We start from the raw sequence: 461,373 nt of genomic DNA on the forward strand, positions 1-461,373 counted from the left end.
GCGGAAATCTATGCGTATTCGAACGAGCACATTATGAAGTTATATCGAATGGATTTTCCTCACGAAGCCGTCCAGAATGAATTTAGAATAAGTGAGTTGGCATTCAAAAAAGGACTCCCCGTCCCACAGGCAGTATCCTTGATAGAACATACTACATCGCGAGCAGGCATCGTTTTTGAGCGAATCCAGGGGATTACCCTGTTATCACTTATCATTCAGCAACCGGAGTTACTAGAGCAGCTGGCGTTTAAAATGGCTGACTGCCATTACAGACTTCATTGCGAGCGAGATGATGAAGGGACACTCCCCTTACAGAAGCAGATTTTATCGGGAGCGATTCGCAATGTTCGATTATTGTCGGAGGACGATCAAGCGCAAGTCCTTTCTTACTTAACAACATTGCCTGATCAACAGCAGATCTGTCATGGCGATTTTCACCCTGATAATGTTATGCTCAGTGAGGCTGGCGATCAATACTGGGTCATTGATTGGATGACTGGAATGTCCGGTGATCCTGCGGGTGATGTGGCTCGAAGCTGGGTAATATTAATGAGTGCCACATTGCCGGAAGATACAGAGCCAGTTATACGAATGGTTTTTGAAAAGGCTCGTGAATCGCTGGTCGAATTTTACATCCATCATTATATGCAACTTTCCGGGATTACACGTGTAGCAATAGAGTCCTGGATGCTGCCAGTTGCTGCCGCGCGTCTTGACGAGGATTTGCCCGCTCAAGAGGTGGAACAGCTGCTCAAGTTTGTTCAGGAACGAATTCGTCTGTTATAAAAGTTGAATTACATATTATTTACACTGACACTACGATGACAGAATAACCTTTCAATCGCTGTTATCCCCAGATTTTTTGATTCCCTTTTCCGAAGGGGAAAATCCGGGGATAAAGGCGAAGCATATGCTTCCGAAGCAGCTTTCTTGCAGAAAGCTTTTAGCTTCGCTTTTTCAGTTTTTTTCTGTCCTCTTCGTTATAATGTTAATAATTAGTTCAACTTCTATAGACGAATCTAATGATTTTTTTATATAAGGGTAGAGAAAGAGGGGACTTATTCATGCTGCATTCATTAAAGGCCATACAATCATACAAGTCAGGTAATACGCCGGAAGCCCAGCAGCTATGGCTGCAACTGCTGGCAGCAGCGGAGAAGCCCCATATTAACCTCGAACGCATTCATTCCATTGCCGAACTTGAGGGAACTAATCCGGTGCTGGATTACACCGAGCGTACACTTCTCGTGCTGGAGGAGCTTCAGGTTTCTTTTTGGGTGCGAGAAATTCTGGAGGACGTATTAATCTGGTCAGAGACGGCGAAGGCTGGATCACGGGAGCAGCGGCGGGTATGGCAAAAGCAGGGCGTTAACTTGTTTGTACACAATGTGGGGTCCGCTCAGTTATATGATCTATACGCAGGAGCAGAGCACCAGGATAATGACATCGGTACGACTAAGGAGACGAGTATAAATCAACCTGGTTCTCCGAGTGCTACTATAAGTAAGAGTACAGATATCAGCGAGCATACTGCGCCGACTTCACACACACCAAGGCATGAGATTATTCGTACTCTGATTGCTACGCATGGACTTATTGGTCAATACATACGCGGTGAGATTCCATTTGCCGAGAATGCTCCGCTCCACGCCTTGATCGTCAAAGGGTGGCTTACTACAGATGAACTGCACACCATACTGATGGCATTAAATGAATGCATTATTGCAGGCGTTGATCCAGCGTTATGGAATCAGGTTCAGGCTGAGGTACAGCGAATTGTAGGCTGGATTATCGCTGGACCTGTTCATGAAGACTGGAGCGTGAAAGAACGGTTATCCCGCTTAAGAAGTTCATCTATTCGGCAGGGAGAAGCTATGGATACGGCGTACGCCAAGCTCCAAACCGAACTGGATGTAGAACAGGCGCTGGCTCCGCTGGCTCATCGCACATTATGGTATGTGGAGTCGGCCATGCAGGATTTTTCGTTGCAGGAGATGGTGAAAGTGTTCCTGTTGACGCTTCGCAGCGAAAGTATGAATCCAACATCCATGGAGAGTCGATCTGAAGTCGTTCGACATATCAGCTTCGAACCATTGATGAATACGATGTATTACGATTACAAAGGGGTCAAGAAGCTCAATATTTACAAGAAACGAATGATTGAAAAATATTTGGAACAGTATGCGTGGGAACAGATTACGGCAGGGGAGCAGATCGTCTATCCCCATCTAACCCATCGCATTGAACGTCATACGGATCTGCCGGATACATTATTCGTGACCTTCGAATTTTCTCCGGCTGCCGAGAAGCTGATTGCATTCTGTATTGAAGCGGAAAAGTCGCCGTTATACGAGAAGGCTGTACTGCTGTTATTTGACCTGTTCGGATTACGCCGGGATGCGTATGATCGTTTCCACAACGAAGAGACGTATTTGTCCGATATGAACAGCTCCGGTGATTACAAAAAAGTACTGCTCGACTATATCGTTGGTAAACGAGTACTGGATATTGGTCCAGGTGGAGGAATTCTGCTGGATCTGATTGAGCAGGAAAAACCGGAAGTGGAGCCGATTGGTATCGATATCTCAGCCAATGTCATTGAAGCGCTGGAACGCAAAAAACAACGTGAGGGACATCGCTGGCAAGTGATGAAGGGCGATGCCCTGCAACTGGAGCAATATGTGCAGCCGGGCACAGTGGATACGGTTATTTTTTCATCCATTCTACATGAATTATATTCATATATTGAACTGGACGGTCGAAGATTTAATTCCGGTACGGTTGTAGCAGCGCTGAGAAGTTCATTCCGTGTGCTGTCACCTGGAGGAAGAATTCTGATTCGGGATGGGATCATGAGTGAGCCGGAGGCGCAGAAGCGCCGGATTCGTTTCCAGGAACCGGATGGGATGCGCTGGCTGGAGCGGTATGCAGAGGATTTTCAGGGACGTGCAATTCAATATGAGCGGGTCTCAGACAATGAGGTCGTATTGCCGATCAACGATGCAATGGAGTTTCTCTACACCTATACGTGGGGCGAAGAGGCATACGTGCATGAAATTCAGGAACAGTTCGGTATATTCACGCCGACAGCCTATGAGAACTGTATTCGAGAAGCGCTGGGTGAACAAGCCGAGATGATTACGTTCCGACATTTTCTCCAGGAGGGGTACACGGAAGCACTTGGAGAACGAGTGATCTTCATGAAGGAAAATGGTGAGCCTGCGCCTTTGCCAGACAGTACCTGCCTGATTGTCATTGAGAAGAAAAAAGGGTTGGCGGATGAATGATGAGTGAGGCCAGTACGTTTTTGTATTTTGTCAGACATGCGGAGTCTCGATATGTTGAAGGACAGGAACGCGAGCGTGGACTGACAGAGCAAGGTCATCAAGATGCGGGAACGGTTGCCAGTCTGCTCCATGGGGAGCAGATTCAACTGTTTTATTCTAGCCCCTACAGGCGAGCGGTAGATACGATTCAGATTCTGGCAGATTGGTCAGATGGAATTGTGGTGACAGAGGAAGATTTGCGTGAACGCCAGTTGTCGAGTTCAGATGTGAAGCATGCTAATTTTCGTGAAGCCAAGCAGCAGTTGTACCGTGATCCTACGTATGCGTATTCAGGTGGGGAGTCTGGTGCACAGGCTCGCTCAAGGGCAGTAGCGGTAATCGAGAAAATTTTGGATAAACATGTGGGTCACAAGGTAGTCATCGGAACCCATGGAGATGTAATGACACTTATTTTACAACACTATGATTCTTCCTACGGGTATGACTTTTGGGAGAGTACTACGATGCCGGATATTTTTAAATTGCAGTTTGATGGAACGCGCAAGTTGGTCCAGGTCACCCGATTGTGGGAGTGACAGAGATCTATATAAGAAATGCATTTGCCAGAATGATAGTGGGGAGGAGTGAGTTGGCGGATGAAAATTACGCTTTTGCCTGATACATACTTTATTGAAAATCTAAGCGTATCTCCATTACAGGATAGAATGTACTGCATATTTGATCTCGAAGGTAGAGGCATTAATCCGTCTCTACGGATTTTCTGATTCGGTATTACGATCTGAATACAGATGGAATTCACAGGCACAATGCTTTGGCAGATTGTGGTGTGATCGCTGGTATCTTTGAAAGTATCCTTAGCGAATATGAGGAACTTCAATTGGATCATTTTACAGCCGATCCAAAGCAGATGATGAAACGTTTTGTTATACCAGAGATGTATCTGACTTGACGAGGAACTGGAGGAGAGATCAATGAGCAAAACGGATGTGGAGAAGCTACTGTTGGATCTTAACGAGGGACGGATTCTGACCCAGCAGACATTCGAAGGATTGGATGTGGAAATTTACTTGGATGAAAGGGATGCTTCTGCATTTGCTGACGAGTGGATGCAAGCTTTTGTACGATGGGCTCAAGATAAAGTGGTGGCTGAAGAAGAGGTGCTGCGCGCATGTAGGGAACAGGCGTTCAAACAGACCTTGGCTCTCACCGGCGAACCTGAGTTAGCGGGGTATGTGAGTGATGATATGGGTTTAATTGGTGCTGCATTGTTACAGGGTACGGCGAACGATTTCTTTGTGGATCAGTTGTTGGAAAGTTATCGTCAAGGCAGGTTGCCCCTGCGATAAGCGGGGGAGGACCAACAGGGTTGTTTTCGTTTGTATAAAAAAACAACATCAAATGTACATTGTGGGTCGGCTGAGGCATAAGGTACAATTCACCTAAGCAATCGATGAGAATGATAATCATTATATGTGAGATATTCTCACGGTTACATCAACAGATCACATAGGGGTGAAGGGTAACATGGTAGGTTTAGTTAAAGGTTTCAAAGGGTGGACGATTACATTACTGCTCATGGGTCTGGTTATTTCAGGATGTAGTACAAATACCGCTACGAATGCGGAACAGACTCCTGCAACTGCAACTGAAAGTGCGGCTTCTGGAGAAAATACTTCTGGAACCGAGACAGAGCCTGCGACACGAGTTGTACAGGATGAATTTGGAGATGTGACGATTCCGGTTCAACCACAGCGGATTGCTGGAATATATGTGGAAGATTATTTGAAGGCGCTTGATATTACACCTGTAGTGCAGTGGTATAACCCGATGTGGGGTGTACAGGATTATTTAGGACTGGATGTTCCTCAATTTGATACTACGGGGAGTATTGAAGCTTTGTTGGAATATGATCCGGATCTCATCATTGTAGATGGTGGGGTAGATATGGAGAAATATGAGATGTACTCCAAGGTGGCACCGACATATCGTCTGCCTGAGAGCGTACTGCAGGATTCGAATCAAATTTTGAAAACCATTGCCGATGTTGTAGGGAAACCGGACAAGGGTGAAGAAGTTGCTGCGGCATTTAAGGCCAAGATTGCAGATGCTAAGGCGAAGTTGCAGGAAGCGGTTGGAGACGAGACTGTCGCAGTTGTCCGACTGAATGTTAACGATGATACACTGGCACTGTTCGGTGTGAAAAATCGGTTCACCGGATTTATTTATTCGGAGCTTGGCCTAACACCTCATCCTCTGGTTAACAAGATGGAAGAATACCAGGAAATTCTGTCTGAAGAGGCCGTGCCGCAACTTGATGCAGATCATCTTATTGTGTTCCCTTCCAATGGTGAATGGTCTTCTCCTGAGAACAAGGAAGCCTTGAAGGTACTTGACAGCAAATTGTGGAAATCTCTTCCGGCCGTTAAGAACAATCAGGTATATATTATGGAAAGATCACATTGGCAATCAGGTGCGATTACAGCAAATTCCATGAAAATTGATGATCTCTTGGAAAAATTGACTCCATAATTGAATCGATTACTTAAAGAAAGTTCTTCAGCCAGGGTTGAAGGGCTTTCTTTTTTCGTATACACTATTTTAAATGATAATAATTCTCAGTTAAGGACGATGAACATGTGCCCCACGATAATACAACTGATCCCCAAGCCCTGGCTATGCTCACTTCAGCATATGGAATACGTAGATCACCATCAATCTCATATCAATAAACGTTTGTTATACAGAATGTCGACTTCACACTCCATATTTGTTGTAACGTCTGGGAAAGGTTCAATAGTTTGCTCAGATCGGGAATCTCATCTGGAAAAAGGAATGATTATGTTTGTTCCGGCTGGAACATCCGTTAAAATAGAAGGTTCGCCTTGGACAGAAAGTGAATTGCAGTATTATAAGCTTGATCTTATGGTGGCTGAGTTGAAAGAAGAGACTTCGAACGCTTTGTCTAGAAGAAACACGGAGAAGCAGCAGGAACTTTCCCAAAGTCCAGATTCTCCGACATTATTACCGCTTATGCAACTCAGTTACAGTCCGTGGAGTTCCTGTCTGGAAGCCTTGGAACAAATACTGCGTCAACAGGTCACTGGCGATTGGCTGGAGCAATGGGAGGTACAGCTTCGTTTCCAGGAGTGGTTTCGTGCCTTGCTTCGCCATAGTGCCCTCGAAACAGAAGTACCCGATGACCGTGCCCGTCTTCAAAGTTCAATTCGTTATATTGGCGACCACTATGATCAGACCATAACCGTGGATGAGCTCGCAGCAGATATTGGTCTAACAAGAGCCAGCTACACTCGGCAATTCAAAAAAATTACGGGCAAGCTCCCGCTTGAATATGTAAATGCGGTTCGGCTGGAGCGCTCGAAGCAACTATTGCAGCTTACGGATGATCGCATCCATGAAATTGCACAGAATGTGGGATTTAGCAGCGAGTATTATTTTGGCCGCCGATTTAAGCAATACGCTGGTATTTCACCTGGGTTATACCGCCGTCATCACCGTCAAGAGGTTCGTGTCTTTGCTCCTTATCTGGAGGACTTTGTGTTGGCTCTTGGCGTAAAACCTGTACTGCAATGTTCGCATCATTCTTGGGGCAGGCAGCAATATTTGGGGTTGGATGACGTACCTGAATTTGATGTGAGCCAGATGGATGCGCAGTTTAATCTGGGTAATGTACCGGACTTTATCATGCTGGATAAGGGATATGATCGATGGAATCTGGACCGCTTCAAGCAGGTAGCACCTACATTTTACGTAGATCATTTGGGAGAGGACTGGCGCTCCATTTTAAGATCGACAGCCGATGTGTTAGGGAAGGTGAATCGGGTTCAAGATGTAATTGGTGCGTATGAGGACAAGGCAATGGAAGCTAAGAGTCGGTTAGCACGTTATATGCGTGGTCAAACAGTAGCTTTTTTGCGTATATCTGCTTCGGATATTACTCTCTATGGGGTTCAGCAGGGCTATGTCGGACCTGTAATTTATCAGGATCTTGGACTGACTCCCCACTCCCGTGTGCAGCAATGGACAAGACACGAGCGGAGGATTTTCATTGGATTGGACCAGTTAAGTCAGCTTCATGCGGATCACTTGTTGATTACATTTGACACTGGAAATTCTGCTAAACCTGGAGAGGAGCGCGAACTGCTCGATAGGGATGAATGGAAACGTCTGCCTGCGGTGAAGAGCGGTAATGTGTATGAAGTGGATTTTATGTCTTGGATGAACTACGGTGTGATCTCTCATGGGAAGAAGATTGAGGATGTATTGCGGTTTATGGCTTGATAATGAATGGTCTGTGAGATGTTTTTCGAAAAAATTAAGAAAACCATATAACTTTCAAAGCTATCAAAATTTTGTGATGTAATTTACAGGCACTCTATTAATCTACTGGGATTATCCTTTTTTAATCAATAATCTGTTTGTTTAATAGACTAAACAAAGGAATTTCAATTAGATTGAGGAATATCTTGTAACAGATGGGATATAACCTAAAGGAGCAGATTAATGATCAAGGATAAAATTCCAATTTGGTTCTGGTGTACCTCGGTAGTAGTTGTCATTATGCTAGTATATAACTTGTTTCAAGTAGATTCTCGTATTAACATGCTTGCACTAGGCATACTAAATATTGCTAATGCCATTCGGATGTGGAAGAAATATCGGAACTCAGCAATTATATTTTTGATAATAGGTGTTCTTTGTGCAGTTTTATTTTTCAAATATCTATTTCAATAATCAGAAGCCTGACCATCATATATCTGGCGGTCTTTTTCGTTTTTAAAAATTAAAACATTGGAGGAATTACAATGAGCGACAAACTACAAAATAACAAACACGCTGGATTCAACATCAGAGAAAATATTATAACATTCCATTTTAATGTATAATATAGGAAAAATAGAATTGGAGAAAGGAACTTCCTATGCGGAAAAAAATCTTGGCCGTACTTTTAGTAGTAGCTGTTATTGGGATGATTCCTGTTACAGCAATATCGACGACTATGGTTGCCGAATCGCATGAAATTTCGGGTGAAGATCTTCCTGAAAGCTTACGATATGATTCTAACCATCCAGATATAATTTATGTGAAGGATTGTGGGGCCTACGAGAAAGTGGATTCGAGTTTAGTAGATTACGGCGAAGAAGAATTTGTTTTCGATGATGTACAAAAGGTAACAGATAAAACGAATGTAATTGTTGCATATGATGCAACTTATATCAAAACAGGTGAATGGGAATAGCTAATTCATTGGATATACAATCTGGAAGCGCAAGGAGAGATTTATTCTTCTTGGGCTTTTTTTATATCCAATAAAAAATAAAAATCCAGAATTTAGCTGAATTTTATAGATTAGCAAGTTTATGTTTAGACATATTTTCAAGTACATATTACATTAGTCACTTATTATATTAATAGGGGGATAATAGAGTGATTGCTAAGTTTAAGAAAACAGTATTTGCGGTAGTGTTATTATGTTTAATGAGCATGAACGTAGCTATGGCAGCAAATGAAGAAGTAGCTACAGTAGAAGGGATGCAAGGAATTTCACCTCCAAAGGAAACAGTTGTAACAGTAAATGGTACATATAGTGCGAATTATGGTAAAAATTCTATTGACGGTAAGTTGGGTACTCTTTGGAATTCGGGTGCAACAAAAGGAACAATTCAATATGTTTTTCCAGAGGAATTAAGTCTTAACTTTATTCAAGTTGCTGCGTATTCTAATCCTAAATCCAATAACTATTACACAGTGTACGGTTTGAAAGATGGTAAATGGATTTTGGTGAGCCCTAAAGTGGGAAGGTATGTAAATGCAACTGTTACCATAACCGAACCAGTAGCAATTACTCCAGGGGTCTACGAAGGCATCAAGGTAGAAGTAGATGGAGCGGCGTCATGGGCTCATATTAATGAACTTACGATAGGTGTAGTAGAGATGATGAATCCAAATATAATTGATCTGAAAGCAACTCCTGGAAATACTCAGGTCGGACTAAATTGGGGAGCCATAGATGGTGCAGAAAATTATATTGTGAGGTATGGGACGGAATCAGGAAAATATACTGAAACTGTTGTTGCTACAAAAGATGAAAATGGGAACTTTGTCATTCCTGCTCTTACAAACGGAACTACGTATTATTTTGTTGTAACGACTACGATTAATGGTGTTGAAACTGAATACTCCAACGAAGCATTTGCTACTCCGTATGGAGAAGAGCTCCCTAACCCAGAACCAGAAGAACCTACAACTCCGGAACAACCAGAGGAACCTTCCACTAACCGTGCCATCTTTGTCGTCACCATGACAACGGGTTTGGAGAAAGAATTCGACCTAAGTATGAAAGAAGTAAATGATTTCATCGACTGGTATGAAGCGAAGCAAGCTGGAAGCGGAAAAGCATCGTATGCGATCAATAAACACGACAACAACAAAGGGCCATTTAAGAGTCGGAAGGATTATATCCTGTTTGATCGGGTGCTGACGTTTGAAGTAAGTGAATACTAAAAAATGTGAAGTTCCTCCAGCTTAGCTGAAGGGGCTTCTTTTTTGTTACTTTGATGAATGAGCCAATGCAACTGCTCGAAAGGCTTGTTTCATCTTATTTTAGTGTAACGTTTACAAAAAAACAGGATAACGAGCACAAAATGCAAAAGCGGATGTCCTTGACTGAACGATTGTGACATACCATTAGAGTGAAGGCTGATCTGTAACGCAAGAATTGCAGTCTTCAAGCATAGCCATGAATGGCGGATGGGAGAGCTGTAATGACAAAACGGGTAATTCTGTTGGAAGAAGGTACGGCAGAGATGAAAGGGCTAATGGGCAGTAAAGGGGCTGATCTTGCAGAACTTATCCATGCAGGGTGGTCTGTCCCAGCCGGATTTGTAGTCACAACGGAATGCTGTCGCGAGTTCTGTACCCGTCTTGGACATCTTTCCGGTGAAGGAGAGGAAGAGATTATTAACGCGATCCGGCATCTGGAACAGCAAACCGGGAAGTTCTTCGGACATTCGGAGAATCCGCTACTACTCGCGGTACGTACGGACCAGGATCGAGCCTCAGCAACTGCGACACAATCACTGCTCAATGTTGGTCTGAATGATGTTACTGTGGAAGGACTCGCACGTCAAACCGGTGATCGGTTGTATGCACTCCAATGTTATCTAGATTACTTAGAGGAATATGGACAGCTGGTATATGCAATTCCGTCTGAATTTTTCACAAAAATATCAAGTCACGTCAAGGGTCGGGATGAAACGGAACTTGAATTAACCATTACCGAGTTTAAATATTTAATCGAAGGGGAGGGGCGTAACCCTTTTCCTCAAGATGTTCAAATTCAATTCAAAGAAGCAGTACGTGCGGTATATCATTCACAGCGTATTAAAGCATCCAGATCTCAGGACGAGATCATGCGTAAATCATATTACATCTCTTCGGAGCAAAGCGCTCCTGTTCTTATACAGACGATGATGCATGGAAAATGTGGAGAATCAAGCGGGACCGGAACAATATATACGTGTAACCCACTTACAGGAGAAAAGGGAATTACAGGACAATATGTCCCAACCGGGAACGCGAGCCAAACAGATCACAGCCTGGAGCGTTTACGGAATGACGAACCTGAGCTGTACACAAGTTTGCTGGAGATAGGTAGCCAGCTGGAGACGCATAAGGGAGAAGTGCAGGAAATCACCTTTGTGATTGAATCCGGCGCGTTGTATGTTGTGCAGACCCAGCCCGCACGATTATCCTCAACAGCCACACTGAGGAGTACTGTGGATTTTGTCCATGAAGGACTCCTCACCAAGGAGGATGCACTTCTTCGCATCGAACCTGCGCATATCACGGAAGTGTTGAAGCAACACTACACAGATTCTAACAGCGAAGCGAGCAATGGACATCTGCCCATACAGATCCAGCCAGTAACTAATGATGAATGTCCAGCTTATAACAACTCAGATTCACTTTTATCAGCAGATCTGCAACTACTGCTCAATTGGGCTGATGAAGTGAAAGAGTTGAAGGTACTGGCCAATATAGATCATCCACTGGATGCCAGGACATCACGGCTACTAGGGGCAGAGGGAATAGGTCTGTGCCGGACGGAGAACATGCTGTTATCACCTGCGCGGTTACCATTTGTACAAAAAATGATCCTGGCAGACAGTGAATCCGAACGCAGGCGTGGGTTGGAGCGTCTGTTGCCGATGCAGCAGTCTGATTTTGAACAAATATTCGAAGCGATGGATGGATACCCGGTAACGATACGTCTGCTCGATTCGCCGTTGCATGAACTGTTACCGGATCTGGGAGTGTTGGAGAAACGACGTGAGTGGTTACAAGCAGAGGAGTGGCAGGAGAAAAAAGACCATCAGATTGAACTGGAGGAACTGGAGCGTGTAATTCGCAGAGTCAGTGAATTGCATGAACATAATCCGACATTGGGGCAACAGGCTTGTCGGCTGAGTACGGTGTTCCCGGAGATCGTTGATATGCAGCTGGAAGCGATATTCCGCGCAGCGGTGAAAGGTATCCGGCAAGGCTGGTGGGTACGTCCCGAGATTATGATCCCACAGATCGGTCATGTGCATGAACTTCAGGTGATGAGAGATCTGGTGGATCATGTGGCTGACCAAGTGCTGGGTGAGGAGAAGCGGCATTGTCACTATAGAGTGGGGGCGATGATCGAAGCTCCGAGAGCGGCGCTGACGGCGACACACATTGCTCGCCAGGCTGACTTTTTCTCGTTTGGCACGGATGAGCTGACAGAGATGACATTTGGATATAGTCGTCATGAAGCTGAGAAGCGCCTCCTTCTCCTTCAACGTGATACGGACTCTCGTACGGTAACGAATAATCCATTTCATGTGCTGGATATTGAGGGAGTCGGACAACTCATTGAGATGGCGGTAGTCCAAGGTCGAATTCGAAAACCTAATCTGAAGACAGGGATCTGTGGAGAAAATGTTATAGATCTGGAGTCGATTACGTTCTGCCACCGCATTGGTCTCGATTACGTAAGCTGTTTGCCTGAACAGATCCCTTATGCACGAATTGCTGCTGCACAAGCAGCCATTAAGGGAGAGAGAGAGGGAGCGGACACGCAGAACACGGATATCTCTACAATTGCGTAACGATCACTCTGTCCTACACGGAACTTCCATGGAATAGCAACCAGAAAACTGTTATACTGAAATATACGTTTTGTAAAAGGAACGTAAAATTTCAGGGTAAGGGTTGAAAACGACCATGTATAATTCCAAAAATGAACGAACTTCATCACGGACCTTATTCGCCGTGTTATTCATTCTTATGCTGCTGAAGCTGTCACTGTTGCGGTATTTCTTTTTCCAGGGTCTGTCCGGCATCGGTCTGTTAACTGACGCATTAGGCGCACTAACTGTGGTTTGCCTGCTGGATCTGATCGTGCCCAAAGGCTGGAAGCGAGCAGTATACGGAGGATTTAATGTTCTGTTTTCTCTGGTGCTGTTCGCGGCTACGCTGTATAACGTTCATTTCAGTTCGGTACCCACCTATACCGCGCTAAGTGAGCTGGGGCAAGTTGCCCAAGTACGGGGAAGTATCGGACCACTGGTACGACCGGAGCACTTTCTGTTTTTTGCAGACATCGTACTGGCATTGCCAATATGGTTGATTATGCGTAGACGTGCTAGCGGGCGTAACCACAGCAGTTACCGCGATAGCGGTTTGACGTTTGGTAGAATTCGCAGACGTTACTGGGGCAAGCTCGGCGTTGCGCTTACGGCTGCATTCTGCATCGTGCTGTCTGGCAGTTTTATTGTCAAAGGTGAAACGATTGATAACGAGTTGGTGCGAGCCGAGAATCTCGGTTTCCTGAACTACCAGGTATCGTCTGCCATTCTGACGAGCAAAGAAAATGAGGCCATTGCCAATGGCAACATTAACGAAACCATTGCCAAGATCAATGAGCTGGTTAGCCAGTATCCGTATCAGGATAAACCAAGTGACGGTACAGCCGTGAAAGCCAAATATTTTGGTCAGGCCAAAGGTAGTAACCTGATTGTACTGCAACTGGAGTCCTTTCAGAATTTCCCGATTAATGCTTCATTGGATGGTCAGGAGTTAACACCGGTACTGAATGATCTGGCCAAAGAAAGCTATTATTTCTCTCATTTTTTCCAACAGATCGGACAGGGAAACACATCAGACGCGGAGTTCATGTCGAACACGTCTATCTATCCAACCGGAGTTGTTCCCATGTCAGCAGGGTATAGTGACCGTGAACTGCCGAGTCTTCCCAAGTTATTAGGAAAAGAGGGATATGAGTCCGAGACGTATCACGTTAATGACGTCACCTTCTGGAACCGGAACAAAATGTATCCGGCACTCGGATTCACTCGTTACTTCGACAAGCCCAGCTTCGAGAACGACAGATTCAATGACTTTGGACCATCGGATGAAGAGCTGTACCGTGTAGGTGTGGAAAAAATGACTGCGCATCAGGCTGCGAATCAGCCGTTCTATGCTCAGTTCATAACGGCATCGAGCCACTCGCCGTTTACGGTTCCCGCTGATCGTGCACGGATCACGATTCCTGCGACCATCACGAACAAACTGCTTCACGATTATCTGCAAGCGATCAACTATACGGATTATGCCATCGGTCAACTCATTAATGAGTTGAAGGCGAACGGATTATGGGATAATACTACTTTAGTACTCTACGGGGACCACTTTGGTCTGCCTGCTGATGAAGAGATCACACAGCAGATTCAGGCCAATCTGGGCGTCCCTTATGACGGTAAAGTAAGTCGATTCAATATTCCGTTAATGATTCATACGCCGAAACAGACCAAAGGACAAGTGATTGAGCAGCCAGGCGGTCAGTTGGATATGTTGCCAACGATTATGAATCTGATGGGAGTTTCGCTACAGGCTGAGAAATTCACTGCCTTCGGACATGATCTGCTCAACATGGACCACAATGCCTTTGGTATCCGGTATTACTTGCCAACGGGTTCATTTGTCAACGATGACATTATGTTTATCCCGGGTGCGGGCTTTGACGATGGAACAGCCTATTCGCTGAAGACATACGAGCCGGTAACGGATTTGGAACCATATCGTGCCGATTATGAACATGTGCTCAGCCTGATGAAACTGTCTGATGAGTATGTGAAGTTGCTACCGAAACGTGCACCATAAATCAATTTTCTGCAATAGGTCAGATCAAAAACGTCACCAGTTCAAAAGCTGGTGGCGTTTTTTTGCATGTTTCTTGCACAAGTGTGGTAATAAAGAGAATAACTAAAGTTTGAAACTGTAATAATTAATGTTACAATGGAATGAGCAAGAATGAAGTGAGCAAAAGCGCGTAATATTCGCTGATCTCATATTCACAGTACTTATGAACCTAACAGACGAGAGGATTGAATATATATGAAACTGAGTGTACTCGAACATGGACATATCAATGAAGGACGAAGTGTACAGGATACGTTGCAGGAAACGGTGAAACTCGCACAACATGCGGATCAATTGGGGTACTCCCGGTTCTGGATGTCGGAGCATCACGGTAGTGGTGCGCTGTCATTCTCCAGTCCTGAAGTTATGATTGCACATGTGGCTGCACATACGGATCGTATTCGTGTAGGTTCCGGTGGCGTTATGTTACCTCATTATAGTGCCTATAAGGTTGCAGAGAATTTCCGTCTGCTGGAAGCTTTGCATCCGGGGCGGATTGACCTGGGGATTGGCAGAGCACCAGGTGGTATGCCAATTGCCAGCAGAGCTCTGAATGAGGGGAAATCATCGAATGTACAATTCTTTCCGCAACAGATCGCGGATCTGGGCGGATACTTCCACGAGCAGTTGCCCGAGGATCATCGGTTTGCATCTCTGGTAGCCGGACCATCGGTTCCCACGGTACCAGAAGTGTGGTTGCTGGGTTCCAGCTCCGAAGGTGCGAGAATTGCTGCAGCGCAAGGGACGTCATATGCGTTTGCCCAATTCTTTGGAACACCAGGCGGCGAAGAAGCGATGAAACATTACCGCAGACATTTCAAACCGTCCATCCTGAATGACAAACCACATTCAATGATTGCTGTCTCGGCATTCTGCGCGGAGACAGAGGAAGAAGCTGCTGAACTTGCACGCAGCAATGAACTTTTCTTCTTACGCCTTGGACGAGGTCTTGAACAAAGTTCATTCCCATCTCTGGAGACGGTGAACAACTATCCATACACAGCGATGGAGATGGAACAGATTCGTCAACGTCGTTCTTTTTCCATCGTGGGAACACCGGATCAGGTGAAAGACAAAATTACCGCAATGGCTGAACGCCATGAAGCAGATGAAGTCATTATTGCATCAGCGGTCCATTCGTTTGAAGCACGTCTGCGCTCATTCGGCTTGATTGCAGAAGCCTTTGGACTCAAGCAGGACTAATGGTAAGCAAGCGGGAATAACTACTCTGAACAGACTGGAATCTTGCTCATGCAAGGTTCCGGTTATACTCTTGCGTGATCAGGGAGAGGAGAGATTCACATGCGCAGATGTGTCATTAGTGATATTCATGGCTGTTACGATGAATTTAATGCACTGCTTAAGCTTGCAGATTATAATCCGCAGCAGGATGAATTGATTTTACTCGGTGATTATGTGGATCGAGGTCCAAGCAGCAAACAGGTCATCGAACAGATTATGCAGCTTCAGCAACAGCACGATATTATGGTGATTAAAGGCAATCACGATGCCATGATGGTCAAGGCGTTAACCCAGGATGTTGAGCAATATGATCAACACTGGATCCGCAACGGTGGACTAAAGACGATGGCAAGTTATCTGGATCTGGAGCTTACTTATGATGAGCAACAGATAGATTGGGAAGCTTATGCTGAAGCCAAAAAGTGGATACGTACACACTATGAACACCATCTTCGTTTTCTGGAACAGCTTCCGCTGGTGTACGAGATTCCGGGTTATATTTTTGTGCATGCCGGGATCAACCCGGATATCGAGGATTGGAGAAGCCAGTCCGAGCGGGACTTCATTTGGATTCGTGAATCATTCTATTCCAAACCAACGACGATTAGAGAGACGGTCGTATTTGGACACACCCCCGTGAAGCATTTGCATGATGAGACAGGCATTTGGTTTGACCCGAGCGGAGACAAAATTGGCATTGATGGTGGTTGTGCCTACGGAGCACAACTGAACCTGCTGGAGATTAGCGAGGACGGCAGTCTACAGACCTTTTTTGTACGGCAAGGGCAGAGCGCGGAAGAGCCTGAGATTTAATGTTTTCGTTGCGTATCAGAGTTTCGTATGCTAATTTATAAGGTTGTACGATGGAATAAATAGGATACATAGCATATCAGCTTGAGGGAATGAACCAAGTTTGGCTATTTTCCAAAATGACTTGCCTGAGAATGATTTGCAATTAATTCGCTGTAAAGGGATTGGAATTAAGCCTTATTAGCGCTATAATCAGTAGGGTATGATTAAATATGACATATATTTTCTATATAAGTTCAACTAAACTTTTTACACGAGAACGGAGAGGACAGAAAAAAGCTGGAGAAGCGGAGCGTTCGCCTTTATCACCGGATTTTCCCTTTAAAAGGGAATCAAAAAATCTGGGGATAACAGCGATCGGAAGGTTATTCTGTCATCGGAGTGGCAAGTGTAAACATTCTTTGGTTAAACTTATATAAATCAGAATTGACGGAGGGCTATGAATATGGAAAAAGCGTTAATCTTCGGTCACAAAAATCCCGACACGGATACGATCTGTTCGGCAATCGCCTATGCGGATCTCAAAACAAAATTGGGTCAGGACGTTGAAGCTGTTCGTCTCGGCGAAGTCAATGGTGAAACCCAGTTTGCACTGGATCAATTCAAAATTGCAGCACCACGTCTGATTAAAACAGCTGCAAATGAAGTAAACAAAGTTATTCTGGTTGACCACAACGAGCGTCAGCAAAGTGTAAGCGATATTGAGGAAGTGACTGTTGTTGAAGTTATCGACCATCACCGTATTGCTAACTTTGAGACAAGCGGACCTCTGTATTTCCGTGCAGAGCCTGTAGGTTGTACAGCAACCATTTTGAATAAAATGTACAAAGAAAATGGCATCGAAGTGAGTGCACCGATTGCTGGTCTGATGTTGTCTGCCATTATCTCCGATTCCCTGTTGTTCAAATCCCCGACTTGCACAGAGCAGGACGTAGCCGCTGCGCGTGAACTGGCTGCCATTGCTGGTGTAGATGCAGACAGCTATGGTCTGGACATGCTGAAAGCCGGTGCGGATCTGAGCCAAAAAACAATTGCTGAACTGATTTCCCTGGATGCCAAAGAATTCGTAATGGGTCAATCCAAAGTGGAAATTGCACAGGTTAATGCTGTTGACGTGAATGATGTTCTCGTGAAGCAACCTGAGCTTGAAGCAGCTATTGAAGCGATCATTTCCAGTAAAGGTCTTGACCTGTTTGTATTTGTCGTAACAGACATTCTGAACAACGATTCCGTAGCTTTGGCATATGGTACATCCACTAAAGCGGTGGAAAAAGCCTACAATGTGACGCTGTCTGATAGCAGAGCTATCTTGAAAGGCGTAGTATCACGCAAATCACAAATTGTACCGGTTCTGACTGAAGCATTCAACACGCTGTAAATCAAACCGATTGGCATATTCATACGCTGATATGTATTACAAAATAAGTAGCAACACCATCCTAGCCTGCTCTGATCCGTAAATGGTCAGGACAGGCTTTTGATGTAGAGGAGGAAGAATCATGATCAAAAATGAAAAGATCAAAGCAGCCGAAGTGCAGCTGACCGGCCTGAATGGTGAAGATCTGGGTGTGATGTCCACGCAGGAAGCACTTTTACTTGCAAAGCAGCATAAAGTAGATCTGGTGTGCTTGTCCTTGATGACAAGTCCACCGCCATGCAAGCTGATTGGCGCAGGAGCGGCCAAAGCAGAAGCGCAACAGGCGAAGAAAAAAGCGAGTAAATCTCCCGATAAACGTAAAGTAAAGGAAATTCGCTTGAACCTTGCGATGGAAGATCATGACCGGGAGACGAAGCAGTCTCAGGCGGAGCGCATTCTGAAGAAGGGTGATTCGGTAAAACTCGTCATCCAGGTGCATGGAGCCAAAGAAGGAGTTGCAGGCAAGGAGTGGGCTGAGCAACTGAGCAAATCGCTGGCTAAATTCGGTAGCAAAACGACAGGTGTTCAGGTAAGTGGTAAACAGGTTGTTGTGCAACTGGACCCGAATGCGTAAACTGCCAGAAGTGATCCTCGATGTAGCACAAAGGTAACGCGAATGTTGATATAGTAATGATTTTTTGGATGTAAAAAAAGCCCAATGAGGTGGCAGGTTAACTGCTACTGTATTGGGCTTGTTTGTCATCACTTGGATTGAGGTATTGTTCGCAATTTAATGCAAAATCCGTTTCCGTTTCAGTAGTTCAGCTGCGTAAATAACGGCTGCCACCAAGTCGTACATATAACTGTCCGGGTAATACGGGCGTAGAACCAGCGGCAATATTATTCTGGCTGTTTTTGGCGAATCGGGATAAATAAAAGAAGTCCGGATAGATCACCATATCCATTAAGTAGGCGGAGACTCGGCTACCTGGAACGCGGAACTGATTCAGGGTACGTATAATCTCTTCGCCACTTGCAATACCAATGCCATGACCATAATACAAGTTCTCGCGCAGCATGAACGTATTCTCTCCCTGCCACTCGGGGGTTTCCGGAGAAACATCCGGATTTTTGAAATACAGCACATCTCCTGGCAGGGCGGTTTCGCTACCGTTTTTTTCGGTTAATCGCAGGTCACTGTCATAATGCCAGTCAAAGAGTAACAGATTGCGAAACAGGGAATTAAAGGCGTCTTCGCGAATGCTTCCCAGTACGCCACCATACAGCACAATAACGGTGGCTGTTGCACATTCAAAGGCATATAAGTGTCCATTCCTCCAGATATCCCGGATGCCGTCGGCGGGGGTCACGTTTGATCTTAGCTCAAACCCACCTTCCGCATTACGATTCCAGTAGGCAGGATTACATCTGGATTTTTCAAAGGAGGCAAAACTCACACCGCTTCGATCCAGTCCTTCCGCGGCTTCCACGAGAGAGCCCCTCAAGTCCCATTCAAATCGAAGATGATCCATGGATTGGTACACATACCTCGTTGGACGATTCTGGAGTTGCTGTAACCAATACCATTCAAAATCAGACCATTCCGAGCGGTTCAGCTGGACGGGTTGATTAGCAACAATGATCATGATCCATAACCTCCGTTCCTATTCGAATATTCAACATTGTATAATCGGGAGAGCACGGGTATTGTGTAGTATATGTCGATTCAAGTAGGGATTTTGTCCGATCTCGTTTATCAATGATGGCATTTGGGGTAGTACTCTATAGATGAAGTTATGTTCAGGTCGATCTATTCATACGGAATACATTCAGATTCTCATAAAGGAGGACATGTAATGTCGAAATCCATTACAGAGAGCCGATCTCTGTTCGAACAATTGTATACGCACGCACCAATCGGCATTGCTGTCGCATCGCATGTAAATGGACGGTGGCTGCAGCTTAATCCTGCATTTTGCGAGATGCTTGCATACAGTGAAGATGAACTGATCGATACTTCGGTCATACATATGATCTACGAAGAAGATCTGCATATGGAGGAATTCCGCAGCAAGTTCTGGGAAATGACTCATGAAACAAGTCCGATGTACGAGACGGAGGTTCGTCTGAAACGAAAGGACGGTTCGTTATTGTGGGCAACCATTAGAGCTTGCATTGTTAGGGATGAAACGAATGGTGAGCCATTGTATCTGTTGGTACAGGCTGCTGACATTACGAAACAAAAAGATGCAGAGGAAATCCTCATTGTGCAACGTAAGCAATTGGAAGAGAGCAGTCGCATCTCTCGCCTGCTGGCGGAGTCTTCACTAGACCTGATTGCAATACATGATGCCGATTCAAGTCGTACATTTAAATATGTATCAAATGCATGTAAAAGCATGTTGGGCTATGAGTTGGAAGAAGTTATAGGTAAGCCGGGAACTTTTGTTATCTATCCGGAGGATGTACCTTTGGTTGAAGCGTACGTAGAAGAGCAGAGAAAGGGTCTGGCTCCCAAACGGCTCAATTATCGCCTGTTACATAAGGATGGATCTACGGTATGGGCAGATACGATTACGCACTATGTATATGACGATTCAGGTGAATTAATGGAGATGGTCGCCGTAACCCGGGATATCACAGCCAGCCAGCAACAACAGTTAAGCATGCAGGAGTACAGATCGTTATTTGACTGTAATCCCCTAGGTGTGGCTTCTCTTGATCTGGAAGGCAATCTGCTGAAAGCAAATATGGGTCAGGAACAGTTGACAGGACACACCAAGGAGGAGCTGCTGAGTCGGCCTTTTGATCACCTCATTGATCCTGTGGATCTGGAGAAGACTCGATATCATTTTGAGGAAACGGTGAAGGGCAATGCACAGAGCTACGAGATAGGTTTAATTCACAAAAATGGGCAGCGAATTGAAACAAATGTGATTAATGTTCCTATTATACTTGAGGACAAAGTTGTTGGGGTCTACGGGATTACGAGTGACATTACAGAGTCCAAACGTTACGTCGAGGAAATCGAGAATCTTAGTTATGAACGGGCATTGATTTTGAATGGCATGTCTGAGGGTGTTATTGGACTGGACCTGGAAGGGAATCTGAACTTTGCCAATCCGGCCGCTGCGGAGATCATGAACTTCTGTCCAAGTGAATTGAATGGCAAACCATTAGAACAGATGATGATCCAAATGCAGAGCGAAGGCATCCCCTACCCATCCAAGGATACACCAATTCTACAGGCTGTTCGTGAGGGACGAGGTCTGCCACGTACCGAATCCGTATTCTGGAGACAGGATGGGTCCAGTTTCCTGGCAGAGTTCCAATTGAAGCCGATTATGGATCAGGGTAGAACGCGCGGAGCAGTGTTGGTTTTCCGTGATATGACATCTGTTAAGGACATCATACGTGCCAAGGAAGCAGCAGAGCATGCAGACCGGGCAAAGTCCGAGTTTCTCGCCATCATGAGTCATGAGCTTCGTACGCCATTAAACGGCATCATGGGCATGGCCCATCTGTTAATGGAAACCGAGCTGGATGATGAGCAGAAAGGTTTTGCGGAAATCATGATTGATAGCGGCGAATCCCTTTTGTACATTTTGAACGAAATTTTGGATTTCAGCAAAATCGAAGCAGGCAAAATGGATCTTGAGCGAGCACCTGTAGATATTAAGGCGATGCTGGGTGGGGTGATCGAGCTGTTTGCACTGAAGGCATCAGAGAAAAATATTGAACTCTATTGTGAAGTGTCGGATCACATTCCTGAACGCATTCGAGGGGATGAGACACGGATCCGGCAGATTTTGATCAATCTGGTGGGTAATGCCGTTAAATTCACAGAGCAGGGCCGTATTATGGTGAGCGTAGGTGCTGATTTCTCAGATGAGCATGGTCAGGATAACCTGATGTTGACCTTTAAGGTAAGAGATACGGGGATTGGCATTCCAATAGAAAAGCAGCATCAGTTGTTCCAATCCTTCTCACAGCTTGATCCGGCCATCAATCGTAAGTTTGGCGGGACAGGTCTAGGCCTTGCGATCAGCAAAAAACTGGTGGAGTTAATGGGCGGAGCGATTGGAGTACAGAGTGAGCTCGGTGAGGGGGCAGAATTCCAGTTCACCCTCGTAGTGGAGCGGTGGTTAGAGGAAAGTAATGACCCGATCGAAATCACCACGAATGATGAACTGCAATTGGATCGAGCGAGTCTTGCCCATGACATCAAAATTTTGATTGCTGAGGATCAAGCGGTCAACAGTCATCTGTTGGAGGAGATGCTGCGAAAGTTTGGCGGAGTATGTGATATTGTTGAGAATGGTGCACAGGCCGTCGATTCATTGAACAAGATTCAATATGACCTGGTGTTTATGGATATTCAAATGCCCGTTATGGATGGGATTGAAGCGACCTGCCACATCAGACAGACCCACCCAGAAATACCGGTTATTGCAGCGATTACAGCTTTTGCAGGCGCCGGTGACCGTGAGGAGTGTCTGAAATGCGGGATGCAGGACTTTATCAGCAAACCGTTTCATTCCACAGAGATTAGCCGTGTACTGAATACATGGGTTCCATATATCCGCTCTCAAAGGGTAACGTAACGGAAAAATAACCTGCGCCTTGAAATTCAAGGTACAGGTTATTCTGTCATTTACGACCAGCCTCCGATTAAACCGGAGAGAGTCACGCATTCGTCATCTTCCAAATCTGCAATCAGAGTGAGTTCTTCGTTGTCTTGTGGATCAACGGAGAATAATTCACGGCGTCCGTCCTCATGCACAATAATGACTAACTGATGGCCGCCCTTTGTATCAAACTGGTACTTAACTCCGATACCAGGTAGTGGGCATTCGCGGATATTCATGAAACCTGTCACCTCTTTAGCTTTGCTTAATAAAAAATTAACCGTTCACACAGTACGGATGTATTCTACTATCCATAACACCGTTTGGCAAGTCACAAATAAAATTGGTGTGAAGAATTAATTTTTTCCGCGATATGAACTTGCACTGTGGCGCTGTCTGGCCCGCCTGCGACGAACAAAAAACCACATGAGCAGAGCAGCGATTAATAATAGACCAATGACTGCAATGATGATGATATTCCGGATATTAGGAACCTGTACAGTCAGATCCAGTTTATTCATCTGGAGGGGTGAAACGTGCCAAATGAGCGTTTTTCCGCCATCCTCTACTTGATCGGCATTGGAATCGGCTGCCTTGATGGGCAAAGACAACTTGAAGTCAAAGTTAACATCTTTTAACAAGAGGTTTTTAAGAAAGCTAGGCACCTTGTTAATTTGATTTTTGATCTCACCATCGGGCATGGACTCCATGAGGTCGGCTTCTGCTGTAATGTGCATCTTGGAAGTGAAGAAGCCGGGGGAAGTTGTTTGTTCAACTTTGATCCCTTGTGGTAACTTGGACGTATCAAAGCTGGTTTTATTGCTTTTTTCATAATGGGTGGTCGCTGTGAGCTGCTTCTGATCTCCCTGTTCCGAAACCTCTGCCTGGAAGTTATTTCGATTCAATGCATCTGCGATCAGAGGCATGAGATTGTCTTGTCCAATTTTTCCAAGAGCAGAGTTCTTTACGTTGAGATTGAGATCCAGATCCGTTGATCCATCCATATTTACCGTTAGATGGGCTTCTCCATCAGCACAGGCGGTCAAAACAGATAACATAAGGGCTAATAAAACAGTAAGAAATAGCTGACGTAAGGGAATGCGAGTTGACATGTCTTTCAACCTTTCTGAGTAAAAATCCAAATTCCATTTCATAGAAGTATAGTATACACCGTAAGCATGGCGGATGAAACTTTGCACCGTGCAGTGAGGTACGTATGATTTAGTGTGATCGAGGAAATAATCCATTTATTAAAATTAAAGATTTCGTATTTTTGTCAATGTTCGGTCAATTCAAACGGCGTTTCACCGTGTACACTAGTAGTAGTGTGATGAATATACGGAAGCAGGGAGGTTACATTCATGACATATATCATTATTATGGCCGTTATTATGGTCGTGGGCATGGTCGGAATGGGCTGGTTCTATCAGATTATGGATAAAGACCAAAGCTAGTATTTTTCATGTGAAAAGAAGAGACAACCTATAAGCTGGCTTCGCTAACGCGAGGCGGGCTTATTTGTGTGGGGAAAATTTTGAGGCACTGACCTTACATAAGCACGTAATATATGTAACCATTCATGTTGTACAATTTGACCGATGGACAAATATTTTTCGTAATTATGGGATTTTTTAGCTGCTCTTTTGTATAATAGGGGGTAGTTTAACTCGGGATACTCCCGAAATTCTGCCAAACAGGAAAGGATGTACATAAATGAAATTTAGTGAGTATACGTATACACGTCCGAATCTGGAACACATCAAGACATCTTTCCGTGATCTGTTGAGCGGTTTTGAAGCTGCGGCAACGGTTGAAGAACAGAGTGGGTTCATGGATCAGATTAACGCTCTGCGCAGTGATTTTGAGACACAAGCCCAATTGGTCTACATCCGTCATTCCATTGATACCAATGATGAGTTTTACAAGGCGGAGAACGAATTTCTGGATGAGAATGCACCCATTGTGCAGGAATATATCACGGATTTTTACCGTGCATTGGTTAACTCCAAATTCCGCAACGAGTTGGAACAAAAATGGGGTTCACAGCTGTTCCAACTGGCGGATCTTTCACTGAAAACATTCAGCCCGGAAATTATTGAAGAGCTCCAGAAGGAGAACAAACTTTCCACAGAATACAATCAGTTGATCGCATCGGCCAAAATTCCGTTTGAAGGTGAAGAGCGCACGTTGCCACAGCTTCATCCATTTGAACTGTCCACGGATCGCTCCATGCGGGAGCGTGCTTCGGAAGCCAGATACACGTTCATGGCTGAACATGAAGCTGAATTCGATCGCATTTACGACCAACTGGTTAAAGTACGTACACAGATCGCGAAGAAACTGGGATATCCAAGCTATGTGGAACTCGGCTATGATCGTATGAACCGTACGGATTACAACGCCGAGATGGTTGCCAACTTCCGTGCACAAGTTCGTGATTACATTGTACCTGTAGCGACCAAGCTCAGAGAGCGCCAGCGTAATCGGATTGATGTGGATACGCTTTATTATTACGATCAGGGCTTCAGCTTCAAGACGGGTAACCCGACACCTAAAGGTGACGCGGACTGGATTATCGATAATGGTAAAAAAATGTACGCTGAATTATCACCAGAGACGGATGCATTTTTCCAGATGATGGCCGAAAACGAGCTTATGGATCTGGTAAGCAAAAAAGGTAAACAGGGCGGCGGATATTGTACGTTCCTGAACGATTACAAAGTGCCGTTTATCTTCTCCAACTTCAACGGTACATCCGGTGATATTGATGTATTAACGCATGAAGCAGGTCATGCTTTCCAGGTGTATGAAAGCCGTGATTTTGCAGTGCCTGAATACAACTGGCCGACATATGAATCGGCTGAGATTCATTCCATGAGTATGGAGTTCTTCACATGGCCGTGGATGCAGTTGTTCTTCAAGGAAGATACGGACAAGTACAAGTTTGATCACCTGTCTTCTGGTCTGTTGTTCATTCCGTATGGTGTAGCTGTGGATGAATTCCAGCATTTTGTGTATGCGAACCCGGATGCAACTCCAACGGAGCGCAAGCAGGCTTGGCGCAACATTGAGAAGACCTATCTGCCACACATCAATTACAAAGATAATGCGTATTTGGAGCAAGGTGGTTTCTGGCATAAACAGGGTCACATATTCTCATCGCCATTCTATTACATTGACTATACGTTGGCACAAATCTGTGCATTCCAGTTCTGGAAACGCAGCAATGAGGACATGAAGTCCGCATGGGCCGATTATCTGACATTGTGCAAAGCGGGAGGAAGCCTGTCCTTCACCGGATTGGTTGAACTGGCTGGATTGAACTCACCATTCGAGGATGGCTGTGTATCCTCCGTAATTGGCGATATTGAGGCATGGCTTGACGGCGTGAACGATAAGGCGCTGTAAGCCTTCGTAAGGATGCTTTTAGTGTAAGTACCTTCGGTAAGGTATAAGTAGTGGATAAAGCTTTAAGATAGATAAGTAAGACGGCTTGGAGACCTTCGGGTGTCTGGGTCGTCTTTTTCATTACGGGGAAAAATCAACCGCAAGTGTAACATTTATCGGTTTCATTGTGATTTATTTCACTATATATGAAAACGGATTCAGTTACAATGAAGATAGTAAATCAGGGGTTACAGGAGGCTGGTTCAAATGGCAACACATGCATATTATGTTCCGCCCGTGAACTTGATGGGTAGAGGTTGTTTACAAGAAGCAGGTCAGATGATTGAACAGATGGGTATCCGCAAGGCGCTGGTTGTAAGTGATCGTCAATTGATTACTTCAGGCGTTGCTGAACAGGTACTGTCTATACTAAGAAAATCAGGGTTAGACTATGTAGTATATGATGAGGTTCAGCCTAATCCAACATGTCAGAATGTACATGATGGACTACAAGTATTCCAGGATCATGGCTGTGACGCCATTATATCGATAGGCGGAGGTTCACCGCAGGATGCTGCCAAAGGCATTGGCATTGTAGCTACGAACGGTGGGCATATCCGTGAATATGAAGGATTTCATCAATCAAAACATAAGTCTGTGCCACTTGTGGCTGTTAACACAACGGCTGGCACATCGAGCGAGGTGACAATTAACTACGTGATTACAGATGAGGAACGTAAAGTAAAGATGGTGATGGTGGACCGCAACAGTCTGGTCTCCCTGTCGGTTAATGATCCTGAGCTGATGCTCAGCAAACCTGCAAGTCTCACAGCGGCCACAGGAATGGATGCGTTGACACATGCCGTAGAAGCGATGGTTACACCCGGTGGATTTACAGTGACAAGTGCGACAGCTGCAGCAGCTGTTGAACTGATCTTTGAATACTTGCCAAGAGCCGTGAGAGACGGCAGTGATCTGGAAGCGCGGGAACATATGACGTATGCGTGTTTCCTTGGCGGGATTGCTTTTAATAATGCGGGCCTGGGTTATGTCCATGCGATGGCGCATCAACTGGGTGGCGTATATGATCTGCCGCATGGTGTCTGTAACGCAATGTTACTCCCCTATGTGGAAGAGTTGAACGCCAAGCATGTACCCGGCAAATTCCGTCATATTGCTAAGGCCATTGGTATGGATGTGAAGGGTAGAAGTGATGAGGAGTGTTCCGATTACGTTATTGAGGCCACACGTCAGCTATCGAAGGAAGTCGGGATCCCTGAGAAACTGTCTGAACTGGGTGTAAAAGATCCCGATGTGGAACTGCTTGCCGATAACGCGATGAAAGATGCCTGTGCACCAGGCAATCCCTATCAACCGTCCAAGGATGAGGTGATGGAGCTGTTCCGCAAAATTATATAGACTGTTTCAGAAACGGATGCATCAAAATAACAGACAAAATGAGCCGGGATCGAAAGTCGGCTTTTTTGTCATGTGAACTCATTCTTTTTACTTATTTTTCCACTTAATGTTTGCACAAAAACTAAAGGATTTTGCTTCTCTATTATCGAATACAATATGAATAACAGCGGCAAGAGAAAGGGTAATCTTACCCGCAACTTGATGTCGATGTTTTCCAGTAAGATTCCCCAGTCCGTTTCGTGTTTAATGTTAAATAGGAGTAGACTATTTCATTGTTCACGAGCTACACCTTAAGTTCTGCATCTAACATTCACCTCTGTAAGACAGTCAAGCAATTCTACACCAGCATCATCTCTATTTCAGGCTTTACAATCCAAGAAGTTAAACTGCAACAAAGATTCATCGGTTACACATCTGTACAGCAAGCTCCTAATCAAGACAACAGTGTCCACACAACAGAATATCGATTATGGGCTCTGAAATGAATCAGAACGAATGCACGTGGAGGAGGCTGTAATGATGGCGAAAAAAGAAGTTGTAGCGATGCTACTTGCCGGAGGGCAAGGTAAGAGGTTAAAAGGATTGACCAAATCACTGGCTAAGCCAGCTGTATATTTTGGGGGCACGTACCGAATCATTGATTTCCCGCTGAGTAACTGCTCTAATTCTGGTATTGATACAGTGGGTGTATTGACCCAATATGAACCACTTGTCTTACATTCCTATATTGGCATTGGCAGTGACTGGGATCTGGATCGGAAAAACGGCGGGGTATATGTACTTCCTCCACATGAACGTGAAGACGGTAGCAACTGGTACCGGGGTACAGCGGATGCGATCTTCCGGAACCTGAACTTTATTGAACAATTCGATCCTGAGCATGTGCTCATTCTGTCAGGGGATCATATCTATAAGATGGACTACGAAAAAATGCTCCAGTATCACAAAGAAAAAGATGCGGATTGCACCATATCGGTCATTGATGTCTCATTGGAAGAAGCCAGCCGGTTCGGAGTGCTGAACACCAACGATGACTATAGCATCTATGAATTTGAAGAAAAACCTCCTGAGCCCAAGAGCACACTGGCTTCCATGGGTATCTATCTCTTCAAGTGGGATGTACTGAAACGTTTCCTGATCCAGGATGAACAACAGGCATCCACCTCCTATGATTTTGGTAAAGATATTATTCCTTTATTGCTTGAAAATGAAAAATCCTTATATGCGTATCCATTTGAAGGTTATTGGAAAGACGTTGGTACCATTCGCAGTCTGTGGGAATCCAATATGGACCTGTTGGACGAAGATACACCATTTAATCTGAATGATCCGGACTGGCGTATTTTCACACGTAATCCGAACCAACCTGCACAATACATCTCACCTTCGGGCAAGGTGCGGAATTGTATTATTAGTGAAGGTACCGTAGTGCATGGTGAGGTCAATCATTCTGTTCTGTTCTATGGAATTGAAGTTGGTGAGAACAGTGCGGTCATCGATTCGGTGATCATGCCAAGAGTGAAAATCGGGCAAAATGTGCGCATTTACCGAGCTATTATCGCAGAAGGATTGGTTATTCCGGATGGAACACAGATTTCGCCTGCACCGGAAGATGAGAGTGATATATTGCTCGTGGATCAGGAAGAACTGGAACGTCAGCTTCGCCAAGGAATAACTAGCAAGGCCTAATTGAAGTCAAAAGGACGGTGCATGCGATGAAACAATTGATCGGAGTTATTAACCTTGACCATGAACTTGAAGAATTGAAGGAATTGACGTATTTTCGCTGCGGAGCCGCGGTGCCTTATGCCGGGCGTTACCGTCTAATCGATTTTGTTCTATCCAATATGATGAATGCAGGCATTGAGAGTATTGGTGTATTTGTACGGCGAAAATATCGCTCGTTGATGGACCATCTTGGTGACGGTAAACCTTGGGATTTGGATCGCAAGCATGGTGGCATGTTTATTTTGCCACCAGACTGGAACGATCCAACAGATACATCACAAGGGGATTTGCAGCATTTCCATAACAATTTGGACTTTTTCCACAGAGGGGCAGGACAATATGTTGTGCATGCGGGCAGTCGCCATGTGACCAAAGCAGACCTCCAGGATGTCTACAGGTATCACATCAGTAAAGGAGCGGACGTTACACTGGTCTGCAAAAAAGTAGATCAGCTGCTACCTGAGCATGACGCCTGTGTCAAAGTTGAACATGACGGGGACGGTAACGTGGTGGACATTCACCAAAGCGCTAATCACCCGAATATATATACAGAAATTTTCATTATGGAAAAAGAATTGTTCTTGCGCCAGGTGCAACGCTGCATCGATCATGGCGAGAGCCATTTCTTCCGGGATGTGATTCAAAAAAATCCGGATGGATTGAATATCGCTGCGTATGCATATGATGGCTATCACGCAGTCATCAATTCCATTGACAGTTATTATCGCAACAGTATGGATCTGCTGAACACAGGGCAATATGAACAACTTTTCAAGGAAGATCCGATCCAGACCAAAATTAAATACGAAGCGCCTGCCAAATACCTGGATACCGCCGATGTTAAACATTCACTTCTCGCGAATGGCTGCATTGTTGGTGGAGAGGTGGAGGACAGCATTCTGTTCCGTGGGGTACAGGTGGCCAAGGGTGCCAAAATAAAAGGTTCCATCATCATGCAGAAATGTTACATTGGTGAGGGGACGGTACTTGAGAATGTCATTCTCGATAAAGACGTGAAGCTGACCGGAGGACAGACGCTGATCGGCGACCCGTCGAATCCATACATTTTAGCGAAAAGTACTATTATCTAATGCCCCCACGTAACCGATATCTTCTATAAATATATATAAAATAAAAATCCTGTAGGATGGATTTAAGGTTCATGGACGAACGTTGTTTGGTAAGAGCGTAGGCAGTAAGTGAAGGGGACGAAATCGATTCTGAAGAAGCGTAGCGGTCTCCTAAAAGCTTTCTGCAAGAAAGCTGCTTCGAAAGCATATGCTGTCTTCAAATTTTACCCTTGATTATATAAATTCAACTTAAACATTTACACAAAACGGAGAGGACAGAAATGACCTGAAGAAGCGTAGCGCTCGCCTTTATCCCCGGATTTTCCCATTTTAAAAAGGAATCAAAAAAATCTGGGGATAACAGCGATCGGAAGGTTATTCTGTCATCGAAGTGTCCAGTGTAAATATTCTCTAGTTCAATTTATATGAACCGCCACCATCCTGCAGGATTTCCCCGGGAGGAACCTACTTTTGTTTGACAACAAGGAAACGTTCAAGAGTATATTTACACGGAATCTGGTCAGCAAATTGGGCAAACCGATTGAAGAAGCAACACAGGAAGACGTGTACCATGTACTGGGAAGCATGATTCGTGAATATGCAGGCCAGGATTGGGCAGCGTCGAATCAGGGGTTCAAGCAGCGCCAGGATAAACAGGTCTATTACTTCTCGCTGGAATTCCTGATTGGACGTCTGCTCGGCAACAATCTGTTGAATGTGAATGAATTGGAATTGGTGCGTGACAGTTTAGCTGAGCTGGGCTTCTCCTTGGAGGAGATAGAAGAACAGGAGGCGGATGCAGGACTCGGTAACGGAGGTCTGGGACGACTCGCTGCCTGTTTCCTGGATTCACTCGCATCACTACGATATGCAGGACATGGTTGCGGGATTCGATATAAATACGGGTTGTTTGAGCAAAAAATCATCAATGGTAATCAGGTAGAGCTACCCGACAATTGGCTGGATAAGGGCAATGAATGGGAAGTACGCCGTCCAGACAAAAAGGTGGAAGTACAGTTCTGGGGCCGAGTAGAAGCTCATGAGCAGGATGGAGAATATCAGTTTGTTACAAAAGATGCCGAATCGGTTGTCGCCATTCCCTATGACGTGCCTGTCATCGGTTATGGTCAAACCCATGTGAATACATTGCGTCTATGGAGTGCCGAGCCAAAGCGCGAGACTTCACTCGACACCCCTTCGAACTACTACGGTTATCTGGATTATAGCCGATCGGTTGAATCAATCTCGGAATTCCTGTATCCCGATGATTCCCAGTACGAAGGAAAGCTGCTGCGATTGAAGCAGCAATACTTCATGTGCTCAGCAGGTGTACAGAGCGCCTTGCGTACGTTCAACAAGCTGGAGTTACCGTATGATCGTTTGCCTGATAAAGTGGCCTTCCACATTAATGACACGCATCCAACCTTGGTTATTCCAGAACTGATGCGCATCCTGATTGATGTGAAGGGTTACGGCTGGGATGAAGCATGGGATATCACAACCCGTACTGTATCGTATACCAATCATACAACGCTTAGTGAGGCGCTTGAGAAGTGGCCTGTATCCATGATCAGCAGGCTGCTGCCACGAATCTACATGATCATTGAAGAGATCAACAAACGCTTCTGTGGCATGCTGCTGGACCGGTATCCGGGAGATCAGGATCGCATAGGGCATCTGGCGATTGTTGCAAACGATCAGGTACGGATGGCGCATTTGGCGATTGTAGGCAGTCATAGCGTGAATGGTGTTGCTGCTCTGCACACCGAGATTTTGAAAGAGCGCGAGATGGCTCCGTTCTATGAACTGTATCCAGAGCGTTTCAATAACAAAACGAATGGTATCACCCATCGCCGCTGGTTGATGCATGCCAATCCGAAACTGTCGGATCTCATCACGGATACAATCGGTAACGAATGGATAACAGAGCCGGGCAAGCTGGACCAGTTGGCTGGTTTTGCGGATAATACATCATTCCAGGAGCAGTTCCGTTCAATTAAGCGGGATAACAAAGAGCGGCTTGCTGCGTATATTCTGGATCATACCGGGACAGCAGTGAATCCGGATTCCATCTTTGATGTACAGGTGAAGAGACTACACGGGTACAAACGTCAACTGTTGAACATTCTGCATGTTATGCATCTGTATAACCGGCTTAAGAATGATGCTTCGTTTGATATAGTACCACGTACGTTCATCTTTGGTGCCAAGGCAGCGCCGAGTTATTATTTTGCCAAGAAAATTATCAAGTTGATCAACAACGTGGCTGACACGGTGAATCGGGATGCGGCCGTGAATGACCGCTTGAAGGTATTTTTCCTCGAAAATTATTCCGTCTCTCTTGCAGAGAAGATCATTCCCGCTGCGGATGTTAGTGAACAGATCTCAACCGCAGGTAAGGAAGCTTCCGGTACGGGCAACATGAAATTTATGATGAACGGTGCTTTAACGATTGGCACGATGGATGGAGCCAACGTGGAGATGGCGGAGCAGGTTGGGGAAGAAAATATGTTCATTTATGGTCTGCGTGCAGACGAAGTACTTGAGTATTATCGTTCCGGCAGCTACCGTCCGAATGAGATTGTGCAGCACGATGAACGCATTCGCGAGGTCGTGGAGCAACTGGTGCATCCAGGTGCATTCTGTTATCGTGACGGGGAGTTCTGGGATATTTATGACTCCTTGCTGGCCCATGGTGACGAATACTTTGTATTGCGTGATTTTGCTGCTTATGCCGACGCGCATGCTGCGATTGACCAGGCGTATCGGGATATTCCGGGCTGGACTCGGAAAGCGATATTAAACACGGCACATTCCGGCATATTCTCCAGTGATCGTACCATTAGTGAGTATGCGACAGATATCTGGGGTATTCATCCCGTGTCCGGGAACTGGAAAGGTTAAGCATAGATTGTTAAACAAACAAGTCCCCTTGTTCACAAGAGCTATCTCTGCTGGTAAATCAACCAGCGTAGAGAGCATCTCCTTGAAGAACAAGGGGATTTTGGCATACAGTGTATCATAGTGTCATTCAACTTGAAGATAAGCGAAACTTGCGTATCTTTCGTCATACAAGTTCGCACACAAAATCAAAAAAAAGATCTGGATCTCAGTCATACTACATAAGAAATCGTTTGATATTTTGAATTAGATAGGGGAGCCGTCACTATGGATCATTACACACGAATTCAGCTTGCTATTGAGTATTTGGAACAGCATTTGCAAGATGATTTTAATATCAGAGAGACGTCCGCTGCTGCGAGCTTTTCGGCGTTTCATTTTCAGCGTTTATTTCAGGCGATCACGGGATTCACGGTACTGGAGTACGTGCGCAGACGCAGATTAACGGAAGCTGTAGGGATGCTGCGAGGCACATCGGAAGGCATACTGGACATTGCGATGAGCTTTGGCTATCAATCTCAAGAGGCATTTACCCGTGCATTTTCAGCCTACTTTGGAATGACACCGGCGAAGCTACGTAAGCTGGAAGTGGATCAGTTGCCTCTTCTGAAGATGCAACAGAGCATTGATTTTAACGATTATCGAACTTCGCTTGGTGGAACTTTTCACATGAACACACCCCGTCTGGTCACACGGGAACCGAACTGGATTGTCGGCTATGAATATAAGACCAACCTGAATGACAATCAGCATTATGCTGAAATACCCGGATTTTATCACGATTTTGGCATGGAACAGAAATTCATGGCGATCCAGGAGAGGACACGCCCTGATATGGCTTATGGTGTGGCCTGTCATTTTGAAGAGGATGGAGCATTTTCTTTTATTGTGGGTGAAGAAAGCAGTGGAGCATCGCAGGTACTTGAACCCGGTTTTACTTCGATTGAAATTCCGGGCGGCTTGTATGCAGAGTTCACCGTGGAAGGCTCCGGGCAGGATATTCGGAAAATGATCTATGGCAGCTGGTTGCCGCAGTCGAACTATGAACGGAGGGAAGGACCAGACTTTGAAGTGACGGATGTCTGGAAATCGACCCCTGAACAACTGGACATGAAGATATATATCCCGTTAAAATAGACCTTACCGCTTCGCGGAATTCAAGGTCGGAGGACAGATGAATGAGCGAAAAGTCGTGGCTCCACTCCAAGTGGATGCTGACCATTGTTGCTTGCATGGCAGCGCTCTACATACTGATTATGGGCATTTTACTGTTTGTCAGTGGTCGAACACCAGGCATGTATTATCAATATAATCTCGTACCCTTCGAGACGATTCGTCCACTTCTTATGGAGAGGGAGAGGTACAATACAGATACCTGGGTGAAAAACCTGTTTGGCAATATCGTATTGTTCATTCCGCTGGGTATCTGGATTCCATGGTTGTTTCGGAGGAGTCGTACGTTCCTGACCTTTACATCTACAGTTGTTTTGCTTCTGCTGGGTGTTGAGGTCACACAATTGATTACACGTGTAGGTTCGTTTGATGTGGATGACATTATTCTGAACACGATCGGTGCCTGGATAGGTTACGCTGGATTTAAGTTAGTCTTATATTCACAAAAAAAGACTCGGAATTGAACCGCAGATCGCGGTCCATGACCGGGTCTTTTTGCATAAGATACCTTTCAAATGTTTACAAGGGAATCATTTCGGATAAAACATATTAACGGCTTAATACAGTGAGCAGAAATTATATATATAAAATGAACTAAACATTTACGCGAAACGGAGATGACAGAAATAACCTGAGGAAGCGAAAGCGTTCGCCTAAAAGCTTTCTGAAAGAAAGCTGCATCGGAAGCATAAGCTATCCGCGGATTTTCCCCTTATAAGGGGAATTCATAAAATCTGGGGATAACAGTGATCGGAAGGTTGTTCTGTCATCGGAGTCCAGTGTAAATATTCTTTAGTTCAATTTATATAGTAGACAATGATGAGAGCGAGGTGGGCGATATCGTTTGGTGGAAAGAGAGTGTGGTATACCAGATTTACCCGAGCAGCTTTAAAGATTCGGACGGGGATGGATATGGCGACTTGCAGGGGATCTATGAGAAGCTCGATTATTTGGAGAATTTGGGCGTAGATGTGATCTGGCTTTGTCCCATTTACGATTCACCAGGACATGATAACGGATATGATATCCGGGATTACTACGGTATTTTACGCAAGTATGGCACGATGGAGGATTTTGATCGATTATTGGCAGAGGCACACAAGCGTGGTCTCAAGATTATGATGGACCTGGTACTGAATCATACGTCAGATGAACATGCTTGGTTTGCTGAATCGCGTTCATCAAAGATGAATCCGAAGCGGGATTATTATATTTGGCGTTCAGGCAAAAATGGGCAGGTGCCGAATAATTGGGAGTCCTATTTTGGAGGTTCGGTGTGGAAGCATGATCCCGAGACAAATGAATATTATCTGCATCTGTATTCCGAACAGCAACCGGATCTCAACTGGAACAATGCACAGATGGCAGAAGAGATGTATGAGATGGTGCATTGGTGGCTGGAAAAAGGGGTCGACGGATTCCGTTTCGATGCAGTAGCACATATCGCCAAGGCAGAGGGGCTGCCAAGTGCACACAATCCGGATAATCTGCCGGTGGTTCCAGCGTATCAGCTCTTTTCCAACCTGGAACAGGTACACTCCATCCTGAAGAAACTGAATAACATGATCCTGAAACCCTACGGACCCATGACAGTTGGTGAGACTTCGGGACTTGGGCCTGAGCAGGCCTTGGCTTATGTGGGGACGGATCGTGACGAGCTTAATATGGTATTCCAGTTTGAGCATATGTTCATTGATGCTAAATCCTCCGGAATTGGTAAATGGAACTATAAGGAATGGAAATTGACAGATCTCAAAGAAATCATGAGCCTGTGGCAAACGGTTTTGCATGGTAGAGGCTGGAACGCCAATTATATGGGGAACCATGATCAGCCACGTCCGGTTTCCCGTTTTGGTGATGACGGTAAATATCGGGTGCGTTCTGCTCAGATGCTGGCGACATGGATGCTTACACTCGAAGGGACCCCCTACATCTATCAAGGAGAAGAGATCGGCATGACCAATGTCGCTTTTCCGAATATCGAACAATACCGGGACATCGAGACCAAAAATTATTTCAATCATTACATTGGTCAAGGTAAGTCGAAGCATGAAGTCATGCAGGCGATCTGGCTGAAGAGTCGCGATAATGCCCGCACGCCGATGCAATGGGATGAGACGGAACACGCAGGTTTTACCCAGGGTCAGCCGTGGATTCAGGTGAATGATAATTATCCTGAGATTAATGTGGCTGATGCCGAAAGTGATCCGCAATCCATTTTGCATTATTACCGTAAGTTAATTGCGCTTCGCAAACAACATAAAGTGCTTATCTATGGCGCGTATGAATTGCTGTTGCCGGATGATCCGGATATCTATGCCTATACACGAACGCTGGATGATGAGCAGATGCTGGTCATTCTGAATTTCCGTGGGCATGAGCCTGAGATGCACTGGCCAGAAGGCTGGAATTCCAAGCATGCCAAGCTGATCATCAGCAATGTAAGCAGACGTTATTCTACCGATGAAGGTGCGATTCAGCTTCAGCCGTATGAAGCAAGGGTATATCGTAAGCAGCGGTGACACGGAGGCTAGCGTGATTTTGCGTTGGTGAAGAGGTATGATTTATAATAAATAGTGGTTTCAAAATAATCAAAACATATGTCGGGAGGAATCCAAGTTGTTGAATATTACGTTCCACGGTCACTCCAGTGTACAGCTGGGCACAGAAGAAAAGTCTCTGATCATTGATCCCTTCCTGCGTGGCAACGAGCTTGCCGTCACGAAGCCTGAAGATATTAAGACAGATGTTGTGTTGCTGACACATGCACATATGGATCACATCCTCGATGCTGAACCTATTGCCAAAGCAAATAACGCCAAAGTTGTGGCTATTGTGGAATTGGCTACATATATGTCTTGGAAGGGTCTGGATACACTCGGCATGAACATGGGCGGAACGGTAGATCTTGATTTTGCTCAAGCCAAAATGATTCAGGCGTTCCATACTTCCGGGATTGTGCTCGAAGAAGAACAACGGATCATGTATGCAGGTTTGCCTGCTGGATATATCATTAATATTGGTGGTAAAACAATTTTGCATGCCGGAGACACAAGTCTCTTCGGAGATATGAAAATGATCGGTGATCGTCATGATATTGATGTAGCCTTCTTGCCTATTGGTGGACATTTCACCATGGGACCTGAGGATGCGCTCCAAGCGGCCGAATGGTTTAATGCCAAACTGACGATTCCGGTTCATTATGATACATTCCCGGTAATTCGTCAGGATGCGGAACACTTCGTGCAACAATTGGCTGCAAAAGGGTTGGAAGGCCGTGTGCTCGCCCCCGGAGAATCGATTACCCTGTGATGCACATTTAACCGCTGTTCAATAATAAATGGATTTATGGATAAAGACGAATATCACGTCAAGAAAACTGACGCGATATTCGTCTTTTTTCGGTTCCAGGTTCAATTTTCACCAATAGAGTTGGTACAAATGACAAAAACATTGAAATTCCATTGTTGAACTCCCTTTTAGAATGATATAAAAAGTTACACGGAAACCAAACGGAAATCCGAATTGACCGCAAACAGGGGGAGTGTTCATGTCATTTATGAAATCATTATTTTTTCAAATTATTGTAGCGGTAATCATCGGGATTGGCGTAGGCATTCTGTGGCCGGATCTGGGTAGCTTGCTGCAACCGCTCGGAACAGGTTTCATCAAATTGATCAAGATGATCATCGCACCACTGATTTTCATGGTGATTGTGACAGGTATTGCCAAGATCGGTGATCTGAAGTCGGTAGGTCGCATCGGACTGAAAGCCATCGTGTGGTTCGAGATTGCAACTACAGTGGCGCTGGTACTTGGATTGGGAACAGCCAATCTGCTTCGCCCCGGTGCCGGAATGAACGTGGACCCTTCAACCATAGATGCAAGCGGCATTGAAGCAAAAACCAATGGTTCCGAGTTACCGCATACGGTAGACTTTATCATGAATATTATTCCGACAAGTGTTGTGGATGCCTTTGCACAAAATGCACTTCTGCAAGTATTGCTCGTGGCATGCCTGTTCGGGGTTGCCCTGGCAGCAACAGAGAGTAAGGCAAAAGAGAATGTACTGACGCTGATTGAGAACTTGCTCGGCATTGTGTTTCGTATCATCGGTTATATCATGAAACTCGCGCCGATTGGTGCATTTGGAGCCATGGCCTACACGGTAGGTGCTTATGGGGCTTCCACATTGTCGTCCTTTGGTCTGCTGATTCTGGCCTGTTACGGCGCAGCGCTGCTGTTTTTGGTCATGCTAGCATTGGCTGCCTGGTGGATTACCGGGCTGAATTTCCTGCAATTTGTGAAGTATACCCGTTCTGAAGTGATGCTGGCGATTGGAACCGGGTCATCAGAAGTGGTGATGCCACGCATGATGGACAAACTAACCAAGGCGGGTTGTGATCGTGCGGTTGTGGGTCTTGTGGTGCCGACGGGGTATTCGTTTAATCTGGATGGTGCTTCAATCTATTTATCGTTGGCCACGGTTTTTGTTGCTCAGGCCGTAGGGATTGAACTGACATTGATGCAGCAAATTACGATTTTGCTGGTGTTGATGTTAAGTTCCAAAGGCATGGCAGGAGTACCTGGCTCCGCATTCTTGGCCCTGTCCGCAACGGCAGTGGCTGTCAATGCTTTTCCGGTAGCAGCGGTTGCTCTGCTGCTTGGTGCAGATCGATTCATGGATACGATGCGTGTCTTCACCAACCTGATGGGCAACTGTGTTGCAGCATTTGTGGTGGCAAAATGGGAAGGTCTGCTGGATCAAAAGCGAATGCGTGCCGTACTCTCTGGTGAGATCAGTGCTGCTGAAATGGAAAGGGAAGAGCAAGCTGCACTATCTCTATTGAAGTTGAATATGCAGGAAAAACAAGGGAAAGCCGTTGTTTCACCGGAGATGTCGTAAGAAGCGTTTTTGAAAAATTCAACCAAGTTCAACCCAATTAGACCGTCTGTTGCCCGCACCAATGGTGGGAAGAACAGACGGTTTCTTGTTGTCCCAATACAGATATCATTGGGTTCACGAACGCAGGTTCCAAAATAAATGTTACAGAGGAAAGATTTATGGGGAATGTGTAGAAGAGGCGGAGAATATACATATTATAGTTTCAACTTGTATATACATGTTTACTTATGTAATATAGATATGAAGTTAGCCGAGAACATCACATAAGAGCATTACAATTTATTGGAGGCGTTAACATGAGTTCTAATAACACAACTCCGTCATCTTGGTGGAAGACATCAACGGTGTATCAGGTATATCCGAAGAGTTTTAATGATACAACCGGATCGGGTACTGGAGATATTCGTGGATTAACCGAGAAGCTTGATTATTTGCAGCATCTGGGTATCGATATTGTGTGGTTGCAGCCGGTATATGTATCTCCGCAGCATGATAATGGGTATGACGTAGCGGACTATTATCGGATTAATCCGGATTATGGAACGATGGAGGATTTTGACGAACTGCTGAAAGGTCTGAAGGCTCGTGATATGAAACTGATGATTGATATCGTGGTGAATCACTCCTCGACCGATCATGAGTGGTTCCAGCAATCCCGTTCTTCCAAGGATAATCCGTATCGGGATTATTATATTTGGAAAGATCCTGCTCCGGATGGCGGTGTGCCAAACAACTGGCAATCCAAGTTCGGTGGGCCTGCTTGGCAGTTCGATGAACAGACGGGACAATATTTCCTGACTTTATTTGATAAAACGCAGGCAGATCTCAATTGGGAGAATGAAGAAGTACGCAAAGCTGTACGGGATATGATCAAGTTCTGGGCCGAAAAAGGTGTGGATGGTTTCCGTATGGACGTGATCAACCTGATCTCCAAAGACCAGCGGTTCCCTGATGATGATGGTAGCGTGTCACCGGGTGATGGACGCAAATACTACACGGATGGACCGCGTGTGCATGAGTACATCACCGAGATGTACGATGAAGTATTCGGGCCTTACAACATGGTGACCGTAGGGGAAATGTCCTCCACAACACTGGAACATTGTATCCAATATTCGAACCCGGCTTCCCGGGAGTTTTCGATGACGTTTAACTTCCATCACCTGAAAGTGGATTATCCGAATGGTCAGAAGTGGGAACTGATGCCGTATGATTTCGAAGCGATGAAGCAGCTCTTTAGTGAGTGGCAAACTGGCATGCAGGCCGGTGGAGGTTGGAACGCGCTGTTCCTTAATAACCATGATCAGCCGCGGGCACTATCCCGTTTCGCCGATGATGGTGATTATCGTGCCGAAAGTGCGAAGATGCTTGCAACAACGATACACGGCATGCAAGGTACACCTTATGTCTACCAGGGTGAAGAGATCGGCATGCCGAATCCGGTCTGGAATGACGTTAGCGAGTTCCGTGATATCGAATCAACGAACATGTACCGCCTGCTTCAGGAAGAACGAGGCAAATCCGCTGAAGAAGCTTTCAACATTGTAAAAGAGCGTTCCCGGGACAACTCCCGCACACCGATGCAGTGGAATGGAAGTAAGAACGCCGGATTTACTACTGGAACACCTTGGCTGAAGGTGGATGAGCGGTATCCTTCCATTCACGTGGAACAGCAGCTGGCTGATCCAGATTCGATCTACTACCACTACCGCAAATTGATTGCCCTACGTAAACAGGTTAACGTGCTGATCGACGGTCTGTATGAACGATTGGACGATGCACATCCGGATGTATTCGCGTACGCACGGACCAATGGAAGTGAAACCTTGATTGTTGTATCCAATTTCAGTAAACGAGACGTCACGTTCTCGCTTCCGGAAGCGGTCTGGAATGATCACATTGCAGGCAAATCAGCAGAGTTACTCATAGGAAATACGGAGGCAGCCCCTGCGCTGACGCAGGAAATCTCTCTCAGTCCGTATGCATCCTATATGTGGCTTGTGCCACAACAGGACTAATCACATTTTATAAATAGGAAGTGACACTATGGCAATCGATAAAAAACAGGTTGAGGAGATCGTCCGGGCAGTCGGTGGCAAAGAGAATATTGAAGCTGCTACACACTGTGTTACACGACTCCGGTTTGCCTTGTATGATGAGAGTAAAGTGGATACTGAAAGTCTGGATCAGAATGATCTGGTTAAAGGACAATTCTCTTCCCAAGGACAATTCCAGGTCGTTATTGGGCCTGGTCTGGTAGATAAAGTCTATGATGAGATGATTCAGATTACCGGGGGAGATCGTTCTTCCAAGGATGATGTGAAGGCGGTTGCTGGTAAAAAGCAAAATCCAATCCAGCGAGCGATTAAAACACTCTCGGATATTTTCATTCCGATCTTGCCTGCAATCATTACGGCAGGTCTTTTGCTCGGGATTAACAATATTCTGACAGGCCCAGGCATTTTCTTTGATGGAAAATCACTGGTGGATGTTTATCCAGCCTGGAAGGATCTTGCGTCCATTATTAATACAATCGCAAGTACAGCCTTCACGTTCCTGCCGGCTCTAATTGGTTGGGCAGCTGTAAAAAGGTTCGGCGGCAGTCCGCTGCTCGGGATCGTGCTGGGTCTCATTCTGGTACATCCCGATCTGCTGAGTGCATATGGTTACGCTGATGCTGTGAATAATGGCACGGTGCCAACATGGAATCTGTTCGGTTGGGAGATTGAGAAGATCGGTTATCAAGGGCAGGTTCTGCCAGTACTGGTATCGGCCTATCTGCTTGCGAAGATGGAAATTTTCCTGAATAAAAGGGTACATGATTCGATCAAACTGCTGGTCGTTGCACCAGTTACGTTGCTGATTACCGGATTCCTGGCATTTACGATTATTGGACCGGTTACATTTGCTATTGCAAATGCAATTACATCCGGCTTGATCTATGTATACGATTCATACGCGGCGCTGGGTGGTCTGATCTACGGTGGTCTGTACGCTTTGCTCGTTATCACCGGTATGCATCACACGTTCCTCGCGGTGGATGTTCAGCTCATTGGTAGTCAGGGCGGTACGTTCCTGTGGCCGATGCTGGCATTGTCCAATATCGCACAGGGTTCGGCGGCACTTGCGATGATGCTTGTCCTGCGTGAGAAGAAAATGAGAGGACTTGCGGCAACGTCCTCGGTATCGGCCTTCCTCGGGGTAACTGAGCCGGCGATCTTCGGAGTGAATATCCGTTACCGTTATCCGTTTATCTTTGGTATGGTCGGTTCCGCAATTGGTGGTGTGCTGCTGACGATGAATAATGTTCAGGCAACCTCCATCGGTGTAGGTGGCGTACCGGGATTCCTATCGATTTTCCCTAACAAATGGGGTGTCTTCTTCATCGGCATGGCGATTGTCTTGGTTGTACCGTTTGTACTGACCGTCCTTTTTGGCAGAGCCAAACTGAGAAAAGAAGATCGTAGTGCAAGCAATGAAACCGTTGCTGAGCCTAAAGCGGCTACATCGCAGTCTGCTTCGGGTGTTACCTCTTCAACTGCAAAAACAGATCCAAACCAGCGCACACGTAGTGCAGCTCAAGTAGGAGACGAAGCCGTGAATACACTGGAAATCATGGCGCCTTTAACAGGCCAGGCCGTGTCACTGGAGCAAGTACCAGATCCGGCTTTTGCCGAGAAACAGATGGGTGAAGGTGTAGCGATTGAACCTTCCGGCAACGTTGTTGTTGCTCCGTTCGATGCTCAGGTAGCTCATGTAATCAAAAGTAAACATGCGGTGATTCTTGAACACGCGAGTGGATTACAAGTTCTGATCCATGTCGGGATTAATACAGTATCCCTCAAGGGTGAAGGCTTCAACATGCATGTCGAAGCTGGCGAACATGTAAAAGCTGGACAAAAGCTGTTGGAGTTTGATCGTAAGGTGATTGAAGATGCGGGATACCCACTGATTACACCGATTATCATTCCAGATGGTCAAGATATGGTTGAACGGGTGGAAGTCACGACAGGTGATGTTACATCTAGTCAAAATGGTGTGTTGAAGGTTCATCTGAAAGGTTAATTGAATACAACAACAAGAAGGGGCTGCGTGATGTGCAGCTCCTTTTTGCTGTATGATCGTTATTTTCATGACGATCATGGTAAACTGTATATAAAATGGAAGAATCACATTTTTAAAATAATTGTGGGTGGAAAGGTTCTTCTGACAAGCTTCAGGCATGTTCGAGTTGTGGCGTTCATATGGTGGAGAAAGAGTTCCTAGTCAATCGATGAGGAGGAGAGCCATGACACGTATTGCGGTGATGGTCATTCATGGGCTGGGTATGCGGAAGGATGGGTACGCGGACAAGCTGATTGCTTGTTTGCATAAGGAATTGGACAAGGTAATGGTCTTGCCTGGAGCCTCCAAACAGATGCTGGATATCGAACCTGTATATTGGGCGGATGTATTTGAGGAGCGGGAAGAGGCGCTCTTTCAACAGCTCGTCAGCTCTCCGGGATTGAACTTTCAGGCGTTGCGCCGATTTGTCATCCATTACCTGGCTGATGCGGTTGCTTATCAACCGGTGGAAAATCAAGGCCATAACTATGATGCCGTACATCGAACGTTGAATCAGGCGATGCATACTCTTGCACAGCGTAATGGACCGGAAGCTCCACTCTGTGTGGTTGCCCATAGTTTGGGTGCCGTAATCGCCAGTAACTTCTTCTACGATCTGCAATATCCGTCCAGTCGTGTTCCTGAGGTTGTGGATGTGAACTCGGCTCTGGAGCGGGGCGACACGCTGACCCATTTTTACTCGTTTGGTACAACCCTGCCCTTATGGAGTTTGCGTTACCATGACTTTAGTTGCCCAATTCAGGTGCCCTCTTCCCATGTGAATCAGTATTATGCCGGGCTGGAAGGGGAATGGGTGAACTTCTACGATCGGGATGATATTCTGGGTTATCCGTTACGCCCCATTGATCCTGCTTATGAGAAAGCGGTTAAAGAAGATATTGAAGTGAACTCTGGCGGCGTGGCTATGAGTTGGAATCCGCTAAGTCATGGGGGGTATTTCTCCAATCGAAGTATGAATCGGAGAATTGCTCAGGGGCTGGCTCGAACCTGGACCTGGATAAATCGCTCATAATATAAAAGGTAGTTCAAAAAGTCCGCTTTTGATTACGAAGGATGCCTAATGGCATCATCAGCATCGAATATGGAATTCATCCGAAATGTCCGTTGCTCACGTAGTTTTGCCTACGCTCCGCTACTCCATTTCTAGCTTCATCCCATCTTCTTGGTACTGAAAACCGATCTTTTTGAACACGTATTGTAAGTAATATAAGTATTAAAATTAGGAGGGAATACGTATGGAATGCAGGACAGGCTGTGCCGCATGTTGTATCGCGATTTCCATATCATCACCGATACCGGGCATGGCTCATGGCAAGCCGGCAGGTGTACGTTGTGTGCAGCTTACCGATGATAATCGCTGCGGAATTTTTGGCCAAAAAGATCGTCCTGCGGTATGCAGTGGATTGCAAGCTGAGGAAGAGATGTGTGGTAGCACCGATCAGGAAGCATTTGATATTCTAACCTGGTTGGAGCAAGAAACTGCACCAAAGGTAATATGAGTAGGTTGTTTTAATGAATTGGGATAATTATACTTAATAGGGAAGAAGGTTGATCAGAGAGAGGAGATGCGAATACAATGGGGCTTGTTAAACGTTTTGTATTGGTTGTTGTGAATATGATCGGAGAGTTATGGATGGGGTTTTACCGACGTAACTCGGATTATTATGACCATCAGACTTCGGAGTCCAAAAGTAAGATTGGCTATTATGCATTTATTATTGGGGCAACAGTGGTTACGGTGGGCATTGTAGGCTGGATGTACAACCGAATTTATTCATAAGTAGTCTGTACAAATAAAAGAGAGTATCCGCAGGATGTGGCATCAAATGGATACTCTCTTTGTCATGGGATCAGCTAGGAATATGATCATTGAAGTGAGGGCTTAACTTTCTTTTCTTTCAACATATGTACAAGAATCATCTTCAGTACGGAAGAGACGATGAAAAAGATAAACAGGATGCGGAACAATTGATACCCGGATACAACCGAAAGATCGGCATTCACTTCATGTGCCATGATACTCATCTGATCCATGCCGCCAGGGGCCATACTGAGTAGTGAGGTTGCCGCGGAGAGGGAGAACACATTCATTAACAGATAACTTAATCCAAGCGCACCAGCAATGAGAAGTACACTGCTAATCACGGCTAGGGTCACCGTCTGTGCCTTACGTTGCAACTGTTCCGGCTTGAGCATCAGTCCAACGTGGCTGCCAATCATCAATTGCGATACGTTTAAGAGGGAGACTGGCAGACTGGGCGTGTGCATCGTTGTACTTAATTGAACGACACACATGACGATCATGGGACCCAGCATAAAGGCCGTCGGAAATCGGAGTTTGCGTGCAACCCATGCACCCGCTACACATAGCGGAGCATAGACAAGAATCTCCGGGAAAAGGGAACCCCACGTTGCTACGTCAATGAACGGATGATCCAAACCTCCACCTGCGGTACCTCCAATCCACGGACTGAACAGCAGGAATGGAACACAGAAGACAATCATGATCAGCCGAGTCACCTGCAAAAAGGTAACTAGCGTCAGATTGATAGATTTCATTTCTTCTGCAAGGGACACCATCTGGGACAGTCCTCCTGGAATGCTGCCAACCAGCAGGGAGGGGAAGTCAAAGTCGGTTATCTTTGAAGCGATGTAGGCCGTAATTACACACAATCCGATTAACAGCAGGGTCATCAGAAGCATCATAGGAAGTTGTTGCAAAATGCCGTGCAGTGCCTCTTTTGTTAAGGTGAGTCCAATCGAATAACCTACAATCAGAATGCCATAGTCCCGAATGGAGGCAGGCCACATGAGGGGCCATTTGGCGACTTGGGAGCCAAGCAGCATAAATACCATTGGCCCGAGCAACCACGGGATTGGTGTATGAATGGCTGTGAACAGCAATCCGCCAAGAACAGAGACACCCAGACTAAGAAAAAACCGAAAGACAACGTGGGAACCAAGCTTGCGCATCAGTTCCATCCGTTTAGCCTACCGGTTGAATGAGGTGGTATGAGATTCAGGTATGCATTCAGGTTTAATGAAGGATTCATGTTCATGTGTGATCACTCCTGATGATGAGATACGTTGCGTTATCTGCGGAACAACCAGACTGCTACTGTTCAACTCATTAAGATCCTGCGAGAGCCGTAGCGGAAGGTTTGGGTTCTCTGAACATTACAAAGTACATCAGTGATGAAATAACATATAGACAGCCTGTGATGCTGAAAGTGATCGCGTAACCCCAATACGTTCCGTACGTGGTGACCAGATAGGATTGAACGGGTCCCATGGTCGCCCATCCAATCATGAACGAGGTCTGCATCAGTGAATTGGCAATGCCGCGGCGTTTGTCCGAGATCCGATCCACCAGTATCGCTGAATGAATGGGATTGGCTGCGTTCATCAATGCTTGTCTGAATAAGAAACTGAGCGAAGCGATGAACAACAGATTGGTGAAGCCTGTTAATAGAAGGAAGGGTAGCGACATGACCTGGAAAATGACAACGGCTCTTACGCTTCCGACCTTTGCCGCCAAGGTAGGACCAATCAGCATGGATACAATCGTCATAATCTGACCAAGTGCAATCAGTAAGCTCATGCCGCTCAGAGAAACCGAGAATCGATTGGTGAAATACAGATTCAGATACGGTACAACCAGTCCGGAACCTAATCCAATTAACAACTGAGTCACTATAAACTGACCAATCAGTCGGGAATCTTTTTTCTTCGTGATCGAATCGTCCGTGCTTGGGGTAATCGTTGAACTTTCTTTTAGATCCGCATTGGGTTGAAGAACGGGTTGCGCTGGGATTGTTGTCTGCGGAGCAGCCTTTCCTTCGGTTACAAATAACAGTGGAATAAATGCAGCTAGTGTTGCTGCACCACCGACAAATAAAACCGTCTGCAATCCGGTCACTTTGGCGAGTCCTGCCGTATGTAACAAATCTGCGAATACGCCGCCACCCAGGCTACCAAGCACCTGGGAAGCGAGCACAAGAGATGAATAATAACTGAACATCTTCAGCCGCTGGCTTTTCTTGACGTTTTCCGCCAGATAAGGAATGGCCAGTACTTGGAATACTCCAGCGAAAAGGCCAGAGAATACCGCGAACCAGATCAGTCCTGTAGCCGAATAATCGAAGGAGCGTCCGATCAGAAAGATTCCGCTGAATAACGCCCCGGTAATGAGTAATCGCTTGCGGCTGAACAGATCACCGCATAGACCGATAGGAACAAACATAATGGCTGTTGCGAGTGATTGAATACTTACAATCTGGCCGTTCATTGTATCATTATAGCCCAGACCCTGAATGTACAGATTGTACAAGACAGAGAACATGCCATTTCCGATCTGATACAGAATGCTAGCCAGGAAAAACAGTTGAATATTGCGGGACCAGCCGCGAATTTCATCATTAATATGTTGTAAAACTCTCAAGTGGTTCCCCCCAGTCTGCCTGTGCAGTGATTCCAGTTTAACAGGAAAGGGGAATTTGCGGAAGAATTGACCACTGTTTATTTTGGTTCAGGGGCATCAATCACACGAGCAATGACGAATCCATCGTAACCTTTGCTACCGACCGTTTGCAGTGCTGTAGCTTCAAGTCGAGGGTGATCCGCGATCAACTGCAGGAATGATCGAACGCCCTGAACTCTGGGGTCTGTGCTGTCTGTACGGATCACTTCACCGTCCCTGACGATATTATCACCAATAATAAGACTCCCCGTCCGAGTCAGTCGCAGGGCCCATCTCAGATAATCGGGATTACTCGGTTTGTCAGCATCGATGAAGATCATATCAAACGGTTCCCTGTATTCTTCCTGAACATCGGGAAGGGTGGTTAGGGCAGGACCAACTCTCAGGTCAACCTTGTGCATCAGTCCTGCTCGTGTGAGATTGGCTCGGGCCAAGTCTGCATGATGTGATTCCGATTCCAGTGAGACGATGCGTCCGTGTTCAGGCAGCGCTCTTGCCATCCAGATGGTACTGTATCCACCCAATGTGCCTATTTCAAGTACACGGGATGCGCCTTGGATTTGCAGCAGGAGCTGAAGTAACTTTCCTTGATTTGGTGTTACGTCATGAGCAGGGAGTCCAGCTTCGGTATTGCTTTGCAGTGTATGTTCCAGCAGGGAATCTGACGGAATCAGCAGATCATTCATGTAGTCGTCGACTTGAGTCCAGGTATGCTGTAGGTTCGTCGTATTTATATTTTTCATGTTCACATGTTCCTTTCCTTGTTCCTTGTATTGGATTTCATATTTCAACTATAAATGGAGCAGATATATAAATAAAATATATATTATGTATGATAATATAACTTCAGGTTATGTATTTGACGTGGAAGAGGTGTAAACATGAATCTGCATGGATTACGATTATTTCATGCCATCGTGAGATATGGCGGGGTCACTCGTGCCGCAGAGGAACTAAATATTAGTCAACCTGCGGTATCTTCTCAGGTGAAGAAGTTTGAACGTGAATTGGGAATCCAGCTTTTTGTTTCGGAGGGAAGAAGACTGGTGCTTACGGATGCGGGGATACAGTTAACAGGTTATGCGGAACGTCTGTTCATGCTGGAGCAGGATGTCGAGAATTTTGTGCAGGATTTTCGGGAGGGCAAGAAAGGACTGATCCGTCTTACGGCAACCTACTTGCCTTCGAATTTTCTGTTGCCTGGCTGGATTGCGCGGTTTAAGCAAATGCACGAGGATGTGGAGATTGTTGTGAGCACAACCAACACCCGGATGGCTTTTGACCAATTACTTCGTTATGAGGCAGAGATTGCAGTGTATGGTGGAAGTGGCATTACACATGCAGGTGTCCAATGGGATGAATTGTTTGACGATGAGATGTGGTTTGTTGTGCACCCTGACCATCCGTATGCGGGAAAAGAAATCGAGCTGCATGAGATGATGGCAGAACCGTTCATCATGCGCGAAGAAGGCAGTGCTACACGTGAGCGACTCGTTTCCCTTTGCACAACAAATAACCTGGCCGCTCCCCGCATTGCGCTTCAGTTCAACGGGCTGAACGAAACGATTAGTGCGGTGAAGGCAGGTTATGGGGCCAACTTTATATCTTCTTTGGTTGTGAACGAAGATGTGCAGCAAGGCAGGCTGGCACGTGTATTTGTTCGAGGTGTACAGCTGAGAAATACGGTTGCCGTATGTACACGAGCCGGGGAGGTATTATCACCTGCTGCACAGCATCTGGTCAAGCTTATCCGCCAAGAAGCTGCTTTGATGAAATAAATAGCGTGATTGTACTTAAAACAATTTAAAGTACGTGTTCAAAAAGACCAGTTTTCAGTATCCTAAAGCGGACTTTTGAACAGCCACTTGAACATGGACAGGTTACTTCTTCTACTATTAACTTTTATTAACTTTCGCTTTGTTGTGAAGTTCCCCATGCATGTAATCGGGCGTATAGGGTTACGCCGCCAATGATCAGGACAGGAATCCAGACTGCAATCATGGGCACACGGTGGAATAACAATGCGGCTGCAATGACGCCGATCAAATAGATGACAACAGCACCTGCACGAAGGTAGGAATCTGTGGACAAGGCTTTGGTTAACGATCGGATATTGGCATGTCGCAGCTTTTTGAGGATGCTCACGGTATCCTCGACCACAGCGGCCAAATTATTGGTGAGCACGGTTGTTGAGATGCCAGCAATGCCAATGCGGCGTGCCGCAGTTGTTTGCATCCCCATTGCAACGGCTAGGATGACAATTAACAGATAGGACAGTTGTTCTGAAAATGGACTAATCATGGCGATCGCGAACAGCAGGAGCAATATGCTTTCAACAGTAAATACAGCTGTGACCTTAGAAGACCAGCCATTTTTGGTCTGCACAGGTCCAACCATATGTGCTGCAATGGCATTGCCGGCAATAAAACCGATGAGAGCAAGCAATGACCGCAGCACGACAAATTCCTGAGCACGGGCAATGGCAATACCGAGCAGTACAATATTTCCCGTCATATTGGCTGTGAGCACATGCCCCAGTCCCAGATATCCGATCAGGTCCACCATTCCGGCAGACATGCAGAGTAGCAACATGGCGTATTTTTGGAGGGTGCTTTGATTCATCCTATCCGTCCTTTCAAAAAACGTAGCCCCTCCAGTATACAGCCATAACCCATGCATCTTCAAAATGAAATTCATCGCGCAAGACTTAAGGTGCAGCGAGCCAATCAAACATATTGTTAACCGCTGACTGATGTATTTTCTCGTGAAAATGATGATCCTGCCCGCCATAAGCGTGAAATGAGACGTCTGCACCTCGCCGCTTAAGCCAGTGATACATTCGGGTTCCGTGACTATAATTCACTTGTGTATCTGATGTACCATGCATGATCAGCACGGGACAAGATAGTTTGTTCGCTTTCGACAAGGGAGAACGGGCGAGATAAGCTTCTGGAACCGTGCGTGGGGAACCACCTAGCACCCGTTTCAATGTACGCCTCAGGTCGGTTCGCTCATGGTAAGTGCGTTCCACATCGGAGACACCGCTCCAAAGAACTAACTTATGTACTTTGTCCGGTCCCTCATTATAGGCAGTTGCGGTATGTACAGCATTAATGGCTCCACGGGAGAACCCCATTAACGATATCCGAGTCGGGTCAACAAAGGGTAAACGCTGTATCAACCGGTAAGCGGCATGCACATCTTCGGCATCTTTCCCGCCATACTCGTCACGACCTTCACCGCCTTCGTTGCCACGATAGGATGGGGCGAACACGATATAACCTTTATGTACAATTTGCTCAAGCCAAACGGTATTTACCCCGCCATAGCTGCCAAGTCCGCCGCGACAATAGATCAGCACAGGCCATTGTTCCGTTAAGTTATCCGTATCATGTATTGTTGCAGCAGGGTAATGGCTGGCGAGTGGTTGCAAATGTAGAGATGTATGTATGGAAGCGAATTCCGGAAAGGCAGAGGAGACAGAGCCGGAATGAGAAGTTTCATATGTCGTGATATCAGGTAATGAACAACCTTGTGGCAGGTATAAATAAGCTTTAACCCGAAGTGTATCGGATGAATACGTCACTTGATAGAGCAGTAAAATCCACCTCTTTTATTAATAATTGCGGGCCAAATGAAAGGGATGCTTCTATAAGGATGCGCGTAAAATAAGTTCCCATACCTTCCAGGCTGAATCGCCAGCCCAAATGTGAGAAATTCGTTTATTGGCTCCATATGATTTATAATGGTTCAGGAGACATGTGGATTGACCGCTTGTCCTCATATTCATAAAACTAATTTTAGTGTGTAGAAAGAAAGGGAGAAAGCCATGATGAACGCTCCACATCCAATCGATCAATTCAAGAAATTCAAATATGAAATTACCAGATTTATGATGATCTATAAATTTGCTCTGGATCAAATGGAGACCAAGATTGAAGTCCTGAAGGAAGAATTCCAGTCTCTGCATGATTACAGTCCAATTGAGCATACAAAGTCCAGACTGAAATCACCTGAGAGCATTATGAATAAGATGTTCCGCAAAAATCATGAGTTAACGTTTGAGAGCATCAAGCAAAATATCAAGGATATCGCCGGGGTACGGATTACATGTTCTTTTATCTCGGATATCTATCGCATTAAGGATATGCTGTGCAACCAGAGTGATCTGCGTGTACTGGAGGTCAAAGACTACATCGAGAATCCAAAGCCAAACGGCTACCAAAGCCTTCACCTTCTGGTGGAAGTGCCTGTGTACATGTCCAATGGTGAGGAACGAGCATGTGTGGAGATCCAGATCCGTACAATCGCGATGGATTTCTGGGCGAGTCTGGAGCATAAGATTTTTTATAAATACAATAAGGATGTTCCCGAGCATTTGACGAGAGAGTTAAAGAGTGCGGCAGATTCGGCAAATGCGCTGGATCAACAGATGGAGCGACTTCACCGGGAAATTCAGGAGATTAAGGACGCCGATAACGAGCGGGATGAAGAAGAATTGCGCCGTATTATTATTAACAATCAACAGTTCACACTGCCGTCCAACCTGCTCAAGCTACTGGGTAGCGGGGAGTAGTATTTGATGAAAAGTACAACAGCTTCATTGAACACAAACTCCACATCTCGTGTACGGATGGCTTTAATTCTGGGGACACTGTCGGCCTTCGGGCCGTTGTCCCTGGATATGTATTTACCCGCATTGCCCACGCTGGCTGATGAGTTTGGTTCATCTACTTCGTATGCTCAACTCAGTCTGACGGCGTGTATGATTGGACTTGCGGTTGGACAGTTGCTTGCCGGACCTCTAAGTGATGTACGTGGTCGGCGAACACCGCTCATTGCAGGGCTTGTGCTCTATACGATTGCCTCCATACTTTGCCTGGTCAGCCCGACGATGGGCTCTTTTGTTGTGCTACGGTTCATTCAAGGTGTAGCTGGAGCGGCAGGGATTGTCATCTCGCGCGCAATCGTCAGAGACGTATATTCGGGCCCGGAACTGACACGGTTCTTCTCTCTGTTAATGCTGATAAACGGCGTAGCCCCGATTGCTGCACCAATCATTGGTGGACAATTGTTGACGTATACATCGTGGCGCGGCGTATTTATTTTGCTCAGCCTTATCGGTATACTGACGCTGTTGGCTGTCATTTTCGGTCTTGGAGAGACATTACCTTCCAATCGCAGATCAAGCGGAGGATTGAAGCAGACATTACTTACGTTTCGCCAAATCGCGGGGGATCGTCAGTTTATGGGTTATGCGTTAACCCAAGGATTTGTAGCTGCTGGCATGTTTGCGTACATATCAGGTTCACCGTTTGTGCTTCAGAAAATATACGGGGTATCCCCGCAAATGTTCAGTGTATGCTTCGCCATTAACGGGTTAGGCATTATTCTGGCCAGTCAGATTGCCGGTAGACTTGCAGGAAAGGTATCAGAGAATCGCCTGTTAATCGCGGGGCTGCTAACCGCGGCGCTCGGAGGAACTTCATTGCTCATCGCCATTCTGGCTGGAGGTAATCTAATCTCTGTACTGATTCCGCTATTTTTGGTGGTATCCAGTGTTGGGTTGGTCAATACCGCGTCCTTCGCTTTGGCGATGGCCAATCAGGAGAAATCGGCAGGCAGTGCGTCTGCGCTAATTGGTGTGATGACGTTCCTGTTCGGAGGTATTGTCGCTCCCCTCGTAGGTCTCGGGGGAGAAGGAACAGCCGTGCCAATGGGAATCGTTATTGCGTGTGCTGATCTCGGTGCCTTGGTGATTTACTTCCTAATGGTCAGTAGAGGCGGGAAGCGCCAGAACGATCAAGTGTTGAGTTAAAGGTACTGATTCTGTACACCTTGCGTTTATGGAGTCTTAGTAATGTAAAGGTACATCTGGATAAAAGGACGAAAAAGAGCCTCACTTGGAAGGAATTATGCTTCCAAGTGGGGCTCTTGCTGTAGGTAAGGAGAGGTTTAGCAGAGCGCAAACAAAATCTGTGTATTGGACAGTATACCTGGCGTGAGGAATGGATAGAAGTACCCCACCACAAAACCAAACAGATTAATTGCAGGCCACATCAGGTAGACATCATTGTATGTGAAGACAAGGGACCACCGGTTATAGCAAAAGTTGGGTAGCGCACGTTCTTCGTTATCTCGTGGTGCCGCTGCACCAGTCTGTGCAAATTGCACAGCTTGAGTGAGACTTTGCGGCTGTTGCTGGAGGAAAAGCGGAAGCAGACCCGGGCTGCTTTTGATCAGGTTATACAGAAAAAGCATTTCTGCCGGAGGCTGACCTACCGGACGAGGATAGGCACTAAGTAGGGTGGGCAGGTTGCCTTGAGTCAGTTGCGCAGGTACGCCCGGTGCTGTACCCGGAATTGTACCTGGAATGCCTCCAGGGATATATGGACCGGGTCCTCCGCTTGGAATGTAGGGAGGATAGGCGCCTTGACCGCCAGGGATACCAGGAAACGTCGGACCACCCGGTGTGCCGCCACCGCCACCTCCTGGGAACAGTGGAGGCAATTGAAAGGAACGGTCTTCTCCATAACTTAGATAAGGGTTATATTCGTAATACATGTACAGAACATCCTTCCTGTCGTCGTATTCTGCATTCAGCATATGGCGGCATCCGCCTATAGGTGAATGCCGTCAAGAAGATTTTAAATGATCTATATAGTTGAACTAATCATTTACACCAAACGGAGAAGATAGAAAAAACCTGAAAAAGCGAAGCGCTCGCATTTATCACCGGATTTTCCCTTAGAGAAAGAGGAATTGAAAAAATCTGGGGATAACAGCGATTGGAAGGTTGTTCTATCATCGTAGTGTCAGTGTAAATAAATTTTAGTTCAACTGTATAGCGCAGAATATAATCGAATTGACAACTGAACTGATAACAATTATCATTGTCAATGGAATCGGAAAAATGTACATGCGGATATTATATGTATCAATAATAGTTTCAATATTTTTGAACATTGAAATCTGTCACAATAGCGCCGAATAAGGTTTCTATAATGAATTGAAAGGGGATATATCAAGTGTTTAAGAGAAATAAAAAGATGATCATGCTTCTAATGACGGTGATGGTTTTGTCCATCTGGTTGGCCGCGTGTGGAGCGAAGCCTGCAGAGAATGGAGCAGCAGGAGAGAACGATACAAAAACGGAGACTGAGACACAAACAGAAGCCGCTACAGAGCGCACATTAACAGATGCAATGGGACACGAAGTAACCATCCCGGCTAACCCTGAACGTGTCATCGCGTCTTATCTGGAAGACCATCTCGTTACACTCGGTGTTAAGCCAGCGGCACAGTGGTCCATCAACAACGGCAATGGTTTGCAGGATTATCTGCAAAATGATCTGAATGGCATACCTGGTATTGCAAGTGATCTACCTTTTGAAGCCATGGCCAGTTTCTCACCAGACCTGATTATTATGGGTTCTGAAAGTACAGTGGAAGGGGAGAAATACGAACAGTACAACAAAATTGCCCCTACTTATGTACTCGGAGATGAGGTCAACAAGGACTCGCGTCAGGCTCTGCTCAAGATCGGCGAGCTTCTGAACAAATCGGATGTAGCGCAGAAGGCGCTTGATGATTATGATGCCAAGGCAAAGGAAATCAAAGAAAAAGTAACTGCTGTTACTGGAGGAACAAAATCCGCTGCAGCGTTGTGGTTATTCAATAACAAGTTTTATGTTGTAAGCAACAATGTTTCCAGTGGTGAAGTGATGTACAACGAACTTGGACTTGCAGAGCCTAATGTTGTGAAGGAAGCATCCGCGAAAGCAACGGGTAACTGGTCTGAGATTTCATTGGAGAAGATCGCGGAAATGGACACAGACTATCTATTCCTGGTGAACAGTGACAAGGGAGCAGGCTCAGAAGCGCTGAAAGATGCCGTATGGCAGAGCATTCCTGCTGTAAAGACAGGTAATGTCTTTGAATTCACCCGGTCCAGTAGCTGGTTGTACAGCGGAGTTCAAGCGAATCTTCAAATTATGGAAGACATTCAGAACAGCATCGTTAAATAAGAAATAGCCAATACGAAATGGCATGTTCAAACTCCTTGGTGCAGTGGGCACCAGGGAGTTTTTTTGTTAATTTAGCATTTTACGATATATAATAAAGAAGTAGAAGCATTGTTGTATCATGAAGTAGAGTTGTCATTTGCTTCACGAGCATGGAAGGGGATATTTACATATGTATACATTGGATCCACGTGAAATAACGGGGAGAGACAACTATAAACTGATGAGTGGTTCGGTGGTGCCACGTCCAATTGCTTTTGTGACGACACTTTCAGATAAGAATGGTGTAATTAATGCAGCGCCTTTTAGTTTCTTTAATGTGGTTAGTTCGGACCCACCGCTGTTATCCATATCTATTGCACGTAAAGACGGTATCATGAAAGATACTGCACGTAATGTGATTGCTCATCAAGAACTGGTCGTGCATATCTGTGATGAAGCAATCATAACAGAAGTGAATGAGACAGCAGCCATACTGGAACCCCACGAAAGTGAGCTTGAGCGGACAAAACTGACTACAGTGCCAAGTACCAAGGTTGCTGTGCCAGGAATTCAGGAAGCACTCATTCGGATGGAGTGTGAGCTGTATCAACACATTCCGATCACGAATGATGAGGGCAAACCAGTGAGTGACCTGCTGCTGGTACGCATTGTACAGTATCATTTCAGTGAACAAGTCTACAATCCGGACAAGGGCTATATCCTGATGGACCATTTGAAACCAGTAAGTCGACTGGCAGGTAATGATTATGCCAAGCTTGGGGAGAGATTCACGATAATTCGGCCTGAATAGTTCTGACAGATCGAATATGTAATATAGGAACGGGTTTAATCCCGTAGCAAAGGCGGACAGCACGTGCGAAAATCGCATATGTTGTCCGCCTTTGCTTGTTAATATGAACATAAACAGGACAGGTAGTGAATAGACTTGTACTATATCCTGCACATATGTCATATGAACCTATTTTATATATAGGTTGTTTAAAAAGCCTAATTTTGAACACGTACTATAAGGGGGTTAAGCCGATGAACCAGCTTGAGGCAAATACTGGGGCAAGTATTATGGGAATAGGAACGGCGTGGCCTGCCCACCGTATTGAGCAAAAGGATGTGTCTGCCCGTCTCGCGCAAGCGCTGGAACATGAGCCAGATGCGAGAAGGTGGGCCAAACGAATCTTTAATCAGTGCGGTGTAGAGACTCGGTATACGTGTGAACCGAATCTGCTTGAGCCTGTTGATTCTTGCCGATATTTACCCTTTACCAATGCGGACGAGGTTCCGACTACATCCGAGCGTATGGGCAAATACAAAGCTGCTGCTGTTCCACTTGGTCTCGAGGCGGCCGGACAGGCCATTCAGGATGCAGACGTAACCTCCTCGGAAATTACACATCTCATTACGGTGAGTTGCACGGGGCAATTCCTGCCCGGACTTGATGTTCGGCTGATCCAACAGCTTGAACTGTCACCGCAGATCAACCGGATTCCACTGGTGTTTCAAGGATGTGCAGCCGGTCTGAAGGCGATCCAACTGGCGAATTCCATTGTAACGACAGATCAGAAGGCTACAGTTCTCATCGTGTGTGTGGAACTATGTACACTTCACTTTCAGCCATCTGCCAAACGGGACGACCTGTATGCAGCATCATTCTTCGGAGACGGCGCCTCTGCCTGTGTTATTGGCGCGTCCGGAACAGACCGCAATGAATGTTTTCGACTGGGTCGAGGGCACTCAACGCTGCTCCCGGATTGTGCAGAAGAAATGATCTGGGAAGTGGGCAATACAGGCTTTGATCTCTACCTGTCACCACAGATTCCGAAGCTGCTTGGTTTGCATCTCGGTCCAGAGGTAGAACGGTTGCTGGAGGGGAGCGGTTTACCGGAAATATGGGCGATACATCCGGGAGGCAGAGGCATCGTGGATGCTGTTCAGAAGCTGTATCAGCTGACAGATGAGCAGGTCTCCTACAGCCGAAACATCCTGCGGGATTATGGCAACCTGTCATCCGTGACGATTCTTTTTGTTCTTCAAGCCATCCGCGAGGATTACAGACAGAAGGAAGAGCATTCCAGTGGGATAGCGCTGGCCTTTGGCCCGGGACTGACGGCAGAGTTACTTCCTTTTACATACATCCCTGCCCCCATTGCGAACAGAACACCTGTGAATCATGGCATTCAATAGTTCGCGAACCCGAGTGAAGGAGATATACACCGTAAGTGTATGAATGTGCTTATGATCTTACCGATGAACATAATCGAATGACTAATCTGATCGCAGAGGAGCTTAGGTATGGGTTATCGCAGACTTGCTGCCTTCATCAGCCGATATCCTCGGTTCATTATTCTCTGCTGGGTATTTATCATCGGGATGTCAGCGGTCTGGGCGTGGAAGTTACCTGACATTGTTCAGGATCACGGATTAAAACGGGTTCACGGGGATGCGCAAGCGGTTGAACTTGTTCTGGAGGACGAATTCGGATCTCCTGCTGATCCGATTATTCTGGTGTTTGAGAAAAAGGAAAATACCTCGCCGTTACAGTTCCGGCAGTGGATCAAGGATCGTTTGACACAGGTTCAAGTGTTGCCTGCGGTAACCTCTATCACGTCCCCTCTGGATGTTAGCGAAAGAGTGACGCTGCAAAACCAAAGGGCTTATGCCTTTGTGAAAATGGATGTGCCCGCGCATCAGATGGGTCCCCCACTGGAGCAGTTGCGCGCCGTGCTGGCAACAGACGGTCCAGGTACGGTGCAATTGACGGGAAAGGCAGTCGTCCAGCAGGATGTCAATCATCTGAGCTTTCGTGATCTGGAACGGGCAGAGATGGTGGGCCTGCCGATTGCCCTGATCGTTTTGTGTTTTGCATTCAGGGGGTTATATGCTGCATTGATTGCTGTCATGATGGGGATCAGTGGTGTGATTACCGCTATGGGAGTCACGACACTCCTTGGTTATCATCTGGAATTGTCCAACTTTATCATTAATGTGATTCCCATGGTGGGCATGGCACTGAGTATAGACTTTGCCCTGATCATCCTGAGCAGGTACAGGGAAGAAGTTCAGCGGGCCTATGAAGATGAATGCAAAGCTAACGTTACGAGCAATAGCCTGGATATGCAGAGCGAGGTTTTGCGGAGCGAGATTCTTCAGCGAACATTGCGTACAGCAGGCAGAGCGGTGTTGTTCTCGGCAGCTTGTGTACTCCTTGGACTGCTGGGTCTGCTCTGGATCAGACTGCCAATGTTTCTAAGTGTATCATTGGGGGCCATTATTGTTCTGCTCCTGTCGCTACTGTTAAATGTTTCGCTGCTGCCAGCTCTGCTGTCACTGTCTGCGGGTCGGGTCTTCAGGCGAAAGTTAGTCCATTCGTTACCCAGAAGCTCGGTCTGGCATCGATGGTCAGCGATGGTCATGAAACGACCAGTCAGTATGGCCATTGGAGGTACGGTTGTGCTGCTCCTGTGTGTTTATCCAGTGACCCGGTTGGAATTGTCCGTCCCGGATGCCTCTTCAGTGCCAGAGAGAATGGAGTCCCGCCAAGCAGCAGAGCAGTTGCAACATGATTTGGGGCAAAAGAATACCTCCGCCATCGAGATCCTGATTGGCGGACAGCAGGAACTGTTGACTGCCTCTCACTGGCAGTTGGCCCACAACAAAGCCCGTCAACTACTGCAGGACTCAGACGTATTGAGCATTGTTTCACCATGGGGCCTATTACAGCCGAATCAAAATGGCTCGCAGAGCCTTTTTCAAATTCCACCGTCCTTATTGACTCCTTCCATAGAAGGCAAGGAGTCAACCAGGACGGCATGGCTGCGTTCAACGGTCTCTGACCATTCCATACGATTGATAGCCACCGTGCACGGGGAGCCTGGTTCGGAACAGGTTGCAGGTTGGCTTGAACGAATAAGGAATAGCGATCATACACGGGGTTTCAACAACGTAAAACTACGTTATGGTGGGGAAGCTGCCAAGCAGTATGAAATAATGCAGGAAGTCACAAGTCAACTGCCCAAAGTGCTGGTATTTGTAGTGGTCACCAATTATCTTGTGTTACTGGCGGCATTCCGATCGATGCTCATTCCAATCAAGGCAATTCTGATGAATCTGCTCAGCTTAGCCGCTTCATTTGGCATATTGGTGTGGGTGTTCAATGAAGGACATCTAGGTATGGAGCAGTCAGCCATTGCCATTATGATTCCTGTATTCATTGCAGGATTGGTGTTTGGCATATCCATGGATTATGGTGTGTTTATGCTTAGCCGTATTCAGGAAGTGTATAGACGAACCGGAGACAGTGATGTGGCTGTCCAACAGGGATTGGCTTCTACAGGCCGTCTGGTTACCTCCGCAGCGGCAATTCTACTTGCGGTGACTGTGCCGTTTGCTTTTGCTGAAGTCGCAGGTGTGAGGCAGTTAGGGATCGGAATCACGGCAGCGGTGTTGATTGACGTTACATTAATCCGTCTAATACTGGTACCTGCATTGATGAAATTAATGGGCAGGTGGAACTGGTGGCTGCCAGGTCAGATGAAATGAAGGGTATTTCCGTAACCTGTCTTCAGGTTGGAGATATCCTTTTTTTGGCTAGAAATCATGTGATTCCATTCAAAACAGGCAAACATGTTCAATTCATGGGTGACCTAACTGTTCTATAATGGATGGGATTAATTCCATATAACAGTCTTATATCTACGTTATCCTACGAAAAACAGGAGGGACACAGGCTCATGTCTGATATTGAAGCCTATCTACAACAACAAACGAATCTTCGTGGTCGTTCCGCGTATAATGCAGATCACCCCCTGAATTTATGGCGCAGTCAGTTACGTACACGTGTGAAAGAACGGCTGGGCGGTTTTCCCACGATGGCGGCCGCACTGAATCCTGTCTTACTGGAGCGCATTACCTGTGACGGATATATTCGGGAGCGGATTGAAATCACGACCTATGCAGGACTTCGCATGCCTGTATATTTATTAATTCCTGGTGATGGAAGCGTTACTGATACAAAGAGGCCTGCTATCGTTGCTTGTCATGGGCATGGCTACGGTAGCCGAGAGATATCGGGCATGGAACCAGATGGGTCGCCACGGACAGGAGAGCCCGGATTACACAAGGACTTTGCAGTAGCTCTTGTGAAGCGTGGATATGTGGTTGCGGCTCCAGAGTTGCTCGGATTTGGTGATCGAAGACTGGAAGAGGACCGCGATGCGCCACCAGGGGTAAGCTCCTGTACGAAGATTGCTGCGCATCTGCTCATGGTGGGGAAGACCCTCGCCGGTCATAGGGTGTATGAAACAACACGTGTATTGGATTATGTATCGACTCGGCCAGAAGTGGATTCGGAGCGAATTGGAATCATGGGTATCTCGGGCGGTGGGCTGGTGACTGCATTTACAGCCGCGTTGGATGAACGGTTCAGGGCAACTGTGGTAAGCGGTTATGCAAATACATTCCAGGGCAGCATATTGGATCGGAACCATTGTCTGGACAACTATGTGCCAGGTATCCTGCGTGAAGCGGAGTTGCCGGATCTCATCGGCCTGATTGTGCCTAGGCCACTTTTTATTGAAGCCGGAAGTGATGATCAGGTGTTCCCCATCCATGCAGCGAGAGAGGCGTATGCCCGTTTGACACACATATATGAGCAGGCGGGAGCATCAGAATCACTGGATGCGGATTTCTTTACAGGTGGACATGAGATTAGCGGCGCGAAGGCTTATGACTGGCTTGACCAAGTTCTGTGAAGCTGTGGATCTTCAACTAATATAATTCTGATTCGAGAGGAGAAATTAGTGATGAAATGGTCAATATCGGTAAAGCTTCTGCTCTGTTTTGTTCTGTTTGCAAGTACAATGGGCATCGGTTTGGGAAGCAGTGGAGGGCAAGTCGCTGAAGCGGCAACGGACAATTACAGATTTGACTTTGGTTCGGGCGCTGTTGAGAGCGGTTACACAGGCGTGTCCGCAGGAGATGCCTATACGCCTACGAAAGGTTATGGCTTCAACACACCTGCCAATATGAGAAATGTGCCTGCCTCAGGAAGCGGGGTTAAGAGTGACGCTGTGCAGTTTCTGACTTACGGCACCAAGAGCACCAATACCTTCAATGTGAATCTGTCCAATGGCCTATATGAAGTTAAAGTGGTCCTGGGCAATACTGCCAGAGCGAGTGTGGCTGCAGAAGGTGTCTACCAGATCATTAATATGACGGGCAACGGGGCAACGGACCAGTTTCAAATTCCGGTGACTGACGGGCAATTAAACCTGCTGGTTACAGAAGGAAAGACAGGTACGGCCTTCACACTTAGTGCACTCGAAATCCGGAAGTTATCCAATCAGACCGTTACCAACCGCACAATCTACATTGGTGGGGATTCAACAGTCTGCAATTACTATCCGCTGGGTAGCAGTGTACAAGGAGGTTGGGGACAGCTGTTTCCGTCCTATGTGAACAATTCCACCTTCCAGGTTCGAAATATGGCGTCAAGTGGTCAATTTGCGAGAGGTTTCCGCGATGATGGTCAGATGGAAGCGATTCTCAAGTATATCAAGCCAGGAGATTATTTTATTTTGCAATTCGGAATTAACGATACCAATGCCAAGAACAATACAACGGAGGCGCAGTTCAAGGAGATTATGCGGGATATGGTACGTAAGGCGAAGAACAAAGGAGCAACGGTTATCCTCTCCACGCCTCAGGGCCGGGCAACAGATTTTAATACAGCCAATGTGCATCAAGCGGAGAACCGCTGGTACAATCAATCAACCCGTGCACTCGCTCAGGAAGAGGGGGTTACCCTTGTTGAACTGAACAAGCTGAGTTCTGCCTATTTCACGTCTATTGGTCCTGCCGCAACACTTGCTCTGTATATGACAGGGGATAGTCTGCATCCTAATCGTCAAGGGGCTGCGGAGCTTGCGCGTATTGTGGCTGCGGATCTGAGAAGACAGGGACTGAATGGATTCTGACTTTACTACTTAATCAGTGCTTGATCTGATCCATGTATGCAAAATAAACAAATACCCCCGGGAACATGCCGCGAAACGGGCGGCTGATCCTCGGGGGTATTTGTTATGCCTAGGCTGGGGATTACTCCATCATATCCTTGGCTTCATGGTTCACTTTTTTCCCTTTTAACAAGGGTTCCAATTCATCTTGTACGCTCTGCTCCCACAGTGGTACATCTGTGCGATAGGCGGCCCGACCATTCAGATGTCCGGCGACCGGAGCCGTGATGAATACAAACAGGATACCTAACAACAAGCGGGCACTGATATAGTTATCGAAATACCAGAAGTAGAAAAATGTAGCGCTTAATACACAGAACACTCCAAGTGTCATACTTTTGGTTGCGGCATGGGCACGTAGATATACATCAGGCAGACGAATAAGTCCAAATGCGCTGAGTGCACTGAGTAGTGCACCGAGCAGTACGAGTAGACCTATAGCGGTTTCAGCGGCTACTTTAACGATCTCCATCATTTTTGAATACCGCCCCCCGTTCAATATAACGTGCAAATGCCACTGTACTTAGAAAAGCCAAAATGCCAATCAGCAAGATAATATCCAGATAGGCCTGAGTTTGCAGCATCATCGACAGAACGGCAACGATGGCAATCACATTGATACCGATGGTATCCAGTGCCGTGATCCGGTCAGCCATGGATGGTCCCCGCAGCACCCTGTACAAGCAACCCAGAATGGCTAAGGAGAGAATGAGCAATGAGATGAACAACAGTGAGGATAACATTAACGCGTCACCTCCATAATTGCTTTTTCAAATGTATTTTGGATATCATCTCTCATTTTCTGTTCATCCTTGATATCCAGCGCGTGAATAAACAGTTTGCGTTGATTACCCGAGATCTCAAGCGGCAGAGAACCTGGTGTCAATGAGATGAGTAAGCAGAGCAGAGTAACTTCCCAATCCGAGGACAATTGAGTTTTATACGTAAAAATACCGGGCCTTATATCGAGCTTAGGCTTGATAATCTGGCGTATAACCTCAATGCTGGCTCGCACCAATTCCTTGAACAGCAGAGTAATCAGTTTGAAGATGGCCCAGACTCGCACAACATAGAAGCGTTGGGGGAAGAATCTGCGCATCCCCCCGATGAGAAGCAGTCCGAGCAGGTAACCTATGAGAAAACCAACACCATTCCAGGCGTTGTTTAGAAACATCCATACAAAAGCAATGATAAGATTCAGTACAATCTGAAAGGCCATAGACATCTACTCCTTCAATACGGCATCAATATAAATATTGGGATGCAGTAGAATATCGCCTGCGCGGGAGGTCAATTGGAACATGCCTTCAGCCCCCACACCCATTACGATGATGAATACAAACAGAATTCCGGCAGGAATCAGAAGGCCGTTCACCGCGTAAGGGCGTCTTGTAACCCCGGCAGGCGGTTCGCCCCAGAACGCTTGTATGAAGATACGAAGTACCGAATATAACATCAACAAGCTCGAAAGCACCGCAATGCCGGTAAGACCATACAAGCCTGCCTGCAAGCCTCCTTCAAAGAGAAGCAACTTCCCCGGAAATCCACTAAATGGCGGCAAACCTGCCAAGGCAAGTGCACTAATGAAGAACATCCAGCCTAGCAGCGGATAGCGATGGATCAGCCCGCCCATGTTGTCGAGTTTGGATGTTCCGGCAACAGCGATCAAGGCACCGCCGAGCAGGAAGAGCAATGTTTTGATCAACATATCATGCAGCATATAGAAGAGCAGACCTTCCAGTGCAGGGCGACTGGCCGCAGCCATACCAAAAGCGACAAACCCTACACCTGCGACCACGTTGTAGATGAGAATCTTGTTTACATCGCGGTATGAGATCGCACCGATGACACCCAGGACCATCGTTGCTCCAGCCATCCATCCGATTAGTGCATGGAAGAAATCAGGATCATGATAGAAGATCAGTGTGAATGTTCGCACAATCGCGTACAAGCCAACCTTTGTAAGCAATCCTGCGAACAATGCAGTGACAACAGCAGGTGGTGCCGCATAAGAGCCCGACAACCAGAAGAACAGGAACAATCCGGCCTTGATGCTAAATACGATCAGAAAGAGAACAGCAATTAAGGTAATGACTCCGCTCTGTCCCACTTCAGCAATTTTGACGGACAAATCTGCCATGTTCAGTGTGCCAGTTATGGAGTAGAGGAAGCCGATGGAAGCGACAAAAAGAGCTGAAGAAACGATGTTAATCAAGACATATTTGATCGTTTCCCGAAGCTGTCTTTCCGTACCTCCCAATACGATCAGTGCATAGGAAGAGATGAGCATCAGTTCAAAGCTGACAAACAAATTGAACAGATCTCCGGTTAGGAATGAACCGTTAACGCCCGCGATCAGAAAATGAAAGAACGGATAGAAGTGGTGCTCTTCCCGCTCCTTGTTCACACTGCGGAACGCATACAGCAGACACGCCAGTGCAATGATGGAAGCGGCAACGACAAGTAGCGCCGATACCATGTCCGCAACAAGCACAATACCATAGGGAGGTGCCCATCCACCCATATTAAGCGTTAGAACTCCAGTCTGAGCTACCCGCGTAATGAGTATCGTTGAGACCGCTGCTGTAAACAAAAGTCCAATGACACTAATGATCCGCTGGATATTTATTTTTCGGAAAAATAGCAGAGCCAGAACACCTGTAATCAAAGGCAAGAGAATCGGCAGAACGACGAGATTATTCATATGGGCGCCCCCTTACTTCTTCCATATCGTCTGTTCTCAGCTTCAGATAAGAACGATAGGAGAGAACAAAGAAAAACGCAGTGAGTCCAAAATTAATAACAATCGAAGTTAGTATCAAAGCCTGAGGAAGAGGATCGACATAACGTTCAGCCATCTCCCCAAGCAGCGGTGGTGCCCCAGTTTTGAGACGTGACATGGTGATCAAGAGCAGATGCACGCCATGGGTTAGTATGGACATGCCGAGTACGATACGGAGCAGGCTCCGCGACAAGATTAAAAAGACGGCAACCGCAAACAGAATGCCAACGGCTACACACATCAATATTTCCATATCAGCGATCCTCCCCGATCTGTAGAATGATGGTCATGGTGACACCCAGGACAGCGAGATACACGCCAAGATCAAACAGCATGGCCGTGGCGAGTTCTGTCTCTCCCAGCAAAGGAAGTTCGAAATAACCGAAGGTTTGACTTAGGAACGGGACTCCGAATATAAATGAACCCGCACCCGTGAGTAAAGCTATACCCAATCCGATTCCTGTTAGCATACGGAAGTCAACCGGTAACGCTTTGCGTATCGTATCTGTACTGAATGCCAGGGCAATCAATACGAGCGCTGCTGCTGTGACCAAGCCACCGATGAAACCTCCGCCCGGATTGTGGTGACCTGCAAAGAAGAGGTGCATGGCAAACGTCAGTATGATGAACACAACAACCTTGGTGGTCGTTTGCAGCAATACATCATTACTCTGCAAAGGGACAGTATCCCACGAGGATGAGCTGCGTTCCCGGTTACCATACTTTTTCGTATTGTCCGCTTCATCATCCAGAGCAGGTTCGGAATCCTGACTCTCGTCCTTCTTACGGAACTTCAAGCGGGCTCCAAGATCTTTTGCTTCGAGGTTCAGATTAATCATGGAGTAGATGGATAACGAAGCAACGCCAAGCACCATAATCTCCAATAATGTATCGAAGCCACGGAAATCTACCAGCAACACGTTCACGACATTTTTACCACCAGCTGAGTCATAGGCTTCCTGAAGGAAGAAAGTAGAAATGCTGTCCAGTGAGGCTGTTCCGCTTGCGGCCAATGCAACAAAAGTCATCACGATCCCGACTGCAATCGCTACGATCATATTTACCGTGAGATAACTGCGGCTTGATTTGCCACGTTGAAGCTCAGGCAGATGGTAGAAGCAGAGCAGGAACAGTGCAACCGATACCGTCTCAACAATCATCTGTGTCAACGCCAGATCTGGCGCCCGGAAGAGTACAAACAGTAGGGTTACGAGGTAACCAACCGCTCCGGTCATAATGACTGCTGACAGTCTGTTCTTGGCAAAAGGAATCGAAACTGCAGCACCGATGAGCGTGACTAGCAGTACCACCTCATAAAATGAGAAAGGTGCATTGCCCTGCAGATTCCAGCTAATATTTTCTCCTGAACGGAAGAAGGCATAGACCAGCAACGCGACCGTGAATGAGAAAATGTAAACGAGATAATTACGAACCGAGCCATTCATATAGGCTTCCGTCCATTTGCGTGCATAATGCTGAAGATTATCCAGCACGACGTGGTACATATTGTTAATTGTTAATCCTTGTGGATAATGCTCATAAATATTCCTCCATCGTGGCAACAGCTTGTAGAGAGTGATTCCGAGAATCACAACTCCGATTGTCATAATTAGTTCCGGAGTCCATCCATGCCACAGGGAGAAATGTACATCGAAGCGCTCATTCCCATTCAAGAGGGATGGAAGCACAGCGGCCATTGCCGGTTCAATAAGTGATCCGGCCAGCAGATTCGGGAAGAGTCCGAATACAACGACAAGAACACCTAGAACAACAGGCGGAATGAGCATGCCAGCGGGCGCTTCGTGCAGCTTCTCGGCAGGGATCTCGCTTTGGCTACGACCGAGGAATGTTTTGAACACGATAATAAGCGCATAGATCAGGGTAAACACACTTGCAAGCCAAGCGAATACCGGCAATAGAACACTCCAGGACCCAAGTCCAAAGATTCGTAGATGCGTGACTTCCACCATCGCCTGGAAGAATAACTCCTTGCTCAGGAATCCGTTGAAGGGCGGAATACCCGCCATGGCAAGTGAGCCGATCAATGCCACGGTGAATGTGATTGGCATGAATGAAGCAAGTCCACCGAGCTTCCGTATGTCACGTGTACCCGTTTCATGATCAACAATCCCTACGACCATGAACAGAGCGGCCTTGAAGGTTGCGTGATTAAACAGGTGAAGTAGCGCAGCGGTTATTGCAACAGTATACATCGCAGAGGATTCGCCATATCCGAAGTAGAGAGCAGCAGATCCAACCCCTAAGAGGGACATGATCAGACCAAGTTGAGAGATGGTCGAATAGGCAAGAATCGCTTTGAGATCGTTTTTTTTCACCGCCAGGAATGATCCATAACACAAAGTCAGAAGACCAACGCCGGTAACGAGCCAGAACCAGAGTCCCTGTCCACCGAAGATTGGTGTAAACCGTGCTACAACGTACAGTCCGGCCTTGACCATGGTGGCTGAGTGAAGATAGGCACTCACAGGTGTCGGAGCTTCCATGGCATCCGGCAACCAGATATGGAACGGGAACTGAGCTGACTTGGTGAAAGCTCCAATCAGGATCAAGATAAGTGCGGGTAGAAATAGTGCGCTTTCCTGAAACTGACCCAATCCTGTAATGGTTGCACGAATACTGAATGTTCCGGTAATGAGATACATCATCATGAATCCGGTAAGCATGGCGAAACCGCCAAATACCGTAATCAGGAATGATTTTTGTGCTCCTGAAGTTGAGGCTTTACGTTTGTAATGGAATGCGATCAACAGGAATGACGTAATACTGGTCAATTCCCAGAATCCGTAGAGCACGATCATATTATCAGACAGCACCACGCCCAACATGGCTCCCATGAACATCAACAGATACAGGTAGAAACGGTTCAGCGCTTCTTTCATATCCATGTAGAAGATGGAGTAGAGAACAACGAGGACACCGATTCCGGTGATTAGCAGTGTCAACATGAGGCTCAGACCGTCCAGATACAGATTGAATCCAATGTCCAGTGAAGGGATCCACGGGATATTTCCGGATACGGTATTGCGCTGTGACACAGCGGGTATGAGACTCGCAAAGTATACAAATAATAGTGCCGGGACAAGGAGAACCGGCCATCCCAAATGTAATTTACGGAAGAAACGATGCAGCATGGCAAGAAGAATGCCAGCGGCAAAAGGCAGAATAACAGCAACATGAAGCAGGCTCAACATTACACCCCCAATGTTTAGTATTTCGATTACTCTCTCTGTGACATACAGGCGCATGATCCTTTGAAGGATATGCTTGCTCTCTATATTCATAACCCAAGTATGTATATACAGAATCGTGTCTATTCTTTGAATGGAAGAAACACGGTGAAGATTTCAGTATAATATTGTATGGGCATGTATAATAAAAAAACACACAAGTTCCGATAAATATGAAAACGATTAGGGCGTGTCTGAAACTCCGAAGAAGCAGATTTTGCCGAATTTTCGTTCCAAGCCAGGAAGTTTTCCGCAGGCGTGCCGAGGCACGTCAAGGGAAAGTGACGCAGCAGGGGGCGAAAAGGCGGTAAAAGATGCACTTCAGCGAGTTTTGAGACACGTCCGAGGTGACATTCCGTGTACTCTTTACAGCATAGTTATGTTGAGAAGCAAGATGGTTTCACCGTGTAATGGAGGAAGTAATGTCATTCAAAATTAGAACTGTGCTTACAGTCATCTTTGCTGTGTTATCCTTGCTGGTTACCCTGACAATTGGGTCTATTTTTAGCCAAAAGTCATTTGTTGCTGTAGAGACTGAGATTGGTCACTCGCTTACAGGCACGGCCTCACAGGCTTCGGACAAGCTGGATCGATTCATGTCGGCTCGCTCGGGTGAACTGGACCTGCTGGGCCAAATGGCTTCGTTGGAAGATGAATTCCAACCTGATGAGATTCAGATGCTGCTGGATCAGTTACAAGATAGCTTTCCCTCATTCTCATGGGTTGGATTCATGGACCCGAAGGGAAAAGTGTTAGCTGCTACGGATGGTATCTTGCTTGGGGAAAATTTATCAGAGCGACCTGTGTATCAGGAGGGAATCAAGGGTAAATTCATTGGAGATGTGCATAATGCAGTACTTCTTGCCAAGCTGCTTCCGAATCCAACGGGAGAGCCGTTGCAATTTGTCGATATCAGTTTTCCGCTGAAGGATAGCAAAGGCATGATTCAAGGTGTGCTCGCTGCACATTTAAGCTGGGAATGGGCGAAGGAAGTTGAGGAATCCGTACTTGCCCCATTAAAAAGGGAAGAAAAAGACATTGAGTTTTTTATCGTAAGCAAAAAGGAACATACAGTGCTGCTGGGGCCGAAGGAATGGGTCGGTAAACCGTTGGTATTGCCTGGCATCGAAGAGGCCCAGCTCAACAAAAGCAGTTGGTCCATTGAAAAGTGGCCTGATGGTAATGAATATGTGACAGGGCTTGCCTACAGCCAGGGTCATCTGGATTATCCCGGATTAGGCTGGACCGTAGTCATTCGTCAAGTCAAGTCATCTGCTTTTGCGTCTGTGTTTGACCTGATGTGGTTTAATGTGTGGTCTGGACTCGCCGTTACCGTACTGTTTGCACTGATTGGCTGGGTTGTCTCACGTCTGATCTCTGCCCCACTTGTGCGTCTTACCAGAGTAGCCAATCGACTGCGTGCAGGGGAAGAGCTTGAGATTCCTGCGATTAAGGGGATTAAGGAGATTGAAGTGTTGTCCCGTTCGCTTCGGGATATGCTGACCTCTCTTATGAATAAAAACTCAGAGCTGGTCGTGATGCAGAATCTGGCGCATTTTGATCAGTTAACTAGACTGCCAAATCGCACTGCCCTTGAAGTGTATCTGGAGGAGTCTTTGGAGACCGAAAGTGAAAATCACACGCTGACTTTTCTCTATCTGGATCTCGATGGATTCAAACGGGTCAACGATACACTTGGACATCAGACTGGAGATGTGCTGTTACAGAAAGTGGCCCAACGACTGTCTGCTCTTGGTCAGGTGAAGGGTATAACAGTCCGATTGGGCGGAGATGAATTTCTGATTGTACTTCAGTCTGTTGGAAGTCATCCGAGGGAAGAAGCCATGGCTTATGCAGAAGCCATCATTCAAAGCTTGAACAAGCCGTTTATTATCGATTACGAGCGAATTCGAATTGGATGTAGCATCGGAGGTGCCGAATATCCTACCAACAGCGACAACCCAAGTGAGATTATTCGGATGGCGGACGAAGCTTTGTATGAGTCCAAACGTGCAGGCAAGAACAGAATGACATTTTATTCCGAGTTGAAGCAAGATCGTTAGCGTATAATAACATGAGCTGGGTTATCCCAATCACCTTTGTGCGAATGTGCGTATAAACAAGGAGGGGTGAAATGTCTGGAAAATATACATCTGTACCTTATGGTTATGAGCCACCTGCGGCCAGCCGCAAAGGCACATTGACTTTTTATGACTCGTTTGAACATGTGACTGATGAGCAACTCGAGCGCGCCGCTGCAACGGTAGATACCCGTTCATTCATACAGCTTGTGTTGTATCCTTTACACGAGAGCACGTTTAAACGAATGAGCAAGGATTCGATACAGGCATATTACAAAAGAGAAGACCGCCTGCATGATTGGCGGAGAGAACATCCAACTTCGCGTATACGTGTGGAGGGGCTTGAGGGCAAGAGAAAGAAATATACACCTGTGGATAGCGCGCTGCGCCATATCACTGCGGAATATCCAGCCCCTCACTTTCTGTATTTGACGATAGAGATGGCGAATATGTTTGCTTCATTTGATTCCTTCAAGGATTGGATCAAAGAGCTGCGTCTCATCATTGATGGATCGTCCGAATACCTGCATCCGATGCTGGAGCAAAATCGCCATCGCTGGGAATGGGCGGAATGAAAACATAGATGTATGAAGAAGATCGGCGTGCTGATCGTATTCAGACCCAAAAAAAGTTGTGTTGTACAAACCGGAATTCCGGTGTACAGCACAACTTTTTTATTTATATTTTCTCTGCCAAGGATGAAGTCAGATCAAGTGATGTTACGGTTTTATTTTTACCTGTTCGTTTCGCGGCATACAGACAGGCATCCACTTCCTCGAACAATTTGTCTTTGGTTAGATTGGGGCTGTAGCTTTTGAGACCGATACTCACGGTGATGGAAGCTCCTTCAAGTTCCAGATGGCCCATCAAGGCAATCTTCTGACGAATCTGTTCCACCAAGGCATAAGCCTGCTTGAAAGATTGCTCAAACATCAATAAGGCAAACTCTTCGCCCCCGTACCGTGCTGCAATATCACTTGAGGTAATGGTTTCCTGAATGATCAGGGACACTTTCTCCAGAATAATGTCTCCAACCCGATGACCATACGTATCATTAATGGACTTGAAGTCATCAATATCGATCAGGGCCAGATGCAGACTCATGCCACTGTTGGCATACTCAAATGCTTTTTCATAATAATCCTTGAATGAACTTTGATTATAAAGGTTGGTTAAACCGTCTGTTTTGGACTGTTTGGTCATAATGGCATTTCGCACAATAAGGTCCTGCTTGGCAAGCATGCTGGCCTGAAGATCATCGAGCACCTCAACGCCGCTGGTTACGATAACCTGTGCTACATATGTACCTAGGATTAGAAAAGCAGGAATGGATACCATGTCAAATGAAGACAGGTACAACCGGTAGGCCGGATCGAACAAAACCAGAAAGTAACCAGTCATCTGCATCAGAAAGACAATCCAGACTCTCTTTTTACTGAAGAACAGCACCGAAGCAAAGATGGGCAACAGACAGATTGCTAATATAATCCTAATGTCATAATTGACATGAATAATCGTCCAGGCGATAACCGTGCTGGCTATAGACATGGTGTAAAAGGAATATGAACTGAAGCGTCGATCAACCCAACTTGCGAACAAAATGCATGAACTGCTGACGGCCGTAGGCCAGAACAGGACATTCATCAAGAAATCTGTAGGTGTGCGATCATACTCCAGGAACAGGAAACAACCAATCTGAATGGCGAAATGTGCAATGATAACAACCCAGTAGGCATGGAGCATTTTTTGAATCCATTTGGAATGTTTGAACTCGTACTCTGTTGGAATGTGACTATTGTGCGTATGGAAACCTTTCATATATCACCGCTGACTGCATCATAATGGTACGACAGAATTACTCTCGTATATGATAATTATAAATCACAATGAACAAAACGCAAATGTATTTAACTGTTATGTGAGAACAAGACTCACATAAGTTTCGAGTTGTCACAAACTTTTTATGGAGGACAAACAAAACTCAACAATACACTCATAGACTATATACATGGCTCCGTTCCATATGTAGGAAATCATTGATGAAGGGGAGGTGATCTTCATTCCTCTTGTCGTTCGTTCAACCGTTAATGCTACGGGAGCAATTACATTTACAGGAAATACGCTTGGACTGAGTCGTTCGGAAACAGCGGGAGTACCCGGAACACAGGACAGTATTGGAGGTTTTATCACAACCAACACCAGCCTCCAGTACGGCACCTATCCACTGGGAACGACAAGCCTGTATCAGAGCAACAGTTCAGCAGCCATTCTTACACTACCTGCTGGAAGTACCGTTCTGTATGCAGAATTGATCTGGGGCGGCAGTTACATCAATGGTACAGTCAATCTGAGTGCTGCCATCAACAATCCGGTTACGTTTATTACACCCGCAGGGACTTCCAGTGTGACTCCTGATCCACTTACCTACAATCAATTCGATCTGGGGGGCGGTGCTGCTGGCTATGTACGTTCCGCCAATGTGACTACACTTGTTCAAAGCGGGGGAGCCGGTACATATATCACTGGAGCAGTGGTAGGGACTATAGTTATTCCAAGTGATTCCACGGCCAATCATGCGGGATGGACACTTGGAGTCATTTATCAGAATCCCAATCTGCCTTTTCGCAACATGTCTTTGCGTGCAGGCGGCGTACTTGTTCAATCCACTTCACCACCTGTTGTTACCACACTGACTGGATTTGCAACGCCCCTTTCCGGTGTATTGGGAGGAAGAATACTGTTCAGTGCGCAGGAGGGCGACGCGAACCGGACCGGTGACCAGGCATTATTCGGGCCGACCTCAGCTACATCGGTTGCTTTGTCTGGGCCCAATAATCTAGCTGCGAACTTTTTTGCCTCTCAGATTAACGGAGATACCGGAGCGCTTAATACAACAGGAACGTTTGGGACACGAAATCAGATCAACGGAGCTCCAGGTACAAATATTATCGGTGGACGTCAAGGCTGGGATATTACCAATGTGGATGTTTCAGCAAGACTGATCAATAACCAGTCATCTGCGGTGTTGACATTAACAACCTCGGGGGATGCCTACATTGTCAACGCCAATGCAATTCAAGTTGATATTAATGCACCCAAGATCACATTGGCTAAGGCAACGGTCGCCGCCGGTGCAGTTGCCGGGGATAGTATCCTATATTCGGTTACCGTTACCAATGCAGGCACTGCGAGTGCGGCCAGTGTTGTATTATCCGATTCACTTCCTGCAGGTCTTACCTTTATTCCTGGCAGTGTCACGGTTGCAGGTGTATCCCGTCCAACACTTGATGTGACGGCAGGCATTCCGTTGGGTTCGTTAACTTTATCCAGCAGTGTTGTTGTAACCTATCGAGCACTCATCGGTCAGGATGCAAGCATCCTGCAACTGGTGAATTCGGCCAATGCAGCCTTTACATTTCAAAGTGTAGCAGGGGGGCCGGTCATTACCGGAGTTATTCCTTCCAACAACTCCACCCTTACGGTTTATTCGCCAAACCTGTCCATTGTGAAATCGGCGAGTACCACCAATGCCACGGTGGGTGACCTAGTAACCTATACACTGCAAGTGAACAACGGAGGGAATGTTGCAGCCAACGTTACATTGAGGGATAACATTCCAAGTGGTAGCTCATATGTAGCAGGCAGCTTTCGTCTGAATGGAAATGTGATTGCTGGCGCCAATCCGGTTACCGGCGTTAATCTGGGGAGCCTCGCGGCAGGAAGTGCCAATACCGTGACCTTTCAGGTACTTGTAACAAGCTTGCCGACACCGCCGACTCTTGTGGATCAGGCGACAGCTTCTTATTCCTTCAATTCACCTGATGGACGGACGATCACGGGAAACATCGCCTCGAATACCTTAACGATCCCGGTAACATTGCCCAATGTGACCACGGTAAAATCAGCATCCGTTACCGATGTTGCTGTCGGGGAGACCTTCACGTACACCGTAGTTACTACCAACAGTGGTATTCAGGTGATTAACAATGTGGTACTTACAGATGCGCTCCCTGCTGGAATAACTTTTGTTCCCGGCAGTGCAACCGTAAGGGGAACTGTTGTACCGTCTGCGAATCCGAGCAGTGGTATCTCTATTGGGACATTGGCGGCCGGAAGTTCTGCGACGGTGACGTTTCAGGTGAATGTGCAGTCTTTGCCTGCTTCAGGTTCGTTAGTTAATCGAGCGGTAGTGTCCTATAGCTCTGGTTCGTTCACGGGCATTTCCAACTCCAATTCCATTACAACCCCTGTATACCAAGCTGTTGTTGGTATCAACAAGTCGGCAAGCCAAACCAATGCGACACTGGGGGATCAGATTGCATACACACTTGTGGTCACGAACAGTGGGAATATAGCGACTCAAGTGAATGTGACGGATACGATTCCAGCGGGGCTGACGTTTGTCCCGAATTCGGTAACTGTGAATGGTACTGCACGTCCTGGAACAAGCCCATTAACCGGAATAACACTGGGCAGCCTCCTGCCGGGAGTTGCGGCTACGGTGGTGTTTCGCGCTACACTCACCACACTTCCGACTCCCCCGACACTGGAGAATCAAGGGACAGCAAGTTATACGTACCAGCTTCCAAGTGGAAGGAATCTCTCAGGCAGCAGCTTATCCAATATCGTTCGTATATCTGCATCGGCTCCCAATATTTCTCTTAGTAAAACAGTAAACACACCAGATGCGACAGTTGGAGATGTGCTTACGTATACCGTTGTTGCAACAAACGCAGGAATTAGTGCAGTACAAAATCTGGTGATTTCGGATGCACCATCCGGCTCTGAATTTGTCCCGGGTAGTGTCACGATTAATGGATCTGCTGTTCCCAGCGCAAGCCCCGTTGCGGGAATCGCAGTGGGTTCATTGAATAGCTCAAGCAGCGTAACTGTGACCTATCAGACCCGAGTGAATTCCGTTCCATCTACGGGTTTGGTTAGTAACCAGGCCAATGCAGCATTTACATCAGGCAGTTTTAACGGTGTTTCTTCTTCTATATCAGTAAATACCCCCATATTTCTGCCAGTGATCCAAGTGGTGAAGTCAGCAAGTACAACAAGTTTGACTGTAGGCGATACGTTTAATTACACCATCCAAATTAACAATACAGGTAACATAGCTGCAACGGTTACCTTGACAGATCCCATTCCAGCAGGAGCAGTATTCAGCACAAATAGTGTCATTATTAATGGCGTACCTACACCTGGAGTCAGCCCGGAGTCGGGTATCAGTCTAGGAGAAATTGCTGCGGGCTCAGGTGCAACGGTCACCTTTGTTGCGACGGTTACCAGCTTGCCAGATGCAAGGCAGTTAATTAATCAGGCGGTTGCTTCATTTGCCTACACACTCCCAAGTGGGAGAACGATTGCCGGTCTCTCGTCATCAAACACCATCACTATTCCAGTGTCTCTGCCCAATGTTACGATTGTCAACAGTGACAATGTAGAGTACGGCGTAGTCGGAGATGTCATTCGATACACATCTGTTATTCGTAATAACGGCACAGTAGCCGTTAATAATGTGGTATATGTCAATCCTCTTCCTTCGAATACCCCATTTGTACCCGGAAGTGTCATTGTGAACGGGACTTCGTTCCCGCTCTCCAATCCGACCGCCGGCATTCCAATCGGTACGTTGGCTCCAGGAGCCGAGGTTACCGTAACTTTTGAGGTGACGATTACCATGCCGATTCCTTCGCAGATTAACAATCAGTCGACGGTCAGCTTCACATCCGGTTCATTTTCAGGGTCATCATCGTCCAATACCACTCAGACTCCGGTCATACAACCGCAGATTTCACTTGTCAAAACAGCAAATACCGTAAATGCAACTGTAGGTGATACGGTTGTATACACGGTAACGGTCAGCAATGCTGGCAATCTGGAAGCAAATGTTACTCTCACAGACAACATTCCTTCTGCGACTACTTTTGTACCCAACAGTGTGGTTGTATCCGGTGTGCCAGAGCCGGGAGTAACACCAGGAACAGGTATTCCGGTAGGCATTGTAGCAGCAGGGGCGACGGCTGTTGTCACGTTTGCCGTTGTTGTGGATTCACTTCCATCCCCACAGCAGCTTAGCAATTTTGCTACATCATCCTTTACATTTACACCTCCAGATGGGCGGACGTTGACTGGCTCAGCCACTTCGAATACACTCACGTTCCCAGTCTCGTCACCAAACGTCGCTGTTGTCAAAAGCACAGCTTCCACTGCGGCTACGGTAGGCGATACGGTGACCTATTCCATTCTGGTGACCAACAGCGGAATTGCACCGGTGAACAATATTCAGTTTTCAGACCCGATTCCAGCTGGAGCCTCTTTTGTTACAGGGAGTGTCACAGTGAATGGGGTTGCGCAACCCGGAGCCAATCCGGCAGGTGGGGTACCCCTTGGTACATTGGGGCCCGGAACGTCCGCGACGGTCACATTCAGTATCCGTATCGACGCGATTCCGCCAAGTGATCAGTTGAGCAATCGCTCTACGGTCAGTTTTACCTCAGGTACATTCTCAAGCACAACCTTTTCAAATACCGTGGTCACTCCGGTGTACCAGCCTATTCTTTCAGCGCAAAAAACAGCCAGTACACAAAATGCTACCGTTGGGGATACAGTCAGCTACACGATAACTGTGAACAATCAGGGAAACTTTGGAGCCCAGATTAACCTGACAGATAACCTTCCAGCCGGAACCATCCTTGTTCCAAATAGCGTTATTGTGAACGGGCAACCGCTGCCAGCAGGAAATCCAGCAACGGGCATCCCCGCAGGCAATGTGGCTCCAGGAGCTACCACCACAATTACCTTTTCAGTAGTTGTTGATACGCTGCCAAGTCCGCAACAACTGGTGAATCAGGCTTCCGTAGCTCTATCATATACATTGCCGGATGGGCGGAACATCACGGAGTCTGTTCTATCCAATGTGTTAACCATTACCGTATCGGCACCGGATGTCGATGTCGTCAAATCCACAACTTCAACGTCGGTATCAGTTGGTGATATCGTAACGTATAGCATCGCTGTAACCAATAACGGAATTGCAACGGTCAACAATGTGGTTTTCACGGATGCAGTGCCGACAAGTACCGTTCTTGCGCCAACCGGCGTGTTTGTCGATGGTGTTCTGCGCCCTGGTGCCAATCCTTCTACGGGAATAACACTTGGTTCCATCGCACCTGGCGTTACGGTAACCGTTGTATTTAGTGTGCAGGTTACGGCGCTTCCGGCAAGTGCAGTGTTAAACAATCAGTCCACGGTCAGCTTTACATCAGGGGCTTTCTCAGCGACCACATTCTCCAATACGGTTACAACTCCGGTCTTTCAACCTATTCTGGCGGCAGTCAAAACGGGAGATCAGACGATAGCAACGGTAGGGGATACCGTTGTGTACAGCATCGCCATTTCCAATACCGGGAACTATGGCGCATCTGTCACGTTAACGGATACCATTCCGGCAGGAACAGAGTTTGTTCCTAATAGCGTTATTATTAACGGGGCTTCTGCACCAGGTGCAGATCCAGCTTCGGGTATTCCGCTTGGTGTCGTTTCCACAACAACTCTAGTTACCTTCTCCGTTGTGATTGTGACGTTACCTTTGAGCCAGTCCATTACCAATCAGGCTTCTGCGACATTTTCGTATACATTACCTGATGGAAGAACACTTGGAGGCACGATTACGTCCAACGCACTCAACATTCAAGTATCTGCTCCGAACGTCAGTGTAGTTAAGACAGCTTCGGTAGTTGATGCCGTGGTAGGCGACACGATTGTGTATGAAATGGTTGTGACCAATGAAGGAATTGACCCTGTAAACAATATTGTGTTAACCGATCCCATCAGTCCGGCCGTAACATTTGTTGCTGGGAGCGTCCTGGTAGATGGCGTTCCACGGGCCTTGGCAAACCCGGCGCTGGGCATAGCCCTTGGTAGTTTAGCCCCTGGAGCATCGATAACGGTATCGTATGCAGTTCGGGTCAATACGCTTCCAACACCACCACAAGTGAGCAGTCAGTCTTCCGTAAGTTTCACATCGGGTGTTTTCTCGGGAGCAGCGTATTCCAATACGGTTGTAACACCAATCTATCAGCCGATTATTGCCGTAACCAAAACAGGGAGCACCTCCAATGCAACGATTGGTGACACCATCACCTATTCTTTTGCCATTAACAATAGCGGGAATCTGGATGCAAGTTTGACATTAACGGACAATATACCGAATGGAGCCGTACTGCTTCCCAACAGTGTTCTGATTGATGGTGTTCCACAGCCAGGTGCCAATCCAGAGACGGGTATCGTTGTGGGTACCATACCGTCCGGAGGTACGGTTATTGTAACGGTCACCCTCGAAGTGACTGTAGATACGTTGCCACAGGATCAGCAACTGGTTAACCAGGCGGTGGCCAACTATACATTTAGTCCACCCGATGGCCGTCTGTTGACGGGGACCGTATCTTCGAATGTTCTGGTTATCCCGGTATCTGCACCAAATGTTGTAGTTGCCAAAAGTACAAGTGCCATTGATGCTGTTGTTGGTGATGTAATCACCTATACGGTTGTAGTAACCAATAGCGGCATTGAAGTGGTTAATAATGTGGTCATGGTTGACCCGGTACCTGTCGGTACAGTATTTGTGCCAGGAAGTGTTACGGTGGATGGTGTGCCAAGACCAACAGGGAATCCGAATACAGGCATCACGCTTGGTTCGATTGCTGCGGGTGCTTCCGTTACGGTTACATTCAGAGTAGAGGTTGTGGTGATATGAGCCAATCTTCCGGTCCGTTGTCCCACTGGCTAAAGAATCAGTCCCTGGTTCGATTCAGCTCGGGTGCGACTGAACTGGAACAGGTATCCTATTCGAATACGGTTGTAACACCGTGGATCGGCCCCAGGCTTGAAGTCAGAAAAGTCTGCAATGTCACGGAGGCTGCCTTGGGGCAGTCTCTTATCTACCGTGTTGAAATTGTTAACACCGGAAATCTTACGGCCCTAGTGTACCTATTGGATCAGCTATCTGCAGAGACGGCACTGCTTCCCAACAGTGTACTGCGTGATGGTATTCCGTTACCGGGAGCATCACCGGAGACAGGATTGCCTCCAGCTGAAATTGCGCCCGGAGCCACGTTGCGATACCACTTCCAAGTTGTAATCTTGCGTTTACCTGAGACACTGAAGCTGCTGAATCAGGCACAGGTTAACTATGAGTTTTTGACACCGGAAGGCAGAACGGTTACAGGTATGGAACAATCCAATATCGTGGAGGTCAATCTGGTCTCATCCCGGCTGGAGATCTCCTTTCAGGCGGATCACATCTATACCTTCTCAGGGGATATTGTCATGTACACCGTCATCGTGAGCAATCCGGGTTTTATTGCAGCCACCAATGCCCAAGTAACGATTTCTTTGCCACAGGGCATTGTTTTTATACCTGCGAGTGTCATCGTAGATGAAATGTTTGCGCCACAAGTAACGCCTGATACGGGCATACAACTTGGAGAGATTTTACCCGGAAGCTCAATTAGGATACAATATCGGGTTCAGGTTACGGGGGGAAGCGATGCAAACGGAATATCAAGTGTAGCTGTACTGTCATATATCTCGGCAGGACAGCAGGAGACGGTCTACTCCAATCAGGTTACCCTGGAAGTGATACAGCCCCAGGTCTCTGTGGTGAAAAGTGTGCTCCCGGTAACGGCCACATTAGGCGATGTCGTCCAATATAATATTACCGTCTCCAATGCAAGCAGTTATGCGGTGGATGGAACTCTCCTGGATGTACTGCCCACAGGTGTGACATTTGTCGAAGGCAGCCTGCGCTGGAATGGGGTTAAACGTCCCGGAACCAATCTGGCTAAAGGGCTTAATCTGGGGACGTTGACAGCCCGGTCGGTTCTGAATATTCAGTTCGAAGCGAAACTTCCAGATCGAGATGAATCGCTGCCTGATGACTACAGGTATGTGAATCATGCTAGCCTGATGTATACATTTCGATTGCCGGATTCACGGTCAGTGCAGCGGATGATTACATCCAATGAAGCTGTGGTCGAATTGAAAGCGCCGATAATTCAGGCTTATGTTCAAGTGACACCCACATTGGTCGAGCAGGGAGGTACCGTCACTTTTCAGGTACGTGTGGGGAATACGGGTAATTTGCCGGCACGTGTACAACTTGGGAGCATTTTACCTGAGGGTGCCAGATGGCTTGGTCAAGCTACGGGTGAGCTCCAATTGAGCATATCAGAGTATTCCACACCACGGGTTCTGCATGTGGGCGTGATTGAGCCTGGAACGGAAAAGAACATCTCGTATGTAGCGAAGTTAGCTTCTGAGAAGGTGGGGACGCTGCAAGGAGACTTGATTGCCAGGTACACGTATGAATGGAATGGACAAAAACGGGCTGGCGAAACCCGATCGAATGAGTACAGCATCATTGTGGAGTATAGAGAAGAATAGGAGGTATCACGGTTAACGGTAACTTGCCTGAGGAATTTGCTCATTCTGGTTGCCATGAGATTACACGAACGTAAATGAATGGTATACTTATTGAATATGAACTCGGCAATCAACCCGTGGAATCGGGACGTCGGAGTAGAGGAGGCAGCCACATTGGCAAAAGCAAAAGTAGCAAAAAGACCTACACGGGATGAGTTTGAACTCGAAGAGTTGGGAAACCAGCTGGTTGAAGCTTTTCGGGAACGTTCGGAAGTACTGTTGACGGTATGGGGCAAAGAAGATCAGGTGCAAGGAGTCATCGTCAAAATGGACTCCCGTACACGACTCGTACATGTAGAGTATACCGAAGAAGAGTTCACAGCGAAGGTACCTTTTCTGGATATCATGCGTGTGCAATCTCCCCGGTACTGAACGAAAAAAACAGCAATCTGAATAATTAGGGCATCCGCCCTGTCAAAGTCGTTCTTCCTGCATAAGATAACCCATACCTGTTGCAGAGGAGGTACGGTCAATGAGCGAAGTATTAGGTGGAGAAACAAGAGGCTACGGATACGGAGGTTTCACTTCTGTAGGTGCCATTCTGGTTCTGTTCATCCTGTTGGTTATCATCTCCAAAGCGTTCTTGGTATAATTGCATATCTCTAAAGAATGAAAGAAGCTCTGCCATCGCGGCAGAGCTTTTTTGTTCGTTCAGTCCTTGGCGAATTTTGTAGAAAATCGGTGTAAGTCCTGCTTACGTTATGTTAGAATATAACCATCCCTAGAGAAAGAAAGAGGTGTTTTGATTATGAGCCAAACGTTAACAGAATCTTTAAATGAACAGATGAACTTTGAGTTTTATTCCGCTCATGTATATCTGGCTATGGCAGCCTATTGTTCCAGCAAAAGTCTGGATGGATTTGCGAACTTCTTCATCGTGCAAGCGGAAGAAGAGCGATTCCATGGCATGAAAATATACAAATTCCTGAATGATCGTGGGCAACGTGCCACACTTGAGGCTTTGCCAGAACCGAAGAATGAATATGCTTCGATGCTGGATGTGTTTGAGCATGGTTATGCTCATGAACAGCAAAACACGAAAAAATTCTACAATCTGGCTGACATCGCTCTGAATGAACGTGAACATGCAACGATGTATTTCCTGAAATGGTTCATTGATGAGCAGGTTGAAGAGGAAGCTTTGTTTGACAATATTATTCAGAAGCTGCGCCGCATTGAAAAAGACAGCAATGCCTTCTACATGCTGGATGCCGAGTTTGGCAAACGTTCGTTCACTGCTCCAACTGAATAAATTGCACGTAGGGAGTCGAGAAGATTCCAGCGTCAAAACACCATTTACATACAGCATGAGGTAATGATCCTGAAAGCAATGGGGGCAATCCCCTTGCAAGGGATGATGGTTTGATGCCATATGCTGATTAAAGACAAAGAAGCCTGCACTTGTGCAGGTTTTTTTGCATGCAACGATATTTAATGATTGTATTGATTTACTTGAATTGGAGTAAAGGTCTATCAAAATTCTGAATGTGGGTAATAGAGGATATGTCACAATTGATCTATCCTGACGGGATCTTATTTTGCGCAAATCTATCAAATTCGTATTAAATTTTAGGTTTATCTGACAAAAGTGTAACTCTACCGTAGCCTTTGGAGCGAGAACAGGAGCCACTATCTTTGATAGTATTAGGATTAATCGCCAAGGGATGAAGGTAGAAAAACATGGACACCCGGGGAAATATAACACACAAGGGAGACTTTTAATTATGCTACATATTCGTAAATCTATCATGGTCACACTTGCTATTTTACTAATCATTCCACTATTATTGCCGCAGTCGGTATCTGCCAAATCAGCTTCATCCAAGGATGGTGCAAGCAAAGCAAATTCCAAAATCATATACCTGACGTTTGATGATGGGCCAACCGCTCATACGGGTCAGTTACTGGATATTCTGGATCAATATCATGCGAAGGCAACGTTTTTCATGCTGGGACCTCAAATGGAGCAATTTCAGAAGGCTACCAAACGTATCGTAGCTGACGGGCATGGATTGGGTCTGCATGGTGTGACTCACGTTCCAGGCAAATTCTATAAATCTGCATATAGCGGATTGAAAGAGATGCAACAGGCCAATGCAAGTCTGAACAAGGTTGCCGGAGTTAAAACAAGTCTCGTTCGGACGCCATATGGTAGTAAACCTTATCTCAAACCGGCATTCCGTAATGTACTGCTGGGCCAGGGTGGATTCCATCTATGGGATTGGAATGTCGATTCGGAAGACTGGAAATACAAGAAAGATCACCAGAAAGTCTATAACAGTGTAATGAAGCAGATTCACAATGTGCAAAAGAGCGGAACAACGCCGGTTGTGCTTATGCACGACCAAGAAGCAACGCTGAAAGTATTACCGAAAGTATTGAAAACATTGAAGGCAGAAGGGTATCGTTTTGAAGTGTTAAGCAAAAAAGTGCAGCCGGTTAACTTCTGGAACGACAAGCGTTAATCTTTTGAATTTTTAGATTGGCTACAACGAAGGAGGTACACATCATGAAGAAACAGCCATTATGGATCACGATTCCAGTAACGACAGCCGTTTTACTTGCTCTGGCAGGATGTGGCGGACCGGATTCAAATACAGCATCATCAGAGAATAGTTCTTCACCAACGACAACAGTAGGTGAGCAGACCGAGACCGGAAGTGGTGGTGCTGATTTCTCTAATGAAAATGAAACAGGAACCAAAGAGAATACGGGCACAACAGATAATGAAGACACATCAGGATCGAAGGCAAATGACAACCAAGTTGTCACTGGTCAATCAGGTGTGAATGATGTGATCAAGCAAGTTCGCAACCAGTTGAAGATGAAGGATGCAGCGTTACCCACTTCATTTTCATTGGACAAGGGTACATCTTTGGGGGCGGCAATACTGTCCAATACTGCGGATGCATTTAAGGTAAACTTCTACGCTACCACTCAGTCTGTTGCCATTAATGATCAATCTTTAACTGCAACCGACAGTAAGATACCTGTACTGGCTTCCTATGAAGTGAAGACCTATAAGGACCCGGATCAGCCAGAAATATTCCCTGAGACGGACCTGAAAGATATTCCAGCAAATATGGCTGTGGATCTAGGACATGGCATCAAAGGTATGAGTGAAGGTGCCGCAGGCAGTCAATATTTGACTTGGCAAGAAGGCAGATGGACGCTGGAAATTCGTTCGGTTTCCGAAGATGAAATGAATAATCCGGGCATAGCGAAGAAAATGGTGGAGTACCTGGAGTCACATACCTTGCCAGTACCCAAAGATAAAGGGTATATCAAGGTTGAATATCCAAGTGGTGGAAAGTCTGTTCATGTAACGATCTCATGGCAGGACGGTAACCAAATTCATCAGCTTAAGACCGATCAAGTGCCATTAGAAGCTCTTGGCATGGTTGTATCTGTGAAATAAATCTTGAGTGTTTTACGGATATTCTGCAATGTAGAAGAGATGAGTGTGGGATTGTTACGATACACCTAAAAAAGCTTGGCCCAGGAAGAAATTGCTGGGCCAAGCTTTTTATTTTGAGCATGTTATCGCAGCTTATGCAGCCGGGGTACATGCTTATTTTTGTTTCAATGGGTTAAAGCGGTACTTTCATTTAAACCACCCTTTTTCCTTGGAGCGAGTGATGGCCTCAATGCGGTTACTGGCATTTAACTTGTTGAGAATAATGGAGATGTAGTTACGCACCGTGCCCGTTGTGATGAACAGATGCCCGGCGATTTCCTTGGTGTTTTTCCCATCTGCCATGAGGCCTAGTACGGCATTCTCCCGTTCTGTCAGGGGGTTTTCTTCTACATAAGCTTCATCTACCAAGTCGGGAGCGAAGATGCGTCTGCCATTCATAACTTGGCGGATCGATTCGGCAAGTTCTTCAATTGGACTATCTTTGAGCAGGTAACCACGGACACCGCCCTTTAGGGCACGTTCGAAATATCCGGTCCGGGCAAAAGTGGTCAGTATAATGACCTTACAGCTCATTCCTTTGAGTTCTTCTGCAGCTTCAAGGCCGCTTTTCACAGGCATTTCTATATCCATCAGACAGATGTCTGGTGCAAGCTCCTGGACAAGGGCAAGGGCTTCCTGGCCGTTGCTGGCACGTCCGACGACTTCCATATCTTCCTCCAGATTGAGGAGGGAGGACAAGGCGCCGAGCATCATGCGCTGATCTTCCGCGATTACAATTCTAATCATGATTCTGCCTCCTTTATCGGTTTGCGAACGAGTTTCGGAACATGAATAATAATCGCTGTACCCGGGATGTCTGTCGCAGAGCGAATATCCAGACAACCGTTCACAAATTCAAGTCGTTCCTTCATGCCCAAAATTCCTGTTCCGCGCCGATCCTGTTTGCGAGTTCGTTCTATTCCAACACCGTTATCTTGAACGGTTACTACATTATCCGCTAGTGTTTCCTTAATGATGATAGTACAGGTTGTTGCCTGACTGTGTTTGACGACATTCGTGACAGCTTCTTTCAAGCACATACCTAGCACATTTTCATTCAATTGTGACGTATCCTGTAACTTCGGATTACCTTCCAGCACAAATTCAATCGAAGCGGCCTTCAGAATCTGCTCCGCCCGGAACAGTTCATCGACCAATTGTGTACCACGCATAGTGGTGACCATTTCCCGGACTTCCTTCAGAGCTGTACTTGCCGTTTGTCTGAGGTCGTTCAATTCAATCTCGGCCTGATCGGGATTATTGCGGAGCAGCCGTCTCGCCAGATCGGTTTTCAGACCGATCAGAGAGAGCTTCTGTCCAAGTGTATCGTGCAGGTCGCGAGCGATACGCTGGCGTTCTTCCATTTTTACGAGATCATCAAGTCGCTTGTTCGCATTCTCCAATTGGCCTTCCAAATGTTCAGTTTTGTTTTTGTTATACGTACTGATTGGAAGCAGGATGGAGGCCATTAAGCTGATGAATACAAACGGGAGTTGGCTCACCAACAGAGAACTCTGATTAATGAAACCGTAATTAATGGTTACGAAACTGGCTCCCAGGTTCACCGAGTAGAGGGTGAAGAAACCGGCTTTATTTTTAATATTCCCAATAAAGAAAGCAAGAAACAATGAGAAATACGCATAATCATAGGCGATCGTCATCGTAATGGATATGGCAATAAGCATTCCAATCCACATGTACACCTGCCAGCCCTTGGTGATGAAGGCGAGCAGGTAACAAACGAAGAAGACGAGGATAATGATGATGCCGGTTACCATCGTCCATAATTTAGAATATTGCGATATAAAATAGAATGGCAGGATGAAAAAGGCGAGCCATACATAAAGGTTCAACCCTGTTTTTTTATAAAAATTTTGCATCCACTTTTGAATGGAATTCTCCTCCTCAAACTTGTACTCAACTTTAGCATGACTGTAGCATGACTATGGCTTGAACACAAGAAAACGAATCCGACAGAGTTAAGGCTTCTCTGTCAGACCCGCTGGATTGGTTACTCGGATAGGCGGTTGAACATACGGCTTGCGGGATAGCTTTTTGAGCTGTCTGAAGCTAATAAACTGTTTAGAATCTTCATCCCACAGACGGAAGCGCAGGGCAACCAGACTGGAACGTAATGTAATAGTCGTTGCTTTTTGCAAAGGTGGTGTTGCGTTGTGTGCTTCTTCCAAGAAATAGTTAGGTACACGTGGGCTCAAGTGATGCACATGGTGGAACCCGATATTACCACTGATCCATTGCAATAATTTTGGCAATTTGTAATAAGAACTGCCTTCAACAGCTGCTTTGACATAACTCCACTCATCTTCATGTTCAAAATACGTCTCTTCGAACTGATGTTGGACGTAGAACAACCAGATACCAAAGAAACCGGAGAAGAAGAAGATAGGTGCCTGCACCATTACAAAAGCCTGCCATCCGACTAACCAGGACATGAATGCATAGAGCACTACAATCAATACGGTAGTCAGGTGTGTATTGATACGTTCTTTACGTCTAGCACCTTTGCGGTTAAAACGGTAAGCCAACAGGAACACGTAAATGGGTCCGATACAAAACAATACAAACGGGTTACGATAAATCCGATAGAAGAGACGTCCCCAAGGAGAAGCTGCTTTGTATTCGTCAACTGTCATAACCCAGATATCACCTACACCACGTTTGTCAAGATTACTGCTTGTTGCGTGATGGATAGAATGCTCGTTTTTCCACTGCTGATAGGGTGTAACTGTTAAAACACCAGTAATGGTACCGAGAATATCATTGGCGCGTTTGCTCTTGAAGAATGAACCATGACAGCAGTCATGGAAAATAATAAAGGTCCGAAGTACAAATCCGGATGCCACCAAAGCAATCGGGAAGGTCAGCCAGTAGGAAACCGATAAGCTAAAGTAAGCTGCAGCCCATAACAAGAAGAGCGGGAGCAATGTATTGATTAACTGGCGGATACTTAGTCTGAGATCATTTTTTTCGTAAGGGGTAACTTCTTTTTTTAAGGCCATTTCTTTTGATCTGTTCATAAAATTGTGTCCTCCTTCAATCGTTATAACTGTAATCAGCTACAACTTGGCGTTTCCCGCTAGACTTTCCTGTAGGAAGCGTTTTTATCATTGTAAAACAATCCGAACATGACAGTAAGTCATAAACGTCAGCCTTCTGTAATGATGAATATCAATGACGGACCATGACATTTGTCATGGGTGTATGATGCTCAATAGCTCTGCGAAGGTCAGAAGAGCAGGTTTTACAAATTCCTTTGCACAAATTACGCAACAATTTGTATTATGTATACAAATTTTGTTGTGAGCATGGTAAAATCTATCCTTGAGTGATTATGACAACTTATGAGACGGGTCGATTAGGTTGATTTCTGATGGATTGGATGGAATGCATAATGAAGAAACGAATTACGGATATCCTATTTATTATGGCAGGTGCATTTCTGTTTGCACTGGCGGTGAACCTGTTTGTCATCCCGAACGATTTGGCTGAAGGCGGCGTCACGGGTATCACGATTATTTTGTATTACCTGTTTGAATGGTCCCCTGGACTGATGAACTTGATCCTGAACGGTATTTTGTTAATTGTGGGATATCGGTTTCTTGATAAAACGACTACGGTATATACGATTATTGCAGTGGTATTCAATTCGTTGTTCCTGCATCTGACGGAGAGTTGGACGATTGCATCGGATGAACTCTGGATCAATACCATTTTTGCCGGATTATTTGCCGGTCTTGGTATTGGCTTGATTGTTAGAGTGGGAGGCACAACGGCGGGGACAGTGATCCTGGCCCGACTTGCCAACAAATATCTGGATTGGAATATCAGTTACGGACTTCTGTTCTTCGATCTGATTGTGGCTTTCTCCTCATACTTCATCATTGGACCACAAGGATTAATGTGTACAATTGTCTTGCTGTTTGTTGGAACCAAAACAATGGAGTTCATTATTGAAGGGCTTAATCCGAAAAAAGCCGTTATGATTATCTCTTCCAAACAGGATGAAATCGCGAAGCAAGTCATTGAGAAGATGGATCGCGGAGTAACCGTCCTGTCCGGTCATGGCTATTACACAAAAAATAAGAAAGAAATTCTATACATTGTGATTAGCAAGCAGGAAGTTTCTATGCTGAAGAAGATTGTACGAGCAGAAGATGAGATTGCTTTTATTACCATTCATGACGTGCGTGATGTTTTCGGTGAAGGATTTATTGAACTCTCTAAAACTTGATGAATATGTATATAATGAAGAAAGGAGTTGCGGTGAAATATCACCGCAACTTTTTTTGATAGGTTAATGGTATCCGGTATTAACCTAGTTCAATAAGAAAGAACCCTTCTCCGAAGAGAAGGGCAAAAGAGTATTAATAATGTCTTCTTTTTTTGATTCCACAATATTCAACAGTGACATGACAGTGTTTTTTACACTTTGTAGGGACATATTTCACTTTGGTAACACAAGTTTTCGTAATTTTTTTGTAAAAACACTTTGGTCTTGGATGATGACATTTATGATGTTTTCTATACATATTAAAACCTCCCTGATCGTGATAAGGTATTCTATGAGCGTGTCACTGTTTCGGAAATGTATAAACGTCTATTATTGTATAATAATTCCTTTATTAGGCTTTTGTGTTACATGTGAAGGTTGGTTCTAGTAAAACTTTCTACTAAAAGAGTGCAATGACAAAAAGCTGTACACCTACCAAACACGATGATATATTGAATTTAATCAATTTGTTAATAAACCTAACTAACTATAAAAGGAGGCGATAACATGGCTGGCACACCGCAGTATATCCGCAATCTGAATGAAAATCTCATTATGGATGCCCTCATAACTCAGGGAACCATGTCGAGAGCGGATATCAGCCGTCAGACCGGACTTAGTAAACCAACAGTATCTTTGGGAGTCGAACATCTGATTGACCGTAATCTGGTGAGGGAAATGGGGCCAGCTGACAACGCTCAGGGTCGAAAAGCAACCCTCATTCGTTTCAACGAAACGGCTTATTATGTCTGTGGTATAGATATCGGCGCAACTCGTATTCGGATTGCATTATCCGATCTGAATGGAGAGATCATTGCCTATCGAACATATCCCATGGTTGTTCAAGAAGCTTATGAGCGAGCAGAAGCGACGATGTTGGAGCTTCTTCGAAGCCATATGAACGAACTGCTTGATGAGAATCATCTGAACTGGGATCAGATTCAGTGCATCGGGTTCGGTATACCAGGCGTAGTGCTGCCTGAATCAGGGCGTATCAATCGTATTGTGGACCCGTTAGCGGGTCTGGAAGAAGCTTTCTCTTTAGAGTCGTTGTCAGGAGCTTTTCCCTGTGAAGTAATTCTGGAAAATGATGTGAATCTTGCAGCGCTTGGGGAGTATCGGAGTGGTGTAGCAGCAGGATATCCCTTGTTTGTTTTTTTCTCGATTGGTACAGGGACGGGCGCTGGCATCATGGTACATGGCCAACTGCTTCGAGGTTTAGGTGGCTTAACTGGAGAGATCGCGGAGATGCTGGTGGACGATGGCCGACGTCTGGAGGAAGTGCTGTCCGCTGATGGTCTGATGCAACTGGCGAAAGATTATCTAGATCAGCATGATGAACGATTATTGGAGGCTGCTGATTCGGGTGCAGATGATCTTCACAGACACCTGACTCCCGAGAAGTTATTTGAAGCTGCGCGCAGTGGAGAAGTAGAGGCGTTAGACATTCTACAACAATACAGCAAGAAGATTGCTTCCGCTCTGCGTCAGATTAGCGTTGTGCTTGCTCCGGATCTCATTGTGCTTGGCGGAGGTGTAGGAGGGAACGGTGATGTGTTATTGCCTTTACTGAGGCAGATCATCTCTGAGCAATTCCCGGTGCAACCACAGTTAATCTGTTCCAAGCTTGGTGAGCAAGCTGTTGTCACTGGCGCGGTACAGGTGGCCATACAACAAACGATGCTGAACCTTCAGCAGGCCATGGAATAAGAGATTGGATATACAACATGTGAGGAGGGAAAAGGCATGACAGAATCCGTGAAAAACGTAAGTAATAATTATCAGACCAATCAGAATGGTACGGCTAAAAGTGATCCATCCGGCTGGATTGCAGGTATTGACATTGGAGGCACCAAAACATTAATGCTCTTGTCATCACAACAGGCTGGAAATGAAGTTCATGAACGTATCTTGCCTACGCTTGCCAGTGATCAGCCGGATGAGTTCTTCCGATGGTTATTCACTGAATTGGAAATATTCTGCCGCGAAGTTGGATGCAGTCTGGATCAACTTAACGGTGTAGGCATGGGATTCCCTGGTGTGGTTCTACAGGAGGAGGGAATACTGCGAAATGCTCCCGCTTTTCAGTGGCCTGAGCTAGATATTCGCCCTGTGATTGCGAAGCATTACAGCGGGAATATCCTGTTGGATAATGATGTGAATATGGCGGCAATGGGAGAGTATGATCAAGGGGCAGCGCAGGGACATCAACACTGTGTGATGGTCACGGTTGGAACAGGCATTGGAGCTGCTCTTATCCTGAATGGACAGCTCTATAGCGGCCAGAATGGAGCAGCAGGTGAGATTGGGCATTTCATTGCAGGAGACGAAGGGCTTCATACCGGTTACGTTGCGGATGCGGATTCCTTTGGCGTATTTGAGCAAGTGACTTCAGGTACGGGAATTACCGAACAGGCGAGGCGTTATTTTGCTGCTGGAAAGGGAAGTTCCTTATCCCTGATCATGAGTCTGGCAGGAGGGGAAGCGGAACAGATTGAAGCCAGGCATGTATTCAAAGCAGCGGAGTCGGGTGATCTTGCTGCCCTGGAGATTCTGGAACTACCCATGCGTTATATGGCGAGAGGTCTGGCGAATATTACGGCTTTACTCAATCCTTCCATTATAGTGATCGGTGGTGGCGTGGCTGCATCCAACCCATCCTATTATCTAAACGAAGTGCGCACACGCCTCCAACGTTACACTGTTCTGCCTACACTTTTAGCTGTAGCTGAACTGGGGAACAAAGCAGGAGCAATCGGGGCATTGGCTGCAATCAAGTCCAGTCTGACACGCACTTAAAAATAGAGAATAGGCGAAGCAACTACAGAAATAAAGGATGGAGATCCGGATGAGAAGTAGACATATGAAGGCTTACACAGAGAAAATAAAAGCCGATTCCAATGATGCAAAACGTGTTTTACTCCAATTACAGGGCCTATATCTGTTTATGGGGCTTGCCGGGGGGATGTTTAACCCGTACATTAATCCCATATTGGTAGCACAAGGGTTTTCCAGTAAAGAAACCGGATTTATTATGGCGTTTGGCACACTCGTATCCATTATTCTTCAACCAATATGGGGAATTCTGGTAGATAAGTTTAAAAAGACACGGTTCGTACTGGTGATAAGCCTGCTTGTTCCTGCATCGTTAGCGTATTTCTACAATATTCAAGTGTACTTTATATTAATATTGATTTATACTTTATGCACTATATTCCAAGTGACTCAAATACCCGTTGCTGACTCCTATGCGGTTACAGCCGCGAGAGCCGCGAACACCTCATATGGCATGATCCGACTCTTCGGCAGCATAGGAACGGGAGTTGGGGGATTTGCCGCAGGGATGTATCTCTCCCAGTTTTCCATTCACATGTTATGGCTGCCATTTCTCCTGTTTAACATTCTGAGCGCTATACTGGCAAGTACACTCCCCCGGCAGACGAGTATATCCTCGTCCTCGGTAACCTTCTCCGTAGGTTTGGCAAGATTGCTCCGAAACCGGACATTCCTTCTATTTCTAACAGGTTGTTTCCTGGTTAACCAAACGCTCACTGCGTTTAACTCCTTTTTTGTTATTTCATTTCAGATGGCTGGCGGTTCTGTGACCATGACAGGTACGGCGTTGTTGCTTGCGTCGATTACCAATGTTCCATCCATGTTGGCAGCGGCATTCATACTCCGAAAATGGGGGCATGAACGCACGATGCTGCTTGCAGCGGGGGCGTATATGTTACGTTGGGGGATACAATGGCTATGGCCGACACCTGAGGTCATGATTGGCGTTCAGGTGCTGCATGGGTTATCCTTCGGATTCTTTTATATCGCAGCAGTGGAATATGTGGCTTCGGTTACGGGACGGGAAATGCAGGCCACAGGACAAAGTTTATTTAACATGGTGTTTGCTGGCCTGGGCGGAATTGTTGGTAATATGCTTAACGGATATTTACTCGATTCCGGCGGTCCATCACTGATGTATCTGGCTTGCACGATCAGTGCGGCACTAGGATCAGTGATCCTGTATATCGTCAGCAGGCAGGCCAAAGAACAGAGAAGAGCATACTCATTAGAATAGAGATGGAAGGAGTTGGAGCCTATGAAAGTAAATTTGAAGCGGAATTGGCACACCAAGTTGATGTATTCGTATTTTCCTATTTTTCTGCTTACGATTTCCATTCTGATCTTTCTCTCCTTCCTGATTGTCAACGAACTCTCACGTAACGAAACACAAAAAGCCGACATGATCTCCACCCGCTATATCGTGGATACACTGGAGCGCTCGCTAAGTGACATTGAACTTCGGTTGCTTGAAGACATTGGTGCAAACAAAACATATAGTCGCTTTCTGGAAGCTGGCCAGGGACAATTATCGAGTCAGTTCATCTATGATGCGGCAAGTGGGCTGGGACGTATGCTGGATCAGCAGGATATGATTCAATCCATTTATCTCTATCGCATGTCCGATTCCCAGATTCTTACGCCCAGAGGCATGATGCGTTTGGAAGATTTCGAAGATCGTGCCTATATTGAGCAAGCCTTGAAAGATCGGGAGAACCTCGGTTGGAATCTGCCACGTGATTATAAGGAACGTTCCTTCGACATACCTTCACAGGTGATGAGCATGAATAAGTGGCTTCCGTTACCGTGGGGCGGGGAAGGATTGCTCGTCATTACGATCCGCATGTATGCAGTGGAACGGCAGATTGATAACATGACCAATGAAAAGTTAACTGTTCTTCAGGTTCGGGATAAGAGCGAAAATCTGATCTATACCGCGCATCAAATGGACCCTTCAGCAGGTGAAATCCTTAATCGTGTGACTGCGGACAAGCTTGGTCTGATCTTTGAGAGTGGTATTCAATCCGGACAGCTGTATTCATGGGTATCCCTTGTTTCTTATGTGTGGATCGGTATTGGTTTATTAACGATTGTTGGTGCGGTGGCGGGACTAATCTACATTACTCGCAGAAATACACGCCCCATCCAGCTGATCATGAATCGAATTCAGGCGTTACAGCCACGTGCCGAGGAGGATGAAGCAGCTCCATCCGTCAAAGATGAACTGGCCCTCATTGACCGTGCGCTGGAACATCTGATTGCTCAGACGGTTGACTATGAGAAACAACATCATGAAAACTTGCTGATTCATCGCAGACAGTTGCTTGTTGATCTGATGGAAGGAGAGCGAATGGATTCGTTCCGTCAGCGACTTCGCCATCTGCAACCGCTAGAGGAACGATTCATGGAACCGAAGAGTGTTGCAGTCCTCATTGCGGAGATGAATGGTGACGATCTCTCGACCAATCAGAATATTCTGAAGATTGCGCTTATGAACGTAGTGGAAGAACTTGTGCAGAATGAGACCCAGTTCGGCGGTTGGGCTGAATGGTTTGGGAACCGCAGGCTTATTGTGATGATTGCATCGGATGAGCAGGAAGGACTGGACCGTGAATTACTTATGGATCTGGCTAAGCAGATGCATATGTGGATTGCGGAAAACTTCCGCCTGCGGTTTACGTTCGGAATTGGACGAACCGTATCGGGCTGGGAGGAGATTACTCGTTCCTATGCGAGTGCAGATGCGGGTTTGCAACATAGACTTACCCTTGGTAAAGATGCGATCGTTCTCAGTGAGCAACTGCCGGATCGTATTGAGCTGCAATCGTACAAGTATTTGCAGATGCTCGCAGACTTTGTCCGTGAATTCAGACTAACCGGTGATGGTTGGCGAACGCAGCTGGACCAGATGTTTGTTGCGTTCAGCGAAGATCAGATTACAGATAACGATATTCGCATGTTGCTGCAGGCGTTAATCCAGATGTTGTCCCGTGAATTCGGGGAGCTGTCTGAGCGGTTGCAAAGCCAATTTGCCGAGGAAATCCTGACTCGTCTTCGCAGTGATATCCAGCAAGTGGAGACACTGGAGGGGATTCAAGAGATTTTGCAGGAGTGGCTTAAAGAGGTTTATCGCAATTATGTATCTGTGAATGAAACGAAAAGTCATCGCGCGATGATCAACGAGCTGCGGATTTATATTGAAGAGCATTTTGATGATCCGGATCTGTCGCTGAAACATCTGAGTGATCGGTTCCAAATCTCGGGCAAATATGCAAGTTATCTGTTCAAGGAAGAGTTTGAGATGAAGTTTGTTGATTTTCTGGTGAAACTGAGGGTCGAAAAGGCCTGTCGTCTGTTGTCTGCATCCGATATGGCTGTTCAGGATATTGCTCTGCAAGTGGGTTATGCCAATGCCATCTCCTTTGGCAGAGTATTTAAACGGATTATGGGCGTGACACCAGGGGACTACCGCAAGCAGAGTGGAAAACAAGGGGATCAATAACGGAATTGCACGTGTTAGAACATCCGAGTATCGGGTGAAATCCAATAATCTTAGAGATATCCATGAAATCTCCTGTATGAGGCAATAAGGTTACATCCCTTATCGTCCTTTGCAGGAGATTTTTTGGATGTTCAACCACGATCTTAGGCCAGTGTAGCTGGTATGTTGTTAAGGAATTTTAAGAATGTCCTATACTAGCATTATGACAATTCATAGATTAATAGGGCAGGAGTGAAAATGATGTACAAACACGGACAGCAAGTATGGGGATCAGTAGATATCAGTAAAAGGGTTACCATTACAGCAAACAACAACACATTTACATTTCATGTAGATGACTCGTCATATACGATAACTATACCTGTTGGTACCTACACGACAAGTCAACAAAGGCATGAATCCGAACTTCTTCAGGCCATTTCGAAGGCAGGGGCGGCTCAGAACATTCCTGTACGATTTATTTTAGGCGGAATGCACTATGATGAGAAGTATAATGTATTGATTTTGGAACATACGGATACAAGCAACGAACATGTTATCGATCAATTTGCGGGAAATGCCATCGATACGTTGTTTGGTCAAGTGAAGTTTAATCTTCCACCGAGGAATTAGTGCGTCGAAACGTTCTTCAAGTGTTGCTAAACAAGGAGATCACATAAGATGTGGTCTCTTTTTCTTTTTTTTTGAAGAAAGATTCAATGGAAAAAGGATTATTGCAAGATGGGTGATGCCAGATTAGGTATGAGAAATCGATCTTAATGCAACATAATATGTTATTGTAGTTAACATTAATGGCGTGAAAATTGTATATTGTCAGGAAATATGTTTATATATCGCGGTATTTATCTTAAAAAACGTGAATTTCACATTTTGAAAATAGTTTATTGTCTAAATATCAGATCATATGTAATGATTAGTGACATTCACAGGTGCAACGAAATGAGATGATCAAAGTGGAGTGGCAAACATGTGAATTCATTCAGAGAGTGTGCGAAAGGGGAAAGGTCAAATGAGATTATTTCAAAGACGTAAGGCAGGCAAGGCAAGTTCAATCCTCGCAGTGGTAACAGCATTCACTCTATTATTATCTGCATGTTCATCAGGAAGCGAATCAACATCTTCATCTGGAGAGTCGGGTTCGGGGGAAAAAACGACTTTGAAAGTAGAAATCTTCGATCGGGGAAACACTCCGGCGGGCTACACCATTTCGGACAGTTATCTGACTCGCTTCATTCAAGAGAAGTTTGGTGATCCAAACAACATCGATGTTCAGTTTGTTCCGGTACCACGCTCAGAGGAAGTACAGAAACTTAACGTTCTGATGGCGAGTGGCTCTGAAGTACCTGATATCGTCTTTACCTACGATTCGGGAACATTCAACCGGTATGCAGAGCAAGGAGGTCTGACCGAACTTACGGATCTGATCAATCAAAGTGGTCCTAACCTGAAGAAGTTCTTGGGAGATGAAACTCTGGCCTACGGTCAATACGATGGACAACAGTTCGCGGTTCCAGGTAAACGTCTTGTACTTGGCAAGTACGCATCCTATGTTCGTCAGGACTGGCTGGATGCACTCGGATTGCCATCACCTGAGACAGCTGAGGAGCTGCATACAACACTGAAGGCCTTTAAGGAAAAAGATCCGGGTAAAGTCGGTACAGGACTTATTCCGATGGGGATGTCCATTGCCTCGGCTCAATATGAACCACTGATCTGGTCATTCATTGAACCGCTGACGGAAGAACAGAAATATACATTAACGCAGCAACTGGGTTCCAATGACTATCCAACGTTGTTGCCTGGTTTCAAGGACGCCCTGAAATATATGAATACACTTTATAATGAAGGATTAATGAGCAAGGACTTTGGACTCGACAAAGACAAGAAAAAGCTGTGGGAAGATGTATCTAACGGCAAAGTTGGATTCTACACCGAGGATGCAGGGGAGATTTATATCTCCGGTACGTACAAAAACCTGCAAACCAATCAACCTGGTGCAGTGATGACACCGATTGATGCATTCAAAAACTCCGAGGGCAAATTCGCCAAACCGGCATATGCACCCAATGCGATGTATGTCATGATCCCGAAATCGAGCAAAAATGCGGAAGCCGCGATGAAGTATCTGGATTGGATGGCTTCAGGCAACAACCTGTTCGATCTGCAATTTGGTGTTGAAAACGAGAACTATGAGCTCGTGGATGGAGTTCCACTGATCAAAGATGATGCTTCTCCTGAAATCGCAGGTCGTATCTATAATTCCGGTGACATTGCCATTATCGTCAATGGTAAATACGTTGGGGATGACAAGAAAAATGAAGAGGCCTATGTCGTTCAGGTAGAGTCGAAATATCGGGATGATATGCGCAAGTCGGTAGCGATCTCTAACACGGACACCATTCAACCGGTACGTTTCTCCAAACCGATTGAGGCGGAAGCACGCTACGGTAACGGCTTGAAAGACAAGTTTATGGAGTTCTTCGTGAAAACAACCATTTCCAAACCTGCTGATTTTGAAGCCACGTATGACAGCATGATGAAGGACTACATGGCGAGTGGTGGCCAAGCAATCCTGGATGAACGTACAGAAGCTTACAAAGCGATGAAATAAGTAGAGTAGAGATCACATCTAATGTGTATGACAACAAAGAACAGGGATTTCATTAGGGCGATGGCAACATCGCCTTGATGAAGAATCCTGAATGACATGGGGGGAAGGTATATGAAAACAAGCATCTATTTCCGCAGAAACTGGCAACTATATGCGTTACTCCTACTGCCCATGATCTACTTCATTATTTTCAAGTATGGGCCAATGTATGGCGTGCAGATTGCGTTCAAGGACTTTAACTTCTTTCAAGGGATCGCCGGTAGTGAGTGGATTGGCTTGGATGCATTCAGAGAAGTGTTTCAAAATCAGGGATTCTACACGGCATTACGCAACACGTTAGTACTTAACATGCTGGATTTGCTGGTTTCCTTCCCGGCACCACTTATATTGGCCATCTTATTGTTCGAGCTGAAGAAGGCTTGGTTCAAAAAGTTGGCACAGACTTTACTGTACATTCCTCACTTTATTTCGTGGGTTATTATTGGAGGGATCGTACTTCAAGTATTCGGTACGCAATCTGGTTTCATTAACAATATCTTAATGAGCATGGGATTTGATCCGTTACCTTTCCTTTCAGACAAAAACTATTGGCTCTTTACGTATCTTGCGGTAGGCGTGTGGCAGAGTGCAGGCTGGGGTACGATTCTGTATCTGGCATCTCTCACGGGCATTAACCGGGAACTCTACGAAGCCGCAGAAGTAGATGGAGCAAGTCGGCTACGCAGAATCTGGCACATCTCCTTGCCAGGCATCAAAACAACGATTGTTACCTTATTGATCATCAATGTCGGCAATATGATCTCTATCGGCTTCGACCGACCATTTATTATCGGTAACGTGGCTGTACGTGAATACTCGGATGTGCTCAGCACGTTTGTCTATCGTGTCGGTTTACAATCTGGTCAGGTTACGCTCGCAACAGCTGTAGGTTTGTTCCAGGCTTTAGTTGGACTTGTCTTCATACTCGGAGCGAACTATACGTCCAAGAAATTAACCGATGAGAGCATTATGTAGTGGATTGAATCACATATGATCTGTAAGGAGTGAGTGGGATGTCTGAAAACACGGCGAATCGAATATTCAACACGGTAAACGTCATTCTTATTGTCATTACGATGGTGCTGTGTCTTGCACCATTCATTCATATTATTGCGATCTCGCTCAGCTCAAACCGGGCGATCGGTTCAGGAGAAGTTTCCTTTTTCCCCAAAGAGTTGTCCTTTGAGGCGTATACCAAAGTATTTGCAGATGGATCGATGATTCGTTCCCTGATCTATACGATCTGGCTGACCGTTCTGAGTACGGTGCTAAGCATGGTGATGACCATTGCAGCTGCATATCCACTGGCGAAGAGTAATCTGAAAGGGCGCAAATGGTTCATGCTTGTTATTGTGGTGACGATGTTCTTCAGTGGCGGCATTATCCCCGAGTACATTCTGATCAAAAATCTACATCTACTCGATAGCACATGGGGACTTATTCTGCCTGGATTGATTAGTCCGTTTTATATGATTATCCTCATTACCTTCTTCAGAGGTATTCCCGAAAGTCTGGAAGAAGCAGCAGGCATTGATGGAAGCAGCCACTTTGGAACACTTATGCGCATTATTTTGCCACTATCCCTTCCGGTTATGGCGACACTGAGCCTATTCTACGCGGTAGGACGATGGAATGGTTTCCAGGATGCACTCATGTATATTACGAAGCCTGAACTATACCCTTTGCAATTGAAGTTGTATCAGATGATTCAGCAAAACCAGATTACAGAACTGATGCAGAACGAAGGTATTGGTGCTGTTCAAGTCCTGCCTGAGAGTCTGAAAGCAGCCAGCGTTATATTCTCAACGTTACCGATTCTGCTTGTGTACCCGTGGTTGCAGCGGTACTTTATTAGTGGCGTAATGGTAGGTGCTGTAAAAGGTTAATAGAGGTTGTTCAAAAAGTTCACTTTTGATTACGAATGATGCCTAGTGGCATCATCAGCATCGAATATGAAATTCAGCCGAAATGTCCGTTGCTCACGTAGTTGTCCTACGCTCCGCTACTCCATTTCTAGCTTAATTCCATCTTCTTGGTACTGAAAACTGATCTTTTTGAACACACACCTATAGTCTCGGGAGGTCCATGACATGACACAACGAATGGTAGAGAAGATGTCGAAAGAGCAACAGTATCTTGTAAATCAGTCCATGTTGATGATGGATAGCTTCTATGACAAGGAAATGGATCTGCTTCGTAGTTTCGAAGAAGAGGATTCATCGCAGCACAGCACACGAGCCAGTGCACATTATGCGCTCGGATTGTTAATTCGAAATGAGCCTGGTGATGTGGAACGCGCGATACGAGTGTTCCACAAGGTGCTCGATGTTCAATATGACGCTCCGGATGAGATCTATCACGGAACCTTCGCGACCCGACCAACTGATGTGCATCCACCAGCGGGTCACTATGCTTGGAAATCTTTTGCGCCAGGCACGGCCTATTTCCTGGAACGCACCTTTGAGAAGGTGTCTGCGCAGTTTATCCATAAACTACAGGAAGAGGGTTCTCTGCTAACAGAGGCAGCAGACCCCAAACAACTGAAACACCTTTTTTATTCGGCAGTGAATCAGGTTCTGCCACCGGTCTGGATCAGCTATGATCCCAACTGGCGCGAGTTTATCGCTTGTGTCTGTGTGGTTGTGACTGCCGAATTCGCCGAACTTATGCCGGAGACACTCATGAAACGGATGGACCATGCGATGGAGTTGGCTGTGCAAGGGTCAATAGAACGCAGGTTATCCGATGTAATCCCCATGAACACGAATATTGAGTTGATGCACATTTTCATCACCCACTACTACGGCCATCGCTTGAACCGAACAGATTGGATTCAGCATTCGGATGAACAGGCGGAGGGATTGATGAAGGAGTTCGAACAATACAACGGTACATTCGCGGAGTTCAATACGACAACGTATTACGGGGTGGATCTGTCCGTGCTTGGCATGTATCGAAAGTATGGACTCACGGAACGTTTGATCGAAATTGGACACCGGATTGAACATGGGCTGTGGAATAATATTGCGCTATATTACAATGCCAATCTGGAGAATCTCTCCGGCCCATTCTCTCGGGCGTACGACATGGAAATGCGAGAGCATAGTTCGATCGGTGTATTTATCTATCTCTTGCTTGGAGAAGGGTATGAATATCTGGCAGGAATCAACTGTGAGTCAGGCCATGATCCACTGATTGCGCTCCTTGGGGTGGATGTGCCCGCTGAAGCCGTGCCGTATTTCAAGGCTCATCAAGAAGATCGGCTTGTGCAGAAACGGTTCATGGAACTGTGTGAGCGCAATGATCCAACGTCCAATCGGAATTTGTGTACAGCCAAAGCTTGGATCGGTGAAGATCGGATGATCGGGGCCATGTCGGGAAGTGTGAATACCAATGGCCAGATGCATCCAGCCACGATCCACTGGCAGACAGAGACGGGTGAACGTTATTATCTACGCTTGATCCGTCGTGAGGTAGGCGAGGGGTGGAACAGCCATCTGCGCGGAATAACGTTTGATGCGGACCTCACGCCAGATTCGTTAACCATTGATGTGGAGCTGGATACGGCGGAAGAGATCGATGTTTATTTTGAAATCAGAGGGCCATCCCTTCGTCAGCAGGACATTACACCAGTGTTATGGCAGTTCCCTGGACTTGCGTGTACCGTGAAGGCTGAAGCACCTGAACCATCCGTGTTAATGTACGTGAATCATGCGGAGATCATCTATCGTTATGTGCCTGGGAAGACGGCAAACAAGATGAGATTTGAATTGACTTTTCGTGAAGACAACGGTTTGAGGAATAAATAGGTATATAAGATGAACTGAACATTTACACGAGAACGAAGAGTGCAGAACCGATCTGAAGAAGCGGAGCGTTCGCCTGAAAGCTTTCTGCAAGAAAGCTGCATCGGAAGCATAAGCTATCACCGGATTTTTCCCTTTGGAGAAGGGGATCAAAAAATCTGGAGATAACAGCGATCGGAAGATGGTACTGCAATTGGAGTGATCTAGTGTAAAGTTTATTGCTTCAACTTATATAGATAGAGATAAATGGAATATGAATGGGCGATAGAATGAGAGACAGGAGGAAGCAATCATGTATACGGACAAACAGGAATATTCGTTCTCAACATGTTGGAACATCAAACGTCATACGACCGGACAAGGCATGATCGAGGAGATCAAGTCTCTTGGATTCAAACAAGTTGAACTAAATTATAACGTTACGGAAGAGATGCTGCAGACGATAGAACCGATGATTGAACGGAGTGAGATCGGTGTATCCAGTGTGCATAATACATTCCCGCATGTGGCTGATCCCGATTACGGGACGGATTCCGTCCTGCTTGGATTCGATGATGAACCGCGCCGCAAACGGGCGATTGAGCTGTTACTTCGCTCAGCCGAGTACGCACATCGTTATGGGGCCAAGGCTGTTGTTGTACATCCCGGTGAGGTTCCGTTTGAATACAACATAGATGAAACGTTGAAAAAGATATACCACGATCAGGGGCCGGATTCACCGGCATATCAATCTTTATGGCAAGAGATGCTGGAGAAACGGGAAGATGGCAGCGCACATTATCTGAGCCGGATTCAGGAGAGTCTGGAAGAGGTGTGTGACTTGTCTGAGCAGCGAGGATACGGGGTGAGTTTCGGTATTGAGACCCGTTCACGCTGTTATCAGATGCCGACTTTGCACGAAGCGGGAACGATTATTGGACAAATGAAGGGCGCGCCCCTTGGTCTCTGGTACGATATTGGTCACGGCATGATGATGGATCGAATGGGGCTGTACGCTAATGTAAGTGAGGCTAACGCGTTGATTGATCATGTGGTTGGCGTGCATATTCATGAAACCGTAGGGTTGGCAGATCATTGGTGTCCATACATCCATAGTAAAGACATGACATTTTTTGATTCGTTTTTGGATATCATTGATCGTTCGCCGGTAAAAGTATATGAATTAAAAGCCGCGTGTACACCGGAAGAGATCGATGAAAGTCACGGATTAATTACGTCTCGTATTGCTGAACGTCATGCGGCGCGTCAGCGCGGATAGGGAGCACACGCATCATCAAACATGAATGCACCTTATAGGAAAGTAACCAACAGATAGAGCGGTTCAGAACAAACCTCAGGTTGCATTACAGGGTGTTCTGCCGCTCTTTTGTTGTTCTTTTAAAGTGGTACATGTTTTTACCGTTTCTCAGGGAGTGTTACGTCACCGAGAATCCCTGCCTGATAGCCTTTGACTACAGCACCAATTCGAGATTTCACACCAAATTTCTGTGTAATAGAGGTTATATGATACTCCACTGTACGTTGACTGATCGCCAGATCCTGTGCGATCTCCTTATTGGTCATCTCCAGTGCAATGCGGTTAAGCACTTCCCGTTCAGTTGCTGTGAGTGATTCCTCCAGATTAGGGGATAACATGGTCTCTGGAATAAGAACATGTCCCAACATACTTTGGTGAATGGCGTTGATAATCTGTCCATACGTTGCTTGTTTCGACAAGTAGGCATGAACGCCCAGATCATAAGCTTTTAACTGGAATTCGTGATAGTTGTATCCGGATAACAATATAATTTTGACGGATAACCCGTATTGATCTTTCAATCTTCTCACAACCTCGAACCCGTCAAGCTGGGGCATGCGGATATCCATCACAACAACATCTGGTCGCAACGCCTCTAGTTCGGATAAAAAAAGCAATGGGTCGCTGAATGTCTTCACTACCTGTATGTCTGGTTCACGATTCAAACGGTTGTTGAGACCTTCCATGACCAGAGGATGATCATCAAGCAGTACGACTGTGATTGGCTCGTTCATTGTTCAGTTGCTCCTTTGGTTAAAGGCAAACGGATGTTGATTGAGGTTCCTTTGCCAAGGCTGGAATGTATGGTGAATTCTCCACCGAGATGCTGAATGCTGCTTTGTATGGATATCAAACCGAAGTGCCCTGTTGCAGTATCAAATGTGGTATGAACATTAAACCCCAAGCCGTCATCCTCTACTTGTAGAATCAAGTCAGTATCCCTTGTATGTACCTGAATGGAGCAAAACGACGCCTGTGCATGCTTCATCACATTCATAATGAGTTCACGGATCGTCCGAAAGACGGTGGACTTCAGATGATCGTGCTTTAACTCTTCAGAGAGAGCGTTGTAGTTTAGTTCCATGCTGATGCCACTTTGCATTTGAAGTGTACGGATGAGCCATTGCAACGCTTCCTCAAGATCACTTCGATCCATAATATGAGGGTAGAGATCATCACACAATTGGCGTATATCTCTCTGGGAAGCATACAGGCACTCCAGCCAAACAGCCGTTTGATCCTTATGCGTCTCTCCGGTATCGTGTAATTCCTCCAAATCACGAGACAGGAAAATCAGGTTTTGAAGCAGTTGGTCATGAAGGAAATAAGAGGTTTTCATACGCTCTGCCTGTTGGGCTTCCATCATAATATCATTGAACTGCCGATGACGGCGTATCTGGTGTTCATGAAGAGCTGTCTGGTCTACGCGGTATTCATATCGCTTCTGCAGATCGGATAAGAGTCTGCCATTGACGAGCATTCGAATTGCTTCCAGCCTGCCTTTATCAATGATATCCTGTTCCTCTGCTGAAAAAAGGGTGCGATTTTCTTTGTGACCAATGCCCAGAAATCCTATCATCTCCGTCGTTGGTTCACCTGAAAGCTCCCAAACCTGTGCCAAGTCAACTTTCTGTCGTAAAACTTCAATATCCAACGCCTGATTATCGATATTCTGAATGGAAGCAAAAATCCCTGTGCCTTCCTGAGAATATCTGTGCTTATCATCAATCCATATGACAATTACACCTTCAATATCCAGCATCTTGTGGAACATCTCGGCAAACACGTGAATCATGTCCCGCATGTTTTGCTGCTCAGCCATTCGCACAGTCAACCGCAGTTGCTGGTGTTCCAACCAGTCTTTGTTAAGTTTGTTTTTCTTACGTGAGCGGGTGAGCATGTACTGATACACCCAAGTGATCAGCAAAAACGAGACAAACAACAAGCTGATATGAATTAACGAATGCAGGTGAGAAGCAGCCAGAAACAGTAAAAATACGATCAAAACATATAGTCCATGAATCATCAATCTTGGCATAACCAGTTTGAGGTCAAGCATACTCCGTTGTACAAGTACATAAGTGAACATCCATGATAAAGGCAGAAATCCAATTAATGTGTACTCTACAGGCAATAATGGTTCACCTTGAAGCAGGGTTGGAATAGCAAAACAGATGATGAAGGGAATCAGGCTAACAAGTATTCCTGTTAACATGAGCAATAGCTGGTTCTGCTCCTTGCGATTGTAGCTTTTACGATTAACCCATGTCATCCAGATTAAGATCAGAAGGGTTGCACAAAGAATAAAGTTAAGCAGATTGGTTGGACCAGACGGTGCAACAGGAGTACTGACGGTAGTAATGCCTTGATTGAACTGAACATCGGTCATCATCCACTGCTTGATGTACAGAAAGGCAAGGCCAGTAGAGTAGGCAACGGCAATACATCTGCTGATGATTAATAACCATCGGAAACGATGCAGACGGGTACGGAATACAAAAGACACATAAAAAGCAGTTAGACAGTAAGGTAACCATGCCGAACAAAAGGCCAAAATATAATTGGATAAAGGCAACTGGGATGTGTATATCGTCAGTATACATATGGCCATGGACAGGTTAAGGAGGTAGAACAGGCGCATCACTCGTGAACCGGGTTGGCTAAACAAGGCATAGGTTCCGGTCAACAATAGCAATAATTCTACTATGGATGAGAAGCCGATGTTGAACCATTCACGTGGTCCAGGCTTCATTGTATGTTCGGATGCCTGACCGTGAGAATTCTCAACGCCGATGGTGTAGGCTTCAGTCACTAAGAATACACCTTTTTGATGGAGTAACCGGACTTCTCCTTTGGATGCCAACGAGTTAACGGTGTCACCCGATCTAATCCCGGATGTATAAGCTAAACCTTGCGGATCTACATCATGTACTGCCCAAGAATTGGAGGCATTTGGTGTCAACGAAAGTCCGATATAAGGATTCATAAATGAAGAGATATGGATATATGTGGCTGTTAGTATAAAGCACAACATTGTTACAAACCACACGAAAATAAATTTAGTTTTCATGAATCTATGTAATGAGAGTTTTAGTCGCATGGTAAAATCATCCGTTCTTATAAAATGCATCATTGGTAAAATGAAGTGGAAAAACAAGCCATGTAGCAATGACATGGCTTGCCGAGCATCACTCTATGTTAATGTAGCAGAGTGCCTAACATTTTGTACATCAAAACTGATGATTCCTGCCTGAGCATAGGCTGCTTCGATCTATAATCCACAGCACCGCTGCTGGATACAGATACTTCCGGACCGTAGAGACCTAGAGCAACCACAAACTGGACACCTTCCTCAGCCCAACGATCCTGTGAACCGATGAGATCGGCAGTTACGGGAGGTGCGCCAAGGAGTTGTTGTGCCGTTCTCGAAATAATCACCGCGGCCTCTTGCCTTGTTATGGCTTGCTCGGGATGAAACAATCCACGGGTATTGCCTTGCACAATACCCAGTTCAAGGGCTGTTTGAATGTAGGCGGCATAGGGACTTGATTGGGTATCTTTAAATGTTGGTGATTGAGCTGAAATAGACATTCCACTTATCCCCACAACCTGTGTTACAAACTCCCCACGACTTACAGGCTTCTCTGGTTCAAATAGGGATTGATCCTGGGGATACAGGCCAATCTGTGTTAAGCGATAGATGTACGGAGCATAGGGATGGTCTTCTGGCACATCTTCATAAGGCCTGGCTTCTGGCAATTTCTCGGACCAGCTATCTGACTTGTTGTAATAGAAATACGTGATTTCACCTGACTGATTTTTTTTGAAACCAGCAAGCTTGCCGTCCTCATCCATGAACAGCATGTCCTTAACGGGGGTTAAGGTGTGAGTGCCATAAGCATCTATAACCTGAAGACCTTTCTCTGTTGCTGAAATATCATACAACCATGCGGGCAAGCGGATATCCCGATATAGTCCCTCATAGGTACGAAGTGAAGACTTGGGTACGCTATAATCACTATAATGCGTCTTGTTGTTTGGATAAAAATGATCCATAAATGCTTGGAAAAGCGCTTCTCGCACATCTGGTCCATCACTGTTGGAGACGATAAATAGTCCAGTCTTCTCGTTAGGCAACAGCCACAGATTGGAATGGAATCCGTCCAGATCGCCTGCTTTACTCACGACTTTCCGTCCATGATTATACTGCGAATAGGTGGATTCGAATCCGTAACCTGTGCCAGGTATATCCGGGTGTATGGACACATCCAACGTTTGCATCGCTTGGACGGATGACGGTTCTAGTATACGTGCACCCTGGTACGAACCTTGATTGAGCTGCGCAAGCATAAAGTGAGCCATATCCCGTCCAGTCGTAATTAATCCGCCCTCAGGGGAGCTGTTCGGTACATTGGGATATTGCGGAAGTTCCTGTCCTTCAGCGCCATAAGGAGTTGCGAGTTTACTCAGCGTGTCTTTGCTTAGTGTAAAATGGCTATCCGACATATCAAGAGGGTTGAATATATGCTGTTGTACATAAGTTTCAAACGGAAGTTTGGACTGTTTCTGAACGATGTAGCCCAAGAGTGCATAACCGTAGTTGTCGTAACGGAAAACTTCTCCTGGATTGCGAACAACGGACGGTTTGTTGTCCTGGATGAATTGCTCAAGCGGATAAGAATGATTCAACTCCCTGGGTGTAGCTGCTGCATCTGTGAAATCAAACCCGCTGGTGTGGGTCATCAGATGTTCCAATGTTAACGCTGTTCCGGTATGGTTGGTCAGATGCAAAGCATCTGTGTATGCGCTGATATCCTGATCAAGCTTTACGTTACCTTGCTCGGCCAATTGCATAATGGCAGTTGCTGTCAGCGTTTTGGAGATGGAGGCTACACGGAATAGAGTGGAGTCGGCGTCGACGAGGATTTGTTTTTCCACATTGGCATAACCATATCCTTTATTCAAAACGATCTGTTGATCGTGAACAACGGTGACTACCGCACCTTTCAGAGCAGACTTCACTTCAGGTCGGGCGAAGAATTGATTGATGAACGATTCAGTTTCCTGAGGACTTACCTGATGAAGGGGGAGACTGCTTTCAGCTGATACACTGGTCATCGTGGTGAAACTCAGAGATGCAACCAGGAGGATGTTGGCTACGGCACGTTTCCAATTAGGATTTGATTTGTAGCTGTGTTGTTGTTGTCGAGTTGGACATGTTGCTACGTGAGATTTCATGAAATTCTCCTTTGAGTTGAGATATGTTCGTTCTCTTACATTCAAGTACATCTATAATCTATCAGTTCGAATGTAATGGCGATTCCGTAGTACGCACGTATTACGGCAGGACTACCGCAAACCTTTTTGCGTGATCCCGCAATTGTGGAGGATGAAGAGTGAGTTTTGAATAATCTTGAATATATGAAAAGAGGTATTTGTCATGATGACCCAACGGGGGTCTCGACAAATACCTCTTTTTGTTTCGTCTTTTTATTTTCCATGCAAAGCGACATCGTGCAAAGGAATTGGGACGTAGATTTTATAAAACTACTCGTACATCCGTCGTTCAAGTTCAGCATAGGCAAACGCAGGATCATCACTGGAATTATCAATATAAGCGACGGATGCTGAAGGGAGCGGCCAAGCTACTTCTTTACGGACGAGAGAAGCTGTGAAGGCATCCCAGTTGGCTAACTTCCATTCATCTAGTGGGGATTGTCTTGCTGAGATTCGTTTGTAATACAACGCTTCATTCTCAAGATAAATATAGGCCACACGCACATCCGTATCATCCAGGGTATGTCCAATTCGAGCGAGTTCCTGCTCGATCCAGTCAGGGGTACCGATTTCTTTGGTAAATGGCCCCACAACGATCGTATCGATACCTAACTGAACGTTATCCAGAGCGGCGTCCATCGTAATGCGGTACCCAAGATCACGGCACAACCTTTTGTATTCAGGCGAATCTCGGTCGGATGGATCAAGTCCCTGAAGCGTCATGATCGCCTCAGCCGCGGGACGAAGCAGAATATCCATATCGAAGAAAGAAGCTTTATGTTTACGGGAAAGGGCTTTGGCAAGGGTGGTCTTGCCACTTCCGGCCCCGCCGAGAAAGAAAATTAGTTTGCTCATGAATGTAATGCCTCCTTTAATTAGATTCAAAAAATAGGATATGTAATTGAAAAATACACGAGTATATAGATTTATCATTAGAGTTCGTGAATGAAAGGACTTGTTTATTTTAACATAAATAAAGAAGCTTGTTGGCTAGACAAAAAAGGAAGGATAAGGTAATATTATACCTAGTTGTTCTATGCATAGGTTTCCGATGTATATGAAAAGCAGAGATTTGAAAGTGTAATTTTCCAAAATCTAAAAATTCTTGCTAAATGAATTGAAAAGGAAGGAGTGAGTGCGTTGCAGGTTAACAAACAAATGATTAAAGGCAGTACCGAAACATTGATTCTGACCCTGCTTCAGGAACGACCGTTGTATGGTTATGAATTAATTAAGGAACTACATCGTCAATCCGAGGGTGTGTTTAATCTGAAAGAGGGCACGTTATACCCTATTTTGCATGCCATGGAGATTGAAGGATGGGTAGAGTCGTACTGGATGGAGGTCGAAGGCCGTAAACGGAAATATTATTCGATTTGTGACAAGGGGATGGAGGCCTTACAAAGTAAAAAAGCAGAGTGGAATTTGTTCCGTCGAGCTGTGGATCGGGTGCTTGGGGAAGGAGGCCTGACATGACGTATCGACATGAGCGAATTCAGCATTATCTTGATCACATGTGTGTCCAGGTTAAAGCTCGCGAAGTACATAACGACTTGCGTGATGAGTTGGGAAACCACATGGAAGAGATGATTTTGGATAAAGAACAAGAAGGTTATACAGAGGAAGAAGCAATTGCATATGCTATTGAACAGATGGGCGATCCCGCTGTAGTGGGCAAGAGTATGCACCGATTGCATCGCCATCGTATGCATTGGGCGCTGTTAGTTGGATTAATTGGTTTGTCTATAATTAGCCTGTTGTTAATGTGGATTTTTACAATTAATGTAGCAGATGAAAAGTATCAGTTCTTATATCGCGGTCATGTGTTGTACACCGTTATAGGTATAATGATGATGTTGTTCTTTATTTACTTTGATTATCGTAAGTTGAAAAAAGCTGCTTGGTGGATTTATATTCTGCTTAATGTCATGTTGTGGATCAGTCCAATGATAACTACAGATATTCATGGTAATAGCAGGTATTGGGGCTTATTTGGCGTAACACTAGACCTTACCACAGCTTCAGTGTGGATATTGCCACTTGCTATAGGTGCCATTATGCTGGACAAGCTTCGTTCCAATTGTAATATGCAATCCATATTGACCTACATTGCGATGGTAATGTTGCCAGCGGTACTATTGTTTCAAACGTTGGACTGGGTTCGCTTGTTTCTGTTTGGCATAATGTGCATTGTTTTATTTGGCTGGCTTACTCATAAATGGTTTTATACCGTCGTAGGTGCTGTTATAACAGGAAGTATTTTTCTATTGTTATTGTTTTTTGCAGATCAATACGGACGCCTGAAAAGGCTCTCTGTCGTTTTGAATCTTCAGGATGATCCTTATGGGAGTGCCTATAGTAACTATTCCATTATTGAAGTTATTCGATCATCCGGCTGGTGGGGTAATGGGATTGATACAACGTTCGACAGGTTTAAAACGAGTTATTTCAATTACCCAGGTGTGCTGCTCATTGATGTGTTTGGCTGGTCAGCAGGGATACTGTTATTGGTTGGTATCATCTGGTTTGTTGCCAGTATGGTGAAGATGCTCCCTCGCATATGGGATGATTTTGGCCGTATGATTATTGTCAGTATCACAACTATGTTTGCAATGCAAATCATCTATTCATTGGCGATGACTACCGGCAAGGCGCCGATTATCAGTATTTCTTTTCCTTTTATTGGATATGGAAATCACCTTATGTTTGATTACGCCATGCTCGGTTTACTGCTCGGTATTTACCGCCGCAAGGATACTATTTCGAAGAAAAATAAAAAAATACGGCAGAAGGTGGACGCCGACCTACTGACCAATTCATAGGCATCCAAAATCATTACCGCATCATGAAATGAAGGGATTGTCTTGCTTGTTTAACGAGCATTCACGGAAACCAGATATGACGCAGGTTCACCCAGCCCTGGCTGTTGAAAGATAGACCACGCACAGAAGGCAGATAAGCGGTCTCTACCGGTTTTTCAGATAAATGGAACAGTAGGTTCTGACCAACCAAAAATTGCTCAATGCGGTCTAATTCACAAGTTCGATCCGCAGCGATGGGAGAGGCGACGATGGTTTGCAAGATCTCATGGATCGTTATACGAGCAGAATCTTCCAGATGCTCAGATAACGTAGAGTAGAGATCATACCTTCGCAGTTCTTCGTCCCTGTCCCGAATGAGAGAGAAGAGAATCAGATCAGATTCCAGCCGCAGGTTTCCTTTGAACTGCTCCATCGTAGCAGTACGGACGGTACAGGAGAAACCGCACTGCTCCAGTATGGACGCCAGATGTTGGGCATCCCTGCGATATTGTGGAATGGTTGCAATGTGCAGGGAGATGGGACTAGTGGAAGCGGATCTTATCGATATATCGCTAAATCCCTCCAAGTGGACCTGGACCTTCTTGGTGCTCACCGCACTAAAATCAGTCTCCACGACCTCAGAGTTATCTGCATGTCCGTCATCTCTATACATTCCAGCAAGGCATGACTGAAGGTGTGCTCTTACTTCCGGATCGTTTAACGGTCCGGTTTTTTGTGTATTACATGTGAGTAATTTATGAACCATCACACCTGCACTAATCTGTGTCCATTCTGCACCCGTAGACGAAGACGGATTATGAACAAGATGAAAGAACGGAGTTTCGATATCTTGGCTATCGTCCATTTTTGCCGAGGCACTCCACGGAATCTGCAGGATATCTACCCGGTCCATATGTGCTCTACCCTGAAAATATGATGAAAAGGCTTCAAGTCTGCACAAGTGATCATCCCAGGCGGTGACCTTGAACGGTCCCGTCCCAACAGGTTTTTGCATCCCATGCACATCACCAGAATGCTTCATCTTATGTTCGTTTGTTCCTGGTGAGGGTACAATCGCCGCACGACTTGTTGTCAGGAAGGACAAAAACAATTCATGAGGATTTTTGAGCTGGAAACACACGGTTAAGGAATCGACCGCTTCAATAGATAGAATCTGTTTACTTACATCACGGTACAGTGTCCGGCGATCTGTAGATTGCAGTCGTTCAAACGTATGCACTATATCATGGGCCGTCAACAACTGACCATCGTGAAATGTAATACCTTTTCGCAAATAAAAGATCCAGGTCTTTCGGTCTGCACTGACATCCCAGGTATGAGCGAGACAGGGAAGAATCTCTCCCTTTTCGCCCCGCTGGACCAACCCATCAAAGACATGGCTGGTAACAAAGGATTCAGCTAATAGATTAATGTACAGCGGATCAAGCGCATGAAGCTGTTGGCGCAGGGGCAACCGAAGCGTATCAATCTGCTCATTATTGGTGCCGGCTTCCGTATGATGTCCTGAATATCCAAGCAACCACTGGTTTAGATGATCCTGCATGATTGTTGAACTGGAGAATGCGCTCACCTGCTCGGCAGCTTCCTGCAACTCCCGGCGATTCATGGCCTGCATCATATATTCTGCGGCGATTTGATCAGCCGGAACAAGCAAAGTCAGTGAAGAGCGCCGACCCCGGCCACGCTGGGAAACCCAACGAATCCAGTCATGTGCAACCATCTTTTTGACAATCGTTAACGTATTGCGGTGTGTACAATTTAGCAACTCCGCGAGATCGGCGAGTGTAAGTTCATGTTCTGTATGGTGGCCGTAATGACGATGCAACAGCAGATATTGCTGATGTAATTTCAAGTGTTGATTCCCTCCTGGAGGTGAACTCTGACGTATTCCTCTAAAATAAGAAGTTTTGTCGATTTTAATTTCTATTTATATTCCTATTTTATCATCTAGAATATAGCATAGAAAGGTTAATGGAGGTTTTTCCCATGATTGATAAAATAATAGCTTCACCGCAACGAGCTCCAATCACGCTACTGTCTGCATGGATGCTGGCGATTATTCACCAGTATTTATTCTATGGTAATGAGATTGGCGTATCGTATCCTATCTTTGTAATTCTCTTTTATGTGTTCATGTATCTGTTTGCAAGGGATCGCATGAGGTCTTTCAAGTTCATTGATGCTTTTGTGGCGGCTGTAGTGCTATTGTTGTCGCTAACGTTTCTGTTATACGACAATGAACTGCTGTATGTTCTTAATTTTCTGGTCATACCTGGCGTAGTTATATTACATATGACGTATCTGATGGGCAGAAAACAGAAGCAGTGGTGGGAGATTGGTTTGATTGGTACGGCTATTGACCACTTGCTGCCTCAAGCCATACGTCATTGGGGGACTGTTGCTGCTATTGCTGTGAGAGCAGGCGGGCGTGGCATGGGCAAATCCCAGAAAACAGTTGTTTTCAAAGTACTCATTGGTCTTGTGGCGTCCTTGCCTATCCTCATTGTTGTCGTTGCATTACTGTCCTCTGCTGACGGGGTCTTTGATCAGTATTTAGCCGGTTTTCCGGAGTGGCTGAATCAATTGGCTTTTACTCCAGGGATACCAAGAATCATCTGGATTGTCATCGCAGGTGTATTGCTGTTCGGTTATGTATGGGGATTTGTACAGCCAATGCAATATGAGGCAGAGAAGAGAGCGAACGCACATTGGAAAAATGGAGCAGCATCCACGGTTGATAAGCGTGATCACAACTATATATTCTCTCCTGTGGATCCGGCAACTGAAGGTCAGGTTACCAATAAGATTACACCCGAGCCCGAACGCACTCCGGTTCAGCGGGAACCATTCAGATTGGACCCCATCATTGTGGGGACGATGCTGATTGTCATTAACTGTGTGTACGTTTTGTTTGTACTTGTACAGTTTTCGTATCTGTTTGGTGCAGGAGAGGGGCATCTTCCGGTAGATCTGTCTTACGCAGATTATGCGAGAAGTGGATTCGCAGAGTTAATTCTCGTCACAGGTATTAACTTCTTTATTCTTATTGTTGCTTTGCAGTATACCCGTTCGAGTGGCAAAACGGGTTCCATCGTGCATCAGGTACTTCTCCTGATTCTGGTCAGTTGTTCAGCAATTATGTTGTATTCCGCGTTTATGCGCCTAAATCTGTATGAGCAGGCATATGGATATACGTACATTCGCTTCCTGGTACACGCATTCATGATCTTCCTCGCACTCCTGTTGCTGATTGCTGGCCTTCGTATACGGTACACGTCAATACCGCTGATCCGCTGGTATATCGTGCTGGCGCTCACAGCTTATGTTGCAGTCAACTATGTGGGCATGGATAAACGGATTGCCGAGCTGAACATAGAACGTTATCATCAGACTGGCAATATTGATGCAACCTATCTGGCAAGTCTGTCGGCAGATGCAGTTCCGTTACTTCGAGAGTTTGCTCAGGAGGAGTATCCGGATCTCAAGAGGGAAATGCTGGAACGTCAAGCCTACCTGGACGTGGATGCATCAGATCGTTCATGGCCTTCTTATAACGTGGCAAGACACCGAGCTGAGCTAGAAATGTCCAAATTGAGAACGGAATAGCTGAATAGTAGTTGTTTTCACGTACGGATTTATGCAAAAGCAATATGTAAGTGTTATAATATAAAAACTAACCTATAAAGGGGGTGAATCCCTTGTTTGAACTGCAGGAGTTATTACCATATTTATTCTCGATTGGACTCATCTTCACCGTCAGTTATGCCTATATTGCCCATCTTCATTGTGGCATGACAGAGTACTGGATGGAAGGTGGCGCCGGTGGTGGACTTGAACCTGTACTTCCCGCCCTGTGTTTGGACAGACAGCACAGACAGGAAGACTGGAGCCGCATGATTAGACGAAGAGAAGCGCCCGATGAAGATGAACCAGATTGTCATTCCTCGTTGAACGATTGGTCAACAAATCAACGAGGAGGATATATATGGAACATAAGACCAACAAGGGATTCACTTTTACTTCGGGCAAGGGACGGATCTATGGCCTGATTGCCATTTTGTTTGCAGTCATGCTGCTTGCCGGATGCAGCAACAACGTGTCGGAGATTACTTCATCGACACCGGGATTTTTTAATCACTACATTGTATTTCCACTGTCGTATCTGATTCAGCATATTGCTACCATATTTAACGGAAGCTACGGGGTCGCGATTATTGTAATTACGCTGGTCATTCGTTTAGCACTGTTGCCCTTGATGATGCGTCAAGCCAAGTCCCAGCAGGGAACACGAGTCATCATGAACGCCATGAAACCCGAGATGGATGCGCTCAAGAAAAAATATGAAGGCAAAAATGATCCTGCTGATAAGCAAAAGCTGTCTCAGGAAACGATGGAGCTATACAAGAAACATAAGTTCAATCCGCTGAACATTGGTTGCTTGCCGATGCTCATTCAGCTGCCTATACTTTCAGGTATTTACACAGCCATCCGACTTACACCGGAGTTGTCCTCCCACTCGTTCTTGTGGTTCAAACTGGGAGCGCCGGACTACGTACTCGCTGTGGTGGTTGCGGTCATATATCTGATTCAAGCTAAGGTATCACAAGCCAACATGGCGCCTGAGCAGCGAAAACAGTTCGCCATCATGGGATATCTCTCCCCATTGATGATGGCATTCTTTTCTCTTACAGCTCCGGCAGCAATGCCGCTCTACTGGACAGTTGGGGGTTCGTTCCTGGTACTACAGACATTATTGTTCCGTAAAATGTACCCGGTGGAACATTCGCAGGAGCCTGCTACGATTGAGGTGAAAAAGATCAAGTCTGTGCAACATAACAAGTCCAGAAAACACGCCAAGTCACAGTGACTTGAGGCGACATCACAACTACGCTATCTCACCCTATGGAGCAGACACGTCGTCTACTTTATAGGGTGTTTTCGTGAGAGTGGAGACGAGTGATCAAAGAACAATTCTCATAACTCAACAGGTTTTAGTATATAAGGTAAGGGGTTGACATATCTATTGTATAAGGGGTTTTCAGGTCAAGTCCAGTTTGAACATGATGAGGTAGATATATGGAATAAAAACAAATAAAATTTATTCATTGGATTTATTGACAAAAATTGATGCATCCATTACCATTTTGTTTAAGAGTTTTGGGGAGGGGCGAATCTAGTGTAAATGCTTATCAAAATATAACGTTTTTTGTGAATTCATACCACGATAAATTTAATTCATTGGATCTGGAGGAAAATTAGTGGATATTATTATCGGGCTTATACTAGGTATAGTGGAGGGACTTACGGAGTTCGCCCCAGTGTCATCTACAGGTCATTTGATTTTGGTGGGACATTTGCTAGGTTTCGAGGGTACTGTGCGTGCTTCGACATTTGAGATTGTAATCCAACTCGGTTCAATCCTGGCTGTGGCTTTTCTGTTCTGGAAACGAATTCTCAGCATCCTCGGTATCCATGTTGGAGAAGATCGGAAAGCGACAAAGTCTAAGGAAAAATTAACACTTATTCATATCATTATTGGTGTTATCCCTTTTGGTGTTGGGGGCGTATTTTTTTACGATTACATAAAAGAGGTTTTGTTCAGTGCTCAAACGGTTGTTGTAACGTTAATCCTTGGCGGGATTCTGATGATTGCAGCCGAAATATTTAAACCGAAAAAGCCGGCTGCAGAAACATTGGATCAAGTCACTTACCGGCAGGCTTTAATCGTAGGTCTGTTCCAGTGCTTTGCACTTGTTCCCGGTTTTTCTAGAATGGGTGCTACGCTATCGGGAGGTTTGCTAGCAGGCATGAGTCACAAAACTGCCTCGGAATTCACGTTTATAATGGCGCTTCCTATTATGTTCGGGGCTTCACTGAAGGATTTATACGAGAGCTGGGATTATCTGTCGGTTGATGATCTTCCTTTATTTATTACGGGGTTTGTGACTGCTTTTATTGTAGCCATGATTGCAGTTAAATTTTTCCTGAAGTTAATTAACCGGATTAAACTGATTCCTTTTGCAATCTATCGTTTTGTATTGGCAGCCGCTTTTTGGATCTTTTTGCTTAACTAGAGTATTCTTATTATCTATTACATGTGAATAAATTAACCGTCGCCGGGAGTCTTATCCATGATCAGTGTTTTTATAAATCACATTGAAAAGGAAAGACTCCCTTTTATTTTTTTGGAAATAAGTAGTTATCAAAGGGACATTCATCTACTGGGGTGGGAGCGCAAAATATGACGGCATTCATCATAAAGCAAAGCATCATGTTTGTCATACTGTACGGAATCCAATTTTTGATCGGTACGATTGTACTCAAATATCAGTTGCGTGTGAATTACGCTCGTAAAATTGTTCATTTCATGTCATTTATTACACCGATAGCTATTGAAATGATCGTGAGTTCCAGTACAGGATATACCGGGCCTATTTTTATCGTTGGAATGCTGATGAACTGCGTTATTATGCTCATTTATATTAAGCCAATTCGCGAGAAAAGTGTATTGGTTCAACGCATGTTTGCTTCTTTTGACCGTCCCGAAGATCGTCCTCATACTTTGCTATGGATGAATACGCAATTAATTGCCGGCTACGTCGTTCTGGCACCATGCTTTCTGTATTTTCAAAGCATAGGTTATGGCACGCTGGCCTTTATTCCCGTTATCATCAATGGACTAGGAGACGGGCTTGCCGAACCGATCGGTATTCGCTTTGGGAAACATAAATATCGCGTTCATGCTTTGTTTTCGAAGAAAAAGTTTACGAGAAGTATCGAAGGCAGTTTATGTGTGTTTCTATCAGCAGTGTTGATCCTTTTGGTGTTTGCAAGCAGTTTTACAGTTCCACAATTAGTTGTTGCACTGCTAGTTCTTCCTATAGCTGTAACTCTGGCTGAGGCATTCTCACCTCATACCATAGATACTCCGTTTATACTTATCGTTGGTTTTGCGTGTTTGTATATGATCATTTCATTTGTTTAACAAGGAGAACTTCTTATGACAACCAGTGAATACAAGGTTATTTCTATTAAATCCAGTTATGAAGCATTCATTAATTATAGCTATATTGTCGTTGATGAAACGACCCGGGAGGCAGCGGTTATTGATCCTTCCTGGGACCTCGAAGCCATTCTGGATTCCCTAGAAGCTGAGCAGGCAAAACTCACACACATCCTGTTGACACATTCCCATGCGGATCATGTTCATCTTGTAGGAGCATTGCTCGAGCGTTTTAATCCTCGGGTTTATATGGGGGGAGCCGAAATTGATTTTTTTGAGTACCACTGTAAGAATTTGAATCCTGTAAAGGATCGAGATGCCATTTTAATAGGCAATACACTGATATCCTGTATAAACACCCCAGGACATACGCCGGGTTCTATATGTTATTCATTAAAAAATCATATTTTTACAGGAGATACTCTGTTTGCAGAGGGATGTGGCATATGCCCCGAACGCGGAGGAGATCCAGGTGCGATGTATCAGAGTTTGCAAAAAATACGGCAACAAATACATCCTTCCGTCAGGGTATACCCTGCACATTCATTTGGCATTGAACCGGGTCAGACACTTCAGATGCTGCTTGAGAGAAACATATATTTTAATATTTCGGATGAAGAACAGTTTATTGCTTTTCGCATGCGTAAGAATCAGCCGGATGCCATAAGTTTTGTGTAAAGGAACAAAGGGGGGGACATATGAAAGAAAATATTGTTTTTATGTTCTCCGGCCAGGGTTCACAATATCTTCAGGCGGGAAAAGAATTATATCAGATTTATCCGGTTTTTCGCCAATGGATGTTGCAGATGGATCGTTGGGTTCAAGACATCGGTGGCAATTCCATTGTACAGGAATTATATGATTCCAATCCGTATTATCCTGATGATTTCAATGAAACTCTAATTACACATCCGGCCATTTATATGTTGGAATACGCGCTTGCCAGAACGTTAATGGAGAGCGGTGTCATGCCTACAGCCGTTGTGGGCACCAGTTTAGGGGAGTTTGCCGCAGCGGCTGTATCCAACGTAATAACTCCCAAGGCGGGACTCGAAGCGGTTTATAGACAAGCTGAAATCATTCACAAGACATGTATTCCAGGAAGCATGCTTGCTGTATTGCATAGTCGTGAAGTCTATGACACCAATCTGGAGCTGCATGCAGAGTGCGAGCTTGTTGCTGTGAATTCGTCAAATCATCTAGTAATCTCTGGAAGCATGAAAGGGGTTACAAAAGCAGAGGATTGGCTGAAAAGTCAGGGGATTATTTATGTCAGATTACCTGTGACTCACGGCTTTCATTCAGCCTATATCGATCCTGCGGCCAAAGAGTACTTAGCCTATCTGGACAAGCAGTCATATAATGCTCCCGCGATCCCGCTTGTCTCCAGTTTGACGGGACAACCTGTTACCAAGGTATCTACCGATCATTTCTGGCAAGTTGTCAAGGAACCGATTCTATTTTCTCATGCGTTAACCCATATAAAAGAAGAGAAACCGAATAGTATATTTCTGGATTTGGGGCCTTCGGGTACACTTTCCAGCCTCGTAAATCAGATTAGCCACAGGAAGGAACGAACATATATAACCATGACTCCCTTCCATCAGGATGCAAAACATGTGGAACAGATCATTAGTCGTTACGCCAATTCGAATGAAACCGGAGGGGATGAACCTTTGTGGGCATATGTATTTCCAGGGCAGGGATCACAGAAGTTGGGCATGGGTGAAGGATTATTTGAGCAGTTTCCAGAGTTGACCCGGCAGGCGGATGATATTCTTGGATTTTCCATTCAGGAACTGTGCTTGTACGATCGGTCTCAGCAATTGAGCCTGACAGAATATACGCAGCCGGCTTTGTTTGTTGTTAATGCGATGATGTATCTACATAAAATCAAGGAAACGGGCAGAAAGCCAAGCTTGGTTTCGGGCCACAGTCTGGGAGAATACAATGCGCTTTTTGCCGCAGACGTATTTGATTTTGCTACAGGATTAAAGCTTGTACATAAAAGAGGAGAAATCATGAGCATGGCCTCTAAAGGGGCGATGGCCGCGGTTATCGGTTTAACCGAGAGTGCATTGAAGACAATCCTTCAACGATTTGGACTGCATCAACTGGATATCGCCAATCTGAACTCCCCGACCCAAATTGTTCTGGCAGGACCTCAAGAAATCATTGATCAGGCAAAACCAATTTTTGAGCAAAACGGTGCACAGATGTATATCCCTCTCAGGGTCAGCGGGGCATTTCATTCCCGTTATATGGAAGAATCAGCCAAACAATTTGATCAGCACCTCCAGCGTTATACATTTTCCGCTCCAACGATGACCGTCATCTCAAATTATACAGCTCAGCCCTACCGTACAAATGAAATTCATGCCAATTTGGTCCGCCAAATTACACATCCGGTTCGCTGGTGTGAAACGGTAAGGGTTCTGATGGGCATGGGCGTAAACACAATAGAAGAGATCGGTCCAGGCAACGTGCTGACTAAGCTGGTTACAAAGATTCAGACAGAGTGCGAGCCCATCGTATATCGTCCTGATGACATGTCTGTCAAACCGTTATCGTCAGCAGTCCACCCCGATACTCCAATATCATCCGTTGTACAGCCTGGCAGCCAAGAAACTCGACTGGCCGAGTCTCTTGGCTCGAAAACCTTCAAAAAGGACTATAATTTGAAATTGGCCTATTTGACAGGTGCAATGTACAGAGGCATTGCTTCGGCGGAGATGGTTGTTAAAGTGGGGCAATCGGGAATGATGGGCTTTTTGGGCACAGGGGGGTTAAGCCTGAAGCAGATCGAAGAAGGAATCGATTATATACAACACCATTTGCAGGATGGACAGGCATATGGGTTAAATCTTCTTCATCAAATGACACATCCTGAACGTGAAGAAGAACAAGTTAACTTATTACTACGTAAAGGTGTAAATACAGTAGAGGCTTCTGCCTTCATGGGTGTTACTCCGGCATTAATCAAGTACCGTGCCCATGGACTAAAGCGTTCTTCAGACGGGCGGGTATCCGCAACCAATCGCATTATTGCCAAAGTATCCAGACCTGAAGTGGCTGAAGCATTTTTAAGCCCCGCTCCGGAATTCATGGTTGAGAAGATGTTGAAGGAAAACAAGATTACATCTGTTCAGGCAGAACTCCTGAAAAAAGTACCCATTGCAGAGGATCTGTGCCTTGAGGCTGATTCGGGTGGTCATACAGATGCGGGTGTGGCGTATGTCATGCTGCCTGCCATGGTTCGTCTTCGCAATACAATGATGGAAAAGTACGGTTATTCGAAAGAAGTTCGCATTGGTGCTGCCGGTGGTATTGGTACACCTGAAGCAGCAGCAGCAGCATTTTTGCTCGGAGCGGATTTTATCGTAACAGGTTCAATCAATCAATGCACGGTTGAAGCAGCTACTAGCGATGCTGCCAAGGATTTACTACAGGATATGAACATTCACGACACGGAATATGCCCCGGCTGGAGACATGTTTGAGATTGGAGCCAAGATACAGGTTCTTCGCAAAGGTGTATTTTTCCCCGCCAGAGCGAACAAGCTTTATGATTTATATCGACAGCATGATTCTTTGAATGACATTAGCGAAAAAAACAAACAGCAGCTGGAAAAAAAATATTTCAAAAAAACCTTTGATGAAGTATACCGCCAGGTTGTTCAATATAGATCTTCTGAGGAAATACAGAAAGCCGAGCAGAATCCCAAATACAAAATGGCCTTGGTGTTTAAGTGGTATTTTGCCCACAGTACAAAGCTTGCAATGGAAGGAACAGCAGGTCATCAGGTCGATTATCAGATCCACTGTGGTCCAGCCTTGGGAGCTTTTAATCAATGGGTGAAAGGTACAAATCTCGAGGACTGGAGAAACCGTCGTGTAGCTGAAGTGGGCATAAAGTTGATGGGAGATACGGCTTTGGTTTTACAGGAACGATTGAAGCAATTGGCTGGGCAGGTTGAGACGAACTAACTTTTAGCATTGTTAGGGACAGGGGGTGTGATGATGCGACAAAAGAAGGGCACGAAGTCAACATCCGATAGTAATCCGGAAATGAGCCTTACGGATATTGTGATCGTTGGTATGGCGTGCAGGTTTCCGCAGGCTAATCATTATACGACGTTTTGGGATAATCTTGCGAATGGTGTGGATTCCGTCAGGGAGGTTACCCCAGATCGATGGGATGTATCAAAGTTCTATTCTCAAGATATTGACGCCCCTAATAAGAGTATTGGAAAATGGTGCGGTCTGCTGGATGATGTGTATTCTTTTGACCACCGTTTTTTTAGTATCTCTCCCCGAGAGGCCAAAAATATGGATCCTCAGCAACGAATGATGCTTGAAGTATCCTGGCAATGCATAGAGGATTCCGGGATTTCGCTTCAAAGGTTACAGAATCAGATCACTTCCGTTTATGCCGGAGTAATGACGGTAGATCACCGCCAAATGGCGTGCCTTCCCGAATTGGAGATAGATAGCTACGCTTGTCTTGGAAATTATGAAAGTATTCTTGCCAATCGAATTTCTTACGTTATGGACCTCAAGGGCGCGAGTATATCGGTAAATGCAGCTTGTGCATCTTCATTAGTAGCCGTGCATGAAGCCAAACAAGCCCTTCAACGAAAAGAGTGCAATTACGCCTTGGCTGCATGTGTAAATCTAAATTTGCATCCCTGGAAATTTATTTCATTTTCCAAGTCAAGAATGTTAAGTCCGGATGGACGTTGTAAAACCTTTGATAAGGAAGCCAATGGTTATGTACCAGGGGATGGAGCAGGCGTGTTATTGCTTCAAAGGCTTGAAGATGCTTTAGCGGAAGGTAATCATATCTACGGGATTATCAAAGGATCTGCCTGCAATCATGGTGGAAGAAGCGCATCCATAACTGCTCCGAGCATGAAGGCACAACAAGACGTCATCTTGGCTGCTTATCATGATGCAGATATTTCCCCGGAAATGGTCACTTATATTGAGGCACATGGAACGGGAACGTCATTGGGAGATCCGATTGAAATTGAAGCGCTTAAAAATGCATTTGCTGCCTATACTTCCCGAACCCAATTCTGTCGGATTGGCTCGGTAAAAACCAATATTGGCCACTTGGAGAGTGCTGCGGGTATGGCTGGTATTGTGAAAGTGATCATGATGATGAAACATGGTAAAATACCTGCCAACCTTCATTTTAACGATCCTAATCCGATCATAGATTTTAAGAACACTCCTTTTGAAGTGGCAGGGGCTCTAACTGATTGGAATAGTGCTGGCGAAGGTTTGCCTTTAAGAGCGGGCATAAGCTCTTTCGGTTTTGGTGGAGTCAACGCACATCTGGTGATTGAACAGTGGTGCACTGCACCCTCGAACAAACAGAAGGATGCAGCAGCAGGCCGTTCTCAGCTGTTCACGCTATCAGGCAAATCAAAATGGCATTTGGAAAAACAGCTTGAATCGTGGAGGGCATTCTCGCTCACACCCGAGTTTGATGAGTGTACGCTGCGTGATATTAGTGGAACATTGTTCACGGGAAGAGTGGCTTTTCCTTATCGTTATGCTGTGATGGCAGACAACTTACAGCAGTTGAAGGAAGAGTTGCATTCGGAATCAAGTCGTCCTTTCATGCCAAAGCAGCAAAAGTGGGCAATAAGAGTGGGGCACTTTTCCTATATAAACTATGAGCAATTTAGCATGTTAACCCGTGATTTACCGCATATGGAGGACATCGTTCAATCCTTACTGGATCAAATTGCTGATCGTCCACTTGCCGATCATTATCGGCGGATGTTCTACAATGAACCATGGGGGAAAGAGACAATTCCGTGCTGTCAGTTCATTGCGGGATATGCCGTCCTTCGATGTTTACTTGATGCGGGCTTAAAAGTGGAATGGATGACAGGGGAACGTACAGGAATGTGGGTAGTTCTTGGGGTAAACCAGATGATTGTGCCAGAACAAATTCTTTCGAGGCTTGCAGGAGGAAATGAAGCTGACATCATTAAACTTCATCGTCCGTGTATTCCCTATTATGATCCAACACTGCAAGACATTTTGTATCCGGTTTCTTTTAACGAGGCCTATCTTCGTCACTTGTTGGGTGGCACAATAGTTGAAAGTGTGGGCTCTGGGAACAGACAAGATGATCGATTGGAATATCCAATGGTCAGTGATCACGAACGGGTTCAATATTATCTAACTAAGGGTCAATCACTCATCTCTCATCAGTTCACCTTCAGAAAGTATATAGATGAATGGTCGAATCTTCTAGGTAAAGTAAGTGGGGACGATTGGAATTTGGAGGAGTTGCTTGGGAAGCCTGTTGATGTCTTGATGTTTACGGAGCTTTCCACTCAACAGTTGTTCATTATCGTTACGGCTGTGGCTCATTCACTGCGGAGGTTGAATCGCAAATGGGATTTGACGATAATGACTGAGCCTGATCCACGATTCGAACAAATATTGGATCTGATGGACGATCACATCTTACTTCCTGAAATGGCCGCCCAGCTTGTTTTGGATTCCAATGCGGATTATAGGGCGATTGCCAAATCCATGAACCTGAAACAGCAACAGATGCATACGGATCAAAACGAAAACCCATTACATGACCGAAACGATAACCTGCCCGAAATTAGAAATGTTGAGCAATGGCTGCATCAAACACAAGAAAGCCAAGTTGATCTGGAAAAAATTTCGTCAGACATCAAGATCATCGACATCGGAGTAGTTCAATCGGCCGCGCCTGATACGCTGAAACTTGCTTTAAAAGAGGATGAAGCGGGATATGACGTCTGGAATATCCTCGATCAATTATGGCTCCATGGCGTGAATGTGAGGTGGGACCTATGGTTCCCTTCAGGAACATTTAACAAGTGTGCTCTGCCGACTCAGCGTTTCGAGTCTGTAATACATCGATTACATGACAATAACAATACCCTGGCTAATCAATCGGTTATGGATGTACATAAGCTTCCGCGTCCACAGGGGAAGGGGATAGATCCAGCTTTGCACCCGATGATTGGCTGGAATACTTCAACCTTGGATGAATTCAAGTACCAAACGCTGTTTACTGGCAAAGAATTTTTTCTGAATGATCATATCGTAGATGGTAAACGGACTTTACCAGGTGTGGCTTATTTGGAAATGGCATTGGCTGCTGCGCAGAAGGCAGGAATCCAGGAGGTTACTGGTTTTGGTGAAGTGGTGTGGTCAAGACCCCTGACGGTTATGGAGCATCCTGTTGAAGTAAATATTTCTTTGTCGAGAGCTGAGGAAAAAGTTCAATTTCACGTATGGACCGGCGATGATTCAAACTCCAGACGAATTCACGGGCAAGGAACGTTGTATGAAATAAAAACAGAAGGCAATAAACAAGCCTTGCGACAAGGCACTGAATACGAAGTTAAACGTGATATGGATGCGATTAGAAGAAGGTGTGGTGACCCTGTTCCGGGAGTATATCGCACACTTGAAAAGAGTCTTCTCGTCTACGGTCCGTCATTTCAATCCATAACGGATTGTTGGGTGAGTGAAGGTGAGGCTATTGCCAGCTTTGCGCTCCCACTCCCTTGTGATGAACAGTCATATGCATATACGCTTCATCCTGTAACGATGGACAGTGCTTTGCAGACAGCGATGTTACTTGTCCAAAAGGTAAGCTCTAGTCTTTACATGCCCTATTCCATAGGTACGGTCAAATGGTGGAATCGGCTTCCCGACAAGGGAAGTGTGTATGTTAGGCAGCAGAGTATACAAGGGGGAAAAGCGTTCAAGTTTGATATTGTCTTGCTTGATGAACAGGAACAAATATGCATGGAGATGCGTGATTTTACGGTAAGACAGGCTCAGGACAAAAAGCGCCATGCGAAGGACTCACTGAAAACACTTTTGCAAAGATTGGAAGCCGGAGAGGTTGAACCCATTGATGTCTTAACTTATATGGAGGAACGATGAGAAAAGAACAGATGTTATCACTGGATCAGATTCTTGAAATGGTGAAGGGACGACGTCTCTCATCAGAGATAGCCTACCAGCTTATACAGGAAATAGAGCGGCATGATAATTCGGCTTCCAATGAAAAAAACATGCTGCAGAATACGTATCTGTATCCATCCTGGGAAATTCAAGACCTTCAAGGTACTGTTTTCAAAAGTGAGAGACTTCTGTTATTTGTTACTGGTGAAGAAAACATGGGGCAATGGGATGAGAGTGCTTCCATCATTCGTGTGTTACAAGGAAATCAATTCATCGAGCAGGATGCTGGTACATTCGTAGTCCGTCCGGAACATGAAGAGGATTACGAGCGTTTATTCAACCGACTGTCCGAATTACAGTGGATTCCTGATACTGTCGTTCATGGATGGAGTGGTGCCGTGCTTTCTGAAGATGGAGGGACGCTGCTGAGTAAACAGCTTGCCCAGGGCGTGTACGCTTTATTTTATACATGCCAATGGCTAGCGAAATGTGCTGACAAAAAGAAAGTAACCCTTTTATATGTTTATTCCAGCGATCGTAAAGAAGAACCGGCAAGTGAAGCGGTAAGCAGTTTCATGCGCAGTGTAACATGGGAACACCCGCAATGGACATGTCGTACATTGGACACGGGAAATGAACCAATCGATATGTTCCAACTCATAAAACAGGAGCTGGAAGCTCGGGACCAAGCGGTGGAGGTTCGTTATCGGGACAATCGGCGTTATGTAAAAAGATTGGTATCGCTGCCGAAAAAAGAATATTCACAAGTGGAGTGGAACAAAGAAGGCGTGTATTTGATCACAGGTGGGATGGGCGGCATCGGTCTAAAGTTTGCCTCCTTGCTTGCCAAATCCGCTCGTGTCATTGTTTTATCTGGACGCTCCATGCTGAGTAGGGATCAGGAACAACAATTGCATGATCTAGGGAAGTTTGGAGCTGAAATAGTGTATATCCCGGTGGATGTATCGGAACGTGAGTCCGCTTTTAATCTCATCCGTGAGTGCAAAGCCAGATTTGGAGGCATTCATGGTGTGATTCATTGCGCTGGTGTATTGAGAGACTCAATGCTTCAATCCAAAAATAAAGTGGACATGGATGCTGTTATCGCTCCTAAAGTATACGGAACGGTTTGGCTGGACGAAGCTTCTTGTCATGAACAGTTGGATTTTTTCGTCGTTTGCTCCTCCGTCATGTCCGTTCTGGGCAACGCTGGACAATGTGACTATGCCTTTGCCAATGGCTTTATGGACAGTTTTTGCCGTCAACGGGATCGTTTGAACAAAGAGGGGTTACGTTCCGGTCAGACGATTTCCCTGAATTGGCCTCTATGGTCGGAAGCGGGGATGGGAGTAGATCCAACTCATCGCCTTTTTTTGGAGAATACGCTCGGGATTTCATCGATATCCAGCGAACATGCCATACAGGCTTTTGAAGATGCTCTCCATTGTAAGGAAAATCAGCTGGTAATTGTTGGCGGGGATGCGGTCAAATTTCAGAAGGTACACGAGAAAACATCGTTTGCGGATGTGGACCCATCGAAAAAGGATGTGTTGTTGCAGAACAGCATAAATGAAGAAGTTCTACTAGAAAGGGTTTCAGAGGTCATTTTGACCATATCCTCAAAGATTCTTAGTGTTGACATACAGGAACTGGATCTGGATGCGGATAAGAGCGACTATGGATTTGATTCCATTTCGACGACTGATTTTGTCAATCGACTCAACGCAACGTATAACATTGATCTGACGCCTCCTGTTGTGTTTGAATATGCGACTTTAAGGACCTTTGCAACCTACCTGATCGGAGCTTATGGCGAAGACATTGCCCGATATCATGGAATGAGTGGAGGACACGATGAACCCGTAATGCAGACTTCACATCCGGTCAGTGATGATGAAACAAATGAGAATGCAAGTGAGCCTGTCGATGTTCATAGGAGCAATAAAGAACCCATTGCCATTATTGGAATAGGCGCTCATATGCCTCAATCCGAGAGTATGGATGAACTATGGGAGAACTTGGTTTCCGGAAAAACCTTTATTTCCGAAATCCCCCCTGAACGCTGGGATTGGCATCAATATTATGGGGATCCAATAAAGGAAGTTAATAAAACCAACATCAAATGGGGCGGATTTATGAAAGCCATTGATCAATTTGATGCTTCGTTTTTTGGAATTTCGCCTTATGAAGCTGGGTTGATGGACCCGAGACAGCGCATTTATTTGCAAACCGTATGGGAAGCCATTGAAGATGCTGGTTACAGGCCATCCGATTTGTCCGGGAGTAAAACAGGCATGTTTGTTGGGGTGGTTAGTTCAGATTATTATGATTTGATGCATCAATCAGGCATTCCTACCGAGGCACATACAGCTTTGGGCATATTTCATTCCATTCTGGCTAACCGAATTTCATATCTTCTAAATCTGCATGGACCCAGTGAGCCTGTGGATACAGCCTGTTCCGGTTCGCTGGTCGCCATTCATCGGGCAGTGGAGTCGATACACAACGGAGAATGTGAACTGGCAGTTGCAGGAGGCATCAGTGTTATCGCAAGTCCACAGCTGATGATTGCCTTTAATCAGGCAGGTATGCTCAGTGTGGATGGTCGCTGTAAAACCTTTGATCAAGGTGCTGATGGGTACGTTCGTGGTGAGGGTAGTGGGGCATTGCTGCTCAAACCATTGTCCAAAGCGGAAGCGGATGGAGACCATATCTATGGAGTAATTCAGGCAACGGCTATAAATCATGGGGGACATGCCAACACTTTGACGTCTCCAAATCCTAACGCACAGGCAGAACTCATTGTTGAAGCGTGGTCCAGATCCGGAATTGATCCGAGGACAGCAGATTATATTGAAGCACATGGTACGGGGACGCCATTGGGTGATCCGATCGAGATAAATGCGCTTAAAAAAGCATTCTCTCAGCTGGTTCAAAACTGGGATGAGTTGCATGGCACGCAGAGCGGCTCATCCCCGGATTCCACTGTTCCGCACTGTGCAGTGGGAACTATAAAAACGTATATTGGGCACCTGGAGGCAGCAGCAGGAGTAGCGGGAGTACTAAATGTGTTACTCAGTATGAAGCATAACCGATTGCTGCCAAATCTGCAGTTAAATGAAGTTAACCCGTACATCCAGTTGAAGAACAGTCCATTTTATATCGTAAAGGAAGGACAGACGTGGAGTCGCAAACATGACACTGTCCCAAGAAGTGCGGGCGTAAGTTCATTTGGCTTTGGAGGTGTCAATGCTCATATCGTCATCCGCGAATATGTGACCAAGCACAATAGTTCCCAAAATATATCCAATCGCCCCCAGTTACTCATCGTTTCTGCAAAGAACAGGGATCGATTGGAAGCATATGCGAGGCGACTCGTTGAATTTCTGAGTCAAACGGATGGGATTACCCTAGCTGATGTTGCATTGACGATGCAAACGGGCAGGGAAGAGATGGAGGAAAGGCTTGCATTGGTGAGTTCGAGCATCACGGATGCCACGGAAATGCTTGAGCGGTTTGTTGCAGGTAAGGCAGATCTATCTCGATGTTGGCAAGGGAGCGTATCCAAACGCAAATCCCTCCCAGATGAACACGTTATAACTTACTACAATCATCCATCCACAGATCAGGATTTCATGATGGAAGCAGAACTCGATAAACTTGCTCAGCTCTGGGTAACTGGTAAAAGGATTGATTGGTCTTCAATGGATAAAAGTGAAGGGCAACGGAAAATCTCCATCCCGACTTATCCGTTTGCAGAGACACGGCACTGGCTTCCTAATCCAGTCAACAGTATAAAAAACGCTGGAGCTCATCGGTCGGGAATGGATAACAGATTCATGATGAAGCTGGAAAACAGATCGGATTTTCGGGCATACAGCTACGAATTTGAATTTACGGGTCAGGAATCCTTTTTTCGGGATCACGAAATAAACGGATATAATGTATTGCCTGCCTCAGCACATATTGAGTTGATGAGGGCCGCTGTCATGATGGCTACTCAACCCAGAGAGGATGAACAAATCAACCTCCAAAAGCTGATATGGCTCAAACCTGTTGTAGCTCAACAAGGTATGGGAAGGCTTCGAATCCTTCTTAATCCATCCTCTAATGGAGATATTGAGGTGACCGTTCAATCACCAAGTGAGTCCCAGGGGGATGAGACAGAGACCATAGTTTTTAGCCAGGGGACTGCTGTGATTACCAAGCGTGGAGTACGCAAGACTAGCGAAGTGGAGACCATCCTGAGCAGCTGTAATCTGGAAAATCTCACTTCAGAGCAATGTTATTCCTTTTTTTCAGCAAGAGGCATGCGGTATGGTCCAGACTTCCAGGGTCTGAAATCTGTATCAGTGGGTCATGATCAGGCATTGGCCAGAATTGCTTTGCCTTCGAATATTATCGCTGGATTTCAGGAGGGTACCCTTCATCCAGGTCTTCTGGATAATGCTTTTCAGGCCGCCATTGGGATCTGGTCCAGTGCTTCGGGAAAAATTCAGGAGGAGCAGCAAGATACGTCTTTGTTGCCCTTCTCCATACAGCAAATTCAAATATTTGGCTCCTGCGAAGCCGAGATGTGGGCTCATGTCCGAGTACGTCAGGAGAGTGGCAGCGCCGTTGTACACGCAGATACCGAATATGACATGGATTTGTTTAATGTTGAGGGTGATGTACGAGTATCTATTAGGGCAATGCGTTTTAGAAGATCTGAGCCGAAAGCTTCTGGCCTCGAAGAGACTAAAGGGATGGAGACATACGAGTTACAAATGCTGGCCCCTGTATGGAAAGAGCAGACAATCGGCTTGCATGAACATGAATATGAACGTGTACTCAACGATCTCCCAGGAGAAATATGCTTGGTAGGTACGAAGAGCTCGTACTTGACTCAGCTGCTTAAACATCTGCCTCACGCCGAAGTGATCGTTTTGAATCCACAGGATTCCATCATGCGGATCTCGGAACAACTGACCCCAATTATGAACCTTCGACATATGGTGTGGATATCTCCGATAACCGCCGGAAACTCACCTGATGTCGAGGGAATGATTGAGGCTCAGGAAGAAGGCGTGTTTCTTCTGTACAGACTGATTAAGGCACTTCTTCAGGACAGATATGGGAATCGCAGCATGGAATGGACTCTAATCACAATGCGGGCAAACGCCATTCATACACTTGATTCAGTTGATCCCACTCATGCCGGGATACATGGTCTTATAGGGGTATTGTGCAAAGAACGACCTGGATGGAAGGTTAGACAGGTGGATTTGGATCAGTTGAACGATAAGAATATGTACGAGTTGTTTTCGTTGTCTGCTGATTCCTATGGATTCCCATACGTAAACCGACATGGCGAATGGTTTCGTCAACAACTTGTGCCCGTTACATATTCCCCTGTGGGTTCGGGGCAGTCTCATTCCTATCGCCATGGAGGCGTATACGTTGTTATCGGGGGAGCAGGCGGAATCGGAGAGGCATGGAGTGAATATATGATCCAGCATTACAAAGCCCAGATCATCTGGCTGGGAAGAAGGAAACTGGATGCTGATATTCAGGCGAAATTGCAAAGGCTGGGCGAGCTCGGACCTGCGCCCTGTTACATGGCTATTGATGCCACGGATTCGGAAGCAATGGGTCAGGCATGTACAGATATTAGGCGAAATCATCAAACCATTCATGGTTTTATTCATTCAGCCATCGTGTTGGAGGATCGTAGCCTGGAATATATGGACGAAGCTGCTTTTCGGAAAGCTTATTCCATCAAGGTAGACATCAGCATCAATATAGCCAAAGCGTGTATCGGAGAGTCGCTTGACTTTGTACTCTTTTTTTCGTCCATGAACTCCTTTTTGAATTCGGCCGGACAAGCCAATTACGTAGCCGGCTGTACGTTCAAAGATGTATTCGCCCAATTTTTGAGACAGTGCTGTAATTTCCCCGTCAAAGTGATGAACTGGGGATATTGGGGAAGTGTGGGGTCGGTACGTTCTGAATATTATAAGACACGCATGGCGAAAGCAGGACAAGGTTCAATCGAAGCTCCTGAAGCGATGGAGGCTCTAAATGTACTGATGAATGGTGTGCTGGATCAGATTGCATTGATAAGGAAACAGCCTTTGGTGGATATGCAGATCTTGGATGAAGAAGAATCCATTGTAGTCTATCAGGGAGCTGTACCGTCTCTGGTTGTATAACAGGGGTCTGAAGAGCGGGGATTATCAGACGGTAGGGGGAACGTGTAATGACAGAGCTGAAAGAGTTGTTGGGTCAATTATTATGGGGCAGACTGCATGCTACAGGACTTTTGAGCAATTTCCGGGGTGAAGATGCAGCTGTAGCAGAAATGCCTGATTCATTGATCAAGCGTTACGGAAGATGGTGGCAGGAGAGTTTTCTTTATTTGCGAAAATACGGTTATTTCACCTCTACTGGTGCTGTAAATCCCTTGATTCAGACCAACGATACGGACCTGGCTCACGCATGGAAGGAATGGGATAGGAAAAAACTGCTGTGGCTATCCGATCCAAACGTATCTTCCTACATTCCATTGTTGGATGCCACGCTCCGAGCGTTGCCGGACATTTTGACTGGTCAGAAGTCCGCAACCGACATTATTTTTCCGAATAGTTCCATGCATCTGGTGGAGAACATTTACATGAATAATCCTGCTGCCGATTATTTCAATGCCGTTTTGGCAGAGCGGGTTGCAGCTATTATAAAACAGCAACTTGTGCAGGAGCCGAGTGCACATATCCGCATTGTGGAGATCGGAGCCGGAACGGGAGGCACGAGCCAAGCAGTTCTTACCCGGCTGAATGATTTTCATTCCCATATTCTGGAGTATTGTTATACCGACCTTTCCCAGGCTTTTTTGAGTCATGCCCAACAGGTATATGGCCCGCATTATCCGTACCTTACATACGGAACGTTTGATTTGTCTAAACCTTTGTCCACCCAATCTCTGCAAGCGGGGAGTTATGATATAGCGATAGCAACTAATGTCATGCATGCCGCTCCTAATATTCGCCTTGCCTTAAGGAATGCTAAGGCATTGCTCCGTTGTAAGGGTGTTGTTTTGATCAATGAAATCACCGAAAATACGCTATTGAATCACCTTACATTTGGTTTGTTGGATGGGTGGTGGAGCTATGTGGACCCTGCTCTGCGTATTTCCGGAGGACCTTTGCTTAAACAGGAAACTTGGAAAAACGTATTGTTATCCGAGGGGTTCGGGGAAGTACAGTTACTGGCTCATTCTGACGAATTTAAGGGCCAGCAAGTGATAATGGGAACAAGCAATGGCGTGGTACGTCAGCAAACCTTGAAACATGAGCAAACCGTGAAACATCAGGTCCAAAGTCAAACGAGTCGCATTTCGCAGGATATTCAGGAAAAACCGTCAGACATCCGGTTACCCGAAGTGGAGGGTTCACGTACATCCGAAGAAAAACTGAAGTACATAAAGGAAGTGCTTGTTCGGACATTATGTGAATCTTTGAAAGTGGAGGCACAGCTTATTGACCCTGAGGAGGCTTTTTCCGATTATGGGGTTGACTCTATAACGGGTGTTCGATTAATTCATTCCATTAATGAACGGTTGGGAACGGAGCTGTTCACCACCGATATTTTTGATTTTCCTTGTGTCAATCAGCTTGCACAGTATATTTCCCCAATGGTTCAGGAGAAACCGATGGAGCCTGAACAACAAACGCAGCTTCATGGGGGGCGCAGTGCCGATAGGCCCGACGTCCAACGGACTGAACAGATTAATGAAGAGCGAGAATTCACGTTGGGTGATGCAATGGAGAGTCATTCCGATGGCGATATAACATCCTCCGATTCCAACAACAGACACAAGGACATTGCGATCATTGGCTACAGCGGCAGATTCCCGCAATCGGATAATGTAGATGAATTATGGGAGCATTTGGCTGCAGGCAATGACTTGATTCAGCGTGGGGCGCGGTGGACTTCCGAACAGACAGGATCATCCGTAGAGAAAACCGAAAATAACCATGGAGCTTTTTTGGAAGATAGCGACTGTTTTGACCCCTTGTTTTTCAAAATCTCCAATGTTGAAGCAATGCATATGGACCCGCAGCAGCGATTGTTTCTGGAGGAATCGTGGAAAACCCTTGAACACGCCGGATACGCGGGCGAACTAATTCAGGGCCGTCAATGCGGAGTGTATACCGGATATTGTGGAGGAGACTATGAGAAGTTGATCGGTGAACAGGCCCCTGCACAAGCCTTTTGGGGCAATGCTGCATCCATCGTACCTGCCCGGGTATCCTATTTTCTGAATTTACAGGGGCCGGCGATTGCGGTTGATACCGCTTGCTCAAGTTCGCTGGTTGCCATTCATCTGGCTTGTCAAGCCCTATGGTCAGGGGAAGTGGAGCTTGCTCTGGCAGGTGGAGTGTTTGTGCAATCCACGCCTGATTTTTATCTTTCTGCTAGTCGGGCGGGCATGTTGTCCCCTGCTGGACGGTGTCATAGCTTTGATGAACGTGCAGACGGTTTTGTACCGAGTGAGGGTGTTGGGGTCTTGTTGCTCAAACGGCTGGAGGATGCCATCCAAGATGGCGATCATGTACATGGGATCATCAAAGGCAGCTGTATCAATCAGGATGGGAGCACCAATGGTATCACAGCCCCTAGTAGAGCCTCACAAGAAAGACTTGAACGCCAGCTATACGAACAGTTCGGTGTTAATCCCGATCAGATCCAATTGGTTGAAGCGCATGGTACTGGAACAAAACTGGGTGATCCCATTGAATTCGAAGCACTGAACCGAAGTTTTCGGAAGTATACGAGCCGTTCACAATATGCTGCACTAGGTTCGATCAAGTCGAATATGGGACATTCGATTGCAGCAGCGGGCATAGCCGGTGTTATCAAATTGTTATTGGCCTTGAAACATCAACAGATTCCACCATCCATCCATTATTCCAAAGCAAATCCCAATATTGATTTTTCGAAAAGTCCATTCTATGTCAATACTCAATTGAATCCATGGCATACACCTCCCGGACGAAAAAGGGCTGCTCTTGTAAGCTCATTTGGCTTTAGTGGAACTAACTCTCACCTTGCCATCGAGGAGTCTCCCGGAGAGTTTTCTCCTTCAATACATAAACCGGGTTATCTAATGGTGTTGTCTGCACAATCGACAGGACAGTTGAGGGAACAAGTGAGACGAATTGCGCAGCATTACAGGAAAGTGGGAGCCCAGCTTGATTACGCAAGCACAAGCTTTACTTTGATGACGGGGAGAAGACATCTGGAGCATCGGTTAGCGTGTGTAATTCAGCATTCTGACGATATGGCCTCCATTTTGGAACAATGGCTTGAAACCGGTGGCTCATCACAGATCTATGCGGCGGATTTATCAGGCCAGCCTTCCAAAGAGCAATCCGTTCTTCGACGTTATGGCAATGAATGTATCCAAAAAATCGCTGCGGAATCAACAGATGATTCGCGATATCTTGAAAACCTGCATGTTATTGCTGAATTGTACGTACAAGGATATGAATTGGATTATAACAGGCTTTATTTGACGGAAAAGTATAAAAGAATACCTTTGCCGACGTATCCCTTTGCACGGGAAAAGTATTGGGTGAGTTACGGGGAAGCCATGCCTTCCATTGAAAGGAATGTAAACAGGGAGATTTCGGATGTTGCTCCTGTCACAAAAGAGCGCAGAATAGCCAAGCTTCTCGGGAAGCAATGGAGGCACGCGGCGGTTACAAAGCTTGATCCAGGACATGGGAAAGTTGTGGTTGGATCTACAATGAAAACCGTTGGACTTGCCAATAAACTTTCACAGATGATACATGGGAGCCAGGTTGTGCTTGTGAGTGAGAAAGAGCAGGATTCTGGACTTCTGCTCGATGTTTTGATGAATTGTGATGCTTTTATAGATCTGTCAGGCTGTGGCCGAAAGATGGAAGCAGAAGAAATGATGCTGGACAAACTGATCTACTGGATAGCACGGCTCCAACAAATGATTGATACCCGTGGTCACAAAGAATTAAAACTGCTTGGAGTCACCATGGGCCTAGAGTCTTTCCAGAACCAATCGATTCATCTGGGTGGAGCAGAACGGGCTGGGCTCTACAGGATACTCCAAAGTGAGTACAGTCATATTATTTCGCGGCATATCGATGTGGACCCGAGGGACAGTGAGCTTGATATCGCAGCACAGATCGTTCAGGAGTTAACTCATGCAGGGAAGGAACAGGAGGTCTGTTATCGTGAAGGACAGCGGTACAGTGCTTATCTGGATACACTCGATAACATGAATATACAGCAGTTGAATCAAACCCGACTCCCTTTTTCATCCAATCATGTTCTTTGGGTAACTGGGGGCACGCGGGGTCTCGGCATGCTGTGTGCGCAGCATGCCGTCCGACACTACGGGGTCCGTAAACTTGTTCTGATCGGTCAGACCCCATTTCCATCTCGACATGAATGGGAGGCGCGACGCGGGGACAAAGACGAGATTGGCAGCAAAATAAGAGATATCCTGGAATTGGAGAAACAGGGCGTACAGATTGAAGTGTTGTCTCTTGATATAGGTAATAAGGAGAAACTTCTGGAGGCTGCAAAACATATACGTTCAACGATGGGCGCAGCCGGAGGAGTAATTCACGCAGCTGGCATAGCCGACATGGAGAATCCCGCCTTTATTCGTAAACCGCTGGAGTCGATTCGGAGGGTGTTGTCCCCTAAAATATTAGGCACTGTAGCACTCTATGAATGCTTCCGTCACGATCCTTTGCAATTTTTTGTCCTGTTCTCTTCCGTGGCTGGAGCCATTTCGAAACTTGGTGTCGGACAAAGCGATTATGCCATGGCTAACACCTACATGGATTATTATGCCGCAGCGCATGCCCCTACCAGTCCACTTATCAGCATCCAATGGCCGAACTGGAAGGAATCCGGGATGGGTGAGTTTCCAAGTCAAGCTTATAACGAAACCGGCCTGCTCAGCATCACGGATGAAGAAGGACTAAAGCTGCTGGACTGGGCACTAGTCACCCAACAAAGCGCAGTCATGCTTCCGGCAATCGTGAGCAGCGAATCCATGGACACTGAGGGGAAAGCGGGAATTTCCAGAGCGGTTAAAGCTGAAACGATGTCCGAAATACCTATGACAAGTGGTGCTCCTTTTTCTGATACATCAGAGATATTACAGATGAAATTAAGTTCCATATTCGCAGAGGAATTGTGTGTTGAACCCGAAAAAATGAACCCAGACCGATCCTTCGAACATTTCGGGATGGATTCAATCCTGATTGCTCAGCTGGCACGCCGGATAGAACGCGAGCTTCAAATTCCTGTGGTGGAACCTTATCTCTTTTTGGACCATCCAACGATCGCAGGACTGACAGGGGCTTTGCTGCCAAAATACGTAACAAGTCCACGTATATCTCCTGAACAGATCAACAGACATGAGGCACGACAGATTCTCCAGCCGCCCAAAGAATGTTCCCGTTCCCGAGTGGCCATTATTGGAATGGCCTGTCATTTCCCGGATGCGGTGAACCCGGAACAATTTTGGAACAATCTGAAGACAGGCAAAAACAGTATACGTGAAATTCCGTCATCCCGGTGGGATTGGAGAACGTACTACCATCCTGATGGTGAAGCCGGGAAAAGTATGAGCAAATGGGGAGCTTTTCTCGATGAGCTGGAATCGTTTGATCCCGATTTTTTCGGAATGGATCATTCACTGGCAACTCATCTGGACCCTTTGCAAAGGCAGTGGCTTGAGGTTAGCGCTGAAGCACTTGCAGATGCAGGATATGGAAAAAATCAGCTTGAGTCGCTTGAGGTTGGTGTGTTTGCAGGGGCAAGAACAGGTCATTTCATGAGCAAAATACGTCAGGACAACAAACAAACCATCATTGGTACAGGTCAAAATTTTATTACGGCACATTTGGCTCATTTATATAACCTCAGAGGTCCAAATATGGTCGTGGACACCGCTTGTTCCAGTTCCCTAACAGCCATCCACCTGGCTGCCCGGAGTTTGCAAAATGGGGAAGCAGATCTGGTGATTGCCGGTGGGGTTGAAGTTTTATTGGATGAGACCCCTTATCTTTCCCTGACTGCATCAAGGGTGCTGTCACCAGATGGACAATGTAAAACCTTTGATGCCTCTGCCAACGGAATTGGGGTTGGGGAGGGCTGTGGAGTAATCATCATGAAACGATTGGAACAGGCCATAGCGGACGGTGACAAAATCTACGGAGTGATTGATGGCTCTGCAATTAACAATGATGGTCATACGATGGGCGTCACCACACCGAATCCCCAGGCTCAGCAGACGTTGATCGAACGTGCTATCAAGGATGCCAATATTGATCCGGCTTCAATCAATTATGTGGAAACACATGGAACAGGCACGGTCATTGGAGATCCCATTGAGCTTAAAGCGTTAACTCAAGTACTGGGAACCCGTATGGAAAAGGGAGATCTTTGCGGCGTGGGAAGTGTCAAAAGTAATGTCGGACATCTGTTGAGTGCGGCAGGGGCAGTTAGCATAATCAAGGTTTTGCTGAGTATGGTTCATGGCCAGATCCCGCCCAGTTTAAATTGTCCGCATCCGAATCCGAGATTTCGATTTGAAGAAAGTCCGTTATTCCTTGTTCAAGAACTTACACCCTGGACCAATAAAGTGTTGCGTGCGGGTGTCAGCGCGTTTGGACTCGGAGGAAACAACGCTCATATCCTTGTCAGCAATGAGGGTGTCCCGGACCCAAATAAAGCGACACTGGAACCTCGTTTCAATCGCATTGCCTGGCAAAGGGCTCGGTTTTGGCCTGACGAGGGTGAGGAAAAAAACTTGGTGGTCGGATCGTATTCAGGACAAACCAATCGTAAACCTGAGCATATGCTGTCTTTCTTCACACCGAAAAAATTGCAGTAAGGGGGGAACTGTCGTTGATAGGAGGCATTCAGGAAACGTACGTGCAACGGTTAAGCCACAGCAACGCCATCGTTCAGGATCATCGTGTACACGGAATTTGTACGTTACCCGGGGTCACTCTACTGGATATGATCTATCGTTTGTCGGCTTTATATATAGAGACACACGCCATCGAATTGCGCCAGATTTTGTTTACAACGCCCATTGTGACATCAGAGCAATTTGATCGTGAAATCGCTGTGACGTTCTCACCTGTACCTTCAGAGATGCAGTGGAGGGTAACCATTACGAGCAACAAAGTGATGAATGGTATCATCGATCAGGACAGTGAAGAACAACATATGCAATGTACGATGTTTCTTGTTGATCCCGAGTTTAATCTACCCGTGATTAATGTTCAGGATCTGAAAACTCAATCCCGGGATCAGTGGAGCATGGATGAGGTTTATCAATTGGCGAGGCAGGTCAACATCGAACATGGGCCATTTATGCAAACTTCAGGGGTCGTCTACCAATATGAGAATCAGGAGCTTATGTGTCTGAATCTCAGTGATCAGGCCTCCGTTTACTCCGATGAATTTTATGCACATGCGGCTTTTTTGGATGGAGCAACGTTTGCAGGCTCTTCATTCCGTTTAAAGGCAAAGGCACAGGGAATGTATGACCATCAGACTCCCTATATTCCGTTTATGATCGATCGGTTTCGTATTTTTGGCCCGTTACCTGACACGATTGGTGTGCATTCGCTCGCCCGACCATTGACTGTAGACCATTCGGTCTCATCACCGGATCTGGTCTCCATGGATATTCGGATTGTCGACTCTGCTGGCAAGTCCTTGGTTGAATTTGAGCGTTTAACCGCCAAACGCATTCGTAATCCTCATTTGATACAGAAATGGGCTGATGTTCATCAGAATTTCAGTGGGGTAGAAGCGTCAGGATCAAAGGATGCATCTGTACCAGAGCTGGTCACACAGGTCAGCATTCAAGATTCATCTGTCAGCTTACATGATACATCTGAACTATCGAATCAGCGAAGAAGTGTTCCAGAAGGAAATATGAAGCAGGTTGCGGACTATTTAAAGGAAGAAATCGGCAAAGTGCTTGGGACATCTGAAGCGATTTTGGACACAGAGCTGGGATTTTATCAGATGGGACTGGATTCCTTGCAGCTTATCAACCTTTCAAGGACGCTGGAGAACAAAGTGAAGGAACAGCTTTACCCCACGCTGTTATTTGAGTATTCCAATATTCAGTCTCTTGCTGCATACCTGCACCAACATTGGCCTGAGGCATTTACTGAAAATCAGTATGCGGAGAACAAAGCTTCGGTCAGCAAGGCAAGTACCAGAACTTCGGAACTTAATCATGATCGGGGAAAGAGTGATCATTACTCATCGATCATGCTCGAACCCTTCTGGGAAGAAGTCACGCTGCATATGCGTAACACCTCAAACTCGGTGCGCAGCCACATTGTCTTTCTTTGCGAACAGGCAACTGGACATGATCAAATGATCAAGGAATGTTTTCCGCAATCAGAGGTTGTCACTCTAACCAGTGAACGTACCATGCCAAAATCATTTGAAGAAATGTGCGAGCAATGCATAGTCTGGCTTCAGAATTACATGCAGCAGTTTCCCAAAGCGGAGACCCATATTCAAGTGATTGGTCCGTCAGGAACGGGCAGTGACTTTGCAGGCGCCATGGGAGCACTGTTAAGAACAGCTCATGCAGAGAACCCCCATATGCATGGGCAGACAATTACGGTGGATGATATTCATACTGTTACAAAGACCCAATGGGCGGAGTGGTTGGATAAGGAGCGGTTAACACATTCCTCGGGAGTCATTGAAGTGTATTACACCGGAAAATCTCGTGTGCGAATGGTGAAAAAATACCGTGAAAAGCCGATTCCGATGCCGCAGAAAAGCCAGTATGTCGCAGAAGATGGAGTGTATCTAATTACAGGTGGATTAGGTGGATTAGGCTTGATGGTGGGTCGACATTTGGCTCAGCAAGGGAGGATTACATTGGCACTGGTGGGGCGTTCTTCTCTTGGCGAAAAAGAGTCCGATAAGATATCCGAGTTGAAGAGTCTGGGAGCGGATGTTCATTACTTTCAGGCAGATCTAAATCATAGCGAGCAGACGAGTCATGTTATCCAGCAGATCCGGACCAGTCTGGGAGTTATTCGGGGAATCGTACATTGTGCAGGAATTACCCGGGACCAATTCATTTTACAGAAAACAAAAGAGAATATTCCGAAAGTGCTAGGCCCTAAAGTGAGTGGACTTTGGTACCTGGATGAATATACTCGTGATGAACCACTGGACTTTTTTATTTTATTCTCTTCACTATCGGCTGTGCTCGGGAATATGGGACAAGCAGATTATGCTTGTGGAAACGCTTTTATGGATCGGTTTGCAGAGTGGCGCCAGCAGCAGGTTGTGGCAGGACACCGTTCAGGCAGAAGCATCTCGATCAATTGGCCCCTATGGGCAAATGGAGGCATGTCGATCGATCCAGTTTACGAGCAGCAGTTGGAAGCCAAAACGGGATTGGCTCCGCTGCCTCCAAACGAAGGAATGCAACTGTTCGATTCGCTTATGATGAATGGTTCAACGCAGACTGTTGTTATGTATGGTAAACCCTCGTTCATCCGAAGCTTTGCGCAAACGGTTATCCATGTGGAGGGGGCTTCCTCCGCAAAAGTTTCAAAAAATGATCATGAGGTTCCTCGAAAAGAAAAGCGGCCATCGGGAATGCATACAGAAGATATAGCCATTATTGGTGTGGCTGGCCGCTATCCGATGGCTCGGAATGTGAATGAGTTTGCTGCCAATCTGTTATCAGGCAAGGATTGCATTACAGGCTTTCCCATCGAACGTTGGGAACAGGGGCGGTTTTCGTATACGCCAGATTCATATTATCAGTTTGGGGGATTCATCGATAAGATTGATGAGTTCGATCCACTATTTTTTAATTTATCTCCCCGTCAGGCGGAGATGATGGACCCTCAGGCGAGGCTTTTTCTGGAGACGGCATGGGAGGCTTGTGAAGATGCGGGTTTTCGGGTTGAACGTAGTCAGCATCATGATGCTTCAACAGGTACCCGGAGTGTCGGTGTATTTGCCGGGGTATTCTGGAATCATTATGAGCTGTTTGCATCGGAACTGACAGATCGCGGTGTACCTACATCCTTGGGGGTCAGCGCAGCGTCCGTCGCAAACATGGTATCGTATTGCATGAATTTCCATGGTCCTTCTCTTGCGGTAGATACCATGTGTTCCTCCGCATTAACAGCCATTCATCTGGCCTGCGAAAGCATTCGAAATAAGGAATGTGAGTATGCTCTCGCAGGTGGAGTCAACGTCATTACGCATCCACATCGATATATGTTTTTGAAAGAGGCACAGCTGTTGTCATCCGATGGAAGATGTCACAGTTTTGGAGAGGGCGGAGACGGATATGTTCCGGGTGAGGGTGCCGGAACGGTATTGCTGACCAGTCTACGTCATGCCGAAGAGGAAGGTTATTCCATTTATGGTGTCATTAAAGGGTCTGCAATCAATCATGGAGGAAAAACATCGGGTCCAACCGTACCGGATTCAACGGCACAGTCGGAAGTCATTAAAGAGGCCTTCAAACGTTCAGGGGTTGATCCTCGAACGGTCAGTTATTTTGAGACACACGGGACAGGAACGTCTCTTGGAGATCCAATCGAGGTACAGGGACTGCACAAAGCGTTGGCGGACTGGTCACTGCCGGAACAGAGCTGTGCAATTGGTTCATTGAAATCCAATATCGGGCATTTGGAAGCAGCCGCGGGTGTAGCTGCGTTAACCAAGGTACTGTTACAGATGAAATACAACCGGATTTTTCCTTCCCTGCATGCAGAGCGTCTGAATCCGTATATTCCTTTTCAGCACACTCCCTTTTATGTGGAGAGGGAAGGAAGAGACTGGAGAAACGTAAAGGCAGATTGTAACATTCCAGAAACCGGACCTTTGCGAGCGGGTATTAGCTCCTTCGGAGCAAACGGCAGTAACGCTCATTTGGTTGTTGAGGAATATGCACCGACAGTAGTAAACTCCGGTTCCGATTTTGAGTCCGAGCTTCCGGTCATTGTCCCGCTATCTGCGAAAACTCAAACAAGTCTGCTTGATCATGTGCGCGACATGATGAGTTATCTCTCCACCGGGGAGGAACATCAAAATTCCACCGCCACACAGGGAGTCAAGCTATCCAACCTGGCATACACGCTGCAGGTGGGCAGAGAACATATGCGATATAGGGTTGCTTTTGTTGTCCGTTCTCTTGAGGAACTGCAAAAGAAATGTGCAGAGTACTTGCAAAGCAAGGACCAAGGCCTGCCGATTGGATCGTTGAACAGTCAGGTTGGTTATGAGGGGGAAGTCCAGCATCAAGAAGATGCGATCACAGAAATGTTTCAATCAGATGAAGACATTCGGACAGCGCTCCAAATATGGATGAACAAAAGAAAGATGGCTTCAATCGCTGAAGTATGGGCCAAAGGAATAACCATTGAATGGAAAAGCATGGTTCAGAAGGACAGCAAGCCCACTCGAATCAGTCTTCCTACCTATTCATTTCAAAGAGAGCGCTATTGGGTCCCCATGGTCCATGCAAAAGGGGAGAGCGGGACAGCAGGTTTCGGCAAAAAGGCTGCAGTTCTGCACTCCATGCTGCACCATAACCGCTCAGATCTGCTGCGAGGCCAGTGGTACAGCAGTCAGTTCAATGGCAAAGAGCTTTTCCTGAACGATCATGTGGTGCAAGGGCACAAGCTGCTTCCGGCTGTCGTTCAGCTGGAAATGGCCCAGGCAGCAGCAGCACACGCAGCGAACTGGCCTCCGCGCACGCACAGTCTGCTGGTGCGCCATGTAATGTGGAGCAGACCACTCGTCGTTGGGGAGGAGCCTGTGGAGGTTCATCTTGCGCTTGAAGCCGAGGCCGATGGGAGCCTGTCCTATGAAATATCGGCAGCGTCATCCATCGAGTCTGCCATCGAGTCTGGGGAAGCGGTGTATAGTCAGGGCCGTGTGAGCATCGGACGCCCCCTCGCAGAAGCCGTGCAAAGTCTGGATTTGCAGGCTGTACGCAGCCGTTGTACGCAGGGACAGGCCAGCGGGGAAGTCTGTTATGAAACGTTCCGGAAGCTGGGCTTGGAGTACGGTCCGTCCCATCAGGCGATTGTCGAACTACACTGGGGGGCGGACGAGGCCTTGGCGCAGTTGTGTCTGCCACACGCCTTCTTCGAAGGGCAAGCGGACACCGTACTGCATCCGGGTATGGTGGATGGGGCCTTGCAAGCGACCATCGCCCTATTGGCAGGAGATCAGATCGCGGCAGCGTTGAGGTCCACAGCTCTGGGGGGTAAAGTAAGCCTGGAGGGCGCGACCCTTGGGAGCACAGAAGAACGGTATGGAAACCAGCCGGCTTCCGCTCCGTTGCCATTTGCGCTGGAGGAGGCGGAAGTGATGGCTCCTTGCCAAGCGCAAATGTGGGTGGTAGTGCGTGTTCGCCCCGACCCAGCGGCATCTTCCGCTGCGGAGGTGAGGGTCCGCAAACTGGATCTGGAACTGTGCGATTCAGAGGGACAGGTTTGCATACGGCTGCGGGGGATCACCTCGCGTGTGCCGGACAGCCGGGGCCGGGAAGGCGTGCTGCTGGTGCAGCCCGAGTGGCAGGAACTGCCGCAGCGCTCTCTAACGCCTGCGGTTCCGTCGGTCGAACCCGCGGTGCTGCTATGTGATTGGGCCCCGCAAGATTTCGCGGATGCGGAGGTGTCCTGGGAGCAGATGACGTTAACGGGGTCGTTGGAGGCGCGGTACGGACAGGCTGTTGAGGCCATCCTGCATCACGTGCAGCAGCAACTTTCAAAACTTCAAAGCGGCCAAATGGCCTTGCAGATTGTCGTGGCGGGAGATGAAGAAGGAAGACGGTTCGCTGGCCTGAGCGGCCTGCTGCGGACGGTGCGGCTGGAGTATCCGGGCAGTCTGGCACAGCTGGTCGAAGTCCAGCCAGAGACATCTGCCGCAATGTTGACCGAGCAGTTGCACCAGTGTGCGCTCCATGCGGAGGAAACTCATCTGCGTTGGGAAGCAGGTGAGCTGAAGCGAACGGGCTGGCAGGCGCTCAACGTGGATATGGATGAGAATGTGGATATGGATGAAAATTGGATTCGAAATGTACATGCGGAAACGGAGATGAAGCCGAAGAGCGGGGTTCCGCTGTTGTCTCCCTGGAGGGACGAAGGCGTGTACGTCATTACAGGTGGAGCCGGTGGACTGGGGCGGATCTGGGCCCGGGAAATTGCAGCTCGAACAGAAGGCAGTACGCTCATTTTGACCGGCCGATCTCCGGCGATGCCAGAGACGGTACAGCGAGAGATGGCGCAGCTTCTTGCTCGGGTGCTTTATGAAACGGTGGACGTCACCAACAGAGAGGCGGTCGATGCACTGTTTCGGCGTCTTCGTCAGCAATACGGTCGGGTGAACGGGGTGCTGCATTGTGCCGGAGAGATCCGGGACAGTCTAATTCGGTACAAAACGGAACCCGACTGGCAGGCGGTGCTGGCCCCGAAAGTAAATGGCACACGGAACCTGGAAGAAGCGATCGGGACAGGGGCGCTGGATGTACTGCTGCTGTTCTCCTCCGGTGCAGCGGTGACGGGGAATGCAGGGCAGGGCGATTATGCCGCCGCGAATGGGTATATGGATGCGTATGCGGTGAGCCGAAATGCGCGGATGAAACGCGGGGAGTGTCAGGGTCGAACCTTGTCCATTAACTGGCCGCTGTGGGAAGAAGGCGGGATGCAGCTGGAGGAAGAGGGGAAGGCGCGTCTGTGGAACCAGCATGGACTAAGACCGCTGGGAACCGCGTCGGGTGTGAAGGCGCTGTATCAGGCCTGGGCGAGTGGAAGCAGTCAGGTGGCGGTTGCGGAAGGCAATCTGTTGGCGCTGCGCAGAAGCCTGCTGGAGCCGATAGATTCGTGGTCAACTGAACCGATGAAGTCAGCAAACACTAACGTAAACACTAACGCTAACGGGCATGGACCTTCCCCGGAATCGTTATCAACCGAGCTTGGAGCGCCCCTGGCGGGAGGCATGGCCCAACAGGAAGCTGTAGCTGTGCTCACGTTGGAAGTGGCCGCTTTGTTGAACGTAGGGGAGCAGGAGATTGATCCGGACATGGACTGGAGCGAATATGGTTTGGACCCGGTGCAATGGAGCGAGCTTTCCCGCAGACTGCTGACCCGGCATGGATGGGACATTTCCGCAAGGACACTGTTGGAACAAATGAACCTCCACGCAACCGCTGAGCAGTTCGTGGGTCAATTAAACCTTGCCAAGAGTTCAAAAGCAGATATACCTGCGAGTATTGAGGATACGGAAGAATTCACCGAACTTGAAGGCAATCGTGAGGATAGAACGATCCTTTGGTTAATTGAAAAATTGGCACCCGTGATTGGCTTGCCAGAATCAAGGATTGAGCCGGATGCCCCACTGGAGCAATATGGTATCGATTCGCTGCTCATTATGAAGATGACGGACGTACTGGAGAATGAATTGGGTTCCCTTTCCAAAACGCTATTCTTTGAATATCAGACCCTGAGGGAACTATGTCATTACTTTATGAACATGCATCAGGTGCGTTTGGATAAGCTGCTTCAACAACAAGGGATGAAACCAGCCGGAACGTCGCAGAAGAATGCGTTAGCGAATGTACAGAATGTGTCGGACTCTCGAACGCACGCACCAACGCACACCATGATGTTGAAGCGAAAGCTGCTGACAGGAACCCAATTTGAAGCCAAAGCCGAACCTATTTTGAAAAAAACGGATCTGGACCTGTCCATTCATATGGACTCACCCTCTGGTGGTGGAAAAGACTCGAATAATGAGCATCAGGATATTGCGATTATTGGAATGGCGGGCAGATATCCAGGTGCCCGTAATACCGGGGAATTCTGGCATAACCTGCGAAATGGTGTGGACAGTATTACCGAGATTCCATCGGAACGTTGGGATCACGGGCAGGTGTATAACCCAGAGCCAGGAATTCCAGGCAAAACCTATGGCCGCTGGGGTGGTTTTTTGGATGGTGTAGATGAGTTTGACCCGTTGTTTTTCAAGGTATCTCCTCGTGAAGCCGAAACAATGGATCCCCAAGAACGACTTTTTTTGCAGTGTGTATATGAAACACTGGAAGATTCGGGATACACAAGACAAAGCTTGAGCACGGAGAAAGTGGGCGTTTATGTAGGTGTGATGTATGAGGAGTATCAGCTCTATGGGTCCCAGAGTTCCATGGCATTCAACGGTAATCCGTCTTCCATTGCCAATCGGATTTCGTATTTCTGTAATTTTCGCGGACCAAGCATGGCCGTGGATACAATGTGTTCGTCGTCATTAACATCCATTCATTTGGCCTGTCAAAGCCTGAGACAAAACGAGTGCCAGGTAGCTGTAGCTGGCGGTGTGAATGTGTCAGTCCATCCCAACAAATATATTCTTTTGTCCCAAGGGAAATTTCTGTCTAGCAAAGGACGGTGTGAGAGCTTTGGCCAAGGTGGGGACGGCTATGTTCCGGGTGAAGGTGTCGGCGCAGTTCTGTTGAAACCGTTGGCGAGAGCCATAGCGGATGGGGACCGGATTTACGGTGTGATCAAAGGATCAGCGCTGAATCACGGAGGCAAAACCAATGGATATACCGTCCCGAATCCCAACGCACAGGCTGAGGTTATCGGTGACGCCCTGCATGAAGCAGGTATCGATCCGCGAACGATCAGTTACGTGGAGGCGCATGGAACAGGAACTTCGCTCGGGGACCCCATTGAAGTGACGGGTTTAACAAAAGCATTTCAGCAGACGGTCCAATCCAACTTCAAGTGTGCTATCGGTTCGGCCAAATCCAACATTGGTCACTGCGAAAGCGCAGCAGGTATTGCTGCAGTAACAAAAGTGTTGCTGCAGCTGCAGCATGGGGAACTCGCGCCATCCTTGCACGCGGAAGAGACCAATCCAAACATTGATTTTACCCAGAGTCCATTTTTGGTTCAGAAGTTGCTCGAACCATGGAAGCGTCCGGAAATAGACGGAGTGCAGATCCCAAGACGTGCAGGCGTATCTTCATTTGGAGCTGGGGGTGCCAATGCACATATCATCATTGAAGAGTATACCCCGACAGGTATGTATCCGGAACAGCTAACAGTTGGCGAAGATCACCCTAAATCTCCTGTTATCGTTGTGCTGTCGGCAAGAAATCAGGAACGACTCTTGGCAAAGGCCAAAGACTTGCTTGAGGTGTTATGTACCGGAATATATGAGGATTCGGATATGAGGAGCCTGTCCTATACGTTGCAGGTTGGGCGTGAGGCGATGGAAGAACGTCTGGGATTGCTGGCGGTGTCCATAGATGAACTGATCGAGAAACTCAAAGAGTATATAGACCCGGCAAACGATATGGAAACACAAGCTTCCCAGAATTTGTTCTATACCGGTCATGTGAAAAAGGGTAAGGAGATGCTTTCCATCCTTAGTCGGGATGAGGACATGGAAGAAATGGTGAATCGGTGGATTCAGAGGGGCCAGCATGAGAAATTATTGGAATTATGGGTACAGGGTCTGAACCTGGACTGGAATATATTATATGTTGCTGAGGGTAAACCCCAACGGATCGGTCTCCCAACCTATCCTTTTGCAAGAGAAAGGTACTGGATTCCGCAGCAAGTTCAGGCCAACATGATAAGTGAATCAAAGGTTGAGGAGGAAACTTCCCCTGCGGAGTCATCAAAGCCATCGGACCATAATCTTATCCTGACCCCAATATGGGAAGTAGTCGAAAAGACTGAAAAGTCCGAATTCAATCCTGGAAATAAACGATGGCTGGTGATTGGAGGTACAACGGAGCAATGGGAGATGGTTCATCAGATCCATGCAAAATCAATCCGTATGGATGCGGAAACTGCTGTAGATCCCGTCAGTCTGATGAATGCCTTGAAAAAGGTTGATTCTATTGATCATATCATTTGGTTATCCAATCATATGTCTCTCCCACCGAAGTCGCTGAATCATTTTATTACGGCACAGAATACGGGTGTGAAAAATGTGTTCCGAATCATTAAAGCCATGATTGAGATGGGTTATGGTTCTCGCCCTTTAGAATGGTCGTTCTTAACTTGTCAGACACAATCCGTCTGGTCAAGCGATCCGGTTCATCCTGTGGATGCCGGAGTTCACGGTCTTGCCAGCTCGATGGCGCAGGAGTTTTCACAGTGGTGTGTGCGTCTCGTCGATCTGCAAGCCGGTAACATCAATGCACATTCCATTCGTACAGCGTTGTCTCTGGAACCGCAAGGTCTTGGGGATCTCCAGGTTCATCGAAATGACCGCTGGTATGGTCAGGAACTTGTTCGCTTGGAGAGCAATGCTCCTCATGACAACAACAATTATCGTCATGGCGGAATCTATGTTGTTATTGGTGGAGCTGGTGGTATCGGGGAAGTATGGAGCGAATATATGATCCGGACCTATCAGGCGAGAGTGATATGGATCGGGAGAAGTGAATACAACGACGAGATACGGCATAAGCAGAATCGTTTGTCAGCTCTGGGGGCTGCTCCCGAATATATTTCGGCCAATGCAGCCAATGAAGAGGATTTAATGGGTGCGTATATAACGATCAAGAGCCGGTTCAAGACCATAAACGGAATTGTACATTCAGCAATTGTTTTGCAAGATGGCAGTTTGGAACAGATGACAGAGGAACAATTTCAACATGTATTTACCGCCAAACTGGATGTAAGTGTTGTGATGGCGAACATATTTGCGAAAGAAAATCTGGACTTTGTACTCTTTTTCTCATCCATGAACTCTTTTACCAGACGACCAGGCCAGAGCAATTACTCAGCGGGTTGTATGTTTAAAGATTCGTTTGCGCATTGGTTGCGACAATCCTGGACGTGCCCGGTCAAAATTATGAACTGGGGTTTCTGGGGGAATATAGGCCGTGTTGCTTCATTGGAATACAGGGAACGCATGAACCAGATGGGGGTAGGTTCAATTGAGGCGCCTGAAGCGATGGAAGCCTTGGAGATGCTCATGAGCCTGGAGCTTTCACAGGCTGCCTTGTTAAAAACCAAAACATATCCGATCCCTGGAATCAATATGCAAAAGTCAGTACGGGTCTACATGTCGGATCACCCTATAAAGGAGAGCAGGCCAGAGACTCGCGGCATCACGCGCATCTCTCATCCAGAGCAAGATACAGGTCATTTACTCCAAAAGATGGAGCCCTTGCTTGCAAAGCTAATGTGGGTGCAGCTGCATACCTCCGGGTGGTTTGTGTCCGATGTTAGCTCTGGCACTTTGGCTGAATTAACACAAAATTTGTCGGATACCTACGCGCATTGGATCAGAGGAAGTTTGACCGCGTTAGTCCGTTACGGCTATCTGATGAAAACCGATTTTGGATACATGGTATGCAATAACGACGCGCCGAATGCCGAAACGGCTTGGCAGGAATGGGAGCATAACAAACCCGGCTGGATCAAACACCACGGCGCGGAATCACAAATCAGATTGGTTGAAACGATGCTGAAGGCGCTGCCAGATATTCTCGGCGGAAAATGCCTGGCAACCGAGATTATGTTTCCTGATTCCTCTATGGAATTGGTCGGGGGATATACACGTGAAAATAAACCGTTATAACGAAGTGCTTGCTGAAACAGCAGCACATTATGTGCAGCATAACATCCAGCTGGACAGATCTGCTCTCCGCATGATGGAGATTGGGGCGGGAACCGGAGGAACAAGCGCAGCCGTTTTGCACAGACTGAAACCGATGGAACAACATATTCAAGAGTATGCATATACGGATGTATCCCAAGCATTCCTTTTGCATGGTGAACAAAAGTATGGAGCAGGCAGGCCATTCATGAATTATCGTATGTTTGATGTCCGTTATGCTCCCTCTGCCCAACAGATAGACACCGGTGCCTATGATGTGGTCATCGCAGCCAATGTGCTGCACGCAACTCCCGATTTGCGGACAACACTGCGTAATGTGAAGGCTCTGCTAAAACAAGGCGGAATGCTGTTAATTAACGAGATTAGCAGCAATTCCCTTTTCACTCACCTTACCTTTGGTTTGTTGGATGGGTGGTGGCTGTATGAGGACCCCGAGCTTCGTCTAACCGATTCTCCCGGAGTAGCACCTCATGTATGGGAACAACTGTTACTGGAAGCGGGTTTTCAATCTATCGAATTTCCTGCACAAGATTGGCACGAGGAAGGGCAGCAGGTCATTGTGGCATACAGTGACGGCATAGTCAGGCAGATCGACTCGGAAGTTACTCCAGTTGGATCTTCCAATCAGGTGCGGTCTGAATTACAGTCCAATGATTCGTTCTCTCCAGAAAGCTGTCCTGAACTGCAAGAAAAGAAGCCGAGCAAGTCATCCCTTGGTTTGGAGAGCACTTCAGCAACCACATTGAAAGCACATGTAAGAGAGATCGTTACAGACATGCTGTCTGCTTCGCTTAAAGTGAACACCACCATGATTGATTCAGAGGAACCCTTCTCCGAATATGGTGTGGACTCCATTACAGGCGTGCGGCTTATTCAGTCGATCAACGAGGCGTTATCCATATCTTTGCAGGTATCCAGCCTGTTTGATTATAGCTCCATTGAATTGTTATCCAACCATATCGTTGAAAAGTATAGGGACGGACTTGTGCAGACCATCGAAAAGACTTCCAAATCTGTAGATCCGGTGGAGTTGAGCTCTGAAGCTGCTGCCCCGCATGCATACAAAACAGAAGGTTCATCCGAACACAGTCATGACCAGCATTCTGCGTTGCCAGAGTCTTATAGTCCTTTAAAGGTGGAGCGGGGAGATATCGCTATTGTTGGGATGAGTGGCCGATTTCCGCAATCAGATGATATTCATTCCTTATGGGGGAATTTGACCGCAGGAAAAGATATGGTCGGGAGAGCTACACGTTGGGATCTATCATCTTATTTTGAAAAAGATATTCCCTATTGCAGCCATGGTGGGTTTTTGGAAAACATAGATGAATTTGATCCTCAATTTTTTAACATCTCTGGCACGGAAGCTGCTCATATGGACCCGCATCAGCGAATTTTTCTTGAGGAATGCTGGAGTTCTCTGGAAGATGCTGGATATGCAGGACAGGCAGTTGCCGGACTGAAGTGTGGTGTATACGCGGGATTTAATGAGCTTGATTACCGGACACTGCTTGGAACGAATCCTGTTCCGCAGGCATTCTGGGGTAACTCGAGTTCAGTCATTCCTGCTCGAATCGCATATTATCTGAATTTGCAGGGCCCTGCCATTGCTGTGGATACGGCATGTTCAAGCTCACTCGTATCGGTTCATCTGGCTTGTCAGGGATTATGGTCTGGAGAGACGGAAATGGCGCTTGCCGGAGGGGTTTTTATACAGTCCACCCCAGGTTTTTTCATTGCATCCAACCGGGCCGGCATGCTCTCAACGACAGGCAGATGTCATACGTTTGACCAGCGGGCAGACGGATTTGTGCCTGGAGAAGGTGCGGGAGTTGTAGTTCTGAAGCGTTTGAGTGATGCTCTGCGTGACAGGGACAACATCCATGGGGTTATTCGCGGTACAGCCATTAACCAGGATGGAGCCTCGAACGGGCTCACCGCGCCGAGTGCGAAGTCTCAGGAGCAGCTCATGTGTGAGGTTTACAATCGTTTTGGCATCCATCCTGGAAATATTCAGCTGGTTGAAGCCCATGGAACCGGAACTAAATTGGGAGACCCCATTGAATACAGCGCACTTGTAAAAGCATTCCGCGCGTACACCGAAGAGGAAAACTATTGTGCCCTCGGTTCAATCAAAACCAACATTGGGCATACAGCCGCAGCTGCGGGTGTGGCAGGACTGATCAAAATTTTGCTTTCGTTAAAACATGCACAAATTCCAGCTTCTCTTCATTTTCAGGAAGGCAATGAACACATTGCGTTTGAAAACAGTCCTTTTTACATCAATACAGAAACAACCGACTGGACCACACCGCCTGGTGTTAAAAGGATGGCCGCAATCAGCGCTTTTGGCTTCAGTGGAACGAATGCACATATGGTCATTGAACAAGCGCCTGTCAAGGAAAGTCAGAAGGTCAATCGCCCCGGGAACCTGATAGTTTTATCCGCCCAGTCCCAGGAACAATTGCGAATTCAAGTCAAGCAACTGGTTAGCTTCTGCAAAGGCAAAGAACAATCCGATGTGAGCTGCTGGGATATGAGTTATACCTTGCTTATGGGACGAAAACATATGAACTCCCGATTGAGCTGTGTGGTCCGTAATGAGCAAGAGTTGATCAGAATATTGGAGAAATGGCTTGAAAAGGGAGCTGCGGCAGAAGTTCAGGTGGTGGAACTGTCACATACACTGCACCCACAGTCTTCATTAATGCGTTATGGAAATGAGTGTTTGCGGCATTGTTCGGAATCAACGGATTCGGCTGAATTTACGGAAAAATTAGCAGCTGCCGCAAGTTTATATATGCAGGGATATGATCTTGATTTTGAATTGTTGTTTGGGCACGAACCCGCAGGACGAATCTCGCTGCCCGTTTATCCGTTTGTCAAAGAAAAGTACTGGATTGATGGTGGTTATGCATCAACACACGGTCGTGCGACCCGTCAGCATGCTGACCAGAGCAGAGAGGATTCAAACCAGTTGCTTCATCCATTGCTGCATCGTAATACCTCGAATTTGGCCGCTCTCCAATTCAGTTCCACCTTTGATGGCGGGGAGTTTTTCCTGAAGGATCATGTCGTGCAAGGGGAAAGTGTATTTCCGGGTGCAGCCTATCTGGAGATGGCTCGTGCTGCAGTGGAAATGGCTCATACGCATGATGAACGAGAACAGACATGGGTAAGTCTGAGCCATATCGGCTGGTATGATCCACTACAGGTGAACAATGAGCCTGTTCAAGTTGACGTCTTGCTTCATCCGCTTGAACGGGGAGCAATCGAGTTTCGGATACAGAGTCAAGGTGCGAAAGAGACTGTTGTTCACTGTCTTGGGCAAGCGGCCATGATGCAGCCTTGGGAAGCTGAACAGACAGATCTGACACAGATCAGAACACAATGCACCGAAGGGTTTTATACAAGTGAGGGTTGTTACAACCAGTTTAAACAAATGGGTCTGCAATACGGGGATTATTATCAGGGAATAGAAGAGTTATACATCGGGACAAATCAGGTGCTTGCCAAACTAAGCCTTGCAGAAGAGTGGACCCATGAATATGGCGGAGGCAAGCTTCACCCTGGTCTTACAGACAGTGCCTTACAAGCATCCATTGGACTTCTGTTGGCAGCAGCAGGAGGTTCGCCTGGTATAACGCCGGTTCCGTTTGCCTTGGAGCAAGTGCAGATATCGGGAAACAGCACATCATTAATGTGGTCGCATGTTCGCGCCTGTACTCCGAATGACTCTCTAGTTGAAACGAAAAAGGTTGATATTGATGGATATGACGATAAGGAACAGCTTGTTCTTCGAATCAAGGGGCTGACGTTTCGTGAGCTTCCCGGACAGGTAGAGCTTGGGGCTGAAGGGACTTTGCTCGCTGAACCCTATTGGAAAGTGGCACCTGCTGACACATTTGACCGAGGTGTTTCCGGGAATGAGACCATAACCGTGGACAATCATGTGGTGCTTTTATTCGAAGACAGCAATCACAGTTATCCGGAAATTGAGCAATATTTACAGCGTTTTTCCATTCAAAGTGTACGTATTCCATCAACGGATTTCAGCCAGTCATGGGACGAATTATTCACCAAAGGCGCATTGCGGGTGCTCGAAGAGATCCAGCTGCTGATGCGGGTAGTGTCCCAAGTTAACAATGAAAGATGGCTCCAAATTGTCATTCCTGGCGAGTTGTCGTTGTATCAGGGAATTGCCGCTATGTTAAGAACGGCCGAACTGGAGAATCCATCCTTTCATGGTCAGGTTATTGAGGTCATGAATGAGCCGGAATCGGAGATGCTGGCGAACATGCTCTTCGATAATCGCGCTTACCCGGAACATGGGTTAATCCGTTATAAGAGTACACCAGGGTCATCAGGTATTGGGCTTCGTCATGTTCAGGATTGGAAAATGATTGAATATGATCCGTTTGAAAGCTCATTCGACATACCATGGAAATCGGAAGGGGTATACGTAATTACCGGGGGAGCAGGTGCTCTCGGCATCATCATGGCTGAAGAAATAGCGCGTCATGCACCTTCCTGTACCATTGTTGCTGTAGGGAGAACATCCTCCTCAACGATTCGGCAACCGTTTGATGCTCTGCGTGAGGAAGGAATCAACCTCGTCTACAGACAGGGGGATATTTCGGATTGGCAGACCGTGCAAGATTTGGTGAGTTCATTGAAGTTGGAGTTTGGTGAACTGAATGGGATTATTCATTGTGCCGGAATCATACATGATCACCCCATTTTTGCTAAAAGAGAGGACGATCTTCGGAACGTTTTTGCACCAAAAGTGTCCGGTATTGTTCATTTGGATGAAGCAACTCGGGAGGACAAATTGGATCTGTTCATCGTTTGCTCGGCTGTTGCCGCAATGTTTGGCAATCCCGGACAAGCCGACTATGCGGCAGCCAACGCTTTTATGGATTCTTTTGCTTCTGTGCGGCACCAGCGAGTGCAGAAGGGTGAGCGTTCTGGACGGACGATCTCCATAAACTGGCCGCTGTGGACTGAAGGTGGCATGACAATATCTGAATCCGTCCAGCAAAGGATGTTCTATCGTTACGGTATGGCGGCCATGGAAACGGTTGGCGGCATACAGGCTTTCTATCGGGCTTTGGCAACAGGGGCCGGACAGATTGCTGTTTTGTCGGGTAATGTGACCCGGATCAGGGAGCTTCTACATTCCAAAAACCAACAGGGGTCCCTGGTTTCCAATAGTGAAACCAAAGGACTGGCATCCAATAATAAAATAAATTCACCTGTCGGGGAATCAAACCGATCACAGGCAGCTGACAAACCGAAACGGACAGTTCAATTTCTGATCCAAACCCTTGCCAAAGTTATTGGACTGCCCGAATCCCGTATTCAAGCCAGCGCACCCCTGGAGCAGTATGGAATCGATTCAATCCTGATCATGCAGATGACGAACAAACTGGAGATTTTGTTCGGACCTCTGCCCAAAACGTTATTTTTTGAGTACCAGACGATCGGAGATTTGAGCAGTTACTTTCTACAGGAGCAAGGCGAAAAACTGGACAGGTTGCTAAGGGAGGTAGATCCCCATATAGCCTCAGATGCAGCATCGATACCTTTGGAAGATAAACATGTCAAAGCACAGCAGCCTGTACTGCAACCTGCCTTTTCGGTCCCAGGAGAGGCTCGGTCGCCTTATCTGGCTATTGGACAGACCCAAACGATTGTCCCACGGATGAATGAATCACAGACTAAGGTCTCCAGACAGGACACACCTGTCGATACGCAGCAGGACATCGCCATTATTGGTGTGGCGGGAAGGTATCCGGGAGCGCGGAATATCCATGAGTTTTGGGAGAATCTGCGCAGTGGAACGGACAGTATCACCGAAATCCCGCCAGAACGCTGGGATCAGGAGCAGGTGTATGATCCGGCGCCGGGTACGCCGGGCAAGACTTATGGACGCTGGGGCGGATTTCTGGACGGTGTGGACGAATTCGATCCGTTGTTCTTCCAGATCTCTCCCCGGGAAGCCGAGATGATGGACCCGCAGGAACGATTGTTCATGCAGTGTGTGTACGAGACACTGGAGGATGCGGGGTATACGCGGGAGCGTTTGGCTGCCGACATTGTAGGTGTGTACGTGGGTGTGATGTATGAGGAATACCAGCTGTACGGGGCTGAGTCCTCGATTGCGCTCTCCGGTAATCCGGCGTCCATCGCCAACCGGGTGTCGTATTTCTGTAATTTCCGCGGACCGAGTCTGGCAGTGGATACGATGTGTTCGTCTTCGCTGACCTCCATTCATCTGGCGTGCCAGAGTTTAAGACAGAATGAGTGTCAGGTTGCAGTCGCAGGCGGGGTGAATGTGTCGGTTCACCCGAACAAATATATCATGTTGTCTCAAGGACGATTCCTGTCCAGCAAAGGCCGCTGTGAGAGCTTTGGTGAAGGGGGCGATGGGTATGTGCCGGGTGAAGGCGTCGGCGCGGTCCTGTTAAAACCGCTTGCACGAGCCGTTGCAGACGGGGACCGGATTTACGGCGTGATCAAAGGGTCGGCCTTGAATCACGGTGGAAAAACGAACGGATATACCGTGCCGAATCCCAACGCTCAAGCGGACGTCATCGGCCGGGCCTTGCGTGAGGCGGGAGTTGACCCGCGGACGATCAGTTATGTGGAAGCCCATGGCACGGGTACGTCGCTCGGTGACCCCATCGAGATTGCGGGGTTGAGTAAAGCTTTTCAGCAAGAGCCATCGGAAGAAGCCTACTGTGCAATTGGCTCAGCGAAATCCAATATCGGACATGCGGAGAGCGCAGCAGGCATCGCGGGAGTCACCAAGGTGCTGCTGCAATTGCAGCATGGGGAGCTGGCGCCGTCCCTGCATGTGCAGCAGACGAACCCGCATATTGACTTTAGTCAAACCCCATTCACGGTCCAGCGGGAGCTAGACATTTGGGCACGACCAAGGGTGGACGGTCAGATCGTACCGCGACGGGCGGGAATTTCCTCGTTTGGTGCAGGTGGAGCGAATGCTCATCTCATTTTGGAGGAATACCGGGAACCCGAACTGGCGCAAGAACAGGCGAACGAGCGAAACGAGCAAAACGAGAAAAGCGAGAAAAATGAGGTTCCCGGGATGGTTGTGCTGTCGGCGAGAAACGAGGAACGACTGGTCGTTCAGGCGCGTCAGCTGCGGGATGCACTTCGCATCGGGCAGAGCAGCTGGAGTGTAAGGGAGATCGCCTATACGCTGCAAACCGGACGTGAAGCGATGGAGGCTCGGTTGGGCGTGCTGGCGCAAACGGTGGACGAGCTACTCGCCAAGCTGGACAGCTATGTGGAACAGGCGGGTCAGACGGAACCGGTAGGCAAAGGAAGCCAGTACTATCAGGGTCATGTGAAGCAAGGGCAGGAGAATCCGGGCTGGTTAACAGATGAGGAAGACATGAAAGAGAATGTGAAACGCTGGCTGTCCCAGGGTCGTTATGAGCACATATTGGACGCGTGGACACGAGGGGCAGCGATCCGGTGGATGGAGCTATACGGGGAAAACAGACAGCAGCACCCGCGTCGAATCAGTCTGCCGGCGTATCCGTTTGCAGCTGAACGTTACTGGGTACCTGATCCCCCTGTCTCAAGAGAACAGAGGAGCAAAGTAATACAACATACAGGCGTACCTATTTTACATCCGCTTGTACATTGCAATACATCCAGCTTTGGCTTGCAACGATATGCCAGTACGTTTACGGGCGAGGAAACGATTTTGGCCCATCATCAGGTCCACGGAGAGAAATGGCTTCCCGGTACGGCCTATCTGGAAATGGCCAGAGCGGCGGTTCAGCAAGCAATTGGACTTTTCGACAATTCCTTGCAGGTACGGTGTATTCAGAAAGTCACATGGATGACACCTCTACAGGTTGATCAGCCGGTTGATGTTCTGATCGAACTTAAACAGCAGAATGATGAAATCGTAGGTTTTGAGATCTATAGCTTCACTCATGGATCTGAGCAACTCAAACGAACACATTGCAAGGGTTCCGTTCTGCTGGAGGGAATACAGGCATCCGTTCAACCAACCGGAAACAAACCTTGGCTGGTTGAGAAGGCAGAACGTGTCCTTGCAGGTAAGGAGTGTTATTCCTTGTTTGACGGATTGGGTCTATCCTACGGGTCCGCCTTTCAGGGACTTACACAGCTGTTCATCCAGGATCATCAGGTTTGGGCACAGTTGCGGTTGTCTCCGGCAGTCGGACATACAGAGCAATATGTAATGAATCCATATTTGCTTGATGCGGCGTTCCAGGCCTCCATGGGTCTTTTGCTGAAGCAACATGTGGAGGGGGGCCGAAGTCCTGATTCAGTGCCACTGCCGTTTACACTAGATCAGTTGGAACTCCTGTATCCTTGCACAGAAGAGATGTGGGTGCGTGTCCAACGGATGGATCACTCTTCTGGGGCAGAGGGGCTGATCAAGTTTCAGATTGAAATGTATAGTCCAGACGGAAAGTTATGCATTCGGATGACAGAATTGGCATGTAAAGCTCCCATAGCGGATAGGCTTCCTTTATTTCAAAATCCGTTGACGACCGGGGGGACACCTCCTGTTGGACATGTTCTGATGACACCCATATGGAGTGTATTTACGCCGGAGGAGATAGCGCTTCCGCTATCCGTTGGTAACAAGGTGCTCATCATTAGTGACAACGATACAAGTCATAAGCAAGCCCTGAAACTATATCCGGGCGCAATGCACATGTTGCCCCATAACAGCATACTCGGTTGGAAGGACAGCCTGTCGGAGTTTGCCATTCTGGATCATATCGTATGGCAGGCTCCGTCTCCCGGTAATGTTAGCATGACAGATGATTCGATTGTTGAGGGACAGGAGCAGGGGGTTCTTCAGCTGTTCATAATGATCAAGAGTCTACTAGAGCTTGGATACGGTAATCGAAGCTTGAGTTTGACCCTCATTACGACAAATGCGATCCCATCCTCTCCAATGGACGAAATTAATCCTACCCATGCAAGCATTCATGGTTTAAAATCTTTGTGCAAAGAATACTCCCGGTGGAGCATAAAACTGCTCGATCTGGAGCATGAGGTTGAATGGGCGGAGACCCAAATGCAAGAGCTTCCTTGGAATGCGCAAGGAAACGCCTATCTGTATAGGGATAACGAGTGGTTACGCCAGGAGTTGATCCCGGTAAATGTGCACAATGAACATGCAATCCAGGATGCTTATCGCCAAGAGGGAGTATATGTGGTCATTGGTGGGGCAGGTGGCATTGGACAAGTATGGAGCGAATACATGATCCGGCAGTACAATGCACGTATTATCTGGATCGGGCGCAGGGAACCTGATTCAATCATTCAACGTTGTATAGAACGTTTGGAGTCCCTGGGCAGTGCTCCCGAGTACATTGTGGCAGATGCGACAAATGGAGATTCCCTCCAGAAGGCCTATGAACAGATCAAGCGAAGACATCCCCATATTCATGGTGTAATTCATTCTGCGATTGTATTGCAGGATCAGAGTATCGCCAATATGGAGGAGGATCGTTTTCAGGCTGTCTTATCTGCAAAAGTCGCTGTAAGTGCACGCATGGCTCAGGTATTTGGACAGGATGACCTCGACTTCATGCTGTTTTTCTCATCCTTTAATTCGTTTACCAGGTCACCTGGGCAAAGCAATTATGCGGCTGGTTGCACCTTCAAGGATGCGTTTGCTCATCAGCTTGCGATGGAGCGTTCCTATGATGTCAAAGTCATCAATTGGGGTTATTGGGGAAGTGTGGGAAGTGTAGCCTCGGAAGAATACAACACACTTATGAGCAATGCCGGTATCGGTTCTATTGAAGTAGCTGAAGCCATGAAAGCACTGGAAATCCTTTTGACAGGATCACTGGATCAACTGGGGCTTGTCAGAACGACCAGACCTCTTTTTATGCAAGAGCTGAACTTGAACAAAGTTGCATCCCTGAATGTGTAATAGAACGATGTGTTGACAGGGTGCATGAACCGTTTTGCACGGTACGGGAGAGCAGCAGCACATAAATGTTTCCAATGAATGGGCATCTGCCACCACAGGGAGGTTAAAACAATGGATGATCAGGTGTATATTCCGATTACAAAACATATTCCCGAGGGACTTCGCAGTGAGACAGATCAGTTACACGGGTGGCTTGTCGCATTATTGTCAGCGGAATTAAAGGCAATGGGGTTATTTGAAAAAAGCTATTCCAACACCAGGGAATGGTTAGAGAAAAACGGGATACCCGTTTTGTTTCATCGCTGGATGGAAGAGACATTTGCTGTGTTAGCCAAAGAAGAGGGGAATAGCGCTGAGGGCAGGCAAACCGCTACTACCTTCGAGAATGTGTGGCAGAAATGGGATGAAGTTAAACAGCAATGGCTGCAAAAGGGCCACCTTCGATCTCAGGTCCTTTTGGCAGAAACGGCATTAAAACACCTGCCTGATATTCTTCGAGGCAACAAGCAGGCAACGGATGTTCTTTTCCCCAATTCAAGCATGACACTTGTCGAAGGCATATACCAAAACAATCCCATCGCCGACTATTTCAATGAGGTCATGGGATCGCAACTTATAACAATTATTGAAGAAAACATAAAAAAGAATGCAACCATCCGGTTGAGAATCATTGAATTTGGCGCGGGTACAGGCGGAACCAGTACCCCTGTCCTGGACAAGCTCAGACCGTATGCCCAGCACATTGAGGAATACTGTTATACGGATATCTCTTCCTCTTTTCTGTTGCAGGCAGAGCAGCGCTATGGGAATGAACACCCATATTTGACCTACAGAAAAATAGATGTGACCAAGCACCTGCAGGGTCAATCCATTAATGAAGCTGTCTATGATATAGCAATCGCGGCCAATGTGCTGCATGCTACACCTAATATTCGTCAAACCCTCAGACATATCAAGGCAGCGCTCAAAAAACAGGGGCATCTGCTCCTGAACGAGATAACCGATAATTCACTTTTTGCCCATATTACGTTTGGTTTGTTGGAGGGCTGGTGGTTATACGAAGATGAGGCACTGCGTATTCCGGGCTGCCCGGGACTTGCACCTAATACATGGAAAAAGGTGCTCGCCAAAGAGGGGTTCAGAAAGGTTCGTTTTCCGGCATTAAATGCTGAAGAGTGGGGGCAACAAATCGTTGTATCTCAAAGTGACGGGATCATTATACACGAAATAGAACAGAGCCCTGTATCTCATCCTGTACAGACACAAACAAAAGCGATTTCTGAGGTGGAGTGGAAGCCCAGTCCATTCTTGGTTACGGGGACTGGAAACATTCAGCCCACAGCAGATATTCCGGACCACCTGATCCGGGATCATATTATTACGGTCATCCGGGATAGCATAGAGACATCCTTGAAGATGAGCCAGGACCGGATCGATAATCATCAAAGTTTCTCTGAATATGGCGTCGATTCAATTGTTGCCGTGAATCTGGTCAATCTCATTAATGAGCAATGTGGAATAGTGATGCAGACTACAGTGCTGTTCGATCATAACACGGTCCATGCCTTAAGCAAGCACATGCTGGAGCAATATCGACAAGAGATTGTGGCGCACATGCTGCCTGCCCCGGCTGTTACATCTCCACAGAGGAAAGACGAACAAGCCATCATTATGGACATGAGCAACGATAATCATACGGCTGAGAAGTCTGCTGTGCATAGGAATGAGGATCGGTTGCCAGTTCGGGATGAGGGGACTAATCCTAATTCGACTTGGACAAGCACAAGGGTTGATAACGTAAAGCTGGGTTCCATTTCGGAAGGTGCATATTATCGATTGCTGCTGGAGAAACCTGGAGAACCGGAAGAGCTTCAACTGATTCGAGATCAATCGCGTTCACTCCAGCCAAACGAAGTACAAATTGCTGTGCATGCTTTTTCACTTAATTTTGGAGATCTGTTATGTGTAAGAGGGCTGTATCCAACCATGCCTCTTTATCCGTTTACCCCTGGCTTTGAAGTCAGCGGGGTTGTCGTTCAAACAGGTTCCAAGGTCACAGACCTTCGGTGCGGTGATGAAGTGGTGGGCGATGGGGGAGCAGATGGGTGGTCATGCCAATATGGTGATCTGTCCGGCAGCTCATGTTGTACCCAAACCGAAAAGATTAACATTTGAAGAAGCCTGCTCACTGCCGGCCGTCACTATGACCATGCTTGATGTGTTCCACAAAGCCAAACCGCAGCCAGGTGAAAAAATATTGATACAGACGGCGGCCGGAGGGACAGGTCTTATTGCCGTACAGCTGGCCCAGCACTATGGTCTGGAAATCTATGCCACAGCCGGTTCAGATGTGAAACTGAACTATCTGCAACTGCAGGGTGTGCACCATACCATTCAGTATGTGGAGCAGGATTTTGCCGAGGAGATTCACCGTCTTACGAACGGGCAAGGTGTAGATATGGTCATCAATACCTTATCGGGTGATGCGATTCAAAAGGGTATGGCTTGTCTTGCTCCAGGTGGCAGATATATTGAAATTGCCATGACTGCCCTCAAATCAGCCAAAAATATTGATTTATCCTTGTTATCGAACAATCAGGCATTCTTTTCGGTAGATTTGCGACGGATGGCCTTCCGTGATCCTTCTATAATTCGAACCTATATGAAGGAAATGGCGATCCTAATTGACCAGAACATCGTTCGTCCGACGATATATGCCACTTATCCTTTTCAGCAAGTGAAAGAAGCATATAAGGCTATGGGAAACCGCAGTAATATCGGCAAAATTGTGGTACATATCCCTGAAGAACAACGTTTTAAGCCGTATTCTGCTAAGCCATGGGAGCAAAACGTTGTGGTAGAAGAGGCCACAATGAATCAAGAAACACCGCACGTCCGGGAGGAAATAGCGATTATTGGAATCAGTGGCCGATTTGCACAAAGTCGCAATCCTGAGGAGTTATGGCAACATTTGCAAGCCGGGCATGATCTGATTGGAGAGGTAAAACGTTGGGATCTGGACGCTTATTACGCTGATCAGCAGTCCTATTGTCGACATGGCAGCTTTATAGAGGATTTTGATCGTTTCGATCCTTTATTTTTTAATATATCCGGCGTGGAAGCTACCTATATGGACCCGCAGCAGCGCATTTTTTGGAGGAGTCCTGGAAGGCGCTTGAAGATGCAGGTTATGCTGGCAAAAAGGCCGAGGGCCTTCAATGCGGCGTTTATGTAGGCTGCAGTGGTATGGATTATCAGAGCATTTTTGGACATGAGGGCCCCCGCAAGCTTTCTGGGGGAACGCCAATTCTATTGTGCCTGCTCGTATAGCCTATTACCTGAATCTGCATGGTCCGGCCATTACAGTGGATACGGCCTGTTCCAGTTCATTGGTAGCCATTCATCTGGCATGTCAGGGATTATGGTCAGGAGAGACCAATATGGCCGTTGCTGGAGGCGTATTCATCCAGTCCACCCATGGCTTTTACCTTGCCTCCAATCGAGCGGGAATGCTGTCTCCAACAGGACGGTGTCATACCTTTGATGAAGCGGCAGATGGTTTTGTTCCGGGAGAAGGTGCAGGGGTTGTTATCCTGAAAAGGCTCAGCGAGGCGCTGGATGACGGTGATCAGATTTACGGAGTCATTCGAGGGAGCGGAATAAACCAGGATGGGTCTACCAATGGAATTACTGCTCCCAGTGCGAAATCTCAGGAACGGCTTGAGCAGAACGTATATGAGACTTTCAATATTAATCCTGAACACATCCAGCTGGTCGAGGCTCATGGGACAGGCACCAGGCTGGGAGACCCGATTGAGTTCAATGCATTGACGCAGGCGTTCAGAAAACATACGGACCAAAAACAGTACTGTGCGATCGGCTCGGTAAAAAGCAATATCGGTCATACGGCCACGGCAGCCGGAGTAGCGGGGTTGTTTAAAATTATACTGGGGATGCGTCATCAAAAAATAGCCCCCTCCATTCATTTTCATCAACCCAACAGCCAGATTGCCTTAAATGACAGCCCGTTCTATATCCCTACAGCCACGATGGAATGGAAAGCCGGATCAAGTGGCAGAAGATGTGCTGCAATCAGTTCATTTGGTTTCAGTGGTACGAATGCCCATATGGTCATTGAGGAGGGACCGCTGCGATCCAGACCGTCAGAGCCGATGCCGGGATATTTGATTGCACTTTCAGCGCGTACCGCCGAACAATTGCGTCAGCAGGTAGAACAATTCACCGCCTACGGAAGACAATTGCCGGAACTGGATTGCGGTAACCTGAGCTACACCCTGTTATTGGGACGCAAACATATGGAATTCCGCCTAGCTTGTGTGGCCCGAAGTTTGAATGAAGCGATTACGTTACTTCAACGCTGGTTGGACAAGGGAAGTGCACCACAGGTTCGGGTTACACAAGGAACATCGGACACTTCACGTGAGCACTCCTCATTGCAGCGATATGGGAATGAATGTTTGCGGAGCTGCCGGAAGACGACACATGCAAGCGAATATTTGGAGCATCTGGGCACTGCGGCGGATCTGTATATCCAGGGATATGAACTTGATTATGATCTGTTGTTTGAGCGGGGTCGCTATCGGACCATTTCACTCCCTACCTATCCATTTGCCAAGGAGCGGTATTGGGTGGAGCCCGAAGAAATGAATTACTCAGCATTAGCAGAAAAACCAACAACGGTTAAGCCATTAAATGAAAGCATATTACTACACTCCATGCTGCATCACAACCGCTCAGATCTGTTGCGAGGCCAGTGGTACAGCAGTCAGTTCAATGGCCAAGAGCTTTTCCTGAACGATCATGTGGTGCAAGGGCACAAGCTGCTTCCGGCTGTTGTTCAGCTGGAAATGGCCCAGGCAGCAGCAGCACACGCAGCGAACTGGCCTCCGCGCACGCACAGTCTGCTGGTGCGCCATGTAATGTGGAGCAGACCACTCGTCGTTGGGGAGCAGCCTGTGGAGGTTCATCTTGCGCTTGAAGCCGAGGCCGATGGGAGCCTGTCCTATGAAATATCGGCAGCGTCATCCACCGAGTCTGCCATCGAGTCTGGGGAAGCGGTGTATAGTCAGGGCCGTGTGAGCATCGGACGCCCCCTCGCAGAAGCCGTGCAAAGTCTGGATTTGCAGGCTGTACGCAGCCGTTGTACGCAGGGACAGGCCAGCGGGGAAGTCTGTTATGAAACGTTCCGGAAGCTGGGCTTGGAGTACGGTCCGTCCCATCAGGCGATTGTCGAACTACACTGGGGGGCGGACGAGGCCTTGGCGCAGTTGTGTCTGCCACACGCCTTCTTCGAAGGGCAAGCGGACACCGTACTGCATCCGGGTATGGTGGATGGGGCCTTGCAAGCGACCATCGCCCTATTGGCAGGAGATCAGATCGCGGTAGCGATGAGGTCCACAGCTCTGGAGGGTGAAGAGGACGCGGCCCTTGGGAGCACAGTAGAACGGTATGGGAACCATTCGGCTTCCGCTCCGTTGCCTTTTGCGCTGGAGGAGGCGGAAGTGATGGCTCCTTGCCAAGCGCAAATGTGGGTGGTAGTGCGTGTTCGCCCCGACGCAGCGGCATCTTCCGCTGCGGAGGTGAAGTCCGCAAACTGGATCTGGAACTGTGCGATTCAGAGGGACAGGTTTGCATACGGCTGCGGGGGATCACCTCGCGTGTGCCGGACAGCCGGGGCCGGGAAGGCGTGCTGCTGGTGCAGCCCGAGTGGCAGGAACTGCCGCAGCGCTCTCTAACGCCTGCGGTTCCGTCGGTCGAACCTGCGGTGTTGCTATGTGATTGGGCCCCGCAAGATTTCGCGGATGCGGAGGTGTCCTGGGAGCAGATGACGTTAACGGGGTCGTTGGAGGCGCGGTACGGACAGGCTGTTGAGGCCATCCTGCATCACGTGCAGCAGCAACTTTCAAAACTTCAAAGCGGCCAAATGGCCTTGCAGGTTGTCGTGGCGGGAGATGAAGAAGGAAGACGGTTCGCTGGCCTGAGTGGGCTGCTGCGGACGGTGCGGCTGGAGTATCCGGGCTGTCTGGCACAGCTGGTCGAAGTCCAGCCAGAGACATCTGCCGCAATGTTGATCGAGCAGCTGCACCAGTGTGCGCTCCATGCGGAGGAAACTCACCTGCGTTGGGAAGCGGGTGAGCTGAAGCGAACGGGCTGGCAGGCGCTCAACGTGGACATGGATGAGAATGTGGATATGGATGAAAATTGGATTCGAAATGTACATGCGGAAACGGAGATGAAGCCGAAGACCGGGGTTCCGCTGTTGTCTCCCTGGAGGGACGAAGGCGTGTACGTCATTACAGGTGGAGCCGGTGGACTGGGGTGGATCTGGGCCCGGGAAATTGCAGCTCGAACAGAAGGCAGTACGCTCATTTTGACCGGCCGATCTCCGGCGATGCCAGAGACGGTACAGCGAGAGATGGCGCAGCTTCCTGCTCGGGTGCTTTATGAAACGGTGGACGTCACCAACAGAGAGGCGGTCGATGCACTGTTTCGGCGTCTTCGTCAGCAATACGGTCGGGTGAACGGGGTGCTGCATTGTGCCGGAGAGATCCGGGACAGTCTAATTCGGTACAAAACGGAACCCGACTGGCAGGCGGTGCTGGCCCCGAAAGTAAATGGCACACGGAACCTGGAAGAAGCGATCGGGACAGAGGCGCTGGATGTACTGCTGCTGTTCTCCTCCGGTGCAGCGGTGACGGGGAATGCAGGGCAGGGCGATTATGCCGCCGCGAATGGGTATATGGATGCGTATGCGGTGAGCCGAAATGCGCGGATGAAACGCGGGGAGTGTCAAGGGCGAACCTTATCCATCAACTGGCCGTTGTGGGAAGAAGGCGGGATGCGGCTGGAGGAAGAGGGGAAGGCGCGTCTGTGGAAACAGCATGGACTAAGACCGCTGGGAACCGCGTCGGGTGTGAAGGCGCTGTATCAGGCCTGGGCGAGTGGAAGCAGTCAGGTGGCGGTTGCGGAAGGCAATCTGTTGGCGCTGCGCAGAAGCCTGCTGGAGCCGATAGATTCGTGGTCAACTGAACCGATGAAGTCAGCAAACACTAACGTAAACACTAACGCTAACGGGCATGGATCTTCCCCGGAATCGTTATCAACCGAGCTTGGAGCGCCTCTGGCGGGAGGCATGGGCCAGCAGGAAGCTGTAGCTGTGCTCACGTTGGAAGTGGCCGCTTTGTTGAACGTGGGGGAGCAGGAGATTGATCCGGACATGGACTGGAGCGAATATGGTTTGGACCCGGTGCAATGGAGTGAGCTTTCCCGCAGACTGCTGACCCGGCATGGATGGGACATTTCCGCAGAGACACTGTTGGAACACTCGAACATGAGTCAAACGATCCGGCATGTTACCGGTCAGATCCACCCACTGGGGAAGGAGCGAATGGACCTGGATATGAATGAAGTGAAACATGACCTTGCGCAGAAGAATGATGCTGATTTGCGAGTGAAAACAGTTCAATTTCTGCAAGAGCGTTTAGCCCGTGTCATCGGACTTCCAAAATCAAGGATTGATGCAGATACAGCCATGGATCGATACGGCATAGATTCGCTGCTTATTATGCAGATGACTACCCATTTGGAAGAACAGTTTGGTCTCTTGCCCAAAACACTTTTTTTCGAGTATCAGACCCTTCGGGCTCTGAGCGAATATTTTCTTGAGCACCATCATGAACAACTGCGACTCATTGTAGGGGGAGAACGTCCTGAGGAGTCCGTTAGTATATCTCCGACCTCGGTTGCTGTACAAAAGCCAGAAATAGAGGACGTTAAATCCAAGGGCATTTTACGCCAAAAGAGGACGTTAAAGAATCAACAAGCTACTAATCCAGAGTCGAAGAACGCAGCACCAATGAATTCTTTGAATTCGATAAATTCAACTGAATCATTCATTCAGGTGCAAGAGAAAGAGGAGAAGCAGGACATCGCCATTATTGGTGTGGCGGGAAGGTATCCGGGAGCGCGGAATATCCATGAGTTTTGGGAGAATCTGCGCAGTGGAACGGACAGTATCACCGAAATCCCGCCAGAACGCTGGGATCAGGAGCAGGTGTATGATCCGGCGCCGGGTACGCCGGGCAAGACTTATGGACGCTGGGGCGGATTTCTGGACGGTGTGGACGAATTCGATCCGTTGTTCTTCCAGATCTCTCCCCGGGAAGCCGAGATGATGGACCCGCAGGAACGATTGTTCATGCAGTGTGTGTACGAGACACTGGAGGATGCGGGGTATACGCGGGAGCGTTTGGCTGCCGACATTGTAGGTGTATACGTAGGTGTGATGTACGAGGAATACCAGCTGTACGGGGCTGAGTCCTCAATTGCGCTCTCCGGTAATCCGGCGTCCATCGCCAACCGGGTGTCGTATTTCTGTAATTTCCGCGGACCGAGTCTGGCGGTGGATACGATGTGTTCGTCTTCGCTGACCTCCATTCATCTGGCGTGCCAGAGTTTAAGACAGAATGAGTGTCAGGTTGCAGTCGCAGGCGGGGTGAATGTGTCGGTTCACCCGAACAAATATATCATGTTGTCTCAAGGACGATTCCTGTCCAGCAAAGGCCGCTGTGAGAGCTTTGGTGAAGGGGGCGATGGGTATGTGCCGGGTGAAGGCGTCGGCGCGGTCCTGTTAAAACCGCTTGCACGAGCCGTTACAGACGGGGACCGGATTTACGGCGTGATCAAAGGGTCGGCCTTGAATCACGGTGGAAAAACGAACGGATATACCGTGCCGAATCCCAACGCTCAAGCGGACGTCATCGGCCGGGCCTTGCGTGAGGCGGGAGTTGACCCGCGGACGATCAGTTATGTGGAAGCCCATGGCACGGGTACGTCGCTCGGTGACCCCATCGAGATTGCGGGGTTGAGTAAAGCTTTTCAGCAAGAGCCATCGGAAGAAGCCTACTGTGCAATTGGCTCAGCGAAATCCAATATCGGACATGCAGAGAGCGCAGCAGGTATCGCGGGAGTCACCAAGGTGCTGCTGCAATTGCAGCATGGGGAGCTGGCGCCGTCCCTGCATGTGCAGCAGACGAACCCACATATTGACTTTAGTCAAACCCCATTCACGGTCCAGCGGGAGCTAGACGTTTGGGCACGACCAAGGGTGGACGGTCAGATCGTACCACGACGGGCGGGAATTTCCTCGTTCGGTGCAGGTGGAGCGAATGCTCATCTCATTTTGGAGGAATACCAGGAACCCGAACTGGTGCAAGAACAGGCAAACGAGCAAAACGAGAAAAGCGAGAAAAGCGAGAAAAATGAAGTTCCCGGGATGGTTGTGCTGTCGGCGAGAAACGAGGAACGACTGGTCGTTCAGGCACGTCAGCTGCGGGATGCACTTCGCATCGGGCAGAGCAGCTGGAGTGTAAGGGAGATCGCCTATACGCTGCAAACCGGACGTGAAGCAATGGAGGCTCGGTTGGGCGTGCTGGCGCAAACGGTGGATGAACTGGTCGCCAAGCTGGACAGCTATGTGGAACAAGCGGGTCAGACGGAACCGGTAGGCAAAGGAAGCCAGTACTATCAGGGTCATGAGAAGCAAGGGCAGGAGAATCCGGGCTGGTTAACAGATGAGGAAGACATGAAAGAGAATGTGAAACGCTGGCTGTCCCAGGGTCGTTATGAGCATGTACTGGACGCGTGGACACGTGGGGCAGTGATCCAGTGGATGGAGCTATTCGGGGAAAACAGACAGCAGCACCCGCGTCGAATCAGTTTGCCGTCCTATCCCTTTGCAAGAAATCGTTATTGGGCTCCAATGAAATTAAAGGAAGCATCGTCCAACTCCAACGTAATTGGAAATAATAGGACAGCCATGCTTCATCCACTTCTGCACAGCAATACTTCGGATCTTCATGAGCAGCGATACAGTTCACTCTTCACGTTGGACTCACCTATGTTTATGGAGATCCATGAAGAACAAGCAGCAAAATTATTGCCTGACTTACTTCATCTGGAGATCGCCTATGCGGCTCTGGATTTGGCGTTACCTGATCATCATGATCAAGAAGAATCTGAATTATCGATCCAGTTGCAGGATGTGGTATGGGACAGCTCTGTTTACGTGTCTGATCAGACACTTCCGTTACACATCTCATTGCAATGCGAACCACATTTAACAGTGGGATACGTCATATATGGTGAAAATGCAGGGGGACCCCAGCCCGTATACAGTAGCGGAATGGCCAAAAAGGTGGCTTTTGAGTTTACAGCATCAGATGCTCTGGAGATTGGCTCTGTCGATGTGCTCGACACTGTTGAGCTGGATTCGTCGATCACTGCTTTTGCGAACCATGCTTCAAAGCCACCCTTGTCCTCATCTCCTTATGCGGTAGAACGTATATATGCGGGGGAAGGTCATATCCTGATCAAGTTTGAACATGCAACGGATATGTTATCTGTACCACCGGTGTACAAACTGCCAGTATATGCAATTCAGCTTGCCGTTTATGGGGGCTGGGCTGGACGGGAATCGAAAATGAAGCAAAGCAGCAGTTGGATATGTCTGCTTCACGTCCTGTTTACATTCAATCCCTTCAAAGACTTGATGCAATAGGCGCATCAAACATTTCTTGGGCGAGAGTAGACAGAAGAGAACGGATGGACGGGGCGCCAGGGCTTGAAGTGTTGGACATTCGTTTGTATTCATCAGAAGGACGCGTAGTGTTAAAGATTCAGGGATTAGAAGCAGGATTTACAGCCATATCGCCAGAGGCAGAAAACGAAGGAATGGTGGTCCATTCGGATACTGCAACTACAGGTACAGGTGCATTTGCACTTGATTCTTCATTTAGTAAATCCGAGAAAGAAACCGTGATCCTCTCAAAAGAAGCTTCATCTGCTCCCATGGCTTCTCGCCGGAGACCGGAGCTTTTGGGCCTAACAACGTCGGAGTGTGTAAGATGGGAGTTAAGGGAACTGGCTGGGCAAACGTTGAAAATTCCAAGGGAACTGATTGATGGCAATGAAAATCTTGCGGAATATGGATTTGATTCCATTAGCCTGACTGAATACGCAACGGTTCTTAATCAGCATTTTGGAGTGGATCTGGCACCATCCATATTTTTCGATCACACCACACTCTATGAATTGGCTCATTATCTGGAGCGAGAATTCGCGCAGGCCATCACGGATCAATATGCAGATCACGAAATTCAAACGGAAGAAAAACATACAGAGCAAGCTGCACCGATTATAAGCAAAGCGGCACAGCATCGTGCCAAAGCCCGAAAGCCTAAGGCCCAAAGACAAGCATCTGGCAAGTACTGGCGTTTGGGAGATACACGTCGAATGCAAACGGCCGATGAACCTGTTGCCATTATTGGCATCAGCGGACGATTTCCCGAAGCGCGCAATGTAGATGAGATGTGGTCGATTCTCGTAAATGGGCAAACGGCTGTTAAGACCGTTCCCTCGGATCGATTCACCAGCAGTAAAAAGGATGCCACCTGGAAATGTGGTCTTGTACCAGGGGTACGGGAGTTTGACCCACGGTTCTTTGAAATTTCTCCTCGTGAAGCCGAGAGCATGGACCCGCGTCAGCGATTGCTGTTACAGGAATCCTGGAGAGCGCTTGAAGATGCCGCTTATGGTAAAAGACAGCTTTCCTCCGGTCGGGTCGGTATGTTTGTCGGGGTGGAGAACAATGAGTATTTGCAATTTGTTGGTCTGGACGGTCCGCTTACATCCAATCACAATGCCATTCTGGCCGCTAGATTAGCCTATTTACTGGACCTGAATGGTCCCAATATGGCGATTAATACCGCTTGCTCTTCGGGGCTGGCGGCTGTTCATCAAGCCTGTGCCAGCCTGCGAGCCGGAGAGTGCGACACGGCTCTTGCGGCAGGGGTGAGCCTGCTGCTTACCGAGCAGGGATTCGAAGCGATGTCCCAGGCGGGCATGCTGTCCGAGGACGGACGCTGTTATGCGTTTGACCAACGTGCCAATGGCATGGTTCCGGGAGAAGCGATAGCGGTTGTTGTATTAAAGACCTTATCACAGGCTGAGGCGGATGGAGACTCGATCTACGGGGTCATTCGGGGCAGCGGCATGAACTATGATGGCAAAACGAATGGAATCACCGCGCCGAGTGGTGTGGCACAGACAGCACTGATGAATGAGGTGTATACCCGGTACGGCATTCGGGCGGAGAACATACAGTACATTGTGACCCACGGGACGGGAACACGTCTCGGAGACCCAGTCGAAATCAATGCTTTGCAGGAAGCCTACAAATCAAGAAATATGGAGCCAGGCTCTTGTGCGCTGACGTCGGTAAAAACGAATTTGGGTCATACCCTCGCCGCTTCGGGAGTGGTGAGCCTGATTAGCCTGGTACAGGCGATGCGTCATGAGACGATCCCGGCAAGTCTGCACTGTGAAGAGGAAAGTGAATATATCCGGTGGTCGGAGGGGCCGTTTTATGTGAACAAAAGCAATCGGTCTTGGCCACGAACGGAGCAGGCGAGGTTGGGTGCGGTAAGTGCCTTTGGCATGAGTGGAACCAACGTGCATGTCGTGGTGGAAAGTTATGAAGGCAGCAGGCAAAAACAAATGGCTGGAAATGCAGCGCCTTATTATTTGCTGGCACTGTCGGCCAAAACGGAAGCAGCACTACAACGCGGTGGAGGACATGATCGCTGTACTGGAACGGGAAGAGATGCCGGATCTGGCGGCAATGAGCTATACGCTACTGGAGGGACGGCAGCATTTCCGTCACCGCTGTGCGGTAGTTGTACAGTCCAGGGCGGATGCCGTGCATGTCTGGAAACAGTTCGATACGAAAGAAAATAACGGGAAGATGTTTCGCGGGACAGTGGGCCGGGAGTTCATTGAACAGCGCATTGTCCGGGAACACGGTCATGAGCTATTACATCAACTTCAGCATGAAACTCAAGCACCCTCAACCGGGGCATACCGTGACATTCTTCATGTCCTGGCTGATTTATACTGCCAGGGTTACGCGCTGGATTGGGTGAACATGTACGGCGAGGCTGCTCCTGGACGTATTCATCTGCCTTCTTATCCGTTTGCTCAGGAAGAATACTGGGTGACCCGGTCATCCACTGCAACAGTCCAGATGAACGAGCAGCATCATACAGCAAAGCTTCATCCGCTTGTACACCGGAATACGTCAACGCTGCGCGAACAGCGGTATAGCTCTATTTTTACACTGGAAGATCCGTTACTGCATGACCCTATGGAATCGGGTTACAAATGTCTGCCGGATTCAGCCCATGTGGAGATGGTCCGGGCTGCTGCGCAATATGCGTTAAAGGGAGCGGGCGAGATGAACCAGGCTCCGGTCCGGATGAAGCTGATCGACCATCAATGGGTCAATCCAGTTGTGGTGACAGAGCAGGCGCTGGAGGTTCATGTGGCTATTATTCAACAGTCAGATCAATCCTTAATCTATGAGATATTCAGTGAAAGAGCTGAGGGCGATGAAGAGTTATGGAGCAGGGGTCGCATCGAGTATGAACTTCTGGAATTCGTGAGGCCCCCAATGGATGTGCAGTCCATTACCGAAAGATGTACACAGGTGGAGCTTGGGAGCCCATCTTCAGAAGGTATATGCTCATCCATTGTTTGTTGTTATACCGGAGAGAATGAAGTGTTAATAAAGCTTTCAACTGAAAGCAATGATCAGGATCGGGCTTTGTTGATTACACCGAAGTCGCTGACTGAAGCCGTATCATTGGCGGCAAACATCTTTCAGACAAGACCGGGAGCAGATTATCGTAATAAAACGATACCAGCAAGTGAGGTAGGCGAGTCGAGTGCACATGAGATAGGCGACTCGCATGCACATGAGGTACAGAGTCAAAGACATACCTGGCTTTCCATGGAGTCTATGGAATTTTCGGCAGATCACTTGCAACATCCGCTGTGGATGTGGATCAGGGAGTTGGATTCCGGGCTGGATGTTACTTTCTGTGATGAGAAAGAACAGGTAGTTGCACACATGGCGGGATTACAGGTCCAAAAGAATTTGATGACAAAAGATGTGCCGGAGGACATGGAAAGAAAGGAGATAGAACGTGAGGTCGCTGATGATAGCCTTCTGATGGCTTTTGAGGAAATATGGGAAGAATCGGAGCCAGAACTTCATCATGAAGAGAACCCAGACCATATTATGTGTACTTTCCCGTCAGGACAATCAGGAGAGGTTCGTTTCACTGATGAAACATCACAGCCCTGAGATCCGGCTGGTCTTCATCGATCCGGGAATGTGGGAAAAAGAGACGGACCTTGATCATCAAGCGAAGTACAGGGAAGCGCTTCAGGAGATCAGCCAGCAATATGGGAACGTGGATACTGTACTATATTTGTCGGCACTGGAGGAGCCACTACTGCTGCAAGACACGAAGCCGATTTTACTTTTGCTTCAGGCCTTGGCAGTAGAGAAGATCAAGCCTGGCCGAATTCTGCTCGCCGGGGAATACAGAACAGGAATCGAACGTTGTTACCTGGATGCATGGATTGGTTTTGAGCGTTCACTTGGGCTCGTGATGCCCCATACGAAATTACAGGTGATCAGCAGTGATGTGCAATCCATAAACGAAGTGAACTGGCAATGGTGGAGTGAGCGGCTGTGGCGAGAATTAAGATCGAACCAGCGATGCAGCGTACGTTATGAGCATCATCAGCGCAAAGTAAGCCGTATCAGATCAATCCCACCTGTCGAGCATTACAAACAGGGAACAGAATACGTGTTGCCAGGAAAGACATATTTGATTACAGGCGGATTGGGAGGAATTGGCCTCGCTTTTGCCAGATCATGGGCTCCGCTGGGAGTAAATCTGGTGTTGATGGGCCGATCTTCCCTGGATTCTGTGAAACAGCAAAGAATTGATGAGTTGACCGAGGCGGGCAGTCAGGTTATGTATGTTCAGGCTGATGTTGCTGTATTAGAACAAGTCGAAGAAGCGGTGCGAACAGTTAAACGAAAATTCGGCGAAATTCACGGACTGATCCACGCCGCCGGGATTGAAAGTCGGGTAAGTGTGCTGGATAAATCAACAGCAGATTTTGAGCGTGTGCTTGCTCCCAAAATCCAAGGAACAATGGCATTGGACAAGGCGCTTGGTAACGAACCGCTGGAGTTCCGCAGTTATTTCTCTTCCTCATCGGCTATTTTGGGAGACTTCGGTTCCTGTGATTATGCTGTGGCGAATCGATTCCAGATGGCCTATGCCCAAGAACAGCATCGCACGGGTCCTATTCACACGGTATCCATCAACTGGCCGCTTTGGAGAGAGGGCGGAATGGGCACAGGCGAAAAGAATGCTTCGGCCATGTATCTCAAAACCAGCGGTCAACGTTTTCTGGAAAAAGACGAAGGGGTGGCATTATTTCCAAAAATTCTAAATGAACCTTACGCTCACCAACTCGTTATGGCGGGGAAACCGGAACGCATACATCGTTTTCTGGGTGTTGAATTCACACCTGATGAAGCTGTCAGCATACCTCAGTCTTCACATGGAGTCAGGAATCCGGTTTTGAATCCTGCGAATCGTACGAATCCTGCGGTGAAGTGGCGTGTGCGTGTGGAGTTGCGTGGCAAAACGGTGGCTGAATGCACACAATGGGAGCTTGGAGAAATAGCAAGCGAGCTGTTAAAGATACCTCATGAAGAATTGGACCCTCATGCCAATCTTGCGGAGTTTGGATTTGATTCCATCAGCTTGACGGAGTATGCAGCACGGTTAAGCCATCATTACGGAGTGGAACTGACACCATCCATTTTCTTTGGACATTCTACACTGAAGGGATTGGCTGAATATCTGGAAAACGAGCATCGGGATGTTTTAATTGGCATGTACGAAGAAAGGGAGGCCGTGACCGACATGAAATCCGATGTCGCGGACCGAGGTTACCGATCCGGACGTTCCGGAAGATGGGCTGGCGGCAAATCCTTCCCTGCATCCGATCTTCGCCCAACTGCACGTAATCTGGACAAAATGGATCAATTCACGGAACCTGTTGCCATTATTGGTATTAGCGGACGTTTCCCCGAAGCACGAGATGTGGACGAGATGTGGTCCATGATCAGTCAGGGTCAGGAAGCGATAAAAAGGGCACCGGAGGACCGGTTTTCCACCCACAATGGGCGTGAACCTTGGAAATGCGGTCTTGTGCCAGGGGTACGGGAGTTTGATCCACGCTTCTTCGAAATTTCTCCGCGTGAAGCCGAGAGCATGGACCCGCGTCAGCGATTGCTGTTACAGGAATCCTGGAGAGCGCTTGAAGATGCCGCTTATGGTAAAAGACAGCTTTCCTCCGGCCGGGTCGGTATGTTTGTCGGGGTGGAGAATAACGAGTATTTGCAAGTTGTCGGTCTGGACGGGCCGCTTACATCCAACCACAATGCCATTCTGGCCGCCAGATTAGCCTATCTGCTGGACCTGAATGGTCCCAATATGGCGATTAATACGGCTTGTTCTTCGGGGCTGGCGGCTGTTCATCAAGCCTGTGCCAGCCTGCGAGCCGGAGAGTGCGACACGGCTCTTGCGGCAGGGGTGAGCCTGCTGCTTACCGAGCAGGGACTCGAAGCGATGTCCCAGGCGGGCATGCTGTCTGAGAATGGGCGCTGTTATGCGTTTGACCAACGTGCCAATGGCATGGTTCCGGGAGAAGCGATAGCGGTTGTTGTATTAAAGACCTTATCGCAGGCCGAGGCGGATGGGGATTCGATCTACGGGGTCATTCGGGGCAGCGGCATGAACTACGATGGCAAAACGAATGGAATCACCGCGCCGAGTGGTGTAGCACAGACAGCACTGATGAATGAGGTGTATACCCGGTACGGCATTCGGGCGGAGAACATGCAGTACATTGTGACCCACGGGACGGGAACACGTCTTGGAGACCCGGTTGAAATCAATGCTTTGCAGGAAGCCTACAAATCAAGAAATATGGAGCCAGGCTCCTGTGCGCTGACGTCGGTAAAAACGAATTTGGGTCATACCCTCGCCGCTTCGGGAGTGGTGAGTTTGATCAGTCTGGTACAGGCGATGCGTCATGAGACGATCCCGGCAAGTCTGCACTGTGAAGAGGAAAGTGAATATATCCGGTGGTCGGAGGGGCCGTTTTATGTGAACAAAAGCAATCGGCCTTGGCCACGAACAGAGCAGGCGAGACTGGGAGCGGTAAGTGCCTTTGGTATGAGTGGGACCAACGTGCATGTCGTGGTGGAAAGTTATGAAGGCAGCGGGCAAAAACGAACGGCTGGTTATGCGTCACCTTATTATTTGCTGGCGTTGTCAGCCAAAACAGAAGAGGCACTACAGCGCAAGGTAGAAGATATGATTACCGCACTGGAGCGGGAAGAAGAGCCGGATCTGACGGCAATCAGCTACACGCTGCTGGAGGGACGACAGCATTTCCGACACCGTTGTGCGGTGGTTGTGCAGTCCAGGGAAGATGCCGTATACATGTTGAAACAACGGGGGCAATCCAAGTCAGGGGGTTTGTTTGAGGGCGTGGTGCCAAGAAGGTTTACTGGACAAAAGCTGTTACAGGAGCATGGGGACGAATGGATTATCAAAAGCACCGAAAGAAGTCTGTCCTCGGAGAAACAGAGGGATATACTCCATGTGCTGGCTGATCTGTATGCCCAGGGCTATGATCTGAACTGGGGACAGATGTATGGCGATGTAACACCATTACGCATCAGCCTGCCAACGTATCCTTTTGCCCGAGAGGAATATTGGATGGCGTCAAAGGAAAGGGAGCAAAGGGAAGAGCAGCCATCGCGGGAGCACTTATGGACTTCTCTTCACCCCCTGGTGCAACAAAATACGTCTGATTTCACTGAGCAAAGGTTCAGCTCGGTTTTCAATGGAAGAGAATTTTTCCTTAAGGATCACATTATCCATGGAGTCTCCGTACTTCCCGGGGTGGCCCAATTGGAGATGGCCCGGGCTGCATTGCAGCTTACCGCTGCCGGAACAAGACCTGTTTTTCTGCAAAATGTGGTGTGGATCAGTCCGGTTGTCATGGACGGAGATGCAGCAATTCATAACAGCATTCAGGTAGGAATCGGATTACATCCTGTCACAGAGAATCCTCAACTTATAAGTTATGAGATATACCGACAAGGCCAGCAGGCTGAGGGGAAACGTCATGTATACAGTCAAGGACAGCTGGGATGGAATGAAAAGACTGAATCGGCTCCAATTCATGATCTGAACGAACTCATGGCTGCATGCAGCCGATCGACCTGGACGGGTGAAGATTGTTACAAGGCATTTAGGCAAGCTGGTATCCAGTACGGACCTGCATTTGAGGGAATACAGCAAATGTTCATCGGTGAAAGGGAAGTTTTGGCCCAACTGAAGCTGCCTGAGCATTTGTTGCCGGAAATGAACTCATATGTCCTCCATCCCTGTATATTGGACTCCGCGTTGCAGGCCTCTATTGGCATGATGCTGGAGCATCCTGATGTGGATGGGAAAAAGGCGGGACATGGTTCAGGTGGACCACAGCCTTCGGTTCCTTTTGCGTTAAAGAAAGTCCAGATCTATAAAGATTGTGCTCAGGACATGTGGTCATGGGTGCGCTACAGTTCCGGTTCGGATGGGAAAGGAATGACGTTTGACATTGATTTGTTTGATCAAAAAGGAAATGTCTGTGTTCGTTTAATTGGCTTTTCCTCCAGAGAGCTTCCCGATCCAGAATCCACAGCGCCAGATGCTGACACACCCGCTGAGTCTGAAATGCTGCTGTTAAAGCCGTACTGGCGGGAGATGGAGGTGGAAGGAGCAGGTCGGAGCCGGAAGACTCCAGATGCTGAGCATATCGTTATTTTATGTGGTGCATTCGCTTGCAGGTTGAGTGAGATGGAGCTTGAATTTCCGTCAGCATCGTTTATACCGATTGGGTTGGATCAGGGAATGGCCACAGCCGAAAGTTGGTTTGAGGATGGTGCCTTGCAGGTGTTTGGCAAACTTCAAACGATACTGTCCAGAGAATCGAATAAACCGCGAATTATACAGGCCGTTGTGCCTAATGATGGAGAGCAGCGTTTGTATGCTGCGCTGTCGGGTATGTTGCAAAGTATTAAACTCGAATATCCGGCTGTTGCAGGACAGTTGATCGAAATGGACGAACAGTTGGACAACGCAGATATTTTACAGCTATTGAAGTTGGACGTTTGCGAGCCTAAAGATAACTGGATTCGTTATACGGGTCGTCGACGGGAATTGGCAGACTGGCAAGAGATTGATCCGTCCACTGTTCTTGAACAACGGTTTTGGCGTGATCATGGTGTTTACCTCATTACAGGCGGTATGGGAGGGCTTGGACTTGTATTTGCGCAAGAGATCGCTACTCAGGCCAAGCATCCAACGCTTGTTCTCGTGGGCAGATCACCGATGGACGGCCTGATGGAACAATCCCTTGAAGTATTGCGAGAGCAGGGAGCACGGGTGGACTATTTGCAGGTTGATGTAGCGGATGGTGAAGCCGTGGAGAACCTTGTTGATAGCATCAAACAAGTCTATGGCGCTATCCACGGCGTTATTCATGGAGCAGGATTAATCAGAGACAGTTTGTTTCTTGCCAAGACAGAGGAAGAATGGCGTGAGGTTATGAAACCCAAAGTGGCGGGCACTATACACCTGGATCGTTCTACACAGCAGGAAGCATTGGATTTCTTCATTCTGTTCTCCTCTGGAACTGCCGTGCTCGGCAATATGGGGCAGAGTGATTACGCTACAGCCAATGCATTCATGGACATATACGCAACATACCGGGAAACGATGGTGAGTCAGGGCAAACGAAGCGGCAGGACACTGTCCGTAAACTGGCCATTATGGGAAAATGGCGGCATGAAGGTGAACTCATCTGTCAAACAAATGATGTGGCGGCAAATGGGAATGAAACCCCTGCATTCGAATCAGGGAATAAAGGCATTAACCCTTGCACTATCATCCGGTTCTTCCAGAGTGATGGTCATGGCAGGGAACCCTGAACGAATTCGGGACAAGATCAGAACTGTAAAATCACAAACACTAGATATTTCCTCTCCAATGTATACAGCTTCTCCCAAAGGGGATAAGCCCAGGGACGACCTCTATTCGGAACTAGTTAATCGTGTTCTGGACGGGGAACTAACGGAGTCACAATTTGTTGAAGCGTTCATGAAGGAATAGGAGTGATCGGATGAAAGACGACTTGTATCAAATATACAATGATATCAGAACACGTAAACTAAATCCGCAAGATGCTGCCAATCAACTAACCTCTTTAATGGCGCAAAATCAACACACCCAGACTTCCTGCGAGTCTCAGAAATCCGGGAACACGCTTCAGGCTGATACCGAGTTACATGAAAAGACACGCAGAATGTTGACTAAGGCTGTGGCGGATCAATTGAAGGTACGACCGGAGGAAATTGAAGCCGATGTGGAGCTCAGTGAGTATGGATTTGATTCCATTATGTTAACCGAACTGAGCAACTCCCTGAACAAGAACTACAGACTGAATCTGACCCCGGCCGTTTTTTTTGAACATTCAACTTTAGCGCAATTTACAGACTATGCTTTGGAAACCTATGTTGATCAATTTGCAGAACTGTGGACATCTCCTGCCGAGGCAAGAGATGTCCAGAAAACACATATTTCATCTGAATCCACAATGAAGAACAGATTTAAGTCATCCGAGAACTTTGAAATGGCTCACCATTATGAGAATGCTGAGACTTCTGAGAATGCTGGAACTTCCGTAAATGATGAGAGCTTTCATCAAGCTCAGGAAAACGCCAAGCATGGAAACTCCCGTCTGATGAGAGATACCAACCCGCGATCTCAGGAAAGCAACTCTCCAACCTTTCAGCGAGCAGACAAGGCGATAACAACGTTTGAACCTGTTGCGATCGTAGGCATGACAGGAAGGTTTCCGATGGCAAAGGATACGGATGTGCTGTGGGAAAATTTAAGCGAAGGAAGAGACTGTATCACCGAGATTCCATTGTCACGCTGGGATTGGAAGTCCATTTATGGAGATCCCCTAAAGGAGTCGAATAAAACCAACATTAAATGGGGCGGATTTATAGATGGGGTGGATGAATTTGATCCTTCATTTTTTGGCATCTCCCCGCGGGAAGCGGAACTTATGGACCCACAGCAGCGTCTGCTGATGCTCTATGTATGGAAGACCATTGAGGATGCGGGCTATGCTGCTCAAAGCTTGTCTGGAAGTAACCTGGGTATATTCGTGGGCACCTCCGGAACGGGATACAGCAGTCTGATTTCCCGTTCCGGAATGGCTATTGAAGGGTATAGCTCAACCGGAATTGTTCCATCCGTAGGACCCAATCGAATGAGCTATTTTCTGAATGTACATGGTCCAAGTGAACCGATAGAGACGGCTTGTTCAAGCTCGCTAGTTGCCATCCATCGGGCAGTAACAGCGATGAGAAATGGGGATTGTGATGCAGCCATCGTTGGCGGTATTAATACCATCCTGACCCCGGAAGGGCATATCAGCTTTAACCGTGCAGGGATGCTGAGTGAAGACGGACGCTGCAAAACCTTTTCCGAACAGGCTAATGGGTATGTTCGCGGTGAAGGTGTCGGCATGCTGATGCTAAAGCGGGTGAAAGATGCAGAACAAGCGGGAGATCACATCTATGGGCTGATTCGGGGTACAAGCCAGAACCATGGTGGACGGGCCAACTCCTTAACGGCACCGAATCCGAAAGCACAGGCAGACCTATTGATCCAGGCCTATCGCAAAGCCGATATTGATCCAAGAACCGTCGGTTATATCGAAACCCATGGAACGGGGACACCTCTGGGTGACCCAATTGAAGTGAACGGGCTGAAGGCCGCTTTTAAAGAGCTGGCTCGTCAATCAGGAGATGAACCGCTCGGAACACCGCACTGCGGTTTGGGTTCTGTAAAGTCTCATATTGGACACCTTGAGATGGCTGCTGGTGTGGCGGGTGTCATGAAGGTATTGCTTCAGATGAAGCATCGTAAGCTCGTGCCAGGCTTGCATCTGGATCATATTAACCCTTATGTCCAATTGGACAACAGCCCGTTTTATATTGTGCAGGAAACAAGAGAATGGGCTGCTCCGAGAGATAGCGATGGCAGGGAAATGCCTAGACGTGCGGGAGTGAGCTCCTTTGGTTTTGGCGGCGTGAACGCACATATCATTTTGGAAGAGTATATTCCGAATCGGGAGAATCATGAAAAAAATACAACAGCAATCCCCGGACAACACCCTGCGATCGTAGTGTTGTCCGCCAGAAACGAAGCACGATTGCGTGAACAAGTGAATCTATTGCTTCAGGCCTTGCGTGAAGGAAAGTATGCAGAGAACGATTTGGCTAATATGGCCTATACGTTACAGATCGGACGCGAGCCTATGGAGGAGCGATTGGCACTGATTGTGGGGACTATGGCTGAATTGGAGACTGGCCTGACTCATTACATGCATGAAGGAGCAGTCACAGGTCATGACGGGATTGAAACGTACAGAGGGCAAGCCAAACGCAAGGATACACTCCTGTCACTAACAGAAGATGAGGAAATGCAGGATCTGGTCCATAAGTGGTACCTGCGTGGCAAGCTGGGCAAAGTCGCAGAGATCTGGACAAGAGGGTTCATTGTCCAATGGTCAGCTCTGTATGATGGGAAGAAACCAGACAGAATCAGTCTGCCAACGTATCCGTTTGCCCAAGAGAAGTATTGGGTTCCGATCCCGGATTCCCGAATGCCGCGGCCATTCGAAGATGAATATTCGAACTTGGCAGGGGTTCTGCATCCCCTTGTACACAGTAACATTTCCAATTTATACTCACAGCGCTATAGCTCCATTTTTACTGGAACCGAGTCATTTTTGCAAACTTCTGTTACATCGGGCAAACGGACTTTTCCCGATGTAGCCTGTATGGAAATGGCTCGTGTGGCGGCGCAGCATGCCATGGAGTCGTCAGACGGGGATGGGCAATCGGTGATGAAGCTCAGATTATCCGATGTGAAGTGGGTGCAGCATGACACAAACATCCTGAACACGGAGTTTCCATTACAGATTCAAATTGAAATTTACCCTGAAGAAGATCAGAAAGAACTTTTTTTCGAAATCAGCAGTGCAGGCAACAACAAGGGACGGCAGTTATTAACGACGGGAAGAGTCTCCAGACCGGAAAGATCTGCCTACGACCTAACAAGGTTTGACTTGCAAGCTGTACGTAACCGGTGTGAGTTGGATTCCAACTCAGCTACATCGGACGCGGATAATGCATGGTCTGGCGGGCAGACGACAGGCCGTGTGAAACAAAGTTATAAGGGGAATGGAGAAGTGCTGCTGCACATCTCCAGTTCCGAAGAAACTACAAGATCTACCAACATGTTCATTGATCCAAAAATGCTGCAAGACGTCATTCAAGTTGGATTATGTGAACTTTGTGGGCAACAGAGTCAAGTGAACCTCGGGGGAGCGTTTACCATAAAATCAGTCCATTCCTTGGAGGTTTTGCAGGATGGACAACCTGTTTGGGTATGGATTCGCCTGGGCACGGCGCCACATCATGATTCGACTGGAGCGGTTAGATCCGATCTTAGACTGGACGTAGCCATAGCCAATGACGCTGGTCAGGTTCTGGTCTGGATGGAACAAGTCACCGTGAGTGTGCCCGAGGTAGAAGGCGTAATCCTTCTGGAGCCATACTGGGAAACGGCCCCGAACCGCATGTCTTCTTCCGTACTGGTTTCATACAGCGAACACCGGATTATCCTGTGTGGTGAGTTGAAAAATTTCACGATGACCGAAATGTTGAAACAGGGAATGCCAGGGGTTTCCCTGATACAACTCGGTTCAGCAGGAACCCTTGCACAACGTTACGAAGCATATGTGCTTGCCCTGCTGGAGCAGTTCAAAGATGGTGAGAGCCTTCGTCATGAAGGAAGCAAATTCATTCAGGTTGTCATACCTGACGATGCAGAACAATCCAGACTGTGGACAGGGCTGTCTGGCCTGCTCCGTACCGTTCAGCTTGAACATCCGCAGGTGCGCTGCCAGCTTGTTGAAATGCAGCGTGATACGTCACTGGAACAATGGGTGGAACGGCTTAAGTCCTGTGCAAATTTGCCGAATGAGGATCACTTGCGATATATGGAGAACCAACTGTACCGTGCATCGTGGAAGGAACTGGTTCAGGACGTATCCACCGAGGCAGTGAGTTCCATCGGGGAGTGTTCTAATCGGGAAGGCCATGAGCATCTGCCATCCCATCCGTGGCAAGACGGGGGCGTATACGTTATTACTGGAGGCGGCGGTGGTCTTGGACCCATTTTTGCACAGGAGATCGCACTCAAGGCGACCGGGACAACGATCATCTTGACGGGCAGGTCTCCAGCGTTGCCAACTGCCGTCAGGCAGAGGATACAGGAACTGCCCGCCCACATTCAATACTTGACCATGGATGTAGCGGATGAAGAGAATGTTCAGACAGTGCTGGCGATGGTCCGTCATACGTATGGGAAAGTAAACGGCATTCTGCATGGCGCTGGCATTACCCGGGACCGTCTGCTTGAAAATAAAACAGGTGCAGAGTGCAGAGAGGTGCTGGCATCCAAAGTTGCAGGGACGGTTTATCTGGATGAAGCAACACGGAGGGATGATCTGGATGTCTTGATTTTATTTTCTTCCGGTACAGGTGTGACAGGAAACATTGGACAGGCAGACTATGCGGCTGCCAATGCTTTCATGGATCGTTATGCTGCTTATCGCAATACGCTTGTCCAACGAGGAGAGCGGACCGGACAAACGTTATCGGTGAACTGGCCTCTTTGGGAATCGGGAGGTATGCAGATCAATGAACAGCAATTACGCAATTTGAAAAAACAGACGGGCATGCACCCTCTGCGTGAAGAAGAAGGAACGGCAGCCTTGTATCAGGCATTGGCAAGTGGAAGAAGTCAGGTACTGGTTGCGGCAGGTGAAGTGACTCGATTGAGACAGAAGTTTTTGTCTTCCCCCGATGCTCTTGACTCACGGAATGCGGGGCAGCCAGCAATCCCAGAGGAACAGACGGATACAGCCTGGCTTGAACATAAGGTCAGGGAAACGATGGCTTCCATGATTTCGTCACTTCTTAAGGTGCAGGTTACACAAATTGATCCCGAGGTTGAACTTGGGGAGTATGGACTTGATTCCATCATGCTGACGGAACTGACCAACACACTTAACGAGAATTTCAACATGAGTCTTACCCCGGCACTGTTTTTTGAATATTCGACGCTGCAAGCCTTCTCGCAATATGTAACACGTACCTATCAACAACAATTTTTAACGAGATTCTCATCCAAGATGGTTCCCACACAAGCGAAGAGTGGAACTGAACGAGCTGAACCTCTTGTTTTCCGACGATTTACAAGTAAACATGCCTCGGACGTGGGAAGGGTGAAGCCAACAAATGTCATGGAGGATCAAGGCATTGCAATCGTAGGCATGAGTGGTATTTTCCCGATGGCTGCTGACCCGGAGGAGCTGTGGGACAATCTGGCAGCCCAGCGGGATTGCATTACGGAAATTCCTCGGTCTCGGCGGGAAAAGTATGCTTATCAAAAGGATTCTTTAAACGAGACTGGGGAGCTCGACATGATCTGGGGAGGGTTTATTGAGGGTGTGGATCAATTTGATCCCGGATTCTTTGGTATTTCTCCCCGTGAGGCGGAACTTATGGACCCGCAGCAGCGGCTGCTAATGCTGTATGTGTGGAAAGCGATTGAAGACGCCGGATATGCTCCGCAAAGCCTTTCTGGCAGCAAGCTTGGCATATTTGTAGGAACGGCTGGTACGGGATACAGCAATCTCATCGCGTCTTCAGGCATGGCTATGGATAGCTATACGTCCACGGGAATTGTACCTTCGGTTGGACCGAACCGGATGAGTTATTTTCTTAACGTCCATGGCCCGAGCGAGCCGATTGAAACCGCATGCTCCAGTTCCCTGGTTGCGATCCATCGCGCAGTCACGGCGATGAGGAACGGGGATTGCAATGCAGCCGTTGTAGGCGGTATTAATACCATTTTGACACCCGAAGGATATATAAGCTTAACTAAGGCAGGTATGTTGAGCAGTGATGGTCGGTGTAAAACGTTCTCCGCTCAGGCTGATGGATATGTTCGAAGTGAAGGGGTCGGCATGTTGATGATCAAACCTCTCAAGGATGCCGAGGAAGCGGGAGATCATATCTATGCCGTTATCCGTGGAACAAACGAAAACCATGGAGGTCGCGCCAATTCATTAACGGCACCCAACCCCAAAGCTCAGACGGAATTGTTATTCGAAGCGTACCAAAAAGCGGGAATTGATCCGAGAACGGTAGGTTATATCGAAACACACGGCACAGGTACTCCTTTGGGCGATCCGATCGAGGTCAATGCGCTTAAAGCGACGTTTAGGAATCTGTATGAACACACAGGGGATAGCCAAATGGGAGAGGCACATTGCGGACTAGGCTCGGTAAAAAGCAATATAGGGCACTTGGAGATGGCTGCTGGCATTGCAGGTGTAATCAAAGTGCTGCTGCAATTAAAACATCAAAAACTGGCTCCAAATCTTCATCTGGATGAAGTGAATCCTTACGTGCAACTGGAGGACAGTCCGTTCTACCTTGTTCGTGATCTGCAAGAATGGAAGCCGATTACAAATGCGGACGGAAAGGCGATGCCAAGACGAGCGGGGGTCAGTTCGTTTGGTTTTGGCGGTTCCAACGCTCACGTCATTCTTGAAGAGTATACGGGAAAATCGGATAAAAAAGAGGCGAATCACTCAGCGGCACCTGAATATCCGACAATGATTGTTCTGTCTGCACGGAATAAAGGTGAACTTCAGGAGCAGGTTCGTTTGTTGCTGAAGAGATTGCAGTACGATTCATATATGGATGCTGATCTCCGCGATCTGGCCTATACGTTACAAGTGGGACGTAATGCGATGGAGGAGCGGTTGGGTGTGCTGACTTCCGGCATCGCCGATCTGAAGGAAAAGTTGAGCGCAGCACTGGATGGAGGCATGGAACAACTACCAGAAGGTTTAATGTACCAAGCGGGTCTGCAAGGTGGCAAAGAAGCATTATTGTTTAACATGGACGAAGGCACAGAGGAAATCGTAAACCAATGGCTGCAAAACGGTTCCTATGGAAAGGTGCTGGATCTGTGGACCAAGGGATATCCGGTTCGTTGGGAGCATTTATATAAAGATGATCAAGATAAACCTTCCAGGTTAAGCTTGCCCACGTATCCATTTGCCAAGGAAAAGTATTGGGTGCCGTATCAGTCCGTCCAAAAATTCGAATCGGTTTCCCCGGCCGAAAGACAACAATTTGGTTCTGAGAGTCAGCACGTACCATCGGAAGAAGCAACGGAACTACTTTCTTTTCAGGAAATTTGGGAAGAATCCTCTCACCTTGACTCAGATTCGGCCAAGCTGGCCAGAGAAAATGTCAGGGGACTGATATGTCTGTTATCGGATAAAAACAAACAGTCCATCATTCGCGAAATGTTGGCTCGCCGCAGTCCGGATACCGAGGTCTATTTTGTTGAAGAAGCAGGTGACGAAGCTGGGAAAATGGATCGGGAGGCTTACTGCCAACAATTTCGCATGATCGCCAAGCAAGGAGATCATATTGATGCGGTTCTGTATCTGTGGCCGTTTGATGACGCCCAATATTTACGTGATACAAGTCCGATTGTACACATGATCCAAGCGATGGTTATGGAGAATATACAACCCAAACGTATTTTATTGGCTGGAGAACATGCCACTGCGCTGGATCAGTGTTACCTCGACTCATGGATTGGCTTTGAACGTTCAATAGGTCTGAGTATGAAGAAGACGAAATTAACCGTATGCAGCTCGCAGGCACGACAGAACTCGGATATGTTGGCATTTGCGGACCTGTCGAACCTGCTGTGGGATGAACTTTTATCGGAATCGCCACAAAGTGTTCGTTTTGAGCATGGACGTCGTTTGGTAAGTCGAATGAAGCAAGTTGATTTAACTGAACATGCTGATGAGTATACCCGTTATCCGAAGCCTGGACAGACTGTATTGATTACAGGTGGACTTGGCGGATTGGGTGTTATTTTCGCAAAAGTCTGGGCTTCAAAGGGAATCAATCTTGTTTTGATGGGGCGATCTCCGCTGGATGAGATGAACAGGCAATTGCTCAAGGGCCTTGGAAAAAATGGCAGTCAGGTCATATATGTTCAGGCAGATGTGAGTGAAGCGGCAGAAGTAACAACGGCTCTGCAATCCGCAAAAATGCAATGTGGCGATATCCACGGATGGGTCCATGCCGCCGGAATGGAAAGTCAGGAAACCCTTCTGTCCAAAAGCATAAAAGAGTTCGAGCGAGTGCTACGTCCCAAGGTTAAAGGGTTACTTGTGATGGATGAAGCGTTGCAAAACGAACCTCTGGCTTTTCGCTGTTATTTTTCATCCTCGTCGGCGCTGCTGGGGGACTTTGGTTCCTGTGACTACGCAGTGGCCAATCGTTTTCAGATGGCGTACGCCCAGATGCAGGATCAGAATATTCGTACAATCGCCATTTTATGGCCACTTTGGAGAGAAGGCGGAATGGGCTCCAGGACGACAGAAGGTACGGACATGTATCTGAGAACAAGTGGATTGCGTTTTCTGGAAAAGGATGAGGGGATCGCTTTTTTTGATCAGGTGATCAGACAATCCGGTACACATCAGCTTGCTCTGGCGGGAAGGCCAAGCCGGATACATCGTTTTTTGGGCTTAGACATGCCGGCTTCCAAGCAGTCCTCCCCTGGATTGCGCACAAAAGCGAGAAATCAGGATCAGGCCCAAGTAAGGAATTCACATTCACCATTAGGCAAGACTTTACAGGAATGTGTAGGGCAAGAACTGAGAGGCTGGGCTGCCCAACTGTTGAAAATGGAAGCAACCAAGTTGGACCCGGACCGGAATCTGGCGGATTATGGTTTTGATTCGATCAGTCTGGCAGAATTCGCTGAGCTTATGAGCCAGCAATTCCGGCTTGAATTGTCACCGACCGTCTTTTTTGCACATGCCACCCTGAACAAACTTTCGCAGCATCTGATCACATCCTTTTCCGAAGAAATGGAAGCAAGGTACAGCATGATGTCAACCGCATATCCAACACAAATACAAGATCACTCCCATACAGACAGAAACACCAATCCATCTGTAATGGAGCAGCTTGACGGATCAACGGAGCATCCTGTCCCTGAACCTTCTGAACTTCACAGGGAAGAACCCATAGCCATCATCGGCATGAGCGGAAGGTTTCCGCAGGCAGGCACCATCGAGGATTTGTGGACAAATGTTGAATCAGGTTCTTCATGTATATCGAGATTGCCCCGCAGTCGTTGGACCTCAGAAGGCGGGAAGGATGTAACCGATGAGAATGCTGGTATTCCTGCATGGGGAGGTTATTTGGCGGATATTGATCGCTTTGATCCGATGTTTTTCCATATTTCACCGAATGAAGCAGCGATGATGGACCCCAGACAACGTCTATTCTTGGAAGAGGCATGGCATGCTCTGGAGGATGCCGGTTATATGGGGGATCGTATTCGTGGTCAGAATTGTGGTGTATATGTTGGGGTTGAAGAAGGCGAGTATGGTTATTTGACAGCAGAGAAAGGATCGATTAACGGTAATCAAAATGCCACACTTGCGGCCCGTATTGCATATGTTCTGGATCTGAAAGGGCCCAATATGGCGATCACCGCCGCATGTTCTTCAGGGCTGGTAGCTCTTCATCAGGCATGTCAGGCGTTAAGAAGCGGAGAGTGCGACACAGCCTTGGCCGGGGCAGTGAGTCTGATACTGTCTCCCATGCTGCACACAGCTCTCCATCGGGCAGGCATGTTATCCCCCGACGGCCAGTGCCGCGTATTTGACGAACGTGCTAACGGAATGGTGCCTGGTGAGGCTGTAACCGCGTTGATGCTCAAACCTTTGAAACAGGCCATTCAGGACGGAGATCATATTTATGGCACAATTAGAGGCAGTGGTGTTAATTATAGCGGACGAACCAATGGATTGACTGCGCCTGATCCTGAGTCACAGGCAGAGTTGATGAAAATGGTGTACAAACGGTATCGGATTGATCCACGCAGCGTGCAGTTCATCATGTCGCAAAGTGTGGGATCACCGATAGGAGATGCAATTGAGATGCAGGCATTATCCAACGTATATGGTTCTTACAACGATCAGGACATATTCGTGGCGATTGGCTCCGTAAAACCTTTAATCGGACATACCTTTGCGGCATCCGGTTTGGTTAGCCTCATAACGATGTTGATGGCCATGAGGCATAGAACAATTCCGGCTTTGCATTCCTATGAAGAGCCTAATCGGCATATCAACATGGGCATGGGCAGCAACCTCAATATCAATAAAGAAAACAGACCGTGGAGAACGCCGTTGAATGCATCAAGAATGGGAGCGATTAGCACCACAGGCATCAGCGGGACAAATGCACATGTGGTCATCGAAGAGTACGTTGCCGCGGAGACAGAGCAAAATGATGCAGTGAGCGAAGATTCGGTGGCCCAAGTTGTCATTCTATCGGCGTTGAACAAGGAACGCTTGCAGGCCGCTGCGCAGCAACTCCTGAATACAGTCATATTAAATAACGAGATGAGCCTGAGGGATGTGGCGTATACGCTGCAAGTGGGCAGAGAAGCGATGCCGGATCGCTTGGCTCTAATTGTGAGTCATAAAAAAGAACTCATTACCGGGCTGAAGAAGTTTTTGAAAGCGGAAAAGGCAAATAAAAACTGGGTTGATTCTTGTCCGATGTTTACTGGAAGGGCAGAAGAAGACTCGACAGTGAAGGAGCTGTTGTCAGGAAGGACTGGCGAAAAAATATTGAGAGCTTTCATGGCTGAGGGCAACCTTGATAAAATTGCACTGTATTGGTCCAAAGGAGGCAACGTTTCATGGGAAGGTCTGCATGAAGGAAAGCCTGCTCAAATCATTTCATTGCCTGGGTATCCATTTGAAAAGAGAAGATGCTGGGTTGACCTTACTCATACTCTTGCTCATGCTAAATCGGTGGTCGTTTCCAGCCTGGAGAAAGGGGCTCCTGATTCCAGTATAGATGTAGCCGGGAATACATCACTGGAACACAGGATCACAGCCATCATCCTGAATCTGCTTGGTTTGGAAAGCGGTGAGATTCAGGAATCAACACCTCTTGTGCAATATGGAATGGACTCCATCGTGTTTATTCAGTTGATTCAACGATTGCAAACCGAGCTGAATCCTGAAATCAATGCAGCAGATTTGCAACATTGTTTGACTTTGGCAGACATCATAGCAAGTCTGACAGACAGATTAAATCAGACCCCTATGCTTCAGGGCAAGCCAACAAGTTTTAGCGTCACCGGACCGGAGGAGAAAACAAATGGCTCTTTGAAGTCGGTTGTTAAGTCATGGCCACAATTTCCCGAACTTGTTCGGCTGAATCATGCTTCTGAAGGCAGACCCGTCTTCTGGTTTCACGCCGCAATGGGTGGTGTTGAAGGTTATCAGGTTATTGCATCCCGGTGTACGCGACCCTTCTACGGTATCCAGGCAAGAGGCTGGATGACTGACCGCTCTCCGTTATATGGGATCGAAGGCATGGCGATGTATTATGTGCATGTCATAAAAACCGTTCAGCCGGAAGGGCCGTATGATCTTGGCGGTTATTCTCTTGGCGGCCTGATTGCATATGAGGTGTGCAGGTTACTTCAGAATCAGGGTGACCAGGTGAACAGCATGGTGATGCTGGATTCGATCTATCTCTCTGATGAAGACGAAATGACTTCGTCAGACAAAGGTTATATTTTACAGTCCGTTAATATGTCGCTAATGTCTTCGATTCTTCATCAACCGGAGAAAATTGCAGACACGTTAATTCACCGCGATGAAATCAATATGGAACTAAGTAATGAGGATTTTCTTAAACACTTAACAGAAATTGCGAAATCCAGAGGGCTTTTCAAAAATGAGAAGCATCTACAGCAGCTCATTGAGCAATGTGTCAAGGTTCAGCAGGCATATCAGGCAGATCAGTACCAAGTTCAATCGCTTGCAGATCGAGATGCTGTGGCATGTTATTATTTCCGCAATCAAAGCGGACATTTCTTTGGTGAACTTGAGCCTTACTTTGTCACGGAGGAAGATTGCATCGAACTGAACAACTCAACCTATTGGAGCATATGGGCGGAGAACATTCCGAATTTTAATTTGTTTGACATCGATGTTTCCAACCATATGTTACTGTTGTCCAATCCCGCAAGCTCTGATCGAATAGGTGCTTTCTGCAAGCAGTTGTATTCAAGTGAAGGGGTTACGGAAAAAGACATTCAATCCTTCAAAAAAAGCACCAAAGCAAGAGTCCCACGCAAGAGTTCCAAAAACCAGATCAAATAAGATCAAATAAGATCATCAAAAAAAGCGTTGCTCATGAATGAGCGACGCTTTTTTTGATGATCTTACGATCTTTACATAATGGTCATCTATTGTTCAAGCGGACAAGCAGTCGTTGAAGACCGCGAAAGCCTACATTGGGAAGCCATTCGGGCTCATCCTGAATCCATTCCATATGGGGATACCTTGCGATTAGGCGGCTCATGGCAATCTCTGTTTCCATCATCGCCAACTGGGCACCGATGCAAGAATGAATTCCTACACCAAAGGCCAGATTTCGTGCCTCATTGCGTTCAATATCAAATAGATGAGGATCGGTAAATTTTCGCGGATCATGATTGGCTGAACCGAAGCAGAACATGATCAATTCTCCCTTTTTAATCTGCTGATCCAGAATTTCCATGTCTTCAAGGGCGGTTCTTACGGTAATCTGTGCAGGGCTTTCATAGCGAAGGACTTCCTGAATGGTGCTTTTGATCAGACCCGGAGAGTCTTTCAATTTCTGAAGTTGTTCCGGATGTTTCATCAGTGTAAGCATGCCATTCCCAATCAGATTACGTGTGGTCTCATGTCCGGCGAAGAGCAGCATGGCACATTGCGCATGAATTTCTTCAATTGTCAGGTGCACACCATCATCATCAGTTGCTTCTATAAGGTAAGTAATAAAATCTTCCTGAGGATGTATTCTTCGTTCTTCAATCACATCTGTCAAATAGGCAGTCAACAGAACCAAAAGATTTTGTGCACGCGTGACATCCTCATATGTAACCGTCATGGAACCGAACAAGTGAACGAGGCTATCTGCACATTCGGCTACACGTTCATATTGTTCCTCAGGCAGACCCAGCAGTTTCATAATGACTTTGGTGGGAAGCGGGTAAGCATAATCCCGAATCAAATCCACCTCTTCTTTTCCTTCCAGTTCATCAAGAGAGTCGTCGATTAGATCCATAATGTAGGGAGCCAGATTTTTGACTGACACGGAGAAGGCCTGGGTTAACATTTTGCGATATCTGATGTGAGAAGTGCCATCCTGAAGGGACATCCACATTGAGAACAGACGAATAAACTCCAGAATTCCGTAAAGCTGTTGCTCCGAAAACTGGACTGCCCAATATTGTTGTGCCGTGTTATGGGAAATGCGTGGGTCTGCAATGTACTTGTTTACGGTTTCATATCCACCGATGTACCAAAGTCCTCCATAAAGATTCACTTTGTGAATTTCGCCTTGCTGAATCAGCTGTCGATACACGTCATACGGATTACCGAAGAAGTTTTCATTATAGAATGTGGTTGGATCATTGACATCAATGACAGGCATTGACAAGTGGTTTCCTCCTTTTATCACGCGCTTTTTGAAAAATAAAGGAAATTATACAAAAATAGAGTAGCATGTATACTAGAATCTGTCGAGTTATCCTCAGAATATTCGCCAAATTTTACTTTCATTTTACTTAATAAAGCAAATAAGTAAATAGATTGACATGGAAATTTTAGGATAATATAATAAAAGTATTCTGCTTGCAAAGGAAGGATATCGTTATGATTACTGGACATTCCAATATCAGAGAGAATCCGACAGTGAACGAGAACAGAACAGACTATCCCCGCAATCATACCATCCATCAGTTATTTCAAGAACAGGCCCGCTTGCACCCCGATGCCATTGCGGTAGCCTCAGACGCCATTCAATATACGTACAAGGAAGTAGATCAGTATTCAAACCAGATTGCCGCACTTCTTCGTCAGAAGGGAGCAAACCGCAACAAAATAATCGGTATTATGTTAGAGAGATCCCCTGAAATGATAATTGCTTTAATAGCCGTTCTCAAATCAGGGGCTTCTTATTTACCGATTGATTCCGAAACACCTGGGGAACGAGTGAATTATATGCTCAAGGATAGTGGGGCATGTATGCTGCTGACATCTCATCCTGAAGAGAATTACATAGAATGTATCGGCTTGGAGGTTATTCATCCCATCATTGAGGATTATTGTGACTTTCCATCCGATGCACTGACGGATATTAATCAGGCAGAAGATCCGGCTTACATCATTTATACATCCGGATCAACGGGTCTCCCCAAAGGAGTGGTGATCTCTCATCGATCAGCCATTCGTGTTGTATGTAACACCAATTACATCACCATTACGGAACAGGACCGCATGCTTCAGATGTCCAACTATTCATTTGATGCATCGGTGTTTGAAATATTTGGAGCCCTACTGAACGGAGCCAGATTGGTCATTATTCAGAAGGAAGAGGCACTTCACATGCCCAGCCTGGCCCGGTCCATTGAAAAAAATGGGATTACCGTTATGTTCATCACAACTGCTTTTTTTAATGCTATCGTGGAACGTGAAATATCCTGCTTCCAATCGATTCGCAAAGTGCTCTTTGGCGGAGAAAGAGTTTCGTTAACACATGTAAAAAAAGCGCTTGATTACATGGGGAGCGATAAGCTTATTCACGTTTATGGACCTACAGAAAGCACGGTTTTTGCCACATATTATCCTGTAAATGGAATTAAAAAGGAAGCGCTTACAATACCAATTGGCATTCCAGTCGCTAATACCTCCGTTCTGGTATTGGATGAGCATGATCATCCCGTCCCTGTCGGAACAGCCGGGGAATTATGCATATCCGGTGATGGACTTGCGCTCGGTTATTTGAATAACGATGAACTCACAGAACAAAAATTCATTCCGCATCCCTTCTTTACATCAGAACGGATGTACCGCACGGGTGATTTGGTTCGCTGGACGCCTGAGCATACCCTTGAATTTTTGGATCGAATGGATCAACAGGTGAAGCTTCGTGGTTTTCGGATCGAGCTGGGTGAAATTGAAACCCATTTGTCCCGGCATGATGCGGTAGCAGAGGCATTTGTCATGATGCGAACAAACGATGCAGGGCATGCCTATCTGTGTGCATATATGGTGTTGACCCAAGAAACCTCGATTGAGGAGCTGCGTCTTTTCTTGGAACAGAGAATACCGGAGTATATGGTGCCAAGCTATTATGTCAAACTGGATCTGCTTCCGCTGACTGCTAATGGCAAGATTAACAAAAGTGAATTACCCGAGCCGGATAGCAGCATCCATTCAGGCAGGGAATACGTTGCTCCGACAACAGAGTTGGAACAACACCTGTCCTTGATTTGGAAGGATGTACTACAAATCGAGCAATTGAGTGTAAATGACAGTTTTGCACATCTGGGCGGTCATTCCCTTAATGCCATTGAAGTGATTGCACGGATTAATGAGGATTTAAGTGCAAGTCTACCATTAAACCAGCTTTTCCGTCTTGGAACGATCCAAAATATAGCAACATTTTTGGAAGAAAATAATGATGAGGATAACACGGAGGCTTACTTTACGGATCAAGGTGATCCTGCCAATATGTTTGAGCCATTTGGTCTCACGGGTATTCAGCTGGCTTATTTGATTGGACGTGACCCTGCATTTGAAATGGGTGGAGCTGCAACCAATTTTACGGTCGAATTCGAGGCCGAGGCGCATATGGATTTGGTCAATGCAACCTTGCAGAAATTGATCAATAGGCATCCTATATTACGAACAGTTGTGTACGAGAACGGGACACAGCAAATATTGAAAAAACCACCGTTATACACGGTAGAAGTGATAGACGTGTCAGAATGGGATACGACATATCGTAGCTCGCAAATGGAAGCAGAGAGACAACGAATGATGACAAAAGTGATTGTTCCAAGCGAGTGGCCATTATTTGAAATGAAAGCTTACCGAATGTCAGAGAATCAATATTATTTTTATCTGAATCTGGACCCGCTCATCTGTGATGACAGCAGCTTGAAACTGCTCATCAAGGAATTCAAATGGCTCTATGCAAACGGGGATCAGGAGCTGCCGGAGCTTCAATATAATTTCAGGGACTACGTTCAGGCAATGGCGCGTTTCAAACAGTCTGCACGTTATTTCAAGGATCAGCGCTACTGGATGGACAAGCTGGAAGACTTTCCGGGTTCTCCGGCATTGCCGCTCAAATGTAATCCGGCAGACATAAACGTGCCCCAATTCAGCAAATTCTCGAACTTTATAACGGGTGAACATTGGAACAAGCTCAAACAGCAGGCAAGGCAGCATAACGTTACCCCAACTTCCATTTTATGCGCAGCCTATGCCTATGTACTTGCGCATTGGTCGAACCAGGAGAGATTTGGGGTCAACCTGACCGTATTTAATCGGATTCCGTTTCATGAAGATGTGAAGAGGATGGCGGGAGACTTTACAACGCTGATGCTGCTGGATATTGATGCCCAAAAATCTCTGAATTCGTTCTGGACATTTACAGAGTCGGTGCAACATTCATTGCTGGATGCATTGGATCACAGACATTATGATGGCGTTGATTTTATAAGACAATTGGGCAAAAAACATGATATGCACAAAAGAGCAGTCATGCCAATTGTATTTACAAGTGTCTTAAATGAAAATGTGGAAGATTCATTTGACGCTTTGTTTAACTTTGACCAGATCAAGTATTTCAGTACAAGAACCTCACAGGTTTATATTGATAATCAGGTCTATGAAATCAATGGCGGTTTGTATATCACATGGGACTTTGTGGATCAATTGTTTGAAAAAGAAGTGATTGAATCTATGTTCCAGCAGTATCTGAACATTCTGAACCAAGTGATCTCTGCAACACAAGTTACCAAGCTTGAGTTGAGTCAAGCGAGCAGGCAACTCATCAAACAGTATAACGATACGAGCAAGCCGTTTACTCTGAAGCCTCTGCATGACCTGTTAACTGCAACAGCGATCAGATTAGGAGATCAAGTGGCGATTCAGCATCATGAACGTTCCATTTGTTACATAGAGTTGGAACGCAGATCGAATCAGATTGCTAGGTATTTGATTGATCAGGGAGTACAGCGGGGCGATTATATTGGTGTGTATGGCGAGAGATGCATTGACACCATTGTGAATATATTTGGTGTGCTCAAAGCGGGAGCAGCTTATATTCCGCTTGATCCGGACTATCCGGAGGAACGTAAGCAATATATTCGCGAAAAGGCCAACTGTAAATTTTTCATCATGCCAGAGCTATATGAGACGGAATCGTTAGAAACCTACTCTGCGGAATCCATAAACAGCGGAGTGACGAATGATGATATGGCCTATGTTATTTTTACTTCTGGCAGCACGGGCAAGCCCAAAGGTGTGCAGATCAAGCACGGCGCAGCAGCCAATACGATCCTGGATATGAATGAAAGATTCAACGTAACCTCCAGTGATCGAATGATGGGCATATCTTCATTATGTTTTGACTTATCCGTCTATGATATTTTCGGCGCAGTCAGCTGCGGGGCTTGTCTGGTTCTTATTGATGATCAGCGAGACATGTTTCAGCTCAAGAACGTGATGGAACAAGAAAAAATCACCATTTGGAATTCGGTTCCTGCTCTTATGGACATGTGTGTTGATCTGTATTCACCAGGAGAGAAGAACAACGACCTTCGTCTGGTATTGCTTAGTGGTGACTGGATATCTCTGCGGCTTCCTCAGAAAATAGTAGACGTATTTCCTGAATCTGAGGTGGTTAGTTTGGGAGGAGCCACTGAAGCATCGATATGGTCCATCTATTACCCAATCACGGCAGTGTCTGAGCAATGGAAGAGTATCCCTTATGGTAGACCACTAGCCAATCAACAAATTCATGTGCTGAACAGACAACTTCAACCATGCCCTCTAGATGTTGAGGGGGAATTGTACATTGGTGGAAGCGGTGTAGCAAGCGGTTATCTTCATGACGAGGAAAAAACAAGACAGTCATTCATTGTTCATCCACAGTTCGGGTACATCTACAAGACAGGAGATTTTGGTGTCCTTCGATCCGAAGGTTATGTGGAGTTCCTGGGCAGAAAAGATAGCCAGGTCAAAATCAAAGGTTATCGGGTAGAACTTGGTGAAATTGAGAACGTACTTTTGCAAGCTGATGAAGTGCAAAAGACAGCCGTTATTGATGTTGCTGACGAGAACGGAGTCAAGAGCCTCTTTGCCTTTGTTGTTGCAGATCAGGATGTGGACACACTGCCACTGAAAGCCCTTTTGCAAAGTAAATTACCAAATTACATGGTTCCGTCCATGTTTCTGAATGTAGATGAAGTTCCGCTTACTGCCAATGGCAAGGTCAACAAAGCGACACTTGAACAAGTGGCAAGGCAGCATCAACTCACTGTTCGTGAACATGCTGTAGTGGATACAGAGCCTGTCAATTCCATTCAGGAACAGCTGCTTCAGATCTGGAGTGATGTGTTTGGCTTGAAGCAGATTGGCATGAACGTAAGCTGTTTTGATCTCGGCGGAGATTCGCTGAAAATTATGACAATGGTGGCTGAAGTGAAGAAGCGTCTTCATGTTGAAGTTCCCATTGGTGAAATGTTCCGAAATGATACGATATACAGCTTGGAACAATACTTGGTTACCAAAGCACATGTCAAACCTGCTGTGATCATTGAGAAGTTAAGTCGCCGTGACCGGTATAAGGCTTCTGCAGCTCAGAGAAGCATGTACACCCTCTCGCTGCTTGAAAATAATAGGGGCGCTTATCACATTCCCATGGCGCTGCTTATGGAAGGAGAAGTACACTTCGTACGGCTTGAGAGAGCGCTTCAAACGTTTATTGAGAGGCATGAAATACTGAGAACTGGATTTAAAGTGATAGAGGATGAGCTTGTCCAGACGGTTCATACAAACGTAGCCTTTGCACTTGAGTATGATGATCTCGGAGAACTCGATACAGATAACCATGAACTCGTTCGTTTGACAAGCAACCTGTGCAAACAGTCCACTCAAGCTTTTGACCTCCACCAGCCTCCTTTAATGAGGGCAAAACTGGTGAGAATTGGCCATGGACGTCATTTGTTTATTATAAATTTCCACCATATTGTGGCTGACGGTACATCTCAAGGCATATTGATGAACGAATTGCTGGAGCTCTACAGTGGCTCAATTCTGCCAGACGTTGATGTGCATTATCAGGATTATACGGCATGGCAGGAACAGTACAGTCATTCGGATGAGATGGCGAAACAGGAGGCGTACTGGCTGGATATCTATAGTAGTACCCCGCCAACGCTTGAGCTTCCGTACGACTTCAAACGACCTGAAGTTAACAGGTATGAAGGAAACAACATTTACAATCACTTGGGCGAGAGCCTGACCCGCAACATCAGGCAGCTTGCCAAGGATACCGGATCAACGTTGTATATGGTGATGCTTAGTACCTATTTCCTCTTACTGCACCGGTATACACATGAGAAAGACCTGGTTGTGGGTACGGCTGCCTCCGGCCGTCTGCATGAGCCGTTACAACATATGTTTGGAGTATTCGTGAACACCATTGCATTGCGAAACCAGATGAACGAATCGGATACTGTCAGACAGTTTATTGAGCAAATCAAACAATCAACCGTAGCAGCCTTTGAACATTCAGAGTATGCATTTGATGAACTGGTGCGAAAAACAGGTGCGCAGCGTGAGGTCAATCGTAATCCGTTGTTTGACACGATGTTCTCGCTGGAGAACGCTTCGCTGTTTACTCGTGAAGAAGAGGGTATCCAGGTGTCGCCTGTCATGTTTAATCTGGATAATGCAAAATTTGATCTGACATTCAACATCCTTGAGTTTGAAAATGAAATCGTGCTTAACGTGGAGTACTCTACCGATTTGTTTGGTCAGGAAACCATTCAGCGCATGAGTGACAACTATATTGCCTTAGTAGGCAACATGATATCCGGTCTGGAACAGCCGCTTAGCGAGATTGAAAGTGTGTCTCCGGGAGAAAGAGATCAGTTGATTCATACCTTTAATCCACCATCCATGGAGTATCCGTTGCATCAAACTGTGGATGAGCTCTTTGAACAGCAAGTGAGACGTACACCGGATCATGTTGCTCTGGTGATGGGCGAAAAACATGTAACCTATCGCGAGTTGAACCATCGGAGTGAACAGCTTGCTGATGTGTTACAGAAAAAAGGAGTGCGTGATAACAACATCGTCGGGGTTCTCGCAGAGCGTTCAATCGATGCGGTGATCGGAATGCTGGCGGTTCTAAAAGCAGGCGGAGCATACTTGCCCATTGACCCTGCCTACCCTAATGATCGTATCCATTACATGCTTGAAGACAGTCAGACCCGATGGTTATTAACACCGAAGGAGCGGTTTGAACATGTAGTTCAGGGAAAAGAAAGCTCTGTCCATATCATTGATTTGCAGACTGAACTTGTGCAAATGGACGAATTCCTGGTCTCCTCTTCCTTGCAACCCATCCGGGGACAAAGCCAGAATCTGGCTTATGTGATTTACACATCAGGTTCCACAGGTGAGCCTAAGGGAGTGATGGTTTCGCACCAATCACTTGTTCATTTGTGTACATGGCATCAAAAGCGGTATCAGATCACCGATGCTGATCGCAGTGCCAGTTATGCAAGCTTGAGCTTTGACGCCTTTGTATGGGAATTATTCCCATATCTGTTGTCAGGAGCTTCCGTGCATCTTATTCAGGATGAAATCAGGCTGGATGTGGTGCGCATCAAAGACTATTTCCATCAGCATCAGATCAGTATTGCGTTCCTGCCTACAGCGATTTGTGAACAGTTTATCCGACAGGAGAACCATTCTCTTCGAACATTGCTGACGGGGGGAGACAAGCTGAATTATTTCGAACCCCGGAAGTATGAAATTGTGAACAATTATGGCCCAACTGAAAATACCGTCGTCACTACCAGTTTTACCATCGATCAGATGTATTCCAATATTCCTATAGGTCGACCACTGCCGAATACCAACGTGTTTATTCTGAGTGGCAGTGACCAGCTGTCGCCCATCGGGGTTCCGGGTGAATTGTGCATAAGCGGAGCCGGACTCGCAAAAGGGTATTTGAACAGGCCCCAGTTAACGGCAGAGAAGTTTGTTCAACATCCGTTTAATCCAGAACAACGGATGTATCGGACCGGAGATTGGGTGCGTTGGCTGCCGGATGGCAATATTGAATATTTGGGTCGCATGGATGATCAGGTGAAAATACGCGGATTCCGTATTGAGCTTGGAGAAATTGAACATCTGCTGTTGCAGGACCCAAGGGTGTTAGAGGCGGCAGTTGTAGCGCAAATGGACCCGACAGACTCGACGTTTCTTTGTGGTTATGTCGTTTGTCATGAGGGGTATCCTGTGGGAGATATCGATGAGATCAAAGAAGAATTGACTCGGCGCTTGCCTTCGTATATGGTGCCCGCCCATTTCGTGACGATGGATCGCTTGCCTTTAACAGCTAACGGTAAAGTGAACCGCAAAGCATTGCCGATTCCGACATTATCGGACAACCGGACGGCTATTGCGTATGAACCACCAAGGAATCCGGTTGAAGTTGCACTGGTCACTCTTTGGCAGGATATTCTAAAGGTTGGCAATTTGGGTGTCCATGAACGGTTCTTTGATATTGGCGGACACTCCCTGCTGGCCACCATACTAATCTCCAGATTACACAAGGAGATGCAGGTAGAAATGCCATTGGTACAGATTTTTCGTACGCCTACAATTCGGGGCATGGCCCAATTCATTCTGGATCATAAAAAAAGCAAATATACATCCATTCCCCATGCGCCATTGCAGTCCTTGTATGATTTATCAGCAGCGCAACAAAGAATTTATATTTTGAGCAATCTGGACCCTACGGGTACAGCCTATAATATGCCTCTTGCCATGAAATTGAAGGGGAGCATAAATAAAAAACAATTGAATGAGGCGTTCTCCCGCCTGATTGCAAGACATGAATCCCTTCGAACTTCATTTGTCATGAATCAGGGTAAGCCTGCTCAAAGAGTTATGCCAAGTGTCGACTTTGAAGTTCAGTACAGTTCCCTCCTTACAGAAGGGGAATCACCTGTTCTATCCGAGTGGGTACAACCTTTCTCATTGGAGCAAGCCCCATTGATGCGGGCTGAACTTGTGCAAATCAAAGCAGATGAACATGTCCTTTTGTTTGACATGCATCATATGATTTCAGATGGGATCTCGATCGGAATTCTGTTACATGACCTGGCCGAGTTCTATAATGGCAAAAAATTGCCACCTGTAGCTGTGCAGTACAAGGATTATTCCCTCTGGGCACATGAGCGGCAAACAAGCAGTGACTCGGTCCGGCATGCAAATTATTGGTCTGATGTGTTGAAGGAAGAGGTTCCGGTTCTTGACCTGCCTTTGGATTCTGCACGGCCTAAGACCAAGACGTTTAACGGAGATCAGATTCGTTTGCATCTGGACAAAACACTGACGGCTGCTCTTGAGAGACTCGCCAATGATCAGGGAGCCACCATGTATATGCTGTTTGTCTCAGCATTTACAACACTGCTCTCCAGATATACCGGACAGGAAGATATCCTGATTGGTACGCCGGTATCAGGTCGGAATCATGATGATCTCAACCGTGTTGTCGGCATGTTTGTAAACACAATAGTTCTCAGAAATGCGCCGCTGGGCCATTATACCTTCCGGCAATATCTGGAACAGGTGAAGGAGAACACACTTCAGGCCTATGAGCATCAGGAATATCCATTTGAACGTTTGGTGGAACAGGTTGATGTGAGGCGTGATCCTTCACGCAATCCACTGTTTGACGTCATGCTTGTTCAAAATACAGATCATCTTGATCTCCAGATGAACGATGTGGAGGCCATATTGCTTGAAGATGGCATTCAACGTTCCAAATTTGATATGACGGCCAGAATGAACAAAACTAACCTGAGCTGGAATCTCGAACTGGAATATAACACGGATGTGTTCCGGGCGGAGCGTATTCAGCGCTTTGCTGAACATTTTGTCGAGATATTGAGACAGGTCGCTGCTGCTCCAGAAGTGCGACTGGATCAATTGGATATTCTGACGCAACCAGAGAAAACCGTTCTGACAGGGTTCAACCCGCCGAGACAGGCCTATAAACGGGACAAAACATTGGTCCAGATGTTTATGGAGCAGGTTGAACGCAATCCGGACAACATCGCTTTAGTTTTTGAGAATGAACAGCTGACCTACCGCATGTTGAATGAGAGGGCGAATGTCCTGGCTTGCGAGTTACGTAAGGAAGGAGCAGGACCAAATCACATTGTAGCTGTGATGGTGGAGCGCTCCATAAATATGATCGTTGCGATTGTAGGTGTGCTCAAATCAGGTGCGGCTTACATGCCGATCGATCCTGAACTTCCTACTGAGCGTAAGCGTTATACGCTGACTGACAGTGGTGCGCGTTTATTATGTACAGCAGATCATTCCATGGTGGATGACCTTGCGTTTGAAGGTACAGTTATTTTATTGGATGCATTGGATCGTTCAGGGGTACGTGAAACAGTACTTGAACCGGACATGATCAACCATTCCAGCGATGCGGCTTATGTCATTTATACTTCGGGATCTACTGGCAGACCCAAAGGAGTCGTTGTTGAACATTACAATGTTCACAATCTGGTGGACGGATTGGTGGAAGCGATATATCAGCACTATGAGACCCCTTTGAATATTGCATTGATTGCTCCATATATCTTTGATGCATCCGTAAAGCAGATTTTTGCTGCTTTGCTGCTCGGACATGCACTGCATATCGTGCCTAAGAGCACAGTCTGGGAAGCAGATCTTTTGCTGAATTATTATGCTCATCATCATATTCATGTGTCCGATGGTACGCCTGCTCATCTGAAATTGCTCACCCTGGCCTCGGCCGGATGCAAACAGCAGTATGAACTGCGAGAGCTGATTATCGGTGGCGATGTGCTGACCTTTGACCTTCTCGATGAAGTATATACCACGCTCCCTGGAATGAGAGCAAACGTTACAAACGTATATGGACCGACGGAATGCACGGTGGACGCGGCTTGGAACAGAATCATGTATGGAACAGGCGAGCGATCAGGAACGATTCCAATTGGCAGACCGATCCGAAATACAAGCATCCTGATTATGGATCGTTACAATCGTCCACAGCCGGTTGGTGTACCGGGTGAGTTGTGCATTTCGGGTGAGGGAGTGGCACGCGGGTACTTGAATCAACTGGATCTTACGGCAGAGAAGTTTGTGGATTCACCTGTAGATAGTGACCGAAAAATGTATCGTACAGGGGATACCGCCAAATGGCTGCCGGATGGAACCATTGAATTTGTTGGCAGACAGGATGATCAGGTTAAAATCCGTGGTTATCGAATCGAGCTGGGGGAAGTGGAATATCAGTTAACCCGTCTGGAGGTAATTCAAGAGGCGTTTGTTAACGCAGGTCAGGATGACAGCGGTAACGATTATCTCTGTGCTTATATTGTGATTACTGATCCGGGGACTTCCATTATGGATGTTCGTGAGAGACTTGAGTTACAGGTTCCTTCATATATGATACCAGCCCATTTTGTCAAAATGGACCACTTGCCGAGAACGGTAAGCGGAAAAGTCGATCGCTCTCGACTTCCTGAACCGGGCAACAGCATACTGGATGACTCGAAGTATGAATCGCCGAGGAATGACAAAGAGCAAAAGCTTGTTCAGATATGGGAGAACATCTTGAACCTGGATTGCATTGGGATTCATCATAACTTTTTTGTCATGGGTGGAGATTCCATTAAGGCACTCCAGACGATTTCGGGATTGTCCAAACTGGGTTTAAAAGTTGAGATGAAGGATCTTTTTGCCAATCCAACCATCCGGCAGCTTAGTCCATATGTCAAACAGTCACAGTTCCATTCTACTGGGAATGTTGAGGTGACAGGTGAGGTTTTCCTAACACCCATTCAGCAGCGTTTTTTTGCGAGAAATCATACGGAGCATAACCATTACAATCAGGCTTTTATGTTATTCAGGCAGGAAGAGTTCGATGAGAAGGCCATTCGGCTTAGTTTCGACAAACTGATGGAGCATCATGACGGTTTAAGAATGGTTTATGAATACAACTCTTCTGGAGAAATGACACAGACCATTCGGAACTATAGAAAGGGTATGTTTGAGTTCGACGTTGTGGATGCCAGAGGCGTAGCACAACCGGAAGTATTCATTGAAGAGCAGGCATCGTTGCTGCAAAAGAAAATGCGGATTCACGAAGGACAGCTCGTTAAACTCCGGCTCTTCAGGCTTGATGAAGGCGAACACCTGTTAATCACTATTCATCATTTGGTTATGGATGGAGTGTCCTGGAGAATTCTACTCGAAGATTTTGAATGGTTATACATGCAAGCGATTGAACAAAAGACGTTTGATGTGGGACCCAAAACCGTTTCTTACCAGCAATTTGCTGCTGCATTAAAGTCATATGCCAAACATCACCTTCTGCAAAGAGAGCAGGCATTTTGGCAAAACATGTCCGGTGTGTATACGCCATTCATGGATCATCAGCGTCCAGCAACGGATACAGTCCATGACTATGGTCATAGCGATACCCTTGTATCTGAGCTTGATCGTGAACAAACCGGCTGGCTTCTTCAACAGACAAACAGAGCCTACCAAACCGAGATTAATGACATTCTGTTGACTGCACTTATGCTAAGTGTAACCGAGATGACCGGTCAAGCCCGGTTTAAAATTATGCTGGAGGGACATGGCCGACAAGCGCTCGCAACCGAGATGGATGTCAGCAGAACGGTGGGGTGGTTTACATCCGTATATCCGGTGGTATTTGACCTGTTTCAGGAGCTGGAATTGCCCGAGGCAATTAAAACAGTCAAGGAAACACTGAGAGCCGTTCCCAATAAAGGCATCGGATACGGAATTCTCAAGTATATGGCTGATCAGCATTGTTTTGCAGATGAAAAGGAAGCACCTATTTTGTTCAATTATATGGGTGAACTGGACAGCAGTCTGGAACGGAACTTGTTCAGTTCGTCACATATCCCGGTAGGAAAAACGGTGGGTGGGCAACTCATCAGAGCGCATGATTTTGAAATAAATGCAGTTGTAATTGATGGGAAGTTCACCGTTCATACGACTTACAGTGATGGAGTATACGAAGCTGGGATTGCTGAAAAGCTTAATCGGTTGTTCATGTACAACTTGCAGCAAATCGTTCAACACTGCCGGAACAAGCAGGGCGCAGAGAGAACCCCATCTGATTATGGGAAGCATCCTGTATCCATAGCGGAGTTGGAGGCGATACAAAATAGGGTTGATCCACTGGTGATCAGCAAAGTTTATCCGTTGACCCTTATGCAATCCGGCATGTTGTACCATTCGCTGGAGCAAGAAACATCACACGCCTATTTTGAGCAGGTATTTGTGGAATTAAAGGGTAACGTTGATGTGGAGATATTGAAATACAGCTTAGGACGGGTGATACAGCGCCACGAAGGGCTTCGTTCCATATTTGAATATCAACTTGTGCAGCAACCTCGCCAGCTTATTATTGACCAGCAACAGGTTGAATGGTTGATGCTGGATTGGACCGGAAAGAGCCAGCATGAACAGCTTCAACGGATGGAGCAGTTCATGACTGATGATCAGAAAAGAGGGTTTGATCTCAGCCGGGAGTTATTAATCAGATTTTGTCTGATCTCCAGAGGGGCGGATGCGTTCACGCTGGTCATCAGTCATCATCATATTTTGCTGGACGGCTGGTGTCTGGACATCCTGATTCGTGAAATGTTTGAGATTTATGCCAGTCAGCAGGCTGGGCAGCCTGAAATGTTGGAAGAAACCAGGCCGCTGGGGGACTACCTGGACTGGCTTGATCAACAGAACAAGGAGGAAGCACTGGCGTATTGGAAACAGTATCTTCAGGGCTACTATGAACGAGTCTCTTTGCCCAAAACAGGGACTAACCTGGATACAGCAGCGCCAACGTTGCGGGAGCAGGAAATTCAATTCCCGCGTGAACTCACAAGTCGGCTGAAACAATTCGCTGTGAACAATCAGGTTACATTTAATGCGTTGATTCAGGCGATATGGGGCATGGTTTTGTGCAGATACAGTGGTACAGAAGATGTCATATACGGCACAGTCATTTCCGGGCGAGACGCTGACGTTGAAGGAATAGAGAACATGGTGGGGCTGTTTATTAATACCATTCCTACCCGGGTGAAGCTTGAACCGGAAGAGCTTTTTGCCGATGCTCTCCGCAGGGTTCAACAGGAAGGGATGGAAGGTCAAAAGTATGGCTATGTACACTTGGCAGATATACAGGATCAAAGTGAATTAAAAGCCGATTTGCTTGACCATGTACTGGTGTTCCAAAATTTTGGGAATGAACAGGCTGCGGGCCTTGTGGCGGAACAGGGGACAGGAGTCACGCTTGAGCGCGTTTATGGCAATGAGCATACACACTATGATTTGAGTGTGACTGCTGTTCTGGACGATACATTCAGACTTAAATGGTCTTATAACAGTAACGTACTGGATTCAGATCTGATGAATGGTCTGGGTGATCATGTTCTCTATGCGGCGGAGCAAATTAGTGCAAACCAGAATATTCGTGTAAGCGAAATTGCTTTTATTGGCGAGCAGGCCCGCCATAAGATGGAGTTGTTATCCCATGGCCCGATGACACCATTTCCCAAAGAAAAGACATTATCTCAGCTATTCGACGAACAGGCAGAGCGAACTCCAGATGCAGTTGCACTGGTAATGCAAGAAAAACAGTTCACCTACCTGGAGCTGCAGGAGAAATCAAATCAGATGTCTGAACGTTTGCGCATGCGAGGCATTCAAAATTCATCCATCGTAGGACTGATGGTACAACGCTCTTCCGAGATGATTATAAGTATTCTTGGAATTCTCAAATCCGGAGCAGCCTATTTACCGATCGATCCCGAATGGCCAAGAGCGCGAATTGTGCACATGCTGCATGACAGCGGTGCCGCCTTGCTGGTTACGGAAAAACAATGGATGGAGGATTTCACAGACGTCATTGAAGTCATGAATGTACGTGCAGATGTTGAAGAAACCATCCGATTAGAGAGCCTAGGCATGAAGGAATCAGCACCAACCTTGGCATCCGAGGATAAGGAAGGAGACGATCTGGCCTATATTATCTACACCTCGGGCTCTACGGGGAAACCAAAAGGTGTAATGATCTCCCATGCCAATGCCATTCGGGTAGTGAAAGATACGAATTATATTCAGATCTCTTCCTCTGATTCAATATTGCAGATCTCAAATTATGCTTTTGATGGCTCGATATTTGACATCTTTGGAGCACTATTAAACGGCGCGAGGCTGGTCATGATTGAACAGGAGACCCTGCTGGATATCAACCAATTGTCTAAAGTGATGACAGAGGAGAGAATTACGGTCTGTTTCATGACAACTGCATTGTTTAACTTGCTGGTTGATCGTGCGCCTCATTGTTTGCTGGGACTTCGGAAACTCCTGTTTGGAGGGGAGCGGGCTTCTGTCTCCCATGCCCAGAGAGCTCTTTCCCATATGGGAGCAGACAAACTGATTCACGTATATGGTCCTACGGAAAGTACAGTGTTTGCAACAAGTTATCCTGTACAAGCTATAGGTGACCATGATGGAAGTCTTCCGATTGGCAAGCCCATTGCGAACACATCTGCATGGATTCTGGACGACAATCAACAGTTTATTCCAAATGGAGTACCTGGAGAGCTTTATCTCTCAGGTGATGGATTAAGTATCGGTTATCTGAACAATGAAGATCTGACCGAAGCCAAATTTGTCAACAATCCATATCAGCTCCATGAACGAATGTACCGCACTGGAGATCGGGTGCGCCGGCAGTCTGACGGAACGATTGAATTTATGGAGCGGATGGATCATCAGGTGAAACTGAGAGGTTATCGGATCGAACTTGGGGAGATCGAACAGGTCCTGATTTCACATGAGCATGTCCGTGAAGCCATGGTTGTTGCTGTCAAAGATTCGAGTGGGCAGGATACATTGTGTGCTTACGTTACTGCCTTGCAGGAAGTCAACCGGATGGATATGCAATCCTTTATGGAAGCCCGTTTGCCAGGCTATATGATCCCATCCTATTTCAAGGTATTGGAGCAGTTCCCACTTACGCCAAACGGGAAAATAGATCGCCAAGCGTTGCCTCGCCCTGAGATTGCAGTCAAATCAGAGACAACGTATGAAGCACCTTCCAATTATGTGGAGGAACAGTTAATAAACATATGGGAAGAGGTGCTGAATGTGAAGCCAATTGGCACCGCCCACCATTTCTTTGAATGCGGTGGGAATTCCCTGAAAGTGATGCATGCAGTTCACCTGACTAACCGAAAGTTCCAAATGGAATTGAAAATTAGCCAATTTTTTGAATATCCAACGATTAAACAACAGGCCATTCATATATTGAGCGGAAGTACAGCTGGCCCTGATGTGAATGAATATGTGGAAGAAGAGATTTAACAGTTCGTTCTTTACATTCAATAAATGACTCAATGATCCGAGAGAGACTGCATCACGTATTGCCTCTTCATTAGACGAGGTGTAAAGGTGCAGTTTCTCCCGGAATTCCATGTCTTAGGCGTCATACTGAAAGGAATGGTGAATTCCTATGAACATTGCGGAGTTTATGAATCATTTACAGAGAAGAAATGTGAAATTGTACCATCAAGACGGAAAAATCAAAATGATCGGACCGCGTGAGGAAATCGATGCTGACCTTAAATCACAGATTAAAGAACACAAACAGGCTCTTATTCAGTTTCTGATCCATCAGGAAGAAGTATGGAATGCGCCTATTCCAAAGGCTCAAGAGTCGACCAACGAGATGTACCCCCTGTCCAGAGCTCAGAAAAGAATGTATATTCTGCATCAAATGGACGATCAGGGAATTGCTTATAACATTCCAATGGCGGTGAAGCTGACGGGTCATCTCGAACTGGATTTACTTGAAGAAGCGATTGGGCGCGTGATGGAGAGACATGAAGCACTTCGAACGTCATTTGTGGATGATCGGGGTGAGCCTGCTCAGAAGATTCACCCTGAAATTCGGTTTAAGCTTGATTTCAGTGAACGGAATGAAGCAGATATATTGGTCAAGATCAAACAATTTATTCGACCTTTTGATCTAACGCTGGCTCCGCTGCTGCGGGCGGAACTGGTCCGCTTGGATCAAGATCAGCATGTGCTGCTCATGGATATGCATCATATTGTATCCGATGGGATGTCATTTGCGCTGTTTTTGAATGAACTGGCTGAACTGTACAGTGGAAAACCGTTGACACCTGTTTCCATCCAGTACAAGGACTATGTAGCATGGGAGAAAGCCAAAGAACGTTCAGGTGATCTGAAGAAGCAGGAAACATATTGGCTGGATACGCTGAGTGGGGAACTGCCACAACTTCAAATGCCTCTGGATTATGCACGCCCGCCAGAGCAAAATTATGCCGGTCAACGAATGGTTACCGAATTGGATCAGGAATTAACGAGAAATTTGCAGCGCCTTGCCGATGAGCATGACGTAACGATGTATATGCTGCTTTTATCAGCTTACACAGTCCTTTTATCTAAATATACTGGACAGAAAGATATTATAGTGGGTACCCCGATCGCAGGCAGGTCGCATGATCATCTCAAATCAGTAATCGGTTTGTTCACCAATACAATAGCAACACGACATAACATCGACCCGGAGCAGACATTCGGCGCGTTTTTGAATCAGGTGAGAAGGCATACCTTGTCCGCATATGAGAATCAGGATTATCCTTTTGATGAACTGATTGAGAAACTGAACTTACCCATGGATCGAAGCAGACACACGCTGTTTGATACGATGTTTGATTTGCAGCACGCCGAGGATTATGTGTTCCAACTGGGTCAGCTTCAAGCGGAAATGTGTGAATTCGATCTGCCAGTCTCCAAATTTGATCTCGGTCTCACCGTAATCCATTACGGCAGTCATATGAAACTGGATCTGCAATATGCTTCCGAATTGTTTGCCAAAAATAGCATGGAACGTTTTTTAAGTCACTTGATGAATATGTTGAATCAGATTGCGTTAAACGCCACGCAAAAGGTAAGTCAGCTTCGCATGTTGTCCAGACAGGAAGAAGATCAGGTGTTGGTTCAGTTTAATGGCAAGCGAGTGGATTCGTACCAGGGCACATTAAATGATTGGTTTGAAGAACGCGCTGCATCTACACCTGAACGGATCGCAGTAGTCCACGGGGAAAAATTCATGTCGTACAAGCAGCTTAATGAACGAGTAAACAAGCTGGCACGCCTGCTTCGAATGAAAGGGGGAAAGCCCAATTCGATCATTGGTGTTATGGTGGAGCGATCCTTGGACATGATTGTTGGAATACTGGCAGTTCTCAAGGCAGGGGCTGCTTATCTGCCCATTGATCCTGAATTGCCTGATGACCGGGTATCATACATGCTCAGGGATAGCGGGGCTGTGTTGCTTTTGAACGGGTGTCCTTTGAGAGACAAGCTCCACGTCACATCCGAGCTGGCGATGGACAATCCGGAGATTGAACATATGGAGCCAGGCAACCCGGAACGAGTGAATCACCAAGGTGATTTGGCCTACGTGATCTATACTTCAGGTTCGACAGGTGCGCCGAAGGGAGTTATGACGACTCATGGAAATGTATTGAACTATATCTCTGCATTTTTGAACAGAGTACCGCTAACAGAGGAAGATGCGGTTCTTCAGGTGGTGTCCTTTTCGTTCGACGCGTTCACTGAGGAAGTATTTCCGTTGCTGGCTGTATCCGGACGTATTGTTCTTAGTGGCAAGCTCAACGAAACGCATGTGGATGACCTGGTTATGCAGATTGAAAAAGAGAACATCACTGTTTTAAGCTGTTCCCCACTTCTTCTGAACGAGTTGGACAAAAACAGGCATCTGCGTCCACATGCCAACATGAAATTTATCAGTGGCGGGGACGTCCTGAAATACGAATATGTCCGGAATATGGTCGGTTCGGCTCAGGTGTACAATTCATATGGACCTACCGAAGCAACGGTATGTGCTACATATTATCGTGTGATGCCACAGGACGAAGGAAGAGTATCAATTCCCATAGGCAGTCCTCTTGGTAACTATGAGGTGTTTATACTTGATGAACATCAACAACCCGTTCCGATTGGTGTAGCAGGGGAATTATACATCGGCGGAGCAGGGGTCGCTAACGGATATCTCAACCTTGCCGAGCTCACACAATCCCGTTTTGTAGATCATCTGCTTGCACCGGCGAATAAAATGTACCGCACCGGGGATATGGGGAGATGGCTTCCGGATGGAAATATTGAGTTTCTTGGAAGAAATGATGAACAAATTAAAATACGTGGTTATCGCGTTGAAATTCGGGAAGTGGAGCATCATCTGACAGATCATCCTGATGTAAGCGACGCTGTGGTTATAACTCAAAAAGATCAGAAGGGTCAGCTCTGCCTATGTGCGTATATTGTTTGGAATTCGCCAGAGCATGGGCATGGCTTTGATGAACTGAAAACACATGCGAGAGAGCGATTGCCGGCTTATATGATTCCTTCATGGTTTATGAGTTTGGAGCAAATTCCACGTACCCTCAATGGCAAGGCAGATCTTAACGTTTTGCCCCATCCCGATGTGGACAGCATGGCCAATACGACGTATGTGGCCCCAAGCAATGAGCTGGAATGTATACTGGCATCCATCTGGGAAGAGATATTGGAACTTCGGCCGATTGGTGTAGATCATAGCTTTTTTGAACTGGGTGGTCAGTCTTTGAGAGCATTTGCCATGATGTCAGCCATTCAGAGAAAGTTAGAGCTTCGGATTACACTTAAGGATATCTTTAACATGCCTACAATCAGGCAGCTGGCTGCCTGGCTTCTAACAGTGGAGACACAGCGCACTTTCCGAATCCAAAAGGCAAACGAAAAGCCCTATTATCCATTGTCCGCAGCACAGCGCAGACTTTACATTCTGGATCGGGTGCAGCAAACGGGTTTGATGTATAACATGCCATTTATTATCCGTTTGTCCAAAGAAACTGAACAGGTACGAATGGAGCAGACATTGCTTGAAATGATTCATAGACATGAAGGGCTGAGAACTTCTTTTACAGAAATCGATGGTGAGCCCGTGCAGCGTATTCATGCCCAAGTGAACTTCAATCTTCTTGTAGGCAGCGGGTTGCAACAGGATTTCGATCCGTTCATACATTCATTTATCCAACCCTTTGATCTGGAGAAGGCCCCTTTGTTCAGAGCTGCATTATGGCAAACGGAGACCAGCCAATATTTATGTCTTGATATGCATCATTTGATTTCAGACGCGGTGTCCATGGATATCCTTATCCAGGAAATAGGGCAAATCTATGAACATAAACAATTGGCACCATTAACCCTTCAATATAAAGATTATGCTGAATGGTCTCTGGCCCCGGAACAACAGGAGCAAAGGCAAGAGTACCAGCAATACTGGACAGACATGCTTAAAGGTGAATTGCCCGTGTTAAATTTGCCGCTCGATTTCTCCCGACCTGCGATTCAGAGTCATGAAGGAAACCGGCTTCAATTTGCAGTGGATTCCGAACTGACACAAAAACTGCGTTTGCTGGCTGCCGAAAACGGTGTAACGCTGTTTGTTTTGCTGTTAACCGCATATACGATACTTCTTGCCCGATACACTTCCCAGGATGACATCATTATAGGGACTACGGTGGCAGGACGAGAGCATCCGGAATTGGAAGATATGGTGGGTATGTTTGTTAATACGCTGGCATTACGCTTCTATCCTGAACCCGATATGTCCTTGCAGCAGTTGCTTCATCATATTAAGGATACTACGCTTGATGGCTTTGCCCATCAGGACTATCCGTTTGATGAACTGGTAAGCAAACTTGAAGTGAAAAGGGATGCAAGTCGGAGTGCGCTATTCGATACGCTGTTTACCCTTCAGGCTGAACAGACAACGGGAACGGACGCTAATGGTTTGCTGGCTGAATACTATCCGTTCAGTCATCCCACAGCCAAGTTTGATCTGAGCGTAACCGCGTTGGAGGCAGCGGAGGGTATAGAGATGTTTTACGGGTATGCCTCCAGGCTTTTCAAAGAAGAGACCATTGAGAAACTGGCCGGACATTATAACGAAATTTTGAAAGAGATTGTAAACGATACTCAACGCACCATTGGTGAGATCAATCTGGTGACGGAAAAGGAAAGGGAGCTGCTGCTGTACCAGTTCAACAACAATGTTCGGGACTACGCCCAACGAAAATCCGTTCCGGAACAGATTGCAGACCATGCAATTCATTTTCCCAATAAAGTAGCTGTTGTATATGACGGGCAACAACTAACCTATAGCGAACTGAATGAACGGGCTACCGATGTTGCGGAAGCTCTGCTGGATCTTGGGGTGCATAAGCAAATGCCTGTAGGCATTATGATGGATCGTTCCTTGGAAATGATGGTTGGTTTACTCGGTATTCTCAAATCGGGTGGAGCATATATGCCTTTGGACCCAGCCTTTCCCGAGGAACGTATTCGCTACATGCTGGAGGATAGCGGTGCCAGCGTGGTTGTAACTCAAGCACATTTGTTATCCCAAGTGACCAGAGTCAGGGTTTCCTGTGAAGCCTTGGTGGTTGACGATCATTGCTCACCAATACAGAGCATTCGGGAGAAGGGTGGAAGATCGGCTCGGCATGGCGTGTCAAAAATAAAACATGATGACCATGACCTGGCCTACATCATTTATACCTCAGGCTCAACCGGATTGCCCAAAGGTGTATTAATTGAGCATGGATCATTCGCCAATTTCTGTTATGGCTTCAGTGAATCTCAGCAGATAACGGAACGAGATCGTGCAGCTAATTATTTACAAATTACATTTGATGGGTCTATTATCGATATTTTTCCTGCATTGGTGGTAGGGGCCGAACTGCATATCATCCCATCTCATTTGCGCCTGGATATGTCACAGTTAAACGCATATATGAATGCACACTCCATTACATTGATCACGTTGCCGCCTAAGGTATGTGAAGTATTTATCCATCAACCTAATACCTCATTGCGTTTGCTGATAGCTGGAGGAGAACAGCTGAAACTTTCGTTTCTCCCTGACTACCCGCTGATCAATGCATACGGACCTACCGAAAACACCGTCGCTACCACCTACCAACGGGTAGACCAGGTTCACGGCAACATTCCGATTGGTAAGCCGCTCCCTAACATATGGACGTATGTGATGAATAGTGATCATCAATTATGTCCGGTTGGTGTAGCAGGAGAGCTATACATTGCCGGCAACAGTGTAGCTCGGGGCTACCTTAATAATCCGGACATGACTTTGGAGAAATTTGTGGACAACCCGCATGAACCCGGCGGCAAAATGTACCGGACAGGTGATCTGGTGCGCTGGCTGCCTGATGGCAACCTGCAATTTATGGGACGTACCGATCAACAGGTGAAAATCCGTGGCTATCGGATTGAGCTTGGCGAGATCGAGCAACAACTGCTGAAACATCCGGCGATCCGGGAAGCAGCGGTTCTGGCTCATCAGGACCCGCAGGGAAATGGGGCGTTATGCGCCTATGTTGTCGCCGAAGGCGAAACAGTGTGGACAGCTGCTACCGTTCGGGACTGGCTGGAAGCGGAACTGCCGGATTATATGATCCCAGCCTATGTGGTGCAGCTGGAGCAGCTGCCGCTGACGTCCCATGGCAAGCTGGACCGCAAGGCGTTGCCGGAGCCGGACCATCATCTGCCTGCCGGGCCGGAGACGGAAGCACCGCGTAGCGAGGTGGAGCGCATACTGGTGGAAGTTTGGCGTGACGTGCTGAATATGGCGGAGCTGGGCATCAATCACCAGTTCTTTGTCTCCGGGGGAGACTCCATCAAAGCACTCCAGATCGGATCACGTCTGGCCCGGGCAGGACTGCGGATGGAGGTCCGGGATTTGTTTGCCTATCCGAAGATCCGGGACCTTTCCCCGTATGTGAAATGGGATCAGCGTGAGCGTCGGAGCCAGGAGCCTGTGGAAGGAGAAGTGCGACTGACCCCGATTCAGCAGTGGTTTTTTGCGAACAACATAACGGAACGAAATCACTTCACCCAGTCCTTCATGCTGCACCGGGCGGCCGGGTTCAAGCCGGACGTGCTGGAACAGGTGCTGGATCGGTTGCTGGAGCAGCATGATGCGCTGCGCATGAGATATGAGATACAACCGGATGGCAGTGTCCGCCAGTTCAACTGCCCGGTGCGTACCGGAGAGCGGATGTATACCCTGCACCGATTTGATATACGGGGCTGGGATGAACCGGAGCGTCAGGTCTATGAGGCGGCTACCCGGGTACAGCAGGCATGTAACTTGGAAGAGGGCAAGCTGGTGCAAGTCGGGTGGTTTGAAGCCGAGGACGGTGACCATCTGCTGCTGGCGATTCATCACCTGGTCGTAGACGGAGTGTCTTGGCGAATCCTGCTGGAGGACATGGAAGTGCTGTATCAGCAGGCGGAGCGGGGAGAAGCGCTGGATGCGGGCGAGAAGACGGACTCTTACCAGCGCTTCGCGGAAGCTTTGCAGGATTACGCAAACAGCCCGCAGGCCGCGAAGGAACGAGCCTATTGGAGTAGACTTGCGGCGGAGGAGACTGGACTGAACCTAGGAGAGCAAGAGGAAGCGGCAGGCCCGGATCGATTTGCGGACAGTCATACCCAGCAAAGCACCCTGAGTGCGGAAGTCACCCAGCAGTTGCTGCGGGAGAGCAACCGGGCTTACCAGACGGAGATCAATGATCTGTTACTCAGTGCGCTGTACCTTGCGGTGCGGAAGCTGACGGGTGAGCTGAAGCTGAAGGTAAACCTGGAAGGCCATGGTCGGGAAGATGTGCTGGAAGGTATCGATCTCAGCCGCACCGTGGGCTGGTTTACGACTCTGTACCCGGTTCTGCTGGAGGGAGAAGCGGAGGACGAACTTGCGACCACCATCAAACGGGTGAAAGAAGGATTGCGCAAGGTACCGCATAAGGGCTTTAGCTATGGAGCGCTGAAATATGTGGCCCGGATGCCGGAGTTACAGGCGGAGAAAAAGGCTCCAATTCTATTTAACTATTTGGGAGAGATCGGAGCATCTGCACAATCCGGGTGGGTTCATGCTTCGCATTTTAAACCGGGAAAAAGCATGGGCGAGCACATTGCCCGCATGAATCCGATTGAGCTGAATGTAGCCATCTATAACGGAAACCTGACCCTTAGCACAACCTATACCAATTCTGCGTTTTCAGAGGAAATGATTCTTAATTTAAACCATTATTATATCGAAGCAATTGAACAGGTGGTTGACCACTGTATCAGCAAAGAACATGCGGAGAAGACATCTTCCGACTATGGATTTAGTGATTTGTCATTAGAGGATCTTGAAGATTTATTAAGCGAATATGAGCTGATTGAGGATTAATATTTGTCTGTTTTCATCCCATGTTTAGTACAGCTTAGGTACGATCCAATAAGGAGATGATATCGGTCCATGAAGGCAAAAGTCGAGAAAATATACCCATTATCCCCGATGCAAAAAGGAATGCTGTTTCATGCGCTCGAAAATCCGTCTGAAGATGCCTATTTTGAACAAACGGTACTGGATATATGCGGGGAGATTCATCCCGAAATTCTGGAGCAAAGCTTCAATCAGTTGCTTGAACGACATGAAATATTGAGAGCCTCGATTCATACCAAATTGGAGGAACCCGTTCATGTTGTGCTTGCGAGGCGGGCCATCGGGTTTACCTTTCACGATCTGAGGGGCAGGTCAGACGATGAAGTCGCTGCCTTGATGCAAGATTTTATGGAGAAGGATCGTGCAAAAGGATTTAATTTGTCCAAGGACAACCTGCTTCGAATCGCTCTTGTTTGTACCGGTGAACAGCATTTTCAGATGATCTGGACGTTTCACCATATGATACTGGATGGCTGGAGCATGGGCATTCTCTTCAATGAATTGCTGGATATATATACTGACAAATCCAATGGCCTACAGTCTGAAATGGGAGTTACCCGGCCTTATAGCAATTATATGAAGTGGCTCCAGCAGCAGGACCAGGAATCGGGTCTTGGGTACTGGGAGCATTATCTGTCAGGATACAGTGAGAAGACCGGCTTGCCTTCGATAAACCGACCAACAAGTGATATGGCGTTCTCTAGAAGAGAGAAGAAAATAGTGTTTTCTCAAGCCCTCACTACAAAAATGAAAGAGATGGCGCAGAAACATGCCGTGACAATCCACACCGTCATTCAAGCGATGTGGGGGTTTCTGCTCGCCAAATATAATGATAACGAAGATGCTGTCTTTGGGACCGTTGTATCCGGGAGAGATGCAGCCGTTGATGGCATTGAGAATATGGTTGGTTTGTTTATCAATACCATTCCTACACGGGTCACCTTTTCCGGAGAGCAACCATTTGTAGAGCTTATGAAAAAGATTCAATCGGACGCATTGAGCAGTCAGGCGTATCAATATTTAAGTTTGGCCGAGGTGCAGGCCCGCACTGAACTCAAACATGATCTACTTGATCATGTCGTTGTGTTTGAAAATTATGCTCTGGATACGAGGAAGATGGCAGAGCGGTCCGATCTGGGTTTTGAAATCAACGAGATCACTGGAGAGGAACGAACCAACTATCCGTTTACAATGGCTGCTGGACTTGGAGAGAAATTGACGCTGCTGCTCATTTATGATGAACATGTCTATGAACCGGCTCTGATGGATCAGATTGAGACGCATATGAAAGCGATTATCGATCAAATTACGTCAGATGAGAGTATTCATATCCAGGATATTACTCTCGTCTTGAACGATGAACTTCCGGTACTTGAGCAGCATTCCATGGGGGCTGTGACGGATTATCCCAAATGGAAAACCATTCCTCAGCTTTTTGATGAACAAGTCCAGAAGAAACCTCATGCCATCGCCCTTATTATGGATGATGTGCACATCACCTACCGTGAATTGCAGGAAAAAGCGGATCAAATGGCATCCCGATTATATCAATTTGGGCTACCTGAACAGGCGGTGGTAGGACTGCTGGCAGACCGGTCGGTAGATATGATCGCGGGCATACTTGGGATTCTGAAAGCAGGTGCAGCTTATCTTCCCATGGACCCGAGCTGGCCGAAAGAAAGAATAAGTCATATGCTTCAGGACAGCAGGGCTGCGGTGCTTTTGACACAGTCCCAATGGATCAGCCAGGCACCACCGGATTTTCCATTGTTACTGCTGAATGCCGACTCCATGGATCATATGCCTGCGGTCATGGAGATGGCGGCTGCTACACAGGTAATGGAAGTGAAGCATGACAAGGAGAGCCGCATGGATGATCTGGCATACATGATCTACACGTCTGGCTCCACCGGATTGCCCAAAGGAGTAATGATCACTCATGCAAACGTAATTCGGGTTGTATGTGAGACGGATTACATCGATATTTGCTCGGAAGACCGGATATTGCAGCTTTCCAATTATGCGTTTGATGGATCTGTCTTTGATATTTTTGGCGCACTTTTGAACGGAGCCTGTCTGGTTCTGCTGAAACAGGATACGGTTCTAGACACTCAAGCGCTCGCTGAAGTCATCGTTCGCGAGAAAGTCACGGTTTCTTTCATGACGACCGCACTATTTAATCTGCTCATTGATCGTGAGCCGGAATGTCTTCGCGGCTTCCGCAAAGTATTGTTTGGGGGCGAGCGTGCATCTGTGACTCAGGCCAGGAAAGGACTGGATATTCTCGGACCGGATCGCCTGATTCACGTATACGGACCCACAGAAAGTACGGTATTTGCTACAGCTTATCCCATCAGTTCCATCGATGCAGTGGTCACCAACCTTCCCATCGGAAAACCGATTGCCAATACTTCGGTCTGGGTGCTGGACCGGTACCAGAATCCCGTTCCAGCAGGTATTCCAGGGGAATTATGCATTTCCGGAGATGGTTTGAGTCTGGGGTATTTGAATAACAAGGAACTAACCGATTCCCGATTCATTCCACATCCCTTACTCAAGGGAACACGGATGTATCGAACAGGGGACCGGGTACGCCGGGTCCAAAACGGAGATATTGAGTTTCTTGAACGCTTGGACCACCAGGTTAAATTGCGTGGTTACCGAATTGAACTGGGCGAGATCGAGCATGTTCTGCTGGAGCATGAAGGGATTCGCGAAGGGATCGTAGTGACGAGAAAAGATGCAGCAAATCAGGACATATTGATTGCCTATTTAAAGGCTGATCCAAAGCTGACGTCTGCCGGGATTCGTACGTATGTATCGGAGCGCCTGCCAGACTACATGGTTCCTTCTTATTTTATTCTGCTCGATGAGCTTCCCTTAACAGGAAACGGGAAGGTTGATCGAAGGGCCCTTCCTGAACCGGCAGAATGCATAGAGCATTTGAAGCATGACCAATATGAAGCACCAAGTACGGTGCTGGAAAATCACATTTGCACGATATGGAAAGAAATTTTGGGAGTACAAACTGCCGGGGTTCAAGATCACTTCTTTGAGTCCGGCGGTCATTCACTTAAAGCGACAGCACTGGCATCACGAATTCACAAAGAGATTCAGGTGATGGTGCCGATTCGACAGCTTTTCCTTGCTCCAACCATCCGAGGGATTGCCAATTACATTGAGTCTGCTGCCAAAGAGGACTATCTTTCCATCCAACCGGCCGAATCAAAGCCCTATTATGCACTCTCTTCTGCTCAACGCAGACTTCATATGTTGCATCAGATTTCGGATACCGGAACTTCATATAATATGCCTGCAGTGATGAAGGTATCTGGAAAACTGGACGTGTTGCGATTTGAAGAGGCATTCCGACAATTGGTACAGAGACATGAGTCATTCAGGACGTCTTTTGTCATTGTGGATGGCGAACCCGTCCAACGGATTCATTCACATGTTCCGTTTGCTGTTGAACATATTGAACCGGGAAGCCGATCATTGGAAGAAACGCTTTCGGATCGAATTCGTCCATTTGAGCTGGACAAGGCCCCATTAATGCGGATCGAACTTGTGAAAATCAGTGAACAGGAACATGTAGTCGTGATGGACATGCATCATATTATCGCAGATGGTGTGTCAACGGGTGTGCTTGTTCAGGAGTTTCATGAATTGTATGAGGGGAAATCTCTGCCTGAGCTGAAGTTACAGTACAAGGATTACTCCGAGTGGCAAAAGGATTGGTTTAATAGTGAAGGACTGAAGACACAGGAAACCTACTGGCTTAATCGATTTGAGGGAGAAATTCCGGTTCTTCAATTGCCAACAGACTGGCCAAGACCGCAAGTGTACTCTTTTAAAGGAAACCGGGTGCAATTTGTTTGTGACGAACAGCTCACACGTGAACTGCATCAATTGGCCAGAGATCATGAAGCGACATTATATATGGTACTGCTGGCCGCTTATACAACTTTACTTTCCAGATATTCAGGACAAGATGACATTGTCGTGGGATCTCCGATTGCTGGGCGCAAACACGCAGATCTCCAGAGGGTGATCGGTATGTTTGTTAATACACTTGCCATGCGTAATTATCCTGTGGCAGAACGGTCCTTTAATGATTTCCTTGGAGAAGTGAAGGAAAATGCATTACAGGCTTACGAAAATCAGGATTATCCGCTTGATGAGCTCATCAACAAGCTTCATGTCTCAAGAGACAGAAGCAGAAACGCATTGGTAGATACGATGTTTGTGCTGCAAAATCTGGAGCTTGAGCGTACATCCGGACAACAATGGGATGATTTACATGTTGAGCCGTATGAGACGGAGCTGCCCATTGCCAAATTTGATCTGACCCTTGCTGCGGTCGAGCAGAATGGCCGCATTGAGTTTGAACTGGAATATTGCAGTGATCTATTTTCCCTTCAAACGGTTGAAAACATGGGCAATCACTTTATTCAATTGTTAAAAGGGATATTAAGCAATCCCCAAGGCAAGCTGGGTGAGTTTGAAGTCGTATCTGAGGAAGAGAAGCAGACGCTACAGCATGTCTATAATGATAACGCCCGCTCTTATCCGCTGCACCAGCGGGTGTATGAGTGGATTGAGCAAAATGCTCTGCGGACACCTGATCAGGTTGCGGTTATGCATGACGGCAGAAGCATGACCTATCATGAGCTAAATGAGGCGGCAGACTTACTTGCAGCTCGTCTGCGTCAGCATGGTGTAACCAAAGAAACGGTCGTTGGTATTATGATGGATCGGTCTGTAGAAATGATTGCGGGCATTCTCGGAATTATGAAATCAGGAGGAGCTTATTTACCGCTGGACCCATCAACTCCGGTTGAGCGAATCCGGTACATGCTTCAGGATAGTGGGGCAGGACTGGTTGTGACCCAGAATCATTGGTCAGATCGGCTCAGGGCTGCTGATTCCGAGTGTGTGACATTCATTCTGGATGAGGCAGTATTGAAGGATTGGAATGCCGAGGCATCACTCCAAGTTTCGTTTGTGGCTGATTCGGCAACGATGAACACAAACCCTGACGATTTGGCATATATCATCTACACGTCAGGTTCTACAGGTCTGCCAAAGGGAGTACAGGTTGAGCAAAGCGCCTTGACCAACTTCTGTTGTGGATATATAGATGCTCTACAGATAACTGAGAGAGACCGGGTGGCAAACTATCTCCAAATGACCTTTGACGCTTCGATTAGTGAAATTTTCCCTGCACTGATGTCAGGGGCTACACTTCATATCATTCCGATTGAGCTGAGACTGGATATATTGAGGCTGAATGAATACTTATCGGAGTATGGAATAACGGTTTCGACTCTTTCGTCCAAGGTATGTGAATCATTTGTTGAACTGCCAAATTCGTCATTACGTTTGCTAGTTTCGGGGGGAGAGCAGCTTAAACTTCATAATCTTCCGAATTACAGGCTGATCAACGCTTACGGACCAACGGAAAATACGGTGGTTACCACTCTGCATGAAGTCGATTCCATAGAGGGTGTCATTCCTATAGGCAAACCTTTTACGAATACAAGAATTTTTATTTTGAATGATCATCTTCAATTCTGTCCGATAGGTGTGACCGGGGAGATGTACATTGCCGGTCAAAGTCTGGCACGGGGTTATTTGAATAATCCGGAACTGACAACCGAGAAATTTGTAGACAACCCGCATGAACCCGGCGGCAAAATGTACCGGACAGGTGATCTGGTGCGCTGGCTACCTGGTGGCAACCTGCAATTTATGGGGCGTACCGATCAACAGGTGAAAATCCGTGGATACCGGATTGAGCTTGGCGAGATCGAGCAACAACTGCTGAAACATCCGGCCATCCGGGAAACAGCGGTTCTGGCTCATCAGGACCCGCAGGGAAATGGGGCGCTGTGCGCCTATGTTGTAGCCGAAGGCGAAGCAGTGTGGACAGCTGCTACCGTTCGAGACTGGCTGGAAGCGGAGCTGCCGGATTATATGATCCCGGCCTATGTGGTGCAGCTGGATCAGCTGCCGCTGACGTCCCATGGCAAGCTGGACCGCAAGGCGTTGCGGGAGCCGGACCACCATCTGCCTGCCGGGCCGGAGACGGAAGCACCGCGTAGCGAGGTGGAGCGCATACTGGTGGAAGTTTGGCGTGACGTGCTGAATATGGCGGAACTGGGCATCAATCACCAGTTCTTTGTCTCTGGGGGAGACTCCATCAAGGCACTCCAGATCGGATCACGTCTGGCCCGAGCGGGACTGCGGATGGAGGTCCGGGATTTGTTTGCCTATCCGAAGATTCGGGATCTCTCCCCGTATGTGAAATGGGATCAGCGTGAGCGCCGGAGCCAGGAGCCTGTGGAAGGAGAAGTGCGACTGACCCCGATTCAGCAGTGGTTTTTTGCGAACAACACGACGGAACGAAATCACTTCACGCAGTCCTTCATGCTGCATCGGGTGGCCGGGTTCAAGCCGGACGTGCTGGAACAGGTGCTGGATCGGTTGCTGGAGCATCATGATGCGCTGCGCATGAGGTATGAGATACAAGCAGACGGTAGCATCCGCCAATTCAACCGTCCGGTTCAAACTGGAGAGCGGATGTATACCCTGCACCGATTTGATACACGGGGCTGGGATGAACCGGAGCGTCAGGTCTATGAGGCGGCTACCCAGGTGCAGCAGGCATGTAACCTGGAAGAGGGCAAGCTGGTGCAAGTCGGGTGGTTTGAAGCCGAGGACGGTGACCATCTGCTGCTGGCGATTCATCACCTGGTCGTAGACGGAGTGTCTTGGCGAATCCTGCTGGAGGACATGGAAGTGCTGTATCAGCAGGCGGAGCGGGGAGAAGCGCTGGCTGCGGGCGAGAAGACGGACTCTTACCAGCGCTTCGCGGAAGCCTTGCAGGATTACGCAAACAGCCCGCAGGCCGCGAAGGAACGAGCCTATTGGAGTAGACTTGCGGCGGAGGAGACTGGACTGAACCTAGGAGAGCAAGAGGAAGCGGCAGGCCCGGATCGATTTGCGGACAGTCATACCCAGCAAAGCACCCTGAGTGCGGAAGTCACCCAGCAGTTGCTGCGGGAGAGCAACCGGGCTTACCAGACGGAGATCAATGATCTGTTACTCAGTGCGCTGTACCTTGCGGTGCGGAAGCTAACGGGTGAGCTGAAGCTGAAAGTGAACTTGGAAGGCCATGGACGGGAGGATGTGCTGGAAGGTATCGATCTCAGCCGCACCGTGGGCTGGTTTACGACTCTGTACCCGGTTCTGTTGGAGGGAGAAGCAGAGGACGAACTTGCGACCACCATCAAACGGGTGAAAGAAGGATTAAGGAAGGTACCGCATAAAGGCTTTAGCTATGGAGCGCTGAAATATGTGGCCCGGATGCCGGAGTTGCAAGAGGAGCGTCCAGCATCCATTTCGTTTAACTATCTCGGTGAGATGGACGGAGGCATGATTGGGGAAGCCATGTTCCGGGAGTCTCGTTTCTCTACGGGGCAAACCATTGGTGGCCATATCGCCCGAAATAACCCGATTGAACTGAACACCTTCGTATCTGGTGGGAAGTTACATCTCAACGTAACTGCAAACCAAACTGCGGTGGACATGCCGCTTGTGAGTCAATTTGCAGAGACGTTTTTGGAGCAATTAACGGAAATTGTGGACCATTGCTTGTGTCAGCGTGAAACGACATATACGCCTTCCGACTATGGTGATCCAAGTCTGGCACTTGAGGAGCTGGATCTTATTAAATCTGCCTGTCCGGGCGTGACCATTGAACGGATTTATCCGTTAACCAATATGCAGCAAGGCATGCTCTTTCACGCAATGGAAGATGAGACATCAACTGCGTATTTTCAGCAAACGGTCATGGAGATTCGGGGGGAAGTGAACCCGGATTACTTGCAATCCAGTTTCAATGAACTCATGAACAGACATGAAGCATTGAGAGCTTCATTTATGCATCAAGATTTGGAAGAACCGAGACAGGTCATTATGCAAAACCTCACCATTGAATTTGAATTTAAAGACTGGACAGCTTTGGAAGCACATCATTCAGCAGCTCAGTTGGAAACTTTTTCACAGCAGGATAAGGCTCGCAGTTTCCGTCTGGATACACAGCCGCTTATGCGTGCAGCTCTGTTTCGCACCACAGATCAATCCTACACCCTTGTATGGAGCCATCATCATATTTTGCTGGATGGATGGTGTCTGGGAATTATATTATCCGAGCTGTTCCAGATCTATAAGGCCAAACTTGAGAATAAAGCGCACAACCTGAAGGAGCCGAAACGATATCATCATTACATTGAATGGCTCATTCGTCAGGAAAAGGATGAGGCCCAAGCGTATTGGAGACGTTATCTGGAGAATTATGACACACAGTCGAGTGTTCCAGGTTTGCTTCTTACAGAGCATGATGTTCCGTATTTGCGAAAAGAACAGACGATATCTTTGGGTCAGGAGTTAACCCGCCAATTAAATGAAATAGGTGCTCGTTATGGTGTGACGTTGAATACCGTCATTCAATGTATCTGGGGTCTGGTACTGGCCAGATACAATGATACGGAGGACGTCATATTTGGAACCGTAGTCTCTGGCAGAGAAGCGCCAGTTGAAGGCATAGAAGAGATGATAGGGTTGTTTATCAATACAATTCCTGTTCGGATTGGTTACCCGCATCAAAAGCATTTTGGCGACGTACTTCAGGTCGTTCAAAAACAAGCCGTTGAAAGTCAGCGATTCAATTATTTGAATCTGGCTGAAGTTCAGGCATTGAGTGATCTCAACAAGGAATTAATGGATCACGTCTTTGTATTTGAAAACTATGCCCTGGATCATGGAGCTGTTCAACAATCCAGCACTGGGGTTGGTTTTGAAATTACCGGACTGCATGCGGAGGAACAGAGCAACTACGGATTCCTGATTTCAGCAACACCTGGTGACAGCCTGACCCTTGTGATTACGTATGATGGTAATAAATATGATCCATCCATCATCGAGCGTATGGATCAACATTTTAGGAGTGTGGCAGAACAAGTTACTTCAGCGGATCATCAGCAGCTTGCTGACATTCAACTGGTGGGTAGTCAAGAGCGTGAAGTGCTTCTGAATTCTTTCAATAACTCTGATGCGGATTACCCGCGAAATATGACCATTCATGAGCTGTTCCAGCAGCAAGTTCGATGTACGCCTGATCGAATTGCTGTCCGGGATGAGCATCGTCATATGACGTACATGGAGCTGAATGAGCGTTCCAATCAACTGGCCCGTACGTTGTTATCTCTTACAGGAGGAACAGAGCAATTCATTGGGATTATGGCGGATCGGTCAGTCGATATGATTGTTGCCATCATGGCAGTGTTAAAAGCGGGAGCAGCATATATACCTGTTGATCCCACCTATCCAGATGACCGTATTAGCTATATGCTGGAGGATTCGGGCATCCGCCTGCTGGTGGTTTCTGAAAAAGGGATGGATCGCGGACTTCACCGGGGTTTAAGCGTTGTCTTGGAGGAAGAGAACTCGTATCACGCGGATGCAAGAAATCTGGAGACATCCGTTCAATCCCATGACCTCGCCTATGTCATTTATACCTCAGGTACGACCGGGAATCCGAAGGGAACACTGATTGAACATAAAAATGTCGTGCGTTTGTTGATCAATGACCGTAATCGATTTGATTTCAGTGATAACGATATATGGACGATGTTCCATTCCTTTTGTTTTGATTTCTCGGTGTGGGAAATGTATGGAGCACTGTTGTACGGGGGCACATTACTTATCGTTCCACATCTGGTCGCCCAACAGCCTGGAGAATTCCTGCAATGGTTAATACGTGAAAAGGTAACTATTCTGAATCAGACGCCATCTTACTTCTACCGATTGATGCATGAGGAGGCAAAACGTCCGAGGAAGGAATTGAGTTTGCGAAAAGTCATTTTTGGTGGAGAAGCGTTAAGTCCGTCATTATTGGCAACATGGTATAAGCGTTATCCGTCTACAAAGTTAATTAATATGTACGGCATTACGGAGACTACGGTTCATGTTACCTATAAGGAGATTACCCCGTCTGATATACAAATGGGCAGAAGTAATATAGGTCAGCCCATCCCTACACTCAGGGCATATATTCTGAACCAGTATCGTCAATTGCAGCCTGTAGGATGTGCAGGTGAGCTATACGTTGCAGGAGAAGGGCTTGCCAGAGGATACCTCAATCGATCCAGTCTTACGGAAGAACGATTTGTCGAAGATCCGTTCTATCCTGGTGAGAAAATGTATCGTTCAGGCGACTTGGCCAGATGGCGTGCAGATGGCAACATGGAGTACTTGGGCCGGATGGATCATCAGGTCAAAATTCGGGGATATCGAATTGAATTGGGTGAAATCGAACATCAATTGCTTCAGCTTTATATCGTCAAGGATGCATTCGTTGTAGCCAGGGCGGATGAAGAGCATACACAATTTATCTGTGCATATATTACCCTCAACGAGGAAGCAGATGATGCGGTTACGCAACAGATTAGACAACAGTTGTCTCTGCAATTGCCGGATTATATGATGCCAGCCTACATTGTAAAAATGGATCAATTGCCACTGACCTCCAACGGGAAAGTGGATCGTAAAGCGCTGCCAGCCCCGGAAGCGGGCATGTCTGCACTTGGGGGTTATGAAGCTCCGGGAAGCAGGGTGGAAGCGGAATTGCTTGCACTCTGGCATCAGCTTCTAAATAATGACCGTATTGGCGTAAATCACAATTTCTTTGAAGTTGGAGGACACTCGCTGAAGGCTTCGGCTCTCGTATCTCGTGTCCACAAGGCATTCGGTGTGGCCATACCATTGAGACAAGTATTTGCAACGCCTACGGTCAGAGCCTTGTCCCAGTGGATTGATTCTGCTCGTTCCAGCAAATATGTGACCATAACGAAAGCAGAAACCAAGGAGTACTACCCGCTCTCGTCCGCACAAAAAAGACTTTTTATTATGCATCAACTGGAAGATTCGAGCCTGGCCTACAATATGCCTTATGCTATGAAAATAACTGGCAATCTGGATATACGCCAATTGGAAAGAGCCTTTCAGGATTTGATCAAGCGTCATGAATCATTCAGGACTTCCTTCCATATGGTTGATGGACAGCCTGTTCAACGAATTGATCAACAGGTGGAATTCAGGATCACATCTCTCGAGCTGGGTGAACAGACTTTAGAAGCGTGGCAAGCGAGATTTGTTCGTCCATTCAATCTGACTCAGGCTCCGTTGCTGCGGGTGGAACTTGTGCAGATGGGGCCTGCGGAATACAGTCTGATTATGGATATGCATCATATTATTGCGGACGGTGTATCCATGGGCGTTTTGACCAGGGAGCTGAGCGCCCTGTATGAAGGACAAACGCTTGAACCACTACAATTGCAATACAAAGATTATGCCGAGTGGCAGGCACTGTCCAGAACAACGGAAGTGATTCAGGCACAGAAGGACTACTGGCTCAGTGCCTATCAAGAAGAAGTCCCGCTACTGGATCTGCCAATCGATTATGCAAGACCACAACACCGCAATTATGAAGGCGAACTGTTCCCGTTCGAGTTATCTGAGGGTGTGTCGCAACGGCTGTCTCAATTGGCTCATCGAGAGGGCGTAACCTTATTTATGCTTCTCCTTGCTGGCTATACAGCACTGTTACATCGATACACCGGGCAAGAGGATATCATCGTGGGGACACCGGTAGCAGGTAATTCACAGCCGGAGCTACAAGATGTAATCGGTTTGTTCATTAATACACTGGCGCTTCGGAATCGTCCGGTAGGCACGTTTACGTTCAAAGAGTACCTTAACAAGGTCAAGGAGAATACACTTCAGGCTTATGAAAATCAGGATTATGCATTTGATGAACTGGTTGAACAGCTTGCCTTGGCAAGAGATATGAGCCGAAGTGCCTTGTTTGATACGATGCTGGTATTCCAGAATTATGACAGTGAGGAGCTTGCAATCGAGGGTGTGCAATTCAGTTCACTTCCTCCAAGTAACATCCGATCCAAATTTGATCTCACCTTAACCGCAATGGAAGCTGAGGGCCGGATCAAATGTGTGTTTACGTACTCTACGGAGTTGTTTAAACCTGAAACAATAGAGTGTATGGCAGGCCACCTGACTGAATTGCTGGATAATATCAGTAACGATGCCGCGTTGCGGTTGCAGGATATTCAATTCATCACATCAGAAGAGACAAAATCCATTATGCAGCTATCCTGTGGTCAGCTTGCGCAATACAGAACAGATGCAGCCCTGATCGAACTGTTCGAGGAGCAAGTAAGGAAGTCATCCGGGCAACGGGCAGTGGTGTCAGGGGAAAACGAATTATCTTATGAAGAGTTGAATCGCAGAGCTAATCAACTGGCTCGCTCGCTGAGAGCAAGAGGGGCTGCACCGAATTCGGTAATCGCAGTAAGCATGAATCCATCTGTGGACTTGATTATAAGCATGCTGGCCGTTCTTAAAACGGGAGCCATCTATTTACCGATTGATCCTGAGCAGACTGGGAACAGGACCAATGTTATTTTGAATGACAGTCAGGCTATCCTTGTGTTGACGGATCATCCGTTGTCCAAGGAGTTATCTTTCAGTGGCGATGTGTATCAGGTTAACGACGGCAGTATCGAGAGCTTTGACTACACGGATCTATCTCTGCCAACTTCGCCTGAACAGCAGGTGTATATGATCTATACTTCAGGTTCAACAGGTACTCCGAAAGGTGTCATGGTTCGTAACCGAAATATTGTTAATTACACACAATGGTTCATCCGCGAAGCGGGAGTTTCTGCGGCAGATCGAACGATGCTGATGTCTTCCAGTGCTTTTGATCTGGGATACACAGGTGTATTTTCATCCTTGTTGCAGGGCGGCGAGCTTCACGTTCCAAGCAAGGAAGACTACACCAATCCGGCTAGAGTATTACAAATGATGGCTTCACAGCGTATCACATTCATCAAACTGACACCTTCATTATTCAATCTACTGTTCCATGATCCTGCATTTGCAGAATGGCAGCCTGAGCTGAGGCTGGTTGTGCTTGGCGGGGAGAAGACGAATACAACGGATGTGGAAAAGTACCTTCAAGAGTTTCCAAACAGCCGGATCATGAATCATTATGGTCCAACTGAAACGACGATTGGTGTAGTTTTTCATAACATATCGTCTGTGAATGTTCGTTCCTTTATAGATCATCCGGTTATTGGCAGACCGATTGATAACACTGTGGTATACGTGCTTGATAAGCATAACCATGTGGTGCCACGGGGTGTATTCGGTGAAATTTGTGTTTCGGGTGAAGCAGTGTCCAGCGGGTATTTCAATCAGGTTGAAATGACCCGGGAGAAGTTTGTTGAAGATCCATTCCAGCCGGGGCAGATCATGTACAAAACAGGAGATCTTGCCCGTTGGACACATGATGGTGAGCTGGAACTGGCAGGTCGGAAGGATAATCAGGTGAAAGTGCGTGGTTATCGGATTGAACTGGATGAAATCAAAAAACAAATGCTACTTCGGGAAGGTGTACGCGAGGCTGTTATCGTACCTGGAGCAAACCAGGAACAGGCTACCGTGCTCTGTGCCTATTTCACAGCAAACAGATCGATACCATTGGACGAAATTCGCGCTCATCTGGGTGTCGAATTGCCTGAATATATGATTCCAACGCATTTTATGCAATTGGATACCCTGCCGCTGACCGGTAATGGGAAATTGGATGTACGTGCACTTCCCGAACCGGATGCAAGCATGGGTGGAGAGGTGGTCTATGAGGCCCCAAGAAACGAGGCGGAGAGCTTGCTCGTTTCCATCTGGGAAGAGGTGCTTGGCTTCAAGCCAATCGGCATTAACCATCACTTCTTTGCTTCCGGTGGTGATTCCATCAAAGCCTTGCAAATTATATCCAGACTGTCCAGAGCTGGCAAAAAGCTGACCATGAAAGAGCTATTTGCTAATCCACAGATCAAGTTGCTGGGGCGTTATGTTAGAGAAGATTCCCATGTAGACCGGATGAAGCAGCGTGTGACGGGTCCGGTTGATCTTACACCCATCCAGAAGTCTTATTTCTTGCAGCATCAACGTACAGGAATGAACCACTTTAATCAGTCCCTGATGTTGTACCGCGAGGAGGGATTCAATCCAGAGACAGTCCGGCAGATCATGGAAGGGTTAATGATGCATCACGATGTCTTGCGGATGTCCTATCATGAGGAACAAGGCAAGGTGGTACAGACCCATCTCGATGATGAAGCAGGTCTTTTCCAAATGGATGTACAGGACATGATCGGTCTTGATGAGCAGGAATTGTTCATCAGGGTGCAGCAGGCAGCCTTCAACACACAGGAATCCATCGAAATTTTCGAGGGACCTCTGGTGCGAGCCGTCATTTTCAGAACCGATCAGGGAGATCATCTGCTCATTGTAATCCATCATATGCTGATTGATGGGGTATCTTGGAAAATTCTGTTGGAAGATTTGGCCATAGGATACCAGCAGCTTATGGAAGGACAAGATCTTTCTTTTTATCCGGTTACGGATTCTTACCCGTACTATGCAGCTTTCCTGAGCGACTATGCGAAGGGAGGTCGTCTCGCCAAGGAGCGTGCGTATTGGATCAAGACGGATCAAGAAGAAGCCGGCTTTCTTCCTAGGAATGAAGTTCATCTGAGTGAGTACCGATACGGAGACAATCGAATGAGCAGCGTATCGCTGAACCGAGAGATGACAACTCAACTTTTGCGAGAGACAAACCAGGCCTACTATACCGAAATTAATGACATTCTGCTGGCTGCTCTAGCTCTCTCCATCAAGGAATGTGCAGGAGCGAGCAAAGTTAAGGTAACGATGGAAGGTCACGGTCGCGAGCTTATGGGAGACGAATTGGATATCAGTCGTACGGTTGGCTGGTTTACAAGCAAATATCCGGTATGTATCAATCTCGGGGATGAGGAAGGGCTTGGTACAACCATCAAGGAGGTAAAAGAGCAGCTAAGGAGGGTTCCAGCCAAAGGAATTGGATACGGAATATTGAAATATATGACTACTGAATTGCCAAAGTTGAAAGAGCAGACACCACTCCTGTTGTTTAATTATTTGGGACAAATGGATCAGGACATCAATAGTGGTCTGTTTCGTTCTTCCTGGTTGCCAGCGGGCAATCCAGTCGGCGATGATGTCATTCGTGCCAATCCAATGGAAGTTATTGCCTATGTGGCCGAAGGTCAATTGATGATTAACATCACATACAACCATAGGTTGTTTGATGAATCCATTGTAGAGAACTTTGCAACAACTTACAAAAAAATGCTTCAACAGGTTATTGAACATTGCGCGCAGCAACAACAGGCCGAAAAAACACCATCCGATTATGGAGATCCGCATCTAACCCTGCAAAATCTGGAGGTCATTACGCTAAAGTTTGGCACAGAGGGAATTGAGAAAATATATCCTTTGGCCAACATGCAGCGCGGGATGCTGTACCATGCACTTGAGAATCGCGGAGATAGGGTTTATTTTGAGCAACTGATTATGAACATCAGAGGAAACCTTGACGTAGTCCTACTTCAGGAGAGTCTGAACCTATTGATGCAACGTCACGAAATGCTTCGTGCTTCCATTGAATACGACGTTACAGAAGAGCCGCGGAATATTATTTGTCAAAACCGAGAAGCTGCTTTTGTATACCGGGATCTTCGAGGATTGCAAGAACAGAACAGAGGCACTCGTGTATTGTCAATTGCTATGGAGGACAAAAGAAAAGGCTTTGATCTTGGCAAAGATACACTGGTTCGATTCGAACTGTTGCAGACCGATGAGGAGCAATACTCGTTAATCTGGAGTAACCATCATATCTTGCTTGATGGCTGGGCAAGAGGCATCATTCTTGCAGAGCTGGTCCATCTGTATGAATGCAAACGTACTGGAAAAAACATTCAGCTCCACGAGCCTGTACCTTACAGTGAATATGTGGAATGGTTGCAGGCATTGAACAAGGATGAAGCCATCTCGTACTGGAAGAATTATCTGGGCGGATATGAGAACAAGGTTCAGTTGCCAGCAGGAACTTCTCGTTCATTGAACGATGGGGCCACTCCACAGGAGCATCAATTCCGCATTTCCAGACAGCTCACGAAACAAATGAATGATCTTGCTAACCGGAACCATGTCACATTTTATACGGTTATGCAGTGTGTCTGGGGAATCATGCTTGCCAAGTACAACGATACTTCGGATGTCGTATTTGGAACGGTGGTATCCGGGAGAGAAGCGCAGGTAAGCGGGATCGAAAACATGGTTGGTTTATTTATCAACACCATTCCTGCGCGGATTCAATGGGATGAAGGACATACCTTCAAACAACTGGTTGGAGATATGCAGGCCTTATCCATTGAAGGAAGTCAGCATCACCATCTGGGTCTGGCTGAAATTGCATCTTTGAGCAGTCTAAAAAGAGATTTGATCGATCATATCATGGTTTTTGAAAATTACTCGGTGGATTCAAGTCTTGTGGAACAGGGCGCGAATGATATTGGGTTTGTCATTGAGGACGTCCATAGTCAGGAACAGACGAACTATGGATTCAATCTGATTGCAATACCTGGTGAAGAGCTAGTAATCAAGTTTGCTTATGATTCCGGCAAGTATGATGAATCCTTGATGAAGGTCATGGAAAACCATATGCTGACTCTATTGAAACAAATAGTGACAGATGAAAACTTGCGGGTCGATGACATTCAAATCATGACGAAACAAGAGCAGATCGTCCTGTTGGATCAGTACAATGATACGGGATCAGCCTATCCGAAGGGCAAAACGATGCATCAGTTGGTCAGTGAACAGGCCGCCAAGACTCCTGAACATGTTGCCGTAGCGCTGGGCGATAATGCGCTGACTTACAAACAGCTCGACATAAAATCGAATCAATTGGCAAGACATTTAAAAGCTATCGGTGTTGGATCCAATTCCATGGTGGGCATTATGGTTGAACGCTCACCCGAGATGATTGTTGGCATTCTGGCTATTATGAAGGCGGGCGGAGCGTATGTGCCCATTGACCCGGAATATCCCGCAGAACGGATTGAATTTATTCTGGAGGATAGCGGTTCATCGATCATATTGGAAATGGGAGAAGGCCATACCGGGTCAGGAAGAACATCCGTAGCGATTGATGCGGATTATAGTCATTATTCAGCAGAACCATTGGAGCAGCATGCTGGACCAGAGGATGTAGCGTATATGATCTATACCTCTGGATCGACCGGGAAACCAAAAGGCACAATGATTCCGCACAGCGGTCTGATCAACTATATTTTCTGGGCGAAGGACGTTTATTTGCAGAATCAGGAGCTTGATTTTGCCCTCTACTCCTCCTTTGCGTTTGATTTGACGATCACTTCGATCTTTACACCGCTGGTTACTGGAAATAAAATAGTGGTATATCCAACCAGCGGAGATGAACCGGTGATCCTGAATGTATTCAGGGATCAGCAAGCAGGCGTGGTTAAATTGACACCATCACATCTGAATCTGATTAAGGATATGGACAATACCCGATCCAGTATCAAGTGCCTGATTGTAGGCGGTGAGGACCTGAAATCGGAATTGGCTCGGGAAGTATACGAGAGTTTTGGAGGCAAGGTTCAGATCTATAATGAATACGGGCCAACGGAAACGGTTGTAGGCTGCATGATCCATCCGTACAATCCCGAGACGGACACGAGAATCTCAGTACCTATTGGGAAACCTGCTGCAAATGTGCAGTTATATGTGCTGAATAAACATCAGCAACTGCTTCCGGCTGGTTTGCCAGGGGAACTTTACATTGGAGGTGATGGAGTATCCCGAGGATACTTCGGACGTCCGGAACTAACGATGCAGAAGTTTGTACCCAATCCGTTCAAAGAAGGGACTACCCTATATCGGACAGGTGATCTGGTGCAGTGGATGCCAAATGGCGACATGGAATTCCTCGGACGAATCGACCATCAGGTGAAAATTAGGGGATACCGTATTGAGCCGGGAGAAATTGAGTTTCGTTTGCTGCAACAACCGGAAGTTAAAGATGTAATTGTGACCTCGCGGCAAGATGATGCTCAGCAAAGCTATCTCTGTGCGTACATCGTACCTGTGAACCCGAGTAAAACGATGGACATCGTTCAACTGAAACAGGGATTGCTTTACGAGCTTCCCGCATATATGATACCTGCATTCTTTGTTGTGATGGATCAGCTCCCATTGACGGTGAACGGAAAAGTGGACTTGAAGGCATTGCCTGAGCCTGAGGGTAGTGTGACAGCTCTGCAATCCTACACACCACCGGAAACGGAACTGGAACGCCACATGACAGATATTTGGGAGGACATTCTTCCAGTGAAGCCGATTAGCATACATGCAAATCTGTTTGAGATGGGTGCAAATTCGTTAAATGTGATGTCTTTTGTATCCCGTTTGTACAGTCTGTTGAATTTTAGAATTCCGTTTAAGGATATTTTTGAAAAACCGACCATTGCTGATCTGGCGAACTTTGTAGAGAAAGCCAAAGATCTCCTGGAGGACTATACCGAAGATTGCATGCAGCTAACCCGGACAAGCGAGAAAAATCGGATTGTTTTCTGTTTTCCCCCCGCTGCTTCAATGGGTATTGCCTACATGACACTTGCTCAGCATCTGGACTCGTTCGGAGTTTACAGCTTTAATTTCATTACTTCAGAAGATCGAATTGCTCGTTACGCCCAAATGATGATTGATATTCAAAAGGAGGGTTCGTTCACGCTGATGGGTTACTCCTCGGGTGGAGTGCTGGCCTTCGATGTAGCCAAAGAGCTTAACCGCAGAGGATACGAAGTGCGAGACCTGATTATACTGGACTCAAAATACCGAACAGAGGTGGAAGAGCATCGTCTGACTGAAGAACAAATCAGGCAGGAGATTCAGCAAAAGTTCAACATGAGTCAATATCAAGACCTTGAGAAATTGGCGAATGACTATTTGCTGGAGCTGATTACGAAGTCTTACCTGTATGTTCATGAAGCCATAACCTTTGGAACGATTGATGGTAACATCAGTTATGTGACTTCAGGACTTTTGGATGCAAATGCTTCGATTGCCTTGTGGGCCCAATCCACCACAGGACAATTCCGACAAGTGAAAGGTTACGGCAAACATATGGAGATGATCGACAAAAACTATCCGGAAATTGTGAAACAGAATGCAACGCTCATCAACGAACTCTTGCTGACAAACACTAAATAACATTTCAAGGTTGGCGTTTCGTGAGTCAGAAACGCCAACCTTTTTTTACACATGAGCATTTGCATAAATCCAAAGAGCGTCTTTCAATCACCAAGATTTAGATCGAAATGTTTCTATTCGTCTAGATCTTATACCCGAGAGTGAATTGAATCGAATTATGTAAAATGCTGACATGAAAGAAGGTTGAAATCATGCAAAATATTCGTGTACTCATTGCGGATGACGATAAGGAGATTCGAGACCTGATCCGAAAATACCTGGAGCGGGAGATGTACACCGTAGATACTGCCGCAGATGGTGAACAAGCCCTGCAGCTGTTTCAACAGCACAAATATAATATGGTCATTCTTGACCTGATGATGCCTCAAATGGACGGTATGGAAGCTTGTCGAAGAATTCGCAGTATCAGTAATGTACCCATCATGATGGTGACAGCCAAAGACCACGAAACAGACAAAATTATAGGTCTTGGCATCGGTGCAGATGATTACATTACCAAACCATTTAGCATTCATGAACTTGTTGCCAGAATTAAGGCACTCATGCGTAGATTTATGGTTCTTGGGACGGATGTTCCTGACCTCAGTGAGAGTGAGGTCATTCGCTTCAAAGGATTGATGATGAATTTGAAAACATACACAGTTGATGTTCAGGGAAAAGAGACCGATCTGACGGGCAAAGAAACAGAATTGCTCAAATTTATGATGTCCAATCCTGGTCAAGTGTTCACCAAAGCCCAATTATTCAGAAATGTATGGGATAACGGGTATTTGGATGATGACAATACCGTCATGGTACATATCCGAAAGCTACGAATGAAGATTGAATCCGATCCTTCGAATCCACAGTTTATAAAAACCGTTTGGGGTATCGGTTATAAATTTGTAGGTGAACGGGATGAATAGAGATGCCGTCTTGATGTTATCCGGTCTACAGTTGATTATCGGAGCTGGGGCACTTGTCCTGGAATACTACACGAGCTTGACGAATAGTTCACGAATGTGGTTGTTTGCAGCTTTCGTTTTCACCAGCATCTTGGTACTCGTTAATCAATATCAGATTCGAAGTAAGCAGCAATCGATTGCTGCTGAACTGCATCGGGCGGTCAATGGAGAAGGAAAAAGAAGAATATTAAGCAAAGGGAATGTACTGCTGGATGAGATCGTTTTTGCAGCAAATGACCTGATGGAGCAGCTTGAAAGCGTAAAGATCGATGCCCAGCGCTCTCAGGCAGCAAGAAAGAGTCTGCTTTCCAGCATTTCTCATGATATTCGCACACCTCTAACTTCGATGATTGGTTATGTGGATGCGCTCAAGGATGACATTGCTTCGACAGAAGAAGAGAGAAGAGACTATATGGATATTTTGTCGCGAAAATCGAAGGACTTGAAAAAAATGATAGATGAGATGTTCACCATGGCCAAACTGGATGCAGACGAGATGCCCATGCAGGCTGAGCCGTTGGATCTGGCCGAATTGACCAGGGAGATTTTGATTGAATTTATACCCAGTCTCAAAAAAGCAGAGATGGATCTAGAAATTCAGATTCCGGATTACCCTTGCTTCGTTATGGCAGACAGGCTGAGTATCAATCGCCTCATCAGTAATCTGATTCAAAATTCTATCCAGTATGGACATGAAGGGGGCGTTCTGGGAATTGAAATAGCAAGTTATCATCTCAATTTCCAATTAACCGTATGGGATCAGGGACCAGGGATATCGGAGAAAGAGCTAAATCTGGTGTTTGAACGTATGTATCGCAGTGACCACTCACGTAGCCCTGTCTTTGGAGCAAGCGGGCTTGGGCTTTCGATTGCCCGGACACTGGCTGAGAAAAATGAGGGGCATTTGCAGGCGGAGAGCACACCTGGTGTGAAAACATCCTTTATATTCACGATCCCCAAGTATAAGCGGCTGTCACAGTCACAGCACAATTAAGAGATAGTTAAGATTTGGATAAGCGCTATTTAAAATCTGAAACCTAGAATGAAATTATCAGTTCTTGGAAGGAAGGTGCGCTAGACGTGAGTGTAATTATCAAAACAACAAATCTTACCAAACAATACGGGACTCAAAAATCAGTTAATTCACTGAACATGACCGTTCAACAAGGTGGGATATACGGGTTTCTTGGACGCAACGGGGCAGGGAAAACAACAACAATCCGTATGCTGCTCGGTCTAATCAAACCAACGCATGGTGAGATTGAGATATTTGGAGAGAACCTGTTTACCAATCAAAAAGAAATATTAAGACGAACCGGCTCGATTGTAGAAGTACCCGGGTTTTATGAGAATCTGACTGCCCGCGAAAATTTATCTATCAACGGTCGAATCATGGGGATATACAAAAAGAATGCAATTGAGGACTCGCTTGAAATCGTAGGTCTGCAAAATGAAACCAAAAAATTGGTTGGCAAATATTCTTTGGGGATGAAGCAACGGTTAGGCATTGCCCGAGCCCTGTTGCACTATCCAGAATTGCTGATTCTTGATGAACCTACCAATGGACTTGATCCGATTGGGATCAAAGAAATTCGCAGGCTGATTAAAAATTTGGCCACGGAGAGAAATATTACCATCTTGATCTCAAGCCATATTTTATCGGAAATTGAACAACTGGTTGATTACATGGGTATTATTCATGAAGGGAACCTGCTGGAGGAAATTTCATTTGAGCAGCTTCGGAAAAGGAACCGTAAATACACCGAATTTCAAGTTTCAGATGATAATAAGGCTGCGGTCATTCTCGACGGTTTGGATCAGGCTGAATATGAAATTCATGATGAACGCAATATCCGGGTGTATTCCCATCTTGGACAACAAGGGAAGCTAAACAGAATCTTTATGGAGAATGACATCAATGTAACCAAAATTATGGTGAGTGAGGATCGTTTGGAAGATTATTTCACCAAGCTGGTTGGAGGTGGAACCATTGGTTAATTTGCTCTACACTGAACTTCTCAAGCTGAAACGCTCCAAAATGTTTCTGCTTAGTATCATCGGAGCGGCCGTTGCCCCTTTGATGGTAGCTGCTGCCATGTTTGTGCAAATGAAAACAAAGGAGCCTTATCTTGTTGCACAATTCAGTGTGCTTATGTCCAACACAAGCATATATGCTGTACTGGTCATTGGAGTTCCATTGTATGGTGTCATTACTGCTTATCTGTATAACAGGGAATATGCGGAAGATACAATGAAGAATCTGCTGACCATTCCGGTTTCCAGAGTCGCTCTGCTAATGTCCAAATGGATTTTGTTGCTGGGATGGATTATGCTGCTTACATTATCAGCGTGTGCGCTGGCGATCATTTTTGGTTCGCTGGGTCAATTTGCAGGTCTTACTCCACAGTTTGTGCTTAACTCGTTCAGCAATTATGTAGTGGCAGGTCTGCTGTTGTTTCTGTTGTCGACCCCGATCATTCTGATTACGCTCGTATTAAAAAGTTTTGTCCCGGCGATTATCGTAACCATTATTATTACACTGGTGAATGTGATGCTTGCTACTAGTGAACACCGCGGATTATTTCCATGGACCGCAGCACTGGATATCGCGAATGGAACACTGGAAGCCAAATATCCTCCAGAGTATTCATATATTTCGATCGCTGCTACATCCATCATTTGTCTTGGACTGGCCATTGGTTATTTTAAGAAAATAGATATTCATTAGATCTTGTCTTCAAACTCATCCAAACCTTCTCCGAAACATGCAAAACCCTAATCAATTCGGTCGCATATGACTGCGAAAAACATAATGGAGAAGCCCTGATCAGTATGGATCAGGGCTTCTTTTTCAATGATCAGGTTAACCCGTAATTACGGGTTGGCCTTTTTTGTTCGGTTTACGATAGGGGAAGCCGGGATGGAAAGCATAACGTCCACTGCCTGTTCCCCAATATCACTTAATGATATATACTTACCTGATCAAATGTGATATTGATAATCAATATCAATTATTAAGTGATGTATACATTGGAAAAAGTGAAACGAGGAGTGCGGGTAGATGCAAGAGGAAGAAGCAAGACAGGGATTTACACCAGAGATGATTGATATGATGGCCAGTATCTGGACACGTTCGATCATTACATTAATAGATGTACGCTTTCAGAATGTAGCGTCACGATACCCGTTGGAGCAATATAAAATGCCTAGTAGCATGTTTATCTATGCATATGGGGGAGAAGCGCAAATCCAACTGAATGAAACCACATTTGCAATGGAACGCTTCGGTTTAGTTCACGGCGGGAAGGGGAGCCTGCTCAGTATTACGCCTAAAGAGGAGATGGTGAAGACATTTATGGTGTTTTATAGAGCAGAATCACCTCTCTTTTTCAAGAAACATCTGCAACAATTACTGGAGCAAGTGAATCCATTTGTTCAACAGTTTGGTTATACGCCAAGTAATCCTATCTTGCTACGCGATTGGTTCCAACGGATGATGAATGGCTGGAAACGTGGCAAGGCGATGGATCAGCTACAGGCCAAAAGTTTTCTATATCAATTGATTCATGAGGTGTACAGGGATTTGGAGGGTGGTGAGATTCGGTATCTCCAGCCAGATCCAGCCTGTTCTGCCAAGGTATATCTCGATAAACATTACAGGGAGCCGATTATGTTCCAACAAATTGCCGATATGTTTGGGATCAGTGGTGGACAATTGACGCGGTTGTTCAAAAAAAGGGAAGGGATGAACTTACAGGAGTATCTCATTCAGAGAAGGATTGAAGCTGCCTGTCATGACTTGAAACATACAGAAGCGACGGTTAAAGAAATCGCAACGGGAGCTGGTTTCACAGATGAGAAAAACCTGTTCCGCATGTTTAAGAAGCATTACAAGATGACGCCAAGTGATTATCGGAAAATAAACGCACTATCCATGCAGGTTGATGGTATTGATAATGATTCTCATCTCCCTTACGATGAGAGGGAACTAGCGAGTCTAGTCAAGTCTTATAGAGATGGGGAATCAATGATGTTTGGAACATTAAGAAGTAAAGAAATGATTTTGGCGGCGGCGATAAGCATGATGCTCTTATTGACGGCATGTACGTCGGGGACGCCAGCGAATAATGGGGGAACGGCAAATACAACACCTGCGCAGACACAGCAGGCGACACAACAGGAAGGGTCGGAGACAAAAGCTTCAGAAGCAGTCTCGCAGACCAGAACGATATCCACAGTTAAGGGTGATGTTGAGGTACCTAACAACCCTCAGCGAGTTGTAGTTGATTATTTGGTTGGTGATGTGGTAGCCCTAGGTGTAACGCCTTTAGGTGTGGCTAGAGCTGCACGGGGAGAGACGGAGCCTGTATATGCTAACCAGATTACAGACTCCATAAAAGTAGCCATGGAGCCGGAAGATATCATGACGCTTGAGCCTGATCTTATCATTTTGGCATGGAGTGATGAGTCGTATGATGATTTATCCAAAATTGCCCCGACCATTTATGTTCCCTATGGTGATATGACTACAGAAGAGCGGATACAATTTATTAGCGATGTTTTGAACAAACAGGAAGAGGCTAAGGATGTTTTGAATGCTTATACCGGAAAAATCGAAGAAGCAAAGCTAGCCTTTCAGAATGCGGGCCTATCCGATGTGACGATTACAGTTGGAGAATTCAGTGATAAAAGTAACTACATAGCTGGAGCCAAGCATGCCGTTGGCGAGCTTGTTTACGATGAACTTCAATTGCAGGCACCTTCAAAAGTCCAAACGGATATTATCGATGCAGATAAATATTGGGGCGATGTCTCCATGGAAGTATTACCCGCTTACTCTGGGGATTATATGATCTTCTTAGGAGATGGAAACGTTGCTTCTGATAATGCAGTGTGGAATGCCATACCTGCTGTGCAACATGATCGGATCGTAAAGGTAGATTCTTCGCTATCTTGGTCCACCGACGTAATGACTTCCAGTGCATTGATTGATTATATTGTTAGTCAATTGCTAGCATTAGCTAAATAAGAGTTAGAACGAAATTTTAATTGAGCACTCCAAATTTTCAAACATGACCAGTCGAATTTATGGACGTTAATATCCATATTCGTTTGGATTGTAAATAGGTGATGAAAGGGAAACGAGATGAAAAGCAAGCCTGAACAAAAACGCCGTGGGGCGATGAACTTCACCATGTATATGGTAATAGGGCTTGGATTAACGGTTCTCATGTCGGCGGCATCCATTATGTTTGGTGCTGCTGATATGAGGTTAGCAACGGTATGGGAGGCTATTTTCCGATTTGATCCAATGCTCACTGAACATCAAATTATTCAAACCATGCGTCTCCCGCGTACCGTAGCTGATCTGATCGTTGGGTGCAGCCTTGCGGTATGTGGCGCTATCATGCAGGGGACAACGCGTAATCCGCTGGCCGACTCCGGGCTGATGGGGATTAGCTCTGGCGCAGCATTTGCAATTGCACTATGCCTGGCCTTTCTGCCGGGTTATTCGTATTGGCAGATGATGTTGTTCGCTTGTCTGGGAGCAGCGATCGCCACCGGTATGACTTACTTTACCGCGTCACTGGGCAATCGCGGAATGACGCCTCAGCGGCTTGTACTGGCAGGTCTGTCTATTTCAATGTTGTTTGGCGCACTCAGTCAGTACTTGGCAATCAATTATGATTTGGGACGAGCATTGACATTCTGGACGGCGGGTAGCACAGCGGGGGTCAAATGGGGAGAATTGCTGATTATCTCACCGCTCTTTGTTGGTGGTATACTGCTGGCACTGGCGCTGTCCCCTTCCGTTACATTGCTCAGTTTGGGAGATGATGTGGCAAGTGGACTCGGCATTCGTAGCGGACTGGTCAAGATTTTGTCGACAATTATTGTACTTGTGCTGACTGGATTGGCTGTTGTTGTCGTTGGCCCTGTTGGTTTTGTGGGTCTGATCACCCCGCATATTGTGCGATATATGGTAGGTGTCGACTATCGATACATTATTCCGGCAGCGGCTTTATATGGTGCGTTGCTGACCGTATCGGCTGATTTGGCTGGACGTTTGATCAATAAACCGTTCGAAACGCCGATTGCCATTATATTTTCTATCATTGGTGTGCCGTATTTTCTCTTCTTGGCTCGAAGACAAAGGAGGGAATATGAATGATCAAGCGGCGTTATACGATGAAACGAGGCATTATCATCAATGTAGTGCTTGTGGTGCTCATACTTGTGTTTGCGATCATTAGCATGAATTCTGGCAAAATGAATCTTTCACCGCTAGAAGTGCTGAACGTTCTCATAGGAAACGGTACCGATAAGCAAAATCTGATTGTGTTTGATTTTCGTTTGCCTCGAATTGTACTTTCGATTTTGGTAGGTCTGGGAATGGGAGCGGCGGGGGTCGTGATGCAGAGTTTGCTGCGTAATGACATGGCTAGTCCGGGAACACTGGGAATTAGTTCGGGATCGGGTTTGTTTGTCCTGTTCTTCGTTGTATTCATTGCATCCACAGGCAAGAGTTCCTTTATTGCTCTGCCTCTGTTGGCTTTTGTTGGCGGACTATTGGCAGCGGGTTTGATCTTCTTATTATCGTATCGCCGCGGACGAGACATCTCGCCAATCGGTTTGATCTTGACCGGGGTCGCGTTAGGAAGCGGGTACGGGGCGCTGACGACCTTCTTGACACTCAAGCTGGATGATTCGCAGATGAACTTCATGCTGTATTGGCTGGCGGGAAGCCTATGGGGCGATGATTGGGGTTATATTTCCATACTGACACCATGGGTCTTGATCTTACTCGGCTATATTTTTTACAAGGCTCGCATACTGAATGCCCTCCATTTGGGCAATCAGACAGCACAGGGGCTTGGTGTTTCCGTGAAGCGACAGTTCTTGGGGTTGTCAATCGCTGCTGTTGCTTTATCCTCTGGCAGTGTAGCTGTGGGAGGCAGCTTCTTTTTCGTTGGATTGATCGCTCCGCATATGGCCAGAAAACTGGTCGGTCCCGATCACAAATTGCTCATTCCGGCTGCCAGCTTGGCTGGGGGACTAGTCGTGGTGTTGGCTGACACGATTACGCGCACGGTTAGCCTCGTAGGAGATGTGCCAACAGGAATCGTTATTACAGTTATTAGTGTTCCATATTTTCTTTATTTACTAGCAAAAGCCAAATAACACAATCAATAATATACTCGGAATTTTTTGTGGAAAACGGTTTGGCAGGACTGTGCGCTGCATTTTAAAGCAGAATGCACGATATCAAAAGTTCAAACATCGAAGTTACCCTGTATTACCGCTATGCTTTTTAAACAATAGCTATAGAAAAAGATGCCATTACGAGGATATCGTATTGGCATCTTTTGATTTTTTCTAATTTGATAGTTAATTTGATACTGGAGAATTATTCAAGATTTATATGGCAGGTTCATCCGACAGCTGAAAACGGGAAACGAAATACCAGATGAGCTCGCGACGTGAGGATACCTTGGTTTTGGCGAAAATGGATTTTAAATGATCCTGAACCGTGTAGACGGAAATATGCATCGCAGCAGCAATTTCCTTGGACGAATAGCTGCGTAGCACATATCCGAGCAGTTCCCGCTCTCGACTGGATAATCCATGGCTTTCAGCGAGCAAGGGCAGTAAATCCTGTGGCATCGCCTGCTCCAAACGGATAGCAATCTGATCCGGCCCTGTAAGCTGTTGCATGAGACTAGCATGAAGTATGAGGTAACGCCCATCCGGAAGTTGGATGCAAACTTTGGAGGGTGATTCGGGAGCGATCTGAGTATCCACGACCAGTTCTGCCCGATTCTTGCGCTGCAGGTGGGAACTCACTGCACGTACCGGACGGGGCAGAACATCAGGCCCTACATGTTCCAGCTTGCGCAATTGGGACAGCCAATATTGAGCGGAGGCGTTCAGGGATAAGAGCTGGAACGTGTCTGAGGTGATCAAAATTCCGGGTTCCTCGGGACTTTCACTCGTGATCTCATCGATCAGTGTCAAGCTCGTGGACCGCAGCATCGATGCAATAGAAGCGGTCCAGGACTGAATCATCCACCGCTCCTCCTCTGTAAAGACAGCACTTTCTGTCTTACGATACAGGGTCAGATATCCCCAGCAAGCGTCTCCACTAACCAATACAGCACGTAGTTCATCACCGAACCCCGCTGGCTGAAGAATGTTGATATAACGTTGGCTTTGTTCAAGCTGTGAGTTCATAGACGTATGAAGTGTAGCTGTATGCTCACCGCTGCGAATTAATTCAGCGTATTTATGTATATCTTCTTCCATGTATTCATTGATGAATAACCGATCATGAATGGCCTCAATGCCATCTTCTGTCACAGCTCCTGTGGAGAGAAGAGTCAGAGGATCAACGGTAGTGAAACAGTATGCGTCGTAATGTACAACCGTATGGATCTGCTTGAGAACAGCTTCCCGATAGGTACGTGAGGTCCAGGTTCCTTTTTCAAGAGAAGTGATAAGTCTATGGTTCCGATCAATACGTGATGTCAACAAGATTACTCCTCTCTCTGTGCGCATATCCCAATGTTCTGGGATTGTAGGCTCGCCGTATCCTTCTATAATGAAATTAGACGAACAACGAGTCAAGTCTAACTTCAATTCAAGAGGAGTGCGGTGTCCATGAATCACAATCTATCACCGATGAGCTGGGAAACAGCAGATGTTCATCGTTACGAACAATCGATAGCCCTGAAAATTCCGGGTTATTCTCATATGCATGATCTAATGGAACGGCTGCTTTCAGCATCTTTCGCGAATAACAATGATATTCATATCCTTGTTGCCGGTGCGGGAGGGGGAAAAGAGATTGCTCTGCTCGGATCACGTCATGCCGGTTGGACATTGACTGGAGTAGATCCATCACAGCCCATGCTGCAACTTGCTGAGAAACGAGTCACGGAAGCGGGCATCGGTTCCAGAGTGAAACTGCAACCTGTCACGGTTGAAGAATTGCCGGAGGATATTGTATATGATGGGGCGACAAGCATGCTCATGTTACATTTCCTTCAGGGGATGGAGGCCAAGAGAACGTTTCTGACCAGCCTCGCAGCTAGACTTAAACCGGGTGCACCACTGATCATTGCGGCTGTAAATGCCGATCTTCGTTCACCTGCACATCCAATCATGATGCAAGCTTGGAAGGATCACATGTTGAGTGTGGGCGTCCTTCCTGAAGAGTGGGAGCGCTTTGCTGCTTCCCTGGGCCGTGAATCCGATCCAATATCCTCTGAAGAGATGACTCAGCTACTGACCGAATGCGGTTTCTCACATATTACACGTTACTTCGGGGCGTTCTGGGTGGAGGGGTATTATGCAATTCGAAACTAGCGTGAAGCCTATTAAAGATCAGATCTGGGTGGTTGGTGGTTATGGTCAAGTGGGGCAGATGATATGTACTCAACTGGGGAAATTGTTCCCGGGTAAAGTATGGGCTGCGGGTACACGCATGAACCGTGCGGAAGAGTTCAGCAGGTCTACAGGTGGTGCTGTGCTACCGCTTCAACTGGATGTAACAAAACCTGTGGAGCCATCCATGTTACGGCCTGTGAAGCTGGTCATCATGTGTGTGGATCAGAGCGATACCCGTTTTGTTGAAGCCTGCGCACAAGCCGGAACCGACTATATTGATATTTCTGCAAAATATGATTTTCTCGCTCAGGTTGAACAGCTCCACACCAAAATGCAACGTTCCAAATCGACCGCGATCCTCAGCGTTGGATTATCACCTGGAGTGACTAATTTGCTTGTGCGCGAAGCGACCATGCATATGGATCAGGTGGAGGAAGCAGACATTACCGTAATGCTGGGACTTGGAGAGAAGCACGGAAAAGCTGCCGTGGAGTGGACCGTTGATCAGATGAATGCCACTTACCAAGTGATGCAAAAGGGCAAACCTGCTGAGGTACAAAGTTTCGGTGATGGCAAACGTATTGATTTTGGAGCAAAACTTGGGCAACGGAAGGCCTATCGATTTAACTTTTCGGATCAGCATGTGGTTGCTCGGACGTTACGTATTCCAACCGTATCTACCAGACTCTGTCTGGACTCCCGCTGGATCACAAGATCCATGGCAATCTCCAAACGTGCAGGGTTGTTTTCGTTGTTGCGTATCCCGTCTATTCGGAATGGAACGGTTAAGGCATTTGGCCTTATTCCTGGGGGAGAAGCGATGTATGCAGTCAAGGTCGATGCCGTAGGATGGGAAAATGGTGAGCAAATCCGCGTCGAACAACTACTGATCGGTGCAAAGGAAGCAGATGCAACAGCAGCGGTAGCTGCAGCCGTGGCAGAACGCGTATATAGAACGGAGTCAGAGTTGCCACATGGTGTGTTTCATATTGAAGAGTGTCTCTCTTTGCAAGACATTCAGGATGCACTTCATACGCCACTAAAGGTGAACACCAAGATCACCTAGTTTCATGTTCTTTTGCTGAGAACCTCCGATCTGCTATGATGGAACAATAATCATGGCATGAATGGAGGGAGATCATGAACTGCGTTGCTGTATTACCTTATTACAAAGTACAGAGAGAAGTGACGGGTCTCGCCCAAGAGATTGAGATGAATGCCCGCTCCATGATTCTGTATTCAGATAAAATCGTGACCAAATACCGCGAGTTCAACATCACGGAAGTGTTTGATATGTCATTTCGCCGTATGGGTGATGAAGGTGGATTTTTCTATTTGCACACAAGCACAGGAGTATATCCATATATGGTCGAAATCGACCCGAAACCGTTTATACAACATTTCAGAAAGATGACGATCCAAAAATTAAAATGACTTGACCTTGCCGTTACGTGAAGGCTTACCCTCGGATATGGCAAGAACTATAACCAATTCAGAGGAGCCGTGAATGTAATGAGTATACTGATTCAGCAAGCTACGATCCTAACGATGAAAGATGCCGATGCCCCCTTTACGGGGGATATTCGTGTTGAGGGTGATCGCATTACGCAGATTGCTGATCACATTCTGCCTCACCCGCAAGATGAGATTATCGATGGACGCAATAAGGTTGCCATGCCAGGACTGATTAATGCCCACCAACATACACCGATGAGTCTGCTCCGGGGATTCTCGGATGATTTGAAGCTGATGGACTGGCTCGAACGCAAAATGCTGCCTGCTGAAGCACGGATGAACCCGGAAGACATCTATTGGGGTGCCAAGTTATCCATCGCCGAGATGATCCGTTCGGGTACCACTGCTTTTGCGGATATGTATATCCATATGAACGAAATTGCAGAAGCGGTTAAACAAACGGGTATGCGGGCATCGCTTACACGTGGGATGGTATTCATGGAGGAGGATGGGGGACGCAGGTTGCAGGAAGCGATTGATCTTGTGCAACGCTGGTCTGGAGCGGCCGAGGGACGGATAACAACCATGTATGGGCCCCACTCACCCTACACTTGTTCCATGGAGCCGCTTCGTGAAGTCATTGCCATGGCTGTCACAGAGGATATCCCGCTACATATTCATCTGGCTGAGACGAAGGAAGAAGTCGTGAAGATTCGTGAGCGCTATGGCATGACACCGACAGAGTATCTGGAAGAGGCGGGAATGTTCGAACAGGCACATGTGTTGCTTGCACATGGTGTGCACCTCAATCGAAGGGACATCGGCAGATTGAAGGGCATGCGCGGCGGTGTAGCACACAATCCAGTCAGCAATCTGAAGCTGGGCTGTGGAATTGCTCCAATTACCGAGATGTTGGCTCAGGGAATTAACGTTGGAATCGGAACGGATGGAGCGGGAAGTGCCACAACCGTGGATATGTTCGAGGAGATCAAAGCCGCGACCTGGCTGCAAAAGCTGGACTATAGCGATCCCACTCGCTTGCCAGCCAATTATGTACTAAGCTTGGCTACACGTGGAAGTGCTAGTCTGCTGGGTCTACAAAATGAAGTGAGTATCCTTGAGGTGGGGCACAAAGCTGATCTGATCCTGATCGATCTGGCGAAACCACATCTTCAACCGGTACATGAGGTAGAATCGTTACTGGCTTACAGCGTAAATGGGGCGGACGTGGACACCACGATCGTGAATGGCCAGATCCTCATGAGAGGCAGAAAGCTGCTCACGATCGATGAGGATGAACTTTACCGTGAGGTGAAGGTTAGAGCCAAACGGATTGTTGAGGGAATTTAATTTTAGGTGAATATGATCCGAACTGGAAAATGATTTGTGTTCAAAACGCTATGGAGGCATACTCCATAGCGTTTTTTGTCGAATTGCAACTGGAAGTAGTTCCATGGTCCTGTTCAGAATCGGTTCAGAATGACTCGTTATACTGAGCATGTAGTTGTTCAAATTTGAAATGTACACGAGGAGGAACATGAATTGAAGGGGAAACAAAACAAAAAACGGCTTAAGCCGATATTGAAAAAAAGCATGTTGACTGCGCTCGGATTGGGCATTGCATTGCCTATAGGTGGAACGCTCCCGCAGGCTAACGCAGGAGTCATTGGTCCGGAGATTAAGATTTCACAACCTGTTCTTAACGATGGCATTAACTGGTTAAGTTATTCATCGGCACAAGATAATCCTTCTTTTGTGCCCGAAGTGCCTATTGAGGTAACCACCAATAATATCATCAGAATCAATCTAAGTACACAATTTCGATCCGATGAGTATAGCCCGCCTACAGCCAGCTCAAGTGATAACAGCATCGCTGAGGCGTATGTAGAAACGAGACAGGATGAGAATATGACAACGCCTGTCAGTACATTGGTGGTTATTCCTCGCCAAAGCGGCAAAATCAACATCGAATTGAAAGCGAATTATATGATCTCTGGTGCACCAGAGACTGTTACGGATAACATTGAACTTTACATTAGTAAAAAAGGGGATGTAAATGCAGACGGAAAAGTGAATTCTTTGGATGCCGTAGACCTTTTCAATTATATTCGTAACATGATGACTCGCCGCAGCTTTTCTTATGTAGAGATGAACCGAATGGATGTAGATCGTAATACGGAACCCACTCTGGGGGACATGGATGCTTTGTTAATAGGATACAAAGGCAAAACACTTGGTGGAAAAAACAATGACTATGTGTTGACCTTTAAGCAAGTAGATGATGCGCCGTATGTACTAAATGGTGAATTGAAGAATGCCATGTTAATTGGAAATGAAATTGGCGTTAGTCATTATATAATGGATATTGATTACAATGATTACATTAATACTCCTTCTTACCAGTGGTACCGCGCAACAGAAGCTTCGAGAGAAGATATGGTGCCAATCGAGGGGGAAACAGGAGCAAAGTATACCGTTAAAGATGAGGACGAAGGTTATTATCTTGTGCTCGAAGTTATTACTCAGTCCACTTGGGACTCGAATACGGAGCCTAGAAAAGTATACATTGTTGGAAAAGAAAAAATACAACGCCTTGATTAATTCATATTTTTTATTTTAGATAACGAATAACAATACATTTTCTATCTTTACCATACGATCTATCAATTGATACAGACATGGAGGTTATCAAATGTTTCAACCGAAAAAGAAACGTCCTAGAATCAGAAGAACAATGTCAGGTCTCATCGCACTGACGCTACTCTCGTCTATCGTATTCCCTAGTATTGCTGGGGCAGAGCCGGCAGAACCATCACAGGTGCAGTTTGCAAATGTTAGTGTACAGGCAGGGCAGACCGTTCATGTACCTGTTGCATTGAAGAAGTCCTATTTCGGGGTGAAAGCTTATAATATGCAGATTGATTATGATACGTCTGCACTGGAAATTGTTCGGATCACGCCTAAATCTGTCAACGTCATCAGCACATCCCCAAATGAAGATGGTGTAGCAGACTTCCAGTACCAAATTAATAATGCGGAAGGCTGGGTACGGATCATCTGGGTTGATTTTACTGGGGGTGACCACTCAATTGTAGATGAAACCCAATTATTTGATATGGAAATCAAAGCCAAAAGCAATGCGGCGCCTGGAACGAAACAGCTATCCGTAGATCAAACTGATTCAGAACATTGGCATTTTACAAATGTAGAACACAATAGTGGCGCTCAGTTGTTTGGTGGAACAATCACAATTACAGCAGCAAACTCAGGTGGCGACAATTCTGGTTCGACACCTACACCGAATCCTGGTAACTCTTCAGGTGGAGGAGGAGGAAGTGTATCACCAACTTCACCAGTCGTTACCCCAGTTCCATCGACTCCGGCGGTAACTAAAGGTGTAGACATCTATGTGAACGGTCAGAAACAGGAACAGTCTGCTACGGCTAGCACATCAACGGTAAACAATCAGGTTACCACTACTGTTCACGTGGATAATGACAAAGTCATCAATCAGGTTGGAAGTGGACTAAAAACGCTTCTGCTACCTATTACAGGTACTGGCAAGGGTGCGGTCGTTGGTGAACTGAACGGCAAGTTGGTCAAAACAATGGAAGGAAGTAATGCCGAAGTTGTCATTCAGACTGATAGCGGTACGTACACACTTCCAGCTAACCAGATTCAGGTGGATCAGATTCTGAACCAATTCGGAAGCACGGTTCCATTGGAAGATATCACAATCCAAATCGCTATTGTGCCTAGTGCCACATCTAAACAAACAGCAATTCAGGCTGCAGCGGGTAAGCTGGAGAACACAACGGTGATCGCAGCTCCGATTGATTTTGAAGTAAAAGCGATTTGGAATGGACAGCAAGTTAATGTAGATCGTTTCAACTCTTATGTAGAGCGCTCCATTACTTTGCCAGAAGGTGTCGATGGTTCAAAGATCACGACAGGAGTTGTGCTTCAGCCAGATGGCAGCCTGCTGCATGTACCGACAAAGGTTATCAAAGGTAACGTGCAAGATTCTGCTATTATTAACAGCTTGACGAACAGCACTTACGCTCTGATCTATCATCCGGCAACATTCAGCGATGTATCAAGTCACTGGAGTCGGGATGACGTACAGGATCTGGCATCCCGTCTGATCGTACAAGGTACCGGTGAGAGCGTGTTTGCGCCAGACCGGAGTATTACACGGGCAGAGTTTACGGCTGTTCTGTTAAGAGGTTTGGGGCTCCACTCCCCGTGCAGTACAGAAGCGGCATCGTTCACAGATGTGAAGACTGGCAGCTGGTATGAGGATGAGGTTCAGACGGCTGTGTCCTACGGCCTAATCTCAGGTTATGCTGACGACAGCTTCCGTCCGAATAGCGAAATTTCTCGTGCTGAAGCGCTGACTATTGTGTCACGTGCGATGAAACTGGTCGGTCTGGCACAGGCCGACGCGTCAGAGACAACAAGTCTGCTTAGCACATACAGCGATAGCGCTAAAGTACAGGCTTGGGCAGCAGAGCCAGTTGCATCCGCGATTAAACAAGAGCTGGTACAAGGTGCTGATGGCAAACTGATGTCCGATGCAGACATTAGTCGTGCGCAGTCGGCAGCGATTGTGAAAAGGCTGCTGGCAAAAGCGGGATTAATCTAAACTTTATAAGTTGAACTAAAGATTATTTACACTGACACTACGACGACAGAATAACCTTCCAATCGCTGTTATCCCCAGATTTTTTGAATCCCTTTTCCGAAGGTGAAAATCCGGGGATAAAGGCGAACGCTTCGCTTTTTCAGGTTTTTTCTGTCTTCTCCGTTATCGTGTAAATGATTAGTTTAACTTATATTATCAAATGCAATAACGAAATAAGATAAACCGAATCCTTATATCTAAGGATTCGGTTTTTTTGTATATAGTTCTTTCGAACAACCTCTTATAGGTGCAATGGTCCAGTTCATTATCAGTTCATACTGATTTGTTACGATATGAACATCAAATAGATAGATATCGTGCATGATCAGGAGAGGAAGAGATCCATATGAAAATACTAGAAGTTAAAAATGTGAAGAAATCATACACCTTATATGGAAAAGAAAAAGTTCCCGTACTCCACGGTTTGAACCTGAGTTTTGAGACAGGGGAATTTGTCTCCATCCTTGGCGAATCTGGCTGCGGTAAGTCGACACTGATGAATATCATTGGTGGTATGGACTCCGACTATGAAGGGGACGTCGTTGTTCGTGGCAAGAACTTAAGTGCCATGACAGAGAAGGAAATGGATGATTATCGGAAGAATAATATCGGCTTTGTCTTTCAAAATTTCAATCTGATCCCGCATCTGTCTGTCCTCGAAAATGTAACGATTGCGATGCAAATGACGGATACCAATGAGAAGGATCGCAACCAACGTGCTGTTGATATATTGACAGAGGTGGGACTGAAGGATCATCTGAACAAACGTCCCAACCAGTTATCTGGCGGTCAGAAGCAACGGGTTTCCATCGCACGGGCATTATCCAACAATCCCGATATTATTCTTGCAGATGAACCGACGGGTGCTCTGGACAGGGAAAACGGAGATCAAATCCTCGCTCTGCTCGACAGTATAGCCAAAAAGGGAATGCTGGTGATTGCCGTAACTCACTCGCAGAAAGTCGCTGACTCCGGTACACGGATTGTGAAGGTTGAAGAGGGGCGTATTAGTGATGATATTCACCTGAAAGATCCTTCTACGGCTGTTTACGAGAGTGGTCAGGATTCTTCCCGTAGCCTGAGCTTGCTTGCTTCATTCAAGATGGCACTTAAAAATATGAAACTCAACGGCAAGCGTAATGTTCTGGTCGCTTTGGGTGGATCTATAGGTATATTAAGTGTACTCCTGATGCTCTCCTTGGGGAATGGAATAACGACGTATATGAATGACGAAATCAATTCAAGTATGGACCCTTTGCTCGTGGATATAACAAAGCCGAGTGAAGAAGCCAAGGACATGCAAGGTCCCGAGGCCTTGATGGCACCAGGTGAACCGTTCACCAAAGCTGATGTAGAGACGATTCGCAATTTTCCTAATGTGGATCATGTAGAGACAATTACGACCATTACAGGCAAATCCACTATGGTGAATGAAAAACAAAGTGTAGGACTCACGCAGTTAACAACGTTAACGGATGCTTTTGATCCAGCACTGATGACAACGGGGGTCCTTCCTGTAGAAAATCAGATGCTGTTACCTCTCGATACAGCGAAACAATTAAGCGGAAATGACCAAGCTGAAACCATGATCGGCAAGTCCGTGTTTTTATATATCAATGAGATGGATAGTAATAATAAACCAGTGACTTTGGAGAAAGAAGTAACAATCTCAGGGATCTACGAAGCGGCAGATCGGCAATCTCCAATGCAACAATCCCCGGGATACATTTCATCAGAGACGTTGGAGCAAATGTATGCGGACGAAGGAATAACAATCGGGCCGATTCAGGTTAACGCCTATGCAACCGATATGAAATATGTAAATGATATCAATGAAGCTGCTGTAAACGCTGGTTTCGCAGGCTCCCAAATGGCCAAGGTCATGGAGAATATCACCACATATGTAAGTATGGCTTCCATTGTACTTGCGGGTATTGCAGGTATTTCGTTGATCGTATCCGGTATTATGATACTGGTAGTACTCTACATTAGTGTCGTGGAACGGACAAAGGAGATCGGAATTCTTCGGGCGATTGGAGCAAGAAAGAAAGATATCAAGCGAATATTCTTCTCCGAATCTGCCTTATTAGGCGTATTTAGTGGTATTATTGCGGTAATCTTTGCAGTGATCATTAGTTATGTGTTAAACATTCTTTTGGACAATGCGTTTGGAGCCAAACTCATTAATCTCTCGGGATATTATATCTTGTTTGGTATCGTGGTAAGTACAGCGATTAGTATTGTTGCCGGTTTGATGCCATCATCAAAAGCGGCGAAGCTGGACCCGATGGAATCCTTACGATACGAATAAATATCAATTTTGGAAAGGATAATGGCTACATGAACACAATTCTGGTGGTGGACGATGATTCCCATATCCGCAAATTAATCCGAATTTATCTTGAAAAGAATCAATTCTCCGTGCTTGAAGCACCAGACGGTCAAGAAGCGTTAGATATCCTCTCTAATACGAAAGTTGATCTGGCGATTGTGGATGTGATGATGCCACGAATAGACGGCATTGAACTGACGGAAGATATTCGGTCTTATCTGGATATTCCCATCCTGATGGTGACTGCCAAGGGAGAATCTAAGGACAAAGTCAGAGGATTTAACGCCGGGTCAGACGATTACCTGGTTAAACCATTTGATCCTGTGGAGTTAATCTTGCGTGTAAAATCGTTACTGAAACGATATAACAAAAGTTCATCAAACATGATTCAGATCAGCGGTGTAACGATTGATTTGGGCAATCTGATGGTTGTTTCGGATGGACAAACTATCGAATTGAAAAAGAAGGAATGTGAATTGTTATTTTCTCTGGCGAGTTCGCCAGGGAAAATATTCACACGTACACAGCTTATAGATGACATATGGGGCATCGATTACGAAGGAGATGAGCGTACGGTTGATGTACATATCAAACGGTTAAGGGAACGCCTTGAACATGTTCCTGAGTTAGTGATCTCAACGATAAGAGGACTCGGTTATCGGCTGGAGCGGGTATGAAAATGTTTAGGAAAAGCCTGCGACTTCGTATCGTAGCTACGTTTATCGGGATTGTTCTGGTGAGTTTAATTCTCTCCTTTATGATAAATAACGGGTCCCAGGAAAAGACACCGAATCGTTTTATGGTTACTTTTGCTCAAGATCTCGCTACACTGATTAACCTGATCGATGATCCGGAAAAAGTGAAATCAAGCTTGGATATTTTTGCTCGCTACGGCTTAAATATCACTCCTGTGAATGAACAAAGTGAAGTGTTATCTTCCTTGCCAGAGGACAAAGTTCATTCGTTATTTGAGGAAGGTACAACGGATGCCATTTTTCTGTCCAGTAAAGATGGAATCGCGACCATAGGTGTTCCCGGAACAAACGAGGGGATCGGCACATTTCTGATTCAAAGCGATTTCTCCTCTCTTTTTCATACACTGCGAAACACGCTCTTAACCTCACTGTTAACGGTTCTGGTGATTGGCAGCTTATTAATCCTGTTCATGTCCGGGTACATTGTGAAACCGATTAAGAGATTAACGGTTGCAGCGAAGGAGATGTCATCAGGTGACCTGTCGGTCCGCTTGAAACATAATAATCAGGATGAGTTTGGCGAACTGATGGAGAGCTTTAATCATATGGCCAGTGAGTTGCAAAAAATCGATTCGGTTCGTGATGACTTTGTCAGCAACGTCTCTCATGAAATGCAGTCTCCGCTCACATCAATTAGAGGATTCACCAGAGCACTTCAAGATGGTGTTATTCCATTAGAAGAGCAGAAAGAGCATTTGGATATTATCTATGAGGAAACGCTGCGCTTATCGAGGCTCAGTGATAATCTGCTTCGGCTAGCCTCGCTGGATTCGGAGCATCATCCGGTTCATTTCACCACATTCCAGGTAGATGAACAATTAAGAAGGGCGATTTTACTGGCAGAGCCGCAGTGGTCACAGAAGGACATACAGATCGAACTGGACTTGTTGCCCTGCGAGATCACAGTGGACAAAGATTTGTTTGATCAGGTCTGGCAAAATTTAATAAACAATGCGATCAAATACACCGGTCCACAAGGTGCCATTCATGTCGAAATTGAGACGTCATCTTCACATGTGAAGGTATTGATTAGAGATTCTGGACAAGGAATACCTGAGGAAGCACTCCCGTATATCTTTGATCGATTCTACATGGTGGACAAAGCGCGAAGCAGCTCGCTTCGAGGGAATGGATTGGGTTTGTCCATTGTGATTAAAATACTGAAATTGCATCAATGTACAATTGATGTAGAGAGCGAAGTAGGAAAAGGTACACAGTTTATTGTCACGATCCCCAGATCAACCATTACACCTTAAGGCAAGCCAGAACAGAGAGAGCAATATGGAAACAATCGGTCCCTGTGCGTTCAGGATTCAGATTGCTGCCAGATTGCTTTTTTTTGATATCTGTATTTGCGACAAAATTTCACATATAGTTTTGTTTAGCAGTGGATCATTTGATAAAATAGAAGAGACGTTATGTGAATCTATGAACTTAATTAATTTAATCATACAGAGAATGGAGCCATCCAATGAAATATCGCAACATGGAAGATTGTATTAACGATCTGGAGCAGCATGGTCATTTGATTCGGGTCAAAGAAGAGGTTGATCCTCATCTGGAGATGGCAGCGATCCACATGAAAGTGCACGAGGCTAAAGGCCCGGCGTTGTTATTTGAAAATGTAAAAGGTTCAAAGTTCCAGGCCGTATCCAATCTGTTCGGCACGGTGGAACGAAGCAAGTTCATGTTCCGCGGTACGCTGGAAGGCGTACAACGGGTCATGGCAGTTCGTGACGATCCCATGAAGGCGCTTAAGACACCATTTCAGCATGTCCAAACAGGTCTTGCTGCGTGGCAGGCGCTGCCAAAACAGAAATCTATAAGCCTGCCGGTGTCCGCGCAAGAGATTCAAATCTCGGATCTGCCGCTCATCAAACATTGGCCTATGGACGGTGGGGCATTTGTGACGCTACCACAGGTTTATTCGGAAGATCCGGACAAACCTGGAATCATGAATTCAAACTTGGGGATGTACCGGGTTCAACTGGATGGCAATGATTTTGAAATGAACAAGGAAATTGGATTACACTATCAGATTCATCGCGGAATTGGTATACATCAAGCCAAAGCTGTCAAAAAGGGAGAACCACTAAAAGTGAGTATTTTCATTGGAGGTCCACCTGCACATACACTCTCAGCGGTTATGCCTCTGCCTGAAGGACTCAGTGAGATGACATTTGCTGGCCTGCTCGCTGGACGTCGTTTCCGGTACAGTTACAAAGATGGGTATTGCATTAGTAATGATGCCGATTTTGTCATCACAGGTGATATCTATCCAGGCGAGACAAAGCCTGAAGGCCCGTTCGGTGATCATCTGGGTTACTACAGTCTGACGCATGAATTCCCACTAATGCGTGTGAATAAAGTCTATGCCAAACCTAATGCCATCTGGCCGTTTACGGTTGTTGGTCGTCCGCCGCAAGAGGATACGGCGTTTGGTGATTTGATTCATGAGATTACTGGAGACGCGATCAAACAGGAGGTTCCAGGTGTCAAAGAAGTGCATGCGGTCGATGCAGCAGGGGTTCATCCATTGCTGTTTGCCATCGGCAGTGAACGTTACACCCCATATCAGGCGGTGAAGCAGCCGACAGAGTTGCTTACGATTGCCAACCGTATTTTGGGTACGGGTCAGCTGAGTCTGGCGAAGTACCTGTTTATTACTGCTGAGGATCAGCAACCTCTGGATACCCACAAGGAAGTTGAATTCCTGACCTATATCTTGGAGCGTATGGATATGCAGCGGGATATTCATTTCCATACCCATACAACGATTGATACACTCGATTATTCGGGTACAGGACTGAACAGCGGAAGCAAGGTCGTTTTTGCAGCATATGGCGACAAGGTTCGAGAGTTGTGTACGGAAGTTCCGGAGTCTTTGAAAAACATTCGTGGTTATGAGAATGCACAGCTCATCATGCCGGGTATTGTTTCGATCCAGACATCGGCCTTTACGAGTTATGCGGATACAGCACAGGAGATGCAAGCATTCACTTCTCTATTGAAAGAACAGGGAGGTCTGGACTCGTGTCCGATGATCATTCTATGTGACGACAGTTCGTTCCTGAGTGCTAACCTCAGCAACTTCTTATGGGCAACCTTTACTCGAAGCAACCCTTCACATGATATGTATGGGGTTAATAGCGGATATGATCACAAGCATTGGGGTTGTGATCAGGTTATTATTGATGCGCGTACCAAACCCCATCAGGCACCGCCGCTGATTCCCGATGCTTCGGTCGAGAAGAGCATTGAACGATTTTTTGTTAAAGGTGCTAGTCTGGGTTCGATCAAAATCTAATTGGAGATGTCTTGAAGAAGTTCAAACGGAGCGTTTGAACTTCTTTGGCTTACTCTGATACGGCAATGAGGCACAAAAGTGTGTAAAAGTTTAAAACCGGGACTAATTTGGATGTTGGAGTGAGGATAAAGTCTTAGGCGTTCGTATTTACCATTGTGATTAAGGTCGTTTGAACTATGTATGAAATGAAGAATTATAACGATATAAAGAAGTATAGGTATTTTTGTGGCCCCGTTCCGTTGGGTGCTGTTACTATAATGAATTGTTCAGGGGGAATACCGATTTGAGAATCCATATTATGAACCTGCAAGACGGAGACCGTCTAACTGCGGATACATTCAGCGATGCAGGATTACACGTTCTCGGGAAGGGAACTGTGATCAAAGGTGAGGATATCACCTTGCTTATGCAGCACCGTGTAGATTATGTAGATATTGAATCACGCGAAGAGGAAATCACTGAAGCAGAATTTTTTGCAGCAGCCGCAAAGCATGCTTCCGGGATAACTACGAAGGAAGAACCGCCTGAAGAAGAGCTGAAGTCCCAATTTATTCAGACTGTACATAATTATCAAAATGCTTTTCTCGAAGCTCTGACCGTTGGCAAGTTCAACGCCACCATGGTGGATGATGCACTGCAACCGATGGTTGAAGGACTGGATGAGCAGAAAGATGTCGTTCATCTCCTGATGATGCTGGAGCGGGATGATGTCAATAACTATACACATTCAATCCAGGTAGGATTGTTGTCCTTCTACCTTGCGAATTGGCTTGGATATTCTCAGAAGGAGAGTTATCAGATTAGTCGCGGTGGTTATCTGCATGACATTGGAAAGTGCAAAGTTTCCCACCGGATTCGGAACAAAACAGAACCGTTGACGGCTGATGAGCAGCTTGAAATGCAGCGTCACACTATATATGGCCATGAAATTATCAAAAATTCAATGACGGATGAAGCGACAGCACTGGTTGCTCTGCAACATCACGAGCGGGAAGATGGGTCGGGTTATCCGATGCAACTTGAGAAAAGTGAAATTCATCCATATACACAGATTGTATCTGTAGCGGATATCTATATAGGCATGAGATCAGGGAATCACGGAGGAAGCAATCCAAATCTGATCAACAACCTTAGAGATATCTATGGAATGGGATTTGGTAAATTGAATGAAAAACCGGTTCAGGCATTGATGCAACATTTGCTTCCTAATTTCATCGGGAAACAAGTACTGCTCAGCAATGGAGAAAAGGGTGTTATTGTCATGAACAATACATCTGATATTTTCAAACCACTCATCAAAGTGGAGTCTGAAGAATATCGCGATCTCTCCAAAGAGCGTACGCTTGCCATTGATGAATTGCTTATTTAATCTAAGTATTATCTGTATTCCTTACTTATATTGAGAACGGGCCTCCTGTACGAAGACAGGGGACCCGTTCTTTGTTATATCATCCTAGATGAGTTGTTCGACCAAGGAAGCAAGCGTATACTTTGCAAAGACCTTATTTTTCCTGCCAAGGAGCGATCGCCATGATTGAAGTGACAACCGAGATTACAATACATGCCTCGATTGAACGATGCTTTGACTATGCCCGGGATATTGATGTACATACTCAGACCGTCTGGCAACATACGAGAGAGCGAGCAGTTGCAGGAGTAACCACAGGAAGAATTGGAGCAGGGGATACCGTTACATTTCAGGCTACTCATTTTGGGGTCAGACAGAAGCTGAAGTCCCGAATTGTGCAGTTTGAACGATCTTTCCTCTTTGTGGATCAGATGGAGAAAGGGGCTTTCAAGAGCATGCGACATGAACATCATTTCAGTGTAATTGGGGATCAGATGACTTGCATGAGAGACACACTTCGATTCGAAGCACCACTTGGATTGCTGGGATGGGCAACGGAGCGACTTGTGCTGAAGAGATACATGCAGGCATTTCTAGAGGATCGTAATCGTAAGCTCAAAGATATGCTTGAGCAGTAGCCAGAATTGAATGGATAGAGGAGAGAAGACATTTGATGGATAATGAATATTTTGTAGGTTGGGGCACACTTGCCTTGATTAATGCCGGACTGGCCCAGGGAAAAAACAGAAGTGGTCGGAACTGGTTTCTGATTTCCCTGTTATTTGGTCCGTTGGCAACTCTTTTTATTGTGGTGTGGAATAAACTGGACTAATTCAACGATCGAGATTCCGATGCATATAACGATCGATCATCCAGAACACAAGGGCTGCTGCACTAACGCCAGCACCTAACCAGCAAACGGCTGTCCAGCCCGCCCATGCATACACTTGGGTAGAAACGATGGAGCCGGTTGCACTGCCGATGGAATAAAAGATCATATAAGCTGCCGTCAGGCGGCTCTGCGCTTCGGGGCGAACTTCGTAGATCAGACTCTGGTTGGTAACATGTACGGCCTGCACGGCGAGATCGAGCAGGATAACACCCAGGATCAGGAACCAGAGAGAATGATGGACATAACCGATGGGCAGCCAGGACAAGAGCAGAATGACAAGGGCGACACCCGTTGTTTTCTGCCCAAGGCCCCGGTCGGCAAGTTTACCTGCACAGGCAGCAGCCAATGCTCCCGCCGCTCCTGCGAGACCGAATGCACCTATGACTGTATGAGACAGGGACAGTGGAGGGCTACTTAGTGGCAGTACCATAGAAGTCCATAAGATGCTGAAGGCTGTAAAAATCAGCATGGCCAGCACACCTCGTACTCGTAACACACGCAACTCACGGTACAGTTGCAAGACGGAACCGAGTAATTGGGTATAGCTTTGTTTTACTTGTGGGGATTGTTGCCTTGGGAGAACAAAAAATAAGGCGACAATTCCGAGTAATGTAAGGCTGGCGGAGAAGAGATATACCGATCTCCACCCGAGCCAATCGTTCAGCGTACCTGCAACCGTTCGTGCAAGTAAAATGCCAATGACGATTCCGCTGGTTACCAACCCGACAATGCGACCACGTTCGGAAGGGGCTGCCAAGTGTGCAGCAAAGGCAACGAGCGTTTGCGTAATGACCGCGAGTAGACCTACGACAGCCATGCCCGTGAATAAAAGTGAGCTGGATTGTGCGGTTCCTACGAGAACCAGTGCAAGCACGGATAAGAGCATTTGAATGATGATCAGCTTGCGACGATTTAAGAGGTCACCAAGCGGAACAAGAAGGAACAGCCCCAAGGCATAACATAGCTGAGTCACTGTGATGACAATCCCTATGGATGATGGCGAGAGGCTGAATTCTTGAGCGATGGAGTCCAGCAAAGGCTGAGCATAATAGATATTGGCGACCGCAAGTCCGCTGCACACGGCAAAAAGAAGAGCAACTAACCGTGACATGGCAGGACGATCCTTATTGGATAATTGTGCATCTGGAGAAGAAGTTTGCATAAATGGATGTCACCTTTCTATTCTGTACTGATCAGTATGTTATGATTCGGAATAACCATACTTTATTTGCGTGAATTCTGTCAACAGAGAATTGGGTTAGGGTTAAACTAAAGATTTTTACCCAGAGAATATGACGACAAAATAATTATCCGATCGCATCTATTTCAGATTTTTCGATTCATTTATAGCTAAAAACTCCTTTCCGGTTATTAGGTTTTGACTTTGTAATAAGAGTGAGGTTAAAATATATAAACATACTGATCGATACATAAAGAGGTGAATTGTATGGTTAGACAACGGGAATTTGATACGGATAAAGCACTCGATGCAGCGATGCATACGTTTTGGGACAAAGGGTTCGAAGCGGCATCTTTAAATGACTTGACGACCGCAATGGGCATACAACGTCCCAGTCTGTACGCGGCTTTTGGCGATAAAAAGGAATTATTCGAAACAGCACTTCGCAGGTATACCACTCAGCATGCGGCCCAAGTCAGAGCCAGACTTCAACAGGGCTCCTCCGTGCGGGAAGCCTTTCGTGGATTGTTTGAACATATTGGAGCAGAGGGGAGTGTGACCGAGCCTAGTCACGGCTGTTTTTGCATTAATACGATGGTTGAGCTGGCTCCACATGATCCCAAATTCGCTGTCCTTACACGGGAGCATCAGATGTACCTGGGTGTTCTTTTCAAAGAAACGATAGAACGAGGGCAACAGAGCGGGGAGTTGTCCGCTGACATGAACGCAAGTGCGGTCGCACAGTCTCTGGTTGTATCCATGATTGGACTGACTGTACTGATGAAATCAGGACCGGACCGCTTATTTGTAGAGCAGAGCATCCAGGTTACGTTGTCTTTGTTACAGTAATAGGGAATTATTCTGTTTAAAGTGATGCGGAGTTGCTACAATATATACAAGAATTGAGCAGATATAGGAGGAGATCAGAAATGAATACGAAGTTGCGCTGTGCCGTTTTGGATGATTATCAGAACGTTGCGCTGACGTCGGCGGATTGGGGTTCGTTGATGGATCAGGTGGAGATTCAGACATTCAACAACTATATGGGCTCGGAAGAAAAAGTCATTCAGGAATTGCAGGATTTTGATATTGTAGTCCTGATGCGGGAACGTACACCGTTTCCAGAGAAGGTCATTTCGCAGCTCCCTAAGCTAAAACTTCTGATTACAAGTGGTATGCGCAACGCGTCGATAGATCTCAAGGCTGCAGAGAAGAACGGGATTATTGTGTGTGGAACCGAGGGAAGCTCTAATCCGCCGACGGAGCTTACATGGGCACTGATTCTAGGGCTGTCCAGACAACTGGTTACGGAAAATAATGCACTTCGCTCCAATCGAAACTGGCAGAGCACTGTAGGGTTGGATTTGCATGGGAGAACACTTGGATTGCTCGGTTTGGGCAAGATAGGAACTCGCATGGCTGAGATCGCACAAGCATTTGGCATGAATGTGATGGCCTGGAGCGAGAATCTAACACGTGAGAAAACCGAAAAACATGGTGTGATCTGGTGCGAGACCAAGGAGCAATTGCTTGCACAGAGCGACATCGTATCCATTCATCTGGTATTGAGTGATCGTACGCGGAATCTGATCGGACAAGCCGAATTTCAACAAATGAAATCGAGTGCGCTATTAATAAATACGTCGCGAGCGGGCATTGTCGATCAGGAAGCTATGGTGGAGGCATTGCAGCGTGGTGTGATTGCTGGTGCAGGTCTGGATGTATATGAGCAGGAACCGCTACCAGTTAACCATGTGATGCGAACATTGCCCAACGTTCTGGCAACACCGCATCTGGGTTATGTGACTCGTGGCAATTATGATATCTATTATAATCATACCGTAGAGAATATAGCGATGTTCCTGAAGGGAACACCGATCAGGCAACTGCATTCTTAGAATGAATGTATGCGGAGTATGACTCTGCTATAGTTATACAGAATCAACGACAAATAAGGTGCTGCCAGGAAAGAGTTAGACCTGAGCAACACCTTTTTAGTATATCTGTGTAGCAGGACAAATAAAGGGATAGCCGTAAAATATATTCTATCCTAATGCCCATCCCTCTCACCAAACTTAACTGTGTGGTCCTCGCTGGGAGGAATGAATCATGGCGACGCTTGATTCACGAACGATTAAGCGTGGTTCAAATTGGATGTGTTCGTAATCGGTCGTGCTCATCTCCCGAATTCGTTTTAACAACAGCTCAGTAGCAAGTCTGGCGACTTCTTCGCCCATAATGGACACGGAACTAATCTGAGGAGACGTGACGGTTGTCCATTGATTGTTATCCACACCCACAACAGCCACATCTTCAGGTACACGAACCCCTAACTCCTTGAACCGATTAACCAATCCGATGGCAACCATATCATTAATGGCATAGACGGCATCTGGCATATGCGTAAGTCCGTAAAAATAATCTGCAGCATTGGCACCTGTATTCAATGAAAAGTCCTCACCAAAGTAGACGAGAGAAATGTCCACATGGCCTACGGCTTGCTCATACGCACGAAAGCGTTCTTCAATAATGTCCTTCGGTGCTCCCGCATATGCAATTCGAGTTCGACCGATCTTGAACAGATGTTCCATTACCAATTTTCCTTCAGGTTGAGAGAGAGAGACGATATCCGCTTTCATACCCGGTTCCAGTTTCTTGCCGTAATTAATCATGGAGATAGGGAGCGGCGCCTTATCAATCAGTCCGGGTAACGTTTTGGGGTACGCCAGAGGCATGAAGATTAGTCCGTCCACATGCAATTTTTTGACATTACGAATGGTTTCAAGCTCCGTTCTGGCATTGCCTGCCGTATTGATCTGAACGACATGGTACCCATGTTGCTTCGCCGTTTGCTCTACAGACCAGGAGATTTCCGGAATGATGGCGTTACGTATGTCGGGTACAACAAGCGCGATCTGGTGCGTTTGCCGGATTTTCAGACTCTGTGCCGAGGTGTTGGGTACAAACCCCAGTTCTTCAATGGCCTGCATCACCTTATCCCGTGTTTTACTGCTGATGCCTTCTGAATTGTTGATGGCCCGGGATACGGTAGCGATGCCCACGCCGGCACGCTCTGCAACGTCCTTGATCGTAAGTTTCTGTTCTTTCCTCAATGTACGGTTACCTCACTTTATCGGAAACGATTCCGAATTATTAGGGATATGTATGAACTTCACGATAGTTATATAACTTGATTATAACATTTGAACAATGAAGTATCCCGTGAATGGGCCAGATTTATGGCGAGGCCTGATTAAATTTTAATAGATCTACAATATTATTTGCCATAATATATATTAATAACAAGGATTACATCGTTTGTAATGCCGCTAAGATCACTTGAATTAAAGTATAAGCATTCTAAAGTGAACTCGATATGATCACGAAATAGACATATTAGTGGAGAAATATGTTTGACAGCGTATCTAAAATGTGACATATTTAATTTACGGAAACGTTTCCGATTATATCACAAATTATGATCTGGGAGATGAAATGAATGAAAGCATTACGTTGGCATGGAGTCAAAGATTTACGTCTCGAAAATATTAATGAACCTCACCCTGAAGAAGGAAAGGTCAAAATAAAAGTGGAATGGTGCGGTATCTGTGGCAGTGATTTACACGAGTACACAGCAGGTCCAATCTTCATTCCCGCTCAAGCACCGCATCCGCTAACAGGGGAACAAGCGCCTATAGTTATGGGGCATGAATTCTCAGGACAGGTGGTTGAAGTAGGGGAAGGTGTTACACGTTTCAAGGCGGGCGATCGTGTTGTGGTAGAACCCATCTATGCATGTGGACACTGCGAAGCTTGTAAACAGGGCAGATACAATCTGTGCGATCAGATGGGTTTCCTTGGACTCGCTGGAGGCGGAGGAGGATTCTCCGAGTATGTCACTGCTGCAGAAAACATGGTACATGCCATTCCGGATTCAATCTCGTATGAGCAAGGTGCGTTGGTTGAACCTTCAGCTGTAGCACTTCACGCTGTGCGCCAAAGCAAGCTGAAAGTGGGAGATACAGCAGCCGTGTTTGGTGCAGGCCCAATCGGACTACTGGTCATCGAAGCGCTTAAAGCTTCGGGAGCGTCGGATATTTATGTGGTGGAGTTATCGGATGAACGGAAAGCAAAAGCCGAAGAGCTCGGTGCCATTGTGATTGATCCAATGCAGTTTAATGTCGTGGAAGAAATCCACCAACGTACACAAGGTGGCGTTAACGTAGCCTATGAAGTAACCGGTGTTCCACGTGTTCTGCAACAAGCCATCGATTCGACACGTATTGGTGGAGAGTTGATGATCGTCAGTATTTTTGAACAGGAAGCGCCGATTCACCCGAACTCAATTGTCATGAAAGAACGTACGGTCAATGGCATTATTGGTTATCGTGATGTGTTCCCGGCGGTTATCAGTCTGATGGATAAAGGTTTCTTCCCGGCTGACAAGCTGGTGACCAAACGAATTTCGTTGGATGAAGTGGTAGAGCATGGATTTGAAGCACTGTTGAAAGAGAAAAATCAGGTTAAAATATTGGTAAAAGCTGAATAGAAATCACAGACATTAAGAAAAAGTAGACAGCACATCAACAGATGTGATTGTCTACTTTTTTTGTATAAATAGGGCGGAATTTGTTGCATGTACAGGTAGTTTTACATAGTATGAAAAGATACAAAATGTATCATCTTGGTGTGAAGGTAATGATGATGAAAAAATGAAGGAGGAAGCGGACATGCAGAGACATACAAAATGGACAGCCGTAATTTTGACCATTGTCGCAGGAATGAGCTGGATGCTTATGGGGAACTCCAAGCCGAAAAACACCACGTCAACAAGTCAACCCCCTGCGACGGAACGTGGCCTTGCTAAGGTGTCGAATGCACCGATCAGTTCAGCCGATGTAACATCGAAGATCGAACTGCTAGGCAGACCATTTACCAAAACACCATATGCTAATAACGTCTGGGACATGCAACTGTACAACGGCAAAATATATTTGGGCCACGGAAATAGCAGCAATCTGGGCGTAGCTCCAAATTCAGGCCCTATTCCAGTCATTTATTATGATACAGCGAATGCAAAATTTAAGACCCAGTCGGTGACGAACAGCAACCCGGGCATTTTGCCATCAACGAAGATGTATGTGGATGAGGAACAGATTGATATCTACAGAGTACTAAACGACAAGTTATATATTCCTGGCAATGATTCCGATAGTGAACAGTGGGAACTGGGTAACTTCTATCGTCTGGATGGCGAGGTGTGGACCAAATATCGCAATCTGCCGCTGGGTGTACACGTATACGATTTGGCATCTTATCAGGGCAAGATGTTTGCCGCGCTGGGTACGGAGTCCAAACCAACCATACTAATCTCTCATAATGAAGGTGAAACTTGGCAGAAATATGCGACGATTAATACGTTTGGTTTCCGGGCTTATACCATGTTCCATCTTAATGGCAAGTTATATGCATCTGGCATGATGTATCCTGCCAATAAAATATGGAATGACAAAACTAATATTTTGGAGATTAATGAAAATCTTGAGAAACGGGATGTTGTCATCTATGGTAACAAAATGCTGCCTGGACTAACCTATCAAACGGGCACGATTCCTTATAATAAAATAGGCAAAAATGTTAACTTCAATAACAAGTTGCTCTATATAGCGGGAGGCGTGTTCAATGATGGGCAGCTGCTGCCCAAATCTTTGAATGTCATGACCGACATCAATCAGGCAAGGCGAGTTAATCTCCCGGATGCCAAGGCGCTCCCAACCGATGTGCTGTTGCGTGATGGCAAGGTGTATGTGCTTACGTACACTCGCCAAAGTGCCAATCTGTATATCAATCGGGTCTACCAATCCACTGATCTGACCACATGGAATGAGATTTTACGTTTTAACCAGGACACCTATGCCAAGTCTTTCGAAGAGAACGAGGGTGACTTCTACTTTGGTCTGGGTACCGATCCGGATGTGTTATCAACTTCATCAGGGAAATTGCTTCGAGTGAACCGCAGTGATATCCCCGTGAATGCTAATTAAATTGGAAGGAAGATTATGGATTATATACTATGCTACATCCACATTATTGGTGACCGGGAAAATACTTTAAGATGTAGTAGAGTGCATGTCAGACTGCTTCGGTAGTGTGATCCAACAGAGGCTGCCGTAAGGTAGCTTTCTTTTTTTTCTGTAAGAGTAGTTTGAACGCCCAACTTCGAAAATTTGAAAATAAAATTAAGAAACTATAAAATGGATAGAGAAATAATCCTAAACCAGTCAACTGGAGTACACGTGTTACAATATATAAAAGCATGTCGCATTTCATGTGGATGCGGAGTTCCACACTTCCAATTGCAAAGGAGCAATGTACTATGAACGTACCTTCAGCATTATTCAAACCTTTCACCTCGGACAAGCTAACATTGTCTAATCGAATCGTTATGGCACCCATGACTCGCGGATTCTCACCAGAGGGTGTACCTGGACCAGAAGTTGCTGAATACTATCGTCGCAGAGCAGCAGGTGGAGTGGGGCTCATCATAACGGAAGGTACAGGCATTAATCATCCATCTTCGGTTAGTGGAGCGAGTATTCCATTATTCCATGGTGAGGATTCGTTGCAAGGATGGGCTAATGTAGTGAAAGCAGTACATGAAGCGGGTGGCAAAATCATGCCACAATTGTGGCATGTGGGTACAGCACGTCGTTCCGGTGACTTGCCTAACGCAGAAGCTGAGCCTGTAAGTCCGTCAGGGGTTAGCATGGCAGGTGAACCATCACGTGAACCATTAACGGAAGAGGAGATTCAAGGTCTTGTACAGGCATTTGCCCAAGCGGCAGCGGATGCACAGCGAATCGGGTTTGACGGCATTGAACTGCACGGAGCCCATGGATACCTGATTGACCAATTCTTCTGGGAGCAGACGAATCGACGGACCGACAATTATGGTGGTGATTTGGTACGTCGAACCCAATTTGCGGTTGAAGTGATTGAAGCTTGTCGTGCGGCGGTTGGTCCTGATTTCCCAATTGTGCTCCGGTTCTCCCAATGGAAGATGGGGAATTATGAGGCACGTCTGGTGGAGACGCCAGAACAATTGGAGCAATTCTTGGCCCCACTTAGTGCTGCTGGCGTGGATATATTCCATTGCTCTACACGCCGGTTCTGGTTACCGGAATTCGAAGGATCTGAGCTGAATCTTGCGGGTTGGACGCAAAAAATAACCGGTAAACCGGCTATTTCCGTTGGATCGGTAGGTCTTGAAGCTGAATTTGTAGACAGAGCAACCGAGAACCAGGGAACAGGGGATGCCCATTTGGATCAATTAAATGAGAAGTTGGAGAACAATGAATTTGACTTGATCGCCTTGGGTCGTGTTCTGCTTAGTGATCCCGAATGGCCTGCCAAAGTTCGTGAAGGTCGCATATCCGAAATCATTCCATTTACAACAGAAGTGTTGCAAACACTCTATTAATAGAAGCCTAATAACGTTTGGTGAAAGGTGAACTAACGCTGAACGGCAACGATTTATAACGAAAAGTAAAACAAAAACGAACAAATAGGCCGCCTTTTGGCGGCTTTTTGATCTTCCTATACTAATAATTTCAACATATGAAAAATTCACAATAGAAAATCATTTTCTGCACCGTTACTCCTTTTTACTCTCCACATACATCGCACACGCGCCTAGTCACAACACCATTAAGTTCCACATCTCAGGTTCCAGTGCAACCACTTTTTTTACCGCTTAAGTGTCTGAACAACGATTCAATCCTCAGAAGCGCTCATTTTGAAAATCCACCACCTTATGATAAGGTTAGGCCTGAACCCAAAGGTTGCCAAGATGACATTACATAAGGAGGATGAATATCCTTGCACAACTATAGGTACAACTCGAACAATACATGGAGAAAACCACTGCATATGATGTGTCTTCTGCTGGGGATCGTTCTGCTTTTATCGGCATGTGGCCAAGCACAGAAACCTTCCTCCGCGACGGACTCGAATACCGGATCGAACGCTGGCTCCAACTCAGGGCAATCTTCCTCATCGCCGGAGCAGAATACCGCGCCACCGCAGGAAGAAGTACCAGAGGAACCGCATGAAGAAGTCGATCTGGTGCAGGAGCAGCTTAGTTCATTAACGTTAGAAGAGAAGATTGGACAGATGATACTGGCCGGTGTTCAAGGGACAACGTTGGATGATCAAGCCAAACAGATGATTACCGATCAAAAGGTAGGGGGCATTATTTTCTATGCCAACAATGTATCAACACTCGAGGGAACAGCCAAGTTTGTACAATCCATCAAGGAAGCGAATCAGTCCAACCCGGTACCGATCTTCATGAGTGTGGATCAGGAGGGCGGCAAAGTGAGCCGTATGCCGGAGACGGTGGAATCCATTCCTTCCAGTAGAAAAGTAGGAGAGACGAAAGATAGCGCGCTTGCTGAAACGATGGGCGAATTACTGGCGAGACAAGTTCAGCTTGCGGATTTTAATGTGGACTTTGCTCCTGTGTTGGATGTGAATAGTAACCCGAAGAACCCGGTGATTGGAGATCGTTCATTCGGCAGCTCGGCAGAACTGGTGTCACATATGGGGATTGCAGAGATGAAGGGACTACGTAATGAAGGCATTATTCCGGTAGTGAAACATTTTCCGGGTCATGGTGATACGTCCGTGGACTCCCATCTCGATCTCCCTGTCGTGAATAAAACGGAAAAACAACTGGCCGAGCTTGAATGGATTCCGTTCCAGGCCGCAGTGAAGGAGCAGGTAGAGGCGGTCATGGTTGCACACATTTTGTTCCCGAAGCTGGACCCGGATCATCCGGCGTCCTTATCGGATGTCATTATAGGTGAACATTTGCGCGGGAAGTTCAATTATGATGGTGTCGTCATCACAGATGACCTGAGTATGGGTGCAATCGCGAAGAACTACAAGTTGGACCAGGCAGCCCTAGCAACGGTTAAAGCAGGAAGTGACATTCTGTTGGTAGCTCACAGTTATGAGAGTGCCAAGACGATTTTTGATACGCTAATAAGTGCAGTAAAGTCAGGCAAAATCACCGAGTCCCGAATTGATGAAAGTGTATATCGTATCCTGGCATTGAAGCAACAATACAAGTTATCCGATGATCAGAAAGCTTCCGGAGACCTGAAGCAATTGAATGCAGATATTGTGGATTGGCGTAACCAAATCGATGCTAGATAATAAATCCTGTGTTATGATTTTGCCAGAGGTGAGATCCAATAATGTATACCATTATGATAATAGAGGACGATCCCAAGATTGCGGGATTATTGAAATCACATATTGAACGCTACGGGGACCGGGCCGTACTGGTCGAGGATTTTGAGATGATTGTGCAACAGTTTGAGCAGGTACAGCCACATGTGGTACTTCTGGATATCAACTTGCCCAGTTACGATGGTTTCTATTGGTGCCGCCAGATTCGTACGCTGTCCACATGCCCCATTTTGTTTATCTCCGCACGGAGTGGGAAGATGGATCAGGTCATGGCACTGGAGAACGGGGCGGATGATTATATTACGAAGCCATTTGAGCATGAGATTGTTATAGCAAAAATTCGAAGTCAGCTGCGCCGGGTATATGGGGACTATGCTGCTCGTGATGAAGAACGCAAGGTGGAACTGGACGGTTTGGTCGTGTACTTGGAAAGACTGGAGATTCAGCTTGGTGATCGCAAAGTACAGCTGACGAAGAAGGAAACGATTCTGCTGGAAACGTTACTCCGCCGCAGTCCCAAGCTGGTGAGCAGAGAGACAATCTTGGAGAAGCTGTGGGATGACTCTTTTGTGGATGACAATACACTCAGCGTAAACGTTACTCGGGTGCGTAAACGATTAGCCGAACTTGGTATTACGGACGCACTGGAAACGGTCAGAGGTTCGGGTTACCGATTGAACAATACCTGGAAGGCCTCTTCACCATCATGAGATTGTTTATACGAGAACATCTCGCTTTAACGTGCTGGGTTGTTGCCATCTTGTTCACTGTTGTTGCAGTGTTCTGGTATGACGGTTACAACGATTGGGTCACGGCTACTTATGCCGTAGCGTTGGGATTATTTTTATACATCGGATATTTGGTGTATCGTTATTATTCACATCGCTCCTTTTATACCCGGATGTCACGGTCGATGGATTCGCTGAAGGAATTTGTACCATTGAACGAAACAAGTCCTGTATCACTGGCGCTGGAGAAGTTGTTGGATTCACAATACGGCCAGTATCATGCTCATCTTCATCGGCTGGAACAACGGCAGCAAGAATATCTGACATTCATGAACCAGTGGGTCCATCAGATGAAGACACCGTTATCCGTTATTGAGTTGACCGTGGAAGGTCAGGAAGATGATGATCCTCGGCTCGTAAGCATTCGGGAGGAAGCGGACCAGATGAGGCGAGGTTTGGAGACTGTGCTGTATGTGGCCAGGTTGGATACCTTCGAACAGGATTTCAGTGTGGAACCTGTGATACTGAGGACCGCTGGGGAAGAGGCGATCCATGAGCTGAAACGGTTCTTCATCCGCAATCACGTCTATCCAGAGATACATATAGATCCTGCGCTGGTTGTGCAATCCGATGCCAAGTGGATTCGGTTTGTCCTGGTACAGTTACTGTCGAACGCAATCAAATACTCCGCGGGCAGCGGGCAAAAGATCTATGTGCGTGCGTATGAAGCCGAACGCTCCATCATACTGGAAGTGCAGGATCAGGGCATCGGAATTCCGAAGTCTGATCTAAACCGGGTATTCCAGCCTTTCTTCACCGGGGAGAACGGGCGGCATTTCAAAGAGTCCACAGGCATGGGGCTGTATATTGCCAAAGAAGTGTTAACACGGATGAATCATAGGATTGATCTTGAATCTGTGTACGGCGAAGGAACGACTGTCCGAATTACATTCAACTCTTGAAGTGACAGGTTGAAGATAAGATTGGGACGTGAGTTCTGTATTTTTGTTGAAGAAGTGTGAGTGGAGTATATATTACAGTGTAAGTGTAAGTATAGACGTCTATTGCCTGATCGGGGCGAAGGCGTCTTTTTGATTTTTATGATGCAACCTTACAACATTGTCATGTTGATGAAAGGTTAAACCATAGGAGAATGGCCGAAACTTCGATAGACTATAGTCATAAGAGTACAGGAAAGGCCACGCACAATACGCATGCACACAGCATGAAAAGTAACTTGATTTTGAATTCATATATCACTAAGGAGTTGTAACCATGGAGATTTGTTCTGTGAAACAGATCAGTAAAATCTACAAAGGCATCGTATCTTATGAAGCGTTATCAGGTATTGACCTCAGTATTCAGGAAGGTGAGTTTGTTGGCATCATGGGACCATCGGGTAGTGGCAAAACAACGCTGCTGAACATGATCTCAACCATTGATCACCCAACATCAGGCGAACTGCGTATTGCAGGAAAGAATCCGTTTGAATTGAATCAGGACGAACTCGCGCTGTTCCGGCGCAAAGAGCTTGGATTTGTTTTTCAATCGTTCAATCTGTTAAATACCCTGACAGTCAAGGAAAACATTGTGCTGCCACTGACTCTTGACGGTGTTTCGCTAGCAGAGATGAACACACGTGTCGAACAGCTGGCAAGCAAGTTGGGGATCGAGGGTATTCTGAACAAACGGACATATGAGATATCAGGAGGACAGGCACAGCGTACGGCCATTGCCAGAGCGCTTATCCATTCCCCGAAGCTGATTCTGGCCGATGAGCCAACAGGCAACCTGGATTCGAAGGCGGCAAGAGATGTCATGGAGATTCTCGAAACGCGCAATCAGGAGGATCAGGCTACGATGCTGCTGGTCACTCATGATGCAGTAGCTGCAAGTTATTGCAGTCGGGTTGTCTTTATCAAGGATGGCAGACTGTATAATGAAATTCACTACGGCGATAATCGCGCAGCCTTTTACCAGAAGATTATTAATGTATTATCCCTAATGGGAGGTTCAGGACATGAATTTTCGCCAGTTCGCCATTAATAACGTTGTTCGTAACAAACGAATTTATCTGGCTCATTTTCTGAGCAGTACATTTTCCGTTATGATCTTTTTTACTTACGCATTGCTCCTGTTCCATCCTGATTTGAAAGCGGGCTTAAAGGGATCAAGTGGGACGGTTACTTTGCTTGCAAATCAGGGGTTTGTGATTGCAGAGATCATTATATTCATCTTTTCATTCCTGTTCCTGCTCTACTCCGTTGGTTCATTTCTGAAGACGCGCAAGAAGGAATTTGGTATTTTCCTGATCATAGGCATGACACGTAAGCAGATGAACAGACTTCTGTTTATGGAGAACATGTGTATCGGATTAGCTTCCATCATTACCGGGATTGGACTCGGAATTATTTTCGGCAAATTGATTCTGCTGATCTGTGGCTCCATGCTGGCTGTTGAGAACAGTCTTCGATTCTATTTTCCGCTAAAAAGCATTGCCCTGACGGCAGGTGCATTTCTGCTGCTGTTTGTTGTGATCGCGATGTCCTCATCCTTGCTCATTCGCAAAGGAACTCTCATTGACCTTGTGAAATCAGAGGAAAAACCGAAACCGGAACCCAAAGCCTCACGTCTACTCGCCTTGTTATCCGTATTGTTGATTGGTGGGGGTTATGCAGGAGTATTCACTTTTGTATGGATAAGCTTCTCCTTTCCGTTATTACTCGCAAGTGTCGTGGTTGTTATTGCAGGTACGTACTTTCTGTTCACGCAGCTCAGTGTATACATCATTCGGGCACTGAAAAGAAATCCAAGGTTGTTTTTCCGTAAAACCAATCTGCTCTTCCTATCTGAACTTACCTATCGAATGAAAGATAACGCCATCATGTTTTTCATGGTAAGTATCATCTCGGCTTCTTCATTTACGGGAATTGGCACCATGCTTGCTATTGCTGACCCGGGGTTGTCGTCCATGTCGAATCCGTACGCATTCAGTTATATGAATAACTGGTATACTCCAAACTCCGAGCGACATATTCGGCAGATTGAAGAAACGTTGATTGATAATCAAGTTCCCTACGTGAAGGGCAGTTATGCTCCTATAGGTGAAAATAATAATGGGAATATTATCAAACTGAGTGATTATAACCGTCTTGCGAAGGCACTGGGGTATGAAGAACGTACGTTGAAACAAATCGATGAGTCATTTATGACACCAAGCAATTTGGCGATGCGCAAGGAGTACCGTGAACAGGTTGAAAAAGGAGCCTCGGGAGGAAAGGTTAATCTGGAGGTTGATAATCAGCACATACCTGTCCAGCTATCGACACCTGGTACCGATATTGTGATTCCTTTTCAATATGAAATTTATCTCTACGTCGTAACCGACGAATTGTTTAATAAGATGAGACCTGCGTACAACGAGGAAGTTGGCATGCCTGAAGGTTTCTATTCGAGTCGAACGATACAATTTATCGTGAAAGATTGGATGGGTACACGCAGCTTTGCTCCTGAATTGATCAAATCCATTCAAGATGATCATTCCGAAAAAGGTTATTACGAGGTCAGCGCGCTTGTGGTGGATTGGCTTAATTCCAAGCAGACCAATGGCATCATTCTAATTTTGAGCGGCCTGATCGGCATTGTTTTCTTCACCTTTGCAGCAAGTTTCACGTATTTCAGACTTTACGCAGATTTAGAACGGGATGAAGCGCAGTATCGCATGATTGGCAAAATGGGACTGAGTCGTCCCGAACTCCGTAAGATCGTAACAAGGCAGCTATTGCTTATGTTCTTCCTGCCGATTCTGGTGGCGGTTATCCACAGTTCGGTTGCCTTTGTGGCGTTGCAGCAACTGGTTGATTTCTCGGTCTTTGGATACAGCCTGCGCATCTTCTTGGTGTTTGCTTCCATGCAGATCTTGTATTTTGCACTCGTGCGCTGGCGGTATCTGCGCCACATGTATTCCAAATTAGTCTAAAATAGCATGGCCCAACAGACACCGGACTCATCGCTCGGTGTCTGTTGACTTTTCTAGCTAAGGCACAGTACTATTTCATTAGATACAGAATGTATCATTACATAGTTTCTCAAGCAGTTAGAAGGATGGAGTTACAGAAATGTCAGGCCAGTGCCTGAGAGGGAGGACATATCATGAGTATCACGATGTCTCGTGGACAAGCTTACATTCAACGTTTGAATGATGAGCGGAATGTATGGCTGGACGGAGAGCGTATCCAGGTAACTGGGCATCAGGCCTTTCAGGGAACACTTCAAACCATAGAAGGATTGTTCAATCTGGTGGATGACCCGGAGACAAGGGAAACCGTGGCCTATTGGGACGAACAGACGGGAAGTTACGTGCATCGCTCTTTTCTTGTGCCTCGTTCAGTTCCTGACGTGAAGAGCAGGGCGGATGCTTTTCGGCTGTGGGCCGATCGGACGTATGGGGTGATGAGCCGATTGTCTGATTATGCCAGATCCCGGCTGACAGGTTGGTATGCAACCCGACATGAGATGACATCACATGACCCGGCATTTGCAGACAAAATATCGGATTATTTTGCACAAGCCAAACGAAACGATGCATTCCTGACAATTGTCCAGCGTGACCCGCAGATTAATCGTTCCTTGCCTGTTGGTGAAGATGAGGATGCCATGCTGCGAATTGTCAAAAGGAATACGGAGGGCGTGGTCATTCGCGGGGCCAAAATGGTGGCAACAGCAGCGCCTTATGCGGATGATATCATTGCTTATCCCGTTCAACGAATTCCAGGCCACCTGCCAGAGCTGGCCCATATGGTAATTGTAGCCGCGGACAGTCCGGGCTTGCACATGATGTGTCGTGAATCTTTTGCCACAAAAGATACAGATAAATCACATCCACTCAGTGCGCAGTATGATGAGATGGATGCCGTATTATTTTTTGACGATGTATTTGTGCCCTGGGAACGTGTATTACTGCACAATAACCCTGAAGCCGTATGGCAGATTCGCTGCAATACAGCTTCGGCCAGTCTGGCCTACCATCAGAGTGTCATTCGATTACACTCGAAACTGGAGTTTATTACAGCCGTGACCTCATCCATTGCCAAGGAGATTGGGGTGGACTCTTTCCTGAATGTGCAGGAACAACTTGGAGAGCTGATCAGTCAGATGCAGACTATAGAGGGACTGATTATTGCTGCTGAAGCACAGTCCAAACCAGACACATTTGGCAACTGGTTGCCGGAATTCAAATATATTGAAACCGCACGTAATCTGGGCAATCGCTATTACCCCCGCGCAGTGGAGATTTTGAAGACCATTGCTGCGGGTGGTCTGATTCAGATTCCTTCAGGTACGTTTGAGATGAATGAAAAGATGGGTTCCATGATAGGCAAATATCTTGGTGGAGTAACGATGCAAGCCCCGGAGAAGATTCGACTCTTTCAACTCGCATGGGAGCTGACCGGAAGTCCACTCGGAGCAAGGCATGATCTATATGAACGTTTCTACGCGGGTGATCCCGTGCGCAATCGGGCGAACCAATATGTGCAGTATGACAAGGAACGTTTATTGGGGAAAGTTGAGCCGTGGCTACGACGTTCGCTTAAGGACTGATCTGATGATCTAATACAAATGCTCCGAATGAAGATTGAAAAGCCTGAATGAAGAACGAAAAGCTTGAATGTAGGCTGAAAACAGCCCTTTTTTAGTTAATGCCTTGGCATGAGCCAGGGCTCTATTTCTATTTATTTAGATTATCTTTAGAAATGATTTAGGTTGAATTAAGAGACGTAGTATATAGTAATAATGTAGAGATAGGCATAGAGTATAGGAAATGAGAGGAATATCATGAGATACACCGTATTAATTGCAGATGACGAACCAGAGATTGTTGAACTGCTTCAACTATATCTGGAGAAGGACTATACCATTAAAACTGCGGTGAATGGAGCCGAGGCATTACAATGCATACGTTCAACACAGATCGATCTGGTCATACTGGACATCATGATGCCTGTAATGGATGGATTGCAGTTGATCAAACAGATCAGAGCCACATATCACATGCCTGTACTGTTCCTATCCGCTAAAAGTCAGGATCACGATAAAATCCTTGGACTTGGACTTGGGGCAGACGATTATATAGCGAAGCCGTTCAACCCGCTTGAGATTGTCGCCAGAGTAGAGGCGTTGCTCAGAAGAGTTAATCAATTTGATGCAGCGGAGATCCCCGAAGCGAAAGAACAGAATCTGGTATTAGGTGATCTGACGCTGGATCGATCCCAATGTATCCTTTTTCGTTCAGGAAGTCCTGTAACATTGACCTCTACAGAGTATAAAATTATGGAATTGTTGCTTGATCAACCTGGCCGAGTGTTCACCCGTAAAAGAATATACGAAGCGGTCTGGGGCGACTATTATGCGCACGAGGACAGCACGATTATGGTACATATCAGCAACATTCGGGAGAAGATCGAGCGTGACTCCAGACAACCGGAATATCTCAAAACGATAAGGGGACTTGGATACAAAATTGAAGCGCCCATGGAAAGCTAGAGAAAAGCGACTGTTGCAGACATCCCTGACTTTGGACTTCTTGCTGTTCAACTTCTTTTTGCTGTTACTGGTATTGATTGTGTACCTTATGGTTTCACTTGATGTCGTGGATTTTCGCATTTCGGATCAGGTGGTAGACCCGAATTTGAATGTTGAAGCCCACATGTATGTGGAGGAGCTGGAGAACGAATTTTATTCCGGTGGAGGTTCGGTGTCGAAAGGCAAAGACACAGAGATTCAACGTCTCAAGGATAGCGGGGGCTGGATTGAAATTCTGGATGCGAATCGCAATGTCATTCATCATGTGGGAGACAAGCAAGATGCGATCACGCAATACAGTGAAGCTGATCTATATGATGGACTGGAAAATCGGAGTGACCAGGAATACTATTATTCGATCACTCCTCTCTCGACAGAAGGAGCGGCAGCGTATGTATTGCTCAAAATCCCACGTGATCTGGTCAGCGTGCGAATTAATGATAATCAGTTGATTACTAATCTGAAACATCCATTATCCTTTTACATTATGATTGGCATCGGTTTGGTTTTATTATTGATCTTTGTCTACAGCTACTGGGTCGCACGGAGAATCAAAAAACCACTCAGTATCCTCTCCTCGGGTCTTACGCAGATGATACAGGGGAATTATAGTACACGGATGTCGATCTCGGCCGAGAGGGAATTTGTCCAGATTGGTGAGACCTTTAACTACATGGCGGACGTTATTGAGAACACCTCTGCGGAGAAACGTTACGCCGAAGAGAGCAAACAGCGACTGATTGTAGACTTATCACATGATCTGAAGACACCGATAACATCCATACAGGGATATGCGCAGGCATTGGTGGAAGGACGTGGAGAGGACAAGGACAGGCAGCAAAGATATCTGGGATACATCTATAACAAGTCTGTTCAAGTTGCACGCATGATACAGAATATGTTGGAGTTGCTCAAGGTGGATTCGCCCGATTTTCGCATGCATATTCAGAGAAGAGAGATTGGAGAATTCCTGCGCGAGATTATGGCAGATACTTATGGGGAGATTGAACAGAAACAGTTTGTCCTTCATGTACTTGTTCCTGATGAGGTGATCTACGCGAGGTATGATCCGGAGCTGTTATCCAGAGTCATCCAGAATCTGATTACCAATGCTCTGTCTTATAATCCAATCGGAACCGAACTGCGCGTCGAACTCATTCCGCTTCATACCCATGTGGTGATAGAGGTGGCAGATAACGGAGTGGGCATACCACAAGAACTGTGGTCAACGATCTTTGACCCGTTTGTACGAGGGGATGAGGCGCGGACAGCGACCGGAGGCACCGGACTTGGTTTGTCCATCGCACGACGTAATACGGAGAAAATGGGCGGACGGCTGATCCTTTCCCGGCGTGGGCGAGAGACCACCGTGTTTACCATTGAGATTCCAAATTAAATAAGAGAAGAAATGTCCATGTGGAGGGAAATTATTTTGTTCAAAGTAAATACGTTTGTCCGGTTCAGTATTGCACTGGCGCTGATATTGGTTAATATCTATTTATTATCACGTGTAAGCTTCATCTTTCAGCCGCTCGTCACCATGATCACGGTCATTACCGTGCCGATGATGTTGTCGGTGTTCTTTTATTATCTGCTAAGGCCGCTTGTGAATTATATGGAGAAAAAGAAAATAAATCGCACGCTAAGTATTTTGCTAATCTATCTGGTTATTGCTATTCTGGGAGTATTCTTCATCATTGGTTTATGGCCATCGTTACGTGAGCAACTGATCAATCTGGTCGATAACGCACCAAGTCTAATTAATTCATTAAGTGAACAGCTGAGAGAGCTGGAGCAAAATGGTGCCATTCAGGCCTTGTTCCCTGAGGGCTCGACACCTTTCTCCCAGATCACGGAGTATATCAACAAAGGATTTAACTTTGTAACCAACTATGTAAGTGGATTCTTCTCACTTGTTTCCAGTTTTGCGATCATCTTGTTTACACTACCGATCCTTTTGTTCTATATGCTGTTACAAGGCGAGAAATTTGGTCGTAAATTGGCACATATCGCTCCAAAACGTTTCCAAAATGACAGCCGTGAAGTGGTAATTGAGATTGATCAGGCGTTGAGTGGTTTTATTGTGGGAAGAGTTTTGGTGAATCTGGCGCTGGGTGTACTGATGTATATCGGTTTCTTGATCATTGGACTGCCGTACGCATTACTGCTCACGGTAATCGCGGTCATCATGAACTTTGTTCCATTCATCGGAGCGATTGTGTCGTCCGTACCTATTGTGATCATGGGTCTCGTGGTATCACCATCGGTTGCCATCTGGTCCCTTATTATTATTCTTGTCGCTCAGCAGATTCAGGACAACCTGGTTGCACCGTACGTATTCGGCAAAAAGCTGGATATTCATCCGCTCACGACCATCATTCTGGTGTTGGGTGCAGGCGACCTGGGTGGAATTATTGCTATCCTGATTATTATCCCGGTTTATATGATTGTTAAAATTCTTTTGGTTCGAATCTATAACATGTTCTTCAAGGACAAATGGCAGAATGCATAGAATTTAATTATTCGAAGGAGTGGAGCACATGTCTGAAATTATCGAAAAACAATACAATGAACCTGAATATATCGCACCTCAATCTGTTCAAATGGGTACCATTCACATCTCGAACGATGTGTTATCCAAGATCGTGGGAATGGCGGCTCAATCAACGGCTGGTGTATCCTCCATGTCCGTTGGACTGACTGAAGGGATTGCCAAGAGTATCAGCGGCAAGAGTCTGCAAAAAGGGATTGACGTACACGTCAAAGACGATCAGGCAACCATCCAGCTGCGAATTAATATTCAATATGGCAACAAGATGCACGAAGTCTGCCGTGAACTTCAACATAATGTTCAACAGGCTGTAGAACAATTAGCCGGCGTCATGGTCGATGAAATCAAAGTGCAAGTTGTTGGCATATCCATGCCGGAGACGGTATAAACAAATGTATAGAATGTAAGGAATAACGATTGTAAGAATAAACGATTGGCAAAAACAGCACCTTCCCAATTAACAACTTAACTGGGAGGGTGCTGTTTTATGTTTGCGGTAGTAGGTGGGCGCTTCGCCCATCACTTTTTTGAACATTTTAGAGAAGAGCAATTGATCCGTATAGCCCACAGAACGGGCAATATCGCCAATGGTCAGACCGGGATCAAGTGTCAGTTCGGCTGCCCTGCGCATCCGATAATGGACCAGATACGACTGAATACTGCTTCCCATCTGGTCCTTGAAGAGAGAGCACAGATAACTGCGCTGCAAACCGACATGGGCCGCAATGGATTGTACGGTAATGGCATTGGCATAGTTCATTTCAATGAAGTCCATTACCTGCGTTACGTACGTTTCCTTCGAATAATCCTGTATGGGGTGAAGATGCTCGGAGTTGGCCTGATCAATCAAAATAGAGAAGAATTGATACAGCAAACCAGTCATGCTCATCTCCCAACCTTTGTGGGTATTGCGGGAATTGACCATTCGATGCAGGCAGGATCGCATCTCGTCGTCCTCATTGCCCAGTTCAAAGATCGGATGATGCTCTGACAGACAGGCCTGCTGTAAAAAGGATGAACTATTGCTGCCTTGAAAAGCAACCCAGCTGTATTCCCATGGGTCATCCTGATCTGCTTCGTAATGAACAACAGAATGTGGAACGATCAGAAAACCTTGACCTTTGTGCAGGGTATACGTTTTACCACCGACTTCGAAGGTGCCTTTGCCATTCAGAATATAATGAATTTTGTAATAGTCTCTCATGGCTGGGCCAAAGTGGTGGCCTGGTGTACAGGCTTCCGTACCATAATGAAGGAGCTGTAGCTCCTGAAAATGATTGTTCTTGAACATATACGTAATCAAGGGTATTCACTCCTGTACGATTTCGTCTCATCTTGCATTTTAACATACTAAATAGCTGAAAAGATTAATTATTTAACATTAGTATATATAGATAACAATCATTATTCCATATGTTCAAAGTGAAATGCCATATCGTTTATCCATGAAAATGTCTAAGATGAAAAGGAATTCAGCAAACCTTACAGAAAGTGAGAATAACGATGCCCTATACTGCGAGTGAACAACGATATGATGAGATGAAATATGTACGTTCCGGCAAATCCGGAATCAGACTGCCGCAAATTGCGCTGGGTTTATGGCAAAACTTTGGTGGCAACCGTACATTGGATGTTCAGGAAGAGATGATTTTGCGTGCTTTTGACCTCGGAATTAACCATTTCGATCTGGCGAATAACTATGGTCCACCTCCAGGATCAGCGGAAGAGAACTTTGGCGTGATTTACAAAAAACATCTTCGTCCTTACCGGGATGAACTGCTTATCTCATCGAAGGCAGGCTACCATATGTGGAATGGACCTTACGGCGAGTGGGGCTCCCGCAAAAACCTGATTGCCAGTCTCGATCAAAGTCTTGGTCGGATGGGACTGGATTATGTAGACATTTTCTATCATCACCGTCCAGATCCGGACACGCCATTGGAAGAAACGATGACGGCATTGGATCATATCGTGCGGCAAGGTAAAGCACTGTATGTGGGCTTGTCCAATTATAATGCAGAACAGACACAAGAAGCGGTAACCATTCTGCGTCGTCTGGGTACGCCATGTCTGGTCCATCAGCCAAACTACTCGATGTTAAATCGCTGGATTGAAGACGGTTTGCAGGACGTACTGGATGAGCAGGGCGTAGGTTCCATTGCATTCTGTCCACTTGGCCGCGGTCAGTTGACGAATAAATATGTCGACAAGATCAAGGAAGAACGAGCCAATCCAACAGGCAATTTGAAAAAAGAAGCATACACGGACGAACGGATTGCCAAGTTCGATGCGCTTCAGGCGGTTGCCGAGCGAAGAGGGCAGACGATCTCTCAACTGGCTCTGAACTGGATTTTGCGTGGTAACCGTGTAACCTCTGCATTAATTGGTGCAAGCCGTGTGTCCCAGATTGAAGAAAATGTAGCTGCGCTCAGCGCACCGGATCTGACAACGGAAGAGTTGAATGAGATCGAAAGCATTTTGGACGGAATGGGTAATTTTCCGTGGTAACGTACACAGTATAGCTGTGTGAAAATCATAGTTAGGTAAAACTAATGTAATATAAATGAAGAATGAAAATGGCGCCTACCTGATCAATCAGGAAGGCGCCATTTTGTATATGTCATTTTCTTTATAGGATAAGATCTATTATAATAGTTCATTAATTGACCTATGTTTATTTTTTTCAGAATGAACCTAGTTCATAGCACCTGGTCCTAGGATTTAGGGTATAATATATAGAAGCTTTACAATTGAACTACGAAGGAGAGGCTCCATTTGAACTTTGAACAGTGGATTTCGCCTGAAAGCTATAACCTGACATCCGAGATGGAGAATCATCCATCAGAGCGGATTGCACTTAGATGGCTCAGCGATCAACGAGAGGTGGAAGAGATCACGTATGGTGATTTATTTAAGCAGGCGAATCGTCTTGCTGGAGGTCTGCGTGAACTTGGACTAGAGAAGGGTGATCGGGTGTTGGTCATGGTACCACGCCGTATTATTGCCTATGTCATTTATATTGCTTGTCTGAAATTGGGGATTGCCGTTATTCCTTCCTCCGAGATGTTACGGGCAAAAGATCTGGAATATCGTCTGCGTCACTCTGAGGCGCGGGCTGTTATTGTATGGTCCGAGACGACCTCAGAAGTAGAAAAGATGGACGCGGATCTGCCGTCACTGGCACATCGAATCGTGGCATCACCGAATGGAGAAGTTAGCGTACCTGCTGAAGGTTGGGTCAATGTGCATCAGTTAATGCAGAATCAACCCGAAGAGATGGTTGCGGTGGAGACTCATCGTGATGATACGGCTATCCTTGCTTATACTTCGGGCACAACAGGTAATCCCAAAGGAGTTGTACATAGCCACGGTTGGGGATATGCCCACCTGCGGATCGCTTCCTCGTTATGGTTGGATATTCAACCATCGGATACGGTATGGGCAACGGCTGCACCCGGATGGCAAAAATGGATCTGGAGCCCATTCCTGTCGGTACTCGGAAGAGGCGCGACTGGACTGGTCTACAATGGATCATTCCAGCCCAAGCGTTATCTGGAACTGATGCAGGAACATCAGATTAATGTCCTTTGCTGTACACCAACAGAATATCGGTTGATGGCCAAAGCAGATGATCTTGGACATTATGACCTGTCTCATCTGCGCAGTGCTGTTTCAGCGGGTGAACCGCTCAATCAGGAAGTTATTGAAATCTTCCAGCGTCATTTTGACCTGACTATTCGGGACGGATATGGACAGACCGAGAGCACGTTGTTAATCGGCAGTCTCAAAGATGCGCCTGTACGTATTGGCTCGATGGGTCAGTCGATTACACCTGGGTTGATTGAAATCATCGATGAAGAGGGACAACCTGTGCCTGCGGGTGAAGTGGGGGATATCGCGGTACACAAAGAGATGCCAGCTTTGTTCCGGTCCTATTATCAGGATGAGGGACGGAAGGAAGCGAGTCAGCGTGGCGATTATTTTGTAACAGGGGACCGTGCACGCAAAGACGAAGAAGGTTACTTCTGGTTTGAAGGTCGCAGTGACGATATCATCATCAGTTCGGGTTACACGATTGGACCATTTGAAGTAGAAGAAGCACTTATGAAACACGCCAGTGTGAAGGAATGCGCGGTGGTTGCGAGTCCAGATGAGATCCGTGGTAATATTGTCAAAGCTTTTGTTGTACTGCGAGATGATTCACTGGCTTCACCAGAACTAATGCGTGAATTGCAGCACCATGTCAAAGAAATCACAGCACCTTACAAATATCCACGCAAGATCGAATTTGTCACGGATCTGCCGAAGACCAACTCTGGTAAAATCCGCCGGATCGAACTGCGCGAACAAGAAAAACGTAATGGTTAAATGAGATTAGGTAACGAATGATGGAAATTAATAGCATACGTAGTGAAAGAGATGGAATCGATTCTGCAGAAGCGATAGTGGTCGTATTTATCTCCGAATTTTAACCTTTGAAAAATACGATGAAGAAAATTTGGAGACAACGACGATCTAAAGAACGATCCTTCGCTGTAACGGCCACTCAACAGATCCCAAGTTTGCAAACCATACCATAATATATGAAACAGGAGTGAACACAACCATGAGTCAATTTGAACAGACCTTTGAAAAGTCATTGGAACAATACGCAGAACTAGTTGTTAAAGTTGGCGTGAATATTCAAAAAGGACAGGATCTGCTCGTTACTGCACCAATCGAAACGCTTGAATTCACACGTCTGATTGTGCAAAAAGCCTATGCAGCTGGTGCAAACTATGTACAAGTGGACTTCGATGATGACAACATTACCCGCAGTCGTTTTGAGCATGGTTCCAATGACAGCTTTGACTACTATCCAGCCTGGAAAGCGGATATGATGGAGAAGTTTGCAGAAGCAGGCGGCGCTACCCTGACGATTAAAGTTCCAGATCCTGAACTGTATAACGGAATTGACTCCGACAGCGTTTCCCGTGCTACCAAGGCAGCTGCACACGCACGTCGCGGATATGCCAAATACACACGCAACCATGAAATTAGCTGGTGTCTGATCAAAGCACCGACCAAGGCTTGGGCGAACAAAGTATTTGCCGACATCCCGGAAGAAGACCGAATCAACGTGATGTGGGAAACGATCTTCAAAATGAACCGTGTAGATGGCGGAGACGCCGTAAAAAATTGGAGAGAACATCTGGATACCCTGAATACCATGAGTGATCTCCTGAATAAAAAGAACTATAAGAGCCTGCATTACCGTGCGCCAGGTACAGATTTGAAAATTGAATTGGTCCACAACCACATCTGGGGTGGCGGTGGTAGCGAAAATAAACAAGGTGTATACACGGTCGCCAATATGCCAACTGAAGAAGTATTCACCATGCCTAAGCGCAGCGGAGTGAATGGATATGTCAGCAGTACCATGCCTTTGAACCTGAACGGGCAACTGGTAGACCAGATGAGAATCACATTCAAGGATGGACAGGTTGTAGCGTTTACGGCAGCATCCGGTGAAGAGCATTTGAAGAACCTGTTTGCCACCGATGAAGGAGCACGTTATCTGGGTGAGGTCGCACTCGTACCACATGACTCTCCGATCTCCAACCTGAATCGCATTTTCTACAATACGGGTATTGATGAAAATGCATCTTGCCACTTGGCTGTGGGAAGTGCATATCCATTCAACATGAAAGATGGCACAACGATGTCGAATGAAGAGTTGCTGAAGCATGAGTGTAATGTGAGCTTGACTCACGTTGATTTCATGATCGGTTCCGCTGAGCTGGATATCGATGGTGAGTTACAAGACGGTACAATCGAGCCGGTATTCCGTAAAGGCAACTGGGCATTTTAATATCTTAACAAGTCTTAACTAGCTAGTAGTAACAGTCGTTAACAAAAAAAGTGACTTCAACCTGAAGTCACTTTTTTTGTTTCCTCGTAACATGAATTACACGAGTTTTACAGGCACACATATTTCGCAATAATGCTGATTAAGCAGTTCCCAACGATATCGTTCTATAACCGGCTTGTTATCCATCCGATAACCACTTGTTTGTAAATGAGGGATGATCACATTCCATGCCTGCTGAATAGCTTCTGCCGTATGTCTCACCTTGCAGATGAGATAATCTCCGCCTGATAACTCGCCAATCTCAACAAACTCATCTTCCAGACGTTCAGATTCAGTGATAACAATACAGGCATCATATCTACATTTTTCGGGCGATGTGGTAGTTGGGTCATCTTGTGGAATACCGAATAAAATTGCTGATTCATGAAGCAGTTGGTTTTTGTCTGCCCATTGTTTTAGCGTATTCATCGCTTGAGCATTGGCTGGACCGTAAGGACCGACTTGTCGAACATAGGCGATACGATATGACGGGAGGTTTTCGATATACATTTCCATGAAAATCTTCCTCTCTGTACGATTTCTCTTACATGTTGGATGCTAACATGATATAAAAGAATTTGCTTAGATAATTGTTGAATCCCGGCGACGAAACTCATAGAATAGTGATAATATGTTGGAAGACTGTTCCAATAGAGCAAAACGAGAGGGGGAGGCGTTAGACATGGATATTACTTATGCCTTCACGGATGAACATTTCAGGCAAGTTGTGTTGGATCGTTTTTGTGAGCAGCGGGATTTCATTCAGGAGAGTGACGTTTGTGAAGTTGAGATATTAGAACTCTCAAATCACAATATTAGCATTCTTGATGGAATCGAGTATTTCAGGGGTCTTCAAGAGCTGGATTGTGCCTATAATCAATTGACCGGTTTGGATCTAGCTCAGAATCACAAGCTGAGGATATTACGTTGCAGAGAGAATCAGCTTCTTACACTGAACCTCCGTTCCAATTCGGAATTGCAGGTGCTTGACTGCAGCTTTAATCGACTTCGAAAATTAGATCTTTCTCATAATTCCAAACTTATAACGGTGGAGTGTAATTGGAGTATGTTGTCGGAGCTGGCTACGGAGCCCCTTGAGCAGTTGGAGGAACTTAGTTGCAGTTACAATGCTCTTTTCTCACTTGAACTTGAACACAATAAGCAACTGCGGCGACTTGATTGCGCCAACAATTACATGCTGGAACTTGATGTAACCGGTTGTCCAAACTTGATTGAACTTCGTTGTAACCACAACCATATCAAACAGTTGGATTTTCGTTCAAATATAGTTTTAGAGATTTAACAACCATATTAGCAAGCTGGATATTCGCCATAACGTACAACTAAGAGAGTTGTACTGTTCCGAGAACAAATTAAACGAGTTGGATTATAGCGCTAATCCCAAGCTGGAAAGACTGCAGTATGCAGATAATCTAATGTTTGAATCCAATCATGAAGTTCCCGGTATGGGGTTGTTTCAGTATGACGTCTCGATGTCCAACTATCAGATGAGCTTACTTATTCAGGATAAAGAACTGGTAGTCACTGCACAGGTTTCAACCAAGACAGAGATGGAAGCCTTATCCTCATATATGGAAGAGACGTGGAAACGGTGGGACATGCTTGGTGAGCAGGCACTTAAAACCATTGCCGAGGCTCATCCGGACGAAGATATCAATACATTGATTTTGGCTGATGCAGAATTTCAGGGAGATCAATATTTCCGATTTGGTTATGATGCGGGGGATACACCTGCTGGTCGACTGTACATATATGCGGAGTTTGACGATGAATTTCACATGTTGGATACGTTGATCTATGAAACGTATTAAAGCCACGAGATCGTGGCTTTTTTGCTGTGTTGAACTAAAGATTATTTACACTGACACTACGATGACAGAACAACCTTCCAATCGCTGTTATCCCCAGATTTTAATTCCATTCCTTTTCTAAAGGGGAAAATCCGGGGATAAAGGCGCACGCTTCGCTTTTTCAGGTTTTTTCTGTCCTCTCCGTTATCGTGTAAATGTTAGTTCAACTTATATAATTTATTATATTATATGTTATTCAGCGTGCATTTTGTTAAAGCTAACATATTCGTTAATCGGTTTACGGTAACCGCGTGGGCGCTGTTTGGCTTCCGACTTTTTGCCGATGGTGATCAGCATAACCGGTACGTAATGGTTAGGGATTTCCAGGCTCCGTTGCAGTTCTTCCGAGTCAAAACCAATCATTGGACAAGTGTCCCAACCGCGATCCTGAGCGATCAGCATCAATTGCATGGCAGACAGGCTGGCATTGCGAATCGCATCCTCACGTTGGAAGAATCTGCCGCGAGATTCGTAAAATTCGGTGACACTTTGGGATTCCTGCTCGTATTGGAATGGAGTGAGTGCGCCCAGGTTCAGCAAACCTTCGTTAATCGTGCGGATATGATGATGCGCGTTGACGTCGCCCAATACCACGATGACTGCAGAAGCTGTTTTTACCTTATATTGCTGGGAAGCCTCATAGACTTTCTCTTTCTGTTCCTCGTCTTTAATTACAAGATAGTGCGTGTGTTGCAGGTTAAAGGCAGATGGTGCAAATTTGTTCAGGGCAAACATTTCTTGCAGTTCCAAATCCGAAATTTCAATTCCTTCTTCAAAAATAACGGCCGATCTACGGTTTTTGACTAGATTCTCCAACTCACTCATGGTAGTTTCCCTCGCTTATGTATGATTTATAAACTGACTATAACACACTTAGTTACTTTATGTAAGTATTATTTTAGAATAAGACAAGGATCGTCTGCCATACGCTAAAATAAAACACTAGAGGTGATTCATGAAAGCATTGATCGCAAGGTATATGGGAGGACATGACCCTCATGAATTTCGGGTATATGTGATCCAATCTTCGACGTTAAAACGTTTTGTAGTCGTGGAGATTATTCTAGGCCCTATCGTGTACAATGTCGCACTTTATTTGTGCCATAATGCAATACTTGCTGGCGTAGGCTCTTGGGCTGGAACAGAAGGTCTGAAGAGACTGCCACTGGTCTTTAGAAAAATCGTTGGAACATGATGAAGTGTGTAAATGAGAAATTAAAGCAGAAGAGGGCCAGTTGCGGCCCCATCTTCTCCTTCAGCCATGTTATCAATAGTCACACTTCTTTTATCTAATCAAATAACTGTCTAAGATTTGGGTTCAAACCTGCCTTATTTAGCACGTTCCAAATACTGCTCCAGCGTAAGTTTCTGGTTGGTAATCTCACCAGCAATATACACCCCTACATAACGTACATGCCATGGCTCATAGGAGTAACCAGTCAATTTCTCCTGATCTTTGCCATAACGGATGATGAAGCCGTACTTGTGGGCATTGGCTTTCAGCCATTTGCCTTCTTTGGTGTTGCCAAAGCTTTGCTGAAGATCATAACCAGCCGAAGCGCTGGAGATATCCATAGCTAGACCGGTCTGATGTTCGCTTTGTCCTGGCCTAGCACTTGTTTTATTGGCAACAGCTTCGCCTTTGATGCTGGCATTACGGTCAAAGATCGATTTCTGGGTCGCATAAGAGCGATAGCCAGACACCGCTTTGATATCGATGCCGTCTTTTTTGGCAGCCGCAAATAATTTCTCTATCGCGGTTGCGGCCACTTTACGCATCTGTTTCTTCGGACTGGAACCTGAGAAGCTAAAAGGAATATTAGGTACAACCAAATCTTGAGGTGCATAAGTTGAAGGCAGATTTCTCTTTTTATTGACAAGTACAACCGTACTGGACACATTGGTCACAGTTGCCACATTTTTAATCGTTTTGATCGTACGACCAGGTGCATTATCATGCAGAAATTGAGTGAAGCTAGAGCTTGCAGCAGACGCGACAGGATTCAGGCTTGAAGTGATGGGAAACGTAGTAAATGCAGAACCTGCTACAACAGAGCCTATGAGAATTGTAGATATGATGGATTTACGAGTAAAAGGTTTCATGATGTGTGTTCCTCCTCGGAATATATGAATCTATATACCGAGTATACTAGAGGATTATATCCATAGGTTCTCCAATTGTTTCCGAGTTGTAAACAAAGTTTGCTATAAAATCTAACTAGAGGATATTTACCTTGCCACTTCGATGACAGAACAACCTTCCGATCGCTGTTATCCCCAGATTTTATGAATTCCCCTTATAAGGGGAAAATCCGGGGATAAAGGCGAACACTTCGTTTCTTCAGGTTCTTTCTGTCCTCTCCGTTTCGTGTAAATGTTTAGTATCTTTTATAGAGTCTTTTTTGCAACGCTGATAGAGGCATATAAAGAAAAGAATGTTAAAAAAGCCGTTACATTAGATGCAACGGCTTTTGTTGTGAAGAGAGTGTTGTTAATTCATGCTGGAGACTGTGTTATAGCATGCAGGCGTCGGATCCACCGGAGCTTCCCGCTGTTACTGCACGGGTGTCACGAACGCGTACGTTGGCGCTGAGCACACCAGAATCACTGCTTAATTTGAAAGAAGGATAATTCTCTTCTGTATCCAGCTTCATGTGTTGTTCTAGGTTCAGCTGCTGCTTCGGATCAACATAGAACGGAACCAGATTGGTTTCAATCTGCGCGTCGAGAGCCGCAAGTTCATCAACAATGATAATAGCGATAACTCCGTTACATCCGCAACCTTCCAAGTCATAGATCACTTTGAAATATCCAGGTTGGTCATTCAGGCTTTCCGTCAATCGTTTTGCAGCCAAATCTGTAATTTGAATATACATATAGGTACACTCCTTTATATGTGGTCATGGTTGGTAAATAGTAAAAGAATTCATTCAGCTTCTATTCCCATTATACCACTTTGGCAAAAATCAAAGCATTTATTTTCTTGACTGATCAGTCTGGAAAAGGTATTCTTTAGTTAATGAATAGGGAGGTGAGGTCTTAAATTGGGAAGAGCCAAGGAGTTCGACACGGAGACTGTTCTAAGAAAAGCAACGTCTGTATTTGGAGCGTACGGTTATGAAGGTACATCTTTGAGCTTACTGCTGAGTGAACTTGGCATTGCGCGGCAAAGCCTGTATGACACCTACGGAACTAAACATGATTTATTTGTCTCTGCTCTTAAATTCTATATTCAGCAGAAGACAGAAGCGGGGATCAAACTATTAAACGAATGCACAAGTGTGAGGCAAGGCGTGACCGAGTTGTTCAATGAAGCGGTTAACGTGTTGACAGACAACGAACGTCGTAATGAATGTTTCATCATTAATAGCGCGGTTGAACAGGCACCACAAAATCACGAAATCGCGGTCTTTATTCAAACCACTAACCAACAAATGGAAGATGTTTTCCATACTGCGCTGTTACGAGGCCAGAGGAGTGGCGAATTGAGGCACGCTGAGGAAGAATTGCCCGGGCTTGCCCGTTTTCTGAATTATTCCCGACTCTCATTGACCTTTACAGCGAAGAGCGGTGCAAGCGCAGAAGCGCTACGAGATTTTGTACAGATGACCCTAAGGGCTTTGGATTAACGTTTTACATGATTTGAGTAAGAATTCTTTATGTTTTCTTGAAAATGGACGCTTAAGGCGTTTATTTTTTGACTATTATAGACCGATTGGTCTGGAAAAAGAACACCAAACAAACTGAAGGAGGAAATAGGATGACACAATCTCAGCAGTTGGAAGAGGGCAATAGTATACCGTATCGGATCATGCATGGATTTACTCAATTGCTACTGGAGGGAAAACTAGAACAATGGTTGGAGCTATATACATCTGACGCTATTTTCGAATTCCCATATGCACCAGCAGGATATCCTCAGAAACTGGAAGGCAAAGCCGCAATTACGAATCATCTTCATAATCTACTGGGGATGATTGAAATTCAGCAGTTTTCTGAACCGGTGATCTTGGCTGATTCCACGAAACAACAGTTTGTGGCTGAATTTACTTGTAAAGGGCGTTCATTAGTTACAGGCAAGCCATACAACCAAACGTACATCTCTGTAGTGAGCCACTCTAATGGAAAAATTACACATTATAAAGACTATTGGAATCCGATGGTCGTACTCGAATCGGACTTAGGAGGAAACAAGCATGATCAATGATAAACCGTTGACACTTATTACCGGAGCTAATGGAAAGACAGGAAGCCGTGTTGCGGCCATACTTCAAAAGCATCATTATCCGGTGCGTTTGGCAGGAAGAACTAAACCATCTCTTTCTGGTTCTGCCGATAATTATGTCTATTTTGATTGGTATGATTACGAGACATATGCGCCGGCGCTGAAAAATGTGAATCAGGTGTACCTTGTTGTGCCAGCAATGGATATGAGCCCAGAAGACGTCATGATTCCATTCATCAAGGAAGCATTATGGAGCGGCATTAAGCGATTTGTCTTGCTTGGCAGTGCTTCAATTGACGGAGATGGTCCTATTTTTGGCAAAGTACATCAGTATATAAAAGCCCATGCTCCTGAGTGGGCTGTATTGCAGCCTTCCTATTTTATGGAGAACTTTACGGAGGGACCGCATCGGGAGACGACGAAACAACTCGGGAAAATATACAGTGCTACGGGTGAAGGGAAAATTGGATTTGTTAGTGCAGATGACATCGCGGCGGTGGCCTTCCATGCTCTAACAGATGTTGTTCCTCATAATACGGAGCATATCATTACAGGGCCGGAGTCGTTGTCCTATGGACAGGTTGCAGACGTCTTGAGCCGTGTACTGGGTCAGTCCATTCAGCATGAATCTTTGTCCGATGATGAATTGAGGAACAGCATGATTCGCGCAGGAATGTCAGAAGAATACGCTGCTGCCCTCGCAGGACTGGATGTGCCTATCCGGGAGGAGGGAAGAGAAGATCAGACGACGGATACGGTGAAAAAATTAACGGGGAATAACCCGATTTCATTCGAGCAATTTATTCAGAATCATATGGAAGTATGGAAATAATGGAAGAAACATTTTCATATTATGAGAAGACGGTGCCTAGTGCCCGTCTTTTTGCATGTCTACCAGCATATTGACATCGTTGATTCGAATATGGATCTCTCCCTAACAAGGGACACTAAGGAAAGCAGTGATTATACGAACACACTTTTGGGGAAATAGATGAAGATGAATGTTAGGGCGTGTCTGAAACACGCCCTAGATAAAGGGGCGAAGAGAGCGAATGATCCAGTTCGAAAATGTATCAAAACAATATCCTGATGGAACAACGGCTTTGCGTCAGGTTAACCTCAACATTAACAAGGGAGAATTGTTCGTCATGATTGGTCCGAGTGGATGTGGCAAAACCACCATGCTCAAAATGATCAATCGCCTGATTGAACGAACAGATGGAACAGTGCGCATTAATGAACGCCCAATCGATGAATACAACATTCACGAATTGCGCTGGAATATAGGATATGTGCTGCAACAGATTGCACTATTCCCGCATATGACAATTGCCGAAAATATTGCAGTTGTTCCTGAACTCCGAAAATGGAAGTCAGATCAAATTAAGGAGCGTGTACATACGTTACTGGACATGGTGGGTTTGCACGGAGATACGTACAGTGAGCGTAAACCGTCCGAGTTATCCGGAGGACAACAGCAGAGAATTGGTGTGTTGCGTGCACTCGCTGCCGATCCAGAGATCGTTTTGATGGATGAACCGTTCAGTGCACTCGATCCAATGAGTCGGGAGAAATTACAGGATGATATTTTGGATATCCAGCGTCAGATGAAAAAAACAATTGTGTTTGTCACCCATGATATTCAGGAAGCGATGAAGCTGGGGGATCGCATCTGCATTATGAAGGATGGACAGGTTTTGCAGGTAGGTACCCCGGAAGAACTGATCCGACAGCCAGCTAATGATTTCGTACGTGAATTTGTTGGAAGTCCTAACACCGATACGAGTTCACAATCTGATTTTGATCTCGAATCCATCATGTCACCACTCTCACCGGGTCATGTGCCGAAATCAGCCAAAACTGCCGTTCCTGTATCCATTACGTTAACGGAATTAGTTGATATCATGGCTTCCCATGACCATCTGCTGGTTGAACGTAACCGCCAGATTATTGGCGAGATCAGTCGAGTTGATCTGATGAAATACTGGTCTGGTCAGTTACAGGAACGAGGTGAAGGACATGAGTAGGTTCACGGAGGTGTTCAGTGAGCGCAAAGGTCAGTTGTTGTCTGCTCTGCTGGAACATATTCAGATCTCATTTATCGCATTGTTCTTTGCTGTCGTCATCGCTATTCCGCTAGGTATATACCTTACACGCAAACGAAAAGTAGCTGAACCAATTATCGGGGTTACAGCTGTGTTGCAGACGATACCGTCCTTGGCGCTTCTCGGATTGCTCATTCCGTTATTCGGCATAGGCACACTTCCTGCAATCATTGCACTGGTGGTGTATGCACTGCTTCCCGTACTCCGCAACACGTACACAGGCATATCCGAAGTTGATCCTTCCATGGTGGAAGCAGCGAATGCGATGGGCATGAATAGTTGGCAACGTCTAATCAAAGTGGAACTGCCACTGGCGATGCCTGTTATTATGGCCGGAATTCGGACTGCGATGGTGCTTATTGTAGGAACGGCGACACTTGCCGCCTTGATTGGCGCAGGAGGTTTGGGTGCATTAATCTTGCTGGGCATTGATCGGAACGATACGGCATTGATCATCCTTGGAGCCATTCCGGCCGCATTGCTGGCGATTTTGTTTGATGTACTATTACGTCAGTTCCAGCGGTTATCCTTTAAGAAAACATTGGTTACCCTTGGTTCGCTGGCAATAATCGCGATACTTGTGATTACCATTCCCTTCGTGGCACGTGGTGGACAGAAGGATCTCGTCATTTCCGGGAAATTGGGGGCGGAACCCGAAATTCTCATTAATATGTACAAATTGTTAATCGAAAAAGATACAGACCTGACCGTTGAACTAAAACCCGGATTGGGCAAAACGCCATTCCTTTTCAATGCACTCAAGTCGGGTGATATTGACATCTATCCCGAATTCACGGGGACAGCGATCTCCGAATTCATGAAGGAAACGGCTGTGAGTACGGATCGAACAGAGGTCTACGAACAAGCAAGAGACGGAATGTTAAGCCAGTTCAACATGGTGCTGCTGAACCCTATGGATTACAACAATACGTATACGTTGGCCGTTCCAAAGAACATCGCAGATCAATACAATCTCAAGACCATTTCGGATCTCAAACCGGTGGAACAGCAGATCAAAGCAGGATTCACACTTGAATTCTCGGATCGGGAAGACGGATACCTTGGCATACAGAAAAAGTATGGGATTGAATTCCCGAACGTTGCAACAATGGAACCCAAGCTTCGCTATGGTGCTCTTCAGCGCGGAGATATTAATCTCGTTGATGCTTACTCCACCGACAGTGAGTTGAGACAATATGAACTCGTTGTGCTGGAGGATGATCAGGAGTTATTTCCACCGTATCAAGGCGCGCCGATGCTTCGTCAAGAAACGGCAGATCAATATCCACAACTGGTTGAGGTGCTGAATCAGCTTGCTGGCAAAATTACGGATGATGAGATGCGTCAGATGAACTATGACGTGAACGTAGAGGGAGAGAATCCTGAACAGGTTGCAGCAGAGTACCTTAAACAGGCTGGATTGCTGTAACTTCAGGCATCCCTGCAATAGATGCACCAAAAGGATGAGGAGGAACCATGATGACACAAGAAACGTATGACTTGATTGCAATTGGAACAGGAAGCGCGGCAAGCTCTGTTATCACCCGTTGCGCTGAAGCTGGCTGGAGAGTTGCTGTAATTGATGAACGTGAGTTCGGCGGAACGTGTGCACTGCGTGGCTGTGATCCCAAGAAAGTGCTGGCTGGAGCGGCTGAGCTGATTGACTGGAATGAACGGATGCAAGGGAAAGGAATTCAGGGACAGGCGACCATCAACTGGTCTGAACTTATGGCCTTTAAACGCACCTTTACCGAGAGCATACCTAGAGCAAGTGAAGATCAATTCAAACAGGCCGGAATGGATACGTTCCATGGTAAAGCTTCATTTGTCGATGAAAATCATATTCGAGTTGGTGAAGAAGTTCTCCATGGGAAACACATTCTGATTGCTACCGGTGCAAGACCTGCGCCACTTGAGATTGAGGGCTCGGAGCATCTTATATATAGTGATGACTTTCTGGATCTGGAACAGTTGCCGGATCGTTTAGTTCTGGTAGGCGGCGGATACATTGCATTTGAGTTTGCGCATATTGCGGCCAGAGCCGGGACGGAAGTCCATATCCTGCATCGGAGTGAACAGCCTCTGAAGTCGTTTGATGTGGAGCTTGTAGAATCTTTGTTGCAAAAATCAAAAGAGATCGGCATTCATGTTCACTTGAACGCGGAGGTGAAGTCCATACGGCAAGAGGGGAACGCCTATGTCGTTCATGGCACACGTAATGGTGCAGATCACCAGTGGCAGTGCGGACTTGTCGTTCATGGAGCCGGGCGTGTTCCTAATGTGGATGGGCTGGAATTGGAGAAAGCCAACGTCAGCTACAGCAAAAAGGGGATTACGGTGAACGAGTACTTGCAAAGTGAAAGTAATCCGAGAGTGTATGCTGCTGGCGATGTAACGGATACTAAAGGGTTGCCTTTAACCCCGTTAGCAGGTCAGGAATCCCGGGCTGTATCGTTCAATTTGTTGGAGGGAAATCAACACAAACCTAATTATAAGGTGATGCCTTCCATTGTGTTTACTGTCCCTGCCCTTGGAGCTGTAGGTATGAGCACGGAACAAGCCAAAAAAGAGGGCTACGAGGTGCAGGTAAATGATATGTCGAAATGGTATACTTACAAGCGAACTCATGAAAAATTTGCCATGGCCAAAGTGGTGATCGATAAATCAACCGGGCGTATTCTGGGCGCGCATGTGCTCGGGAGCAAAACAGAAGAATTGATTAACCTTTTTGCAATGGCGATTCAGTTCAATCTGACTATCAATCAGTTAAACACCATGAATTTTGCATATCCTACTGCTGCATCGGATCTGGGTTCTTTAATTTAGAAGTGATGAAGTGAGGATGAACCCCCCTTTGGGACGGAAGAAAGGATGAAAATAACGATGTCATCGGATTTTATTGGGCTTCATGAAGGCAAGTGGACTAAGGAACCCGTTGCTGCACGGATGGATGGGGATCGTTTCGTTGTGGAAGCTAGGGAAGGCAGTGACTTTTGGGAGAACACATTCTACGGGTTCTGTCATCGGGATGGACACGCCATGCTTGCTCCATGGGACGGAACGGAAGCGATTGAGGTATCGTTTGATCTAAGCTCATTCACCGAATTATATGACCAGGCGGGATTAATGTTATGGTACGGAGAAGACCAATGGATCAAGGCCGGAGTTGAGGTCAATGATGGTGTGGCACATGTTGGAGCCGTCGTGACGGATACGTATTCCGATTGGTCACTCTCTCCTGTGCCAGAGTGGGGTGGACGAATCGTAACAATCAGAGCCTCCTACAGTAATGAGGCTGTTGTCATTCGTGCACGCACAGATGAGCATCCTTGGCGTACGATTCGGGTTGCACGGTTTGCCTATCCAACGAACAAACATGCAGGTCCATTTCTGTGTTCACCAAAGCGAGCAGGGTTCGAGGTAGCCTTTACCAAGTGGAGATCCACGACACCCGATCAAGACTTGCATACAGATCCGCCGATTACAGATTAAAACAAGTTAAGATGCACGATAAACAATAAAACATAAACAGGTGTATCTGGCTTAGAAAGCAAGACAACACAAATAAGCAAGTCTTCCATTAACGGAGGACTTGCTTATTTGTGTGTTTAAACTTTGGACTGTGAAAAGTCTCCAGTTACTCATTTCATCATTCACCGGGTACAGTGAGTTCTTTTCGCACATACAACAGAGTGCTTGCGAACTTTACTTGAGTTTAACGTTTATTTACTCGTGTCCGTATCCAGGGAATGGGGTTCGGTCTCTTTTTCACCCTCATCATCATTGGACTTATTGAACTCCAGCATACGCTCCTCGTAATCGTCCAGGAACCATAACGGGTCCATGCTGTCTTCCTCACCGTTGTAATTGATTACGATTTCGTCGCCAGCTTTGATGTCTGTATACGCGTAGAAGTCAAAGGTGTGGTTATCAAAATTGATATCATAAGTAGCGTTAGGTTCATAGGAGTGGTTGATCAGACTGCCGTAACCGAGCAGAATTGCGGTATGATTCGCCCCATATTCGAACACGTAATCTTCCAGAATCGTTTTTTCGACATGCTCATGATCTTCATTTGGGTAAGGCACAACGGGTGCCTGATGGATAAGCGTTCCTTTGGCAATATCAACGGTAGCAAATACCCCGCGGTTAAACTCACCACCATCACCCAACTTGGATTGTTTCACTTCAATCATAATCTTCACCTGATGCTCTTCGAAGAGCTCCGTTCTATATAATAGTAATTCGTTAAGGCAAAATTTTAACCCATACTTTCATATAAGGCAAATTTCAGACAAAAAGGTGGAATAATTTTTAATATGGCGTTGAGTTGTGCAGGATATAACGCTTATAATATACAAAGAATTAAGTCTATATAGAAAAGGTGTCATGAATGAGCATATTAAATGTAGAAAAATTAAGTCACGGTTTTGGTGACCGTGCTATCTTTAACGACGTTTCATTCCGCCTGTTGAAGGGCGAACATATTGGTCTGATCGGGGCCAATGGTGAAGGTAAATCCACCTTCATGAACATTATTACAGGAAAACTTCAGCCGGATGAAGGCAAGGTGGAGTGGTCCAAACGGATGCGGGTTGGTTATCTGGACCAGCATGCTGTATTGAATAAAGGCCAATCGATCCGTGACGTACTTCGCGGCGCGTTCCAGTATTTGTTTGACATGGAACAGGAAATGAATGATATGTATGGCAAAATGGGCGATGTTACCCCGGAGGAGCTTGAACAACTGCTTGAAGACGTGGGTACGATTCAGGATACGCTGACAAACCAGGATTTCTACATGATCGATGCCAAAGTGGATGAAACCGCACGTGGTCTGGGTCTGACGGATATCGGTCTGGATAAAGACGTCAATGACCTGAGTGGTGGACAGCGTACCAAAGTCTTGCTTGCCAAGTTGCTGCTGGAAAAACCCGATATTTTGCTCCTCGATGAGCCTACGAACTATCTGGATGAATTGCATATCGAATGGCTGAAACGTTATTTGCAGGAATATGAGAATGCATTTATCCTCATTTCTCACGATATTCCGTTCCTGAACAGTGTTATCAACTTGATCTATCACATGGAGAACCAGAATCTAACTCGTTATGTGGGTGATTATGATCACTTCCAGGAAGTGCATGAGATGAGAAAACAGCAGCTGGAGTCGGCGTACAAACGCCAACAACAAGAGATTGCTGACCTCAAGGATTTTGTAGCGCGGAACAAAGCAAGTGTTGCTACACGTAATATGGCGATGTCCAGACAGAAGAAACTCGACAAGATGGATGTCATCGAGATCGCCAAGGAGAAACCGAAACCGCAGTTCAACTTCCGTGATGCAAGAACATCCGGCAAGCTCATTTTCGAAACCAAAGGTCTTGTAATTGGATACAACGAACCGTTGTCCAGACCACTGGATCTGCGTATGGAGCGCGGACAGAAGATTGCCCTTGTTGGTGCGAACGGAATCGGTAAAACAACGCTGATGCGCAGTATTCTGGGTGAAATTCAAGCTCTGGAAGGAATCGTTCAACGTGGTGAACATCTGGAGATTGGTTACTTCCAGCAAGAGATGAAGGATGCCAACTACAATACATGTATTGAAGAGATCTGGCAGGAGTTCCCTTCCTATACCCAATTCGAGGTGCGCGCTGCACTTGCAAAATGTGGTTTGACTACAAAACACATTGAGAGCAAGGTAGCTGTACTGAGTGGTGGCGAGAAAGCTAAAGTGCGTCTCTGTAAGCTGATCAATAATGAAACCAACCTGCTTGTGCTCGATGAGCCGACGAACCATCTGGACGTTGATGCCAAGGAAGAGTTGAAACGTGCGCTCAAGGCTTACAAAGGCAGTATTCTTCTGATTTCCCACGAACCGGAATTCTACCGTGATGTCGTTACGGAGACGTGGAACTGTGAGTCGTGGACAACAAAAGTATTCTAAATAGAGGTTGTTCAAAAAGTCCGCTTTTGATTACGAATCACGTGCGAGCTTGCGAACAAGCTAGAAGCGTGAGAAAAGGCGCGAATTTTGCTTGCAAAACAGGCAGAACTCGCGTCTTTTTTGCGTGGTTTTAACGAAAAATGTTTGAGCCCAATTCACAGTTGACAGCTTGAATAAGGCAATAATATAATTCAGGAAAGCGATTACATTTATATATTAAAAACCTGTTTCACTGCATAGGGGCAAAGAAAACACGGTATTCCGTATGGGTATCATTGCACTTAGAAGGGAAGACGGGTCTTTTTTTTGCACTCCAATGAAACCGGTTTCATTAAAATAAGGGGTGGACAAAAGCTCGTTACTGACCACTGGTTGCTGAGGATAGGCTGAACAACAACACCGCGCATACATGAACCATGCTTTCATCTTTCATGCCAAAGGAGAGAATGAACATTGGATAAACTCAGGAAACCCATGATATTTATGTTATCAGCAACACTTGCGCTGTCTTCGGGACCGTTGATGCTACCGAGTAAGGCGTATGCCGATCTGAGCAGTATACCCGCCACGTTGTTGCAGGACGATTTTTCGGATGGGAATTTCACGGAATCACCCGCGTGGAACGTAAGCTCAGGCAACTGGGAAGTGTTCGCTGACCCGACAGATGCGTCCAACTTTACGCTTTTCCAGAGCGATACCAATGAAGGCATCATCTCTACTGGAGACTCCATGTCGGACATGACCGTGTCCATGCGCTTTTACACGGGAGCCGGTCAGGGGTATCCGGGAATATTGCCGCGGTTTCAGGATAAGAGCAACTTTTACTATTTTCAAATGCAGGTTCCCAATAATAAACTCGTTTTCTCCAAACGGGTGAACGGATCAGACACAACTTTGAAAACGGTGGACTATGCTTTTGCCAAAGATACATGGTACACGCTCAAAGTGGTGTTATCAGGTACCACCATTCGCGGGTATATCGCGGAAAACGGCTCCGATCGGTTGGTATTTGATCTGGTCGATCCTACATACGGGTCAGGTACTGTGGGCATTCGGAATAAGTGGCAGTCGGTACATGCAGATGACGTGACCATTGCCGAGCAACCGCCGGGGAACGATATTCAGCTCTCTATTGCTGAGCAGACGGCTTCTTCGGTTTCACTGCAATGGTCTGAAATCGCGGGAGCTTCAGCCTATCGCTTGTACCGTTCCTCTACGCCTGAAGGCGGTTATTCTCTGGTAACCAGTACCGGAACTTTGGAACACATGGATGAAGAATTGAGCGGGGATACGGTGTATTATTACAGGCTCGCTTATGAATACGGAGGCCTAACCGAATCATTATGGACTGGTCCGCTGGAAGTTCGGACGACTGCGGCGGCACCACAGGCTCCTGGCGAATTAAAGGCCGAAGCACTCAATGCCATGAGTGTGAAGCTATCTTGGTCCGCCGTGGACAAGTCAACGGGTTATCGCGTGGTTCGGGCCGAAGCTGGCAGTGAGCAATACGAGCAGATATACGAAGGGAAAGGGCTCACATTCACGGATAATGCACTTGAGCCGGGCACCAGCTACAGCTATCGCGTAACAGCCTATAACGCAGCTGGTGAGTCAGCATTCACTGTTGCAGAAGCCACGACATACTCCATTGACTCTCCAGCAGAGTTCGCTGCCACAGCTGTGACGGACACATCAATCTCTCTGGGGTGGAATGTCTTGCCAGGATCTGATGTAACGTATACCCTATCCCGTTCAACCAGTGCTACGGGTACGTATCAGCAGGTCTATAGTGGCAAAGAAAACACGTATAACGATAGCGGTCTGACGATGGGCACAGGATATTTTTACATCATCCAGGCGACCGTGGACGGCGTAACTTCTCCAGCATCCGCACCGCATGGTGTTGCCACAGTTCGCACAAGCATTACACCAGGACAATTGTGGCCAGATCTGGACGGGAAGCCGATTGATGCGCATGGGGCTGGCTTTTTCTATGATGAACAGACGGAGACTTATTACTGGTATGGCGAATATCATAAGGGCGGCTGGCCAGCTGTTGGTGTGCGTGTGTATTCATCCAAGGATCTGATGAACTGGAAAGACGAGGGCATGGCTCTAACGACACTTCAATCCATGGATGATTTTGACCATGACCCGTTGATCTCCAAATTGTATGCGGGGCGTGAGGACCGCGTGGATATCTGGGCAGATATTCGCAAAGGACGGATCATTGAACGACCAAAGGTCATCTACAACGACAAAACAAAGAAATACGTGATGTGGGCCCATATGGACGGAGACAAGGACCCGTACAACAATAATGCGAACTATGGTAAAGCGCGAGCAGGTTACGCGATCAGCGTCTCTCCAACAGGGCCTTTTGTGTATCAGAAGAGTTACCGGATGGACAGAACCCCCGAAGGAGAGAAAGATTACTTCCCAAGCGACCGGGGGATGGCACGTGATATGACGTTGTTCAAGGACGATGACGGTACCGGTTATCTGATCTACTCCAGCGAAGAAAACCTGACGCTCTATATCTCCAAACTGAATGAAGACTACAGTGACGTAACAGGGTGGCATAAGGAAGGACGAACGGATGACAAAGGCAATCCGGTACGTGATTCCACCTATCAGGCGGAATACGGCGTAGATTACGTGCGTGTGTTCCCGGGAGGGCAACGTGAAGCACCGGCGATGTTCAAGTATCAGGGGAAATATTATATTTTGACTTCCGGAGCTTCCGGTTGGGCCCCTAACGAAAACAAAGTGACGGTGGCGGATAACATTTTTGGCCCATGGTCAACGCAGACCAATCCGTTCGTGCGTACATTGCCAACCGATCCGGATCCAGGCAAGGCATTTGGCACACAGACCACATCCGTCATTCCGGTCGATCCGGAAAAAGGCAAGTTCATTTACGTGGGGGATACGTGGAATGGTGGCAATTTCTCGAATGACGCTGCAAAATACGTGTTCTTGCCAATTGAGTTTGGAATAGGCTCCGACATCGCGATCAAGTGGTATAACAGTTGGACACCTGATCTGCTGAATTCGATGGGAAAGGTAGATATTGCTGATCCGTTGCCAGAAGCCGTGGCGTTAGGCAAAGTACCATCCCTGCCAACAACATTGAATGTGCGCGACGGTGGAGCACTGGTATCAACGCCAGCAGTATGGACGATTGATAACCGGGAGATGACGGTAGAAGATTTTGCTAAGCCAGGACCGCTCACATTACAGGTAACGACACCGGAATATAACAACAAAAAGCAGGCAGTTCGCGTAAATGTCATTCCGGAGAATACACTATATTTCGTGAATAGCGGAGGTTACGAAACGGCTGATTACAGTCTCATGGGTGCTTATATGAAAGGAACGCTTGCCAACCCGGAAACGGCGGATCAGATGTACGCTCCGGCTGAGGGACGTAATTGGGGTTATGTCAGCGCAGATGCACTGGCATCCGGTTCGAATGGCGGGGATATATTCTCGACCGTACGTTATCTGAACGGTGGAAATGTCAGCAATTCTCCTAAAGGCACGGACTTAACCTATAGATTTGATGTGCCAAACGGGACATACGATGTCTACGCCGGATTCAACGATCCGTGGAGCAATACATCGCGCAGAGCGAATTTCATCATCAATGGCACCAATACCGGAGCAGTTACTTTTACGCCTGCCAGCGTTAGAGCCAACAAAGGCATCAGTGTGTCGGACAACAAGCTGGAGTTGACCGTGCGCAATACGGCATCGCAGGACCCGATGATTAGCTGGATTATGATCGTTAAACCTGACGCCGCGCCACCTGTAAATGATAGTGCTGGCCTTAATGCTGATACGTTGGATTCAACGAGCGCAACGCTTCGCTGGGATGCTCATCTTGGTGCAGCAAGCTACAAGCTCTACCGCTCAGATCGTGAGCAAGGTGAGTATAAGATGGTCTACAGCGGCAATGGACGGGAGTACACGGACAGTGAACTGAACCCCGGCACGGAATATTATTACAAAGTAGAGGCTTTGGATGCCACGGGGCAATCGGTGCGAGGTGTATCTTCCGCTTATCAGGTGCACACGGCTCAGCAGAGCGCTGCTGATGTAGCCACAAGCATTACAGCGTTGGAACAGCCTTCCGCAGGTGCAAAAAAACTGAAGTTCCCTTCCGTGCCGCAAGGTTTCACGGTGAAGATCGCTTCCAGTTCGGTACCGTCGGTCATTCAAACTGATGGAACGATTATCCCACCATCTAAGGAAACAACAGTAACCCTGCAGTTGGAAATTACTCGAACTTCTGACGACAGTAGAGCCCTGACTATACCGTTGACGGTGAAGGTGTTGCCATCTGTGCCTTCCCCCGGAAGCAACCCTGGTTCGGGCGGTAATCCAGGCGGCAATTCCGGTGGAAATCCAGGAAATGGTTCTGGTTCATCCAGCAATGGTGGACAATCAGGAAGTGGTAACCCAAGTGCAGAGAATGCGGTACCACAACCTAAACCGGAGAAGGACCGTTCTGTTCTGGAGTTGCAGGGACAGTCAGATCAGAAGGGTGTAGTGCAGTCCAACGTGGATGTTTCAACGATTAAAGATGCTTTTAAAGTTGCCCCCTCAACAGATGCGGGCCAGCGCTTGGTCGAACTTCGGCTGAAGCCGGTTTCGGGAGCAACGGCATATGAATTGTCTCTGCCTGCCTCTGTGTTGATAGGTCAGGGTGAGTCACATGTGTTCAACATTGTTACAGAGCTGGGAATGTTGGAGCTTCCTGCGACACTGTTAATGAAGGATATCGTTGGTGATGGGATTGCATCAATCCGATTGGTCAGAACAGAGTTGGCAAAAACATTCGCAGATCAGCTCGGCACGCAATATGGAGTCCAGCTTGAACTTCAACTGGATGGTCAACCATGGCCATCGGAAAGCGAATTGATACTTCGTCTGCCTTTCCAATCCTCACAAAATGCTCAGCAGGATCGGATTGTAGCATTTGCTATCGGCGCGAACGGTGTGGCAACTCCATTACCGCAAAGTTACTACGATCCAAACAGCGGGCAACTTGTATTTTCCGTAACATCACTCACAGGAAATTATGCTGTTGTGCCTGTTGAGCAGACATTCGCAGATCTTGCAGAAGTGCAGTGGGCCAAGAAAGCAATGGAGGCTTTGGCTGTTAGAGGTGTAATTGATGCTGAGGCAAGTGGTGATTCCACGCAGTTACATCCAAAACAGGAGATGACCCGCGGCCAATACATGCAGTGGTTGATGACTGCGCTGGGCTTGAATGCTTCTTCCGGGAATGCGTTCTCTGATGTAAACGAAAAGGCTCCATATTACCAAGCCGTTACAGCTGCGCGTTCGCTAGGTATCACCAGTGGTACAGGTGACGGGCGCTTCTTGCCAGAGTCCACGATCACTCGTCAAGAGATGATGACATTAACAGTTCGCGCACTTGCAACGGCTGGACTGGTTGACTCCGAGAAGGCTGGAACAGATAACCTTACTCGTTTCCGCGACGCTTCCGAGATTCGCTCTTATGCCCGGGATAGTGTGGCATTACTTGTGGATCTGGGCATCGCCCACGGGTACAACGGTGAGGTGAAACCACTTGCCGAAGCAACCCGAGCCGAATCGGCTACGTTGTTATATGCGATGATGAGCAAACTGGTATGGAAGAAATGATGATACACCAGAATCGTAGCGCGTGAAAAAGAAGGCTTACTTTGACCTGGAGCCCAGGTTGGAGTAAGCCTTCTTAATTATAAGCCAGCCATGGGCGAAAAGTAATTTACTCAACGAACATGTATCTTCACGTCGTTTTACAGTTGTTATCTGTAATGTCTACGAATGTTATCTGTAATTTCTGCGAATTGTTAATTGTAATGTTTGCCGATTTGGTATGCTTGCTCCAGCAAGCTTTCAATATGTTCTTTGGATTCTGAAATGGTTTCATAGAGGAATTCGACTCGTGATTCCTGCATTCTTGCATAACCCGCGATACCGTTATTCAGATAATTCGAAATCATGTTGTAATAGTCGTATTTATGGAATGAAGCCTCCGTCCCCCCAGCTAGTGCAATCCACAGTGCCTTTTTGGAGTTTGCCTTGTTCAGCAGCCCCATGTTCCATACCTTGTCCAGATAAGCTTTGAGCATGGAGGGAACGTTGTACCACCAGACCGGGAAAACAAATACAATGGCATCAGCAGCAAGCACACGATCCAGCTCTTTGCGAATCCCAGGGGCATGCTGTTTATCGGGATTTTGCCAGTCTCGCTCATCTTCTACACGATATAGGGGATCGAATCCGTCATGATATAGATCGAGGATATCGATTTCATGGGAATTCTCCTGCATACCTTCTATAAAACGATTCATCACGGCAAATGTTAGGGAATCCTGTCTTGGGTGAGTAACGACCAGTTTAACTTTCATGTAGGAGTAACCATCCTTTTTTCTTTTTATTTTGGTTAAACATTCTGACCAATGTTATTATAAGTTTCATGACATCTTCTTGAGAAGTACGCACCTGAGAGTGCTGTAGATACTTTGGGGTTCTTCGGTTACTTTTAATAACGGATATACATATATGTGAATTATGGGGGAGTACAAGTGGAACAAGAAATGAAAAAATATGAGAGTGGTGTGCAGGCAATGCTGGAACTAGTCGGTGGAAAATGGAGGATACTTATTCTGCATCAGCTGATATCAGGTAAAAAACGAACAAGCGAACTTCGCAGAGCCATTCCTGGCATTACCCAGAAGGTCTTAACCCAGCAGCTGCGTGAACTGGAAAAGAATGAAATCATCCATCGGATCATTCATCCTCAGATTCCGCCCAAGGTAGAGTATGAGATGACAGAGTACGGCTTGACACTGCAGGACATCATTGACCGCATATGTCTATGGGGAGAGAATCACTTGGACAGAGTATACGGAGATAAAAGCAGAGTGCTTGGAGATCATTTTAGTGACTATATTCCACTTTCAACTTCAACTTGAGCTGGCCGCCAAATTAAAATTAAAACAAAAACCGTCCTTGATTTGAAAAGGAGGGTTTTTGTTGTTTTTTGTCCTTTATCAGCGAAACTGATAAATGCTATAAAATCATTGAAATTGACCCTCAACACCCGGTGTGTTAGGTTTTAGAGAGAAGAAATTAAATTAATGTGATGATTTTAGTCGGAATTAAAATCGAAGCAATGCGCGAGGTGGCAAACAGTGGAACTTCAAGTGACAAACAGCCCTTTTAATCAAGAACAAGTTGAACTGCTTAATCGTCTTATTCCTACATTGACCGATGGACAACGTACTTGGTTGAGCGGATATATTGCAGCAATTCAGGCAAGCGCGACAATAACAGCTCCAGCTAACCTGGTACAGGCTGCACCAGCTACAGGTATTGCACCTGTCAGTGCTCCGCCAGTATCCCGGGAAGTTACCGTGCTTTTTGGTTCACAAACCGGGAATTCCAGTGGCCTATCGAAAAAGCTGGCCAAGAAACTTGAAGAGCAAGGTCTTCAGGTAACGTTGTCATCGATGGGGGATTTCAAACCGAACGGACTCAAGAAAATTGAAAATCTCCTCATTATCGTCAGTACGCATGGCGAAGGCGAACCACCAGATAATGCGATTCCGCTGCATGAATTCCTGAACAGCAAACGGGCTCCAAAGCTTGAAGGACTTCGTTACTCGGTGTTGGCTCTGGGAGATACCTCCTATGAGTTCTTTTGTCAGACAGGTAAGGACTTCGATAAACGATTGCAGGAATTAGGTGGTACAGCCCTTGTACCACGCGTGGACTGTGATGTTGATTTTGATGAAGCAGCTGCGGAGTGGATGAATGAAGTACTGGCATCCTTAAGCAGTACATCTGCTGCTGCGAGTACGGTAACCACGGAGGCTGTTACAGCTGCGGTGAGCAGCGGAGAATCCGAATATGATCGTACGAATCCATTTAAGGCTGAAGTGTTGGAGAATCTCAATCTGAATGGCAGAGGATCGGACCGTGAAACACGCCACATTGAGTTGTCTTTGGAAGGTTCCAGCCTGGATTACGAGCCAGGTGACAGCCTTGGGGTATTCCCTGAGAATCATCCGCGCCTTGTAGATGAATTGATTGCAGCCATGGGATGGAATGCCGATGAACGCGTGACCGTGAATAAAAATGGCGATCAGACATCTGTGCAAGAAGCGTTGCTGCGTTATTTTGAAATTACAGCGGTGACGAAACCGGTCGTGGAACAACTTGCGAAACTGAATCCTGGGAGTGGCCTGACAGCGTTACTCGCAGATGATTCCGAATTCCGCACGGTCATGAATAGCTGTGATCTGCTGGATCTGGTTCATGATTATAATCTGAAAGGGATTCCTGCCGGAGAATTTGTAGCTGCTCTTCGCAAAATTCCGGCACGTCTATACTCCATAGCGAGTAGTTCGAAGTCTTTCCCGGATGAAGTTCATCTTACTGTTCGTTCGGTACGTTATGAAGCACGTGGCAGAGAACGTTACGGTGTATGCTCGGTACATCTGGCTGAACGAATCGAAGCTGGCGACACCTTGCCTGTATATATACAGCATAACCCGAATTTTAAGCTGCCTGAGAACCCGGATACACCGATCATCATGGTTGGCCCAGGTACAGGTGTGGCGCCGTTCAGATCTTTCCTTGGTGAGCGTGAAGAGACAGGAGCAGAGGGCAAGACATGGCTGTTCTACGGAGATCAGCATTTCGCCACGGACTTCTTGTACCAGACGGAATGGCAACGTTGGCTCAAAGATGGTGTGCTCACGAAGATGGATGTAGCCTTTTCACGTGATACGGAACAGAAAGTGTATGTACAACATCGCATGCTGGAACACAGCAAAGAACTGTACCAGTGGCTTCAGGAAGGTGCAAGCGTATATATCTGTGGTGACGAGAAAAAAATGGCACATGATGTGCATGCTGCGCTCACCACGATTCTTGAACAAGAAGGCGGTTTATCGCCTGAGCAGGCATCGGAATATCTGACACGGTTACAGCAGGAGAAACGTTATCAGCGGGACGTCTATTAATCACCGGCCCAGCCGGATTGCACCATCCCGCAGAGACGAGAGGAGAAAGCAGCATGGTTTATAATAACTTACTTAACCCACAGCGCACGAATAGCGATGTGGAAGATATAAAGATCAAAAGTGATTACTTGCGCGGAAGTCTGACCGAAACGTTGGCTGATCGTATCACGGGGGCTATTCCAGAGGACGACAACCGTCTGATGAAACACCACGGTAGTTATATGCAGGATGACCGTGACCTGCGTAACGAGCGTCACAAATCCAAGCTGGAGCCTGCATACCAATTCATGTTACGTGTGCGTGCTTCCGGTGGGATTGTAACCCCGGAGCAGTGGTTGATGATGGATCGGGTAGCGCATAAATATGCGAATGAGACGATTCGTCTGACTACACGTCAGTCTTTCCAACTGCATGGCGTACTGAAGTGGGATCTTAAAAACACCATTCGCGAAGTGAACGATTCGTTGTTAAGCACACTGGCTGCATGTGGTGACGTAAACCGTAACGTGATGTGTAACCCGAATCCGAATCAATCTGATGTGCATGCTGAAGTGTATGAGTGGGCATGTCAGGTGAGCAATCATTTGGACCCTCGGACCCGGGCTTATCATGAGCTGTGGCTGGACGGAGAGAAAGTGGTTGATTCCCAGGACTCGGACGAAGAAGTTGAACCAATCTATGGCAAAGTGTATTTGCCACGGAAGTTCAAAATCGGTATTGCTGTACCACCATCCAATGATGTGGACGTCTATTCACAGGATCTTGGCTTTATTGCTATTGTGGAGAATGGCAAGTTGCAAGGCTTCAACGTTTCCGTTGGTGGTGGGATGGGGATGTCTCATGGTGACGCCAAAACCTATCCTCAGGTGTCCAAAGTCATTGGTTTCTGTACGCCGGAGCAAATGATTGATGTGGCAGAGAAAACAGTTATGATTCAGCGTGATTATGGAGATCGTGCAGTTCGTAAACATGCTCGTTTCAAATATACGCTGGATGATCGTGGTGTGGAGTGGTTTGTCGAAGAGCTGACCACCCGTCTGGGATGGAAACTGGATGCGGCACGTCCATATCATTTTGAGACTAACGGAGATCGATATGGTTGGGTAAAAGGTAATAATGGCAGATGGCACTACACGCTGTTCATTCAGAATGGTCGTGTAAAGGATGTTGATGGATATCCTCTCATGACGGGTTTACGTGAAATTGCCAAAGTGCATACGGGTGATTTCCGTCTGACTGCGAACCAAAATCTAATCATCGGTAATATTAGCAGCCAGAAAAAGAAAAAGATTGAAGCACTCATTCAGCAATATAATCTGACTGATGGTGCACATTACTCAGCGCTGCGCAGAAGTTCAATGGCTTGTGTTGCGTTTCCGACCTGCGGCCTTGCGATGGCTGAGTCCGAACGTTACTTGCCGTCCCTGATCGACAAACTGGAGCCTGTACTCGACGAAGCCGGGCTGAGAGACGAAGAAATTGTCATTCGGATGACCGGCTGCCCGAACGGATGCGCAAGACCTATGCTGGCAGAGATTTCATTTATCGGTAAAGCACCAGGGAAATACAATATGTATCTCGGTGGCAGCTTCACTGGACATCGCTTGAATAAGCTGTACAAAGAAAACATTGGTGAAACTGAGATTCTGGACACGTTAACTCCAATGGTGAATCAGTATGCCAAGGAGCGCAATGAAGGGGAACATTTCGGAGACTTTGTCATTCGTGCGGGTTATGTTCCTGAAGTGTTGGATGGTCGACAATTTCACGCTTAATTGACCGAGTAAGATAACTGAAATTAGGACTGATTTAGGGCGGAAGCATTCCTTTATGGGGTGCTTCTTGTCTGCTATATATGGAGTGAATAGAGGTAACGTTAGTTGCTGCTGAGAGATTTATGAGAGGATAAACTGAAGCTAATCTTCAAATGGAGATGGATAATCACCGCAGTTATTCCCATTATTTCGTGTGTATTAACTTGTTGAAGTACGCTCAACAAGATATAATGGCATAGTAGAAAGCAGATTAAATGTTGAAAGTGAGCGGAAACGATATGGGTCGTAAGTGGAATAATATCAAGGAAAAGAAAGCTTCAAAAGATGCAAACACGAGCCGGGTCTACGCTAAATTCGGCGTTGAGATCTATGTAGCTGCCAAGAAGGGCGAACCGGACCCGGAAGCGAACCGTGCACTGAAAGTCGTGCTGGAACGTGCCAAAACGTATAATGTACCCAAAGCCATCATTGATCGTGCGATGGAAAAAGCAAAAGGCAGCGGGGATGAGAATTATGAAGAGCTGCGTTATGAAGGCTTCGGACCGAATGGTGCGATGGTCATCGTTGATGCACTCACCAACAATGTGAATCGTACAGCGCCTGAAGTGCGCTCTGCGTTTAACAAAAACGCTGGCAACATGGGTGTCAGTGGTTCTGTTGCTTACATGTTTGATCCAACAGCGGTTATTGGTATAGAAGGCAAAAACTCCGAGGAAGTACTGGAACTTTTGCTTGAAGCAGATGTGGATGTACGTGATATCGTGGACGAAGACGATGCTGTAATTGTATATGCAGAACCGGATCAATTCCACGCTGTACAAGAAGCATTCAAAGCTGCGGGTATTACTGAGTTCACAGTAGCCGAGCTGACGATGCTTGCGCAAAACCATATTGAACTTCCAGAGGATGCACAAGCTCAGTTCGAGAAACTGATCGATGCGCTTGAGGACCTTGAAGATGTTCAGCAAGTCTACCATAACGTAGAGTTCGTTTAAGATAACGAGGCGATACGTGGTTTGATTGCATAAAAAGAGTGTCTGACCAATCTGCGGGATTGGACGGACACTCTTTTTTTGTTTGTTTATGAGTCAGACTGAATTGTTCCAGGGGACTGCTCTGATTTTTCCGATTTACTTCCACCGAACTTGAATAACACAATTCCCCCAACAATGACAAGTACACCGAACAGCTGATTCCACGAAAAAGGAATTTGCTCCAGACCGAGCCATCCCATGGAATCAAATAGTAGCGCAAAACTCAATTGGGACGTCAGTACGATCGAGATGGCATATGTGGGACCAAGCAGCTTCATCCCTTGCACGAGACAGAAGACCACGCCAACGCCGATGGCTCCACTGAGCCAGTACCAGGGCTGCATATGCTGGAAGCTGAATGTATTTTTGCCCTCCACTAGCAGAGAGATGAGGAACGAAGCAATGAATCCGGTGAAAAGCACCATCGTTGTTGTGGACCATGAACCGGTGCGTTCATTGACTTTGCTATTAAAAATCGTTTGCAGACTGACAAGTGCACCTGCCAGTAGTGCAAGCGAAATACCTGTGATTAACATGGTTGTTGAACTCCTTATTCATAAATATTGTGACCTGTTATTTCCCTTAGACCCGCTCGATCCTTGATCATAATCAACCCCTGATGTCGTTCAATTAACCCGTCTGCACAGAGCTTCTGGATGACCCGGTTCAGGTGTCGGTAACTGGTGCCGATCAGATTCGCGATGTCGGTCAGATTGAACGCGTCCAGCTCTTCATGAACGACGTTGCCCGCTTCTTCTGTCGAAATGGAGAGTAGGTAGCTGGCTAGACGAACCTCAACGGGATACATCAGGTTGAAATTGGAAAAGTTCGAGTCAATGTAGAATTTGTGTGAGATGATTTTAAGCAAAAATTTAAGTAAAGGTGCATAATCGCTAGCAAGCTCAGCAAGCCATTGATAATGAATGCGAAGCATCACCACAGGTGACACGGCCTGAACCGTATTAACAATATCGCTTTCACGGACATATTCTATGTCACCGACAACTTCAAGCGGTGTTTTGAAACAAAGCACCAGCGTTTTGTCCTGAGCGGAGGTGGTGAAAATCTTGATTTTACCCTCGACCAGTACGTACAAATATTCGGAAGTTTCCCCTTCACGACAGATCAGTTCACACTTCTCAAAGTGGCATAACGTCATATGTGTACGCAGGGACTCGTGAAATACAGTTTCGAGTTGATATTGCTTCAGATATTGTATTAATTGTTGCTCGTTATGGATCTCTTGCACGCTGTGATTCACCCCCGACGATATGTTTCAATCCTTCTCCAAAAACTATAGTTTCATAATAATGACACCAGTCACCATTAAGGCAATGCCTAGAAATTGCGGCAGTTTCATCTTTTGTTTTACCACGCCGAACCATCCGTTACTATCCACCAGAAAAGTCAGGAACAGCTGAGCAATGAGCAGAGCCGAGATCGTAAATGTAACCCCAATTTGCTGAATGGCCGTCACTTCGCTGAAAATAATGACGGCGCCAAAAGCACCTCCAGCCAAGTACATAGGTTTTACTTGTTTGAGTCCTTGAAGGTTGGTGTCTCTAACAAACATTAGGATCAGCGCCGCTAAGATGAATCCCGTCAGTTGTGTAATCGTAGCGGCCTGCCACGTGCCCATGTCGGTGCTAATCCGAGTATTGGCAACCCCTTGGAGCGTGATACACGCGCCGCCCAGTAATGCAAAAATAATTCCTCTCATATGTACGCTCCTTATTCAATCACTTCGACTTCTATTATTAAATGATAAATTGACTCTGAACGCCAAGGACAAATGTCCTGAGCTTTGAAGTCACAGCATCTAGAGTACAATAAAGAACTCGGGAAATCCAGATGGGGCATGAAAAGATGCGTGGCATATGTGCTCAGTACTCATTTTTCATCATAATCTAACGAACCAGTGACACCTTATTGTACTGATCCGATTGAATTGAGAAATCTAACGAATCTCAGCGACGTTAAATGGGTTATGTCGGGTAGAAATAGGCGGTAAAACAGGGGGAATGGAGGAATAGGGTGTCTATGATTCGTTACTTTTAAAAATCGGCAAATATTCGCTAAATAGAGTGTGTCAGGTTCGTTAGCTATCCAAGAACTGAAACGAGAGTCTGCCCAGCGTCCCCGGAGCATAGTAAGTATCCAAAACTCCGGGGTAGGATAAGGCAATGAAAATTAGAAGCAATCAGCTAGAAGATTCTGATCCTCTCCATACAAATCCAATGATCCTATTAGATCACAGTGTACACAGGCTTCTCGCCTATAAAACGAACAAACAATTCAGGAAAACGTTCTGTCAATCTGTCTGTTAATAGCTTCATTCCTGAAGCCTCGCTCTCTGCATGCCCCATCATGATCAATGCCTTGGACTTGCCTTGTTGCACAGCATCACGGATATATTCCGGTGTCTCCCATTCGAATCCTTCTCCAGCGATGATGAGATCCAATTGCTCATTCTGAATCAAGGGAATCGTCACAGGGCCATTGCCACGAAAACCTACCAATACCGCTGCACGTCTACAGACTATTTCCGCATTGCCTGCAACGCGTACATAATCGATGCCCAGGGAACTTTTCACATGGTGAGCAATAGCTTGGGCGGTGCTTCCTTCCGGAAAAGAAAGAATGTCTGCTTCCGCTAGTCGTTGTTCCACATAAGAGGACCATCCCAAGGTCTGAATCAGTCCTTCGGTAATGCCGTCCGGTTGGAAGCGGTGGATGATATCATGACATCGATAGATGGAAATGCCTGCTTCGTCGATCAACTTTCTTTTAGTTTCATAAACTGGATCATTGGCTAACCAATCGGTATGACTGTGATGGTTGTAGAAGGGGGATTCATGAGTGATAATTAGATTGGCCCCACGTTGTACGGCATGTTCAATGACATGTTGAGTGGGCATAAAAGTAACAAACACACCTGTGACCGTTTGGTCGGACGAGCCAGTAATCAGCCGATCTACCGTGTTCTCCGGTAACTCTACATGGGCTGTGAGATACTGTATAATGTCTTGAATGGTTATATTCATGAACATAAGTCCTCCAAAATAATAGATTTTATAGTTATTGTATCATTTTGAAGAATAAACAGTAGAATAGAAAGGTCTTGCTTGAAGTGACAAAAGGAGTTATACTAATCAAACATTACAGAATGAACGTTCATTCCTGTATAAAGGAGGGATAGCCACATGGCTAAAAGCAGCAAAAAAGATGATATTTTTGCAGCTGCTTTAACGCTTTTTGCCCAGCGGGGATTCGATGCAACAACCATGCCGATGATTGCCGATTCGGCTCAGGTGGGAGCAGGAACTATTTACCGTTATTTTACGAACAAGGAAGTATTGTTGAATGAACTTTTTCAGAAAAGTATCAGGGAGTTTCTTGATGCCTTAAAACAGGGATTTCCGAATGAGCCGATACCTGTACGAGACCAGTTTCATCATATTTTTCGTGGATTGTTCAAGTTCGCAGAGTCCGACCCGGATCGCCTAAAGTTTATTAATTCTACGGGTAATGCATTGCATTTTCACGATGAGAGCAAGGAAAGTGTCAATGAATTTATGGGGTTTCTGAATGAATGCATACATAAGGGGCAGCAGCAAGGAGCCATTCTTATACTGCCTACAGAAGCTTTAATGAATATAGTCTACGGTGCTTTCATTCATTTGTTTGAACACTTTAACAAAGGTCTCCTGGAAGCGACGCCGGAGCTAATGAACCAGCTTGAGGAGTGCCTGTGGAATGCCATTAGAGTCCATTGATTCTATTGGCCTTTTTTTACAACATAAACGGAATGAATATTCATTCCTATACTAGACATAAGGTGTGTGAAGATAAATCATGAATAAACTTTCGAATCCCAGAACGATTTCCCTGATTTTTTGGATACTTATTACTCTCGTTTCTGTAGTGGCGATGCCTGATTTTGGTCAACTGGTAAAAGAAAAAGGACAGATTTCAATTCCTGAAACGGCACAAAGCCAGGTTGCTGCGATTATGTTGAAAGATATGGATAAGGATAGCGGGAATACTTATTCCATCATTGCTGTATTTAATAGTGGAGAAGATACACAAGCATTAACGAACCAGCAAAAGACGGAGATCGAATCCGTTTTATCCAACCTGAAAAATCAGAAAAAGCAACTGAATATTGAGACGATCACAAGCCATCTGGATGGTGAAGAGCAAGCCGATCGGCTTATATCCGAGGACCAAACCACGATCCTGACTCAAATCACCGTCACTAAAGATGAGAATATTCCTCTTTCGGAAGTGATTAGTCTATTAAAAGAATCTACAACCATCCCTGATGTGGATACATATCTGACGGGAGCTGACCTGATCGATGATGATTTTGGTAAATCGATTGAAGACGGTGTGCAGAAAACAGAAATTATCGCGATCATTTTCATCCTCGTTATCCTGATTATTATTTTTAGATCGCCGATCATACCTGTTATTTCACTGCTCACGGTAGGTGTATCTTACGTTGTTTCATTAGCTATTGTGGGATATCTTGTAGATTGGTTTAACTTTCCGTTCTCGAACTTTACTCAGATATTTATGGTCGTTATCCTCTTTGGTATTGGTACGGATTATAATATCTTGTTATATACCAGATTCAAGGAGGAACTAAGTAGACAAAACGGCGATGTGATTCTTGCGACCAAAACGACATTTAAAACAGCAGGCAGAACCGTATTGTATAGCGGCATCGCTGTATTCATCGGATTTCTTGCACTCATGCTTGCCAAGTTTCAGTTATATCAGGCAACCTCTGCGGTGGCGATCGCAGTAGCGGTTCTCATTATCGTCCTCAATACGTTGAACCCGTTCTTCATGGTTGTCATGGGCAAAAAAATGTTCTGGCCATCGAAAAAATTCGAAGGCCATGCGGACAGCCGACTGTGGGGATTTTTATCCCGCCAATCGGTACGAAGACCTTTCCTGGCAATCATTCTGGTTGCGGTGATTAGTGTTCCTTTATTATTCAGTTACAGTAATCGACTAAGTTATAATGATCTGTTTGAAGTCAATAATGACTACAATTCCAAACAGGGGATTAATCTGATTATGGAGCATTATGCACCAGGATTCTCAGCGCCAACAACATTGGTTGTGCAATCCGAGCAGGCAATGGACAATCAGACATTTCTGAAGGCACTGGATGATCTGACGGATAAGATGTCCAAGGTGGAAGGTGTCTCTGAGGTTTACAGTGTCACTCGACCAACTGGAGTCCAAATTAAAGAGTTGTATATTAACGATCAAGCAGAGGAGCTTAATCAGGGTATTGGTAAAGCAAACGATGGTGTGGGCGAAATTAAGGAAGGTTTGTCCTCTGCAGCTGGACAGCTTCAATCTTCAAATGATTTAAGTAACGTACAGCTGTTGATTGATGGGACAAGCCGGTTGCAAGTTGGAGTAAATGCATTGGGAGACGCCATGAATCAGGTATCTGATGGGCTGAATAATGGGGAAGAAGGGGCAGAGACGCTGAAAAACGGACTTACTACCCTTAAAGAAAAGGTTGGAGTCCTGTCTAAAGGTGCCAATGATCTGCAAAAAGGGTATACGCAACTTGAACAGGGATTTGGTTCCTTTAGTGGTACTTTCACAAGCATCAAGACAGCTATTAAGGGAGCGCTTGATGCCTATGCTCAGATCGAAGGCAGCATGACCCGTCTAATTGTGAATCACCCTGAGTTACAACAAGAAGAAGATGCTGTACAAGTGATTAGTATTTCTCAAGCGGCTCAAACTGAACTGAACGCGTTATACATACAGCTGGACCCGTTGATGCAGCAGTACAATGGGGCTATGGTTTCTTTCAAGGAAGCCAACGAGTCAATGGCTCAAATTAGTGGCGGGCTGACTCAGGTTGCTGTAGGTGTCGGCCAGCTTGAAGACGGTGCTGGCGAGCTATCCAAAGGTTTGGCCACTGGAGCCAATGGAACCAAGCAGATAGCAGGTAAAACATTGGAAGTGAAAGATGGGCTGGGTCAGATTAATGAAGGACAGAGTCAGTTGTTAAGCGGTCTGAACGATCTACAGGAAAAAATGGGTGAGTTGAAATCCGGATTGATCGAAAGTACAAATGGACTCTCAGATGTGTCGAAGGGTCTTGGTGATGCCAAAGATTATTTGGGTCATCTTGGCCAGTCTGATGCTGCGAAAAGCTTCTACATTCCAGAAGAAGTATTAAAAGGAGAAGAGTTTCTAAGTTCGCTCGACATGTATATGTCTTCGGATCGGAAGACAGCGGAAATCTCCATCATTTTGACCGATAATCCATATTCGAAAGAAGCGATGGATGTTGTTCAAAATCTTAACAAGCAGTTGGAAACGGCTTTGGTTGGCACGGATTTGAGTGAGGCGAAAGTGGCACTGGGCGGCATACCCTCACAGAACCTGGATATGAAAGAATTATCCGGAGGTGATCTGAATCGGACGTCCATGATCATGCTGATTGGAATTGGATTGATACTTTTGTTCATTATTCGTTCGTTTTGGCAGACTGTAATCATTATAGGTGCGTTATTCCTGACGTATTATGTGGCACTTGGTCTGAATGAATTGCTGATGGTTGGCCCGCTTGGCGTTGACTATCTGAGCTGGAACGTTCCTTTCTTCAGTCTGATCATGATTGTTACACTTGGTGTGGACTACAGTATCTTCCTCATGATGAAATATCGTGAGATTGAAGGAGATCCAATTCATAAAATTACGGAAGCTTCCCGTAATATAGGAGGGGTCGTGATCTCGGCGGCAGTAATATTGGGAGGTACCTTCGCCGCACTAATTCCTTCCGGTGTTGTTACGCTGATTGAAGTAGCTATTTCTGTCATCATCGGATTGGTTTTGCTAAGTTTTGTCATGCTTCCAATCTTGCTTCCGGCTCTAATCAGTCTATTACACAAGTTAAAAAACTGGGGTTCGGGGTCCGATCCCATAAACAAATAAATCATCTTTATATCAAACGATTCCTGACAAAAATGACGTCAGGGGTCGTTTTTTATTTTTTTATCCTATGAATTATAACTAAGTTATCATAACAATGCGGGAAATAATCTAACGTAAAACAATGACGGATTCATATAGTTTTCTCAAACAAGAATAAGTATACTTACATAGAGTCTTTGTTTGTCTTAAATGGAGCTGATTGCAGCGCAAGTAGTTCTATTTTAAGGCACAATGAGAATCAGTTGAGGATCAGCATTCATTTGCAACAATAGAACAGATTGTGAAAGGGGATAACTACGATGACAGCAACAACTATTATGGAACGTCTGAAGAGCGAGACAGCTCATTATCACAGACAAGTAGAACAGAACCCTTATGCAAAAGCCATTATGAATCAAACTGTGACTATAGAAGAATATAGAACATATTTAGAGAAATTTTATGGATTCCTGAAACCGCTGGAGGATCAGGCTGTACAACAGCCTTTCTGGGAAAGTACGGGATTGGATATTGAGATTAGAGGCAAGGCTGGACTTTTGGAAAAAGATTTACGAAATCTGGGTGCCAGTGAAGAGGAAATCAGCCAACTTCCGCTCTGTGAAGAACTACCGGATATTTCAACACCTGCGCGTTTGTTCGGATATCTGTATGTAATTGAGGGGTCCACGAACGGTGGACAGATCATGACCAAGCGTTTGTCGCAGTTCCTGTCCATTGAGGCCGATCGTGGTTTGGAATATTTCAATGCTTACGGCTCAGAGACAAGAACAAGATGGAGCGAGTTTACGGGTTTGCTGCAGCAGTCCATCAGCACTCCAGAAGATCATGACAATATGGTAAACAGCGCATCAGAGACATTCCGTCTATTGGACCAGTGGATTAATACGTAGGGCGGACTTTATTTCATATATTAAAAGGAAACTATATAAGTTGAAATAATACATTTACACATAACGGAGAGGACAGAGAAAAGCTAAATAGACATGATGAAAAGAGGGCAGAAATGCCTTCTTTTTTGTGTCCAGGAATGTCTAAATTTCGTCACCGCAGACACAGGACAAGTGATATAATGATCCCTATGGATACACTTGTTCGTATTCTGTCTTGGAGGAGGGTGAGATAACGTTCTATGAAAGACAACTCAAGACAATTGGAATTTATGGAGATAGATCTGAGTGAAGAACCTGAAACAGCAGCGGTTCCGGTTCCTGATCGTTCAACCATTGTGCAGTCTGCACATGATACGATGCAGCATCGTGGAGGCATATTGTCCTCAGAGAAACGTTTTGTAGAGGAAGCAAAGCAGTGGGCAGAGATGGAGGGGGATGTATCCCCGTGGGTTCCCTTTATGAGTTACTGGCCAACGTATGGCGTGATGAATGAAGCCCAGCGCAAGTGGTATTTGTTTTGGAGGAAGGAAGTGCGTCAGGGGAGATACCCGGATACCGATCTGTCCTATCTATTTGTTCATATCTACGAGTTAATTAACGGCATTGGCTGGCAGAATCCTCAGGATGGTTATGATCAATTGAAGCAGCTATGGGTGAACTACCGTGAACGGTTGCCCCAATTAAATATATATATGCAAGAGTGGATGGTCGATTATGTGCTGGTCCATCAGATGGAAATGTCCTTATCCGAGGTCATGGGCCTTTCGGGCGGATACCTGCCAGCAGAGATGCTGGATAGGGAGCTGCAACGTATTTTACAGGATAATGTATCGGATATATCGCTGAATATGCTGCAAAGATATTATGATTACGATATTACACTCAGTAAATTCTACAGAGATGGCGGCAAAGAAGTGATGGAGCAGTACATCCCGCGGGTCATGGCCTTGGTTGATTCGTACCTGGAACGTACGCGACAAGTTGGACTATTGCCTGAGTGTGATCCCAACGATGAACGCACCATGGAGCGCACTCTGTTTCGCAAAGCAGTCTATGATGAATGGATCTATGGAAGATCGGTATCGTTCAGATATATGCCCATAGGTGAACAGGCTGAATTTGTGCAGATGGTTACGCGGATCTATCGATGTACTGAAAATAAACTTCGTGAACTGCTTGGATTCAGAGGCCGATTGCGAGGACAGACTCTTGAACCCGAACTTGCAAATCTGATTGAACGTTACCTGGACAAAGCATATGCGATCGAGCAGGCGGAGTCTGTGGAACAACCGATGATTCGTATTGATACAGAGAAATTGGCATCTTTACAGCAGGAAAGTGAGTACGTGCGATTGGCGCTTACAATTGAGGATGATCACCCTTCTGAAGTGAAGGATGAAGAGGATAACAACGCAAATGTTACAAGTAATCCATTCGATGTACTGGAAGCAAGGGACGAGATCACTCCAACTGAAGGTTCCATGGAGTCGGAGCCATCCGCAGAAGAGATTGCAACAGGAGCGCAAGTAGAATCTATTAGGTTGCAGTGGGACGAGTCTGCTGAGGCTGATCTGGATGAGGAATGGCTGCTCTTTGCCAAGGAACTCTCCCCACAGCAGGTGCAAACGATTCATGTTCTACTTGGTGCAAGTCCAGATATGGAGCTGATGCGTCTGGCTGAGCAATATGGAACGATGCCTACGCTTCTGCTGGATGAAATTAATGATGTGGCTATGGAAACGATTGGTGATCTTCTGATTGATGGTGATCGGATTGCTCCTGATTATATAGATGTGTTCGAACATGTGAAGAGGTGATACGCAGTGAAAGAACTTAAAATACCAAAGCGGCTGACCACCGCGCTTGTAAATTCATTGACAGCGGGTGTTGTCCCACGAATTGGGCTGGAGCAGATTGCTGTCGGTCGGAAACCGGAAGTGGAGGCCATTCTGCGGGATATGGACAATATCGCCGAGGGAGGCGCAGCGTTTAAACTCATTACGGGTCGTTACGGCAGCGGTAAAAGCTTTCTTTTGCAAATGATTCGTAATTATGCGATGGATCGGGATTTCGTTGTGGCAGACGCCGATCTCTCACCAGAGCGTCGATTGGTGGGAACCAAAGGGCAGGGACTTGCGACATACCGCGAACTGATGACTCGTCTGTCTACACGCACACGCCCGGATGGGGGAGCGTTGGAGCCGATTTTGCAAAAATGGATCGCAGGGTTACAACAATCCACGATGCAGAGTCAGAACCTGCGCCCGGATGATCCCGCTCTGCCGCTTGAGGTAGAGAAACAGATTTATGCAGTGACGGGGGAGATGCAGAATCTGGTTCACGGCTTTGATTTTGCCAAAGTACTGGCGTCATACTGGAACGGGTACAAGCTGGCTGATGATGATCGCAAACAGGCGGCCCTTCGCTGGCTTCGAGGAGAATTTGCAACCAAAACGGAAGCGAAAAAAGAACTGGCTGTTGGCGTTATCATTGACGATGACAACTGGTACGACTACTTCAAATTGTGGTCTGAATTCACAGCGCGCATTGGTTACAAAGGGTTGCTGTTGTTCATTGATGAAGCGGTGAATCTGTACAAAATTACAAACAGTGTCTCCCGCCAAAGCAACTATGAAAAATTGCTGACCATGTTCAATGATACGATGCAGGGCAAAGCGGAGCACCTGGGCATATTTGTAGGCGGTACGCCGCAATTTGTGGAGGATGAACGGCGCGGATTATACAGCTATGAGGCGCTTCGCTCCAGGCTTATTGATGGTCGTTATGCAGCCAAAGCGTATGCGAATTACACAGGTCCGATCCTGAAGCTGGCGATGTTATCGCATGAAGAGATTCTGATTTTACTACAGAAGCTGCGGCAGATTCATGCCCTGCATTTTGGATACAGCGCAAGTCTGACGGATGAACAATTGGTTGATTTTATGCAAACGGCGGTGAACCGGCTGGGTGCGGATGAATTGCTGACCACGCGTGAAGTGGTACGAGACTTTATGGATGTTCTGCATACGTTACACCAGAATCCTGAAGTGACTTATACTCAATTACTTGGCGAGCGGGTTGCCAAACCTCAGGAAACGGGTAAAGGGGCAGATGCTTCCGCGAATACAGATGATCTGGACGACTTTCTGGCGGAGTTTGAATTATGAGTGATAATCCGTTCTATCGGCTGGCGCCGTTTGTTCAGGAATTTATATATAAAAAAAGATGGGAATCGCTTCGTCCTGCTCAGATTGAGGCCTGTAATATCTGTTTTCATACCCCGCATCATATGCTGATTGCGGCGGGAACGGCCTCCGGCAAAACGGAGGCGGCTTTTTTTCCTGCATTGACCGAGCTGTATGAACGGCCTTCCAAGTCGGTTGGTATTTTGTACATTGGACCTCTGAAAGCCCTGATTAATGATCAATTCGAACGTCTTAAGGATCTGTTATCCGAAGGAAATATTCCGGTTTGGCATTGGCACGGGGACGTACCTCAGGCGGAGAAAACAAAACTGATGAAAAATCCGTCCGGTGTGCTCCAGATAACGCCAGAATCGCTGGAAGGTCTGCTCATGAATCGACCGAATGCAATCCCGGCGCTGTTTCATGACTTGCGATATGTCATCATCGATGAGGTGCATGCTTTCATGGGAGCGGATCGGGGCATTCAAGTACTCAGCGAACTTGCCAGAATCGAGCGTATGGCTGGCTGTGCACCGCGAAGAGTGGGCTTGTCCGCCACACTTAGTGACTATGATGCGGCTACATCTTGGCTTGCTGCGGGAACGCAGCAGGGGGTGGATGTGGTCTCTTCCCCGGGCGGTCGCAAGCTGCGACTGCGGGTGGAACATTTCTCTTTTCCAGATGCACAGGACGAGGAGCAGGCGGAGCAGCTTCATAACGCACGTAAAGCCTACTACGACTTCATCTATGAGAGCACACATCGTAAAAAGGCGCTGATCTTCACCAACAGCCGAACGGATGCTGAAGTCACCATTCTTGAGATGCGGCGAGTCGCGGCTCGCAGGCAAGAGCGTGATGTGTTCCATGTGCATCATGGAAGTATCTCGGCCATGCTGAGGGAAGAGACGGAAGCTGCCCTACGCACTGGGTCGGGGCCCGCAGTTGCTGCGGCAACGGTCACGCTTGAACTGGGCATCGATCTGGGCGAACTGGAACGTGTGGTTCAGCTCGGTGCACCGTATAGTGCGTCCAGCTTTGTACAGCGTCTGGGACGTTCAGGGAGACGAGAGGACATGGCTTCGGAGATGCTTTTTGTATGTCCGGAGGAAGAGGATGAGGAAGCGCAATTGCCAGCGCGTATGCCGTGGACGTTGATGCGTGCGATTGCTGTTATCGAACTGTATGTAAAAACGAAGTGGGTCGAGCCGCTTGAAGCCCGCAAAATGCCCATAGGTGTGCTCTATCATCAGACGATGAGCATGTTGAAAAGTATGGGGGAGGCGGAGCCGAGAGATCTTGCAGAAGCCATCCTTTCGCTGGCGCCATTTGCGTTGATCAGACCTGATCAATATCAGGTATTCCTGAATTACCTCATTGAGACGGATCATCTGCAATGGACAGAGGATCGAACATTGATCATCGGTCTGACAGGTGAGAAAATTGTGAATAATTATCGCTTCTACGCCGTGTTTAAAGACGATGAGGAACATAAAGTACTAAACGGATCGGAAGAGATTGGTTCGATTACAACCGTGCCCCCACCTGGCTATTGCTTCTCGCTCGCAGGCAAACTGTGGAAAGTGGAAGAGGTCGATCACAAGCACAAGGCTGTGTATGTGAAGTCTGCAAAAGGTAAAGTAGATACATTATGGCTTGGCGCGGGAGGAGATATTCATACGTCGGTCGTACAGAAAATGCGTGAAGTGTTGTCCGACTCGACCATCTATCCCTATCTGTCACCACAAGCCGTCAATCGACTTGAACGGGCGCGCCGCCTAGCTCGTGAAAGCGGACTGTTAAAGCAGGTCGTGATTCCGGCAGGGGGAGATTCGATGTATGTTCTTCCTTGGGTAGGAAGTAAATCATTCCGTACATTGGAGCGCCTGATGAAGCATAATCTGTCCAAGAAACTTGCCTTGCGTTCGGTTGTGCCCATGGAGCCATATTATTTTGTAGTGTCCGGCAAGGTCGACGAACGAACATTGTTAGCCGAGATCATGAGTGAGTGTCGAACGGCTGAAGACGCATCTGCGTTACTGGCTGAAGATGAAGCGCCTTATCTGGGCAAGTATGATGAATTTGTCGCGCCGCCTTTGATCCGTGAGGCTTTTGCTGTGGATGGCCTGGATCTGGATGGATTGAAGGCAGGTTTACAACAAACATTGGAGTGGGACTCCTCAAGCTCCAATCGGACATGACGTTTTTACGTAATCAGAGTACTCGAAGAATGGTACAGCGATCGAAGCGACTCGGTGTAATAATTTAGTTCAACTTTTTATACGGAATAGGGTTGACACCATCTCACCTCCCATGTAATATATGAAAAGTCGTCACACACGAATTACATCAAATTGCATATATCATTTCGTATAACCTCGCAGGCCGAAAGTGTACACAGGGCGAGGGTCTCTACGGGAAGCCTATACTTCCTAACTACGATGCCAAGGAATCAATGTATTCCTTGCTCGTAGTTAGGATTTTTTGCATTTAGATGGTGTCTGTGACCTTGGCATGAACCAACATGCGGGCGTATTTTTCTTATCATCAGGAGGTTTATTCACAATGAAATATTATCTGTCCGTTCTCGCGGGAGCGATGAGCTATGGCATATTATCCACGATTGTGGTTCTGGCGTACGGCGAAGGATATAAACTTGGAGAGGTTGTGGGAGCACAGCTGATCACGGGTTTTCTTCTATCCTGGATGCTGGCGCTATACACAAAATTTAGAACAAAACGTAAGTCACAGGCAAATGGTAAAGCATCAGGAGCCGTGGCACAGGTATTCAAGCGGTTGACGTGGAAACAACGTCTGATATTGATGGCTGCTGGAACACCAACGGTAATTACAGGTCTCGTGTATTATCAGTCTTTGCGTTACATCCCGGCTTCACTTGCCATTATCCTATTGTTCCAGTTCACTTGGATTAGTGTATTGATTCAGGCGATAAGCAAACGTCAACGTCCAGACAAAGTCACATTCCTGACGTTGATCATTCTGTTTGGTGGAACCTTGCTGGCAGCGGGTTTCCTGGAACAAGGATTGGGTGAGTTCAACGGTCTGGGTATTGCTCTTGGACTAATGGCAGCCGTAAGTTATTCCCTGTTTGTCTTGTTCAGCGGTAAAGCGGTTCCTTCAGCGCATCCAGCCTTTCGCAGTGCGTGGATGGTTACAGGCGGATTGATCCTGCTGTGCATTTTGTTCCCGCCGACATTCCTCTTTAACGGATTGATCTGGAGCCAGTTGCTTGTATTTGGATTGCTGCTTGGATTCTTCGGGGCATTCATTCCACCAGTACTGTTCGCTATCGGCGTTCCGCATATTGGTGGTGACATGGCCGGAATCCTGGGTGCAGTGGAGCTTCCAATTGCAGTATTGTTATCCTCAATCGTGCTTCATGAGCATGTCAGCGGATTGCAATGGTTCGGAGTTATTATTGTACTTATTGGTGTAGCCCTGCCAGAGTTGTATAAATTACGCATGAGACGAAGTCGGAATACACCGATCTATTCCTGAGTTATACAAAAAGGGATATTGCGAAGCATGAACGGGAATACCCGTAGATAAGCCTGAGAAATCAGGCTTTTTCTATTGAAATATTTTTGCTCAATCGCAATAGCCCAGAGGGGTCATTTTCATTGTCATGCGAATCAGGTATGCTTAATGAATACATCCGTCTGTTGATTGAATATTGATGGGACATCGAATGAGGAGTGTTTATATGAAAAGCTGGTTTGGAAAAACATGGCCTTGGTTAACACTGGGTCTGACCGTTGTTGTACTGCTTGGATCATTTTTGGTTTATTTTATGGGCAAAGACGTATCCCCCGGATCGGGAGGTGCAGTAACAGCACAAGCCGAGACTCCGGAGGATTTGAAGGGATATGAAGTCATTGATGTGGACGTGAGCAACGATGGTTTTGGACCAGACGTCATCGAGGTGAAGGCTGGCGTACCGACCAAAATCAACTTTATTCTGACCCGGTCGGTGACACATGTGAAATCAGTGGGATCACAAAAACTTGGCATGGATCTATACATGCAAAAGGGACCCAATTATTATACGGTCGACAAAGATCTGCCCAAGGGAGAATATGAGATCCATTGCGGCATGTACATGATATATGCAACGATTAAGGTCGTATAAGCAGAAGGAGCAAGGTTTCGGGTCACCGAGCTTTGCTCCTTTTTTTGGTGCGTGATATCATGAGAAAGTGGGTAAAATCGATCAGGAGGTGGCGAAATGAAAGCGCTATTTATTGGAGGGACAGGCACCATCAGTACGGCCATTACGGAGATGCTTGCACAGCAAGGCTGTGAACTGTATTTAATTAATCGTGGCAATCATAACGGTGACTTACCTAGTGAGGTCAACGTACTTCAAGCCGATATTAATGACGAGGCACGTGTAGCGGAACTGATTGCTGATCTGGAATTTGATGTTGTGGCAGACTTTATCGCTTTTGTACCGTCTCAATTGGAGCGAGATTACCGTTTGTTCAAGGATAAAACCAAGCAGTTTATATTTATAAGTTCAGCATCAGCGTATCAGACTCCTCTGGCTGATTACCGGATCACGGAAGGGACGCCCTTATCGAATCCATATTGGGAGTATTCACGCAACAAGATTGCCTGTGAAGACTATCTGATGAAACAATACCGCGAGCATGGATTCCCGGTGACCATTGTGCGTCCGAGCCATACGTATGGCGACAAATCGGTACCTCTCGGTGTTCATGGTGCTCAAGGCAGCTGGCAGGTTCTCAAGCGTATCCGTGAAGGCAAACCCGTTATCATCCACGGAGATGGCACCTCACTGTGGACCATCACGCACAATACTGATTTTGCCAAAGGGTTTATCGGGCTGATGGGAAATATCCATGCCATTGGTGAATCGGTACATATCACCTCAGATGAATCCGTCACCTGGAATCAGATTCATGAGATTATAGCTGGCGTGTTGGGTGTTAAGCTTCATGCGGTACATGTACCCTCTGAGTTCTTGGCAGCATGCAGTGATCAGGATCTTCGCGGCGGATTGCTGGGTGACAAAGCCAATACCGTTGTGTTTGATAACAGCAAGCTGAAGCGGCTTGTTCCGGAATTTGTAGCAACGACAAGAGCCGATCAGGGCATTCGACGTACGATTGAGCACATTCTGGCGCATCCTGAGTTACAGACCGAAGATCCGGAATTTGATGTATGGTCTGACAAGGTCGTTGGTGCATTGGATGAAGCGTTATTAAAGATCAGAGATGAAAAATGAGAAGTAAGGCGTTCATGATCAAGTGTTTACATTCATGCGCTTAATCGTTATAATCAAGAAAAAATGACACTTGTTAGGGGAGGCACCCCAACTTAGGACATCGTTCCTTTGTTGGGGTGCCTCCTTTTTTTTGTGTGCCAAAAAGGAGAGTAGACGTTGAAGAAATCAGGAAAACGTGTGAAGAAACAAGCGGAACAGTTAACCAAAGTGGTATTGGCATTTGCGTTATTATCACCTCAAGCCCTTTTGCTTGAATGGGGCGCAACGACGGTAATGGCTGAAACGGTTGAAACAATCGGGATTGTATCCGATACGTCCACCATGAAGGCTGTACAGTCATCCAAGGTGAAAGTAGAGATGAACAGTGATGGCAAATACAGAATTGTATTACTACCAAACACAAATGTATTTTACGGTGGTGATACAGGGAATGTATCTACGATTATCGACCATAATGGATCACCCGTGAACTTCAAAACATTGCCGCTTAATTATTACCGAATTAACAATAATGTGATTGAAATGTCCCGGCAAAAGGACAATGTCGAATATATTTTGCGTGTATCTATCGTTAATGCTACCTCACAAGGTGGGTACATGAAGGTTGAACTGGAAGCTATCAACCGTAGTGGAACGGCACTGAATTTGGGTGGAACATTTTATTGGGATACGATGGTGAATGGCAATGATGCATCTCCGTTTGAAGTCATCGAGAATGGATGGCGCAATTACAGCGGCGGCGTTCAGGTCACGGCTTTTTATGCGAATACGTACAATGTTGTGAATGCAGATCGCATATACATGGGACAGTACAGCGGTCCGGACAATGCGCAGCTAACAGGGGGTTCTTCACCTTCGTCATTCACTCCAGGCCAGACCGTTACGGCGAGTGATACAGCTGCGCAATTCTGGTGGAATGCCAAAGCAACAGCGAATCAGGCTTCACGCAAATTTTCAACGATCGTGGGAATCGGCCCTCAGAACGTTCCGCCTTCATTTACACTAACGGCTCCTTCTTCGGGGCAAACGTATTACAAAGGCGAGCAACTTCAGATCTCTGGTACAACGCGAGATACGGATGTAGGCGACCTATTGACCGTGAAATGGTCCATTGATGGTGGGTCTGAGAACATTTTGACCCAGATGACCGCGACGGGTTCAAATCAGTCTTTCAACACCAATTACACATTGCCTGACACCCTGCCAGATGGTACACACACATTGCAAGTATGGGTCATGGATGACAAAGGTGGGGTGTCCTCAGCAGGAACCGTTAACTTTACGGTAAGGAGTTTTGTTGTGCCTGGAACGCCGACATACACATTGGTTAATTCTAATAACTTGACGGTCAACTGGGATAAGAAGGCTAATGATGCATCCGTAACGTATGAACTGAAAAATATGACGACGAATCAGATCGTGGATACAGGTACATCAAACAGTCGGCAGGTGACTGGACTGACTCCGAATACCAGTTATTCTTTTGCTGTACGTGCCAAAAATTCAAGTGGTTCCTATACGGGTTACTCCAGTCCATCCACAAAATACACATTGGCCAATCCACCCGCTGCTGCGGCTGTGACACAATCAGGCAACTCTGTTACAGCGAGCTGGAATAATAATGCAAATCCTGCGGGCACCCATTATAAAACGGAAATACGCAGTCCAGGTGGGCAAGTCCTCGCAACGGGAACAACAACTTCCACACGTACAGCGTTTGCCCTTACCGGACTCGCGGACGGAAAATATGAAGTATTTGTGGCGGCACTGAATGGTGAAGGGATACAGACTCCGTTTATATCCGCTGGAGAGATGATTAAAGATACGACGGGTCCAACTGCTCCTTCCGTTACAGTGACTCCATCCACATGGACCAAGGAAGATGTTCTGGTCACGGTTGAAGAAGGAAAGGATGCCTTGAGCGGAACTCAGAAGACTGAAGTAAAAGTTGGTCCGGCAGGAGAATGGCGTGAATACAGCGCTCCGTTTACCGTAAGCAGCGAAGGAAACACAACTGTTATGGCACGCAGTATTGATGCGTTTGGTAATACAGGACAGGAAACGGCTGTGACAGCCAGAGTAGATCGGACGGCACCAACGCCACCTGTCATCTCGCTGAATCCGCCCGATTGGACAAAAGCGGCGGTAATCGTGACATTAACGGAGGGTACGGACGAAGCAAGTGGCATTGGTCTGACACAATATAAGCTGGGAAGTGAGGGAGAATGGATCGACTATAAGGCTCCTCTTACACTAAGTGAAGAAGGGATAACTGAGATTTACGCACGAAGTGTTGATCGGGCCGCCAATGTCAGTGCGTCCACTTCGGCAACAGCCAGAATCGACAAGACTGGGCCTGAGCAACCAACGATTACGTTAAATGAAGAGAATTGGACGAATCAGGATGTAACTCTTGCAATAAACAGTGGTGATGATGCGGGCAGTGGGCTTGCCAAGAGCCAATATCGACTTAACAAAGAAGGTCCCTGGATCGATTATACGGGTGAAGTGACGGTTACCGATGAGGGAGAAACGATCGTATATGCACGCTCACTTGACCGTGTAGGCAATATAAGCACGTCCGCTCAGGCTACGGTTCGAATCGACACGACAGCTCCAACCGAGCCGGTGATTAGTATAAGTCATTCTGGATGGAGTAAAGAACATGTGCAATTCACGATCGCTGGAAGTATGGATGAACAAGCGATATCCTATGAATACAGCATGAATGATGCCCCGTATATGACAGGAAATAGCGGTACAGTTAGTACAAACGGCGCTACCACTATTCGGGCCCGAGCAAGGGATACTGTTGGCAATGTAAGCAAGGAAGTGAGTCGAATCGCCTATGTGGATCAGATGGCTCCAACGATTACATTTGCACCGAACGGACATGGCTGGACGGACATGGATATATCCACTACCATTCAGTATGCCGATGCCCACTCAGGCATTCAGGAACTGGAACGATTCTATCAAGTTACGAACAGTGCAGAATCACCGGAGCATTGGCTTGAAGCTCGCTCTGACCAGCATAAAATATCCATCGAATCGGAAGGTATATGGTACATCCATGCGAAAACCATGGACAGAGCAGGGAATACATATGAGACAACATCATCACCTTACCATATTCAACGTAAGCCCCAGCAACCGAATCATGTGAGAATGACACAGATCGCTGAGACATCAGCTGAACTTACAGTGGATTTGCCAACTGGGGAAAGGTATACCGATGGATATCAGTATGAGATAACGAATAAAACGACAGGACAGTCATGGACACTGGATTATCCTAACCACAGTATAATCGATAACTCCCTAAGCGGTGGTCAGGTCTATGAATATGAAGTTAGAGTGAGAAACCATACCGGAGTAAGTGATGAAGTAAGCGTTCAAGTATTAACTACTCCGGCAGCTCCCGGAACGTTGCACGTTCGAAAAGTAGATTCACAGCCCAATTTGGCCGAAATTCATTTTGATTCAGTACGAGGAGCAGATGCTTACCGCATCATCGCGACTACTTCGGACGGTGCCACCGTATTTGATCAGACGGTATCTGATCCTGGCAGGCTTCCCTATGTTAGCAACCTCGTTCCAGGTACTATTCATAACATTTCGGTAACGGCAATGAATGAAAGTGGAGCAGGTGGTAGCAGTAGAACCGGATTCCTCACACTGCCGGCAATGCCCGGAGAATTTATGGCCGTTCAAATTCAGGAGCATGATATTTCATTAGAATGGCAGACAGTGACTTCTGCAACGTATTATGGTCTTTCACGTGATGGAGCAGCCATATATGAAGGAGAGCAGACGGAGTATCTGGACTCGGGTCTGGATAGCGGAACGGAGTACAGCTATACGTTAATTGCCGGAAATGAGACAGGAACAGGACCGTTGGCAGGGTTACCTTTGCTCAAGACTTTACCTGGGCAAGTGTCCGGCTTACAGGTATCCGATGCTTCCACAGCGAGCCTTCGTCTGAATTGGGAAGCAGTACGAGGAGCCGATCGTTATGAGTTATGGTTGAATGGAGAGATGTCGGGAACGGTTCCTGCTGGAACCCAAGAATGGAGCTTTGCAGGACTGAGTTCAGGAACATCTTATCAACTGGATGTACAAGCAGTGAACGGAAGTGGACAGGGGATGCGCAGTTCGGTATCAGGAACAACGTTACCAGAAAGCCCTTCGGGACTTCACGTTGTTCAAGTAACTGAACAGGGAGCAATCTTGAGCTGGGAACCTGTAGCTGGGGCAACGAAATATCGGGTGGTCCTCGATGGACATAGCCATGAGATATCAGATACACAACTCGCAGTTCACCACCTGTCAAGCAGTCGTGAGTATACCTATGAAGTACAGGCGGGCAATGCTGCTGGGTACGGTGCATCCACCAGTAGTACAATTCTTACGCTACCTAGTAGGCCGGAAGGACTAAATGTCACATCGACTGGTGAGACAAGTATGGGACTTGCATGGCAAGCTGTAGATACGGCGAATCTCTATATTGTGAAAATCAATGGAACAGAAGTGGGCAGAACATCAGAACTGGCCTACACGGTTGAGGAATTGTTGCCAGGTACAGAGTACGCTTTGGAAGTTCAGGCTGTGAATGCTTCTGGATCAGGTGAAACAGCTCAGCTCATCCGATTGTCCAAACCTGTGTCGCCTGCCGAAGTACTTGTTGATTCAGGAGTACATCATGCAAAAGTTTCCTGGTCTGTCGTGGAAGGTGCCGCTGAATACGTGATTGAGCAGAATGGCAAGGAGATCTATAGAGGAATGGAGAATGGAGCGACGATTACAGGTCTCCAGGGTGGAACGTGGCATCGTTATCAACTATGGGCAGTCAACAGACAGGGAACTCGTTCTGAAGCGACGGATGTATCTCTGCTGACTTTGCCTGAGAAACCCGTTAAGGTTGCAGTATATGATGTGGCAAAAAACAGCCTGGGTCTGGATTTCAGTAACACAGGTGTCCAAGGGGCAGATCATTATGTCATTGAACGGGATGGAAGAGAGATCGCTCAGATGGATTCAAGTGAGACCCAATTTGTAGACAAGGATCTGTCGCCAGGAACGAAATACACTTATGTGATTCGGGCAGTCAATACGAGTGGAACGAGTGGGCCGCTTAATTTCAGTGTAATGACTCAAACGTTGCCATTGGTTGCAGAAAGTATAACAGTGAAAGCCGGAACACATGTGGTGGATCTGGCTTGGGATGTTGTTCAGGGAGCAGTAGCATATGAGATTCGTAATCGGGTAACGGGAGATGTGCAGAGCGTGTCTGAACCGTCTGTACATCTCAATAGTATCCTGGATGGCACGGCGTATGAATTCGAACTTGTTGCGATTAATGAAGATGGGCATCGGTCAGAGTCTATTCAGATTCAGGTTTTAACGAAACCCATATCACCTCAGACGGCAGGCATAACACACATCACAGATAAGACTGCGGTATTGGACCTGACTGGAAGCTCAACACGGGGAGCAGAGCAATTCATCATTATGCGGGATGGTGTTGAAGTCGCTAAGGTTCCAGCGGATCAAGCTTCATTTGAAGATCTTGGACTGACACCAGGAGAGCATTACACGTATACCATCAAAACATCCAATGCAACGGGAGAGAGTGATTCCGGTTTCGAAGTTCACTTGCGAACGTTGCCTGCGATCATTCATGAACCTTTACATGCAAGCAAGATTGGGGAAAAAGAGGGATTGATCTCTTGGCCAAAGGTACAAGGTGCGGAGGGATATATCATACGTATCGGAGATCAGATGTTCACCACGATTGAAGAAGGGGATATCACAGAGGTGAGATTAACTCATCTGGAGAGTGCAACCCGATATGATCAGGTACAGATTATTCCTTATAATACGGCTGGTTCAGGAAGCCCAATGACCGTGATTCCTTTTTACACCTTACCTCATGTGGATTCACTGGAAATGAAGATATATCCGGAGACAGATCACGCCAAACTGGAATGGGACTTCCCTTATGGGAACGAAACTTTCGTTATATTACTGGATGGTACAGAAGTATACCGAGGCAAAACAAAAGAGTTTATTGTTGATCAACTGGATGCAGGCAAACAGTACTCGATTGAAATCTACACAGAGAATGATCAGGGAGATGCATCGGAGAAGCTGGCGTATTCTGTCCTGACCAAGCCAGCAGCTCCGGTCAAAGTGGAGTTTAATTCAGCGAAGGATCACATTCGTCTTCTATTGGAACAGAGCCGGGTCGAAGGTGCCGAGTTGTTTATCATTGAGCGTGATGGTGTGGAGGTTGCTCGTGTTCCTGCAGACGAACTGTTCTATGACGACAAGGAACTCGAACCGGGCGTGAACTATATCTATATAGTGAAGACCATGAATGCCTCGGGCAGTAGTGATGGTGGTTATTACCTTCATGCCATGACTTTGCCCGGTAGTGCTGCTTCACTTCCTGTAGTAGAGGGGCGTTCCATGTATGGTGCAGACATCGTATGGGAACTGATTCCTGGTGCTGCGGGTTATCGAATCTATCGAAATGAAGAGCTTGTGGGAACAACAACGGAGACATCAATACATGTGTCTGAATTAATCAGTGCAGAGCGTTATACTGACTTTGCAATTGTTCCATTTAATGAGGCAGGGGAGGGTGAGGCGCTCCTGGTTCCGGAATTCGAGACGTTGCCTTCCGAGGATCTGACAGTTGCAGCCGTAGCGCAAGGCACAAGTACGATTAAGCTAACTTGGGAACTGGATTCAATGAATGAGGTGATTGTGATCACCCATAAAGATCGTGAGATCTATCGTGGCACGCAGCGCAGTCATGTATGGACAGGACTGAATGCCGAGCAGCATTATGAGGTGGAAGTATGGACGGAGAATTCAGCAGGTGAAAAAAGTGAAAGAAAACGGGCAGCAGCCATGACTTTTCCGTATCCACCATCCGCCTGGAGCGGTGGCGGTGCAACCCCGAGTCCAAACGGTACATCGGAACAAGCCGATGAGGTGAGTTCACAACCAGAACCGTCTGAGCAGCCTGATGTACCTGTGAAAAAAATTATCAAATTTATTGATATCAGCCAAACATTCAATAAAGATCAGATCACCTGGCTGGCGGAACAAAATATCATTCAAGGTGTAAGTGAAACTCGCTTCGAGCCACGCCGTCCGATCACGCGTGCAGAATTTACCGCATTAATCGTGCGTCTGATGGGTGTGGACACAACGGTTAATGAACAGCATGGATTTCAGGATGTGAACGATGAGGATTGGTTTGCTCCTGAGATTAAGGCAGCCGTTCACCATGAGATGGTTCAAGGCATGGGGAATAGGAAATTCGCTCCACATGCGCTGGTGACACGGGAACAGGCATCCAAGATTATAGCTAATGTTGTCCGTAAAATCAGACCGGAACCGCTGACTTCCCCAAAAGCGTTTACCGACCAGACTGATGTATCTAATTGGGCCAAAGAAGAAGTGCAGGAACTTGCAGGTTTGTACATGATTACAGGATATGAAGACGGCAGCTTCCGTCCCATGCAGCACTTAAGTAGATCCGAAGCTGCAGCGCTGATCTTCCGTTTAAATAAGCTAATTCAAGTCATGGATGAGAAGCGTACAGATCAAGTGGAGAAAGCGTCAGCGTTCGTTCGTCATATCTAGATTGAATTGATTCTTATATGTGTTACTGCAATCATCGGCAGTAACGACATTACCGCTTGATTGGTTTTTAATGTTATAATAGTTGCCAATATGATAAAAAAAGGGTAATGAACAATGGTGATGAATAATGAATAATAAATTTATCCGGATATATGAAGATATTGCAGATCGTATTCGGACCGGAGAGATTGAGGCAGGGACATTACTTCAATCGGAACTGGATCTATCGGAAAGTTATCAAACGTCTCGAGAGACTATTCGCAAAGCATTGAAAATGTTGTACGAAGAAGGTTACATTCAGAAGATTCAAGGCAAGGGCTCGATTGTACTGGACATACGCAAGATCGATTTTCCCATCTCAGGTCTGGTTAGTTTCAAGGAATTAGCCAAAAAAATGGGACATCGTGCTCAAACGTATGTGAAGGTTTTTGAGGAGCAACAGGTCGATCAGGCGTTGCACAAGAAGATTAACTTTGGTCTGAATGAACAGGTCTGGGAGATCAGACGTGTGCGCAAAGTGGATGGAGAGCAGGTCATACTGGACAAAGATTACATTAGCCAGCGGCTTGTTCCTGGGCTCAGCAAAGAGATCTGTAATGATTCCATCTATCAGTACATTGAGCAAGAGCTCGGGCTTTCCATTTCGTTTGCCAAAAAAGAGATTTTGGTGGAAGAACCCACCGCCGAGGACAGGGAACTGCTTGACCTTAGAGGTTTCCACAATGTGGTTGTGGTGAGGAGCCAGGTGTACCTGGAGGATGCCAGTCAATTTCAGTATACGGAGTCAAGGCACAGACCGGACAAGTTCAGATTTGTGGATTTTGCACGTCGCAGATAAGTTAATCAAGAACGATCAGAGAGTACCTTTCACTGCATTATTCAGTGGATCGGTACTCTCTTTGGTTATGGGGGAATCCGAAGATCGTCCATCAAGAACCGCTTAATGTCAATGTTCTTCCTGCATGTCGGAGCGTATGATCACAATATATACGAGGCCGAGGAGTGAGCGAATTGAATCACGTGACAGCGAAATCAAATGTTCGCATATGGGAAGAAACCAGACATATTCCAACCTATGGTACAGGTAAACCGGACAAAAATCCGATGTTTCTTGAAAAGAGAATCTACCAGGGGAGTTCGGGTAAGGTGTACCCGCATCCCGTGATCGACAGCATTGAAGATGAGGCCAAAATGAAGTCGTATCGATTAGTTATTCTCGAAAATGAATATGTACGTATCGAGATGATGCCCGAACTGGGTGGACGGATCTATCGTGCGCTGGATCGGACCAACAACTACGATTTTGTATATTATAACCGGGTGATTAAACCTGCGCTCGTGGGTCTGGCAGGGCCATGGCTTTCCGGAGGAATTGAATTCAACTGGCCACAGCATCATCGGCCCAACACGTTTGGTCCAGTCGATTATACATTTGGCAGTAATCAAGATGGAAGCGCTACCGTGTGGGTGGGTGAGATTGACCGCATGTATGGTACCAAAATGACCGCTGGCTTCACATTACATCCCGGCAAAGCCTATCTTGAAATCCATGCTGAGGTATACAATCGTACCAGCGCACCTCAAACTTTTCTATGGTGGGCCAACCCGGCTGTAGCTGTCAACGATCATACGCAATCCGTGTTTCCACCTGATGTAACGGCTGTGCTGGACCATGGAAAACGGGACGTATCCCGCTTTCCCATCGCAACCGGCACCTATTACAAGATGGACTATTCCGAAGGTGTGGATATCTCGCGATACAAAAACATACCGGTTCCAACATCCTATATGGCGTATAAGTCGGATTATAATTTTGTAGGGGGTTATGACCATGGGATTCAGGCAGGTTTGTTGCATGTAGCCAATCATCATATTTCTCCGGGCAAGAAGCAATGGACCTGGGGGAACGGGGAATTCGGGCAAGCCTGGGATCGTCAGTTAACGGACGAGGATGGACCTTATATTGAATTAATGACCGGGATCTATACCGATAATCAGCCTGATTTTACGTGGTTACAGCCCTATGAAGCGAAATCATTCTCGCAGTATTTTATGCCGTATAAAGGAATTGGTATGGTCAAAAATGCAACGATTGATGCAGCGGTTAATCTGGAAATGGACGAAACGACCGGAATGGTAACCGTGATGGTATATGCGACGTCGGTTTTTGAACAAGTGACCGTTGAAGTGATAGGATCAACCACGGTATATCTCCATGAGAGATGTAATATCTCACCTACGGAACTATATAAATCTTCATTCCCGTGGAGCGGACAAGATGAATGGCATCAGGTGAAGTTAAGTGTTCGAACTGCGGAAGGAAAAGTACTTGTAGCCTATCAACCTGAACCTTCTGAGATTCAGGAAGTCCCAGACCCGGCCACACCACTCCCGCTACCATCCGAGATTCGTACGAATGAACAACTATATCTGGCGGGCCTTCATTTGGAACAATATCGGCATGCCACGTATGAACCGGAACCTTATTATCTGGAAGGTTTGAAGCGTGATGCAACGGATATTCGTCTAAACATAGCGTATGGCACATTGCTGCTGCGTAGAGGGTTGTTTCAAGATGCAGAGAAGCATTTCAGACAGGCCGTTCAATCGCTGACATGGAAAAATACGAATCCGTATGATAGTGAAGCATCTTACCAACTCGGTCTGAGTTTGAAATTACAGGGGAAACAGGGAGAAGCCTACGCAGCACTGTATAAAGCCGTATGGTCTGCACAGTATCAGGATACGGGTTATTACATGCTTGCTCAGATCGATACGGCGTTACATCGGGACATCGAAGCGTTGGCTCACATCGAACGTTCGCTGATTCGTAATACCAGAAATTATAAGGCTCGCCATCTGAAGGTGGCTCTGTTACGTAGATTGGATCAAAATAAACAGGCCATTCAATATGCGCGTGAAACATTGGCACTGGACCCGGTTGAATTTGGAGCTGCACATGAATTAGTCCTGATCTACAGCGGAGCAACTGCACCTTCAGAGAGAGAACAAGCGGGGCAAACACGTGAGCATTTCCATCGTCTGATGCGAGGAGACGTTTATAATTATCTGAATCTAGCCGCAGACTACGCGGATTGTGGATTGTTGGAAGAAGCACTGACGGTACTCTCTTATGTTGAATCCGAAATTGCACAGCCGTATCCTATGGTTGGTTATGCTCAGGCTTACTTGTATCGTCAGCTGGGGGATGTGGAGCAGGCCCGGGAATGTCAAAAGCAGGGGAAAGCTGCTCCAACGGATTACTGTTTTCCTAATACGTTATTTGAATTCATGGTGCTTCAGGATGCAATGGCAGTGGATTCGAATGATGCGCGTGCTCAATATTACCTGGGAAATTGGTTATATGATCATAAACGCTACGAGGAAGCAATCACCCATTGGGAAACTTCACGCGAGGTGGATGCTGAATATTCGACTGTACATCGGAATCTGGGACTGGCTTATTATAACAAGCTGAATCGCCCCGATCTTGCACTGGAATCATTAGAGGAAGCTTTCCGGTTGGATTCACAGGATGCCCGAATCTTCTACGAGTTGGATCAATTGCACAAGAAGATAGGGTATTCCTGCGAGCATCGAATCAAATTGCTGGAACAACATATGGAGTTGGTTCACCACCGTGATGATCTGTATATCGAGTGGGTGACTTTACTGAATATGCAAGGTAGTCATCAAGAAGCATGGAATGCCCTTCAGACCCGGCGGTTTCATCCATGGGAGGGTGGAGAAGGCAAGGTAACAGGACAATATGTTACGGCACTGACGGAACTGGCAAAGCGAAATCTGGAGAAACAACAACCTGAACTAGCAATGGAATTGTTGAAGAAGGCTTTGGTTTACCCGGAGAACTTAGGTGAAGGTAAATTGGAGGGAGCCGGAGACAACCCAGTTTACTTTTATCTTGGCTGTGCCTACCAGCAACTGAAGAGTAATCAGGCGGCAGAGGAAAGTTTCCACAAAGCATCCATCGGTTTGAATGAACCGGCAAGCGCGATGTTTTATAATGATCAACCGCCGGAATCCATCTATTATCAGGGTCTGGCCTGGCAGAAACTTGGTAATGTGAAGGAAGCAAACCGACGCTTTAACAAACTCATTGACTATGCGGAAAGACATATGCATGATCATATCCGAATGGATTATTTTGCGGTATCTCTGCCCGATTTTCTGGTATTCGACGACGATCTAGATCAGCGAAATGAAGAACATTGCCGGTATATGCGGGCATTGGGTCTTCTGGGGCTGGGGCGGACAAGTGAAGCCAAACTTGAGTTGGAGCGGGTATTGGAGAAAAACCCGAATCATCAAGGGGCAATCATCCATCGATAATTGATAATCGTTTCAACACATCCCATTTATATCGAAGGAGTTATATAATCCATGAATGATACTATAGCAGGTAGCCAGATTCGTTTCCTATTGGATGCGGAAGATAAAGAGATTCGTGCGGGTCGCATGACTGGCAGTGGCGGCAAAAGCCCTCGAGGGGAATCGTATGATTTTACCAACTATTATATGACTCGTAATGCTAAACCCCATATTCCCGTGGTAGGTGAGTTTCATTTCTCCAGATTCGCTTACTTGCAGTGGGAAGAAGAATTACTGAAGATGAAGGCAGGCGGGGTGAGCATTGTCGCTTCCTATGTTTTCTGGAATTTTCACGAGGAGCAGGAAGGCGAATTTAATTGGTCAGGAAATCTGAATTTGCGGCACTTTGTGGATCTGTGTGGCAAACATGAGCTGCCTCTGATCGTACGAATTGGTCCATTCTGTCATGGGGAAGTGCGTAATGGTGGAATGCCGGATTGGTTATTCAGTTATCCATTCGAAGTCAGGTCGAACGATGAAGGATATCTGTATTACGCTAAGCGATTATATCGGGAGATTGCCCGTCAGCTCAACGGCTGCTTTTATCAGGAGGGTGGCCCTGTTATCGGGGTACAGTTGGAAAATGAGTATATGCACGCTGGCGCACCCATGGATGCCTGGGGATATACCCGCGAAAAATACATTACCTCCGGCCGGGACGGGCGAGAACATCTGAAGATGCTTCGCCATATTGCCGAAGAAGTCGGTATGAAGCCGATGTTCTATACTGCCACGGCCTGGGGTAATGCTGCGGTGCCTGAAGAAGGAACATTACCGATGCTAGCGGGGTATGCGTACACACCATGGATTCCCAATCAGCCTCCAAGCCGGGAGTATTTATTCCGGGATCTGCATATGAATCCTGTGGAAGAAGTGGATTATGACAGTCTGGAGTACCCTGCTGCGTATTGCGAGCTTGCTGGAGGCATGCAGGTCAGTTATCACGCTCGTCCGGTTGTTGATGCGGACAGTGTCGAGGCGATGACCATTGTGAAACTTGCGAACGGCAGCAATCTGGTTGGGTATTATATGTATCACGGAGGGACCAATCCGATAGGCAAAAATTCATATATGAACGAGCAGGCATTGCCGAAAATGACGTATGATTACCAATCGCCACTCGGAGAATTTGGGCGTGTTGGTGAATCGTATGACCGCATTCGAAGCTTGTCCATGTTCCTGGAAGCATACGGTGAGTTGCTTGCACCAATGGGCTGTGTTATACCGGATGGTCAACAATCTATAACCCCGGAGAACACGTTGGATCTGCGTTGGTCTGTTCGGCAACAAGATGGTTCTGGATTTCTGTTCATGAATAATTATCAGGATCATGTTGCGATGCCTGATCGTGATATCCAATTGGAGCTGCATACCAGCAAAGGGACTGCTTCTTATCCCAGAGAAGGAACGATGCGGCTGAAATCCGGCATGGCGGCCATTCTGCCTTTCCATATGAATCTGAATGGAATGAAGATCATTAGTGCTACCGTTCAGCCACTGACCCGATTCATGGTAAATCAGGAGCTTACGGCTGTCTTTTATGCCCATGAAGGTATGGCGCCTGAGTATGTTGTTGATGCAACATCTGTTACAAATGTGGATATGCCCGAAGGTACAGTATCAGAGCAGGGGAATGAAGTTGTGATACATCCGATTGTTGGCAAGGACCATCATCTGCGAATCACAACATCGGACGGTATAATCATACGAATCATTACATTGACCCGTGAAGAGGCATTACATGCCTACCGTTTCCGTGTGGGCGGAGAAGAAAGGCTTGTAATTAGCAGCAGTCATCTGTATGTACAGAATGAGATGCTCCTATGTACATCTGTGGAGCAACCAGAGATGGAGGTATCCTTTTATCCGGCTCCAGAGCATGTTTCAGCTTCGAAATATGCTGTGTCATCCCAGTCGAAGCCGGGAATATTCGGTACGTATACATTCCAAGTTTCGCCTTACGAGCCTGCTGTAGAGGTTGATTATCCGAAAGAGTATGCAGCAACACTGAGATTGGACACAGCGTGGCCGGAACAAGTAGATGACGTGTGGATTGAGATTGATTATGAAGGAGACGTTGCAACTGCACATATTCATCATCAGATGTTAACGGATCATATTCACTATGGACGCAGCTGGATGCTTGGTTTGAAGCAATCCCGTCATTTGTTGGCTGATCAGACGCTTCGTCTGTCTATAACCCCAATTCGAAAAGGGACGACTGAGAGTTATGTGAATCAGGCTTATGTGGAGCGGTTTGAGGGCGTGGAGATTGGAAAGTTTAATGAGATTCGTGTGAGACCACAGTATCGGGTTGGGTTGGTACTGACGGGTGTTAGGGAAGATGCTTAGTCAAATCAGGAGTTAAACAACAGATAAACAAGACTTAAACCAGAGTTAACTTTCGTTAATAATACAGAGGGTTCTTTCTCCGAACGATTGTGAGGGGAGAGAGCCTTTTTTGCTGTGTTATGTAAAAACAAATGATTCCTAATCATGGTAAAAAGATCTTGACTGGTAAGCGTTTTCAATTTATTATAACTTCATAACCTTAACGATAAAGTTTATTTAAACTAATTAACGTAAATTAGATAAAGTTAATTGTTATTTATTTAATAACAAAAAAACTTCTATTACCAACGATTTTAGTTAACTTCTTGCCTAGAGCAGGGTTAATTGAAATAAAAAAAAACAAATACAGGAGGTTCCAAACGAATGGTTAATCTGAAAAAGTGTACAATCTTTACGGTTATTGCTGCTCTCATGTTCATGGTATTAGGGAGTGCAGCACCCAAAGCATCTGCTGCTACAGGTTTTTATGTAAGCGGTAACAAGTTGTATGATTCCACAGGCAAGGCTTTTGTCATGAGAGGTGTTAATCACGGACATTCCTGGTTCAAAAATGATTTGAATACCGCTATCCCTGCAATCGCCAAAACAGGTGCCAATACGGTACGCATAGTTCTTTCGAATGGTAGCCTGTACACCAAAGATGATCTGAACGCTGTTAAAAATATTATTAATGTGGTTAACCAAAATAAAATGATAGCTGTACTCGAGGTCCATGACGCCACAGGGAAAGATGATTATAATTCGTTGGATGCGGCGGTGAACTATTGGATTAGTATTAAGGAAGCTTTGATTGGCAAAGAAGATCGGGTCATCGTCAACATCGCCAATGAATGGTATGGAACGTGGAATGGAAGTGCGTGGGCTGATGGTTACAAAAAAGCCATACCGAAACTCCGAAATGCGGGAATTAAAAATACGCTAATTGTAGATGCAGCCGGATGGGGACAGTTCCCTCAATCCATCGTGGATTATGGACAAAGTGTATTTGCAGCCGATTCTCAGAAAAATACCGTCTTCTCCATTCATATGTATGAGTATGCTGGCAAAGATGCTGCAACGGTCAAAGCCAATATGGAGAATGTGCTGAACAAAGGATTGGCTCTGATCATTGGTGAATTCGGGGGATATCACACAAACGGTGATGTGGACGAGTATGCTATTATGAGATATGGTCAGGAAAAAGGGGTAGGCTGGCTTGCCTGGTCTTGGTACGGAAACAGCTCCGGTCTGAACTATCTGGACATGGCCACAGGTCCGAACGGAAGCTTAACGAGTTTTGGCAACACCGTAGTTAATGATACCTATGGTATTAAAAACACTTCTCAAAAAGCGGGGATTTTCTAATCCGCCGTTGAAACAGGAACACTCTGACGGTTACGTCAGGGTGTTTTTCTAATAAAATAGCTCAATCTATAATGACTTTTGAATATTTCCGTTTGGTTTTAAAATATTTTGTTTTCAAAATAAAACAAAGATGTTAAACTCGGATTAGGAATAAAACAAACATTATCGGAGGGAAACAAATGGTACAGAGTTTATGGAATGCATCGCAGGCATCTGAGAAAACAACAGGACTTGAGCAGTTGGTTTACCGATCCAATCTGATTGGGACTGATCGCAGTGTATGTAACATCTACGGTGGTAATACGTCTACCAAAACGACAGTGAAGGATTTTCGTGGTCGTGATGTAGAAGTAATGTATGTGAAGGGAAGCGGCTCTGATCTGGGTTCCATGGAAGCGAAACATTTTACCGGACTTGGGCTCGAAGACATTCGACCATTAATTGAACGTGAATCCATGTCGGATGAAGAGATGGTTGAATATCTGGGACATTGCATGATTGATGCCAAGCACCCACGTGCCTCTATCGAGACTCTTCTGCATGCGTTCCTTCCATATAAACATGTTGATCATACACACCCGGATGCGATTATCAGCTTGTGCTGTGCACATAACGGCAAGGAATTGGCGAGAGAGATCTACGGTGATCGTTTTGTATGGGTACCTTATGTACGCCCAGGGTTTACGTTATCTAAAATGATTGCTGAAAGCGTATTCTCGAATCCCAATGCCGAACTCGTACTGATGGAAAAACACGGACTTGTCACTTGGGGAGAAACATCCGAGGAATGTTACGCTCAGACCATCAAGATTATCAATGAAGCAGACTCATTCATCGAAGCACGAGTGAACGAAGAAAGTTTGTTCGGCGGTGTGAAACACCCGGCACTGGCCGCTGATGTTCGTCGTCAGATCGTATCACGTGTGATGCCAACGATTCGTGGAGCGGTATCGGATAGCAAAAAAATGATTTTGTCCTTTGATGATCAAGAGGACGTACTTGCTTTTGTGGGTGGAGCAGATTCCCCGGAATTGTCTCAGGTGGGTGCAGCTTGCCCGGATCATCTGGTACATACCAAAGTGGTACCTCTGTTCATTGATTGGACACCGGATGCGGAAGATATCGAAGGCTTAAAAGCCAAGCTGGTAGAAGGTGTCGCGGCCTACAAAGAGCAATATCAACAGTATTTTGAGAACAATAAAAACGAAGGTGATGTCATGTTCGAAGCGGCACCACGCGTTATCCTCATTCCAGGTGTGGGCATGATCAATACAGGCAAGAGCTGGGCGCTTTCCCAAGTAAGCGGAGCGTTGTATCACAGAGCCATCGCCGTTATGCGTGGAGCTACTAGCCTAGGTCAATTCGTATCACTCAGTGCAAATGAATCTTACAATGTGGAGTACTGGCCGCTGGAATTGTACAAATTGTCTTTGGCTCCAGCAGAAACCGAGTTCTCCCGTAAAGTGGCGTTTATTACAGGCGGCGCAGGCGGGATCGGAAGTGAAACGGCACGCAGATTGGTATCTGAAGGCGCACATGTGGTGCTTGCTGATCTCAACCTGGAGGGCGCACAGAAGGTAGCACAGGAAATTAATGATCAGTACGGTGCGAATCGTGCTTATGCGCTGAAAATGGACGTGACCGATGAGGAAGCTGTTCAATCTGCTTATGCTGATGTTGCGGTGCAATATGGCGGAGTGGATATCATCGTGAACAATGCAGGATTGGCCACATCCAGCCCATTTGACGAAACTTCCCTGAAAGAATGGAACCTGAACATGAATGTACTGGGCACAGGGTATTTCCTCGTGGCTCGTGAAGCCTTCAAGCTGATGAAACAACAGGGCATTGGGGGAAGCATGGTATTTATCGGTTCCAAGAACTCGGTGTATGCAGGTAAAAGTGCTTCTGCTTACAGTTCAGCGAAAGCGCTGGAAGCGCATCTGGCACGCTGTATCGCAGCAGAAGGTGGAGAGTATGGCATTCGTGTCAACACGATTCTTCCGGATGCCATTCTACAGGGTTCAGCAATCTGGAACGGTTCCTGGAGAAACGAACGTGCAGCGGCATACGGAATTGAACCGGATCAATTGGAAGAGTATTATCGCAAACGGACGACATTGCTCGTGAATATCTATCCAAGAGATATTGCAGAAGGAATTGCATTTTTTGCTTCTTCGAAATCCGAAAAAACAACCGGTTGCATGATGACCATTGATGGCGGTGTACCGGCAGCATTTACACGTTAAAATAGGAGGGTTCTTGCGGATGGATAACCAAGTCAAGCAAGCGTATGAAGCAGCCAAGGCATTGTATGCCCAGCACGGAATTGATACGGACGTGGTACTGAACAAACTCGCGGAGATCAAAGTATCCGTACACTGCTGGCAAGGCGACGATGTCAAAGGTTTTCTGAATAAAGATGGGGAGTTAACAGGTGGTATTTCCGTTACAGGTCAATATCCGGGCGCTGCGACAACCCCGGCAGAACTTCGTAACGATCTGGAGCAAGCTTTTGCTCTGATTCCTGGCAAACATAAGGTCAATCTGCACGCGATCTACACGGATACTGACGAGCAGGTTGAACTGGATCAGATTGAGCCAAAGCATTATGAGAACTGGGTGAAATGGGCGAAAGAACAAGGACTCGGTCTGGACTTCAACCCAACATGTTTTTCCCATGAAAAATCAAGTGACGGGTTCACGCTCAGTCATCCAGATCCTGAAATTCGCAAGTTCTGGATTGATCACTGCAAGGCATCCCGCCGGATTGGTGCTTATTTCGGGGAACAGCTTGGTCAGACTTGTGTAACCAATGTATGGGTACCGGACGGATTCAAAGATAATCCGGTTGACCGGTTGACACCACGCAAACGTCTCAAAGAATCGCTGGATGAAGTATTCTGCGAACCACTTAACCCAGAGCACAACCTGGACGCGGTAGAGAGTAAGCTGTTTGGTCTGGGTTCGGAAGCATATGTGGTGGGTTCTCATGAATTCTATATGGGTTACGGTTTGCAAAATGATACGTTAATCTGCCTGGATGCGGGTCATTTCCATCCTACAGAGGTTATTTCCAATAAACTGTCGTCCTTGTCTTTGTTTACAAGTGGCATTCTGCTTCACGTAAGCCGCCCGATGCGCTGGGACAGTGACCATGTGGTAATCATGGACGATGAGCTGCTGGAAATTGCCCGTGAACTGGTTCGACATGATCTGCTTGCGACCACACATATTGGATTGGATTTCTTTGATGCAAGCATTAACCGTGTAGCTGCATGGGTTGTGGGAACTCGCAACACGATCAAAGCCCTTCTGCGTGCGATGCTCGAACCAGTGGATGCCTTGAAACAAGCCGAATTGGAAGGGGATTACACGCTGCGCCTTGCCTTAACGGAAGAGTTCAAATCCTATCCGTTTGGCGCGATCTGGGACTACTATTGTGCTCAGCAAGGCGTTCCAGTTCGTGAAAAGTGGATCACTGATATCAAAACCTATGAACAAGACGTATTGCTACAGCGTGATAAATCATTGGTGTAACCGCATTTATTTTTCGTTATAAACCACTACGGAATGAAAATTCCATGGTGGTTTTTTGGCATAATCACGCTGAAATGCATAACTGAGGCGATTGCTTCCATACTAGGAATATAGATCCGTATCGTATACGATTGCCACGCAGAGGAGGAATAATAGAGTTGAATCTAGCCCACAACAAACTGTATATCGCTGCACTTGGCGGCGTGAATGAAATAGGGAAGAATATGTATTTCATCCAGTACAATCAGGACATCATCGTGATTGACTGTGGTTCGAAGTTTCCCGATGAGACATTGCCTGGTATTGATCTGATCATCCCGGATGTAACGTATCTGCTGGAGAATCTGGATAAAGTAAGGGGTCTTGTGGTTACCCATGGACATGAAGATCACATTGGTGGCATTCCCTATTTGTTAAAACAAATGAACATCCCGGTGTATGCATCCAGGCTCACTCGTGGGCTGATCGAACTTAAACTGAAAGAGCATGGGTTGCTGCGCAAGGCCGAATTGCATACGATCGATGCTCATTCCAGCATTACGCTGGGAGGGATCGAGGTTTCCTTTTTTGCAACCAGTCATAGTATACCGGATTGTCTTGGTATCTTTTTTCAGACTCCAGCAGGCAATGTCGTGCATACCGGAGATTTCAAATTTGATATGTCGCCTGTACATGGACCTTTCCCAGATCTGCACCGCATGGCCGAGATTGGCAAACAGGGTGTCCATATTTTGCTCTCCGAGAGTACCAATGCAGAAAGACCCGGATTTACACCTTCCGAGCGTGTTGTGGGGGATCACATTCTGGATGCCTTTATCCGTGCAAAACAAAAAGTATTCATCTCGACCTTTGCGTCGAATGTCAGCAGGGTACAGCAGATTGTGAATGCAGCATTCGAGACGGGGCGCAAACTGGCACTGTTGGGCAGAAGTATGGTGAATGTGGTATCGGTGGCCAGTGAATTGGGGTATTTGCAAGTTCCTGACGGATTGTTGATTGAAGCTATCGATTCGGATCAGTTTCCACCAGAACAAGTCGTTGTGTTATGTACCGGTAGCCAGGGAGAAGCGATGGCAGCATTGTCACGTTTGGCATCCGGTAAACATCCTCACGTAAGAATTAACGCCGGGGACACGGTCATTATTGCTGCCGGAGCCATTCCGGGCAATGAACGAAATCTTGCACATGTAATTGATAACCTGTATGTTCTCGGAGCACGTGTGATATATGGTTCAAGTGGTGCAGCAGGAATGCATGTCTCCGGACACGGCAGTCAGGAAGAACTCAAATTGATGCTTACTCTGATGAAACCGGATTATCTGATTCCGATCCACGGTGAGTTTCGCATGTTGTATCAACACAGACTGCTTGCTGAATCCGTAGGTATAGAGCGTGATCATGTGTTTATCGTGAATAATGGGGATATGGTCCAGTACAAAGACGGCATTGCTTCGTTAGGTCCCAAAGTTGCATCAGGAAATAGTCTCGTAGATGGTCTGATCATGGGTGATGTCGGCAATATTGTACTTCGCGACCGCAGACAACTGTCCTCCGATGGCATGCTGGTGATCGTGACTACACTGAGCAAAACGGAAAAACAGATGGTCACGTCACCCGAAATTATCTCCCGAGGGTTTGTATTTGTTAAGGATTCGGAAGAATTCATGCATGAGATCCATGAGCTGGTTCTAAACCGGATGGATGAGTTGACCGGGGCTGGGGTGAATCAGTGGAATGTGATCAAAAGAAAGCTGAAAGATGAGATTGGTCACTATATTTACGCTCAAACGAAGCGAAGACCTATGATCTTGCCAATTATTATTGAGGTCTGAGTCAGCAGGGATAGGGATTATCCTTGCCCTAATGATCTGTGCAAATGTCTATATGGAAGTTTAACAGCCTGATGAATGTCGGATCATACTTCGGTATGAACGTTACATTGCCATCGGGCTTTTGCTATTACATTGGGAATGTACAATAGATGTACGATAAATGGAGTTGAATCAAATTCGCCACGGGTTTGCAATTCGAAGTATAATAAAAGGTAAACTAGCTAATAGAAATAAGAGGAGTCTTTATGAATAAAACGATTTCTGATATCGCTCAGATGGCAGGTGTGGCAAAAAGCACGGTCTCTCGCTTCCTGAATGGCGGATCGGTTAGTGAGGATACACGCCAGAAGATTGAGCGTATTATCAAACAATACAACTATGTTCCCAATACATTTGCACAGAGTCTGAAGGCTAAGAAGACCAGTATCATCGGTACGGTTGTGCCACGTCTTGATTCTTTTGCAACATCACAGACATTGATCGGAATTGATGAAGAACTGCGGAGTAATCAGTATCAGATGCTGATCGCAAATACAAGTCAGGATATGCAACGCGAGATTGATGCCATCTATGATTTTGCACGACAGAAGGTATCGGGTATTATTCTGCTGGCTGCTGAAGTGACCGAAGCACATCTGAAGGCCGTTGAGGATATACGGATTCCGGTGTTATTGGTAGGGCAGCAGCATGAGCAACTGCACAGTCTGGTTCACAATGATGATCAGGCAGGTTATGAGATGGGCAGATATGTCGTCGAACAGGGTCACCGCAAGATCGTGTATATGGGGGTTAGCGAGAAGGATCGGGCGGTAGGAATCTATCGTAAACAAGGGTTCCAGCGAGCAATCGCCGAGTGTGGTGGATGTGAAGTGAAGTATTATGAGACAAGCTTTAAGATGTCTGAAGCCATCGTTACCGCTGAAGCCATACTGAAAGAGACCACACCAACGATCATCGTGGGGGCCACGGATAATATCGCACTGGGTGTGATGAAGATTGCATTCTCCAATAAAATCCGCATACCGCAAGATTTGTCTGTTACCGGATTTGGCGGATATGATATTACGGAGATGATTCACCCCACGCTGACGACTGTGAAATATCATTATTTGCAGGCGGGCAAAGTAGCGGCGAATCATATTATTCGTCTGGTCAAAGGCGAGTCGGTGGAGGAACGAACAACACTCGACGTAGAACTAATTCCTCGAGAAAGCGTTGACAAATTATAAAAACATCCTTTATGATAATTCCATCGAACCGGTTCCATTGTGAATATCTAATGCGGATATGCGAACACGGGCAGGCACTAATGCCATATGGAATTATTTTTTTGTGCCCAATGGAACCGGTTCCTATATTTGATTTTCGTATAAGTTAAATAAGAAATAAACATTTACGGAGAGGGCAGAAAAAATCTGAAGAAACGTAGTGTTCGCCTTTAGCACCGGATTTCACCCTTTAGAAAAGGGATCAGGAAATCTGGGGATAACAGCGATCGGAGGATTGTTCTGCCATCGTAGTCCCAGTGTGAAATTTCTTGGTCTAACTTATATAAGCAAGAATGGAGAACAGCTATGAAAATGACTAGAGAGCAACGCTACAGACGAATTGAGCAAGCGGAGCCTGGAGAGATTGCGAAGCTTGAAGCACAGATATCCGTATGTCCTTGGAGACAAAGTTATCACATTCAGCCGATAACAGGTCTACTTAATGATCCTAACGGCTTTGCATATTATCAAGGCTATTATCATCTGTTCTATCAGTGGTTTCCACTTGGGACAGAACATGGCATGAAATACTGGTATCATACCCGCTCGAAGAATCTGGTGAACTGGGAAAATGTCGGGATTGGAATCGAACCGGGTGGCAGGTATGACTCACACGGAGCTTATTCCGGCAGTGCGATTGAAAAAGACGGCAAGCTGCATTTGCTGTACACAGGCAATACAAGGGATGAGGATTGGGTCAGACATCCGTATCAATGCTTGGCAGTTATGGATGAAAGCGGTTCAGTAACCAAACTGAATGATCCAGTGATCTCGTCTGTGCCAGAAGGGTACACGGAACACTTCAGAGATCCCAAGGTGTGGCAACAAGGAGACACGTATTATTGTGTAATTGGTGCGCAGAGAACAGACGAGACAGGATGTACAGTGCTGTATCGCTCCATTGATCTGAACAACTGGGAGTTTCTTGGTGAAATTCGTACGCAATTAACCTCCTTTGGTTACATGTGGGAGTGCCCGGATTATATGGAGATGGACGGGAAAGGTGTACTTGTCTTTTCCCCGCAAGGCTTAGATGCAGCGGGAGATCATTATCAAAATATTTTTCAATCTGGTTATCTGATCGGTGAGCCGCTCAATCTCCAGACGAGAGAGTTCAAACATGGTGAATTTCAGGAGTTGGATCGTGGATTCGACTTCTATGCTCCGCAGACCATGCAGGGCCCGGACGGAAGACGTATTCTGGTTGGTTGGATGGGACTTCCCGATCTGGAATATCCGACAGACGATAGTGGCTGGGCTCATTGCCTGACCATCCCTCGGCAATTGTCACTCCGTGACGGCAAGTTAATTCAACAACCGGTTGCAGAGATGGTCCAATTACGTCAGCAGGAGGAAGGGACACATATTCGCGCAACAATTGACAATGAGAGTCGATCTTTCACTGGTTTTAATGGGATTGCCTATGAGCTGATATGTGAGATAAGCCATGTAGAAGCAGAGATTGTAGGCATCGAAGTACGGGCAAATGGAACTGAAAAGACGATTCTTCTGTATGATCGAATTCAGCAGAAAGTTGTCTTGGATCGGACGATGTCTGGTGCCAAGTTGGCAGAACAGAATGGAGTTGTAAGACAGTGCACGCTTACTTCAGATGTGATTAAGTTCCATCTGTTCGTAGATGCATCTTCCGTCGAGATCTTTGTGAACGATGGGGAAGAGGTCTTTACCAGCCGCATTTTCCCAAGCCGGGATAGCGTGGACATTCGTTTCTTTGCACGCGGAGGCACAGCTGATTTTGAAGCAACAAAATGGGATTATTAAGTATTACGTGAGAGGAATGAGATAACATGTCGGAGAATCAACGGATTGCCCAGGAAGTCATTCATGCCATCGGGGGCAAAGAGAATATCGCATCATTTGCACATTGTGCAACACGTCTTCGCATCATGGTGAAAGATAAAGAAAAAATTGATCAGAAAACGGTCGAGAACATCGAGAAGGTGAAAGGTGCTTTTTTCAACTCAGGTCAATATCAGATTATCTTTGGTACGGGAACAGTGAATCGAATCTTTGAAGAGGTTGAGAAGCTGGGCATCGAAGGAACGTCTAAGGAAGATGTGAAGAGTCAGGGGAAAAAAGAAGGAAATGCTTTTCAACGGGCTATCCGCACGTTTGGTGACGTATTTGTACCCATCATTCCCGTACTGGTAGCTACAGGACTGTTCATGGGATTGCGCGGATTACTTACCCAGAATGAAATTCTGGCGTTATTCGGTGCAACACCGGATGATATCTCGGCCAATTTCCTGTTGTTCACTCAAATCCTGACGGATACCGCATTTGCATTTCTACCTGCACTTGTAGCGTGGTCCGCATTCCGCGTATTTGGCGGAAGTCCAGTACTTGGTATCGTACTGGGGCTAATGCTGGTCAATCCTGCATTACCCAATGCTTACGCGGTGGCAGATGGATCAGCCCAGCCGCTGCATATGTTCGGTTTTATACCTGTCGTGGGTTATCAAGGTTCGGTTCTGCCTGCGTTCTTTGTAGGTTTGATTGGAGCCAAGTTTGAGAAGGTACTAAGAAGACGGGTACCCGAGGCACTGGATTTAATTCTGACTCCTTTTATTACGTTGACAGTCATGATTACGCTTGGACTTTTCGCCATTGGTCCCGTATTCCATTCCCTAGAAGAGTGGGTGCTGCATGGAACAACTGCCGTATTGGATCTGCCGTTTGGAATCGCAGGTATTATCATTGGATTCTTCCATCAGATTATTGTCGTTACCGGTGTACATCACATCTTTAATTTCCTGGAGATTCAGCTACTGGAGAAAACGGGATTCAATCCGTTCAACGCCATCATTACCTGTGCCATGGCAGCACAAGGAGCGGCTTGTCTCGCAGTCGGTCTGAAGACCAAAAATATGAAACTCAAAGCACTCGCATTACCTTCTTCCTTGTCCGCATTTCTGGGCATTACGGAGCCAGCGATCTTCGGAGTTAACTTGCGTTATATGAAACCATTTATTATGGGACTTGTTGGTGGTGGTGTAGGTGGTTTCATCGCTTCCTTGTTCCATCTGCAGGGTACAGGCATGGCTGTAACGGTTATTCCCGGTACACTGCTCTATCTGAACAGCCAACTGCCGTTGTATATCTTGTCCAACGTGGTTGCCATGGCGATTGCATTTGCACTTACCTGGTTCTTCGGATATAAGGATCAACCGGTCGCAGAAGAATCGGTGAGCCATGAGAACAGTGGAGTAACATCAACTGAACTTAAAGCAGAGGAATTTAATCCGCGTATTAATTCAGTTACCGATGCCGTTACAAGCAATCGTCCTAAGGTAGATTTTCTCGAAATCGCTTCGCCAATGAACGGTACCGTCGTTGCTCTGGAGCAGGTTCCTGACCCGGCGTTCTCGGAAAAACATATGGGTGAGGGCGTTGGCATCGAGCCATCAGAAGGCAAAGTATATGCACCGTTTGATGGTGTCATCGCACATGTCATGAACAAGAGTAAACATGCGGTGATTCTGGAGCATGAGACAGGTGTACAGATGTTGGTTCATATCGGAATTAATACGGTTGGACTGAAAGGAAACGGTTTTACCGCACATGTGAATAGCGGAGATCGTGTAACTGCAGGTCAATTGTTGATCGAATTTGACATGGATGTCATTCAGGCTGCGGGTCTACCTTTGATTACACCTGTGTTGATCCCAAGTGGAAACGAAGCGATAGCAACTGTTACAGCAGCCTCAACCGGTCGTGTGCAAGCCAATGGGGAAACGGTGCTGGTAGTGAAATTTACTGAGCCACAATAGAGGCGTGTAAAGTGGGAAGCGGGGAGAGATGTATCTCCCCCGTTTCCCTTTTTTGTGTGCGCCATAAGAAATCAAAGAAACAGATCATCAATAATCTAATTAAACAAAGAGTTCCAGCACACAAGGTAGCACCAGTTTACGGTTATCCAATCGACGCCCATGAAAAACAAACGTTGATCGTGATCCTACAGACCAGCGTGACGTTTCAGTCGCTCGGCAATCTGCATTAGATCTTCCGCGGATATCCCTGGCGCAAATTCTTCCGGCAGATCAGGTAGCTCAGGCACTGGCCCTCCATACCCCGGCAAGCCTGCAAAAGCCTCCAGTTTACCACCATCGGTTGGGTGTGTCCCTTTCCAGATCTGGGCAATGCCCTGATAATCCTTGTCGCTGAACGTGTACAACCTGCGGTGCTCACCCTTCGCTTCCCACTTACGTGTCGTTTCAAAAGCTTTATTATCCAGTCGCGGAATAGGGAACATCTTTGTTACATCAACGCCCGTTGCAATTTCCAGTGCCTTGGCATACGCCAGAACGTGCACACCGCCGCGAACAAGCAGATAACCTGTCATTTCTCGGGCTGTTTTGTTGTCCGTCATTTCGTAGACTCTCATTTTGTGAGTTCTGGCTCCGCATTCAAGAAAGAAATTATGCAGCAGATCAAAGATCAGATTGCCACTGCTCACAACATATGAACCATTCCAGGGTCTTCCCATGGAGTCATACGGGAGCGCTGTCTGGGCCGATTCGATAAAGTGTGAAGTCATCCGTGCGTCTTTACCAACACGCAGTGGTGTGGAGTCTGGGTCACCTGGTGATGTTGAACCTTCAAGCATGAGGTTAATCGTATTGGCGACAAGTTCGACATGGCCGAATTCCTCCGCAGTAATACTTGCAACAATGTCATAAAATGGACGCAGCTTGGATCTACCTCTGAAATTAAATGACTGAAACATATAGTTATTTAATGTTGACATTTCCCCGAACTTTCCACCAAGCAACTCCTGAACTGCACTAGCTCCATTAGGGTCCGGATTATTGGATATGGGTAGTTCGATGGCAAGACGGTCTACACGTTTAAACATGACATTTCCCCCTCAATCCTAGTTAGTGTAAAGGTATGAAGGGCCACTTGTACGTTATTCAATCAATTGTGAAACAAAAACAAAACGTTCTGCCAGAGCTTAAAGCTCTGTACAGAACGTTAGATGAGTTCTTATTTGGAAGTTACACCAACAACGCTGGTTCCATTTTTCGTGATTTTGTACGTCAGCACATCTCCGTTCCAGAAATGGAACTTAAGCGTAACTTCGCCATCATTGGTTTCATTGAAGAAGTTAGGTTTCAGCTCAATCACATTACGTTCGTAATCTGGGCTAAATGTGTAGGAGAATTCTTTGAACGAAGTCCAGTTCTGTGGACCGGCGTTTTCTCCGTTTGCATATGTTGCTTCCATCGTTGCCAGTTGGTTCCCGTTAAACGTAGTCGGAATGGCAAATGCACTGGTTGCACCAGTTGCATCGTTCAACTTAGGTGTGTCATATTTAATGATATTGAAGTTCCAGTCAGCACCTTCATTGAATCCAGCCGTGAGTGTGGCATTTACGCCCAAATCACCAGAGGTTGTCAATTTGGTTAACAGATTGGATTTTAACGTAAGCACATCTTTTTTAATCGTATAGTCTTTACCTCTTACAAGAGGGGTAGTGCCATTTTTCAACGAATTGAATTTGTTCCCATTCAGATTGAGTTTTACCTTCTTATCTTGAATGGCTTCATTTTGTTTAAGATATACGAGATCCGTTTCGGCTGTGGATGAGCGACCTGTCCAGCTGGCTTTCATGGTATCAAACAATTCCTGATCAGACCAAGTAAAACTTGTGCGACCGAAGTGTTGTCCGTTATCCCACAACATCGTTGTCATCTGTTTTTGACGCAGATATTGTCCAACAAATTCGAAGAATTTCAGTTTTTCGCCTTGCTCAATGACACCTGTGTGTTGATCAAAACCAAGCAAGCCATACTCACCAACGATAACCGGAATGCCTTTCGCTGTAAAAGCATTGTATACCCGATCAAAAGTGTCGGTAACGTCCTTCTGTACTTCCTCGTTATACTTGGTGTAACCTGCTATGTTCACACTGAATGGCCAGAACCCGTAGTAGTGAACGGTTGCAATAATATTGCTGTCATTCAATTTTTGAATGGTCTTATTCAGTTCATCCAGATCAGGTTGAGCGGAAGAGGTATGCATCGTTGGAAGTACAAGAGGACGTGTCTCGTTGTTTCCACCCGAAGTTCTTACGATCTTGTGAAAAGAAGTATTCAATTCGTCCAGCATGCGATATCCAATCGCTGCATCTGTTGTGCCGCCTTCGGAGAAACGTGGTTCGTTAACACTTTCGAACATGAGTTTATCGGATGCATCTTTGAATTTGTCCGCAATCTGAGTCCAAGCAGCGTTATAACGTGCAAGCACGTTGTCATGGTCTTTCTCCATGTAACTGATCCAGCGCCAGGAATCATGGTGAAGATTGATCATGACGTAGAGATCCGCATCAAGGGCCCAGTTTACTACTTCTTGAACCCGATTCATGTAAGCGGAATCAATTGTGTAGTCGGGTGCGTCACCGATATGGGCTTCCCAGGTTACAGGAATACGGATACTGTTGTAGCCCTCATCTGCGATCGACTGAATTAGTTCCTTCGTAATGCGTGGGTTGCCCCAGGCAGTTTCATCTTCACCAACGGCGTCCAGAGAGTTACCCAGATTCCAGCCAGGCTCCATGGCGTTTACATAGGTCTGCATTTTGCTTGGAGCGGGTGATGCATTGGCCTGTTCGCTGTTGTCAGTTGCAGCTGAAGCCATAGCCGAGGAGAATAGAGATAGAATCATGGCAGTCACAAGCGTAAGAGAAAGGACTGATTTGCGGTTTTTTTTCATTAATATAGTCTCCTTCGAATAGAGAATGGTTAAACGTGAATAGCGGTTAAGCAGGGTGGAAATAGAGCTCAACGCAAACAAAAATTCACTTCTTTAATACTAGAATCACCACCGATTTATGCACTGAAAGCGTTTTCGTAATTTACTATATCATGATTTAATATTGGACAATACCTGCACAATTGGAATAAAAATCATGTGAAAATCAGTGATTGCTTTTAAATGATAATTAGATTTAAATACCCTGGGAGGGATCTAATATGAAGCTGGATGCACATCAACATTTTTGGGAATACAACGTCGCCGAGTACGGATGGATTGGAGAAGAGATGAAAGTCATTCGTCAATCATTTCTTCCAAAAGATCTTGAACCTTTATTGATCCAATCCGGACTGGATGGATGTATTGCGGTACAAGCCAGACAATCACTGACAGAAACCGAGTGGCTTCTGCAGTTGGCAGATCGGCATGAATGTATCAAAGGTGTTGTCGGATGGGTGGACCTTTGTTCGGATGAAGTTCGGAATCAGCTTGAACTGTTCGCGTCCAATCCGTATCTGAAGGGCGTACGACATGTCATACAGGATGAACCTGATCTGAAGTATGTATTGAGAGAAGACTTTCAGCGCGGAATTTCATTGCTTAAGGAGTATGATTTGGCCTATGATCTGTTGGTATCCAAGGAGCAACTGCCTTATGCCGTTGAACTGGTTAAGACGTTTCCTGAACAGCGATTTGTACTTGATCATCTAGCCAAACCCGACATAAAATCAGGTATACTCTCACCCTGGAAAGAAGCGCTTGAGTCATTGGCCGCACAACCAAATGCGTACTGTAAACTTTCAGGGATGGTGACGGAAGCAGACTGGGTAAATTGGAATCCAAAGGATTTTACAGCCTATCTGAATATCGCCATTGAAGCCTTTGGTGCGGAACGGTTAATGTTTGGGTCCGACTGGCCTGTGAGCAACGTTTCAGCTACGTATTCTGAAGTATATGGTCTTATTAATTCTCACATTAATGCCTTACCTATACTAGATCAACAGATGATTCTTGGCGGCACATGTGCTGCGTTCTATCAAATATCGTAGTGGGCAATCCGAAGCTAAACCGGTTTCAAGAAGTTGACAACTGTTCTGATTCTTGCTAAAGTTTTATCCAATCCGCATAATCATGATCTGGGAATGTTACCGATATGGGCATAACCTGAGCTGGCTTGTTTACACGTAATCGTGTACCCAGGCTGGTTCGGGTTTTTTCTATTTTGTCTTTTTAATATTCTAACGATTTGAGCGGGTAGCTGAATTACATATTTGGAAGGAGAATGATGATGACGAATTTTAAGTTTCCTAAAGACTTTTTGTGGGGTGGAGCCATTGCTGCCAATCAGGCGGAGGGCGCGTATCTGGAAGATGGCAAAGGGCTGAGTATTGTTGACTTGCTGCCAACAGGAGAGAACCGCAGAAGCATTATGAAAGGCAATGTTCCAGCTTTTACGCCGCTTGCTACCGAGTTCTATCCTTCGCATGAAGCAATCGATTTTTATCACCGTTACCCTGAAGACATTGCTTTATTTGCCGAAATGGGATTCAAAGCACTGCGTGTCTCCATTGCTTGGGCACGGATTTTCCCGACAGGAGAAGATGCACAGCCAAATGAAGCCGGATTACAATTTTACGATAATCTATTTGATGAATTGTTGAAAAACGGCATTGAACCTGTGGTTACATTGGCTCACTTTGATGTGCCTGTGCATCTGATCGAGAAGTATGGCAGCTGGAGAAGTCGTGAACTGGTAACTCTTTTCGAGACATACACTACAACGGTATTCACTCGGTACAAAGACAAGGTGAAATACTGGATGACATTTAATGAGATCAACATGCTGTTACATCTTCCGTTCCTTGGGGCGGGGCTGGCGTTTAATGAAGGGGATAACATCAAGGAAATTCAATATCAGGCTGCTCACCACCAACTGGTTGCAAGTGCACTGGCAGTCAAGGCATGTCATGAGATTATTCCTGGTGCCATGATTGGGTGTATGCTCGCCGCAGGAAGCTTCTATCCGTATACTTGTAATCCGGAAGATGTGTTCCAGGGCATGGAAAAAGATAGAGAGTCCTATTTCTTCATCGATGTGCAGTCACGTGGTGAATATCCGGGTTATGCCAAACGTTTCTTCAAAGATCACGAGTTGAACATTGTTATGCAGCCGGGTGATGCGGAAATCTTGAAGAATCATACCGTAGATTATATCGGATTCAGTTATTATTCAAGTCGTACAACCAGTACCGATCCGGAAGTTATCAAAAATATGACCAGTGGTAATGTATTTGGCTCGGTAGCCAATCCATATCTGGCGAAGTCCGAGTGGGGCTGGACGATTGATCCCATAGGATTCCGCATTACCGCCAATCAACTACATGATCGTTATCAGAAGCCGCTGTTTGTTGTTGAGAATGGATTTGGTGCCAATGACGAGGTTACACCGGAAGGTGAAGTGGATGATGCGTACCGGATTGACTACTTGAAACGACATGTAGCTGAAATGGGTGAGGCCATTCAGGATGGAGTGAACATCATCGGTTACACCAGCTGGGGACCTATTGATATTGTAAGTGCCTCCTCAGGTGAGATGAGAAAACGTTATGGCTACATTTACGTGGATCGTAATAATGAAGGTCAAGGTGAGCTGACACGACTGAAGAAGAAGAGTTTTGAGTGGTACAAAAATGTGATCGAATCCAACGGAACAAACTTGGGTGACGCGTAATTTATATTTTTCTGAATTAAAATGGTCTTGTACGGCAATAAAACATCGGAAGTTTCAGCTATATAAATTGAACTAAACATTTACACAAAACGGAGAGGACATAAAAAAGCTGGGGATAACAGCGATCGGAAGGTTGTTCTGTCATCGGAGTAGTTAGTGTAAATATTCTCTAGTTCAATTTATATAACCATGGGACTTCCGATTGTCCTCACATTGAAAGCGTTGACATATAGTCAGGTTCGCGCTATACTTGACGCAATTATATCGTTTCTGGGATTGTTACTACACGACGTAGGCAAAACCTAAGCACCAAAAAAAGCAGACCACCATGTCTTGTTTATTTTGTGATGCTTCAGGTTTTTTTTTGTATGCCCAAAAGACGATGTATAACTGCCAAGAGAGTGGAACGTGACGGGGGGATTGAAGTGAAAATAGCAAAGGTTATCAACAATAACGTCATTAGCATCTATCAAGCGGATGGAGCAGAGCTTGTGGTGATGGGACGTGGGATTGCCTTTAAGAAAAAGCCGGGGGATAAAGTAGACGAGACCCGCATCCAGAAAGTATTTGCATTGAAAAACAAACAAACATCCGATAATTTCAAAATGCTGCTGCGCGAAGTTCCGATGGAACTGATTGAAATTGTGGAAGAGATCATCACGTATGCGCGTGAGAATCTGGGCCGAAAATTAAATGAGAACATCTATGTATCTCTTACGGATCATATTAACTTTGCGATTGAACGTTATCGGGAAGGCGTGGAGATCAAGAACGCATTAATGTGGGAGATCAAACAGTTGTACAAGCCCGAATTCGAACTGGGCCTGAGGACGCTGGAACAGATCAACACTCGTATGAATATTGAGCTTCCACCCGATGAAGCCGCTTTTATTGCTCTTCATATTGTCAACGCAGAGATGAACGAAGAAGTTATTACAACGATGAATATTACGAAGTTTATCCAGCAGATTATTAATATAGCGAAATATCATTTCAAAATGGAATTTGATGAGGACTCTCTCAGTTATTTTCGCTTTATCACACATCTGAAGTTCTTCTCCCAGCGTGTGCTCAGTGGTACGCATTACGACAACAACTATGATCATTTCTATGACATGATCAAGGAGAAACATCCGGATGCCGCAGCGTGTACGGAGAAAATTGAGTTGTTTGTCAAAAAAGAGTACAACCATGAGCTGACCAATGAAGAAAAGTTGTATCTGACGGTTCATATCGAACGAGTGGTTAATCGATAATATTTAAATGTTGACAAAAATGGTTTTATTATAATAATATGTGATTAACAGGAATTGAATACGATTTAACTGGGATTGTTACTGGTTATGCAGGCAAAACCTAAGTCATGAGAAGGACAGGACCATTGTGTCCCCTTGCTCAAGGCTTAGGTTTTTTGCGTGCAAAAAAATCGGTAAGAGGCCTGTTTGAGAAAAAGTGGGGGTGCAGAGTATGAGTCAAGAGAAACTGGCCAAAGAGATTGTAGAACTGGTTGGCGGTGAGAAAAATGTGGAATCGCTGGTTCATTGTGCAACACGATTACGGTTTGTATTGAAGGACGATGCCAAGGCAGACAAAGCCAAACTTGAGAAAACAGAAGGCATCATCGCAGTCAAAGAAAATGGAGGACAATTCCAGGTGGTTGTTGGTAACAAGGTGCCTGAAGTCTATAGTGCCATTGGACAGATCAGTAACATTCTGGACGATTCGTCAGATAAAGAAAAACCTCGCAAAGCAGCCAAAGGGCTCGGGGGGATTATCGATATCATATCCAGCATCTTTGCACCACTTCTGGGTGTTATGGCGGGAGCCGGTATTCTAAAAGGGTTATTGTTGATTGCGAGCAATATTGGATGGCTGGAAACGACAGAAACAACATATACGATCTTGTATGCAGCAGCAGATAGTCTCTTCTATTTCCTGCCTCTGTTGTTAGCGGTTACAACAGCACGTAAATTCCAGGGAAATATGTTTGTCGCGATGACGATTGCAGGAGCACTGATCTATCCGTCCATCGTCACGTTGAAATCAGAGGGAACACCAACGGATTTCTTCGGTATCCCTGTCATCTTGATGAACTATTCATCTACAGTTATTCCTATCATTTTAGCTGTCATTGTCATGAGCAAGTTGGAAAAGTTCTTTAATAAAACACTTCACGATAGTGTGAAAAACTTTGTTACGCCATTGTTTTTGCTAGTGATTATGGTACCTCTGACATTGCTTGTATTTGGACCATTTGGCGTATACGTTGGTAATGGAATTGCAGCTGGACTGGTTGCCGCATTTGGATTCAGTCCATTGCTCGCAGGAGCCGTTATGGGTGCAAGCTGGCAGTTGCTCGTTATCTTCGGAATACACTGGGGTCTTATTCCGGTATTTATTAATAACGTTGCAGTGTATGGACAGGATGGTGTTAAACCAGCTGCCACGGCTTCGATCTTTGCCCAAACGGGTGCTGCTTTTGGGGTTATGTTGAAAACCAAGAACAAAAAACTGAAAACATTGGCGGGATCATCCACGTTGACGGCTCTGTTCGGTATTACGGAACCGGCTATCTATGGGGTAACATTACCACTGAAACGCCCATTCATTGCAGGAGTAATCGGTGGTGCAGTTGGTGGAGCTATCATTGGTCAAGCGGGCACATTGGCATTTGCATCCGGTGCACCAGGGTTGCTGACCCTGCCAATCTTCTACGGACCAGGTGGACAAGGTTTCCCAGGATTGATTCTGGGTATCGTAGTATCCTTTGTTGTTTCGGCTGTACTAACGTACATCATGGGCTTCAAAGATCCGGTTGAAGAAGAAATAAAAACCGAATCTACGACATCCGATCAGCAATCTGTTCGTGCAACGAATGCTTCGGACGAAATTGTATTTAGCCCAATTGAAGGAACGATTGTTGAATTGTCGGAAGTTCCGGATCCGGCCTTTGCATCGGGAGCAATGGGTAAAGGGATTGCGATTGAGCCAACTGTGGGCAGAGTTGTAGCGCCTTTTGACGGCACAGTTACCGTTGCATTCAAGAAAAAACATGCCTTGGCTGTAGTATCAGACACCGGTGCTGAGATATTGGTTCACGTGGGAGTTGATACCGTTAAATTGGACGGACAGCATTTTGTGTCCCATATCAAGGAAGGCGACAGGGTCCAAGCGGGAGATCTGTTGCTTGAATTCGATATTGCACAGATTAAGGCTGCTGGTTATCATACGGTAACGCCAATTATAGTAACCAACTCAGCCAACTACGAAGAAGTGATTCCACAGGCTACAGGTCAGGTTCATAGCCAGGAACTTCTATTGAAATTAAGTAGCGGAAATGGCCAGGAACAAAAGTAGATTGATGTACTAATCCGAGGGTGTAGTGTTTTCATGGTTCCGTTGACATGGTGGAATTGGAAAATTATAATTAGATTTGTACATCTATTACATGATAATGAAAGGTGGATTATTGAACATGACACATGCGATGAGACTGCGCTTCCTTCCTTTGAATCGGTAATTGAATACGTTCAAAGGCTCTGACTATTGGTTCAGGGTAAACGGGATCAGTCTGTCATTTTCAATCATCTGACCTAAAAATAAGTGTTATACTCGCTTTCCCGTTTACGTTGAATCACAGGCCGTGGCCTGTGATTCTTTGTTTTTTCTTCTGATTATCTTACTCAGGTAAATAATTAGGTAAAGGCGCTCAATACAGACTACTGGAGGTAACCGCTATGATGACGTTACTGTTCTATTGATACGAGCTGGCACGATAAGCTCGTATCGATAGAAGTGTGCTTCGCTATCGATACGAAATAAATCTTATTTCGGAGGTAGCGAATGGAAAAGATATGTTTTGAATTAGAACAGGTTGAGATGACCTATATGGATAAAGTAATACTGAACATTGAGCGACTGGCTGTGCATCAACTGGATCGCATTGGTGTAGTGGGTGGTAATGGTCAGGGTAAAAGTACACTGTTGAAACTCATTGCGGGGCAGATCCAGCCAACAGCCGGAAAGGTAAAACGTTTTGCAGAGTTTGGTTATATGGAACAAGTGGAACCACCCCAGTCTAACGAAAGTATTGAAGTTGACGGGGCTTTACTCAGTAAATTAGCCATACCTCAACACGACCAAGCATGGAGTGGCGGAGAACAAACCCGTTTGAAACTGGCTCAAATGTTCACTCATTATCATGAAGTACTGTTACTTGATGAACCAACAACACACCTGGATCAAGAGGGCATTACATTTTTGCTGGATGAATTGCGTTATTACTATGGGGCGCTTGTACTGATCAGTCATGATCGTGCAGTTCTGGATGAACTGGTGACGACGATCTGGGAAATCCATCAAGGTGAGGTTCGCGTATATTCCGGCAACTATAGTGATTATCAGGCACAGAAGAGGCTGGAGCGTGAACAACAAAACCAGGCCCATGAGCAGTTTTCCAAGGAGAAAAGACGATTGGAGCTGGCCGCTCGGGAAAAGATGAAGAAAGCCGAGAAAATAACGCAGGCCGGAAGCATGTCCAAAAAAGAATCCAAGGCAAAAACAAACCGTATGGTTGAAACAAAATCCAAAGGCACCAGTCAAAAAGCGGTGCACCGCGCAGCCAAAGCGATTGAACAGCGTGTGCAACAACTTCATGAGGTAAAAGCGGTGCAAGAGGATCGGCCTATGATCTTCCGTCAGCCAAAGACACTGGAGCTGCACAATCGATTTCCGATTATGGCAGATCGCCTTACGCTTGAGGTAGAAGGCCACATATTGTTGGAGGATGTAAGTTTTCAGGTTCCATTAAAACAAAAAATAGCGATAACCGGAGCCAATGGCAGCGGGAAAAGCACATTGCTTAACCATGTTTTCCATGTGGGAGATCAGATCACAATGTCTCCAAAAGCAAAGCTCGGTTATTTTCAGCAAATGAGCTATCGTTTCACGACAAAAGAGACCGTATTACAATTCCTGAAAAATCGTTCGGAATATGAGGAATCAGAGCTCAGAAGTGCGTTGCATGCGATGCAGTTTATAGGTAATGACTTGCTGAAGAATGTTGGGACATTAAGCGGAGGAGAAGCGATTCGTCTTCAATTATGTCACTTGTTTCTTGGACAATATAACATTCTATTGTTGGATGAGCCGACGAACTTTCTTGATATGCATGCATTGGAAGCATTGGAGCGTTTTATTAAGGCGTATGAAGGGACGATTCTGTATGTATCTCATGATCAGAGGTTTGTTGAAAATACAGCGGATCAACAATTTCAGATTACAGAGCGTCAATTAATTCAGGTGAATATATAAGTTGAACTAAAGAATATTTACACTGGACACTCTTATAACAGAACAACCTTCGAGGAAGAGAAGTAACGAAAACCGCCAAAGTGATTTTGGCGGTTTCGTCGTTTTCAAAGATAGGCAGATCAGTTACCTTATGTAGCTTCTATTAAGAATCCGCCTTTATAACCGTGGAATGCATGTTACCTGTGAGACGTTGAGGTGGGAAAACCATGCGCACGGGCGCAATGATGATGGCAGCAAATACAGCTTTGATCAGATCCCCAATAATGTAAGGATAAAATCCTTGAATCATGGCCTCAGGTAGGTTCATTTTGTAAGCATAAGCAAGCCAAGGGACCCCCGAGACATACACGAGCAGTGAACCAAATAGTTCAAATACAACAAAAGCGAGAATAAATCCTGTTACACCTTTGATGTTGATTCGTGCAAGCAACAGTCCAATCAATAAAGCGGAGATCGGCCACATCATCACATATCCTCCGGTAGGTCCAAGAAGTACTGCAAGTCCTCCGGTCCCGTGTAGCAAGGGGAATCCAAGAGCGGTGAGCAGAACAACCATCGTGACACTTAGAAAACCGTAGAGTGGACCAAGTAATCCTCCGGCTAGCATTACAGCCAAAGTTTGTAATGTTATCGGTACTGGGGAGAAGCCAATGGGAATGCTTATGTAACCAAAAAGCACTAAAATTGCGGCCATAAGTGCGCTGAATACAATGCCTCGCAAAGATAATTTCATGTTTGAACAATCCTCTCCATTTTGGTAATATGATTGTTAACCAATTATATAAATGTGGTTAACGATTAGGATCGTACCACATAACAATAGAAAGGGAAAGGACTAATTTACGATGCAAGGCAACCTGCCTATAATTACATTAGAAGATGTTCGAGTGCATTATGCTTCCGAAGGTAGTCAGGTGAGAAAAGCACTGGATGGGGTCTCACTTACGCTGCACCAAGGAGAATGGATTAGTATTGTAGGGGCGAATGGCAGTGGAAAAAGCACACTCGCTGGACTACTGATTGGATTCATTCCACTATCTGGAGGGGTACGGGATATCTCGGATGAACTTACCGTTCGGGGTGTACTGCAGCAACCGGATGCACAGGTACTAGGCGATGCGATTGAAGAGGAGTTTCATTTTGCGCTGTCACCATTGATGGAATCTGTAGAAGAGCAATTGGAGCGCAGGCAGGATGCATTGCATACCGTAGGACTTCAATATCCCCCGGAGAAGGCTGTCTCACAATTATCCGGTGGACAGAAACAACTGCTTAATATTGCTGTAGCGCTCGCAGCCAAACCGGATATATTGATTCTGGATGAGCCAACAGCCATGCTTGATCCAGGAGCAAGAGACCGTATCGAGGCCATCGTTCAGAAGATTACACAGCGGGGGACAACGGTGATCTGGATTACACACCATCTGGAGGAAGCAACCCTGTGTGATCGAATCATTGCTATGGAGAGGGGACGTTGTGTGTACAACGGGGAGCCGGAGTCCTTTTACTATGAAAAAGAGACGAATGAGAAGGCTACTCGGGAAAATGTACAGCTATCTCCCTGTGAACGGTTAGGATTAGACCCTCCTTTTACTGTAAAAACTGCGTTATTGCTCAAGCAAAAAGGTATGATGCCAGAAGCCATGCCACTGCGACCCGAGCAACTGGCTAAGGAGGTCGCACGTTGGAGATTGAGCTGACCGATATACGTATAGAAGCATCAGAATCGGGCAAACGTGCCCTGCTTGAAGATGTGAGTGTACAGTTGAACAGTGGGGAAATCACCTTGCTGCTGGGCTGTACGGGTTCAGGAAAAACGACTTTACTACAGACGTTGGCTGGTCTGAGACCGCCCGATGCAGGAAGTATCACATTGGATGGCACTCCTTTCTGGAAAGAAGGAAAAGTGCCGCAGTCGATTTTATTGCAAATGGGACTATTGTTTCAATTTCCGGAACAACAACTGTTTGCCCGAAGTATTCAGCGTGAATTCACATATTCTCTGCATCCCTATCGACTTTCAGAGAAACAGCAACAAGAGCAGATCACAAAAGCACTGAAGCAATGGGACCCGCCAGTAACCTCGGAGTTGGACCGACGTTTTCATCTGGACAGGTCGCCATTTGCTCTAAGTGGGGGAGAGAAGCGCAGGCTTGGACTTGCTCTCGGAAGTGTGACCAATCCACACTGGCTTCTGCTGGATGAGCCGAGCGCAGGGTTGGAAGCGCAAAGTGTCGGGCTTTTGCTGGATGTATTGGAGCAACATCGTCTGGCAGGTGGTGGGGGCGTGGTAGCAACCCATGATCTGGATACATTTTTGCCTTGTGCGGATCGAGTATTATTGTTGCAGGAAGGCCGTCTAATCGCTGATCTTACGCCGAGAGAACTTCACAAAAGACCTGAACTGCTGGAGCAGACAGGGATTGGACTGCCACCATCGATGAGACTGGCACAGCAGTTAAGAGAAGCGGGTCTTGAGCTGTCTTTGAACGCGATGACGCCAGAGGAGATGGCTGAAAGTATTGTTCAGTCCACGTCAGTTGAGGTGGGGATTCAGAACGGATCGAAAGAAGCATCAGGAACGGTAACGATGGAAGTCAAGAGCGATGTAATGAAGTATGAAAAAAAAGCACTGAAGCTGTCGTCCGTTGAAACTGAAGATGATCCAAAGCTTCTTCCGAACACCTTGACTCATTCAGGCGGATTATATGGCGTTATGGACCCGCGTCTGAAATGGATTTTGTATATTTTGCTGGTCACCGCAGCTATGCTTCAACAGCGATGGCTGGGATTGACTTTAACACTGGTGCCGGTAGTAGCAGCACTTGCCGTGCTCCCGCGTCAGACTTTGGCTGGATGTATGAAGTTAATGAAGCCATTATTATTCTTTTTCATCATCTCAACGGCGTTATCTGGGACAACTCTTTCAACAGAGGGAGGAGGTCTGCACTTTGGCTTTTCCCTGATGCAGGCGGAGGGCACTTTGCTGAATGTGTATCGTTTGTTTATCGTCACATTGGCAAGCCTTTGGTTTTCGTTGACGACACCTTATGGGCGAATGGTAGAAGGGCTTAACTGGGTACTCGGTATCGGTAAAAAGATCAGGTTGCCCGTAGCTTCGTTTGCTCTTGCTGTATCGTTAATCTTTCGGTTTATCCCGATGATCTGGAGTGAGTGGCAGCGATTCTCACTGATCGTGCGGGCACGTGGAAAGGCGGCTTTAAGACCAAATACCGTTCGAATTCGTGACCTGGGTCCGATGGTGATTCCCTTGTTAATGGCACTGTTCCAACGTGCAGAGGATATGACCATTGCGATGGAAATGCGTAAAGTTAGAGAGCACTCTACGCTCGGAGGACGTTCATCATTATTGGTATGGTCCAAACGTGATACCTGGATTAGCCTCGCTGGCCTCATTGTTTTTGTACTATTGATATGGATTCGCCAATTGTGATGGCGATGATTAACGTGATGGATCCGGTAATGGAACAAAACCTAAACGCAGTGTTTTCCAAAGATCATGCATAAATGCGTTTGTCCTCGCTCACAATAAGTGGACGTTGGTCATCTGAAGTGGATCAGGAGGGATAAGCGATGAAAGATAAGTTTTTGCGAGAAGAACGGCAAGAATATACCGATGTGTCTACGGTGGAGTCGCAGCGAAACGATATCACACTCGAAGAATTCCCGGAGGGCCCTTACGGTTCATCTTTACTATCCGAGTCTCTTGGGAAAAGTTCTCCGTGGCGGGTGGACCAGCGGTCTGCACATCGTTTTGACTATGAAAATCATGAGCTTCACGAGGGAGACGTAAGGGATTATCCAGGTCAGGATGTTTTTGACGAAACGGTTCCGGATAACGTGTCCAAGCCTCAGTATACGGAAGAATCGTAAAGGGATTTTGATATAAATTAGAGCGTAGCCTCCGACAGGTTTTATCCTGTTCGGGGGTTATTTTCGTTGTGTTTAATGAAAACAAATCTCCTCTAATTCCACATTATGGGTTATTATATTCTATATAAAACAAGCTAAGGAGACGGTCCATGGAGCAAGACTATATTAAGTATGTGAGGTCATTTGTTGGTAATTCCAAAGTGATCATGGTGGTTTCAGGAGCAATCGTGTTCGATAAGGCTGGAAGAATTCTATTGCAGAAACGGTCGGATAATGGATTCTGGGGATTTCCCGGTGGTTTTATGGAGATGGGAGAAAGTGTCCAGGAGACAGCCAAGAGAGAAGTCTACGAAGAAACTGGTCTAATACTGAACTCCATGGATTTATTCTCGATAAATTCTGGGCCCCAGTACGAAGTGGTTTATGGTAATGGAGATGAAGTTGCATTAGTGCAAGTGATGTTTAAAAGCAAAGATTTTTCTGGAACTATAATAGAAAGTGAAGAATCCATAGAAACAAGATTTTTTGATATACATTCTATACCAGAACATTTCTTGTCTACGCATAAGCAAATTATAGAAGATCTGAAAAGCCATAAAGATGGATCTTAAAGTTGGAGATAAAATAATCTAGGGGGCGGCGAATTGAGAGAGATCGATTATAGTCAATATTTCTGGCAGGATGACAAGGTTAGATTGCGTGCTTTGCGTGAGGAAGATTGGGAAGATCATTATTATAACCGCTTTGATACACCCGCCCGTCGGTTATTAGAGTGTGCAGTAGAGTTGCCGCCAACCCATGTTGAAGCGAAGAGTTTCACGGAAAACTTCTCTGATTTTTCTTTAGCCAAAGAACGGATCATGTTTACAATTGTAAATATGGATGGTGAAAATGTCGGAGGTGTGAATCTGAACAGCATTGATGAAAGGAACGGTACCTTTAGCATTGGCATTCAAATTGACAGGGATCATCGAGGAAAAGGATACGGGACCAGAGCCGTACGAATCTTACTGAAGTATGCCTTCTTCGAGCGTAGGCTCAACAAATTCAATGATTCTGTACTCGAAGGAAATGAACCTTCTGCAGCCATGATGAGAAAACTTGGATGTATTCAGGAAGGTGTGCGTCGCCAAGTGATCTATACGGATGGAAAATACCAGGATCTGATCCTCTTTGGATTAACCAAAGATGAGTTTATAGAAAAAGATGGCCTTGTTTGAAGTAAAGCTAATAAGCTGAAATTAAGTGTGTAGTAGGAGGAATTATGAAGCAACTCATACAAACTGATGAATTAATCATCGATTGCAAGGATATTTATTTGCGCGAGTATCGAATTGAGGATTTGGAGAAACTGCAAGAAATTACGTGGCAACCTGAGGTGTATGAATTCTTACCGGGATGGAACGCTACGATTGAAGACAGGACCCTGTGGCTCACCGAATATGAAATCCCTGAGAATCAGCGTTTTAAACAAGCTGTGATGGTGGGAGAGGATATCGGAGAGTTATACTTACGAATGGCTATTGTTCTCAAAGAAAATGACGAGTTTATCGGATGGTGTTGCTCAGGGATTAAGGAGGAGCTGCCAGCGCCCAATCGGGAAATTATGTATGGTATCTCCAAGCATTTCAGAAATCGTGGTTACACAACGCAGGCGCTCAAAGGAATGACAGATTATTTATTTGAACATACAAACGTGGAAGTGTTAAATGCCATCGCTTTGACTACCAATCAAGCATCTAATAAGGTGATACAGAAATGTGATTTTGAACGGTTAAATTTGATCGAGATCGAGAATGAAAAGTATAACCATTACCACCTGCGTAAGCAACAAGGTCAATTTTAATAGAACGTAGTCCCATAGTGAAGGGCTATGAAATGAAAGTTTCGGATCAGGTTGGACAGTTATTGCTCTGGCTGCCTGATCTTTTTTGTATTTATTTTATGTAAATACTAAGGAAACATTGTTAGGAGACGTACTATAACATAAAATGAAAAAGTTTAATCTATAGCATAAGGCTTATATTAATAATTTTCTCCGCGATAATAGCGCTCCAGTTTGTTATCCAAATGAACAAGCTGCGTTTTTTTCTCTTCTATATCATTCAGCAACTTTTGCTTTTGATCCTCAATCAGCTTGGTTCTTTCCTTCAGCGTGGAGGTTCCTTCGTTGACCTGATCATAATATTTTTTGATGTCTTCCACACTCATCCCGGTTTCGCGAAGGCATTTGATAAAAACCAGCCAGTTCAGATCATCCTCCAAATAAAGACGGTTATTCTGCTCATTTCGTGCAGCAGGTTTCAGCAGTCCCTTTCTTTCATAAAAGCGGATCGCTCCAATGGAGATTTCAACTTTTTTTGCTACTTCTCCAATCGTTAACATGTTAATCCCTCTTTTTATAAAAATAATTTGACCTACACTAAGTGTAGCATAGTAACTTATACATTGTTAAATATAAATCAAATTATGGAAAGAAGGATTCGCATGAAAAAGACTGTTTTTGTAACCGGAGCAAATAAAGGAATTGGATATGAAATCGTAAAGCAATTGGGTGAAGCAGGTTGGAAAGTTATCCTTGGTGCACGTAGTGTTGAACGGGGGGAAGAGGCTGTTTCAGAGTTAACTTCCAAGGGGTTAGATGTAGAATTTGTACAGATCGACATGTGCGACCTGAAGAGCATTGAGCAGGCAGCCGATACGATTCACAATACTTATCCCACAATAAACCTTTTGATCAATAACGCGGGTATGCCGGGTGCTTTCTCACATTCCTTCACGGATACAAAAGAGGAAGATCTGCGGAACGCCTTTGAAGTGAACTTTTTCGGCATCTTCCGTTTGAATCAGCGATTGTTCCCGTTAATCAAAAATAATGAAGGCACAATCATTAATGTATCAACTGACATGGCTTCTCTGGACCATATGCAAAATGCGGAATTTACTTTAAATGCCTTCGACTATAACTCATCCAAAACGGCCAACAGTGCCATGACACTTTCGATGGCTTATGAAGTGAAAAACAGCAGGGCTCAAGTGTTTGCAGTAACGCCCGGATTCACATCAACAGATCTTAATGGCAATGCCGAAGGCGGCAAATCAAAAGAAGCCGGCGCTGCGATTATCGTGGGTTATGCGACGGATGGTAAACGCCATAACGGAGAATTCCTAGATGAAAATGGCGTATACCCTTGGTAATCCAACGTTCGTACTGGATGATCTTGTTCCCCGGATGATAGCGGAAAGTTAGATGAAGTATTGGCGTGGTTCCGTTACTTAGATATCAAGGAATATGAGAATACAACGTCGAATAAAAAAATGATAGTTTATCTTGTTTGTATGCTGTAAATGAAACAAACACCAAACGTAGACGAACATCTTTTTTGTACTAAGTTAACAGAGCATGTACTATAAATCCTGTCTCTAACAAGCGTATCAATCGGAGGTATATATTTAATGGAGGTTTCACTGTATAAAGCAGATTTAAAAGATGCAGTGACTATTCATGAAATGAAAGTCAAAGCATTTATGCCCTTGTTGGAAAAATATCAGGATTTTGCAACAAGCCCCGCCAATGAAACCGTAGAAAGAATTATTACTCAAATCAATCAATCTTTCACAGATTATTTCATAATCCATCATCTTGATGTTGCTGTTGGTGGAATTAGAGTCGTGAAAAAAGATAATCAAAACTATAGTATTAGTCCAATTTTTATACTGCCAGAACATCAAGGAAAAGGAATTTCTCAAAAAGTCTTTACAATGGTTGAGCAGATATATGATGATGCAAAGTCATGGAAATTAGGTACCATCTTACAAGAGAAAGGGAACTGTTATTTGTATGAAAAGATAGGCTACAAAAAAACGGGTGCAACAAAAGCAATTAACGACAAAATGACAATGGTATTTTATGAAAAGCATATATAAGCTTCAAATCCTTGAATAAGATGTCTCAGATTCGTTAGCCTGAAACCCATTGGGCTACCAACATAATAATCGGATACAAAAAGAATCCCCCTTTCATTCCTCAACCGAAATGAGAGGGGGATTCTTCATGCAATAAAAAGCCGGAATTAAAATGGAAGAAAAGCAGCGTTTGGAGAGCTCGCCTAGAGCTTGCGTAATGATCAAGTAGATCTACCTAGAGCTACCTAGAGCTACGTATAGCCAACTTTTAGCTTACGTATAGCCGAAGCTCAGCCTAGACATCAGTCTTATGCAGCGGCAGCAAAATCATAAAGTCAGTTCCCAGGTCTACCTGACTTTGTACGGTAATTTTCCCACCATGCGACTCCACAATCGAGCGGGTAATGGCTAGACCAAGACCTGCGCCACCTTGTTTGCGCGAACGAGAACTGCTTGTGCGGTAAAATCGCTCAAAGATATGGGGCAGATGTTCAGGTTCAATGCCTGTGCCGTTATCTTTCACTGATAATTCAGCCTTATGATGCGTGGCATATAACGTGATGGAGATGGCTCCATGCTCAAGATCGGTGTGCTGCACCGCGTTATGGAACAGATTCAGCACAACCTGCTTCACCTTGTAAGCGTCAGCCAGTACATATACTTCAGCCGTCAGATCAAGATGAATGGATCTTTGCTGAGCCATCATGGCGAGTTGTGGTTGCATTTCGAGCAACAGACTGTCTAGCTGAATGACCTCCCGCTCCTGCTTTGGAGCCTGATCCAGCTTGGTTAGTAACAGCAAATCTTCAACCAGCTTGTTAATTCGTACCGATTCGCCGTGCATGCTGTCCAGCGCTTTATACAATTGATCTTGATTGGTCGCTGCACCCCGCTGTAGAACTTCAATGAAGCCATGAATGGAGGTGAGGGGGGTACGAAGCTCATGAGAAGCATCAGACAAGAAACGCTGCATCTGCTCTTTCGATTCCCGCTCCGCTTCAAACGAATTCTCCAGTCTTTCAAGCATGCCATTAAATGAAACTGCGAGCTGATCCACTTCTTCTTGTCCCTGAACGACGGGAAGCCGTTCTGCGAGGCTACCTGCATCGATCTGCTGTACTTTATTCACCATGTTGGACAGGGGAACCAGCGTCCGGCGTAATACCTTAGTGTATAGAATAAGACCGGCTACCATGGCCAACAGCGATAACATGAGGAAGATCAGAAGCTGTTTAATAATCAAATCTCTCAGTGGCTTCGTAGCTGTGCCCATCTGGACCATCGGTAAACCACGATTGCGTGGACCGGGTGAAGCAAATACAATCAATTGCTCATTCCCTTGGCTATCCGTGACGATCCGATAGGGAATGTGTTTTTGTTCTTTCAACTCATCTGTAATGTCCTGATATTCAACGGTTGCTAGTTGAGGGGCTTTCAGACCGTCTTCTCCAAAAATATCCTCGAACGTACCTTGGTTATCAAACAGGGCCAGTGAACGGTCAGGAATAAACAGCACCCGATTACCAGACCCGTTTCCTGCCTGTCCACCGAAAGGATTGTTGGAAGAGCCGCTACGTGACTGGATTCCGAGCCAAACCGGAGGCATGGACATGAGCTGTTCTTCCATGGTTTTTGCCTGATTCCGGTAGAGAAAGCTTTCCATGATCCAGAATTGCAGGATACCGATTAACAATAACAGCCCGGCAAGCACGAACAGAGAACGTGAGAGCAATTGAGAACGTAATGAACGAGGCCATATCCAGTGGTGGAGACGTCTTATACGAAGTTTATTTTTCTTAGGCAGCGAGTTCATCAGAGATCCACCCTGTACCCGACACCCCGAAGCGTACGAATGAGTTTATGCTCTTTATCCCCGAGTTTGTCGCGCAAGGAACGAACGTAAACCTCCACAATATTTTCTTCCCCGCCAAAATCATACCCCCAAACCCGACTCAGAATGGTCGCTTTGCTAAGTACAATTCCATGATTAAGAACAATAAATTTTAACAGTTCGTATTCGGTAGGAGATAACTCCAAGACCTGATTCTGATAGGTTATTTCTTTGCGCTGATCATCAATTCGGAAGGGACCGTGGGTGACGGCTCCTATTAATAAAGGAAATTGATTACGAAGTCTGGCCTGAATCCGGGCGAGCAGCTCGTCAAAGGCAAAGGGTTTGATCATGTAATCGTCAGCACCTAGCCAAAGGCCCTTAACCCGATTCTCGACTTCGTCCTTCGCTGTTAGCATAATTACGCCAACCTCGGCACCGGTCTTACGAAGACGCTCGACCACTTCGAATCCATCCATCTCTGGCATCATGACATCCAGAATAGCCATATGTGGCTTGAATTCAAGCGCCAACTCAAGCGCAGCCGCTCCATCGGGTGCGGTGCGCACATCAAAGCCCTCATTGCTTAATCCAAGCTCTAGAAATTGTAAAATATGTGGTTCATCATCAGCCAATAGTATTTTAATTCCGCTGCTAAGCTTCATAATTTGCCTTCTCTCCTTGCCCGTTTCATCTAGACTTCTCCCTCACTTCGGAGGGACTGTATGTAGTATTATCGCTTGCCAAACTGAAATTTAGCTGAAAGGATTGTGAATTATCCTCAGACAACATTCAGCGGGCACTCATCCCAGTTTTATTTTGGCATGTCACAATACTAGACATGAAGAACTTTGAAGGAGTGATCAACATTGAATAACACCAAAAGAAGGATGGATCTTGTCCTTCTGTCGATTGTATTACTGGCGGCATTTTTGAATGGGTACGGTATCTGGAATGATCAATATGCCAATTCCTATTATACGACTGCCGTTGGGAGTATGCTCAGCAACTTCCACAACTTTTTCTATGCTTCACTCGACTCGGCAGGCTCGGTCACTGTAGATAAACCACCCGTTGTCTTCTGGATTCAGACGGCCTTTGCCTATGTCTTTGGACTGCATGGATGGAGCGTTATTTTGCCTCAAGTATTAGCGGGAATCGGTTCGGTGCTCCTGATCTATTTCATGGTGAAACCTACATATGGTCTTGCAGCAGCACGAATTTCGGCACTTACATTGGCAACTGTGCCTGTCGTGGCGGCAGTCAGCCGGACCAACAATATTGACAGCATGTTGGTGTTTACACTACTGCTGGGTTCATGGTTTTTGTTCAAAGGCAGCAAACAAGGAAGTACATGGCGCATTCTGGTTGCTTTTGGGTTAATAGGCGTAGCATTTAATATGAAAATGCTTCAAGCCTACATGATTCTCCCGGCTTTTTACTTGTTTTATCTGCTTGCATTTCAGGCGAAATGGAGAAGGAAGATCATCCTGCTGATCGGCAGCACAGCGGTTCTGGCGGTGGTTTCCTTATCCTGGGCGGTCACTGTGGATTCTATACCCGAAGACGAGCGGCCTTATATCGGTAGCAGTGAAACAAACTCGGTCATGGAACTCGCCTTTGGATACAATGGTCTGGCTCGCCTAACGGGTCAGCAGAACACAGCAGGTAACGCGGGGATGCCGAACGCTGCTGGACAGGGAAATAATAGGGGCAATCGAGGTGACTTGTCTTCAGGCCCTAATCAGACAGACAGTGGTGTTCCTGGCGCTGGGCAAGATGTCAATGCACCGGATAACGATAATATGAATGGTTCGAACGGCTTGAACGCCATGGGCGGCATGAATGGGCCGAATGGCAATTTCACGAACGGACAGATGCCAAATGATATGGAAATGCCAAACGGAAGAGATTTCGGCGGTGGCATGGGAGGCATGTTTGGTACAGGGGAGAAAGGTCCTCTGCGTCTGTTCCAGACTGAACTGTCAGGTCAAGCGAGCTGGCTTCTGCCAGTTGTGCTGCTTGGATGCATTGCCATATTTGCAGGATTAAGACGGAGAAATATAACCAGCAAGCACAAGGAAGCCTTGTTCTGGCTGGCCTGGCTGCTTCCCGTTGCTGCCTTTTTCAGTGTGGCAGGTTTCTTCCATCAATATTATCTGATTATGCTTGCACCTCCAATTGCGGCGCTGACTGGCGCAGGATTTGTAGCGATGTGGAAGTCATATCGTGAACGAATTGGCTGGCAGGCCTGGTTGCTTCCGGTGTCCGTGCTGCTAACGACCTTGTTCGGCTGGTACATCATGCAGGCGTATAACGATACGATTGGTGCAGGTTGGTCCATTAGTGAATTGATCGCAGGTATTCTGGTCACGGTCATCCTTGTCGGTATGCTTCATCGCACACATCAATGGAAACAGGGCTTCATTATCGCAGGATTCATGGCGATGCTGATCGGTCCAATCTACTGGGCATTCACCCCAATTACTTATGGTGGTAACAGCATGATTCCGGCAGCAGGACCTACTGGCTCCAATGGTATGTTTGGCGAATCCGGCATGGGTATGCCGATGGGTAGCGGGGCAGGAGACACAGAAATGCCTACAATGGGTGGCCGTGGCGGAATGGGCAACCGTAACGAAGAAGTCGATACAGCCACACTGAATTATCTAAAAGAGCACAATACAGGCGAAACGTATCTCTTCGCCACTACGGACTATAATCAGGCAGCACCTTATATCATCGATGAGAAAGCAGCGGTGATTACGCTTGGAGGCTTCTCCGGGTCAGACCCGGTGTACACAACGGAGGAACTGGAACAACTCGTCAAGAGCAGGCAAGTGAAATACTTCATGGTTGGTGGCATGGGTGGCCGTGGAGGAAACTCGGAAATTAGCGATTGGATCAAAGAGCACGGAACCGAGATTCCAACGTCAGAATGGCAGACAGGCACCGACAGCGAATCTGCGGATAACGGAGACACCGGAAACAGAACTGGATTCGGATTCGGCGGACAGTCCATCTTGTACGAAGTGAAATTGTAGCTATATAAATTGAACTTATCATTTACATGATAACGGAGAGGACAGAAAAAACCTGAAAAAGCGGAGCGTTCGCCTACAAGCTTTCTGCAAGAAAGCTACATCGGAAGCATACGCTATCCCCGGATTTTCCCTTTATAAAGGGAATCAAAAAAATCTGGGGATAACAGCGATTGGAAGGTTGTTCTGTCATCGAAGTGTGCAGTGTAAAAATTCTTTATTTCAATTTGTATAGAGTGAAAATCTCGGACGAAGTCCATTGGAAAAGGGAGGGGACAAACATGGCTCACGCGTACCGATACAGCATTATTATTCCCATGTATAACGAGGAAGCGGTGATCGAGGAGACTTATCGGCGTCTGAAGAAGGTCATGGGCAGCACAGGAGAGAGTTATGAACTGTTGTTTGTTAATGATGGCAGCGTGGATCAAAGTGCACAGATGATCCGTGATTACGCCCGTTGGGACGAGAGTGTGAAGCTGATAGATTTTGCCCGTAACTTCGGACATCAGATTGCGATAACAGCTGGTATGGATTATGCAGTGGGGGATGCGGTGGTTATTATTGATGCGGATCTACAGGACCCTCCCGAACTGATACTGGATATGATCGCCAAATGGAAAGAGGGCTATGAAGTCGTATATGCCCGTCGCACCAGACGAAGTGGGGAAACTCGCTTTAAGAAATGGTCGGCAAGTCTGTTCTATCGTGTCCTTCGTGCCTCAACCGATACGGATATCCCGGTAGACACCGGAGATTTTCGCCTGATTGATCGCAAAGTATGTGATGAGATGAAACGTCTTCCGGAGAAAAACCGGTTTGTGCGCGGGTTGGTCAGTTGGGTCGGATTTCGTCAGACTGCGATTGAATATGAACGCGATGAACGTCTAGCAGGTGAAACAAAATATCCGCTGAAACGCATGCTGAAACTAAGCCTGGATGGTATTACTTCATTTTCGTATAAACCGCTCAAGCTCGCAGGTTATGTAGGTGCGATCCTGTCGGTTGGCGGATTCATCTATATGTTAACGGTTATTGTTTCGGCCATCTTTACAGATTCAACAATTAAGGGATGGCCATCCATTGTGAGTATCATGCTGATGTTTAACGGATTCATCCTGATCATGCTGGGCATTCTGGGCGAGTACGTGGGCCGTATCTATGATGAGACCAAGGCGCGTCCGCTATACATTGTGAGAGATGTAGTTCAGGCCGATGGCCAGCAAGCGCAATCCCGATTGACAGCCCGAGTTGCTCATCATGACTAAGCGTCTGGTGACACTCTTCAAGTTCGGTATTGTGGGTGTTGCAAATACGGCAGTGGATGCGGTGGTGTTTGCTTTGCTTGCAGTGGTCGGTGTACCGGTTCTGATGACTCAAGTAATCTCGTACAGCTGCGGTGTTGCGAACAGTTATTGGCTGAACGGCAGGTGGACTTTTCGAGATACGGCACGAGGGGGCGGCGATAGAACGAAACTTATTCGTTTTCTAATCACCAATCTTATCGTTCTCGCGTTATCTGCCCTCATTCTGTTGACATTGCACGATGTACTGGGTTGGAGTCTAGTGATGAGCAAGATCCTAGCGACCTTGATAGGGATGATTCTGAACTATATGGCCAGCAGATATTGGGTGTTTCGTATCGCTACTTAGCTGCCCACAGCGTGCAATATTGGTTATAAGAAGCAAATGAAAGGAGTGTATGATGATATGCGAATTAAAAAAGCAGTTATTCCGGCAGCGGGTCTCGGAACCCGTTTCCTGCCCGCGACCAAAGCACAGCCTAAAGAGATGTTACCGATTGTAGACAAACCGGCCATCCAATACATTGTTGAAGAAGCAGTACAATCAGGCATTGAGAATATCCTCATTGTGACCGGACGCAACAAAAAATCCATAGAGGACCATTTTGATAAATCGGTTGAACTTGAACACTCTTTATATGCCAAGGGCAAACAGTCTTTACTGGAAGAGGTGCAGGCCATCAGCGAGATGGCAAATATTCATTTTATTCGTCAAAAGGAACCACTGGGTCTGGGGCATGCCATTGGGTGTGCACGGCAATTTGTAGGGGATGATGCCTTCGCTGTACTGCTGGGAGATGACATAATGGTGTCTGATCCACCTGCACTTGCTCAGATGGTCCATCTCTATGAAAAGACAGGCAACCAGATCATTGGTGTTCGTCAGGTAGACGCGGCAAATGTGAGCAAATATGGCATTATTGATTCGAATGGTGCAGAGAACCGGGTTCACCGAGTCACCAATCTGGTCGAAAAACCTTCCCTTGCAGAAGCGCCATCCCGAACAGCTGTAATGGGACGATACATTCTGAAACCTTCCATCTTTCCAATCCTGGATCAGATCGAGAGAGGTGCTGGAGGGGAATATCAGTTAACGGATGCCTTGAAAGAAGTAAGTCAGGTGGAGGAACTGTTGGCCCTTGAACTGGAGGGGCGTCGCTACGATATAGGCGATCAATTCGGATATATTCAGGCGATCTTGGAGATCGGACTGTTGCGTAAGGAATTACAGCCCATGCTGACACCCTATCTTCAGAAGCTTGCAACTCAGTGGGCATAGGAATTGATATGTAGCAGAGGTTTAGATCTGCTATAGGACGAGTTCTCCTCCGTGCCATGGTTCTGTCATAGACTCTAGTGTTGTACAATTATTCCAGTAACGCTACAATTAGCAAGAAGTTTAGGTTGCTCTTTGAGGAGTGAGGAATCATGAATGAATCTATCATCAGGGACCTTATTAAGTATATGGACGTGGAGGACAACGCCGCCATTCAGTACATTCAGACCGAGCATCGGATGAAACTGGGACTCTTTTGGGGGATAAAGGAAGGCAGCCGGGTTCTGGAAATCGGGTGTGGTCAGGGAGATACAACGGCCGTGCTTGCACATCTGGTGGGGGAGCACGGGTACGTTCATGGTGTAGATATTGCACCGGAGGATTATGGTACACCGCTGACCGTAGGCGAAGCGGCAGCCAAGCTGCGGAGATCTCCACTGGGTGATCGAATTCGAATGGATTATGATTTTGATATTCTGAGTGATCAGACTCAATTCGCCGAGAATGAGTTTGATGTTATCGTACTTTCCCATTGTTCTTGGTACTTGAAATCGTTTGACGAACTCGCCCAGATTCTTAGCAAGGTTAGGACGTGGGGACATCAGTTATGTTTTGCAGAATGGGATGCCCGAGTTACAGATGTGAGCCAGCTCTCACATTGGTTATCCGTTCTGATTCAGTCTCAGGTCGAATGTTACAAGGAGAACAGCTTCTCCAATGTGCGCACGCTTTTTACACCGGAGGACATCCAAGAGATTGTCTCTGTGGCAGGCTGGACGATTAAGGAAGAGACTTCGATCCATTCTCCTGAGCTACAAGACGGTCGCTGGGAAACCGAAATGACACTGGCAGAAGCGCCTGTGGAACTGAAACTGCTTCCGATCCCGGACAAAGTAAAGACACTTCTTCTTTCCGAACTGAAATTACTTAGGACACATCATGCCTCGGGGCCTGGGAGCCCATTGGGAACGTATGCGATGGTTGCCAAAAAGCAGTAAAGAAATAGCTATTTGTAGTATGTTATAATAAAAACGTCTATCGACGTACTATCACAGAAGATTGACCGCATGTAGCTTAAGTTTTTCTTGCGATAATTGAATGGTTCAGCTCCGCTGGAAACATATAAATTCCATGATCTAAAAAAATGTGTTTACTTCATCACAGTAATTTTGATATTATAATCGCAATATCAAATGCGACGAAGAGACGAGTAGATAAAAATCATTCTTTCAAAGAGAGCTCCGGCAGCTGAAAAGGAGTAAAGAACTTTTTATTGAATAAAGACTCAGAGCAGCACATCGGAACTTAGCGTTAAGGGATGGTGTGACAGGAGCTCCTGTTACAGAGCTAGAGTATGAACGGTCTACAGCTTTCAATATGGTTGTAAACCTTTACTTGAAGAGGCGGATATGGTGACATATTGGCGAATCTGGGTGGTACCACGAGAGTTCAATCTCGTCCCTGAGACTATTGTCTTGGGGATGGGATTTTTTGGTTTTTCCGGGGTGTGACTACACGCTTTGGAATTGCCTGAATAGTGTTAATTAGGAAGTCAATTTCATAATACGTTTTTAGTGAGTTATGAAATTGATTTGAAGAGAAGAATCACTTAAACCGAAAGGAAATGATGATTGAATGTCAGCAAAATTGAAAGTTGGTATCGTCGGAGGAACGGGAATGGTGGGTCAGCGTTTTGTGGACCTGCTTGATCAACATCCATGGTTTGAAGTAACAGCTATTTCTGCAAGCGCCAATTCGGCAGGTAAAACATATGAAGAATCCGTACAAGGCAGATGGAAACTCGCAGTTCCTATTCCGGAAGCTGTGAAGAAAATCGTTGTTCAGGATGCTTCCCAAGTTGAGGCTTTTGCCAGCCAGGTTGATTTTATTTTCTGCGCGGTTGATATGAAAAAGAATGAAATTCAAGCGCTCGAAGAAGCTTACGCTAGAACAGGCACACCTGTCGTGTCCAACAACTCAGCTCACCGCTGGACAGCAGATGTACCAATGGTAATCCCTGAGATTAACCCGGGACATCTGGATGTTATTGAAGCTCAACGCAAACGTTTGGGCACAAAAACCGGATTCATTGCTGTAAAACCAAACTGCTCGATTCAGAGCTATGTGCCTGCACTGCACGCCTTGCGTGAGTTCAACCCGACTCAGGTTGTTGCTTCCACGTATCAAGCAATCTCCGGAGCAGGTAAAAACTTTACGGACTGGCCTGATATGCTTGATAATGTCATTCCATACATCGGTGGCGAAGAAGAGAAGAGTGAGCAGGAACCACTGCGGATCTGGGGTAGCATCGAAAATAATGAGATCGTCAAAGCATCGGCTCCATTAATTACAACACAATGTATTCGTGTACCGGTAACGGATGGACATCTGGCTACTGTGTTTGTAAACTTCGAGAAAAAACCAAGTAAAGACGAAATTTTGGAGCGTTGGTTGCAGTTCAAAGGTCGTCCGCAGGAACTGGCTCTGCCAAGTGCACCAAAACAGTTCATTACGTATTTTGAAGAAGAGAACAGACCACAGACAAAACTGGATCGTGACATCGAACGCGGAATGGGTGTCTCCACAGGTCGACTGCGCGAAGATTCACTTTATGACTACAAATTCGTTGGATTGTCCCACAACACGCTCCGTGGAGCGGCAGGTGGTGCGGTTCTGATCGCAGAACTGCTTAAAGCCGAAGGATATATTCAACCGAAATAAGCATAAAGGCATCATGAGCAACAGATTTCTGAAAAATGATTAGATAAAAACCATCACTCGTTGATGGTTTTTTCTATTGTGGGCGAGGATCGGATAATGGGTAGCATTAGTTTAAAGAGACTACTGCAGAGATATTACAGTAGAGGGTTATAGTGACGAAAAACGCCGACAATCATGTCGGCGTTTTTTAATCATCCAATATTTTGTTAGGCCGCGGATGTCTTATCCGACTTTTGCAGAAGCTGAGAGCGACGACCGAGCAGATAACCTGTCAGGGAAGCGAGCATCTGTTGGAATACCATGCCAAGCACGACGGGGACAGCAACAGGTGGCGGAAAATAAGAAACAGCCAGTACTGCACCTGCGCTGATATTACGCATCCCTCCATTGAACACCAGAGCGACCTGATCGGCCTCGTTCCAGCCCAGCAATCGGGCGATGAAGTAACTTAGTGCATAACCGAATGATGCCAGGAAAATGATGATGACCGCAAGACCAGCCAACTTCCAGTTGAAATCAGCCAAGTAGGGAGCAACGACAGATCCGTTAATCGCAACGACTGATGCCATGAACAATTTGGACAACGGACTCAACCTTGGTCCCCAGACCGGGACAATGGCGCCTTTGGTCCACTCATTCAGCAGCATACCGAGCAGGGATGGTACAACAATCATCCAGAACAGACTGCTCATCATGGCTGCTGTGTCCAGTGTAACACTGGTGCCGATTAACAGGGACAACACCCCGGGCACTACGAAAGGAGCAAGCATGGTATCAATCAGGATGATGGATAGCGTAAGTGCGATATTGCCCCGATAGATACTAACCCAGATGAAGCTGCTTATTCCTGTCGGAATCACGGCTGCCAGAACAAGGCCCGTTATGGTGTACGCATCTGTAGGGAAAACCAGATGACCCATACCGAGAGCAATTAGAGGCATCGCCAAATGCAAAATAAACAGACATACAAACAGGGGGAACGGCTTTTTCAGCACGTTCACAAAATCCCGTATCCCAAGACTGATACTTCCAGCGAACGTCATGAACGCAAAAAGCCAAGGGGATAAAAAGGTATAAGAAGAAAGAAAACTCCCGCATAACACGCCAATAATAATACTGATTGGGGTAATCAGTGGCATGATGCGGTTCAAGCGTTGGTTCAAGGCTTGAAGCATAATCATGACATCCCTTTACCGTGTGATTTTACTATTATACATCTTAATAACATTGGCTGCAGACCCATTTGCAATGAAGCAGTCTGAACAGGTATCATGGACTTGGAACAAGGATTCCGATTAGGAGAAGGGGAGATGATCATGTTCATAAGAAAAAGAAAGCACACATTAATGATGACAGGCCTTATTGCATCAAGTATTCTGCTGATTTCAGCCTGTTCTGTCGTGGAACAAGCTAATCAAAGTTTAAATTATGTGAGTGGGGCTACTGATTATATAGAACAGGTATCAAACGCCGGAGCTGATCTGCAAGAGCTTGCATCGGGTGCGGTGAATAATCCGGAGGTTACAACGCAGATTCAGGAGAAAATCGATCTGATCCAAGCAGAGGCAAGCGAATTTTCTCAGTTGACTGCTCCTGCAATAGGAGAGAGCATTCATGAGAATCTGGTTAGTTACAATACTCAATTAACAGAAGTTGTGGACAATTTCGAGAATACAATTGCAGAGCAAGGTTTTACGGCAGAGAATTGGGAGAAGACAGGCATTCCTGAACTGATCACCAACATCAATAATTTGAAAGATCCGCTTAGCGGACTTCAGGGTGAATAAATTGAATTGATCTTACCACATTAAGACAATCCAGTTTGGAATCGAATACTTGAGAAGGGCGAGATATCGGAATGATTGAATTACCGTTATGCTCGCTTTTTTATTTTCCCAAAACTCATGCATATTTAATATCACAGGAGCTAGACTATATCATGTAAATAGGAGATGTATATGACATTTATCTCTTATTTATGTGAAGATGATCTATGGTTTGACAAGGTTGGGACAGAGGCGTATGATAAGTATATAAGTTAATAAAATATAGTTACTTACTATAAGTATTGAACTGCCCTTAAATATATTTTGCCAAAGGAGAGCTGAGTCATGACTCAACACAATGGAAAAGTAATCATTATTACAGGCGGAGCCAGTGGTATTGGTAAAGAAACAGCACTTCAACTTTCGGATCAAGGTGCGACTATTGTTGTCGCTGACTATAATGAAGACGGAGCGAAGAAGCTTGCGGCAGAGATTGAAGCAGCAGGCGGAACAGCGGGCGCGTACAAAGTGGATGTATCCAAAGGGGACGAGATCAAAGCCTTGATCGACTGGACCGTAGAGCAATATGGTACGTTAAGCGGTATTTTCAATAACGCAGGCATTGGACTTGTGAAGCCATTTCTGGAGATGGACCCGGAATCCTATCACAGAGTTATTGATGTAGATCAGCACAGTGTATACTACGGTATGTATTATGGCGCGAAAAAAATGGTTGAATTAAATGTACAAGGTACTATTGTAAATACAGCTTCGATCTATGGAAGCGTTGCTGCAGTAGGTAGCTTCAACTACAACGCAGCCAAGGCTGCTGTTGTTATGATGTCCAAATCCGGTGCATTGGAACTTGCTGAGCATGGAATTCGTGTAGTTGGTGTAGCACCTGGCTTTATCGAAACACCGATTCTGGGTGATGACCAAGCCATGAAGGATGCGCTTGCTACTCAACATATGCGTGGAGAACTCATTCAACCAGAGAAAGTAGCCAGTGTGGTTACATTCCTGTTCAGTGATGCAGCAAGCGCAGTGAACGGGACAACCGTAGCCGTAGATGATGGATTCCTCAGCTTCAAAACCAAATAAGTTCCCTTTTATAATTAAGGCAACTTATATCAAAAAACAGAAAAAAACGGTGCAGAACGATTTATTCGTTTTGCACCGTTTTTGTATTTTCATTATAAAGTAATCATGGCATATGAGATGGAAATAAGTTTGTCGAATCATCCCGAAATTTCAGAGATCGTGATACAATTAACAAGGCTATAGCTTTTTATCATTTTGTGGTGTCATATACAATTCGAACGCCAAGAGAGCCATAACTCTCTTCTTTGTAATGACATTGAGAACAAGTTTTCGTCGAACATAACGCATCGTTATGAACTTGTAATTTTTCGTTGCACTGTGGACATTTATTTTCAAAAAGAGTCTTCAACACGTTAAACATGCTTAATCACTCATTTCGGATTAATTTACTTGGTTTTTATTATAACGGATAATATTCGCTGTGTATAGCACTTTTGAGTGATATCGAAATGAGATTTATATTGCACGAAAGGAAGCGCATAACCGATGGATCTTCTGCTTTTTGTCATCATGTTTATACTGGGTCTGGTCGGTTCATTCTTCTCCGGTTTGTTGGGTATTGGTGGGGCCATTATCAATTATCCGCTACTGTTATATGTTCCATCCTGGGTGGGATTGGAGCCGTTCTCAGCACATCAGGTATCGTCGATTAGTATGTTTCAAGTGTTTTTCGCTTCACTTGCTGGTGTGATTGCATTCCGCAGAAAAGTAAAAACGGGTAGAAGTGGTGGGGCGATCGTTCACCGAGGTTTGGTGCTATACATGGGCTCCAGCATTCTTGCTGGCAGTCTGATCGGCGGGTTCATATCCGGTCATCTGGACGGAAGGGTTATTAATCTGATCTATGGCATTCTGGCGATCATGGCGATTGTGCTTATGCTGATTCCCGGAAAGGGAAAGCTTGATACCTCTGCTCCACTGGTGTTTAACCGGTGGATTGCAGCAGGCACTGCTTTTGCAGTAGGCATTGTATCAGGAATTGTTGGTGCGGGTGGTGCCTTTATCCTTATTCCTATCATGCTGACGATTCTCAACATCCCCGTACGAACGACGATTGCTTCTTCACTGGCGATTGTATTTATCTCCGCAATTGGCGGCGTTATAGGTAAAATTACGGGTGGAGACATTCCGATGGAACCCATTATCTATACGGTGATCGGCAGTCTGCTCGGGGCATCCCTTGGTTCACGGGTTAGTTCGATGATTAATGTGAGGGTACTTCGATATGCATTAATCGTACTTATCGCCATCACAGCGGTCAAAGTCTGGTCATCCATTCTGTAAAATCACGTATATGGGAATGAACAATGACGATTTCGTAACCAAACGGTTGGATCGCCGTATAAAGGTTATGAACATGAGCTGAAGCGTTGGATACACGATCAAATGAGTTCAGTTTTCGTCCATGGCGCACCTCATCTCCTTTCATGGATACATGTTTAACATTAATAGAATTTGAGGTATCCACCCTATGAATAACGTACTTACAGAACAGGCTGATGCAGGATATCGGCTAGCTGAGCAGAAAGCATCTCAGTATTTTACTTCTCTTAGGCAGCAACTTATGGATAATACGTATACAACAGCACTTACCCAAGATATTCATGTATGGCAAAAGAAACATATTCATCGTTTTGCCTGGCTTTCTCTTTTATCACCTAGCAAAAGAAAACCGGATCCTCGGGATGTTCATAGATATATCCACTGGCTGAATACGACAGGAAAGCTGGATGATTACCTGGATCGGAGTATCTCCTATATTTATATGCGGGATCTGGGGCAAGCCCTTGATTCTCCGGGCACGCAGGCCCGAATTCAGAACGTTGTCCAGAATACTAAAAAATACTTTATGGGCTCAGCTACTGGGCGAAAAGGACAGCCTGATTATATCAGTCTGGCTGCGTTGTACCGGTGGGGACAGAAGGAGCACATTGAAACGGCTGTCATCTGGGTGATGAACAAATTAAAGAATGTAGCATCCAACATCCCGAAGGAGCTGGATGCAGAGCAGGCGCAACGGAAGCTCATCAAGATCATTCTTGGCGTGGTCCTTCATGTGGACGATGAGATGAATGAGCAGACACCACCTGAAGAACGTGCCCGGAGATTTGATGCGGCGATCCGACTTGGTTATTCGTACGGTTTGACGTATCCATTTGTGGATGATCTGCTGGATTCTCAAGCTTTGACTGTTCAGGAAAAAGAACAATATTCCCTGATGATACGCGATGCACTTCTTACCGGGGTCGTACCTGATCTGGGAGATTGGAAAGGCAGCAATCTTGAAGTAATTGAATATGTACATTCCGAGCTTCGGGAAGCATTTGAGTACATCAAGAACTACCAGCATCCAGAGAAACAGCGCACGTTTTTAGAGCAATCCTATGTGTTCTTTCAGTCTCAGGAGATCGATCGCAACAAGAAATTAGCCAATGCGAATTATAGCAATGAAGAACTGTACATTCCGATTATTATCAAATCTTCTTCTTCCCGATTAATCGTCCGGTCTGTTCTCAGTGCGCCAGTGGATGAAGGATTTGATCTACGGACGTTCTATTACGGAATATATAATCAGTTGGCCGATGATTTTGCCGATATGTTTGACGATATGGAAGAAGGGGCAGTAACTCCGTATACGTACTATTTAAAGTATCGAGATTTGCGTCCCGACTTGATCAATCCATATGAATTGTATTGGGCAGTCATCTCTCATCTAATCCATGATGTATACAACTCGGATGCCAAGACCCCTGAGGTCATACTGGATCGTGCCATTAACGGTCTGAAGCGCTGTAAAGAACGGTTGGGGCGGCAGAAATATGATGAAGTGATGACGATCTTTGCCTCTGGGCAGCCTGAATTCAATCAACTGGTTCAACAGATGGTGCGAAAAGCAGATGACGTTGATTTCCTTGATAAATTGTTACGGGATCAGGTTGTGCTTCAATTGAAAAATGACAAGCAGGAGAAAGAGGAGTTCAAACAGACCATTCGAACGGTTCGCGAACAGATTAATGTGGAGTTGCAGATTGCGAAGCCCGGTGGCCTTCATGAGATGAAAGAAACGCTGATCGATGCGGCCAATTACAGTTTGCAGGGAGACGGAAAAAGGCTACGTCCAATATTAACTTGGGTTATGGGCGTGCGCGAGTATGGTCTTCATGAATCATCCATCGTTCCGCTGCTAAGATCATTGGAGTACATGCATACGGCTTCCCTGATCTTTGATGATCTGCCTACGCAGGATAATGCTTCGACAAGACGTGGACGTTCAACGCTGCACCATGTGCACAATAGTGCCACAGCAGAGCTAACCGGTCTATTTCTTATCCAGAAGGCGATTGGGGAGCAATCCTCATTGGATCGTTTTGATGCGGCGACCGTGCTCAGACTCATCCAGTATTCTGCTGAAAAAGCAGAGGATATGTGTATGGGGCAGGCCATGGATCTGAATTCCAAGGGCAAGGCATTGACGCTGGATCAGTTGAACATGATCTGTTTTTACAAAACTGGCATTGCCTTCGAAGCTGCCCTGGTCATGCCAGCGATACTTGCCCAAGTGAAGGAACCGGAGATGGCTGCGCTGAAAAAGTTCGCTTATCATGCGGGGATCGCCTTCCAGATCAAGGACGACTTGCTGGATTTCGAGGGGAATCACCTCATTCTTGGGAAACCTGCAGGTCAGGATGAGCGGAACAACAATTCAACCTTTGTGTCTATTCTGGGTGATGAAGGCGCGAAGAAAGCGATGTGGGAGCATTATTGTCTTGCCACAGATGCATTGAACGAGATGCCGAAACCTATTCCATTTTTGAGACATTTATTGGATTATCTTATTGGTCGCGAGCGCTAACCCATTTTTCTAATGATTCCGTGTTGCATATGACTCATAATGATATATAATGACAAAGTTCGGGATTCCATGTGGATGGATTCCGGGCCTTGTTTGGTTTAAAGACACAAATCTCTTAAAAAGATTTGTTTCAACGGTTGAAATTCTGGGTATTAAGCAGGTACTGTTGTTTTAAAACTGACTAATTTTTATAGAACATCTTATATCAGTAAAAATTTTAGATTTCGACAAAATTTACATGGAGTCTATGCCAAAAGGAGAACTTACAATGCAGGTTCAAAAGGTCGATCATCATGAATTGTTCGAGCAGATCTATAACCAAGCGCCTATTGGGATTGCACTCGTTGCTCCAACAGGGCAATGGATGAAAGTGAATCCTGCTTTTTGCTGTATGCTAGGTTATACAAGTGATGAATTAATGGATCTCACGTATCAGGATATTACACATCCGGATGATTTCTCACAAGATATGATCTGTAGTTATGAGCTATTTGAAGGTAAATCAAAAGAAAATCAATACGAAAAACGTTACATTAATAAAAATGATGACATCTTATGGTGTTCAATACATGTTTCCTTGGTTCGAAACGAAATTACGGATGAACCTCTTTATTCCGTTTGCCATATTGTTGATATTTCCAATCGTAAACTGTCTGAACAAAAACTTCTCCATCGTGAAGAAATGTTTAAACTTATTACGGATCATGCTCAGGAGATCATCTATATTGCCGATTCAGAGGGAGTTTGTCGGTTCTGCTCACCGTCAGTCCAACAAATATTAGGTTATTCCCCGGAAGAAGTCATTGGCCAAAACAATAATTCTTCCTTTCACCCACAAGATCTGGAACGGATCTCACAGATGGATTTGACTAAAGGTAATCTGTTGAATATTAGAGTCCGCCATAAAGACGGGCATTATCTTTGGTTTGAAACCACATACAAGGTCTTTGGTGATGCGGAGCATGAACAGCAGATTTTTACAATTGGACGAGATATATCAGAGCGAAAAAAACAAAAGGATATCAGTGCAGAGGCTGAACGTATCGCCTTGATTGGTAGTTGGGAATGGGATATGGTCTTAGACCATATTACATTTTCAGATCAGATCTTTGAGATTTTTGAACTTGAACGCACCTGCAAACCATATCGGATAAGTGATGTTTTTGATGTTATGGATGCCGAAGATATAACCTCTTTACAAAAACATATTGCAGGGGTAAAACAGGGTGAACCGCTCGATTTTGAATACAAACACATCAGCTCTGATGGGAATGAGAAGTATCTTCACTTGCGTGGATTAATTACGCTTGATGAGCATGGTCAGCCAGTTCAGCTGAACGGAACACTACAGGATATCACTGAACGCAAACGCATCGAATTTAAATTGCAGGAATCTGTGGAGCGATACACTTCGCTTAAGAAATACAATCATGACGCCATTATCTCGTTTAACATGGATGGTAATATTATGAATGCAAATCCAGTAGCGGTGAAAATGACGGGTTGTCCCGTGGCTGAAATGATCGGTACAAGTATAAGCAGATTTATCGGAGCCAGTAATCTGGGTCTGATTCTGGGCAGTGATTATGAGATGGCTGAAAAGGAGATCAACGCTGTTCGGCACACGGATGGATCTGAGACAGAAGTCTTGGCTACGCTTGCTCCAATCATTATTAATACATCCAATGTCGGGTTTTACCTGATTGCGAAGGATATTACGGAGCAGAAAAAACTGCTGGTAGCCAAAGAGACAGCGGAGAGAATGAATAAGGCCAAAAGTGAATTTTTGGCGATGATGAGTCATGAAATCCGCACACCTATGAACGGTGTAATTGGGATGACGGATTTGCTTTTGGATACTCCTGGACTTAGCGGGGAACAAAAGGAATATATCGAAATCATCCAGAAGAGTGGAGATTCCTTGCTGGCCATCATTAATGATATTCTTGATTTTTCCAAAATCGAATCAGGCAAAACCGATCTGGTAGAAGATCCTTTTGATCTCGTAGAGATCGTGACCGAGACGGTGCAAATCGTAAAACCGCTGGCTCGTGAAAAGAAGCTGGATGTTCGCATGTGCGTAGAAGATGTCATTCCAACTCCGGTGTATGGTGATGCTTATCGTCTTAAACAGGTACTTACCAATATCATCGGCAACGCGGTCAAATTCACTTCAGAAGGCGGCGTAGAAGTTAAAGTGGGAGTTAAGGAGCAGTACGGGAATAACGTGCAGCTTTATTTTCAGGTAAAAGATTCGGGCATTGGCATTCCGGCTGAGAGGAAACAACAGTTATTTGAACCTTTCTACCAACTGGAGAATTTTATGACCCGCAAACCTCAAGGTACCGGTCTTGGCCTTGCCATTAGCAAGAAACTGGTGGAGCTTATGCAGGGTGAGATCTGGATCGAGGAGTCGGATGAACCGGGTACAATATTTATATTCACCGCCCAATTTAAATTAAATAACGGTGAAGAGAGCAACAGGTTGGATCAACAGCAGAAGAAGAGCAGAACATCAGCCTTGCGGATTTTAATTGCAGAAGACAATGAGGTGAATCAACTCGTCCTTAGCAGAATCGTTGAGAAAAAAGGGCATTTCGTGGATCATGTGGCGGACGGTGTTGAGGCAGTCGAGGCGGTCAAACACACTTCATATGATATTGTCTTCATGGATGTGCATATGCCAAGGCTTAATGGATTCGAAGCGACAAAAGCGATTAAAAATGCTTTGCACCCCGAGAGTTGCCCATTCATTATTGCGGTAACTGCAAATGCCGTAAGAGGAGACATGGAAAACTGCTTGAAGGCAGGCATGGATGCGTATGTCAGCAAACCGATCAAAATTGAGTCCATTATGCAAGCATTGGAGAGCTATTACATCAAAAATAATCTCTGAACGCGTTACAAATGGATTCATGAGTAAAAAGCTGCTAGCTTATCATAAATAGGCTAGCAGCTTTTTTATGCACAAATCTCTAAGGATTTTTGATCCACAATTTGGAGATGTCCAGATAACCGAATTCTGCGATCTGCATGCCGAAGATGCTCTGATCCAGTTCAGCCTGCTTGTTCATGTGACAGCCATGCAATATCCAGCAGTGATCACGTAGCAAGGCTTCAGCTTCATCCAGGAGCGCAGTACGTTCTGCCCGATGAAGCGTTGCAAAATGATCCAGTTTGTCATCCAATAGAGACTGGAATGCAGGAGACATACACATATGAAAATGGTTGGACAGGTTTTTGAAAAAATGAATCATGCCGTACTGCCAATCTTCCTCCAGTATCTCTTCAGCGAGGATCAATTGCGCGTTCATGGTCTCCTCTGAGTTGAAGTAATCCACAACGGCCTGCATGCTGATGTTCAGACCAATGTACGCTGCACGACGTTGGAACCACTCCGCAACGTCTGCATCCTTATTATGCTTATACGATAATGTTACCGTCTCACCCTGGTACCCACAGTTATGCAGTAAATCACGAGCATGTTCAAGAGAAGCAACGGTCCAGTCTTGGGCTGCACTTCTCCAAGGAAGGAAGCTGCTGGCCGGTGTGATCCGATTCCCACCGAGATCTCGGACAAGCGCGACCGAATCATAGACGATACGCAGGGCTTGGCGAAATAGGGGATTTTGATGGATGCCTTCCTTGTGAAAATTGAACAGCATATACTGACAACCCAGCGCCGGATAATTGATACTGTTCGTCTGATCACAGCCTGTTGCGAGACTCAATCGATCTGTACCCGGTAGCTCATAATAGCGATCATTCGGACTCAGGTCAGGCACAAACCAGAAATGGACTTGATCCAGATGTGGCCGGATGCCGTAGTACGCATCAAAAGCGGTAAGCTCCAGCACATCTGCATTCAGCTCAGAGATCTGAAAAGGACCGGTACCTATCAATGTATTGGCTACATTGTAATCGTAGGGCAGGATTGTCATCCGAATACAACTGAACAGATGCAAGAAAAACCGATTAGGACGATGTAGAACAAACTTGATGCAGTAATCGCCAGCTACTTCCGCTCGTTCAATATCCCGATACAACCAGATGGACGGACTATGCACATCAACCAATCGTTGCAACGTCGCTTGGACATCCCGGGATGTCATGACACGGCCGTTGTGGAAACGTACACCTTTGCGAAGATAGAAGGTCCATAAGCGATGGTCCTCGCTACACTCCCACATGTGCGCCAGTGCTGGCAGGAATGATTCCGTCTTGGCATCATAAGTGATCAATGTATTACAGACCTGGCTTAGCAGGTAGGTTTCAAATGCAGTATAAACAAAGGCTGGGTCCAAATCACCTAACTGGCGTGACCTCATGATGCGCAGGATATCCTGACCAGAGGCAGTTTCATCATGACTGTGAAATCCCATCTGTTGATGGAGGGATAGCATGAGCTGTTCTCGCAATGTATCATCCACCTGAACAGTTCCGATGAGTTCAATAGCATCTTTCATTTTGCCTTTAGCCAGAAGTTCGGTAAAACTCACTTCCAACGCTTCATTCATGCTACGCAGCATCGTTAACTCCGAATGATGTCCACGCCCACGCCCAGGCTGCCAATGGATAAAGCCTTGTTCCTCCAATTTTCTGAGAATGAATTTCACATTACGAGGGGTGCAGCACAAGGCAGCGGACAGGCTATCAATCGTTACCGCTACAGGTTCATGAAGTTTGAATGAAAGTTGTTCAGCGCCGGCGAGCATTATAAAGTGTGTATGTAGGGTATCCATGGTCATGACTCCTCTATTAAAGGTGAAAAGTGTGATCATATATTTACACTTTTATTTCCCCCTTTTATCCTTACAATTATACATTAGAAGAGGTAGTTCAAAAAGTCCGCTTTTGATTACGAAAGATGCCTAAAGGCATCATCAGCATCGAATATGGAATTCAGCCGAAATGTCCGTTGCTCACGTAGTTTTCCCTACGCTCCGCTACTCCATTTCTAGCTTCATCCCATCTTCTCGGTACTGAAAACCGAACTTTTTGAACACGTATTAGAAGAGTACTTCAAAAAGTCCGCATTGAAGCACTTAGAAAGAATAGGAGAAGTTCGCATGAAGCAATATTTAAGGCAAATTCACCCCTTGGCATGGACGATCATTATCGGAACCATGTTTGGACGTCTTGTGACGTCCATGAGTATCCCTTTTCTATCCATCTATCTGACACGTGTGTTAGATGCTACACCGACCCAGACCGGTATTACTGTGGCCGTTAGCTCGCTGGCAGGTGTTATGGTCAGCTTTTATGGAGGTTATATTTCGGACCGGATCGGTCGCAAAATCGTGATGTTAATCTCGGTATTTAGCTGGGCAGGTGTGTTTTTTATCTTTTCAGCAGCAGAGCATCTATGGGTGTTCTTTGTTGCCAATACGTTAAACGGATTATGCCGCGCAGTATTTGAGCCCACCTCCAGAGCGCTGTTATCGGATATTACTTCTCCGGAGAACAAATTGCTGGTGTTCAACCTCAGATATGCTGCAGTTAATCTTGGTGTGGTCTTTGGGCCAATTATCGGATTTCAGCTGGGATCATCTGAATCAACGTTCCCATTTGTGATTTCCGGATTGATATACATAGCCTATGGACTTGTATTATTTCTGCAATTCAAGCTACAGCATGCCAATCTGCCAGAGCGTCATCAGGCAACCGCACCACGTTTGCGTGAAGCACTCATAACCACCGGTCGCGACCGGGTGTTTCTGCCAGTATTAATCGGTACCACATTTTGTGTTCTGGGTTACGGGCACTTTAGTTCTACGTTGGCACAGTACTTGGCGAGGAGCCCGATCTTTGAAAATGGAAGTCAGATGTTCTCGTACATGCTTTCCCTGAATGCCGTGACGGTACTGATTATTCAGTATCCGCTTGTGCGAACCTTCCGAAACTTTCCACCGCTTGTTCCTCTGATTGTGGGTAACCTGCTGGTTGCAACCAGTCTTATGATGGTTGGAATCGCTGAAGGTGTACTCATGATGATGATGAGTGTCATACTATTTACCATTGGGGAAGTGTTGTTGTTCACCATGATGGATATGCTCATTGACCGGATTGCAAAGCCGGAATGGAAAGGGACGTATTTCGGTACCATCGGCTTCAATAATATCGGTAGTGTCATTGCTCCTGTCATGGGAGGGGTGTTGCTAAGTCAATTTGGAGCGGAGAATGGGCTCGCTGTTTTTCTACCGATTGCACTGACGACTGCCCTGGGAGTACCTTTTCTTCTGATAGCACACAGACGTCTTGTTGTTAGAGAAAAACAAACAGAGCCTACATCATTAAGTATGTAGCGAGAATTGAAAAGTTTAATGGCATGAATTAAATAACAATTCAGTTAAAATTATCTTGACGGATGTTAGTCCAGCGAATACAATAAACAACAAATATGTGAAACGGGTGGGATGATGATTATGTTTATGCCTATACAGATTTCGAATCGATAACTGAATACGCATGAGCATAGTGACATTAATCCAATTTTTTTGCAATGATCGCGTTGGGACAGTCATGTTTGTGCACCTCTGTCGTGGACGCTCATCATTATTGCGATGCAGAGGAGATACGGGAAATGCTTTGCATTTCATTCGATCTCTTTTGGCTACAAGCTGTAGATGAACATTAGTTCATCTATGGCTTTTTTGCATGCATTCCACCCGATTTGTTCACATGGAAAGGATCGTTTGGAGCGTTATTTTATAAAAAACTAACTTGTTAAAAAGGAGAATGTACAATGGTCAACATGCGTTCTACATATCAATTATGGGCGGGAAATCCCGATTTTAATGTCATTATGTATGACTCATCCTAGTGATCGCAAATTTGCTGTTGTTAAGATCATCAACAAATATGAATAGGCAAAAACAATTAAATAAACCGATAAAGAGGTGGGACCTGTGCCCAAAACAGAGAAACGCTCCATGTCTTGGCTGCTGCGCTATCTAAAACCAGTTAAAGGACGGCTGGCCTTACTTTTAATCATGTTGCTCACATCAACGGGGCTTCAGCTTTTGAATCCACAGATTATCAAACGATTTATCGATACAGCAGCAAGTGGGGGAGTCCTCACCAATCTTGTTCAGCTTGCAGGAATATTTCTGGTTGTTGCCGTGTTTAATCAACTCATCACGGTAGCGGTCAGTTATTTGGGGAACGACGTGGCCTGGCGGGCCACGAATCAACTGCGCGGAGATCTGCTGAAGCACTGTCTGCGTCTCGATATGCGGTTTCATAATGTGAAAACACCTGGAGAGATGATTGAACGTGTGGATGGTGACGTAACAAGTATCTCCAATTTTTTCGCGATGTTTATTGTGCAAGTGATCGGGAGTTTTGTACTGCTGGCCGGAATTCTCGGGTTCATGTTCAGTGTTAATGTGCCCATTGCTTTGGTCATGACCGTGTTCACATTATTATCGATCCTGTTCATGGTCTTCATCCGAAATCTGGGCGTGGACTCTTCCAAAAATGAACGGGCAGCAAGTGCCTCTCTGTTCGGATTAATTGAAGAACGCATTGCCGGGATTGAAGATGTGCAAGCGAATGGTCATGTGCCCTATGTGATGAACCGCTTTTACCGCACGATGCGCACGGTATTCCGTAAGGGGAGAAAAGCCTGGCTGCTACGGGTTATTCCGTGGAATACCACAGTAGTTCTGTTCGCTCTGGCGGTCACTGCGGTGCTTTTACTGGGTGTGCATTACTATATGGAAGGTCTAATTAGTATCGGAACATTATTTCTGATCTACCAATATACACAGATGCTGAATGATCCGATTGAGATGCTTGGAGATCAGGTGCAGGAGTTTCAAAAAGCAAAATCCGGCATGCTGCGCTCCAGAGAGCTGTTGTCCATGCATAGTGAGATTGAAGAGGGCACAGAGGAGCAATTGCCGGAAGGACCTCTTGGTCTGGAATTCAGCCAGGTGCATTTCAGTTATAACCAGGATAAACCGGTATTGCAGGACATAACTTTTGCTATTAAACCTGGTGAACGCCTAGGAATCATCGGTCGCACAGGTAGCGGCAAGTCGAGTCTTAGTCGTGTTCTTCTCCGGCTGTACAATCTGGATCGGGGTACGATCCGTGTAGGTGGAACGGATATCACAAAGCTTTCATTACAAGCGCTCTATCGCCGGGTGGGAATGGTGACACAGGATGTGCAGTTGTTTGATGGCACGCTGCGTGACAATCTGACCCTGTTCAATGGGGATGTATCCGATCAGATGATCAAGGAGACGACGGATCGCCTTGGACTTAGCCAATGGATTAATTCACAACCAGAAGGACTTGATACGTATCTGGCTGCAGGTGGAGCTTCATTGTCGGCAGGGGAAGCACAGTTATTTGCCTTAACTCGCGTATTCCTGACCGAACCGAGTCTGGTTATTCTGGATGAGCCGTCGTCACGTCTGGATGCTGCGACCGAAGGTATGCTGCAATCAGCAATTGACCAGTTAATGAAACAATCCACAGGAGTCATCATTGCTCACCGACTGGCTACGCTGGAGAAAGTGGACCGGATTATGGTGCTCGGTGATGGCAAGGTACTGGAATTTGGAGCGAGAGAAGAACTTGCCAGTAACCCGGCATCTCACTATGCCAGACTGCTGATTACAGGCCGAGAGGAGGAATTGGCATGACTGTAGCAGGATTTATAGGCCGTTTGTTTCGATTCAGGCCTTTGTTGTTTATAATCAACGGATTGTTATGGTGTATATTTCACTCCTTACCGCTAGCCATTGGTATTGGAATGCAATGGTTTTTTGATCGCACAACAGCGGGTTCAAACGACTACATGTGGCTTGCTGTGCCGCTAATCTTTATTGCTTTGGTCCGAATGGCACGGGTGGGCACATTTTTTGTAGCCTTCTATGCATGGGTTACGTATCTGTATCATGTTCAGGCGATTTTGCGAACCAACATGCTCGCAGCAATCATGCGCTGGCCTGGGCGTAATCTTCCGGCTTCACCAGGGGAGGCGATGAGTCGCTTTCGGGATGATGTCGATGAAGTCGTCGAGTATGTAGAATCATGGGTAGACTTCTGGGGACGTCTTGTATTTGCTGTTGTGTCTATCGTCATTATGGCGAACATTAATTGGCAGATCACATTGGTTGCCGTGCTGCCGTTGGTGGTCGTTACCTTACTTAACAACCTGTCCGGAAATCGGGCTCGGAAATATGCACAGTTTAATCGAGAATCGACTGGGCGAATTACCAGTTTTATTGCGGAAACGTTTGGAGCAGTGCAAGCCCTGAAACTGGGTCAGGCCGAAGAGAATGTCTCTACACGTTTTAACCAGTTGAATGAAGATCGTCGCCAGGCTGCACTTCGAGACAATCTGTTCAAGCAGTGGATGAGATCGATGAATCAGCATGTTCTAAGTATCTGTACCGGATTGATTCTACTGATGTGTGCAGCTGAGATGAAAGCAGGGAACTTTACCGTAGGTGATTTTGCCTTATTCACCAGTTATCTGGCCAATATCGGATTTAGCATTTCACTGTTTGGTTATATGGTGTTTCAGCATAAAAGGCTCAAGGTATCCTATGATCGTATGCGTAAGCTATTCCGCCCAGGGGAAGAAGACCAGATCATGGATTCAAGGGAAATCTATCTGTACGAAGATCCGCCAGAACTTGTAAGTGAACAGAGAGACCCTAAGGAGAAGTTGCAATCTCTTGAGGTGAATAAGCTGACTTATCAATATCCGAATTCTGCAAATGGCATAGAAGAGATCAGTTTCCGTCTGAAACGTGGACAATTTCTTGTGATTACGGGACGGATTGGATCAGGTAAATCAACGCTTGTACGCACACTTCTTGGGCTGTTACCCAAACAAAAAGGGGACATTCACTGGAATGGAGCGGCTGTTGATCCAGCCACATTCCTGATGCCGCCTAGAGCCGCGTATACCCCGCAAGTGCCAAGACTGTTTAGTGATACGTTGAAAGAAAATATCGTCCAGGGCAAACAGGGTAACACCGAGCAAGCCCTTGAAAAAGCCATTCGTTTGGCTGTGATGGAGAAGGATATCAAACATCTGGATCAGGGGCTTGAGACCCCGGTTGGTCCAAGAGGAGTCATGCTTTCAGGCGGGCAGATTCAGCGCGCGGCCACAGGACGCATGTTATTGACGGAGGCGGACCTGTTTATCTTTGATGACCTGTCGAGTGCACTGGATGTGGAGACAGAACAACAAGTATGGGAAGGGCTGTTCCAAGAGCCGGATGTCACCTGCATCGCAGTTTCTCACCGCAGGGCAGCACTTTCCAAAGCAGATCACATTATCGTGATGAAAGATGGACGCATTGAAGCCGAGGGAAGTTTGGTCGAATTGCTTGCCACCAATGAAGAGATGCAGCTGCTGTGGCAAGGGGAACAAACCCCCGCCAAAGTTGGATAGCTTAAAAAATTTAGAAAAGATAATAAAAAAACAAAAAAGCCTTACAGACGACTCCTTGAAAGAGGACAGTCTGTAAGGCTTTTTATCGTTATAACGAGTGGAAAGATGGAATATTTTTATCTCATCATCTGAGCAATCAAGGAATACGCAATGATGACCAGGAAGATAATAGTGATATGGTTAATGGAGAAGATAAACATCCGTTTGGACCATTTCTCTGTTTCTTTCTTGTCAAAGGTAGCCACACTGAGAATGAGCCAAGCCAAGCTAACCAGAAATGCCACAATAGCGACAAATGGACTCATCGGCCAGAATAAAAAGCTGGAGATCAGTAACAGTACCAGATACACATTTGTCTGAATGTATGTCCGTCTGATGCCTTTAACAACGGGTAGCATGGGAACACCAGCAGCTTTGTATTCGTCAAAACGACGAATCGCAATCCCGTAGAAGTGAGGCATTTGCCATAAGAGCATCGTAACGACCAATGCCCAGATCTCGAAATGACCCAGTTCAGGTGAAATGGCTGCCCAACCGATGAGTGGAGGCACAGCACCCGAAAGACTTCCCACTTCTGTGTTGTAGATCGTTGTACGTTTGGTCCACATCGTGTAAGGGAACACGTAAAGCAACAGACCCAAAATACCAAATACAGCAGCGGATGGGGAAGCGATGTACAACATGATGCCCCCGATGATGGTGATTGCAATACCGAGAATTAGACCCGACTTGGTATCTACGCGTCCCGTAACGGTAGGACGTTTCTTCGTACGTTCCATGATCGCATCAATATCACGATCATACAAGTTGTTAAACACCCCTGCAGCTCCAATAATGAGAGAAGATCCAATAAAGGAAAGGATGATTGGTACAATATTAGCTAAGATTGAAGCATCAAATACATATAAAGCCAAACTTAAACCCGCAAACATGGCGATCAGGTTGGACTTGATGATTCCGATTTTGATCGTATCGAAGAATACTTTCGGAATCGAGCTATACTCCAGGCTGATATTGGTCTGTGAACCATTGTTCAATGTTTTCAAGAACTCACTTCCTATATCTATACTTATATATTATGTCGCTATTATACCATTCAATACACTATGTGATTTAATTAACGTTTTAGTATTTAAAATAATGTCATTTGATTGTGAACAATTTAAAAACAAGGTTGTTTTTAATTGTTAAATAATAATTTCTGTGTTACAGGAGAGAATTTAAAAATCCGGGTATATCCGGGTATAACAGTGATTCAAAGTTTGCTCTGTCATTGTAGTGTAAGTGTAAATAATCTTTTATTCAACTCACACAGGCTGGATTGAAGAAGGGAGTTAAAGATATATGTTGCAAAATGGTTAGGTTTTGTTTATTGTAGATATAAGATATCTTTAATGGTTTTTTTGTTAGAGTGTGTTCTTGTAAATCTCCGATATTACTTTCTTAAGAGAAAGCGGAGGTTATTTTTAAAAATTAATTAGAGATATTAAATGTCTGGAAAGGGTGAATAATATGAGTAATATGGATCAACTCTTGGATGTACTTATTATTGGTGGAGGACCAGCGGGGCTTAATGCAGCTCTAGTACTTGGCAGGGCCCGCAAGAACGTTGTGGTCATTGATGATGAGACACCGCGTAACTGGGTTACAAGGGAGACTCATGGGTTTGTGACAAGAGATGGGGCAAGTCCACGTGAATTCCGGAAAGCTGCCAAAGAACAGATTGCAACGTATCCCTCAGTTCAATTTGCTTCCGATACGGCAACAGCGATAACAGGCCGCGATGGTGATTTTGTAGTTAAGACTACTCAGGGGGCAAGTTATCGCACGAAAAAGATTTTGTTTGCGGTAGGCAAGAAAGACCTTCCCTTGGATATTAACGGATTAACAGAAGTTTACGGTAAAAGTGCGTTTGTGTGTCCGTATTGTGATGGATGGGAGTTAAGAGACCAAGCGCTGGTCATCATCGTTAGCGGAGTTAACGCATTACATATGGCAAAAGTCATATCCGGCTGGACAGAACGTTATACGATCTGTACGAATGGATCAGATTCCTTAACCGATGAGCACCGTGAAGAGCTGAAGCAGCATCATGTTACTGTATTTGATGCACCGATTCAATCCATTAACTCTGAAGAAGGGATGGTACAGCAAGTTGTACTAAATGACGGTACAGCGATTCCTTGCACAGGAGTTTTCTTTCAACCGAAACTGTTTACCGGATCAGAACTGCCAAAGGCCATCGGTTGTGAAATTACAGAATCAGGAACGGTTATCGTTGATGCTTCAGGCAAAACATCCGTAGCGGGTATATACAGTGCTGGTGATGCAGCATCCGAGATATATCAGGCAATCACGGCTGCGTCTCTGGGGGCGTTGTCTGCGGTAAGCATTAATAATGAATTGAATTTCGAGAACTGGGATGGGCCAAGTCATCATTAGAATAAATTAAAAGTTTCATAGAATCATAGCGTCATTGCTTCATACAGTAGGGGATTGCATATGCAATCCTCTATTTGCTGTTATTCAACTTAAACGTTGACCGGTTCAATTGAAAGTTATTCAGCCGGAAGAAAATTTGATATTAAATCAATTATGGTTTAATGTATTATCAAATGATATATATTACTATCATTTATATAATCATCAAAGGAGAGATCACTTATGAATGAAAGCAGAGTAGTCATCAAATGGCTAACGAATACCTTGCTCCACGGCGTAGAGATAAGAGGTGATCATCATGAGTGATGCAACTTACATTCCACAGCCCAAAATGTATGGGCCACTTGGCAATCTGCCCTTAATTGATAAAGATAAACCAACGCTGTCGCTAGGCGTTCTGGCTGAACAGCATGGACCAATATATCGACTTACCGTTCCCGGTTATTCCGGTTTAATCGTATCTGGACCAGATCTTGTCGCTGAGTTATGCGATGTGTCCCGGTTTGACAAATATGTATACAATGAACTCGAAAATGTACGTGCCTTTGGAGGCGATGGTTTATTTACAAGCAGAACATCGGAGCCCAATTGGAAAAAAGCCCATAACATCCTGCTTCCCACCTTCAGCAAACAGGCCATGAAAGGTTATCATCCCATGATGGTCGATATTGCCGAACAGTTGGTCAATAAGTGGGCACGCCTCAATTCCAACGATACGATTGATGTTGCGGATGATATGACACGCCTTACGTTGGATACCATTGGACTATGTGGATTCAATTATCGGTTTAACAGTTTTTACAGACAGGACCACAGTCCTTTTATTGAAAGCATGGTTCGGGCATTAAATGAAGCTATGCAGAAGAGTTCCCGTTTGAAAATTCAGAATCTGCTTATGGTGAAAACCAAACGACAGTTCCAAGCGGATATTCAGACGATGTTCTCTCTGGTAGATCAGATTATAGAGGAACGTAAAGCGAGTTCAGCACCCGAAGAGGTCGACTTGCTCGCACGTATGTTGAATGGCAAAGATCCGGAGACTGGCGAAATGCTGGATGATGAGAACATCCGGTATCAGATTATTACGTTTCTCATTGCCGGACATGAAACCACGAGTGGTTTGTTATCTTTTGCTCTTTACTTTCTACTGAAAAATCCGGAATCGCTTCAAAAGGCGTATGACGAGGTGGATCAGATATTGGTCAGTGACTCACCACAGTACGAAGAAATTCTTCAGCTTTCTTATATTCGCATGATTCTTAGTGAATCGCTTCGTCTTTGGCCAACAGCCCCGGGATTTGATGTATATGCCAAAGAAGACACCGTCATAGGTGGCAAATATCCCTTGAAGAAAGGGGAAAGTTGCAGTATTCTCCTGCCCCAGCTACACCGTGACAGAGAGGCATGGGGAGAGGATGCAGAGCTTTTCCGTCCAGAGCGATTTGAAGATACGGCGAAAGTGCCTCATCATGCGTATAAACCTTTTGGTAATGGGGAGAGAGCATGTATCGGCATGCAGTTTGCTTTATATGAAGCAACACTTGTGCTTGGCATGGTCCTTAAACATTTTGAACTGATCGATTATAGCAACTATGAGTTGGATGTTAAACAGACGCTGACATTGAAGCCGGGAGACTTCCGGATCCAGGTGAAAGCGCGCGTGGCTTCGCAAACAAGGAATAAGTCGACCGTAACTGCGAAAGAGAAACCTGCTCCTGTTGTTCGTAAAAATATAGCAAGTGACAGCCAGAGGGGAGAAATCCTGGCCGTTGAAGCAGATGGTAAGCCATCGCTCCTGGTGTTATATGGTTCCAATCTGGGAACGGCAGAAGGCATTGCCCGAGAGCTTGTGGAGAAAGGGCGTTCTTATGGAATCCCAAGTGAAGCAGCCACTCTGAATGAGTGGGTTGGCCGCATTCCCCGCCAAGGTGTCGTTCTCATCGTCACTGCTTCGTATAACGGTAAACCTCCGCAAAATGCTACGGCATTTGTAGAATGGTTGAAGGAAGTAGAGTCAGAGGAAGCAAAGGATGTAAACTATGCCGTTCTGGGTTGTGGAGATCGGAGTTGGTCCGGGACGTACCAGAGCATTCCTCGATTGATAGATGAGAAGCTTGAAGAATTGGGAGGTAAAAGACTGTTATCCCGTGGTGAAGCCGATGCCGGAGGTGATATGGAGAAACAAGTCGAGGCGTGGCAGCATATGTTGTGGCCACAGGTGTTGAGTGTCTTGGGGATTAGCGAGGAAACAATCAAATCCTCCAAGCCAAGCGCCAGCAGACTTCAAATGGAGTTTGTCCGCGAGAAAACGGATATGCCTCTTGCACGAACTTATGATGCCAGCTATGCCACGGTTGTAGTTAATAAAGAGCTTCAGGCGCTGGGAAGTGGAAGAAGCACACGTCACATCGAAGTGTTATTGCCTGAAGGCATGAGTTATAGAGAAGGTGACCATCTCGGCGTGTTGCCTAGTAATTCGAAGCAGAATGTGGATCGGATACTCAATCGGTTCGGACTACGTGGGGATACTCCGATCCAATTAAGTTCGGACGTCAGCCATCTTACACACCTACCACTGAACAGACCCGTCAAGATTCATGAGTTGCTCACTCATTGTGTGGAATTGCAGACACCAGTTACCAGAACACAGTTGCAGGAGTTAGCTAATCATACGATATGTCCACCTCATAAGCGTGAACTGGAAGGCATGTTGGATGAAAAAAGCTACAAGGATTATATTCTTGCCAATCGAATCACCATGTTGGACCTGCTAGAAAAGTATGAGGCGTGTGAGCTGCCATTCGAAAAATTCCTTGAACTATTGCCTCCGCTTAAGCCCAGATATTATTCAATATCCAGCTCGCCAAGCCTGAATTCCGAGCAAGCAAGCATAACCGTATCGGTAGTAAGAGAGCCTGCATGGAGTGGCAAAGGCGAATACCAGGGAGTTGCTTCATCGTACCTCGCTGGTTGTCCAGCGGGCGAACGAATTCTGATGTTTGTACGTACATCTGAATCCGAATTTCATCTGTCGGAAGAGGCTGATGTTCCGATGATAATGGTGGGACCAGGCACGGGGGTAGCACCATTCAGAGGTTTCCTCCAGGCGAGAGCTGTTATGAAACAGAGAGGTTTGTCTCTAAGTGAAGCGCATCTGTTCTTTGGGTGCAGGAATGATTCAGATTTCATATATCGTCAAGAGCTTGAACAATACGAGCGAGAAGGGATCGTTAAACTACACACTGCTTTTTCTCGTGCGGAGGGCAAGCCCAAAACGTATGTACAGCATCTAATGAAAGAGAATTCCGAACAGTTAATTCACATGCTGATAAACAAAGGAAAACTCTACGTATGCGGGGATGGAAGCCAGATGGCTCCTGCGGTAGAAGAGACTTTACAGCAAGCGTATCAGGAGGTGCAGGGAGCAACGGTGCAGCAAGCGAAGGACTGGCTCATTCAGATTCAGGCCGAAGGACGCTACGTGCAAGACGTGTGGGCAGGTAATAAACGAACAGGTGAAACTCCTAAAACTGTGAATGAGGAGGTACATTAAGACGGAGATGACTCCAATATCTACTAATATACAGTCCTTAATATACTCAAGCTAACAAACAGCCGCTTAATCTGGAGCTTTGTCTCCAAATTAGCGGCTGTTATCATGATCTGACCATGAGCCGTCGCTCGGTTCATTTTCTCACTCCTGAACTGTTAGCGTTTACATTAAAATTTGAAATAAAAATGATTGACAGTCCTTATCTGAACGAGTTTAATTATATAGACCGATTGTTATAATTATTTGAAGGAAGTGGCTTTCGTTGAGTGAAAAGTCTAATGCTAGAGAGTCTATTGTCAGCACAGCAGCGAGACTGTTTTTTTCACAAGGATATCATGCGACCGGTCTGAATCAGATCATCAAAGAGAGTAGTACGCCGAAAGGGTCGTTGTATCATTATTTCCCGCAAGGCAAGGAAGAGCTCGCGCACGAGTGTATTCAAAAAGCCAATGAACATATCTTGCAGACATTTGAGAAAACATTTGCAGCCCACGACAATACGGGGGATGCCATTCAGAGATTTATTCATGATTTGGCTCATGAAACAGAAGCAGCCGGGTTTACCGGATTTCTGCCATTCAGCTTCTGGGCAGCTGTGGAGACATCGTGTATTAGTCAGCAGTTGCGTATTGCATGTCAGGGTGTATTTGCAGATTGGCAGGATGTCATTAAGAAACATCTGATTCTGGATGGCGTTGGTGAAGAGAAGGCGCGGGAGACGGCACTTCTGATCATTTCTTTGATGGAGGGAGCACTGATTATCAGCCTGACGAATCAGGATAAACAGCCTCTGCTGACGGCTGCTGAGTATTTGTCGGTTGTGACGAAGAACGCCAAACAGATTCAATAATTTATACCAAGAGACAGAGAAAAAGAAAGTTTGATACGTTTGAGGAGGATGGGATCGTGGAGGTTTCCATGAAGGCTGATTCTGCACAGAATCAACAAGAAACAAAGCAATACAAGGTATTTCCGATTTTGTTCGCAATGCTGCTGAGCGGCTTTATTGGTCTGTTTGGAGAAACGGCATTAAACGTGGCATTGACGCCACTTATGGCTCTACTGGAAGTAGGTCCTACAACGATTCAATGGTTAACTACAGGTTACTTGCTTGTGTTGGGAATCCTGGTACCGGTATCCGGTATGCTGTTGCAGTGGTTTACCACAAGACAGCTGTTTACAACATCTTTGATTTTCTCGATTGCAGGAACATTTGTTGCTGCACTTGCACCTAGTTTCGAAATTCTGTTAGTGGCACGGGTACTGCAGGCGATAGGTACAGCGCTATTGTTGCCACTGATGTTTAACACCATATTGGTTATTTTCCCGATTGAAAAACGTGGTGCTGCCATGGGATTGATTGGTTTGGTTATCATGTTTGCACCAGCAAGCGGTCCGAGTATCTCCGGTCTGATTCTGGCTAATCTGAGCTGGCATTGGATCTTCTGGATCTCCTTGCCGTTCTTCATTATCTCACTGGTATGCGGCTTGTTGTTCTTGCCAAATATTTCGAAATTGACCAAGCCCAAAATTGACGTACTGTCCATTATCCTTTCTACCCTTGGTTTTGGTGGTATCGTATACGGCTTCAGTAGTGCAGGGGGACATGGAGAAACTGGCGGAGGCTGGACGAGTCCGGTCGTTGTTGCCACTCTCGTTATTGGTGTGTTGTCCTTGCTGTTATTCAGTATCCGTCAGTTGAGAATGAAACAGCCAATGATGGATTTGCGAGCGTTCAAATATCCGATGTTTACGATTGGCTTGATCCTGATATTCATCTGTATGATGATGATGCTGTCATCCATGCTGATCCTGCCAATGTATCTGCAACAAGGTATGGCCGTTACAGCGTTAACTGCCGGACTGGTTCTATTGCCGGGTAGTCTGCTGAATGGTTTACTGTCTCCGGTCATGGGCCGACTGTTTGACAAGTTTGGTCCGAAGTGGCTTGTGATTATTGGTCTGGCTGTCGTAACGGTTGTACTCTTCATGTACACTGGAATTACACCTACAACAACACTGGCCAAAATTATTACGCTGCATGTGTTCATGATGGTCGGAATCTCGATGATTATGATGCCTGCACAGACGAATGGTCTGAACCAATTGCCACGTGAGTATTATCCTCACGGTACTGCCATCATGAATACGTTGCAACAGGTATCCGGAGCGATCGGTACGGCTGTTGCGGTAAGTATACTGAGCGCAGGACAATCCCGCTTTTTGAGCGGAGTGGCGAACCCGGAAAGTCCAGAAAATCAACTGGCAGGTTTCACGTCAGGTGTACAGAATGCGTTTGTATTCGCATTAGTTCTGTCGATTATCGGTCTGATTACTTCACTCTTCGTGAAACGGGTCAAAGTAGGATCAACGCCAGGACAACAAGGTCCTATGCATTAATCCATTAACTAACAATAATAATTAGATATTGTATAAGAGCGATGTATCCTTAACTTTAGGGACGCATCGCTTTTTTGCGTATTTATTCTATCTTTTTTGATGTTGACGTGAAACGGGTTACAGCCTTTAGACTAAAAATGTAGCCGAAATACGGCGGTTTAAAGAATGAATTTCAGAGCAAATACTTCATGTTCCGGCAAAATTGTATATGTTCATACTAATATAAAAGGGTAATATAGAATGTAATAGTACAATTTTTAACCAATTCGAAAACGGTTTATATTTTATTTTTAATCAAGGAGACTTCATTATGATCATCATCAATCCCATTGGTAATAACATTGAAAAGATGCTGTTGCACTACGAAAAAAACGGCCATCTCACTCTACAGGCATCGCTTATTAGTAATAGCTCGGTTGTATATAGATTGCAAGACTATTGTCTCAAGGTATATGCTTCACGGGCAAGATTGGATGGGGAGATGGAAAGTGAGGCACTTAGGGCATTGCAGAGTAATTCTTATGCACCTAAATTGTATGCGTATTCACCAGGGGAGTACACCCTGACAGAGTGGATTGAAGCATTCAAACTGAAAGAGTACCGTGTAACCTATGGACACATTCCTCCCAACTTGATATACGATATGTTTACGACGGAACTTCAGCAGATTCATGCTGGATATTGGGACTGGGATGTCATCCGATATGAGAATTTGCTCTGGACCAAGACAGGTGATGTGAAGAGAACGAACTTTTGGTTGTGTGAGCCTGTAAAATCCAGACGTGAGAACTTATATAACCAGGTCATTCGAAGAATTGATAACATCTACAATGGCGATCGAACCGAAATCGATGCGATGAAACAGTACTTTTATCGTCACCAGTTGACTTCATCAGAGATCGAACAAGCTTTCAGCGATTTCAGGTCCCAACGGCCAAGACTGGCGATAGCACAATAAATCACATACTTAAAACCCCAAAGATATTAGAGAATCTTTGGGGTTTCTTTTATGATATAACATAGCCTTACTTTAGCAGGTTGTACGTTACTTCTTCACCAGGGCCAATATCTCTTCCGCAACGAGGTCAGGGCGATATTGATGGATGTAATGATCGGTATCTTTAATAGTTACCTGTTTAGAATCATCTGACCAAGATTTGAATTCTAATTGTGATTTATCCCATTCGGGTTCACTTGCACCAAGGTAATCAGCCGTCAGTATGGTGAGTGGAAATGGTAAGGTTTGCTTGTGATCTACAACCACTTTGGCATTGGCAGCTATTTCACGTAATTCATCCAACGTGTTCACATTACCATAGTTGTGCAACAGCGCAGTTGTATCCATTTTTTTCAGATCATCGGGTACAAGTTTCAGTTCATTACGATTGGCATTAGAAGTTTTGACAACCATGTCAGATTGCATGGAGAGGCGGAATAGTCCGGTTTGGATACGGAATTTATTCGCAAAACCACCAATTGTGTCTGCCAAAGAGTCATCGTCATTCGAATAATATTCGGGGCTTCCGCCATCAATCATGACGATGCCCTTGACGAGATCCGGGTATTTTTGTGCGAAACGGATGGTTTCCAGCGAGCCGAGCGAATGTCCAACTAATACATAAGGTGGCTTCTGTCCAGATACCTGCAACAACTCGTGTAATTCTTCAGCTACGGTATCGACATCACGTTTCTTATCGGTCTGATCGCTATATCCATAGCCAAATCGGTCATATACAGCGAATTTTGTGTTGGGAGCAAGCTTTTCATATAATGGATAATAATCTACATAGGGATTAGCGGTCCCCCAGCCAGAGGCGAGTACGACTGTTACATCGCCTTCTCCACCAGTATATAGATGCATATTGTCTCCATGGACTTCGTACAGCTTACCAGGGGGGACGAGTGTTTTGGCATCCTGCCTTAAACCCACTTGTTGGTAGATCACGCCAGTACCCAGAAGCAACAGAACTATCGCCAGGTCGAATATCAAAAACTTAACTAATCTTTTACGCCATTTCTTCATGTTCTCTCACATACTCTCCATGTATTTTCTCTATCATATATGCTCAATCTTATAGGAGAGAAAACAGAGTCTTAATTCTATCTTAATTGAGTTTATTTCCGATCATGGGGGATGGGCGTGTTCTAGTGAAAATTGTATATCATCGGCCAATGAATTAATATATAGCTACGATATGAATAGTTCTCTTCCAAATATTGAACCTAGATTGATTATATAGAACAGAAGGTATGTATAATGACAAAATACGAAAATCAGCTCCCGACATCGGCAGGCATGAACTTCAAGTCTCTGATCAGTATATTGAGAGATTCCATGCGTGGCAATGTAGAGCGGAGGCCATCTGGCACGATGCCTATGGAGATATGTGAACCTGCTGAAACCTTCAGTGCATCCGATAATCCACAGGTTACATGGTTCGGACATTCGGCTTTTTTACTCGAAATTGAAGGGCACAGATTGCTCTTTGATCCGATGCTGGGCAATCGTCCATCCCCCGTGTCTTGGGTGGGCACCAAACGGTACAGTACCAGTCTACCGATTCAACCAGAGGATTTTCCGGCTCTGGATGCAATCATTATATCGCATGACCATTATGATCATCTGGATTATGACTCCATCCGCAGATTAAAGGATAAAACAAAGCGATTTATCGTACCGCTTGGGGTACGTCGTCGTCTGATTCAACTGGGTGTGCCTTCGGAACAGATTACCGAACATAACTGGTGGGATGAGTTATCGTTCAAAGGTTTAACATTCGCTTGCACGCCAGCAAGACATTTCTCGGGCAGAGGATTATTCGACCGTAATTCTACCTTATGGTGTTCGTGGGTTATCGCTGGACAACATACGAAGGTGTTCTTTAGCGGGGATAGCGGATACGGTCCTCATTTCAAGGAAATTGGCAGTAAATACGGTCCATTTGACCTCACCTTGATGGAATGTGGGCAATATGACGAGCGGTGGTCCAACATTCATATGATGCCGGAAGAAACAGTGCAAGCACACTTGGATGTGGGGGGGAAGTTGCTTATCCCGATTCATTGGGCCGCATTTACACTGGCCTATCATGCCTGGAATGAACCGGTTGAACGAATCACGAAGGCTGCACATGCTTTGAACGTTAAGATTGCAACTCCCAAAATTGGCGAGAAGGTTGTGCTTCATACGGAGGATTATCCTGCACATCCATGGTGGAGACCGGAATTAGGATGAAAAAATAAAAGCGTTCAGCTCATTGAATGAGTGGACGCTTTTTCTATTACATTTTACATCAGGATTGATAGTGCACTGTAAATTAACAACATACCCATGACGATATTAACAGGACGCTCGTATCTTAATAAAAAGCTCTGGAATAACATGCCACCGAACGCCCAGGTCATATTGGCACTAATACCGATGAAGGTGAGCAGCAAGGAAAATACAATTAAATGAACATGGGACTGCCCAAGAGGCAGAACAAAAACGGATATGGCAGTAAGCCCATACAGAATGACTTTGGGATTGATGAATTGCAGGGTGAACCCAAATAGAAATGAATAATGATTAACCTTGTTTTCTTGCGAATCTGCAGGTTTACTTCGCATGATTTTGAGAGCCAGATAGAGCATATACACACACCCTAACACGTTCAATACGGGTGCGATCCTGGGAATATATTGATGAAGAATAAGGTTGAAATAACTGGACAGAAACATAATAAGCAGGCAGCCGGTTGCAACTCCACTAATAAACGGAAGGGTCTTGAGGAACCCCTGATTTCTGGCATGCGTCATGGAAATGATGTTGTTGGGTCCGGGTGTAAATGAAGCGATGATTGCATAGGTCACTAAAGGTATAATGTTCATGGTTCCTCCACGTTTTCTTAGTTGTGTGATATAATGAACTCAAATGTACGTTATAGCGTACAATCTTTATTATTGTACAACATGTACGTTATATAGCACAACAAAATTATGAAATGAGGAGGATGGATTTTTGAAAAACATTAATAGTATTCTTGCTCAGAACCTGAAACAGCTTAGGGAACAAAGAAAACTCAGTCTGGACAAGGTCGCCGAAATGTCTGGTATTAGCAAGACCATGCTTGGTCAGATTGAACGTGGTGAATCCAATCCAACCATTGCAACCGTATGGAAGATTGCTAATGGCCTGAAAACCTCCTTCACTGCTTTGATCCACGAGCCTAAGTCAGATACAACCGTTGTAACGGGGGATGATATTCAAGTATTGATGGAGGATGAGGGAAGGGTTCGGATTTATCCGCATTTTCCTTTTGAAGAAGGACGCCGCTTTGAAATGTACATGATGGAGATGGATGTGGATTCTTCTTTAAGTGCTGAACCGCACATCGAAGGTACGGAAGAATTTATTACAGTTTTTGAAGGGGAAGTTACGATTCGGGTAGGGACGGAAGAACATACCGTGAACCAAGGGGAATCGATCCGTTTCCGAGCAGACAGGCCTCATGCCTATATTAACTCCGGTGCTAAGACGAACAGATTAAACATGGTTATTCATTATTCGAAGTGACAATAAAGCAACCTGATGTAATGAACTGCAACTCCCTCGTTAGTCGTGTCTCACAAAGGGTTCAGTTCAAAACATTGGCTGCTTTATTGATGTGTGCACTATGGAGCCCCCAACCTCTAGCGAAGGGGACTCTAACTTATGGTTTTTCTTTGGCCTGACGCTGTATTTCCTTGGCTGTTAATGCTTTATCATACACTCTTACGTTATCCAGACTGCCTTTGTAGAACGGATCAGCCGTATAACGACTCTTGCCTACATAAGCTTCCGTTACCTGCAGATCTTTCGGGTTAAAAGTAATCTCAGAGTTGCTTGCAACTGATGTACCATTCACATACAGAGTACCCAAATCACCCTGAAGGGTTACAGCGACATGAACCCACTCTTTGGAAGGCAGTGGATTTGCTGCAATCAGGCTCTGATCCCGTCCCTCATTATGAATGGTAAATTGTAATGCCCCATTATGTTGGGAGGGAGTAAGGAACATATGTCTAGTCAAGCCATTTCCAAAGTCGAAAATACGCTGCCAGGACCCGCCACCGTCCCAATTGACCCAGGCGCTAAACGTGAAATCCGTTGTATCTGTAATGAGTCCAGGTAACTGAATGTAACTGTCTACCCCATTGAATGTAGCAGCCTGATTTTTGCCACTTGCAGCAGAACTGACCACGTTAAAGGCTTGTCCGTGATATCCATTTTTACTGGAATCCTGTGCGACTTTGGCAAGTTTTTTGTGTTCAAAAGTATACTCCCCGAGCAACGGGCTTACCGCTTGCTGTGGAATGATAACGTTAAACGTTTTGGAGTTTACCGCAGTTCCTTTACGAATCGTTGCGGTTAATTTCACTTTGGCATCACCCTTACCAGCGCGTGGTCGCTGCACTACACCTGTAGAGGATAGAGCCGAAGTGTTGGAGCTTTTCCACGTAATGTCTGCATCACTTGTTCCCTTGGTAGGCAGAGACAGATTGAAGAACACGTGATCCGTATTGCTAATGCTCAGGTCCTTTTTCACCGCATCTACAATGTCCTGATCACTCCGTTCAACACCTTGACTTCCCCAGATGGCAATTCCGGAGGATGAGAGCGCGCTAAAGGTCAGAACCGTACTTTGAGATTCCGAATTCCATTCATGTGTGAAAACGCCTTTATACACAACGTTATTCGATGTGATCTGAACCTTGTTGTCTGCGCCAAGACTCCATGTTCCTGTCACGGCACCATGAATCTGCCCATCTGCCGTGAACTGAACGGTCTGGGATGGCTTGATGTCCGCCGTGATGTCCTTACCATGATTCACCCATTGGTACTGACCAGCGATCTCCTGAGTTGTCAGCTGCGTGGTATCCTCTCCCAAAGCCGCATAGCGATATGGAGAAACAACGGGCCAACCATCTGCATTCATATGCATCTCATGCACGCGAACTTCGTGCTCTTCGCCACGCCCTGGAAAGCGGGTATGGAAGATGAGAAATTGTTTGCCAGTCTCCGGATCAACATAAGCAGAGTTATGCCCTGGCGATACGTAACCGCTACCTAGGCCTGTGCCCGGATCACCGATCTGTCTCTCGAACAGGAAGTTCCCCATTAATTTGACTCCAAAAGGCTCAATAGAACGATCATCAAACAACGGTTTATCCTTGTCCGCTTTAACGTTGATCATATCGTTTCCTTCCGCATCGAGGAAAGGCCCATCCGGTGTTTTGGAGCGGGCAACGCGAATATTATATCCTCCATCAGCACCTAGTCCACCGTAAGACAGGTACAGATAATAATAATCGGTTTCGGGACTGTAGAGCATATAAGGTGCTTCAATACGACTATGATTGCCTCCGGTCAGCTTTTTGCCATAACCTTGATTTGGCAGTGGTTTACCTGTCGTTGCATCCATCTCCAGAATGAAAATCCCTCCGGAATACGAGCCATACACCATCCATAACTTGCCGTTTTTATCATAAAAGACATCCGGATCGACCACATTGGGATGAATCGTTGCATCGTAAATGGTACCATCCTCACTGATCTGATCCCACATGCCGGATTTCAACAGAATGCCTTGATCCTTATAAGGGCCTTCGATATTGTCTGCGACAGCAATGCCGAGCGCTGATCGCGGAGAGTCCCCTTTACAAGCATTGTAGTACATATAAAATTTGCCGTCCGCCAATTGAATGACATCTGCCGCCCACAACGTATCTGTCTGCGCCCACTCCAACGCTTCAGCGAATTCCTTGGTTACATTGGGGACAACAGGATTGTTATCTGTAACGCCGGAGGCGACCAGATCCCAGTTCAAAAAGTCTTTGGACTTAGCTACTTGCAGGTGTGAACCAAAAATATAAAACGTATCATCCACCTTAATGACGGAAGGGTCATGAACGGAAACATTTTTAAATGTTGGAGCAGGATTAGCGATAGGTGTGGTGGAACTCTGCGAGTTACCCACGGTTGCCTCTGAGCCATTTGCGAACACCGAGACCGGCGCCAAAGTTGTTGCAGTAAGTAAAGTGGTGCTTAGTACAGAAATGTTAAGTACGCGAACCCAATAACGTTTCATACGTTTCCCCTTTCCTATTTCCCGGAATGAAAAATCAACCGATACTTGGCAACACACGATAAAAGGTTCGGCAGACCTCCTTTGAGTATTTCATTATATCAAGCGCTTTCATTTGTTATATTATCAATTGATTTATATGTTTGTAAACCATAAATCTAATGTTTATAAGAGTAAAATGAAAAATAAATAAGAGACGGGAAGAGCCAATAAAGGTCATTACATTCAAATAAACCAGTTGTCTTTCTCAAATTTGGGATTGAAATGGGGATCGATGATGCGATATTATTACGTTTAAGAAATGTATTTAAATATTTATCAATCATTTTATATTAATGCGAATCAAAAGCGTGAACCGACAATTCCCAACTACATAGGAGGTAAGAACATGAGCACATATCAAAATCAATTAATTGCACAATACACGTTTGAAGATACCGTTCAGATCGGGAAGGACAGCTCCGGTAAGGGCCATGATGGTATAGCCAAAGGCGAGATCCCGCCTGTGATATCCGAGTTGAAAGGCAGAACGGCGGTGACTTTCAACGGGGGAGCGAATGGAACTTCTTATCTGCAATTACCCTCGAATCTGCTTCGTGATGTAAGCGATAACACGGGAATCACGATTGCCACTTGGGTGTTTCTGGGCAAGGGGTCTAATGTGTGGGAACGCATTTTTGACTTTGGCAAAGGGGAGAAGGGGCCGTATTTGTTTCTGACTCGTCAGCTCTTGGGGACGTTATATGCCGGCGATAATCTGGTTGTCCACCCAAGTGGAGGAGTTGCAAGTGGAGAATGGCTGCATATTGCGCTCTCCGTGGCAGGTAGCCAAGGGGGAACGTTGAGCAGTGCGGGTCCGATTGTATATGTGAATGGGGAGAAGGCGGCAGACGGTTCGATCAGTCAGACATCCAGTGGCAATTATGCCAAATTGCGCGAATGGTTTGATTCGTTCACCGATCCTGAGAATTATAGCCAGAATTATATTGGACGTTCCCAGTATGCAGCGGATGTGGACTTTGCAGGTTCGTTATCCGACTTTCGGATCTATGGGGCAGCGCTCACCATGGATGAAGTCATTGAAGTGATGTGTGAATCACTGACAGATGAAGCGATTGTGAAGCTTGCGGCGGACAAGTACTTGTCCTTCCCCAACCGAATCATCACCAAGGATGTATCATTACCCGCAGACTTGCTGGGTGGTGAAGTGTCTGTTGAATGGAGTTCCAGTGCTCCAGAAGTTCTGTCTGAGAACGGAGAAGTTCAGGCAATCACATCAGCACAAGAGGTTACGCTCCGTGCGCTTCTGAACAGAGGTGATCGTAAGCTGAGCCAAAGCTTTGACGTGTCTGTTGTGCCGGCCCATCTTCCGCCTTATACGGTCACCATCCATGGAGATCAGAAGGTGGCTGACATCAGTGAAGTCATGTATGGACTTTTCTACGAGGATATTAACAACGCTGCAGATGGCGGAATCTATGCAGAGCTTGTTCAGAATCGATCATTTGAGTCTTTTGCATTTGATACGTACTCGCATGACTCTGGAGAATGTGGTTGTTCGACAGGTCGAAATCGTGAGCCTTTGTTTGCTTGGTCAGGCGACACCGAGAAAATGCGCGTACAGCATACGGATGGACTAAACGTTCACTTTAACGTGGAAGACCCTGAAGTAAATGCTTATTATGTAACGGTTCAGGATGGGGCTACGATTCGGAATCGTGGATTCTCAGACTCCAACCAGCATTGTGCCATGTCCATCAAGCAGGGTGAATCATATGACTTTACCGTATGGGCAAAAGCAGAATTGGCAGGAACGATCACTGTTCAATTGCAGGATGGAAGTGACACTTCCATCAGTGATTCGGTAACGCTGCATGTTGAAGGCGGGAACACATGGAAGAAATACGGTTTGTCTCTGATCGGAACGGAGACTGTACTTGGTCAACTGGCACTTACGTTTGCAGGTGACATCTCCATCGATATGGTGTCCCTAGTCCCTCAGAATGTATGGGGAGCTGATCCGACAGAAGAGGGAATATCGGCTACGGCACATGCTAACTACACAGGTAACCCGAACTATCGATTGAGAAAAGATCTAATCCAGGCACTCGCAGATCTGCATCCGAAGTTCCTGCGTTTTCCGGGAGGATGTATCTCGGAGGGATCTTTTATCTGGGATAACGTATATGACTGGAAGGATTCTGTGGGTCCGGTTGAGCTCCGCAAAGAAAATTACAATGTCTGGGGTTACATGATGACGATGGGCCTCGGTTATATGGAGTACTTCCAACTGGCGGAAGATCTGAATGCCGCTCCGGTTCCAGTCATGGCTTGCGGTGTGTTGTGTCAGGCACGCTCGGATTATGCTCACCCTGCGGGTGGCGCTTTAAGGGATTATTATATCCGCAACTTTACAGATCTGATTGACTTTGCGCTCAGTACAGACTTTGAACACAACGAATGGGCGGCTGTACGAAGCCAGATGGGCCATCCTGAACCGTTTGATCTTCGTTATCTGGGTGTAGGTAATGAGAACTGGGGCACTGAATTTTTTGCCAACTTCGAAGTGTTCAAACGTTCGATAGATGAGTACATGAAACAGAACTATCCTGATCATGAGCTGCACATTATCTCGACGGTTGGTGCTCAGGCGGATGATGATGCGTACCAAGAAGGATGGAAATTCCTCAGTGGGAACCTCTCCGGGTCAGCTCAGGTTGCTTTTGCAGATGGTGCTGAGGTGATTGAGGAGACGGTAACCTGGTATGAAAACCAGGACAATTATATGGACACCATTGCAGATGAGCACTACTACCGCTCCAATGAATATTTGCTGAATAACGCGGATCGATACAACTACTATGACCGGGCTTATCTTGAAGACGGAAGTATCGATTGGAAAGAAACATCCAAAGTATTTGTTGGAGAATATGCTTCCACGGACAAAAACACGCTGGCAGGAGCGGTCGCAGAAGCTGCGATCATGACAGGATTTGAAAATAATGCAGACGTTGTTCGTTTGGCTGCCTATGCGCCATTGTTCAACAAAGTACTAACGGATGGTACTTACCGCTGGACGCCAGACTGCATCTGGTTTGATGATGAAACGGTATGGTATACACCGAATTATTATGTACAGCAGCTTTTTGCAAAATATGTAGGGGATCAGGTGCTTGAGACTTCATTCTCCACCTATAGCAAAGGCAAACCGCTGAATCTTATTCCTCGTGGGGGCATCGAGATTGCAACAGGTCATGCAGACATCGTGGTGAAACGAGTCACGGTCACGTCCAATGTGGATGGCACCATACTGCTAGATGAAGATTTCAGGGAACGTACAGAGCCTAGTGAGGCATGGAGACAGATTCCAGGATCGGAAGGATATACGTTAACCGCAGGAAAAGGACTCATCTTGAACGCACAAGCAAGTGGATTAAATGGATTGTACCTGCTGAATGACGAATGGTCCAACTACAAGGTGCATGTTGAGGCTGAAAGAATCTCGGGTGAGGATGGTTTTTACATCGGTGTGGGACTGACGGATATCTCGCCGGAGAACAAGGATGTCATCGAGTACGCAATCAGTTACGGCGGGAACGCAACAGGCGTGAAGGTGTACAAACAAGGGATTGAGGGTTATACACTAGGAGACTATTCATCCAGCTCGGCAGCAGGTAACCTGAGAGCGGCCAATTATGAACCACTCGAGAATGGGACCGATTATACAATCACGGTTAACTATGGTGGGGATACAGGGAAAAATCTGATTTGTTCCTATACAGACGGACGTAATATCAGCAAGGTTCTGGATTACAAGCTGGAAGCTTACAACCGGGAAGTATTCCACTCTGTTACGAAAGATGAACATCATGTGTATGTGAAACTGGTCAATGCAGATGGTGTAGATAAATCAACCCGGATTTGCCTTCAGGATCTGAAGGTTGATGATTCAGCCAGACTGATTACACTTACTGGAGAAGATCATTTGGTGCATATTCCGAATGTGAATCAGAAGAATGATGAGAAAGTGGTTCCCCAAGAACAGGAGATCACACTGTCCGGGACATCGGTGGTCGTTAACTTAACAGCTCATTCAGTGAATGTATTAGTTATGGAGATTCTGAATTAAATTCATATCATGAACAAGAGACCGCGATTATCGCGGTTTTTTGGCGTTCCAGTGCAGAGGGTCAACAAAAGATACCCAAAGTAAATAGCCCACACTATTGCGGTGATCTGGCTGCTCCTATAATTAACGTTGAAGGAGGAGTCAGCTATGCGTTCCAACTACAAACAATTTATCCGAAACGTTCCGCTTCATCTCATGATTCTGCCTGGACTGCTCATTATTATTGTATTCGGTTACATTCCGATGGCGGGGCTCTCTATTGCCTTTCAGAATTTCTCTCCCATTGCCGGATTCAAAAATATGAATTGGGTGGGTTTGGACAATTTCAGGTATCTGTTCGATCTGCCGGGGTTCTCGCAGGTTGTATGGAATACGGTATTTATATCAACGATGAAAATTGTGTCCGGCTTGGTGATCCCGGTGCTTGTAGCCTTATTACTCAATGAAGTTCGCAAGACGGGATTTAAACGAACGATTCAGACTGTGATCTATATGCCTCACTTTTTCTCCTGGGTTATTCTGGCGGGAATCATCGTAGATGTGTTATCTCCGAGCACCGGGATCGTTAATATGTTGTTGAAAGCCGTGGGCATTGACCCAATTCAATTCCTGGCCAGTAATGAGTGGTTCCCTTACATACTTGTCATTACAGACCAATGGAAAGAATTCGGATTCGGGACCATTATCTATCTGGCTGCCCTCACGAATATTGATAAATCTCTGTATGAGGCCTCTGTTATGGATGGTGCGGGAAGATGGAAACAGACATGGCATATTACACTGCCAGGCATTCGCCCGATCGTAATTTTGATGGTAACGCTTAGTCTGGGAAACGTACTTAATGGTGGCTTTGACCAAGTGTTCAACCTCTATAATCCATTGGTATATCAATCAGGAGATATTCTGGATACGATGATCTACCGGATCGGATTGCAAGATGCACAGTATTCCGTCTCGACAGCGTTGGGTCTGATCAAATCTGTCGTGTCCTTCATATTTATCGGACTTGGTTATTTCTTGGCCTATCGGTTCGCAAATTATCGGATATTCTAGAAAGGAGGCAGAATCATGCACCACGCTTCAAGAGCCTATCGGTGGTTTTTAGGGTTTAACTACGTCATCCTGACGATTCTTGCCTTGTTATGTCTGTTCCCGATTGTGAATATATTAGCGATTTCATTTAGTTCGAGTGATGCGGTCAAAGCGGGCAGTGTCACATTCTGGCCTGTGGATTTTACGTTGTCCTCCTATCAATACATTCTGGAAAATCAGCAATTCCTGAACTCGTTCGGCACTAGCCTTCTTCGTGTCGTACTAGGAGTTACGACCAATCTGATCTTCACGATTCTGGTAGCTTATCCGCTCTCCAAAGAGGCTGCCAAATTCCGTTCAAGAACATTCTATGCTTGGATATTCGTATTCACCATGTTATTCAGTGGAGGATTGATCCCGGGTTACCTGGTGGTTAAGGAAGCGGGGTTGTTGGATTCCATCTGGGCTCTGATTCTGCCGGGCGCTGTTCCGATCTTTAATGTACTTCTAATGCTTAATTTCTTCCGGGGATTGCCGAAGGAACTTGAAGAGGCCTCCTGGATGGATGGGGCAGGACATTTCCGCACCCTATGCAGCATCTATCTTCCTATTTCACTTCCCAGTATTGCAACCATTACGTTGTTCGCCATGGTCGGACACTGGAACGCCTGGTTTGATGGCATGATCTATATGAAGAGTCCGGAAGGCTACCCACTCGCTACGTATCTTCAGTCCATGTTACAGCAGGTGACGATGATTCAGAGCGAGATGATGACGCTGGAGGATGCGACGCTCTTAAGTCAGGTGTCGGATAGAACCACTCAAGCTTCCCAGATCTTTTTGTCCGTTATTCCGATTCTACTCGTGTATCCGTTCTTGCAGCGGTATTTCGTTCATGGGCTTGTTGTCGGAAGTGTAAAGGGATAAGATCGATAGGAGGAAAACCGATGGATGGAAGGAGCCGATTTCTGGCTCCTTTTTTTGCTATTGATGAGAGCGTGAGGAGAGGAGGAGGGAAACATTGCGATTCATCCGGGGGAGATGGAGAGAATCATCCATTGTTGTCAAACTGATGATTGCTTTTGTACTGGTCATTCTGCCCTTGTATGGGATAAGCATTATGATTACGCAAGTCAGCTCCAATCAAATGCAGACGGAGGTGGAGAAGGCGCATGAATCCAAATTGTACTTCTACCATAATCATCTGCAATTCGAATTGGAGCGAATGAGTGCGTTGGTTACCGAATTTTCATTTGATGAAACCATGTCCACACTAAGTACACGAGCCGCAATTATGAGTAGGTATGAAGTCACGTCCAGTCTGAACAATATCCACAATAAGCTGGCTCAGATCATGGTGACAAGTCCCTACATTAGTGATGTGGTGTACTATGTTCCTGCTCTACACAAACGGGTCAGTGCCGCGGACGGGATTCGCGACGTGGAGGATAACGAATGGCAGAATCTGCTCGCCTCGATGGGGAATCTGAATGGCGAATTATCACATTCCAATAACGATCTCTATTTCCTGAAAAGTAATCCATATAACATGAACCATGTGGAACCACCCAATTTCATATTAGGGATACGCTTGTCTGCTGAAGAATTGAAGCATCGTTTGCAGCAGCTGTCGGAAACGGGCGAAAGTGAGATTACACTGAGTTTTGGTGAACAGCAACATGTAGTGATCTCTTCTTCAGAGCAGCCAGCACCTGTTAAACCGATTCGAACAGTTTCGCCTGAACCGTCCGAGTCCATGCAAGTTACGAAGTTTCAATCTGATCCATATCTCTATTATTCGTTACATGATAAGGATCACTCGTTCACCCTGACAGCCACTATACCGCAAGATGTGCTGAGGGCACCGCTGGAACAATACAACGTATGGTTATGGATGGTCACCTTCATGTCGGTTGTGATTATTATTGTCTTCTCGTTTTCGATCTACAGATCGATTCACCAACCGCTAGCGGTGCTCATTCGAGGATTCCGGATGGCAGAGCAGGGCCAGACAAGTGTACATATTCCTTCATCCAGAAGGGATGAATTCGGCTATTTGTACTCTCGATTCAACCATATGATAGAGCGCTTACATATTTTGATCGATGAGAATTATGTTGCACGGATTCGAACAAGTGAAGCGGAACTTAAACATCTGCAGTCCCAGATTCAACCTCACTTTTTATACAACAGTCTGTTCAGCATTAAGCAGATGGCTGAGGTGGAGAATGTGGAGCTCATTCAGGAATTCACTGACTATCTGGGTCAATATTTCAAGTACATGTCTCGGGATTCTCATACAGAGGTGTCGTTGGGGGCTGAAATTGACCATGCGCTGGTCTATGCATCCATTCAGAAAATCCGGTTTGGTTCGAGGATTCAATTGGAATTGGAGGATCTGGATGTGAGGTACAAAATGATTTCGATTCCCAGAGTTATTATCCAGCCGATCGTGGAAAATGTGTTTGAGCATGCACTAGCCAAACGTAGCCAAGGAGGAATTCTACAACTTTCGTACCACCAGGATCAGGACAATCTGTCCATTCGCATTGAGGATGATGGGGATCAGTTAACCGACGAAACGTTGAATTACCTGCAATCTGCCTTTGAGGAAATAGAGCGGAAACATGGAAACGAAGAGATAACCGGGCTCTTGAATGTGAATCAGCGATTAAGAATCAAATTCGGGGCTGCCTATGGTCTTACAGCGCAGCGAAGTGAGCTCGGTGGGTTGTGCATTATAGTGAAGATTCCATGGAAAGGGGAGTAGCGACATGCAGCGGATGCTTATTGTAGATGATGAACCCGTTATTTTGGATGGATTGTATGCTTTCTTTCAAAAGGCGAACTTTCAGGATATGGAGATTATTAAAGCATACTCTGCCTTTGAAGCCATCGATTGGCTGAACTCGGTCAAGATTGATATTGTACTCAGTGATATCTGTATGCCTGGCATGGATGGCATGCAGTTGATTGAGCAGATTATGGACCGGTGGCCACGATGCAAAGTTCTCTTGCTGACAGGTCATAACGAATTCGATTATGCACACCAAGCCATTCGCAATCCTTGCGTTGTTGATTATCTGTTAAAGACAGAGGGCATGAATCACATTCGGGCTGCGGTAGAACGGGTATTAACACAGATCTCGGAAGAGAATGATTTTCGCTACCAAGCTGCCTGGTTTCGCAGTAAATTGCCACGAGCGCTGCCCCAGTTACAGCGTCAATTGCTGCTGGATGTGCTAAAGCGAACGGATAGACATGATATTGTTTCACTTCAAGAAGAACTGGATGCTGTGCAGCTACCTTTCGAATCCGATCAACTCGTTATTCCAGTGATCATCCGGGTAGAGGAGTGGAACAACTATCAGTCTCAGGCGGATCGCAGTCTCATCCGCTATGCCGTTGCCAATGTTGCAGAAGAGCTACTGCAGGACAAAGCCAAGGTGAAAGCAATTGATCTGGACACTCAGGTCATCGCGTGTTTTATTCAATCGCAGGAAGAGCTTCATTCACATGTGTCTACTACACAAGTGGAACGAGGGAGTCAGCTGGATAGCTGGGTACAGACCCTTCGTTTTGTTTATGGCACATTGGAGTCTGTGCAGCAATCCTGTGCGGACTGCTTGAACCTGTCTGTATCCATTATGGTCAGCGAGCAGGCGGTAGAGTGGAGCAGGGTTAATCAGGCAATCGGGCAGTTACGCCTGTCGATTCATGAGAGTCCCGGGCTTGGGATGGAGAAGCTACTGCGTGTAAATATCCAGGATGAATTACCTTACACCCCTAGCATTATGAATCAACAGGGTGTTGTAACACTACATCTGGATCAGATCAAACAGCGAATAACCGCCGGGGATCGGGAATGGATAGAGTCCTTCCATAAATGGACCGAGGCAGCGAAGGAGGGACTTCCGGATCCGTTTTTTCGCATGAAAACGTATACGGGTGCAGCGAGTGTACTCATTGAAGTCCTGCATGAACTGGGGTTATATGAATCGGCAATGGAAGAAATATCGCTGTCCCGAATGTTACATTTTGATATTCATACGGCATGGACCGATCTGGTCATCTTTTATCAATCGGCATACGAATGGATGATCTCCAAACGAAGCGATGCCCGCCTGAACGACCAATCACAGATTCTGATCACGATCCATCATTATATCAAGCACCATCTGGAGGATGACCTCTCACTCACACGGATCGCACAGGAAGTTTCTCTTAATCCCTCTTATCTGTCGCGTTGGTACAAACGAATTACAGGCAAAGGCATATCCGACTACATCCATGACCGCAGAGTGGAGCGAAGCAAAGAGTTGCTTCTGGGTTCTTCCTGCAAGATGCATGAAATATCCGCGAAAGTTGGATTTAGTGATCAGCATTATTTTTATCGTTTCTTCAAAAAAGCAACAGGCTGCACCCCTCAAGAGTATCGGGATCAGAAAAGTTAGATGATGTCTCAAATGGTAAATCAAAGATACCAGATGTCAACGGGATACACTCGAAGTGATAGCGCTTTCTTTATAAAATGAAATTATACCTCACGGGAGGGGAAAAAAGGGGGATTCGCATGAATATATCATTCAAGAAGTTCTCATTATTAACATTAACCATGGTACTGGCCACCACACTTGCTGCCTGTTCGTCTGGTGCGGGAAGTGCCGAGAAGGAAGCTGAGTCGAACACACAGCAGGATGCGGGAGGACCACTTACGACATATGACCCACCCATTAAATTGACTTCCACCATGAATGAAACGGGGAAAGAATCGCTCGCCCAAGGAGATACACACGCCAATAACATCTGGACCAGAGGGTACAAGGATGAACTCGGTATTGATGTAACGTACGAATGGATTGTTCCAGATGCCAATTATAACGATAAGATGAATGTCACGCTGGCGAGTGGTGATCTGCCGGATGTACTGAAAGTGAGTGCTGTTCAATTCGAACAACTGCATGAAGCGGGAATGCTGGAGGATCTGACCGAAGTATATGACAAGTATGCATCCGAACTGGTGAAGGAGTTCATGTCTGCTGAGGATGGAGCAGGTTTGAAGCCGGTAACGAAGGATGGCAAAATATACGCCATGGTGAGTTTTCCAGGCTCGCTGGATTCCTCGGATATGATCTGGATTCGTCAGGATTGGCTGAAAAAGGTCGGTCTTGAAGCGCCCAAATCCATGCAGGATGTTATCCAGATTGCAGAAGCCTTTACCTTCGAAGATCCAGACGGAAATGGCAAAGATGATACGTACGGCATTGCCTTGAACAAAGATTTACCTATAAACGCGTTCTTGCTTGGTTATCATGGTTATCTCGAAACCTGGATTAAGGATGCTTCAGGTCAAGTCGTGAATGGGACGATCCAACCCGAAGTGAAAGAAGGATTACGTGAGCTTCAGACTCTGTATCAGAAGGGTGTGCTTGATCCCGAATTTGGCGTGAAGGATTTTGCTAAAATGATGGAGGATGTGAATGCAGGCAAGTCAGGCATGTTCTTCCTGCCACAATGGGCACCTTTTCAGGTTAGCAGCATGATCAAAAAAGACAAAAACATCGACTGGATGGCTTACCCGGTTCAATCGATTGATGATCAACCAGCAAAAACACAGAATCATCTTAGTCTGGGCGGTATATTTGCCGTTCGCAAAGGCTACGAGCATCCGGAAGCGTTAATCAAGTTGCTCAATTTCCAGGCTGAAAAAATGTTCGGTGAGTCTGCCAAGGAAGAACGGGCTGCTTACTTAAATGGACTGACAGGTCTTGGTTTTCATAATGCAACGGTCTCCAACCTGCCAGCCAACAAAAATGTGAAGGCACAGGATGAAGTAGAGCAGGCGCTCAAAACAGGAGATACGTCCGGATTGGAACTGGAAGCGAAGCTATTCTATGACGATATTATGGATTATCGGAATGGAAATCTCGACAAGTGGCATATGGAGCGCATCTTTGGTCCAGAGAGTTCACAAGGTGTGATCAAATACTATCGGGACAATGATCTGATTGTCATGAATGAATTCATCTATGCACCAACGAGAACGATGAACACCAAGCAAGCAACATTGGACAAACTGAGAGCCGAGACGTTTCTAAAAATCATCTATGGCAACTTGTCGATTGACGAGTTCGATAACTTCGTTGCCAATTGGAAGAAACTTGGTGGAGATCAGATCACACAAGAAGTAAATGATACCATCGCAGCTAACCAATAGAAGGACTAATTGATATAATCCAAGAATGAAAAATGAAAAAATGGTGCGCTCCTAAAGGGAGGCACCATTTTTTGATGCTGATCATTTGCGTTTCAATAACAGAACTCCACTGATTGCTGACGTTTTCTGGCGGTACACCACTTTGAATCCAATATCATTGTCCAACAAACAGTTTAATGCATTAATCAGTAATGCACCGGGAACCAGTGTGAATGTACATGGAGACGTATTACCAATCACGCGTACACTTTGGATTCTGCGCGCAGAACCGGGAATGAGCGGATTTCTAGACCAATAGATTAATACCAGATCCGGTTGTGGAACAGCATTGACACGAGCCATACTAATCATCTCTTTTCTATTAAAGGTTCTTAATAGTAGATGAAAAGTAGAGAAAAGGGTGTTAGACGGAAGACATGATGTTTAATAAATAGACTCTACTTATTCGTTGAGTGCTGTTTGGATGGCAACTTGTCCCCTGGCGTTCCCTTGCCGTTGTTTTTATTGTGACGCGCTTTTTCGGCATTTTCGTTAACTTTCTTCACAAAATCTTGAGTACTTTCCATTTAAAATTACAGCTCCTTCCACAAGCAAAATGTGTATTCCCGATTGTTAATATAACCACTGGAAAGTGATTTTATTTTGGTGACATCGCTAAATTTAATTTTGATTCCACATGCCTAGGTCAGTTGGGACATACTGGACATGGGAAGTTCATGCGTCTAAACTAGATAGATCAGACACACTAAGAAGGGATGCGCCGATCCAAACCATGTTGCAGAAATTCGGGTTTACACAATATGAAAGTCAGGTATACGAGGCTATATTCGCGCAGGATGAACCGCTTGATGCCACATCGATTGTAAATTACTCCAACGTTCCCAAAGCTAAAATTTATGAAGTACTTAATCGCCTGATCGACAAGGGAACGGTGCTGACAACGATGGATGGGAAGAAAAAACTATATATGGCTGTGGATCTACAGTCCATTATTCATAAGATCAAGGCTGATTTTGAGAAAGATATTGAGGAATTGAAAAGTTACAAAATCAAACGTACATTCACCGATGAACATATCTGGACGTTAAAAGATGAGTCGTCGATCGCATCGAATATCGAACAGCTTATCGAGGAAGCAGATTCATCGATACTTTTTCTGGCCTGGAATGAGCGAATGGAGAAATATCGTGAACTGCTGGAGCAGAAGGAAAGGCAGGGCGTGTACGTTGAAGTGCTTGCCGTTGGGGGAATGGAGACATCCTTAAACCGGATATACTCGTTGATTCCATTGCTTGATGCACCGGAACCTTCACAGCTGCTTATTGTGGATCATGCGTATTTGCTGTTTGCCGGTGTGGAGCACGATTCATGGCGAGCTATCAAGACGATGTCCAAACCGATTGTTAAAGCGATGACTGATTATTTCTACCATGATGTTGCCCTTACTCAGATTACCAAAAAATACGGTGACCAACTGTTACAGGATGCTGAAATCGAGAAACTGCTCACCAGATTGATCTATTAAAACTATTCTCTGGAGGATAGTTTTTTTGTTATATCTTTGTTTGAAAACAATCATGAAAATAACTATTGAAACTTTCATTATTATGGGTTACTATCGTAGTTGTAACTTTTGAGGAGGATTCAAAAATGAATAAGAAAGTATATGTGCTTGCTATCGCAGCATTTGTGGTCGGAACCGTTGAACTGATTTTGGGCGGAATTTTGGACCTGATTGCTACGGATCTTCATCTTTCCCTGGCGAAAGCCGGGTATTTAATCTCTATTTTCTCACTTGTCTATGCGTTGTCTGCACCGATTTTATTAAATATGACGGCCAGATTCGAGCGTAAAAAAGTATATATGTGTACGCTGCTTGTATTTCTAATCAGTAATCTGATCTCTGCGTTCAGTACCAGCTTTTATATGCTGATGGCGGGCAGAGCACTCGGAGCCGCAACGGGTTCCCTTATTTTTGTGCTCTCCCTGACCCTTGCAGCGCGCATTGTGGAACCACAGTATAAAGGACGCGCCGTGGGGATTATTACGATGGGAGGCAGTGCATCACTTATCCTGGGTGTACCACTTGGCATCTTTGTAGGTAACTTGGCAGGTTGGCGTGAGGTGTTTATGCTGATTGCTATTCTGACTGCAGTGGTTATGGTAGCCATCTGGATTGCAATGGACCGTGTGCAGCCTATTCCTGCTGTATCCTTGAAGAAACAGCTTACGGCTCTGTGGAATTCAAAAATGTTGGCGATCCATGCTACGACTTTGCTTGTACTTGCTGGTCACTTGACTTTATATGCGTATTTCACACCATTTCTGCAAGAAACGCTGGGTGCCAGCGCGACGATGGTTACCTTTATCTATATGATGTTTGGGATCGCCGCTGTTGCAGGGGGAGGCATAGGGGGCATGTTATCCGATCGTCTGCACCCTGCTAAAGCAATAGTCATTGTGCTGATTCCCTTTATCGTGAGTATGGCTGTCATTCCGTTCAGTGTGGGCTTGCCTTTGATCGTCTTCTTGCTGCTGTTAAGCATCTGGAGTGCGCTGAGCTGGACCGTTACACCTGTACAGAATAGTCTCATTATCAAAACGTCGCCGGAAACAGCCGAAACGCTAATCAGCACCAATTCAGGTATTGCACATGCAGGTATTGCACTGGGTACCTATATCGGTGGCATGGTGATTGATCATTCATCGATTCTGAACACCGGATGGGTTGGTTCTGTTCTGATTTTGCTTGGTTTGGTGTCTGCCATCTATGCCATTAGCGTTAAGGAAAAAACCGTTCAGGCGGTTGCTTAGAATAAAGAAATTAGACAAAAAGCTTGAACCTCTGCATTCCCATAGTTTAATGGGTGTAGAGGTTTTTTTGCTGTTTCGCTAGAGTACGCGTCAGCAGAATAAACCATTTTCATATCGAGCAAAACTTGCTTTATTCATGGTAATCTATATAATTAAAATAGTTTTAAAAAGTATTATTTAATGTTGAATTACATGATGTGTATTGAAGGAGCGGTGATCATGACTACGAAGACGGAAAAACAAAAAATGCTGGATGGCGAGCTGTACATGGCTTCGGATCTTCAGTTGTCTGAGGACAGAGAGTATGCAAGGAAAATGACGCGGACGTTTAATCAAACGACGGAAACGGACGGTGAGCTTCGCACCAAGTTATTGAAGGAACTGTTGGGATCTACAGGTGAACACCTGAGTATGGAACCTAATATTCATATGGATTATGGATATAACATTCATGTAGGCAATCATTTTTATACCAATTTTAACTGTACGATATTAGATGTGTGTGAAGTTCGTATTGGAGACCATTGCTTAATGGGGCCAGATGTACATATCTATACGGCTACTCATCCACTCCATCCGCATGAACGCAATACGGGTGCAGAATACGGCAAGCCAGTCACGATTGGCAATAATGTATGGATTGGTGGTAGAGCTGTTATTAATCCAGGGGTTACCATTGGAGACAACGTGGTCATTGCTTCCGGGTCTGTGGTTACAAAGGATGTTCCGGATAATATGATTGTGGGCGGTAATCCTGCTAGAATTATTAGAGAGATTGAGCTTTAATTTATTTTAGATAGAAGATGGGAAGTGCTTACGAAATGACGACTGAAAAAGAAAAATCCCAATTGGGGCTCTTGTATAACGCCAATTATGATCAAGAGTTAATTGAAGAGCGTTTACATGCCAAAGGGCTTTGTTACGATTATAACCAGCTTCATCCAGCCAAGATCAATGAAAGAGAAGCGTTAATCAAGAAACTGCTGGGGAAAACGACGGATCGTTTCCTGATTGAACAGCCATTTGTATGTGATTACGGCTATAATATTGAAATTGGTGAGAACTTCTATAGCAATCATAATATTGTCATGCTGGATGGAGGAAAAATCAGTTTCGGAGATAACGTTTTTGTTGCTCCCAATTGCGGATTTTATACAGCAGGCCACCCTTATGATGTTGAGCAGCGCAATGAAGGTCTGGAGATTGTTGGACCCATCACTGTAGGGAATAATGTGTGGATCGGTGGCGGTGTGACAGTTCTTGCCGGTGTGACGATTGGAGATAATACGATCATCGGCGCAGGGAGCGTAGTGACCAAGAGTATACCGTCTGGTGTGATTGCTGCGGGTAATCCTTGCAGGGTCATTCGCAAGATAACAGAAGAAGACAAAACCAAGTACAGCAGGGATGTAGTGAAGAACATCTAGTGAAGAATAAATAGTGAACAACGTGATCGTAGCTAATGAGAATGCCCGATGTGTATCATCGGGTGTTTCTTTTTGAAAATAAAAATAAAATCCCCCAGATAGAAAACATGCCAAGGTATCGTATGACCGACCACTTTTCATGTGATATGTCTGAGGGATAGAAGAAGGTATCTGTTACATTTGCTTAAAGATCCTTAACGCTGCAAACTTTTCCCGTTACTGCTGATCACTTCTTTGTACCAATGGAAGGATTTCTTGCGATAACGTTCGAGTGTTCCTGATCCATCGTCATGACGATCCACATAGATATAACCATAACGTTTTTTCAACTGGGCAGAAGACGCACTGACAACATCAATGCAACCCCATGATGTATAACCCATAATTTCAACGCCATCTTCAATAGCTTCACCAACCTGAACCAGATGATCATTCAGATACTGGATTCGGTAGTCATCTTCAACTGTTTTCTCGCCGTCCGCACCCGTGATCAATTCATCAACAGCACCAAGACCATTTTCTACAATAAACAGTGGTTTTTGATAACGGTCATAGAACATGTTAAGGACATAACGCAATCCTTGAGGGTCAATCTGCCATCCCCATTCACTTGCTGGCAGATAAGGGTTAGGTACACCCCCAAGCAGATTACCTTCACCTGCGATTTGTTTCTCCGGGTCTGCTGTCTGACAGATACTCATGTAATAACTGAAAGAAATGAAGTCTACAGTATTCAGCAACATTTCCTCGTCGCCCGCTTCCATCTGAATCTCGATTCCATTTTCACGGAAGTAACGTTTCATATAACCAGGGTAGCGACCTCTTACGTGTACATCACCGAAGAAATAGTTGCTGTGTTCGAATTCCATGACTTTAATCATATCGTCTGGATTTGGTGTCAGCGGGTAGGTAGGCATACTGAGCATCATACAACCAATCTGTGCTGTAGGAATGATCTCATGACAGAGTTTCACAGCGGAAGCACTGGCTACAAACTCATGATGGATCGCCTGATACAGATCTTGCTTGCTAAGCTTTTCCTTAGGTGTGTAGATACCACCGCTCATGAAGGGTGCTTCAAGAATCGAATTGATTTCGTTAAAAGTAAGCCAGTATTTTACTTTGTTTTTATAACGTTTAAATACGGCAGTTACATAATGCTCATAGAATCCAACCATTTTCCGGTTAACCCAGCCGTCGTATTCTTTGGACAAGTGAAGAGGTGTCTCATAGTGGGATAGCGTAACGAGTGGCTCGATCCCGTATTTGTGACACTCGTCAAACAGATCATCGTAGAATTGAAGACCTTCTTCATTTGGTTCCAGCTCGTCCCCTTTTGGGAAAATCCGGGACCAGGCGATGGAAGTACGGAATACCTTGAAGCCCATCTCGGCGAACAGTTTCACATCTTCTTTGTAGCGATGATACAGATCGATACCGATCAGTTTCATGTTATCTTCGGTTGGTTCTTCCGTGATTGGCCCCATGATGCCTTTGGGAGCTACATCCTGAGTAGATAATCCTTTGCCGCCTTGATTGTATGCACCTTCAGCCTGGTTGGCTGCAATTGCACCACCCCACAGGAAATTTTCCGGGAATTGATAAGTATGATTACTCATGTGTATCGCTCCATTCATCAAATTGATATTAAGATGATTCATGTATGACATAAAAAAAGCTTAAACGTTGTAACGGGTTACACGTCAAGTTTTACTTTTGACCCCAATCTAAGGCATACTATTATTCTAAATAAGTTCAACTAAAATTTACACGAAAACGGAGAGGACAGAAATAACCAGAAGAAGCGAAGCGGTCGCCTTTATCCCCGGATTTTCCCGTTTAGATATGGAATCAAAAAATCTGGGGATAACAGCGATCGGAAGGTTGTTCTGTCATCGAAGTGCCAGTGTAAATAATCTTAGTTGAACTTATATAGTTCGTTAGCAAGAAGGGAGTCTCCGATGTCCAAGTTTGATGAAATTATGAAGCGGTCCGGTTACTCAAAAGCGACTGTGTCACGAGTGATTAATCATTCTCCGCATGTTAGTGATGAAGCAAGACAGATCATAACGGATATTATGAAACAGTTGAATTATATTCCCAACCGGAATGCGGTATCTTTATCTACAGGGCAAACAAAGCAGATTGGAATTGTGACCTCTACCACAGGTGAGATCATTCTTACATTCATGAATCAATTCATTGATACAGCCATGGATTTTGGGTTTCAGACGATTATCTATACATCCCGTGGAGATCCGGAGATTGAATTGCAGGCGTTCGAAGATCTGCGCAGTAAACGAGTCGATGGGCTAGTTATTATTGCTTGTGTCAATGATCCTCGGAAATTAAAGGCGTATATGGAGTATGGGCCTATTGTCTCCTGGCAGCGAATGGGGAATGACGAGATTCCGTCTGTTGCTATGGATCAGGCAGAAGGGTATAAGTTAGCTCTGGAGCATCTGGTATCAAGAGGATACACTCGAATTGCGAATGCATTTGGCAGGGCTGAAAGTTTGAATACCCAAAGCCGCCGTGAAGCCTATGAATCTTTCATGAAGAGTAGAGGCATGCATGTGTGGACTGAAGCATATCAATATTCCGTATTTAGCTCCTCCGATGGCGAAGAAGCCATGCGAAGAATGGCTGAGGGGCCAGAACTTCCACAGGCCGTATTATGTTCCAATGATTATGCAGCCATCGGCATTCTGAGTGAAGCACGTAGACGGAATATTCAGGTACCGGAACAACTCGCCATTGTGGGGTTTGATGATATCGAGCTTTCCCGTGTTCTTGGAATCACGACCATACACAATCCGATTGCGGAGCAAGCCACCCAGGCTTTCCATCACTTGTGGGCTGTGTTGGGTAAAACAGAGTTGAAGACAGAGCAGCTGACATACCAGCTGATTGAGCGTGAGACGACTTGAATCCATAAGACCTGATGTGGGAATCTGATTTTATGGATTCAATAATTATTCAAATTTGAAGCATCTTCAAATCGGAGTCATACGTTATACTGAATATGAGCTTCAGAACGACATATCTGTACGGAGATGTGGCGTGAGATTTTTGTATCATGTTACAAGTTACATATTTCACAAACGATTAGCAGGAAAGGTGAGAATGGACTTTATGAAGACAGTGACAGGCCGATTCAGAATTGCGGGCATATGGGAGGGCGTATCCTTACTTCTATTGATTTTTATTGCTATGCCTCTGAAATATTTTGCAGATATCTCTTCCGCTGTAGCAGTAATGGGCATGATTCATGGTATTTTGTTTCCTTTGTACCTTATTGCACTAGTGCATTTGGCTCTGGTCAAAAAGTGGAAGATGACACGCTGGTTAATGGGTGGACTCGCCGGTCTACTGCCGTTTGGAACTTTTGTATTCGAATCTTATCTTCGGAAGAGAGATTGGAAATAAAAATCAATAAGAATAAATGAAAGCAGGCGACTAATTCAGATGTTATCCGAATTGTCGCCTGTTACTTTCTGTACAAGTACTACTTTACTGTACCTTGCTGACGATCGGACAATAAGCTGACTCCAATATCGCCAGAGGCATTCGACACAGGTGCATATGCTGAGAAGGAAGTAACAACTACCAGAGCAGTGAACAGAAATAAGAATGATTTTTTCATACCCTAACCTCTTTCATATGGGGATATATTCCATTTGATTCTAACGCATATAGGCTATACTTGAAAAGAAAAAGTTTAAATGAGCAAGCTATTGAATGACTGAAAGGGTTGAGTTGCTATGAAAGATATTCATGAGTTAACCTCCATAGAAATGGTTGAAGAAGTTATTCAACAACATGAATTGGTTTTTTTGTATGTATCTCGTCCAGAGTGCAGTGTATGTCACGCTTTACTCCCCAAGATCAGGGCGTTGCTGGAATCTTATCCATCAATATACCTGGGTCACATTAATGCTAATGATGTGGAAGAGGTTGCGTCCAAGTTTCTTATTTTTACCGTTCCAACAATGATCATGCTTGTAGAGCAGAAGGAATATATTCGAGCGGATCGTTTTGTTCGCTTGGAACGTCTGGAAGAGCAGCTGCAACAGATTCACTCCATGTATATCCAAGATGAGGAATAGAAAGCTAAACCTTCATGAACGGCGGCTCATACATGAGCCGTTTTTTTGCGCCCGCAGTGGTATATAGCTATGAAAAAAGTACATGACGCCTGAACTCACAAATTAAAGTGTTGCCATGAAAACGGTTTTATGATAATTTAAACATTATAAAAACGTTTTTATAGTAAAGGAACAAAACTTATGGCTAAGATAACGATTAAAGATGTAGCAAGGGAAGCGGGCGTATCCATATCGACGGTCTCCAACGCCTTGAATGGTGTGGATGTCTTGAACCCAGAGACGAAATCACATGTTCTTAAGGTGGCAGAGCGTTTAAATTATGTGCCCAATCTGAATGGCAAGCTGTTGAAGTCCGGTCAAACCAAAATGCTTGGTTTTTTCACTACAAGTGTATCGGGTCCGTATTTCTATAAGCTGGTTGAATCAATGTCTCGTGAATGTGATCGTCTTGGGTATGGTTTGAATGTATTTGTGACCAAGGATAAACACGTTATTATGAGTAATATTCTGGGTCGGCGGGTGGATGGTGTCATTATCTACGAAGAGCTTCGGATTGATGAGCAAGATATTATCGCCATGGAGAAAGACAAGATCAAGGCGGTTTTTCTGGATCGGGTCTATCAGAGTGATACGATGGGAAGTGTCATTTTTGACTCGTATGTGGCTGCTTATGAAGCAACCAAGTATTTAATTGGGCTGGGGCACAAGAAAATTGCTTATATTTCGGGTGTGGACACGATGTTTGACAGTGTGCAGCGTAGAGACGGCTATTTGGCTGCCTTGCATGAATACCAGCTTCCAATCGATGAAGATTACATTATACAAGGGTATTTTGAGGAGGAGAGCACGTATAGTGCGATAAAATCTTTTCTTCATTTGCACCCCGGCAAGCGGCCTGATGCATTTCTTGCAGGGAATGACTTGAGTGCAATTGGCTGTATGCATGCGTTGAAGTCTGAGGGCTTTGAAGTGCCTCAAGATGTTAGTGTCGTGGGTTTTGACGATATTGATATCGCACAGTATTTTTCTCCACCGCTTACAACGGTAAGAAATCAAATTGCAAGACAGGGTATCCTGGCAATCAATCAACTGGTGGGTATGATTAAGGAGAAAGAACAAGGGGCTGCGCAAAAATTGGCGGGTGAGCTGGTGGTTAGAGGTTCAAGCCATGTGAAGATCGACCGGAAAGACTACCGTACATAAGTTGACTCAGCTTCTTCTCCGGTCTTTTTTTACATAAATAAAAACAAAGGGGTTTTTTATGTCGAAAAATAAAAACGTTTTTATATAAATGTATGTATGATGGAGGGGAGTAAAAAAACGTGGATAAATTAGCCGTAGAGACTTCAACCGGTAAAAATGCGATCAGTCCCAATGGGAAGAAACCCATCGGGCAACGGATTAAAGAATTCATAGTCGATTATCGGAGACAATGGGAGATTCAATCAATGATTATCCCGGGCATTATATTTATGATTATTTTCTGTTATATCCCGATTTACGGTTTAACAATTGCCTTCAAAAATTACACGGTCATTGATACGCTGGCTACTGCTCCTTGGGTAGGGCTGGATAATTTCAGAATCATTTTGTCAGACAAATACTTCTGGGATGCAGTTGTGAATACACTGGGGATCAGTTTTTTGAAATTGGGTATAGGCTTCGTCATTCCCATTATTCTCGCGATCATGATCTATGAGTTAAACAGCGGACGCTTCAAGAAGTTTGTGCAAACGGTTTCATATTTACCTCACTTTTTGTCCTGGATCGTACTTGGGGGAATGCTGATCACCTGGTTTTCGACAACGGGCTTATTTAATCAGTTGTTACTTAGCCTGGGAGTGATCTCGCAACCGCAGAACATCTTGCTGGATGCAGGAAAGTATTGGTGGATTGCTACGTTATCGGATATTTGGAAAGAAGCAGGTTGGGGAACGATTCTGTATCTGGCGATCATGGCAAAGATTGATCCTACGTATTATGAAGCGGCCAAAATTGATGGTGCAAGCCGTCTTAGACAGATCTGGAATATCACATTGCCTAATATGAGATCCATTATCAGCCTAAATCTGATTTTAACTGTAAGCGGTTTATTAGGGTCCAATCTGGATCAGACACTGGTCCTCATGAACTCCCAGAACCGCGACAAAGCAGAAGTCATTAATTCGTACGTCTATCGTATGGGGATGTCTCAGGGCGACTTTTCATATGCAACGGCCGTTGGCTTGGGTGTCTCCATCATCTCTGTCATTCTACTCGTCACGGCAAACAAAATCACAAGCAAATTAAACGATAATCAATCTGTGTTGTAGAAGGAGGCATCCCGCGTGAATGGAAAGGTGGCAAAAGAAGATCTCGATAGTCGGATCTTTGATACCTTAAATATGATTTTGTTAATCATCTGTACGATCGTTATTCTGGTCCCGCTCTGGAATGTCATCATCTCTTCCTTTAGCTCAGGCAAAGCGTTGGCGGAAGGTGGGTTCATCTTCTGGTCACCGGAATTCTCGCTGGAGAATTACAGAGCTGTATTCAATGATCAGGGCATCTGGCAGGCCTTCTTCATATCGGTGTCCAAAACAACGATTGGCGTTGTTACACATGTGTTCTTCTGTGCCATGGTTGGTTACGGTCTGAGCAAAAAGTACATAAGAGGCCGTAAATTATACGTTGCCATGGGTGTTATTACCATGTTCTTCTCGGGCGGCATGATCCCGACATACCTGTTAATCAAATCACTTGGATTGTTAAACAGCTTCTGGGTGTACATTATTCCGGCGTTGTTCAGCTTCTATGATGTCGTAATTCTGATGAATTTCTTCCGGAATGTCCCGGATTCGCTGGAAGAATCGGCCAAGATTGACGGTGCAGGCGATTGGCATATTTTCCTGAAAATCTTCATTCCACTCTCCATGCCTGCCATGGCTACAATTGCGCTATTTAATGGGGTGGGGCAATGGAACGACTTCATGACAACCAAGTTATACATTACCGATCAGTCACTGTATCCACTTCAGATGATGTTGTATGAGATTATCGTTCAGTCCCAGACACAATCCATGCAAAATGTCGGGGGTTCGGCTGTGATAGAAACAACGACCAAAGGCGTGCAGCTAGCCACCATTGTCATTACGACACTCCCTATCGTGCTGATCTATCCCATCGTTCAGAGATACTTTATCTCGGGAATGATGCTCGGAGCAGTCAAGGAATAGGAGCAACCAATACCCCATTTTGAGGAGGAACAAAAATATGTTGAAGTTGAACAAGGCAGCAGGCAAAAAAGGGATTAAATTGCTCGCAACACTGCTCACAGCCGTACTTATGATTACAGGTTGCAGTGGTGGATCGGGGGGCTCTAGTGAAGGGAACTGGGTATCCATTGAAGATCGTTATACGGTTGACCCGGAAAAGCCAGCTTGGCAGTTGGATAAAAAGGAAGAGGCTACCGACCTGACATGGTACGTCAATGCGGACTGGTGGAACACTGATTTTGGCAAGGACATTGTTACCAAGAAAATCAAAGAGGATCTGAACATCAATATTAAATTTATCACAGGTGATGATACCAAGTTAAACACCTTTTTCGCCGGTGGAGATATGCCTGACTTGCTGACCGTATTTGACTCCAATTCTCCTGTGGTACAAAAAGCTGCAACCTGGGCGATGCCGCTGAACGATCTGGCGGAAAAATATGATCCTTACTTCAATAAGGTAGCGGCTGCCGATACATTGAACTGGTTCCAATTGGCGGATGGTAAAACCTATGGTTACCCGAACTATTCCAATACACAGGAGGATTATGATAGCGGTAACATTCCTGCCAAAACGGCATTTATCATTCGTAAAGATGTGTACGAAGCTTTGGGTAGTCCGGTCATTGGAACGCCAGAAGAATTCCAGAATGTGATGAAACGAATTAAGCAAGAGTTCCCTGCGCTGATTCCATTCGGCTTTAATGCCGTAGGAGAAGGAACGGGTTCACTCGGAGATACGTTGCAAGACTTCATTGGTGTTCCGCTTGAGAACGAGAATGGAGAATTCTATGATCGTAATCTGGATGAAGATTACCTCACGTGGTTGAAAACATTGAACACCGTGTATAGAGACGGCAATATCAGTGATGACAGTTTTGCCGATGATGGAACCGCTTTTGAGGAAAAAGTGAAGTCCGGTAAATATGCGACCATGCTGCTTGACGGTACACCTCAACAAGGAGGAAACCTGCAAATCTACATGAGTGCCAATCCAGGCAAAGAATATGTTGCTATCGATGGACCGCAGAGTACCAAAGGTAATGCACCAACATTGAATCAATCCGGAATAACCGGGTGGATGATCAATTTCATTTCCAAGGACTGTAAAGATCCGGCCAAGGCCATTCAGATATTCACATACTTGCTGAGTGAAGAAGGACAGACGCTTATGAATTACGGGATCGAAGGGGAAACCTACCAAACCAAAGCCGACGGTAGTGTAGAATTGCTGCCAGCAGTGAAAGACATGCAACTGAATAACGCAGATCAATTCAAAAAGGATTATCGGATGGGTGAGTTTATGTTCTTCGGTCATGACCGCCACAAAGCACTCAGTGCAGATGCTTTTCCGGAAGCGATTAAACAGATGCAGGAGTGGGGCAAAGGCAAGCTGAAACCACACTTTATTCTGGAGAATATTAGCCCGGATCAAGGTACACCTGAAGCTCGTGCGTTGTCAGCAATCAATACGAAGTGGAATACAACGCTGGTCAGTATGGTACGGTCCAAGGATGATGCCTCGTATGACAATGCACTGGCTTCTTACAAGTCATTTTTAGGTGAGAACCGTTGGGAAGAGATTGTGAAGGTACGCAGTGAAAAGATGAAATTGAACAAAGAGAAACTAGGCATTCAATAATAGAAATACAAAGGAGAATCCTATGACGACATTTAAAATGTACAAATCTACGGGTGAAGAAGATTTATTTGTATCTCTATCCCAAGAGCAATTGAAACCACTAGATGCTGATAAGGAGACAACGACCATCCATCTGGATGATCAGTTAACGTATCAGGAGATGGACGGATTTGGTGCTTCTTTTACCGATTCATCTGCCTATTTGATCAACCAAATCTTGAGTGAGGAGCAGCGGGAAGAGGTTATGACCCGGCTGTTCCATCCAGAGAAAGGTATTGGGCTCTCGGTCATCCGAAATCCGATGGGAGCTTCGGACTATGCGAGAACGATATACAGTTATAACGATATGCCAGAACAGAAGGTAGACCCGAAATTAACCCAATTCAGCATTGTACATGATGAAGAGGACGTTATTCCTTTAACGCAAAAGGCGTTGGCATTGAACCCTGAAATGAAACTGTTTGCTTCACCATGGAGTGCACCGGGATGGATGAAAACGAGCGGATCGATGATTACCGGACAGTTGAAGGTTGAATGGTATCCCGTTTATGCTGAATATTTCGTGAAATACATTCAAGCGTATGGCAAGCATGGATTACCGATCCATGCCATTACACCACAGAATGAGGCGCTTTATGAACCCGGGCACTATCCTGGTATGTTGATGCCAGCCGAGGCCCAAGCAGATTTTATCAAAAACCATCTCAAACCAGCCTTTGTGCAAAACGATATTCAAACCAAAATTCTCTGTTACGATCACAACTGGGATCAACCGGACTATCCCCTGACTGTACTTGAACAAGCGGGAGAGGAAGTGGATGGCGTAGCCTGGCATTGGTACGGGGGCGATGCTTCTGCTCAAACGAAGGTTTATGAAGCTGTTGCAGGGAAAGAAGTGCATTTCACTGAAGGTTCGGGTGGAGAGTGGATTCCGCCATTTGAGCAAGCCTTCTCAAATGTGATGCGAACGGGAATTCAGATTCTTCGCAATTACAGCAAGTCCTTTGTACTTTGGAATATGGCACTTGATGAGAACAACGGGCCGACAGTTCCGGGATTTGGCCGCAGTACGTGTCGTGGGATCGTACAGGTGAATCAGCAAACAAAGGAACTTACGTATACACTTGATTATTATGCTCTGGCTCATTTCAGTGCTGTGATCCGCCCGAAGGCTGTTCGGATCGAATCAACATCCAGTGATGATGGAATTTGTTCTGTGGCTTTTAAAAATGCCGATGGTTCCGTAGCTGTAGTCCTCTTCAATGATGGGGAGAAAACGGGCAACATACAGGTTAAGCTGCGCGACGATGTATTGATGAAGTTCCAGCTGGAAAGCAAGAGTGTCTTGTCCGTATTGATCACAGATTAATAAATAGATGGAGTTATAAGTAGGCTTCATCAGAAAAGAAACCAAAAGAAGCGATATCCGGAATGTACTCGGATATCGCTTCTTTTGGTGAAATTCATCTGATTCAGGGTTATATTATACGGGTTGAATGGCGAGATGGGGTGTCCCGCTACTTTCATCAACGAACAGTATATATTGATTGCCAGCAGTCCCTGTTAAGACCAGACCGGGTTGACCTGCAACACCAGGATTGTAATATCTGAATTGTTGCAAAACGGGGAGGGAGACTGGAAGAGTAGGTTGATTAAGTGCCATTAATTGTGTAGCGGCCTTAACGCTATCTCCAGCTTCAATCACTCCGCCTACACCCAAATGGTTGACAATCGAGGAGCTGGCGTTGATTTGAAGGCTTCCTGTTATGGTCTGACTGCCATTGACGTTTAGATCGACACCAACGGTTTGATTACCATTAACTTGCAGATCTTGGTTAATGGTCTGATTACCGGTGACAAGGATGCTATCAAATGTTGGCAAAGATATCATCTCCTATATAGTATTCTTATATTCTATGAGGACAAGATCTGGAATGATCCGGGTGGCTACACATTATATACTTGGGATAAAGCCCCTTTTGCAGATAAAGAGTTAGCGAAACACTATTTCGTGCATATTGTAGGCAGAGAATGTTTTCGCATGGAACAGGAGGGTTTGTTATCCAAAAGAAGTCAAGAACGCAGGTTAAGTCCACGAAAAAGAAACGTTCAGTTCATGATGCGAACCGGTTATTCCTGAGACAGATGAATGTGGTTCTGAACAGGAAACTCAAATCCATGCGTAAACATATGGAAGTACAGCAATTGGAACTGAATCAGCAATGGCTGAAAATGATGCAGGTGGGAAGCATACCTACCCGAGAAGTACCAAAAGTGATCTATAAGGAGTTAAATGTGCTTCTTATCACTCCTTGTAATGACCGAGAAATGTCATCACATTGTGTCCTGATTGAACAGAGTCTGAAACATCTCGTGAGAAATGTGAATGAGATTAAATATATCGAAACCGTGTCAGCCTGTTTGTCTTCCTATGATGTTGACCTGATTATGGTTATCGGAAGCCGAGAAAACTTGCCGGATGAGAATATTACAGCATTAAGGACATCCACCGTGAAAAAGGCCATCTGGTTGTCTGCCGATCAACAAGTGAATCAAAGCGAAACTATTCTACCGATTTTTGATCACGTGTTTACACAACATTCAACCCAAATAAGCGATGATCAGCATCATATGGGAAGCACTGGTAGTCATGAACTGTTCATGCCACCTGATCCACATATATTCTGTCCGCAAGCTGTTCCCTCGGAGTACGAATCGGATGTTTATATCATCGGGGATGCAGAATCGGATGGCATCGTCAACGCTGTTGCCAAATCGGGTCTTTTGGATAACAAAAAGGTTCGGGTAGATGGAAAGGGTTGGGCACAGATCGGGGATTTCAAGCCTGTTCATACGAATGAAGCTCGTCAGATGTTATATAACGGAAGCAAACTGGTTATTCATCGTGGCGAATCAATCAAAAACGTGATGGAAATTGCCGCATGTGGGACGTTTCAACTCATAGGACCATCTGTGAATCAGAGCAACGTGATTGACCTTAGTAACTTTCAACAATACAACTCTTGTGAAGAGCTCACTCAGAAGTTTGAACTTTACTGGCATAGTGTTGATGCAAGGAGACTGGCCGCTAGCCATGCTCTGGCATACATGAAATATAATCAATCCCATCTACAAAAAACATTGCGACTGCTGGATATCATTTTCATATAAATCATCCCAAAAATCACAGGAGCGTAGGCTGCATCATGTTGCTGCATTGGAGGAGTTCTGATTGAAGGTAATTGCTCTGCATCTGCCCCAATTTCACCGGATTGAGGAGAACGACCGATGGTGGGGGGACGGTTTTACCGAATGGACGAATGTAAAAAAAGCCGCGCCTTTATATTCGGGTCATCATCAGCCTAAACAGCCATTTCAGGGGAAATATTATGACCTTTCCGATCCAGATGTACGAAAGTGGCAAGCGGAAACGGCTAAACAGCATGGCATTTATGGATTTTGTTATTATCATTATTGGTTCAAAGGCAAGCGTTTGCTGGAAAAACCAGTGAATGAAATTTTGGATAGTGGGGAGCCTGATTTTCCTTTTTGCTTGTCCTGGGCCAATGAGACATGGACAAGAAAATGGGATGGGCAAGAATCCGATATTCTCATGGCCCAGAATTATGGGGATCGAGAGGATTGGGAAGAACATTTTAATTATCTGGTAAAAGTATTTAAGGACAAACGATATATTCGAGTGGAAGGTAAGCCGTTGTTTGTGATCTATCGACCAGCCAGTATTCCGCAATGTGAGGAAATGATTCAGTTTTGGCGTGAATTGGCTTTGAAGCATGGCCTGAAAGGGATTCATTTTGTGCAGACCATTGGTGGATTCCCTACATTTAATCGTCAGGTCTTTGATGCGAGTATGGAATTTGAACCGCATTATACGTTTGCACATGGACATATGAATGGAATCTGGATCGAAATGAACATCAAGGGACAGCAGCATATTGCTGTGAATTACGACAAGGTATGGTCCTCCATTCTCGAACGAACACCACACCGTAACGGAGAAATTGTCTATCCAGGTGCTTTTGTCAATTGGGATAATACACCGCGGAGAGGTGTTGACGGACAGAGTACGCTCGGGGCCACCCCAGAGAAGTTTGGGCTGTATCTGTCCAGACAGATGGAACGAGCGAGGACGCTGTACAAAAGTGAATATCTTTTTGTTAATGCCTGGAATGAGTGGGCGGAAGGGGCATATCTTGAGCCGGATCAAAACTATGGTTATGCTTATTTGAGAGAACTCAAGAAAGTAACTCAGCATGAATCGAACAGAAACAAGTCTATAGGAGGGAGTTCCGAATGAGGGAACTCTCTCTTTGCTTTGAGTTTATTTATAGACCATGTTTCGTTGTAAGTACCGTTTGTTGTTTGCGGTACTCCGTTGGAGTTAACCCTGTATGCTTTTTGAACTGTCTGGAGAAATAATACAAATCACTGAAACCGAGATGCTCGGCGATGGTGGTTATTGTGTTCGGGGTGCAGGCCAGCAACTCCTTGGCCTTATCGATTTTTTTGCCAGTAATATAGAGGATCGGAGGAACACCGATCTGCTGCTTGAAGAATCGAATGAAATAATTCGGATGCATGTAGGCGATCTGGGCCAGATCCTGAACCGAAATATTCTCTTCGATGTTGGAATCAATATAAGCCAGAATGGTGGACAGTTTCTCCATGACAGGCACGTTAATAAAAGAGATCTGATCCAGATCCAGATTCATTATATAGTGGGACAGTAGCTCGGTTAGTTTGCTCTTGGCCATCATATGGCCATAGACTTCATCGGATTTTGCATATGTAAGGATACTGCTGAAGATTGCTTGAATCAACTCAGGTTGATCTATCGTACAGATGTGTGGGAATTTCAGAATTTGGAACAAATTGATTCCCCCAACCTTTGCGCTAAAGTGACACCAATATTTGAGAAAAGGACGGTCATTAATAGCAGAGTAGGACTGTTGGATCCCCTCTGGCATTAAAATAAGCTGATTAGGTGCAGGGTAATACTCCTCATCCCCAATTTTGAGCCAACCTTCACCTTCGCATATGAAATAAAACTTGCTGTAATCGGGCGTGTAATCCAGATCCCGCCAATCCGTATCGCACCGATTGTAATTGACCATGAATAATTCGACTTGGAGATTGGACAGGTAGTTCGTAAGCAAAGTTTGATGATTCATACTTTTCATCTCCATACAAGGTTATTATTGTCCATCTAAAAGTTAGTGTTCTGCATGTCTATCTTTCGGCCGTAGTACTACAATACAACTACAGACAATAACAGAAGGGATGAGAACATCTCATGGACAAAAACGAATATTTGCAACATATTGAAGCAACGATTGAGAGCGGTAAATTCAAGGACAACTGGAGTTCGCTTAGCACCTTCCAAGTTCCAGAATGGTACCCAAAAGCGAAATTCGGCATATTCATTCACTGGGGGCTATATTCTGTACCGGCCTATGATAGCGAATGGTATTCGCGAAATATGTACATACAAGGCACCAAAGCTTTTGAACATCACCTTGAGGTGTATGGACCTCATAAGGACTTTGGATATAAAGACTTCATTCCGATGTTTCGTGCAGAGAAGTTTGATGCAGACGAATGGGCAACGTTATTCAAACAGGCTGGAGCCAGATATGTTATGCCTGTGGCAGAGCACCATGATGGTTTTCAGATGTACAAAAGCTCTATCTCTCACTATAACACATATGAAATGGGGCCCAAACGGGATCTTCTGGGTGAGATGAAGGTTGCATACGAGAAGCAGGGGCTGACATTATGCGTGTCGTCTCACCGCGCCGAGCACTGGTTCTTCATGTCTCACGGGAAGGAGTTTGATTCAGATATTAAGGAACCCCTGGAGCGTGGGGATTTCTATTGGCCTGCCATGCCTGAACCCAAGGATCACTTCGACTTGTATGACTCACCTCCAACCGAGGAGTATCTGGAGGACTGGTTGATTCGCTGCTGTGAACTGGTCGATCAATACCAGCCAAAGGTCTTTTATTTCGATTGGTGGATTCAAACGGTTGCGTTCAAACCCTATCTTAAAAAATTTGCTGCCTATTATTATAACAAAGGCGAAGAGTGGGGCGTGCCTGTAGCTATCAATTATAAACATGAGGCCTACATGTTTGGGAGTGCCGTTCCGGATGTGGAGCGGGGACAGTTCGCTGAGCTCAAGCCCTATTTTTGGCAAACGGATACAGCTGTCGCTAAAAACTCATGGTGTTATACGGAAAATAATAACTATAAAACGGCTGAAGAGATCATTCGGGATCTCGTCGATATTGTAAGCAAAAACGGAAATTTACTGCTGAACATTGGGCCAAAAGCAGACGGCAGCATACCGGAAGAAGATCGTGACATTTTGCTGAGCATTGGCAAGTGGCTGGAAGTGAATGGGGAAGCGATCTATGACACGTCATTCTGGCGTACGTTTGGCGAGGGTCCGACAGAGGTGAAAGAAGGGCAATTCACGGATGGGGATACGAAGATATTTACGAGTGAAGATATACGGTTTACGTTAAAAGAAAGCAGTCTGTATGCCACGGTTCTTGCCTATCCAGATAACGGGGTGGTGCAGATTAAATCCCTGAAGGAAAATTCTCATCATTTTCAAGGGGTCATTCAAGATATTCAGGTACTTGGTTACGAGGAACAACCGAAATGGGAGAGAACAGCGGACGCACTGATGATCACAACGACAACTGTGAAGAGTAATGCACCGATTGTTTTCAAAATTAAATTGGACTAGTCAACAAAGATAAATTAAATACTGTAAATATAAAAAGGGCGCATCCAGGAGTATTGTACTCATCGGATAGCGCTCTTTTGGTTGGGCTATACATAAGGCTGTCTTCCATGCAAAATCCTCTCCATGATAATGGAGGCTGCTCCAAGCTGAAAACGGTAATTCGGAAATTTGCTTATATAATAATCACGAAATTCTTGCTTGTTAATATACTGATATCATCAAACCAGTGATGTTCGCCTGTAATGGATTGATTGAGACTCACTAAGGAGGATCTGCAAAAGATGAAACCAAAGAAACGCATCAGATATGGTTGGAGCGGATTTAAGAAAAAAAAAGCTGAGGACTGTGACCATCCCCAAGAGCAGCACAAAGAACACCATCACGAGCACCATCATAACCACCACAATCATCATCACAATAACCACCATCATAAGTGTTTTGACAAAGAAGCCGAATTCCTTCTCAAATTAATTGGTGAGTTGAAGGGAGCAATTGTACAGGTTTTTGCCAATCCCACGCCTCACAATGTTTCACTTCTGATTGAGGTACTGCGTAAATTACTGGCTCTGGTTCATTGCTCGGATTTGAAAAAGGGAACCAAGGCAGATCTCGAAGCGGTCTTGGAGCTTACCATTGTATCTGCAGAGGCCGTTCCATTTTCTCCTGTCAGTGTGGGAACCAATTTGCAGCAATTGCTGGATGTGCTCCTATCTGTCATTTTACAGGGGAATATCGATTCGGCTGAGAAAGATCAACTGGTCATTTTGATCCGGGCGACCGAATTGGCTATCACAACAGGGCTTAGAAACATAGGCAGTCAAGGTCCGGCAGGACCTGCAGGACCAGCGGGTCCTCAGGGCGTACCTGGTCCACAAGGCCCGGCTGGCGCTGCTGGTGCTCAGGGTGGTGTAGGTCCAGCTGGTACACCCGGAGCTGCTGGTGCCCAGGGACCAGCAGGTGCAACAGGTGTTACTGGAGCAACGGGTGCGGCAGGCCCAGCAGGTGGCGCAACAGGAGCGACAGGTGTAACGGGGAGTACAGGAGCTGTTGGGGCAGCGGGCGTTACAGGAGCAACAGGTGATCCTGGCGTAGCAGGAGCCACCGGAGTCACCGGGGCTACCGGGGCAGCTGGACTTGCGGGAGTCACCGGGGCAACGGGTGCAGCCGGAATTGCTGGGGTAACCGGGGCTACCGGCGCAACTGGGATTGCGGGAGTAACTGGCAGCACTGGTGTTACAGGAGCTACGGGTTCGGGCGCCATCATACCATTTGCTTCTGGCGGACCTGCCATATTAACAACGGTTCTTGGTGGACTGGTTGGAACGACAAGCCTTATCGGTTTTGGCAGCTCGGCAACAGGAGTCAGCATTCTGGGTGGCACGATTGATTTAACGGGAACGATTGTCGGACCACTCATTAACTTTGCGTTCTCTGTTCCACGAGATGGCGTTATAACTTCCATTGCTGCCTATTTTAGTACAACAGCAGCCTTGGCCTTGGTCGGTTCAACGGTGACCATCACTGCGCAATTATTCAGTTCACCTACTCCTGATAATGCATTTACTGCGGTTCCGGGGGCGGTCGTTACACTGGCACCTCCACTCACCGGTATTATTGCATTGGGTAGTATCTCCAATGGTATAACAACCGGATTGGCTATACCTGTGACTGCACAGACACGTCTTCTACTGGTGTTCTCGGCAACGGCAGCCGGACTTTCTCTTGTGAATACCGTTGTTGGTTATGCAAGTGGTGGCGTGAACATTACATGATGAGATATAAATTTTGATATGAACGACATGAGAGTTCTCATGTCGTTCTTTTTCTTGATTTGAAATTTTGAGTATCAGGTCTCGGTTATATAGAACTACTACAAACTATTATTCATCAAAAAAATGCATGAATACGAAAAATAAGCTGAAATACGTAAGCGACATGAGACACATAAAAGCATTAAATAGACTTATTTTCTATAATTTTCAATAAAGTGCTTGTATATATCGAATAATGATTTTATACTATACCAATAAAATCCAATTAAATTCCTAATCGACTATTATATGTAATTAAAATGTTTAACTACTCACTCGAATCACGATCGAAAGTCATATCCACCACTCCTTAGCAAGCGTTCTGCTAACGCTCCAGATTACCCTTCCACATGAATGCTTACAGACATTCACTCTCATTGGATTATTCAAACACCCAAACTATTCACTCACATGGTTTAATCCGATTCATTCAATCTCCTAAACTTCCAAGTAAAAAATCATAGACTGATCTGTTATCTCTTCTGACTCATATTGTTCCCTAACCAGACCTGTAAAGGAGGTGAGGCTTTATGTGAAATCCAGGGTATCTATTTCGTACGCAATAAAGGTTATTTTACCGTTTCATTCTGCAGAGAAGGGCATATGTACCAGACTAAATTAAAAAACCGGGTAAAAGGAGTGGAAAAGTTTGATAAAGATTAATCGGTTACGCAAGCCCATCTCCATGGGGCTCTCGCTTCTCCTTGCATTTTCGATCATTCATCCGGTTTCAGCTGAAAACTCCACATCATCCAAATTGGATATGAAATCTGGACTTGCCAAAGTTACGGAATCCAAAGTAAACGCCAAGTTGACCAAAGAATTTGATGGTAGTGAATATGTGACCTATCTGGTGAAAATGAAGGAACAGGTGGATACAGCAGCAGTCTCCAAACAGGCCCTTGAAAAGGCGACCATCGCCAAACAAACGGCTTCAGCCACAAAGCTGTCCGTTCGTAATTCGGTCGTCAGCTCTCTGCGGGAAACGGCCTCGCGTACACAATATCCATTGGAAACTTATCTGGAAAAGGAAGTTGACCTGGGTAAGGTCAAAGAATATAAAAGCTATTTTATCGTCAATTCACTGGCAGTAACGAGTACCAAAGAAGTCATGGAACAGATTGCGCTGCTGCCTGAGGTGGAGAAGATTCTACCGAATGAGACGAGATACTTACAGAAAGCCGAAGTGAGTAAAGAACCGGCGAATGCGGCACCAGGCAAAGATGCTGTCCAAACGCCAGCTAAAGACTCTTCAGTCGGTGTCAAAGACAAAGACAAAGAGCCTGCTGCAAAGGACAAGCTTGCGACAGAGAACGTCGAATGGAACCTGGATTACATCAATGCGCCAGCCGTGTGGGATCGGGGCATCGATGGAACAGGGATTGTTGTTGCCAATCTGGACAGCGGTGTGGATTATACTCACCCTGCGCTTCGCAGCAAATGGCGGGGATTGGATGCCTCGGGCAATATCGTTGATCCCGAACTGAGCTGGTATGATCCGCACAGTAATGCTTCCCTCCCTGCGGACGAAGACGGACATGGTACGCACACGATGGGTACGATGGTTGGCTCCGAAGCAGATGGTACCAACCAGATCGGGGTTGCTCCCGGTGCGAAGTGGATTGGTGTACGGATATTCAATCCGGAAACAACAGATGCCATTATTCTCGATGGTGGACAATGGTTGATCGCTCCGGTGGATGCGGAAGGCAATCTGCATCCTGAACTTGCACCGGATGTCGTTAACAACTCGTGGGGCGGAGGCGCAGGATTGGATGAATGGTTCCGTCCTATGGTCCAAGCTTGGCGTGATGCGCAGATCTTTCCCGAGTTCTCCGCAGGTAATGTAAGACTGACAAATCCGGGTGGTCCCGGCTCTGTTGCGAACCCTGCGAATTACCCTGAAAGTTTTGCCACGGGAGCCACAGATATTAATGGTAACCTGGCTTCCTTCTCGCTGCTGGGTCCATCTCCATATGGGGAGATCAAACCGGAAGTATCTGCCCCTGGTGTGAATATCCGTTCATCAGTTCCGGGCGGTGTATATGAGGGAGGCTGGAACGGAACGTCCATGGCAGGCCCGCATACAACTGCGCTTGCTGCACTGCTGCTTCAGGCCAATCATTCCCTTACAGTGGATCAGCTGGAGCAGATCATTACAGATACAGCCACGCCGAGAACCGATAGTCAGTATCCGACATCTCCTAATAACGGCTACGGTCACGGCATTATTAATGCCCTTGATGCTGTGGGTTCTGTACTCGAAGGAATTGGCACAGTATCCGGCAGAGTGGTTACGGCCGGAGATGATCTGGAAGAGCCAGTACTGGCACATACCCCTGTTAATTCAGCCTTTACAGGCATTGATATACCATTAACCGCTCATGTGACAGATAACGTCGCAGTAGTCTCCGTCGAGGCTTTTGCCAAAACGACAGGCACCAACCAGTACGTTTATCTACCGATGAACCGGATTGCTGGAGATAACAAAGATGGGACATATACAGCGACCATTCCGGCATTTCTGATTGAGCCGCAAGGTGTGGAGTATTATATCCGCGTGAATGATTACGGCAACAACGGATTCGAAAGTCAGATATATAAAGTGGCTGTATCCAATGGTATTCAGCCAGGATATCTTCAGGATTTTGAAGAAGATCAGCTGGGCTTCACGACTGGCGGAACCGGAAGTACCTGGGTATGGGGAGTACCAAGTAGTGGTCCTGGAAGTGCATACTCCGGTGACAAGGTGATTGCAACCAATCTGCAAGGAACTTATGTGGCGAATAGCAATGCATATCTGCTTGCGCCGCCTATTGATCTAACCGAGAGTCCAGAAGGTGCGTTATTATCCTTCAAGCACTGGTATGACCTGGAGAATAACATCGATTTCGGCAAGGTATACATCGCTTCCGAGGATAGCGATTATGTGTTCGAAGAGCTGTTAACCTTCACGGGTACAGGTGGCAATTGGAAGACACAATATGTGGATCTTCGCGAATACGCGGGACAGCAGGTGTTCATCAAATTCAATCTGACGAGCGATAATTCATTGCAAAAGGCTGGCTGGTACATTGATGATTTCGCTGTAGAAGAACTGGATGAGATTGCTCCGGGTGCTCCTGCCGGATTGTCTGCGACGGCCGATATTCTTGGTAATGTAGCCTTGAGCTGGACGGGTCCGAGCGATGAGGATCTCGAATCCTATATCGTATATCGCTCCACAACCGCAGGTGCAGGTTATGAATCCATTGGAACTGCAACAGGAAAAACGTTTACAGATACGGCCACGGTGACAGATTCGACGTATTATTATACCGTTGCCGCACTTGATTATAGTGGCAATGAAAGCGACAAATCGAATGAGGTCTCCATTACAGTAGAGGTGCCTCAGGATATCTACATCGATCATTTCGATGGCAGTGATGATAATGGCTGGACTCATTCAGGAACCAAAGATGAGTGGGAACGGGGTATTCCGGTAACGGGACCTGCCAGCGCGGTTTCTCCACCGAATGTCTGGGCGACTGATCTCGACAATACGTACGAGAGTGGCTCCAACTATTCACTCGTATCTCCGGTCATTGATTTGACGGATGTCTCCGAAGGAACACTCACGTTTAATCATTGGTACGAGATTGAGAGTGGATACGACTACGGGTATGTGGAAGTCACCAAGGATGGTGGAACCACATGGTCAGAACTGGGCAAATTTTCACATAGTACAAACGGTAAACAATGGACACCCGTATTTTATGATCTGGATGCACTTACCGGTAATGAAGTTCAAGTCCGGTTCCGCCTGACCTCAGATAACAGTGTTGTGAAGACAGGCTGGTTCATTGATAATTTCCGTGTACTGGGTGTTGCTGCGGAGACGTTAACGGAGGACAGTGCGATTGTGCTTAACAATGACAAACCAAAACCGTCCTATGATAATCCATGGTACAAAATTTCGCGGACAGACAAAGCGGAATTTAACAAAACGAAACAGCAACAACCGGAAGTTGAAAAACCAGAAACAGGTTCGGTTAACCCACAAAGCCTGCCTGCAAGTGCAACGGTTACCGTACTGGAAACCGGACGTTCGGTGAAGACAGATCCAGCTACAGGCAAGTATAACTTCACACACGTAGCAGGTGATTACACGTTAAAAGCTGAAGCATATGGATATTATCCTCGAACACAGCAGGTAACGATCACGGATGGCAATGGTGCCAAAGCCAACTTTAATTTGGAGGCAATCCCGCATGGACAGATTGAAGGTGTAGTAACGGATGAGCGGACAGGACAACCACTGGCTGATGCTTCCGTTCTCGTGGTGGAAGATGCCAAGGTAGGTGAAGTTCGCACAGGTTCAGATGGCAGCTTCGATATTCAGGTATTGGAAGGAAGTTATACCCTGTCCATCCGGGCTGCGGATTATTACAGTAAAACCGTAACTGTAACTGTACCTGGTAATGGGACAGCAGAGGCAAATGTTGCCTTGAAACCATTCATCGGTTTCCCAGGGGAAATTGCTTATGATGATGGATCAGCAGAGAACGCACGAGCTTTTAACGCTGCGGATAACGCTTGGGCAGTTCGAATGACACCAGAGCTGGAGACCGCTCAACTGACAGGTGCATCGTTCCGATTCTGGAACACAGAGTGGCCTGTGCCTGGAGGTACAACGTTCCAATATGCCGTATATGATGCATCGGGTGCGGGTGGAGCTCCAGGACGACAGCTGGCTGGACCATTCGACGGTACTGCACTTCGTAACGATCAATGGACAACCGTTGAATTCCCAGAACCGGTCATTGTAACGGGTGATTTCTATATCGTGTATGTACAGAGTTTAGCTGGAACTAGCGCTCCGGGACTCGCTACCGATGAGGATGGTCCAAATGCAGGTCGAAGCTGGCAGCGAGTAGGTGGAGCGTGGAGTACTTCACCTGATGAAGAAGGTAACTACATGATTCGTGCAGTTGTGAGATATCCGGTAAATGCACCTGTGCTCACAGCACCTGCGAACACGTATACGAATCAATCAACCTTCACCGTGTCGGGAACGTCTCCGGCATCTGGAGCTCAGATCAAGATCTACAACGGCAAGGATCTGGCTGGCACCACAACGGTGGCAAATGGGAAGTTCTCATACGGTGTGAAGCTCCGTTCTGGCATTAATGCGATTACTGCGGAGGCAGTGGTAGACGGTAAAACAACGGACCGTTCACTCCCCGTAGTCATTATTCTGGATCAGACCAAACCACAATTGACGATTCTCACGCCAGCTCAAGGGGATCGCATCAATGCAGAAGTGGTTCACGTGACGGGTAATGTCGTGGAACAATTCCTCGATAAGGTAACCGTTAACGGACAAACCGTACAAGTGGGTAAAGACAGAAGTTTCAGTCACCGTGTATTGGTCAATGAAGGCGAGAACACAATAACCATTACAGCAACCGATATCGCTGGTAACAAAACAACCGTAACCCGCACCGTCTATGTGGAAACGGCGTTGCCAGAACTTACGAATATTACTCCGGCTGAAGATGTTCAAATCACATCAGGGGAGAGTGTTACCGTTTCATTTGATAGTAAACCTGGTCTGCAAGCATCTTTCCGTATTCAGTTACCTTTGAATCTGAATGCCCAAGGGGCAGGCGAGATTCCATTGGTGGAGACTGAACCTGGTCGTTATACGGGTACGTACACAACACCTTCATCCCTTGTTCTGGATGGTGGAGTCATTGTGATTCGCGCTCAGGATGCAGCAGGCAACAAAGTAGAGGCGGAAGCAGCTGGACGATTGTTCGTCAGCGCAGCACAAGAACAATCCGTTCCAGAACCAGATTCGAGCCCTGAAGAGACTGAAACGGAAGTGGGTCCACCGTCCGCTGAGGGTCTGCAACCTTAATTATGCAAAGTATGACTTGGACGATAACTGCATTTTGACCATCTAAGCAAGAAGCCGATAAGCCGACGTATCAGGGCTTGTCGGCTTTTTGTTGTCTCGATTCACATCTGACGCCTAAGATTACTCGGCTATGGTTATCTACGCCAAATTAATTTAATAATGAACTTTTGAAAATAAAGCATCCATTGGGATGCTTTTTCTTTTGCTCTCACATGTCAGCAGGTGAGTTGCCTCTTTCTTCACATTAATGATATAACATGATATATTAGGATGTAGAACATGAGAAGTATGGGTATTTATGGAGGTGCTTGTATTGGGGAAAGATTCGGCATCCAAGCCGATGTATGAACAGATCTTTGAATCCTTGCGCGAACGGATACAGCTTCATCAATATCAAGTGGGTGAGCGTGTTCCTTCGGAGAAGGAATTATGTGATGAATTCGGAGTGAGCCGGATTACAACTAAAAAAGCACTTGAGATGCTGGCGAGTGAACAATTAATTGTTCGTCAGCCGGGACGGGGTTCTTTTGTAGCCGACACAGCAGAAATGTTACAAGAAAGATCTAACAGACCTGCTCCGCGTGCTACGATCAAAGATCCAGAAAAGAAGCTGCTCATTGGGCTGGTCATCACTAACTTCAGCGATATGTATGGTACAGAACTGTTATATGGTATGGAAGAAGCTTCGCGAGAGCATGATTGTTTTCTCGTACTTAGACGTTCCTTCGGGATTCCCGAGCAGGAGGAACAGAGCATTCAGGAACTGCTGGAACTGGGTGTGGATGGATTGATTATTTTCCCGGCACAGGGTGAATATTTCAGCGATGAGATTCTTAAACTGGTCGTTAACAAATTCCCGTTTGTCCTGATTGACCGGTACTTGAAAGGAATTCCGGCTTCATCTGTCAGTACGGATAATGTAGGCGCGGCGCGAGAAGGGACGAATTATCTGTTCAACCTCGGTCACCGACACATCGCTTTTCTGACGCAGCCTCCGGCGAACACTACACCGATTGAAGAACGAATTGAAGGAATCATTGAGGCTCATAATGATCAAGGGGTGCTGGTGAACAGGGAACTGTGGTTAGAATCTTTTCTTTCGACACTGCCAAGTGTGTTTGATCCTCAAGTCGAGGTCCGTGATGTGGAGACATTGGTGGAACATTTACAGAAATATCCCCAGATTACTGCACTCTTTGCTGCGGAGTATCATATTGCTTTACTTGCAGAACAGGCAGCGGATCGGCTTGGTCTGAGAATCCCGGAAGATATGTCCATCATTTGCTTTGACAGTCCAAACGCTGCCGAAGGAAGCCGTGTAACCCATATGAGACAAAGCCAGTTTGATATGGGAAAACAGGCATTCGAGATGGTGCTTCAAAGTATGCAGAACAACGAAATGACAGTGAACAGGGTTGTTTTGCCTGCCCGATTGGTGAAGGGGAAGTCAACGAGTATGGTGAAACAAAAGGGTTAATTATAACAACTTAATATTCATTGTGTTCAATCAGGGGCTTCGTATAAACGAGGCCTCTTTTTGGTGCGGATAAGATGGGGAGAATTGCTTTAAATGGTATATTATTTGGTGTCTTCAAATTAAAATAACATGCTAATATACAAATAAATATATTGACATAACATTATATTCGTTTTAGGATGATGAAAGCGGTTAACAAACTGGATTAAATAGGAGGACAACATGCTGACACCCAGAGATGATCAAGAAATTTCTCCCTCGATATACGACATGATTGATCAGGTTAACAAACGTATGCCGGACCATCCGGAACTCAACCAAATGTTCAAAAATTGTTTTACCAATACGTTGGCGACTACAATTCAGCGCAAAGAAGATGGAACAACTTTTGTGATTACGGGAGATATTCCTGCCATGTGGTTACGTGATTCTGCCGCTCAGGTCAGACCTTATCTGGTTCTCGCTTCAGAGGATGAAGATATCGCTGACATGATCGCTGGACTGGTTGAACGTCAACTGAATTATATTCTCCTGGACCCTTATGCAAACGCTTTTAATGAGACGGAGAGTGGAAAAGGACATCAGGAAGACCTGACGCAGATGAATGATTGGATCTGGGAACGGAAGTATGAGATCGACTCACTGGCTTATCCGATTCAGCTCAGTTATCTCTTGTGGAAGAACACGGGAAGAACAACTCAATTCAATGATACGTTCCGTAAAGCAGCCCAGATCATCATGCAGTTATGGCAAGTGGAACAGCATCATGAGACGAAATCACCCTACACATTCCAACGTCTGGATGCTCCCGAAACCGATACGCTCACCCGAGAGGGACGAGGTACTGAAACAGTCTATACAGGCATGACCTGGTCGGGATTCCGTCCCAGCGACGATCGCTGTGAATATGGTTATCTGATTCCATCCAATATGTTCGCTGTTGTGGCGCTTCGATATCTTCAGGAAATTGCTGAAGCCGTGTTCGAGGATGAAACGCTGGCAGCGAATGCTAAGCAGTTGGAGCAAGAGATCAACAAAGGTATTCAGGATTATGGCACCGTTGAACATCCGGAATATGGAACCATATATGCCTACGAAACGGATGGGAAAGGCAATCACAATCTGATGGATGATGCCAATGTGCCGAGTCTGCTGTCTTTACCTTATCTCGGATATGTGGAGGAGAACGACGAGGTGTATCAGAATACACGCCGTTTCATTCTTTCCTCACACAACCCGTATT

At 46.1% G+C, this 461,373-nt stretch carries 272 protein-coding genes, 2 pseudogenes, 1 riboswitch and 1 other annotated feature (2 of these 276 cut by a window edge); of the genes and pseudogenes, 217 read left to right on the plus strand and 57 right to left on the minus strand.

What is annotated here, in order from left to right; all coding sequences use genetic code 11:
* The 14 genes from MHH92_RS12435 to infC all read left to right on the plus strand — a co-directional run.
* Window positions 1-786, plus strand: the 3' portion of a protein-coding gene (locus MHH92_RS12435; protein ID WP_340903973.1) for an aminoglycoside phosphotransferase family protein. Its footprint begins 27 nt before the window's first position; only the last 786 of its 813 coding nucleotides appear in the window; its start codon lies off the left edge, out of view; it ends in the stop codon at window positions 784-786.
* Between the two features lie 278 nt (window positions 787-1,064).
* On the plus strand, window positions 1,065-3,287 hold the full coding sequence (locus MHH92_RS12440; protein ID WP_253507841.1) for a class I SAM-dependent methyltransferase: 2,223 nt from the start codon (window positions 1,065-1,067) through the stop codon (window positions 3,285-3,287).
* Window positions 3,284-3,862, plus strand: coding sequence for a histidine phosphatase family protein (locus MHH92_RS12445; protein WP_282321702.1), 579 nt, complete (start codon window positions 3,284-3,286; stop codon window positions 3,860-3,862). Before MHH92_RS12440 ends, MHH92_RS12445 begins: the two co-directional genes overlap by 4 nt.
* 396 nt (window positions 3,863-4,258) lie before the next feature.
* Window positions 4,259-4,633: a hypothetical protein gene (locus tag MHH92_RS12450; protein ID WP_051449706.1), complete on the plus strand. Its 375-nt coding sequence runs from the start codon at window positions 4,259-4,261 to the stop codon at window positions 4,631-4,633.
* 178 nt (window positions 4,634-4,811) lie between these two features.
* Window positions 4,812-5,816 (plus strand): ABC transporter substrate-binding protein, encoded by a 1,005-nt coding sequence (locus MHH92_RS12455; protein ID WP_036608793.1) that lies wholly within the window; start codon window positions 4,812-4,814, stop codon window positions 5,814-5,816.
* Between the two features lie 216 nt (window positions 5,817-6,032).
* Window positions 6,033-7,586: a helix-turn-helix domain-containing protein gene (locus MHH92_RS12460; protein WP_076327930.1), complete on the plus strand. Its 1,554-nt coding sequence runs from the start codon at window positions 6,033-6,035 to the stop codon at window positions 7,584-7,586.
* A 640-nt stretch (window positions 7,587-8,226) separates the two neighbouring features.
* Window positions 8,227-8,544 (plus strand): hypothetical protein, encoded by a 318-nt coding sequence (locus tag MHH92_RS12465; RefSeq protein ID WP_036608789.1) that lies wholly within the window; start codon window positions 8,227-8,229, stop codon window positions 8,542-8,544.
* A gap of 188 nt (window positions 8,545-8,732) precedes the next feature.
* Complete coding sequence (locus tag MHH92_RS12470; RefSeq protein ID WP_245838098.1) at window positions 8,733-9,809, plus strand: fibronectin type III domain-containing protein; 1,077 nt, start codon at window positions 8,733-8,735, stop codon at window positions 9,807-9,809.
* A gap of 260 nt (window positions 9,810-10,069) precedes the next feature.
* The gene (locus tag MHH92_RS12475; RefSeq protein ID WP_051447097.1) at window positions 10,070-12,442 is read left to right on the plus strand and encodes a putative PEP-binding protein; all 2,373 of its coding nucleotides are present in this window, start codon (window positions 10,070-10,072) and stop codon (window positions 12,440-12,442) included.
* A 115-nt stretch (window positions 12,443-12,557) separates the two neighbouring features.
* Window positions 12,558-14,495, plus strand: a complete 1,938-nt coding sequence (locus MHH92_RS12480) for an LTA synthase family protein (protein ID WP_340903986.1) — start codon at window positions 12,558-12,560, stop codon at window positions 14,493-14,495.
* Between the two features lie 234 nt (window positions 14,496-14,729).
* Window positions 14,730-15,737, plus strand: coding sequence for an LLM class flavin-dependent oxidoreductase (locus MHH92_RS12485; RefSeq protein ID WP_036670607.1), 1,008 nt, complete (start codon window positions 14,730-14,732; stop codon window positions 15,735-15,737).
* Window positions 15,738-15,836: 99 nt separating this feature from the next.
* Window positions 15,837-16,589 (plus strand): metallophosphoesterase family protein, encoded by a 753-nt coding sequence (locus tag MHH92_RS12490; RefSeq protein ID WP_036670608.1) that lies wholly within the window; start codon window positions 15,837-15,839, stop codon window positions 16,587-16,589.
* Between the two features lie 442 nt (window positions 16,590-17,031).
* Complete coding sequence (locus tag MHH92_RS12495; protein WP_036670609.1) at window positions 17,032-17,964, plus strand: manganese-dependent inorganic pyrophosphatase; 933 nt, start codon at window positions 17,032-17,034, stop codon at window positions 17,962-17,964.
* 121 nt (window positions 17,965-18,085) lie between these two features.
* Window positions 18,086-18,577 (plus strand): translation initiation factor IF-3, encoded by a 492-nt coding sequence (infC, locus tag MHH92_RS12500; protein WP_036670610.1) that lies wholly within the window; start codon window positions 18,086-18,088, stop codon window positions 18,575-18,577.
* 187 nt (window positions 18,578-18,764) lie between these two features.
* On the opposite strand, the gene MHH92_RS12505 is transcribed toward infC, so the two are convergent.
* Window positions 18,765-19,589 (minus strand): protein-glutamine gamma-glutamyltransferase, encoded by an 825-nt coding sequence (locus MHH92_RS12505; protein ID WP_076327827.1) that lies wholly within the window; start codon window positions 19,587-19,589, stop codon window positions 18,765-18,767.
* A gap of 210 nt (window positions 19,590-19,799) precedes the next feature.
* On the opposite strand from MHH92_RS12505, the gene MHH92_RS12510 reads away from it, so the two are divergent.
* Window positions 19,800-22,547, plus strand: a complete 2,748-nt coding sequence (locus MHH92_RS12510) for a PAS domain-containing hybrid sensor histidine kinase/response regulator (RefSeq protein ID WP_340903995.1) — start codon at window positions 19,800-19,802, stop codon at window positions 22,545-22,547.
* 50 nt (window positions 22,548-22,597) lie between these two features.
* On the opposite strand, the gene MHH92_RS12515 is transcribed toward MHH92_RS12510, so the two are convergent.
* Both MHH92_RS12515 and MHH92_RS12520 read right to left on the minus strand, forming a co-directional pair.
* On the minus strand, window positions 22,598-22,810 hold the full coding sequence (locus MHH92_RS12515; protein WP_017688899.1) for a hypothetical protein: 213 nt from the start codon (window positions 22,808-22,810) through the stop codon (window positions 22,598-22,600).
* 117 nt (window positions 22,811-22,927) lie between these two features.
* A complete protein-coding gene (locus MHH92_RS12520; RefSeq protein WP_179088655.1) occupies window positions 22,928-23,683 on the minus strand; it encodes a DUF3153 domain-containing protein in 756 nt (251 codons plus the stop codon).
* 601 nt (window positions 23,684-24,284) lie between these two features.
* Here MHH92_RS12520 and MHH92_RS12525 point away from each other — a divergent pair.
* The 15 genes from MHH92_RS12525 (at window position 24,285) to MHH92_RS12595 (ending at window position 45,060) form a co-directional block, all read left to right on the plus strand.
* Window positions 24,285-25,979 carry a M3 family oligoendopeptidase gene (locus MHH92_RS12525; RefSeq protein WP_340903997.1) on the plus strand — a complete coding sequence of 565 codons (1,695 nt, stop codon included), beginning with the start codon at window positions 24,285-24,287 and terminating at the stop codon, window positions 25,977-25,979.
* A 246-nt stretch (window positions 25,980-26,225) separates the two neighbouring features.
* Window positions 26,226-27,377, plus strand: coding sequence for an iron-containing alcohol dehydrogenase (locus MHH92_RS12530; protein ID WP_340903999.1), 1,152 nt, complete (start codon window positions 26,226-26,228; stop codon window positions 27,375-27,377).
* Between the two features lie 519 nt (window positions 27,378-27,896).
* A complete protein-coding gene (locus MHH92_RS12535) occupies window positions 27,897-29,066 on the plus strand; it encodes a glucose-1-phosphate adenylyltransferase (RefSeq protein WP_036608767.1) in 1,170 nt (389 codons plus the stop codon).
* Window positions 29,067-29,092: 26 nt separating this feature from the next.
* Window positions 29,093-30,196, plus strand: a complete 1,104-nt coding sequence (gene glgD, locus MHH92_RS12540; protein ID WP_036608765.1) for a glucose-1-phosphate adenylyltransferase subunit GlgD — start codon at window positions 29,093-29,095, stop codon at window positions 30,194-30,196.
* Between the two features lie 450 nt (window positions 30,197-30,646).
* Entirely contained in the window at window positions 30,647-33,079 is a 2,433-nt protein-coding gene (locus MHH92_RS12545) for a glycogen/starch/alpha-glucan phosphorylase (protein WP_340904000.1), read from the plus strand.
* 264 nt (window positions 33,080-33,343) lie between these two features.
* On the plus strand, window positions 33,344-34,213 hold the full coding sequence (locus MHH92_RS12550) for an effector binding domain-containing protein (RefSeq protein WP_036608761.1): 870 nt from the start codon (window positions 33,344-33,346) through the stop codon (window positions 34,211-34,213).
* Between the two features lie 41 nt (window positions 34,214-34,254).
* Window positions 34,255-34,713 carry a VanZ family protein gene (locus MHH92_RS12555; protein ID WP_339199225.1) on the plus strand — a complete coding sequence of 153 codons (459 nt, stop codon included), beginning with the start codon at window positions 34,255-34,257 and terminating at the stop codon, window positions 34,711-34,713.
* 366 nt (window positions 34,714-35,079) lie between these two features.
* Window positions 35,080-36,771: a glycoside hydrolase family 13 protein gene (locus MHH92_RS12560; protein WP_340904002.1), complete on the plus strand. Its 1,692-nt coding sequence runs from the start codon at window positions 35,080-35,082 to the stop codon at window positions 36,769-36,771.
* A gap of 97 nt (window positions 36,772-36,868) precedes the next feature.
* Window positions 36,869-37,561, plus strand: a complete 693-nt coding sequence (locus MHH92_RS12565) for a metal-dependent hydrolase (RefSeq protein WP_017688878.1) — start codon at window positions 36,869-36,871, stop codon at window positions 37,559-37,561.
* 238 nt (window positions 37,562-37,799) lie between these two features.
* Window positions 37,800-39,155 carry a C4-dicarboxylate transporter DctA gene (gene dctA / locus MHH92_RS12570; RefSeq protein WP_340904005.1) on the plus strand — a complete coding sequence of 452 codons (1,356 nt, stop codon included), beginning with the start codon at window positions 37,800-37,802 and terminating at the stop codon, window positions 39,153-39,155.
* A 296-nt stretch (window positions 39,156-39,451) separates the two neighbouring features.
* Window positions 39,452-41,173 carry an alpha,alpha-phosphotrehalase gene (gene treC, locus MHH92_RS12575; RefSeq protein ID WP_036608755.1) on the plus strand — a complete coding sequence of 574 codons (1,722 nt, stop codon included), beginning with the start codon at window positions 39,452-39,454 and terminating at the stop codon, window positions 41,171-41,173.
* A gap of 28 nt (window positions 41,174-41,201) precedes the next feature.
* Complete coding sequence (gene treP / locus MHH92_RS12580) at window positions 41,202-43,220, plus strand: PTS system trehalose-specific EIIBC component (RefSeq protein ID WP_253507880.1); 2,019 nt, start codon at window positions 41,202-41,204, stop codon at window positions 43,218-43,220.
* A gap of 223 nt (window positions 43,221-43,443) precedes the next feature.
* Window positions 43,444-44,292 carry a chemotaxis protein gene (locus MHH92_RS12585; protein WP_221824917.1) on the plus strand — a complete coding sequence of 283 codons (849 nt, stop codon included), beginning with the start codon at window positions 43,444-43,446 and terminating at the stop codon, window positions 44,290-44,292.
* A gap of 223 nt (window positions 44,293-44,515) precedes the next feature.
* On the plus strand, window positions 44,516-44,779 hold the full coding sequence (locus tag MHH92_RS12590; RefSeq protein ID WP_017688873.1) for a YkgJ family cysteine cluster protein: 264 nt from the start codon (window positions 44,516-44,518) through the stop codon (window positions 44,777-44,779).
* A gap of 77 nt (window positions 44,780-44,856) precedes the next feature.
* Window positions 44,857-45,060: a hypothetical protein gene (locus MHH92_RS12595; RefSeq protein ID WP_017688872.1), complete on the plus strand. Its 204-nt coding sequence runs from the start codon at window positions 44,857-44,859 to the stop codon at window positions 45,058-45,060.
* 86 nt (window positions 45,061-45,146) lie between these two features.
* Here MHH92_RS12595 and MHH92_RS12600 read toward each other — a convergent pair whose 3' ends face one another.
* The 3 genes from MHH92_RS12600 to MHH92_RS12610 form a co-directional block, all read right to left on the minus strand.
* Window positions 45,147-46,262, minus strand: a complete 1,116-nt coding sequence (locus MHH92_RS12600) for an AbrB family transcriptional regulator (RefSeq protein ID WP_340904012.1) — start codon at window positions 46,260-46,262, stop codon at window positions 45,147-45,149.
* Between the two features lie 148 nt (window positions 46,263-46,410).
* Window positions 46,411-47,721 carry an MFS transporter gene (locus MHH92_RS12605; protein ID WP_339286547.1) on the minus strand — a complete coding sequence of 437 codons (1,311 nt, stop codon included), beginning with the start codon at window positions 47,719-47,721 and terminating at the stop codon, window positions 46,411-46,413.
* A gap of 77 nt (window positions 47,722-47,798) precedes the next feature.
* Entirely contained in the window at window positions 47,799-48,503 is a 705-nt protein-coding gene (locus MHH92_RS12610) for an O-methyltransferase (protein WP_315371614.1), read from the minus strand.
* A gap of 138 nt (window positions 48,504-48,641) precedes the next feature.
* Between MHH92_RS12610 and MHH92_RS12615 the strand changes: the two genes are divergently transcribed.
* Window positions 48,642-49,538 carry a LysR family transcriptional regulator gene (locus tag MHH92_RS12615; protein ID WP_036608744.1) on the plus strand — a complete coding sequence of 299 codons (897 nt, stop codon included), beginning with the start codon at window positions 48,642-48,644 and terminating at the stop codon, window positions 49,536-49,538.
* Window positions 49,539-49,665: 127 nt separating this feature from the next.
* Here the strand turns inward: MHH92_RS12615 and MHH92_RS12620 are convergent, their stop codons facing one another.
* Window positions 49,666-50,382 carry a YoaK family protein gene (locus MHH92_RS12620; RefSeq protein ID WP_076318115.1) on the minus strand — a complete coding sequence of 239 codons (717 nt, stop codon included), beginning with the start codon at window positions 50,380-50,382 and terminating at the stop codon, window positions 49,666-49,668.
* Between the two features lie 85 nt (window positions 50,383-50,467).
* Entirely contained in the window at window positions 50,468-51,121 is a 654-nt protein-coding gene (locus MHH92_RS12625) for an alpha/beta hydrolase family protein (protein WP_340904017.1), read from the minus strand.
* Window positions 51,122-51,592: 471 nt separating this feature from the next.
* Between MHH92_RS12625 and MHH92_RS12630 the strand changes: the two genes are divergently transcribed.
* Window positions 51,593-52,336 carry a GTP pyrophosphokinase gene (locus MHH92_RS12630; RefSeq protein WP_036608962.1) on the plus strand — a complete coding sequence of 248 codons (744 nt, stop codon included), beginning with the start codon at window positions 51,593-51,595 and terminating at the stop codon, window positions 52,334-52,336.
* Window positions 52,337-52,342: 6 nt separating this feature from the next.
* Window positions 52,343-53,578, plus strand: a complete 1,236-nt coding sequence (locus tag MHH92_RS12635; protein ID WP_101313939.1) for a multidrug effflux MFS transporter — start codon at window positions 52,343-52,345, stop codon at window positions 53,576-53,578.
* Between the two features lie 137 nt (window positions 53,579-53,715).
* Here MHH92_RS12635 and MHH92_RS12640 read toward each other — a convergent pair whose 3' ends face one another.
* A complete protein-coding gene (locus MHH92_RS12640; RefSeq protein WP_180361767.1) occupies window positions 53,716-54,366 on the minus strand; it encodes a hypothetical protein in 651 nt (216 codons plus the stop codon).
* 422 nt (window positions 54,367-54,788) lie between these two features.
* On the opposite strand from MHH92_RS12640, the gene MHH92_RS12645 reads away from it, so the two are divergent.
* From MHH92_RS12645 to MHH92_RS12670, 6 genes are all read left to right on the plus strand, one after another.
* Window positions 54,789-55,787, plus strand: coding sequence for an ABC transporter substrate-binding protein (locus MHH92_RS12645; RefSeq protein WP_282321681.1), 999 nt, complete (start codon window positions 54,789-54,791; stop codon window positions 55,785-55,787).
* A 169-nt stretch (window positions 55,788-55,956) separates the two neighbouring features.
* Window positions 55,957-56,577, plus strand: coding sequence for a flavin reductase family protein (locus tag MHH92_RS12650; protein WP_036670635.1), 621 nt, complete (start codon window positions 55,957-55,959; stop codon window positions 56,575-56,577).
* Window positions 56,578-56,810: 233 nt separating this feature from the next.
* Window positions 56,811-57,965: a type III polyketide synthase gene (locus MHH92_RS12655; RefSeq protein WP_340904023.1), complete on the plus strand. Its 1,155-nt coding sequence runs from the start codon at window positions 56,811-56,813 to the stop codon at window positions 57,963-57,965.
* A 108-nt stretch (window positions 57,966-58,073) separates the two neighbouring features.
* A complete protein-coding gene (locus MHH92_RS12660; protein WP_340904025.1) occupies window positions 58,074-60,320 on the plus strand; it encodes an MMPL family transporter in 2,247 nt (748 codons plus the stop codon).
* 191 nt (window positions 60,321-60,511) lie between these two features.
* Complete coding sequence (locus MHH92_RS12665; protein ID WP_340904027.1) at window positions 60,512-61,531, plus strand: dienelactone hydrolase family protein; 1,020 nt, start codon at window positions 60,512-60,514, stop codon at window positions 61,529-61,531.
* 108 nt (window positions 61,532-61,639) lie between these two features.
* The gene (locus MHH92_RS12670; protein ID WP_340907671.1) at window positions 61,640-62,755 is read left to right on the plus strand and encodes a rhamnogalacturonan acetylesterase; all 1,116 of its coding nucleotides are present in this window, start codon (window positions 61,640-61,642) and stop codon (window positions 62,753-62,755) included.
* Between the two features lie 121 nt (window positions 62,756-62,876).
* On the opposite strand, the gene mnhG is transcribed toward MHH92_RS12670, so the two are convergent.
* From mnhG to MHH92_RS12700, 6 genes are read right to left on the minus strand one after another with little or no spacing between them, the layout of a single operon-like run.
* On the minus strand, window positions 62,877-63,269 hold the full coding sequence (mnhG, locus tag MHH92_RS12675; RefSeq protein ID WP_017688856.1) for a monovalent cation/H(+) antiporter subunit G: 393 nt from the start codon (window positions 63,267-63,269) through the stop codon (window positions 62,877-62,879).
* A complete protein-coding gene (locus MHH92_RS12680) occupies window positions 63,253-63,537 on the minus strand; it encodes a Na(+)/H(+) antiporter subunit F1 (protein ID WP_017688855.1) in 285 nt (94 codons plus the stop codon). The genes mnhG and MHH92_RS12680 overlap by 17 nt, the downstream gene beginning before the upstream one ends.
* Window positions 63,537-64,013 carry a Na+/H+ antiporter subunit E gene (locus MHH92_RS12685; protein ID WP_047842677.1) on the minus strand — a complete coding sequence of 159 codons (477 nt, stop codon included), beginning with the start codon at window positions 64,011-64,013 and terminating at the stop codon, window positions 63,537-63,539. The genes MHH92_RS12680 and MHH92_RS12685 overlap by 1 nt, the downstream gene beginning before the upstream one ends.
* A gap of 6 nt (window positions 64,014-64,019) precedes the next feature.
* Window positions 64,020-65,498, minus strand: a complete 1,479-nt coding sequence (locus MHH92_RS12690) for a Na+/H+ antiporter subunit D (RefSeq protein WP_047842678.1) — start codon at window positions 65,496-65,498, stop codon at window positions 64,020-64,022.
* Window positions 65,491-65,829 (minus strand): Na(+)/H(+) antiporter subunit C, encoded by a 339-nt coding sequence (locus MHH92_RS12695; protein ID WP_036608715.1) that lies wholly within the window; start codon window positions 65,827-65,829, stop codon window positions 65,491-65,493. The genes MHH92_RS12690 and MHH92_RS12695 overlap by 8 nt, the downstream gene beginning before the upstream one ends.
* Before the next feature lies 1 nt (window position 65,830).
* On the minus strand, window positions 65,831-68,785 hold the full coding sequence (locus MHH92_RS12700; protein WP_282322184.1) for a Na+/H+ antiporter subunit A: 2,955 nt from the start codon (window positions 68,783-68,785) through the stop codon (window positions 65,831-65,833).
* A 461-nt stretch (window positions 68,786-69,246) separates the two neighbouring features.
* Here MHH92_RS12700 and MHH92_RS12705 point away from each other — a divergent pair, with 461 nt between their 5' ends.
* Together MHH92_RS12705 and MHH92_RS12710 are read left to right on the plus strand one after the other, a co-directional pair.
* The gene (locus tag MHH92_RS12705; RefSeq protein WP_340904032.1) at window positions 69,247-70,887 is read left to right on the plus strand and encodes a sensor domain-containing diguanylate cyclase; all 1,641 of its coding nucleotides are present in this window, start codon (window positions 69,247-69,249) and stop codon (window positions 70,885-70,887) included.
* Window positions 70,888-70,958: 71 nt separating this feature from the next.
* Complete coding sequence (locus tag MHH92_RS12710; RefSeq protein WP_036608711.1) at window positions 70,959-71,480, plus strand: hypothetical protein; 522 nt, start codon at window positions 70,959-70,961, stop codon at window positions 71,478-71,480.
* 103 nt (window positions 71,481-71,583) lie between these two features.
* Here the strand turns inward: MHH92_RS12710 and MHH92_RS12715 are convergent, their stop codons facing one another.
* Window positions 71,584-72,723, minus strand: coding sequence for a GGDEF domain-containing protein (locus MHH92_RS12715; protein WP_340904034.1), 1,140 nt, complete (start codon window positions 72,721-72,723; stop codon window positions 71,584-71,586).
* A gap of 232 nt (window positions 72,724-72,955) precedes the next feature.
* Between MHH92_RS12715 and MHH92_RS12720 the strand changes: the two genes are divergently transcribed.
* The 7 genes from MHH92_RS12720 to MHH92_RS12750 all read left to right on the plus strand — a co-directional run bounded on the left by MHH92_RS12720 (window position 72,956) and on the right by MHH92_RS12750 (window position 84,811).
* Window positions 72,956-79,666 (plus strand): DUF7507 domain-containing protein, encoded by a 6,711-nt coding sequence (locus tag MHH92_RS12720; protein WP_340904036.1) that lies wholly within the window; start codon window positions 72,956-72,958, stop codon window positions 79,664-79,666.
* Entirely contained in the window at window positions 79,663-81,354 is a 1,692-nt protein-coding gene (locus MHH92_RS12725) for a DUF11 domain-containing protein (RefSeq protein WP_340904037.1), read from the plus strand. The genes MHH92_RS12720 and MHH92_RS12725 overlap by 4 nt, the downstream gene beginning before the upstream one ends.
* A 153-nt stretch (window positions 81,355-81,507) precedes the next feature.
* Complete coding sequence (locus tag MHH92_RS12730; RefSeq protein WP_036608707.1) at window positions 81,508-81,765, plus strand: YolD-like family protein; 258 nt, start codon at window positions 81,508-81,510, stop codon at window positions 81,763-81,765.
* 100 nt (window positions 81,766-81,865) lie between these two features.
* Window positions 81,866-81,985, plus strand: coding sequence for a hypothetical protein (locus MHH92_RS12735; RefSeq protein ID WP_017688846.1), 120 nt, complete (start codon window positions 81,866-81,868; stop codon window positions 81,983-81,985).
* A 156-nt stretch (window positions 81,986-82,141) separates the two neighbouring features.
* The gene (locus MHH92_RS12740; RefSeq protein ID WP_047842684.1) at window positions 82,142-82,645 is read left to right on the plus strand and encodes a ferritin; all 504 of its coding nucleotides are present in this window, start codon (window positions 82,142-82,144) and stop codon (window positions 82,643-82,645) included.
* Between the two features lie 472 nt (window positions 82,646-83,117).
* Window positions 83,118-83,858, plus strand: a complete 741-nt coding sequence (locus MHH92_RS12745) for a polysaccharide deacetylase family protein (protein WP_340904050.1) — start codon at window positions 83,118-83,120, stop codon at window positions 83,856-83,858.
* Window positions 83,859-83,902: 44 nt separating this feature from the next.
* Complete coding sequence (locus tag MHH92_RS12750) at window positions 83,903-84,811, plus strand: hypothetical protein (RefSeq protein WP_340904052.1); 909 nt, start codon at window positions 83,903-83,905, stop codon at window positions 84,809-84,811.
* Window positions 84,812-84,997: 186 nt separating this feature from the next.
* On the opposite strand, the gene MHH92_RS12755 is transcribed toward MHH92_RS12750, so the two are convergent.
* The 3 genes from MHH92_RS12755 to MHH92_RS12765 form a co-directional block, all read right to left on the minus strand.
* Entirely contained in the window at window positions 84,998-85,597 is a 600-nt protein-coding gene (locus tag MHH92_RS12755; protein ID WP_036608692.1) for a response regulator transcription factor, read from the minus strand.
* On the minus strand, window positions 85,594-86,742 hold the full coding sequence (locus MHH92_RS12760; RefSeq protein ID WP_036608689.1) for a sensor histidine kinase: 1,149 nt from the start codon (window positions 86,740-86,742) through the stop codon (window positions 85,594-85,596). The genes MHH92_RS12755 and MHH92_RS12760 overlap by 4 nt, the downstream gene beginning before the upstream one ends.
* 87 nt (window positions 86,743-86,829) lie before the next feature.
* Window positions 86,830-87,888, minus strand: coding sequence for a fatty acid desaturase (locus MHH92_RS12765; protein WP_076249560.1), 1,059 nt, complete (start codon window positions 87,886-87,888; stop codon window positions 86,830-86,832).
* A gap of 374 nt (window positions 87,889-88,262) precedes the next feature.
* Here MHH92_RS12765 and MHH92_RS12770 point away from each other — a divergent pair, with 374 nt between their 5' ends.
* From MHH92_RS12770 to MHH92_RS12820, 11 genes are all read left to right on the plus strand, one after another.
* Window positions 88,263-89,102: a YitT family protein gene (locus tag MHH92_RS12770; RefSeq protein ID WP_017688839.1), complete on the plus strand. Its 840-nt coding sequence runs from the start codon at window positions 88,263-88,265 to the stop codon at window positions 89,100-89,102.
* A 546-nt stretch (window positions 89,103-89,648) separates the two neighbouring features.
* Window positions 89,649-90,851 carry an ROK family transcriptional regulator gene (locus tag MHH92_RS12775; RefSeq protein ID WP_340904057.1) on the plus strand — a complete coding sequence of 401 codons (1,203 nt, stop codon included), beginning with the start codon at window positions 89,649-89,651 and terminating at the stop codon, window positions 90,849-90,851.
* Window positions 90,852-90,887: 36 nt separating this feature from the next.
* Window positions 90,888-91,940, plus strand: a complete 1,053-nt coding sequence (locus MHH92_RS12780; RefSeq protein WP_340904058.1) for an ROK family protein — start codon at window positions 90,888-90,890, stop codon at window positions 91,938-91,940.
* Window positions 91,941-91,989: 49 nt separating this feature from the next.
* On the plus strand, window positions 91,990-93,213 hold the full coding sequence (locus MHH92_RS12785) for an MFS transporter (protein WP_243391424.1): 1,224 nt from the start codon (window positions 91,990-91,992) through the stop codon (window positions 93,211-93,213).
* A 21-nt stretch (window positions 93,214-93,234) separates the two neighbouring features.
* On the plus strand, window positions 93,235-95,478 hold the full coding sequence (locus tag MHH92_RS12790) for a helix-turn-helix domain-containing protein (RefSeq protein ID WP_340904060.1): 2,244 nt from the start codon (window positions 93,235-93,237) through the stop codon (window positions 95,476-95,478).
* Window positions 95,479-95,715: 237 nt separating this feature from the next.
* Complete coding sequence (locus MHH92_RS12795) at window positions 95,716-96,090, plus strand: hypothetical protein (protein ID WP_340904061.1); 375 nt, start codon at window positions 95,716-95,718, stop codon at window positions 96,088-96,090.
* 397 nt (window positions 96,091-96,487) lie between these two features.
* On the plus strand, window positions 96,488-98,089 hold the full coding sequence (locus MHH92_RS12800; protein WP_047842691.1) for an extracellular solute-binding protein: 1,602 nt from the start codon (window positions 96,488-96,490) through the stop codon (window positions 98,087-98,089).
* A gap of 111 nt (window positions 98,090-98,200) precedes the next feature.
* Window positions 98,201-99,103, plus strand: a complete 903-nt coding sequence (locus MHH92_RS12805) for an ABC transporter permease (protein ID WP_017688833.1) — start codon at window positions 98,201-98,203, stop codon at window positions 99,101-99,103.
* A gap of 38 nt (window positions 99,104-99,141) precedes the next feature.
* Window positions 99,142-100,014, plus strand: a complete 873-nt coding sequence (locus MHH92_RS12810; protein WP_047842693.1) for a carbohydrate ABC transporter permease — start codon at window positions 99,142-99,144, stop codon at window positions 100,012-100,014.
* A 204-nt stretch (window positions 100,015-100,218) separates the two neighbouring features.
* Window positions 100,219-101,937, plus strand: coding sequence for a hypothetical protein (locus MHH92_RS12815; RefSeq protein ID WP_340904062.1), 1,719 nt, complete (start codon window positions 100,219-100,221; stop codon window positions 101,935-101,937).
* Between the two features lie 289 nt (window positions 101,938-102,226).
* A complete protein-coding gene (locus tag MHH92_RS12820) occupies window positions 102,227-103,192 on the plus strand; it encodes a sugar phosphate isomerase/epimerase family protein (RefSeq protein WP_340904064.1) in 966 nt (321 codons plus the stop codon).
* Between the two features lie 137 nt (window positions 103,193-103,329).
* On the opposite strand, the gene MHH92_RS12825 is transcribed toward MHH92_RS12820, so the two are convergent.
* The 4 genes from MHH92_RS12825 to MHH92_RS12840 form a co-directional block, all read right to left on the minus strand.
* Entirely contained in the window at window positions 103,330-103,965 is a 636-nt protein-coding gene (locus MHH92_RS12825; protein ID WP_340904066.1) for a response regulator transcription factor, read from the minus strand.
* Window positions 103,962-106,043 carry a sensor histidine kinase gene (locus tag MHH92_RS12830; protein WP_340904068.1) on the minus strand — a complete coding sequence of 694 codons (2,082 nt, stop codon included), beginning with the start codon at window positions 106,041-106,043 and terminating at the stop codon, window positions 103,962-103,964. Before MHH92_RS12830 ends, MHH92_RS12825 begins: the two co-directional genes overlap by 4 nt.
* A gap of 386 nt (window positions 106,044-106,429) precedes the next feature.
* Window positions 106,430-108,469: a serine hydrolase gene (locus tag MHH92_RS12835; RefSeq protein WP_340904069.1), complete on the minus strand. Its 2,040-nt coding sequence runs from the start codon at window positions 108,467-108,469 to the stop codon at window positions 106,430-106,432.
* A 309-nt stretch (window positions 108,470-108,778) separates the two neighbouring features.
* The gene (locus MHH92_RS12840; protein ID WP_340904070.1) at window positions 108,779-109,363 is read right to left on the minus strand and encodes an AAA family ATPase; all 585 of its coding nucleotides are present in this window, start codon (window positions 109,361-109,363) and stop codon (window positions 108,779-108,781) included.
* A gap of 285 nt (window positions 109,364-109,648) precedes the next feature.
* On the opposite strand from MHH92_RS12840, the gene MHH92_RS12845 reads away from it, so the two are divergent.
* Entirely contained in the window at window positions 109,649-109,984 is a 336-nt protein-coding gene (locus MHH92_RS12845; protein ID WP_076318094.1) for a PadR family transcriptional regulator, read from the plus strand.
* Window positions 109,981-111,330 (plus strand): FtsW/RodA/SpoVE family cell cycle protein, encoded by a 1,350-nt coding sequence (locus MHH92_RS12850; protein WP_340904071.1) that lies wholly within the window; start codon window positions 109,981-109,983, stop codon window positions 111,328-111,330. The genes MHH92_RS12845 and MHH92_RS12850 overlap by 4 nt, the downstream gene beginning before the upstream one ends.
* Window positions 111,331-111,391: 61 nt before the next feature.
* Here MHH92_RS12850 and MHH92_RS12855 read toward each other — a convergent pair whose 3' ends face one another.
* Entirely contained in the window at window positions 111,392-113,182 is a 1,791-nt protein-coding gene (locus MHH92_RS12855; RefSeq protein WP_340904072.1) for an ABC transporter substrate-binding protein, read from the minus strand.
* Between the two features lie 134 nt (window positions 113,183-113,316).
* On the opposite strand from MHH92_RS12855, the gene MHH92_RS12860 reads away from it, so the two are divergent.
* The 20 genes and pseudogenes from MHH92_RS12860 to MHH92_RS12955 all read left to right on the plus strand — a co-directional run bounded on the left by MHH92_RS12860 (window position 113,317) and on the right by MHH92_RS12955 (window position 193,444).
* Window positions 113,317-114,936 (plus strand): DUF4153 domain-containing protein, encoded by a 1,620-nt coding sequence (locus MHH92_RS12860; protein WP_340904073.1) that lies wholly within the window; start codon window positions 113,317-113,319, stop codon window positions 114,934-114,936.
* Window positions 114,937-115,028: 92 nt separating this feature from the next.
* Window positions 115,029-115,379, plus strand: a complete 351-nt coding sequence (locus MHH92_RS12865) for a hypothetical protein (protein ID WP_235193801.1) — start codon at window positions 115,029-115,031, stop codon at window positions 115,377-115,379.
* Window positions 115,316-116,197, plus strand: coding sequence for a membrane protein insertase YidC (yidC, locus tag MHH92_RS12870; protein WP_253507929.1), 882 nt, complete (start codon window positions 115,316-115,318; stop codon window positions 116,195-116,197). Before MHH92_RS12865 ends, yidC begins: the two co-directional genes overlap by 64 nt.
* Window positions 116,198-116,567: 370 nt before the next feature.
* Window positions 116,568-117,404 carry an undecaprenyl-diphosphate phosphatase gene (gene bacA, locus MHH92_RS12875; protein ID WP_253509482.1) on the plus strand — a complete coding sequence of 279 codons (837 nt, stop codon included), beginning with the start codon at window positions 116,568-116,570 and terminating at the stop codon, window positions 117,402-117,404.
* 167 nt (window positions 117,405-117,571) lie between these two features.
* Window positions 117,572-118,315: a hypothetical protein gene (locus MHH92_RS12880; RefSeq protein WP_253507931.1), complete on the plus strand. Its 744-nt coding sequence runs from the start codon at window positions 117,572-117,574 to the stop codon at window positions 118,313-118,315.
* A gap of 15 nt (window positions 118,316-118,330) precedes the next feature.
* Window positions 118,331-119,011 carry an MBL fold metallo-hydrolase gene (locus tag MHH92_RS12885; RefSeq protein WP_253507933.1) on the plus strand — a complete coding sequence of 227 codons (681 nt, stop codon included), beginning with the start codon at window positions 118,331-118,333 and terminating at the stop codon, window positions 119,009-119,011.
* A gap of 20 nt (window positions 119,012-119,031) precedes the next feature.
* Complete coding sequence (gene fabD / locus MHH92_RS12890) at window positions 119,032-122,319, plus strand: ACP S-malonyltransferase (RefSeq protein WP_253507935.1); 3,288 nt, start codon at window positions 119,032-119,034, stop codon at window positions 122,317-122,319.
* A 30-nt stretch (window positions 122,320-122,349) separates the two neighbouring features.
* Window positions 122,350-126,291 carry a type I polyketide synthase gene (locus MHH92_RS12895; RefSeq protein WP_340904079.1) on the plus strand — a complete coding sequence of 1,314 codons (3,942 nt, stop codon included), beginning with the start codon at window positions 122,350-122,352 and terminating at the stop codon, window positions 126,289-126,291.
* Complete coding sequence (locus MHH92_RS12900) at window positions 126,288-132,503, plus strand: type I polyketide synthase (RefSeq protein ID WP_340904082.1); 6,216 nt, start codon at window positions 126,288-126,290, stop codon at window positions 132,501-132,503. Before MHH92_RS12895 ends, MHH92_RS12900 begins: the two co-directional genes overlap by 4 nt.
* Before the next feature lie 47 nt (window positions 132,504-132,550).
* Complete coding sequence (locus tag MHH92_RS12905) at window positions 132,551-139,243, plus strand: beta-ketoacyl synthase N-terminal-like domain-containing protein (RefSeq protein WP_340904083.1); 6,693 nt, start codon at window positions 132,551-132,553, stop codon at window positions 139,241-139,243.
* A 14-nt stretch (window positions 139,244-139,257) separates the two neighbouring features.
* On the plus strand, window positions 139,258-150,978 hold the full coding sequence (locus tag MHH92_RS12910) for an SDR family NAD(P)-dependent oxidoreductase (protein ID WP_340904085.1): 11,721 nt from the start codon (window positions 139,258-139,260) through the stop codon (window positions 150,976-150,978).
* Window positions 150,959-160,981: an SDR family NAD(P)-dependent oxidoreductase gene (locus MHH92_RS12915; RefSeq protein WP_340904087.1), complete on the plus strand. Its 10,023-nt coding sequence runs from the start codon at window positions 150,959-150,961 to the stop codon at window positions 160,979-160,981. Before MHH92_RS12910 ends, MHH92_RS12915 begins: the two co-directional genes overlap by 20 nt.
* 111 nt (window positions 160,982-161,092) lie before the next feature.
* Complete coding sequence (locus MHH92_RS12920; RefSeq protein WP_340904088.1) at window positions 161,093-163,156, plus strand: methyltransferase; 2,064 nt, start codon at window positions 161,093-161,095, stop codon at window positions 163,154-163,156.
* Window positions 163,157-163,190: 34 nt separating this feature from the next.
* Window positions 163,191-165,977, plus strand: a pseudogene (locus MHH92_RS30575) (beta-ketoacyl synthase N-terminal-like domain-containing protein); the annotation flags it as partial.
* Between the two features lie 151 nt (window positions 165,978-166,128).
* Window positions 166,129-166,362, plus strand: a pseudogene (locus MHH92_RS30580) (polyketide synthase dehydratase domain-containing protein); the annotation flags it as partial.
* Window positions 166,363-166,514: 152 nt separating this feature from the next.
* A complete protein-coding gene (locus MHH92_RS12935) occupies window positions 166,515-171,560 on the plus strand; it encodes an SDR family NAD(P)-dependent oxidoreductase (protein ID WP_445744670.1) in 5,046 nt (1,681 codons plus the stop codon).
* Window positions 171,506-173,797: a beta-ketoacyl synthase N-terminal-like domain-containing protein gene (locus MHH92_RS12940; RefSeq protein ID WP_340904091.1), complete on the plus strand. Its 2,292-nt coding sequence runs from the start codon at window positions 171,506-171,508 to the stop codon at window positions 173,795-173,797. The genes MHH92_RS12935 and MHH92_RS12940 overlap by 55 nt, the downstream gene beginning before the upstream one ends.
* A complete protein-coding gene (locus tag MHH92_RS12945) occupies window positions 173,682-175,205 on the plus strand; it encodes a CurL C-terminal domain-containing protein (protein ID WP_445744706.1) in 1,524 nt (507 codons plus the stop codon). Before MHH92_RS12940 ends, MHH92_RS12945 begins: the two co-directional genes overlap by 116 nt.
* Window positions 175,186-181,161 carry a type I polyketide synthase gene (locus tag MHH92_RS12950; protein WP_340904093.1) on the plus strand — a complete coding sequence of 1,992 codons (5,976 nt, stop codon included), beginning with the start codon at window positions 175,186-175,188 and terminating at the stop codon, window positions 181,159-181,161. Before MHH92_RS12945 ends, MHH92_RS12950 begins: the two co-directional genes overlap by 20 nt.
* Before the next feature lie 10 nt (window positions 181,162-181,171).
* Complete coding sequence (locus tag MHH92_RS12955) at window positions 181,172-193,444, plus strand: SDR family NAD(P)-dependent oxidoreductase (protein WP_340904095.1); 12,273 nt, start codon at window positions 181,172-181,174, stop codon at window positions 193,442-193,444.
* An 82-nt stretch (window positions 193,445-193,526) separates the two neighbouring features.
* Here the strand turns inward: MHH92_RS12955 and MHH92_RS12960 are convergent, their stop codons facing one another.
* A complete protein-coding gene (locus tag MHH92_RS12960) occupies window positions 193,527-194,762 on the minus strand; it encodes a cytochrome P450 (protein ID WP_253509486.1) in 1,236 nt (411 codons plus the stop codon).
* A gap of 221 nt (window positions 194,763-194,983) precedes the next feature.
* On the opposite strand from MHH92_RS12960, the gene MHH92_RS12965 reads away from it, so the two are divergent.
* The 10 genes from MHH92_RS12965 to MHH92_RS13010 all read left to right on the plus strand — a co-directional run bounded on the left by MHH92_RS12965 (window position 194,984) and on the right by MHH92_RS13010 (window position 246,229).
* On the plus strand, window positions 194,984-210,814 hold the full coding sequence (locus MHH92_RS12965; RefSeq protein ID WP_340904096.1) for an amino acid adenylation domain-containing protein: 15,831 nt from the start codon (window positions 194,984-194,986) through the stop codon (window positions 210,812-210,814).
* A gap of 148 nt (window positions 210,815-210,962) precedes the next feature.
* A complete protein-coding gene (locus MHH92_RS12970; protein WP_340904097.1) occupies window positions 210,963-218,801 on the plus strand; it encodes an amino acid adenylation domain-containing protein in 7,839 nt (2,612 codons plus the stop codon).
* A gap of 69 nt (window positions 218,802-218,870) precedes the next feature.
* On the plus strand, window positions 218,871-238,103 hold the full coding sequence (locus tag MHH92_RS12975; protein WP_340904098.1) for a non-ribosomal peptide synthetase: 19,233 nt from the start codon (window positions 218,871-218,873) through the stop codon (window positions 238,101-238,103).
* A 191-nt stretch (window positions 238,104-238,294) separates the two neighbouring features.
* A complete protein-coding gene (locus tag MHH92_RS12980) occupies window positions 238,295-239,008 on the plus strand; it encodes a response regulator transcription factor (protein ID WP_253507956.1) in 714 nt (237 codons plus the stop codon).
* A complete protein-coding gene (locus MHH92_RS12985) occupies window positions 239,001-240,041 on the plus strand; it encodes a sensor histidine kinase (RefSeq protein WP_253507958.1) in 1,041 nt (346 codons plus the stop codon). Before MHH92_RS12980 ends, MHH92_RS12985 begins: the two co-directional genes overlap by 8 nt.
* A gap of 86 nt (window positions 240,042-240,127) precedes the next feature.
* Window positions 240,128-241,045: an ABC transporter ATP-binding protein gene (locus MHH92_RS12990; RefSeq protein ID WP_253507960.1), complete on the plus strand. Its 918-nt coding sequence runs from the start codon at window positions 240,128-240,130 to the stop codon at window positions 241,043-241,045.
* Window positions 241,038-241,775, plus strand: coding sequence for an ABC transporter permease (locus MHH92_RS12995; protein WP_253507962.1), 738 nt, complete (start codon window positions 241,038-241,040; stop codon window positions 241,773-241,775). Before MHH92_RS12990 ends, MHH92_RS12995 begins: the two co-directional genes overlap by 8 nt.
* 333 nt (window positions 241,776-242,108) lie before the next feature.
* Window positions 242,109-244,076, plus strand: coding sequence for an AraC family transcriptional regulator (locus tag MHH92_RS13000; RefSeq protein WP_340904099.1), 1,968 nt, complete (start codon window positions 242,109-242,111; stop codon window positions 244,074-244,076).
* 117 nt (window positions 244,077-244,193) lie between these two features.
* Window positions 244,194-245,219 (plus strand): FecCD family ABC transporter permease, encoded by a 1,026-nt coding sequence (locus MHH92_RS13005; RefSeq protein ID WP_051447083.1) that lies wholly within the window; start codon window positions 244,194-244,196, stop codon window positions 245,217-245,219.
* A complete protein-coding gene (locus MHH92_RS13010; RefSeq protein WP_036608650.1) occupies window positions 245,216-246,229 on the plus strand; it encodes a FecCD family ABC transporter permease in 1,014 nt (337 codons plus the stop codon). Before MHH92_RS13005 ends, MHH92_RS13010 begins: the two co-directional genes overlap by 4 nt.
* A gap of 237 nt (window positions 246,230-246,466) precedes the next feature.
* Here the strand turns inward: MHH92_RS13010 and MHH92_RS13015 are convergent, their stop codons facing one another.
* Window positions 246,467-247,576, minus strand: coding sequence for a helix-turn-helix transcriptional regulator (locus MHH92_RS13015; protein WP_340904103.1), 1,110 nt, complete (start codon window positions 247,574-247,576; stop codon window positions 246,467-246,469).
* Between the two features lie 129 nt (window positions 247,577-247,705).
* On the opposite strand from MHH92_RS13015, the gene MHH92_RS13020 reads away from it, so the two are divergent.
* The 13 genes from MHH92_RS13020 (at window position 247,706) to MHH92_RS13080 (ending at window position 263,147) form a co-directional block, all read left to right on the plus strand.
* The gene (locus MHH92_RS13020) at window positions 247,706-248,413 is read left to right on the plus strand and encodes a class I SAM-dependent methyltransferase (RefSeq protein ID WP_036608640.1); all 708 of its coding nucleotides are present in this window, start codon (window positions 247,706-247,708) and stop codon (window positions 248,411-248,413) included.
* The gene (locus MHH92_RS13025; RefSeq protein WP_340904105.1) at window positions 248,397-249,500 is read left to right on the plus strand and encodes a saccharopine dehydrogenase family protein; all 1,104 of its coding nucleotides are present in this window, start codon (window positions 248,397-248,399) and stop codon (window positions 249,498-249,500) included. The genes MHH92_RS13020 and MHH92_RS13025 overlap by 17 nt, the downstream gene beginning before the upstream one ends.
* 74 nt (window positions 249,501-249,574) lie before the next feature.
* Window positions 249,575-249,868 carry a hypothetical protein gene (locus MHH92_RS13030; RefSeq protein ID WP_036608638.1) on the plus strand — a complete coding sequence of 98 codons (294 nt, stop codon included), beginning with the start codon at window positions 249,575-249,577 and terminating at the stop codon, window positions 249,866-249,868.
* Between the two features lie 78 nt (window positions 249,869-249,946).
* Complete coding sequence (locus MHH92_RS13035; protein WP_340904107.1) at window positions 249,947-251,239, plus strand: amidohydrolase; 1,293 nt, start codon at window positions 249,947-249,949, stop codon at window positions 251,237-251,239.
* Between the two features lie 192 nt (window positions 251,240-251,431).
* Window positions 251,432-252,490: a dockerin type I domain-containing protein gene (locus MHH92_RS13040; RefSeq protein ID WP_340029680.1), complete on the plus strand. Its 1,059-nt coding sequence runs from the start codon at window positions 251,432-251,434 to the stop codon at window positions 252,488-252,490.
* A 91-nt stretch (window positions 252,491-252,581) separates the two neighbouring features.
* Window positions 252,582-254,534, plus strand: a complete 1,953-nt coding sequence (locus MHH92_RS13045; RefSeq protein WP_340904108.1) for an S-layer homology domain-containing protein — start codon at window positions 252,582-252,584, stop codon at window positions 254,532-254,534.
* A 385-nt stretch (window positions 254,535-254,919) separates the two neighbouring features.
* The gene (locus MHH92_RS13050) at window positions 254,920-256,884 is read left to right on the plus strand and encodes an ABC transporter ATP-binding protein/permease (RefSeq protein ID WP_340904109.1); all 1,965 of its coding nucleotides are present in this window, start codon (window positions 254,920-254,922) and stop codon (window positions 256,882-256,884) included.
* Window positions 256,885-256,913: 29 nt separating this feature from the next.
* Complete coding sequence (locus MHH92_RS13055; RefSeq protein WP_340904110.1) at window positions 256,914-257,582, plus strand: response regulator transcription factor; 669 nt, start codon at window positions 256,914-256,916, stop codon at window positions 257,580-257,582.
* A gap of 2 nt (window positions 257,583-257,584) precedes the next feature.
* Window positions 257,585-258,916, plus strand: a complete 1,332-nt coding sequence (locus tag MHH92_RS13060; RefSeq protein ID WP_340904111.1) for a sensor histidine kinase — start codon at window positions 257,585-257,587, stop codon at window positions 258,914-258,916.
* 215 nt (window positions 258,917-259,131) lie between these two features.
* Window positions 259,132-260,967 (plus strand): UbiD family decarboxylase, encoded by a 1,836-nt coding sequence (locus MHH92_RS13065; RefSeq protein WP_340904114.1) that lies wholly within the window; start codon window positions 259,132-259,134, stop codon window positions 260,965-260,967.
* 283 nt (window positions 260,968-261,250) lie between these two features.
* On the plus strand, window positions 261,251-262,336 hold the full coding sequence (locus MHH92_RS13070; protein ID WP_047842713.1) for an HD-GYP domain-containing protein: 1,086 nt from the start codon (window positions 261,251-261,253) through the stop codon (window positions 262,334-262,336).
* A gap of 161 nt (window positions 262,337-262,497) precedes the next feature.
* Window positions 262,498-262,953, plus strand: a complete 456-nt coding sequence (locus MHH92_RS13075) for an SRPBCC family protein (RefSeq protein WP_340904116.1) — start codon at window positions 262,498-262,500, stop codon at window positions 262,951-262,953.
* A gap of 32 nt (window positions 262,954-262,985) precedes the next feature.
* Complete coding sequence (locus tag MHH92_RS13080; protein WP_155985038.1) at window positions 262,986-263,147, plus strand: hypothetical protein; 162 nt, start codon at window positions 262,986-262,988, stop codon at window positions 263,145-263,147.
* Window position 263,148: 1 nt separating this feature from the next.
* Here the strand turns inward: MHH92_RS13080 and MHH92_RS13085 are convergent, their stop codons facing one another.
* On the minus strand, window positions 263,149-264,369 hold the full coding sequence (locus MHH92_RS13085; RefSeq protein ID WP_340904117.1) for an MFS transporter: 1,221 nt from the start codon (window positions 264,367-264,369) through the stop codon (window positions 263,149-263,151).
* Between the two features lie 285 nt (window positions 264,370-264,654).
* On the opposite strand from MHH92_RS13085, the gene MHH92_RS13090 reads away from it, so the two are divergent.
* Window positions 264,655-265,236 carry a TetR/AcrR family transcriptional regulator gene (locus MHH92_RS13090; RefSeq protein ID WP_340904118.1) on the plus strand — a complete coding sequence of 194 codons (582 nt, stop codon included), beginning with the start codon at window positions 264,655-264,657 and terminating at the stop codon, window positions 265,234-265,236.
* A gap of 80 nt (window positions 265,237-265,316) precedes the next feature.
* Entirely contained in the window at window positions 265,317-266,285 is a 969-nt protein-coding gene (locus MHH92_RS13095) for a D-2-hydroxyacid dehydrogenase family protein (protein WP_340904119.1), read from the plus strand.
* 177 nt (window positions 266,286-266,462) lie between these two features.
* Here MHH92_RS13095 and MHH92_RS13100 read toward each other — a convergent pair whose 3' ends face one another.
* Window positions 266,463-267,500 carry a LacI family DNA-binding transcriptional regulator gene (locus MHH92_RS13100; protein WP_036608611.1) on the minus strand — a complete coding sequence of 346 codons (1,038 nt, stop codon included), beginning with the start codon at window positions 267,498-267,500 and terminating at the stop codon, window positions 266,463-266,465.
* 386 nt (window positions 267,501-267,886) lie between these two features.
* On the opposite strand from MHH92_RS13100, the gene MHH92_RS13105 reads away from it, so the two are divergent.
* The 13 genes from MHH92_RS13105 (at window position 267,887) to MHH92_RS13165 (ending at window position 283,891) form a co-directional block, all read left to right on the plus strand.
* Window positions 267,887-268,936 carry a 2,3-butanediol dehydrogenase gene (locus MHH92_RS13105; RefSeq protein ID WP_076249528.1) on the plus strand — a complete coding sequence of 350 codons (1,050 nt, stop codon included), beginning with the start codon at window positions 267,887-267,889 and terminating at the stop codon, window positions 268,934-268,936.
* Between the two features lie 181 nt (window positions 268,937-269,117).
* Window positions 269,118-270,431, plus strand: a complete 1,314-nt coding sequence (locus MHH92_RS13110) for a hypothetical protein (protein WP_076249527.1) — start codon at window positions 269,118-269,120, stop codon at window positions 270,429-270,431.
* Between the two features lie 332 nt (window positions 270,432-270,763).
* Complete coding sequence (locus MHH92_RS13115; RefSeq protein WP_340904121.1) at window positions 270,764-271,867, plus strand: NADH:flavin oxidoreductase; 1,104 nt, start codon at window positions 270,764-270,766, stop codon at window positions 271,865-271,867.
* 398 nt (window positions 271,868-272,265) lie between these two features.
* Window positions 272,266-273,606 (plus strand): beta-N-acetylhexosaminidase, encoded by a 1,341-nt coding sequence (nagZ, locus tag MHH92_RS13120; RefSeq protein ID WP_340904122.1) that lies wholly within the window; start codon window positions 272,266-272,268, stop codon window positions 273,604-273,606.
* A gap of 41 nt (window positions 273,607-273,647) precedes the next feature.
* Window positions 273,648-274,352: a response regulator transcription factor gene (locus MHH92_RS13125; RefSeq protein ID WP_047842720.1), complete on the plus strand. Its 705-nt coding sequence runs from the start codon at window positions 273,648-273,650 to the stop codon at window positions 274,350-274,352.
* Window positions 274,349-275,332, plus strand: a complete 984-nt coding sequence (locus tag MHH92_RS13130; protein ID WP_340904125.1) for a sensor histidine kinase — start codon at window positions 274,349-274,351, stop codon at window positions 275,330-275,332. The genes MHH92_RS13125 and MHH92_RS13130 overlap by 4 nt, the downstream gene beginning before the upstream one ends.
* Window positions 275,333-275,645: 313 nt before the next feature.
* Window positions 275,646-276,416 carry an ABC transporter ATP-binding protein gene (locus MHH92_RS13135; protein WP_340904126.1) on the plus strand — a complete coding sequence of 257 codons (771 nt, stop codon included), beginning with the start codon at window positions 275,646-275,648 and terminating at the stop codon, window positions 276,414-276,416.
* On the plus strand, window positions 276,391-278,349 hold the full coding sequence (locus MHH92_RS13140) for an ABC transporter permease (RefSeq protein ID WP_340904128.1): 1,959 nt from the start codon (window positions 276,391-276,393) through the stop codon (window positions 278,347-278,349). The genes MHH92_RS13135 and MHH92_RS13140 overlap by 26 nt, the downstream gene beginning before the upstream one ends.
* A 173-nt stretch (window positions 278,350-278,522) precedes the next feature.
* Window positions 278,523-279,971 (plus strand): 4-hydroxyphenylacetate 3-hydroxylase family protein, encoded by a 1,449-nt coding sequence (locus tag MHH92_RS13145; RefSeq protein ID WP_340904130.1) that lies wholly within the window; start codon window positions 278,523-278,525, stop codon window positions 279,969-279,971.
* Window positions 279,972-280,205: 234 nt separating this feature from the next.
* Window positions 280,206-280,913 (plus strand): response regulator transcription factor, encoded by a 708-nt coding sequence (locus MHH92_RS13150; protein ID WP_340904131.1) that lies wholly within the window; start codon window positions 280,206-280,208, stop codon window positions 280,911-280,913.
* Window positions 280,879-282,348 carry a sensor histidine kinase gene (locus MHH92_RS13155; RefSeq protein ID WP_340904132.1) on the plus strand — a complete coding sequence of 490 codons (1,470 nt, stop codon included), beginning with the start codon at window positions 280,879-280,881 and terminating at the stop codon, window positions 282,346-282,348. Before MHH92_RS13150 ends, MHH92_RS13155 begins: the two co-directional genes overlap by 35 nt.
* Window positions 282,349-282,384: 36 nt before the next feature.
* Window positions 282,385-283,464 (plus strand): AI-2E family transporter, encoded by a 1,080-nt coding sequence (locus tag MHH92_RS13160; RefSeq protein WP_253508009.1) that lies wholly within the window; start codon window positions 282,385-282,387, stop codon window positions 283,462-283,464.
* Window positions 283,465-283,492: 28 nt separating this feature from the next.
* Entirely contained in the window at window positions 283,493-283,891 is a 399-nt protein-coding gene (locus MHH92_RS13165; protein ID WP_047842725.1) for an Asp23/Gls24 family envelope stress response protein, read from the plus strand.
* A gap of 69 nt (window positions 283,892-283,960) precedes the next feature.
* On the opposite strand, the gene MHH92_RS13170 is transcribed toward MHH92_RS13165, so the two are convergent.
* Window positions 283,961-284,806 (minus strand): AraC family transcriptional regulator, encoded by an 846-nt coding sequence (locus MHH92_RS13170; protein ID WP_253508011.1) that lies wholly within the window; start codon window positions 284,804-284,806, stop codon window positions 283,961-283,963.
* 200 nt (window positions 284,807-285,006) lie between these two features.
* On the opposite strand from MHH92_RS13170, the gene MHH92_RS13175 reads away from it, so the two are divergent.
* From MHH92_RS13175 to MHH92_RS13185, 3 genes are all read left to right on the plus strand, one after another.
* The gene (locus tag MHH92_RS13175) at window positions 285,007-286,011 is read left to right on the plus strand and encodes an aldo/keto reductase (RefSeq protein WP_340904134.1); all 1,005 of its coding nucleotides are present in this window, start codon (window positions 285,007-285,009) and stop codon (window positions 286,009-286,011) included.
* 267 nt (window positions 286,012-286,278) lie between these two features.
* Complete coding sequence (gene mbcS / locus MHH92_RS13180) at window positions 286,279-287,871, plus strand: acyl-CoA synthetase MbcS (RefSeq protein ID WP_253508015.1); 1,593 nt, start codon at window positions 286,279-286,281, stop codon at window positions 287,869-287,871.
* A gap of 238 nt (window positions 287,872-288,109) precedes the next feature.
* A complete protein-coding gene (locus tag MHH92_RS13185; protein ID WP_253508018.1) occupies window positions 288,110-289,354 on the plus strand; it encodes an aminopeptidase in 1,245 nt (414 codons plus the stop codon).
* 96 nt (window positions 289,355-289,450) lie between these two features.
* Here the strand turns inward: MHH92_RS13185 and MHH92_RS13190 are convergent, their stop codons facing one another.
* Window positions 289,451-289,909, minus strand: coding sequence for an AraC family transcriptional regulator (locus MHH92_RS13190; RefSeq protein ID WP_340904136.1), 459 nt, complete (start codon window positions 289,907-289,909; stop codon window positions 289,451-289,453).
* Between the two features lie 166 nt (window positions 289,910-290,075).
* Between MHH92_RS13190 and MHH92_RS13195 the strand changes: the two genes are divergently transcribed.
* Entirely contained in the window at window positions 290,076-290,696 is a 621-nt protein-coding gene (locus tag MHH92_RS13195) for a leucine-rich repeat domain-containing protein (protein ID WP_340904137.1), read from the plus strand.
* 133 nt (window positions 290,697-290,829) lie between these two features.
* On the plus strand, window positions 290,830-291,225 hold the full coding sequence (locus MHH92_RS13200; RefSeq protein WP_340904138.1) for a hypothetical protein: 396 nt from the start codon (window positions 290,830-290,832) through the stop codon (window positions 291,223-291,225).
* A 231-nt stretch (window positions 291,226-291,456) separates the two neighbouring features.
* Here the strand turns inward: MHH92_RS13200 and MHH92_RS13205 are convergent, their stop codons facing one another.
* Entirely contained in the window at window positions 291,457-292,089 is a 633-nt protein-coding gene (locus tag MHH92_RS13205; RefSeq protein WP_047842731.1) for a nitroreductase family protein, read from the minus strand.
* Between the two features lie 130 nt (window positions 292,090-292,219).
* Between MHH92_RS13205 and MHH92_RS13210 the strand changes: the two genes are divergently transcribed.
* On the plus strand, window positions 292,220-292,459 hold the full coding sequence (locus MHH92_RS13210; RefSeq protein ID WP_017688780.1) for a hypothetical protein: 240 nt from the start codon (window positions 292,220-292,222) through the stop codon (window positions 292,457-292,459).
* A 134-nt stretch (window positions 292,460-292,593) separates the two neighbouring features.
* On the opposite strand, the gene MHH92_RS13215 is transcribed toward MHH92_RS13210, so the two are convergent.
* Both MHH92_RS13215 and MHH92_RS13220 read right to left on the minus strand, forming a co-directional pair.
* A complete protein-coding gene (locus MHH92_RS13215) occupies window positions 292,594-293,367 on the minus strand; it encodes a M15 family metallopeptidase (RefSeq protein ID WP_076214769.1) in 774 nt (257 codons plus the stop codon).
* 410 nt (window positions 293,368-293,777) lie between these two features.
* Window positions 293,778-294,140, minus strand: coding sequence for an iron-sulfur cluster biosynthesis family protein (locus tag MHH92_RS13220; RefSeq protein WP_076214772.1), 363 nt, complete (start codon window positions 294,138-294,140; stop codon window positions 293,778-293,780).
* Window positions 294,141-294,308: 168 nt separating this feature from the next.
* On the opposite strand from MHH92_RS13220, the gene MHH92_RS13225 reads away from it, so the two are divergent.
* The 7 genes from MHH92_RS13225 to MHH92_RS13255 all read left to right on the plus strand — a co-directional run bounded on the left by MHH92_RS13225 (window position 294,309) and on the right by MHH92_RS13255 (window position 301,086).
* Complete coding sequence (locus MHH92_RS13225) at window positions 294,309-294,893, plus strand: TetR/AcrR family transcriptional regulator (RefSeq protein ID WP_253508024.1); 585 nt, start codon at window positions 294,309-294,311, stop codon at window positions 294,891-294,893.
* Window positions 294,894-295,024: 131 nt separating this feature from the next.
* Window positions 295,025-295,471 carry a nuclear transport factor 2 family protein gene (locus tag MHH92_RS13230; RefSeq protein WP_076249517.1) on the plus strand — a complete coding sequence of 149 codons (447 nt, stop codon included), beginning with the start codon at window positions 295,025-295,027 and terminating at the stop codon, window positions 295,469-295,471.
* The gene (locus MHH92_RS13235) at window positions 295,461-296,321 is read left to right on the plus strand and encodes an ergot alkaloid biosynthesis protein (RefSeq protein ID WP_340904142.1); all 861 of its coding nucleotides are present in this window, start codon (window positions 295,461-295,463) and stop codon (window positions 296,319-296,321) included. The genes MHH92_RS13230 and MHH92_RS13235 overlap by 11 nt, the downstream gene beginning before the upstream one ends.
* 220 nt (window positions 296,322-296,541) lie before the next feature.
* Window positions 296,542-297,516: an ABC transporter ATP-binding protein gene (locus MHH92_RS13240; protein ID WP_076249515.1), complete on the plus strand. Its 975-nt coding sequence runs from the start codon at window positions 296,542-296,544 to the stop codon at window positions 297,514-297,516.
* Window positions 297,509-299,023 (plus strand): osmoprotectant update ABC transporter permease/substrate-binding subunit OpuFB, encoded by a 1,515-nt coding sequence (opuFB, locus tag MHH92_RS13245; protein WP_340904144.1) that lies wholly within the window; start codon window positions 297,509-297,511, stop codon window positions 299,021-299,023. The genes MHH92_RS13240 and opuFB overlap by 8 nt, the downstream gene beginning before the upstream one ends.
* Window positions 299,024-299,073: 50 nt before the next feature.
* Entirely contained in the window at window positions 299,074-300,420 is a 1,347-nt protein-coding gene (locus tag MHH92_RS13250; protein ID WP_127545914.1) for a dihydrolipoyl dehydrogenase family protein, read from the plus strand.
* Between the two features lie 57 nt (window positions 300,421-300,477).
* Window positions 300,478-301,086, plus strand: coding sequence for a DUF1349 domain-containing protein (locus MHH92_RS13255; protein ID WP_036608539.1), 609 nt, complete (start codon window positions 300,478-300,480; stop codon window positions 301,084-301,086).
* 230 nt (window positions 301,087-301,316) lie between these two features.
* Here the strand turns inward: MHH92_RS13255 and MHH92_RS13260 are convergent, their stop codons facing one another.
* On the minus strand, window positions 301,317-301,790 hold the full coding sequence (locus tag MHH92_RS13260; RefSeq protein ID WP_100528913.1) for an SET domain-containing protein: 474 nt from the start codon (window positions 301,788-301,790) through the stop codon (window positions 301,317-301,319).
* Window positions 301,791-301,987: 197 nt separating this feature from the next.
* Between MHH92_RS13260 and MHH92_RS13265 the strand changes: the two genes are divergently transcribed.
* Window positions 301,988-303,544, plus strand: coding sequence for an ABC-F family ATP-binding cassette domain-containing protein (locus MHH92_RS13265; protein WP_282321619.1), 1,557 nt, complete (start codon window positions 301,988-301,990; stop codon window positions 303,542-303,544).
* A 453-nt stretch (window positions 303,545-303,997) separates the two neighbouring features.
* Window positions 303,998-309,220, plus strand: coding sequence for an S-layer homology domain-containing protein (locus MHH92_RS13270; RefSeq protein WP_340904149.1), 5,223 nt, complete (start codon window positions 303,998-304,000; stop codon window positions 309,218-309,220).
* Between the two features lie 191 nt (window positions 309,221-309,411).
* On the opposite strand, the gene MHH92_RS13275 is transcribed toward MHH92_RS13270, so the two are convergent.
* The gene (locus MHH92_RS13275) at window positions 309,412-309,972 is read right to left on the minus strand and encodes an NAD(P)H oxidoreductase (protein WP_340904151.1); all 561 of its coding nucleotides are present in this window, start codon (window positions 309,970-309,972) and stop codon (window positions 309,412-309,414) included.
* Window positions 309,973-310,149: 177 nt separating this feature from the next.
* Here MHH92_RS13275 and MHH92_RS13280 point away from each other — a divergent pair, with 177 nt between their 5' ends.
* The 4 genes from MHH92_RS13280 to MHH92_RS13295 all read left to right on the plus strand — a co-directional run bounded on the left by MHH92_RS13280 (window position 310,150) and on the right by MHH92_RS13295 (window position 315,364).
* Window positions 310,150-310,539 (plus strand): winged helix-turn-helix transcriptional regulator, encoded by a 390-nt coding sequence (locus MHH92_RS13280; RefSeq protein WP_339187782.1) that lies wholly within the window; start codon window positions 310,150-310,152, stop codon window positions 310,537-310,539.
* Between the two features lie 219 nt (window positions 310,540-310,758).
* A complete protein-coding gene (locus tag MHH92_RS13285) occupies window positions 310,759-312,594 on the plus strand; it encodes an assimilatory sulfite reductase (NADPH) flavoprotein subunit (protein WP_340904154.1) in 1,836 nt (611 codons plus the stop codon).
* 53 nt (window positions 312,595-312,647) lie between these two features.
* The gene (gene cysI / locus MHH92_RS13290; protein ID WP_315373188.1) at window positions 312,648-314,369 is read left to right on the plus strand and encodes an assimilatory sulfite reductase (NADPH) hemoprotein subunit; all 1,722 of its coding nucleotides are present in this window, start codon (window positions 312,648-312,650) and stop codon (window positions 314,367-314,369) included.
* Window positions 314,370-314,647: 278 nt separating this feature from the next.
* Complete coding sequence (locus MHH92_RS13295) at window positions 314,648-315,364, plus strand: YebC/PmpR family DNA-binding transcriptional regulator (RefSeq protein WP_036608916.1); 717 nt, start codon at window positions 314,648-314,650, stop codon at window positions 315,362-315,364.
* Window positions 315,365-315,450: 86 nt separating this feature from the next.
* Here the strand turns inward: MHH92_RS13295 and MHH92_RS13300 are convergent, their stop codons facing one another.
* The 4 genes from MHH92_RS13300 to MHH92_RS13315 all read right to left on the minus strand — a co-directional run bounded on the left by MHH92_RS13300 (window position 315,451) and on the right by MHH92_RS13315 (window position 318,447).
* Window positions 315,451-315,939: a DMT family transporter gene (locus MHH92_RS13300; protein WP_340904157.1), complete on the minus strand. Its 489-nt coding sequence runs from the start codon at window positions 315,937-315,939 to the stop codon at window positions 315,451-315,453.
* A gap of 14 nt (window positions 315,940-315,953) precedes the next feature.
* Window positions 315,954-316,652 (minus strand): Crp/Fnr family transcriptional regulator, encoded by a 699-nt coding sequence (locus MHH92_RS13305; protein WP_340904159.1) that lies wholly within the window; start codon window positions 316,650-316,652, stop codon window positions 315,954-315,956.
* Window positions 316,653-316,697: 45 nt separating this feature from the next.
* The gene (locus tag MHH92_RS13310) at window positions 316,698-317,123 is read right to left on the minus strand and encodes a DMT family transporter (protein WP_036608521.1); all 426 of its coding nucleotides are present in this window, start codon (window positions 317,121-317,123) and stop codon (window positions 316,698-316,700) included.
* Between the two features lie 526 nt (window positions 317,124-317,649).
* Window positions 317,650-318,447, minus strand: coding sequence for a Nif3-like dinuclear metal center hexameric protein (locus MHH92_RS13315; RefSeq protein ID WP_340904160.1), 798 nt, complete (start codon window positions 318,445-318,447; stop codon window positions 317,650-317,652).
* Window positions 318,448-318,606: 159 nt separating this feature from the next.
* On the opposite strand from MHH92_RS13315, the gene MHH92_RS13320 reads away from it, so the two are divergent.
* The 20 genes from MHH92_RS13320 to MHH92_RS13415 all read left to right on the plus strand — a co-directional run bounded on the left by MHH92_RS13320 (window position 318,607) and on the right by MHH92_RS13415 (window position 357,897).
* Window positions 318,607-319,179: a TetR/AcrR family transcriptional regulator gene (locus MHH92_RS13320; protein ID WP_017688759.1), complete on the plus strand. Its 573-nt coding sequence runs from the start codon at window positions 318,607-318,609 to the stop codon at window positions 319,177-319,179.
* 79 nt (window positions 319,180-319,258) lie between these two features.
* On the plus strand, window positions 319,259-322,381 hold the full coding sequence (locus MHH92_RS13325; RefSeq protein WP_340904165.1) for an MMPL family transporter: 3,123 nt from the start codon (window positions 319,259-319,261) through the stop codon (window positions 322,379-322,381).
* Window positions 322,382-322,680: 299 nt separating this feature from the next.
* Window positions 322,681-323,271, plus strand: a complete 591-nt coding sequence (locus MHH92_RS13330) for a biliverdin-producing heme oxygenase (protein ID WP_340904166.1) — start codon at window positions 322,681-322,683, stop codon at window positions 323,269-323,271.
* Window positions 323,272-323,510: 239 nt separating this feature from the next.
* The gene (locus MHH92_RS13335; RefSeq protein WP_340904167.1) at window positions 323,511-325,088 is read left to right on the plus strand and encodes a TerB N-terminal domain-containing protein; all 1,578 of its coding nucleotides are present in this window, start codon (window positions 323,511-323,513) and stop codon (window positions 325,086-325,088) included.
* A gap of 6 nt (window positions 325,089-325,094) precedes the next feature.
* Entirely contained in the window at window positions 325,095-326,438 is a 1,344-nt protein-coding gene (locus MHH92_RS13340; protein WP_340904170.1) for an ATP-binding protein, read from the plus strand.
* On the plus strand, window positions 326,435-328,654 hold the full coding sequence (locus MHH92_RS13345) for a DEAD/DEAH box helicase (protein ID WP_340904172.1): 2,220 nt from the start codon (window positions 326,435-326,437) through the stop codon (window positions 328,652-328,654). Before MHH92_RS13340 ends, MHH92_RS13345 begins: the two co-directional genes overlap by 4 nt.
* A gap of 147 nt (window positions 328,655-328,801) precedes the next feature.
* Window positions 328,802-328,912: riboswitch (purine riboswitch) on the plus strand.
* 106 nt (window positions 328,913-329,018) lie between these two features.
* Entirely contained in the window at window positions 329,019-329,972 is a 954-nt protein-coding gene (locus MHH92_RS13350) for an EamA family transporter (RefSeq protein ID WP_017688752.1), read from the plus strand.
* A gap of 205 nt (window positions 329,973-330,177) precedes the next feature.
* Entirely contained in the window at window positions 330,178-330,603 is a 426-nt protein-coding gene (locus tag MHH92_RS13355; RefSeq protein WP_036608499.1) for a cupredoxin domain-containing protein, read from the plus strand.
* Window positions 330,604-330,699: 96 nt separating this feature from the next.
* Complete coding sequence (locus tag MHH92_RS13360) at window positions 330,700-331,722, plus strand: SDR family oxidoreductase (protein WP_340904178.1); 1,023 nt, start codon at window positions 330,700-330,702, stop codon at window positions 331,720-331,722.
* A gap of 156 nt (window positions 331,723-331,878) precedes the next feature.
* Window positions 331,879-339,381: a fibronectin type III domain-containing protein gene (locus MHH92_RS13365; RefSeq protein WP_340904180.1), complete on the plus strand. Its 7,503-nt coding sequence runs from the start codon at window positions 331,879-331,881 to the stop codon at window positions 339,379-339,381.
* A gap of 127 nt (window positions 339,382-339,508) precedes the next feature.
* On the plus strand, window positions 339,509-340,219 hold the full coding sequence (treR, locus tag MHH92_RS13370) for a trehalose operon repressor (RefSeq protein ID WP_340904181.1): 711 nt from the start codon (window positions 339,509-339,511) through the stop codon (window positions 340,217-340,219).
* A gap of 173 nt (window positions 340,220-340,392) precedes the next feature.
* On the plus strand, window positions 340,393-343,731 hold the full coding sequence (locus MHH92_RS13375) for a DUF5107 domain-containing protein (RefSeq protein WP_340904183.1): 3,339 nt from the start codon (window positions 340,393-340,395) through the stop codon (window positions 343,729-343,731).
* Between the two features lie 51 nt (window positions 343,732-343,782).
* On the plus strand, window positions 343,783-346,122 hold the full coding sequence (locus MHH92_RS13380) for a beta-galactosidase (protein ID WP_340904185.1): 2,340 nt from the start codon (window positions 343,783-343,785) through the stop codon (window positions 346,120-346,122).
* 411 nt (window positions 346,123-346,533) lie between these two features.
* Window positions 346,534-347,466 (plus strand): glycoside hydrolase family 5 protein, encoded by a 933-nt coding sequence (locus tag MHH92_RS13385; protein ID WP_370739085.1) that lies wholly within the window; start codon window positions 346,534-346,536, stop codon window positions 347,464-347,466.
* Between the two features lie 179 nt (window positions 347,467-347,645).
* Complete coding sequence (locus MHH92_RS13390) at window positions 347,646-349,715, plus strand: bifunctional aldolase/short-chain dehydrogenase (RefSeq protein ID WP_340904190.1); 2,070 nt, start codon at window positions 347,646-347,648, stop codon at window positions 349,713-349,715.
* A gap of 19 nt (window positions 349,716-349,734) precedes the next feature.
* Window positions 349,735-351,006, plus strand: a complete 1,272-nt coding sequence (rhaA, locus tag MHH92_RS13395) for an L-rhamnose isomerase (protein WP_340904192.1) — start codon at window positions 349,735-349,737, stop codon at window positions 351,004-351,006.
* Between the two features lie 158 nt (window positions 351,007-351,164).
* Window positions 351,165-352,838: a ribonuclease J gene (locus tag MHH92_RS13400; protein WP_340904194.1), complete on the plus strand. Its 1,674-nt coding sequence runs from the start codon at window positions 351,165-351,167 to the stop codon at window positions 352,836-352,838.
* Between the two features lie 245 nt (window positions 352,839-353,083).
* The gene (locus MHH92_RS13405; RefSeq protein ID WP_036608469.1) at window positions 353,084-354,067 is read left to right on the plus strand and encodes a LacI family DNA-binding transcriptional regulator; all 984 of its coding nucleotides are present in this window, start codon (window positions 353,084-353,086) and stop codon (window positions 354,065-354,067) included.
* Window positions 354,068-354,412: 345 nt separating this feature from the next.
* Window positions 354,413-355,888: a glycoside hydrolase family 32 protein gene (locus MHH92_RS13410; protein WP_340904197.1), complete on the plus strand. Its 1,476-nt coding sequence runs from the start codon at window positions 354,413-354,415 to the stop codon at window positions 355,886-355,888.
* A gap of 26 nt (window positions 355,889-355,914) precedes the next feature.
* On the plus strand, window positions 355,915-357,897 hold the full coding sequence (locus MHH92_RS13415; RefSeq protein ID WP_340904199.1) for a sucrose-specific PTS transporter subunit IIBC: 1,983 nt from the start codon (window positions 355,915-355,917) through the stop codon (window positions 357,895-357,897).
* Between the two features lie 185 nt (window positions 357,898-358,082).
* Here the strand turns inward: MHH92_RS13415 and MHH92_RS13420 are convergent, their stop codons facing one another.
* Complete coding sequence (locus tag MHH92_RS13420; protein WP_339187735.1) at window positions 358,083-358,982, minus strand: manganese catalase family protein; 900 nt, start codon at window positions 358,980-358,982, stop codon at window positions 358,083-358,085.
* A gap of 131 nt (window positions 358,983-359,113) precedes the next feature.
* Window positions 359,114-360,841, minus strand: coding sequence for a cellulase family glycosylhydrolase (locus MHH92_RS13425; protein ID WP_340904202.1), 1,728 nt, complete (start codon window positions 360,839-360,841; stop codon window positions 359,114-359,116).
* Between the two features lie 260 nt (window positions 360,842-361,101).
* Here MHH92_RS13425 and MHH92_RS13430 point away from each other — a divergent pair, with 260 nt between their 5' ends.
* The 5 genes from MHH92_RS13430 to MHH92_RS13450 all read left to right on the plus strand — a co-directional run bounded on the left by MHH92_RS13430 (window position 361,102) and on the right by MHH92_RS13450 (window position 368,927).
* On the plus strand, window positions 361,102-361,932 hold the full coding sequence (locus MHH92_RS13430; RefSeq protein WP_340904203.1) for an amidohydrolase family protein: 831 nt from the start codon (window positions 361,102-361,104) through the stop codon (window positions 361,930-361,932).
* A gap of 239 nt (window positions 361,933-362,171) precedes the next feature.
* The gene (locus MHH92_RS13435) at window positions 362,172-363,614 is read left to right on the plus strand and encodes a 6-phospho-beta-glucosidase (protein ID WP_340907675.1); all 1,443 of its coding nucleotides are present in this window, start codon (window positions 362,172-362,174) and stop codon (window positions 363,612-363,614) included.
* 425 nt (window positions 363,615-364,039) lie between these two features.
* On the plus strand, window positions 364,040-364,870 hold the full coding sequence (gene licT, locus MHH92_RS13440) for a BglG family transcription antiterminator LicT (protein WP_215075086.1): 831 nt from the start codon (window positions 364,040-364,042) through the stop codon (window positions 364,868-364,870).
* 211 nt (window positions 364,871-365,081) lie between these two features.
* On the plus strand, window positions 365,082-366,971 hold the full coding sequence (locus MHH92_RS13445) for a beta-glucoside-specific PTS transporter subunit IIABC (RefSeq protein ID WP_340904210.1): 1,890 nt from the start codon (window positions 365,082-365,084) through the stop codon (window positions 366,969-366,971).
* 486 nt (window positions 366,972-367,457) lie between these two features.
* The gene (locus MHH92_RS13450) at window positions 367,458-368,927 is read left to right on the plus strand and encodes an Msr family ABC-F type ribosomal protection protein (RefSeq protein WP_340904211.1); all 1,470 of its coding nucleotides are present in this window, start codon (window positions 367,458-367,460) and stop codon (window positions 368,925-368,927) included.
* Window positions 368,928-369,069: 142 nt separating this feature from the next.
* On the opposite strand, the gene MHH92_RS13455 is transcribed toward MHH92_RS13450, so the two are convergent.
* The gene (locus tag MHH92_RS13455) at window positions 369,070-369,660 is read right to left on the minus strand and encodes a biotin transporter BioY (RefSeq protein ID WP_340904212.1); all 591 of its coding nucleotides are present in this window, start codon (window positions 369,658-369,660) and stop codon (window positions 369,070-369,072) included.
* A gap of 112 nt (window positions 369,661-369,772) precedes the next feature.
* Between MHH92_RS13455 and MHH92_RS13460 the strand changes: the two genes are divergently transcribed.
* The 6 genes from MHH92_RS13460 to MHH92_RS13485 all read left to right on the plus strand — a co-directional run bounded on the left by MHH92_RS13460 (window position 369,773) and on the right by MHH92_RS13485 (window position 374,667).
* Window positions 369,773-370,627, plus strand: coding sequence for an ATP-binding cassette domain-containing protein (locus tag MHH92_RS13460; RefSeq protein WP_340904214.1), 855 nt, complete (start codon window positions 369,773-369,775; stop codon window positions 370,625-370,627).
* On the plus strand, window positions 370,612-372,381 hold the full coding sequence (locus tag MHH92_RS13465; RefSeq protein WP_340904216.1) for an ATP-binding cassette domain-containing protein: 1,770 nt from the start codon (window positions 370,612-370,614) through the stop codon (window positions 372,379-372,381). Before MHH92_RS13460 ends, MHH92_RS13465 begins: the two co-directional genes overlap by 16 nt.
* 140 nt (window positions 372,382-372,521) lie before the next feature.
* Window positions 372,522-372,821, plus strand: coding sequence for a hypothetical protein (locus MHH92_RS13470; RefSeq protein ID WP_036608432.1), 300 nt, complete (start codon window positions 372,522-372,524; stop codon window positions 372,819-372,821).
* A gap of 149 nt (window positions 372,822-372,970) precedes the next feature.
* Window positions 372,971-373,432, plus strand: coding sequence for an NUDIX hydrolase (locus tag MHH92_RS13475; RefSeq protein WP_340904220.1), 462 nt, complete (start codon window positions 372,971-372,973; stop codon window positions 373,430-373,432).
* A gap of 33 nt (window positions 373,433-373,465) precedes the next feature.
* A complete protein-coding gene (locus MHH92_RS13480; RefSeq protein ID WP_340904222.1) occupies window positions 373,466-374,041 on the plus strand; it encodes a GNAT family N-acetyltransferase in 576 nt (191 codons plus the stop codon).
* A 44-nt stretch (window positions 374,042-374,085) separates the two neighbouring features.
* Window positions 374,086-374,667 (plus strand): GNAT family N-acetyltransferase, encoded by a 582-nt coding sequence (locus MHH92_RS13485; protein ID WP_340904224.1) that lies wholly within the window; start codon window positions 374,086-374,088, stop codon window positions 374,665-374,667.
* Window positions 374,668-374,846: 179 nt separating this feature from the next.
* Here the strand turns inward: MHH92_RS13485 and MHH92_RS13490 are convergent, their stop codons facing one another.
* A complete protein-coding gene (locus MHH92_RS13490; protein ID WP_340904226.1) occupies window positions 374,847-375,206 on the minus strand; it encodes a MerR family transcriptional regulator in 360 nt (119 codons plus the stop codon).
* Window positions 375,207-375,308: 102 nt separating this feature from the next.
* Between MHH92_RS13490 and MHH92_RS13495 the strand changes: the two genes are divergently transcribed.
* Window positions 375,309-376,019 (plus strand): SDR family NAD(P)-dependent oxidoreductase, encoded by a 711-nt coding sequence (locus MHH92_RS13495; protein WP_340904228.1) that lies wholly within the window; start codon window positions 375,309-375,311, stop codon window positions 376,017-376,019.
* Between the two features lie 258 nt (window positions 376,020-376,277).
* A complete protein-coding gene (locus MHH92_RS13500) occupies window positions 376,278-376,748 on the plus strand; it encodes a GNAT family N-acetyltransferase (protein ID WP_101314002.1) in 471 nt (156 codons plus the stop codon).
* 274 nt (window positions 376,749-377,022) lie between these two features.
* On the opposite strand, the gene MHH92_RS13505 is transcribed toward MHH92_RS13500, so the two are convergent.
* Together MHH92_RS13505 and MHH92_RS13510 are read right to left on the minus strand one after the other, a co-directional pair.
* Complete coding sequence (locus tag MHH92_RS13505) at window positions 377,023-378,540, minus strand: sensor histidine kinase (RefSeq protein ID WP_340904229.1); 1,518 nt, start codon at window positions 378,538-378,540, stop codon at window positions 377,023-377,025.
* A complete protein-coding gene (locus MHH92_RS13510) occupies window positions 378,540-379,223 on the minus strand; it encodes a response regulator transcription factor (RefSeq protein WP_036670730.1) in 684 nt (227 codons plus the stop codon). The genes MHH92_RS13505 and MHH92_RS13510 overlap by 1 nt, the downstream gene beginning before the upstream one ends.
* 204 nt (window positions 379,224-379,427) lie before the next feature.
* Here MHH92_RS13510 and MHH92_RS13515 point away from each other — a divergent pair, with 204 nt between their 5' ends.
* The 6 genes from MHH92_RS13515 (at window position 379,428) to asd (ending at window position 386,900) form a co-directional block, all read left to right on the plus strand.
* Window positions 379,428-381,602: an ArnT family glycosyltransferase gene (locus MHH92_RS13515; protein WP_340904231.1), complete on the plus strand. Its 2,175-nt coding sequence runs from the start codon at window positions 379,428-379,430 to the stop codon at window positions 381,600-381,602.
* Between the two features lie 278 nt (window positions 381,603-381,880).
* On the plus strand, window positions 381,881-382,867 hold the full coding sequence (locus MHH92_RS13520; protein ID WP_340904234.1) for a glycosyltransferase family 2 protein: 987 nt from the start codon (window positions 381,881-381,883) through the stop codon (window positions 382,865-382,867).
* On the plus strand, window positions 382,860-383,252 hold the full coding sequence (locus tag MHH92_RS13525) for a GtrA family protein (protein WP_101314006.1): 393 nt from the start codon (window positions 382,860-382,862) through the stop codon (window positions 383,250-383,252). Before MHH92_RS13520 ends, MHH92_RS13525 begins: the two co-directional genes overlap by 8 nt.
* A gap of 57 nt (window positions 383,253-383,309) precedes the next feature.
* Window positions 383,310-384,182 carry a UTP--glucose-1-phosphate uridylyltransferase GalU gene (gene galU, locus MHH92_RS13530; RefSeq protein ID WP_340904236.1) on the plus strand — a complete coding sequence of 291 codons (873 nt, stop codon included), beginning with the start codon at window positions 383,310-383,312 and terminating at the stop codon, window positions 384,180-384,182.
* Window positions 384,183-384,331: 149 nt separating this feature from the next.
* Window positions 384,332-385,177 carry a class I SAM-dependent methyltransferase gene (locus tag MHH92_RS13535; RefSeq protein ID WP_340904238.1) on the plus strand — a complete coding sequence of 282 codons (846 nt, stop codon included), beginning with the start codon at window positions 384,332-384,334 and terminating at the stop codon, window positions 385,175-385,177.
* Window positions 385,178-385,368: 191 nt separating this feature from the next.
* Window positions 385,369-385,645: a binding site (T-box leader), on the plus strand.
* Window positions 385,646-385,814: 169 nt separating this feature from the next.
* Entirely contained in the window at window positions 385,815-386,900 is a 1,086-nt protein-coding gene (gene asd, locus MHH92_RS13540; RefSeq protein WP_017688716.1) for an aspartate-semialdehyde dehydrogenase, read from the plus strand.
* A 206-nt stretch (window positions 386,901-387,106) separates the two neighbouring features.
* Here the strand turns inward: asd and MHH92_RS13545 are convergent, their stop codons facing one another.
* Window positions 387,107-388,075, minus strand: a complete 969-nt coding sequence (locus MHH92_RS13545; RefSeq protein WP_340904241.1) for a bile acid:sodium symporter family protein — start codon at window positions 388,073-388,075, stop codon at window positions 387,107-387,109.
* Window positions 388,076-388,216: 141 nt separating this feature from the next.
* On the opposite strand from MHH92_RS13545, the gene MHH92_RS13550 reads away from it, so the two are divergent.
* From MHH92_RS13550 to MHH92_RS13570, 5 genes are all read left to right on the plus strand, one after another.
* Window positions 388,217-388,687, plus strand: a complete 471-nt coding sequence (locus MHH92_RS13550) for a DUF6376 family protein (RefSeq protein ID WP_156946112.1) — start codon at window positions 388,217-388,219, stop codon at window positions 388,685-388,687.
* A 324-nt stretch (window positions 388,688-389,011) separates the two neighbouring features.
* Window positions 389,012-389,767, plus strand: coding sequence for an SDR family NAD(P)-dependent oxidoreductase (locus MHH92_RS13555; RefSeq protein WP_047842788.1), 756 nt, complete (start codon window positions 389,012-389,014; stop codon window positions 389,765-389,767).
* A gap of 486 nt (window positions 389,768-390,253) precedes the next feature.
* Window positions 390,254-391,051 carry a sulfite exporter TauE/SafE family protein gene (locus MHH92_RS13560; RefSeq protein ID WP_340904247.1) on the plus strand — a complete coding sequence of 266 codons (798 nt, stop codon included), beginning with the start codon at window positions 390,254-390,256 and terminating at the stop codon, window positions 391,049-391,051.
* Window positions 391,052-391,238: 187 nt separating this feature from the next.
* The gene (locus MHH92_RS13565; protein WP_340904249.1) at window positions 391,239-393,620 is read left to right on the plus strand and encodes a polyprenyl synthetase family protein; all 2,382 of its coding nucleotides are present in this window, start codon (window positions 391,239-391,241) and stop codon (window positions 393,618-393,620) included.
* Window positions 393,621-393,888: 268 nt separating this feature from the next.
* Window positions 393,889-396,516, plus strand: a complete 2,628-nt coding sequence (locus tag MHH92_RS13570) for a PAS domain S-box protein (RefSeq protein ID WP_340904252.1) — start codon at window positions 393,889-393,891, stop codon at window positions 396,514-396,516.
* A 79-nt stretch (window positions 396,517-396,595) separates the two neighbouring features.
* On the opposite strand, the gene MHH92_RS13575 is transcribed toward MHH92_RS13570, so the two are convergent.
* Entirely contained in the window at window positions 396,596-398,362 is a 1,767-nt protein-coding gene (locus MHH92_RS13575; RefSeq protein ID WP_340904256.1) for an ABC transporter substrate-binding protein, read from the minus strand.
* A gap of 327 nt (window positions 398,363-398,689) precedes the next feature.
* Between MHH92_RS13575 and MHH92_RS13580 the strand changes: the two genes are divergently transcribed.
* The 3 genes from MHH92_RS13580 to MHH92_RS13590 all read left to right on the plus strand — a co-directional run bounded on the left by MHH92_RS13580 (window position 398,690) and on the right by MHH92_RS13590 (window position 404,040).
* Window positions 398,690-399,925: an MDR family MFS transporter gene (locus tag MHH92_RS13580; protein WP_127545778.1), complete on the plus strand. Its 1,236-nt coding sequence runs from the start codon at window positions 398,690-398,692 to the stop codon at window positions 399,923-399,925.
* A 603-nt stretch (window positions 399,926-400,528) separates the two neighbouring features.
* Window positions 400,529-402,274 (plus strand): ABC transporter ATP-binding protein, encoded by a 1,746-nt coding sequence (locus MHH92_RS13585; RefSeq protein ID WP_340904265.1) that lies wholly within the window; start codon window positions 400,529-400,531, stop codon window positions 402,272-402,274.
* Entirely contained in the window at window positions 402,271-404,040 is a 1,770-nt protein-coding gene (locus MHH92_RS13590) for an ABC transporter ATP-binding protein (protein WP_340904268.1), read from the plus strand. The genes MHH92_RS13585 and MHH92_RS13590 overlap by 4 nt, the downstream gene beginning before the upstream one ends.
* A 116-nt stretch (window positions 404,041-404,156) precedes the next feature.
* On the opposite strand, the gene cyoE is transcribed toward MHH92_RS13590, so the two are convergent.
* A complete protein-coding gene (cyoE, locus tag MHH92_RS13595) occupies window positions 404,157-405,086 on the minus strand; it encodes a heme o synthase (RefSeq protein ID WP_036608378.1) in 930 nt (309 codons plus the stop codon).
* Window positions 405,087-405,561: 475 nt separating this feature from the next.
* Between cyoE and MHH92_RS13600 the strand changes: the two genes are divergently transcribed.
* The 5 genes from MHH92_RS13600 to MHH92_RS13620 all read left to right on the plus strand — a co-directional run bounded on the left by MHH92_RS13600 (window position 405,562) and on the right by MHH92_RS13620 (window position 413,393).
* A complete protein-coding gene (locus MHH92_RS13600; protein WP_340907676.1) occupies window positions 405,562-406,482 on the plus strand; it encodes an NAD(P)/FAD-dependent oxidoreductase in 921 nt (306 codons plus the stop codon).
* A 298-nt stretch (window positions 406,483-406,780) separates the two neighbouring features.
* Window positions 406,781-410,035: a bifunctional cytochrome P450/NADPH--P450 reductase gene (locus tag MHH92_RS13605; protein WP_340904279.1), complete on the plus strand. Its 3,255-nt coding sequence runs from the start codon at window positions 406,781-406,783 to the stop codon at window positions 410,033-410,035.
* A gap of 262 nt (window positions 410,036-410,297) precedes the next feature.
* Window positions 410,298-410,885 carry a TetR/AcrR family transcriptional regulator gene (locus tag MHH92_RS13610; protein WP_047842796.1) on the plus strand — a complete coding sequence of 196 codons (588 nt, stop codon included), beginning with the start codon at window positions 410,298-410,300 and terminating at the stop codon, window positions 410,883-410,885.
* Between the two features lie 68 nt (window positions 410,886-410,953).
* The gene (locus MHH92_RS13615) at window positions 410,954-412,435 is read left to right on the plus strand and encodes a DHA2 family efflux MFS transporter permease subunit (RefSeq protein ID WP_047844296.1); all 1,482 of its coding nucleotides are present in this window, start codon (window positions 410,954-410,956) and stop codon (window positions 412,433-412,435) included.
* 310 nt (window positions 412,436-412,745) lie between these two features.
* A complete protein-coding gene (locus MHH92_RS13620; RefSeq protein WP_340904283.1) occupies window positions 412,746-413,393 on the plus strand; it encodes a hypothetical protein in 648 nt (215 codons plus the stop codon).
* 87 nt (window positions 413,394-413,480) lie between these two features.
* Here the strand turns inward: MHH92_RS13620 and MHH92_RS13625 are convergent, their stop codons facing one another.
* A complete protein-coding gene (locus MHH92_RS13625) occupies window positions 413,481-414,458 on the minus strand; it encodes an alpha/beta fold hydrolase (RefSeq protein WP_340904285.1) in 978 nt (325 codons plus the stop codon).
* 234 nt (window positions 414,459-414,692) lie between these two features.
* Between MHH92_RS13625 and MHH92_RS13630 the strand changes: the two genes are divergently transcribed.
* A complete protein-coding gene (locus tag MHH92_RS13630) occupies window positions 414,693-415,670 on the plus strand; it encodes an MBL fold metallo-hydrolase (RefSeq protein WP_340904287.1) in 978 nt (325 codons plus the stop codon).
* Between the two features lie 53 nt (window positions 415,671-415,723).
* Here MHH92_RS13630 and MHH92_RS13635 read toward each other — a convergent pair whose 3' ends face one another.
* Window positions 415,724-416,305, minus strand: coding sequence for a LysE family transporter (locus tag MHH92_RS13635; protein WP_076249454.1), 582 nt, complete (start codon window positions 416,303-416,305; stop codon window positions 415,724-415,726).
* Between the two features lie 130 nt (window positions 416,306-416,435).
* Between MHH92_RS13635 and MHH92_RS13640 the strand changes: the two genes are divergently transcribed.
* Window positions 416,436-416,990 carry a helix-turn-helix domain-containing protein gene (locus tag MHH92_RS13640; RefSeq protein WP_340904290.1) on the plus strand — a complete coding sequence of 185 codons (555 nt, stop codon included), beginning with the start codon at window positions 416,436-416,438 and terminating at the stop codon, window positions 416,988-416,990.
* A gap of 136 nt (window positions 416,991-417,126) precedes the next feature.
* Here MHH92_RS13640 and MHH92_RS13645 read toward each other — a convergent pair whose 3' ends face one another.
* Window positions 417,127-419,544 carry a family 43 glycosylhydrolase gene (locus MHH92_RS13645; RefSeq protein ID WP_340904293.1) on the minus strand — a complete coding sequence of 806 codons (2,418 nt, stop codon included), beginning with the start codon at window positions 419,542-419,544 and terminating at the stop codon, window positions 417,127-417,129.
* A gap of 385 nt (window positions 419,545-419,929) precedes the next feature.
* Between MHH92_RS13645 and MHH92_RS13650 the strand changes: the two genes are divergently transcribed.
* From MHH92_RS13650 to MHH92_RS13675, 6 genes are all read left to right on the plus strand, one after another.
* A complete protein-coding gene (locus tag MHH92_RS13650) occupies window positions 419,930-423,670 on the plus strand; it encodes an alpha-L-arabinofuranosidase C-terminal domain-containing protein (RefSeq protein WP_340904296.1) in 3,741 nt (1,246 codons plus the stop codon).
* Between the two features lie 147 nt (window positions 423,671-423,817).
* Window positions 423,818-424,723 (plus strand): ABC transporter permease, encoded by a 906-nt coding sequence (locus MHH92_RS13655; RefSeq protein WP_091030963.1) that lies wholly within the window; start codon window positions 423,818-423,820, stop codon window positions 424,721-424,723.
* A gap of 15 nt (window positions 424,724-424,738) precedes the next feature.
* Window positions 424,739-425,629: a carbohydrate ABC transporter permease gene (locus MHH92_RS13660; RefSeq protein ID WP_127545810.1), complete on the plus strand. Its 891-nt coding sequence runs from the start codon at window positions 424,739-424,741 to the stop codon at window positions 425,627-425,629.
* A gap of 94 nt (window positions 425,630-425,723) precedes the next feature.
* Window positions 425,724-427,472 carry a sensor histidine kinase gene (locus MHH92_RS13665; protein WP_340904301.1) on the plus strand — a complete coding sequence of 583 codons (1,749 nt, stop codon included), beginning with the start codon at window positions 425,724-425,726 and terminating at the stop codon, window positions 427,470-427,472.
* Window positions 427,473-427,476: 4 nt separating this feature from the next.
* Complete coding sequence (locus tag MHH92_RS13670) at window positions 427,477-429,156, plus strand: response regulator (RefSeq protein WP_340904302.1); 1,680 nt, start codon at window positions 427,477-427,479, stop codon at window positions 429,154-429,156.
* A 119-nt stretch (window positions 429,157-429,275) separates the two neighbouring features.
* On the plus strand, window positions 429,276-430,919 hold the full coding sequence (locus MHH92_RS13675; RefSeq protein ID WP_340904304.1) for an extracellular solute-binding protein: 1,644 nt from the start codon (window positions 429,276-429,278) through the stop codon (window positions 430,917-430,919).
* A gap of 81 nt (window positions 430,920-431,000) precedes the next feature.
* On the opposite strand, the gene MHH92_RS13680 is transcribed toward MHH92_RS13675, so the two are convergent.
* Both MHH92_RS13680 and MHH92_RS13685 read right to left on the minus strand, forming a co-directional pair.
* The gene (locus tag MHH92_RS13680; protein WP_091030953.1) at window positions 431,001-431,261 is read right to left on the minus strand and encodes a hypothetical protein; all 261 of its coding nucleotides are present in this window, start codon (window positions 431,259-431,261) and stop codon (window positions 431,001-431,003) included.
* 95 nt (window positions 431,262-431,356) lie between these two features.
* Window positions 431,357-431,485: a DUF4023 family protein gene (locus MHH92_RS13685; RefSeq protein ID WP_047842809.1), complete on the minus strand. Its 129-nt coding sequence runs from the start codon at window positions 431,483-431,485 to the stop codon at window positions 431,357-431,359.
* Window positions 431,486-431,691: 206 nt separating this feature from the next.
* Here MHH92_RS13685 and MHH92_RS13690 point away from each other — a divergent pair, with 206 nt between their 5' ends.
* The 4 genes from MHH92_RS13690 (at window position 431,692) to MHH92_RS13705 (ending at window position 435,160) form a co-directional block, all read left to right on the plus strand.
* The gene (locus tag MHH92_RS13690; RefSeq protein WP_091030952.1) at window positions 431,692-432,444 is read left to right on the plus strand and encodes a TrmB family transcriptional regulator; all 753 of its coding nucleotides are present in this window, start codon (window positions 431,692-431,694) and stop codon (window positions 432,442-432,444) included.
* Window positions 432,445-432,569: 125 nt separating this feature from the next.
* A complete protein-coding gene (locus MHH92_RS13695) occupies window positions 432,570-433,733 on the plus strand; it encodes an MFS transporter (protein WP_340904316.1) in 1,164 nt (387 codons plus the stop codon).
* Window positions 433,734-433,952: 219 nt separating this feature from the next.
* On the plus strand, window positions 433,953-434,519 hold the full coding sequence (locus MHH92_RS13700) for a sugar O-acetyltransferase (RefSeq protein ID WP_340904321.1): 567 nt from the start codon (window positions 433,953-433,955) through the stop codon (window positions 434,517-434,519).
* 35 nt (window positions 434,520-434,554) lie between these two features.
* The gene (locus MHH92_RS13705) at window positions 434,555-435,160 is read left to right on the plus strand and encodes a sugar O-acetyltransferase (RefSeq protein ID WP_340904324.1); all 606 of its coding nucleotides are present in this window, start codon (window positions 434,555-434,557) and stop codon (window positions 435,158-435,160) included.
* A 194-nt stretch (window positions 435,161-435,354) separates the two neighbouring features.
* Here the strand turns inward: MHH92_RS13705 and MHH92_RS13710 are convergent, their stop codons facing one another.
* Complete coding sequence (locus MHH92_RS13710) at window positions 435,355-436,779, minus strand: glycoside hydrolase family 1 protein (protein ID WP_340904327.1); 1,425 nt, start codon at window positions 436,777-436,779, stop codon at window positions 435,355-435,357.
* 342 nt (window positions 436,780-437,121) lie between these two features.
* Here MHH92_RS13710 and MHH92_RS13715 point away from each other — a divergent pair, with 342 nt between their 5' ends.
* Both MHH92_RS13715 and MHH92_RS13720 read left to right on the plus strand, forming a co-directional pair.
* The gene (locus tag MHH92_RS13715; RefSeq protein ID WP_340904329.1) at window positions 437,122-438,090 is read left to right on the plus strand and encodes a LacI family DNA-binding transcriptional regulator; all 969 of its coding nucleotides are present in this window, start codon (window positions 437,122-437,124) and stop codon (window positions 438,088-438,090) included.
* 196 nt (window positions 438,091-438,286) lie between these two features.
* Complete coding sequence (locus MHH92_RS13720) at window positions 438,287-438,589, plus strand: DUF3817 domain-containing protein (RefSeq protein ID WP_340904331.1); 303 nt, start codon at window positions 438,287-438,289, stop codon at window positions 438,587-438,589.
* 79 nt (window positions 438,590-438,668) lie between these two features.
* Here MHH92_RS13720 and MHH92_RS13725 read toward each other — a convergent pair whose 3' ends face one another.
* Window positions 438,669-438,806, minus strand: a complete 138-nt coding sequence (locus tag MHH92_RS13725) for a hypothetical protein (RefSeq protein WP_167350856.1) — start codon at window positions 438,804-438,806, stop codon at window positions 438,669-438,671.
* 118 nt (window positions 438,807-438,924) lie between these two features.
* Between MHH92_RS13725 and MHH92_RS13730 the strand changes: the two genes are divergently transcribed.
* The 6 genes from MHH92_RS13730 (at window position 438,925) to MHH92_RS13755 (ending at window position 445,534) form a co-directional block, all read left to right on the plus strand.
* A complete protein-coding gene (locus MHH92_RS13730; protein ID WP_340904334.1) occupies window positions 438,925-439,269 on the plus strand; it encodes a thioredoxin family protein in 345 nt (114 codons plus the stop codon).
* A 180-nt stretch (window positions 439,270-439,449) separates the two neighbouring features.
* Window positions 439,450-440,472 carry a LacI family DNA-binding transcriptional regulator gene (locus MHH92_RS13735; protein WP_017688676.1) on the plus strand — a complete coding sequence of 341 codons (1,023 nt, stop codon included), beginning with the start codon at window positions 439,450-439,452 and terminating at the stop codon, window positions 440,470-440,472.
* Window positions 440,473-440,591: 119 nt separating this feature from the next.
* A complete protein-coding gene (locus MHH92_RS13740; RefSeq protein ID WP_206099103.1) occupies window positions 440,592-441,581 on the plus strand; it encodes an ABC transporter permease in 990 nt (329 codons plus the stop codon).
* A 15-nt stretch (window positions 441,582-441,596) separates the two neighbouring features.
* Window positions 441,597-442,484, plus strand: a complete 888-nt coding sequence (locus MHH92_RS13745; protein WP_017688674.1) for a carbohydrate ABC transporter permease — start codon at window positions 441,597-441,599, stop codon at window positions 442,482-442,484.
* 37 nt (window positions 442,485-442,521) lie between these two features.
* Entirely contained in the window at window positions 442,522-444,165 is a 1,644-nt protein-coding gene (locus MHH92_RS13750; RefSeq protein ID WP_340904347.1) for a sugar ABC transporter substrate-binding protein, read from the plus strand.
* Between the two features lie 22 nt (window positions 444,166-444,187).
* A complete protein-coding gene (locus tag MHH92_RS13755) occupies window positions 444,188-445,534 on the plus strand; it encodes a glycoside hydrolase family 30 protein (RefSeq protein ID WP_340904350.1) in 1,347 nt (448 codons plus the stop codon).
* 114 nt (window positions 445,535-445,648) lie between these two features.
* On the opposite strand, the gene MHH92_RS13760 is transcribed toward MHH92_RS13755, so the two are convergent.
* Window positions 445,649-446,056 (minus strand): hypothetical protein, encoded by a 408-nt coding sequence (locus MHH92_RS13760; protein ID WP_235193806.1) that lies wholly within the window; start codon window positions 446,054-446,056, stop codon window positions 445,649-445,651.
* Window positions 446,057-446,343: 287 nt separating this feature from the next.
* Here MHH92_RS13760 and MHH92_RS13765 point away from each other — a divergent pair, with 287 nt between their 5' ends.
* Complete coding sequence (locus MHH92_RS13765) at window positions 446,344-447,336, plus strand: hypothetical protein (RefSeq protein WP_156946113.1); 993 nt, start codon at window positions 446,344-446,346, stop codon at window positions 447,334-447,336.
* 61 nt (window positions 447,337-447,397) lie between these two features.
* Complete coding sequence (locus MHH92_RS13770; protein ID WP_340904358.1) at window positions 447,398-448,483, plus strand: glycosyltransferase WbsX family protein; 1,086 nt, start codon at window positions 447,398-447,400, stop codon at window positions 448,481-448,483.
* Between the two features lie 28 nt (window positions 448,484-448,511).
* On the opposite strand, the gene MHH92_RS13775 is transcribed toward MHH92_RS13770, so the two are convergent.
* Entirely contained in the window at window positions 448,512-449,357 is an 846-nt protein-coding gene (locus MHH92_RS13775) for an AraC family transcriptional regulator (RefSeq protein ID WP_101314022.1), read from the minus strand.
* Window positions 449,358-449,479: 122 nt separating this feature from the next.
* Here MHH92_RS13775 and MHH92_RS13780 point away from each other — a divergent pair, with 122 nt between their 5' ends.
* The 5 genes from MHH92_RS13780 to MHH92_RS13800 form a co-directional block, all read left to right on the plus strand.
* The gene (locus MHH92_RS13780) at window positions 449,480-450,940 is read left to right on the plus strand and encodes an alpha-L-fucosidase (RefSeq protein ID WP_340904362.1); all 1,461 of its coding nucleotides are present in this window, start codon (window positions 449,480-449,482) and stop codon (window positions 450,938-450,940) included.
* A gap of 281 nt (window positions 450,941-451,221) precedes the next feature.
* Window positions 451,222-452,712, plus strand: a complete 1,491-nt coding sequence (locus MHH92_RS13785) for an exosporium glycoprotein BclB-related protein (protein ID WP_340904364.1) — start codon at window positions 451,222-451,224, stop codon at window positions 452,710-452,712.
* Window positions 452,713-453,400: 688 nt separating this feature from the next.
* Window positions 453,401-458,653 carry a S8 family serine peptidase gene (locus tag MHH92_RS13790; protein ID WP_340904366.1) on the plus strand — a complete coding sequence of 1,751 codons (5,253 nt, stop codon included), beginning with the start codon at window positions 453,401-453,403 and terminating at the stop codon, window positions 458,651-458,653.
* A gap of 304 nt (window positions 458,654-458,957) precedes the next feature.
* Window positions 458,958-460,130 carry a GntR family transcriptional regulator gene (locus MHH92_RS13795; protein ID WP_340907678.1) on the plus strand — a complete coding sequence of 391 codons (1,173 nt, stop codon included), beginning with the start codon at window positions 458,958-458,960 and terminating at the stop codon, window positions 460,128-460,130.
* Window positions 460,131-460,352: 222 nt separating this feature from the next.
* Window positions 460,353-461,373: the 5' portion of a glycoside hydrolase family 125 protein gene (locus MHH92_RS13800; protein ID WP_340904368.1), read on the plus strand. 281 nt of this gene lie beyond the right edge of the window; 1,021 of the gene's 1,302 nt are visible here — the first part of the coding sequence; it begins with the start codon at window positions 460,353-460,355; the stop codon falls past the right edge of the window.

Origin of the sequence: Paenibacillus sp. FSL M7-1414 (genome assembly GCF_038003195.1) — a bacterium.
GTDB lineage: Bacteria > Bacillota > Bacilli > Paenibacillales > Paenibacillaceae > Paenibacillus > Paenibacillus amylolyticus.

What these genes read in the sequence shown, in the direction of transcription:
- MHH92_RS12440 (WP_253507841.1), top strand. Translation starts at nt 1,065, where the DNA reads ATGCTGCATTCATTAAAGGCCATACAATCATACAAGTCAGGTAATACG.
- MHH92_RS12445 (WP_282321702.1), top strand. Translation starts at nt 3,284, where the DNA reads ATGATGAGTGAGGCCAGTACGTTTTTGTATTTTGTCAGACATGCGGAG.
- MHH92_RS12450 (WP_051449706.1), top strand. Translation starts at nt 4,259, where the DNA reads ATGAGCAAAACGGATGTGGAGAAGCTACTGTTGGATCTTAACGAGGGA.
- MHH92_RS12455 (WP_036608793.1), top strand. Translation starts at nt 4,812, where the DNA reads ATGGTAGGTTTAGTTAAAGGTTTCAAAGGGTGGACGATTACATTACTG.
- MHH92_RS12460 (WP_076327930.1), top strand. Translation starts at nt 6,033, where the DNA reads ATGTCGACTTCACACTCCATATTTGTTGTAACGTCTGGGAAAGGTTCA.
- MHH92_RS12465 (WP_036608789.1), top strand. Translation starts at nt 8,227, where the DNA reads ATGCGGAAAAAAATCTTGGCCGTACTTTTAGTAGTAGCTGTTATTGGG.
- MHH92_RS12475 (WP_051447097.1), top strand. Translation starts at nt 10,070, where the DNA reads ATGACAAAACGGGTAATTCTGTTGGAAGAAGGTACGGCAGAGATGAAA.
- MHH92_RS12480 (WP_340903986.1), top strand. Translation starts at nt 12,558, where the DNA reads ATGTATAATTCCAAAAATGAACGAACTTCATCACGGACCTTATTCGCC.
- MHH92_RS12485 (WP_036670607.1), top strand. Translation starts at nt 14,730, where the DNA reads ATGAAACTGAGTGTACTCGAACATGGACATATCAATGAAGGACGAAGT.
- MHH92_RS12490 (WP_036670608.1), top strand. Translation starts at nt 15,837, where the DNA reads ATGCGCAGATGTGTCATTAGTGATATTCATGGCTGTTACGATGAATTT.
- MHH92_RS12495 (WP_036670609.1), top strand. Translation starts at nt 17,032, where the DNA reads ATGGAAAAAGCGTTAATCTTCGGTCACAAAAATCCCGACACGGATACG.
- infC (WP_036670610.1), top strand. Translation starts at nt 18,086, where the DNA reads ATGATCAAAAATGAAAAGATCAAAGCAGCCGAAGTGCAGCTGACCGGC.
- MHH92_RS12505 (WP_076327827.1), bottom strand. Translation starts at nt 19,589, where the DNA reads ATGATCATTGTTGCTAATCAACCCGTCCAGCTGAACCGCTCGGAATGG.
- MHH92_RS12510 (WP_340903995.1), top strand. Translation starts at nt 19,800, where the DNA reads ATGTCGAAATCCATTACAGAGAGCCGATCTCTGTTCGAACAATTGTAT.
- MHH92_RS12515 (WP_017688899.1), bottom strand. Translation starts at nt 22,810, where the DNA reads ATGAATATCCGCGAATGCCCACTACCTGGTATCGGAGTTAAGTACCAG.
- MHH92_RS12520 (WP_179088655.1), bottom strand. Translation starts at nt 23,683, where the DNA reads ATGTCAACTCGCATTCCCTTACGTCAGCTATTTCTTACTGTTTTATTA.
- MHH92_RS12525 (WP_340903997.1), top strand. Translation starts at nt 24,285, where the DNA reads ATGAAATTTAGTGAGTATACGTATACACGTCCGAATCTGGAACACATC.
- MHH92_RS12530 (WP_340903999.1), top strand. Translation starts at nt 26,226, where the DNA reads ATGGCAACACATGCATATTATGTTCCGCCCGTGAACTTGATGGGTAGA.
- MHH92_RS12535 (WP_036608767.1), top strand. Translation starts at nt 27,897, where the DNA reads ATGGCGAAAAAAGAAGTTGTAGCGATGCTACTTGCCGGAGGGCAAGGT.
- glgD (WP_036608765.1), top strand. Translation starts at nt 29,093, where the DNA reads ATGAAACAATTGATCGGAGTTATTAACCTTGACCATGAACTTGAAGAA.
- MHH92_RS12550 (WP_036608761.1), top strand. Translation starts at nt 33,344, where the DNA reads ATGGATCATTACACACGAATTCAGCTTGCTATTGAGTATTTGGAACAG.
- MHH92_RS12555 (WP_339199225.1), top strand. Translation starts at nt 34,255, where the DNA reads ATGAGCGAAAAGTCGTGGCTCCACTCCAAGTGGATGCTGACCATTGTT.
- dctA (WP_340904005.1), top strand. Translation starts at nt 37,800, where the DNA reads ATGTCATTTATGAAATCATTATTTTTTCAAATTATTGTAGCGGTAATC.
- treC (WP_036608755.1), top strand. Translation starts at nt 39,452, where the DNA reads ATGAGTTCTAATAACACAACTCCGTCATCTTGGTGGAAGACATCAACG.
- treP (WP_253507880.1), top strand. Translation starts at nt 41,202, where the DNA reads ATGGCAATCGATAAAAAACAGGTTGAGGAGATCGTCCGGGCAGTCGGT.
- MHH92_RS12585 (WP_221824917.1), top strand. Translation starts at nt 43,444, where the DNA reads ATGACACGTATTGCGGTGATGGTCATTCATGGGCTGGGTATGCGGAAG.
- MHH92_RS12590 (WP_017688873.1), top strand. Translation starts at nt 44,516, where the DNA reads ATGGAATGCAGGACAGGCTGTGCCGCATGTTGTATCGCGATTTCCATA.
- MHH92_RS12595 (WP_017688872.1), top strand. Translation starts at nt 44,857, where the DNA reads ATGGGGCTTGTTAAACGTTTTGTATTGGTTGTTGTGAATATGATCGGA.
- MHH92_RS12600 (WP_340904012.1), bottom strand. Translation starts at nt 46,262, where the DNA reads ATGGAACTGATGCGCAAGCTTGGTTCCCACGTTGTCTTTCGGTTTTTT.
- MHH92_RS12610 (WP_315371614.1), bottom strand. Translation starts at nt 48,503, where the DNA reads ATGAAAAATATAAATACGACGAACCTACAGCATACCTGGACTCAAGTC.
- MHH92_RS12615 (WP_036608744.1), top strand. Translation starts at nt 48,642, where the DNA reads ATGAATCTGCATGGATTACGATTATTTCATGCCATCGTGAGATATGGC.
- MHH92_RS12620 (WP_076318115.1), bottom strand. Translation starts at nt 50,382, where the DNA reads ATGAATCAAAGCACCCTCCAAAAATACGCCATGTTGCTACTCTGCATG.
- MHH92_RS12630 (WP_036608962.1), top strand. Translation starts at nt 51,593, where the DNA reads ATGAACGCTCCACATCCAATCGATCAATTCAAGAAATTCAAATATGAA.
- MHH92_RS12635 (WP_101313939.1), top strand. Translation starts at nt 52,343, where the DNA reads ATGAAAAGTACAACAGCTTCATTGAACACAAACTCCACATCTCGTGTA.
- MHH92_RS12640 (WP_180361767.1), bottom strand. Translation starts at nt 54,366, where the DNA reads ATGCTGAATGCAGAATACGACGACAGGAAGGATGTTCTGTACATGTAT.
- MHH92_RS12650 (WP_036670635.1), top strand. Translation starts at nt 55,957, where the DNA reads ATGTATACATTGGATCCACGTGAAATAACGGGGAGAGACAACTATAAA.
- MHH92_RS12655 (WP_340904023.1), top strand. Translation starts at nt 56,811, where the DNA reads ATGAACCAGCTTGAGGCAAATACTGGGGCAAGTATTATGGGAATAGGA.
- MHH92_RS12660 (WP_340904025.1), top strand. Translation starts at nt 58,074, where the DNA reads ATGGGTTATCGCAGACTTGCTGCCTTCATCAGCCGATATCCTCGGTTC.
- MHH92_RS12665 (WP_340904027.1), top strand. Translation starts at nt 60,512, where the DNA reads ATGTCTGATATTGAAGCCTATCTACAACAACAAACGAATCTTCGTGGT.
- MHH92_RS12670 (WP_340907671.1), top strand. Translation starts at nt 61,640, where the DNA reads ATGGGCATCGGTTTGGGAAGCAGTGGAGGGCAAGTCGCTGAAGCGGCA.
- mnhG (WP_017688856.1), bottom strand. Translation starts at nt 63,269, where the DNA reads ATGATGGAGATCGTTAAAGTAGCCGCTGAAACCGCTATAGGTCTACTC.
- MHH92_RS12680 (WP_017688855.1), bottom strand. Translation starts at nt 63,537, where the DNA reads ATGTTATCCTCACTGTTGTTCATCTCATTGCTCATTCTCTCCTTAGCC.
- MHH92_RS12685 (WP_047842677.1), bottom strand. Translation starts at nt 64,013, where the DNA reads ATGGCCTTTCAGATTGTACTGAATCTTATCATTGCTTTTGTATGGATG.
- MHH92_RS12690 (WP_047842678.1), bottom strand. Translation starts at nt 65,498, where the DNA reads ATGAATAATCTCGTCGTTCTGCCGATTCTCTTGCCTTTGATTACAGGT.
- MHH92_RS12695 (WP_036608715.1), bottom strand. Translation starts at nt 65,829, where the DNA reads ATGGAAATATTGATGTGTGTAGCCGTTGGCATTCTGTTTGCGGTTGCC.
- MHH92_RS12705 (WP_340904032.1), top strand. Translation starts at nt 69,247, where the DNA reads ATGTCATTCAAAATTAGAACTGTGCTTACAGTCATCTTTGCTGTGTTA.
- MHH92_RS12710 (WP_036608711.1), top strand. Translation starts at nt 70,959, where the DNA reads ATGTCTGGAAAATATACATCTGTACCTTATGGTTATGAGCCACCTGCG.
- MHH92_RS12715 (WP_340904034.1), bottom strand. Translation starts at nt 72,723, where the DNA reads ATGAAAGGTTTCCATACGCACAATAGTCACATTCCAACAGAGTACGAG.
- MHH92_RS12725 (WP_340904037.1), top strand. Translation starts at nt 79,663, where the DNA reads ATGAGCCAATCTTCCGGTCCGTTGTCCCACTGGCTAAAGAATCAGTCC.
- MHH92_RS12735 (WP_017688846.1), top strand. Translation starts at nt 81,866, where the DNA reads ATGAGCGAAGTATTAGGTGGAGAAACAAGAGGCTACGGATACGGAGGT.
- MHH92_RS12740 (WP_047842684.1), top strand. Translation starts at nt 82,142, where the DNA reads ATGAGCCAAACGTTAACAGAATCTTTAAATGAACAGATGAACTTTGAG.
- MHH92_RS12745 (WP_340904050.1), top strand. Translation starts at nt 83,118, where the DNA reads ATGCTACATATTCGTAAATCTATCATGGTCACACTTGCTATTTTACTA.
- MHH92_RS12750 (WP_340904052.1), top strand. Translation starts at nt 83,903, where the DNA reads ATGAAGAAACAGCCATTATGGATCACGATTCCAGTAACGACAGCCGTT.
- MHH92_RS12755 (WP_036608692.1), bottom strand. Translation starts at nt 85,597, where the DNA reads ATGATTAGAATTGTAATCGCGGAAGATCAGCGCATGATGCTCGGCGCC.
- MHH92_RS12765 (WP_076249560.1), bottom strand. Translation starts at nt 87,888, where the DNA reads ATGAACAGATCAAAAGAAATGGCCTTAAAAAAAGAAGTTACCCCTTAC.
- MHH92_RS12770 (WP_017688839.1), top strand. Translation starts at nt 88,263, where the DNA reads ATGAAGAAACGAATTACGGATATCCTATTTATTATGGCAGGTGCATTT.
- MHH92_RS12775 (WP_340904057.1), top strand. Translation starts at nt 89,649, where the DNA reads ATGGCTGGCACACCGCAGTATATCCGCAATCTGAATGAAAATCTCATT.
- MHH92_RS12780 (WP_340904058.1), top strand. Translation starts at nt 90,888, where the DNA reads ATGACAGAATCCGTGAAAAACGTAAGTAATAATTATCAGACCAATCAG.
- MHH92_RS12785 (WP_243391424.1), top strand. Translation starts at nt 91,990, where the DNA reads ATGAGAAGTAGACATATGAAGGCTTACACAGAGAAAATAAAAGCCGAT.
- MHH92_RS12790 (WP_340904060.1), top strand. Translation starts at nt 93,235, where the DNA reads ATGAAAGTAAATTTGAAGCGGAATTGGCACACCAAGTTGATGTATTCG.
- MHH92_RS12795 (WP_340904061.1), top strand. Translation starts at nt 95,716, where the DNA reads ATGATGTACAAACACGGACAGCAAGTATGGGGATCAGTAGATATCAGT.
- MHH92_RS12800 (WP_047842691.1), top strand. Translation starts at nt 96,488, where the DNA reads ATGAGATTATTTCAAAGACGTAAGGCAGGCAAGGCAAGTTCAATCCTC.
- MHH92_RS12805 (WP_017688833.1), top strand. Translation starts at nt 98,201, where the DNA reads ATGAAAACAAGCATCTATTTCCGCAGAAACTGGCAACTATATGCGTTA.
- MHH92_RS12810 (WP_047842693.1), top strand. Translation starts at nt 99,142, where the DNA reads ATGTCTGAAAACACGGCGAATCGAATATTCAACACGGTAAACGTCATT.
- MHH92_RS12815 (WP_340904062.1), top strand. Translation starts at nt 100,219, where the DNA reads ATGACACAACGAATGGTAGAGAAGATGTCGAAAGAGCAACAGTATCTT.
- MHH92_RS12820 (WP_340904064.1), top strand. Translation starts at nt 102,227, where the DNA reads ATGTATACGGACAAACAGGAATATTCGTTCTCAACATGTTGGAACATC.
- MHH92_RS12825 (WP_340904066.1), bottom strand. Translation starts at nt 103,965, where the DNA reads ATGAACGAGCCAATCACAGTCGTACTGCTTGATGATCATCCTCTGGTC.
- MHH92_RS12835 (WP_340904069.1), bottom strand. Translation starts at nt 108,469, where the DNA reads ATGAAATCTCACGTAGCAACATGTCCAACTCGACAACAACAACACAGC.
- MHH92_RS12840 (WP_340904070.1), bottom strand. Translation starts at nt 109,363, where the DNA reads ATGAGCAAACTAATTTTCTTTCTCGGCGGGGCCGGAAGTGGCAAGACC.
- MHH92_RS12850 (WP_340904071.1), top strand. Translation starts at nt 109,981, where the DNA reads ATGACGTATCGACATGAGCGAATTCAGCATTATCTTGATCACATGTGT.
- MHH92_RS12860 (WP_340904073.1), top strand. Translation starts at nt 113,317, where the DNA reads ATGATTGATAAAATAATAGCTTCACCGCAACGAGCTCCAATCACGCTA.
- yidC (WP_253507929.1), top strand. Translation starts at nt 115,316, where the DNA reads ATGGAACATAAGACCAACAAGGGATTCACTTTTACTTCGGGCAAGGGA.
- MHH92_RS12880 (WP_253507931.1), top strand. Translation starts at nt 117,572, where the DNA reads ATGACGGCATTCATCATAAAGCAAAGCATCATGTTTGTCATACTGTAC.
- MHH92_RS12885 (WP_253507933.1), top strand. Translation starts at nt 118,331, where the DNA reads ATGACAACCAGTGAATACAAGGTTATTTCTATTAAATCCAGTTATGAA.
- fabD (WP_253507935.1), top strand. Translation starts at nt 119,032, where the DNA reads ATGAAAGAAAATATTGTTTTTATGTTCTCCGGCCAGGGTTCACAATAT.
- MHH92_RS12895 (WP_340904079.1), top strand. Translation starts at nt 122,350, where the DNA reads ATGATGCGACAAAAGAAGGGCACGAAGTCAACATCCGATAGTAATCCG.
- MHH92_RS12900 (WP_340904082.1), top strand. Translation starts at nt 126,288, where the DNA reads ATGAGAAAAGAACAGATGTTATCACTGGATCAGATTCTTGAAATGGTG.
- MHH92_RS12905 (WP_340904083.1), top strand. Translation starts at nt 132,551, where the DNA reads ATGACAGAGCTGAAAGAGTTGTTGGGTCAATTATTATGGGGCAGACTG.
- MHH92_RS12920 (WP_340904088.1), top strand. Translation starts at nt 161,093, where the DNA reads ATGGATGATCAGGTGTATATTCCGATTACAAAACATATTCCCGAGGGA.
- MHH92_RS12940 (WP_340904091.1), top strand. Translation starts at nt 171,506, where the DNA reads ATGTCTGCTTCACGTCCTGTTTACATTCAATCCCTTCAAAGACTTGAT.
- MHH92_RS12945 (WP_445744706.1), top strand. Translation starts at nt 173,682, where the DNA reads ATGAGCTATACGCTACTGGAGGGACGGCAGCATTTCCGTCACCGCTGT.
- MHH92_RS12950 (WP_340904093.1), top strand. Translation starts at nt 175,186, where the DNA reads ATGAAACATCACAGCCCTGAGATCCGGCTGGTCTTCATCGATCCGGGA.
- MHH92_RS12955 (WP_340904095.1), top strand. Translation starts at nt 181,172, where the DNA reads ATGAAAGACGACTTGTATCAAATATACAATGATATCAGAACACGTAAA.
- MHH92_RS12960 (WP_253509486.1), bottom strand. Translation starts at nt 194,762, where the DNA reads ATGCCTGTCATTGATGTCAATGATCCAACCACATTCTATAATGAAAAC.
- MHH92_RS12965 (WP_340904096.1), top strand. Translation starts at nt 194,984, where the DNA reads ATGATTACTGGACATTCCAATATCAGAGAGAATCCGACAGTGAACGAG.
- MHH92_RS12970 (WP_340904097.1), top strand. Translation starts at nt 210,963, where the DNA reads ATGAACATTGCGGAGTTTATGAATCATTTACAGAGAAGAAATGTGAAA.
- MHH92_RS12975 (WP_340904098.1), top strand. Translation starts at nt 218,871, where the DNA reads ATGAAGGCAAAAGTCGAGAAAATATACCCATTATCCCCGATGCAAAAA.
- MHH92_RS12980 (WP_253507956.1), top strand. Translation starts at nt 238,295, where the DNA reads ATGCAAAATATTCGTGTACTCATTGCGGATGACGATAAGGAGATTCGA.
- MHH92_RS12985 (WP_253507958.1), top strand. Translation starts at nt 239,001, where the DNA reads ATGAATAGAGATGCCGTCTTGATGTTATCCGGTCTACAGTTGATTATC.
- MHH92_RS13000 (WP_340904099.1), top strand. Translation starts at nt 242,109, where the DNA reads ATGCAAGAGGAAGAAGCAAGACAGGGATTTACACCAGAGATGATTGAT.
- MHH92_RS13005 (WP_051447083.1), top strand. Translation starts at nt 244,194, where the DNA reads ATGAAAAGCAAGCCTGAACAAAAACGCCGTGGGGCGATGAACTTCACC.
- MHH92_RS13010 (WP_036608650.1), top strand. Translation starts at nt 245,216, where the DNA reads ATGATCAAGCGGCGTTATACGATGAAACGAGGCATTATCATCAATGTA.
- MHH92_RS13020 (WP_036608640.1), top strand. Translation starts at nt 247,706, where the DNA reads ATGAATCACAATCTATCACCGATGAGCTGGGAAACAGCAGATGTTCAT.
- MHH92_RS13025 (WP_340904105.1), top strand. Translation starts at nt 248,397, where the DNA reads ATGCAATTCGAAACTAGCGTGAAGCCTATTAAAGATCAGATCTGGGTG.
- MHH92_RS13030 (WP_036608638.1), top strand. Translation starts at nt 249,575, where the DNA reads ATGAACTGCGTTGCTGTATTACCTTATTACAAAGTACAGAGAGAAGTG.
- MHH92_RS13035 (WP_340904107.1), top strand. Translation starts at nt 249,947, where the DNA reads ATGAGTATACTGATTCAGCAAGCTACGATCCTAACGATGAAAGATGCC.
- MHH92_RS13045 (WP_340904108.1), top strand. Translation starts at nt 252,582, where the DNA reads ATGTTTCAACCGAAAAAGAAACGTCCTAGAATCAGAAGAACAATGTCA.
- MHH92_RS13050 (WP_340904109.1), top strand. Translation starts at nt 254,920, where the DNA reads ATGAAAATACTAGAAGTTAAAAATGTGAAGAAATCATACACCTTATAT.
- MHH92_RS13055 (WP_340904110.1), top strand. Translation starts at nt 256,914, where the DNA reads ATGAACACAATTCTGGTGGTGGACGATGATTCCCATATCCGCAAATTA.
- MHH92_RS13060 (WP_340904111.1), top strand. Translation starts at nt 257,585, where the DNA reads ATGTTTAGGAAAAGCCTGCGACTTCGTATCGTAGCTACGTTTATCGGG.
- MHH92_RS13065 (WP_340904114.1), top strand. Translation starts at nt 259,132, where the DNA reads ATGAAATATCGCAACATGGAAGATTGTATTAACGATCTGGAGCAGCAT.
- MHH92_RS13075 (WP_340904116.1), top strand. Translation starts at nt 262,498, where the DNA reads ATGATTGAAGTGACAACCGAGATTACAATACATGCCTCGATTGAACGA.
- MHH92_RS13085 (WP_340904117.1), bottom strand. Translation starts at nt 264,369, where the DNA reads ATGCAAACTTCTTCTCCAGATGCACAATTATCCAATAAGGATCGTCCT.
- MHH92_RS13090 (WP_340904118.1), top strand. Translation starts at nt 264,655, where the DNA reads ATGGTTAGACAACGGGAATTTGATACGGATAAAGCACTCGATGCAGCG.
- MHH92_RS13095 (WP_340904119.1), top strand. Translation starts at nt 265,317, where the DNA reads ATGAATACGAAGTTGCGCTGTGCCGTTTTGGATGATTATCAGAACGTT.
- MHH92_RS13105 (WP_076249528.1), top strand. Translation starts at nt 267,887, where the DNA reads ATGAAAGCATTACGTTGGCATGGAGTCAAAGATTTACGTCTCGAAAAT.
- MHH92_RS13110 (WP_076249527.1), top strand. Translation starts at nt 269,118, where the DNA reads ATGCAGAGACATACAAAATGGACAGCCGTAATTTTGACCATTGTCGCA.
- MHH92_RS13115 (WP_340904121.1), top strand. Translation starts at nt 270,764, where the DNA reads ATGAACGTACCTTCAGCATTATTCAAACCTTTCACCTCGGACAAGCTA.
- MHH92_RS13125 (WP_047842720.1), top strand. Translation starts at nt 273,648, where the DNA reads ATGTATACCATTATGATAATAGAGGACGATCCCAAGATTGCGGGATTA.
- MHH92_RS13130 (WP_340904125.1), top strand. Translation starts at nt 274,349, where the DNA reads ATGAGATTGTTTATACGAGAACATCTCGCTTTAACGTGCTGGGTTGTT.
- MHH92_RS13135 (WP_340904126.1), top strand. Translation starts at nt 275,646, where the DNA reads ATGGAGATTTGTTCTGTGAAACAGATCAGTAAAATCTACAAAGGCATC.
- MHH92_RS13140 (WP_340904128.1), top strand. Translation starts at nt 276,391, where the DNA reads ATGAATTTTCGCCAGTTCGCCATTAATAACGTTGTTCGTAACAAACGA.
- MHH92_RS13145 (WP_340904130.1), top strand. Translation starts at nt 278,523, where the DNA reads ATGAGTATCACGATGTCTCGTGGACAAGCTTACATTCAACGTTTGAAT.
- MHH92_RS13150 (WP_340904131.1), top strand. Translation starts at nt 280,206, where the DNA reads ATGAGATACACCGTATTAATTGCAGATGACGAACCAGAGATTGTTGAA.
- MHH92_RS13165 (WP_047842725.1), top strand. Translation starts at nt 283,493, where the DNA reads ATGTCTGAAATTATCGAAAAACAATACAATGAACCTGAATATATCGCA.
- MHH92_RS13175 (WP_340904134.1), top strand. Translation starts at nt 285,007, where the DNA reads ATGCCCTATACTGCGAGTGAACAACGATATGATGAGATGAAATATGTA.
- MHH92_RS13185 (WP_253508018.1), top strand. Translation starts at nt 288,110, where the DNA reads ATGAGTCAATTTGAACAGACCTTTGAAAAGTCATTGGAACAATACGCA.
- MHH92_RS13190 (WP_340904136.1), bottom strand. Translation starts at nt 289,909, where the DNA reads ATGGAAATGTATATCGAAAACCTCCCGTCATATCGTATCGCCTATGTT.
- MHH92_RS13195 (WP_340904137.1), top strand. Translation starts at nt 290,076, where the DNA reads ATGGATATTACTTATGCCTTCACGGATGAACATTTCAGGCAAGTTGTG.
- MHH92_RS13200 (WP_340904138.1), top strand. Translation starts at nt 290,830, where the DNA reads ATGTTTGAATCCAATCATGAAGTTCCCGGTATGGGGTTGTTTCAGTAT.
- MHH92_RS13205 (WP_047842731.1), bottom strand. Translation starts at nt 292,089, where the DNA reads ATGAGTGAGTTGGAGAATCTAGTCAAAAACCGTAGATCGGCCGTTATT.
- MHH92_RS13210 (WP_017688780.1), top strand. Translation starts at nt 292,220, where the DNA reads ATGAAAGCATTGATCGCAAGGTATATGGGAGGACATGACCCTCATGAA.
- MHH92_RS13215 (WP_076214769.1), bottom strand. Translation starts at nt 293,367, where the DNA reads ATGAAACCTTTTACTCGTAAATCCATCATATCTACAATTCTCATAGGC.
- MHH92_RS13220 (WP_076214772.1), bottom strand. Translation starts at nt 294,140, where the DNA reads ATGTATATTCAAATTACAGATTTGGCTGCAAAACGATTGACGGAAAGC.
- MHH92_RS13230 (WP_076249517.1), top strand. Translation starts at nt 295,025, where the DNA reads ATGACACAATCTCAGCAGTTGGAAGAGGGCAATAGTATACCGTATCGG.
- MHH92_RS13235 (WP_340904142.1), top strand. Translation starts at nt 295,461, where the DNA reads ATGATCAATGATAAACCGTTGACACTTATTACCGGAGCTAATGGAAAG.
- MHH92_RS13240 (WP_076249515.1), top strand. Translation starts at nt 296,542, where the DNA reads ATGATCCAGTTCGAAAATGTATCAAAACAATATCCTGATGGAACAACG.
- opuFB (WP_340904144.1), top strand. Translation starts at nt 297,509, where the DNA reads ATGAGTAGGTTCACGGAGGTGTTCAGTGAGCGCAAAGGTCAGTTGTTG.
- MHH92_RS13250 (WP_127545914.1), top strand. Translation starts at nt 299,074, where the DNA reads ATGACACAAGAAACGTATGACTTGATTGCAATTGGAACAGGAAGCGCG.
- MHH92_RS13255 (WP_036608539.1), top strand. Translation starts at nt 300,478, where the DNA reads ATGTCATCGGATTTTATTGGGCTTCATGAAGGCAAGTGGACTAAGGAA.
- MHH92_RS13260 (WP_100528913.1), bottom strand. Translation starts at nt 301,790, where the DNA reads ATGATTGAAGTGAAACAATCCAAGTTGGGTGATGGTGGTGAGTTTAAC.
- MHH92_RS13265 (WP_282321619.1), top strand. Translation starts at nt 301,988, where the DNA reads ATGAGCATATTAAATGTAGAAAAATTAAGTCACGGTTTTGGTGACCGT.
- MHH92_RS13275 (WP_340904151.1), bottom strand. Translation starts at nt 309,972, where the DNA reads ATGAAAGTTAAACTGGTCGTTACTCACCCAAGACAGGATTCCCTAACA.
- cysI (WP_315373188.1), top strand. Translation starts at nt 312,648, where the DNA reads ATGGTTTATAATAACTTACTTAACCCACAGCGCACGAATAGCGATGTG.
- MHH92_RS13295 (WP_036608916.1), top strand. Translation starts at nt 314,648, where the DNA reads ATGGGTCGTAAGTGGAATAATATCAAGGAAAAGAAAGCTTCAAAAGAT.
- MHH92_RS13300 (WP_340904157.1), bottom strand. Translation starts at nt 315,939, where the DNA reads ATGTTAATCACAGGTATTTCGCTTGCACTACTGGCAGGTGCACTTGTC.
- MHH92_RS13310 (WP_036608521.1), bottom strand. Translation starts at nt 317,123, where the DNA reads ATGAGAGGAATTATTTTTGCATTACTGGGCGGCGCGTGTATCACGCTC.
- MHH92_RS13315 (WP_340904160.1), bottom strand. Translation starts at nt 318,447, where the DNA reads ATGAATATAACCATTCAAGACATTATACAGTATCTCACAGCCCATGTA.
- MHH92_RS13320 (WP_017688759.1), top strand. Translation starts at nt 318,607, where the DNA reads ATGGCTAAAAGCAGCAAAAAAGATGATATTTTTGCAGCTGCTTTAACG.
- MHH92_RS13325 (WP_340904165.1), top strand. Translation starts at nt 319,259, where the DNA reads ATGAATAAACTTTCGAATCCCAGAACGATTTCCCTGATTTTTTGGATA.
- MHH92_RS13330 (WP_340904166.1), top strand. Translation starts at nt 322,681, where the DNA reads ATGACAGCAACAACTATTATGGAACGTCTGAAGAGCGAGACAGCTCAT.
- MHH92_RS13335 (WP_340904167.1), top strand. Translation starts at nt 323,511, where the DNA reads ATGAAAGACAACTCAAGACAATTGGAATTTATGGAGATAGATCTGAGT.
- MHH92_RS13345 (WP_340904172.1), top strand. Translation starts at nt 326,435, where the DNA reads ATGAGTGATAATCCGTTCTATCGGCTGGCGCCGTTTGTTCAGGAATTT.
- MHH92_RS13350 (WP_017688752.1), top strand. Translation starts at nt 329,019, where the DNA reads ATGAAATATTATCTGTCCGTTCTCGCGGGAGCGATGAGCTATGGCATA.
- MHH92_RS13355 (WP_036608499.1), top strand. Translation starts at nt 330,178, where the DNA reads ATGAAAAGCTGGTTTGGAAAAACATGGCCTTGGTTAACACTGGGTCTG.
- MHH92_RS13360 (WP_340904178.1), top strand. Translation starts at nt 330,700, where the DNA reads ATGAAAGCGCTATTTATTGGAGGGACAGGCACCATCAGTACGGCCATT.
- treR (WP_340904181.1), top strand. Translation starts at nt 339,509, where the DNA reads ATGAATAATAAATTTATCCGGATATATGAAGATATTGCAGATCGTATT.
- MHH92_RS13380 (WP_340904185.1), top strand. Translation starts at nt 343,783, where the DNA reads ATGAATGATACTATAGCAGGTAGCCAGATTCGTTTCCTATTGGATGCG.
- MHH92_RS13385 (WP_370739085.1), top strand. Translation starts at nt 346,534, where the DNA reads ATGTTCATGGTATTAGGGAGTGCAGCACCCAAAGCATCTGCTGCTACA.
- MHH92_RS13390 (WP_340904190.1), top strand. Translation starts at nt 347,646, where the DNA reads ATGGTACAGAGTTTATGGAATGCATCGCAGGCATCTGAGAAAACAACA.
- rhaA (WP_340904192.1), top strand. Translation starts at nt 349,735, where the DNA reads ATGGATAACCAAGTCAAGCAAGCGTATGAAGCAGCCAAGGCATTGTAT.
- MHH92_RS13405 (WP_036608469.1), top strand. Translation starts at nt 353,084, where the DNA reads ATGAATAAAACGATTTCTGATATCGCTCAGATGGCAGGTGTGGCAAAA.
- MHH92_RS13410 (WP_340904197.1), top strand. Translation starts at nt 354,413, where the DNA reads ATGAAAATGACTAGAGAGCAACGCTACAGACGAATTGAGCAAGCGGAG.
- MHH92_RS13415 (WP_340904199.1), top strand. Translation starts at nt 355,915, where the DNA reads ATGTCGGAGAATCAACGGATTGCCCAGGAAGTCATTCATGCCATCGGG.
- MHH92_RS13420 (WP_339187735.1), bottom strand. Translation starts at nt 358,982, where the DNA reads ATGTTTAAACGTGTAGACCGTCTTGCCATCGAACTACCCATATCCAAT.
- MHH92_RS13425 (WP_340904202.1), bottom strand. Translation starts at nt 360,841, where the DNA reads ATGAAAAAAAACCGCAAATCAGTCCTTTCTCTTACGCTTGTGACTGCC.
- MHH92_RS13430 (WP_340904203.1), top strand. Translation starts at nt 361,102, where the DNA reads ATGAAGCTGGATGCACATCAACATTTTTGGGAATACAACGTCGCCGAG.
- MHH92_RS13435 (WP_340907675.1), top strand. Translation starts at nt 362,172, where the DNA reads ATGACGAATTTTAAGTTTCCTAAAGACTTTTTGTGGGGTGGAGCCATT.
- MHH92_RS13445 (WP_340904210.1), top strand. Translation starts at nt 365,082, where the DNA reads ATGAGTCAAGAGAAACTGGCCAAAGAGATTGTAGAACTGGTTGGCGGT.
- MHH92_RS13450 (WP_340904211.1), top strand. Translation starts at nt 367,458, where the DNA reads ATGGAAAAGATATGTTTTGAATTAGAACAGGTTGAGATGACCTATATG.
- MHH92_RS13455 (WP_340904212.1), bottom strand. Translation starts at nt 369,660, where the DNA reads ATGAAATTATCTTTGCGAGGCATTGTATTCAGCGCACTTATGGCCGCA.
- MHH92_RS13460 (WP_340904214.1), top strand. Translation starts at nt 369,773, where the DNA reads ATGCAAGGCAACCTGCCTATAATTACATTAGAAGATGTTCGAGTGCAT.
- MHH92_RS13470 (WP_036608432.1), top strand. Translation starts at nt 372,522, where the DNA reads ATGAAAGATAAGTTTTTGCGAGAAGAACGGCAAGAATATACCGATGTG.
- MHH92_RS13475 (WP_340904220.1), top strand. Translation starts at nt 372,971, where the DNA reads ATGGAGCAAGACTATATTAAGTATGTGAGGTCATTTGTTGGTAATTCC.
- MHH92_RS13485 (WP_340904224.1), top strand. Translation starts at nt 374,086, where the DNA reads ATGAAGCAACTCATACAAACTGATGAATTAATCATCGATTGCAAGGAT.
- MHH92_RS13490 (WP_340904226.1), bottom strand. Translation starts at nt 375,206, where the DNA reads ATGTTAACGATTGGAGAAGTAGCAAAAAAAGTTGAAATCTCCATTGGA.
- MHH92_RS13495 (WP_340904228.1), top strand. Translation starts at nt 375,309, where the DNA reads ATGAAAAAGACTGTTTTTGTAACCGGAGCAAATAAAGGAATTGGATAT.
- MHH92_RS13500 (WP_101314002.1), top strand. Translation starts at nt 376,278, where the DNA reads ATGGAGGTTTCACTGTATAAAGCAGATTTAAAAGATGCAGTGACTATT.
- MHH92_RS13505 (WP_340904229.1), bottom strand. Translation starts at nt 378,540, where the DNA reads ATGAACTCGCTGCCTAAGAAAAATAAACTTCGTATAAGACGTCTCCAC.
- MHH92_RS13510 (WP_036670730.1), bottom strand. Translation starts at nt 379,223, where the DNA reads ATGAAGCTTAGCAGCGGAATTAAAATACTATTGGCTGATGATGAACCA.
- MHH92_RS13520 (WP_340904234.1), top strand. Translation starts at nt 381,881, where the DNA reads ATGGCTCACGCGTACCGATACAGCATTATTATTCCCATGTATAACGAG.
- MHH92_RS13525 (WP_101314006.1), top strand. Translation starts at nt 382,860, where the DNA reads ATGACTAAGCGTCTGGTGACACTCTTCAAGTTCGGTATTGTGGGTGTT.
- galU (WP_340904236.1), top strand. Translation starts at nt 383,310, where the DNA reads ATGCGAATTAAAAAAGCAGTTATTCCGGCAGCGGGTCTCGGAACCCGT.
- MHH92_RS13535 (WP_340904238.1), top strand. Translation starts at nt 384,332, where the DNA reads ATGAATGAATCTATCATCAGGGACCTTATTAAGTATATGGACGTGGAG.
- asd (WP_017688716.1), top strand. Translation starts at nt 385,815, where the DNA reads ATGTCAGCAAAATTGAAAGTTGGTATCGTCGGAGGAACGGGAATGGTG.
- MHH92_RS13545 (WP_340904241.1), bottom strand. Translation starts at nt 388,075, where the DNA reads ATGCTTCAAGCCTTGAACCAACGCTTGAACCGCATCATGCCACTGATT.
- MHH92_RS13550 (WP_156946112.1), top strand. Translation starts at nt 388,217, where the DNA reads ATGTTCATAAGAAAAAGAAAGCACACATTAATGATGACAGGCCTTATT.
- MHH92_RS13555 (WP_047842788.1), top strand. Translation starts at nt 389,012, where the DNA reads ATGACTCAACACAATGGAAAAGTAATCATTATTACAGGCGGAGCCAGT.
- MHH92_RS13560 (WP_340904247.1), top strand. Translation starts at nt 390,254, where the DNA reads ATGGATCTTCTGCTTTTTGTCATCATGTTTATACTGGGTCTGGTCGGT.
- MHH92_RS13565 (WP_340904249.1), top strand. Translation starts at nt 391,239, where the DNA reads ATGAATAACGTACTTACAGAACAGGCTGATGCAGGATATCGGCTAGCT.
- MHH92_RS13570 (WP_340904252.1), top strand. Translation starts at nt 393,889, where the DNA reads ATGCAGGTTCAAAAGGTCGATCATCATGAATTGTTCGAGCAGATCTAT.
- MHH92_RS13575 (WP_340904256.1), bottom strand. Translation starts at nt 398,362, where the DNA reads ATGGATACCCTACATACACACTTTATAATGCTCGCCGGCGCTGAACAA.
- MHH92_RS13580 (WP_127545778.1), top strand. Translation starts at nt 398,690, where the DNA reads ATGAAGCAATATTTAAGGCAAATTCACCCCTTGGCATGGACGATCATT.
- MHH92_RS13590 (WP_340904268.1), top strand. Translation starts at nt 402,271, where the DNA reads ATGACTGTAGCAGGATTTATAGGCCGTTTGTTTCGATTCAGGCCTTTG.
- MHH92_RS13600 (WP_340907676.1), top strand. Translation starts at nt 405,562, where the DNA reads ATGGATCAACTCTTGGATGTACTTATTATTGGTGGAGGACCAGCGGGG.
- MHH92_RS13605 (WP_340904279.1), top strand. Translation starts at nt 406,781, where the DNA reads ATGAGTGATGCAACTTACATTCCACAGCCCAAAATGTATGGGCCACTT.
- MHH92_RS13615 (WP_047844296.1), top strand. Translation starts at nt 410,954, where the DNA reads ATGAAGGCTGATTCTGCACAGAATCAACAAGAAACAAAGCAATACAAG.
- MHH92_RS13620 (WP_340904283.1), top strand. Translation starts at nt 412,746, where the DNA reads ATGATCATCATCAATCCCATTGGTAATAACATTGAAAAGATGCTGTTG.
- MHH92_RS13625 (WP_340904285.1), bottom strand. Translation starts at nt 414,458, where the DNA reads ATGAAGAAATGGCGTAAAAGATTAGTTAAGTTTTTGATATTCGACCTG.
- MHH92_RS13630 (WP_340904287.1), top strand. Translation starts at nt 414,693, where the DNA reads ATGACAAAATACGAAAATCAGCTCCCGACATCGGCAGGCATGAACTTC.
- MHH92_RS13635 (WP_076249454.1), bottom strand. Translation starts at nt 416,305, where the DNA reads ATGAACATTATACCTTTAGTGACCTATGCAATCATCGCTTCATTTACA.
- MHH92_RS13645 (WP_340904293.1), bottom strand. Translation starts at nt 419,544, where the DNA reads ATGAAACGTTATTGGGTTCGCGTACTTAACATTTCTGTACTAAGCACC.
- MHH92_RS13650 (WP_340904296.1), top strand. Translation starts at nt 419,930, where the DNA reads ATGAGCACATATCAAAATCAATTAATTGCACAATACACGTTTGAAGAT.
- MHH92_RS13655 (WP_091030963.1), top strand. Translation starts at nt 423,818, where the DNA reads ATGCGTTCCAACTACAAACAATTTATCCGAAACGTTCCGCTTCATCTC.
- MHH92_RS13660 (WP_127545810.1), top strand. Translation starts at nt 424,739, where the DNA reads ATGCACCACGCTTCAAGAGCCTATCGGTGGTTTTTAGGGTTTAACTAC.
- MHH92_RS13670 (WP_340904302.1), top strand. Translation starts at nt 427,477, where the DNA reads ATGCAGCGGATGCTTATTGTAGATGATGAACCCGTTATTTTGGATGGA.
- MHH92_RS13675 (WP_340904304.1), top strand. Translation starts at nt 429,276, where the DNA reads ATGAATATATCATTCAAGAAGTTCTCATTATTAACATTAACCATGGTA.
- MHH92_RS13680 (WP_091030953.1), bottom strand. Translation starts at nt 431,261, where the DNA reads ATGGCTCGTGTCAATGCTGTTCCACAACCGGATCTGGTATTAATCTAT.
- MHH92_RS13685 (WP_047842809.1), bottom strand. Translation starts at nt 431,485, where the DNA reads ATGGAAAGTACTCAAGATTTTGTGAAGAAAGTTAACGAAAATGCCGAA.
- MHH92_RS13690 (WP_091030952.1), top strand. Translation starts at nt 431,692, where the DNA reads ATGTTGCAGAAATTCGGGTTTACACAATATGAAAGTCAGGTATACGAG.
- MHH92_RS13695 (WP_340904316.1), top strand. Translation starts at nt 432,570, where the DNA reads ATGAATAAGAAAGTATATGTGCTTGCTATCGCAGCATTTGTGGTCGGA.
- MHH92_RS13700 (WP_340904321.1), top strand. Translation starts at nt 433,953, where the DNA reads ATGACTACGAAGACGGAAAAACAAAAAATGCTGGATGGCGAGCTGTAC.
- MHH92_RS13705 (WP_340904324.1), top strand. Translation starts at nt 434,555, where the DNA reads ATGACGACTGAAAAAGAAAAATCCCAATTGGGGCTCTTGTATAACGCC.
- MHH92_RS13710 (WP_340904327.1), bottom strand. Translation starts at nt 436,779, where the DNA reads ATGAGTAATCATACTTATCAATTCCCGGAAAATTTCCTGTGGGGTGGT.
- MHH92_RS13715 (WP_340904329.1), top strand. Translation starts at nt 437,122, where the DNA reads ATGTCCAAGTTTGATGAAATTATGAAGCGGTCCGGTTACTCAAAAGCG.
- MHH92_RS13720 (WP_340904331.1), top strand. Translation starts at nt 438,287, where the DNA reads ATGGACTTTATGAAGACAGTGACAGGCCGATTCAGAATTGCGGGCATA.
- MHH92_RS13725 (WP_167350856.1), bottom strand. Translation starts at nt 438,806, where the DNA reads ATGAAAAAATCATTCTTATTTCTGTTCACTGCTCTGGTAGTTGTTACT.
- MHH92_RS13730 (WP_340904334.1), top strand. Translation starts at nt 438,925, where the DNA reads ATGAAAGATATTCATGAGTTAACCTCCATAGAAATGGTTGAAGAAGTT.
- MHH92_RS13735 (WP_017688676.1), top strand. Translation starts at nt 439,450, where the DNA reads ATGGCTAAGATAACGATTAAAGATGTAGCAAGGGAAGCGGGCGTATCC.
- MHH92_RS13750 (WP_340904347.1), top strand. Translation starts at nt 442,522, where the DNA reads ATGTTGAAGTTGAACAAGGCAGCAGGCAAAAAAGGGATTAAATTGCTC.
- MHH92_RS13755 (WP_340904350.1), top strand. Translation starts at nt 444,188, where the DNA reads ATGACGACATTTAAAATGTACAAATCTACGGGTGAAGAAGATTTATTT.
- MHH92_RS13760 (WP_235193806.1), bottom strand. Translation starts at nt 446,056, where the DNA reads ATGATATCTTTGCCAACATTTGATAGCATCCTTGTCACCGGTAATCAG.
- MHH92_RS13765 (WP_156946113.1), top strand. Translation starts at nt 446,344, where the DNA reads ATGCGTAAACATATGGAAGTACAGCAATTGGAACTGAATCAGCAATGG.
- MHH92_RS13775 (WP_101314022.1), bottom strand. Translation starts at nt 449,357, where the DNA reads ATGAATCATCAAACTTTGCTTACGAACTACCTGTCCAATCTCCAAGTC.
- MHH92_RS13780 (WP_340904362.1), top strand. Translation starts at nt 449,480, where the DNA reads ATGGACAAAAACGAATATTTGCAACATATTGAAGCAACGATTGAGAGC.
- MHH92_RS13785 (WP_340904364.1), top strand. Translation starts at nt 451,222, where the DNA reads ATGAAACCAAAGAAACGCATCAGATATGGTTGGAGCGGATTTAAGAAA.